Raw genomic sequence first — 461,373 nt, forward strand, 5'->3', positions numbered from 1 at the left:
TGCTGTTCATTACTGACAGCCAGAATTTGTTTGATATTCAATTGTTCTGCAAAACAGCAAATGGCTTCCATCACAATACGTTTAGGGAAAATTCCATAGCATGATTTGGTCGCTTTTTGAATTTCTTCATGTGGTAGTAATCGACTGCCTCCCTGTAACCCGCCAATAAACAGTGTGCTGCTTCCTTGATAATTGCACAGCGTAAACGTCATTTCCGCTAAAGTCTCGCCAGCGCTATTGCGTACCAGAATGGTACTTTCACCTTCTTTATCCAGTGAGATAAATGAGCCCAGTATTACGCTAAATATTTCGCTATTTTTGCCTTCAATTTGTGCCAGTTGTAATCCATCCGCACTTAAATAAGCTTTATATTCCGTGGCTGAAAAAGAGCTGCGGATAGCATTGTAATGAAAACGCACAGCATCCAGTTTCATTTTCCGATCAAGGTTTTGTGCGAGATAGGCGCGATGTAGGCGAACCGGCAGACGAGGTTGGCGTGCCAGTACGCTATCGAGATCAGGCCATTGCGCCAGTTCAGTCATCCATTCATGCATTAATCGTGGCATAAGCGCTGAGCGCAACAAAAACTTACGACGGAAGCTACGCTGATGCCAAAATTTTCCAGGGCGCCAATGTCCGGTCATCAGGCTACAAAAGAGGCTAAAACTTGTGGCGGGTTTTGAAGAATGAAAAGTGCTGTCAGTTAGCTGGCTCATAATAACAATCCGATGGATACTCTGGTACTAATTTCAACACAGCGGATCTTAACCATTCATCAATAACTCTGTTATTCTTGCGTTTTTCAACGGCTATTTATTTAACGTTGATGTTTACCACTCCACTCTGGTGGACGTATTGGGGGAAATTGGGACATTTATGAAGCTCAAGGGAAAAATCAAAAAGCGCTATTTTCTCTTCGCCATCATCATTATTGTGGCGATAATTGCACTTTGGCGAACGCTTAATGCGCCTTTACCTCAGTATCAAACGTTAATTGTGCGTCCGGGCGATCTGCAGCAAAGCGTACTGGCAACCGGCAAACTGGATGCGTTGCGTAAAGTTGACGTCGGGGCACAGGTAAGCGGGCAGTTAAAAACGCTGTCGGTCGCGATTGGCGACAAAGTAAAAAAAGATCAACTGCTTGGCGTTATCGATCCTGAACAGGCGCAAAACCAGATTAAAGAGGTTGAAGCGACGCTGATGGAATTACGCGCTCAGCGTTTACAGGCTGAAGCCGAGTGGAAACTGGCGCGGGTAACGCTTTCCCGTCAGCAACAGCTGGCGAAAACCCAGGCTGTCTCGCAGCAGGATCTCGACACGGCGGCTACTCAGATGGCGGTCAAACAGGCGCAAATCGGCACAATTGATGCGCAAATTAAGCGTAATCAAGCCTCTCTCGATACGGCAAAAACCAACCTTGATTACACCCGCATCGTCGCGCCAATGGCAGGCGAAGTCACGCAAATTACTACCCTTCAGGGGCAAACCGTTATTGCTGCCCAGCAGGCACCTAACATTCTGACATTGGCAGATATGAGCACCATGCTGGTGAAAGCGCAGGTTTCCGAGGCGGATGTGATTCACCTGCATCCCGGGCAAAAGGCCTGGTTTACCGTACTGGGCGATCCTCAGACGCGCTACGAAGGTAAGCTCAAAGATGTTCTTCCAACGCCAGAGAAAGTGAATGATGCAATTTTCTACTATGCTCGCTTCGAAGTTCCCAACCCGAAAGGGATCCTGCGTCTGGATATGACCGCGCAGGTCCATATCCAGCTCACGGATGTGAAAAATGTCCTGACGATCCCGCTGTCGGCGCTGGGCGATCCTATTGGCAACAATCGTTATAACGTCAGGCTGCTGCGTAACGGCGAAACCCGTGAACGCGAAGTGGTTATCGGCGCGCGTAATGACACCGATGTGGAGATCGTGAAAGGGCTGGAAGAGGGGGATGAAGTCATCACCGGTGAGGGCAACGCTGGAGCGCCAAAATGACGGCATTGCTTGAACTGAGCAATATCCGCCGCAGCTATCCGTCAGGCGAAGGTCAGGTCGAGGTATTGAAGGACGTATCCTTGAGCATTCAGGCCGGGGAAATGGTAGCGATTGTCGGGGCGTCTGGCTCGGGTAAATCGACGCTGATGAATATTCTCGGCTGTCTGGACAAACCCACCAGCGGTACGTATCGGGTTGCCGGGCGCGATGTCTCCACGCTGGATAGCGATGCGTTAGCCCAGCTGCGTCGCGAACATTTCGGTTTTATCTTCCAGCGTTATCATTTGTTGTCGCATTTAACCGCCGCGCAAAACGTTGAGGTGCCTGCAGTCTACGCTGGCACCGAACGTAAGCAGCGCCTGGCCCGTGCGCAAGAACTCCTGCAGCGACTGGGTCTGGGCGACAGAGTCGACTATCAGCCTTCCCAGCTTTCCGGTGGTCAGCAGCAGCGGGTCAGTATTGCGCGTGCGCTGATGAACGGGGGACAGGTTATCCTCGCCGACGAACCCACCGGCGCGCTGGATAGCCATTCAGGCGAAGAGGTGATGGCGATTTTGCATCAGCTGCGCGATCGCGGGCATACGGTGATTATCGTCACTCACGACAGCCAGGTTGCTGCACAGGCCGAACGCGTCATTGAAATTCGTGACGGCGAGATTGTGCGCAATCCGCCGTCGCACAAACCCTCTACCGGGCACGATATCGCGGAGCCGACGGTGAAAACGGCGTCCGGCTGGGGGCAGTTTGTCAGCGGTTTTCGCGAAGCGCTCACTATGGCCTGGCTGGCAATGGCTGCGAATAAAATGCGAACGCTACTGACCATGCTTGGGATCATCATCGGTATTGCTTCGGTGGTGTCGATTGTGGTGGTAGGCGATGCGGCTAAACAGCTGGTACTGGCAGATATTCGCGCTATTGGCACCAATACCATCGATATCTATCCTGGCAAAGATTTCGGCGACGACGACCCACAATATCAACAGGCGCTGAAGTATGACGATTTAACGGCGTTACAGAAGCAGCCCTGGGTCAGTTCGGTGACGCCTGCGGTGTCGAAAAACCTGCGGCTACGCTATGGCAATATTGACGTGGCCGCCAGTGCTAATGGCGTTAGCGGCGACTATTTCAATGTCTATGGCATGACGTTTAGCGAAGGGACCACTTTTAACGCTGAACAACTGGCGGGGCGCGCTCAGGTGGTGGTGCTCGACAGCAATACCCGTCGTCAATTGTTCCCCAACAAAGCGAAAGTTGTCGGCGAAGTCGTGCTGGTGGGGAATATGCCTGCCACGGTGATTGGTGTTGCAGAAGAGAAACAGTCGATGTTTGGCAGTAGCAAGATCCTGCGGGTCTGGCTGCCTTACAGCACCATGTCCGGGCGAATTATGGGGCAGTCGTGGCTGAACTCGATCACCGTGCGGGTGAAAGACGGTTTTGATAGTGCCCAGGCCGAGCAGCAGCTCACCCGACTACTGACGTTACGCCACGGTAAGAAGGATTTCTTCACCTGGAATATGGACGGTGTCTTGAAAACCGCCGAAAAGACCACACGTACATTACAACTCTTCCTGACGCTGGTGGCCGTGATTTCGCTGGTGGTCGGTGGAATTGGTGTGATGAATATTATGCTGGTTTCGGTAACCGAACGAACGCGCGAGATTGGTATTCGTATGGCGGTTGGCGCCCGCGCCAGTGACGTACTGCAGCAGTTCTTAATTGAAGCGGTGCTGGTGTGTCTGGTTGGCGGCGCGCTGGGCATTAGCTTGTCGATGCTGATCGCCTTTACGCTTCAGCTATTCCTGCCTGGCTGGGAAATAGGTTTCTCACCCGTAGCCTTATTGACGGCGTTTCTGTGTTCGACTGCGACCGGGATTTTGTTTGGCTGGCTACCGGCGCGAAATGCGGCGCGGCTGGATCCGGTAGATGCTCTGGCGCGGGAATAATACCATCGAGATAAAAATGCCAGCCGCAAAGGCTGGCATTTTGACTGCGGGATGTACACAATGAAACAGAAGAGCTATGCGACAGCTTCTGCTTCAATGACAGGCACGATGACACTGGCATGATTGCCTTTTGGCCCCTGGTGGACATCAAACTGGACAGACTGCCCGGCTTTTAGCGTTCTGTAACCATCCATCTGAATGGTGGAGTAATGGGCGAAAATATCTTCGCCGCCGCCTTCGGGGCAGATGAAACCAAACCCTTTGGCGTTGTTGAACCACTTAACAGTACCCGTTTCCATGCTTCGACATCCTTCGTAAATCTTATATAAGTAAGATGGAATGAACCGGTGGCGGAGTGGGGGCTGTTCAAAACCTCGCCAACTCTCGAAACTACAATTTAGAGAAATCAGGCGAGGCGTCAAGCGCCAGGCTGACGGAATAGGGTAAAAATGCATCAAAATTTGAAGCAGTTAACGCTATTGTCGGTTATGTGACAGATGTCGCGGATGGCACTAATAGATGATAGTTATCTAATACTTGAGGTAGATTGATTGTGCGCATAGGCTGCTTGTCAGCGGCAAGATTTTCTGCCGGAAACCGTAACTGAAGATGACGACTGACAATGGGTAAGACTAACGACTGGCTGGATTTCGATCTGCTGGCGGAAGATAAATTGCGCGACGCGCTAAAACCGCCATCTATGTATAAAGTGATATTAGTCAATGATGATTACACTCCGATGGAGTTTGTTATTGACGTGTTACAAAAATTCTTTTCTTATGATGTAGAACGTGCAACGCAACTGATGCTTGCCGTTCACTATCAAGGTAAAGCGATTTGCGGCGTATTCACTGCCGAAGTGGCTGAAACCAAAGTTGCGATGGTGAACAAGTATGCGAGGGAGAACGAGCATCCGTTGCTGTGTACGCTAGAAAAAGCCTAAATGCAGGCATAAATATTGGGGGAGGTGCCTATGCTCAATCAAGAACTGGAGCTCAGTTTAAACATGGCTTTCGCCAGAGCGCGCGAGCACCGACATGAGTTTATGACCGTCGAGCACTTGCTACTGGCATTGCTCAGTAACCCATCGGCCCGCGAAGCGCTGGAAGCGTGTTCTGTGGATCTGGTGGCGCTGCGTCAGGAACTCGAAGCCTTCATTGAACAAACCACACCCGTATTGCCTGCCAGTGAAGAAGAGCGCGACACGCAGCCAACGTTGAGTTTTCAGCGTGTGTTGCAACGCGCGGTCTTTCATGTTCAGTCCTCTGGGCGCAATGAAGTTACCGGTGCTAATGTGCTGGTCGCCATCTTCAGCGAGCAGGAATCTCAGGCGGCTTATCTGCTGCGTAAGCATGAAGTGAGTCGCCTTGATGTGGTGAATTTTATTTCTCATGGCACGCGCAAAGACGAACCAAGTCAGTCCTCTGACTCTGGTAATCAGCCGAATAACGAAGAGCAAGCTGGCGGGGAGGACCGTATGGAGAACTTCACGACTAACCTTAACCAGCTTGCCCGTGTGGGCGGAATTGATCCGCTCATTGGCCGGGACAAAGAGCTGGAACGCGCCATTCAGGTACTGTGCCGTCGTCGAAAAAACAACCCGCTGCTGGTGGGTGAGTCTGGCGTCGGGAAAACCGCTATTGCGGAAGGCCTCGCCTGGCGTATCGTCCAGGGCGACGTGCCGGAAGTGATGGCTGATTGTACCCTTTACTCTCTGGATATCGGCTCGCTGCTGGCGGGTACCAAATACCGTGGCGATTTTGAAAAACGCTTTAAGGCGCTGCTGAAACAACTGGAACAGGATACTAACAGCATTCTGTTTATCGATGAGATCCACACCATTATCGGCGCGGGTGCGGCATCGGGCGGCCAGGTGGATGCAGCTAACCTGATCAAACCGTTGCTCTCCAGCGGTAAAATCCGTGTGATAGGCTCCACAACCTATCAGGAATTCAGCAATATCTTTGAAAAGGACCGCGCGCTAGCACGCCGTTTCCAGAAAATCGATATCACTGAGCCGTCGGTTGAAGAGACCGTGCAGATCATCAATGGTCTGAAGCCGAAATACGAAGCGCACCATGACGTTCGCTACACCGCCAAAGCAGTGCGTGCAGCGGTCGAACTGGCGGTGAAATACATTAACGATCGTCATCTGCCGGACAAAGCGATTGACGTGATCGATGAGGCGGGCGCGCGGGCGCGTCTGATGCCGGTCAGCAAGCGCAAGAAAACCGTCAACGTGGCGGATATCGAGTCCGTCGTAGCCCGCATTGCGCGGATCCCGGAGAAGAGCGTTTCGCAGAGCGATCGCGATACGCTGAAAAACCTGGGCAACCGTCTGAAAATGCTGGTATTCGGACAGGATAAAGCCATTGAGGCGCTGACTGAAGCGATCAAAATGAGCCGTGCTGGTCTGGGACACGAGCATAAACCTGTCGGTTCGTTCCTGTTTGCCGGACCGACTGGCGTCGGTAAGACCGAAGTCACGGTGCAGTTGTCCAAAGCGCTGGGTATTGAGCTGCTGCGGTTTGATATGTCCGAGTATATGGAACGTCACACCGTCAGCCGCCTGATTGGTGCGCCTCCGGGATATGTCGGTTTCGACCAGGGCGGTTTGCTGACAGATGCTGTCATTAAACATCCGCATGCGGTACTGCTGCTGGATGAAATCGAAAAAGCGCATCCGGACGTCTTTAACCTGCTGCTGCAGGTGATGGATAACGGTACGCTGACCGACAATAACGGGCGTAAAGCGGATTTCCGCAACGTGGTGCTGGTCATGACCACTAACGCCGGCGTGCGTGAAACTGAGCGTAAATCGATTGGGCTGATTCATCAGGACAACAGTACTGATGCGATGGGCGAAATCAAAAAAGTGTTTACGCCGGAATTCCGTAACCGTCTCGACAACATTATCTGGTTCGATCATCTCTCTACTGAGGTGATTCATCAGGTTGTTGATAAGTTTATCGTCGAACTTCAGGTTCAGTTGGATCAGAAAGGTGTCTCTCTGGAAGTGAGTCAGGAAGCCCGCGACTGGCTGGCTGAGAAGGGCTATGACCGCGCAATGGGCGCACGCCCGATGACGCGCGTTGTCCAGGATAACCTGAAAAAACCATTGGCTAACGAACTGCTGTTCGGTTCGCTTGTGGATGGCGGTCAGGTGACCGTTGCGCTGGATAAAGAGAAAAATGAGCTGACCTATGGTTTCCAGAGTGCGCAAAAGCACAAGCCAGAAGCAGCACATTAATATCTAACCACCTAATGAACCGGGCGTAATGCCCGGTTTTTTTTCGCCTGAATGTCGTGATTTGAATAGGGGGGGTAAACGGCAGGCAAAAAATAAGCCTGCGTAAGGGAGATTACGCAGGCTAAGGAGGTGGTTCCTGGTACAGCTAGCATTTATGGGTTATGTTTTTCAGCGGATGGGATAATACCCTTAATGAACGAAGCGGTATGTGATCGATTTCTAAGAATCTTCCGAACGCTGAAAAATAACCGTAATTAACTACTTAGCATGTGGGTTGCGCGTGGACTCACCGGCAAAATTACGCATCAACAATGCATAATTCAGATCGATATCCTCCGGTACAGGCATCCACACGGTGTAACCATCGCCCGGCGCAACCGGCATCGCTTCGCCTTTCGCGTTTTCCATCTGTTCGAGGGTAAAGTTGATGTTGCCTTGTGGGGTCATTAGCTCCAGGCTGTCGCCGACGGTGAATTTATTTTTCACCAGCACAGCCGCCAGTTCACCTTTACGTTCGCCAGTGAATTCGCCGACAAACTGCTGACGCTCGGAAACAGAGAAGCCGTATTCGTAGTTCTGATAGTCGTCATGCGTATGGCGGCGCAGGAACCCCTCGGTGTAACCGCGATGCGCCAGACCTTCCAGCGTTTCCAGCAGTTGCGGGTCGAATGGTTTCCCGGCAGCGGCATCATCAATGGCCTTGCGATAAACCTGCGCGGTACGTGCACAGTAATAGTATGATTTAGTACGGCCTTCAATTTTCAGCGAATGCACGCCCATCTGAGTCAGGCGCTCAACGTGGGCAATGGCACGTAAATCCTTCGAGTTCATGATGTAAGTGCCGTGTTCGTCTTCAAACGCGGTCATGTACTCACCCGGACGCTGGGCTTCTTCGATCATAAAGACTTTGTCAGTCGGCGCGCCAATACCCAGCGTCGGCTCAACATTTTGTACCGGGATAGGCTCGTACTTATGCACGATATTGCCCACCACGTCTTCTTTGCCTTCCTGCACGTTGTATTCCCAGCGGCAGGCATTGGTACAGGTACCCTGATTTGGGTCACGCTTGTTGATGTAGCCAGAGAGCAGGCAGCGGCCGGAGTAAGCCATGCACAGCGCGCCGTGAACAAAGATCTCAATTTCCATATCCGGCACCTGGGTGCGGATCTCTTCAATTTCTTCCAACGACAGTTCGCGGGACAGGATCACACGGGTCAATCCCATCTGCTTCCAGAATTTCACCGTTGCCCAGTTTACGGCGTTAGCCTGTACTGAAAGGTGAATGTCCATGTCAGGGAAGTTTTCGCGCACCAGCATAATCAGACCAGGGTCGGACATGATCAGTGCATCCGGTCCCATTTCCACCACCGGTTTCAGGTCACGAATGAAGGTCTTCAGCTTGGCGTTATGCGGGGCAATATTAACCACCACATAGAATTTTTTACCCAGTTCATGGGCTTCATTAATGCCTAGCTGCAGGTTTTCGTGATTGAATTCGTTGTTGCGTACGCGCAGTGAGTAACGCGGCTGGCCCGCATATACAGCGTCTGCGCCATAGGCGAAAGCGTAACGCATGTTTTTCAGCGTTCCCGCCGGGGAAAGGAGTTCCGGTTTAAACATAATTTTCTCGTTCTGATGACAGGTCAGACTCGCCTCACTCAATGAGGCGGTTAGGGGAGTGCCCCCATATTAAGGGCGGGCATTGTAGCGCTGCGGGGAAGACAGGTAAAGAAAAACGCCGGGCGACAGCGTGGCGTTACCCGGCTGAGCGAGTCATTATCAGGTTTTATCTTTTATCGTCTGAGTGACACCATTGGTCTTAACTGAAGCAATACCGGTCTCGCGCGACTGTTCATTCGCATACAGTTGACTGCTACCAATAATCTGGTGGTTTGCTGCTTTCAGATTGAAATGCAATTTGCCATTAGCTGCCGTTTTTTTCTCGTAACGCTCGGCCAGGGGGCTGTTAGCCTGGACAGATGCGATCCCTTTTTCTGCCGCGCCTTTTGTCGTGTAAAGCTCACTGGTAAGGATAGTTTCCCCGTTTCCAGCCTTAAGAACAAAGCGGTACTGATCATCGCTACTCTTGCTTAATTCAAACCAACCAGCCATATGAACTCCTTGATTAAAGTTTTATATCAAACAGTTATTGACGACAGTGTTGCCACAAAGAGTATGAGCGATATTTGGAGAGTTGCTAGTCAACAGGACTCCACGAAGCCGCGGAGTCCTGCAGGACGGGAGTGTTTACGCAATTCGACAGGCGTCGGCTTCCCAGCGATACCCTACGCCATAGACCGCGCGGATAAACGACTGCTCCGCATCCAGCGATTCCAGCTTGCGTCGCAGGTTCTTGATATGGCTGTCGATGGTTCGGTCGGTAACGACACGGTAATCGTCATAGAGATGATTGAGCAACTGTTCACGGGAGAACACTTTTCCCGGTTCATGCGACAACGTTTTGAGTAAGCGAAATTCAGCAGGCGTTAAGTCGAGCATTTTCCCACGCCAGGACGCCTGAAAACGACCTTCATCGACGATCAACGGGCTGTCAGCATCCATCTGTTGCAGTTCGCGCTGCGGCTTGCAACGGCGCAGAATCGTCTTCACGCGAGCAACAACTTCACGCGGGCTGTAGGGTTTGCAAATATAATCATCCGCACCGATCTCCAGCCCCAGCAGGCGATCAATTTCTTCTATCTTGGCGGTTACCATCATGATGGGGACTTCAGAGAATCGGCGGATTTCCCGGCACAGAGTCAGGCCGTCGGTACCAGGCAGCATCAGATCCAACAAGATCAGATCGGGCGGCGTCTGACGCACGTAAGGAAGAACCAGATCGCCGTGGCTGATGAGCGTAGGAGCGTAGCTTGCCGCGCGCAGATAGTCGATAAGCAGTTGCCCCAGCTTGGGCTCGTCTTCCACGATCAGAATACGCGGCGTGTTTTCATCAATGGGTAACTCAGTCATACATCTCTCTGTAAATCGCGTTCCAGCGGTAATGTTACTGTAATGCTAACCCCGCCAAAAGGCGAATGGGCGGCGCGAATCAGACCATTATGCGCCTGTACGATATTGACGCAAATTGCCAGCCCCAGCCCGGAACCACCGCTGGCGCGGTTACGCGAGCCTTCGGTGCGATAAAAGCGTTCAAACAGCTTCTGTAACTGGTCGTCACTTACGCCGGGAGCGGAATCAGCGAAGGTTAATAAAACCATACGCTCGCGTTGTTCGGCGCTGATGTGCAGCCCGCCGCCGCTGTCGGTGTAGCGCAGACTGTTTTCCAACAGATTGTTGAACAACTGCATCAGACGATCCCTGTCGCCAAATACTGTCATGCTGTCCGGGAGTGAAAGTTGTATCGTCAGTCCACGGCTGGCAAAGCGTTCACGAAATGCGCCACTTGCCACTTCCAACAGGGGGATGAGATCCAGCGATGTTTTCTGGTAGGCCAGCGCGCCTTCATCGGACATGGAGAGCTGATGCAGATCGTCCACCAGCTTGGTGAGCGTACCGACTTCAGCTTGCAAAGAGGCAACGGAGTCAGGGGTGAACTGGCGTACGCCATCCTGAATGGCCTCCAGTTCACCGCGCAACACCGCTAACGGCGTACGCAGTTCGTGAGAAATATCGGCCATAAAGTCACGACGCATCTGCTGGTTTTTTTCCAGCGTACTGGCAAGCTGGTTGAAGTCCTGCGCCAGCTTGCCCAGCTCATCCGTACTGGTCGGCGCAACGCGAGTGGTGAAATCACCAGCCGCCAGTTTGTGCGTGCCTTCCACTAACCGCTTGACCGGGGCCAGCAGGCTGCGCGCCAGCGTAAACGTTGCCAGCGCCGCCAGGATCGTGGAGAGCGCGACGATGAGCCAACTGGAACGCCTTTGCTGCATGTCGAAATTGATATCCGTATTGCGCGTTAAGCGTTCCACGGGAGAGGCAATCACGGCGCCGACTTCGCTACCGTTGACGCGGATCGGATGGCGCATACCGTCACGGGGGACCGGAGCACGCGGACCGACCAGCACGCGGGCATTTTGGTCGACAACCCAAAACTGCGTACGCCAGCCGTGCGGCGGCATGCCGGGGCCGGGTTTATCATCGTCGTTGTCGTGTTCAAAAGAGCGCAGGATCTGAAAAACAAACCGATCGTTATTGCGTAAGAATCGCCAGTTGCCGTGCTGTTCATACTGCTCGCTTAATGCGTCGCTGAGCATTTGCAGCCGCTGTTCGTTACCGTGCTTGATATAGTCAATAAAACCGCGTTCGAAGCTTATGCGTACGGCCCAGTGCATGCTGATCAGCAATACGATGCAGGTGGCGAAAATCGCCAGAAACAGTTTGCCGGTGATACCGGGCCGCCAGAACTTCATCAGGTGCTCCTCTTGCGCCGTGAAATCACCGCGTTGGTTTGCGTGTCGTTCGGCACGCGGGCAAAAATAATGGCGGGCAGCGCGATAATGAATGCGATGCACAGCCAGGTATGCATAAAGACGGTATGCGTACTTCCGCTGTCGATGACGCTATGCTGCTGACCGAACATGCCTAGCAGCAGTCCCGCGATGGTCACCCCGATACTCATCGACAGCTGCATGATCATTGACAGCAGGCTGTTACCACTGCTGGCGAGATCGTCAGGCAGGTCTTTTAACGTCAGGGTGTTCATGGATGAAAAGCGCGTTGAGTTGACCATTCCCTGTAAGAACAGTACGAAGGGCAGGGCGTAATACCAGCCGAGCAGCGCGGTGGTCATCAGCAGCAGACTGACCAGCGACAGGCCAAGCGTTGTAGCGACCAGTACGCGACGGTAGCCAAAGCGGTTAACGACCTGCACCACAATGCGCTTCATGCCCATACTGCCGAGCACCATCGGGATCATCATCAGCCCGGCATGAAAGGGGGAAAAACCGAGGCCTATTTGTAAAAACACCGGCGTCATAAACGGCAGCATACCGCTACCGATGCGTCCGGCAAAACTGCCGAAAAGACCCAGCGAGAAGGTCGGTGTGCGAAACAGATTCAGGCTGAACAGCGCGCGTGGATTACGATGGGCGTGTTTCAGATACAGCGCAATAGCCAGCACTCCGCAGATAACCAACGCTGCCAGCGAGAGACTGGAGATGCCGGTTCCTTTACTGCCATCAAGTGCCAGCGTCAGTACCGCCATGCCGACTGCCAGTATCGCAAATCCGGAGAGATCGAAGCGTCGGGTTTGCATGGTGTAGTTGGGCATCAGCATTAACGTCGCTATCGCGCCGATAATACCAACCGGAATGTTAATCAAAAATATCCAGTGCCAGGAGGCGTACTCAACCAGAATACCGCCTAATGCCGGTCCCAGTAGCGGGCCAATCTGACCGGGCAATGTGACAAACGTCATCGCCGCCATATATTGCTCACGCGGGACGATTTTCATCACCGTTAGCCTGCCGACCGGCACCATCATCGCACCGCCAACGCCTTGTAAGACGCGCGCCATCACCAGTTCGTTGAGTGTGCTGGACCCGGCGCAAAACAGCGAGCCAAGCGTAAACAGGATGATGGCGGTGAAGAAGATATTACGCACGCCAACTTTGTCCGCCAGCCATCCGCTGGCGGGCAGCATCACGGCAACGGTTAAAACATATGACACAATGACCATATGCATGTGTAACGGGCTTTCCCCGAGGCTTGCCGCCATCGAGGGAAGCGCAGTATTCACGATGGTGGTATCCAGCGACTGCATAAAAAAGCCGAATGCCACAATCCAAAGTTGCCAGCGGGTGCTGTCGGGAAGTTCTGTCATAACTCTGCTACCGGTTTGCTGTTTTTACGCGAAAAACGCAGACGCAGACGGTCGAAAAAGAGATAGACCACGGGCGTGGTGTACAGCGTCAGGAGTTGACTCACGACCAGCCCGCCGACAATGGTTATCCCCAAAGGTTGACGTAGTTCGGAGCCATCCCCGGCGGATAACACCAGCGGCAGCGCGCCAAATAACGCCGCCAGCGTGGTCATCATGATTGGGCGAAAGCGCAGCAGGCAGGCCTGGAAAATGGCTTCTTCCGGCTGCAGCTTGCCGTTTCTCTGCGCTTCCAGCGCAAAATCGACCATCATGATGGCATTTTTCTTCACAATGCCAATTAATAGCATTATCCCTATCAGGGCGATTAGGCTGAACGGGGCATTGAACAGCTCCAGCGCCAGCAAAGCCCCGACGCCAGCTGAAGGTAGCGTGGAGAGAATGGTCAGGGGATGAACATAGCTTTCATACAGCATCCCCAGAACGATGTAGACCGTGGCAATGGCGGCGATAATCAGGATCACCTGCGAGTTCATGGTGTCCTGAAATACCTGTGCCGTGCCGGCAAAGCTACCGCGAACCGTGGAGGGGACGCCGAGCTGGGTCATGGTTCTGTTGATAGCCTCTGTCGCCTCAGACAGTGAAGAACCTGTTGGCAGGTTAAACGACACGGTTGAGGCAGCGGACAAGCCCTGATGGTTTACCGACAGCGGGGCATTCGCCGGTTGCCATTTGGCAAAGTACGATAGCGGGATTGCCTTACCGTCATTGTTGATGACGAACATTTTATCCAGCGCGCTGATGTCCTGGGTGTAACGTCGATCGACCTCCATCACCACTTTGTACTGGTTCATCGGTTGATAAATAGTTGAAATTTGCCGTTGTCCAAAAGCGTTGTTCAACAGGCTGTTAGCGGCTGCAACGTCGATCCCCAGACGAGACATGGTGTCGCGATCGTAGACCAGGTTCATTTCCGCGCCATTGTCCTGCTGATCTGAGTTGACATCCGCCAGTTGGGGCAGGGCGGCAAGCGCCTTACGGATCTTCGGTTCCCACTCGCGCAGCGCCGCCAGATCGTCGGAAAGCAATGTGTATTGATAGCTGGCATTGGCCTGGCGACCGCCGACGCGAATATCCTGCACCGCCATCAGAAACAGATTCGCGCCAGGCTCTTTTGCAAGCGCGACGCGCAGGCGGTCGATCACCTGCTGAGCGGTTTCACCGCGCTCATCGCGTGGCTTGAGGGTGATAAACATCATCCCGCTGTTAACCCGGGAACCGCCGGTAAAACCGGTGACGTTATTCACCGCCGGGTCGTCGCGGATGATCTTCATAAAGTCCTGCAGTTTGCCGCGCATCGCCTGGAAAGAGATGCTCTGGTCGGCCTGAATCCCCCCCATCAACACGCCCGTATCCTGCTCCGGGAAGAAGGTTTTGGGGATGGAAATATAAAGCCAGATATTCAGCGCAATGGTGCCAAGTAACACCACGCCTACCAGTCGCGTATGGCGCAGCACCCATTTAAGCGAAGTGCCGTAACTCTGTTGCAGTGCCACCAGCACACGACCAAAACCTCGTTTACGAGACTGTTCACGCGGGGCGCTGGATTTGAGCATCCAGCCACACATCATTGGCGTTAATGTCAGCGACACCAGCAGCGAGATACCGATAGCAACTGACAGCGTGACGGCAAATTCGCGCAGCAAGCGCCCAGGCAATCCGCCCATTAACAGCAGCGGGAGGAACACCGCTACCAGCGACAGGCTCATTGAGAGCACCGTGAATCCCACTTCGCGCGTACCTTGTAGCGCCGCCTGCAGTGGCTTCATTCCCGCTTCCAGGTGGCGGGCAATATTTTCCAGCACCACGATTGCGTCATCAACGACAAATCCCGTGGCAATGGTCAACGCCATTAATGACAGGTTGTTCAGGCTGAACCCGCACAGATACATGGCGGCAAAGGTACCGATCAGCGAGACCGGAACCGCTACCGCAGGGATCAGGGTCGCGCGCCCGGAGCGCAGGAAAACAAAGACCACCAGAATAACCAGCGCAACGGAGATAATCAGCGTCTGTTCGACTTCCTCCAGCGAGGCGCGAATGGTCGGTGAACGATCCTGGGCAATTTGTAGATCGATGGCGGCCGGGACCAGCGTTTGTAACTCCGGTAATTTGGCCCGAATGCTGTCTACCGTCTGAATAATATTGGCTTCTGGCAGCTTGCGGATCATCAGCAGGATAGCCGGTTTAGCGTTGGTCATCCCCGCGTTACGTACGTCCTGCACCGAGTCGCTCACAGACGCAACATCGCCCAGCCGCACCGCAGCGCCGTTATTGTAGTGGATGATAATCGGCTGGTACTCGGCGGCGGTTTTCAGCTCATCGTTGGTTTGTACCTGCCAGCGGTGGGTATCATTCTCGATAGCTCCCTGCGGCTTACGCACATTGGCGTTAGTAATCGCGCTACGCACGTCGTCCAGCGACACGCCCTGATTAAACAGCGCTTGCGGATTAAGCCCTACGCGCACGGCAGGCAAAGAGCTGCCCCCAACGTCGACGTCACCCACGCCGTCGATTTGCGCGATGGTCTGTGCTAATTGGGTTGATGCGAAATCGTACAGCTCACCCTGCGAGTAGGTGTCCGACGTGAGCGTCAGGATCATGATTGGCGCATCGGAAGGGTTGGCTTTGCGGTACGTGGGGCGGCTTGGCATGCCGCTGGGTAGCAGGCTTTGCGCTGCGTTAATCGCGGCCTGAACATCCCGCGCCGCGCCATTGATGTCACGGTCGAATTTGAATTCAAGAATAATGCGCGTACTGCCAAGGGAACTGCTCGAGGTCATTTCGTTCACGCCCGCGATGCGCCCCAGTGAGCGCTCCAGCGGGGTGGCTACCGAAGACGCCATCGTTTCAGGGGAAGCGCCGGGTAATGATGCGCTGACCATGATCACCGGGAAATCCACCTGCGGCAGCGGAGCTACCGGCAGCAGACGAAAGCCCAGTATCCCGCACAGGGTGATGGCCACCGAAATGAGAATGGTCGCCACCGGACGATGAATGAAAAGCGCGAAAAATTTCATCTACGCTTCCTCTTCCTGACGCGGGAAGCGGCTTTTCACGTACAGCGACAGACGGTCAAACAGCAGATAAATCACCGGGGTGGTAAACAGGGTTAATACCTGGCTTACCAGCAGACCGCCGACCATACCAATTCCTAATGGACGACGTAATTCGGCCCCCACGCCGGTACTTAACATCAGCGGCAACGCGCCGAGCAGTGCCGCCAGCGTAGTCATCAGAATCGGGCGAAAACGCAGCAGACAGGCCTGGAAAATAGCGTCGCGTGGGGTCATGCCCTGTTCGCGCTCCGCGGCAAGGGCGAAGTCGATCATCATGATGGCGTTTTTCTTGACGATACCGATGAGCAAAATAATGCCGATAATCGCGATGACGTCCAGTTCACTGCCGGCAATCATTAACGCCAGGAGGGCGCCAACGCCCGCCGTGGGTAGCGTGGAGAGAATGGTAATCGGGTGAATAAAGCTCTCATACAGCACGCCGAGGACGATATACATCGCGACAACCGCAGCCACAATCAACCAGATGGTATTACCCAGCGCGGCCTGGAAAGCGAGCGTACTGCCCTGGAACTGGGTGGTAATACTTGCTGGCAGATTGAGCGTTTTTTCGGCATCCAGAATTGCCTGCACCGCATCGCCCAGCGAATGATCGTCCGGTACGTTGAACGAGATGGTGGTGACCGGGAACTGATCGAGGTGGTTAATCGACAGCGGAGCGAAACGCTGTTCAATGCTGGCGATTGCGCTGAGCGGAACCACGCCGCCGTCGCTGCTGGTCAGACGGATAGTGTCCAGTGCAGCAAGCCCCGGCGTACTATTGGTGTCATGTTCCAACACGACGCGATACTGGTTGGCCTGGGTGTAGATGGTTGAAATCAGTCGCTGGCCGAAGGCGTTGTACAGGGCGTTATCGACATCCGCCATGCTGATGCCTAAACGGCTGGCGCTATCGCGATTGACGTTCACATACGCCACCAGCCCTTTGTCCTGCCAGTCGCTACTGACATCGGACAGTTGCGGTAGCTGGTGAAGTTTTTCTATCAGCTGTGGAACCCAGGTGCTGAGGGCGTCAAGGGACGTTGCTTGCAGCGTAAACTGATATTGCGTCCGGCTGACCTGGGTATCAATCGTCAGGTCCTGGGTGGGCTGAAGATAGAGATCAACGCCGGGTACTCTGTCAACCGCGTCCTGTAGGCGTGCGATCACTTTCTGCACGCGATCGTCGCGATCGTCCAGCGGCTTAAGGTTGATTTGCAGACGCGCGCTGTTCAATGCCGGATTAGTACCATCCACGCCGACAAAAGCGGTCAGGCTCTCTACCGCCGGATCTTGAAGGATGACATCGGAAACCTGGCGCTGGCGCTCGGCCATGCTGGCAAATGAACTGGACTGCGGCGCCTGCAGCGTACCCTGGATGATGCCGTTGTCCTGGATTGGGAAGAACCCTTTGGGGATAAAGACCCATAACATAACGCTCAGTGCCAGCGTGCCGAGCGCCACGCCCAGCGTGAGCCACGGATGGTTCAGCACTTTTGCCAGCCAGTGACCGTACCCGGCAATGACGCGATCGAACATTCGCTCCGAGGCACGGGAAAAGCGGTTTTGTTTACGCAACGAGGCCTGATTAAGCATGCGCGCGCACATCATCGGCGTGAGGGTGAGCGAGACGACGGCGGAAATCAGAATTGCCACGGCCAGCGTAACGGCAAACTCGCGGAATAATCGGCCAACGATATCACCCATAAACAACAGCGGGATCAGCACGGCGATTAGCGAAAATGTCAGAGAGATGATGGTAAAACCAATCTCACCAGCCCCCTTCAGGGCGGCAGTCAGCGGTTTTTCGCCTTTTTCGATATAGCGTGAAATATTCTCGATAACCACGATAGCGTCATCCACTACGAATCCTGTCGCGATGGTTAGCGCCATTAGGGTCAGGTTATTGATGGAGAAATCAAGAAATACCATCACCGCGAAGGTGCCAATGAGCGACAGCGGAACGGCGACCGCAGGAATAATCGTCGCCGGAATATTGCGCAGGAACAGGTAGATGATCATCACCACCAGCGCAATCGCCAGCATTAGCTCAAACTGGGTGTCTGCAACGGACGCACGAATATTGGTCGTACGATCCGAAAGCACGCTGACCTTAACTGATTTGGGCAGGCTTTCGGTGAGCTGCGGCAGCATTTGACGGATACTGTCTGCCGTGGAGATGATGTTCGCCCCAGGCTGGCGCTGAACATTCATCACAATGGCTTGTTGCTTATTGGCCCATGCGCCCAGCCAGCTATTTTCTGCCCCTTGTTCGACGGTGGCGACATCGCCCAGACGAACCGGCGCACCGTTTTTATAGGCCACGATGAGCTGGCGATATTCGTCTGCGGACTGCATCTGGTCGTTGGCGGAAAGGGTGACAGCACGCGTTGGGCCATCAAGACTCCCTTTTGCCGAATTGACGTTAGCCCCGGTAATGGCTGTACGGATGGTTTCGCTGGTCAGACCGAGTGCGGCAATAGCCTGTGCGTTAAGCTTCACGCGGACCGCCGGTCGTTGCCCGCCGGAAAGTGTTACCAGACCGACACCGGAAACCTGAGAGATTTTCTGCGCGACGCGGGTTTCGACCATATCTTCCGCCTGCGTCATCGGCATGGCGCTGGACGTGACCGCCAGCGTCATGATCGGTGGATCTGCCGGGTTTACCTTGCTGTAGACCGGCGGGTTGGGCAGATCGCCCGGTAATAAATTGGTGGCGGCGTTAATCGCCGCCTGAACTTCCTGCTCGGCAACATCCAGCGGGAGTGTCAGTTGAAACTGCAACGTGACGACCGATGCGCCGCCGGAACTTTGCGAGGACATCTGTTTTAAGCCGGACATCTGTCCGAACTGACGCTCAAGCGGCGCGGTTACCGCCGAGGTCATGACGTCCGGGCTGGCGCCCGGGTACAGCGTAACGACCTGAATCGTGGGGTAATCGACTTCCGGTAAGGCAGCGATCGGCAGGAAACGATAACCGATAATACCGGCAAGCAAAATCGCGACCATCAGCAGCGTGGTGGCGACAGGTCGCAGAATAAACAGGCGTGATGGCCCGCCTGTGTTGTGCGGAGGTAACACCTGCATCAGGAGTTAGCTCCTTTTTTACCGTATCCGCGGGGCGCAGTTTTCTCATCCTGAGCAGAGGCGTCATGCGCCTCTACGACTTCTACTTTTGCGCCTTCCGTCAGGCGGTCAATACCGTCGGTTACGACCCGATCGCCTGCGGACAACCCAGCGGCGATCACTACTTTTTGGCTATCCTGAATACCTGGTTTAACCAGATGTTTGCTCACTTTATTCTCGCTGTTCAGCACCCAGACAAAATGGCCCTCATTGCCCATTTGCAGGGCGGCCGTTGGGATCACCACGGCGTTTTGTTCCGTGTCGACCAGCATGCGGGCGTTAACGAACTGGTTAGGGAATAAAGCATCATCCTGATTGTTAAAACGGGCTTTAACTTTGATGGTTCCGGTCGTGGCATCAATCTGATTGTCGAGACTGAGCAGGACGCCTTCGCTCAGTTTTTGCGAATTGGTTCGGTCCCAGGCTTCGACCTTTAACGGAGTCCCCGATTTTTGCGCCCGCAACACGGTGGCAATGTCGTTTTCAGGCAAGGTGAATATCAGGTCGATAGGATGGGTTTGCGTAATGACGACGATTCCGGTGGTATCGCCGCTGGAAATTTGGTTACCGACATCGACCTGTTTCAGACCGACACGCCCCTCTACAGGCGCGGTTATCCGGCTCCAGTCAAGCTGCAATTGGGCGCTGGCGACGCTGGCTTCATCGGCTTTGATTGTCCCTAATGTTTCATTTACCAGCGCCTGCTGGGCATCCAGCTCCTGGCGGGAGACCAGATTAGTTTTCACCAGCTGTTGATAGCGGGCAAGATCGCGACGGGCATTTGCCAGCGTGGCTTTATCTTTGGCCAGTTGGCCTTGCGCCTGAGCCAGAGCAACTTTGAACTGGCTGGGATCTATCTCTGCCAGCAGGTCGCCGGCTTTTACCTGCTGTCCTTCCTCGAAGTGTAAGGCAATGAGCTGACCATCCACCCGGCTACGTACCGTGGCGGTATTTGCGGCAGTAATGGTACCCAGCCCTGTCAGGTAACGCGGAACGGCTTCCATGGCGGCGGTGGCAGCCTGAACGGGAGCCAACGGCCCGGAGCGCATTCCACGCCGTCCCGAACCTGGCGTGTGCTGCGCTGGTTTGGTAGCGCCCGGTGCGTTTTCCTGGGCGTCGTTACGGCTTTGCCAGAACCAGATGGCGGCGACGGTGGCCACAACGATCGCGATTGCTATCACCCAGCGGGATTTTTTACTGCCTTTCATTGTTATAAGTTTCTCATCCTGAAACGATTCGCGGAATGATACTAGTTTAGCCAGCGAACAAGGGAGAAAAATGGAGGAATTATGAAACACTGTCGGGATTCGTCTGAATGCTAATGCGGCTTTGCGAAGCGTTACGCAACAATCGGTGGTGAAGATAGCGAATACGTGATTGTGCGTTAGAGTGCTGATAAGGCAAAAAGGAGGAGAGCCAGAGATTTCAGCGGGACGCTGGAACGGGAAAGCCCCTCCCGAGGAAGGGGCCAAAATAAGGAAAGGGTTATGATGAAGCAGGTCATCATACTGGTGATACTCTTAGTGATTAGCTTACCGGCTTACTAAGACACCAGGGGGAGGGGAAGCCCTCCCTAACCCTCACTCCTGAAAATAAGCCACAGCAATGGTGATGTCAATACGCGTACTTTTCAGCATGCGAGCCGCTTAGCGGAAAACAACGTCAGCCCAGCGGGCCAGTCCGGCAGTAACGGAACCGAAATCATCACCCCCCGCGATCGGAATCCCGGGAAGTTGCTGGGTGAGGGCTTTTTTAATCAGCGGCGAACGCGCGCTACCGCCGGTCAGGTAAATCACGTCCGGTTTTTCCTGCGCGTTTTCCAGCGCCAGTTGAACCTGCTCCAGAATGCGCGCCAGGGGCTGATTGAGCGCAGCTTCCAGCCCGTGTTGACTGATATCGGTTGCCAGCGTGTTGCTGATAAACGGTATCGCCGCCGTCACAATGGTCTGATCGGAAAGCGCGATTTTGCTCTCTTCTGCGCTGCGCACCAGGCGATAGCTCAGACGCTCGCGCCAGACTTTAAGCAGTAGGGCGACTTTATCGGCTTCTTTCGCGTCGCGGACAAGATCGTTGAGCAAGCGACCGTTGGCGCTACTGTAGAAGTCACTTTGCGCGGGAACATCGTTGATCGCGACCGCGTTCCACCAGGGCAGAATAGGTAAGGCGATCCCTTTTTCCGTTTCCCCCCCCATACCGAGCAGCGGCATCAGATGTTTAAACGCCAGCGCAATATCCAGATCGTTCCCGCCAACGCGGCAGCCGCTGTGCCCCAGCAGGCTGTTTTCGCGATCGGCGCGCTGATGCCATTGCGGCCCCATCAGCAGCAGTGAACAGTCGGTTGTACCCCCGCCAATATCCACTACCAGCACGCGTTTTTCTTCCTGCAGCGTGGCTTCGTAATCCAGACCCGCCGCTACCGGCTCGTACTGGAAGACGACATCCTGAAAACCGGCGCGTTTGGCCGCACGTTCAAGAATACCCTGCGCCTGGGTGTTGGCGTCATCGCCCCCTAACCCCTGGAAGTTGATGGGACGACCAATAACGGCCTGGGTGATGGCTTCCGGTAACTGATTTTGTGCCTGATTGCGGATGTGCAGCATCATCGCGCAGACCAGATCTTCAAACAGCGCAACCTGCTGCGGCTTCAGACCGCTGGCACCCAAAAATGATTTTGGCGATTTAACGAAGTACACCTCTTCCGGGTCTTCAATATATTGACCCAGCGATGCCAGACCGAACTGCACGCTGTTGGCGTTAACGTCGATGTCTTCTTCGCGGTTATAGCGCATCGCGCGGCGAAGCAGCGCCTGCGTTTCGTCGTCCGTGGTTGGGATGTCGTGATGGCGATACAGCCACTCGCTGACCGCTTCGCGCGTTGGCGCGCACAGCATTGAAGGCAGAAGCGTGCTGTTATTTTCCATTTTGAGCAGGTGAGGCTGCCCGTCACGCATAACGGCCACTGAACAGTTTGCCGTACCGTAGTCAAAACCAATAAACACCGTAAAAATCCCCATGCCAGTGAAGAAGGGGCGTGACTTTAACGAAATGTTGACGCTCCGACAACTGGAATATGAAAGCAAGGCACATCGATTGAATACCGTTTATGCTGTAGGTTTGCATAAAAAGGAAAACTGAATGTTCACGCTGAGCTGGCAACCGCCTTATGACTGGCCCTGGATGCTGGGATTTCTTGCCGCCCGTGCGGTTGACGGTGTCGAAACGGTGGAGGAACTGAGTTATACCAGAAGCCTGTCCGTAGGGGAGCATCGGGGGCTGGTGCGCGTCGTACCGGATTTGCACGCCAATGTGCTACACGTGACGTTAAGTTCGGGATTACAACCCGCCGCCCCCGAGTGCCTGGCGAAAATAACCCGTTTGTTTGATCTTACCTGCTGCCCGCAGCAAATTGTCAGCGCGCTGGGAAGCCTTGGTGCGGCGCGTCCGGGACTGCGCCTGCCGGGATGTGTCGATGCTTTTGAGCAAGGGGTACGGGCGATTTTAGGGCAGTTAGTCAGCGTGGCTATGGCGGCAAAACTGACAGCGAAAGTCGCCCATGCTTATGGCGACACGCTGGAGGATGCCCCAGGGTATGTTTGTTTTCCCACGCCTGAAGCGCTTGCTGACGCCGAACCGCTGCACCTGAAAGCGTTAGGGATGCCGCTCAAACGCGCTGAAGCGTTGATTCACCTGGCGCGTGCAACGCTTGAAGGAACGCTTGCGACAGTAGCGCCTGACGATATTGAGCAAGGCGTTAAGCAACTACAAACGTTTCCCGGAATAGGGCGCTGGACCGCCAACTATTTTGCGCTGCGTGGTTGGCAGGCGAAGGATGTTTTTTTGCCGGATGATTATCTGATTAAACAGCGTTTTCCCGGCATGACGCCAGCCCAGATCCGGCGCTATGCAGAGCGTTGGAAACCCTGGCGCTCCTATGCACTCTTGCATATCTGGTACACGGATGGCTGGCAGCCGTCAGTTGATGGCGAAATTACTGGTATTCAGTAGCAGATCCAGCGGTTGAGCGTTGGCAATAATGTCGCCATAAATCATATCAATACCGATGCCGGAAAGCGCATCCATAATAAGCGGCAACTGCACCGGACCGGCGATGCTTTTAATGTCCAGGCGCTGGGCATGGCCCTGGATAATGGACACCCACATCTCGTCAATCAGGTCTCCGTGAGCGCTGGCGCTTAGCTCGCTGTCGAGCAAAAGGTAATCGACAATGTGGTATTTCAGATTGTCAAAAAGCTCTAAATCACGACCGACCTGACTTAACACAATTCGACAACCGAACTGACGTAGCCGATGCAGGGCGGATATCGCCTGCGTTGGATTCGTTTTGATGACGCTGGCTGGAACGGTCAGGTGCAGCAGCCGTGGCGGTAACGGGCTATGTTGCAATTGTTCCAGCAGTTCATCAACAAGTTCTGAATTGAGCAGCCCGGCGGCGGAAAGGGGGAGCGCAACACTGAGGCCCTTGCTGGCGACTGCCGGGGCAGCATTCTGGAAGAATTCGCTGAATACCCGACGGTCGAGCGCTTGATTCAATGTGGGATCGACCAGCCCGGTACGGAATGTTTGCTCTTCAATCACTTCGCCTTCAGCGGTCCCTAAGCGTAGCGATATAAGCCAGAAGCTAAACGTCTCAGGTATACGTGGAGAAGCCACGCCTCTGGCGATCATCAGCATGGGGCTGTGCATAATGGTATGCTTTTGTTCATCCAATGACAGTTGGCTACGCGCGGCATGCGCCTGGCTTTGCTGGGGTTCATAGACGCAGACACGCCCACGTCCGCTGTTTTTCGCCGCGTAGCAGGCGATATCCGCCTGAGACATGACGTCAGTCGCAACATGGTTTTTGTCATCAATCAGCGTAATTCCCGCACTGGCGCCAATGCGGTGCAAGCGGCCATCCCACATGAAGTGGTAATCGTTAATAGCACTGATGATGCGACCTGAGATGAAGCGGGCGCTTTCGATATTACAATCCGGCAGCAACAGACCAAACTCGTCGCCGCCAAGGCGCGCCAGCATATCGCTGGACCGCAGCATGCTTAGCATCAGTGAAGAGAGTTCGCGCAGCAGGGCATCGCCTGCGGCATGACCTGCGCTATCGTTCACAGCTTTAAAACGATCAAGATCGATAAAAACCAGCACATGACTCTGGTGCGCGTCGTGCACCGTATGCAGCAACTGTTTGAGATGGTTTTCAAAGCTGACCCGATTGGCCAACTGCGTCAGGTCGTCATGCGAAGCGCTGTAGCTAAGCTGGCGCAGCATCTTACGTGACTCGGTGACATCCTGAATAACCAGCACCGAGCCAATGCTGCCGCCATCAAGGGTGCTGAGGGGCGTGATGCTGTACTGAATGTCATAACTGTTGCCGTTGCGACAATGCAGGACGACTTCCTGCTCCATTGCCTTACGTGACATGTCGGCACTGTAGATATTTTCCATCAGCGGACCGTTATCGCCGAAAGTAATACGCAGTACTGTCAGGAGCGGAATGCCAATTGCGTTTTCCTGCTGCCAGCCGCTCATTTTCTCAGCGACCGGATTCATAAAGGTCACATTCATGTCGACATCAATACAAATCACCGCCTCGCCGATGGAGTCCAGCGTAATATGCAAACGCTCTTTTTCTTGAAACAGCGCTTCGTTGAGCTGCTTCACCTCGGTCATATCCATATTGATGCCAAGTAAGCGTTCAACTTCACCGTCTTTATTCAGTACCCGGTTGGCCAACGAGCGGATATGCCGTATGCCACCTTTTACTGCGATACGAAACTCAAGCTTAAATGGGGCTCGTGCGGCCAGCGAATCGCGAATCACATTTTCGGCGTGTTCGCGATCTTCAGGCACAACGCATTCATACCAGACTTGCCAGCTGGGCTTGATATGTGCCGGGACTTCATAGAGATCGAACATACGCTTATCCCAACTGATCACATCAGGCTGCAGTTCCCATTCCCAAATGCCGATCCCCCCGGCTTCATTAGCGAGCGTAATGCGCTCCATCAGCCGTTTGTTCATCCACTCGGTGTGCTTCAGATCGTTAATATCCTCAATCTGAGCAATAAAGTAGAGTGGGGTGGTGTCGCTATGGCGCACCAGCGAAACGGCCAGCAAAGCCCATACCACCTCGCCCGCGCGCGTGTAATAGCGCTTCTCCATGGAATAGCTGTTAATTTCCCCGCGTGCCAGCATGTTCAACTGTTCGAGGTCATTGTTCAAATCTTCCGGCCAGGTTAATTGCTGGAAGGTGAGCGAACGTAGCTCCTCCTGGCTATAACCCAGAAACTGGCACAAGGCTTTATTGGCCTGTAGCCATTGCCCCTCGGTCCCGACCAGCGCCATGCCAATTGCGGAATATTCCATAGCATTGCGAAAGCGCGCTTCGCTTTCTGAGATGTGCTTGCGTTCAGCCCGAAACGCGTACATCACCATGGTCATCATATTGGCTGGCAACAGGATCATCAAAAACGGCAGCCACGGTAAGCTGCTCATCATGTTCTGTTTGGGGGTGTAGAGCAGCGAAGGGTCAGCGGCCAACATCAGCGAAACCATCATCACGGTGCTGAGGAAAATTAAAAACGCCTCCATACGCGGCAGACGGACAGCGCTCCACATCAACAGGACAATAACGCAGGTAAACGGCCATGGAATGAACATCATCGACAGCCAACTGAACGTTAACGTCACCAGAAGCGTAATCAGAGTTTCAAGCAGTAATCGCGGATTGCGGTGGCGCAGCAGATAATGTGGCTTAAACAGTAAACCTAATGGTACCAGCGCCAGCGCGCCGATGGATTCTGACAGCACCCAAATGAGGAAGGTATTTAACGACGTTTCTTGCGGTAATAATAACCAGAGTAATACGCCGCCCAGCAGCGGAGGGACCACTGCGCTGCCGAATGCCAGGCGCGCCCAGTCGTTGAGATTTTGTAAAGGATTGTACCAGGGCAGCAGTTTGCGCAATAACATTGCCCCCACGACAGCCTCAATAATGTTGATGGCCGTGTAGGTAAAGCTAAGCGACTCTCCGGGGAAGAAGAGCAAAGAACCCGCGATGTTACCCAATGAGCACGCCAGCGCGATCCCCGGCCACATTTTTCCCGCATGACGGTAAAAAGCCACCATCATGATTGAGGTCGGAAACCACAGCGGCGCCAGTTGCGCCCCGAAACGAGACAGTTCCAGCGAGAACAGCGTAAAGATGAAAGCCACCAGACCTAAACTGGCCAGGCGCAGTAGAGGATGAGGTAAGGTAACTAAAACATGTTGGGATTGTTTACTCATTACCACTCTACCCAAATAGCCGTTGTCGCCCAGTAGAGATGCCGGACGCATCACATTTAATCTGGGTTTATGCTAGTACAAATAATTTACAATTTATACGCCAGCTGCTCATAAATTAACACTCTCAAGCTATTAATTACTAAGGCTGGCGAATAAATGTAGCGCATGCTTTAAATATGACCGTTTTAATTTGCGACAGGGAAGGCATTGGTGCAGCCTGGGCTGGCGTCGCGCCGCTGAAATCCCTATAATTGCCGCGTTTGGCGTTTCGGCGCCGCCCTTCCTAACATCCAGGTTAATCAGGTCGCTAAATTTATGACTGATCAGTCCCATCAGTGCGTCATTATCGGCATTGCCGGCGCATCGGCTTCCGGCAAGAGTCTTATTGCCAGTACTCTTTATCGCGAATTGCGTGAACAAGTCGGTGACGAACATATTGGCGTTATTCCCGAAGACAGCTATTACAAAGATCAAAGCCATCTATCGATGGAAGAGCGTGTAAAAACCAACTACGACCATCCGAACGCGATGGATCACAGCCTGCTGTTCCAACATCTGCAAACGCTGAAACGCGGTAGTGCCATTGAGCTGCCAGTGTACAGCTACGTTGAGCACACGCGCACGCAAGACACTATTCATATCGAACCCAAGAAAGTCATCATCCTGGAAGGCATTTTGCTGCTGACGGATGCGCGTTTGCGTGATGAGATGAACTTCTCTATTTTTGTTGATACCCCGCTGGATATTTGCCTGATGCGCCGTATCAAGCGCGATGTGAACGAACGTGGTCGTTCAATGGATTCAGTGATGGCGCAATATCAGAAAACCGTCCGTCCAATGTTCCTGCAATTTATTGAGCCTTCAAAACAGTACGCCGACATCATTGTGCCGCGCGGGGGTAAAAACCGCATCGCCATCGATATTCTGAAGGCTAAAATCAGTCAGTTCTTTGAATAAGTTCAGCGAATTGTGTACCGTTCAGTGATAACCTGGTTCACCCTTAATGCACCTGGCATTAAGGGGTTGAAGCACGAAAGGAGAAAGTGCCATGCGTTTATGTGACCGAGATATTGAAGCCTGGTTGGATCAAGGTCGTCTGTCGATCAATCCACGCCCTCCTGTCGAGCGAATCAACGGCGCCACGGTAGATGTGCGCCTTGGCAACAAATTCCGTACGTTCCGCGGGCATACGGCAGCGTATATCGATCTGAGCGGACCGAAAGATGAAGTCAGCGCCGCGCTGGATCGCGTGATGAGTGATGAAATCGTCCTCAAAGACGGCGAGGCATTTTTCCTGCATCCGGGCGAACTGGCGCTGGCAGTGACGTTCGAATCCGTGACGCTGCCTTCCGATCTTGTGGGTTGGTTAGATGGCCGCTCTTCGCTGGCGCGTCTGGGACTGATGGTACACGTCACCGCACACCGTATTGATCCGGGTTGGTCTGGCTGTATCGTACTGGAGTTTTACAACTCCGGAAAACTACCGCTGGCCCTGCGTCCTGGCATGCCGATTGGCGCATTAAGCTTCGAACCGCTTTCCGGTCCGGCGGCGCGACCTTACAACCGTCGTCAGGATGCAAAGTATCGCGATCAGCAGGGCGCCGTTGCCAGCCGGATCGATAAAGACTGAGTATTTTCAGTCCATTGGGGATAGCATGAGACGATTTCTGACGACGCTGATGATTCTATTGGTCGTGCTGGTGGCTGGTTTTTCTGCGTTAGTACTGTTGGTTAATCCGAATGATTTCCGCGCATATATGGTCAAGCAGGTTGCTGCGCGTAGCGGATATCAGCTGCAGTTGGATGGCCCTCTGCGTTGGCACGTATGGCCACAGCTGAGTATCCTCTCGGGGCGCATGGTGTTAACGGCTGAAGGCGCCAGCGAACCCCTGATTCGTGCCGACAATATGCGTCTTGACGTCGCGTTGTGGCCGCTGTTGAGTCACCAGCTCAGTGTGAAGCAGGTGATGCTCAAAGGCGCGGTGATTCAACTGACCCCGCAAACTGAAGCGGTGCGCGGCGAAGATGCGCCCGTTGCCCCAAAAGACAATACCTTGCCCGACCTGGCTGAAGACAGAGGATGGTCGTTTGATATTGCCCGCCTGCGTGTTGCCGATAGCGTTCTGGTATTCCAGCATGAAGACGATGAACAGATCACGGTTCGCGATATTCGTCTGGACATGGAACAGGATAATCAGCACCGCGGCACGTTTGATTTCTCCGGGCGCGTTAACCGCGATCAGCGTGACCTCGCATTATCCTTCAACGGCAGCGTTGATGCCTCCGACTATCCGCATAACTTATCCGCGAATATTGAGCAGCTAAGCTGGCAACTGCAGGGGGCCGATCTACCGACGCAGGGGATCAAAGGTCAGGGACAGTTTCAGGCGCAGTGGCTGGAAGAGAAAAAACAGCTCGCGTTTAGCCAGATTCATTTGACCGCTAACGACAGCTCTCTCGCCGGGCAAGCTCATGTGACATTGTTGGATAAACCAGAATGGGCCGTCGACCTGAAGTTTGGTCAGCTCAATCTGGACAATCTGCTCGTACAACGTGAGGCTGTGACGACGAACGGTGAAGTTCAGCAAGGTCAGAGTCAGTCAACGCTGGCGCGCCCCGTCATTGCTTCTCAGGTTGATGCCGTTTCGTATCAGGGACTGAAGGGATTTTCGGCAGACATCGCGTTGCAAGCTGACAAAGTGCTGTGGCGGAAAATGGCGTTTGACAATGTCTCGGCAAAAATTGACAACCAGTTCGGCTTGTTGAACGTTACGCAGTTGCAGGGGAAAAGTGACGGCGGGCTGGTGTCGCTTCCTGGTATGCTGGATGCCAGAAAAGGACAGCCGCGAGCGGTCTTCCATCCGCGCCTGGAAGGCGTAGAAATTGGTACTATCCTGAAAGCCTTCGACTACCCCATCGCCCTCACCGGTAAGCTGTCACTGGCAGGGGATTTCTCTGGCTCAGATATTGATGCCCAGGCGTTTCGTCATAGCTGGCAAGGGCAGGCCCATGTCGAAATGAGCGATACGCGAATGGAAGGAATGAACTTCCAGCAGATGATACAACAGGCCGTCGAACGTAGCGGTGGGGATGTTAAAGCTCAGCAAAACCTGGATAACGTGACCCGGTTGGATCATTTTGTAACCGATATGACGCTGGATAACGGCGAGGTTACGCTGGATAACATGGCGGGTGAGTCGGCGATGCTGGCGCTGACCGGCAAGGGAACGCTGGATCTGGTGAAGCTGAATTGCGACACGCTGTTTAACATTCGCGTGCTGGGCGGCTGGGATGGCGAAAGTAAGCTGATTAACTTCCTGAAGGCTACCCCGGTTCCTCTCAGAGTCTACGGTCAGTGGCAGGCGCTAAACTACAGTCTGCAGGTCGATCAGATTTTGCGTAAGCATTTGCAGGATGAAGCGAAACGTCGCCTTAACGACTGGGCCGATCGCAATAAAGACTCCCGCAACGGTAAAGATGTTAAAAAGTTGCTGGATAAACTCTGATTCATATTGCCGGATGGCGGTTGATGCCGCCCCCGGCTCGTGATTTACACCTCGTAATCCATCTCTTCTTCACTGTGCAGCGGTATCAGTTGGACTTTTTGCACGCGATGATTTTCCACCTGCAGGGTTTTTAGTCGATAGTCGCCGACCTGAACTTCCTCCCCGGTTTTCGGGATGCGCTGCAAATACTCCATTAACAGTCCGGCAATGGTGTGATATTCACGCTTATCATCTAACGGGATAGGCACGTACTGCACCAGATCTTCCAGCGGCATGTGTCCGTTTGCGGTCCATGAACCATCCGCGTTTTTCTGAATGTCATGGCGGGCGTCAATCTCCTCTACCTCATTTGGCAGGTTACCGGCGATGGTTTCCATCACGTCACTGAGCGTTACAATCCCTTCAACTGACCCAAATTCATCGGCCACAAAAGCGAAGTGCGTCCGGGCGTTACGGAACTGCTCAAGCGCCGGAAGCAGCGGCAGAGTTTCCGGGAACACCAACGGCTGGCGAATCAAGACGCGTAAGTCGAGCGGCTCGCCGCGAAGAGATTGCTGCAGCAGGTCGATGACATGCACCACGCCCAGCAAGTCTTCCTGCTCATCTTCGCCGGTGACCACCAGACGCGTATGCTGGTTTTTTTCCAGCAAAGCGCGGATTTCTGTTTCCGGCGCATTGAGGTCGATGTGCTCAATATCATGGCGCGAGGTCATGATGCTGCTGACCGTACGCTGATTAAGGTTCAGCACACGTTCAATCATCCGCCGTTCCTGAGGGGCAAAAATTTGGCCTTCATGATGGTCTGCCAGCATGGCCGCGGTTTCGGCATCCAGTTCGGCGTCTTCTTTTTGCCCGCTCAGCAGTCGCATTACCGCCTCGGCGGTGCGCTGGCGCAGGGTATGGTTGGCTGACAGGAAGCGACGACGGTTAAAGATAGCCAACTGGTTCAATGCTTCTATCATGACCGAGAAGCCGATGGCGGCGTACAGGTAACCTTTCGGAATATGGAAACCAAACCCATCGGCGACCAGACTGAAACCAATCATCAGCAAGAAGCTCAGGCACAGAATGACGATAGTTGGATGGCTGTTGACAAAGCGCGTCAGCGACTTGCTGGCAAGCACCATCAGGCTGATGGCAATAATCACCGCAGCCATCATTACTGCCAGGTGATCGACCATCCCTACGGCGGTAATGACGGAATCCAGGGAGAAGATAGCGTCCAGCACGACTATTTGCGCGACGACGCCCCAGAACTTAGCGCCTTTACGCTGGGTCGGGTTCTCGCTGTCTTTGCCTTCCAGCCGTTCGTTTAGCTCCATGGTGGCTTTAAACAGCAGGAAGAAACCGCCGAACAGCATGATCAGATCGCGCGCGCTGAAGCTCAGGCCGCGAATGCTGAACAGCGGCGTGGTCAGCGTTACCAGCCATGATATTGATGCCAACAGCAGCAGGCGCATGACCATCGCCAGCAGTAGCCCGGTAATACGCGCCTTATCCCGCTGGGCAGGAGGCAGTTTCTCCGCGAGGATGGCAATAAAAACAAGATTATCAATGCCAAGAACAAGTTCGATCACGATTAGCGTGACGAGTCCGGCCCAGATTGACGGATCGGCAATCCATTCCATAGTAAATGCTATACCCATAGTTGTATGACAATTGTCACAATTCGATCATGGGTAAAACTGGCGAAAAATGCAATGGCGAGGAGGGATTTCTCTGTAGCCTATTACAACCAGGTACGGGATATTAGCCTTAATGTAACTACAGGAAATAATATTATTAATTCAAAGCTCTTTAAGAAATATCGCAGGTGGGATATTTCTATATTAATGTTGTCAATATCAATAAAATCCTAAAAATATACAAATTCAACGCTTAATATTAATCTTAAAAGCAAGTTGTCGGTAACTTGTTACCTTGCCTGATATTCGCTTAGCTGCAACAATTCCTCCGGTAATAATCAAAATATAAATATTTCCTTATCAACCAGCGGCGCTATTCCTGATGCGTTCCCGTTGTGAATGTGATGAAAATAAAGAGGAAGATAAAAATTTAAATTAATCAGTGCATTGGTAGCTAATGAAGCCAGGGGCGGTAGCGTGTCTGGTCGCCTGAGACGAGCCTAAATTATTCTGTCAAGAGACCGCAGATGAATTCATTTTTTTTAGGACAGATGCCAGTTAAATTCCTTTTCAATTAACGGCAAGGTAAATGCGTACAGGCGAAGTCGCTATTTAGATCGCACGTGATAATTACTCTGCCAAAGTGATAAATAATCAATGATGAAATCCAAACTTAAATTGATGCCTGTATTGGTATCGGTAATCTTGATAAACGGTTGTACCGTGCTTCCGGGCAGCAATATGTCTACGATGGGCAAAGATGTGATTAAACAGCAGGACGCTGATTTTGATATCGATCGCATGGTGAATGTTTATCCACTCACCCCACGACTGGTCGAACAATTACGTCCCCGACCAAATGTTGCGCAGCCTAATATGTCTCTCGACCAGGAGATTTCCGGGTATCAGTACCGGGTCGGCCCGGGCGATGTCCTGAATGTTACCGTCTGGGATCATCCTGAACTCACCACGCCGGCCGGGCAGTATCGTAGCTCAAGTGATGCCGGCAACTGGGTGCAGCCTGATGGCACCATGTTTTACCCCTACATCGGCAAAGTTAGCGTGTCAGGGAAAACGTTGGCCGAAATTCGTAGTGATATTACCGGGCGCTTAGCGAAGTACATTGCTGACCCGCAGGTGGACGTTAATATCGCCGCTTTCCGTTCGCAGAAGGCCTATGTCTCCGGGCAGGTGAACAAATCCGGCCAGCAGGCCATCACCAACGTGCCGCTTACCATTCTCGATGCCATTAACGCCGCAGGCGGTCTCACCGAGGCGGCAGACTGGCGCAACGTTGTACTGACTCATAAAGGGCAGGAGCAACGTATTTCATTGCAAGCGCTAATGCAAAATGGCGACCTGAGCCAGAACCGTCTGCTCTATCCTGGCGACATCCTGTTTGTTCCGCGTAATGACGATTTGAAAGTCTTCGTAATGGGGGAAGTGAAAAAACAGAGCACCCTCAAAATGGACTTCAGCGGCATGACGCTCACCGAAGCGCTCGGCAACGCGGAAGGTATTGACCTGACCACCTCCAATGCCAGCGGCATTTTCGTTATTCGTCCATTGAAAGGCGAGGGCGGGAACAACGGCAAGATTGCCAATATCTATCAGCTTGATATGTCCGATGCGACATCGCTGGTGATGGCGACGTCATTCCGACTCCAGCCATACGATGTGGTGTACGTCACAACCGCGCCGGTTGCTCGCTGGAACCGTTTGATCAATCAGTTGCTGCCGACTATTAGCGGTGTTCGCTATATGACGGACACGGCCAGCGACCTTCACAACTGGTAATCGTCATGTTTAACAAAATCTTAGTTGTCTGTGTGGGGAACATTTGCCGCTCTCCGACGGCAGAGCGCTTGTTAAGGCAATTTCACCCGGCGCTGACGGTCTCTTCTGCCGGTCTCGGGGCGTTGGTAGGCAAAGGCGCGGACCCGTGCGCCATCAGCGTGGCGCAGGCGCACAACCTGTCACTGGAGAATCATTGTGCCCGGCAGATCTCGGGACGAATGTGCCGGGAGTATGACCTTATCCTGACCATGGAAAAACGCCATATCTCTGCCCTATGTGAAATGGTGCCGGAGATGCGCGGCAAAGTGATGCTGTTTGGTCACTGGGACAGCGAGCGCGAAATTCCCGATCCGTATCGTAAAAGCCGTGATGCGTTTGACGCGGTGTACGCATTACTTGAACGGTCTGCCCGCCAATGGGCTCAGGCATTGAACGCAGAGCAGGGAAAACAATGACAGAAAAAGTAAAACAGTCTGCTGCGCCGGTAACGGGCAATGATGAAATTGATATTGGCCGTCTGGTGGCAACGGTGGTGGAAGCCCGCTGGTGGGTGCTTGGTATTACTGCGGCATTTGCATTATGCGCAGCGGTCTACACGCTATTTGCCACTCCCATCTACAGTGCGGACGCGCTGGTGCAAATTGAGCAAAATACCGGAAATTCACTGGTGCAGGATATTGGCTCGGCGTTGTCGAACAAACCTCCGGCCTCTGAAGCGGAAATTCAGCTCATCCAGTCACGGCTGGTATTGGGGAAAACGGTAGACGATCTCAATCTGGATATCGCGGTTACCAAAGATACGTTCCCCATTTTTGGCGCGGGTTGGGATCGGTTGATGGGTCGCCAGAACGAAACGGTTAACGTGACGACTTTCACGCTGCCAAAGGCAATGAATGAACAGACCTTCACGCTAAGCGTGCTGAATGACAAAAGTTATCAGCTGGTGAGTGACGGGGGTTTTAGCGCCCAGGGGCAGGTTGGGCAGGTGCTGAAACATGACGGCGTGACGATGCTGGTCGAGGCGATCCATGCCAGCCCTGAGAGCCAATTTACCGTCAGCAAATTCTCCACGCTGGGCATGATCAACACCTTGCAAAATAATCTGATGGTGACGGAAACCGGCAAAGACACTGGCGTACTGAGCCTGAGCTTTACCGGCGAAGACCGCGAGCAAATCCGCCAGATCCTTGACAGTATTACCCGCAACTATCTGCAACAAAACGTGGAGCGTAAATCTGAAGAGGCCGCCAAAAGTCTGGCGTTTCTGGCAAAGCAGTTGCCCGAGGTGCGTAACCGACTGGACGTTGCCGAAAACAAGCTGAATGCCTTTCGTCAGGACAAAGACTCCGTGGATTTGCCGCTGGAAGCCAAAGCGGTGCTGGATTCCATGGTGAATATTGATGCGCAGCTTAATGAGCTGACCTTCAAAGAAGCGGAGATTTCCAAGCTGTTCACCAAAGCGCACCCTGCGTACCGCACCTTGCTGGAAAAACGCCAGGCGCTGGAAGATGAGAAAAGCAAGCTGAACGGGCGCGTAACGGCGATGCCGAAAACGCAGCAGGAAATTGTCCGCCTGACGCGTGACGTGGAGTCCGGCCAGCAGGTCTATATGCAGTTGCTGAACAAGCAGCAGGAGCTGAAGATTACCGAGGCCAGTACGGTCGGAGATGTACGCATCGTCGATCCCGCGATTGCCCAGCCAGGCGTGCTGAAGCCGAAAACGACGCTGATTATTCTCGGTAGCATCATTCTTGGTTTGATGCTTTCAGTGGTGGGCGTACTGCTGCGTTCCCTGTTTAATCGCGGCATTGAAAGCCCACAGGCGCTGGAAGAGCATGGTATCAGCGTGTATGCCAGCATTCCGCTATCAGAATGGCAAAAAGCACGCGATAACGTGCAGACCATTAAAGGCGTGAAACGCTACAAGCAAAGCCAGTTGCTGGCAGTGGGGAATCCGACGGATCTTGCGATAGAAGCGGTCCGCAGCCTGCGTACCAGCCTGCACTTTGCCATGATGCAGGCGCGCAACAACGTCTTGATGCTGACCGGCGTCAGCCCGTCAATTGGTAAAACGTTTGTCTGCGCCAACCTGGCGGCGGTCGTTAGTCAGACCAACAAACGCGTGCTGTTGATCGACTGCGACATGCGCAAAGGCTATACCCACGAGCTGCTGGGGACCAATAACGTTAACGGTCTGTCTGAGATCCTCATCGGCAAGGGGGATATCTCATCCAGCGCGAAACCGACATCGATTCCACATTTTGATCTGATCCCTCGCGGACAAATTCCCCCCAACCCCTCCGAGCTGCTGATGAGTGAACGCTTTGGCGAACTGATTGCATGGGCCAGCTCGCACTATGACCTGGTGCTGATCGATACCCCGCCAATACTGGCGGTGACCGATGCGGCTATCGTGGGGCGTCACGTTGGAACCACGCTGATGGTGGCGCGTTACGCGGTCAACACGCTGAAAGAGGTGGAAACCAGCCTGAGTCGCTTTGAGCAAAACGGCATTCAGGTGAAAGGGGTGATCCTGAACTCGATCTTCCGCCGCGCCAGCGGGTATCAGGATTACGGTTACTACGAATACGAGTACACCTCGGATTCGAAATAGATTACGAACATTGCCGGATAGCGGCCCACAAAAACATATTTATACCCTAAATAATTCGAGTTGCAGGAAAGCCAACGCAGATGCAACTTGAAGTATGACGGGGATATCTGGGAAACGAAAATGACGACAGACAACCCGCTAATTTCAATTTATATGCCCACCTGGAACCGTCAGCAACTGGCCATCCGGGCGATTAAATCGGTACTGCGCCAGGACTATCCTCACTGGGAGATGATCATTGTGGATGATTGCTCTTCCTCGTATGAGCAACTGCAGCAATTTGTTGAAGAACTCAACGATCCGCGTGTGTCGTATACGCGTAATCCCACTAACTCCGGAGCCTGTGCGGTGCGTAATCAGGCCATCATGCAGGCCAGTGGGCAATATATTACGGGTATTGATGATGATGATGAATGGACGCCGAACCGCCTGAGCGTATTTCTCAATTATCGCCATCATCTGGTCACGCGGGCGTTTCTGTATGCCAATGACTATGTCTGTGAGGGCGAAGTATATTCGCAGCCGACCAGTTTGCCGCTCTATCCGAAGGCCGTTTATTCACGCCGTAAATTTTATAAGCGCAATATTATTGGTAATCAGGTGTTTACCTGGGCCTGGCGGTTTAAAGCATGCCTGTTCGACACCACGCTGAAAGCGGCGCAGGATTATGACATTTTCCTGCGCATGGTGGTGGCGTATGGCAAACCGTGGAAGGTAAAAGAGGCAACGCAGATCCTGCATGTGAATCACGGTGAAATGCGTATTACCTCATCCCCGCATAAATTCTCCGGCTACTTTCAGTTCTACCGTAAGCACAAAGGCAAATTTGACCGGGCCAGCAAGAAATATCAGCTGTTTACCCTCTACCAAATCCGCAATAAACGGATGAACTGGCGCACGTTGCTGACGCTGCTTTCTGTTCGCAATAGTAAGCGCCTGGCCGACGGACTGCGAGGACGCTAAGTATGCTGGAAGATTTACGCGCGAACGGCTGGAGTCTGCGACCCTGCTGCATGGTGGTGGCCTATCGGATTGCCCATTTTTGCTCCGTCTGGCGTAAAAAAAATGTCTTGAACAACCTGTGGGCGGCGCCGGTACTGGTGATGTATCGCCTTATCACTGAATGCGTGTTTGGCTATGAAATCCAGGCAGCTGCATCTATTGGTCGTCGTTTCACCATCCATCATGGCTATGGGGTGGTGATCAATAAACACGTGGTGGCGGGGGATGATTTCACCCTGCGCCACGGCGTCACCATCGGCAATCTTGGCGGCAACGATCTGTCCTGTCCGGTCATCGGTAACGGCGTTGAGCTGGGGGCCAATGTCACTCTGCTTGGCGGCGTTGCCATTGGCGATAACGTGACGATTGGCGCCGGGAGCGTCGTAGTGGATAGCGTCCCGGACAATACGCTGGTCGTGGGCGAGAAGGCACGGGTGAAGGTAATAAAATGAAGATATTACAGTTTAATGTGCGACTCGCAGAAGGCGGGGCGGCAGGCGTGGCGTTAGATTTGCATCTGAGGGCGCTGGAGAAAGGGCTGTCATCGCGTTTTGTCTACGGCTATGGCAAAGGCGGTAAGAAAAGCGTCAGCCATGCGAATTACCCCCAGGTTATCAAACATACGCCACGTCTGACGTCGGCGGCGAACATTGCGCTGTTTCGTTTCGCGAACCGCGACATGTTTGGCAATCTCGACAAGTTGTACCGTACGGTTACCCGCACTTCCGGCCCGCTGGTACTGCATTTTCATGTGTTGCACAGCTACTGGTTGAATCTGGAAGAGGTGGTCGCCTTTTGCCAAAAAGTGAAGGCGCATAAACCGGATATCACCTTTGTCTGGACGCTGCACGATCACTGGAGCGTGACCGGGCGCTGTGCCTTTACCGATGGCTGCGAAAGCTGGAAAACGGGCTGTCAGAAATGTCCAACGCTCAGTAACTATCCGCCGGTAAAAATCGATAAAGCCCATCAACAGTTGCCTGGTAAACGGCAGATGTTTCGCACCATGCTTGCGCTGGGCTGCCAGTTCATCTCGCCCAGTCAGCATGTGGCCGATGCATTCAACAGTCTGTATGGCGTCGGTCGTTGCCGCATTATTAACAACGGCATCGATGTGGCAACGGAAGCCATTCTTGCCGAACTTCCCGCTAAGCATGAGGAAAGCGGCAGACCAAAAATCGCCGTAGTGGCCCATGACCTGCGCTATGACGGTAAAACCAGTCAGCAACTGGTGCGAGCGATGATTGCGCTCGGAGACAAAATTGAGCTGCATACCTTCGGCAAATTTTCCCCGTTTGTGGGGGATAACGTCATCAATCACGGGTTTGAGAGCGATAAGCGCACGTTGATGAGCGCGCTTAACGAGATGGATGGGCTGGTGTTCAGCTCGCGCGTTGATAACTACCCGCTGATTCTGTGCGAAGCGCTTTCCATCGGCGTACCGGTTATTGCTACGCATAGCGATGCCGCGCAGGAAGTGCTGGCGAAATCGGGCGGCAAAACGTTCAGCGAAGCGGATGTTTTGCACCTGGTGCAACTGAAAAGATCAGACATTGCGCAGGCGGTATTTGACACGTCGCTTGCCGCGTTCAGCCAGCGCAGCCGGGTGGCATACAGTGGGCAACAGATGCTGGAGGAGTATGTCTCGTTCTATCAGAATCTGTAGCTATCTGGTGCTACCGCTGCTTTATCTGCTGGTTAACGTCAAACTCGCCCAGCTTGGCGAGAGCTTCCCGATAACTATCGTCACGTTTTTGCCCGTTCTGCTGTTGCTGTTTGTCGAGCGCATCAATATTAAAAAATTAATGATTGCGCTGGGCGTAGGAGGCGGCCTGACGGCGTTTAACTATCTGTTCGGACAATCACTGGATGCCAGCAAGTACGTGACGTCCGCAATGCTGTTTGTCTATACCGTGGTGATTATCGGTATGGTGTGGAGTATTCGCTTCAAAACCATTTCGCCGCATAACTACATTAAGATCTTGCGTTTTTTCTGGCTGGTTGTGGGCCTGGTGGTGGGGTTAGCTGCGGTGGAAATGGCGCAGATAATTCTTAGTGGCGGCAGCAGTTTAATGGAAGTTATTTCGAAATATCTTATTTACAGTAATAGCTATGTTCTGAACTTTATTAAGTTTGGTGGGAAGCGTACCACTGCACTCTATTTCGAACCGGCATTCTTCGCTCTGGCGTTAATCTCAATTTGGCTCAGTATCAAACAGTTTGGTATCAAAACGCCTAAGTCCGATGCTATGATTCTGGCAGGGATAATATTATCAGGATCGTTTTCAGGGGTAATGACATTTATTTTGTTTTACCTCCTGGAGTGGGCGTTCCAGTATCTGAATAAAGATGCGATAAAAAAGAAGTTGCCGCTGGCGATAATCTCATTAAGCGTGTTTGTTGTTGGTGTGATATTTGCGTTTCCGTACATCGCGACACGGCTTGGAGATTTAGGAACTGAAGGCTCATCATCGTATTATCGTATCGTGGGACCATTAGTAATGGTCGGTTATTCGTTACTTAACGTTGATGGGGTAGTGAGATTCGGCTCACTTTATGAATATGTTGCGTCATTCGGAATTTTTAACGGTGCAGATGTTGGTAAAACGATAGACAATGGCTTGTATCTGCTGATTATTTATTTTTCATGGTTCGCGGTGATATTAGCCCTGTGGTACATGGGGAAAGTCATGAAGATGATGATCAATGCGTTTGGTGATAATCAGAATTATCGGGTGCAGCTTTATCTTTTTACACCGCTGTCGCTGTTTTTTACAGGTTCAGTATTTAGTCCGGAATACGCATTTTTAATTGTATGTCCGTTTATTTTGCGCAAGGCGCTGAATATAGCGAGGTAGAACGCATGCTGCTCAGTATTATTACCGTCGCCTTTCGTAATCTGGAAGGGATCGTCAAAACTCACGCGTCGTTAGCTCATCTGGCGCAGGCGGGTGATATCAGTTTTGAGTGGATTGTTGTTGATGGCGGCTCCTCTGACGGTACCTCGGCCTTTCTTGAAGGGCTCAGTGGAGAGCACCGGTTACGGTTTGTCAGCGAGCCGGATAAGGGCATCTATGATGCAATGAACAAAGGTATCGCTATGGCGCGCGGGCGGTTTGCGCTGTTCCTCAACTCCGGGGATATTCTGCATGCAGATGCGGCTCATTTTATCCGCCAGCTAAAAACGCAGAGCGATAAAGCGATGGTCATTGGCGATGCGTTGCTGGATTTCGGTAATGGTAACAAAATTAAGCGGCGGGCCAAGCCGGGTTGGTATATTTATCACAGCCTTCCCGCCAGCCATCAGGCAATCTTCTTTCCTCTCTCTGGACTGAATGTCTGGCGCTATGATTTGCAATATAAGATATCGTCTGATTACGCGCTGGCAGCCAAATTATACAAGTCAGGTTACGCGTTTAAAAAGCTGAGCGGGCTGGTGTCAGAGTTTTCCATGGGTGGGGTGTCAACGACGAATAATCTGGAATTGTGCCGGGATGCAAAAAAGGTACAGCGCCAGATATTACACATGCCAGGTTTTTGGACCGGGTTGTCAGAATATTTACGTCTGCGCACAACCGGTAAAACAAAAACCTTATATGGAAAAGCGTAAGGGTACATTATGCAGGATTTAAGCGGCTTCAACGTGCCGGGAGGTTTTCGCGGCGGCGGTGCCATTAAAGTGCAATTATGGTGGGCAGTGCAAGCCACATTATTTCGCTGGTCCCCACAGGTAATGTATCGCTGGCGTGCGTTTTTATTGCGAATGTTTGGCGCAAAAATAGGAAAAAACGTAGTTATTCGACCTTCAGTAAAAATTACTTATCCGTGGAAATTAACCCTGGGAGATTATTCCTGGGTGGGTGATGACGCGGTTTTATATACGCTGGGTGATATTACGATTGGTGCGCACGCGGTTATTTCGCAAAAAAGTTATTTATGCACCGGGAGTCATGATTATGCCAGTCAACATTTTGATATTAACGCCACACCAATTGTAGTTGGTGATAAATGCTGGCTGGCGACAGATGTCTTTGTCGCGCCTGGCGTGACGATTGGCGATGGCACCGTCGTCGGAGCACGCAGCAGTGTATTTAAATCGCTGCCAGCCAATGTCGTTTGTCGGGGAAATCCCGCAATAGTCACACGCGAACGCGTCGAGAAAGTTACTCCCTGAGGGGATCATTTAAGAGGTAATAACATGTCAAAAGTCGCTCTCATCACTGGCGTAACCGGGCAGGATGGTTCTTACCTGGCAGAGTTCCTGCTGGAAAAAGGGTATGAAGTACACGGTATTAAGCGCCGCGCTTCATCATTCAACACCGAACGAGTGGACCACATCTATCAGGATCCGCATTCGGGCAATCCCAAATTCCATCTGCACTATGGCGATTTGACGGACTCCTCCAACCTGACCCGTATTTTACAGGAAGTGCAACCGGATGAGGTCTATAACCTCGGCGCCATGAGTCATGTCGCGGTGTCGTTTGATTCACCGGAATACACCGCGGATGTCGATGCTATCGGCACCTTGCGTTTGCTGGAAGCTATCCGCTTCCTCGGCCTGGAAAAGAAGACCCGTTTTTATCAGGCCTCCACCTCTGAACTGTACGGCCTGGTACAGGAAATTCCGCAGAAAGAGAGCACGCCGTTCTACCCGCGCTCGCCGTATGCCGTTGCCAAGCTGTACGCCTACTGGATAACCGTCAACTACCGCGAATCTTACGGTATGTATGCCTGTAACGGCATTCTGTTTAACCACGAATCTCCGCGCCGCGGCGAAACCTTTGTCACGCGCAAAATTACGCGTGCGATCGCCAACATCGCGCAGGGGCTGGAGTCTTGCCTGTACCTGGGCAATATGGATTCGCTGCGTGACTGGGGGCATGCCAAAGATTACGTCAGGATGCAGTGGATGATGCTGCAGCAGGACAAGCCGGAAGATTTCGTGATTGCCACCGGCGTGCAGTATTCCGTGCGCCAGTTTGTGGAAATGGCCGCCGCTCAGTTGGGGATTAAATTGCGCTTTGAAGGCGAGGGCGTGAATGAGAAAGGCATCGTGGTTTCCGTAACCGGACACGACGCGCCGGGTGTGAAACCTGGGGATGTCATGATTGCCGTTGACCCGCGCTACTTCCGTCCGGCAGAGGTGGAAACGCTGCTGGGCGATCCGGCCAAAGCACATGAAAAACTGGGCTGGAAGCCGGAAATCACGTTGCGCCAGATGATCTCGGAAATGGTTGCCAACGATCTTGAAGCAGCGAAGAAGCATTCCCTGCTGAAGTCGCACGGTTACGAGGTCGCCATCGCGCTGGAGTACTGAGGATGAAGACACAACGTATTTTTGTGGCGGGCCATCGCGGGATGGTGGGGTCCGCCATCGTCAGACAATTGTCGCAGCGAGATAATGTCGAGCTGGTGTTGCGTACCCGCGACCAACTTAACCTGCTGGACGCCAGTGCGGTGCAGGCGTTCTTTGCCACTGAACGTATTGACCAGGTTTATCTGGCGGCGGCTAAAGTCGGTGGGATCGTGGCGAATAATACTTATCCAGCTGATTTTATTTATGAAAACATGATGATTGAGAGCAACATTATTCATGCTGCGCATTTGCATAACGTGAATAAACTGCTGTTTCTCGGGTCATCCTGTATTTATCCAAAGCAAGCCACCCAGCCAATAGCCGAAAGCGAACTGTTGCAGGGGCAGCTGGAACCGACCAATGAGCCGTATGCGATTGCCAAAATTGCCGGGATCAAGCTGTGCGAATCGTATAACCGCCAGTATGGCCGCGATTATCGCTCGGTGATGCCGACCAATCTGTATGGGCCGCATGACAACTTCCACCCGAGTAATTCGCATGTGATCCCGGCGCTGCTGCGCCGCTTTCATGACGCTCGCGAGCACAATACGCCGGATGTGGTGGTGTGGGGAAGCGGGACGCCAATGCGTGAATTTCTGCATGTTGACGATATGGCAGCGGCCAGTATCCACGTGATGGAGCTGGCTCAGGAAGTCTTGCAGGAATATACCCAGCCGATGCTGTCGCATATCAACGTGGGCACCGGCGTGGACTGCACCATCCGCGAACTGGCGCAAACCATCGCGCAGGTCGTGGGTTACAAGGGGCGCGTGGTGTTCGACGCCAGCAAACCGGATGGAACGCCGCGCAAATTGCTCGATGTTACGCGTCTGCATCAGTTGGGCTGGTATCACGAGATATCACTGGAAGCGGGGCTTGCCAGTACCTGGCAGTGGTTCCTTGAAAACCAGCAGCGCTACCGGGGGTAAGCATGTTTTTACGTCATGAGGATTTTGCCACCGTAGTACGTTCAACTCCGCTGATTTCCATTGATTTGATCGTGGCAAACACCCACGGTGAATTTCTGCTCGGTAAGCGTCTCAATCGTCCGGCGCAGGGTTACTGGTTCGTGCCCGGCGGTCGGGTGCAAAAAGATGAAGCGCTGCACGTGGCCTTTGAGCGGCTTACTGAAGCGGAGCTGGGGTTACGTTTACCGCTGTCCGCTGCGGAGTTTTACGGTGTCTGGCAGCACTTCTATGACGACAACTTTTCTGGGGATGATTTCTCAACGCATTACATCGTGCTGGGATTTCGTCTGCGGGTGTCGGAAAACGACTTGCAACTGCCTGATGTTCAACATGATGCGTACCGTTGGATGGCGGCTACACAGATTCTGGTCAGTGACCACGTGCACGACAACAGTCGGGCTTACTTCTGTAAAACAAGTCAGGCCGGAGTACCCGGGCTATGAAGATCCTCGTGTATGGCATCAACTATTCGCCGGAGTTGACCGGTATCGGCAAATACACCGGTGAAATGGTGGAGTGGATGGCGCAGCAGGGGCATGACGTTCGGGTGATCACCGCGCCGCCTTATTATCCCCAGTGGAAGGTAAACGGCAGTTATTCATCCTGGCGCTACCGTCGCGAAGAGGGCGACGCCCTCGTCTGGCGTTGTCCGCTGTATGTGCCTGAGCAACCCTCAACGCTCAAGCGCCTGCTGCATTTGGGCAGTTTCGCCCTGAGCAGTTTTTTCCCGCTACTGGCGCAACGTTGCTGGAAGCCGGATCGCATTATCGGCGTGGTGCCGACGCTGTTTTGCACGCCGGGCATGCGCCTGCTGGCAAAGCTTTGTGGCGCACGTACGCTATTGCACGTTCAGGATTACGAAGTCGATGCCATGTTGGGGCTAGGAATGGCGGGCAAAGGCACGCGCGGTATGGTGGCAAAACTGGCCAGCGCCTTTGAGCGCAGTGGGCTGTTGAATATGGACCATATTTCGACGATTTCCCGTTCCATGATGCACAAAGCCATGGAAAAAGGCGTTGCGCCGCACAAGGTTATTTTCTTTCCGAACTGGTCAGAAGTGACGCGCTTTCGTGATGTGAGCGACGCCGATGCCCTGGCGTTGTCCCAGCAACTGGGATTGCCTGCCGATCAAAAGATCGTTCTTTACTCAGGCAATATCGGTGAAAAGCAGGGGCTGGAGAGCGTGATAGACGCAGCGGTCGAGTTGAGCGAACACCCCTGGCTGTTTGTGATTGTCGGGCAGGGCGGTGGTAAAGCGCGGCTGGAGAGTATGGTCAGCGAACGCGGCCTGAACAACGTGATGTTCTTTCCGCTGCAATCATATGACGCGCTGCCTGCGCTGCTCAAGATGGCGGATTGTCATCTGGTCGTGCAAAAGCGTGGTGCGGCTGATGCCGTACTGCCCTCCAAATTGACCAATATCCTCGCTGTTGGTGGTAACGCAGTTATTACTGCCGAACCTGAAACCGAGCTGGGTCAGCTTTGTGACGCTCACCCTGGCATTGCGGTGTGCGTGGAGCCGGAGTCGGTAAACGCGCTGGTTTGCGGTATTAAACGGGCATTGATGATGCCAAAAGTAAACACGGTGGCACGTGATTATGCCGAACGCACGCTGGATAAAGAAAACGTGCTGAGTCAATTTCTTGCAGATATACGGGGTACATGATGAGTCAAAGCAAACTCTTTCCGGTGGTGATGGCCGGTGGCTCGGGTAGCCGTTTATGGCCACTGTCCCGCGTGCTGTACCCAAAGCAGTTCCTGTGCCTGAAAGGCGATCTCACCATGCTGCAGACGACGATTTGCCGTCTGAACGGCGTGGAGTGCGAAAGCCCGGTGGTTATCTGTAATGAACAACACCGTTTTATCGTAGCGGAACAGTTACGACAGCTGCACAAACTGACTGAGAACATCATTCTCGAACCTGCCGGGCGTAACACGGCACCGGCGATAGCGCTGGCCGCGCTGGCGGCAAAACGTCAAAGTCCGGGTGAGGATCCGCTGCTGCTGGTCTTGGCGGCCGATCACATGATTGCCAACGAAGAGGCATTCCGCGAGGCGGTTCGCAATGCGATGCCCTATGCCGGAGCGGGTAAGCTGGTGACGTTCGGTATCGTGCCGGACCAGCCGGAAACCGGCTATGGCTATATCCGCCGGGGGGAAGTCTCGCCGACGAATACCGACGCTGTGGCTTTTGAAGTGGCACAGTTTGTTGAAAAGCCCAATCTGGAAACCGCGCAGGCTTACGTGACGAGCGGCGACTACTACTGGAACAGCGGCATGTTCTTGTTCCGGGCCGGACGTTATCTGGAAGAACTGAAAAAGTATCGTCCCGATATTCTTGAAGCCTGTGAGAACGCCATGAGCACGGTCGACCCCGATCTCGATTTTATCCGCGTTGATGAACAGGCGTTTCTCGCCTGCCCGGAAGAGTCTGTGGACTATGCGGTAATGGAACGTACCGCCGATGCGGTGGTGATGCCAATGAACGCAGGCTGGAGCGATGTTGGCTCCTGGTCATCGCTGTGGGAAATCAGTGCCCATACCGCTGAAGGCAATGTGCATCACGGCGATGTCATAAGCCACAAAACGGAAAACAGTTACGTGTATGCCGAATCCGGCCTGGTGACGACCGTCGGGGTGAAAGATCTGGTGGTGGTGCAGACCAAAGACGCGGTGCTGATAGCCGATCGCAACGCGGTGCAGGACGTCAAAAAAGTGGTAGAGCAAATTAAGGCTGACGGGCGTCATGAGCATCATATTCACCGCGAAGTTTATCGTCCGTGGGGCAAGTACGACTCAATTGATGCCGGAGAGCGTTACCAGGTGAAGCGAATTACCGTCAAGCCTGGTGAGGGATTGTCTGTGCAGATGCATCATCACCGGGCTGAACACTGGGTTGTGGTTGCCGGTACCGCGAAGGTGACAATCAATGATGATATCAAACTGCTTGCTGAAAACGAGTCTGTCTATATTCCGCTGGGGGCGACCCATTGTCTGGAGAACCCCGGGAAAATCCCGCTCGATCTGATTGAAGTGCGCTCCGGATCTTACCTCGATGAGGATGATGTGGTGCGGTTTGCGGATCGCTACGGGCGCGCGTAACACAACATCATCGTTGCTGGATGGCGGCGTGAACACCTTATCCGGCCTAAAAACTAACGGCTAGTCATTTTGTGAAAAATATCTCCAGTCAGGAGAGGGCTAACTGTTGCCTGAAGAAGGGGAAATCATGACGAAATTAACCTGTTTCAAAGCCTACGATATTCGCGGCAGGCTGGGCGAAGAGCTGAATGAAGAGATTGCGTGGCGAATTGGCCGCGCTTACGGCGAGTTCCTGAAGCCTAAATCTATTGTTCTGGGCGGCGATGTGCGTCTGACCAGCGAGACGCTAAAGCTGGCGCTGGCGAAAGGGCTGCAGGATGCGGGGGTGAATGTGCTGGATATTGGCATGTCGGGCACCGAAGAGATTTACTTCGCCACCTTCCACCTTGGCATTGACGGCGGTATTGAAGTGACCGCCAGCCATAATCCGATGGATTACAACGGCATGAAGCTGGTGCGGGAAGGGGCGCGGCCCATCAGCGGTGATACCGGTCTGCGTGACGTGCAGCGCCTGGCGGAAGCCAACGACTTCCCGGCGGTTGATGCGACAAAACGTGGCCACTACCAGCGTATTACTACCCGCGATGCCTACATCGACCACCTGCTGGGTTACATCAATCCCGGCAGCCTGAAACCGATGAAGCTGGTGCTCAACTCCGGCAACGGTGCGGCAGGTCCAGTGGTTGACGCCATTGAAGCCCGTTTTAAGGCGCTGGGGGTGCCGGTCGAGTTCATCAAAATTCACAATACGCCGGATGGCAACTTCCCCAACGGTATCCCCAATCCTCTGCTGCCGGAATGCCGGGCCGACACGCGCAATGCGGTGATTGAACACGGTGCGGATATGGGGATTGCCTTCGACGGTGATTTTGACCGCTGCTTCCTGTTCGATGAAAAAGGTCAGTTCATTGAGGGCTATTACATTGTCGGTCTGCTGGCGGAAGCGTTTCTGGAGAAGAATCCGGGGGCGAAAATTATCCACGACCCGCGCCTGTCCTGGAATACCGTGGACGTGGTGACGGCAGCAGGCGGTAAACCGGTGATGTCAAAAACCGGGCACGCGTTTATCAAAGAGCGCATGCGCCATGAAGATGCCATTTATGGCGGCGAAATGAGCGCGCATCACTATTTCCGTGATTTTGCTTACTGCGACAGCGGAATGATCCCGTGGCTGCTGGTGGCGGAACTGCTGAGTCTGAAAGGACAGTCGCTGGGTGAACTGGTCCGTGACCGGATGGTGGCCTATCCGGCGAGTGGGGAAATCAACAGCACGCTGGCAGAGCCGGCGGCAGCGATTGCGCGTGTGGAGCAGCACTTTTCCCGTGAGGCGCTGACGGTGGACAGAACGGACGGTATCAGCATGGCGTTTGTCGACTGGCGCTTCAATTTACGCTCTTCCAATACCGAACCGGTGGTGCGCCTGAACGTGGAATCGCGCGGAAATATTCCGTTGATGGAAGCGCGAACGCGCACTCTTCTGGCGTTACTGAATCAGTAATGCCGGTGCTTCCTTTGCCCGCTTATGGGCAAAGGGTGACTAACAGGAACCACGATGACACATCTAAAAAAGCGCGAACGCGCCAAAACCAATGCGTCGTTAATTTCGATGGTGCAACGCTTTTCAGATATCACCATCATGTTTGGCGGGTTGTGGGTGATCTGCGAATTAAGCGGTTTGCCTTTCCTGTATATGCACCTGCTGGTGGCGCTGATCACGCTGGTCGTATTTCAGATGCTCGGTGGCATAACGGATTTTTATCGCTCCTGGCGCGGCGTCAAAATTTCCACTGAGCTGGTGCTGTTACTACAAAACTGGACGCTGAGTCTGATTTTTAGCGCAGGCCTGATCGCCTTTAATAACGATTTCGATAACCGTCTCGCCGTCTGGCTGGCATGGTATCTGCTTTCAAGCGTCGGCCTGGTGTTGAGTCGTTCGTTTATTCGCTACGGTGCGGGGTGGCTGCGTAATCGTGGTTACAACACCCGCCGGGTGGCGGTGGCTGGCGACCTGCCCGCCGGACAAATGCTGCTGGACAGTTTTCGCCATGAACCGTGGCTGGGATTTGAAGTGGCGGGGGTCTATCACGACCCAATCCCTGGAAAAAACTCCCGCGACTGGGCCGGTAATTTGCAACAACTGGTGGACGACGCCAAAGCTTCACGCATTCATAACGTTTATATCGCCATGTCGATGAGCGATGGCGCCAGCGTAAAAAAACTGGTGCGTGAGTTGGCCGACACCACCTGCTCGGTGATCCTCATTCCTGATGTCTTTACCTTCAACATCCTGCATTCACGGATTGAAGAGATGAACGGCGTTCCGGTAGTGCCGCTGTATGACACGCCGCTCTCGGGGATTAATCGCCTGTTAAAGCGCGCGGAAGATATCGTGCTGGCTTCACTGATCCTGCTGCTTATTTCCCCGGTGCTGTGTGGTATTGCGCTGCTGGTAAAACTGACCTCCAAAGGTCCGGTGATTTTCCGCCAGACCCGCTATGGCATGGACGGGAAGCCGATCAAAGTCTGGAAGTTTCGCTCGATGAAAGTGATGGAGAACGACGCGGTGGTGACGCAGGCGACGCAAAACGATCCGCGCGTTACCCCTGTGGGAAATTTCCTGCGCCGGACGTCGCTCGATGAACTGCCGCAGTTTATTAACGTCCTGACCGGGGGGATGTCTATCGTCGGGCCACGTCCGCATGCGGTGGCGCATAACGAACAGTACCGTCAACTGATCGAGGGCTACATGTTACGCCATAAGGTAAAACCGGGCATTACCGGCTGGGCGCAAATAAACGGCTGGCGCGGTGAAACCGATACGCTGGAAAAAATGGAAAAACGTGTGGAGTTTGACCTCGAATACATTCGCGAGTGGAGCGTGTGGTTCGATATCAAAATTGTTTTTCTGACGGTATTCAAAGGCTTTGTGAACAAAGCGGCGTATTAACATGAGCTTACGAGAAAAAACGCTTAATGGCGCAAAGTGGTCGGCGATTGCTACGGTGATCATTATTGGTCTGGGGCTTATCCAGATGACTGTCCTGGCACGGATTATTGATAACCACCAGTTTGGGTTGTTAACCGTGTCGCTGGTGATCATTGCGCTGGCCGATACGCTGTCGGATTTCGGTATCGCCAATTCAATTATTCAGCGCAAAGACATCGGTTATCTTGAGCTGACAACGCTGTACTGGCTCAACGTTGGGCTGGGTATGGTGGTATGTGTGGTGATGTTTCTGCTTAGCGGGACGATTGCCAGCGTGCTCAATAATCCCGAACTGGCGCCACTCATCAAAACCTTATCGCTGGCGTTTGTGGTGATACCGCACGGGCAGCAGTTTCGCGCGCTGATGCAAAAAGAGCTGGCCTTCAACAAAATTGGCATGATTGAAACCAGTTCGGTGTTGGCCGGTTTTACCTTTACCGTGGTCAGCGCCCATTTCTGGCCGCTCGCGCTGACGGCCATTCTCGGGTATCTGGTGAACAGTACGCTACGAACGCTGCTGTTCGGCTATTTTGGTCGCCGGATTTACCGTCCGGGGCTGCATTTTTCGCTGGCATCCGTTTCGTCGAACCTGCGTTTTGGTGCCTGGCTGACGGCAGACAGCATTATCAATTACCTCAATACCAACCTTTCCACGTTGGTTTTAGCCAGAACGTTGGGCGCAGGTGTGGCGGGCGGATTCAATCTCGCCTGGAACGTGGCGGTTGTCCCTCCGATCAAACTGAACCCGATTATTACCCGTGTCCTGTTTCCGGCGTTTGCAAAAATTCAGGACGACAGTGAAAAGCTACGGGTGAATTTTTACAAGCTGCTGTCGGTGGTCGGGATCATCAACTTCCCGGTACTACTGGGATTGATGGTGGTGTCGAACAATGTGGTGCCGCTGGTATTTGGCGAGAAGTGGAACGGTATTATTCCCGTCTTGCAACTGCTGTGCATTGTTGGACTGCTGCGCTCTGTGGGGAATCCGATCGGTTCACTGCTGATGGCGAAAGCACGGGTCGACATCAGCTTCAAATTCAATGTGTTCAAAACCTTTCTGTTTATTCCCGCCATTTTCATCGGTGGTCATCAGGCCGGGGCGATTGGCGTGACGCTGGGCTTTTTGCTGGTCCAGGTGATTAACACGATCCTCAGTTACTTCGTGATGATCAAACCTGTTCTTGGCTCCAGCTACCGCCAGTACATGCTCAGTCTGTGGCTGCCGTTATATCTCTCTTTACCTACCCTTGTGGTGAGCTATGCGCTGGACGTAATGCTGCGCAGCCAACTGTCGCCAGGTGCGTTACTGGGGATCCAGGTAGCGGCAGGAGCGCTGGCGTTTGCGGCGATGATTGTGGTGTCGCGCCATCCGTTAGTGGTGGAAATAAAACGCCAGCTCTGCCGCAGTGAAAAAATGAAAACCTTGCTTCGTGCAGGATAAGAACAACGCTTTAAGAGGTCATAATGAAACTATTAATTTTAGGCAACCATACCTGTGGGAACCGTGGGGATAGCGCGATACTGCGCGGTTTGCTGGATGCCATTAACGCGTTGCGTCCTGAGACTGAAGTGGATGTTATGAGCCGTTATCCGGTGAGTTCTTCGTGGTTGCTGAACCGCCCGGTGATGGGCGATCCGCTGTATTCGCAGATGAAGCAACACAATAACGCCGCGGGCGTCATGGGACGCGTGAAGAAGGTGCTGCGTCGTCGCTATCAGCATCAGGTGCTGCTCTCGCGTGTCACCGATTCCGGTAATCTGCGCAATATCGCGATCGCCCAGGGGTTTACCGATTTTGTTCGTCTGCTGTCGCACTACGACGCCATTATCCAGGTAGGCGGATCGTTTTTTGTCGATCTGTATGGTGTACCGCAGTTTGAACATGCCCTGTGTACGTTTATGGCGAAAAAACCGCTGTACATGATTGGCCACAGCGTGGGGCCATTCCAGGATGAACAGTTTAATCAACTGGCGAACTACGTTTTTGGACACTGTAATGCGTTGATTTTGCGTGAATCCGTCAGTCTGGATCTGATGAAGCGCAGTGCAATAAACACGGATAAAGTCGAAACCGGGGTAGATACCGCCTGGCTGGTAAACAACCATGATGAGGATTATGAGCCTGGTTATGCTGTACAGCACTGGTTACACATGGCGGCAAAACAGAAGACCGTTGCCATTACTCTGCGTGAGCTGGCTCCTTTTGATAAGCGTCTGGGGACAACGCAGCAGGCCTATGAGCAAGCCTTTGCCGGGGTAGTGAACCGCATCCTTGATGAAGGTTACCAGGTGATAGCGCTGTCAACCTGTACCGGTATTGATAGTTACAACAAAGATGACCGCATGGTGGCGTTGAACCTGAGCCAGTATGTTAACGACCCGGGCCGTTATCACGTGGTGATGGATGAACTCAACGACCTAGAGATGGGGAAAATTTTGGCTGCATGCGATCTGACGGTGGGGACTCGTTTGCACTCGGCCATCATCTCGATGAATTTTATGACGCCAGCCATCGCCATTAATTATGAGCATAAATCGGCAGGGATCATGCAACAACTGGGGTTAGCAGAGATGGCCGTCGATATTCGCCATCTGCTCGATGGCAGCCTGGAAGGGAAGGTCGCCGATGCTCTCGGACAGTTACCTGAGCTGAACATACGTCTCGGCGACGCGGTTAGGCGTGAGCGTGAACGTGGGGTGAACATGGTGCAATCGGTTTTAACGCGTATTGAGGGGGAAAAATGAAGGTTGGCTTTTTCCTGCTTAAATTTCCGCTCTCCTCCGAGACCTTTGTACTTAATCAGATTACCGCATTTATCGACATGGGCTACGACGTGGAAATTGTTGCGTTGCACAAGGGCGATCTTGAAAATACCCATGCTTCATTTAATACCTACCGTCTGGGTGAAAAAACGCGCTGGTTATTGAATGAGCCGAACAGCAAACTGGCGAAGCTTAAGTATAGGGCAGTGGCGGCCCTGCGCGGTATTACCCACGCAGCCACCTGGAAAGCGCTGAATGTTTCACGCTATGGCGATGAGGCGCGCAATCTGATTTTGGCGGCCATTTGTGGCGCGAACCCGCGGGCGTTTGAAGCGGATGTGTTTATCGCTCATTTTGGACCCGCAGGCGTAACGGCCGCCAAGCTGCGTGAGCTGGGGATGATTCGCGGCAAAATCGCCACGGTATTTCACGGCATTGATGTTTCGCATCGGGATGTGCTTGCCCACTACACCCCTGAATATCAGCAACTGTTTGAACGTGGGGATTTGATGTTACCTATCAGCAACCTCTGGGCCGGACGTTTAAAAAATATGGGGTGCCCGCCGCAGAAAATCGCGGTCTCGCGCATGGGAATCGATATGACGCGCTTTACGCCCCGCCAGTTGAAATCGCCAGCCGCACCGCTGGAGATTATCTCTGTAGCCCGGTTAACTGAGAAAAAAGGACTGCACGTTGCCATCGAAGCCTGTCGTCAGTTGAAAGAGCAGGGCGTCTCATTCCGTTATCGCATCCTTGGCATTGGCCCCTGGGAGCGTCGTCTGCGTACGTTGATCGAGCAATATCAACTTGATGATGTGATTGAGATGCCTGGCTTTAAACCCAGTCATCAGGTGAAGGAAATGCTTGAGCAGGCCGATGTCTTTTTGCTGCCCTCAATTACCGGAAGGGATGGCGATATGGAGGGGATCCCGGTGGCGCTGATGGAGGCGATGGCGGTGGGCATCCCGGTGATTTCCACCGTCCATAGTGGGATCCCTGAACTGGTCGAGTCGGGCAAGTCTGGCTGGCTGGCACCGGAAAACGATGCGCAAGCGCTGGCCGAGCGATTAGCGGCATTTAGCCTGCTCGACAGTGAGCAGGTGCAGCCGATTGTGCAGTGCGCGCGAGAAAAAATTGCAACTGAATTTAATCAGTTAGCGATCAATAAACAGTTAGCCAGACTGCTGCAAACGATGTAAATCGAGGTTGTATGTCAGAGAAAAAACTCTCACGCCGTACTTTTCTGGCGGCAGGCTCTGCGCTTGTCGTACTGCATACTCCCGTTGTTCGGGCGTTAGAATCATCGGGCAGCGTCAACATTCAGGATTACAATCCACAGGATTGGGTGGCCTCTTTCAGGCAGGCGTTCAAAGAAGGACAAACGGTCGTCGTACCAACAGGGCTGGAATGTAAGGATCTCAATACCGCCATCGTTATCCCACCAGGCAAAACGCTATTTCTGCAAGGGCGAATTAGCGGCAATGGCCGTGGGCGCTTTGTTCTGCAGGATGGATGCAAGGTGATGGGCGAGCAGGGCGGGAGCCTGAGGAACGTTACCCTCGATGTGCGGGGGTCGGACTGTGTGATAAAAGGGATTGCCATGAGCGGTTTCGGTCCGGTGACGCAAATCTATATCGGCGGTAAAACTTCAAGGCTGATGCGTAATCTGATTATCGATGATATTACCGTCACGCGCGCTAACTATGGCATTTTGCGTCAGGGTTTTCATAATCGAATGGACGGCGTAAAGATCACGAACAGCCGTTTTAGTGATTTACAGGGTGATGCTATCGAGTGGAATGTGGCGATAAACGACAGCAATATCCTCATTTCTGACCATGTCATTGAACGTATCAACTGTACCAACGGCAACGTGAACTGGGGCATCGGCATCGGTCTGGCGGGGAGTACCTATGACAATACCTATCCCGATGAACTGGCGGTAAAAAACTTTGTGGTAGCGAACATAACCGGTAGCGACTGTCGACAGCTAGTGCATGTGGAGAACGGCAAACACTTTATTATTCGTAATATTACCGCGCGAAATATCACTCCGGATTATAGCAAGAAAGCGGGCATTGATAATGCGACGGTCGCTATTTACGGATGTGATAATTTCGTAATTGATAATATCAATATGGAGAATAGTGCAGGTATGCTCATTGGTTACGGCGTAATCAAAGGGCGTTATTTATCCATTCCACAAAACTTTAAGTTAAATAATATCCATCTGGATAATACGAAACGTGAATACAAATTGCGCGGTATTCAGATCTCCTCTGGTAATGCGACTTCATTTGTGGCGATTACCAATGTGGAGATGAAACGTGCCACGCTTGAGTTGCATAACCAACCACAGCACCTTTTTTTACGTAACATCAAGGTGATGCAGCAATCCGCGACGGGACCCGCGCTTAAGATGCACTTCGATCTCCGTCAGGATGTGCGCGGCAAGTTTATGGCTAAACAGGACACATTACTCTCGCTGGCGAATGTCCATGCGGTAAACGAAACCGGGCAAAGCTCAGTTGACATCGACCGGGTAAACCATCAGGTGGTGAATGTCGAAGCGGTGAATTTTCGACTCCCGGGACGGGAGAGGTAACTTTGCGACCATTCCTGGCTAAAGTGACACCTCCATGGGATTAAGATTACTGCATTGCGAAGTTAAGCGGCGTAACATACGCTGCATCGGAGTAATGTAATTCATACTGGCTAAAACAAGCTAAAAAGCTATAATTCAGCAACAATTGAATAGGTGAATGACTTAATGATTAATTTGAAAGCAGTTATTCCGGTAGCAGGTCTGGGGATGCACATGTTGCCTGCCACGAAGGCAATCCCTAAAGAGATGCTACCGATCGTAGACAAGCCGATGATTCAATACATTGTCGACGAAATTGTAGCTGCAGGTATCAAAGAAATCGTGCTGGTGACTCATGCGTCTAAGAACGCGGTTGAGAACCACTTCGACACCTCTTACGAACTCGAATCGTTGCTTGAGCAGCGTGTTAAGCGCCAGCTATTAGCCGAGGTGCAGTCTATCTGTCCTCCAGGCGTGACTATTATGAACGTTCGTCAGGCTCAGTTACTGGGCCTGGGTCATTCAATTCTTTGTGCTCGTCCAATTGTTGGGGATAACCCTTTCGTAGTCGTATTACCTGATGTGGTTCTTGATACAGCGAGCGCAGATCCGCTGCGCTACAACCTGGCTGCCATGGTTGCTCGTTTTAATGAAACCGGGCGTAGTCAGGTGCTGGCTAAGCGTATGGAAGGCGATCTGTCTGAGTACTCTGTTATTCAGACCAAAGAGCCTTTAGATAACGAAGGTAAAGTCAGCCGTATCGTTGAATTCATTGAAAAACCAGACCAGCCGCAGACTCTGGATTCCGATCTGATGGCAGTAGGGCGCTACGTGCTTTCTGCTGATATCTGGGCAGAACTGGAGCATACCCAGCCTGGTGCCTGGGGGCGTATTCAATTGACGGATGCTATTGCTGAGCTGGCTAAAAAACAGTCGGTAGATGCGATGCTGATGACGGGCGACAGCTACGACTGCGGGAAGAAAATGGGGTATATGCAGGCGTTTGTTAAGTACGGCCTGCGTAACCTGAAAGAAGGGCCGAAGTTCCGTAAGAGCATTGAGAAGTTGCTCGGAGAATAGGCAAGACGAAAGATTAATTATATTAGTAATACTTCATGATAAATGGCAGGGGAAGACTCATGATGCTATCAGTATACAGGCATGTCTTCACTGCCTTTTTTATGATAAAAATCAAGTAGTAAAAAGATCAATGCTCTACCTTTTCTTGTAGCAAAAATCGATTTCTTCTTGTTTCTTAGTTAGATTAATACGACAATATTTGGGATGTTTTGGGGCTAAATGTGTCAAAATGTAATCAATAATTGATAGGCTAAGCCCCCTCAAAAATTGGAGTGTACAGTACACTGGTAGCTGTTGAGCCAGGGGCGGTAGCGTGCCTGATTAAATTAACATTTCTGTGGCAAAATAAGCTAATTTTATGTTAAAGGCTAATTTAGAAAAATATAAAATCAAATAATTTAACACGTAATTAGCATAAAAGATTAATACAATTTCGGAGACTACATGACTATACTTGTGACAGGTGGCGCTGGTTATATTGGTTCACATACCGTTTTACAGTTAATTGAGGGCGGATATGATGTGGTTGTGCTTGATAACCTGAGTAATTCATCTCAAGAGTCACTTCATCGTGTTGGTTCTTTGGTTTCGAAAAAAATTCCATTCATTGAAGCTGATATCAACGATAAACAAAAACTTGAAGAAGTTTTTAAAAACTACGATATCGATGCAGTGATTCATTTTGCAGGATTAAAATCTGTGGGTGAATCGGTAAAAAAACCGCTGGAATATTATATTAATAATGTCAGTGGGACCCTCACCCTGCTTGAAGTTATGAAGCAAGCAAGTGTTTATAAGTTCATTTTTAGTTCGTCCGCAACTGTTTATGGTAACCATTCTCCGGTTCCCAACCTGGAGGAATATCCTATTGGAAATGCTTCCTGCCCCTATGGTACTACTAAAGTCATGCTGGAGCAGGTTTTATCAGACTACGCGAAATCTGATGATAAATTGAAGATTATTGCTCTTCGTTATTTTAACCCTACAGGCGCACATCCTAGTGGTCTTATTGGGGAGGACCCGAACGGCATTCCAAATAATCTTGTCCCTTATATTTCTCAGGTTGCTATTGGAAAATTAGAAAAATTGTCCGTTTATGGTGGCGATTATGAAACCATTGATGGAACAGGGGTACGCGACTTTATCCATGTAGTAGATCTTGCCTCAGGCCATGTTAGTGCTTTAAGGCATATTGATAAATTACAAGGATATGACGTTTTTAATCTTGGCACCGGCAATGGTGTATCAGTTTTACAAGTAATTGATGCCTTTGAAAAGGCAAGTGACAAGAAAGTTAACTATGAAATTGTCGCCAGGCGAGAGGGCGATATAGGATCTTCTTGGGCTGATGTCTCTAAAGCAGAAAGGGTTTTAGGCTGGAAAGCCAAGTACAATATTGAAGATATGATGGCTCATACCTGGAATTGGCAAAAGCAAAACCCTAATGGCTATGGAAGCTAGTACTTATCTATTTAATATCATAATGGCGTATCAATGAATTTATTTTTCATAGTCGATAAGTTGGATTGGGCATTCGGAAAAATAGCCCAAAATATAGCAAAAGAGTTGAGTGACTTTAATGTAAAAATAGTTTGCACCGATGATTTTAAAACGGTGGCGGACCTTGTTTTACACTTGGATAAAAACGTAAAAGAAAAGAGTATCTTACACTTTTTCTGGCGTGACTATCTCATGGAAGTGATGAACTTCACTCAGCGGAATCCCCAGTATAAAGAAATTTTGATCAGCAATATTGTCACCACACATATTCCTGATCACCTATTCACTTATGATGATATCGCGAACTATGAGAGACGAATTCCTCTTATGAATTTTGTGGATGGGTATTTTGTTACATCCGCAAAGTTGAAAGAGCTATATTCTGAACTGTCTGATTTTCCACCTCCTCATAGTGTTATCTATGATAATCCAGAAATTCCTATGAGCGAAGGAAATAGTCATGATAATAGCGATAGAAAAAAACTCGTATGGATTGGAAATAGCAAATGGGGCGAATATCTTGGTTATAAAGATTATAAAGGCCTGAATAAAATAGTTTTGCCGGCTCTGGATAAATTAAAAAAATCTGGATATACGTTTGATTTTATTGAGTTTGATAGTTCTAAGGGCAAGACCGAACGTGAAGTAATTCTTAAAACACTGTCTGATGCAGATATTCTACTCATCAGTTCTGAATGTGAAGGTACGCCATTGCCACTTCTTGAAGCAATGGCAAACAGTTGCGCTATTGTGTCAACAGACGTCGGCATAGCAAATGAAGTGTTACCTGAAAAGCAGCGGCAGTATATTGTGTCTCGGGATGCCGAGGCATTTTATGATTCTTTGAGAAATCTTCTTGATGATCAACGTGGTCTTAAAGAATTACAAAGAATGAATTATTTAGCATATCGTCAGCAATTTGTAGATGATGGCCTTATAGCTGATAAATGGGCATTGTTCTTCAAAGACATGTGTTCAAAATCGCAAAATGAATTTAAGAATATATTCCTTCGCGAGCAGAAAGCGCCATCGTTGAAAGAACGTTTAATTTCAAAAACTATTTATAATCTAAGCAGGCTTGCTCTCCGTTTGAATTTGATGAATACGCTGAAGCAATACAGTCTGCTACGAAAAATATATTATAAGGTTGCTGGTACAACTACCAATCAAGTTGATTATGATTTGTTGGATGAGTTCTATAGCAATGCAATAGCGGATAAAGAAGTCTTAGCATTTTACTCGGCCTATTGGTCTGGTGTTGCCACATCAACAGCCAGTTTCTTTAAAGATGATAGTATCCAATATCCGTACTATTCATATGAGTTCCCACAAGTTTCTAACCATGTCTATCTAAACAGGTTGGCTGAAAAACTTGCTGCTTCGAAGACACTAAAAAGTGTGATCATGAGCGGTGGAACACAATTACAAATGGAACTTGCTAAAAAGATTAAGGAATTAAATCCAAAAATAAAAATATTTTTTGCATGGCATGGCTCACCTGCTCAGTGGGTTGACTCCTCGCAATATTCAACTTTTGATGGATGGTATGAACTTTATCGGGAACGGATTGTTGATGGGGTCATCTCGTTTAAGCCTGAGCTAGATGAAATACTTAATGCATACGGTATTCGTGCATTCTCAGTATCGAACTATGCTGTATCAGGCACTTCGTTTTCTAAAAAGTTAGCTGTACCTGATTCGGGCAATTTCCGCGTCGGTTTGTTTGCCGCAATGTTCAGTTGGTATAAAAATCCATTTCCTCAGTTACTAGCGATTGGTTCATTAAAAGGGTGTGAGTTGGTTACCAACTTGCATCTTGAAAATAATATGAAGTGGATTACCTCAAACATCAAACTTACGGCATTATCAGAGAATTTAAATAATAAGCGGTTTATCGAGCTGCTATCTCGTTTACATGTTGTGTGCTATGTAACGAATACGGAATGTTCACCAATGATCGCGCTGGAATCAGCAAGCGTTGGAACGCCATGCGTTGTAGGTCCAGCCGGAAACATATATAAAGGTTTTCCTGAGTTAGAATTGTATTTGGTTGAAAAAGAGGTTGATAATCCAACTGCAATCAGGAATCGGTTACAATTAGTTCGTGATAATTACGCGGAAGTTAAGGTTTTACTTAACGCATTTGTTTTGGAATACAATTCCAGATTAGAACTAATTAAAGAGAAGATGTATAAAGAGCTGAAGCAATGAAAGAATCATTAACAGATATATATTCGTCAATAAAATCCTGGCATCTTTGGACTACATTAGGTTGGTTGGAATTAAGGCAGAGATATAAAAGATCCATTGTTGGACCGTTTTGGATTACATTAAGTATGGCGGTCCTTATTATTGCTTTAGGGGTAATTTATGGAGAACTATTTAAATTAGAAGTTAAAGAGTATCTCCCGATGCTAGCAGTTGGTTTGGTGTTCTGGAACTTTATTAGTGGCGTTATAAATGAAGGGTGTGTAACTTTCATATCGTCCAGCTCTTTTATAAGTCAGTTACCAACTAAAAAATTCATATACATTATGCAAATGTTATGGCGAAATTTTATGATGCTTTGCCATAATATAGTAATAGTGATTGGTGTGTTGATTATATTCAACGTCTTTTCGTTGAAGAATTTCCCGCTTTTTATACTTGGATTTATGATCGTAGTTGTTAATCTGATCTGGATTGCAACTTTATTTGCAGTAATTTCTGTACGTTTTAGAGATTTTCCGCAAATGGTCATGAGTTTTATGCAGGTTGTCTTTTATATAACGCCGATATTATTTTCTGGAACAATGTTGGCTAAATATAGCTTGCTGCTGAAGTTAAACCCATTTGCTTGGTTTATCGAGATTATTCGCTCGCCTTTAGTAGGGAAAATGCCCGAGTTATACTGCTATTATAATTCTATTATCCTTGCATGCGTAGGAACAGTTATCTCACTAATTACATTTGCAAAATGTAGAAATCGCATTGCATATTGGGTGTAAATTATTATGTCTCATTTGATTGACTTAAAAGATGTGGGTGTCGAATTTCCCATTTACGACGCTAAAAGTAGATCGTTTAAATCGCAGGTGGCTAACTTAACCCGCGGTGTTATTTCTTCAAAAAAAGAAAGCAGCACGGTTACGGTTAAATCATTAGACGGTTTAACGTTTAGTCTGAAAGAAGGTGATAAACTCGGACTTATTGGAAACAATGGCGCGGGAAAATCTACGCTACTGAAGCTGTTGGCTGGTATCTATGAACCAACCTCCGGCACAATTAAAAGAAAGGGTAAGATAGTTCCACTGTTGGATATCGCTCTAGGAATGGATGATGATTCCACAGGATACCAAAATATAAAACTACGCGGTTTGTTACTTGGTATGACGAATGCAGAAATCGAATCCAAAATAGAAGAGATCGCTTGCTTCACAGAACTAGGTGATTACCTGAATCTACCAATTCGTGTCTACTCTACCGGGATGCGCGTGAGATTAGCATTTGCAGTATCAACTTCAGTTGATCCAGATGTACTTTTACTCGACGAAATTATTGGGACTGGTGATGCTTCTTTCTTAAATAAAGCAAAGAAAAGATTCCAGGAGTTGCAGGAGAGGGCAAAGGTTGTTGTGCTATCTTCCCATGACAACAATGTCATTCTGAAAACTTGTAATAAAGTTCTGTGGTTAGAAGGTGGTAAACCAAAGATGATTGGAGATCCGGAAGAAGTATTAAATAAATATATGGATAGCGTAGTTTAAAAACATAGGTGGTATGAGTGAAGATTGATTATGTCATTACAGGCATGGATGTCGGAGGCGCTGAGATGCAGGTTGTCGAATTGCTTCTTGAGCTTCAAAAATGTGGGCATTCTGTTCGATTAATTTCGCTTACACCACCAGTTGATTTGATTGATAAGCTAATCAGTAATGACATACCAGTTGTTTCATTGGGTATGAAATCAAAATTAGCTTTACCTATGGCTGCATTTAAATTAGCAATGTTGATCAGACAAAACTCTCCAGATATTGTGCATTCGCATATGTTTCATGCCAATATCTTGGTACGTTTCGTAAGAGCACTCTTGGGAAGGCGTTCATCTATTATTTGTACTGCACACAGCGTTCGTGAAGGTGGCAGTGCCAGAGACTGGCTCTATCGTTTGACTAATAAATTAAGTGACTTGAATACAGTTGTTAGCGATGCTGCACGGCAGCGATTTATTAACGACAAAGTATTTCCACCTGAGAAAACACTTACTGTTTATAATTGTATCAATATTGATCATTTTTGTATCATCGATAGACAGGGCAGGAAACGATTTCGCTGGATAACAGTTGGGCGGCTTGTAAAAATAAAAAACCAACTGTTGATTTTGCAAGCTATGATGCAGTTGCCACATAGTGAACTCATCATAGTTGGAGAGGGCGAAGAACGGCTTACATTGCAAACATTTATCGATCAAAATTCTCTCAGCGAGCGAGTTACTCTCTTGGGAAAAAAGGATAATGTTGTTGATTATTACCATGATTCCGATGCCTTTGTGCTGGCCTCTGACTATGAAGGTTTTGCTCTTGTCGTTGCCGAAGCTATGGCATGTGGATTACCAGTGGTCGCAACAGATTGTGGTGGGCCAGCAGAAATTATTGGAAATGGACAGGATTTTGGCATAACAATATCGGTTAATGATGTACATCACTTAACTGCAGCGATGCAACAGATTGAATCATTAGATATCGAACAACGTAAAGGAAGCGGCTATCGTGCTCGGGAAAGAGTCATTGAGAAATTTTCTGCTAAAAAAATCGTATCTCAATGGGAAGATATATACCTGTGCATACAGAAAAACAGAATTTAGAACTCACCTATGAAAATAGCATTAATCGGTACTACAGCAGAAAGTCTAATCCAATTCAGAAAAGAACTGATTAATTTATTACATAAAAATGGCCACGTTGTATATGCATTTGCAATTGACTATGATGATGTGACAAAAGAAAAAGTTAAATCATTTGGCGCTATACCAGTACATTATTGTTTCAGTCGTACAGGGCTAAATCCATTTTCTGATGTTATCAACACCTATAAATTATATAAAATTTTAAAATCACTTAAGTTAGACTTGGCATTTTCTTATTTTTCAAAGCCAGCCATTTTTGGTACTTTAGCAGCAAAGTTCGCAAGAATACAAAAACGATATGCGATGCTTGAAGGTCTTGGTTTTTTCTTTACCAATTCTGGAGGACAGGTTTCATTACGAACTAAATTACTAAAAAAAATATTGGTTTCGCTTTACAAAGTGAGTTTCAGACACATTGAAAGTCTAATCTTGCTTAATGCGGATGATAAGCGAGATCTTTTAGTTAATGAAAAAATTCAAGTAAAAAAGGTACATATATTAGGGGGGATTGGATTAAATATGTCTGATTATCCCTACTGCCCACCTCCTGTCGAGCCAGTGTCTTTCATTTTTGTCGCCAGATTTTTGCAAGAAAAGGGAGTTTATGAATTTATTGAGGCTGCAAAAATAGTCAAAAAGAAGTTTCCTGAAACTCATTTTTGTATGCTGGGCCATCTGGATCTTCATAACCCGGGAAGCTTAACTATAGAACGACTTAATGATTTGAAATGTAATAACATCATTGAGTTACCTGGTCATGTTGATAACGTACAGGAGTGGCTTGCTAAAGCGAGTGTATTCGTATTGCCTTCCTGGCGTGAAGGGTTTCCGAGAAGTACACAGGAGGCTATGGCCATGGGCCGCGCTGTCATAACCAGCGATGTGCCAGGTTGCCGAGATACAGTGGTTGATGGCGTTAATGGATTTTTGATTAAGCCACGTTCTTCTCATGCCTTAGCCGAAAAAATGCTCTGCTTCTTACATCAACCTGAGCTAATTACCCAAATGGGGAATGCAAGTCACCAAATAGCTTTACAACAATTTGACTCAAGTATAGTTAATTCGAAGCTAATGAAGATACTACGTGTAGATTTTGAAAATACAAAATCTAATGTCTGTTAAATCATATAAATACAACTTTATAAAAAACACAATTTAGTAAGAAGATTATGGAAAGATTAAATTTGAGTGAAAAACCTGCTCACTCTTTACAAGAATCGGCTATTCATTGTGCCAGATATGCTAATATCTTACATCTTGTTAAAGATAAAGTAGTTCTGGACATTGCCTGTGGTGAGGGATATGGCTCAGCACTATTAATGAAAGCAGGAGCTAAACGAGTTGTGGGGGTGGACATCTCTGAAGAGTCAATTGAGCGTGCAAAGGAACTTTTTGGGGAATATGATGTAGAGTATATTGTAAGTGATGCAAATACCATCTCAGAGCGTTATGGCGAAGACTTTTTTGATATAGTTGTTTCAATTGAGACAATAGAACACATCAATACCCCTGACGTCTTTCTTAGTTCTATCAAAAAAACTGCTAAAGAAAATGCGATTTTCTATATAACTTGCCCTAACGATTATTGGTACTATCCAAATAATGAACAATCTAATCCTTATCATGTACGAAAGTATACTTTTCAAGAATTCAAAGAGCTTAGTACAGGGGTTTTGGGTAATAATGTCCAATGGGCATATGGTGGTTCTGTTTTTGGATTCGGCACAGTCTCTGCTAACAATCGAGGTCTTGAAAAGATAGGTTCTTCATGGATGGAAATAAGCGAGTCAGAAAATTCAATTAATGTTTTAAACACAGAGATTGACGCTGTTAATGAAAATAATTGTAGTTTCTTTGTGGGCTTATGGAATGCGCCTGAAACAAACTTTAGCAACAGTACATTTCCAATAAGTATGGATGCTTATTCGCGCATGACAGAAGAGTTTGAGTCGAATGTAAGTCTGGTACTTCGTGAAGATCAGGTGGAAAATAAAAAAGCTATATCAATATTAAAAAAAGATATGAAACAATTAACAATGAATTTGAGAAAATCAAATCTTTTATTATCTGCATTAAAAATTGAAAATGATGTGCTGCGTACGAATATTTACGAATTGCAACACCAACTCGCCAAACAAATTGCGATGTATAATGAAGTAACAAGTGAAAAAAATATTTTAGAATTAAAAAACGCCGATTTAATTTCGTTGCATGAGGATTTAGCATCTAAAAATTCATCATTGATGGAAAGAATGTCGCAAATGGAAATCCCATATTATCGATACTTAAGACTCTCTGCTCTTCTTCCGGATTTTTTGAAAAAAATTATACTAAAAATTGTGCGTTTTATCAGGAAATAAAATATGTCTGCACGTTTAAAATTATTACCTGGGTTAAAATCAACTGAGTATGTGTATTCAGATCTTCATGCTTTACTTGATACTAATGGTGGGAGTTCCTTAGGTCCGAACATTGGTAGTGATGGTTCTAACCTAACAATAACATGTTTATCGATGAGTAGAGTTTTTCTTACTGAAAAACTTGTTAATTCTATATATCAGCATGTGCCTTATTTTAAAGGTGAGATTCTGATTGTTGATAATGGCAGCACAGTAGAAGAACTTTCAATTTTACAAAATTTAAGTGATACGATCCCATTAAATATTAGAGTTGTCGAGCTTGGTAATAATTTTGGCGTAAGTGGTGGAAGAAACAAAACTTTAGAGCATATAAAAACAGAATGGGCAATGTTTCTCGATAATGATATTTATTTCATAAATAATCCACTTCCGAGATTGCAAAAAGATATTTCAAGACTTGGTTGTCATTTTATCAATATGCCATTGCTTGATTCTGACGGAGAAACATTATTCGCAAATGGAGGGAATGTTTTCCTCGATATTGATGATGATTCGGTGCATGTTGTTGCAGGAAGTGCATGTATTCAGGAAAAAACAATTACATATGATGGTGAAGGCTTCCTTTCTACATTTCTTTTTGGTGGTGCGAGTGTTATTAAAATCGCGACCCTGAAAAATTTAGGGAAGTATGACGAAAATATGTTTATTGGGTTTGAAGACATTGATTTATCGATCCGTCTTTACCAGTCAGGAATGAAAGTTGGTACATGTGGTGCAATTTCTTTAATCCATGATCACCCGAAGCCTAGTTCTAACAAAGATAAAGATTATGAGAAAATTCGCTTCACGCGAAGTATCTTAAAAGAATCCGCGGATTATCTTGAAAACAAATGGGGAATGGTTTTCTGGTCAGCTCCAGTTGATGATTGGTTGGAAGAGAAGCAACGTAGTTTTGAACTGACAACTCAGCATAATGATAATTTGTCCCAATTCGATGACAATAAAAAAGGCGCGACTTATGATTTATCTGTGTCAAAACCGAAAATTGCATTGATTATTGATACTGAAAACTGGGCATTCTCAAATATTGCAAATCAAATAGTCAATTATCTGTCAGATTCATATGACTTTACAATAATACCAACTGAAATTGTTGATAATATCAGTCAGGTTATTATGATGACTAGAAATTATGATATAACACATTTCTTCTGGCGTGAATCGCTTAGACTTATATATGATGAATATTATATAAACTATAACCGGACTATCGGATTTGATGAGCTCAGCTTTAAAAAAGAGTTCTTGGATGGAAGAATAATAACCAGTAGCGTTTATGATCATTTATTCCTGGATGAGCAAGCTATAAAATTAAGAAAGACATTTTATAACGATTTAATAACTGCTTATACGGTTAGTTCATCAAAACTATATGACATCTACTCATCCATAGTTGAGTATCCTAAGCCATCAGTTCTTGCGGAAGATGGGGTTAATTTAAAACTATTTTATCCAATTAATCTTGAACGTTTTGATAATATAGAATCGAGGGCCTTGCGCGTAGGTTGGGCTGGGAATTCTAAATGGGCGGGAGAGTTAGAGGATTTCAAAGGTTACCATTCTTTATTAAAGCCTGCAGTTGAGCAATTACAATCAGAAGGATTAAATATTGAATTAGTCCTTGCCGATCGTCAACTCGGATTTATTCCTCATGATGAAATGGTAAAATATTATAGCCAAATTGATGTATATGTCTGTCCTTCAAAAATTGAAGGCACACCAAACCCTGTCCTTGAGTCTATGGCATGTGGCGTTCCCGTGATAAGTACTGATGTTGGTGTGGTCAAAGATGCTTTTGGTGAGATGCAAAAAGAATGGATTTTACCAGTTAGAAGCAAGGATACTTTGATAGATAAACTTAGAGATTTTTATCATAAGCGTAATTCAGTGGTAAAATGTCTATCTTCAGAAAATTTGCAACAAATAAAAAAATGGGATTGGAAAGTTAAGTCTGAGAACTTTCGGACTTTTTTCGACAAAGTACTAGAATCTAAAAGGCACAGCGAGATAAGCAATAAAATGTGATTGATCTTGACCCTCCATCTCCGAACAGCTTTTGTATCTTAAGTTAACGATGTCCGCTGCCGCCGGTATTCCCTCGGGGAGTGATATCCCAGCGCGCTGTGCGGGTGGTTTTCATTGTAATGCGTGAACGCTACTGCAAGGTTTCGCAGTGCTGTTCTCACATCCGGTTTTGGCATGAACGCGATATAGTCTTCTTTCATCGTTTTCACGAACCGTTCGGCCATGCCATTACTCTGCGGGCTGCTCACCGCTGTTGTGCAGGGCTCCAGATTCAGCTCTCTCGCGAACCTCCGCGTTTCATACGCGGTATACGCTGAACCGTTATCCGTCAGCCACTGCACCGCTGTGTCGGGCAACCTGTCGCCGAAGCGCTTTTCCACCGACCTCAGCATCACATCCTGCACGGTCGAACTGTCATAGCCTCCCGTGCTTGCTGCCCAGTCTATGGCCTCACGGTCGCAGCAGTCCAGCGCGAACGTTACCCGCAGTTTTTCGCCGTTGTCGCAGCCGAACTCGAAGCCATCTGAACACCAGCGCATATCGCTTTCTGCCACCGCTATCTTGCCCTTATGTTCACGCTTCGGTCGCTCTGGTTTGTGATGCAACAACAACAGGTTATGCTCACGCATTATCCTGTAAAGCCGTTTGGCATTCACAGGTAGCTGTCCCTCTGTGCGACGTTGCTTGCGCAGGATGCCCCACACGCGTCGATAACCATAACTCGGCATATCGCTGATAATGTTGAGGATAGCCGACAGTATTTCTGCGTCTGCTTCTTCATTACGCCGGTTACAGCGCCTGTCCTGCCAGTCGGCAGAACGGTTAATCCGCAGTGACAGTTGCGCACGCGACACGCCCATGGTCCGGCAGACCATGGCTATTCCCCGTCCTTTGGCAACAAGGGCGCGTGCGCTATCCATTTTCGCGACTGACCGTACTCCACGGCTTCTTTCAGGATCTCAACTTCCATCGTCTTCTTGCCCAGAAGGCGCTGAAGCTCCCGGACCTGCTTCAGAGCAGCAGTAAGCTCAGAAGCAGGAACGACTTCCTCTCCAGCCGCAACGGCGGTGAGGCTGCCTTCCTGATATTGCTTCTTCCACTTAAACAGCAGGCTGGGCTGGATACCATGCAGGCGGGCGACATGGGAGACATTCATACCCGGCTCCATCGTCTGCTGGATAATGGCGATCTTCTCCTGAGGAGTTTTACGTTTACGGACTTCTTGCCCTAACAGGATCCCGGTCATCTCAAAATTGGCGTTAGTGTTAGACATATATTCAAGCCTATCTCTTATCTGGAGATACAGCTACTGTCCGGTGTTTCAGGGGGCTACATCAGCAATAAAATGTGATCAAGATATCATTTGATCCCTGGTCCTAGTTTTTTTATCATTATCGCAACTTAATAAGCTCATGGTATCTATACCTGACAGGAGTATGTAATGTCTAAGCAACAGATCGGCGTCGTCGGTATGGCAGTAATGGGGCGCAACCTGGCGCTCAACATTGAAAGCCGTGGTTATACCGTTTCAGTATTCAACCGCTCCCGTGAAAAGACCGAAGAAGTGATTGCTGAGAATCCGGATAAGAAACTGGTTCCTTACTACACGGTAAAAGAGTTTGTTGAATCACTTGAAACTCCTCGTCGTATCCTGTTAATGGTGAAGGCGGGTGCGGGTACGGATGCTGCCATTGATTCCCTGAAGCCGTACCTGGAAAAAGGGGACATCATCATTGATGGCGGCAATACTTTCTTCATGGATACTATTCGCCGTAACCGGGAGCTGTCTGCCGAAGGTTTCAATTTCATCGGCACCGGCGTATCCGGTGGTGAAGAGGGGGCGCTGAAAGGTCCGTCTATTATGCCTGGCGGTCAGAAAGAAGCGTATGAGTTAGTTGCTCCAATATTGACCAAAATCGCGGCCATTGCTGAAGATGGCGAACCGTGCGTGACCTATATCGGCGCTGATGGTGCAGGTCATTACGTGAAAATGGTCCACAATGGTATTGAGTACGGTGACATGCAACTGATTGCTGAAGCTTACTCATTATTGAAAGGTGGTTTGAACCTAAGCAACGAAGAACTGGCTAGCACCTTCACCGAGTGGAATAACGGCGAACTGAGTAGCTACCTGATCGATATCACCAAAGATATCTTCACTAAAAAAGATGAAGATGGTAAATATTTGGTGGATTTCATCCTGGATGAAGCGGCGAATAAAGGGACGGGTAAATGGACCAGCCAGAGCTCTCTGGATCTCGGTGAACCACTGTCTCTGATTACTGAGTCTGTGTTTGCACGCTACATCTCTTCACTGAAAGATCAGCGTGTTGCTGCCTCTAAAGTCCTGTCCGGTCCTAAAACTCAGCTTGCAGGTGATAAGGCAGAATTTATTGGGAAAGTACGTCGTGCGCTGTACCTCGGTAAGATCGTGTCTTATGCTCAGGGCTTCTCACAGCTGCGTGCCGCATCTGACGAGCATAATTGGGATCTGAACTACGGCGAGATTGCAAAAATCTTCCGTGCGGGCTGCATCATCCGCGCGCAGTTCCTGCAGAAAATCACCGATGCCTATGCTAAAAACCCTGGTATTGCAAACCTGCTGCTCGACCCGTACTTCAAGAACATTGCCGATGAATACCAACAGGCGCTACGTGATGTTGTTGCGTATGCTGTGCAGAATGGTATCCCGGTACCGACATTTTCTGCTGCTGTCGCTTATTACGACAGCTATCGTGCAGAGGTGTTACCTGCAAACCTGATTCAGGCCCAGCGTGATTACTTTGGTGCGCATACTTATAAACGTACTGATAAAGAAGGTGTATTCCATACGGAATGGCTGGATTAATTAACAACGTTTTATATCTTCTGTTTTAACAATAAGTCCATCCGAATGGATGGCCTTATTGCATGTAAACCTTTTATAGCATTAGAGTTGTCTCTTGGTTTTAATATCTGAAGAGAATAACATAAATGCGTTCTACTTAAGGCATTAATGCAATCATGCGTAAAAATATAATAATTGTGGGCGGTGGTTTTTTTGGTATGTACCTCGCTGAGCAATTTTCTCTTTTAGGGCATGGAGTGAAACTTTTCGAAAAAGAGAAGAATTACATGTCCCGCGCATCATATAACAACCAGGCGCGTGTGCATAATGGCTACCACTACCCCAGAAGTATTTTGACTGCTTTACGTTCACGTATCTCTTTCCCACGTTTTGTTGATGAATTCCGTGACTGCATTGATTCCGACTTTGATAAATACTATTTAATCAGCGAAATGTTAGGAAAAGTGTCTGCCAGCCAGTTTCGCATGTTCTGTGACCGCATTGGTGCTGATTGTGATTATGCGCCAGCGAAAATCCAGAACATGGTAAATCCAAAAATGATTAATGCCTGTTTTACGGTTAAAGAATTTGCGTTCGATGCCTTCAAGCTCCGTGAACTTATGTTAAAGAGGCTGGATAGTTCAAATGCTGAATTCTACTGCGGCTATTCCGTTGATAAAATCGAAAAATTGGAAAATGGCATTAAAACTCAGGTCAGAGATATAATCTCCGGTGAAGTGCAAGAATATGTTGCTGACCACGTGTTAAATGCACTTATTCACATCTGAATTATCTTCTGGATAATTCAGGGATTGAACTGATCCCCTTGAAGCACGAGATGACCGAAATGTGCCTGGTTGATGTGCCGGAAGTGTGCAAAAAAGCTGGTTTTACCATCATGTGTGGCCCGTTTTTCTCCGTGATGCCATTCCCATCCGTTGGATTGCATTCATTTAGTCACGTGCGTTATACACCTCATTATGAGTGGCACGATAAGCCCGGTGAAAAGTACCTCGATTCACATGCGAAATTTGATTCCGATACGAGAACTAGTGCCTGGAAATATATGATTAAAGATGCCTCACGTTACATGCCAATTTTGAGTGAGTGCCGTTATGAGCGTTCTCTGTGGGAAGTGAAGACGCTTCTCCCACGCAGTGAAACAGATGATTCCCGCCCGATTCTCTTTAGACCGAATCATGGAATGCAGGGTTTTCACTGTATTATGGGGGGCAAAATAGATAACGTATACGATGCCTTTGAAGCTATTAAAAATATGAACGTTATTTAAAAATTTAGAGACTACACAAGTGAAAAGTGAATTTTTTGTTTCGGTCGTTTTAAATACGCACGACCTATCGAATGAATTAACAAATAAATTGCAGCAGATCCAGTCCTTACTCGACGATAATTATACCGACTACGAAATTTTAATTGTTTCTAAAGGACCATATCGTGATGTGCCAAGAACCTCTGCGATCGACAATATTTTACAAACTATTCCAAGCGTGCGTTTCCTGCAACTGTCGGGCTGTGTTCATGATGATGTGGTGTGGGCTGCAGGTCTTGAGAATGCGATTGGAGACTTTGTGATTCTATATGATCATCTGACGGATCCTGTTGATATCATTCATCGTGCCGTGGAAGAGTGTAAGTCCGGCTCCGATGTCGTTGTAGGTGTCTCAACCCAGTCTCTTCCGTGCGCGTACCGCATTATGCGTGATACGGCATCGCGTATTTTAAAAGCGATCGATTACCATATCCCTAAAAACTCAACAGGTTTTCGTTGTCTCAGTCGCCGTGCGGTGAATGCGGTAACGGACACTGGTCGTTTTCACCACCAGTTCTATATGCGCATTCAGAAAACGGGCTATCCCGCCAGTGAACTGACTTATCAGCCTGTTAGTGAAACGCATGTTAAGCGTTCTATCACATACGGTTTTCGCAATTTAGTGCGTCTGATGGTCTTTAACTCTTCTCGTCCGTTGCGCTGGATGTCAATTGTTGGCACAGTAGGTAGCCTAAGTGCGCTGCTTTTTGCGGTTTATAGTATTATCGTGAATCTAATCAATGGCCATGTTGTGGAGGGTTGGACCACCACGGTTTTGTTTATGTCCATTCTGTTTATGCTGCAGTTTATTATGTTGGCTTTTTTCGGGGAATATCTCAGCCGTTTGCTGGATGACCGAAGTGAACAGGCAGCATATTCCGTCGTGTTTGAGAAAAATAGTGCTGTCATGGTTAACCAGGACCGCGTTAATGTGCTAAATGATGCGACTGTCGAAAAGGCTAATCTGGTGCAAACCGGACGCGACCGCTAAATACTGGAGAGATCATGACTAAGGCTTTGATTGGTTATACCGGGTTTGTAGGCACGACGCTCTTAAAGCAAACCAAATTTGACGATTTTTACCGTTCTACGAATATTAATGATATTAAGGGTAAAAAATTTGATCTGGTTGTCTGTGCCGGTGCGCCAGCGAAAAAATGGATCGCAAATGCTGATCCCAAAGGTGATCAGGAAATTATTGATTCGCTGATTGACTGCCTGGATAGTATTGAGTGTAAAACATTTATCCTCATCAGTACGGTGGATGTATTCAAATCACCCAATGGCGTTGATGAGAATTCCGTGATCGATACGCAGGAACTGCATGCCTATGGTCTGAATCGCTATCGGCTTGAGCAATTTGTTTCAAAGCGGTTCCAACAGCATCTAATAGTCAGACTTCCTGGTTTAGTTGGTCCGGGGCTACGTAAGAATATTATTTTTGATTTTCTTAATGAGAATAACGTTGAGAAAATCGAAAGCCGTAGCATCTTTCAATTCTATCCTATGGTGAACCTTTGGTTCGATATTAAGATTGCGCTTGAGAACAAAATTAATCTTGTTCACCTGACGGCAGCCCCGGTTTCGGTTGCGAAAATTGCTCGAGATGGTTTCAATATTAATTTTGATGTGCAGCAGGCCGCACAACCTGTTACCTATGATATGCGCAGCGTGTATGGCCCACTGTATGGGGGCAGTGAGCATTACCAATATTCGGTGAAAGACACGGTGCAGGCTGTCAGACATTATGCGCAATCAGAGCCCCAAAAAATGCAGGAATATAATAAATGAGAATATCAATCTCCAACCTTGCTTGGGACGTTAAAGAAGATCTAGAAGTTGCTAATTTATTGAACTTATTTAACGTTGATGCGATTGATATTGCACCAGGTAAATATTTCCCGGAACCTGCTAGCGCGTCAATAGCAGATATTCATGCAGTTAAAGATTGGTGGCAGGAGCGAGGCATTGACATCATTGGCATGCAGGCACTGTTATTTGGTACTACAGGTCTGAATGTATTTGGTAGTGAATCTATCCAGAAAAAACTACTCGATCACTTGGCTGCAGTTTGCCGTATTGGAGCAGGACTAGGGGCTTCGCGACTGGTATTCGGTTCGCCCAAAAATCGGGATTGTTCTGGTCTATCAGTTAGCCAGGTGCGGGAGATATCTCGATTGTTTTTTCGTCAGCTTGGCGATATCGCCGCTGACTATGGAGTTATTGTTTGTCTTGAGCCAAATCCGATTGTTTACGGTGCAAACTTTATGACAACCAGCCTCGAAACCTGCAATGTTGTTAATGACATTGATCATCCAGCGATCAAAATGCAGCTTGATACCGGGGCGGTTATTATCAATCAGGAAGATATTTATGCTGTGGTGACACAAGCAAAAGATGTGATTGGTCATGTGCATATCAGTGAAGCGCAGCTTGCGCCACCTGGGGATACTTATTCGCACCATGAGGATATTGCTGCGCTAATCACATCTCAATTGCCTGCGCATCCTGCCACAATTGAAATGCTGGCAACCCAAAACGAGCCACATTTAGTTTCTATTCGTCGCGCGCTTCAACTCGTGACTTCTCTTTATCGTTAATAAGGTGCATTTACCTTGAAATGGTTAATTCTTATTCTGGGCATTGCATGTAATGCCTCGGCTAGCGTTCTGATCAAAATGGCAATGATGCCTCCGCGTAAATTTCCTTCCTTCGCGGATCCGTTTGCGTCGTTGAGTAACTGGCCTTTCTGGCTGGGTTTGGCACTTTATGGTGGGGCATTCTTATTCTATGCTGCGGCATTAGCCGTTTTCCCTTTGAATATTGCACATCCCGTTTTGACAACCGGAGCGGTTGCCGCAGTGGCGGTTTTATCCGTCCTTGTTTTTAATGAAACCTTCCACTGGACGACTATTGCTGGCGTGGTATTTGTCATCGTCGGTGTAGCGCTAATTACCTCAAAGGCTGCTTAATAATGGATTTATCGATGAAAAATGAAAAAAATTGGGAAGTCCCAGCTTGCGATATCACCTTGTGGACTAATAAAAAGCATGAAGCATGTGTAGTGATCCCGGTTATTAATGAAGGTAACCGAATCCTCAGTCTGCTCACGAAAATGAGTAATCTGAAAATTAATGATATCGCTGATATTATTATCGTCGATGGTGGTAGTACTGATGGCTCCCTTGAAAAAAAACGATTGCTATCTCTAGGGGTTTCTGGATTGATACTTAAAACAGGCCCAGGAAAGCTGAGTGCGCAATTACGTTGTGGTTATGCGTTTGTGCTTGAGCAGGGATATAAGAATATCATTACTATTGACGGTAATGACAAAGATGATCCTTCACCGATTCCTGAATTCCTCAACGCCCTGGAAAAAGGCTATGATTTTGTCCAGGCTTCGCGTTTTGTTAATGGTGGCGTTGCGGTGAATACACCAAAATCACGTGACTTCGCGATTAAATATATTCACGCACCGGCCCTAAGTTTAGCATCAGGGTTTCACTGGACCGATACCACACAAGGATTTCGTGCCTACAGCAGTAGATTGCTGTTAGATGAACGTGTAGCACCTTTCCGTAATGTTTTTATGACCTATGAACTGTTAGCCTATCTTTCCTATATTGCACCAAAATTAGGTTTTCGCTGTATTGAACTTCCAACCTCCCGTATTTATCCAAATGGAGAAGTGCCAACTAAAATTAGTAGCTTTAATGGGAATCTGAGTGTTTTGACAATCCTTTTCAAAGCTTGTTTAGGACGCTACAATTATAATCGGTGAAACTAATTAAATACGTTTATTTTTTAGAGGGTTTATTATATTTATAATATATTGTTAGTTGGTCCGCATTATGAATATTTTTGGTTTTCCCGTGAAAGTGTAAAAATTGAAGTTGTTTTTATATTATATTTATAGGTATGGTGCTGTGTTCAGCTTATGCATTTTATCTGGGGTGAATAAGTCCTGATTTTGTCTTTCAATATGACAATGCAGTTTCAGGTCGTGATAATTCATGGCATCCAGTGATTATGGCTTGGTGATGGCGAATCCTAGGTAATATAACAGATGGTCCAAGGTTATTTTTAGTTCAAGGTTTAATGCTGTTTGGGATTGGATCCTATTTCATTGTTGAGTTGTTATTAAAATATATCGGTTGGGGTGGTATAATTTTTCAGTTATAGGTTTTTTTTTGGGGTCTTTTTCCATGAAATTGTATAAAAGAGTATGTTCTTTGGTAATGTAATTATTTCGCCATGTGTATTTTCCGTTATCACAATTTCGCTATCTATATAGTGGTTATTAGTTTTGGTAATTAAGTTTTTCAATAATTCTGCGCTATTGCTGAACATGAATGTAGGTTTTTATAAGCCCGGACCTAAGTGTCTGGGTTTTTTTTGCCTAAATTCTTATTGATTTTAATTTTTTCCTTAATATTAACTTAATAATTGAGGTCTATAGTAATGAAGTAAATCTGAATTGTGCTGTCTTTCATTGACACTTCATCAACTCAGACGTTACAACTTTTAATACATGTCATGATGATACAAACATGATGAGCAAAAGTTAACACTGAGATAATGAAATGAAAATCACCATTTCTGGTACCGGATATGTTGGCCTGTCAAATGGTATTCTGATTGCTCAGAACCACGAGGTGGTCGCCCTGGATATCATCCAGACGAAAGTTGAGATGCTAAATCAGAAACAATCTCCGATTGTGGATAAAGAGATCGAAGAGTATTTGACGACCAAGTCGCTAAATTTTCGTGCAACGACTGATAAGTATGATGCCTACTGCGATGCGGACTACGTTATTATCGCCACACCAACAGATTATGATCCAAAGACTAATTACTTTAATACCTCAAGTGTCGAGGCTGTTATTCGCGACGTGGTTGCAATTAATCCAGATGCAGTAATGGTAATTAAGTCTACCATCCCGGTAGGTTTTACTAATTCTATTAAAGAAAAACTGGGTACCAGCAATATTTTCTTTTCCCCAGAATTCCTGCGTGAGGGTAAAGCACTATACGACAACTTGCACCCATCTCGTATTGTCATTGGCGAGCGTTCAGAACGCGCCGAGCGTTTTGCTGCTCTGCTACAGGAAGGGGCACTTAAGAAAGATATTCCGACCCTATTTACCGACTCGACCGAAGCCGAAGCTATCAAGCTATTCGCCAATACCTATCTGGCGCTGCGCGTGGCCTACTTTAATGAGCTGGACAGCTACGCTGAGACTCTGGGCCTGAACTCACGACAGATTATTGAAGGGGTATGCCTGGATCCGCGTATTGGCAACCACTACAACAACCCGTCATTTGGCTACGGCGGCTACTGTCTTCCGAAGGATACCAAGCAACTGCTGGCCAACTATGAATTGGTGCCGAATAACATAATCGGTGCTATCGTCGATGCTAATCGTACTCGTAAAGACTTTATTGCCGAATCTATTCTCGCGCGCAAGCCGAAGGTGGTGGGAGTTTATCGCCTGATTATGAAGTCGGGTTCGGATAATTTCCGCGCGTCCTCCATTCAAGGGATCATGAAGCGTATTAAGGCCAAGGGTATCACGGTAATCATTTATGAACCGGTGATGCAGGAAGATGAGTTTTTTAACTCCCGCGTAGTGCGCGACATTGAAGCCTTTAAGCAGGAAGCAGACGTGATTATCTCCAACCGCATGGCGGAAGAGCTGGCGGACGTGGAAGATAAAGTGTATACCCGCGATCTGTTTGGTAATGATTAAACGTTAGTTTTTGTACCGTTCCCGGCGACGCTTCGCTTGGCCGGGCTACGATAGAAAAAGCCCTCATGAGGGCTTCTTTTTTTAAGCCTTATAAAACTCGCGATTCTGTAAATAGACCCGTTTTAGTTCCATGCTTTTTTGAGATCCTAGCCAAATAATGGTGTTGTCGACAGCCTTCCTGGATGTTGAAGTGACCTACGAGGGTTGCCTGTGCTTAGGCGTGGGGATTCTCCAATGAATAACGTACGTCGGCTTGTGCCGCAAGATGGATGACGCGATCGAACTGTGCTTCGGCGGACAACGCAGCCATGTCGGCGTTATCGTCGAGATTCATTTTCACAAAACGGGCCCAGACGCGCCTGCTTCAGTCTAACATCGCAATCTGTCATTTAGGTTATCGAAAGGAAGACTAAAGAAAACCCGGCGCGATGTCCGGGTTGGGGAAGGGGATTACTGATGTCTTTTGCGTAAATTCTCAATCACCGTCGTCAGATCCAGGTCCTGATCCTGCAGCAGAACCAGCAGGTGATACATCAGATCAGAGGCTTCATTGGTCAGTTCGAAACGATCGTTCACGGTTGCGGCCAGCGCGGTCTCTACGCCTTCTTCGCCTACCTTCTGGGCAATACGTTTAGTGCCGCTGGCATACAGCTTCGCAGTGTAGGAGCTTGCCGGGTCAGCGGTTTTACGTTCGGCCAGTAGTTGCTCCAGTTGATACAGGAACAGCCATTGGTGGCTGGCATCGCCAAAGCAGCTTGAGGTGCCTTTATGGCAGGTCGGGCCAATCGGGTTAACCAGTACCAGCAGGGTGTCGTTGTCGCAGTCGGGCGCGATGCTCACCACGTTCAGGAAGTGACCGGAGGTTTCACCCTTGGTCCACAGGCGCTGTTTGGTCCGCGAGAAAAAGGTCACTTTGCCGCTTTCAAGCGTTTTATCCAGTGCTTCCGGGTTCATATAACCCAGCATTAGTACCTCACCGGAAACCGCATGCTGCACGATGACTGGCATCAGTCCGTCGGTTTTTTCCCAGTCCAGCTCGCGGCATTGTTGCTTCGTTAACATATCCTGATCTCCACGCCCTGTGTTGCCAGGTACGCTTTTAATTCGCCAATATTAATAATTTGCTTGTGAAAGACGGAAGCGGCAAGCGCGCCGTCAACGTCGGCGTCCCGGAAGGCTTCAAGGAAGTGTTCCATGGTGCCCGCGCCGCCGGAGGCAATCAGCGGTACGTGGCACACGTCGCGCACTTTTTTCAGTTGCTCCAGATCGTAGCCGTTACGCACGCCGTCCTGGTTCATCATGTTCAGGACGATTTCACCCGCGCCGCGCTTCTGTACTTCCTGCACCCAGTCAAGCGTTTCCCACTGCGTGACGCGGGTACGGCTTTCATCCCCGGTATATTGATTAACATGATATTTGCCGGTTTCAGCGTCATACCAGGTATCAATGCCTACCACGATACACTGCACGCCGAAGCGGTCCGCCAGGCGGGTGATAAGCTCCGGTTCAGCCAGCGCCGGGGAGTTGATAGAGATTTTATCCGCCCCGAAGGAGAGGATGCGCGCCGCATCGACGATGGATTTAATGCCACCGGCAACGCAGAACGGAATATCGATCACTTCCGCCACGCGAGATACCCAGCTTTTATCCACTACGCGGCCATCGCTGGAGGCGGTGATATCGTAGAACACCAGTTCATCTGCGCCTTCATCGGCATAGCGTTTTGCCAGCGGGACAATGTCGCCAATAATCTCGTGATTGCGAAACTGGACGCCTTTTACCACCTGCCCATCACGAACGTCCAGACAAGGAATTATGCGTTTTGCCAGCATTGAATGGCCTCCTCAACGGTGAACTTACCTTCCAGCAGGGCGCGTCCGACGATCACGCCGCGTACGCCGGTTCCACGCAGGGCTGCTACGTCCTCGATCCCTCCAATGCCGCCAGATGACTGGAATGCTACCTGCTGATATTTGGCGCACACTTCTTCATAAAGCGCGACGTTTGAGCCAGCCAGCGTGCCGTCGCGGGAGATATCGGTGCACAGCACGTGCTTCAGGCCGACGGGTAAATAGGTCTCAACCAGTTCTTCCAGAGAAACCCCGGAATCTTCCTGCCAGCCGCTAACCGCTACCTGTTTATTACCGCGCTTGTCAATACGAACGTCCAGCGCCAGTACCAGCGCGTCGGCGCCAAAACGGGCAAACCAGCTCTTGACTACCTCGGGGGATTTTACTGCCGTCGAACCTACCACCACGCGCGCCACCCCTGCGTCAAGCAGCGCCGCAACGTCCGATTCAGTGCGCACGCCACCGCCAACCTGTACCGGAACATTGACACCAGCGACCAGCGTTTTAATCAGTGGGATCTGCCGCTGCGCCGGGTCTTTCGCGCCAGTTAAATCAACCAGGTGCAGTACTTCGGCACCCTGAGCTGCGTAATCCTGTAAACGGGGGAGAGGATCGTTGCCATAATCACGTTGCGTTGCGTAATCGCCCTGATGAAGACGCACCACCGTGCCGTCGATTAAATCTAATGCCGGAATAATCATTACATCTCCAGAAAGTTTTTCAGCAACTGCGCCCCAGCCGCGCCCGAGCGTTCAGGGTGAAACTGCACGCCAAAGAAATTGTCCTTTTGTACTGCCGCGGTAAACGGTTCGCCGTAATGGCACTGGGCAATGGTCCACGGGTTCACCGGCATAGCATAGCTGTGTACAAAGTAGAAATATGCGCCATCTTCAATGCCCTGGAACAGACGATTTCCTGCCTGCGGATAGACGCGATTCCAGCCCATATGCGGCAGTGGCAGACCGAAATCGGTCATCTTCGGAACGTCCTGCTCAATAATGCCCAACAGAGAGACACCGTTACTCTCTTCGCTGCGGCGGCCAAGCAGTTGCATGCCTAAGCAGATCCCCAGTACCGGTTGCGTACAGGCTTTAATCAGTTCAATCAGTTCACGCTCGTGCAACTGGTCCATAGCCGCCTGGGCGGTACCGACGCCCGGCAGAAACAGTTTATCGGCACGTAGCACCACGTCCGGGTCACGGCTGACAACAGGGTCGTATCCATGGCGTGCGACGGCGGATTTCACCGAGTGCAGATTGGCGCAGCCGGTATCAAGGATCACCACGTTCATTACAGCACTCCTTTTGAGGAGGGCAGCGTATCGCCTTCTACGCGAATAGCCTGACGCAGCGTACGACCAAAGGCTTTAAACAGGCTCTCCACACGGTGGTGGTCATTTTTCCCTTTGGTTTTCAGGTGCAAGGTGACACCCATGGTGTAAGAGAGTGAACGGAAGAAGTGTTCAATCATCTCTGTGCTCAGATCGCCAACGCGCTGGTAGGTAAACTCCGCGCGGTATTCCAGGTGCGGACGCCCCGAGATATCCAGCGCGCAACGTGCCAGGCACTCGTCCATCGGCAGCACAAAACCAAAACGGTTGATACCGCGTTTATCGCCTAATGCCAGCTTTAAGGCTTCACCCAGCGCCAGACCGGTATCTTCAACGGTGTGGTGATCGTCAATATACAGATCGCCTTTGACGGCAATCTCCATGCGAAAACCGCCGTGGGTAGCGATTTGATCCAGCATGTGGTCAAAGAAGCCAACGCCGGTATTGATTTTGCTACGGCCTTCGCGGTCCAGCCAGACTTTGACGTCAATCTGCGTCTCTTTGGTATTGCGCTCAACGTGCGCGTAGCGGTCTCTTTTGGTCAACTGTTCGCCGATCATCGCCCAGTTCAGGGTGTCACGGTGGTAGCGTAATCCGCTAATGCCCATGTTTTCTGCGAGCTGAATATCGGTCGCCCGATCACCAATGACGTAGCTGTTTGCCACATCCATGGCCTGTTCAACCAGATACTGCTCAACCAGTTTCATTTTTGGCTTACGGCAATCACACGCGTCCGCTGGCAGGTGCGGGCAGATCAGCACCTCATCAAACGCGACGCCCTGAGAGGTGAAAATTTGCATCATCAGGTTATGCGGACCGTCAAAATCGGCCTGCGGGAAGCTCTGCGTACCGAGTCCATCCTGGTTAGTAATCATCACCAGCTTAAAGCCGGCTTTTTGCAGCTTCAGCAAAACGGGAACGACGTCCGGCTCGAAGGCGAGTTTGTCAAAGCGATCGACCTGAAAGTCACTTGGCGGTTCGGAAATCAGGGTTCCATCACGGTCAATAAAAAGATACTTCTGGCTCATACTTGCTCCGCACGTAAGGCGTCAATGACGCGCTGGCTCTCTTCGCGGGTTCCGACAGTAATTCGCAGGCAGCCGCTTAATGAAGGTTGTTTATTCTGATCTCGTAAGATAATGCCCTGATCCCACAAAGATTTAAATACGCTGCTTGATGCGGTGAAGCGCGCCAGAACATAGTTGGTTTCAGAGTCGAAAACCTGCTCTACACAGCGAATGGTTTTCAGATTCTCCACCAGATACTGACGCTCTTGCAGGATCTGCTCTACGCGTTGGCGCATGGCGGAAATCCCTTGTGGCGTCAGCGCCTGGGCGGCAATATCCGCTACCGGGGTAGAAAGCGGGTAGGGAGCAATCACCTTTAACAGTAGATTGATAACCTCTTCATTCGCCAGCGTAAATCCGCAGCGTAAACCGGCGAGAGCAAACGCTTTGGACAGCGTGCGTAATACTGCCAGATGCGGATACTCAGACAGCCAGCCTGCCAGCGTAGCCTGCGGACAAAACTCAATATAGGCCTCATCAGCGACCACGATGGCTTTACCCTGCGTCATTTCGAGCAGTGAACGTAGGTCCTGCGGATTTATCAGCTGGCCGGTTGGGTTATTGGGGCTGCATACGTAGACCACTTTCACGCCATCAAGCTTGTCCGCGATGCCTTGTAAATCCAGCTGCCAGTTATCCAGGGTCGGGACGGTGCGGCATTCAACGCCAATCGTTTCGGCGCTGACGCTGTACATGCCGTAAGTCGGCGGACAGTAGAGAATTGCATCTTTACCGGGTTCGCAAAAAGCGCGCACCAGCAGTTCGATCCCTTCATCTGCGCCGCGGCTGACCAGCACCTGCTCTGGTTTGACGCCAGCATATTGCGCGTAATTCTCAATTACGGCTTTCGGCTGACACTCCGGATAGCGGTTCAGCGTCTGCTGGCGTAGCTGGAACTCAACGGCGGTTGGGTACTCATTCGCGTTGAGCCACACGTCCCCGTTACCGCCAAGACGACGGGCAGACTGATAGGGCGTTAACTCGCGAACATTCTTACGGGCTAAATCAGTGACGCTGAGAAAGTTGTCAGTGCTCATGCTTGCTCCTTCAGGGCGTTAACGCGCAGGGTGACGGCATTTTTGTGGGCAGTCAGTCGTTCAGCAGCGGCCAGTGTTTCAATGGTGGAGGCCAGGGCAGAGAAACCTTGGGGAGTTAATTCCTGTACCGTCATCCGTTTCTGGAAATCAGCCAGCCCAAGGCTTGAGCAGGTTGCGGTATAGCCGTAGGTCGGAAGAACGTGGTTGGTGCCGGAAGCATAGTCGCCAGCCGACTCAGGAGACCAGTCACCCAGGAAGACCGAACCAGCGCTGGTGATATCGTCAACCAGTTCACGCGCGTTACGGGTCTGAATAATCAGGTGCTCCGGGCCGTAGGCGTTAGAGATGGCCACGCATTGCTCAAGGTCTCTGGCGACGATCAGTCGACTGGCGGCGAGCGCCTGACGTGCGGTGTCGGCGCGGGAAAGCTCGGCAAGCTGGCGTTCAACGGCTTTAGCCACGCCTTCGGCCAGCGTAGCGTCTGGTGTCAGCAGGATAACCTGCGAGTCGGGGCCGTGTTCGGCCTGAGAGAGCAGGTCGGAAGCAACAAAGTCAGGCGTCGCGCCGCTGTCGGCAATAACCAGCACTTCAGACGGGCCCGCAGGCATGTCGATAGCCGCGCCGTCAAGACGTTGGCTGACCTGACGTTTGGCTTCGGTCACATACGCATTGCCTGGCCCGAAAATTTTATCGACCTTAGGAATAGACTCGGTACCCAGCGCCAGCGCGGCAATGGCCTGCGCGCCGCCCACGTTGAACACCTCTTTTACGCCACACAGTTGCGCGGCGTAGAGGATTTCATCGGCAATCGGCGGCGGTGAGCAGAGCACCACTTTTTTGCAGCCAGCGATACGCGCCGGGGTCGCCAGCATTAATACGGTCGAGAAGAGCGGTGCCGATCCCCCAGGAATATACAGGCCTACGGAGGCGATAGGGCGAGTAATCTGCTGGCAGCGCACGCCAGGCTGAGTTTCAATATCCACCGGCGGCAGAATTTGCGCGGTGTGGAACGCATCAATATTACGCACCGCCGCCCGCATGGCTTGTTTCAGCTCGTCGCTCAGGCGGCTACTGGCTTGCTGAATTTCTTCTTCGGTGACGCGCAGCGCGCCGACCTCGGTTTTGTCAAACTTCGCACTGTATTCACGCAGCGCCCGGTCGCCGTTATTTTTGACGTTCTCAAGAATCTCGGCCACCGTGCGGCTAATGCTTTCAGAGGCGGATATCGCCGGGCGCATCAGCAGTTCGCGCTGCTGCTCGGGGCTACAGCTATTCCAGTCGATCAGGGTATTGAAGCTCATGGCTATCACTCCATCATCTTCTCAATCGGCAGCACCAGAATGGAGCTGGCGCCGAGCGCTTTCAGTTTTTCCATCGTTTCCCAGAACAGGGTTTCGCTGCTGACCATGTGCATGGCTACGCGCTGCTGGTCACCCGCCAGTGGCAGAATGGTAGGGCGCTCAGCGCCTGGCAGCAGGGCGATGACTTCGTCCAGACGTTCGCTCGGCGCGTGCATCATGATGTATTTTGATTCACGAGCCTGAATAACCCCCTGAATACGGGTCAGCAGTTTGTCGATCAGTTGTTGCTTGGCTTCGGCCATTTCGCCGTCGCGCTGAATCAGGCAGGCTTTAGAGCGGTAAATCACTTCCACTTCACGCAGACCGTTGGCTTCAAGCGTGGCTCCGGTTGACACCAGATCGCAAATCGCATCAGCCAGACCTGCGCGGGGAGCGACTTCTACAGAGCCGTTTAACAGACAGGATTTAAACGACACCCCTTTTTGATCAAGATAACGTTTAAGCAGGTGTGGGTAAGAGGTAGCGATACGCTTACCGTTCAGCGCTGCCGGGCCATCCCAGGCTTCATCAACCGGGGTAGCCAGCGAAAGACGGCAGCCGCCGAAGTCCAGACGACGCAGGGTAAAATAGCGAGGATCTTCACCCTGTGCCCGGCGGTTGAGTAGTTCCTCTTCGAGAACGTTTTCCCCGATGATGCCGAGATCTACGACGCCGTCCATCACCAGACCCGGGATATCGTCATCACGCACGCGCAGAATATCGATCGGCATATTCTCAGCCATCGCGATCAGGCGCTGGGTGTGAAGATTAATTTTAATGCCGCAACGGGCCAGCAATTCGCGTGAATCATCGCTTAAACGACCTGATTTCTGCATAGCTATGCGTAAACGGGTGTTATCTAACATTCTTTATTCCTCGTTATCCTGTCTGAATCAGTTTGGGTCACGCACAAAAAAAGCCCCCGGAAGAAATCTTCCGGGGGCTTTCTCATACGCTCATGCACCGCTGGAAGATTTAAATGTCTCCCAGCACACATCGCCTGAAAGACTAGTCAGGATGATGGTGATGATGGTGTTTGAATTGAGCGCGTGTCATAAATTTTCTCGATGAATGTTTATTCATTTGATGTCTTTTAACCTAAACCACTTTAGCTACGGAAAGCAAGGGCTTTTTTTGATCATTAATTCATTTCATATTGATACTATGAATTGTCAGCCACTGTGGGCTAGCGTAGCCTTGCGTTATAGGCCAAAAGTCAGGAGAGAAGGCATGAAAAAGGTCGCAATTGTCGGTTTAGGTTGGTTAGGCATGCCGTTAGCTATGTCGCTGGCGGCGAGAGGCTGGCAGGTTACCGGCAGCAAAACCACATTGGATGGGGTGGAAGCGGCCCGCATGAGTGGTATAGAGAGCTACTCGCTGCGCCTGGAGCCTGAACTGGTCTGTGAGACAGACGATCTCGACGCACTGATGGACGCCGACGTGCTGGTTATTACGCTACCTGCGCGCCGTAGCGGTCCGGGGGAGACATTTTACCTGCAGGCTATGCAGGAGCTGGTCGACAGTGCGCTGGCGTACCGTATCCCGCGGATTATTTTTACCAGTTCGACGTCGGTCTATGGCGATGCACAAGGCATCGTGAAAGAAGGGACTCCGCGTAACCCGGTCACGGCAAGTGGTCGCGTTTTGAAAGAACTTGAAGACTGGTTGCACAATTTACCCGGCACTTCGGTGGATATTTTGCGCCTGGCCGGACTTGTCGGCCCAGGAAGACATCCCGGTCGTTTTTTCGCTGGCAAGACGGCGCCAGATGGACACCATGGCGTCAATCTGGTGCATCTGGATGATGTGGTTTCCGCCATCTCTTTGCTGCTGCAAGCGCCAAAAGGGGGACACATCTATAATATATGTGCGCCTATGCATCCGGCGCGCAATGTGTTCTATCCACAGATGGCCCGCCAGTTGGGGATGGAGCCGCCGGAATTTCGTGGCAATGAGGATAACGGTAAAGGTAAAGTCATTGATGGCAACCGTATTTGTAACGAGCTTGGGTTTGAGTACCAGTATCCTGACCCGCTGGTGATGCCGATGGAGTGACAGACCAGCAGAGTGCCGCTGATACCGCCAGGGGGCGAGTATGAAACCACTGCTGGACGTTCTTATCATCCTCGATGCGTTGGAAAAAGAGGGCAGTTTCGCTGCGGCGTCGGCAAAATTGTTTAAGACGCCGTCTGCGCTGAGCTACACCGTCCATAAGCTGGAAAGCGATCTTAATATTCAGCTACTCGATCGCAGCGGACATCGGGCTAAGTTTACCCGTACCGGGCAGATGCTGCTGGAAAAGGGGCGGGAGGTGTTGCACACCGTCCGCGAACTCGAAAAGCAGGCGATTAAACTTCACGAAGGCTGGGAGAATGAACTGGTTATTGGCGTAGATGATACGTTTCCCTTTTCGCTGCTGGCCCCACTCATCGAATCTTTCTATCAACACCACAGTGTGACGCGCCTGAAATTTATCAATGGCGTGCTGGGCGGCTCCTGGGATGCCCTCACTCAGGGGCGGGCGGATATTATTGTCGGCGCCACACATGAGCCGCCTGCCGCGAGCGAATTTGGCTTTGCGCAGCTAGGGGTTCTGGAGCAGGTGTTTGTGGTTGCGTCGCATCATCCGCTGGCGCAGGAACAGGAGCCGTTGAATCGTCGCACTATTCGGCGTTTTCGCGCGATTGTGGTGGGCGACAATGCACAGCATGCCAACGTCTCCGGCTCCCAGGTGCTTGACGATCAGGAAGCCATCACCGTTTTTGACTTCAAAACCAAGCTGGAACTGCAAATCAGTGGTCTGGGATGCGGCTATATTCCGCGCTACCTGGCACAGCGATTTCTGGAAAGTGGCGCTCTGATTGAGAAAAAGGTGGTCGCACAAATTATCTTTGAACCTGTGTGGATAGGTTGGAATGAACAGACTGCCGGGTTGGCCAGTGCCTGGTGGCGGGATGAGATTTTAGCAAATAGTGCTATTGCGGGGGTGTATGTTAAAACGGCTGCTGATAAATCAATCAGTTAAGAAAAAATATTCTTTTGTAGTAGCTTCAATCTCTTGTTATTTCTCTCCAAATTAGTGCAAAATACGCCGCTTGCAAAAAATGACATTAACCGACGTTTTAATACGCGTCGGTTATTTTTTTGCATCAAACCAATCATTCATAAAAGAGGCCGGGCTTCGTACCGGATAGATACTTACTTAAAAATCGACAGTTGTTGTCGCTGAGGATTAACAAAAAATGGGGCAATTTTTTGCTTACGCGACGGTTTTCGCCGTAATGGGGGATAACCATGTCGCATAACGCTACTCCAAACACCTCTCGCGTGGAATTACGTAAAACGCTTACGCTGGTTCCGGTTGTCATGATGGGCCTTGCCTATATGCAGCCGATGACGCTGTTCGATACATTCGGTATCGTATCAGGAATGACCGATGGTCACGTCCCGACAGCTTACGCCTTTGCACTGATCGCCATCCTCTTTACCGCACTGAGCTACGGTAAACTGGTGCGTCGCTATCCGTCTGCAGGCTCTGCCTACACTTATGCCCAGAAATCCATTAGCCCGACCGTTGGCTTTATGGTGGGTTGGTCATCACTGCTGGACTACCTGTTCGCACCGATGATCAACATTCTGTTGGCGAAAATTTATTTTGAAGCTCTGGTGCCGTCGATACCGTCATGGATATTCGTGGTGGCGCTGGTGGCCTTTATGACCGCCTTTAACCTGCGCAGTCTGAAATCTGTTGCGAATTTCAACACCGTCATCGTGTTGTTGCAGGTGGTGCTGATTGCAGTGATCCTCGGCATGGTCGTTTATGGCGTGTTCGAAGGGGAAGGTGCCGGTACGCTGGCGAGCAGCCGTCCGTTCTGGTCAGGTGATGCGCATGTGATCCCGATGATCACGGGAGCGACTATCCTGTGCTTCTCGTTCACCGGTTTTGACGGTATCAGCAACCTGTCTGAAGAGACCAAAGACGCTGAACGTGTGATCCCACGGGCGATTTTCCTGACCGCGCTGATTGGTGGCCTGATCTTTATCGTCTCCACCTATCTGTTGCAGCTGTACTTCCCGGATATCTCACGCTTCAAGGATCCGGACGCTTCGCAGCCGGAAATCATGCTGTATGTCGCTGGTAAGTTCTTCCAGGTCGGCGCGCTGATTTTCTCTACCATTACCGTACTGGCGTCAGGTATGGCGGCGCATGCAGGCGTAGCGCGTCTGATGTATGTGATGGGGCGTGACGGTGTGTTCCCGAAAAGTTTCTTCGGTTATGTCCACCCGAAATGGCGTACTCCGTCCATGAACATCATTCTGGTTGGTGCGATTGCTCTGCTGGCAATTAACTTCGACCTGGTGATGGCGACGGCGCTGATTAACTTCGGTGCGCTGGTGGCGTTTACCTTCGTTAACCTGTCGGTGATCTCCCAGTTCTGGATCCGTGAGAAGCGTAACAAGACGCTGAAAGACCACTTCCAGTATCTGTTCCTGCCAATGTGCGGTGCGCTGACCGTTGGTGCGCTGTGGGTGAACCTGGAAGAGAGTTCAATGGTTCTGGGTCTGATCTGGGCCGCTATTGGTCTGATTTACCTGGCTTGCGTGACCAAAAGCTTCCGTAACCCGGTGCCACAGTACGACGAAGATATCGCGTAATAACTGTATTTAGATAAAAAAAACCGGAGACATGTTCTCCGGTTTTTTTATACGTGGGAGTTATACAATCTCTTGCGCATACTGCCAGAGTGACTTCAGCAGCATCAGTTTCCCTTTGTTATCTGCATATTGCTGGCTCAGCATCTGCAATTCATTGGCGTAATTTTGCAAAAACTCCGGCGTGAATATTTGACGACGATGGTCCAGCCAGCGCTGCTGTTCGGCTTCATCCAGCGTTCCGGGGAAGTTACGTGCGCGGTAGTTAAACAGCAGCTTTTCAATGCGCTTATCGACAAAGGAGATATCCAGCGCCGGTAAATTGCGCGGCTCAGTTTCCAGAACGATTTTCATCGCGGCACGATCGGCATCGCTGAAAAAACCATTGTACAACTGTGCGTCTACGTTATCTGATGGCGTAAAGGGTTCCGCATCGGCGAAGATGGCCACCACTTTGTCGCGAACCTGCGGGTTTTCGCGCAGTATTTTGAGATTATCCAGACAATGCTGGCGGTTAATGCCAAGGCGATCGGCATCTTCCGGGCGCAAGGTATTCGCCTGTGCCAGTACCGGGCATTTGTTGATGTGCACCAGTTTAACCGGCACGGCTGGGTTATCTCCCAGATCAGCTTTAGCAGTGTAGAGCCGCTCACGCAGCGCGTCGCTGTCCAGTTCCAGCAGCGGTGAAATATCACCGGCTAAGTCGACCATAATCACCGCGTTGCGATTCTCAGGATGCCAGGCTAATGGCGCCACCCAACTGGTGTTGCCGCGCCATGCGCCGAACATCCCCGAAACATGGACCAGCGGCTTCATTTGCGGGACATCAATCAGTGCGGCCAGCTTGTGCTTATTGCGATGGCTGTAGAGATAATCAAACAGGCGCGGCTGGCGCGACTTCACTAATTGCGCCATGGCAATTGTGGCGTATACATCGGCCATCGCATCGTGGGCATTGGCATGTTCAATACCGTTGGCTTTGGTCAAATGCTCCAGGCGAAAGCTGGGTAAGCCGTCGTCGTTTTCCGGCCAGTTAATTCCTTCAGGACGCAGGGCATAACAGGCGCGCATCACATCCAGCAGATCCCAGCGTGAATTATCGTGCTGCCAGCTCCAGGCGTAGGGATCGTAGAAATTGCGATACAGGATGTTGCGCGTCACTTCATCATCGAAGCGCACGTTGTTATAGCCCAGGATACAGGTTTTCGGCACGGTGAACAGGGCGTGGATGCGCGCAGCAAAAGCGGCTTCATTTTCTCCTTTTTCACGCGCTTCCTGCGGTGTGATACCGGTTATCAGCACCGCCTCAGGCTGCGGCAGATAGTCGTCTGCGGGTTTGCAATAAAAGACTTCAGGTTCACCGATGATGTTGAAATCGCTATCTGTGCGGATAGCCGCAAATTGCGCGGGTCTGTCCAGCGCCGGATGGGTACCAAAGGTCTCGTAATCGTGAAAGAGAAAACCAGGTTGCTGCTTGCCGTCATTCATTGTTCAGTTATGTCCGGGATCAATTTAGCGCTCGTCCAAGAATACCAAAAAATAGCGAGGTAATCAGCAAAGCGATTATCAATGCTGAATGATGTACGCAATAAAATTGAGATGAACAGGATTTAATAGAATTGATTAATAAATTTTGCACTGTTAAGGGACATTACTGGAATAAATTTTCTGAAATCTATGAGCTGATAAATAATATAAATGAGAACCATTATTGTTATTTAGTGCTGATTTGTTGTGTTCTGGAAATTTTAAAATTCTTTTATAAACAATGGTTTTTTATTTTGGCGGTTAACTGCTCTATATTCTAATGAAATGTGAGTGAGGTTAAAAATTAATAATTTAAACACCATATAATAATTGGATATATCTAATAACAGGAGGTTATATGAGCATTAGTCGGCGTAATTTTTTGCGAGGAGTGGGTATCGGTTGCTCGGCCTGCGCGATAGGCAGTTTTCCGCCTGGCGCACTGGCGCGAAATTCTCCAGAGAGCATTAAGGGGAAAACATCCCTGACGCCAAGCTTGTGCGAAATGTGTTCTTATTGTTGCCCAATACAGGCACAGGTAATTAATAACAAGACAGTTTTTATTCAGGGGAACCCTAATGCGCCTCAACAAGGCACGCGTGTCTGCGCGCGCGGAGGCAGTGGTGTTAGCCTGGTCAACGACCCGCACCGTATTGTTAAACCCATGAAACGCACAGGGCCTCGCGGCAGCGGAGAATGGCAGGTTATTAGTTGGGAACAGGCTTACAAAGAAATTGCCGAAAAAATGACGGCAATAAAAGCGCAGCATGGTCCTCAGGGGGTCGTATTCTCTTCCAAATCCGGTTCGCTTTCGGGTCATTTATTTCAGCTGGCAACGGCGTTTGGATCGCCAAACACCTTTACGCATGCGTCGACATGCCCCGCCGGAAAATCGATTGCCGCCAAAGTGATGATGGGTGGCGATTTGGCTATGGATATCGCCAATACCCGTTATATGGTCTCTTTTGGCCACAATCTCTATGAAGGTATTGAGGTTGCCGAAACGCATGAACTGATGACCGCGCAGGAAAAGGGCGCAAAAATGGTCAGCTTCGATCCCCGTTTGTCAGTTTTCTCCAGCAAGGCGGATGAATGGCATGCGCTCAAGCCGGGCGGCGACTTGCCGGTGTTAATGGCCATGTGTCACGTCATGATTAATGAACATCTGTATGACGCGGACTTCGTTGCACGCTACACCACAGGGTTTGACCAACTGGCAGAAGCAGTACAAGAGACCACGCCGGAATGGGCGCAAAAGCAGGCTGACGTGCCTGCTGATGTCATTGTTCGGGTCACCCGCGAAATGGCCGCCTGTGCGCCTCATGCTATCGTCAGCCCTGGCCATCGCGCGACGTTTTCGCAAGAAGAAATTGATATGCGGCGTATGATTTTCACCCTCAATGCGCTGCTGGGAAATATTGAGCGTGAAGGCGGCTTGTACCAGAAAAAAGCCGCGGCAACCTACAATAAGCTGGCCGGAGAGAAGGTCGCTCCGGTGCTGGCAAAACCTGATGCCAAATTGCCCAAGCCAACGGCGCAGCGCATCGATTTGGTTGCCCCACAATTCAAGTACATCGCGGCGGGCGGCGGCGTGGTGCAAAGCATCATCGATGCCGTGTTAAACCAGACGCCGTATCCGGTGAAGGGATGGATTATGTCCCGCCACAATCCTTTCCAAACCGTGACCTGTCGGCCTGATCTGGTCAAAACCGTCGAACAACTCGATCTGGTGGTCAGTTGCGATGTCTATTTAAGCGAAAGCGCGGCATATGCCGATTATCTGTTACCCGAATGCACCTACCTTGAACGTGATGAAGAAGTCTCTGACATGTCGGGCCTGAATCCGGCCTATGCCCTGCGCCAGCAGGTTGTAGAGCCGATTGGGGATGCGCGTCCGAGCTGGCAAATCTGGAAAGAGCTGGCCGTGCAGTTAGGCCTTGGGCAGTTCTACCCCTGGCAGGATATGCAGACACGGCAGCTGTACCAGCTTAATGGCGATCATGCGCTTTCCGCTGAACTGCGTCAGAAAGGATATCGGGAGTGGGGGATTCCGCTGCTGCTGCGGGAACCTGAAGCGGTGCGTCAGTTTGTGGCGCGTTATCCGGGCGCAGTGGCGGTTGATGGCGACGGTACCTATGGCGAGCAACTGCGCTTTAAATCTCCGTCTGGAAAAATTGAACTCTACTCTGAAGAGCTGGAAGCACTTTTGCCTGGCTACGGTATTCCGCGCGCCCGCAATTTTGCCCTCAAAGGCGACAATGAACTCTATTTTATTCAGGGAAAAGTTGCGGTGCATACTAACGGCGCGACGCAATATGTACCACTGCTGAGTGAGCTGATGTGGGATAACGCGGTGTGGATCCACCCGCAAACGGCCCGTGAAAAAGGCATCAAAAACGGCGATGAGATTTGGCTGGAAAATGCGACCGGTAAGGAAAAAGGCAAAGCGCTGGTTACTGCCGGAATACGACCCGATACGCTGTTCGTTTATATGGGATTTGGCGCCAAGGCGGGAGCTAAAACCGCGGCGACGACGCACGGTATTCACTGCGGTAATTTGCTTCCGCATGTTACCAGTTCGGTTTCCGGTACGGTGGTGCACACCGCTGGCGTCACGCTTCGTCGGGCATGAGAAAGGAGAATATCATGAATCAATCAACAAACCCTTATGTCATGCTGCATGACGAGAAACGCTGTATTGGCTGTCAGGCGTGTACGGTTGCCTGCAAGGTATTGAATGACGTGCCGGAGGGATTTAGTCGCCTACAAGTGCAGATCCGTTCACCCGAACATGAACCCGAGGTGCTGTCCCACTTCCAGTTTGTTCGCGTTTCCTGTCAGCATTGTGAAGATGCGCCGTGCGTCAGCGTCTGTCCTACCGGTGCTTCATTTCGTGACGAAAATGGCATTGTGCAAGTGGATAAGTCTCGCTGTATTGGCTGTGACTACTGCGTTGCCGCTTGCCCGTTCCATGTCCGCTACCTCAACCCACAAACGGGGATTGCCGACAAATGTAACTTCTGCGCCGATACTCGCCTGGAGGTCGGACAATCGCCAGCCTGCGTTTCCGTTTGTCCGACGGATGCGCTGAAATTTGGTCGTCGCGATGACCCGGAAATTCAGCACTGGATTAATCAAAAAGAGGTTTATCGCCAGCAGGATACGCGTAGCGGCCCGGTGAGTGTCTATCGGCGTAAAGAGAGCCATCAGGAGGGTAATGTATGAATTCTATCTGGGGAGCAGAGCTTCACTATGCGCCGGACTACTGGCCGCTGTGGCTCATTTATGCAGGCGTTATTATTGTGCTGATGATTGCGGGTCTGGTCACGCACGCGCTGTTACGTCGGATGCTGGCGCCCAAAACGGCAACCGGGGAAGAGCATCGGGACTACCTTTATTCGCTGGCGGTCCGCCGCTGGCACTGGGGTAATGCGCTGCTCTTTATCCTGCTTCTGCTGAGCGGCCTGTTTGGCCACTTTTCTGTCGGACCGGTGGCCTTAATGGTGCAGGTACATACCTGGTGTGGCTTCGCATTGCTGGCCTTCTGGATTGGCTTTGTGTTAATAAACGCAACCAGCGGTAACGGCTGCCATTATCGCGTGAAATTTAGCGGGTTGATATCACGCTGCCTGCTGCAAACACGCTTTTATCTGTATGGCATTATGAAAGGTGAGCCGCACCCGTTTGCCGCAACGGCAGAGGACAAATTTAACCCGCTGCAACAGCTGGCCTACCTGGCCATCATGTACGCCCTGGTTCCACTACTGATCATCACCGGGTTGCTATGTCTCTACCCGCAGGTGGTAGGGGCGGGGCCGGTGATGCTGGTGCTGCATATGGCATTAGCGATTGTGGGCTTACTGTTCATCTGCGCGCATATTTACCTGTGCACGCTGGGTGACACACCGGGGCAAATTTTTCGCAGTATGATCGATGGTTATCACCGCCATCGCAGTCATCACGCAGAGACCGCGCCGCGTAAAGGGTAGTTCCTGCGAGGTTTGTCTCTGAAACCCTTTCCTGATAGCAAGAAAATGTGCCTTATGTCACATTTTCTTGCAATTTATCCATGTTTGTTCGACAGAACTTCCGTAAAAAGAACGGCTATTTCTCCCTTTCCTGAGGACATGCTGTTGAAACGCCGTTTGTTTATTGCCGCTTCACTATTAACGATGAGTTTTTCGCCCGCCTGGGCGAGCGATGCCGTGAGCTTCGCCCCACAACCTCCTGCGATTACTGCCGGGGCATGGGTGTTAATGGATTACACCACGGGCCAAATCCTGACAGCCGGTAATGAACACCAGCAGCGCAATCCTGCCAGCCTGACGAAACTGATGACTGGCTATGTTGTCGATCGCGCAATTGACAGCAAGCGTATTAGTCCGACAGATATTGTCACCGTCGGGCGCGATGCATGGGCAAAAGATAATCCGGTATTTGTCGGTTCATCCTTGATGTTCCTGAAAGAAGGGGATCGCGTTTCGGTACGCGACCTCAGTCGTGGGTTAATTGTTGATTCCGGTAATGATGCCTGCGTGGCACTGGCGGATTACATCGCTGGAGGGCAGCCGCAGTTTGTCGCGATGATGAACAACTATGCGCAAAAACTGAACCTGCAGGACACCCATTTTGAAACGGTACATGGTCTGGATGCGCCGGGTCAGCATAGCTCGGCGTACGACCTGGCTGTGCTGTCCCGCGCTATCATCCACGGGGAACCGGATTTCTACCATATGTACAGTGAGAAAAGCCTTACCTGGAACGGCATCACACAGCAAAACCGTAACGGTTTGTTGTGGGATAAAACTATGAACGTAGATGGCCTGAAGACAGGGCATACGTCCGGTGCCGGGTTTAACCTGATTGCTTCCGCCGTCGATGGTCAGCGCCGCCTGATTGCGGTGGTGATGGGCGCGGAGAGTGCGAAAGGGCGCGAAGATCAGGCGCGTAAACTGCTGCAATGGGGGCAACACAACTTCGATACAGTGCAGGTTTTGCGTAGCGGTAAGCAGGTTGGCACTGAACGCATCTGGTATGGCGATAAAGAAAAAATCAGCCTCGGAACCGAGCAGGATTTCTGGATGGCCCTGCCTAAAGCAGAAGTCCCTAACATCAAAGCAAAATATGTCCTTGATAAGAAAGAGCTGGTTGCTCCCATCGCTGCGCATCAACGTGTGGGGGAAATTGAACTCTACGATCGGGATAAGCTGGTGGCACATTGGCCTCTGGTTACGCTGGAATCCGTCGGCGAAGGCGGCGTTTTCTCGCGTCTGAGCGACTATTTCCACCACAAGTCGTAGTTTTTCCTGATGCGTCTGACTGGCAAGAGTGCGAATCTGCTCACATAATAATCACTATTTCCTTGTGGCCGACATAGCCAGAAATTACACTGTATATAAATACAGTGTAACAGTGGAGGTTGTATGGAGTACGAGATAAAGCTGGTCGAAAAACGCATGATTGCCGGTTTCCATATGGTTGGACCGTGGGAACAAACGGTGAAGCAGGGGTTTGAGCAATTAATGAAGTGGGTCGACGGTAAACAGATTGTGCCGTTGGAATGGATTGCTGTTTATTACGACAACCCTGATGTTGTTCCTGCGGAAAAATTGCGCTGTGATACCGTGGTTTCTGTGCCTGAAGGTTTTGAAATCCCGGAAAACAGCGAAGGGGTGATCCTCACCGAACTGGCGGGTGGCGACTATGCTGTCGCTGTTGCGCGCGTTGAGAATCACGATTTTGCGACGCCTTGGTATCAGTTCTTCGAGCGCCTGTTGCAGGATACAACTTATACGATAGCCGCTAAACCCTGCTTTGAAGTTTATATGAACAATGGCATGGAGGACGGTTACTGGGACATTGAAATGTACGTGCCAGTGCAGACGAAGTAACTGTTTGGGGTGTAAATCAGGATGATCTTTTCACGCTAAAAACAGGTACAATTCGCTTCTTTGCTATTCCCTGACGGAGTGCATGAGTGCGTGCAGACAAATCGCTGAGTCCTTTTGAAATTCGTTTGTATCGTCATTATCGTGTGGTGCATGGTATTCGCATTGCGCTGGCGTTTCTCCTTACTTTTCTGTTGGTACGCCTGTTAAACATTCCCGAAGGTACATGGCCTCTGATCACGCTGGTGGTGATTATGGGGCCAATATCTTTTTGGGGTAACGTTGTTCCCAGGGCCTTTGAACGTATAGGCGGCACGATCCTGGGCTCGGTCCTGGGACTGGTTGCCCTGCGTCTGGAACTCTTCTCGCTGCCGTTAATGCTGATATGGTGCGCGGTAGCGATGTTTCTCTGCGGCTGGTTGGCGCTGGGTAAAAGGCCGTATCAGGCGCTGCTGATTGGCATAACGCTTGCCGTGGTCGTGGGTGCGCCTGCCGGAGATATGAATACCGCGTTATGGCGCGGCGGTGATGTTATTCTGGGGTCGTTACTGGCGATGCTGTTTACCGGCATCTGGCCGCAGCGGGCATTTATACACTGGCGTATCCAACTGGCGCATTGCGTAACGGGGTACAATCGGGTGTATCAGGCCGCGCTATCCCCCAATCTGCTCGAGCAACCGCGGCTGGAAAAGCATTTACAACAACTGTTGAGCGACGTTGTCAAAATGCGTGGGCTCATCGCTCCTGCCAGCAAGGAAACCCGCATTCAAAAGTCGATCTTTGAGGCTATTCAGACGGTGAATCGCAATCTGGTCTGCATGCTCGAGCTGCAAATTAATGCGCTGTGGGCCAGCCGTACCAGCCACTTTGTCATGTTGAATGCGCATACGCTGCGTGAAACTCAGCTCAGGACCCAGCAGGCACTACTGACAATAACCCACGCCTTGTATGAAGGTAATCCGCAGCCAGTGCTTGCCAATACGGAAAAGCTCAATGACACCGTAGCAGAGCTGCGTCAGCTTATTGCTGAGCATAAAGGCGATAATGTCGCAGAAACGCCCATTCACGGCTACGTTTGGTTGAACATGGAGATGGCTCGACAGCTGGAGTTACTCTCACATTTAATCTGTCGCGCACTGCGCAAATAAAGAGCAGATGAGGGGATTGGTTCTACTGCTGCTTCGATTCAGCAAAGATTAGAGGTATGATACTGAAAAAGGCTAAAACCATTGGTAACTGCAATGGCTTTACCCTCGATAACTCAGGTTTCAACCATGCATTGTCGATGCAGATGCAACTTGAAGTATGGCGGGCATGAAAGTAATGTTGACCCACTTTAGCCGTTGTTTTAACGAATCCGAATCTCACATTATCAGGGGTGTAAAAATGGAAACTACCAAGCCTTCTTTCCAGGACGTGCTGGAATTTGTTCGTCTGTTCCGTCGTAAAAACAAACTGCAACGTGAAATCCAGGACGTTGAGAAAAAGATCCGTGACAACCAGAAACGCGTTCTGCTGTTGGACAACCTGAGCGACTACATCAAGCCTGGTATGAGCGTGGAAGCGATTCAGGGCATCATTGCCAGCATGAAAAGCGATTATGAAGATCGTGTTGATGACTACATCATCAAAAACGCAGAGATCTCTAAAGAACGCCGCGATATCTCTAAAAAGCTGAAAGCCATGGGCGAAGTGAAAAACGGCGAAGCGAAAGCCGAGTAACGATTTTATGCTTGTCCGGGTCGCTGCCGTGCGGCGACCCTTATTGCAGTTCGACCCCGCCCGTTACCATGCGTAACAAATGCTGTTCTGGCCAGTGAATCGTAAGTTTTTTCTGCGTCAGCATCCATTTAATGTAATCCACATCATGACGATTTCTGTCCAGCATCAGTCCGACTACGCTGCCGCTGTGCGCGACGTTGACGCCGTATAAATCACATTCTTCCACCAGCGCTAATAGTGAATCAAAATCCGGCTTTGGTAACAGCAATTGGCTGGCGATTGCGCTAAGCGTAGCCGCTTCTCCCAACCGGTAAGGATTTTGGCTAATACAGGCTTCCTGTACTTTTTCCCATGCCCGTTGGAGGGCCGCAGCTCCCGCCTGCAAGCCGGAATGACGTGGAATACGGTGATAATCCGCGGTACGCAATGTTTCAGGGCTTTCGAGAACCAGCAGATCGAGTTGAGGCTGAGCTTCACAACCAATTTGCGTGGAAGCGTTGTTATGATCGAAAAGGGTTAGCTTACGAAAAACGGTGCTGTCGGTTGGCTCCAGAGAAACGCAAAGCTGTGCCAGTGTTGGCTCGTCCAGTTGATGACCCAGATAATGCGCTGCGGCGATGGCCGTGGCGGCAATATCCGCAGTGCTGCTGGCCATTCCTTTCGCGATGGGAATGGTTGACTGAACATCTATCCGGATATCCTGACTGAGATGCGCCGGGTACTGCCAGTGCTGTAATAACCTGTCAACCATTGCCCGAGAAAGTGGACGTTCATCTGTCAGCGGTGAGCCTGAAGTGACCTCAACGGTGCTATACCATTCGACCGGGCAGGAGACCAGTTTCTCACTGCCCAGAATCCAGCCCTGGATAAGTTCTCCGCACGATGCGGGACATTGCGCAACAGCCACGTCTTCACCTTTGTGTTCAGCAATCCTCGGCGCATAGTGTCATGGCGATCGCGCTATTACCATGATTTGCCGCAATTTGCGGTGCGGCAATATCAGGCGGGAATGCCCAATGTCACAGTTTCTGATATCGCTAAACGCATAACGTCCTGGGCTATCATCAGCTCTTCATTGGTATTAATCACCGCCACTTTAACCACCGCATTTTCCGTTTGAATAAAGGTGGCGTTACGCTGATTTTTTTCTTCATCAACGGCCAGACCTAAGAAATTCAGGTTGTGGCAAATCGCGGCGCGAGCACGCGCTGAATTTTCACCAATTCCCCCGGTAAACACCAGCGCATCCAGACCGCCCATCTGCATAATATAGCTGCCAATAGTGGCGCGAATCCGCTCGGCAAAAAGCGTCAACGCCAGTGCTGCCTGGTGATTGCCCGTATCTGCGGCATGTTCAACGTCCCGGTAGTCGGGTGAAACACCAGAAACTCCGAGTAATCCGGACTCATTGTTGAGCAATTGGTTGAGCTGCTGCGGGGTTTTGCCTTCACGCAGGGCAATCCACGGCAGAATGGATGGATCAATATCGCCACTTCGCGTGCCCATCATTACGCCAGACTGCGGCGTAAATCCCATGGAGGTATTCACCGAGTGTCCGCCTTTGATAGCGCAGATGCTGCTGCCGTTGCCCAGATGACAACAAACAACCCGCAGGGCGCTGAGCGGTACCCCCAGCTTTTCAGCAAGCTGAGCGCTGACATACTTGTGGCTGGTACCATGAAAACCATAACGACGAATACCCAGCTCTGAGTAGTAGCGCCAGGGCAGGGGATAAATGAAAGAAGGCTCATCAAGGGTCTGATGAAAAGCCGTGTCAAAAACCGCAACGGCTGGCGTTTTCGGCAGTAGCTGGCGAAATATCGCAATCCCCAACGCATTAACCGGGTTATGAAGCGGTGCCAGTTCCGCAAGGCGTTCGATTTCCGCCAGTGTATCATCGGTTACCCGTGCGGAATCTTTGAAGGATTCTCCACCGTGTGCGACGCGATGGCCTACGCCGTCGATCTCTTCCAGACTGCTGATAATATTGTGGCTGAGCAGTTTTTCCAGTAGCAGCGTTACTGCTTCACGGTGATCGGCTACGGGCAAAGTCTCCTGCCATTTTTGCGCTGGTGCTTTTAGGGTGACCTGCGCATCAGACATACCGATACGCTCGATCAGTCCCTGGCAAATCATTTCACCCTGCGGCATCGCCAGGAGCTGAAACTTAAGCGAGGAACTGCCTGCATTAATGGCCATTATTTTGTGAGACATGAAGGTTCCTTTGCATTCAGAAAAATGAACATCTCATCGACCCCGGTATTCTCCAGCGCGCTGGTGACAAATACTTGTTGCGCGCCAGCCTGAACTAACCAACTCTCCACGAGAGAAATACGCTGCGGGCTGGCTAAATCGGCTTTGGTGACGAGGCCGATAACGGGTCGGTTCATCGGGCCAGTAAAACCTGGAGAAAAAGGTGACCACGGCGCGTCAGCATTGAGAACCAGCGCGATGATGTCTGCTTCACAGGCGCTGGCCAGCAGCGCGCTGTACAGGCAGCGGTTTTCGAGATATTCACCCGGAGTGTCTATCGTTGTGGGAGACCAGACAATGGCCTGGGTCTTCTGATAATGAAGCGCCTCTCCCCGCATGCACTGCGTGAGTGACGTTTTACCGCACTGGCTGGGGCCAATTAGCATTATGCGTTTCATGAGATTATGTCCGGGTGATAGGACAGGCGGTAAAACGCATCATTTCGCCCAGCGTCCGGGTTACCTGTTTCAGCGCGTACTCAACGGCGGAAACATCGCCCGTCAGTACCACAGCGCCGGTAAAACGGTCGAGAAAACCAATCTCTACCGCCCCGGATTTCGTGGCGATATCACAGGCGATGATTGAGGCTTCGCTGGGGGTAATCGTCAGAATACCGATTGCGGAAACCGACTCTGGTAATCCCAGTTTCTTGAACAAATCTTTACCCGGATTAGCGATAAGATGCGCCAGCGTAACCTGCTTGCCAGGAACATATTCCTGAATCATACGATCCGTGGTGGGTTGTCTTTCCATTATCCCTCCACCATCTGTCGCCACATGCTTTCATGCGGACGAGGGATGACCGAACGGTAAACCAACAGACCTTTTTCACCTGCACTTTCACTGGCAACTGTCACTGCGTTATTCACATCAGACACATCGCCAGCGACAACCATGTAGCACTTGCCGCCAATACCAAATGCCATATGGACGCGTACCAGCGTGACATTGGAGGCTTTAACCGCACGGTCGGCGGCACAGATGCAGGCCGCAACGCTCCATGTTTCAACAATGCCCACGGCCTGACGCTTATCCACGCTGTTAAGTCCACTGATCGCAGGAAGTACGCTGGCGTGAATGTTGGGTAGTACCAGACTATCAACGAGCATATCGCCAGCAAGAGAAGTTCCGGTGGCGATCGCCTGTTGTACTGCGCCTACGTCACCACCGAGCATGAGCAGAAATTTACCCGGGCAGATGGTCTTGCTGACAAGTAAATTCACATTCGCGCTTTTTAACATGGCATCGCCCGCTTCCATTCCTTTGGCAATGCTGGTGAGTTCTAAAATCCCTATAGCCTGAGACATGATTAACCTCTTATTACCGTGATGGATTGCTCAGTAATTTCGCTGACAATACCGTCAATACTGGCGTGGACAGGTGCCCCTAATGCACCGGACGGCACATCGGCAACGCATTGACCGCGAACAACGTGTTCGCCCTGCAGTACACATGGGATGGCGCTGGCACCAATATGCTGGCGTAGCAACAGCGTCGTTTTATCCGTGGGATAATCAGTCTCAGTCAGTGGCGCATCGTGATACCAGTCGCTAAGGCCCAGTTTGGTAATAAGGCGCTTCACCGGAATAAGCCGATACTTCGCCATTTCATCCTCAGGATTTAACGGCCCTTCATAACGATGGTTGAGCGCCCGTAGCTCGCGTTTAAGCATGCGGTTAATTCGCATCGGTGAAATCCCAACCGGACAGGCTACGCTTTCACATACATTGCATTCTGAACAGGTCAGGGCCGTGAGCAGTAACTGCGGTGTGGCCGCCTGCTGATAATTAACCGCGCGAACCAGCAGGTGCGGCGATAATTCATGGCCGATCAAATGTCTTGGGCACAAATCCGTACACAAACGACACTGCTCGCAAACGGTTTTTGCGACGGAAAGCACGGTGCGTTCATCCTGCATCCGCCGCTGAATCAACGCATGAGACTTTGGTAAAACCAGCAGTCCCCCGGTGGTCTTGCTGACTGGGGTATCCAGTGAGGTAATCAGGCCGCCCATCATCGGGCCACCGTTAATAAAACCGGGATCGTCAACGGTAGCACCACCGGCCAGCGCCAGAACCTCACGTAAAGACATTCCGATAGGGACGGTAAGAGTGATTGGTCTGGCGACCGCGCCGTTAACGGTCAGGGTACGACGCGTAACCGGGTATTGCTGCTCAACGGCTCTGGCGATGTTGAGTACAGTCTGGACGTTATTGACCACCACGCCGACGCTGACCGGCAGCGCGGCAGGCGGAACTCTCCGGCCCGTTGCCATCCAGATGGTCAAAACCTCGTCACCAGCCGGGTAGACATCAGGCAAAATATGTAAGCGGATCCCGGCAGGCAGAAGGGGCGTTAACGCATTGATAGCCTTTTGATATTTCTCTTTGAGCGCAATAATACCGGCCCTGGCCCGGGTAGCCGTCATGGCATATTGAACGCCACGGATAAGTCGCTCAGCCTGAACGGCCATCAATTGCTGGTCAACTTTCAGCATCGGTTCACATTCTGCCGCATTGACCAGAAACGTATCGACCTGCGCCTGTAATTTTACGTGAGCAGGAAAGCCTGCGCCTCCGGCCCCGACAACACCCGCTGCGCGAACGCGTTCGCGAATTGTCTGCGCATCATAAAGCGTGGACTCTGCCGTCATGGCTGTCTTCATAATAATTCCTCAAGCAGTTCCTGCATGGCGCTGGCGTCGGCAACACGAGGATTGGTTTGCAGCGTGACATCAGCCAGCGCGGCCTGAACCATCGACGGTATACGTTGTGACCAGGCTTGCTTTCCGTCTTTAAGCGCGTCAGCAAAAGAAGGTAACGCACACTGTTTTTTGAGTAGCTCTATATGACGAATTAGCGCATTCAGTGCCGCCGTATCGTTCGCGTTATCCGGACATAGGTGGCAGGCTTTAGCGAAACGGGCATAGCGCTTCGCAGCCCGCGGATCGCGGGCATTAAAATGAATGACATGGGTCAGCAGCAGCGCATTGGCAAGTCCGTGGGGCAGATGAAACTGGCCGCCCAACTGATGGGCAATCGCATGATTGATACCCAGACCAGCCTGACTGAATGCCATTCCCGCGAGCGTTGACGCGTTGTGCATTTTTCCTCTGGTTGCCAGGCAGTCGCCTTTGCTGACGGCGACAGGCAGGTACTGGAAGACGATTTGTGCCGCTTTTTCAGCCAGCGCATCGGTGAAGTCGCTGGCCTTCGTGGATACGTAAGCCTCCAGCGCATGCGTTAATACGTCCATGCCGGTATTCGCGGTTATGGCTGGCGGAACGCTGACGACCAGCGTCGGATCAAGGATGGCCATGTCCGGATAAAGCGCATTATTAAATAATGGATACTTAATGCCTTTATCCGGATCGCTAATCACGCAGGCGCTGGTCACCTCCGATCCCGTGCCGCTGGTGGTGGGAATTGCAACGCAGGTTTCAATCTCAATACCGAACTGTCGGCTGAACCAGACGATGGCTTTTGCGGCGTCCAGTGCAGAGCCACCGCCAAAACCAATTACGACGTCCGGTCGTAGGGACTGCATTTGCGCAATCCCTTGTACTACCGTGCTAATGGTGGGATCGGGGGTGATATCGCTGAAAATGCTGATGCGGTTATCCGCTGGCAGCGCGTCGCGCAGCTTTTCAATCAGGGGAGAACGCGCGAGAAAACCATCGCAGATAATCCAGATATGCTTATTCGTGAAGCGCTTAAGCACATCCAGGCTTCCCTGGCCGCTGTACAATCGAGTTTGCAGTGAAAAGCTTTTCATAACGGCCCCATTAGCGAATAGAAAAACCGTTTGTCAGCACGCAACGACGAGAGCGTGCGAAAGTGCGCGCAGATGTCGTTCCTTCGCCGGTCGGCGTTGCGATGGTGAAGGTGGTAAAGCCTTCACCACCAACGCCAATCCCAGCATAAGAGGGGCCATTTTTCACAAAAATGGAGGTCTGAAGCGTGCGCGCGGCAAGGTTCAGACGTGACACATTTTGCGAATGCATAATGGCGGTGTGATGCAATCCCTCTTCAACCTTCAGGGCCAACGTTAACGCGCTGTCAAAATCGCTCACCGTTACGATGGGGAGCATTGGCATCAGTTGCTCGCTGGTAACCCATGGGTCGTCAGCCTTGACGATACCTATCAGTAATCGAGGTGCTTTTGCCGGAACCGGTATTCCCGCGGCTTCCAGTAAGGTTGCCGGGCTTTTCCCTACCAGTTGTTTATTGGCTATTCCTTCTGGCAGACAAACTGCGCGCAGTTTGTCTGTCTCTTCGCTATTGAGTCGCATTGCGCCAAAAGACTGCATTTGTTGAACCAGTCGTTCGGCAACGGCATCAACAACAATCAGGCTCTTCTCAGCAATGCAGGGGAGGTTGTAATCAAAGGATGCGCCATTAATGATATCTTCCGCCGCCTTAACCAGGTCGGCTGTTTCATCAACAATGCAGGGAGGATTGCCTGCGCCTGCGCCAATGACTTTTTTCCCGCTTTTCATGCCCATAGCAACAATGCCTGGACCACCGGTAATCGCCAGAACTGCGATTTTAGGGTGCGCCATCATCTGCTGGGTAGCCTCAAAAGTGGGTTCTGTGACCGTGACGACAAGATTCCGAATCCCGCAGCAGCGAAAAGCAATATCTTCAATCATGGTAATCAGCTTCAGTGAGACCGCTTTTGCACCTGGATGTGGGCTAAAATAAACGCTATTTCCCGCAGCCAGCATACTGATGCTGTTGTTAATAATGGTTTCCGTCGGGTTGGTGCTGGGGGCGACGGAACCAATCACGCCAAAGGGTGAATACTCGAATAACACCATGCCGCCGTCACCGGTAAGCGCCGTAGTGGTGAGATCTTCGATACCCGGGGTATTATCCAACGCAGCTTTATTTTTAAGGAACTTATCCTCTTTGTTGCCCATTCCCGTTTCGGCAGCGCTTTCAGCAGCCAATGAAGCAAGGTGAGGCGTCAGCTCTTCTCGCAGGGCGTTAATGATGGCGCTGCGGGTTTTCAATGGACATTGCTGATAACGCAGAAAAGCCTGATGAGCGGCATCGATCGCTTCGCTAACGGACGGAAAAATTCCATTACCCTTAACTTCTGCTTTGGCCGGGGCAAGTTGCTCACTCAAAATGTTACGAATAAGGGTTTCAAGTTCTGAAGTGTTCATTGATGTGTTCTCACGTTAATTGCCGCAATGGCCGTTTCTGCAATGTCCATATCCTGCTCAACGCTTCCCCCGCTGATGCCAAGACCCCCAAGGAGTAACCCCTCACGCCATAATGCGTACCCGCCACCGAAGGTGACGACTTTTCCCTGCATATGGCTTTCCAGACCGTAAAGCGCGGCGCCTGGCTGCACTGCCGATGTCAGCTCATGCGTGGCGGTTTTCATTGCCACGGCGGTCCAGGCTTTTTTCGGTGCCAGTTCGCTACTGACGAGTAATGCGTCAGGCATGCGCCAGGTCACCGTTTGGGTCCCATTCGCATCAACAATGCTGATGACGACCGGAACCTGAAGTTCTTCTGCTCTCGTTACCGCAGCGCGAGTGAGTTGGTGGAGTTCCTGAAAAGACAGAGACATAGCCGGCTCCCTGGTGGCTGATGTACGGATGGCTGCGAGATAACGCTCCGCCACTTTCTGAATAATGTTGTTTTGATGGGCGTCATGATCTTCTGCTCGTGCAAGCGCATATAAGCAGTCGGAGAGGCGATTGATATAACGCATCAGCACGTGTCTGACGGAAATCTCGGTGGAGAGTTCGACCAGTCGCCTCTCTGCGCGGCGGGCCAGCGTGCGGGCAAAGTGCAGACGGCTGGCGGCTTCGCTGCGGCCAGGTAAAATAAAGCTGCGTAGGGGGGGCACTCTCCCCATCGCGGTATCGATGGCGGCTTCCAGCGCGGCAATTTCTTCTGAGCTGATGTAGCGCTGCTCTGGCGCTGGCTGTTCGCTTTCGCTTGCCAGTTCGGCGCTGAACCAAAAAAGCTGCAGTTGAATGTTTTCGAGTAACTGGCGGTGCTGCGGGTTTTTCGCTGCGCAAACACACAGGCTAAGCGCCGCATTAAGTTCGTCCAGCGTACCGTAAGCCTCGACGCGCGGGTGCGTTTTGCTCACGCGTTGCCCGGTAAAGAGGGCCGTTGTGCCGGCATCGCCAGTGCGGGTATAAATCGCCATAGTTCCTCCTAACGAGAAAGCGTGTCGACAATGCCGACGATAGCCAGATCGATGGCCTCATTAGGGCCGGAAAAAACGTGTCTGGCGCTGGAGCCACTGCTGAGTAATACCAGTTCTCCAGTTCCAGCGCCGACAGAATCAACCGCGACTTCATCTCCACTCACAGGGGACGCGGGAAGCTCTCCGTCCGCACTCACCCGACGTACCAGCAACAGTTTCTTCCCCACCAGTGATGGGGATTTTTGCGTGGAAACCACAACGCCTGTAACCCGTGCCAGATGCATAGCTCACTCCTGCTTAATCAATTGGACATTTCGCGTACCGACTGCGTCCTGAGCCAGAGCCGTCACGACACATCGACGACGTAGCACCAGAACGCCCCCCTTCAGTTGGGCGACGTCGGCATAGCTGAGAAGTTTGTCAGGATGCAAAACGATGATTCGCCCCAGCTCGTCACTGAACTCCAGAGGCAGACGTGCAAGTTTTCTAACGGGGATAGCGGGTAACAATCGGTGTTGTAGTGAAATTTTCACGCGGACTCCGCATGCCAGCGCTTCGTGGATCGTTACCACCGATATGTTGTCCGCGCAGCCCTCGGCAATTTGCTTCAGCAATGGCAGGTCCGCCTGCAGGAGGTGGAGCGACGAGTACTGGCAGCATAATGTCCGTGGTTCGATTTCCCGTAACTGCGCGACGCTAAGCGAGAGCGTGCTTTCCGCGCGTTTTTTTAATCGGGAAACAACCTCCTCGATAATGCGTTGCAGCAGTTCGTTGTTCATCGTGGGCTCACCAGTGTGGCAAATGCCTGCGGATTATCTGCGCCCGCAGCATTGGCTTCGTCGGTATCGATATGCATCTCAAGGCGCATATCCGGCGAAACGCGTACGGCGACGTTATCGAAAATCAGTCGACGTTCATCGCCATTAATGGCAACAGAGACTTTATCGCCATGGGAAACGCGCAGGATTAGGGCATCGAGCGGCGACATATGGATATGGCGTTGGGCGACGATTACCCCGGATGCTAAGTCCAGTTCAGCAAATGGACTGATAAGGCGAACGCCTGGCGTGCCCTCGATACTGCCTGACATCCGTAGTGGAGCAGCAATTCCCAACGTACGAGCGTCGGTACGAGAAATTTCGACCTGACTGGTGCTACGCAGTGGGCCGAGTAAGCGCACATTTTTTAACTGACCTTTTGGTCCCACCAGCGTGACGGTCTGGTCTGCTGCATATTGTCCGGGCTGCAGCAGCTCTTTTTTCTCACTAATAGGGTGATTGGGAAACAAGCGGTCGTAATCTTCAGCGCATAGATGAATATGACGATTAGAGATCCCTAGCGGAATAGGGCGCTCACGCATTTCATCCAAAACTTTGGTGACCGTTGTCTCCAGTTGCTGTTTATCCATCACGCTTCACCTCGTTTGCCTGAGTGCAGACAAAGAGAGCGCGGCTCGCCTTTTTGACGGGGGCAGGCAGGGTCAAGACACAGATTGCAGCTAATCAACTCTGCATCTTGTGGCGCTTCGGGCGCTGCATGGTCCTCAGGGATCTCTTCATGTGGTACGACCGGTGTCGGGGCGGGCACTGGCTCAGACTCAGACTCCGGGGTGACGCTATGTGACAGAATGCCATCCCCTGGTCTGGATATGACTTTGTGAGCCACCAGTCCATCTCGCTGGTCAGCGAAACTGACACCGGTGGAAATGGCCGCCTGGACGGAGGCCACATCCCCGATTATCTTGATCACCATCCAGCCTGAACCGTTGGTTTTTTCGAGGCCCACCAGCGTGATGGAGGCGGCTTTCGCCATGACGTCCGCGCAACTGATGGCTAATGCCAGACCACTAACTTCAAGTAATCCCAGTGATTGCTTCACGCTGTGCTCCTTGGTTGCAACGACTTATGCGGATTTAGGTAAAATGGCTTCAACGTCGCTGTGCGGACGCGGGATAACGTGGCAGGATTTCACCTCGCCAACGGCGTTTGCTGCAGCGCTTCCTGCATCTACGGCAGCTTTCACTGCGCCGACATCGCCGCGAACCATAACGGTGATAAGGCCTGAGCCGATTTTTTCGTAACCAACCAACTGCACGTTTGCGGATTTCACCATGGCATCAGCGGCTTCAATAGCGCCGACGAGCCCTTTTGTTTCAACCAGTCCCAGTGCGTTATTCATACTGCTTTTCTCCTGTGGGTTATGAGTGGCATTCCCGAAACGGAATGCCTTTAACCAGCCGCGCAGCGTTATTACCAATGCTGCGTCGGGCGTGGTTATCTTGTTGATACGTCAGCGTAAATAGTGGCGCTGATGTGGGTAAGTTTTTATAGTGCACGACCAGTTTTTCGCGACTGCAGCCAATGCCAACCAGCAGCGGCGAGTGGCAAGCCGCCAGCCATGCGTTGTGGATAACGTCAGTTGACGGGCTCTCCTGAATCACAAAGGGGATCCCTTCTTCTTCAATACCCAGCAACACATCACTCCAGACGTCAATGCAGTCAGCAGTGGCGAAGATAACGATGGCTGGCGTGGTGAGATTACTTTCCATGAGCGAATGCCTTGTACCAGGAGAGAATCAGCCCTGTCGCGACCGCGTTGCGCGGACCTTCGGTGCCACGAATGTTGCCGCGCCCGGCAACCAGGCGATAGTGTGCCAGCGCATCGGTGACCAGTTGCGGAACTTCAAAGTCCAGGGATGAGCCGCCAACCAGCACCACAAAGGGAATATCCCGAATGTTCCCGGTCGGACTCACCTGACGTAGCGCTCTGAGTGCGTTGGTGACGAAAACGCGTTCCTTAGCGCTGCGGCGAATGGCCCGGACTTTCTCCAGCGCCAGTTCGCCTGGCAGTGGCACCAGTTCATCGGGTTTTACTACGCATACGCGGGCAAAAACCGTTGGCGGGAGAGGTGTAGGGAAGAACTGGACGCTGCCATCTTCGTGGCGAAGATGGAACAAGCTCTCGACTTTCGCCAGCGGGTACTTTTTGATCTCTTCAGCGAGATAACGGTCTTCCAGCCCCAGTTCACGGGCAATAATCATCGTGACCATATCGCCCGCACCCGCCAGGTGCGTGGCAATAATTTCGCCTTTCGGGTTGATGATGGAGGCATCGGTCGATCCTGCACCGAGGTCCAGAATAGCCAGTGGCCGCGTCGTGCCGGGGGTGGTTAAGGCCCCCAGAATGGCAGCTTCGGCTTCGGCGCCGCCAACCTGGACGTCAATGTTGAGCTTTTGCGTGATTTCCTGAGCAATCATCGCCATTTGCAGGCGGTCTGATTTCACCATGGAAGCAATGCCGACAGCTTGTTCCAGCGAGAACTCACCGGCTAGCCCGCCGGTCACGCTGACGGGAACCGAGGTATCGACTGCCAGCAGGTCCTGAATAAAAATTTCGTGGCTGGGTTTGTTGGTTAATTCAGCCATTGTCTGGCGCACATGCTCCAGCATGCCGCCAATATTGGTGCCAGCCTCTCCGGTGACGTTATCCAGTTTCGGGCATTCGCCAACCGCTTTCATAATCGCTTCAGCGCCAGCTGCAACGTCGACCCGTACGGTACGACCCTGCGACTGTAGCTCCAGATTTCCGGCAGGAATGGCTCGTGCTTTCACATCACCTGACGGTGTTTTCACAACCACGGCAGAACGGTTGCCAATCAGCGCCCGCGCCATCGGGACAATGTTTTTAGTCTCGTCGGCGTTGAGGCCAAAAACGGTCGCAATCCCGTAAGGGTTAGAAAGCGTTTCAATGACTTTTCCTGGAATTGCGACCTCAATGGCAGCCAGCATACCTAACGGGATGCGGTCGATATGAAGGACTTCATCGACGATAGGCAGGGGGTGGGTCAGACGATTACTGACCAACACGCCATCGTCCTGCTGCAAAATAACGCCAGTTAACTGGTATCCGGCGCGGACGGAGGCATTAATCATCGTGGCGACATCGGCGAAATCAAATGCCGATGACACCACCAGAATATAGGGCGTATCCGCCGGACGGCTGAGCAGGTCTTCCGGCGTAATAGTGACGCCAACGCCTAATCCGACGCCGCCCGGCGTTTTAGGGTTATGGCCGATCATGGTGGATTCAGTGATGATGGTTTCGGTTATCGTTTCCATCGCGACGTCACCAATGACCGGGGTGGCTTCGTTAATGCGGATGAGCGAAATATCGCTGACATTGATACCGGCATTTTTTGCTGCCAGCGAAAGTGCCTCCTGAATACCAAACACATTACGTAATGTGCCTTTAATTCCGGTGGTTTCTGCCAACGCGCTGCCGGTGATGCTCAGTGCGCCAGACTCATCGAGGGTAGCCAGAGCGACTTCCGTTGATGAGTTGCCTATGTCAATGCCAGCTATATATCGCATGATCCTGTCCCTGAGTTAGTCGTCGCCTTTGAGTTTTTTACGCTCAACGTACAGCGCTGCCGCTTCACGAACGAAAGCTGCACAGATCTTTGCCTGATAACGATTTTCGAGATCGTCGGCGATGGCCATCAGCTCGTCTTTCGTTGAGCGGTATGGGCGCAGCGCGTTGTAGATCTCAAGAATGCGATCGTCAGGTACAGCGGTTAGCTCAGCTGCACGCTCGAAGTTCATCGCCAGTCTGTCACGTCCGGCATCTTTGGCGATTTCCGCCTGAAGGCGCAGCGTTTCAGGGGTGATGCGCATGTCCTGCGCCGTCACTTTGTTGCTCAGAACATTTTCGAGCGTGAAGTCATCCAGAGTTTTGTTGGTTGCGGTTTTTACCCACTCAGGATGTTTATTCGCGAGAGGGTAATCCGTGACTTTCGCGGTATGTGCTGATGAACTCGCCGCGACCGGCGTCGCGGACTCGCCTTGCAGGCTGTTCATCCGGCTTAGCACATCCCGAACCATCGATTCAATTGCGTCGGTATTCATGGAGTTATCCTTTATCAAAGCGCCACGCGCAGTTCCTGCGGGTTTTTGCCCGTCACGACGTATTTGGTCTCTTTAATGTGCAGAATGGCCGATTTCGCTTGGTACTTAGGACGAGCCATCTGGTCATTCAGAGTAGGGACCGGTTGCGGAGATTCACGCTTGGCATAACGCGCGGCGTTTTTACCGATCTGACGATAGGTTTCCAGCGTCAGAAGTGGTGCCTGAGGGAACAGCTCCAGGTTAGAAAGCGGCGGTAACCCCTGCTGGTGGATTACCGTGGTGCCTTTTGACTGGATGCCGATAGAGATCCCGGAACCGCTCAGACGGTTACCTTCCACGGCGACAAATGCCACATCGGAGGATTTAAAGCAGCGGATAACGCGCGCTTTAATGCCTTCTTCTTCAATACCCGCAATCACTTCGCGCAAGATGTTCTTATGCGGGATCCCTACGATATTGACGGTTTGCGACAGTCCAAACGCGGGACCTACGGCAATAATCACTTCGTCCTGCTGCTGGCCTTGTTTGGCTTCGCCAATCTCGGTCAGAAAGCTGTCGCCCTGCGCCGCTGCAGCCTGTGGTGCGCTAGCCGCTGTCGATGCGCGGAATGAGACGGGTTTGTCGCTGGTTTGCATTTCAGACAGTACGTCTTCAATTATCTGGCGCAGCAGCTTTTCATTGATTTCCATTTTTCACCCCTTAGCCAAGTTCGTTGGGATCAAGTGCGCCAGGGATGTTTTTGATCTCTTCCCAGCGTTCGCCTTGTAGGCGATAACCTGTTGCCGGACCGGCATAGTCATTGACGTCATTTACTGCGGATAGCACCTGTCCGTCGCCAACGATAATGGCGGAGGTATGCAGATAATCCCCGGTTAACTTGGCTTTCTGGATGTTGAGCATGTCCTGAGCGACATCGGTAAACCCGCCCTGAGCAAGGGCTTTCACCACTTCCAGACCGTTACGGTTTTTATTGATGATCTCTTGCGCAAACTTAATGTCTTCAACGATGTTTCGCTCCGGCATATCTTTCGAACCGTGGGCGTAAGTCGCCGCTTCCACTTCTTCATCAGTGATTGGCGGTAATCCCATCCCGGCAAAGACGGCCTGCAGTGCACGTGCCGCTTTATTACGAATGGCGATAACGTCTTCTTCACGAACCGGACGCAGACCCCCATCTACCTTGAGGTCTCGCTGGAGAACGTTGTAGTCGTCAAAATCTTCGGCATCCTCGTTCGAACCCGCAAACATGTTGTCGTAGTTCGGCACAGCGGAATAACCGGAAGAGATGAAGTCAGTACCCGGCAGGAACTGCATCAGCAGGCGGGCAGTACGACGCATATCCGAGTGGGTAAAGGTTTGGTCGTTGCTGGAGGCACACTCCAGATCCAGGGAGGAACAGATCAGGTTTTCAGCTAACACCGCACGAATGCCTGACGGCACAGCGGAAGGCACGCCGATGCAGCTTACTGAACCATTTTGTAAACCCTGTACGCCAGCGGCTTTGGTGATGTAAATACAGCGGGCTTCAAGGTAAAGCATCGATTTACCTTCGGCGTAACCCATCTGAACTTCTGAGCCAGAACCGGAGGTAAAGCGCATTTTCAGACCGCGTGAGGCGTAGGAAGAGGCGAGGAAACCTTTCGACCATGGCGTGTCATCGCCGTCGGTAAAGACGGGTTCAGTACCATAAACAGAAATGGTTTCCGCATAACATGTGTGGCCTAACATACCGAGTTTAAGTTCGGTCGCTTCTTCCAGCGAGCACTGGGTTAATACGCCAGGGCGCCCAACCTGTGAGCCGACTAACAGCGCAATGGCGTTAAAGGGTGCATAACGCGCAACGGCAACCGTCGTTTCCTGTTCGTCAAATCCGCGCCAGGCGCCTTCAGCCGCATCAGCGGCAATCTGCACTGGATTATCTTTAACGTTAGTGACGTGCGCCTGCTGAGACGGTGTACGACGAGCACGCATTTTCTGCATGGCCATCATCATCTCAACGACGTTCATATGGGACACCACTTCGACAATTTTTGCCGGGGTCATTGCGGTAGTCAGCGGCACAATGTCTTTGCGCTTCACGTTAGGATCGCAAAGCATATTGGCAAGTTTGACTGAGTCCATCGCCATGACTTCTTCAGCGCGCGCCAGGTTAATGCCATAGCGGGCAATGAAATGGTCAATTAAGTCAAATTCACTGGCGGATTTGCCGTCCAGTTCTGTGACTGTACCGTTGACGATTTTAATCGACGGTTTAGGGTCGTTCGGGCTTTCCATCGCAATGAAGCCTTCTTCGATCCACTCCTTAACGAAGCCATCCTGATTCACAGGGCGCTTCGCCAGTGCTTCAAATCTTTTCGATCTCATGAATCAGCCTCACTGATATCAGATGTAGGACGGACGATCGTTTTTCGGTTCTGAGCCGAGGGTCCCGAGTACGGTTTTACCGATTTCGCGGGCGGAGATAACGGCCTGACGCACAGCGCCGGAATCGCCTGAAATGACCAGAATGGCTTCGTTACTGAAGCTGGTGCCATGGGCAGGGGAGCTGTAGGCCACAACTTCCACGTTGGCGGATTTCAGCGCAGTATCAGCCATCAGGACACCAACGGATGCCGGGGCGCCGACGATCACGCCACAGGCACGGCCAATCGGTGCACCAAAGGCTTTTTCCAGCGCGTAGCTGGCGCGTGCGGTGTATTGCATCTCGATGTGACCGGCTTCGTTGGCATACACATCGCCAAAGGTGCGATCCAGTTCTTTCAGCGCAACCTCAATTCCGCGTTTCACGTCGGAAACATCGTTGCCGCCGAGAATAATCAGCGAACCGTGACCCGCGCCGCCTTTGGTATCACGTGGCAACTCAATACTGACGACTTCAGTATTGGTGGCTTTTACCGCTTCATCTGCGGCCATGATGTGCGGGCCTGCACCAGTACGCGCGCCAAGGATGCCAATGGAGCGATACCGTTTTTCAAGTTTCATTGCGTCCAGTAGGGCGCTGTCCACGTTGGCGATTACCAGACCGACGGTGTCGCCAATCGCAGTACCGACAAACTCCGTTAAACTGCAGCTTTTCTCTGCCATAGCCGTTTCTCGTGTTGGAGGATTATTTTCAGGGATAGCCTGCTGTTCCGGCGTTGCCACGCGAGCAATCACCTGCGCCATGATCTGATCAACCAGCTCATTGCTGCTCATTAGCTAATTCCCTTCGGTAAGATTTTTTCTACATCGGTGTGAGGGCGTGGGATGACGTGTACGGCTTTCACTTCTCCCACATTACGTGCTGCGGCGGCACCTGCATCTGTTGCTGCTTTGACTGCGCCAACATCGCCGCGGACAATGACTGTTACCAGCCCCGAACCAATTTTTTCGTAGCCGACCAGCATTACATTGGCTGACTTCACCATTGCATCTGCGGCCTCTATGGCTGCAGTCAAGCCTTTGGTTTCTACCATTCCTAACGCTTCTTGTTGCATAAAGACCTCGCCTGGGTTGTCCCGATGTTCATGACTATAAAAAGAAGCGAGGAAAAAGAATGGCTGACTTGAAATTGAGAGTGAAAAAATAATAGAGCTAAGGTGATATAAAATTGCTATTAATTATTTTAACTTGTTGTTTTTAATGGATATATTAAATCTTATTGATATGATTATTTAGTTATGTCAGTTCCACATTTACACTTTTTCTGGTGACATTATAAATATCATTTGCTATGCGAAAAAAATGAAATTGTGATGGTGGTTTGAAAACGGATTTCTGCTAGGGAAGGTGCGAATAAGCGGGGAAATTCTTCTCGGCTGACTCAGTCATTTCATTTCTTCATGTTTGAGCCGATTTTTTCTCCCGTAAATGCCTTGAATCAGCCTATTTAGACCGTTTCTTCGCCATTTAAGGCGTTATCCCCAGTTTTTAGTGAGATCTCTCCCACTGACGTATCATTTGGTCCGCCCGAAACAGGTTGGCCAGCGTGAATAACATCGCCAGTTGGTTATCGTTTTTCAGCAACCCCTTGTATCTGGCTTTCACGAAGCCGAACTGTCGCTTGATGATGCGAAATGGGTGCTCCACCTTGGCCCGGATGCTGGCTTTCATGTATTCGATGTTGATGGCCGTTTTGTTCTTGCGTGGATGCTGTTTCAAGGTTCTTACCTTGCCGGGGCGCTCGGCGATCAGCCAGTCCACATCCACCTCGGCCAGCTCCTCGCGCTGTGGCGCCCCTTGGTAGCCGGCATCGGCTGAGACAAATTGCTCCTCTCCATGCAGCAGATTACCCAGCTGATTGAGGTCATGCTCGTTGGCCGCGGTGGTGACCAGGCTGTGGGTCAGGCCACTCTTGGCATCGACACCAATGTGGGCCTTCATGCCAAAGTGCCACTGATTGCCTTTCTTGGTCTGATGCATCTCCGGATCGCGTTGCTGCTCTTTGTTCTTGGTCGAGCTGGGTGCCTCAATGATGGTGGCATCGACCAAGGTGCCTCGAGTCATCATGACGCCTGCTTCGGCCAGCCAGCGATTGATGGTCTTGAACAATTGGCGGGCCAGTTGATGCTGCTCCAGCAGGTGGCGGAAATTCATGATGGTGGTGCGGTCCGGCAAGGCGCTATCCAGGGATAACCGGGCAAACAGACGCATGGAGGCGATTTCGTACAGAGCATCTTCCATCGCGCCATCGCTCAGGTTGTACCAATGCTGCATGCAGTGAATGCGTAGCATGGTTTCCAGCGGATAAGGTCGCCGGCCATTACCAGCCTTGGGGTAAAACGGCTCGATGACTTCCACCATGTTTTGCCATGGCAGAATCTGCTCCATGCGGGACAAGAAAATCTCTTTTCTGGTCTGACGGCGCTTACTGCTGAATTCACTGTCGGCGAAGGTAAGTTGATGACTCATGATGAACCCTGTTCCATGGCTCCAGATGACAAACATGATCTCATATCAGGGACTTGTTCGCACCTTCCCTAATAGCAATATTTTATTGTTTTGAAAATGTCCGTGTAATACGCGAAATCCCGATTGTCTCTAATGTTTTAATAAAGTGCGTAGCAAGAATTTGCTATTGCGCCACGATTTTAAAGGGCAAGCTATCCGCAGAATGCCAACAATTTGCTGATACGGCCTTTTATAGTAAGCCTCGAAGTATTCTACTTGCCAGTAAGGAGTCCGCTGGTAAAGACACGAACTCTGCTTAGAAGGTGTCACAATGAACGATTCACTAAAAGCGCAATGCATTGCTGAGTTTTTGGGTACCGGGCTATTTTTGTTTTTTGGTATTGGCTGCCTGAGCGCTCTGAAAGTCGCAGGTGCCAGCCTGGGATTGTGGGAAATCTGCATCATTTGGGGTCTGGGGATCTCGCTTGCAGTCTACCTGACAGCCGGGATCTCTGGCGCGCATCTCAACCCTGCTATCACCATCGCACTGTGGCTGTTTGCCTGTTTTCCGGGGCGCAAAGTTTTACCTTACACTGTGGCGCAGGTCGCGGGGGCCTTTGGTGGCGCTTTGCTGGCTTATTTGCTCTACGGCAGTTTGTTTACCGAGTATGAGTCGGCCCACCAGATGGTGCGCGGCAGTCTGGAAAGCCTGCACCTTGCCAGTATTTTTAGTACTTATCCTGCGGCGGCGCTCAGCGTCTGGCAGGCAGCGTTGGTCGAAGTGGTGATTACCTCCATTCTTATGGGGATGATCATGGCGCTGACTGACGACGGTAACGGCGTTCCTAAAGGTCCGTTGGCACCATTGCTGATTGGTATTCTGGTTGCTGTTATCGGCGCATCCACCGGTCCGCTCACCGGATTTGCGATGAATCCGGCGCGTGATTTTGGTCCTAAATTGTTTGCCTGGATGGCCGGATGGGGAGATGTTGCGATGACCGGCGGGCGTGATATCCCTTATTTCATTGTACCGATTGTGGCCCCTATCATCGGCGCGTGCGCGGGTGCAGCAATTTATCGTTATTTGATTGGCAAAAATTTACCGTGTAATACGTGTAAGCTGGACGAAAATGAGAGCTAGCTTCACAGAAGAAGTTTATTTTTGAAAAGTAAAAACTGTTTTCGTGATCCGGTATCCTGAACTGCCCAAAAAGTCTCCCAAGAATGGGAGACTTTTGTTATGTTCAATTACGACTTTCATCAATGCTCAGGATGGCAGGGTGAAAATGAATGTGAATAATATGTTTTATTTATAACAATAAATTAACTGAGAGGTTTTATCATGATTTCTGCGAGTGCCCTGAACTCAGAACTCATTAATAAAATCGCACAGGATTTTGCGCAGGCCACCAGTCTGGCCGTTGTGGTTGTCAATATTCACGGTGATGAAATTTCTGAGCTTTTTAATTTCACCCCTTTTTGCCAGTTGATGCGCCAGCATCCTCAGCACAGTACCCGTTGTCGTATGAGCGATCGCTGTGGAGGGCTGGAAGCCTCTAAATCCGATCAACCCTGCATCTATCGCTGTCACGCCGGACTTACCGATTTCTCAATTCCGCTGGTCATTGCGGGGCACCTCGTAGGGTTTGTGCTTTGTGGCCAGGTACGCTTAAGTAACGATGTTGGTTTGGTTGATATTCTGAATGTAGATGACCGCTGGCAAGCCGATCCCGAATTGGTCAACGAGTTTCGTAATGTACCGGAAATGGACTATTCGCGAGTCATCGCCTCAGCGGATCTGCTGAAGCTCATCGTAGAAAATTGCCTTAAGAAACAACTAAATTTTGTGGTTATCAAAGATAACCCGCAGCAGTCAGAGCCGGTACGCGCTAACCGCAGCACCAATCCTCATGACAGCAAAATGAAAAAAGCACTGCGCTATATTGATGCGCATTTATCAGACGAATTGCGTCTGGAGGATGTCGCCTCTCATGTTTACCTTAGCCCTTACTATTTCAGCAAATTGTTCAAAAAATATCATGGTATCGGTTTTAACGCATGGGTAAACCAGCAGCGAATGGCCAGTGCAAAAGAGCTGCTTTGCCACAGTGACTGGAGCATAGCCAGCATTGCGCGTAATTTAGGATTTTCGCAAACCAGTTATTTTTGCAAAGTTTTTCGTCAAACGTATCAGGTCACGCCGCAGGCATTTCGCCAACAAATAAATGTCATTTCACGTGGCGAATCCGCTTAAATGGCAATATTTTGCTATTGCCGATTTTTGATATAGGGCGCTATGCCAGTCATTATAAAATGAAAAGTAGCGACAGCAGTCAATAAATTGTCATAGCGCAACAAAATATTAGTATTAGAGGGATAAACTGCACCAGTTTTTATTTTTGTGATGAGATACAGTGTCTCTGTGAATGACTTTCTTTATTCTTTGTTGGCACTTTCATTCAGAATGCGAGCATATGAATAAGTGGGTTTATGCCAGGTAATTGGTTGAATGAACCCGGCAAGATATTAAATTGAATTATTGTCATGAGGTCGTGAATTTACCTCATAACAGAGAGCTTAATTAATCAGGCTCTTGAACTGACAGGTTTGCCACATTTGTGGTAGGGAAGGGGGTGAGAATCCCCCGCAGCCCCCGCTGCTGTGATGCTGACGACCCCGTATTGACCACTGATCGCAAGATTGGGAAGGACGGGTGAGGATGACGCTAAGCCAGAAGACCTGCCTGTCAGTGACTACCAACAACTTCGGTGGGAAGTGGGTGGTTCAGATGCATACAGTCGAGAGACTGGGTATCTTTACACCCCTACCACCCTGAACAGGATCAGGGTATGGCGGCCAATTTTCACGCTTTTGTTCTTGCAGGTACCGGAAGCGGCTGTGGTAAAACCACGGTGACGCTGGGCTTGTTGAGCTTGTTGAAAAAACGCGGTTTACGCGTCCAGCCTTGCAAAGTAGGCCCCGATTACCTTGATACCGGCTGGCATACCGCGGTATGCGGCACTGCTTCCCGCAATCTTGATAGCTTCATGCTTCCCGTCCCCACCCTGAATGCTTTATTTCGCGAGCACATGCAACATGCGGATATCGCCGTTATTGAAGGCGTTATGGGGTTGTATGACGGATACGGCACCGACCCAAACTACTGCAGCACCGCCGCGATGGCCAAACAGTTAGGCTGTCCGGTTATCCTACTGGTTGATGGCAAAGCCGTTTCCACCTCGATCGCCGCGACGGTAATGGGGTTTCAGCATTTTGATCCAACCCTGAATATTGCCGGCGTTATTGTTAACCGGGTTAACAGCGAAACGCATTACCAGCTCCTGAAAGTGGCGATTGAGCGTTACTGCGCTGTACCCGTCTTAGGCTACGTTCCCCGTATGGAAGGCGTTGCGCTTCCCGAGCGTCATCTGGGTTTGGTTACCGCGCGTGAGTCGGTTATCAACCAGCAGCCGTGGCAGGCGTTTGCCGCGACGCTGGAGCAAACCCTTGATATCGACGCGCTGCTGAGATTAAGCCAGTTAGACACGCTTCCTGCGGGTGAATGGCCAGCGTTGCCCGCCGCAGACGCCGGGGCAGGGCTAACGCTTGCCATCGCCGATGACGAAGCGTTCAACTTCTACTACCCGGACAACATTACGCTACTGGAGCGCACGGGGCTTAAGATTGTCCGTTTTAGCCCGTTGCACGACACCTGTTTACCCGACTGTCAGATGATCTGGCTGGGGGGTGGCTATCCTGAGTTACATGCTGCGGCGTTGGCCCGTAATATTGCAATGCTTAACCAACTGCGGGCGGCGCACCAGCAGGGTGTCGCGATTTATGCCGAGTGCGGGGGGCTGATGTATCTCGGCAGTTCGCTGGAAGACAGCCAGGGTGATACCTGGCTGATGGCGGATATCATTCCCGGTCACAGCAAAATGGGAAAACGTCTGACCCGATTTGGCTACTGCGAAGCGCAGGCCGCGCAGCAAACGTTGTTGGCTGCAGAAGGCGAAGTGCTGCGCGGACATGAATTCCACTACTCCGATTTTACCCCTGAAACTCCCGCGGTGATGAACTGTCGCAAAGTGCGCGATGGCAAAACGCTGCAAGCCTGGTCCGGCGGTTGGCAGGTGGGAAATACCTTTGCCAGCTATCTACACGTTCATTTTGCTCAACGTCCGCAGATGCTTAACCACTGGCTGGCAGCCGCGAGGAGCGCACTATGACCATCCTCGCGTGGTGTGTTGCCTGGCTGCTTGATTTTATCATCGGCGATCCGCAGAACTGGCCGCATCCGGTGCGCTGGATTGGCAATCTGATTTCTGCGGTGCAACGGGTTGTTCGGCGTTACTGCCATAGCGACCGTGCGCTACGCATCGGTGGCGCGGTGATGTGGATTGTGGTGGTTGGGCTGACCTGGGCTGTGTCCTGGGGAGTACTGGCGCTGGCGCACTCTATTCATCCCTGGCTTGGTTGGGTGGTTGAGGTCTGGATGATCTTTACCGTGCTGGCCGGGCGCTGCCTGGCAAATGCCGCGCAGGATGTCGAGCGTCCGCTACGTGCCGGTAACCTTGCTGCAAGTCGGGAAAAGCTGTCATGGATTGTGGGACGCGATACCTCGCAATTACAGCCACAGCAGATCAATCGCGGCGTAGTGGAAACCGTGGCAGAGAACACCGTTGATGGCATCATCGCGCCGCTGTTCTTCTTGCTCCTCGGCGGTGCGCCTCTGGCGATGGCCTACAAAGCGGTAAACACCCTTGACTCCATGGTGGGCTACAAACATGAAAAATACCGCGCTATCGGTATGGTCAGCGCTCGTCTGGACGATGTCGCAAATTATATTCCCGCGAGACTAAGTTGGCTGCTGCTGGGCGCAGCGGCATTTTTATGTCGCCAGGACGGCGCGCGTGCTTTGCAGATTGGCTGGCGCGATCGCTACAACCACAGCAGCCCAAACTGCGCGTGGTCAGAAGCGTCCGTTGCCGGGGCATTAGGAATTCGTCTGGGTGGTCCTAATGACTACTTTGGCGAGCGCGTTGAGAAACCGTGGATCGGTGATGCACAACGCGACATTTCGGTAGACGACATTTCCCATACGATTCGATTGATGTGGGTGGCATCGATGCTGGCACTGGCGCTGTTTATTGCGCTGCGGTGGCTGCTGGTCGGTGTAGCCTGAGGACAACACAATGCAATATATCCAGCAACCCCAGGCGATTGAGGCCAAAAGTTTCGACATTATTGGCGAGATCATCCGTGAAACCCGCCCGGACTATCAGTTTGCCAGCCCGTTACATGAAGCCATTATCAAGCGGGTTATTCACACGACAGCGGATTTCGACTGGCTGGACATTCTGTGGTTTTCCAGTGATGTGCTGGAGCAGTTCTGTGCGGCGCTTAGCCGTTCGAGCGTGATTTATACCGACACCACTATGGCCCTTTCAGGGATTAATAAAACGCTGCTGGCAAAATTCGGTGGCGAATGCCGCTGCTACATCAGCGACCCGCGGGTCGTGCGGACGGCAAAAGAGCAGGGCATTACCCGGTCAATGGCGGCCGTTGACATTGCGGTGAAGGAAGAGGGTGAAAAGCTGTTTGTGTTTGGCAACGCGCCGACAGCGCTGTTCCGCCTGCTTGAGCATGATGTGGCCGTGAGTGGCGTAGTTGGCGTACCGGTTGGGTTCGTCGGTGCAGAAGAGTCGAAAGATGCACTGACCCAAAGCAATCTACCCGCCATTGCTGCGTTAGGTCGTAAAGGGGGAAGTAACGTCGCCGCCGCGATCGTCAACGCCATGCTTTATCACATGCAGGGGGCGCGATGAGCGAGTCCTTTGATACGCCGGTGTGGCACAACGGTAAAGCGCTGCGTAAAGGATATACCACGGGATCGTGCGCGACGGCGGCGGCAAAAGTGGCGGCGCTGATGGTATTGCGCCAGCACCTGATCCATCAGGTTTCTATCGTGACGCCATCAGGTGTGACGCTGTGTCTGAACGTAGAGTCGCCGCATATCGAAGGACAGCAGGCGATAGCCGCCATCCGCAAAGACGGTGGCGATGATGTGGATGCCACCCACGGCATGCTGATTTTTGCCCGCGTGACGTTAAACGATAGCAAAGAGATAACCCTTCAGGGCGGGGAAGGCGTTGGCACGGTAACCCGCAAAGGGATCGGCCTGCCAGTGGGCAGTTCGGCGATTAATCGCACACCTCGCCAGACCATTGAGTCTGCGGTTCGTGAGGCGATTGGTCCGAATCGTGGGGCGCAAATTGAAATTTTCGCGCCGGAAGGTGAAGAGCGGGCGCAAAAAACCTACAACTCTCGCCTTGGCATTCTGGGCGGCATTTCGATCATTGGCACGACTGGGATCGTCACGCCGATGTCAGAAGAAAGCTGGAAACGTTCACTGTCGCTGGAACTGGAAATTAAGCGAGCGGCGGGGCTGGAGCGTGTCGTACTGGTGCCAGGAAACCACGGCGAACGTTTTGTGCGTGAGCAGATGGGGATCGACACCCAGGTTGTGGTCACCATGAGCAATTTTGTCGGTTACATGATTGAAGAAGCCGTACGTCTGGGGTTCCGACAAATTGTGCTGGTGGGACACCCTGGTAAGCTCGTCAAAATTGCGGCGGGGATCTTTCATACCCACAGCCATATTGCCGATGCTCGCATGGAAACGCTGGTGGCCCACCTCGCGTTACTGGGGGCGCCGCTGGAACTGCTCACGCTGGTCAGCGACTGCGATACCACCGAGGCTGCGATGGAACACATAGAAGCATACGGTTTTCAGCACATTTACAACCATCTGGCTAAGCGCATCTGTATGCGCGTCCTGCAAACGTTGCGCTTTACCAAAAATCCCCCGACCTGTGACGCCATCATGTTCTCTTTTGATAATCAGGTGCTTGGGAGTAATCGCCCGGTCGCAGAGATTGCTGAGGAGATGCAATGTTAACCGTTGTAGGGATGGGACCAGCCGGTTTGCATTTGATGACGCCTGCGGCGCGTGAAGCGGTCGCAACGGCTGATGTTCTGGTCGGTGGAAAGCGACATTTGCAGCAATTCCCGGATTTTACCGGTGAACAGTTTGTTCTCGGCGCCAATATTCTCGAACTTTTGAACTGGATTTGCGCGCACCAGGAGCAACGCGTTGTGGTGCTGGCATCTGGCGATCCGCTGTTTTACGGCATCGGGACGCGCATGGTGGCGCATTTCGGTATTGAAAATGTGCGCATTATTCCCGGTATAAGCGCGGTGCAGTACCTGTGTGCGCAATCCGGTATTGATATGAACGATATGTGGCTGACCAGTAGCCATGGTCGCAGCGTCTGTTTCGATGAACTGGCGCGACATAACAAGGTGGCGATGGTGACAGATGCGCAGTGCGGCCCGCGTGAAATTGCGCAGCAGCTCATTGCACGAGGCAAGGGACATCGCTGGATGGTGATTGGCGAAAACCTGGCAATGGAAAACGAACGGATCCATTTCCTGCCTGTGAACGAAGTTAATGCCGACTATGACATGAATGCAGTGGTGATCCTTGATGAAAGATGAGCTGTTTCTACGTGGAGAGAAAGTGCCGATGACCAAAGAAGCGGTACGTGCACTTGCCCTCTCAAAACTTGAATTACACCGCGCCAGTCACCTGATTGATATTGGCGCGGGAACCGGCAGCGTGTCGATAGAAGCCGCGCTGCAATACCCTGGATTGCGCGTGACGGCAATCGAGCGTAACCCGGCGGCGCTCAGGCTGCTGGATGAAAACCGCCAGCATTTTGCCTGTGCAAACATCGACATTTTTCCCGGTGTTGCGCCGATGACTATCGCTGAAAAAGCCGATGCCATTTTCATGGGCGGCAGCGGTGGCCATTTGACTGAACTGATTGACTGGTCAATGCGTCAATTGCATCCCGCAGGGCGGCTGGTGATGACATTCATCCTCCAGGAAAACCTCAACACCGCGCTGGCACATCTGGACCATCTTGGCGTACCGGGAGTGGATTGCCTGCAGCTACAGGTTTCCTCGCTTACCACGCTTGGCAGTGGTCACTATTTCAAACCGAATAACCCCGTATTTGTTATCGCCTGTCAGAAGGAAGGAAACCATGTCTGAGATTTTTGATCCCCGTAGCGTGTGGTTTGTTGGCGCAGGTCCTGGCGATCGCGAGCTGATTACCCTCAAAGGTTACCGGTTGCTACAGCAGGCGCAGGTTGTTATCTACGCCGGCTCGCTGATTAACACGGAATTGCTGGAATATTGCCCTGCTGGTGCTGAATGCCACGACAGCGCTGAACTGCATCTGGAGCAGATCCTTGATCTGATGGAAGCCGGAGTGAAAGCGGGTAAGACCGTGGTGCGTCTGCAAACCGGCGATGTTTCGCTGTACGGTTCCGTGCGCGAGCAGGGCGAGGAACTGACCAAACGTGGGATTGACTGGCAGGTGGTGCCCGGCGTCAGCGCATTCCTTGGTGCGGCGGCGGAGTTGGGCGTTGAGTATACCGTGCCTGAGGTCTCACAGAGCCTGATCATTACCCGCCTGGAAGGACGCACGCCGGTGCCGGAGCGCGAACAGCTGGAGTCATTTGCCAGTCACCAGACATCTATGGCGATTTATCTGTCCGTTCAGCGTATTCATCGTGTGGCCGAGCGTTTGATTGAAGGCGGTTATCCGGCGACCACGCCCGTGGCGGTGATCTACAAGGCAACCTGGCCGGAAAGCCAGACTGTGCGCGGTACCCTGGCGGATATTGGCGACAAGGTTCGTGATGCGGGCATCCGTAAAACGGCCCTTATTCTGGTCGGTAATTTCCTGGGCTCGGAGTATCACTACTCCAAACTCTATGCGGCGGACTTTAGCCATGAATACCGTAAAGCCTGAGTCAATTGCGCTTTTTTGCCTGACCCCGGGAGGCGTTACGCTGGCAAAACGTCTGGCGGCCATGCTGCCGGTCACCTGTTTTACCAGTGAAAAGCTGCTGGAGGAGGGATTCATTCCTTTCGAAAACGGCTTTGCGAATACCGCCCGCGAAGCGTTTGCGAATTACTCGGCGCTGATTTTTATCGGTGCGACCGGCATTGCGGTGCGCGTGCTGGCCCCGCTGGTCAACGACAAATTTTGCGATCCGGCGGTGGTGGTCATTGATGAACGCGCCCAGCATGTCATCAGCCTGCTCTCCGGTCACGCGGGCGGTGCCAATGCGCTGGCGCGGTATCTGGCGGGCATGTTGGGCGCCGATCCGGTGATCACCACGGCGACGGATGTCAACGATATGGCGGCACTGGATACGCTGGCATTTCAACTGAATGCCCGGATGAGTGATTTCCGTTCGGCGGTGAAGATCGTTAATCAGATGCTGGTCAGTAATAAGCGGGTTGGGCTGTGGTGGGATGATGAACTGACGCAGGATGTCAGTCATTGCGACCGGCGCGGATTTATCACGGTAACCGATCTCAATCAGCTTCCTGAACTGGATGCGCTGGTGTGTATCACCTTACGCACCAACTTACCCGATCTGCCTGTTCCGCACTGGAAGCTGGTGCCACAACGTGTTGTGGCCGGAATTGGTTGTCGTCGTGACACGCCGTTCCCGTTGCTGGCCGCGCTGCTTGCCAGGCAACTCGAAGCCCAGCAGCTCGATCCGCTGGCGCTTAAAGCGATTGGCAGTATCACGCTGAAAAAAGATGAACAGGGACTTATCCAACTGGCTTCGTGCTGTCGCGTTCCTTTCGAAACCTTTACTGCTGACGCGCTGCGTGAGCATGAACACCGTTTTCCGGCCTCATCGTTTGTTCGCAAAACGGTGGGTACAGGAAGCGTTTCCGGTCCTGCAGCCTGGCTGCTGAGCCACGGAAAACTGTTAGGCGAGACCCTGCGAGAACAGGGCGTCACTATCACTTTGGGAGTTTCACACTGATGTTAAGCGTAATTGGAATTGGCCCTGGCTCGCAGGCAATGATGACCATGGAAGCCGTTGAAGCATTGCAGGCAGCGGAAATCATCGTTGGCTATAAAACCTACACCCACCTGGTAAAAGCGTTCACTGGCGACAAGCAGGTGATCAAAACCGGGATGTGCAAAGAGATTGAACGCTGCCAGGCGGCGATCGAACTGGCGCAGGCGGGTCACAACGTGGCGCTGATCAGCAGCGGTGACGCAGGGATTTACGGTATGGCCGGGCTGGTGCTTGAGCTGGTCAGCAAGCAAAAGCTGGACGTTGAGGTCAGGCTGATCCCAGGAATGACGGCCAGCATTGCCGCCGCCTCTTTGCTGGGCGCGCCGTTGATGCACGACTTCTGCCACATCAGCTTAAGCGATCTGTTAACACCGTGGCCAGTTATCGAAAAACGTATAGTGGCTGCCGGCGAAGCAGACTTTGTAATCTGTTTCTACAACCCGCGCAGTCGGGGTCGCGAAGGTCATCTGGCGCGCGCATTTGAGCTGCTTTCTGCCAGCAAGAGCGCGCAAACGCCGGTAGGTATTGTGAAGTCAGCCGGACGTAAAAAACAGGAAAAATGGTTGACCACCCTGGGTGAAATGGACTTTGAACCGGTTGATATGACCAGCCTTGTGATTGTTGGCAACAAAACAACCTATGTTCAGGACGGTCTGATGATCACGCCACGAGGTTATGTGCTGTGAATTACGGTGATGTGTTGGTCATGGGCGGTACCAGCGATGCGCGCATGCTGTGCCAGCAACTGGACGCAGCCAATGTGGCCTACACCCTGTCAGTTGCGACCCCAACGGGGAAGCAACTGGCGGGAGATATCAAAGGTCAGGTGCGCTGCGGGCGTCTGGAGCGCGAACAAATGATTGCCTGGCTACAGGAAAATCGGACGCGCTGGGTGATAGACGCCTCGCATCCGTATGCCGAGGTGGTGAGTCGCAACATCATGAACGCCTGCGAAGCGGCGGGGGTACTGCTGAGCCGCTATCAACGTCCTGAGCAGTTGAGCGGTTTAACCCATCCGCAGCTTTATACCGTACAGAGTATTCAGCAAGCCTGCGAGGTTGCGCGCCGCTTCGGTGACCGCGTGCTGCTGACGACCGGCAGTAAAGATCTGGCTATCTGGCGCGAAGGGTTGCCTGAAAAAACGCTGCTGGCGCGCGTCCTGCCTGTACCCGAGGTTATTCAGCAATGCGCGGACCTGGGATTTGGCGTCGGTGAGATTTTTGCATTGTGCGGGCCGTTTAGCGCCGAGTTCAACGCTGCGTTTTATCGCCAGTGTCAGGCTGATGTGGTGATCACTAAGGCATCCGGTGCGGAAGGTGGTTATCAGGAGAAAGTTCAACCCTGTCTGGATGCTGGTATCCCCTGCATCGTGATTACACGTCCGGCACCGTTGGTGACGGGAGAAGAGTTACTGGAAAGTCAGGCCGCCTTTGGGGCGCGTTTAACGCGCTGGCTGGCCGCTGCTTAAGGAGTTAGAGATGAAAAAGGCGCTTCTGGTGGTCAGCTTTGGCACCAGCTATCACGACACCTGTGAGAAAAATATTGTGGCTTGCGAGAGCGATCTCGCAGCCAGTTGCCCTGACCGCGACCTGTTCCGGGCGTTTACCTCCGGGATGATTATCCGCAAGCTCAAGCAGCGCGACGGCATTGAGATCGACACGCCGCTGCAGGCGCTGCAAAAGCTGGCGGAGCAGGGGTATCAGGACGTGGCTATTCAGTCGTTGCACATTATCAACGGTGATGAATACGAAAAAATTGTCCGCGAAGTGCAAAGCATGCGCCCGCTTTTTTCTCGCCTGACGCTGGGTGTTCCGCTGCTGAGCAGCCATGACGATTACGCCCAGCTGATGCTGGCGCTGCAACAGCAAATGCCGGTGCTTGGCGAAAATGAAAAAGTGGTGTTTATGGGACACGGTGCCAGCCATCATGCCTTTGCCGCCTATGCCTGCCTCGACCATATGATGACGGCACAGCGCTACCCGGCGCGGGTTGGGGCGGTGGAAAGCTACCCGGAAGTCGATGTGCTGATTGAAAGTTTGTCTCAGGAAGGGGTGACGGCGGTGCATCTGATGCCGCTGATGTTAGTTGCTGGCGATCATGCCATCAATGATATGGCCTCTGACGAAGAGGATTCGTGGAAAACATTGTTCAATGCGGCCGGGATACCGGCTACGCCGTGGCTCAGTGGTCTGGGTGAGAATCCGGCGGTTCGCGCTATGTTCGTGGCGCATTTACAACAGGCGCTTAATGTGGCGCTGGAGGAAGCAGCATGAGCGGAAAACTGTACGCATTAAGCACCGGGCCTGGCGCTTCCGATCTTATCACCGTGCGGGCCGCACGCACGCTGGGTACGCTGGATATTCTCTATGCGCCCGCCGGGCGCAAAGGTGGCGACAGTCTGGCTCTGTCGATCGTACGTGAATATATCGGCGAGCAGACCGAAGTTCGCTGCTGCCATTTTCCTATGAGTGCTGACAGCGCCGAAAAAGAGGCGGTATGGGATGACGTTGCGGCCGCGCTGGTTCAGGAAGTCGAAGCGGGTAAGCAGGTGGGCTTTATTACACTCGGCGACGCCATGCTGTTCAGCACCTGGGTTTTTTTACTCCAGCGTATTGGCTGTCCTGACTGGTTAGAAATCGTCCCGGGCGTGACCTCTTTCGCTGCGATTGCCGCGCGGTCAAAAACGCCGCTCGCCATGGAGCAACAGTCACTGGCCGTGGTCTCCTGTACCGCGCCGGAAGCGGAAATCCAGCAGGCGTTAAAGCAGCATGACAGTCTGGTGCTGATGAAGGTATACGGTCGTTTTGCGCGCATCAAAGCGCTGCTGCAACAAGAGGGTTTGTTGGGCTGTGCATTGATGATGTCTGAAGCCACGCTGCCGGGTGAACAGTGCTGGCGTCATCTCGATGAGGTGAGCGACGATCAGCCGCTGCCTTATTTCTCGACCATTCTGGTCAATAAACAGTGGGAGTATGCACAATGAAGCTTGAACAACAGCTAAAACAGCTGTCTTTCAGCGGGTTGGCTGCGGCGCTATTACTGATGGTTGTTCCTGAACAAGCGTTCGCCATGCACATAATGGAAGGTTTCTTGCCGCCGATGTGGGCGCTGGCCTGGTGGCTGCTGTTTTTGCCGTGCCTGTGGTACGGGCTGGTGCGGCTGCGCCAAATCGTGCAGGAAGATAGTCACCAAAAAGTGTTACTGGCTTTGTGCGGCGCGTTTATTTTTGTGCTGTCGGCGCTGAAAATTCCTTCTGTTACCGGAAGTTGTTCGCACCCTACCGGGGTAGGCCTGGCGGTTATCCTGTTTGGACCGGGCGTGGTGGCAATCCTCGGGGCAATCGTCCTGCTGTTCCAGGCGCTGTTGCTGGCGCACGGTGGTTTGACAACGCTTGGCGCTAACGGCATGTCGATGGCGGTGATTGGCCCGGTAGTGGGTTACATGGTATGGAAAATGGCCTGCCGTGCGGGGTTGCGTCGTGATGTTTGCGTCTTCCTGTGCGCGATGCTGGCGGATCTCGTCACCTATTTCGTGACCTCGGTGCAACTGGGCGTGGCGTTCCCGGACCCATCCGCCGGTGCTACGGGTTCAATCATCAAGTTCATGGGGATTTTCTGCCTGACGCAGATCCCAATTGCGATAGCGGAAGGTCTGCTCACCGTAATGATTTATGACCAGTTAACCAAACGGCAGTTGATTACCGCTCAAGGACATTAACGATGAAAAAGACGCTGATTTTGTTAGGGATGGTAGTGGCGCTGGTGATCCTGCCGTTCTTTATCAACCATGGTGGAGAGTACGGTGGCTCAGACGGTGAGGCGGAGAGTCAGATTCAGGCAATTGCCCCACATTATGAGCCGTGGTTCCAGCCCTTGTATGAACCGGCAAGCGGTGAGATTGAAAGCCTGCTGTTTACGCTCCAGGGATCGCTGGGCGCAGCCGTGATTTTCTACATTCTGGGTTACACCAAGGGCAGGCAACGTCGTGATGACCGGGCTTGACAGGCTTAGCTATCAAAGCCGCTGGTTTCATGTCTCACCCGTGCGGAAATTTCTGCTCTGGCTGATGATGATGATTCTGGCGTTTACTCTGCCCCCGTTGGGGCAGGGTATTGAGCTGTTACTGATTGCCGCGCTGAGCTGCTGGCTGCTGCGCATTTCCTTCTGGCGCTGGTGTCGCTGGATAGCATTACCGTTTGGTTTTCTGACGGTCGGCGTCGTGACCATTCTGTTTAGTTTTAGCCGCGATCCGCAGACGCTGCTGGCCAGCATCCCCGTTGGAAGCTATTGGTTAGGTGTTAGCGCGCCAGGGCTTGTCACCGCCAATGAAACCTTCTGGCGCAGCCTGGCTGCGCTGGCGGCGACGTTCTGGCTGGTCCTGAATCTGCCGTTTCCGCAATTAATTATCTTACTCAAACGCGCGCACGTTCCTCGCCTGCTCACTGAGCAGATCCTGCTAACCTGGCGCTTTATTTTTATCCTGTTAGACGAGGCGCTGGCTATTCATCGCGCACAAACGCTACGTTTTGGTTATCGTAGCTTGCCGTTGGGCTATCGCTCGCTGGCGATGCTGGTGGGATTGCTGTTTACCCGCGTGTTGATCCGCTACCAGCAAATGACCACCACACTGGATATCAAACTGTATCAGGGTGATTTTCACCTGTAAGGAAAAGTATGCTTGCCACTTCAGCGCTTTGGTTTCGCTATCAGGATGACCCGATCCTCAAAGGGCTAACGCTGGACTTTTCAACGCATGCCGTCACCGGGCTGGTCGGTGCTAATGGCTGCGGGAAATCCACGCTGTTTATGAACCTGAGTGGTTTACTGCGCCCGCAGGAAGGCGCGGTGATGTGGCAAGGCAAACCGCTGGATTACAGCAAGCGCGGCCTGCTGGCGCTGCGTCAGCAGGTGGCAACCGTATTTCAGGATCCCGATCAGCAAATTTTTTATACCGATATCGACAGCGATATTGCCTTCAGCCTGCGCAACCTTGGGGTGGATGAGACTGAAATCTCCCGCCGGGTGGATGATGCGCTCACGCTGGTCGATGCCCAGCATTTTCGCCATCAGCCTATTCAATGTTTAAGTCACGGGCAAAAAAAACGTGTGGCGATTGCCGGGGCGTTGGTGTTGCAGGCGCAGTATTTGCTACTGGATGAACCTACTGCGGGCCTTGACCCATCAGGCCGCACGCAGATGATTGAGATAATCAAACGCATCGTAGCGCAAGGAAACCACGTGGTTATCTCCAGCCATGATATCGATCTTATCTATGAAGTCAGCGATGCAGTGTACGTTTTACGCCGGGGGGAAGTGCTAACACACGGCTCGCCGGGTGATGTGTTTGCCCGGACGGATCTTATTGAACAAGCGGGATTAACTCAGCCCTGGCTGGTGAAGCTGCATACCGAGCTGGGCTTCCCGCTGTGTAAAACAGAGGCTGAATTTTTTAGCTGTATGCGAGAGAACGCACTGAAGGAGGCGTCATGACGCAGGCAATAATGTTGCAGGGAACGGCATCTGATGTAGGTAAAAGCGTGTTGGTCGCCGGTCTGTGTCGAATTTTTTATCAGGATGGACTGCGTACCGCACCGTTCAAATCGCAGAACATGGCGCTGAACTCTGGCATTACGCCAGAGGGCAAAGAGATGGGGCGCGCGCAAATTTTTCAGGCTGAGGCCGCCGGTATTACGCCAGATGTGCGTATGAATCCGGTGCTGCTTAAGCCGACCAGCGATCGTAAAGCGCAGGTTGTGCTGATGGGCAAAGTGGCTACCGATATGGATGCGGTGAGCTACCACGAGTACAAACCGAAACTACGGGATCAAATCCTGTCTGTTTATAACAGTCTCGCGCAGGAGTTCGATGTGCTGGTACTGGAAGGGGCTGGAAGCCCGGCTGAGATTAACCTGCGCGATCGCGATATCGTCAATATGGGGATGGCAGAAATGGCGCAGTGCCCTGTCGTTCTGGTGGCGGATATCGACCGCGGCGGGGTGTTCGCCTCCATTTACGGCACGCTGGCGCTACTGCACGACCATGAACGCGCCAGGGTAAAAGGGGTGATCATCAATAAGTTTCGCGGTGATGTGGCGTTGCTGTATTCCGGGATTGAGCAAATTGAAGCGCTGACCGGCGTTCCGGTCCTGGGCGTCATGCCATGGCTGGACGTTGATCTGGAAGATGAAGATGGCGTTGCGCTGCAAAAGGGCAAATATTTGCGCACAGACAAACGCGACATCGATATCGCCGTTGTTCAGATACCACACATTTCTAACTTTACTGATTTCAATGCGCTTGCCGCACAGCCGGATGTGCGCGTGCGCTATGTTCGCCAGCCTGAAGAGTTGGCGGGGGCCGATCTGGTGATTCTGCCCGGCAGCAAAAACACCCTGGGCGATCTGGTGTGGCTGCGTGAAAGCGGGATGGCGCATGGCGTGGTGCAATTACATCGTAATAACGTACCCGTAGTGGGGATTTGCGGTGGCTATCAAATGCTCGGCGAAACCATCATTGATGAAGTTGAGTCAGGACTCGGTACGTTGCCGGGTCTGGGCTTGCTCGATACCGTAACGCATTTTGCCCAGCACAAAACCACGACCCTGGTTGAAGGACAAATGTCCTCCTCGCTGCCGGACTGGCTGGCGGGTACCGCGGGATTATCCGTTCGCGGTTATGAAATTCATATGGGCGAAACGGCATTAACTGAAGAATGCCGGTCGGTGATGACGCTGCGTAAAGACGGCGGTAACGTGGCTGATGGCGCGGTCACTGCCGATGGCCTGGCGTTCGGCACCTATCTTCACGGTCTGTTCGACAGCGATGAATTTACCCGTGCGCTGGTTAATGGCCTGCGAGAACGTAAAGGGTTAGCGCCGCTGGATTCCACCTTCCATTACGCGCAATATAAATCGCAGCAGTTTGATCTGCTGGCGGATGCGATGCGGCAACACATCGATATTGAGAAAATTTATACCATCATGCAGCAACACCGGGAGCCAGTATGATGATTCTGGTGACTGGCGGCGCGCGAAGCGGCAAGAGTCGGCATGCGGAAGCGCTGATCGCAGATTCTCCAAACGTTTTGTATATCGCGACTTCGCAGATTTTTGATGAGGAGATGGCTGCGCGAATTCAGCATCATCGTGACGGACGTCCTGCGCACTGGCGGACAGCCGAACGCTGGCAACATCTCGATGAGCTGATTACGGCAGCAAACGATCCACAAGAAGCCATTCTGCTGGAGTGCATCACCACGATGGTGACCAACCTGCTGTTTGCGCTGGGCGGTGACAGCGACCCGGATAGCTGGGATTACGCGGCGATGGAGCAATCTATTGAGGATGAAATTCGTTCGCTGATTGCGGCCTGTCAGCGCTGTCCGGCCAGGGTTGTGCTGGTCACTAACGAAGTCGGAATGGGGATTGTTCCGGAGAACCGTCTGGCACGGCATTTTCGCGATATTGCAGGACGTGTGAACCAGCGACTGGCGGCGGCGGCTGATGAGGTCTGGCTGGTGGTATCAGGAATTGGAGTCAAAATTAAATGAGTAAGTTGTTCTGGGCAATGCTCTCTTTTATTAGTCGCTTGCCCGTTCCTGCTCGCTGGTCGCAAGGACTGGATTTCGAGCACTATTCACGTGGCATTGTGATGTTCCCGCTAATTGGCGTGGTGCTGGGAGGGCTGACGGGGCTGGTCTTTATGGCGCTGCAGCCCTGGTGTGGGGGGCCGTTGGCGGCCCTGTTTGCAGTCCTCACGCTGGCGTTATTGACCGGGGGATTTCATCTCGACGGTCTGGCGGATACCTGTGACGGTATTTTTTCTGCCCGTCGACGCGAGCGGATGCTGGAAATCATGCGTGACAGCCGCCTGGGGACTCACGGTGGACTGGCGTTAATTTTCGTGTTGCTGGCAAAAGTGCTGGTGGTGAGCGAACTGGCTTTGCGGGGCACGCCGATGCTGGCGGCGCTTGCTGCCGCTTGTGTCGCCGGGCGGGGTACCGCTGTTTTGCTGATGTATCGGCATCGCTACGCCCGCGAAGAAGGGCTGGGCAACGTCTTTATCGGTAAAGTCACCGGGCGTCAAACCTGCGTCACGTTGGGATTCGCGGCGATCCTGGCTGCCGTGCTTCTTCCTGGCATGCGCGGCGTGGCGGCGCTGGTTGTTACGATAGTGGCGATTTTTATTCTTGGGCAGTTATTAAAACGCACGTTGGGTGGGCAGACCGGCGATACGCTGGGCGCAGCCATTGAACTTGGCGAGTTGATTTTCCTGCTGGCTCTGCTCTGAGTCAGCCAACATACTGGAACCCTTATGCAGACTTTAACCTCTTTACTCCACGCAATCCCTTCACCTGATAGTGCTGCGATGCTGCGTGCACAGCAGCATGTCGATGGCTTGCTTAAACCGCCAGGAAGTCTTGGTCGACTCGAGTCGCTCGCCGTGCAACTGGCCGGAATGCCGGGTCTGAAGGGCGTACCGCATGTGAATGGCAAAGCGATGCTGGTGATGTGCGCCGATCACGGTGTATGGGATGAAGGGGTTGCCGTTTCGCCTAAAATCGTCACGGCTATTCAGGCTGCTAATATGACGCGTGGGACGACAGGCGTTTGTGTGCTTGCCGCTCAGGCGGGGGCAAAGGTACATGTGATTGATGTCGGCATCGATGCTGAGCTTATCCCTGGCGTGGTGAATATGCGCGTGGCGCGCGGCTGCGGCAATATTGCACAAGGCCCGGCAATGAGTCGTTCGCAGGCCGAGGAGCTGCTGCTGGAGGTTATCCGCTATACCCATGAGCTGGCCAAAGATGGCGTAACGCTGTTTGGCGTCGGTGAACTTGGTATGGCAAATACGACACCAGCGGCGGCAATCGTCAGCGTGCTGACCGGCAGCGATGCCGAGGATGTGGTGGGTATCGGCGCTAACCTGCCGCTTTCAAGAGTAGGCAATAAAGTCGATGTTGTGCGGCGAGCAATTGCCGTCAATCAACCGGATCGTAATGACGGTATCGATGTGCTGGCTAAGGTAGGCGGGTTTGATCTGGTCGGCATGGCGGGGGTGATGTTGGGGGCGGCCTCCTGCGGCCTGCCGGTCGTGCTGGACGGTTTTCTCTCTTATTCCGCTGCGCTGGCAGCCTGCCAGATTGCGCCGCAGATTAAACCTTACCTGATCCCGTCACATTTCTCCGCCGAGAAGGGGGCTCGCACCGCGCTGGCGCATCTTGAACTGGAGCCGTATCTCAATATGGGGATGCGTTTGGGCGAAGGCAGCGGGGCCGCGCTGGCGATGCCGATTGTTGAAGCCGCCTGTGCAATGTACAACAACATGGGGCAGCTTGCCGCCAGTAACATTGTGCTTCCGGATGGTAAGGAAGCATAGTTTTCGGCCACGCTGAACCTCGCCCCATGGTGCAATACCGTTCAGTTAAGCCTGTATGGAAATGTTTTGCTCTGAATCAGTTTCCGTTCACCTTATGTGCGTTGCTTCTCTGATAACGTTATACCTGTGAACGCGCAAGGAAGGCTCACCGCCGCCTCCCTTGCATCCCTGGCTCCCGGCGGGAAAATCGTCGCTGCGCGATTCATTCGTCTTATGCCGTCCGCCTGTCGGGTCGGGGCCGGGCCTGCGTCCCTGCTGGCAGTCCCCTCTGCCCGCATCCCTGCGGGCAGACCCGGTCAGCCGTCAACGCCTCATCGATTTTCAGCCGGACCGGGGTCATCGCTGCAACGCACTGACTTCCAGTTAACTCTGTTTTGCTGTTCAGATAAAAAACGCAGGGGGTCAGGTGTGGGCTGGTCCGGCTGAAAATTGCCGACGTGTTTCCGTAAGGCAGGGAGAACCCGCAGGGATGCGGGTTCAGGGCGCGTTTTGCAGGGACGCTACCTCGCGCCCGGCCCGGTAGCCTGGAGGAATAAACGGAGGGGACCACGAAGTGGCAATTTTCCCGCCGGGAGCCGGGATTGTAAAGGGCGTGGCGGAGAACGCCCTTTACACGTTCACAGGAATCGGTGTTTCAGAGAAACGATGCACATGAGGTGAACGGAACCCTTACCGTGAGATAGCATATTCATAACTTCTGCCAACACAGGTGATGCTTTCTGATACAGAGGCGTTAACTGAACTGCATTAGCCTCAGGCGGCTTTTTTATGCGGATTTTAGGCGTAACCCACTAAAACTGATAATAAAAGCTATAATTAACGGATATCTGCTGCGGCGAAGGAAAGGAAAAAGATGCGTCGTGTAAAACTGCTTTGTTCACTCATTATGCTGCTCGTGAGTCAGAGCGCGCAGGCGGTGAGTTATCCGCTCCCGCCTGAAGGCAGTCGCCTGGTGGGGAGCCCTTTGACCATTACGGTACCTTCAGGAAACACTCAGCCGTTGGAAGCTTTTGCCGCGCAGTACGGACAGGGGTTGAGCAATATGCTGGAGGCCAATCCCGGCGTGGATGTTTTTCTGCCTAAGTCTGGCTCGACGCTGGTTGTGCCACAGCAACTGATATTACCGGATACTGTACGCGAGGGGATCGTAATCAACGTCGCAGAAATGCGCCTTTACTATTATCCCGCTGGCAGCAATACGGTTGAGGTTTTACCCATTGGCATTGGCCAGGCGGGTAGAGAAACGCCGCGTAACTGGGTGACGGCGGTAGAACGTAAGCAGGAAGCACCAAGCTGGACGCCTACGCCGAATACCCGGCGCGAATACGCAGCGCGTGGGGAAAGCCTGCCGGCGTTTGTTCCTGCCGGGCCTGATAACCCGATGGGACTGTATGCGATTTATATCGGCAGGCTTTATGCCATTCATGGCACAAATGCGAATTTCGGTATTGGTCTGCGGGTAAGTCAGGGGTGTATCCGTTTGCGTAATGACGACATTAAATATCTGTTTGATACCGTACCGGTAGGGACGCGTGTGCAACTGATAGACCGACCGGTGAAATACAGCGTAGAGCCGGACGGTAGTCGCTGGGTGGAAGTGCATGAACCACTGTCACGAAACCGGTCGGAATACGAGTCTGACAGAAAAGTTCCCTTGCCAGTCACCCCCGCGCTGCGCACCTTCATCAGCGGGAATGACGTGGATATGAGTCGCGGAAATCAGGCACTGGAAAGACGCTCCGGCATGCCGGTGAATATCAGTCTGATTCAGACCCATTACTAATTTTCAAGGCGACCCTGTGATCTTTAGCCTGGGTGGGTCGCTTTTTTAATTTGATACTGTCCCATTTTTACCACGCCAATATGGTCTGCCATTAGCTGCGCCTCGTGTTCGCTGTGTGTAACCAGCAGTGCCGTTTGCCCGGCGGCACGCAAAATATCCCGTACCTCGTTGCCAAGACGCTCACGCGTGCGCTTATCAAGGCTGGAGAAAGGCTCATCGAGCAGCAGGATTTCCGGATGCGGCGCCAGCGCGCGCGCAAGAGCGATACGCTGCTGTTGACCGCCGGACAGTTCATGCGGATAACGGCTGGCATGACTGTGCAACTCCACCATTTTTAACAGCTCCGCCACCCGGACCTGCTGCTGCTCACGCGGCATACGTCGTAACCCAAAGGCCACGTTTTGTTGCGCGGTCAGGTGAGGGAATAACGCATATTCCTGAAAGACCATGCCGACATGCCGTTTTTCCGGCGGCAGATGAACACCGGAACCGGCAACGCGGCGCTGCGACACATAGATATCTCCGCTTCGCAGCCGTTCAAATCCGGCAACTGCGCGTAACACGGTGGTTTTTCCGCAACCTGAAGCGCCCAGTAAACAAGCGATCTCTCCTTTACGTACCGACATTGAAAACCCGCTCAGCACCGATTGCTGGCTGTTGCCGTAGGCAACATGCACATCCTGGAGTCGTAATGCAATTTCTGACATTGTTACTCTCTTAACCACGGCGAGTCATCTGGTGACGCACCAACAAAATAACCGGTAGCGTGCCAGCTAAAACAATCATTAGCGCGGCGATAGCACCTTCTTCATAGGTTCCACGGGCGGCTTCTGCATACAGCAACGTAGCCAGCGTTTCGAAGTTTACCGGGCGCAACAGCAACGTTGTTGGCAGTTCTTTCATGGCATCGGCAAAAACCAGCAGGGCGCTACTCACTAACGCCGGGCGCAGCAATGGGAAATGAACCCGTGCAAATGTGCCCGCACCATTCTCACCCAACAGACGAGAAGCCTGCTCCAGCGAAGGCGGAATGCGGCCCAGGCCGGAATCCAGTGCGCCGATAGCAATCGCCTGGAAACGCATGGCACAACAAATTACCAGCAGGATCCCGGCAGACATCAGCGGCAGGCCGCGAACATCCAGTAAATCTGCCAGCCAGCGGTCGACTGCCATCGCGGGGGTTAAAAAACCAATCGCCAGAATTGTACCGGGAACCGCGTAGCCTAAAGAAGCCAGACGCATCACACCACGGCGAAATCCTGGCATCGCGTTATCTGCGGCGCTATGCCGCGCGCTCCAGGCCACCAACATACTGACGCAAACCACCACCAACGTGGTTCCCGCGGCCAGTGATAACGTATTTTGTAATGCAGCCAGTAACGAGGAGGATATAGGGCTCTCGTCACCTATATGTTTGGCGCTTTCCCAGATTAAAAACAGCACCGGGGCCAGAAAGCCCAGCACAACTGGCAGCGAAATAACGACACCGAGTAGCCAGCCACGCCAGCCTTGCACGCGGGTGGGTTGAATCTCCCGCAGGCTACGGCTGCTGAATCCCTGTTTTCTGCGGCCATAAAATTCCAGCGTCAGAATAAAGAATATAAACATCAGCATCATGCAGGCGATTTGCGCTGCGGCAGATAAATCAGAGCGAGAGATCCACGTGGTGTATACGGTAACTGTTAACGTTTGTACCCCGAGAAATTCCGACGCGCCGATATCGTTAAGCGTCTCCAGCAGCGCCAGACTGATCCCGACGGCCAGTGCCGGGCGTGCCATGGGGAGAGCAACACGAAAAAAGGTCCCGGTTGCGCTGCAACCCAGCGTACGTGCAGCTTCCAACAGATGGGCCGGCTGGCTGATAAACATGGCGCGGGTTGTCAGGTACACGTAAGGATAAAGTACTAATCCGAGCAAGATTATTGCGCCGGAAAGGGAACGTAAATCGGGCAGACGGAACTGTCGCGGGTTGTCAAAGCCCAGTATAAAACGGATAAAGGTTTGCAACGGGCCAATCGGATGCAGCAGATCGAGCCATGCAAAGGCAACGATGTAGGTCGGCATTGCCAGCGGCAACAGCAGCGCCCAACTGAGAATTTTTCGCCCAGGGAAATCCCATGCCGTTACCGCCCATGCGCTGCCTACGCCAATGACGCCAACCATTATCGCGACACCCGCTAGCAACAGCACGGTGTTTTTGAGCGCTGAAGGCAGTACATATGTCATAAGATTATCCCAGTGGGATAAATCAGCCTGAGTGGCCTGCCAGATCAGCGCAACGATGGGGGTCAGGACGCCAAGCGCGACGCACAACGCGCCAAGATGCAACGGCGTTAATAATGACTGCGGCCCGGAAACCAGGCCGCGTAACGTCGGAAACTGCAGCGATTTATTGATCGAATCCAACTTTATCTACCAGCAGGCTAGCTTGTTTACGATACTTCACGATCTCTGTGAGCGGTGTTTTATCGACGTCGATTTCACCGATTGTGGCGCTAATGACCGGGTCAAGCGTTACGCCTTTCAGTACCGGATATTCGAAGTTCGCTTTCGCATACTGCTGCTGGGCAGGCGCGGAAACCAGATATTCCATCAGCTTAACGGCATCGGCTTTATTTGGCGCATAGCGGGCAACGGCAGCGCCGCTGATGTTGACGTGCGTACCGCCATTTTCAAAGGTTGGTTTAACGACTTTAATGGCATCGCCCCACTGACGAGCATCGCTGCCTTCTTTGGCGTTTTTCATATGGCCGACATAATAGGAGTTGGCCAGACCAATATCACAAATTCCACCGAGGATATCGCGGGCAACATCGCGATCGCCGCCGGTGGCTTTACGCGCCAGGTTAGCCTTCACGCCGCGCAGCCATTCTTCGGTTTTGGCTTCACCATGATGGGCAATCATCGCGGCGATCAGCGCCGTGTTGTAGGGGTGCTGACCGGAACGAATACAAACTTTACCTTTGTATTCTGGGCTGGCGAGCTGTTCGTAATGCCAGTTATCGATTGGCAGCGACTTCTCGGCATACAGTACGCGGGCGCGCATTGAAAGCGCAAACCACTGATTATCCGCACCGCGCAGATTCGCCGGAATGGCGGCTTTCAGCGCTTCTGACTCTACCGGCTGAGTGACGCCGGCTTCAACTAAATCGATGAGATTTCCGGCATCGACGGTCATCAGCAGGTCGGCAGGGGAGTTTTTGCCTTCAGCCTTAACACGCTCAAGCATACCGTCTTTGATATAGACCGTACTTACTTTGATACCGCTGGTTTTAGTCCAGCTATCAAGTAAAGGCTGGATCAGGCCCGGTTCACGGGTGGTGTAAAGCGTTAACGTTTCCTGAGCGAAAGCCGGCAGGCTGACAGAGAAGAGGAGGGCAGAGGCAAGCGTGATACGGCGCAATCCGGTGCGAGTCAGAGCATTCATCGTTTTTATCCCAGAGTAATTGGAACATACAGTGAACCGAGTCGGGGCTCGTTCTTTTGGCTCGCGTACAATAAATGATAATCACTAGCACTTACAATAATTGCAAAGTTTAAACGATTTACATTTACACAACTTTAATCAACGATGTGATGCGGCATGGAATGGGGAGTTATGGCAGACTGAGCGCTTATAGAGGCAGCTTTTACACAGACGTGAAAAGCAAAAAGCCCGCTTAAGTTTCCTTAAGCGGGCTTCTTAAATTTGGCTCCTCTGACTGGACTCGAACCAGTGACATACGGATTAACAGTCCGCCGTTCTACCGACTGAACTACAGAGGAATCGTGTGAACGAGGCGCATATTACTGACCTCATCATGAGGTGTCAACAGTAAAATTAGCGCGTCATTTCAATTGGTTAATTAATCTTCAAATTCAGTGTTAATGCGTGTTTGGTGAGCGATAATCGTCGTCTCCCCGGGTATCTCGTAACCGCTCCATGGGGTTCTGGCGATAAAACTGGATGAAACGCTGCCATAAGGCAGGAAAACGCGGAGCAAATAATTCAGGAGCACTGAAAAAATACTCGGATAGCACGGCAAAGCATTCAGCCGGATCGGTCGCTGCGTAGGCATCTATACTGCACGCAGTTTCACCAACCAGATCGATCTCATCCTGAATATTGTTCATTGCAGCATGCAGGTCGTGTTCCCAACCGGCGATATCGCGCAGGGGAATCGCCGGAATACCGCTGGCACGATCGCCATTACGCATATCAAGCTTGTGCGCCACTTCATGGATGATCAGATTAAAGCCGGAGGCATCAAAGGAATCCTGAATATCAAGCCAGTTGAGGATTATCGGGCCTTGTTGCCAACTCTGCCCGGACTGTACCACGCGTTGATTATGCACCAGCCCAATATCGTCTTCCCATTCATCGTCTACGACAAATGGGGCAGGGTAGATGAGAACTTCATGAAACCCGTCGAGCCACTCAATCCCCATTTCCAGAACAGGTAAACAGAATAGCAGAGCAATGCGCGCACTTTTTAGCGGGTCCAGCTCAAACCCCTGAAGAGCGACTACTCTTTTTTGTTGTAAAAAGCGCTCGGCCAGGGCAATAAGTCTGGCTTGTTCTTGCTCGGTGAGATTCACCAAAAGGGGAATAGCCAGGGCGTCGTCCCACGGCCAATCGTCACTCCGGGTTGCTTCTTGTTCTTTCCAGGGCCACTTAATCATCGTTTTGCTCGCAAACTCGTCACTTGAACGAAATTGACGGAACTGGGTCTGTTAAAATGCCAAATTACCTGGCATCATGGCAACCGCCAAAACGGAGAGATGCCAGAGCGGCTGAATGGACCGGTCTCGAAAACCGGAGTAGGGGTAACTCTACCGGGGGTTCAAATCCCCCTCTCTCCGCCACTATTCAAGCACTTGCACGCCTTGCTTTCAACGACAGTTCTCATGGATGTCTTTTTCTTTGAGTATCCTCACAAGTTTATCGTTGTAATGCCCGTGTGGTAAAAAATACTCTTCGTTGAACAAAAAAAAGCCCGCAGCGCGGGCTTTTGAGTTTGTGGAGATTAGAACTGGTACACAATACCCATGGCAAACTGATCATCAACTGCGTTGCCAGTAATTGCGCCGTCTTCTTTATCCAGCAGGTTAAATTTATACGCTGTGAAGACGTTCATATTTTTATTGAAGTAGTACCAGGTGCCAAGCTCGACGTAATTCACGCGGTCAGCGTTAACACCGCCGGCCAGGTCCTTACCCTGCGAGTAAACGTAACCCAGGGATGGACGCAGACCAAAGTCGAACTGATATTGAACGACTGCTTCAATGTTTTGCGTTTTGTTTGCAAAACCGCGATCGGTTCCGGTTCGGGTCATATTACGAGTTTCGCCATACATCGCTGCCGCATAAATGCTGTTGGCGTCATATTTTGCTGCCAGGGACCAGACTTCAGCGTTGCTGCCATAGCCATCGATGGATTGTTTGTCCGCACGGTCGGATTTACCATACACCGCGACGACACCAAAGCCATCCACGTTATAGTCCACCGACATGCTGTAGCCGTCGCCATTTGCTTTAGTGGCAGCGTGATCGTCATTTTTGCCCTGGTACTGCAGCGCGAAATTAAGACCCTCAACCATGCCGAAGAAGTCTGTGTTGCGGTAGGTCGCCACGCCGTTGGTACGACCGGTCATGAAATTATCCGTCGCAGACCAGGAATCGCCACCCCATTCAACCAGCATATCGGTGTAGGCTGCCGCATCGTAGGCTACGCCATAGTTACGACCATAATCAAATGAGCCGTAATCTGCATATTTCAGGCCCGCGAAGGCCAGACGGGTTTTTTGCTCCTGAGATCCTTCCGCATTGCTGGCGTCGAGGTTGTGTTCAAACTGACCAAAACCTGTCAACTCGTTGCTGATCTGGGTTTCACCTTTCACCCCAAAACGGGCGTAAGAGGTGTCAGCATTTTCACTGTTACTGCTATCCGTATTCGACCAGATGCGTTCGCCTACCATCTTGCCGTAAAAATCAATTTTATTGCCGTTCTTATTATAAATTTCAGCCGCATTTGCTGCGCTTGCAGCTAATAAGGCAGGGAGAAGCAGTGCCAGTACTTTTCTTTTCATTATGTATTCCCTTTATATAATAATTAAAATGAATATGTAACGCTATCTGAAAGACTACATTTGAATACTATCTATGAAGTTCATTTAATTTTAAATATAACATGTAACAAATGTATTTAAGATATTTCAAGGTGTTTCATTGTTGCTTTTGTATAATTAAAATCGCATGACATTTGAATTAATATTATCCATATAAATGTATTTTTTATCATATGGTTATGATTTCTTTTGTTCTATCTTGTTGAATATATATTATTGATATTTGTTATTTATTTTGCATGCGGGACTATAATTGATCTGCTTGTTTTGAATAATGGATTCATATATCCATTATAGTGATACTTATTAAGTGAATAATATGTATTGATGATAAAAAGCGTCGACGGTAGTCTGACATGAGAATTGTTGCTAAGGTGGTTTTCTTTCTGCGAAGAGCGAGAGTATGGAACTACAGTACTGGCAGTCGAAATTTGAAGCCTGGTTACGTGACAATCATTCCGGGTACGACGCTGCCCATGACATCTTTCATTTTCGTCGCGTCTGGATGACATCACAAAAGTTGAGCATGGATGTGACCGTAGACTGGCTGGTGGTGCTGACGGCGTGCTACTTCCATGATCTCGTCAGTTTGCCGAAGAACCATCCCGATCGTCATCGCTCGTCGGTACTGGCAGCCCAGGAAACGCGTCGCGTTTTGATGCGTGATTTCCCTGATTTTCCACAACAACGATTACCTGCCGTGTGCCATGCTATTGAGGCGCACAGTTTCAGCGCCAAAATCGTACCAGAAACCCTTGAAGCCAAAATCGTGCAGGATGCTGACCGGCTTGAGGCGTTGGGCGCAATTGGTTTAGCACGGGTATTTGCCGTGTCCGGCGCGTTAGGCGTGGCGCTGTTTGATGCGGAAGATCCGTTTGCCCGACAGCGTAACCTTGATGATAAACAGTACGCACTCGATCACTTCCAGACTAAATTGTTGACGCTGCCGATGACGATGCAAACTGAACACGGTCGGCATTTGGCGCAACATAATGCTGACTTCTTACTGACGTACATGGCGAAGCTGAGTGCGGAGTTAAAAGGAGAATATGAAATGCTGGATCTTGACGCGATTCAACCCTTTAAGCTGCGTTAGTCGCCAGTACAGCCGCAACGTCAACCGCGCTAATTTATGTTAACCTGTCAGCTATCCATTTCGGCCGGTTAAATGTATGCAGGATAATTTTTCAGTAGCAGGTTCCATGAACCCGATGACAGATGATAACGAGGCCGCCGCACAGGTGATTTTGGCTAAGTTGCTTGAAATATATGACGTGAAAACGCTGGTTGCTCATCTGAATGGTGTTGGCGAGAACCGCTGGAGTCCGGCCATCTTCAAGCGAGTGGTTGCCAATGAAACGTGGCATCGCCTCAGCGACGGTGAGTTGGCTCATCTGAACGACTTGCTGCCGAGGCCGCCTGCGCATCATCCACATTATGCTTTTCGCTTTATCGATCTTTTTGCCGGTATTGGCGGCATTCGTCGCGGCTTTGAGGCGATTGGCGGGCAGTGCGTGTTTACCAGTGAGTGGAACAAGCATGCGGTGCGCACCTACAAAGCGAATCACTACTGTGATCCTCACCAGCACCATTTTAATGAAGATATTCGCGATATCACCCTCAGTCATCATGATGGGGTGAGCGACCTGCAGGCGGCGGAACATATCCGCCAGCATGTTCCGCAGCATGACGTGCTGCTGGCGGGATTTCCTTGTCAGCCATTCTCTCTGGCCGGTGTATCAAAGAAAAACGCGTTAGGGCGGGCTCATGGCTTCGCCTGCGATACGCAAGGCACACTTTTTTTTGACGTGGTGCGCATCATCAATGCGCGTCGGCCGGCAATATTTGTGCTCGAAAACGTCAAAAACCTGAAGAGTCACGATCAGGGGAAAACGTTCCGCATCATTATGCAAACGCTGGATGAGCTGGGTTATGACGTGGCTGATGCACACGATAACGGGCCGGACGATCCGAAAATTATCGATGGGCAACATTTTTTGCCCCAGCATCGCGAACGTATTGTGCTCGTCGGCTTTCGCCGCGATCTGAATCTGAAATCAGACTTCACGCTGCGCGATATTGTCTCCCGCTATCCTCAGCGGCGTACGACGCTGGCGGAGCTACTTGAGCCGACCGTCGACGCAAAATATGTGCTCACGCCAGTGCTGTGGAAATATCTGTATCGCTATGCGAAAAAGCATCAGGCACGGGGCAATGGATTTGGCTATGGCATGGTGTATCCCGGCAATCCCGATTGCGTAACGCGCACATTATCGGCGCGTTACTATAAAGATGGGGCGGAGATCTTGATCGACTGCGGTTGGGATATGGCGCTGGGTGAAAAGGATTTTGATGATCCGCACAATCAGCGATACCGTCCGCGCAGGCTGACGCCCAGAGAGTGCGCGCGCCTGATGGGATTTGAATCACCTCAGGGCTATCAGTTCAGGATCCCGGTGTCGGACACACAGGCTTATCGTCAGTTTGGTAATTCGGTGGTCGTCCCGGCATTTGCGGCGGTAGCCAGACTGCTGGAGCCAAAAATCAAACAGGCGGTTGCTATTCGCGAGAAAGAGAAACTGCATGGCAGACGTTCACGATAAAGCGACGCGCAGTAAAAATATGCGGGCGATAGCAACCCGCGATACCGCAATTGAAAAACGCCTTGCCAGCGTACTGACAGAGCAGGGGGTAACGTTTCGCGTGCAGGATGCGACGTTACCCGGTCGTCCCGATTTCGTGGTGGATGATTATCGTTGTGTGATTTTTACCCACGGCTGTTTCTGGCATCATCACAACTGCTATCTATTCAAAGTCCCCGCCACACGAACAGCGTTCTGGCTGGAAAAAATAGGCAAAAATGTCCAGCGTGACGCGCGGGATTGTGAAAAATTGCAGGCTCTGGGCTGGCGCGTACTGATTGTCTGGGAGTGCGCCCTGCGTGGGCGCGAAAAGCTGGGGGATGACGCGTTGTCCGAACGCGTCATCGAGTGGATCTGCGGCGGTGGCGATAGCGCACAGATCGACACCCTCGGTATCCATTTACTGTAACGTCTTTTCCGACGGGGTCGCAACGGCGTCCGCTTTAACGGGAAATAAGTATTTACCGAGTGTGACCAGTACCACCGCAAATACAATCACGCCAAGCGCCAGCCATTCGATGGGCGCCAGACTTTCACCTCCCAGGCCGGTACCTAACAGTACGGCGACAACCGGATTAACGTAGGCATAGCTGGTGGCTAATGCCGGGCTGACGTTGCGGATCAAGTACATGTACGCGTTGATGGCAATAATAGAACCAAATACGGCCAGATAGGCGACCGCCATAAAGCCTGAAAACGTCGGCATAGTGGTCAACTTTTCCCCGGAAATCAGCGAGGCGCACATCAGCACAATACCGGCGGCTAACATTTCAATGGCTCCGGCCATCATGCCAACGGGTAACGTTATGCGCGAGCCGTACACTGAGCCAAACGCCCAGCTTATCGAACCTATCAGGATTAAAATTGCTCCCCATGGATTACCACTCAAATTACCACCGCTGTTCAGCATGATGATCCCCGCGAGTCCAATTGCGATCCCCATCCATTCAAGTTTGCGCGTTTTGATGCCAAAAAAGTGGCTAAAACACAGCGTAAACAGCGGAACGGTGGCGACCACCACGGCGGCAATACCGGAAGGCACGTTTTGATGTTCTGCGACGGTGACCAGTCCGTTACCGACAGCCAGCAGCAGGATACCAATTAACGCGGCATTCAGGAGCACGCGCAGAGGCGGCAGCTTATGTCCGCGGATAAGTAAGAATGCTGTTAATAAAATCCCCGCAGAGAGAAAACGAACGCCAGCCATCATCAACGGTGGCCAGCTTTCAACGCCAATGCGAATAACGAAGTACGTGGAACCCCAAATGATGTACAGCGCGAAAAGCGCACTGAAAAGCGGTAGCAATTGCCTGAAACGCATAATCCCTCACGGTGGAAATAAAAAGGTGCAACATAGTAAACGTCAAAACTATCTTGCTGGCGAGATTTATAATTACGTGCTGATGTTAAAAATTTGTTGACCAGAAAGGTCAGTTTCAGCATTGCGTGTTTTACTTCATACTTATGACTGCAAAAAAATAATATTGAGGGTAAAAATTTTGGCAGGAAGTAGCTTATTGACCTTACTCGATGATATCGCCACCTTGCTGGATGATATCTCTGTCATGGGAAAACTGGCCGCGAAAAAAACCGCGGGTGTGCTGGGCGATGATCTGTCGCTTAACGCGCAGCAGGTGTCGGGTGTGCGGGCGAACCGTGAACTCCCGGTGGTCTGGAGCGTCGCGAAAGGATCGTTTGTTAACAAAGTTATCCTTGTGCCGTTGGCGCTATTGATAAGCGCCTTCATTCCCTGGGCGATCACCCCCTTATTAATGGTAGGCGGGGCGTTCCTCTGTTTTGAAGGTGTAGAAAAAGTTCTCCATACCCTGGAAGCGCGTAAGCACAAAGAAACCCCGGAAGAGCGTCAGCAGCGTCTGACATCTTTGGCAGCGCAGGATCCACTCACCTTTGAGAAAGATAAAATCAAAGGGGCGATACGAACCGACTTTATTTTATCTGCTGAGATTGTCGCGATTACACTGGGGATCGTAGCGGATGCGCCATTGTTGAATCAGGTGTTGGTGTTATCTGGCATCGCGTTAGTGGTGACTGTGGGAGTCTACGGCCTGGTCGGGATTATCGTTAAGCTCGATGATATCGGATACTGGTTGGCTGAAAAGCGCAGTACGCTGGCCCAGTCGCTGGGTAAAGGATTGCTGGTCGTTGCCCCCTGGCTTATGAAAACACTTTCCGTGGTCGGCACGCTGGCGATGTTTTTGGTTGGCGGCGGAATTGTGGTGCACGGAATAACACCGCTGCATCATGCGATTGAACATTTTGCCCAACAGCAAAGTGCATTGATTGCGCTGATGCTTCCGACCCTGCTGAATCTGGTGCTCGGATTTATCATTGGCGCAATAGTGGTGCTGCTGGTGAAAACCGTCGCCAGAGTGCGCGGAGTTTCGCACTAATTGTCGCAGGGTTGATTACGCAAAACCCTTCTTTGTCGTCTAAGGTGTAAAGGTTTCTCTTGATACAGGAGGCAGGTATGGTCTTTTCTGTCAGTGAGGAAGTCACCTCCAAAGAGGGTGGCCCACGCATGATCGTTACCGGGTATGCCAGCGGAATGGTGGAGTGTCGCTGGTACGACGGCTTTGGCGTCAAACGGGAAGCATTCCGTGAAGATGAACTGGTGCCGGGCGAGCGAAGAAAGCTCTGCCAGGATGCCTGAACACCTGGGGTGCGCGTAACCGGGTGATCTTTCAATCATTAGTTATATTTATCATTTTGGTGAGAATTATTTACTTGTCAGGCAAAAAAATTGCAGATAAGGTTTGTTTCACATCAGATTTCCTGGTGTAACGAATTTTCAAGTGCTTCTTGCATAAGCAAGCTTGATCCCGACCCGATAAGGGCCGGGATTTTTTTCGCCCTCAGTCAGCGATTGATCTCCGACACGCTAAAATCATGGATATCAAGCTCGAACGCGTCGGCCAGTTCATGCCACGTGTGGTAATCACGTCCGTCGACGCTGACGCGTTCCGGGTCATCCTGACTGCGATGAATTTCACTCTCGCAGATTTCGTTGATTGCCTTCAGTAGCGCGTCCACATCGACGCTGACTTCACGTTTGGCCGTATCGCTGTACTCTTTCGCGGTTTTCATCCTCATACCTCTCAACCGTTAAGGATACCGGGGGAGCGCATCCAAACATCAGATACGCACAACTTAAGTATAGACCGTCGATAAAACCCGCAATCGCGCGAGGCGGGCGCTGCCAGAAAAAGGAAATTGTTCTACACTGGCACAAAGCCACAGGAGGAAAACTATGAAGGTGAATGATCGGGTCACAGTCAAAACGGACGGCGGTCCTCGTCGACCGGGCGTGGTACTGGCTATCGAAGAGTTTAGTGAAGGCACCATGTACCTGGTTTCGCTGGAAGACTACCCGCTCGGTATCTGGTTCTTTAATGAAACAGGTCATCAGGATGGTATCTTCGTGGAAAAAGTAGAATAAGGTGAGTTTTGCTGCATGATCCTGACTGGTGGATTCGCCACCAGTCAGAACGTGTTAGCGCGTATTCACAAAGATACCATTGGTAACGTTATCGGTGAGTCTCACAACGTGATAGATAACTTGCTTATTATGCGTCTTTATCTTTCGTTTTATATTCCCCTTATGGGATGACACGGTCTTGGCCTTGATATTCATTTGGTCGGATATCTGTATTGTTCCCTGACCCTCCATCCACATGCGTAGCATGCTGGACTCGGTACGGCTCAATGATAATGTCGGTAGATTCACATCAATGACAAAATCTACTTCTTTTTTCAGAATATCGCCAAGGAGTTCATCCAGTGAATCTGGTTTAATCGACTTAGAACTAATCAATAAATTTTTTCTGACTAATAGATACTCATCAAAATGCACGTTGGCAATTGCCATAAACACAATAAATAATGTGCCAGGATGCTGATTAATGATTTGCTTTATTTGCTGGCTATTAGCAGGATCGTGGATAAAGCAGTCCTCATTAATAAACACCACAGCGGGCTGTTGAGAGACACAGGCGAGACTGAGCTCCTCAACGTTGGAAATGTTGTTGATTTCCCTTTTCTTCACCCCCCGACTTACCAGATATCCGGTCAACCCTAGCCGGGTGTAACTGCACAAATCCATAATAATCGTTGACATGGCATACCCTCACTCAATGCGTAACGATAATTCCCCTTACCTGATTATTTTCATCACAACTAAACGGAATAATAACGACCCAAGATGACGCTTTCGCTGTTTTTCAGGCGAAATTACTATCCCGTAAAGTTGCGTATAATTTGCCAGGAAACATCTTAAAGTAAAGTAAATGTTGCGTTATGTGAGTGAGTCAATAATAAATAAACCGCGACAGAGATATCCTGGTGGATGTTGTCGCTTTTTAAATTTAGGACAATCCTTAGTAAAACAGGATAAAAATTAAGGGTTATTATTTTCCGGGCATTTCGCTGACAATATCAGCCAATAAATTAAAAATTTCGCTGAATAATCGCTCGCAGAACGGCGCAATTAATGGCATCAGGGCCGCCATTAAAGAAATACCCACGGCGAGGGTGAGTGGAAAACCGATAACGAAAATCGACAGCTGCGGGGCCATGCGATTCAACAGACCGAGTGCGAGGTTTAGGGTGAGTAGTAGCGTCATTATCGGCAGGGCCAACATTAGCCCGTTGAGGAAAATCAGGCTACCCGCCCGCGCCAGCGCGAGAAACGCATTGCTGTTCACCGGATTGCCGCCGATTGGCAAGGTATGAAATGTATCCACCAACAGCGAAATAAGCCACAAATGGCCGTTAAAAGTCAGGAATAACAGCATGGCGAGCATGTCGATCAGTCTCGCCAGTACCGGCATATTCAGACGGCTGCCGGGATCAAAGAAGGTTGCGAAGGAGAGACCCATTTGCAGACCAATTAATTCCCCGGCGGTACGTACTGCCGCGAAGGCAAACTGCATAGTGAAGCCCAGAGCGATGCCGATCAGGATTTGTTGCATTGCCTGCCATAGCGCCCCGATAGAAAAGATAGGGACGTCTACCGGGGGAATCGACGGAGCGATAACGACGGTTATCATTAACCCCAGCCCCAGTTTTACTCGTTTGGGGATCGCGCGCTCGCTGAGAATCGGCGCCGTTGAGATGAGCGCCAGGATGCGCAGCAAAGGCCAGAAGTAAAGATTCAGCCAGTGGAGCCACTCAACGCTGGTCACCTGCAGCATAATGTCATCTACCCGATGATGTAGGGGATATTGCTGAACAGCGTACGCACGTAGTCGAGCAGCAGGTTAAGCATCCACGGGCCGGCAACAATGATGGCAATAAAAACCGCGACAATTTTGGGAATGAAGGACAGCGTCATTTCGTTTATCTGGGTCGCCGCCTGCAAAATACTGATGATAAGACCTGTGACGAGGGCGACCAACAGCAAAGGCGTGGCAAGGGCCAGGGCGACTTTCATCGCCTCTGTGCCCATCATCATGACCGATTCAGGTGTCATTTCGCGCCTCTAACTGTAAAAGCTTTGAGCTAGCGAGCCGACAAGCAACTGCCAACCGTCTACCAACACAAACAGCATCAGCTTGAACGGTAGCGCGATCGTGGCCGGGGGGACCATCATCATCCCGAGCGCCATCAGCACGCTGGCGATGACCAGGTCGATAATCAGAAACGGAATAAAAATGGTAAAGCCTATCTGGAATGCCGTTTTCAGCTCGCTGGTGACATAGGCTGGAAGCAAAATCCGCATCGGTACGGCTTCTGGTCCCTGTAGGGGACCGCTGTTTGCTAAGCGCGCGAAGAGTGCCAGATCGGCTTCACGGGTCTGGCGCAACATAAACTCGCGCAGCGGCTGTGCGCCTTTCTCCATGGCTTCCTGCATAGAGATTTTCTCTTCGCTGAACGGCTGATATGCGTCGACGTAGATTTTGTCGATTACCGGCGACATGATGAAAAAGGTCAAAAATAGCGCCAGACCCAGTAGCACCTGGTTCGGGGGGGCCGAAGGGGTTCCCAGCGCATTTCGTAACAGACCGAAAACGATGATGATGCGGGTGAAGCTGGTCATCATCAATAAAATCGCGGGCAGGAACGTCAGTGAGGTGATAAACACCAGCGTTTGCACGGGTAAAGACCAGCTTTGTCCGCCGCCAGGCAGCGGCTGGCTAACCAGACCCGGGAGCTGGGCGAGGGCTACTGGGCTGAAAAGCCATAAGCCTGCCAGCGTGATGGATAACAAACGGCGCATCAGGATCTCCCGGGACGCTTAAGCAAACTCTTCATCATGGCCTGGAAATCCGCGGGGGAGGCCGGTTTTTCTTCTGCATCAGCAGGCGCCGGGGGCAGGGTGTGCAACACGTTAATTTGCGAGGCCGTGACGCCCAGTACCAGGCGCGCATCTTCAACCTCAACAATCACCACGCGCTCACGTGGACCCAGTGAGGTACTTGCCGCAACTTTCAGTCCGCGCGTACCGGCGCTTTTGGGGGCAAACCCCATACGCTTAATCACCCAGGCTGCAGCCAGGATCAATACGATGATCCCAAGCAGCGCGCCGCTTACCTGAACCAGCGGTGAGCCGGGTACGGCGGCTGGCTGAGAAACTGTAGCCTGGGTATTCATGATTAACGGCTCAGACGGCGCATGCGTTCAGATGGGGTAATAATGTCGGTGATACGTACGCCGTATTTGTCTGCGACAACCACCACTTCACCCTGGGCAATCAGGTAACCGTTGATCAGGATATCCAGCGGCTCACCCGCCAGCCCATCCAACGCGACGACCGAACCCTGCGTCAGACGCAGCAGCTCTTTGATGGTCATGCGGGTTCGGCCCAATTCGACGGTCAGTTTGACCGGAATGTCCATGATCAGGTCGATGTCCTGCAAGGCACCGCTGACGTCGCCGCCACCTAACTGCTGGAATACCGCATCGGCCGCACTTTTGGTGGGCGTGGTTTTTTGCTCGTTTAACGCGTCAGCCCACAGATCGTCCAATGCACCAGTGTTCTCATCGGACGGATTATTCATATCACTCATTTGGGCTGTTCCTCATTCAGCGAATTCAAAATCGGGTTTATCAGATGTTCTACGCGTAACGCATACTGACCGTTCACCGTGCCATACTGGCTGGTCAGTACAGGCACGCCGTCCACATGAGCAATAATGCGGTCGGGTTTTTCAATCGGCAGTACATCGCCGGGTTTCAGTTTTAAAATCTGGGATAGCCGCAGCGGAATGTCAGCAAAGTTTGCCACCAGCTCCAGCTCAGAATGCTGAACCTGACGCACCAGATTATTGCGCCAGTTCTGATCTTCATTACGCGAGTTTTCCAGCGGTGGGTTCACCAGCAGCTCACGCAACGGTTCAATCATGCTGAATGGCAGACAGATGTTAAATTCACCGGTCAGGTTGCCAATTTCAACGTGGAATGGGGTATTGACCACGATGTCGTTAGGAGACGTGGTGATATTGGTAAATTTCACCTGCATCTCGGAACGAACGTATTCCACTTCCAGCGGATTGATGGCCTTCCACGCGTCGCTGTAGCTTTCCAGCGCCAGCTTCAGCATGCGGTTGATAACGCGCTGTTCGGTATGGGTAAATTCACGGCCTTCCACTTTCGTCGGGAAGCGGCCATCACCGCCGAACAGGTTATCGACGGCGATAAATACCAGACTCGGTGAGAACACTACCAGACCCGTACCGCGCAGCGGCTTCAGGTGGATTAAGTTCAGGTTGGTCGGAACCGGTAAGTTGCGCGCAAACTCGTGGTATGGCTGGATACGGATCGCACCCACGGTAATATCCGGGCTACGGCGCAACAGGTTAAATAATCCCATACGGAACTGGCGCGCGAAGCGTTCGTTAATGATCTCCAGCGCCTGTAAACGCTCACGTACCACGCGGCGCTGGGTGTTGGGATCGTAAGGACGAATATCGCTTTCTTTTGCGATACCGGAAATGGGTTCGTCTTTAGTTTCGCTATCGCCATTAAGCAATGCGTCGATTTCAGCCTGAGAAAGAATACTGTCGCCCATGTCTTTACCGCAGAATAAAAGCTGTATAAAGAACGTCGGTGACAACCTGTTTGGGTTGCCCAACAACGAGCGGAGTCGCGAGCGTCTCTTTGATGGCGGCAATGAGCTGTTGCTTACCTTCTTCGGTGGCGAGCGTAGCCGCGTTCTGACGAGAGAACAGCAGCAGCAAGCGGCTGCGCACTTCCGGCAGATATTCGTTAAGACGTGAACGCGTTGCCTCGTCTTTCATGCGCAGCGTGATACCGATATACAGTACACGGTCCGCATCACCCAGATTGACGGTAAAGGTATCCAGCGCAAAGAATACCGGGGCTGGCGGTGGAGCCGGTTCCGCTTTGACGCTGGCGGACGGCTGCTGCTGCATGCGCCAGTAGCTATAACCCGCAGTTGCGCAGGCGGCGAGGGTAATCAATACCAGCAGAGGGATCCAAATAGCGCGTTTACTTTTTTTGTTAATCGCGGAGTCAGTCATCAGATACGGGCTTCCTGTTTCGGTACAGCTTATGGGCTGATTATCCCGTGTCCTGTCCACGACAAAGCGTGGAAAAGACGCGGATAATCATGCTACCTCTGGCGTTAGGCGAAGATGTCTACTGCTCCATCACCGCGTGCTGCAGCTTGCAGTGAGGCTGGCGCTGCCAGTACGGCGTCATCTTCAGCGGCAAAAATGTCTTGTCCCTGAGCGCGACCCGCCTGCTGTTGCTGCCCGGAAGACTGCTGATTACCGGCAAAGCTTTCACTGCTGATACTGCTTTGTCCAAGCTGGATCCCGCTTTCAGCCAACTGCGTACGCAGCATCGGTAATGCAGCTTCCAGCGCAGCGCGCACGTGACTGTGTGGCGATACCATTTGCAACTGCGCGAGATTGTCATCCAGCTTGAGGGAAATGTGCATCTGGCCCAGATCCTGTGGATGCAGACGCAGTTCTGCGCTTTGCTGGCCCTGGCGAGTAAACAGAGTGACGTGCTGGCTCAGTGATTGCTGCCATTCCTGGCTACCCAATGGCGCGCTTAGCACAGGTGCGGCGGTCGGTAACGGTTGAGCGTGGGACTGCGGGCCACTTAACGGCGCTGTCGTCATGCCAATGCTGGTCGGCGAAGGGGAGCTTTCAATTTCCGCTCTGGTCGTCGCCGCTGCCGTCAACGGGGTTAATGTCGGATTGTTTGTCTGATCTACGCTGCTGGCAGGCGTTGCAATATCCGCTTTGCCTTTTTTGGCATCACCTGGCAGCAATTCGCCAGCATTATCGGCGATAGCGCTGTGTACCGAACCTCGTGACAACGCCGAAAGCGTCGCATCAACGGGGGCTGGCGCGCTGTCGACGGCAGGCGTGGTCTGCGGTTGTCCTGGCAGCATGGCGAACAACGCGCTCAGGTTGGCGAGATCCTCATCGCTCAGTGCGGTGTTTTTTTCATCCTGCTGAGCGACTTTGCCCAGTGTCGTCAGGGCATTAACTTTCAGTGAGGGCGTGAGGGCAGACAAAAGTTGCTGAGCGTCTGTCATGTCGACAAGAGAAGTATCAGTGTGCATCTCTTTTTGCGCCAGTAGTTCGGTCAACTTGAGCGACGGTGCTGAATCGCCATTTTTTTGCAATAACCCTTTTTGCAGTTTGCTACCGGCCGCCTGTAAGTCGGCAAACGACAGCGGGGCGTCTTTACCCTGCGCGTTGTCCGCACCTAATGCACCAGCCAGCAGCGCTAAAAAATCCTCGGGTGAATCAACCGCTTTGCCTGACTGAAGACCTGCGGCTACGTCGGTGTCGGTGGTAATCAGTTGGGGTAAAGTAATCATTCGGGTTTCCTCATAGCTGCGCGCTGAGCAAATTCATCCATTTTTTTCTGATCCAGGCGGTTTTCGGCCAGTAACGCCGCCGAGGTTTGTCTGTCCTGCAGAGTCTGCCACGCCTGTAAACGTTGTTTTTTGTCGCGCCAACTGTTCAATGCCTGGTCTACTTTCTGCGTCCACTGATTGAGCTGTTGGCGGTGTTGCTCAATCGCTTTTTCCAGCGTCTGAATAAATTGTTGGTAATTGATCCAGCGATTACTGGTAATACCCTGACCCATGTCACTGTTCAGATTGTTGCGATACTCATGCTGATAATCGATCAGCATTTTCAACTGCTCTTCCGCCTGCTGACAGCCACGACGCATCTCTCCCAATAAGACAGCGGCGTCATCTACCTCTTTTTCAGCCAGGTCTTTCAGTGTGGCTAATGCACCATGTTGTGCCATGACCTATGCTCTCCTGCTTACTCACACACCAGGGAAAATCAGTTCTAACGCGTGCAGAGAATCTTCCCAGTCCGCCCGTTCAAAAATGCCTTGCTGTAAGAATGCTTCCAGTTGTGGCCATAGGGCGATGGCTTTATCCAGCATGGGATCGCTGCCTTTGGCATACGCCCCCACGCTGACCAGATCGCGGTTGCGCTGGAAGCTGGATAGCAGCTGTTTAAAGTTTCGTACCCGCGCATAGTGTTGTTCACTAATAAGCGCGGTCATGGCGCGGCTGATCGAGGCTTCAATATCGATGGCCGGATAGTGACCCGCTTCGGCCAGATGACGGGACAGCACAATGTGGCCGTCCAGAATCGCGCGCGCGGAATCCGCAATGGGGTCCTGCTGGTCGTCACCTTCGGTCAGTACCGTGTAAAACGCGGTAACGGAACCGCCGCCGTGAATACCGTTCCCGGCACGTTCGACCAGTGCCGGTAATTTGGCGAATACTGAGGGGGGATAACCTTTCGTTGCCGGCGGCTCTCCGATCGCCAGGGCGATTTCACGTTGCGCCATCGCATAGCGGGTGAGGGAATCCATAATCAGCAATACGTGCTGTCCACGATCGCGAAAATCTTCGGCGATACGCGTGGCATAGGCCGCGCCTTGCATACGTAACAGCGGCGAGACATCTGCGGGAGCAGCAATCACCACCGAGCGTGCACGACCGTCGGTACCGAGAATATTTTCAATAAAATCTTTAACTTCGCGACCACGTTCGCCAATCAGACCTACGACGATAACATCGGCTTGGGTATAGCGCGCCATCATGCCGAGCAGAACGCTTTTACCGACACCGGAGCCCGCGAAAAGTCCCATACGCTGACCGCGACCGACGGTTAACAACGCGTTGATGGGACGTACGCCGGTATCCAGGACGTGTTCAATCGCGGTGCGTTGTAGCGGGTTAAACGGCGGCGTAATCAGCGCCCCGGTTTCGGTGGTATCCGGGGCGGGCAGACCGTCGAGCGGTTTTCCGCTACCGTCAAGCACACGACCCAGCAATGCAGGGCCAAGCGGTAATTGCTTCCCGCTTTGCAGACCTTCTCCGGCAATGTTTTTTGCGTACACGCGTGCGCCGGGCAGAACGCCTTCAACCTCTTCGAGGGGCATCAGAAACAGACGCTGACCGTTAAACCCCACGACTTCACTTTCGACCTCCTGGGTTTCGTTGCCGTCCTGGCGTTCAATAACGCAGGTGGCGCCCAGCGGCAACTGTAATCCCGTGGCCTCCAGCACCAGACCAGTGGCGCGGGTCAGGCGACCGTAACGGCGCACCGCAGGCAGCAGCGACATTTTCTCTTCGAAGCTGTCCAGCGTGTTGAGCCAGCGAGTCAGGCGAGTGGTCATTACACGACTCCCGGCGCTGCCAGACGGCAGAGTTCTTGCCAGCGCGTGGCAACGCTGGCATCCAGATCGCCTTCATCGGCAGAGACTTTACAGCCGCCGTGATGCAGCGTTGGATCACCGCGCAGCCGCCAGCCGTGCAGGCTGAGGGTCGCACCGAGCATCTCCTCTACACGCTGGAGATCGTCCGGATGTACGCGTAGCTGCGGTTTACCGCTAAACAGCGGTTCTTGCTGCAACAGCTGTTGGATTTGTTTAATCAGCGCAGCGTTATCCACAATAGGCGTCTGACCTATAACCTGACGCGCAGCTTCCAGCGCCATTTGCATCAGACGCGAGGCAATGACGCTGTCCAGTGCGTCCAACGTATTCTGAAACTCGCTCACTAGTTGCTGCATGCGGGCATGGATCGGCGCATGCTGAGCGCGCGCCTGGTTCTGGCCTTGCTCCAGCCCCTGACTCAGGCCTTCCTGATAACCTTGTTCGTGGCCTTTTTGTCGACCTTCCGCCAGACCCGCGTTATAACCTTGCTCATGGGCCTGCAGTTGCAGCTGTGCGAGCTGCTGTTCAAGCTGTTGCTCTGCGGAAAGCTCTGGTTCTTCTGTTTCTTCTGACAGCGGGTTTTCGCTGTGGTCAGCCAGGACGAACTCCGCCATCGGTGGGGCGAGGTCGTCCGGGGTCCAGACTTTCCACGGCAGTTCGTTAGACATAGGTATCCTCGCCGCTGCCTATCACCATCTCGCCGGTTTCCGCCAGACGACGCACAATAAGCAGAATGGCTTTCTGTTCGTTTTCCACCTGCGACAAACGCACCGGACCGCGGTTGGCGAGGTCGTCGCGCAGAATATCGGCAGCACGTTGCGACATGTTGCGCAGGAACTTCTCGCGCAGCGGCTGTTCGGCACCTTTCAAGGCAATCAGCAACGATTCGGAATCCACTTCCTGCAGCAGGCGCTGGATACTGCGATCGTCGACATCCACCAGGTTCTCGAACAGGAACATCTCGTCGATAATTTTCTGCGCCAGCTCGCCGTCGAATTCGCGTACGGCGGTAATAACCGCTTCTTCCTGCTGGGTTTTCATCAGGTTGATAATTTCTGCCGCCGTTCTCACGCCGCCCATTTTGCTGCGCTTGAGGTTCTGGCCATCGAGTAGGCCGTTGAGTACCTCGGTCAGTTCTGCCAGCGCGGCAGGCTGTACGCCGCCAAAGGTGGCGATACGCAGCATCACGTCGTGACGTAAACGCTCGTCGAACAGCGCAAGAATATCGGCGGCCTGGCCCCGCTTGAGGTGCACCAGAATGGTGGCGATAATCTGCGGATGCTCGTCGCGGATAAGGTCGGCGGCGCTTTGCGGCTCCATAAAGTTAAGCGTTTCAATGCCGCTGGTGGTATCGCGGGTTTCCAGAATATCTTCCAGCAGACTGGAGGCACGTTCCTCGCCCAGCGCTTTCACCAGCACGGAGCGCAGATATTCGTTGGCGTTGATATTCAGCGCGGCAAACTGTTCGGCTTCTTGTTCAAATTCGGCCAGCACTTCCGTCAACTGCTTGTTGGAAATCTGGCGAACGTTGGCCATCGCCGTACTGAGCGCCTGAACTTCGCGCGTGGAAAGGTGCTTAAACACCTCCGCCGCGCGATCTTCGCCAATGGTCATCAGCAGGATGACGCTTTTATCGGTACCGGTAAGATTACTCATGATCGTTACTCATCCACTGGCGAATGACCAGCGCCACGACGCGCGGATCGTTATCTGACATTTCACGAATACGCTGACTCATGACTTCTGCTCCCAGACGCTGATTAGTACGACGCTGCTGGGTTTGTTCGTCTTTGCTGAGGCGAACTTCTACCGCTTCTTCGGTTTCCTGACGGACACGCGTTTGTTCTTGTACGGCTTTCGCTTCTTCACTGCGACGGACCAACTGCGGACGAACGGCTTTCCGCCACAGGATCCACGCCACCAACAGAACCAGCAACCAACGACCTGCGGACATTAACTGATCAATAAAGAACGGCTGTTTCCAGAACGGTAGCTCGCCAATGGAATCGTCGGTCGCCGTGAAGGGAGAGTTCACCACGTTCAGGGTATCGCCACGCTTGTCGGAGAATCCCATCGCTTCGCGGGTCAGATCCTCAATCTGTTTCATCTGCTCGGCGGTTAACGGCAACGGTTTGCCGTCTGGTAACGTTTTGTAGTTGACCACGACAGCCACCGAGAGACGCTGCACATCGCCAACGTTCATTTTGGTATGGCGAATGGTGCGGTCAACTTCATAGTTGCTGGTTTCATTGCGCTGAGTATTGTGCGGGCCGGCATTATTACTGTTATTCGCCGTCTGTGCGTTTTGCGTATTTTGCGCGTTTTGCTGATTAGCGGGTGGGGTGGCGATTGGCGCAGTATTTGCCGGAGCGGGCTGATTTGACAACGCGCCCGGGACGCCGCCTGGTGCTCCGCTACCGACCTGCTCACTGACGTTCAACTGACGAGAACGCAGCACGGCCTGGGACTCATCACCGTTTGGACGGTACTGTTCTTCGGTTTGCTCTTTGTTGGCAAAATCCAGCTGCGCGGTAACCTGCGCATGTACGTTACCGTTGCCGACAATCGGCGACAGAATCGATTCGATACGACGCTGAACGCGGCCTTCGACGTCGCTGGCGTATTTCAGCTGCGCATCGTTAAGATCGCGGCTACTGGTATTCGACTGGGTTAACAGATGCCCCGCCTGGTCGACCAGCGTAACGTTGCCCGGCGGCAAGCCTGCAACAGCGCTGGAAACCAGATGCGTGACCGCACTGATCTGACCTTCATCCAGCGCGCGACCCGGCTCCAGGTTGACGGTGACGGAGGCTGAAGGCGCTTTTTGCTCACGCACAAACAGCGACGGTTTCGGCATAGCCAGATGCACGCGGGCGCGTTTTACCGGTCCCAACGTTTCAATCGTACGGGCTAATTCACCTTCCAGCGCGCGCTGGTAGTTGACCTGCTCGCTAAACTGGCTGATACCAAACTTTTCCTGATCCAGCAGTTCAAAACCCACCGCGCCGCCTTTGGGCAGACCTTGCTGCGCCAGACGTAAACGCAGTTCGTGGACTTTATCGGCAGGAACTTCAATGGCGCCGCTTCCCTCAGTAAAACGGTAAGGAACGTTCATCTGCGTCAGTTGGGTGACGATCGCGCCACCATCCTGATCGGAAAGATTGCTGAACAGCGTGCGGTAGTCAGGTGCTTTGGCCCACAGGACCATCGCCACGATGATCGCGACGGCAGCGGCTCCCGCCACAATCAGAGGAATTCTGGGATTCGCGCGCAGGCGGTTTAACCACTCGAGAGGTTTAAGCTGGGTTGCAGTCGATGCTGTCGCACTCATCTCGCACCTCGTGGCTTATCGTGGACGGCGTTTTTTGCAAAGTGGAACAAGACTCACTCCCGGGTCAGCAAACTCGAAAAATTGACGGTCTCATTATTTGCGGTTTCGAATTTTTCTATGCGTTAAAAACCGTGGTTTTTTATCGTTATTTAACGCCTTTATCTTATTGACTAACTGGTAATCTCAACTACGTAAAAAATTATCCAGGGGATCAGCATGTCGGCAATACAGGGGATTGAAGGGGTCATCAGCCAGCTACAGACCACGGCGATGTCAGCAAAAATGCAGGATATGCAGCCACAACCGACCGTGAGCTTTGCCGGTCAACTGCATGCGGCGTTAGACAGGATCAGCGATGTACAAACCGCGTCCCGTGTGCAGGCTGAGAAATTTACCCTCGGTGAACCGGGTATTGCGCTGAACGATGTGATGACCGATATGCAAAAAGCGTCGGTATCGATGCAGATGGGGATCCAGGTGCGCAACAAACTGGTGTCGGCGTATCAGGAAGTGATGTCGATGCAGGTGTAGCAAGCCGAACATTCTCCCGCTGCGTCGGGCAACGGGAGAATCGCATTACTTCTGAATTAAATAACGAATCGTTGGACCATCCTGCTGAATATCCAGCACCGTATAGCCGTGATTACGCGCATCCAGTGGAATATTGTTGATTGACTGCGGGCAATCGCTCACCACTTCCAGAATCTCACCTTTCTTCAATTGCGGCATCGCTTCCAGTGTGGCGACAGCCGGATACGGACACGGCTCGCCGACCATATCGAGGCGATAATCAGGCACGATATTTTTCATACAGACTCCTTGGCAGGCGTCAGCCCAGCGCGACGGAAGAAGCGTTTTTCCCAGCCGATGATGAGCATCAGCGCGGTAAATAACAGCAGATAGGTTACCAGCAGGCCACCGAGCGGGCCGAAGGTGTTGAGCAGATTCACTTTGTCCCAATTGGTGGCAAGCGCGGGAGCAAAATCATCCCAATAGTAGGCCAGAATGGTCGAGCCAATAACGTTGCCCAGACCCACCCACCAGTAATGCACCTGGCCTTCAACGGCGCGGTACATCCAGCCCGTTTCACACCCGCCCGCCAGAACAATGCCGAAGCCGAACAGCAAGCCGCCGATCACCGCATTCGGACCTGCCCACATGATTTTAGGCTCGACGCCCAGTTGTACGTAGCTAAAGATACCGATGGCGCTGACCGCCATCCCGAAGATGATCGCTTTCGCCATATGGGTGCGACCGGAAATCCACAGATCGCGGAAGGCGGAGGTGAAGCAGATTTGCGCCCGCTCAATCAGCAGCCCGAACCCGACGCCAAACAGCATGGCCAAACCAAGTTTGGGCTTATCCATCGCAGTGAGGAGCGCCCAGCCGATCATGGCGATAAACACCAGCATGCCGAGGCGGAAACGGCGACGGGCCTGATCTGGCTTTTGCGTTAACGGAGAAGCGGCGGAGACTTTCTGCATTTTAACCGGAATACGAAACATCGGCAGCAGGGTAAAGCGTGCGCCAAACCATGAGCCAATAGCCGTTGCCAGCGCGAAAAACCAGGCGTGTAGCGAGAACTGTGGAATACCGGTGAAGAATGCGGCCAGGTTACAGCCCATTGCCAGCCGGGCGCCGAATCCGGCAATCATCCCGCCGACGATCGCCTGCATAATGCGCACCCGACTGCGCGGCATGCGTAATTTGACGTTGTTTGCCCACAATGCGGCAGCAAAACAGCCCCCGAACATACCGAGGATCATCATGCCGTCAATGCGGGTCAGGGGTGAGCCTTCGAGATGGATCAGCTTGTAGTATCCCCATTCTTCGGCGTGAACGCCAAACAGTTGCAGGATTTGACCACCCCAGCGAGTGAATTCGCCGGTAACGGCCCAGAAGGTTCCCGTAATGCCGAAATAATAAGTAGAGAGAATACCCGCTGCGATGACCGCAGGGGCGGGGGCCCAAAATTTAATTAACCAGGCCTGTTTGAAGTGTTGCCATGACATGCGTTGTGCCTCTGAACTCAGAAGGTATGTAACAAGAAGTGTGGATACTACACCGATCAGAATTTTTGACTATGAGTAATAAGAGGTAACACCGTCTGGATCAATCTTTCTCAACCCTGCCGAAAGGCTGGCGACATCAGGCCTTTAATGCCACAATCCCATTTTCTTCGCATGCAGGATGAATGATGAAAAAATTAGCAATCGTTGCTGTATTTCTGGCGCTTACCGGATGCGCCGAAGTAGAAAATTATAACGACGTGGTGAAAACGCCAGCGCCAGCCGGTCTGGAAGGATACTGGCAGTCAAAAGGTCCGCAACGCAGTCTGGTGAGCCCGGAAGCGATTGCCAGCCTGGTGGTAACAAAAGAGGGCGACACGCTGGATTGTCGCCAGTGGCAGCGAGTGATCGCGCTGCCGGGGAAACTGACGATGATCTCTGGCGATCTCACCAACGTGACGGTGAAACGCGAGCTGTATGAGATTGAGCGGGAAGGCAATACGCTGGAATATGACGGTATGACGCTGCAGCGGGTCGACCGCCCGACGCAGGAATGTGCTGACGCGTTAAAGAAAACGCCGCTGGCCACGCCACTGCCATAAGCTATACGCCCCGGTAGCCACCGGCCACCGGGGTTGAATTTTACAACACGTCTTCAATCACCCACACACTGACGCTACCGCCGTTACAATAAAACGTCGCTTCACCGTTCTCATCGGTGACCACGCTTTCTTCGCGATTTCCCAGATAGTCGCGCCAGGTTTTATTCCCGTAATTCGCACCGAGATTGATGGTCTTTTCCCCGTCATCGCCGTTAGACAGAACAACCACACAGCCGGGATCGTCGTCCGTTCCGCTGCGGCTAAAAGCGATACAGTTAGGGTGATCGAAAAAGAGCGTCTGTACGCCGTGCGCGAAGCGCTGGCGCGCGAGGATCAGTTCATCAAGCTGTTCAATGATCGGCATGTCGATAGGATAGGTTTCGCCATCTCCCCCGGTGTCTTCGTAATGTGCCCCGTAAAGGTCAGGATAAAACACTGACGGCACGCCGTTTTCGCGCAACAGGATCAGCGCATAGGCCAGCGGCTTAAACCACGGTTCGACAGGGGCTTCCAGCGCCTGCAAGGGCTGAGTGTCGTGATTGGCCACCAGGGTGACGGCATGAAACGGATCGGCATCCACCAGGGTGTCGGTGAAAATCTGACTCATGTCGTAATCGCGACCCTGACGAGAGGCTTCGTGGAATTTCATCTGCAAAGGGGCGTCGAATAGCATAGTTTTCCCCTCCACCTGATTAATGTAGGTTTGCAGCTTGTCGACTTCATGCGACCAGTATTCCGCGACGATAAACAGCGGCTTGGGGGCGACTTCCTGCACGTGCTCAATCCACTCTTTATAAAACCATGCTGGAATATGTTTCACGGCATCTAAACGAAAGCCGTCACACTGGGTTTGCTCCATCACCCAACGCGCCCAGTATTTGATCTCCTCAGTTACGGCGTGATTGCGAAAATCGATGTTTTCGCCCATCAGATAATCAAAATTACCCAACTCATCATCAACCTGATCGTTCCAGCCTTCGCCGGTGTAGTCGTTCACGATTTTAAAAATGCCGTCTTCGGTTGGGTTTTCGATATGGTCAATACCGCTGAAGCATTTAAAGTCCCAAATGAATTGCGAGTACTTGCCTGCGCGGGCAGGGAAGGTGTAGCGCGTCCAGCCTTCGCATTCGACGATCTCATCGTCTATTTGCGTGCGATCCTCGGCGTTAACCCGCTGGACACGAATATTCTCTTTCTCATCTGCGCCCATTTTGTGGTTAACCACCACGTCGAGCAGTACGGCAATATCATTGTGTTTTAGCGCGTCTATCGCCGCCAGCAGCTGGTTTTTATCGCCATATTTGGTAGCGATGGTTCCCTTTTGGTCGAATTCGCCCAGATCAAAAAGATCGTAGGAGTCGTAGCCAACGGAATAGCCGCCGGAAGCGCCTTTATAAGCGGGAGGTAGCCACACCATATTGATGCCGATGTCATTGAGTCCACCTGCGCGTTCGGCAAGTTCGGGCCAGAGTTGACCGCCCTCGGGGTAATACCAGTGAAAATACTGCAATAACGTGGGATTTTTCATCTTCCGTGCTCCAGAAGTCGTTTGGCCGACCTCTGGAGTATGGAAGATTATTCAGACGAGACGGGAAATTATTGTGGGGCAGTGGGGGCGTCGGGAACTAACAGCATGCCGGAAAGACGGCCATAAGCGTTATTTAGCGTCTTTTGGCGCGTCGACTGACCGATGAGATTGCTGAGTTCATCCAGACGCTGCTGCAACAATGTTTTGAGCAGTTGTTCGTTATCCAGCGTCTGTTTAATGTACCCGGCCACTAAATCCTGAATACTTCGCGTAATGCCTGGTGGAGTTTGCTCTTCCATGACCACTTCAATACTTTGCAGATAGGTAACTTCCTGTTCCAGTAAAAGGTCCCATTCACCGCGCTGCGCCAGTTCCAGCAGTGAGTGACTGAGCAGCGCGATGCGCTGCCAACGGTTGATAAACTCCACGGCTGAGGTCATTAACGAGACTCCTGGGAAGATGCTTTCGGTGAGATCTGTTTCCAGGCATCTGAAATGTTGCCGAGTAACCCTTCGACTTCTTCAATGGCCTGACAATCATTACGCAAGTTAGCTTGCAGTAAACGGCGAATCATATAGTCATACAGAGAAGACAGATTGGTGGCGATTTCGCCGCCAGTCTCTTGATCAAGTCCTGCCTTCAGGCCATTGTCGATAATATTAATGGCTTTACTTAACGCTTCACCTTTGGCGACGATATCACCCTGTTGCATAAACAGGCGAGCGCGCACCAGGGCGCTGTTCGCGCCGTCAAACAACATTTCAATCAGCTGATGTGGGCTGGCGCTCATCACGGCGCTTTCCACGCTGACCTGTGCATAGGCTTTGGTACCGCTCGCGGTATACATGCTTACCTCGTGTTATCAGGATTTATTCATCGCTGTAAATTGTTGGCCCAGATAGGTACTGGTGTTATTCAGTTTGCTCATCATGCTATCAAGCTGGGTAAACTGCGCCGTATAACGCGCAACCATGTCGTCAATGCTGGCGCTAACTGACAGATATTGTTTGGTCAGTTTTTTCAGCGTGGCGTTAATGCTGTCTTGCGCATTATCGATAATGCCGTCATCGGCGAGATAGCTTTTTACTTCAGCGGCAATTTTGGTGGTGATGCCGGTTTCTTTACCGTCGCCAGCCAGCAGTTCGCGAACAGAGGCGGTGTTTTCATCCAGCGCTTTTTTCAGCTTGGTATCATCGATGGACATCTTGCCGGTTTTGCCATCTTGTTTGATGCCGATTTCATTCAGTGTCTTAAAGGCACCTTCAGCACCGGAGTTAGCAAACTGTGCACGAATGCCTGTCTGAATCGTACGTACTACGCTGTCACCGACCAGCGCGCCGTTGTCTTTGTCCTGAACTTCCGCTCCTGCATCTACGGCTTTATATTTGGTCAGCGTATTAAAGGTATCGATCAGTGAGTTATAGGCATCCACCCAACCTTTAATCGCTTCCGTGGCTTTCTCATTGCTTTTCGTCACCGTTACGCGCGCGTCGGTAACTTTTTTGGTCAGTTCCAGCGTAACACCCTGCGGGGCATCGGTGACTTTGTTGCTTTGACGTTCAATATCGATACCGTTCATCGTGAGCTTGGAGTTCTGGGCCTGAACCAGCTCAGTCATTTTTCCTGTACCGGTCGTGCTGTCGTAAGCCAGCATATCGTTAAGCTTGCTGTCGCCCTCAACAGAGATGGTCATCTTGCTGTCCAGACCTTCTGCTGCGGTCAGCACCAGTTTGAACTCGCCGTCTTTCACCTTCACGATACTGGCGGAGATACCGCTATCGGTATCGTTAATTGCCTTGCTGATATCATCCAGCGTGGTCTTATCTTGGGAGAGTTTAATCTCCAGCGGCTCTTTACGGCCCGGCTGCTCAATTTTAATGGTACGCGTGGCGGAGCCATCACCCAGAGCCTCTTTGTTTGAGGCCACCGATGTGGTGCTCAACGATTGTGCCTGTGCCAGTTGCGTGACGCTGATGGTATAAATACCCGGTGCCGCGCCTGCTTCGGTGGTGACTTTCAGGTCTTCAGTACTGCTCGTCACATTACTGCTTCTGAACAACTCCGGTTTATTTAACGCGGTATTGGCCGTCTGGAACTTTTCCAGCGCACTCTTCAGCGTACCGTAAGCCGTCAGACGGGCAGTATTGTCGGTCTGTTGCTGAGTAATTGGATTTAGACGTTTTTTCTCAGCAATAGTCAGGTTGTTTAGCAACGTGTCCAGTGGTAAGCCTGAGCCTACGCCTAATGATGTAAATGAAGCCATGCCCGATTCCTTGTGATTGCAAACAATTGTTATGCGGGTTATCGGCAATCTGCGCGCAAAGTTTAATGATAGTTTTGTCAAAATAATGCGCGGAATAGTGGTGCATATAGAGGGTATTTCGCGGGCTAAGAAAAAAAACGACAGAAAGTAAAAATTTTCTAAAGTTCGAAATTAAGGTGCCGATACATGGGTTACGGTGAGAAACCGTGGGCAACAGCCCAATAACATCAAGTTGTAATTGATAAGGAAAAGATCATGGCACAAGTCATCAATACAAACAGCCTGTCGCTGTTGACCCAAAACAACCTGAACAAATCTCAGTCCGCTCTGGGCTCCGCTATCGAGCGTCTGTCCTCTGGTCTGCGTATCAACAGCGCGAAAGACGATGCTGCTGGTCAGGCGATTGCAAACCGTTTCACCGCTAACATCAAAGGTCTGACTCAGGCGTCCCGTAACGCCAACGACGGTATCTCCGTTGCACAGACCACAGAAGGCGCGCTGTCTGAAATCAACAACAACCTGCAGCGTGTTCGTGAACTGTCTGTACAGGCAGCGAACGGCTCCAACTCTGATTCCGACCTGTCTTCTATCCAGGACGAAATTAATCAGCGCCTGGCAGAAATCAACCGTGTTTCCGAGCAAACCGACTTCAACGGTAAAAAAGTTCTGAACCAGGACGGTCAGTTGACTATTCAGGTTGGTGCAAAAGATAATGAAACTATTACTATCGATCTGAAAAAAATCGATAGCACTACCCTTGGGCTGGCTGATCTAAATATCTCTAGAACGGGTAAAACAGTTAATAATGGTGACACCATTAACATCCGTTCTACTTTGGCACAAGCTGATTTCAGTGACGTAAATACAGGCGCTGGTAAGGTCGATTTTGCAGGTGCAACTGCTGGTGATGTTAAGTTAGCTCAAGACAAATCAGGCAAATACTACGCAACAGCGGATAATGGTACAACGTATTACGCGGCGACTGTTGACAATAAAACAGGTAAAGTATCCATTGATAGCCGTAACCCAGCTTCCAGCACCACAGGGTTAACATTGACCACTGTTACCGAAGTGGGTAAAGACGTTACTGCGGATACTACGGCATTAACTGCTGCTAATAAATCCTTGGTTACATACAAAGATCAGTCTGGTAATGCAGCATATGCTGTTAAGTCTGTAGATGGCAACGGTGTTGAATCGTATAAAGATGCCTCTATTACAGCTGCTGGCGTGGTAACTGAAGGGACCAATGTTCTGTCCTTAGGAACAACGGATCCGTTGAAGAAAATTGATAAAGCGTTGTCTGACGTAGACCAGTTCCGTAGCTCCCTGGGTGCTATTCAGAACCGTTTCGAATCTGCAATCACTAACCTGGGTAACACTGTAAACAACCTTTCCTCTGCCCGTAGCCGTATCGAAGATTCCGACTACGCGACCGAAGTGTCTAACATGTCTCGTGCTCAGATCCTGCAACAGGCGGGTACTTCTGTTCTGGCACAGGCTAACCAGACCACGCAGAACGTTCTGTCTCTGCTGCGTTAATTTATACTTATCGCGCAAACCCCGCTCCGGCGGGGTTTTTTACATTCAGCTTTACCCGTAACCCCCAAATAACCCCTCATTTCACCCACTATTCACCCGATTAAAACCCCTGCAGAAACGGATAATCATGCCGATAACTCATTTAACGCAGGGCTGTTTATCGTGAATTCACTGTATACCGCTGAAGGTGTAATGGATAAACACTCGCTGTGGCAGCGTTATGTACCGTTGGTGCGTCACGAAGCATTGCGCCTTCAGGTGCGTTTGCCGGCGAGCGTAGAACTGGATGACCTGCTACAAGCGGGCGGCATCGGGTTATTGAATGCAGTCGACCGATATGACGCTTTGCAAGGAACGGCATTTACCACTTACGCAGTGCAGCGTATTCGTGGAGCGATGCTGGACGAACTACGTAGCCGGGATTGGGTGCCGCGTAGCGTTCGGCGCAATGCTCGCGAAGTGGCACAGGCGATGGGGCAACTGGAGCAGGAATTAGGGCGTAACGCGACGGAAACCGAAGTGGCGGAGCGTCTGGCTATTCCTGTGCAAGAGTATCGTCAGATGTTGCTTGATACCAATAATAGCCAACTCTTCTCCTACGACGAGTGGCGGGAAGAGCATGGCGATAGTATTGAGCTGGTGACGGAAGAACATCAGCAGGAAAACCCGTTACAGCAGCTACTTGAGGGTAACCTCCGCCAGCGCGTGATGGACGCGATCGAAGCGTTGCCGGAACGCGAAAAGCTGGTGTTAACGCTGTACTACCAGGAAGAGCTGAATCTGAAAGAGATTGGCGCGGTACTGGAAGTGGGGGAGTCACGGGTTAGCCAGTTGCACAGTCAGGCCATCAAACGTCTACGCACCAAGCTGGGTAAGCTATAGGGGTACACCATTACCCCTGAACAATGCCGCATTACGAATTGACTACCAGGAGTTCTCATGACGGTGCAGCAATCAAAAAGACGGCCTCTAAGCCGCTACCTCAAAGATTTCAAACACAGCCAGACGCATTGCGCCCATTGCTTTAAGTTGCTCGACAGGATCACGCTGGTTCGCCGCGGGCAAATTGTGAATAAAATCGCCATCGCCCGACTGGACACGTTGCTGAATGAAGCAGAGTGGGAACAGGAGAAAAAAGAGTGGGTGGCGCTGTGTCGTTTTTGTGGTGATTTGCACTGCAAAGAGCAGAGCGACTTTTTTGACATTATCGGCTTCAAGCAATTTTTATTCGAGCAGACCGAAATGAGTCACGGCACGGTACGCGAATACGTTGTGCGCCTGCGTCGCCTCGGGAATCATCTGACCGAACAAAATATCTCTCACGATCTGCTGCAGGAAGGGTTTCTCGACGAAAACCTTGCCCCGTGGCTGCCGGAAACCAGCACCAACAATTACCGCATTGCCTTGCGTAAGTATGAGCAGTTTAAAGCCCATACGCATATGGGACATATGCAGAAATCCTCCTGGACAGCCAGTTCTGATATATATTAAAAACGAATAAGGTGTAACAGAGTCGTGTTTGTGGATCACGGCAAACGCTTTACACTGTAGTCATAAATGATAGTCACTAATGACAATATTCGGGGTAACTATGAAATTAGCACTTCTGGGACGTCAGGCTCTGATGGGTGTAATGGCTGTTGCACTTGTCGCCGGAATGAGCGTGAAGACTTATGCAGATGAAGGTCTGTTAAATAAAGTTAAAGAGCGCGGCACGCTGCTGGTGGGCCTGGAAGGGACCTATCCCCCGTTTAGTTTTCAGGGCGATGACGGCAAGCTGACCGGTTTCGAAGTGGAGTTTGCCGAGGAACTGGCCAAGCATCTTGGAGTGAAAGCCACGCTGAAGCCGACCAAATGGGACGGTATGCTGGCTTCTCTTGATTCCAAACGCATTGACGTGGTCATCAACCAGGTGACTATCTCTGATGATCGTAAGAAAAAATACGATTTCTCTACCCCGTATACGGTCTCTGGTATCCAGGCGCTGGTGAAGAAAGGCAATGAGGGCGTTATTAAGACTGCTGCCGATCTGAAAGGTAAAAAAGTCGGCGTGGGTCTGGGAACCAACTATGAAGAGTGGCTGCGCCAGAACGTGCAGGGCGTGGATATTCGTACCTATGATGATGACCCGACCAAATATCAGGATCTGCGCGTAGGTCGTATCGACGCCATCCTGGTTGACCGTCTGGCCGCGCTGGATCTGGTGAAAAAAACCAAGGATACGCTGGCCGTTACCGGTGAAGCATTCTCCCGCCAGGAGTCCGGCGTGGCGCTGCGTAAAGGCAATGAAGATCTGCTGAAAGCGGTGGATGCAGCCATTGCTGAAATGCAGAAAGACGGTTCGCTGAAAGCCCTGTCTGAAAAATGGTTTGGAGCAGATGTGACGAAATAATCGTCATCTGATGAAAAAAGGCGCCTTTAACAGCGCCTTTTTTTATTTCATTGCGCCTGAACGTGCATAATAAAAGAACACCACAACAACGAATACCGGAGGCTGTATGCCGCTGCATAATTTAACGCGCTTTCCACGTCTGGAATTTATTGGCGCGCCAACGCCACTCGAATATCTTCCGCGCCTCTCAGCTTACCTCGGGCGTGATATTTTCATTAAACGCGATGACGTCACGCCGATGGCTATGGGCGGCAATAAGCTGCGTAAGCTGGAGTTTCTGGCCGCAGACGCGCTGCGTGAAGGCGCGGATACGCTGATAACCGCGGGTGCGATTCAGTCTAACCACGTTCGCCAGACGGCGGCGGTCGCCGCTAAGCTTGGCCTGCACTGCGTGGCGCTGTTGGAAAATCCGATAGGCACCACTGCCGAAAACTATCTCACCAATGGCAACCGTCTGCTGTTGGACCTGTTTAATACGCAAATTGAAATGTGCGATGCGCTGACCGACCCGAATGCACAGCTGCAGGATCTGGCGACGCGGATTGAAGCGCAAGGGTTCCGCCCGTATGTGATCCCGGTTGGGGGTTCCAATGCACTGGGTGCGCTGGGCTATGTGGAAAGCGCGCTGGAAATTGCCCAACAGTGTGAAGGGGCCGTTTCGCTCTCTTCCGTAGTGGTGGCCTCGGGCAGTGCGGGAACCCATGCCGGACTGGCCGTGGGCCTGGAGCAATTGATGCCAGACGTCGAACTCATCGGCGTGACCGTCTCACGCAGCGTGGCGGATCAAAAGCCCAAAGTTGTTGCACTGCAGCAGGATATTGCCCGGGAGCTGGAACTGACGGCCTCAGCGGAAATCCTGTTATGGGACGATTATTATGCGCCGGGCTACGGTACGCCAAACGAAGAGGGCATGGAGGCGATAAAACTGCTGGCGCGTCTGGAAGGCATTTTGTTGGATCCGGTGTATACCGGCAAGGCGATGGCGGGTCTGATTGATGGCATCAGCCAGAAACGCTTCAAGGATGAAGGGCCAATTCTCTTTATTCATACTGGTGGGGCGCCTGCGCTGTTTGCCTACCATCCTCACGTGTAACGACCAGGTAGAAAAACGCTAATGCATGAAAGTATCCAACTGGTGATTGATTCTCTGCCGTATCTGCTCAAGGGCGCAGTGTTTACGCTGCAACTGAGTATCGGTGGGATGTTCTTTGGCCTCGTGCTGGGTTTTATCCTGGCGCTGATGCGTCTGTCGCCGCTGCTGCCTGTGCGCTGGCTGGCGCGCTTTTATATCTCTATCTTTCGCGGAACGCCGTTGATTGCCCAACTGTTCATGATCTATTACGGTCTGCCGCAGTTTGGTATTGAGCTTGATCCTATTCCGGCGGCGATGATTGGCTTATCGCTTAATACGGCGGCCTACGCTGCGGAAACGCTGCGTGCGGCAATCTCCTCCATCGATAAAGGGCAGTGGGAAGCGGGCGCCAGTATTGGTATGACGCGGTGGCAAACCATGCGCCGGGCAATCCTGCCGCAGGCTGCGCGGGTTGCACTCCCGCCGCTGAGTAACAGCTTTATTAGCCTGGTGAAAGACACCTCTCTGGCCGCGACTATTCAGGTACCGGAACTGTTCCGTCAGGCGCAGTTGATTACCTCGCGTACGCTGGAGGTATTCACGATGTATCTGGCAGCCTCGTTGATTTATTGGGTGATGGCGACGGTGCTTTCTGCACTGCAAAACTATTTTGAAGAGCAACTGAATCGCCAGGAGAGAGAGCCGAAATGAGTGCTATCGAAGTCAGAAACCTGGTCAAAAAATTCCATGGGCAAACGGTGCTGCATGGGATCGATCTTGACGTCAAACCCGGTGAAGTTGTGGCGATTATCGGGCCGAGCGGTTCGGGCAAAACGACGCTGCTGCGCAGCATTAATTTGCTGGAGCAACCCGAGGCGGGCACCATTAAGGTGGGTGAGATTACCATTGATACCGCGCGTTCGTTAACTCAGCAGAAAGGTCTGATTCGTCAGTTGCGCCAGCACGTGGGCTTTGTGTTCCAGAACTTTAATTTGTTCCCGCATCGCACGGTGCTGGAAAACATTATTGAAGGTCCGGTGATTGTTAAAGGCGAACCGAAAGCCGAAGCGACAGCCCGTGCGCGCGAACTGCTGGCGAAAGTCGGGTTAGCTGGTAAAGAAACCAGCTATCCGCGGCGTTTGTCCGGCGGGCAGCAGCAGCGCGTGGCTATTGCCCGGGCGTTGGCGATGCGACCTGAGGTTATTCTTTTTGATGAACCGACCTCCGCGCTTGATCCTGAACTGGTTGGTGAGGTACTTAATACCATCCGCCAACTGGCGCAGGAAAAACGCACCATGGTGATTGTGACGCATGAAATGAGCTTTGCGCGCGACGTTGCCGATCGGGCGATATTTATGGATCAAGGACGGATAGTGGAGCAGGGGCCAGCTAAATCCTTATTCACGCATCCGCAGCAGCCGCGAACCCGTCAGTTTCTTGAAAAGTTTCTGATGCAATAAATAGTGCATGCAGCACTCGTCGAAATTGTTTTTTGACGAGTGTTGTTCGCATAACTATTTATAATTATTGCTTTATTATTAACTCCCAATACTGTTACTTCCTGCCGCCGTTGAGTAATGCTCAAGTAATTGTTCATTTGTCCGATAATTTGCATATATAAAATACATTTATGTGTTAGCTTGTTTCATATGTTTGGATGATTATCAATCTCAGGGGTATTACCACTTAGTATGCAGGGTCATGATTTCTTCACCTGGCGACGGAGTATGCTGTTACGCTTTCAGGAAATGGCGACGGCAGAGGATGTCTATAATGAATTACAACAACAGACGCAGCATTTAGAGTTCGATTTTTACGCGCTCTGTGTTCGTCATCCCGTACCTTTTACCCGACCTAAAACGTCGCTTCACACGACCTATCCCAAAGCATGGGTGGCGCATTATCAGTCCGAGAATTATTTCGCTATTGATCCGGTGCTGAAGCCTGAAAACTTCAGTCAGGGGCATTTACCCTGGAACGATACCTTATTTCGCGATGCACAGCCCCTGTGGGATGCCGCGCGCAATCACGGTTTACGTAAAGGGATGACGCAATGCTTAATGTTGCCTAATCGGGCGTTGGGTTTTTTATCGGTATCGCGTGCGAGTGTCCGTAATAGTCGCTTTGCAAACGATGAGGTAGAGCTCAGGATGCAACTGCTGGTGCGGGAAAGCTTGTCGGTACTGACGCGGCTGCAAGATGACATGGTCATGGCGCCAGAGATGCGCTTTAGCAAGCGGGAAAAAGAGATATTGAAATGGACGGCAGAGGGGAAAACCTCTTCAGAGATAGCGATAATTCTGTCGATTTCTGAAAATACCGTTAACTTTCACCAGAAAAATATGCAAAAGAAATTTAATGCACCCAACAAAACGCAGATCGCCTGTTATGCCGCGGCAACCGGGCTGATCTGAGTAAATTATCGTTCTGAGTGTCAGACGCAAACCCGGCTGAGAGCATCGCTGTCAGCCGGGTTCTTATTACTGGCGGTAGGCCTGTTTAATTTGCTTAACAGTGCTGGAAAATACCGCAGCCTGTGATTGATCTTCAATCAGCGCGATCTGTTTTTCCATTTTAAGAATCACGCGCCCTGCATCGGCTTGGCCCATTGCCTGCAGCATCAGCGTTAACATGGCTTTCAGGCAGGTGACTTCATTGGCCAGTTCCTGGTTATTCTCAGCAGTGGAAAAGTCAGGCGTACTCATTTATTTTCCTCGTTATGTTTCAATGAAAAAGTGCGATGTCAAATCTTAAGGCGCCGGAGTATACCATAAGCGAGGCTAAAAATATCAGCGGTTGTTTTCTGCGCAAACATAAGTCGCGGACATTAAAATAAACAACATGTTGCGCTGCATATATTTTCTCCACCTGTTGTTTATTTCGAGTATTTTACTCGTTAATTATTGTTACAACTTTAGCTGCCTATTTTGCATTCAATGGACGAATATGAATTTTTTGTCACTATTCTGAAACAGCTATGCAGATATAACCGTGGCAAAAGGTTGCCATAACAGAAAGTTTCCACTCGTCGTACCTTCTAATTTCCAAAAACGAGAGCAAAATCGAAAGACGGCGATTTTTACATTTCAAAGTTGAGATAAAACCCGTTAACATAGGACCGATTAACTATCGGTAGCGTTATCCCTATTCTGGAGATATTCCTTTGATCAACGTTTTTCTTGTTGATGACCACGAACTGGTGCGCGCAGGGATACGACGCATTCTTGAAGATATAAAAGGCATTAAAGTTGTCGGCGAGGCGTGCTGCGGTGAAGATGCGGTAAAATGGTGCCGCTCAAATTCCGTAGACGTTGTGCTGATGGACATGAATATGCCCGGTATTGGTGGCCTTGAGGCAACGCGTAAAATTGCGCGTTCAACGGCTGACATTAAAGTGATCATGCTGACTGTCCATACCGAAAACCCGTTACCTGCAAAAGTCATGCAGGCGGGAGCCGCGGGCTATCTCAGTAAGGGGGCTGCGCCCCAGGAGGTCGTGAGTGCGATTCGTTCGGTTTATTCTGGCCAACGTTATATTGCCTCCGATATCGCTCAGCAGATGGCGCTTAGCCAGATTGAGCCTGAGAAAACGGAAACCCCGTTTGCCAGTTTGTCTGAACGTGAGTTGCAGATTATGCTGATGATCACCAAAGGTCAGAAGGTCAATGAGATCTCAGAGCAACTGAATCTTAGTCCTAAAACGGTGAACAGCTATCGCTATCGAATGTTCAGTAAATTAAACATTCACGGCGATGTTGAGCTGACTCACCTGGCAATTCGCCATGGCCTGTGTAATGCGGAGACATTAACAAGCCAGTGACCGATCAGTTTGATGCCAAAGCGTTCCTGAAAACCGTGACCAGTCAGCCCGGCGTTTATCGTATGTATGATGACGCCGGGACGGTCATCTACGTCGGGAAAGCGAAAGACCTGAAAAAAAGGCTTTCCAGCTACTTCCGTAGCAACCTCGCATCGCGTAAGACCGAAGCACTGGTCGCGCAAATACAGCAGATTGATGTCACGGTAACGCACACCGAAACCGAGGCGTTATTGCTTGAGCACAACTACATCAAGCTGTATCAGCCGCGTTATAACGTTTTGCTGCGCGACGATAAATCCTATCCTTTTATTTTCCTCAGCGGCGATACCCATCCTCGCCTGGCAATGCATCGCGGGGCCAGGCATGCCAAAGGCGAGTACTTTGGACCGTTTCCTAACGGCTACGCCGTACGCGAAACGCTGGCGTTGCTGCAGAAAATCTTCCCTATTCGTCAGTGCGAAAATAGTGTTTATCGCAATCGCTCGCGGCCCTGTCTGCAATATCAGATTGGCCGCTGCCTCGGTCCGTGTGTGGCGGGCCTGGTGAGTGAGGAAGAGTATGCGCAGCAGGTTGATTACGTTCGTCTGTTCCTGTCCGGGAAAGACGATCAGGTATTAACGCAGCTGATCGCCCGGATGGAAAAGGCCAGCCAAAATCTCGAGTTTGAAGAGGCTGCCCGCATTCGTGACCAAATTCAGGCCGTACGCCGCGTGACCGAAAAACAGTTTGTCTCTAATACCGGAGACGATCTGGACGTCATCGGCGTGGCGTTTGACGCCGGCATGGCCTGTGTGCACGTGCTGTTTATTCGCCAGGGTAAAGTGTTAGGCAGTCGTAGCTATTTCCCGAAAGTACCTGGTGGAACAGAACTCGGCGAGGTCGTTGAAACCTTTGTCGGACAGTTTTATCTGCAGGGAAGTCAGATGCGCACCTTACCCGGTGAGATCCTGCTCGATTTTAATCTTAGCGATAAAACCCTGCTGGCAGACTCTTTGTCTGAGCTGGCCGGGCGGAAGATCAACGTTCAGACGAAACCGCGAGGCGATCGCGCGCGGTATCTGAAGTTGGCGCGTACCAACGCGGCGGTGGCGTTAACCACAAAACTTTCCCAGCAGTCGACCATTACTCAACGCCTGACGGCGCTGGCATCAGTACTCAAGTTACCCGCAGTGAAACGCATGGAGTGCTTTGATATCAGCCACACGATGGGCGAGCAGACGGTAGCCTCCTGCGTGGTATTCGATGCCAATGGACCACTGCGCGCCGAGTATCGCCGCTATAACATCACGGGTATTACGCCGGGTGATGATTATGCGGCAATGAATCAGGTTCTCCGTCGGCGCTACGGTAAGGCGATTGAAGAAAGTAAGATTCCGGACGTCATATTGATCGACGGCGGGAAAGGTCAACTGGGGCAGGCGAAAGCCGTGTTTGCTGAGCTGGACGTTCCCTGGGACAAACAGCACCCGCTTTTGTTGGGTGTGGCAAAAGGGGCCGATCGTAAAGCAGGCCTGGAAACGCTGTTCTTTGAGCCGGAAGGTGAGGGCTTTAGCCTACCGCCGGATTCGCCTGCATTGCACGTTATCCAGCATATCCGCGATGAATCTCACGATCATGCAATTAGCGGGCACCGTAAAAAACGGGCGAAGGTGAAAAGTACCAGCACGCTGGAGACTATTGAAGGTGTCGGGCCGAAGCGTCGGCAGATGTTGTTGAAATATATGGGCGGTTTGCAAGGTCTTCGTAACGCGAGTATTGAAGAAATTGCAAAAGTGCCGGGTATTTCGCAAGCTCTGGCAGAAAAGATCTTCTACTCGTTGAAACATTAGGCCCTCTGTAGCAACATAGGGGTAATTTTACTGACAACAGATAGTTATCCGTCATATGCAATTTAATATCCCTACGTTGCTCACGCTGTTTCGCGTCATCCTGATCCCATTCTTTGTATTGGCTTTTTATCTGCCATTCACCTGGGCTCCCTTCGTTTGTGCGCTGATCTTCTGTATTGCGGCGGTCACCGACTGGTTTGACGGCTATCTGGCGCGTCGCTGGAACCAAAGCACGCGTTTTGGCGCCTTCCTCGATCCGGTGGCTGATAAGGTACTGGTGGCTATCGCGATGGTGCTGGTGACCGAGCACTATCACAGCTGGTGGGTAACGCTTCCTGCCGCCACGATGATTGCGCGTGAAATTATTATCTCTGCGCTGCGTGAGTGGATGGCTGAACTGGGTAAACGTAGCAGTGTGGCGGTGTCCTGGATCGGCAAAGTGAAAACCACTTCGCAAATGGCCGCGCTCGCATGGCTGCTGTGGCGTCCAAATATTTGGGTAGAGTACGCCGGGATCGCACTTTTCTTCGTCGCCGCGATACTGACGTTGTGGTCAATGTTCCAGTATTTGAGCGCTGCGTGGGGAGATTTGCTTGAACAGTGATCGTTTCGGCGCAAATTTCAGCAAACGATCGTCAGTGGTGAAAAATATCGTTGACTCATTGCGTCAGGTAAGTAGAATGCAACGCATCGAACGGCAGCACTGATTGCCAGACGATAACAAAATCAAGTGATTAACAAAGTTACTTGGTGATGCGGGAATAGCTCAGTTGGTAGAGCACGACCTTGCCAAGGTCGGGGTCGCGAGTTCGAGTCTCGTTTCCCGCTCCAAATTAAAGACATCGGCAATAGCGGATGTCGGCTGAAAAGCCAGAAGATTTCGGCGCGTTAGCAAAGCGGTTATGTAGCGGATTGCAAATCCGTCTAGTCCGGTTCGACTCCGGAACGCGCCTCCAATTTCTTCCCGAGCCCGGATGGTGGAATCGGTAGACACAAGGGATTTAAAATCCCTCGGCGTTCGCGCTGTGTGGGTTCAAGTCCCACTCCGGGTACCATGGGAAAGAATAGAATAATCAAAGCAATAAGCAGTGTCGTGAAACCACCTACGGGTGGTTTTTTTGTGCCTGAAATTTCTCGCTTCTCGCTCAGCGAACCTTCAAGCTCAGAAATCCCCTGGCTTTCATCCTATGTACATCACAGGCATTTGGGGTGTAATGCAAGCATATCACCCTGACGGGCTCAACATAGATACGCCAACGCTATTGCAACTCTTACCGGTCTTGAACTAACAGGTTAGATGAAAACAAGCAGAGTTACTATCAGCGTGCAGCATGAGCTCTTAAGGCCCGTCAGCCAGTCGTTGAGATAGATTTTCTGATACATATGAAACTCTCCCTGTTTTGAAATTCTCTTTTATGATTCCAGAAGTCAGGAGGGGCGGCTACAGGTCATGAGAGATAAACGTTCGCAGCCGAGGGGCCTCGAAGACCATTTATTCGACAAAACTCAACGCGTAATCCGGGGATGAGTACTTCTGAGTCACGGAGACTTAAGGCTGAAATGTGAAGCTGTACATCTTTGCGACCATCGGAGGGGGAGATAAGGCCTTTACCGCTCTTGCAGTCAAAGGCTTTGACAATTCCTGTCATTTTACGAGACAAAAAAATTCCTTAAAGCTAATAACGTGTTGCACTATACACATACCCCTGGATAATGCCAGAAATATTTTTCAGCTATCGTGAGATCTGGATAGCTAAAATAAACATTGATTATTATATACGCCCGTGCGTTAATGGTCGCGTCGGTTTGAAGAACAGACAAAATACAAAGTAGTTTACTAAAGCAGTTCTCATTTCAGGTGTTTTATATTTATCCCTTCTTTGAGTCTCCCCACTAAGCACTAAGTAGTTTCTGTAATAAAACCATGTTCGCCGGAAGGCCAAATTAAGGAATACAAAATGTCAAAAAAGATGAATGGTTTAGTAAAATGGTTTAATGCCGATAAGGGATTCGGTTTTATTTCTCCTGTTGACGGTAGTAAAGATTTATTTGTACATTTTTCTGCTATCCAGAGCGATAATTTCCGCACCTTGTTTGAAGGGCAAAAAGTCTCTTACTCCATTGAGAATGGTACTAAAGGTCCGGTTGCTGGCAATGTAGTTATTACAGAGTAAATCCTTTTTTTGTCTGTATGCGATAACGAAGAAGGCTAAAGCCTGAGTAGACATACTGACAGAAGCAATGGATGTATTGTTGGGTCAGTAGAGATGAAATGTTACTGATCCGGTATTCAGGGCAACGGTCAGCATATTTCATCTCTCTTTTGCATGAGAGAGTATGCTGACGATTGTGAGTACGTGTAGGTTCACTGCACAAAAAGTCTAACCGCTTGCTTTGTACGGCAACGTACGCAAGGGGATAGCTTTTCCCAGATATCACCATAATTTTTATTTTTTAAATATGAAAATACTAAACCCGCAGCCAGCGGGTTTTCTGTTATCTGTAGCTTGATAAATCTTAAAATACAGATGTGGTGATTCTGTTCCAGAAATAGAGTCTAAAACGGATTCAGGCTGCTTCTTTTTGGTTTGTCTGGAATACTTTATTGCAATGAGGACAGATTAAAAGAGAACCTTTTTGTACTCTTGAAAAACTGTGTTCAGATTGTTGGGTACAGTTTGGGCAGGTGCATTTGACAAGATAGTTGCGGCGTGATTTAGAGTCTTTACGTTCTGACATAGGCTTTTCCTTGAGTGGATGAACTTCAACCATACCCTAATTCGTCCAAAAAATCTTAACTTTATGATGTTTTGGATATGTAAATATAAAGAAAAGGTATCGCAAAGAGCCTGATGATAAGGGCGGCTTCCCAAATTTAATTCTGTAATCCTCAATCTTCCTGGCTGCGTGGTTCAAATAAAAATACGAAAAGATTGCTCAGACAGTATTTTCCAAAAGGAGCTGGCTTATCGGTTCGCAGCCAGCAAAGAATTAACATTGTTGCATCCAGTGGTTGAACGCCCAGCAAAAAGCGGACGTTTGTGAGCTCAGGAAAAAAGGACGCTATATTTTTGCCTGATTGACGCGGGATGAAAGCTCCTGATGGCTCTCTTTTCGTTCGCTGTAGCGATCGGCAAGGTAATCGGTTTGCCCCTTGAGCAGCAGCGTGATTTTAAACAACTCCTCGGCGACATCGACGATACGATCATACCAGGACGAAGGTTTCATTCGCCCGTTCTCATCGAATTCTTGCCAGGCTTTGGCTACTGAGGACTGGTTAGGGATCGTGAACATCCTCATCCAGCGCCCAAGGATACGCATCTGGTTCACGGCGTTAAAAGACTGCGACCCGCCGCAGACCTGCATCACCGCCAGTGTTTTTCCCTGTGAAGGGCGAACGGCCCCTTCGCTTAAGGGGATCTAGTCGATCTGTGCCTTCATCACCGCACTCATTGCCCCATGCTGCTCTGGGGAACTCCACACCATCCCATCACACCATCTGACCAGCTCGCGCAGCTCGGTGACTTTTGGGTGCGTATCTGGGGCATCATCCGGCAGGGGTAAACCTGAGGGATTAAACAGTCTTACTTCCGCCCCCATTGCCGTCAGCAGGCGTCCCGCTTCTTCTGCGGCAAAGCGACTGTAAGAACGCTCTCTTACCGAGCCATACAGGATCAGTATGCGTGGCGGCTCCTGGAGCTGCAGGCGTTCAGCAATCTGCTGATCGAAGCAATCAGCATTCAGTGCAGGAAAGTGTTCCATTTTTTACTCCTCCGGGAGGTTCTGTGATTTCAAATTCAACACATATGATTTATCATATATGTATTCTAAAGGGAACGGAGTAAAAAATGCTACAGCCTGTTCAGCTTTTTAAAATCCTGTCGGATGAAACCCGTCTCGCCATTGTTATGCTTCTCCGGGAATCCGGCGAACTGTGCGTATGCGATATATGCGCGGCGACCTCTGAATCACAGCCTAAAATTTCTCGCCACATGGCTATTTTGCGAGAAGCGGAGCTGGTGCTTGACCGCCGGGAAGGCAAATGGATTCACTACCGTCTGTCTCCCCACATGCCAGCGTGGGCCGCTGAGACGATCACGACGTCCTGGCAGTGTCTGAGGAAAGATGTGGGTGAATGGCTGAAAAAATCAGCCTGCACATCCTGTTGAGAGAATTTTTTACATACGCATAATCATATATAAAGGAATCTAAAATGCTTTTGGCAGGGAGTATTTTTATACTGACGCTGGTCTTGGTCATCTGGCAGCCCAGAGGTCTCAGCATTGGCTGGAGCGCAAGTATCGGAGCCTTACTGGCACTGGGGACGGGGGTCATCCACATTGATGATATTCCCGTAGTCTGGAATATCGTCTGGAACGCAACAGCGGCATTCATCGCGGTGATTATCATCAGCCTGCTGCTCGATGAGTCCGGTTTCTTTGAATGGGCCGCGCTGCATGTCTCCCGCTGGGGTAACGGGCGTGGTCGCCTGCTGTTTACCTGGATAATACTGCTTGGCGCTGCTGTTGCTGCGCTGTTTGCTAACGACGGTGCAGCACTGATACTGACGCCGATTGTGATTGCGATGCTACTCGCCCTGGGGTTCAGCCAGGCGACGACGCTGGCCTTTGTCATGGCTGCAGGATTTATCGCAGATACAGCCAGCCTGCCGCTGATTGTCTCTAACCTGGTCAATATTGTCTCGGCGGATTTCTTCGGCCTGGGCTTTACACAGTATGCCTCCGTGATGGTTCCTGTGAACCTGGCGGCCATTGCTGCCACGCTGGTCATGCTCCATCTCTTCTTCCGCCGCGACATCCCGCCCAGTTATGACGTTTCACTGCTCAAGATGCCTGCCAGTGCGATTAAAGATCCGGCGACGTTCAGGGCGGGCTGGATTGTTCTGCTGTTCCTGCTGGTCGGTTTCTTTGTTCTGGAGCCGCTGGGGATCCCAGTAAGCGCGATAGCAGCAGTTGGGGCTGCGGTGCTGTTCGTGGTAGCCAAGCGTGGCCACGCCATTAATACCGGGAAAGTGCTGCGCGGGGCGCCCTGGCAGATCGTGATATTCTCGCTGGGTATGTATATGGTCGTCTACGGCCTGCGTAATGCAGGACTCACCGAGTATCTTTCTGCTGTACTCAATATGCTGGCAGACAAAGGTTTATGGGCTGCCACGTTCGGTACCGGCTTCCTGACTGCCTTCCTGTCGTCTGTGATGAACAATATGCCGACGGTGCTGATTGGTGCATTGTCCATTGACGGGAGTGCTGCGACCGGCGTCGTCAAAGAGGCGATGATTTATGCCAATGTGATTGGCTGCGATTTAGGGCCTAAAATCACCCCGATAGGCAGTCTGGCAACTCTGCTGTGGCTTCATGTGTTGGCACAGAAAAATATGACCATCACCTGGGGATATTACTTCCGCACCGGCATTATCATGACTCTGCCCGTGCTATTCGTCACTCTGGCCGCGCTGGCGTGGCGGCTCTCTGTCACTTTGTAATGAGATATTGATATGAGCAACATTACCATCTATCACAACCCGGCCTGTGGCACCTCACGTAACACGCTGGAGATGATCCGTAACAGCGGTAACGAACCAACTATTATTTATTATCTCGATACGCCCCCGACTCGTGATGAACTGACCAAACTGATTTCAGATATGGGCATTTCAGTACGCGCATTGCTGCGGAAGAACGTTGAACCTTATGAGCAGCTTGGTCTTGATGAAGATAAGTTTTCTGATGAGCAGTTGATCGATTTTATGATTCAGCATCCGATCCTGATTAATCGGCCGATTGTAGTGACGCCGCTTGGCACGCGTCTTTGTCGTCCCTCAGAAATTGTGCTGGATATTTTACCTGAAGCTCAGAAAGGCTCTTTTACCAAAGAGGATGGCGAAAAGGTCATTGACGAAACGGGGAAACGGGTTAAGTAATCTTTCCGCTTAATATTATCGGGTGCCTGTTGACTTCATACCGGTGCCTGCTCTTTGCTGATAACCCTCGTTCACGACTGGAGAAGCGTATTTGCGGGGGATCAAAACAGGTTCATTAGCCTGCCCACTTGCCTGAAGAGACATTTGTCTCACTCCGAATGCATTTCGTTTATCAATTATTGAAATAAATATATACATAATAGTTTTTGATTAGCAGAACTTACCGATGCAGGTCAGTTGAGGCAATTTCATTTCCCTTAGGGTAAGAGTCAAAAACTATCATGAAACAAGAGCTTGTATTGACAGATGAAGACTTACTTGCACGAGGTAACGATCGTTACGTCTTTCAGCATCCACAGGATAGTAACCTGCTGATCAAAATCGTTATTTCAGATATTGCGAACTATAAAAGCAAGTTACGGGAAGTCTTCCGGGACCTCAAAGAATGCAAGCCTGGTCATCAAACAGACTCTCTTTATATGCAAAAGATCGAAGGCCTTGTTGAAACAAATAAAGGTCTAGGGCAGATCACTGTGAAGGAGTGCGATGAGCATGGCAACCTTGCTCAAACTCTTTATCAGCTTGCTCTCAAAAAAGAACTCGATGACAGCAAATTGCAGAAGCTGAATGCTTTTTTAGCATGGTTTGTCAGCACCAAAGTCATTATTAACTCCTTGCATTGTAAAAACATTGTTTATGCCTGGGATAGCGAGCGTCAGGATTATCGCTTCAAAGTCATTGACGGGTTTGGTGACAAAACGTTTTTTCAACTCAGTAAGCTTTCGCAATCAGTTCGCGATAAGAATAAAATCAAATGTCTCAAGCGGATGCTTAACGATTTGAACGGTCTGCAACAAGCTTAACCACGCAGGTTAAAAATAATCGAATCACCAGTTTTCTGTTGCCGGACTTCCGACCCCGCATACCTGATTAACAAAGGTGTTTACGCAGAAGTAAGTTACATATTAACTTCTTGAAAAATATTCTGAACTGCTCGGCGTTCGTGCTGTGTGGGGGCAAATCCCACACCGGAACCATGGGAAAGAATAGAAGAATCAAAGCAATAAGCAGTGTCGCGAAACCACCTACGGGTGGTTTTTTTGTGCCGGCTTTTGACGAACCATAGGTATTTTGCGTCAAGTAAGCCTGCCAGATACGTTAAGCCGCCCGCTACACACTCCCCATTGCCAATCAATCTATCGACGAATCGGTGCATTAAACATAAACCTTCCCCGGGCTGGGTTGTTGATAAAGCCATCCCGGGCGGGGTTATAGTTGTGGTCCTGAAAACCATTCATCATGATGGGATCGCCTATGCCATCCTGAATCGCCAAATGTCTGTGGATTCGGTTACGTGTCCTGAATGTGAAAGCGAAATCATCCGTCCCGCCAATGATGATGACGCCATTTCCTGCAAGAAGTGCCGCGCTTAACTCTTGCTCTCTTGCGGCCTGGTTTTGTAACGCGCTGGCTGCGGCAGACGATGACGCCAGCAGCAATACGAGGACGGCGCATGAAAATACCGGTGGCAGTTTCATGATTAATACCCATTAAAAGTATGGCTATTAAAGTATAGTCTTATGTCGTCATCTCATCTGAATAGAAAATGAACAGTTTAAGCCTGTTGCCTGTACGGAGTCTGAGGGGGTGGGAGAGGAGTGCCGCGCAATTAAGAACTATAATAAAAACAGTCGACAGATGATGACTCCAGTTTACAGATAGTACCGATACAGGGGGCGGTTATGCGCGTCTCATTTTCTCCGCGAGTTGCGTTCACCGCTACGACATCTGGCTGGATAATAATCACGGACTCCCTGCCAAAGTGATCAGCTATGCGCCAGATGGGCAGCGATTAGAAACTGTTCTTCTGGATGCTATGGTTATTAACACCCGTTTCCCCGTCAATTTTTTCACGCCTTGAGGGAGCCTGCACTATGGCTGACTATCAGTTTTCCACAATCTGGCGGGTTGAGGCTTCAGTTCAGGAGGTATGGGATGTTTTTTCCCATCCGGACAGGTGGCCTGAATGGTGGGGAAGTCTGGAACGCATCGTTGAGATAAGGAAAGGGGATTTACGGGGTATTGGGGCGTTGCATCGTTATACCTGGAAAGGGGCGCTTCCTTATCGCTTAACCTTTGATATCAATGTGTTGAAAATACGGCCTTGCACATTGCTTGAAGGACAAGCCAGCGGCGCGGTGGAAGGGCGAGGGGTATGGTCTTTTACTCCCAATGGTACAGCGACTATTGTCAGATATGACTGGAATGTGCGTACCACGATCCGCTGGATGAATTATCTCGCCCCGCTGGCAGCACCTGTATTTCGCTGGAATCACAATACGGTCATGCGCGAGGGGGCAAGAGGGTTAGCCCGCAAACTGGCAACGACTGTGTATATAGTCTGAACGTATCTCCGCTGCTGTACTTTTTTGGCTGTAAATGGCTTAATAGCGACCTTGCAGTTTCTCACTTCATTCACAGTTAACAGGTCTGTTATTGATGAATAATCTCCATCGACTCGCCTTTTTATGCCAGCCTCTGTCTGCTGTGATGATCGCGTACGGTTTCCCCTTTAGCCGTAGCTCAACTCTTACAACCTGGACAGACAGCAATGCAACGTCGTCAGTTTCTCAAAAATAGCGTTCTCCTTTCCGCCGCCGGATTAGTCGGCCCTGCAGTCATTAGCCAGACGGTACGTGCCGCTGAGCCATCCGTTGCGACAATAGCTCGTCGACGCTTTGTCTTATCCCAAACGTATAAACTCAATCCTCCTAAGGGATCGAGCGGCGTGGTGAAACTGTGGATCCCGCTACCGGTGGATACCGCGTTTCAACAAATGACAGCGCTTGCCTTTAGCGGAAACTATAAGCAGGCGTACGTCACCACCAATAATACCTACGGCGCGAAAACGCTGTTTGCCACCTGGGCTGACTCGCAGGGTGAATTGTTGGTTAACGTTGATATCGACATTGAAACCGCCGACTGGGAACCGCTGAAGCAGGACGCGCTGAAAAACTGGCAGGCACCTGAGCAGATTATTTATCCGCTGGATGTAAAACCGTATCTGTTGCCGACGGCACATACCTCAGTTGATGGACTGGTCCTGGAAACCGCGCGTAAAATCACCGGTAATGAGCAGGATCCGCTGAAAAAAGCGCGCCTGATTTACGAATGGGTCAGCAGCCATATGGAGCGTGACAACGACGTTATTGGCTGCGGCACGGGGGATGTGGCGGAGATATTAAAAAGCGGTAAGCTCAAAGGAAAATGCACCGACATGAGTTCCGTTTTTGTTGCTCTGGCGCGAGCCAGCGGTATTCCGGCGCGCGAACTGTTTGGCATCCGTCTGGGCAAGGCCAATAAGCTCGAACGTTACTCGAAAAGTGCTTTTGGCACAGCCGACAGTGCAGGCGTTGCCAATGTGAGCGGCGGTCAACACTGCCGTGCTGAGTTCTATCTGGCAGGTTACGGTTGGTTACCGTGCGATCCTGCTGATGTGACCAAAATGCGTCTGGCAGAGAAAAAAACGCATCAGGATGCCGATGTCCAGGCGGTTAACGCTTACCTGTTTGGTAACTGGGAAATGAACTGGGTTGGATTCAACTACGGACGTGATTTCGAGTTGTATCCGGCAACGGAGCAGGGGGCCATGAATAACTTTGGTTATCCTTACGCTGAAGTCGATGGCGACCCGATCAATTTCTATGATCCTAAAGCGTTTTCCTACAGCTATGTCGCCACAGAACAACGCTAAAGGTGCGGGGCTTACCCTGTTGACGGCTGCTGCGGCCGCCGTCACCGCTGGCTTATGCTGTGTTGGACCGCTACTTTACCTGCTGTTTGGTATTTCGGCGGCGAGCTTCGCCGTTTTCACCCGGTTTGAGTTTTTGCGAACTCCTCTGGTACTGCTGTCCCTGGGATTATTACTGCGTGTCTTCTGGCGGCTCTATTTTTCCAAACGGTTGTGGTGCTCCGGGTGGTTAACTCTGAAGCAAGCGCGCGTTCTCTACTGGTGCGCGCTGGCATTGATTTTGCCGGTGCTATTTTACCCAACGCTTGTTGCCTGGTTTTATGAGGTATTTGAATGAAGATCTTCGCGTTAGTTGCATGCTTGCTGTTGCCGCTGTGGGCTCAGGCGGCCAATCAAAAAGTGGTGCTGGATATACAAAATATGACCTGCTCGTTATGCGTTATTTCGGTCAATCAGGCGCTACGTGAAACTGACGGCGTGATTAAAGCAAAATCCTCTCTCAAAACCCGGCAGGCAGAAGCCATCGTGCCAGAAGGTTTCCCAACCGATACTCTACTTAACGCAGTAGCGAAAACGGGCTATACCGCAACGCTCAACCGTATTGAACAACAGTAAACCACCTGCGGGTGGTTTTATTGTGTTTTCCCGGTATGATGCCCGGCGGCTTAGTGTTCTCTTTTGTGCGTTAACTACCGGAATTCCCCTCTTTTCCTGTTAACCTGAACAGGCGGCTGCTGTAAGCCGCATATGCCCATTTATATCTGTTATCCCTCCAGCCATGTAGGATGATCACAGGCAAGATTTTTTGACTAAGGAAAAGCGTTATGAAAACGGGACCATTAAACGAGAGCGAACTGGAATGGCTGGATGACGTACTGACTAAGTACAATACGGATAAGGCTATTCTGGATGTGTCAGAACTGGATGGTTTACTGACGGCGGTACTGAGTTCACCGTATGAAATTGAACCGGAGCAGTGGCTGGTCGCTATTTGGGGCGGCGCGCAGTATGTTCCTCGCTGGTCCTCCGAAAAAGAAATGACGCGTTTCATGAACCTGGCGTTTCAACATATGGCGGATACGGCCGATCGCCTGGATGAATATCCTGAGCAGTTTGAGCCGCTGTTTGGTTTGCGTGAAATTGACGAGCATGAACTGACCATCGTTGAAGAGTGGTGTTTTGGTTATATGCGCGGCGTCGCACTGTCGGACTGGTCCGCGTTACCAGACTCGTTAAAACCGGCGCTCGAGGCTATTGCGCTGCACGGTACGGAAGAAAACTTTGCGGTCGTTGAGAAAATGACGCCAGAAGCGTTCGAAGAGAGCGTGGATGCCATCCGCCTGGCGGCGCTGGATCTGCATGCTTACTGGATGGCGCATCCTCAGGAAACGCCGGTTAAAGTACCGGTCAAAGTGGATGCCAAGGTAGGGCGCAATGACCCTTGTCCGTGCGGTAGCGGTAAAAAATATAAGCAGTGCTGTTTGCATTAAGAAAAAGGGGCGTTAAGCCCCTTTTGTTTTAACCCACTTCCGGTAGTAATCCTGCTGCAATTGAAAACTGTACGGCTATCACCACAATGCCGCACAAAAATACCAGCGCCAGCGCCGGAGCACCCCCTGCCACGCGGTAGTTAGCCTGTGGATTCTGTTTTCTGCTCTGCCATGCCAGCATCGAGGGAATGAGCAGCGCCAGCACCGCCAGGGCAACGCCCGCATACCCCAGGGCCATGACGAAACCACGCGGATAGAACAGCGCGAATGCCAACGGCGGCAGGAAGGTCACCACGCCGGTTTGCATTCTTCCTGCTACGGTATTGCGGCGCTGGAAGAGGTCGGCCAGGTAGTCAAATAATCCCAATGCGACGCCGAGGAAAGAGGTTGCCAGCGCAAGGTCGGCAAACAGATGCACCGCCAGTTCGACGTGCGGCGAAGCCACGACTTCACGTAATGCTTGTAATAAACCGTTTAAACCAGCGTGGTTGGCTAACAGCCCCATGAACGTTGAGGAGTTAATACTGCCAAGCGTGGCCAGTTGCCAGAAGATATAGGCGACTAGCGGAATGGCGCTACCGGTGATAAACACCCAACGCAGTTTACGGATGTTACCGTTCATATAGCTGACGATACTGGGGACGCTGCCGTGAAAACCGAACGAAGTGAAGATAACCGGGATTGCAGAAAGTGCCAGCCCCTGCTGAAGCGGCAACGTAAGCAGGTTTACTTTATGGATATGCGGCATTAACAGGGCCAGCATCACCACCAGGAAGATTATCTTGGCACTGAACAACAGACGGTTGAACAGATCGACCAAAGATGTGCCAACGCAAACCACGCCACCGGCAACAAAGGTGAACAGCAGTACGCCTGTTGTCGGGGAGAGCGTTGTCCCGGTCCAGTCGCTGATGCTGGAAGCCAGCAACTCACCAGCGCCACTGATATACGCCGCCGTCAGCGCGTACATTAAAAACATCATGCTAAAGCCCGTTACCCATTGTCCGTAACGACCAAGATAACGTTTTGCCAGCGTACCCAACCCGGTGTCTGCCGGTACGTGTTGATACACTTCAAGCAGCAACAGCGCGGTGTAGCACATTAGCGCCCAAAGACTCACTAACAATACCAGCGTGACGCTAAACCCCACGCCTGCCGCGGCCAGCGGCATTGCCAACATACCGGCACCAATCGTGGTTCCCGCCACGATAAAAATACTACCCAGGGTTCTGTTTTTCACGCTTTCCTCTGTCCCAGAGATAATCAACGGTTATATCTGCGGCGCAGGTTAAGGCAAAACGCTATTTTCGTCAAATCACCGTTACAATGAATGTAAATTAATCTTTACGATGTTTGGCTCGTTAAGATGTATCACAAATGATATTTATCTGCGGGTAAACCTGCGTTAGCGCAAAGCAAGGCCGTGCCGTTCACATTAGGCTACGGACTTTATTGAGGAGGTAGTATGGAATCTATTCACGGTCACGAAGTGCTCAACATGATGATTGAATCTGGCGAGCAGTATTCAAATGCCAGCCTTGAAGCGGCGATTACGGCACGGTTTGGCGAGCAGGCTCGTTTTCACACCTGTTCTGCGGCGGATATGTCGGCAGCTGAGCTGGTGGCGTTTTTAGCGGCGAAGGGAAAGTTTATTGCAAAAGAAGACGGCTTCTCTACGCACGAAAGCAAGATCTGCCGTCACTGATTTTAGCGGGTAATGATGGCGGGTTGCCTTCATTACCCCACAACATTAATTCTGTGTATCAAGCGTAGCCAGTTCTTTATCGATGAAATAAAGACCTTCGCCACTTTTCCCTGCCAGCGATAACTTATCAATGACAGATTTAAATAATTTCTCTTCTTCATGCTGCTCGGCAACATACCATTGCAGGAAATTAAACGTCGGATAATCCTGGTGGGTCATTGCCGCGTGTGCCAGCTCATTAATTTTCTGGGTGATCAACTGCTCATGTTCGTAAGTAACACGGAACAGTTCGTCCAGAGACGCATATTCAGCAAAGGGGGAAGGAACGGTGTTAATACACGGCAAGCTGCCGGTATCGGTCAGGTAGTCAAACAGACGCTGCATATGCGTCATCTCTTCCTGGGCGTGACGGCGCAGGAACGCGGCGGCACCTTCAAAGCTGTGATAGCTGCACCACGCGCTCATCTGTTGGTAGAGCAGAGATGAATATAATTCAAGGTTCATTTGCTCATTCAGTTGGTCGATCATTTCTGTTTTCAGCATAGTTGTGCTCCACAAACGTTATTATATATTAGCGTGGCGTCACTATAATTTGTTATTTAATTATTTGCAAAAGGTAAAATAATAAATTTATTTATTAAAAATGCGAATGGGAATAAAACGCATTAACGCTATTGAGCGGGGAATATAAATAATGAAAAGGCAGAAGACCAGCAATAATGTGCTGGTCGAAAATATTAATAATTGAAGGCAGGCGATTGGGATACCGCAACGCCGTGACACTGCCAGGCGAGCGTGATTTTGGTATTTAAACACAGAGAACCGGCATATACGCTACAGGTTGATACCGGCTGACCAAACGCCATTGCGTTGGCATAACCCAGGCGCTGACACTCTTTGGTGGCTGTGCCTTGGGTCACGTAATCATCGGTACGCGCCGTTTGTAGCATGGCCTGGTTGTAGGTCAGGCGAACGACGCCGGTGATGGCACTGGCTTCGCTGACCTGCGCCTGTTTAGTAATAGTGCATCCTGTCAGCACGAGCGGCAAAAGGGCAAGGATAAAGGTCTTCATGTGATCGCTCTGAAAGTTCGGAGATAGGCTATCATGGCATATGTGGTGGCGCATCAATGGCTTGAATAGCCCGAAGATCACCTGCGATTAATCGCAACGACGTCATTTTATTGAGGCTATTCTGAGCTGTCTCAGGAAAAATGTGAGCACCTCATTATTTTATAAAACAAAATTTCATTAAATTTGAAAGCGAGTTTGCAAAATAGTAATGTGGCCTGAATGTTATGACTTTCAGCGGGCCTCCGCAGCGCATTCAGGAGATTACAGAATGAAAATTGCATTGATGATGGAAAACAGCCAGGCAAGCAAAAATGCCATCATTCATAACGAGCTTAAAGCCGTTGCGGATGAGAAAGGTTTTCCAGTGTATAACGTCGGGATGAGCGACGAAAATGACCATCATCTGACCTACATCCATTTAGGGATTATGGCCAGCATCCTGCTCAATTCCAAAGCCGTGGATTTTGTGGTTACGGGGTGCGGTACGGGCCAGGGGGCAATGATGTCACTGAATATACATCCGGGCGTGGTGTGCGGTTACTGTCTCGATCCGGCAGACGCATTCTTGTTCTCTCAGATCAACAACGGGAATGCGCTTTCTCTGGCATTCGCCAAAGGTTTTGGCTGGGGTGCTGAGCTGAATGTGCGCTATATGTTTGAAAAAGCATTCACTGGTCGTAACGGCGAAGGGTATCCACCAGAGCGTAAAGAGCCGCAGGTGCGTAACGCGGGGATCCTGAACCAGGTGAAAGCGGCGGTGGTAAAAGAAAACTATCTGGACACTCTGCGCGCTATCGATCCTGAACTGGTAAAAACCGCCGTATCTGGTCCGCGCTTCCAGCAGTGCTTCTTTGAAAACTGCCAGGACAAAGCGATCGAAGCATTTGTACGCGAGATAGTTGGCTAAATCCTGTTGGCCCGGCGGTGTTCGCCTGCCGGGCTATTTGTTCTTGCTAGATACCGCGCTTCCAGCATCATGGGCAAGCCGCAGCGTATCAACCATACCTACCAGACAAATAATCGCAATAGCGACAAAGGCCAGCCGGAAACTGATCCCCGGAATATTGCCTAACGCCAGCCATTCACTCACCTCATCACCGATACGGATCCCGATAGCGGCCAACGAAATGCCCAAGCCTACCGCTAATTGTGTTGCCGTACTGAACAGCGTATTGGCGTAGCTCATTTGTGGTCCGGGGACGTCCGCAAAGGCAAGCGTGCTGATGCCGGTAAACTGAATTGAGCGGAACACGCCGCCCAGATACAACACCAACAAAATAACCCACACCGGGGTCTGCGGCGTAATTAATGCACAGGCCAACAGCGCCAGGACGTTTAGCGCACCGTTGATTAACAGTAGTTTCTTAAAGCCCAGCCAGCGTATCAACGGCGTGGTGGCAGGTTTTATCGTCAGATTGCCCACAAACACCGCCAGAACCAGCGAACCCGCGTGAAAAGCGTTCATGCCAAAACCGACCTGGAACATTAACGGCAGCAGAAATGGTACAGCGCTAATAGAGGCTCGAAATAGCGACCCGCCGTACAGGGTGACGCGAAAAGTAGGGACGCTCATGGCATCAAGACGAATCATCGGCCAGGTAGTGCGACGAAAATGATGCAGGGCAAACAGAAAGGTCACGGTTCCTAGCGCCAGCAGCCCGGCGGTTAGCCAGCCTTGCGGCTGCTGGGTTCCCAGTAACTCCATAGCATACACCAGGCTAACCATCGCAACTGAGGTCGCGATAAAACCCGCTATATCAAATGGACGGCGCTCGTCGTCATGAATATCCGGGATAAAACGTAGCGCCAGCGCGATCGCCAAAATTCCTAGCGGTACGTTAATAAAGAAGATCCAACGCCAGTTAGCATAGCTGGTAATGAATCCTCCAAGCGGTGGCCCGATGATAGGCGCGACTAACGCGGGCCAGGTCAGGGTCGCTATGGCGGTGATCAACTGATGTTTAGGCGTGGTGCGCAGTACCGCGAGACGGCCAACAGGAACCATTAGCGCGCCACCCACACCCTGTAAAATTCGCATTGCTACAAAGCTCTCAAGGCTTTCGGACAAACCGCATAAAACCGAAGCGAGAGTAAAAATCGCCAGCGCCAGGGTAAACACTTTTCGGGCACCGAAGCGATCCGCAATCCAGCCGCTGGCGGGGATAAGCACCGCGAGGGTGATCAAGTAGGCGCTGATACCAATGTTCAGGTCTACCGCCTGTACGCCAAAGCTTTTGGCCATGTCGGGTAGGGCTGTGGCAATCACCGTGCCGTCAATAAATTCCATAAAGAAAGCCCCGGCAACAAGTAATGCTGCCGGGGAAAGACCGCGTTGGTTCTCAACCGCTAACTGTTCACTCATGTTGTGCTTGCCATCTCAAAAGAAACTGACTGGACCTTTTTTATTTTCAGCGCATTTGTAATGTGTGCGCGGCTATCGTTTCGATCGCTGAATAGGTACTATGACGACCTTTCTATAAGGAGCTCACTATGTCCCAAACATTGAATGCCGATCAGGAACTGCTCTCGGACGTTGTTGCCTGTCAGCTGGTTATCAAGCAAATTCTGGATGTTCTTGATGTTATTGCCCCGGTAGAAGTTCGGGAAAAAATGTCCAGCCAACTGAAAAACATCGATTTTTCCAGCCATCCTGCAGGGGCCGATCCGGTCACTATGCGCGCAATACAAAAAGCGGTTGCCTTGATCGAGTTGAAATTCACGCCGCAGAATGAATCCCACTAAAATAAACCGTTGTTTCAGATTTTAGAAAGGTTTTTTGCGCCTCGCAGAATGGGAGGCGCGTGCCAGGGAAAATCAGAGGTTGACCGGATAAGGTGCGCTGCATCGCTATCCGGCATTAACGCGATGAAAACTGAAGATTAGTGATGCTGGTAGTTAACGACGTTGAGCAAGTGCTTATCGGTTTGCGCCATGCACAACCCCGCGCGTTTGGCGCTGCGGACTTCATCAAGAATCGTCTGTAACAGCACGCCATCCTGCTGCTGCTCTTTTTCCAGGTCGTGAAGAAAATCAATGGTTGGCGCATCGTTTAATGCTTCAGCTTCATTGGTTAAACGCGAGAGTTTACTCGAACGCTGTTGATATTCATCCAACGTTTTCTGAAACAATTCTTCAAGGGAACTCAGTTCATCACCCGGCACATCCATGGCCTTGACGATGGGATTAGCCCCGGCACTTTTCATAAAATTGAACATACGCATCATTTGAGTCACGTTACCTTGCGCCTGCGTGCGTAGAAACGTGGCTGTACCTGTCAGGCTATGCTCGTAGCACCATTCGCTGAGATGCAGGTAAAGATTCGAGGCGTAGAACTCGAGATTCATTTGTGTATTGAGTTTATGAACAATTCCAACTGCAGCCATATCAATATCCTTATTTCCAGAAAGGGGGATGTACGTTACTCACGCCAGTACAGCGGGCTGCCGCTGCACTTCACCTCTACGTACAATTAAAACTGTTAGCAGAATAAATCCGTTCCGCCGGTCCTTTAGTGATCACGAATTATATTCGCTCCGATCGAGATTCAGCATAACGTTTGCCCTGGTATAAGAAAATCCTTAAATCTGCGTATTTATGTTTTTTTACATATTGTCATAACAGTATTCATGCTTCTGTTGTTTTGGCATATAGATGACATGAATGTAAGAGGTTGAAATTTATGTCATTAAATGATTTTCATGATAATGAAATGGTGTTTCATATCACAAAATTAAATTCCACAATAAGGTATTGTCTGGCATCTGATGATTATCTGCCCAAGTTGAAAGGCAATTTCACGATCGGGATGGATTAGTACAAATTATCTGATGGCTAATTTTTTGCGCCAGATCAGTTTTAATCAAATTGAGAAATTTAACAGTCTGCACTGGTCGTCATTAATTGTTTCGTTTATGTGGATCAAGCAAGGAGTTACATATGAAGAAGGTTGCGGTGCTGCTGGCACCCGGTTTTGAAGAGGCGGAGGCGATTGTTACCCTGGATATTCTGCGTCGCCTGAATATCGAAGTCGAAACCCTGGCCTGCGCAGAGTCACGTGCGGTGGTGAGTTATCATGACGTACCGATGGTGATGGATAGCACGCTGGCCGCGCGCCAGACATATCTCTACGATGCCGTCGTATTGCCAGGCGGGCCGCAGGGCAGCGTTAATCTTGCCGCCAGTGAGGCGGTCATCCAGTTTGTATCTCGTCATGATCAGGCAGGAAAGCTCATTTGCCCGGTATGTTCTGCGGCCGCGCGCGTGTTGGGCGGCAATGGTCTGCTGAAGGGACGTCGCTATGTTTGCTCAGGAGATCTGTGGCAAAACGTCACGGACGGGGAATATATCGATGCGCCGGTTGTTGAAGATGGCAATCTGATTAGCGGCAAAGGATTAGGGCATATTTTCGATTTTGCGTTGACGCTTGCGGCGCGCCTGCTGGGAGATGACATTCCGGTTCGCGATCACGCTGACCACATTTATTACCGATGGTAATCATGTTCCCGAATGCTTCGGTATTCGGGAACAAGGATTCGTTGGCTGATGTTATGGATTAATCTGCTATCCCTCTTTTTTCCCGTCGACAAAACCGCGTTTTTTTATGTCATTTCCCGCTGAATTTATGTACGCAATTACTGTAATTCTGTGGTGTGATGCCGCTCTCTTATGGAGAATCAATTTCCCGCTAAAACTACTCTCAGCACTGGCATTGATCTTATCACTAAAAGGTAATGCCTTGTTTTACGTCCGAATTACAAAAAATCGTCTGATTTTACCCTACATAAAAGAACGTTAAAGCTGGAGTTAACCATGCACAAATTCACTAAAGCGCTGGCTGCCATCGGTCTGGCTGCCATTATGTCACAATCCGCTATCGCTGAATCCATGAAGCTCGGTTTCCTGGTCAAACAACCGGAAGAACCGTGGTTCCAGACTGAATGGAAATTTGCCGATAAAGCCGGTAAAGACCTTGGCTTTGAGGTGATTAAAATTGCCGTCCCGGATGGTGAGAAGACCCTTAACGCCATCGACAGCCTGGCTGCAAGTGGCGCAAAAGGGTTTGTGATTTGTACGCCGGACCCCAAACTCGGGCCTGCCATTATGGCCAAGGCGCGTGGCTACGATATGAAAGTCATTGCCGTCGACGACCAGTTTGCTAACGCCAAAGGTAAGCCGATGGATACCGTGCCGCTGGTGATGATGGCTGCAACCAAAATTGGTGAGCGCCAGGGCCAGGAACTGTATAAGGAGATGCAAAAGCGCGGTTGGGATGTGAAATCCACAGCGGTAATGGCCATTACCGCGAATGAACTCGATACCGCGCGTCGCCGTACATCGGGTTCAATGGAAGCGCTTAAAGCCGCAGGCTTCCCGGAAAAACAGATCTACCAGGTCCCCACAAAATCGAATGACATCCCCGGGGCATTCGATGCCGCTAACTCCATGCTGGTTCAGCACCCTGAAGTCAAACACTGGCTGATTGTTGGCATGAACGACAACACCGTGCTGGGCGGCGTACGTGCGACCGAAGGGCAGGGCTTCAAAGCGCCGAATGTGATTGGTATCGGCATCAACGGCGTTGATGCCGTGAGCGAACTCTCCAAAGGCGAAGCGACCGGGTTCTACGGTTCACTCCTGCCAAGCCCGGACGTTCACGGCTACAAATCAAGTGAGATGCTCTACAACTGGGTAACGAAAGGTGCAGAGCCACCGGCGTTTACTGAAGTGACGGATGTGGTGCTGATTACCCGCGATAACTTTAAAGAAGAACTGGCGAAGAAAGGCTTAGGTGGTAAGTAACACAAATGCCGGATGCGACGCCAACGCGTCTTATCCGGCCTACGAATTGCGTACTCAGTAGGCCGGATAAGGCAAAGCCGCTATCCGGCATAAAGATCTGACTCACGGAGACGTTATGCAACAGTCTACCCCGTATCTCTCATTTCGCGGCATTGGCAAAACGTTCCCCGGCGTTAAAGCGCTCACGGATATCAGTTTCGACTGCTATGCCGGTCAGGTGCATGCGCTGATGGGCGAAAATGGCGCCGGGAAATCAACACTATTAAAAATTCTCAGCGGCAACTATGCGCCAACGACGGGATCTTTGGCGATCCGTGGACAAGAGGTTTCGTTTGCGGACACCAATGCCGCGCTGAACGCCGGTGTTGCCATTATTTACCAGGAGCTGCATCTCGTCCCGGAAATGACCGTTGCCGAGAATATTTATTTAGGGCAGATGCCGCACAAAGGCGGGATTGTGAACCGCTCGCTGCTGAACTATGAAGCGGGGCTTCAGCTCAAGCATCTGGGCATGGATATCGATCCCGATACGCCGTTGAAATACCTCTCCATTGGTCAATGGCAGATGGTGGAGATTGCGAAAGCGCTGGCGCGCAACGCCAAAATTATCGCGTTTGATGAACCGACCAGCTCCCTTTCAGCGCGCGAGATTGAGAATCTGTTTCGCGTCATCCGTGAGCTACGCAACGAAGGGCGCATCATCCTTTACGTTTCGCACCGTATGGAGGAGATCTTTGCCCTTAGCGATGCCATCACCGTGTTTAAAGATGGTCATTACGTCAAAACGTTCACGGATATGCAGCAGGTCGATCACGACGCGCTGGTGCAGGCGATGGTCGGACGCGACCTCGGTGATATTTATGGCTGGAAATCCAGACCTTATGGTGCAGAGCGCCTGCGTTTGCATGACGTCAAAGCCCCAGGCGTGCGTACCCCGATCAGTTTATCAGTGCGCAGTGGTGAAATTGTTGGATTGTTTGGACTGGTGGGCGCCGGACGTAGCGAATTAATGAAAGGTCTGTTTGGCGGCACGCGTATCACGGCAGGCCAGGTGTTTATCGATGAACAGCCTATTGATATCCGTAAACCGAGCCACGCCATTGAAGCGGGGATGATGCTGTGCCCGGAAGATCGCAAGGCTGAAGGGATCATTCCGGTCCATTCGGTACGTAACAACATCAACATCAGTGCCCGTCGTAAACATGTTCTGGGCGGATGCGTGATCAACAACGGCTGGGAAGAGACTGATGTAGCCCCCTGAAACACCGGACAGTAGCTGTATCTCCAGATAAGAGATAGGCTTGAATATATGTCTAACACTAACGCCAATTTTGAGATGACCGGGATCCTGTTAGGGCAAGAAGTCCGTAAACGTAAAACTCCTCAGGAGAAGATCGCCATTATCCAGCAGACGATGGAGCCGGGTATGAATGTCTCCCATGTCGCCCGCCTGCATGGTATCCAGCCCAGCCTGCTGTTTAAGTGGAAGAAGCAATATCAGGAAGGCAGCCTCACCGCCGTTGCGGCTGGAGAGGAAGTCGTTCCTGCTTCTGAGCTTACTGCTGCTCTGAAGCAGGTCCGGGAGCTTCAGCGCCTTCTGGGCAAGAAGACGATGGAAGTTGAGATCCTGAAAGAAGCCGTGGAGTACGGTCAGTCGCGAAAATGGATAGCGCACGCGCCCTTGTTGCCAAAGGACGGGGAATAGCCATGGTCTGCCGGACCATGGGCGTGTCGCGTGCGCAACTGTCACTGCGGATTAACCGTTCTGCCGACTGGCAGGACAGGCGCTGTAACCGGCGTAATGAAGAAGCAGACGCAGAAATACTGTCGGCTATCCTCAACATTATCAGCGATATGCCGAGTTATGGTTATCGACGCGTGTGGGGCATCCTGCGCAAGCAACGTCGCACAGAGGGACAGCTACCTGTGAATGCCAAACGGCTTTACAGGATAATGCGTGAGCATAACCTGTTGTTGTTGCATCACAAACCAGAGCGACCGAAGCGTGAACATAAGGGCAAGATAGCGGTGGCAGAAAGCGATATGCGCTGGTGTTCAGATGGCTTCGAGTTCGGCTGCGACAACGGCGAAAAACTGCGGGTAACGTTCGCGCTGGACTGCTGCGACCGTGAGGCCATAGACTGGGCAGCAAGCACGGGAGGCTATGACAGTTCGACCGTGCAGGATGTGATGCTGAGGTCGGTGGAAAAGCGCTTCGGCGACAGGTTGCCCGACACAGCGGTGCAGTGGCTGACGGATAACGGTTCAGCGTATACCGCGTATGAAACGCGGAGGTTCGCGAGAGAGCTGAATCTGGAGCCCTGCACAACAGCGGTGAGCAGCCCGCAGAGTAATGGCATGGCCGAACGGTTCGTGAAAACGATGAAAGAAGACTATATCGCGTTCATGCCAAAACCGGATGTGAGAACAGCACTGCGAAACCTTGCAGTAGCGTTCACGCATTACAATGAAAACCACCCGCACAGCGCGCTGGGATATCACTCCCCGAGGGAATACCGGCGGCAGCGGACATCGTTAACTTAAGATACAAAAGCTGTTCGGAGATGGAGGGTCAAGATCACGGCTGGGAAGAGACCAATGCTGATCATCATATTCGCTCACTCAATATTAAAACGCCGGGCGCGGAGCAACTGATTATGAACCTCTCCGGCGGTAATCAACAGAAGGCTATTCTCGGCCGTTGGTTATCGGAAGAGATGAAAGTGATTTTGCTGGACGAACCTACACGCGGTATTGATGTGGGCGCCAAGCATGAAATTTATAACGTGATTTATGCCCTCGCGGCGCGCGGCGTGGCCGTGCTGTTTGCTTCCAGCGATCTGCCTGAAGTGCTCGGTGTCGCCGACCGTATCGTGGTGATGAGAGAAGGCGAAATTGCCGGTGAGTTACTTCATGAACAGGCGGATGAGCGCCAGGCGTTAAGCCTTGCTATGCCAAAAGTTAGCCAGGCTGTAGCCTGAATAAGGAGAGAATGATGTCTTCCGTTTCAACATCGGGTTCAGGTGCTGCAAAGTCGGCGCTAAATCTTGGTCGCATTTGGGATCAATACGGGATGCTGGTCGTGTTCGCCGCGCTGTTCCTGGTTTGTTCCCTCTTTGTGCCTAACTTTGCCACTTTCATCAACATGAAGGGGCTGGGGCTGGCGGTATCGATGTCGGGTATGGTCGCGTGTGGGATGCTGTTTTGCCTGGCATCCGGTGACTTCGACCTGTCCGTTGCCTCCGTGATTGCCTGCGCCGGGGTCACTACAGCCGTGGTCATTAATATGACCGAAAGCCTGTGGATTGGCGTGGCTGCCGGGCTACTGCTCGGTATTCTATGTGGTCTGGTGAATGGGTTCGTGATTGCGCGGCTGAAAATTAACGCCCTGATCACGACCCTTGCGACGATGCAGATTGTGCGTGGTCTGGCCTACATTATTTCCGACGGTAAGGCGGTGGGGATTGAAGACGAGCGCTTCTTCACTCTCGGTTACGCCAACTGGTTTGGTCTGCCGGCACCTATCTGGATCACGGTCGTCTGTTTCATCGTTTTTGGCTTGCTGCTCAATAAAACCACGTTTGGGCGTAACACGCTGGCCATTGGGGGGAATGAAGAGGCGGCACGTCTGGCTGGGGTTCCGGTCGTTCGTACCAAAATTATTATCTTTATTCTGTCCGGGCTGGTATCCGCCATCGCCGGGATTATCCTCGCATCTCGTATGACCAGCGGCCAGCCAATGACCTCAATCGGCTATGAGCTGATCGTGATTTCCGCGTGCGTGTTAGGGGGCGTTTCGCTTAAAGGCGGCATCGGAAAAATCTCATATGTGGTAGCCGGGGTGTTGATTCTGGGAACGGTTGAGAATGCAATGAACCTGCTGAACATCTCTCCGTTCGCACAGTATGTCGTACGTGGTCTGATCCTGCTGGCGGCGGTGATCTTCGACCGTTACAAGCAAAAAGCGAAGCGTACTGTTTGATGATTTTAACCCCAACTTTTTAGTCTAGCTTTAGCTCATCGCCAGCCGCTACCCGGCTGGCGATTGTTTTTCCAAATGGCGAGCATGGTCACACTGTCTATACTTATATCCGTCATACATCATATATACGGCGCGATCCGCGCGGCGTACAGACCATGATGAGGAGGATAACCGGGTGACAGCATCACTGATCTTACCCCCTGAACAATCTGCAAGCTGTGCTTATTTTTTTGATCTCGATGGGACACTGGCTGAGATCAAACCTTATCCAGACCAGGTCGTTGTCCCTCAGACAATCCTGCAGTTATTACATCAGTTGGCGACGCATAATGCGGGTGCGCTGGCATTGATTTCAGGGCGCTCGATGGCTGAGCTTGACGCGCTTACCACTCCCTTTCGTTTTCCGCTCGCCGGAGTGCATGGGGCAGAGCGCCGTGACATCAATGGTCAAACTCATATAGTGCGCCTGGCTGCGGCAATAGAGCGCGAAGCAGGAGAGCTATTAAGTACCGCCTTGGCGACGATGCCGGGTACAACGCTTGAAGCAAAAGGGATGGCGTTCGCACTGCATTATCGCCAGGCCCCGGAACATGAAGCGGCGCTAATTAATCTGGCTGAGCGCATCACGCACAGATGGCCGCAGTTGGCTTTACAGCACGGAAAATGCGTTGTGGAGATAAAACCAAAGGGTACGAACAAAGGCGACGCAATTGCCGCATTTATGCAGGAAGCACCTTTTGCCGGACGGATCCCCGTTTTTTTTGGTGACGATCTGACGGACGAAACAGGATTTGGCGTGGTTAATCGCGCAGGGGGCATTTCCGTGAAGGTGGGGAATGGAGCGACGCAGGCGACATGGCGTCTGGATGGCGTGAGTGATGTCTGGCACTGGCTGGAACAAATTAACTCTTCGCAGCAAGAATCGAAAGCAACGAATAACAGAAGAGGTGGCTATGAGTCGTTTAGTCGTAGTATCTAATCGTATCGCCTCACCCGATGACAAAGGGAGCGCAGGTGGGCTTGCCGTCGGCGTGCTGGGCGCGTTGAAGGCTGCTGGTGGCCTGTGGTTTGGCTGGAGTGGCGACACGGGTAATGAGGACAAACCATTAAAAAAAGTCACGCGTGGCAATATTACCTGGGCTTCGTTTAATTTGAGTGAACAGGATTACGAAGAGTATTACTGCCAGTTTTCTAATGCGGTTTTATGGCCTGCATTTCATTATCGCCTCGATTTGGTGCAGTTTCAGCGTCATGCATGGGAGGGCTATCAGCGGGTGAATGCCTTGCTGGTAGATAAACTGCTGCCGCTGCTCAGCGATGACGACATAATCTGGGTTCATGATTACCATCTGTTGCCGTTTGCCAGCGAGCTGCGTAAACGCGGCGTGAATAACCGTATCGGTTTTTTCCTGCATATCCCTTTTCCGACGCCGGAAATCTTTAATGCCTTACCCCCACATCAGACGCTACTTGAGCAGATGTGTGATTTTGATTTACTCGGTTTCCAGACCGAGAACGATCGTCAGGCTTTTCTGGATTGTCTGGCAGCCCAGACTCAGGTAACCACTCAGAGCGAGCAGCACCACCGCGCATGGGGAAAAGCGTTTCGTACCCAGGTCTATCCCATCGGTATTGAGCCGGATGAGATCGCCCGTCAGGCTTCCGGCCCTTTGCCGCCGAAGCTGGCGCAACTGAAAGCAGAACTTAAAAATGTGCAGAATATCTTCTCCGTTGAGCGTCTGGATTATTCTAAAGGTTTGCCGGAGCGCTTTCAGGCCTATGAGGCTCTGCTGGAACACTATCCGCAGCACCATGGTAAAATTCGCTACACCCAGATAGCGCCAACTTCGCGTGAAGAGGTGCAGGCCTACCAGGATATTCGGCACCAACTGGAGACTGAAGCGGGGAGGATTAACGGTAAATATGGGCAGTTGGGCTGGACGCCGCTCTATTATCTGAACCAGTACTTTGATCGTAAATTGCTGATGAAAATCTTCCGCTACTCTGATGTAGGGCTGGTGACGCCGCTGCGAGATGGTATGAACCTGGTTGCGAAAGAATTCGTGGCCGCGCAGGATCCTGCCAACCCCGGCGTGCTGGTGTTATCGCAATTTGCCGGGGCCGCGAATGAGCTAACTGCCGCGCTTATTGTTAATCCTTATGACCGCGACGAAGTGGCTGGCGCATTAAACCAGGCTCTGACGATGCCGCTTGCTGAGCGTATCTCCCGCCACGCTGAGATGCTCGAAACTATCATTAAAAACGATATCGACAACTGGCAGGCGAGGTTCATTTGCGATCTGGAAAAAGTTATCCAACGTCAGAGTAAACAGCCATTGCCAGACAACGTTTCTCCCTGCACTAAACTGGCGTAACGCTCAGAAAACGCAGGTCAATCTCCAGCCAGTGGAACCAGCAGAACATCCACGTGGCTGGCACCGATCACGCTTTTTGATGAGCAGGATGCGCGCGAAAAGAAGCTGTGGTTATGGTTGCCATAAATGACCAGATCGACCGCGTGTTTACGGCATACATCCAGAATATGTTCATTCAGTGCCCCATAGGTAATAAAGGTATGCTCAATGGGGTACTGTGCTTCTTTGCTGAGCTTGTCGATAAAATCCTGAGTCTCCTCTTGCATCACTTCACGCAGGTCCTCCAGCATAGGTGCTGCAAACTGATTATACAGTTCAGGGTCTGAGACCAGGGTTATCAGGCTAATACGAGCGTTGACAGGGCGAGCGATTGAAACCGCCTTGGCTAACAACTGCTGGCTTTCAGGGGTGGCGGCAACGGCCACAAGAATGTGTGTATAGCTCATAACTCGCTCCTTTTTTCAAGAATTATGAGAGGGTTTCTCAGCATTGCTCGGCTTACTCCATACTGCAACGTTTCCTTCCCGGATAGTGTGAATGTCATCATGCTTATTCATTAATTATTCTTATAAATAGAATAATTGCGTCATATAACTTGGAAATACGTTCAGCTTACTTAAGTAAAACTCACCGCTAATGAAAACAATGTGTTAATTAAAAATTAACATAAGTTAACATTTAACGGGTTATCACTACCCGGTATTAATTAATCACCCTTAATATTTAACTCATTGTTTATAAAGGATTTAATTAAAATAGTGTTTTACATTAAATATGTGATCAAGCTCGCTATTTCACAAGGTGATATTAACGTTTGTGAACAAAATACTATTCGCTTTTATTGCAAGAATATTCGTATGTCAGGAATTGAAATGGCGAACTTGAGATTAAAAAATAAGCAAAGTAAAAGCTGTGCTGATGGATTTATGTTAAGTGTTTAGCTGGTTTATGTGATCTATGTCACATATTCTTCAAATTCGCAGCATAGCTACGTTGTATGTGTAACGGGCGGCGGGTAGAGTTGCGTCGAATTAGGAAAAATCTTAGACATTTGTAAGAATTGATGTGAGCTTGTAAGGGGCGCGGCTTTCTGAAAAGGGAATGTTTAGACAACGCGTAAGTGCCGTCACGCTGCTATGTATTTGACCTTTTGCTTTTTTTTACCGGGCCTTCCCGGCGACATCACGGGGTGCGGTTTCACCGCATGAAAACAATGTTGGTTATTATGGATGCAAATAATGCATACATCCGAGTTGCTGAAACACATCTATGACATCAATTTGTCATATTTATTGCTTGCACAGCGTTTGATCGTTCAGGACAAAGCATCTGCGATGTTTCGCCTTGGTATCAGCGAAGAAATGGCGGACACGTTGGCAACATTAACACTTCCACAAATGGTCAAACTGGCTGAAACAAACCAACTGGTCTGTCATTTCCGTTTCGACGATCACCAGACCGTTACTCGCCTGACGCAAGACTCCCGCGTTGACGATCTTCAGCAAATTCATACCGGTATCATGCTTTCAACGCGACTGTTAAGCGACATCGATGAAGCAGCGCGCAAGAAAAGGGCTTGATGATGAGCGAAAAAAGCATTGTTCAGGAAGCGCGTGATATCCAGCTAGCGATGGAATTAATCACATTGGGCGCCCGTTTGCAAATGCTGGAAAGCGAAACGCAATTAAGCCGTGGCCGACTTATCAAGCTGTATAAAGAATTACGCGGCAGCCCTCCGCCAAAAGGGATGCTGCCTTTCTCCACCGACTGGTTTATGACGTGGGAACAAAACATTCATGCTTCGATGTTTTGCAACGCATGGCAATTCCTGCTCAAAACTGGTTTGTGCAGCGGCGTGGATGCCGTGATCAAAGCGTATCGTTTATACCTTGAGCAGTGCCCGCAGCCAGAAGAAGGGCCACTGCTGGCGTTAACTCGCGCATGGACGTTGGTGCGTTTTGTCGACAGCGGATTGCTGGAGTTGTCCCGATGCAATTGCTGCGGTGGGAATTTTATTACCCACGCTCACCAACCTGCAGGCAGCTTTGCCTGCAGTTTATGCCAACCGCCATCACGCGCCGTAAAAAGACGTAAACTTTCCCAGAATGCTGCCGATATTATTCCACAACTGCTGGATGAACAGATCGAACAGGCTGTTTAACTGATACGGTGTGGACAAACACTCCAGCAGCGGTAAGCAATTACCGCTGCTTTTTTTTGTCCTGACCTTGAGTTAACTGCCCGACTGCGCATCCTGTCATAGTCAATTGCGAAAGGATGATGTCGTGCTTATCTTATTAGGTTACCTGGTTGTTATTGGTACAGTTTTCGGCGGTTACATGATGACCGGCGGACACCTTGGGGCACTCTATCAACCGGCTGAGCTGGTGATTATCGGTGGCGCGGGTATTGGGGCATTCATCGTCGGCAATAACGGGAAAGCCATTAAGGGGACGATGAAAGCCATCCCGATGCTTTTTCGTCGTTCAAAATACACCAAAGCGATGTATATGGATCTGCTGGCGCTGTTGTATCGCCTGATGGCCAAGTCACGTCAGCAGGGCATGTTCTCGCTTGAACGCGATATCGAAAACCCCAAAGAGAGTGAAATTTTCGCCAGCTATCCGCGCATTCTTGCTGATGCCGTGATGCTTGATTTCATTGTCGATTATCTGCGTCTGATCATCAGCGGCAACATGAACACGTTTGAAATTGAAGCGCTGATGGATGAAGAGATTGAGACGCACGAAAGTGAGGCCGAAGTCCCGGCCAACAGTCTGGCGATGGTGGGGGATTCATTACCGGCGTTCGGGATCGTGGCGGCGGTCATGGGGGTTGTCCATGCGCTGGCTTCTGCCGATCGTCCGGCGGCTGAACTGGGTTCGCTGATTGCACATGCCATGGTAGGGACATTCCTCGGTATTTTACTGGCCTATGGATTTATTTCTCCGCTTGCCAGCGTTCTGCGCCAGAAAAGCGCTGAAACCACCAAAATGATGCAGTGTGTGAAGATAACTCTGCTCTCCAATCTGAATGGTTACGCGCCGCCAATTGCCGTCGAATTTGGTCGTAAGACTCTGTATTCCAGCGAACGTCCATCGTTTATCGAACTGGAAGAGCATGTTCGTGCGGTGAGAAATCCAACTGCGCAGCAGACGACCGAGGACGCATGAAAAATCAGGCCCATCCCATTATCGTTGTAAAGCGACGCAAGCATAAAGGTCACGGTGGTGGGGCGCATGGTTCGTGGAAAATCGCCTACGCCGATTTTATGACCGCGATGATGGCCTTCTTTCTGGTGATGTGGCTCATTTCCATCTCTAGCCCTAAAGAATTGATCCAGATTGCCGAATATTTCCGTACGCCGCTGGCTACTGCGGTAACCGGGGGAAATCGTATTTCGAATAGCCAAAGTCCCATTCCAGGCGGCGGGGATGATTACACCCAGCAGCAGGGAGAGGTGAACAAGCAGCCGAATATCGATGATCTGAGAAAACGCATGGAACAAAGCCGCTTGAGCAAACTTCGCGGCGATCTCGATCAGTTGATTGAATCTGACCCCAAACTGCGTGCGCTGCGCCCGCATTTGAAAATTGATTTAGTTCAGGAAGGGCTGCGGATACAGATTATCGACAGTCAGAATCGCCCGATGTTTAAAACCGGTAGCGCTGAGGTGGAACCGTATATGCGCGATATCCTGCGAGCCATAGCGCCAGTGCTTAACGGCATTCCTAATCGAATCAGCCTTTCCGGCCATACGGATGATTACCCTTACGCCAATGGTGAAAAAGGGTATAGCAACTGGGAGTTGTCCGCCGATCGCGCTAACGCGTCGCGTCGCGAACTGGTTAGCGGCGGTCTGGATGATGGAAAAGTATTACGTGTGGTAGGTATGGCCGCCACGATGCGTCTGAGCGATCGCGGTCCTGAAGACGCTATCAACCGCCGTATTAGCCTGCTGGTTCTCAATAAGCAGGCGGAAGAGGCCATTTTGCATGAAAACGCTGAAAGCCAGAATGAGCCGGTAAGTGTCTTACAACAGCCAGCGGAACTCCCGCCGGCAAGCGTTCCCACATCGCCACCAGCCAATCCGAGGTGATAGCGTGAGCATGGATATAAGCGATTTTTATCAAACATTTTTTGATGAAGCTGACGAACTGTTGGCTGACATGGAGCAACACCTGCTTGATTTGGTTCCTGAAGCCCCGGATTCCGAACAGCTGAATGCAATTTTTCGTGCTGCGCACTCGATAAAAGGCGGGGCGGGCACCTTCGGCTTTACCATTTTGCAGGAAACGACCCATCTGATGGAAAACCTGCTGGATGAAGCGCGGCGTGGCGAGATGCAGCTCAATGCCGACATTATCAACCTGTTTTTGGAAACGAAAGATATTATGCAGGAACAGCTCGACGCCTATAAAAACTCAGAGGAGCCGGATGCCGCCAGCTTTGAGTACATTTGTAATGCGTTACGACAGTTAGCGCTCGAAGCGAAAGGTGAAACCGCACCGGCAGTCGTCAACACCGCAAAACTGAGCGTTGTTGACAGCGCTGCAATGCAGGAAGAGGCGGTTGCACAGCCTGAGTCTGCAAGTGAAGAGAGCAAGAAACGCATTATTCTCACGCGCCTGAAAGCCAATGAAGTGGATTTACTGGAAGAGGAGCTGGGGAATCTGGCGACCTTAACCGATGTGGTGAAAGGGAGCGACACGTTGTCAGCAACGCTTGATGGCAACCTCGCAGAAGATGACATCATCGCGGTGCTGTGCTTTGTGATTGAAGCTGATCAGATTGAATTCGAAACCGTCAGCGCAGCGCCGGTAGCCGTTGAAACTGAAGCTGAAGCAGAAGCTGAAACGGTAGCCGTTGTCGCGAAGCCGCAGCCGGTTGCCGTTGCGCCAGCGGCAAAAGCCGCCGCCAGTGAAGCGCCAAACGGACGCGCGGAACGCGACAAACCCGCCCGCGCCAGCGAGTCGACCAGTATCCGCGTAGCGGTTGAGAAGGTCGATCAGCTCATTAACCTGGTCGGTGAGTTGGTCATCACCCAGTCTATGTTGGCACAACGTTCTAACGAACTGGATCCCGTCAATCATGGCGATCTCATCACCAGTATGGGTCAGTTACAACGTAACGCCCGCGACTTGCAAGAGTCGGTGATGTCGATTCGTATGATGCCCATGGAGTATGTGTTCAGCCGTTTTCCGCGTCTGGTGCGTGACCTGGCCGGTAAGCTGGGTAAACAGGTCGAACTGACACAGGTGGAAGCTCAACCGAACTCGACAAGAGCCTGATTGAACGCATCATCGATCCGTTGACGCACCTGGTGCGTAACAGCCTCGATCACGGTATTGAACTGCCGGAAAAACGCCTTGAAGCCGGGAAAAGCCCAATCGGTAATCTGACGCTTTCCGCGGAGCACCAGGGCGGGAATATCTGTATTGAAGTCACCGATGATGGCGCCGGTCTGAACCGTGAACGAATCCTCGCCAAAGCTATCTCCCAGGGGATGCCGATCCACGAAAACATGAGCGATGACGAAGTCGGTATGCTGATCTTCGCCCCGGGCTTCTCGACCGCTGAACAGGTGACGGATGTCTCTGGCCGCGGCGTGGGTATGGATGTGGTGAAGCGAAATATCCAGGAGATGGGGGGCCATGTTGAGATCCAGTCCAAACAGGGACAGGGGACGACTATCCGAATTCTGCTGCCGCTGACGCTGGCGATCCTCGACGGCATGTCCGTGCGCGTGGCCGACGAAGTCTTTATTCTGCCGCTGAATGCCGTTATGGAATCACTGCAACCGCGCGAAGAAGATCTCCATCCGCTGGCCGGAGGAGAGCGCGTGCTGGAAGTGCGTGGCGAATATTTACCGCTGGTTGAGCTGTGGAAAGTCTTTGAAGTTGAAGGCGCAAAAACCGAAGCGACTCAAGGTATTGTGGTGATTTTGCAAAGTGCAGGGCGTCGTTACGCGCTGCTGGTCGATCAGTTAATTGGTCAACACCAGGTGGTCGTCAAAAACCTGGAAAGCAACTACCGCAAAGTGCCAGGTATTTCTGCAGCAACGATCCTCGGCGACGGCAGCGTCGCGCTGATTGTCGATGTCTCTGCATTGCAGGGATTAAACCGCGAACAACGTGTGGCGATCACAGCCGCCTGATTGAGTGAGAAGGGAATAATATGACCGGTATGAGTAATGTAACTAAACTGGCCGGCGAACCGTCAGGTCAGGAATTCCTCGTGTTTACGCTGGGGGATGAAGAGTACGGTATCGATATCCTGAAAGTGCAGGAAATCCGTGGGTACGATCAGGTGACGCGTATTGCTAACACGCCTGCGTTTATCAAAGGTGTCACCAATCTGCGCGGTGTGATTGTGCCGATTGTTGACCTGCGCGTGAAGTTTAGCCAGAGCGATGTGGATTACAACGAAAACACCGTGGTGATTGTGCTGAATCTGGGCCAGCGGGTGGTCGGGATTGTGGTCGATGGCGTCTCGGATGTGCTGTCGCTGACAACGGATCAAATCCGTCCGGCACCGGAATTTGCCGTAACGCTGTCGACGGAATACCTGACGGGACTGGGGGCGCTGGGTGACCGGATGCTGATTCTGGTTAACATTGAGAAGCTGCTCAATAGCGAAGAAATGGCGCTGCTGGATATTGCCGCCAGCCACGTCGCGTAACCGCTATACCGTATCCGGCCTACAATGATTGCGGTTGTAGGCCGGATACGCGTAGCGCATCCGGCAGATTTCCCTTTACGCTTCCCGCTCAACCAGCTCCGGTTCTTCTTCCAGTAAACCCTCATCTTGTGCCAGCATCGCCGTTGCAATCCCGTTACCTAATACGTTGATTGCTGAACGTCCCATATCCAGGAAGTGGTCAATACCCATCAGTAACAGAATCCCGGCAACCGGAATATTAAAGCTCGGAATGGTTGCTGCCAGCACCACCAGCGCAGAACGCGGCACGCCGGCAATCCCTTTTGACGCCAGCATCAGCGTCAGCATCAGGACGGTGATTTCTGCAAAGGAGAGGTGAATGTTATAGGCCTGCGCGATAAACATCGAGGCAAATGAACAGTAAACCATCGAGCCGACCAGGTTAAATGAATAACCGATAGGCAATACAAATGACACGATGTTAGGCGAGCAACCAAATTTGGTTAATTGCTCCAGCGTTTTTGGATAGGCGGCTTCCGAGCTGCTGGTAGTAAATGCGACCAGAACCGGATCTTTCAGCATGCTTACCAGACGAAAAACCTCTTTTTTCAGCATGACATAACCGACCGCCAGCAGAACCAGGCAGGTCAGCAAAATAGCCACATAGTAGCCGCCGATGAACGACGCATAGTTAAGCAGGATCCCCAGACCCTGGGTGGAGATAACGGAGGAAATGGCGGCGAAAATGGCCAGCGGCGCAACGTACATCACGTAGCCAGTCACCTTAAGCATAATGTGGGAGACCACATCCAGCGCGGCAACCAGCGGGGCATTGAACTTCTCACCAAGGGATGCGCCACCAATACCGAAGAACATCGAGAACACCACAATTTGCAGGATCTCATTGTTGGCCATCGCCTCGGCTATGCTGGTTGGGATGGTGTGAGTCAGGAAACCTTTCAGGCTCATGCCGCTCACGGCCAGGCCGGTATCAGTGGCTTCCAGCGGGATCGCCAGGTTCAGCCCGCTGCCGGGTTGCTCAAGAGAAACCACAAACAGACCGACCAGAATAGACAGTATGGAAGAGCTGATAAACCAGATCATCGCTTTGCCGCCTACGCGCCCGATGGTGGACGTTTCCCCCAGGCGCATAATACCGACGGTCAGGGTGCTGAATACTAAAGGTGCGATCACCATTTTAATCAGGCGCAAAAAGATGTCGGTGAGAAGCGTAATATTATCGGCCCAGGCGGACACTACGCCGGGGGCGGCATAAGAGTGGATCACCGCCCCTGACAGGATCCCCGCCAACATGAAGATCACGATAAACAACGTGAGTTTGTTTGCATTTGCCACTAAAAAGCCCTCAGTAAGGATTTAACATTTATTGTTCGGTTACTCATTTTTTATATTTATTAATTGGTAACTAAGTATTCATCATATAAATTGAATTAAAGCGCCAGCTGATACAACTTTTTTTAATTTTTTATCCATTTTGTTGTGGTGCAGAGGATATGTATTTGTGATCTTGGTCACGAAATAATGACTATTTCATCCAATATGACCGCGCCCACAGATAAATTTGAATGTTATTCACATGATAATTGTGACGTTTTTATGTGAATGATTTGTGGTTGCCGTACACCCGTCTTCCCCTCCTTCCGCGAGGCTTCACGTCCCTTCAGGATTTCCTTTTCGCAAACGTAAAGTTATCTCAGCGACTGCCGATAACGTTGATAACTCGTTTTCAGGAAGGTGCCTTATGTTTAACCGTATCCGCGTTGTCACAATGCTGATGATGGTGCTGGGGGTTTTCGCACTGCTACAGCTTGTTTCCGGTGGTCTGTTGTTTTCTTCATTGCAGCAGAATCAGCAAAGTTTTGTTATTTCTAACGATCTTCGACAGCAGCAAAGTGAACTCACCTCAACATGGGATCTGATGCTGCAAACACGTATCAATTTAAGCCGCTCTTCTGCACGCATGATGATGGACGCGTCCAACCAGCAAAGCAGCGCGAAAAACGATCTGCTGAAGAATGCGAAAGCATCGTTGGCGCAGGCCGAAACACATTACGCAAAATTTAAAAACATCACACCGTTACCCGAGATGGCAGAAGCCAGCGGCAACGTTGAGGAGAAATATCAGCAGTACCATGCGGCCTTAACCGAACTGGTTCAGTTTCTGGAGAACGGCAATATGGACGCCTATTTCGCGCAACCGACTCAGGGAATGCAAAACGCGCTCGGTGAGGCGCTGGGCAAGTACGCCAGCGTTAGCGAAAAGCTTTACGCTCAGGCATTCGATAAAAGTGCGCGGGATTACCACTTCGCCCAATGGCAGCTTGGCGTGCTGGCCGTAGTGCTGGTGCTGATTCTGGTGGTGGTGTGGTACGGCATCCGCCATACCCTGCTTAATCCTCTGTCTCGCGTCATTGCCCATATTCGGGAAATCGCCAGCGGTAACCTGACCGCGACCCTGGCCGTCAGCGGTCGTAATGAAATCGGCGAGCTGGCCAGTACGGTTGATCATATGCAGCGCTCGCTGACGGAAACCGTCACCCTGGTACGTGAAGGTTCTGATGCGATTTATTCCGGGACCAGCGAAATTGCCAGCGGGAACACCGACCTGTCATCTCGTACTGAACAGCAGGCCTCTGCGCTGGAAGAGACCGCAGCCAGCATGGAACAGTTGACCGCAACCGTGAAGCAAAATGCGGACAACGCGCGTCAGGCCTCGCAACTGGCGAAAAGCGCCTCCGATACCGCACAGCATGGCGGCAAAGTGGTTGATAGCGTGGTGAACACCATGCACGAAATCGCCGATAGCTCGAAGAAAATCGCCGACATCATCAGCGTTATTGATGGTATTGCTTTCCAGACCAACATTCTCGCACTGAACGCGGCGGTTGAAGCGGCGCGTGCCGGTGAACAAGGCCGTGGCTTTGCAGTGGTGGCGGGCGAAGTGCGTAATCTGGCAAGTCGCAGTGCGCAGGCAGCGAAAGAGATCAAAGCGTTGATTGAGGATTCTGTTTCCCGAGTGGATACCGGGTCCGTATTGGTAGAAAGCGCAGGCGAAACGATGAACGACATCGTAAATGCCGTAACGCGGGTGACCGACATTATGGGCGAGATTGCCTCGGCCTCCGACGAGCAAAGCCGGGGGATTGATCAGGTGGCGCTCGCGGTATCCGAGATGGATCGCGTTACGCAGCAGAACGCCTCGTTGGTACAGGAATCGGCTGCCGCTGCCGCTGCTCTTGAAGAACAGGCCAGCCGCCTGACGCAGTCTGTGTCGACTTTCCGCCTTGCGTCACGTCCGGCGTCGGCTAAGCCGCGCGATACACGATTACCTGCAACGGCGGCCGCATCCTATCCGCGCCAGAACAATGAACAAGATACGAATTGGGAAACATTTTGACTGATAGTTAAACCGCGGCCAGTGCCGCCCAATGGGAGCGTTGATGTTTAATCGTATTCGAATTTCGACCACGCTGTTTTTGATTTTAATCCTCTGCGGTGTTTTGCAGATTGGCAGTAATGGCTTGTCCTTCTGGGCATTTCGGGACGGTTTTCAGAACCTGAATCAGGTCGAACGAAGTAATCAGCAACGCGCTGCGCTGGCCCAAACCCGCGCTGTGTTATTACAGGCCAGTACGGCCCTTAATAAGGCAGGGACGCTGACCGCCCTGAGCTATCCGCCAGAGGATATCAACACGCTGATGACCCTCGCACGTGATAGCCTGGCGCAGTCTGAATTGATGTTTAAACGCTTTATGGCGACATCGGATACGACGGCACAAGGAAAGGCGCTGTTTGGCGCAACGGAGAAAACTTTCAGCCAATGGCACAGCGCTCTTGCGCATCAGGCCACCTGGCTTGAAAACAATCAGTTGTCAGATTTTCTGACCGCGCCGGTGCAGGCTGCTCAGGATGCTTTTGATGCAAATGTGAATGCGTGGCAGAGCAACATCGATCGCGTGTTGCAAACGGCAGGAGAGCAGAGCCAGCGAAATTACCATATGTCGGGGGTGATTTTCGCCACCATGGTGGTACTGGCGGCACTGCTCACCAGCGGTGCGCTGTACTGGTCGCGCAAGATGATTGTCCAGCCGCTGGCGATCGTGGGCAGTCATTTCGACAGCATTGCCGCGGGTAATCTGGCCCGGCCGGTAGCGGTTTATGGGCGCAATGAGATATCAGCCATTTTTGCCAGTCTGAAGAAGATGCAGCAGGCACTGCGTGAAACGGTAAGCGAAGTACGCCAGGGCAGCTCAGCCATGCATAGCAGCATTTCAGAAATCGCGATGGGTAATAACGATTTGTCTTCGCGCACTGAACAGCAGGCGGCCGCGCTGGCGCAAACGGCAGCCAGCATGGAACAACTGACCGCCACCGTAGGACAGAATGCGGATAACGCGCGCCAGGCGTCAGGAATTGCCAAAAGTGCGGCAGATACAGCGCATAAAGGCGGCGAACAGACGTCCCGGGTCGCCAGCACCATGCATGAGATTTCCGCGAGCTCGCAGAAAATTGGCGACATCATCGGCGTGATTGACAGCATTGCCTTTCAGACCAACATCCTCGCGCTGAATGCCGCGGTTGAGGCCGCTCGCGCGGGTGAGCAGGGGCGTGGTTTTGCCGTGGTTGCGGGCGAAGTGCGCAATCTGGCAAGCCGTAGCGCACAGGCGGCGAAAGAAATTAAGGGGCTCATTGAGGAGTCTGTCACCCGAGTGCATCAGGGCTCGCAGTTGGTTGATATGGCAGCGCGTACCATGACGGAAATTGTCAGCTCGGTTACCCGGGTTAACGACATCATGGGCGAGATTGCTTCTGCTTCTGATGAACAGCGCAGAGGCATCGAGCAGGTGGCGCAGGCCGTCAGCCAGATGGACTCTGTGACGCAGCAAAACGCCGGGCTGGTGGAAGAAGCCGCATCCGCCACCGGACAACTTGCCATGCAGGCCGATAATCTTTCTGCTTGTGTCGCATTTTTTAAGCTTGAAGAGCAAACCGTAGCAAAACAAGAATTGGCGCAGCCGCAGGTTGTGCCCGTTGTATCCTGAATGTGATTGAGAAGGCGCTATGACATCATCTCTGCCCCCTGGGCAAACGTCATTATTGTTACAGATGACACAGCGCCTCGCGCTGTCTGACGCGCATTTTCGTCGGATATGTCAATTAATCTACCAGCGTGCGGGGATCGTACTGGCCGACCATAAGCGGGACATGGTTTATAACCGCCTGGTCCGCCGTCTGCGAACCCTGGGACTGGATGACTTTGGTCGCTATCTCAGCATGCTGGAAGCTAACCAGAACAGTGCTGAGTGGCAGGCTTTTATTAACTCCCTGACTACCAATCTGACCGCGTTTTTTCGCGAAGGGCATCATTTTCCAGTGCTGTCAGATCATGCTCGTCGGCGCAGCGGTGAATACCGTGTCTGGAGCGCGGCGGCGTCAACCGGAGAAGAGCCGTACAGCATTGCGATTACGCTCGCCGATACCTTAGGTATGGCTCCGGGCCGCTGGCGTGTTTTTGCCAGCGACATTGATACCGAAGTGCTGGAAAAAGCCAGAAGCGGCATCTACCGCCTTGATGAGCTAAAGACGCTGTCACCGCAGCAGCTACAGCGTTATTTCATGCGTGGCACCGGACCGCATGAAGGACTGGTACGCGTTCGGCAGGAACTGGCGGGGCATGTTGAATTTTCCAGCGTGAATTTACTGGATAAGCAGTACAACGTGCCAGGCCCCTTCGATGCCATATTTTGCCGTAACGTGATGATCTATTTTGATAAAACGACGCAGCAGGACATTTTGCACCGTTTTGTTCCACTTCTTAAACCAGATGGGCTGCTGTTTGCAGGTCATTCAGAAAACTTTAGCAACCTCGTGCGCGAGTTTAGCTTGCGTGGACAGACGGTGTATGCGCATGCGCCAGGTAAGGATAAAGCATGAGTAAAATCAGGGTTTTATCGGTTGATGATTCTGCACTGATGCGTCAAATCATGACCGAAATTATTAACAGCCACAGTGATATGGAAATGGTGGCGACGGCGCCGGATCCGTTGGTTGCCCGGGATTTAATCAAAAAATTCAATCCCGACGTCCTGACGCTGGATGTGGAAATGCCGCGCATGGACGGCCTCGACTTTCTTGAGAAGCTGATGCGTCTGCGTCCGATGCCAGTGGTTATGGTCTCTTCGCTGACCGGTAAAGGGTCTGAGGTCACGCTGCGGGCGCTGGAGTTGGGGGCGATTGATTTTGTCACCAAACCACAGTTGGGGATCCGTGAAGGGATGTTGGCCTACAGCGAAATGATCGCTGAGAAGATCCGCACCGCGTCGCGGGCAAAACTGGCGGCCCACAAACCCATGACGGCACAGGTGACCTTGAAAGCGGGGCCGTTACTCAGTTCTGAAAAACTGCTGGCGATTGGCGCCTCAACCGGAGGAACAGAGGCAATTCGCCATGTACTCCAGCCATTGCCGCTTTCAAGTCCCGGTATTCTTATTACCCAGCATATGCCGCCAGGATTTACCCGCTCATTCGCCGAGCGTCTGAACAAACTGTGTCAGATCACCGTGAAAGAGGCTGAGGACGGGGAGCGCGTGCTTCCAGGGCATGCGTATATCGCCCCTGGTGACAAGCATATGGAACTGGCGCGCAGCGGGGCGAACTACCAGATCAAAATTCATGATGGTCCACCGGTTAACCGGCATCGACCTTCAGTGGATGTGCTGTTCCATTCGGTGGCAAAACATGCGGGGCGTAATGCCGTGGGAGTGATCCTGACGGGTATGGGCAACGATGGCGCCGCCGGAATGTTAGCGATGAACCAGGCGGGTGCCTGGACCATTGCGCAAAACGAAGCAAGTTGTGTGGTGTTCGGCATGCCGCGCGAGGCCATCAATATGGGTGGCGTAAGCGAAGTGGTCGATCTTAGCCAGGTAAGCCAGCAAATGCTGGCGAAAATCAGTGCCGGACAGGCAATACGTATTTGAATCAGGAGTTTATTTTTTATGGCGGATAAAGAGCTTAAGTTTTTGGTTGTGGATGACTTTTCCACCATGCGTCGCATCGTGCGTAACCTGCTCAAAGAACTGGGTTTCAACAATGTTGAAGAGGCCGAAGACGGCGTGGACGCGCTGAATAAGCTGCAGGCTGGGGGATTTGGTTTTGTCATTTCCGACTGGAATATGCCGAACATGGATGGCCTGGAACTGCTGAAAACCATTCGTGCTGATGGCGGAATGTCCGCCCTGCCGGTGCTGATGGTTACGGCAGAAGCGAAGAAAGAGAATATCATTGCGGCGGCACAGGCTGGCGCCAGTGGTTATGTCGTGAAACCGTTCACGGCGGCGACGCTAGAAGAGAAACTCAATAAAATCTTTGAGAAACTGGGCATGTGAGGGTGTGATAATGATGATGCAACCACAAATTAAACCTGCTGACGAACATTCAGCCGGGGACATCATCGCGCGCATCGGCAGTTTGACCCGAATGCTGCGCGACAGCCTGCGTGAACTGGGGCTGGATCAGGCTATTGCCGAAGCGGCAGAAGCGATTCCCGATGCCCGCGATCGTCTCGATTACGTTGTGCAGATGACCGCACAGGCGGCAGAGCGCGCGCTGAACAGTGTGGAAGCTTCGCAGCCGCACCAGGACGCGATGGAAAAAGGGGCCAAAGACCTGACCAAACGCTGGGATGAATGGTTCGAAAATCCGATCGAGCTGTCTGACGCCCGTGAACTGGTCACCGATACCCGCCAGTTCCTGGGTGATGTGCCAGGGCATACCAGCTTTACTAACGCTCAACTGCTGGACATCATGATGGCGCAGGATTTCCAGGACCTCACCGGTCAGGTCATCAAGCGCATGATGGATGTTATCCAGGAGATTGAACGTCAGTTGCTGATGGTTCTGCTGGAAAACATTCCAGAGCAGGGCGCTCGTCCAAAACGTGAAAACGAAAGCTTGCTTAACGGCCCGCAGGTTGACACCTCAAAAGCCGGCGTGGTGGCAAGTCAGGATCAGGTTGACGACCTGCTGGATAGCCTCGGGTTCTGATCCGTAGCGTTTTTATTTGCTGGCCCGGCAGGCGCTCGCCGCCGGGCATTCTAACCGATAACGGCTTGCGCGTTATCCGGCCTACAGATACCTATCGTTCTCTTTACTTACTATCCATTTTTACGGTGATGTTGCCAGAACGGGTTCGAACGCTGCATACCGAGCGCTGCGCTTTTGTGGATCCCGCAGGGTTATTGGGCCGCCAGTCGGGACAATGTGCCCTGCACTATGATTCGTACCCGGTTGAATGCCTGGATGAAGTGGGTTCATCTGCACGGCGTATATCCTCTTTTTTATGCCATAACTTGGCGGTTATTTGCCGAAATGATGCTGAGGTCACAGCGGGTTACGCCTGAGTGACAGTGCGATATATAGACTTGTCATAATAATTGCAGTTAAATGGTTATCAGTGCAAGGCAATATATTATGTCAGTAGGTTATTTATCGATATCCCGAGTGTTTTTACTCGAATAGCGGCGGGGGAGATATGCGAATTTTACGTGAGAATGATTTTTTTCATTCAGAGCAACATGCGTTTTGTCTTTTTTCGATGAATAACCAATTAATGGAAGGTGTGCACGGGCATGATTTTGATGAACTGGTGATTGTCCGTAGCGGTAGCGGGTTTCATATTATTAATGACTTGGTTCGTTTTATCTGCCAGGGTGACTTTTTTTTAGTGACCGCTAACGATACCCATAGTTATGTTTCAACTAATAATCTGTCGGTTATTAATATATTAATTCGTCGCCCGCGCAGTTTTCATTTTTTACAGCACATTGATAATTTGCTCGATTGTATAAAAGAAAAACTTCTACAGCCTACCGCGCTGGCGTTAACTCAGGGAGCGCTGGCGCGTATTGAGGTATTGAGCCAGGAGATAATCTCACGTAACGAGAGTAACTATGATGTGCTCTATTTTTCATTGTGTGAAGTCGCTTTGCTGAACATCATCAACACGCTTTGCCAGTGCGACCGCCAGACCGAGGCGCTTAGCCCTGATGAGCGAGGGCGAGCCAACCTGATCCGTATGCTCAAGACCAGTAGCTTGCGTCATTTGGACTGGAATGTGTTGAGTGATGATAACGGTGTCGCCAGGCGCACGATGTATCGCTTAATTAAGCGAGTGACCGGTTATACTCCGGTTAAATTCCAGATGTTGTATCGTGTATTAAAAGCTCAAGAATTACTGCGCACTACGGATAAAACCATCAGTGAAATTGCGGCACGTTGTGGTTTTATGAATGCGATCAGGTTGACTGAATCGTATCGACGGTATTTTCATTATCCTCCAAGTCATGAACGTGAACTTCATTCACGAGTTTTAATAGCGATTTAATTGTTAGGTTAATAACAATAAAAAATTATTACTACCATCCATCGTGACGGGGGTAGGCCATACGCTTATTTCTCGCCTTACTATCTGTAAATTTAAGGGAATCGTTATGTCAAAAAATAAAACACCTAACCCCTGGTATATTGGGGTGGTGTCTGGAATGGCATCATATATTGATTCGGCGGCTATTGTTTCCAGTGGTACAGCCTTAGTCATTTATCAAAAAACAATGGGTATTACTGCACTACAAATTGGCATTTTATCTGGATTATTAACGCTGAGTATTGCCGCTGGGGCTTTTGGTGGCGGTCGTCTTGGAGACCGTATTGGTCGTCGTAATGTTTTTATTATTACGATGGCGATGATTTTTATCGGCACGCTGGCGCTGGCCTTTGGTTTGAACTTCCCGTTCCTGGTGCTGGGCACACTCTTGGTGGGGCTGGCGACAGGGGCTGATTTACCCGTCTCTCTGGCGACTATCTCCGAAGCGGCGAACGATGAAAACCGCGGCAAGATTATCGGCTTGTCCAATTTACTCTGGCTGGTGGGAATTGGCGCCACGATGGGGATCTCCGCTATCGTCGGCGACTGGGGGCTGATTGGCGCGCAAATCATGTATATGCACGTTGGGCTGGTGGCGGTTGTGCTGATGATCCTGCGTTGGTCTATCCCAGAGTCGCCGCTGTGGTTGGCGGCAAAGGATGAACTGCGTCGTGGCATCGCCACCGTGCGGGCGCAGAAAACCGGCTGGCGCGATCTGCTCGAAGGCAAATACCTGTGGCCGTTTATCTCGCTGTGTATCTTTTATACCTTCACCAATCTGGCGGCCAATACCGGCGGGCAGTTTGGGGCTTATGTAGCGGTAAATGTGGTGGGCATTTCGGTCAGCACGCACTCGCTGTGGGGGCTGTTGATTCTGCCAGTGAGCGTGGCGTCTGGGTTGATGTTTATGCGCGTCGTTGATACCTCAAAACGGGTTCCATTCTTTATTTTTGGCGCGGTGATGATGTCCGGTGGTTATTTCGTGCCGGTACTGTTTAATTTCTCGCCACTCTCCTGGTTCTGCTGCCTGCTGTTTACCAATATCGGCACAGGATTTGCCTTCGAAGGCATCATGAAAGTGTGGGCGCAAGAGTCATTCCCCACCATGCTACGCGCCACCGCGCAAGGGGTGATTGTCGGTGTCGCCCGTCTGACCTGCGGCTTGTTGGCGTTCGTCACTCCTGTGCTGTTGAGCGCGGGGCCGGTGGTTCTTTATTGCCTGCTGACGGCGATTGTGGCGATAGGCATGGTTATCGGCTGGCTGTGCTTCCACGGCAAGCAACGTAATGAATTTAATGCAGAAACAGAAATGGTGGCGACGCCTGATAACGGACAGGCGTCGCACGATACTTTGCGGGCCAAAGCCTGAATATGAGCCACTGAGGGAAAAATTATGTTGGCAGTAGAAAAGATTACGCTCAACTATGAAACCACGCTGACGGGCTGCGAAACGTTGCCGGTTTTCGGCTGGATAATCACCAGCACCTTGCGCGATGTACAGCAGCGTAGCTGGCGTTTGCAGCTGTCGGCGCAAGAAGATTTTGCCCAATGCCTGTTTGACAGCGGCGAAATGCACGATGACCGCTCCAGTAATATCGAATTGCCCGACGTCGCCTGCCAGCACTCGACGCGCTATTTTGTGCGGGTGCATATTACCGACAACCACGGTGAAGAGAGCGGCTGGAGCCCGGCGGCAACGTTTATTACTGGCCTGCCAGCGCGAGCGTGGCAAGGGGTGTTTATCTCGGCTGAAACGCCGCAGGATAAAGACAACTCAAAAGGCACATTGTTGCGCCATGCGTTCAGTTTGCCCGACGGTGATGACATTGTTTCGGCGGTGGTACATGCCAGCGCGCTGGGGCTGTATCAACTGTGGATCAACGGCGAAAAAGTCGGGCGTGATGAGTTATCGCCCGGCTGGACGAGCTACCACCACCATCTGTTGTATCAAACCAGGGATGTGACCGAGCACCTGCGAGAAGGCGAAAACGTGATTGGCGCGATGGTGGGGGCGGGTTGGTATAAAGGGGATATGAGCTTCAACCGCTATCGCAACTATTACGGCCAGCAGACGGGGTTTATTTGCCATATGGTGGTGACGCTCCGCGATGGTAGCCAGCGGATAATCGCCACGGATGCACACTGGCAGGGCAGCGATGACGCCATTTTGTTTGCTGAAATTTATGATGGCGAAGTGTATGACGCACGTCGGGAGCAGCGTGGCTGGAGCGAGCCTGCGTTTAGCGCCGGGCATTGGCGCGCGGTGACGACGCTTGCGGCAGAGACTTCGGTGCTGCAACCGCAAACGGCCTGCCCGGTACAAGAAATAGAACGGCTTGCGCCGTGCTCAATCATCACGACGCCAAAAGGCGAGACGGTGCTTGATTTTGGCCAGAACCTCAGCGGCTGGGTGGAGTTTCGGGTGCGCGGTGCGGCAGGTGAGCGCGTGGTGCTGCGCCATTTTGAAGTGCTGGATGCCGAAGGCAATGTTTATCTGGCGAACCTGCGCACCGCCAAACAGTGCATTGATTACACCTTACGCGGCGAGGGTGAAGAATGTTTTCACCCGCATTTTACCTTTCAGGGTTTCCGTTATGTGCTGATTGAACGTTGGCCTGGCACGCCGACGCGGGATGACTTTGTCGCGGTCGTGCTGCATTCCGCGATGACGCCGACGGGTCACATTGAAACCTCAAACGCGGATCTCAACCAACTGCATCACAACATCATGTGGGGGCTTAAGGGCAATTTCGTCGATATCCCAACTGACTGCCCGCAGCGCGATGAACGTCTGGGATGGACGGGCGATGCGCAAATTTTCTGCCGCACCGCGAGTTATCTGATGCAGACGCGCACTTTTTTTGCCAAATGGCTGACCGATCTTCAGCACGACCAAACGCCGGAGGGCGGTGTGCCGCACGTCATTCCCGATATCCTCACCGGCAAATGCGACAACGACCGCTTTTTATCCCACGGGCGCACCCATTCCGCCGCCGCCTGGGCCGATGCGGCGGTGATTAACCCGTGGACGCTGTACCTGATGTACGGCGATAAACAGACGCTGGCCCGCCAGTACGACAGCATGAAAGCCTGGGTGGAGTTTATGCATGACAACGCTGTTGAGAACCAGTGGTCGTGGAAACTGCAGTTTGGCGATTGGGTTGCGCTGGATGCCAAAGAGGGCAGCTATTTTGGCGCAACGCCGAATGAACTGACCTGCATGGCCTACTATGCGTTGTCCACGCTGCTGCTGGCGAAATCAGCCAAAGCACTGGGAAATGACGTAGATCACACCCATTATCAGGCGCTGCATACCGCGATTGTCGAAAGCTTCCGCAATGAGTTTTTTACCGCCACCGGGCGGCTGGCGGCACGCACGCAAACGGCGCATATTCTGGCGCTTTACTTCCAGTTAGTGCCGGACGCGCACCGCGAGCGCACCGTGCAAACGCTGCTGGAACTGCTGGCGGAAAATGACGGTCATCTGGTGACGGGGTTTGTCGGCACACCCTATTTCTGTCACGCATTGAGCGAAAACGGGCAGGCCGACGCGGCGTGGCAATTACTGATGAAAGAGGACTTCCCAAGCTGGTTGTATCAGGTAAAGGCCGGGGCGACGACGATTTGGGAACACTGGGATGGCGTGAAACCGGACGGCACAATGTGGAGCCCGGACATGAACTCTTTCAACCATTATGCCTACGGGGCGATCGGTGAATGGCTGTATCGCGTGGCGGCGGGAATAAATACCGAAGAACACGCGCCGGGATTTAAATCTTCGGTACTGCGGCCTATTCCGGGCGGTGGCCTGACATGGCTGAAAGCGCGATACGGCTCGGTATATGGTGATATTGCCGTCCACTGGACGCAGGAACCGGCGCGCGATGGCTTACAGTCCATCACCCTTGAGGTAGATATTCCGCCGAATACTCACTCAATGGTGATCCTTGATGGCGCACAAACGCTGCTCGATACCGATGGCCTCGACTTCGCGCCAGTAGACGGCGGCTATAGCGCGCAGGTGGGATCGGGCCATTATCGCGTTATCTGGCAGCGCTAACCGCGTGGTTGTCACGGCAGCGTTCACGCTGTCGTGGCAAACGAACGCTCGAATTCCTCTGTTTTCGTTTCGCTATTCGACGCATTGGCAATGGTTGCGGTCGCGATAATACTCGTGACCGTGACGACGAGAGTAATGCCGTGGCAGAAGAAAGCGACGACGACAAAACAGAAGCCCCCACACCCCACCGACTTGAAAAAGCACGGGAAGAAGGGCAAGTCCCCCGATCCAAAGAGCTGACCTCACTGCTTATTTTGCTGGTGGGCGTGTGCATTATCTGGATTGGCGGGGAGTCGCTTGCCCGCAGACTGGCCGGTATGCTGTCGGCCGGATTACGTTTTGACCACAGTATGGTCAATGACCCTAACCTGATCCTCAGCCAAATCATCCTGCTGATTAAAGACGCGATGATTGCGCTGTTACCGTTGATTACCGGCGTCGTTCTGGTGGCATTAATCTCCCCGGTGATGCTTGGCGGCTTGATTTTCAGCGGTAAATCTCTGCAGCCCAAGTTCTCTAAGCTGAATCCGTTGCCGGGCATTAAACGCATGTTTTCAGCGCAAACCGGGGCGGAACTGCTCAAAGCGATACTGAAGTCCACGCTGGTGGGGAGCGTGGCCGGATTTTATCTCTGGCATAACTGGCCGGCGATGATGCGTCTGATGGCGGAATCGCCGATTACGGCGATGGGCAACGCCCTGGATTTAGTTGGTATGTGCGCGCTGTTGGTGGTGCTTGGCGTTATTCCGATGGTGGGGTTCGACGTTTTTTTCCAGATTTACAGCCATCTGAAAAAGCTGCGCATGTCGCGTCAGGATATTCGTGACGAATTTAAGCAAAGCGAAGGCGACCCGCACGTTAAGGGCAAAATACGCCAAATGCAGCGCGCGGCCGCGCAGCGTCGCATGATGGCGGATGTGCCGAAAGCAGACGTGATTGTTACCAACCCCACGCACTATTCGGTGGCGTTGAAGTATGACGAGAACAAAATGAGCGCGCCGAAAGTTGTTGCCAAAGGCGCGGGGCTGGTGGCGTTGCGCATTCGTGAGATTGGCGCTGAACATCGAGTCCCTACGTTAGAAGCGCCGCCGCTGGCGCGTGCGCTATACCGTCATGCTGAGATTGGTCAACAAATACCGGGTCAATTATATGCCGCCGTTGCCGAAGTGCTGGCATGGGTATGGCAGCTAAAACGCTGGCGTCTCGCCGGCGGCAAGCGTCCACCACAACCTGAAAACCTTCCGGTGCCTGAAGCACTGGATTTCATGAACGAGAAGAATACTGATGGCTAATCTGGTCGCGATGTTGCGTTTGCCCAGCAACCTGAAATCCACGCAACTGCAAATCCTTGCCGGACCAATCCTTATCCTGCTGATCCTGTCGATGATGGTGTTGCCGTTGCCGGCTTTCGTCCTCGATTTGCTGTTCACGTTTAACATTGCGCTGTCGATCATGGTGCTGCTGGTGGCGATGTTCACCCAGCGTACGCTGGAGTTTGCCGCATTCCCGACGATTTTGCTGTTTACCACATTATTACGCCTCGCCCTGAACGTTGCGTCGACGCGTATCATTTTAATGGAAGGGCATACCGGCGCGGCGGCGGCGGGAAAGGTGGTTGAAGCTTTTGGTCACTTCCTGGTGGGCGGTAACTTTGCGATCGGTATCGTGGTCTTCGTTATTCTCGTCATTATCAACTTTATGGTTATCACCAAAGGTGCCGGGCGTATCGCCGAGGTTGGCGCGCGCTTCGTGCTGGATGGTATGCCCGGCAAGCAGATGGCGATTGATGCGGATTTGAATGCGGGTCTGATTGGCGAAGATGAAGCCAAAAAACGACGCTCGGAGGTGACGCAGGAAGCGGATTTCTACGGCTCTATGGACGGTGCGAGTAAATTCGTACGTGGAGATGCCATCGCCGGTATTTTGATCATGGTGATCAACGTGGTCGGCGGTCTGTTAGTCGGGGTGTTGCAGCATGGTATGAGCATGGGTAGCGCAGCGGAAAGTTATACCCTGCTGACCATCGGTGACGGGCTGGTGGCGCAAATTCCTGCGCTGGTAATTTCCACCGCGGCGGGGGTTATCGTGACCCGCGTGAGTACCGACCAGGATGTAGGCGAACAGATGGTGACCCAACTGTTCAGTAATCCTAGTGTCATGCTGCTTAGTGCGGCGGTGCTTGGTCTTTTGGGTCTGGTTCCGGGGATGCCGAACCTGGTGTTTTTGATGTTTACCGCCGCGTTACTGGGTCTGGCCTGGTGGATGCGTGGTCGTGAGCAAAAAGCTCCCGATGAGCCGCAGCCGGTGAAAATGCCGGAAAACAACTCCGTGGTGGAAGCAACATGGAATGACGTACAACTGGAGGATTCCCTGGGGATGGAGGTAGGCTACCGCCTGATCCCAATGGTGGACTTTCAGCAAGATGGCGAGTTGCTGGGGCGAATTCGCAGTATTCGTAAGAAATTTGCCCAGGATATGGGTTTTCTGCCGCCGGTGGTACATATCCGCGACAATATGGATCTGCAGCCGGCCCGCTATCGTATTTTGATGAAAGGGGTGGAAATTGGCAGCGGTGACGCCTATCCGGGACGCTGGCTGGCCATTAACCCTGGTACTGCCGCCGGGTCACTGCCGGGCGAGAAAACGGTCGATCCGGCTTTCGGTCTGGACGCTATCTGGATTGAAAGCGCATTGAAGGAACAGGCGCAGATTCAGGGCTTTACGGTTGTTGAAGCCAGTACCGTTGTCGCCACGCACCTTAATCACCTGATTGGGCAGTTCGCTGCTGAGCTGTTTGGCCGTCAGGAGGCGCAACAGCTACTGGACCGCGTTTCGCAGGAGATGCCAAAACTGACAGAAGACCTGGTTCCGGGCGTCGTGACGCTCACTACGCTGCATAAAGTGCTGCAGAACTTACTGGATGAGAAAGTACCGATTCGCGATATGCGCACCATTCTCGAAACGCTGGCTGAACATGCACCGCTGCAAAACGATCCGCATGAGCTTACCGCGGTGGTACGTGTTGCGTTGGGGCGCGCCATCACTCAGCAGTGGTTCCCGGGTAATGAAGAGGTTCAGGTTATCGGCCTTGATACCCCGCTCGAACGTTTGCTTCTGCAGGCGCTGCAGGGCGGCGGCGGTCTGGAGCCAGGTCTTGCAGACCGACTGCTGGCCCAGACTCAGGAAGCGCTGTCCCGTCAGGAAATGTTGGGTGCGCCGCCGGTCTTGCTGGTCAACCACGCGTTGCGTCCGTTACTGGCTCGCTTTTTACGTCGCAGCATTCCGCAACTGGTGGTGTTATCGAACATGGAGCTGTCTGACAACCGCCATATCCGTATGACGGCGACTATTGGAGGTAAGTAATGCGTAAATTACTGTGGTTGTTGTTTTTTCCTCTGGTAGCGCAGGCTGCCGGAGAAGGCGCCTGGCAGGCCAGCGGCATGGGGATTACTTTAAATCACCGCGGCCAGTCAGCCTCGTCTGCACCTCTGACGCCCAGCCAGCCGGTCTCGGGGTTGATGACGCTGGTGGCCTGGCGCTATGAGCTCAATGGCCCAACGCCCGCGGGTTTACGGGTGCGTTTATGTTCTCAGTCCCGCTGTGTTGAGCTGGACGGGCAAAGCGGGACCACCAACGGATTCAATAATGTTCCCGCCATCGAACCGATGCATTTTGTCTGGGAAGTACCCGGTGGCGGTCGCCTGATCCCCGCCTTGCAAGTTCAGAGCAATCAGGTGATTGTGAACTATCGTTAACGCCTCCCTTCATTCCGGCCAGCAGCAGAAACTGCTGGCTGCTTCGCAATTCTAGTCCGCCTCTTTGATTAAATAGAAACGCTGTTTTATAAAATAGGTGACATACGTTGCCGGACTCTTTGTGCTGTTGCCATTTCACGAATATCCCTGGCAAAAATAGAAAGGTTTCACTTGCTGTTAGCTTTTACTGTGGCCCTGTAAGGAGGCCCAATGTCAAAGCGAGGATTGCGGGGCCTCCCAATAATGTGCAGGGGTAACGGCAATGAATACACGTAAAATTGGGTTGGTTAACTATTTTGCCTACGGTTCGGGGGATTTTTTAGGCGCAGGCACCACGGCGTTAACCGCGGCCTGGCTACTCTATTTTTACACGACGTTCTGTGGCCTGACGCCAATCGAAGCAACCTTTATCTTCGCTACCGCCAGGGTGTTGGATGCCGTTGTTAGCCCATTAATGGGTTTTTTAACCGATAACTTTGGCTCCACCTGGCTCGGCAAACGCTTTGGGCGACGCAAGTTTTTTATTCTGTTGGGGATACCCTGTGTCTTTAGCTACTCACTAATGTGGGTGGGTGATATGGGGTTCTGGTACTACCTGCTCACCTATCTGATTTTTGACGTGGTCTACACCATGATTCTGGTGCCATACGAAACGCTGGTACCCGAAATGACCGATGACTTTAAACAGAAAACCAAATTCTCCGGCGCGCGCATTTCGATGGCGCAAATGTCTGCCATTCTGGCCTCATTCTTACCCGGCGTTCTGCTGACGCTGTTTGGCAAGGACAACCCCGTCTCTTTTTTCTACGCCAGCCTGGTGTTTTCTGTGCTGTGCGCAATGATGCTGACCTTCGTCTGGTTCTTTACCTGGGAACGCCCACGGGAAGAGTGGACTGAGGCGGCGCTGCGAGCCGAAGAAGAGAAGAAAAGCCTGACCTTGAGTCAGAGTATGAACCGTTTATTTGTGGAACTGAGTTCAACACTGCGCATCCGTATCTTTCGCCAGCATTTAGGAATGTATCTTGGCGGCTATATTGCCCAGGACGTCTTTAACGCCGTCTTTACTTACTATGTGGTGTTTGTGCTGATGCAGGAAGCATCGATGGCGTCAAACCTGCTGGGTACGATGGCTATCTTCCAGTTTATTGCCGTTATCGCCATGATCCCATTGTGCATCCGTTTCGGACCTGCGCCGTCTTATCGCATGGTGGTCGTCCTGTTTGGCCTCAGTTCACTCTCCTATGCGGGGCTGTATTACGCCGGATTAAGCGATGTTTATTCTCTGTTGCTATTGGTTTCCGCCGTTGCGGGTTTGGGACGCGGTGGTATCAACTACGTTCCCTGGAATATCTACACCTATATTGCCGACGTTGACGAAGTGATCACCGGTCAGCGTCGGGAAGGGATCTTCGCCGGCATTATGACGTTAACGCGTAAAGCGTCGCAGGCGGGAGCGGTGATGCTGGTGGGGATTGTGATGCAGTTGTCTGGTTTTGTCTCCGGTCAGAGCGCACAGCCCGTGGCGGTCAGCCATACCATCCTGTTAATTCTGAGCTGCGGAACGCTGATTGTTCTGGCGCTGGGTTTCCTGGTTTCCTTGCGCTTCAAACTGAACCTGCAAACGCACAGCACCCTGCGTGAAGAGACAGCAAAAATGCGTGAGTCCGGGCAACCCGTGTTGGAAGGACTTTCCGCTAAAGGACGCGCGACCGTAGAGATGCTATCGGGCATGCCTTATGAATCACTTTGGGGTAACAACAATATTGGTTACCTGAATCGTAATAAACCAGCGGCACCGAAACTGGAAAAGGGTGCTGTATTAAATTCGACATTGACAGAGGTTAAGTAAATGATTGTTTATCCGGTTAAACACAGTCCATTGTTGCGCCAGCCAGAACATTTTATTGCCAGGGATGAATTAAAAGCGTTGATCAAAAAGGTGACGCATAACCTGGTCAATATTCATGACGAGACCGGTGAGTTCTTGCTACGTCTGGATGACGGACGCGTTATTGATACCAAAGGCTGGGCGGGATGGGAGTGGACGCACGGCATCGGCTTGTACGGGATGTATCAGTATTATCAGCAAACCGGCGATGCCACGATGCGCGATATTATCGACAACTGGTTTGCCGATCGCTTTGCGGAAGGTGCAACGACCAAAAACGTTAACACCATGGCACCGTTTTTAACGCTGGCATATCGCTATGAAGAGACGCGTAATCCCGCGTATCTGCCGTGGCTCGACAGCTGGGCTGAGTGGGCAATGCATGATATGCCGCGTACCCAATTCGGCGGTATGCAGCACATTACGCTGGCGGAAGAAAATCACCAGCAGATGTGGGATGACACGTTGATGATGACGGTCTTACCGCTGGCGAAGATTGGCAAGTTGCTCAACCGTCCCGAGCATATTGAAGAGGCAACCTATCAGTTCCTGCTGCACGTGCAAAACCTGATGGATAAAGAAACGGGGCTGTGGTTCCACGGCTGGAGCTATGAAGGACAGCATAACTTCGCCAACGCTCGCTGGGCGCGTGGCAACAGCTGGTTAACTATAGTCATCCCGGATTTCCTCGAATTAGTTGATTTGCCGGAAAACAATGCAGTGCACCGCTATCTGGTGCAGGTTTTGAACGCGCAAATCGCGGCGCTGGCGAAGTGCCAGGATGAAAGCGGACTGTGGCACACCTTGCTGGACGACCCGCAGTCGTATCTGGAAGCCTCGGCAACCGCCGGATTTGCCTATGGGATCCTCAAAGCGGTACGTAAACGCTATGTCGGACAAGACTATGCGGCTGTAGCCGAAAAAGCCATCAGAGGCATTGTGCAACATATTTCGCCGGAAGGTGAATTGCTGCATACCTCGTTTGGTACCGGGATGGGCCACAATCTCGATTTCTACCGCAACATCCCCCGGACCTCCATGCCTTACGGTCAGGCGATGGCGATGCTGTGCCTTACCGAATACTTGCGTAAGTATTTTTGATATCGGTGTCCGATGGCGTTGCGGCTATCGGACCCGCTTGTGCGTCGTCGTCCTGCGCAGCAAACAGATGATCCATGATTTGACGCATGACTGGTGCGGCGGTGACGCCATCGCTGCCGCCGTTTTCCAGAATTAACGCTATGGCGACTTTCGGGTTCTTATATGGCGCAAATGCGGTATAGAACACGTGGTCGCGCAGACGCACGGGGATCATTTTCGCATCGTAGGTCTGATTTTCTTTCAGGCTAAAGACCTGTGATGTGCCACTTTTCGCTGCAATGCCGTAAGGCGCGGTGTGAAAGAACTTATAACCGGTACCGTTTGGCTCATTCGCCATGCCGAACATCGCTTGACGCACCAGCCCCCAGTAGGGGGACGAAGCAGAGGCAATTTGTGACGGTGCTTCGGGAGCCTGGTACGGCGTGATGACTTTTCCGCTCTCTTCATCACGTAGCAGGTGAGGGGCGATAACCTTGCCGTTGTTAATCAGCGCGACCATGGCTTTAACCATCTGGATCGGCGTGGCAATCCAGTATCCCTGACCGATGCCAACCGAAATGGTATCTCCCTGATACCAGGCTTTTTTATGCACTTTCTGCTTCCATTCGCGGCTCGGGAGCAGGCCGTTATACTCCTCACCAAGATCGATGCCGGTCGGCTTGCCATAGCCAAACTGGCTGAGCATGCTGTTAATACGGTCAATCCCCATCATATATGCCACCTGATAAAAGAATGTGTCGGCAGATTCTTCAATTGCTTTGGTGACATCCAGCATACCGTGGCCCGTTTTTTTCCAGTCACGGTAATGTCGCTCCGTGCCGGGGAGCGTCCAGGTGGGGGCGCCGAAGAAACGGGTCTGCGGCGTGATCACGCCGTCCAGTAACGCTGACATCGCCATATACGGTTTGACCGTGGAGGCGGGAGGATATAACCCCTGCGTGACGCGGTTGATTAACGGCAGGTCCTTATCCTGAAGCAGCTTGTTATAGTCCTGATAGCTGATACCTTTAACAAATGGATTGGGGTCATAGCTGGGGTTCGAAACCATTGCCAGCACGGAACCGTCATGCGGATCCTCAACCAAAACGGCGGCCCGCTGGCCCACCAACAGACTCTCAATATATTGCTGTAAATGGAGGTCCAGCGTCAGGTGGATATCTTTTCCGGCAACGGGCGGCACATCTTTGATCAGACGTACGATGCGTCCGTGGTTATCAACTTCGACCTCCTGATAACCGGTTTTCCCATGCAGTTCATTTTCATAGTAGTGCTCAATACCCTGCTTACCGATGTTGTGATCGGCGGCGTAGTTCTCTGTCAGGCCTTTTTGATCCAGCGCTTTCAGGTCGTTGTCATTGATTTTTGACACATAGCCAAGGACATGCGCCAGCGCTGTGCCATAAGGGTACTGGCGGTCTTCATAGCTATTGATATTGACGCCGCTGAAATGAAACTGGTTAACCGAGAAGCGGGCGATTTCCACATCGGTCAGCGCATTTTTTAGCACAACCGGGCGATAGCGGCTGCTGGCTTTCAGCGCATGGCGAAACTGGTCAATGTCATCAGGAGTGAGGTCAATGATAGGCGTGAGCTGCCTGATCAGGGCATTCATATCACTGATTTTATAAGGCGTAACGGAAATGTCGTACCAGGTTACGTTGCGCACCAGCGGGATGCCGTTGCGATCGTAAATCATGCCACGCGTCGGGGCCACGGGCAGCATTTTGATGTCGTTTGCATTCGAGCGGGTGGTGTAATACTGGTGCTGACAGATTTGTAAGTTGTAGAGATTGTAAATCAGGATGCCAAAGCAGATGACCACCAGGCCAAAGGCCACCAATACACGCCGCTGGAAGAGTTTTTCCTCCGCCTCAAAATCTCTGAATGTCATTGACCCGTACCCGATTAATTCGCCGCCTCATGATACGGAGGCTTAAACGGGATGACAGGCAAAAAATGTTCCATATCTCTACGGAAATGTGTCATTCCTTGTGAGTTGTTACAGATGGCCTGTTACAGAAATAAAAAAGGCCTGAGTCCGAATTTCGGAGTCAGGCCTGATAGGTGAGCTGATTTACATACGTTCTACGGTTTCGATACCCAGCGTATCCAGACCCAGCTTCAGGGTTTTCGCCGTCAACTGCGCCAGTTTCAGGCGGCTGTTACGAATCTCTTCGTTTTCAGCGCTAAGGATTGGGCAGTGCTCGTAGAAGCCGGAGAACAGACCGGCAACGTCGTACAGGTAAGCACACATCACGTGCGGCGTACCTTCACGTGCAACAACGGTCAGCGTTTCTTCAAACTGCAGCAGACGCGCAGCCAGCTGAGCCTCGCGATCTTCACTGATAATCACCTGCGCATTTGCCAGCGCGCTTTCGTCGATATCGGCTTTACGGAACACGGACAGTACGCGGGTGTAGGCGTACTGCATATACGGCGCAGTGTTCCCTTCGAACGCCAGCATATTGTCCCAGTCGAAGATGTAGTCGGTGGTACGGTTTTTGGACAGATCGGCATATTTCACCGCGCCGATACCGACCGCATTAGCCAGTTTTTCCAGCTCGTCGGCAGGCATGTCCGGGTTCTTCTCCGCTACCAGACGGCGTGCGCGTTCCAGCGCTTCATCCAGCAGATCGGCCAGTTTAACCGTGCCACCCGCACGGGTTTTGAACGGCTTGCCGTCTTTACCCAGCATCATACCGAACATGTGGTGTTCCAGTGGCACAGAATCCGGCACATAACCGGCTTTACGCACGATGGTCCAGGCCTGCATTAAGTGCTGATGCTGACGGGAGTCGATGTAATAAAGTACGCGGTCGGCATGCAGCGTTTCATAACGGTACTTGGCGCAGGCGATGTCGGTCGTGGTGTAGAGATAGCCGCCATCTTTCTTCTGAATGATTACGCCCATCGGTTCACCTTCCTTGTTTTTATACTCATCAAGGAATACGACGGTAGCGCCTTCGCTTTCAACAGCCAGGCCTTTAGCTTTGAGATCGGCCACGATGCCAGGCAGCATCGGGTTGTACAGGCTTTCACCCATGACGTCGTCACGGGTCAGGGTGACGTTCAGGCGATCGTAGGTTAACTGGTTTTGCGACATGGTGATGTCGACCAGTTTGCGCCACATCTCACGGAAGTACTCGTCGCCGCCTTGCAGCTTCACGACATAACTCCGGGCACGTTCCGCGAAGGCTTCATCTTCGTCGTAATGTTTTTTCGCATCACGGTAGAAACCTTCAAGGTCAGCCAGCGCCATCTCGCCAGCATTTTCCTGCTGCTGTTTTTCCAGCCATGCGATGAGCATACCGAACTGAGTACCCCAGTCGCCGACGTGGTTGGCGCGGATAACATTGTGACCGAGGAACTCCAGCGTACGCACCGCAGCATCACCGATGATGGTGGAACGCAGGTGACCAACGTGCATCTCTTTCGCTACGTTAGGTGCGGAGTAATCAACCACAACGGTTTGTTTAGCCGGTTGGGTGACGCCCAGACGATCGGAAGCCAGCGCCTGCTGAACGTGCTGCGCCAGAAATGCCGGATCGAGAAAAATATTGATAAAGCCCGGGCCTGCAATTTCAACTTTGCTGGCGATCCCGTTGAGATCCAAATGAGTCAGCACCTGCTCAGCCAGTTGTCGCGGCGCCATACCCAGTTTTTTAGCGACAGCCATCATGCCGTTAGCCTGATAGTCGCCGAACTGTACTTTTGCTGACTGACGAACCTGCGGTTCGCAATCTGCAGGCGCGCCTGCAGCAATCATGGCCTGACTGACTTTTTCTGAGAGAAGAGCCTGAATATTCACCGGAATACCTTACATTTATGAAGCGGCTTAAAATGCACCGCACCAGTTTAAGAATTAAGGGCGGGAGTATACTGCAAATGCCCGTTGCCGTCAGCATTGCGAGTATCTCCAGCACCCTGAAATATAAAAATTGTCATTACGTATAATTATTCATATTGCGCTTAAGAAAATCAGCAGTTGGTTGGGGCTGCGCAACAGGGTAAATTAGCGGCTTTGAATATGGATATGAGCTTTCATTATGGCGAACTGGCAAACAGTTGCAGAACTGCATGATATTTCCGCAGATTTACCGCATTTCATTCAGGCGTTAACGGATCTTTCCACTCGCCTTGGGCTGGATGTCTCATCGCTTGAAGCCGATCACATTTCTCTGCGTTGTCATCAAAATACCACCGCAGAGCGCTGGCGTCGTGGGTTTGAACAGTGCGGCGAATTGTTGTCAGAAAATATCATCAATGGCCGACCGATTTGCTTGTTCAAACTCGATGAGCCAGTTTGTGTGCAACACTGGCAATTTACTATCGTAGAACTGCCGTGGCCGGGCGAAAAGCGTTATCCGCATGAAGGCTGGGAGCATGTTGAAATTGTTCTGCCGGGTGAGGTGGAGACGCTGAATGCACGAGCGCTGGCGCTGCTTTCAGATCACGGGCTGAGCCAGCCGGGTATATTTGTAAAAACCAGTTCGCCAAAAGGCGAGCGCGAACGTTTACCGAATCCAACGCTGGCGGTCAGCGATGGCAGCGTGACGATAAAATTCCATCCGTGGTCGATTGAAGCCATTGTGGCAAGCGAACGTCAGGAGTGAGTATGGCATTACTGGAAATCTGCTGTTACAGCATGGAGTGCGCGCGCACGGCGCAGCAAAACGGCGCGGATCGCATTGAGCTTTGCTCGGCGCCCAAAGAGGGGGGCTTAACGCCGTCCCTGGGCGTCTTGCGTTCGGTTCGCCAGCATATCTCGATTCCGGTCAATCCCATTATTCGCCCGCGCGGGGGCGACTTTTGTTACACCGACGGTGAATTCGCTGCAATGCTGGATGATATTGCGATGGTAAGAGATCTGGGGTTCTCAGGGTTGGTAACCGGCATTTTAGATGCAGAGGGTGATGTCGATATGCCGCGCATGGAGAAAATAATGATCGCGGCGGGACCGCTGCACGTCACTTTTCATCGGGCCTTTGACATGTGCGCTAACCCACTCAATGCGCTAAAAAAATTAGCTGATTTGGGCATCGCCAGAGTGCTGACTTCCGGGCAAAAATCAGATGCGGCGCAAGGTTTAACAAAAATTATGGAACTTATTGCGCAGGGGGATGCTCCAATCATTATGGCCGGAGCGGGGGTTCGCGCCTCGAATTTGTCCCTGTTCCTTGATGCTGGAGTGCAGGAAGTCCACAGTTCTGCCGGAGTATGGTTGGCTTCCCCCATGCGTTATCGCAATTCGGGGTTGTCGATGTCTTCGGATCCACAGGCGGATGAGTATTCACGCTATGCGGTAGACGGGGCGGCGGTTGCGGAAATGAAAGCAATCATTGTACACCACCAGGCCAGCTGATTTTTACCGTTGCATCATGTCGCCCATATGATGCTTGCTCGTACCAGGCCCCTGCAATTTCAACAGGGGCCTTTTTTTATCCTGCATATTTCAAGCCGCAACGGAGCTGTCTGCCTTGCTGCAAGTTGAACTATTTTGCAGAAAGAGTGCTATCAGGCAAAAATGATTACGGCTTACGTGCAATCAATACCGCGCGTAATGGGGCCGGGTAGCCTTCCACCGTTTTGCTGTGATCGTTCGGGTCGAGGAAGTCGGCCAGTGATTCGGTTATCATCCACTCGGTGCGGCGCTGCTCTTCGGTGGTGGTGACGCAGACATCAGCGATGCGCACATCAACAAACCCACATTTTTCCAGCCAGTTTTTTAACGCCAGCGCAGAAGGAATAAAGTAAACGTTACGCATCTGCGCGTAGCGATCGCCCGGTACCAGTACGGTATTTTCATCACCTTCGACGACCAGCGTTTCCAGTACCAGTTCGCCATCTTTCACCAACTGATCCTTCAACTGCCACAGGTGTTCCAGCGGTGAACGGCGGTGATAAAGCACTCCCATGGAGAATACGGTATCAAAGGCGTTGAGCGCCGGAAGCTGCTCAATACCCAGCGGCAGCAGGTGAGCGCGCTGGTCATTGCCCAGCAGTTTACGTACTGCCTCAAACTGGCACAGAAACAGTTGGGTAGGATCGATACCAACTGCCAGATGCGCCCCCGCGCCAATCATGCGCCACATGTGATATCCACTCCCGCAGCCGACATCAAGAATGGTGCGCCCGGTGAGGTCAGACAAGTGCGGCAGAACGCGATCCCATTTCCAGTCCGAGCGCCACTCGGTATCTATATTGACGCCGTACAACGAGTACGGCCCTTTACGCCATGGCATCAGGTTACGCATCAGGGTGTCGATACGTTTGAGCTGACCGTCGCTGAGCGGCTCATCGCTTTCGGCGGTAACGCTATGCAGTAAGTCCAGGCGATGCGGCGTCAGCTCGGGCAGAAACTCGACCGCATTTGACCACTGCTTAAACAAGCCGTGCTGATCGCGCTGCCAGGTCGCGATTTGCGCCGGGAGCGTTTCCAGCCAATGGGAAAGGTGATTTTTGGCAATCAGTTGATAAAAGTTACCAAAGTCGATCATGCGCTAACCTCAGCTTTCAGTGCCACCAGAGAACCAAAGTTAAAGCACTGGAACCACAATTCGCTGTGTTCAAAGCCCGCCTGATGCAGTCTCGCTTTGTGCGTTTCGACCGAGTCGGTCAGCATCACGTTCTCCAGCATGCTGCGCTTTTGGCTGATTTCCAGCTCGCTATAGCCATTTGCCCGTTTGAAATCGTGGTGCATGTTGAACAGCAGCTCGCCAACGTTAGCGTCTTCGAAACTGAATTTTTCAGACAGTACCAGCGCGCCGCCGGGGTTAAGCCCCTGATAAATCTTATCCAACAATGCCTGGCGCTCAGGTGGCTCAAGGAATTGCAGGGTAAAATTCAGCACCACCATCGAGGCGTTTTCGATAGTAATGTTGCGAATATCGCCTTCGACAACGTCAACCGGTGTCGGCGCTTTATAGGCGTCAATATGACGGCGGCAGCGCTCAACCATAGCCGGGGAGTTATCAACGGCAATAATTTTGCAATTCTCGTGATGAATATTGCGACGCACCGAGAGCGTCGCCGCGCCCAGAGAACAGCCCAGATCGTAGACCTGTGTGTTGGGTTGTACGAAACGTTCGGCCAACATCCCAATCATAGAAATGATATTGGAATAGCCAGGAACGGATCGCTGGATCATATCCGGGAAGACTTCAGCTACCCGTTCATCAAAGGTCCAGTCACCCAGACTGGCGATAGGCGCAGAAAAAAGCGTGTCGCGGTGAGACATAACGTAAAAATCCGGGAAAAATAAAGTGGCGTATTGTGCGCTAATGCAGGGAGAAAACCAACTCCCAGGGCATATACCAAAGATTCGCCAGCACCATTAGCAACAGCGAACACCAGGTCGCGCTCATGCCTGAACGGCGCCAGCGGAAAAGCCGGTGATGGAATCCGTAATAATGCATCAGTCGTCCGGCAATCAAAATCAGCCCGCAAATATGCACCATCCACGTTTCAGCGCCGTTCATTTCCATAAATAACAGCAGCACCAATGCGACGGGAATATATTCCACCGCATTACCGTGAATGCGGATAGCGCTTTGTAGTTCGCTAAAACCTCCGTCACCATATGCAACGCGGTATTGCATGCGCAGGCGAACGACGTCAAAGGAGAACTTAATTAACAATAACGCACCCAATACGGCATAAAGCGCGCTTACCATACAAACTCCCTTTTAAAATGGCTGATGGCATTGACTATGATAGGTGGCATTTTCAGAAAAGAGAAGATTGCTGTGGAATAGACGGCGCTGATCCGATCTCTGGCAGGGCGCTGCGTAAATTTGCCCATAGCGTATCGACAAGCTCAGGGGCCTGCGCGATATCCGGGGTATGTAAAAACAGATACGGCGTTGTGGTTTGTTGCCATTGCGACAGCTTGGTCAGCCAGACGGCAAAAAGCGCGCTGTTTTGTGCCATATTATCGCTGCCGATAAAGCGTACCATCGGATGGTTTGCCGTCACCACTGCATGCACCGGAACCTTTGGCTTCTTGCGCTGGGCGTCACGTATCGCTTCAGTATGTGGTATTGCGGCATGTACCGGTCGACTGTCCAGAATCACCCGATTTACCCTGCGCTCATGTAGGCCTCGATTGAATAGCTGCTCTGTTTCGCCTTTGGCAAAGAAGTCCGGATGGCGAACTTCCACACCGTAGGTAAAGGATTTGGGGAGCGCATCGAGAAACTGCCACAAGGCTGGCAGGTCGTGCGGGCCAAAAGTTGCGGGTAATTGCAGCCAGTATTGCCCAATGCGTGATTCAAGTGGCGACATGCGCGTGAAAAACTCGTGTACCAGGTCATCGCAATTACGCAGCGCGGCCTGATGCGAAATGGTGGCCGGAAACTTAAAACAAAATCGAAACGCATCGGTAGTCTGCGCATGCCAGCGGGCCACAATGTCGGCTTTTGGCAGCGCGTACAGCGTGGTATTGCCCTCCACACAGTTAAAGTGGCGGGCATACTCTTCAAGGCTGGTGATCCCCAGACGCACCCATTTGGGATGCGCCCACTGGGGTAAACCGATATAAATCATAGCGCTTGCAGGATCTCGTCCACGCTGCGTACGCGTGCGATACGCGGGAAAATATGCGTCATGCTGCCCTGATGTTGCTCAGCGCTGGCGGCACTACAGGCGTTTTCTGCAACGATCAGATTAAAACCCAGCTCCCACGCATTTCGCGCCGTTGACTCCACGCCAATATTTGTGGAGATGCCGCACAGGACGATGGTCTCGATGCCCCGACGACGCAGTTGTAATTCCAGATCGGTGCCGTAGAAAGCTCCCCACTGGCGTTTGGTCACTTCGAGGTCGCTGGCGCATTTACCCAGAGCGCTCGGGTAATTCCACCAGTTTTCGGGTAACGCTTTGGCCGGAGCGTGAGCATCAACTGGCTGTTTCAGCGCTTCGGCATAATCGGCAGACCAGCCGACGCGCACCATTACCACCGGGGAACCGTGGGCACGGAATTTTTCCGCCAACTGCGCGGCGCGGGCAACCACGTCGTTTGCCGAGTATGGGCCGCCAGCGAAAGGCAGGATACCTTCCTGTAGATCAATAACAACAAGAGCGGTTGTTTTTGCGTTCAGTTCCAGCATGATCACTCCAGTAAAAAAAGAATTCCGTTACACCTTAATCGCGAATCAGTGTGAAAGGGACGACAATTTTTGTTATTTTTTGTGAGATTACGCAATGCCCGTCCAGGAAACAGGCGTACAGTCAGTACCGGACTTATCGTGCGGCAGAATTTCCAGTATAATAGCCGCCTTTTTTCATTCAGTTGTGACATTCAGCTAAAGCTGCGACTTCGTCACCTGCGAGACAGGTGACAATCCGCCTGCGGCAAAGTTAAGGGATATCTCATGCGTACAGAATATTGCGGACAGCTACGTCTGTCCCACGAGGGGCAGCAGGTGACTCTGTGTGGTTGGGTCAACCGTCGTCGTGATCTTGGTAGCCTGATCTTTATCGATATGCGCGACCGCGAAGGTATCGTGCAGGTATTTTTCGATCCGGACCGTGCGGATGCGTTAAAGCTGGCCTCCGAACTGCGTAATGAGTTCTGTATCCAGGTTACGGGCACCGTGCGTGCGCGTGACGCGAAAAACGTCAACGCCGATATGGCGACTGGCGAAATTGAAGTGCTGGCCTCCGATCTGACCATCATCAACCGTTCAGACTCGCTGCCGCTGGACTCTAACCATGTAAACACCGAAGAAGCGCGACTGAAGTATCGCTACCTGGATCTGCGTCGCCCTGAAATGGCGCAGCGCCTGAAAACGCGTGCCAAAATTACCAGCCTGGTGCGTCGTTTTATGGACGATCACGGCTTCCTTGACATCGAAACTCCGATGCTGACCAAAGCTACGCCGGAAGGCGCGCGCGATTACCTGGTTCCTTCTCGTGTTCATAAAGGTAAGTTCTACGCGCTGCCGCAGTCTCCTCAGCTGTTTAAACAGCTGCTGATGATGTCCGGTTTTGACCGCTACTATCAGATCGTAAAATGCTTCCGTGATGAAGACTTACGTGCTGACCGTCAGCCTGAATTTACCCAGATCGACGTTGAGACTTCCTTCATGACCGCGCCGCAGGTGCGTGAAGTGATGGAAGCGCTGGTGCGTAACCTGTGGCTGGAAGTTAAAGGTGTGGATCTGGGTGATTTCCCGATCATGACCTTTGCCGAAGCCGAGCGTCGTTACGGTTCTGATAAACCAGACCTGCGTAACCCGATGGAACTGGTTGACGTTGCCGATCTGGTGAAAGGCGTTGAGTTCGCCGTGTTCTCTGGTCCGGCGAACGATGCGAAAGGCCGCGTAGCTGCCCTGCGTGTACCGGGCGGTGCGAGCTTAAGCCGTAAGCAGATCGACGATTACGGTAACTTTATTAAGATTTACGGCGCGAAAGGACTGGCTTACATCAAAGTCACCGAGCGTGCGAAAGGCCTGGAAGGCATCACCAGCCCGGTTGCTAAGTTCCTGAACGCAGAAATCGTAGATGCGATTCTGGAGCGTACCGGTGCGCAAGACGGCGACATGATTTTCTTCGGTGCCGACAACAAGAAAGTGGTGGCCGACGCGATGGGCGCGCTGCGTCTGAAACTGGGCAAAGACCTGAACATTACCGACGAAGCCAAATGGGCGCCGCTGTGGGTTATCGACTTCCCGATGTTTGAAGACGATGGTGAAGGCGGTCTGACCGCGATGCACCACCCGTTCACCGCGCCAAAAGACATGACGGCCGCAGAGCTGAAAGCTGCGCCGGAAGACGCGGTTGCCAACGCTTACGATATGGTCATCAACGGCTATGAAGTGGGCGGTGGTTCCGTGCGTATTCACAACGGTGATATGCAGCAGACTGTATTCGGCATTCTGGGCATTAACGAGCAAGAACAGCGCGAGAAGTTCGGCTTCCTGCTGGATGCGCTAAAATACGGTACACCGCCGCATGCGGGCCTGGCGTTTGGTCTGGATCGTCTGACTATGCTGCTGACCGGTACTGACAACATTCGTGACGTTATTGCCTTCCCGAAAACCACGGCTGCAGCATGTCTGATGACTGAAGCACCAAGCTTTGCCAATGAAGCCGCGCTGGCGGAACTGAGCATTCAGGTTGTTAAGAAGGCCGAGAATAACTGATATGAGATACAAACAGCCTGTCTCGGTGTTAGTCGTGATTTATGCAAAGGACACCGGGAGAGTGCTGATGTTACAGCGACGCGACGATCCTGATTTCTGGCAGTCGGTCACCGGCAGCCTTGAAGAGGGTGAAACCGCGTCGCAAGCCGCGATGCGCGAAGTAAAGGAAGAGGTCGCCATTGATGTTGCGACTGAGCAACTGACCTTAATTGACTGTCAGCGCACGGTGGAATTTGAGATTTTTAGCCATTTACGTCATCGCTATGCGCCGGGAATTGAGCGTAATACTGAATCCTGGTTTTGCCTAGCACTTCCCTCTGAACGAGAGATCGTGTTCACCGAACATCTGACCTACCGTTGGGTTAATGCGCACGAAGCCGCGCAGTTAACCAAGTCGTGGAGTAACCGGCAGGCGATTGAAGAGTTTGTAATTAACGTCGCCTGAGAAGGCGCGCTTTTTGGAGAGATTATTTATGGCAGGTCATAGTAAATGGGCCAACACCAGACATCGTAAAGCAGCGCAGGATGCTAAACGCGGTAAAATTTTCACCAAAATCATTCGTGAGCTGGTGACGGCAGCCAAACTGGGCGGCGGCGATCCGGATGCTAACCCACGTCTGCGCGCCGCGGTTGATAAAGCGCTGGCAAATAACATGACCCGTGACACCCTGAACCGTGCAATCGCGCGTGGTGTTGGTGGCGACGATGATGCGAACATGGAAACCATCATCTATGAAGGTTACGGCCCTGGCGGAACAGCCGTTATGATTGAGTGTCTGTCTGACAACCGTAACCGTACCGTTGCGGAAGTGCGTCACGCATTCACTAAAACGGGCGGCAACCTAGGTACCGACGGTTCCGTAGCTTACCTGTTCAGCAAAAAAGGCGTGATCTCTTTTGAACAAGGCGACGAAGACGCCATTATGGAAGCGGCACTGGAAGCGGGCGCTGAAGACGTTGTGACCTTCGACGATGGCGCGATTGACGTTTACACCGCGTGGGAAGAGATGGGCAAAGTGCGTGATGCGCTGGAAGCGGCTGGTCTGAAAGCGGACGCGGCTGAAGTGTCTATGATCCCCTCCACCAAAGCGGATATGGATGCAGAAACGGCGCCGAAGCTGATGCGTCTGATCGATATGCTGGAAGACTGCGACGACGTGCAGGAAGTTTACCACAACGGCGAAATCTCCGATGAGGTTGCTGCAACGCTCGAATGATGTGGTTAAGCCATAAACTAACAGGAGATGCGTGATGTCTATCATTCTCGGCATTGACCCGGGGTCGCGCATCACCGGTTATGGCGTAATTCGTCAGGTCGGCAGACAGCTGACCTACCTCGGTAGCGGCTGCATTCGCACCAAAGTCGACGATCTTCCTTCACGTCTGAAGTTGATTTATGCAGGCGTGACGGAAATCATCACCCAGTTCCAGCCCGACTATTTTGCCATTGAGCAGGTCTTTATGGCGAAGAATGCCGACTCGGCGCTAAAGCTGGGGCAGGCGCGCGGCGTGGCAATCGTTGCGGCTACTAATCAGGATCTTCCGGTCTTTGAATACGCGGCCCGCCAGGTAAAACAGACCGTGGTGGGTATCGGCAGCGCGGAAAAAAGCCAGGTTCAGCATATGGTACGCACGCTGCTAAAACTCCCGGCAAATCCGCAGGCGGATGCCGCGGATGCGCTGGCGATTGCTATTACCCATTGCCACGTCAGCCAGAACGCCATGCAAATGAGCGAGTCGCGGCTGAATCTGGCGCGAGGTCGGTTACGTTAGTGACAAATGAGGCTGGATATCTATCCAGCCTTTTTTTATGATAGCGCATTACCTTTTAGCCCTTAACGCAGGAGCGTCACGTGATAGGCAGACTCAGAGGCATCATTCTTGAAAAACAACCCCCGTTGGTCCTTCTGGAAACCGGCGGAGTAGGCTATGAAGTCCATATGCCGATGACCTGTTTCTACGAGTTGCCGGAATCCGGGCAGGAAGCGATTATCTTCACCCATTTTGTGGTGCGTGAAGACGCTCAACTGCTATATGGTTTTAACAACAAACAAGAACGCACGCTGTTTAAAGAGTTAATCAAAACCAATGGCGTCGGGCCGAAGCTGGCGCTGGCGATCCTCTCCGGTATGTCTGCACAGCAGTTCGTTAATGCCGTTGAGCGCGAAGAGCTTGGCGCGCTGGTGAAATTACCGGGCATAGGTAAGAAAACCGCAGAGCGTTTGATTGTGGAAATGAAAGACCGCTTTAAAGGCCTGCATGGCGATCTCTTCACGCCGGCGGCGGATCTGGTCCTGACCTCTCCGGCCAGTCCTGCAACGGATGACGCCGAGCAGGAAGCGGTTGCTGCGCTGGTGGCGTTAGGCTATAAACCACAGGAAGCCAGCCGCATGGTGAGCAAAATTGCTCGCCCTGATGCCAGCAGTGAAACCCTGATTCGTGAAGCGCTTCGCGCGGCATTGTGAGGTAAAGGATGATTGAAGCAGATCGCCTGATTTCGGCTGTCAGCACGACCCCTGAAGATCTGGTGGATCGCGCGATCCGCCCCAAATTGCTGGAAGAGTATATTGGCCAGCCTCAGGTGCGTTCGCAAATGGAGATTTTTATCCAAGCGGCGAAGCTGCGCGGTGAAGCCCTCGATCACCTGCTGATTTTCGGTCCTCCAGGTCTCGGTAAAACCACGCTTGCCAATATTGTTGCCAATGAAATGGGCGTTAATCTGCGCACCACTTCCGGTCCGGTACTGGAAAAAGCGGGCGATCTGGCGGCAATGCTCACCAACCTTGAACCGCACGATGTGCTGTTTATCGATGAAATCCATCGCCTGTCACCGGTGGTGGAAGAGGTGCTGTATCCGGCGATGGAAGATTACCAGCTGGATATCATGATTGGCGAAGGGCCAGCTGCACGTTCGATTAAGATCGATCTGCCGCCGTTTACCCTGATCGGGGCGACGACGCGCGCCGGTTCGTTAACGTCTCCGCTGCGTGACCGCTTCGGTATTGTACAGCGCCTGGAATTCTATCAGGTGGCAGACCTGCAGCACATTGTTGGACGCAGCGCCCGCTTTATGGGACTGGAAATGAGCGATGAAGGCGCATTGGAAGTGGCACGCCGCGCCCGTGGTACGCCGCGTATCGCCAACCGTTTATTACGCCGGGTACGCGATTTCTCCGAAGTGAAGCATGACGGCACAATTTCAGCAGATATCGCCGCTCAGGCACTGGATATGCTCAATGTGGATGCGGAAGGATTCGATTATATGGACCGTAAGCTGCTGCTGGCAGTTATCGATAAGTTCTTCGGTGGACCGGTCGGACTGGATAACCTGGCGGCGGCGATTGGGGAAGAGCGTGAAACCATTGAGGACGTGCTGGAGCCGTATCTGATTCAGCAAGGTTTTCTGCAGCGAACTCCGCGCGGACGTATGGCAACGGTGCGGGCGTGGAACCACTTTGGCATTACACCGCCGGAAATGCCATAAGACTCAATAATCCCTGATGGCGCTACGCCTGGCAGGCCTACGATATGATGCAGGCCTGACAGGCGTAAAACAGATTACTTCAGTTCATCAACCATGGTGACGGCGCGACCAATGTAATTGGCCGGCGTCATTGCTTTCAGGCGAGTTTTCTCGTCTTCAGGCAGCGCAAGACCGTCGATAAACTGCTTCATACCTTCGGCGTCAACGCGTTTGCCGCGGGTCAGTTCCTTCAGCTTCTCGTATGGTTTTTCAATGCCATAGCGACGCATCACGGTCTGGATCGGCTCTGCCAGCACTTCCCAGTTATGATCCAGTTCATCCAGCAGATGATCGCGGTTCACTTCCAGTTTGCTCACACCTTTCAGCGTGGACTGATAAGCGATCAGCGCATAGCCAATCCCCACGCCCAGGTTACGCAGAACGGTAGAGTCCGTCAGATCGCGCTGCCAGCGGGAGACCGGCAGTTTGCTCGCCAGATGCTGCAGAACCGCGTTAGACAGGCCCAGGTTACCCTCGGAGTTTTCGAAATCGATTGGGTTCACCTTGTGCGGCATGGTGGAGGAGCCAATTTCACCCGCGATGGTTTTCTGTTTGAAATGGTTCAGCGCCACGTAACCCCAGACATCGCGGTCGAAGTCGATCAGGATAGTGTTGAAACGGGCGATGCAATCAAACAGCTCGGCAATGTAGTCGTGCGGCTCAATCTGCGTGGTGTACGGGTTCCACTGGATGCCCAGCGAGGTGACAAATTCTTCGCTGAACTGATGCCAGTCCACTTCCGGATAAGCGGCGATGTGGGCGTTATAGTTACCGACTGCACCGTTGATTTTGCCGAGAATTTCGACCTGATTGAGCTGGCGGTACTGACGCTCCATACGGTAAGCCACATTTGCCATTTCTTTGCCCAGCGTAGACGGGGTGGCTGGCTGACCGTGGGTACGGGAGAGCAAAGGAATATCGCGATACTGTACGGAAAGATCTTTCACCGCGTCGATAAGCTTGCGCCAGTACGGCAGAACCACTTCGTCACGGGCGGTTTTCAGCATCAGCGCGTGAGACAGGTTGTTGATGTCTTCTGAGGTACACGCGAAGTGGATGAACTCGGAAACAGCGTGCAGTTCCGGAATATCCGCTACTTTCTCTTTCAGGAAATACTCAACTGCCTTCACGTCATGGTTGGTCGTACGCTCAATGGTTTTGATACGCGCAGCATCTTCTTCATTGAAGTTAGCGACAATCGCATCAAGGAAACCGATTGCGTCGGCAGCAAAAGCAGGAACTTCCTTGATCGCTGCGTGCGCGGCCAGTTTTTGCAGCCAGCGTACTTCAACTTGTACACGGAATTTCAGCAAACCGTATTCGCTGAAAATCCCGCGCAGCGCGCTGACTTTATCGCCGTAGCGTCCATCGACAGGGGAAACGGCGGTCAGTGAGGATAATTCCATAGATCACAACTCCGGGGTTAAATGAGCAAGAATTTGTTTAGCCTGAGTCGTCAGGCGATTACGAGAAAACATGAGTTGCAGACGGCCTCCACCAACCTGATGCCAGAGCACGGCAGCGCGAATGCCAGCCAGCAGGGAAGCGCGTACTTTAGCCTGAACCTGTGGGCTCTGAAGGATGGCCGGGGAGCCCGTAACCTGAATACGTGGGCCGAGTGGGCTGATGACGTCAACATAAATGCCTGCCATCGCACTCATCAACGTTTCTGACTGCAAATCAAAATGGTCCAGTTGGCGCTGCAAGCCGTTGATGCGGTCTCCCAGCGTGTCCATAGCGCCTTTAGCGGCTGACAGCTTACGCTCCAGCACCATCAGGCTTAACGTGTAGCGGGTGAGTTCCGCGTTCAGCCCCTGACGACTGCTGGCGTTGAGCACGCCGAGCATCGTTTCCAGACCTAAACGCAGGTTGGCCTCGCTGCCGCCAAACACGCCCAGCGTAGAGCTGGGATTCATGTCGATGACACTGTTCAGTGAAACGTGCAATGCATCGGCATCACAATGCCCCTGGTGCGCCAGTTCCTGCACCAGGCGTGCCGACTGACAAATGCCTGCCAGAGCGAGGGTGATGTCATAATAATTCTTTGCCACGTTCACTGCTTCCTTGTATTAGATGTGTAAGTAATTATACCGGCAGAGGCAATCGTTGTTCGATAATGCCGCCGCCGAGGCACACTTCGCCATTGTAAAAGACAGCCGACTGACCCGGCGTTACCGCCGCGACTGGCTCGTCGAAAATGACTTCAATACGCTCAGCATCCAGCGCCTTAACGGTGCACGGAATGTCGGTCTGACGATAGCGGGTTTTCACCGTGCAGCGCATTGTGCCGGTGAACGGTTCGCGATCGACCCAGTGCAGCTGTTGCGCCACCAGGCCAACGGACATCAGACGCGGGTGTTCATGACCCTGAGCAACAACCAGAATGTTGTTCTCGACGTCTTTATCCACCACGTACCACGGATCTTCCGTGCCTTCTTTCGTCCCGCCAATGCCCAGACCTTTACGCTGACCCAGCGTGTGGTACATCAGGCCCTGATGCTGGCCAATCTCTTCGCCATCAACGGTGATGATTTTGCCTGGCTGAGCCGGCAGATAACGACCGAGAAACTCGCGGAACTTACGTTCGCCGATGAAGCAGATACCGGTTGAGTCTTTTTTCTTGGCCGTAATCAGACCGAGATCTTCGGCAATTTTACGCACCTGCGGTTTTTCCAGTTCGCCTACCGGGAACAGGCTCTGCGCGATTTGTTCATGACCGAGCGTGTAGAGGAAATAGCTCTGGTCTTTATTGCCATCGAGTCCACGCAGCAGGCGGCTTTTGCTGTCGACGTCGGCGCGGCGCACGTAGTGACCGGTGGCGATATAATCGGCACCTAAATCTTCGGCGGCAAACTCGAGGAAGGCTTTAAACTTGATTTCTTTATTGCACAGAATATCGGGGTTTGGCGTACGGCCCGCTTTGTACTCTTCAAGGAACAGTTCAAAGACGTTGTCCCAGTATTCTGCAGCAAAGTTGACGGTATGCAGTTCAATGCCGAGTTTGTCACAGACAGCCTGCGCATCCGCAAGATCGGCGGCCGCTGTGCAATATTCCTCGCCATCGTCCTCTTCCCAGTTCTTCATAAACAGGCCTTCTACCTGATAACCCTGTTGTTGCAACAGCCAGGCAGAAACGGAGGAATCGACACCGCCGGACATGCCGACGATCACTTTTTTTGGGCTTTCAGACATAGGAATACTCACGACATTGAACTTCAAGGCGGCATATTCTAGCACGCAGCCCCTTACTTGACACCCTCTGTAAACGGCCAGTTAAATTCGCCGATCATCGCCAGAGGGTAGCGCTGTCCGCTCTGATAGCAATGAATACTCTCCGCAACCAACGGCGAACGCAGATTTGGCGCTGAGAGAACCTCTTCTGCGCTGACCCAGCGACAGCAATCTATATCGCTGTCATGAGGTTCAGTAGCGCACATATTGGCAAGCTCGATAGAAAACAGAAAACGTAAAAAGGGCGTTTTGTCCGGCGCAATCCATTGATGCATCCGGATGAAGTGTTGCGGCTGCGCTTTGATGCCCGTCTCTTCCCACAGTTCGCGAGCGGCGGCTTGCACCAGGGTTTCATCCGCTTCCAGATGTCCTGCAGGTTGATTCCACAGGGCTTTGCCATTGATTGTTTCCTCAACGACTAAGAACTTATCTTCTGCATGCACAATGCAGGCGACCGTGACGTGCGGTTTGAACATACCTGTTCCTTATTCAGTTAGTTGCATCCCGCCATTGACCGTTGGCGAGATTTTCCAGCGTGTAATCTCCCATGGCATAGCGGATGAGGCGCAGCGTCGGGAATCCAACATGCGCTGTCATACGACGAACCTGGCGGTTACGGCCTTCATATAAAGTAACTTTCAGCCAACTGGTGGGGATATTTTTCCGTTCCCGAATAGGCGGGTTTCTCGGCCACAGCCAGGTGGGTTCCTCTACTATTTCAATACCTGCGGGCAGCGTGGGACCATCATTGAGCGTCACCCCGGTACGCAGCGCATCCAGCGCTTCTGCTGTCGGCTCGCCTTCGACCTGGACGTAATAGATTTTCCCCGTGCGCTTGCCAGGTTGCGTTAACCGTGCCTGCAGCGCGCCGTCATTGGTCAGCACCAAAAGTCCTTCGCTGTCCCGGTCGAGTCGGCCCGCAGCATAGATTCCCGGCACGGGAATAAAATCTTTTAACGTGCTTCTGCCCGCCTCGTCAGTAAATTGTGGCAAAACATCGTAGGGTTTATTGAACAAAACCACGCGTTTTGGCTGGTTTTCTTTACGCTGCCTGGTGACTTGTCGTGAGCTGAATCGCTCAACCCGGTGATTTCTAAAAGAAGTTTTTTGCATGGTATTTTCAGATTATATCAATTGCCGCATTATAGCCTAAGAACGAGTGTCTTTCATGGCGACGAACATTAGGGTAGTATTGACATGCTCATTACAAAACATTAACAAAAAATTGCTCTAACGCATTCGTGCAGCAGGACGCAAACGCACATGCAGCGCGATGACAGACGAGCAGAACCAGAAGCGCTCGAAGGAGAGGTGAATGGAAAGCAAAGTAGTTGTTCCGGCGGAAGGTAAGAAGATCACCCTGCAAAACGGCAAACTCAACGTTCCTGAAAATCCGATTATCCCGTTCATTGAAGGCGACGGTATCGGCGTTGATGTAACCCCACCGATGATCAAAGTTGTCGATGCTGCTGTCGAGAAAGCCTATAAAGGCGAGCGTAAAATCTCCTGGATGGAAATCTACACCGGCGAGAAATCCACTCAGGTTTATGGCCAGGACGTCTGGCTGCCTGCTGAAACCCTTGATCTGATTCGTGAATATCGTGTTGCCATCAAAGGTCCACTGACCACCCCAGTTGGCGGCGGTATTCGCTCTCTGAACGTTGCCCTGCGTCAGGAACTTGACCTGTATGTCTGCCTGCGCCCGGTGCGTTATTACCAGGGCACGCCTAGCCCGGTTAAGCACCCTGAACTGACCGACATGGTCATCTTCCGTGAAAACTCCGAAGATATCTACGCAGGTATCGAATGGAAAGCGGACTCTGCAGATGCCGAGAAAGTGATTAAATTCCTGCGCGAAGAGATGGGCGTGAAGAAAATCCGCTTCCCGGAGCATTGCGGTATTGGTATCAAGCCGTGTTCTGAAGAAGGGACTAAACGTCTGGTTCGTGCGGCGATCGAATACGCCATCGCTAACGATCGTGATTCTGTTACCCTGGTACACAAAGGTAACATCATGAAATTCACCGAAGGCGCGTTCAAAGACTGGGGTTACCAGTTAGCGCGTGAAGAATTCGGTGGTGAACTGATCGACGGCGGTCCGTGGGTGAAAATCAAGAACCCGAAAACCGGCAAAGAGATCGTGGTTAAGGATGTTATCGCCGATGCGTTCCTGCAACAGATCCTGCTGCGTCCGGCTGAATATGATGTGATTGCCTGTATGAACCTTAACGGCGACTACATCTCCGATGCGCTGGCCGCACAGGTTGGTGGTATTGGTATCGCGCCGGGCGCGAACATCGGTGACGAATGTGCGCTGTTCGAAGCAACCCACGGTACTGCACCGAAGTATGCAGGTCAGGATAAAGTGAACCCAGGTTCCATTATTCTGTCCGCTGAAATGATGCTGCGCCACATGGGTTGGGTTGAAGCGGCTGACCTGATCGTTAAAGGTATGGAAGGCGCGATCAACGCCAAGACCGTAACCTATGACTTCGAACGTCTGATGGATGGCGCTAAGCTGCTGAAGTGTTCTGAGTTTGGTGACGCAATCATCGAAAACATGTAATCCAGATACTGGGTTGTGTGAAAACGGGAACCGAGAGGTTCCCGTTTTTTTTATGCCTGAACTCGCGGTTGCGTAATACGTAAACCACTAACAATTGCTGCCAGCGAGGCCAGAATGCCTGCGGCTATCAGCGAGACGTGCGTTCCACTGTCGCCAAACTGGTTTAGCATCAGCGCGACCAGCGCGGCCCCGGTACTCTGACCCAGCAAGCGCGCCGTCCCCAGCATTCCGCTCGCCCCACCGCTGCGTTCACGCGGCGCGGAGGTGATGATGGTGTGATTATTTGGGGACTGGAACAAGCCAAAGCCCGCGCCGCACAGAATCATCGGCCAGATGATATTAAAATCGGAGGGGGAAACGGGCAGCAGCACCAGCGAAAACAACCCACTGGCCATCAACGCCATGCCCAGTGCGCCCAACAGCCCGGCGTGAATGCGTTCAATCAGATATCCCGCCAGCGGCGCCATCACCATGGTTGCCAGCGGCCATGGCGTCAACAGCAGGCCTGTTTCGACCTCGCTGCGTCCGAGCACCGTTTGCATAAAGAAGGGCAGGGAAACCAATGCCAGCATTTGTGCGCAGAATGAACATATCGAGGTACAAATCGAGAGTGAAAACAGTGGAATGCGTAACAGGTCAACCGGCAGTAACGGCACCTCCAGCGCGAGCTGGCGTCGGATAAAGAAAAAACCCACCACCATAAGCGCCACAAGCTCGGCACCAATCAGTTTTAGCGACTGTCCTTGTGCAAAGCCGCTGAGCGCCGTAATTAACAAGCCAAACGTTAAGGCATTCATTACCGCACTGGGCAGGTCAAAGCGTGGTTTAGTGCCGCGGGACGCATTGGGCGGCAAAAAGCGCATCGCCAGCAACAGGGCGACTATTCCCAGCGGGACGTTAATCAGAAACAGCCATTTCCAGGAGGCAATAGAAAGAATTGCTGCGGCAATGGTCGGACCCGCGGCCGAGGAGACCGCGACGATAAAAGAGTTAATCCCCATCCCTCGCCCGAGTTGACGCTGGGGATAAATAAGTCGGATCAATGCCGTATTCACGCTCATTAGCGCCGCGCCGCCAAAACCCTGGGCGACGCGAGCCAGCGTCAGCATGTGCAACGAATCTGACAAGGCACAGAATAGCGATGCAAGCAGGAACACGACCAGGCCACACTTATAAATGCGGCGGTAACCGAACATATCGCCTAAAAAAGAGAGGGACAGGAGCGAAACGACGATCGCGATTTGATAGGCGTTCACAATCCAGATTGAGCTGGCAGGTGAGGCCTGAAGATCGGCGGCGATAGTTGGCAGGGCCACGTTCGCTATTGCACCGTCGAGTACTGCCATAGAAATGCCAATAACAATGGTTAAAATTGCGCCATATCGCTGGGGCAATGGCAGACCATCGGCCTGAATTTTTTCCATAGAAAGTCGATATTTGTGGAATTTATGATGAGAGTAATAATTTTAGCATTGATATTCAGGTGTTAGGTCGCAGATTTGTAACTAAGTGAGCAAAGAGCGATTGCGAGGGTTGGTACGTGAAATTATAATAAAAACCGGTTCTGATTTTTATAAAACACTCGAAAGGGGTGATAAATGGCAATCGCAGATCTGGATAAGCAACCCGATTCTGTATCTTCCGTGCTGAAAGTTTTTGGCATTCTGCAGGCGCTGGGTGAAGAGCGCGAAATTGGTATTACCGAGTTGTCGCAACGCGTCATGATGTCGAAAAGCACCGTTTATCGCTTTTTGCAGACCATGAAAACGCTGGGTTATGTGGCACAGGAAGGGGAGTCAGAGAAATACTCACTGACCCTGAAATTATTCGAGCTGGGCGCGCGCGCGTTGCAAAACGTCGATCTTATCCGTAGCGCTGACATTCAGATGCGCGAACTTTCGCGCCTGACTAAAGAGACAGTCCACCTCGGTGCGTTGGATGAAGACAGCATTGTCTACATTCACAAAATCGACTCTATGTACAATCTGCGCATGTATTCCCGCGTTGGTCGTCGTAATCCGCTGTACAGTACGGCTATCGGTAAAGTTCTGCTTGCATGGCGTGACCGCGATGAAGTGAAGCAGATTCTGGATGGCATTGAGTACAAACGCAGCACCGATCGTACCATTACGAATACTGATGAATTACTGCTACTGCTGGATAAAGTACGTGAGCAGGGTTACGGCGAAGATAACGAAGAACAGGAAGAAGGCCTGCGCTGCATCGGCGTACCGGTGTTTGACCGTTTCGGCGTGGTTATTGCGGGGTTGAGTATTTCATTCCCAACGCTGCGTTTCTCAGAAGAGCGTTTACACGAGTATGTGGCAATGCTGCATACGGCAGCGCGCAAGATTTCAGAACAAATGGGCTATAACGACTATCCGTTCTAATCTGACGTAATCGCGAATGTAAAAAACCCCAAGTATTTTGTACCTGGGGTTTTTTATGAACAGTCATAACGTTACCTGGCGTAAAAAACGTATCGAATGTAATGTTGCATTATTAGCCGTTATCGATAATGACCGTGCTTTTCCTTAACAGGGGACAATCCGACAGGCCAATGATACCGCTACTGGTGTGGACGTACTGTGCCGTGCTGGTTCCACGGGCAGTCAGATATTGGCATTGCAGACCCAGACCGGCAGCATTCTCCTTACTTCCAATCAAAATTCCATAGCCGCTCAATAATAAACCGATCCAAACCAGAGCTAACAACACAATAGCGCGGATAATCAGACGCATTACAACCTCTTATCTTTTCTCATTGTTATTAGATTAGCCTGTACACGGTATGAAACAAGTCAATCATTCCTAAAAAGATTGAATGCCTATACAGTTAACGCTGGGTTTAGGTAACGCATGATAATTTATAGACATAAGATGTGGAGTTGAAGAGTGGAGCTGGAGTGAAAAAAATTCGCTGGGTAGTGCTGATTGTTGTTGTACTGGTATGCATACTGATGTGGGCGCAGGTGTTCAACATCATGTGCGATCAGGACGTACAATTTTTCAGCGGTATTTGTGCCTTCAATAAATTTATTCCCTGGTAAGCGCATTTTCGCAACAGTTGATTACCTTCTTGTGCGGCAGTGGTAAACTACACTGTCTACATTGAGGTGGTAAAATGAACGAAGTTTTGAATTCTGGCGCGTTGAGTTTTGCGCCTTTAGCGGTATCGGTGGTGGTTCTGATTGTTGGGCTTGTTCTTTGGTTTTTTATCAATCGGGCAAGTTCGCGTACTAACGAGCAGATTGAGCTGCTTGAGGCATTGTTAGATCAGCAAAAAAGACAGAACGCTTTGTTACGTCGCCTTTGCGAAGCTAACGAACCCGAGAAAGCAGCAGAGCCTACTGCACTGCCCATTAAGGATGAAGACGATGACATCATCCGCCTGGTAGCTGAGCGGTAAAAAGGTATGGCAGGATGAGGAACGGTTGTTGTTGTTCTCAGTTGCTTCATCCTGTCGTCAGCGCGTCAGATTATTTTCTTCTGTCCTCGTCGTGTAATTGGCGGCCGGACAGTCATCTATTCTCAGTGTTTTCAGATGCTCCGACTAATTAATATCTTATCCCCAGTCTGATATAAATATAATCTTCCATACGTAAAAAATATGATTATGTCATTTTTGTGATAACGATCGTTTTATTAACAGCGAAACGTTTCTCTTACTTTTTTTGTGCCTTGTCATCATTCTTTCATTATTTTGGTGCAAAACCAGAAGGCGGATCTCATTTTTACGCTTGTGACATTTTATGCATTACTAAGCATAAAAAATGATATCTGGCAGAACCCGTAACAGATAACCTGGAACAACTGAAGCTATTGAGCTATGGTAGAAATATCCCGGCTATGGCGCAAGTCAGGCGGGGATAGGGGAGAGAGGCGAGAATATAATTCTACTCGATCTGGCGCATAACTGTGCAGTTGCTGTTTGATGGACGACGGGATTTGTGCGACCGATCGAGACACGTTTAAAAATGGCTTGCCATTATTAACGTTGTATGTGATAACACGTTTTGGGTTAAACGAGGTACAGTTCTGTTTATGTGTGGCATTTTCAGTAAAGAAGTCCTGAGTAAACACGTTGACGTTGAATACCGCTTCTCTGCCGAACCTTATATTAGTGCCTCAAGCAGTAATGTCTCAGTTTTATCTATGTTATGCCCGCGGGCGAAGAAAATACTCTAAGGAATTTTGCAAATGGCAAAGATTAAAGGTCAAGTTAAGTGGTTCAACGAGTCTAAAGGTTTCGGTTTCATTACTCCGGCTGATGGCAGCAAAGACGTGTTCGTACACTTCTCCGCTATCCAGGGTAACGGCTTCAAAACTCTGGCTGAAGGCCAGAACGTTGAGTTCGAAATTCAGGACGGCCAGAAAGGTCCGGCTGCTGTTAACGTAACAGCTATCTGATCGACACCACTGATTTGAAGCGCTTTTGCGCATCCATCTCAGATATAAAGCCTCGCTTATGCGGGGCTTTTTAATTCAAATTACGTCAAAATATTACTGAATGCCCATCCATTAGCGCTTTGTTGCAAAGGCGTGATGTTCGTAGCATAGTTTTCCCCGCTTTCTTGCGGCATTTCCCGTTAAATCAGACACCTGAAAAACTATCTTGTTGGAGATCGGGTGAAAAAGAAAAACGACGGCGATGCGCGCAATTTTACTCCCGTACGTTTTGCCCTGCTTTGTGTGGCAATATTATTAAGCCTTGGATTGCTGCTGGGGCGGGTTGCGTGGTTGCAAATTGTCACGCCGACGAATCTGGTAAAACAGGAAGACATGCGTTCCTTACGCGAGGTGTCCATCGCTTCGCCACGCGGAATGATAACCGACAGAGAAGGGCGACCGCTGGCGGTAAGCGTTCCGGTTAACGCCGTCTGGGCCGATCCGAAGACGATTATCAGCAAGGGTGGCGTTGGCTATAACGAACGTTGGCAGGCGTTAGCGAAGACGCTGCATATTTCTCTCAGCACGCTGGCTGAACGCGTTAACAGCAATCCAGCCGGGCGGTTTATCTATCTGGCGCGCCAGATCTCTCCTCAGCAGGCAGAATGGGTCGATAAACTGGATCTGCCGGGAATCAACCTGCGTGAAGAGTCCCGCCGCTTTTATCCCGCCGGACATGTTGCGGCCAATCTGATTGGTTTCACCAACATTGACGGTCAGGGGATTGAAGGGCTGGAGAAAAGCTTCAATAGCCAGTTGATGTGCAAACCCGGCTCCCGCCTGGTACGGAAAGACAAATTTGGCCATGTCATCGAAAATATCACGGAAGTGATGCCGGTGCCTGCGCATGAATTACAGCTCAGCATTGATGAGCGCTTGCAGACGGTTACTGAAGACGCGCTGGACAATGCCGTGACATGGAATAAAGCGGAATCAGGGGCCGCAGTGCTGGTCAACATTGCCACCGGCGAAATACTCTCCATGGCAAGCTTTCCCGATTTCAATCCCAATAACCGTGATGGCGCGGTACTGGATGATTTTCGTAATCGTGCAATTAGCGATACCTTTGAACCCGGTTCAACCGTAAAACCACTGGTGATTATGACCGCTCTGCAGCAGGGGATAGTACAGCCTGACAGCGTGATTGATACTCATCCTTTTATTGTTGATGGGCATCGCATCCGCGACGTCGGATTTTACCCGGAGCTATCGCTGACCGGGATCTTGCAGAAATCGAGCGATACCGGCGTGTCACACCTTTCGCTGGCGATGCCGGTACAGAAATTACTGAATACCTATAAAAGCTTTGGCTTTGGCGATCCAACCGGACTGGGTTTAACCGGGGAAAGTCGCGGATTAATGCCTCAACGCCGCTACTGGAGCGATCTGGACCGGGCAACCTTCGCATTTGGTTATGGATTAATGGTGACGCCGCTCCAACTGGCGCATGTATATGCCACCATCGGCAGTTTTGGTATCTATCGACCCCTTTCTATTACGCGTATCGATCCGCCGGTAATAGGTACGCGGGTGATGCCGGAGGCGCTGGTTCACCAGGTTGAACATATGATGGAAAGCGTCGCGCTACCCGGCGGCGGGGGAACCAAGGCCGCGGTCAGAGATTATCGCGTCGCGGTTAAGACCGGAACGGCAAAGAAAATTGGCGATGACGGCAAATATGTCGATAAATATGTGGCCTATACGGCGGGCGTTGCACCAGCAAGCGACCCAAAGTTCGCGCTGGTTGTGGTTATAAATAACCCGCAAAACGGTGCTTATTATGGGGGGGCAGTCTCCGCGCCGGTATTCAGCCAGATAATGGGCGATGTCCTGCGTCTGGAAAACGTTAAGCCTGACGGTATGCCTGCCGACTCCGAGCATCTGCTGGTAATGCACGGCAGCAACGTATCCTCGCCGTCGCTGTAAGTTATTTTCCCAGGGCGCAATTCGCGTTACACTTGCGCCCTTAAGTCACCTGCCGGAGTTGTCATGTCGTTTTCCTGTCCTCTTTGCCACCAGCCTCTTACTCAAGCGAATAACAGTTTTGTCTGCCCTGGGCGGCACCAGTTTGACGTGGCGAAAGAAGGGTATGTCAACTTACTGCCGGTTCAGCACAAACGGTCGCGCGATCCGGGTGATAGCGCGGAGATGATGCAGGCGCGCCGGGCATTTCTCGATGCCGGACACTATCAGCCGCTGCGCGATGCAATTGTGGATGCGCTCACCCAGAGGTTGAGTTCAGAAGATGCCGCGATCCTGGATATTGGCTGTGGGGAAGGGTATTACACCCATGCGTTTGCTGATGCTCTGACGGGCTGTACAACCTTTGGTCTTGACGTCTCAAAAGTGGCGATTAAGTCCGCAGCCCGACGTTATTCGCAGGTGACCTTTTGCGTTGCCTCCAGCCATCGCCTGCCGTTTGCCGACGAGTCAATGGATGCCATCATCCGGATCTACGCGCCCTGTAAAGCGCCGGAGCTGGCTCGCGTGGTCAAACCGGGGGGCTGGGTTATTACCGCCACGCCGGGTCCGCGTCATTTAATGGAGCTGAAAGGGCTGATTTATGATGAGGTGCGTTTGCATGCGCCACACACTGAGCAACTGGACGGTTTTGTTCTGCAAGAGAGTCTTGCGCTGGGGTATCAGATGCAGCTCAAAGGTAGCGAGGCCGTTGCGTTACTGCAAATGACGCCGTTCGCCTGGCGGGCAAAGCCGGAAGTGTGGGAAACGTTAGCCGGTAAAACGACGTTTGACTGCCAGACAGACTTTAGTATTCATATCTGGCAGCGCCTGAATTAACCGTGGAAGTGTGCCCAGAGGATCTGGGCGCCAATACCTATCAGTACCACCCCGCCCAAAATTTCAGCTCGCTTGCCCAGCATCGGGCCAATGAAACGACCGATCATCATGCCGAGCGTAGACATAATCAACGTGGCGCAGCCGATGGCCAGCGCTGTGGCAATAATGTTGACCTGCAGGAAAGCCAGACCCACCCCGACGGCCATTGCGTCGAGACTGGTTGCAATGGCGGTTGTGACCAGCAGCCAGAAGCCATGGCGGCGCTGTGGCTCTTCATCTTCATCCCCGTCGTCGCGAAAGCCTTCTATTATCATTCGTCCGCCTAAAAAGATCAGCAGAATGAAGGCGATCCAATGGTTCCACTCCAGTACAAATTTGCTGGCGAGCATACCCATGCCCCAGCCAATGAGCGGCGTAAGCGTTTCAACGGCGCCGAAAATAAGGCCGGTGCGCAGTGCTTCAGAAAATTTGGGTTTATGCAGGGTGGCGCCTTTGCCAATTGATGCAGCGAAAGCATCCATCGACATGCCGAAAGCAAGAAGAACAGTAGCGGTGAGATTCATAACAGCGTCCTGACCGGGGTATCCATAAAACACATCACTGCCCCCAGTAACCATGCATACAGGCTGGAATCACTGTAAATACAGCGCCATTCAGGTATGCATTGCAGTTGATGTGCCTATGGTCTCGCCTGACTGAACCTGTAAGATCAGTCCGTACGCGCCACGTTTTTCAACGAGTATGTTGACACGTACATTTCCGGAGTCTGGAAATCGGCTACTCCCCAACGACGGGCGCAACCTTAACATATTTTGAGAATATAAAACAAGAAACGCAGAAATAATATTTGGCCTCTAATTGAAAACGATTTTCATTTAGATTTATTTATAAATAAAACGTTAAAATAAATAACATTATGAGCAGTGGGATATAGCCTTAGCTATGTTTATTTTGGAATGGATATATATAAAACATAGTTCAGGCTATATTTTTAACTCATTGATTTGAAATTAAAAGTTTATATATGTTTTCGAGATCGTCTATATTCCGTACGCGAATCAGTAATCTTCGATGTTCTAATTGCATCACCAGGACACCGTCTTCAGATAAATTCATCTCTTTAATCCGGTTATATTCAATCCAGACATTGGCGAAAAAAAAGCCTTTCTGTTTGAAGATGATTTTTGGCGTACGGATCCAAAACAGATACAGTCCCATCAATACCAGTGCACATAATAACCATGTGGTAAATTGCGCGCCGTGGCTGGTGATGTTGTTGTAGATAAGAATAGCAATCAAGCCAAGGAAGATAACGCTGTCGACTCTGCTACGAGGAAGCAGGGCGACAGACAGCAGAGTAGGGCCATTACGGCGGGGCATGATGAACTGATCGTAAATGGCATACGCCAGCAGCGAAAAGATAAAAAGAACCAGCACCAGGTCCGTGATAGTCATGAATCCTCAACCCTCTAAATAGAAAAACCGGGGGCAAGCCCCCGGTGATGTACAACAGTCTTACAGGCCGAGCAGTCCGACAGCGTAGCCCGCGATACCGATGACGAAGAAGCCAACGATGATCCACAGCGGGTTCACTTTTTTACGCAGCAGCCACATACAGGCGAAAGTCAACAGCAGAGGAACCAGACCCGGCATCAGCTGGTCAAGGATAGTCTGCACAGTGGTGACACGAGTCTGACCATCCTGACCGGTGATGGTGGAAACCACCAGCGGGATGTTTACGTGCGTCCACTTGTTAACCAATGCCCCCATGACAAACAGGCCGAGGATTGACGCCCCCTCAGTCAGTTTCTGCAGGAAGCCACCGCCCATATCTTTAACGATATCGATACCTTTACGGTAGCCGTATGCCACACCGTAGTAACGGGTTGCCAGACGAACCAGGTTAAACAGGATGAAGAACAGCAGTGGTCCAAGCAGACTGCCGCTCATCGCGATACCTGCGCCAAGTGCGGCGAATACCGGACGTACGGTACCCCAGAAGATCGGGTCGCCCACGCCTGCAAGCGGTCCCATCAGACCAACTTTGATACCGTTGATGGCACCATCGTCAATCTCTGCGCCGTTTGCACGCTGCTCTTCCATCGCCAGCGTAACGCCCAATACGGGGGCCGCTACGTACGGATGGGTATTAAAGAATTCCAGGTGACGCTTAATAGCCTGCTTACGTGCGTCGTTGTTTTCCGGGTACAAGCGGCGGATAGCCGGCACCATGGAGAAACAGAAACCCAGCGCCTGCATACGTTCGAAGTTCCAGGAACCCTGAAACAGGTTAGAACGAAGGAACACGCCACGAATGTCACTCGGAGTGAGTTTTTTCTCGGTGGTAGTTTTAGTCATATCAACCATTTCGCTCACCTGCTAGTCCAGTTCGTTATCGAGATCGTTATTGCCAGCCGCAGCAGCAGGTGCACCGGCTACGCGGTTATATTTCGGGCTCAGCTGAATGTAGAGGATAGCCATTACTGCGCCAATCACACCCAGAGCAACCAGGTTGAAGTTAGTAAATGCCGCGGTGACGAAGCCGAGGTAGAAGAATGGCATCAGGTAGCCTGCGCGCATCATGTTGATGACCATCGCATAACCAACCACTACGATCATACCCCCTGCGATGTTCAGACCGCCGGTCACAACTTCCGGAATGGCATTAAGCATGCTCTGAACTTCACTGGTACCAACAGAAATCGCCACGATTACCGCCGGGATAGCGATACGCATAGCCTGCAGGAACAGGGAGGATACGTGCAGCCAGGAGATCGCCGTTAGGTTACCGTTTTCTGCCGCCTTATCCGCTGCGTGCTGGAATGCTACGGTGATAGTACGAACGATGATGGTCAGTACCTGGCCTGCTGCTGCCAGTGGGATAGCCAGCGCGATACCTGCACCAATGCTTTGGTGACCCGCGATAACCAGAACGGTAGAGATAATTGAGGCCAGTGCAGCATCAGGTGCAACCGCAGCACCGATGTTCATCCAGCCAAGGGCGATCATTTCCAGGGTACCACCGATGATGATACCGGTTTTCATATCACCGAGAACGGCACCAATCAGCGTACAGGCCACCAACGGACGGTGGAACTGAAATTCATCGAGTACCGACTCCATACCCGCGATACATGCGACGATGAACACCAGCACAATCTGAAGAGTGGTAATCTCCATTGTACTTCTCCTATTGCTATACAGACTTAAGTGTGAAAACTAAGTAAATGCCAGGGCGTTATTTCACCTTGGCAATCAAATCCATCATTTTCAGTTTCTGATCGGTAGAAACCTTACGAGCCTCGAGCTCAATACCGCGTTCGTTGAGTTTCTTGAAGGCTTCGATGTCTTTTTCATCGACAGAAATTGCGTTGTTTACCTGCGTTTTACCCTGACGGAAAGCCATACCGCCAATGTTTACAGAGGTAATTTTCACACCACCTTCAACGATACGTTCTACGTCGGTCGGGTTGGTAAACAACAGCATCACACGCTCACCTGCATACTTCGGGTTGTTGTAGACGCGGATCATTTTCGCGACATCAACCACATGCGCCGTCACACCCGGAGGTGCAACCTGGGTCAGCAGCGTTTTACGCACGGTATCGGCGGCAACTTCATCACTGACGACGATAATGCGTGTTACGTTGGTTTCTTTGGTCCAGCGAGTTACCACCTGACCATGGATTAAGCGGTCATCAATACGCGCCAGGCCGATCTGCATATAATCGTTCGGACCCATCGGTTTGGCGGGAACTGCTGCTTTTGGCGCCGCGACTGGGGTTGGAGCGGCTTTCTCCACCGGTTTTGCTTTCAGCGCTTTCACGCCTTCGCTACCGGTTTCAACGGCCAGTGCTACTAATTCATCGAAGCTGGGGTTGTCATCACGCGCCATGAAGGTTTCAACCAGCATGGGAATGTTCACACCGGCGATGACTTCGTAATGCTCTTTATCGACGACAATGCGGCTCGCAGCGTTAAACGGGCTGCCTCCCCATGTGTCAACGAGAAACAGCACGCCTTTACTGGTATCGAGTTTTGCCAACTGAGCGTTGTACTTTTCAATCAGCGTTTCGGCATTTTCGCCTGGAACGAAATCGATCCAGCCGACGTTTTCCTGCTCGCCTAACAGCATTTCTGCTGTCTTAAGTAACTGCTCTGCAGCCCAACCATGTGTGCCTATTACAATAGCAATGGTCACTTGCTACCTCCTTTATTATCGTTAACACATCAACGTGAAGATGTATTTGAATCGTCGTCCGCAATCGAATCGATTCAGATAAGGGTTACAAAGAAAAACCTATGATTTTCGTGAATTATTTTAGATATCGAAAAAAATATTTTATGTGATGAAGATCCGTAATTTAACTTCCGATAAAAAGAAATTTCGAAGGGTAAAATATCTCCGAAACAACTTATTGCAAAGGAAGGTAAATCTTTGCTAAAAAACGGTTGTCTCTGTTATGTTTAGCATCGGTTTAATTACTCAGGAGTATAGGGCAGTAGCTCACCATATGGATCGTCACCGACGTCATTTCACTACCAGGCCGTATCAAGCCTGTCAGATTGGCACTTTTTGCCACAAATTTTCTCTGCATATCGCTTCAACGCCTGAGATCCTCAGCGCGCAGTTTGGTCATTCCTTAAGCAGGAGCTTGTCATGGAATTATTAATGGACCCGCAGATTTGGGTGGGTTTGCTCACGCTTGTCGTTCTCGAAATTGTTCTGGGTATCGATAACCTGGTCTTCATTGCGATCCTGGCTGATAAGCTGCCGCCAAAACAGCGAGATAAAGCGCGTTTAATCGGTTTGTCACTGGCACTGGTTATGCGCCTGGGCTTGTTGTCCGTGATTTCGTGGATGGTGACGCTAACTAAGCCGCTATTTACGGTAATGGACTACTCGTTCTCGGGGCGCGATCTGATCATGCTGCTGGGGGGGATTTTCCTCTTGTTCAAGGCCACGACAGAGCTGCATGAGCGGCTGGAAAACCGTGAACATGATACCGGCCAGGCAAAAGGGTATGCGAGTTTTTGGGTTGTTGTGACGCAGATTGTCATACTCGACGCGGTATTCTCGCTGGATGCCGTTATTACGGCGGTCGGTATGGTCAACCATCTGCCGGTGATGATGGCGGCGGTCGTGATTGCTATGGCCGTGATGCTGCTGGCTTCTAAGCCGCTGACACGATTTGTGAACCAACATCCGACGGTGGTGGTGCTGTGTCTGAGCTTCCTGTTAATGATCGGTCTGAGCCTGGTTGCCGAAGGGTTTGGCTTCCATATTCCGAAAGGCTATCTGTATGCGGCGATTGGCTTCTCAATCATCATTGAGTTGTTTAACCAGATTGCCCGTCGGAACTTTATTCGCCACCAGTCGACGCTGCCGCTGCGTGCGCGCACTGCCGATGCAATCCTGCGTCTGATGGGGGGTAAAAGTCAGGCCAGCGCGCAGATGGAATCCGACAACCCGGTGCCGGTTCCCGTCCCGGAAGGCGCATTTGTGGAAGAAGAACGCTATATGATCAACGGCGTCCTTTCTCTGGCGTCGCGTTCATTACGCGGCATTATGACGCCTCGTGGCGAAATTAGCTGGGTTGATGCAGACCTGAGCGTGGAGGAAATTCGCGAGCAATTGCTCTCGTCACCACACAGCCTGTTCCCGGTGTGTCGTGGCGAACTGGATGAAATCATCGGTATTGTGCGTGCTAAAGAGCTGCTGGTCGCGCTGGAAGACGGTGTGGATGTGGCGGCCATTGCCTCTGCGTCTCCGGCTATTATTGTCCCGGAAACGCTGGATCCTATCAATCTGTTAGGTGTTCTGCGACGCGCCCGCGGCAGCTTTGTTATCGTCACTAACGAGTTTGGTGTAGTCCAGGGTCTGGTCACGCCGTTGGACGTATTAGAAGCTATTGCCGGTGAATTCCCGGATGCCGATGAAACGCCTGAAATTATTGCTGATGCAGGCGGTTGGTTGGTGAAAGGTGGTACCGATCTGCATGCGTTGCAACAGGCGCTGGACGTGGATACGTTAGTGAATGAAGATGAAGACATCGCCACGGTGGCAGGTTTAGTCATTGCCGCTAACGGCCATATTCCACGCGTAGGTGATGTTATCGATGTTGCACCGTTGAGCATTACGATTGTCGAAGCCAATGACTATCGTGTGGATTTAGTTCGCATTGTTAAAGAACAACCCGCTCACGACGAAGACGAGTAAGCGGGGTTAGCGAAACGGCATAACGTGCATACTGTGTCGCCCGTTATGCCGGGCGGGCGGCGGCGTGCTGCCCGCCAGCCATTTGGGAAAATCGCGCAGCGGCATCGGCTTTGCGTACAAAAAGCCTTGCAATAAATGTACGCCGTGTCGGCGCAAATGCTGTGCCTGCGCCTGTGTTTCAACGCCTTCCGCCACCAGTTCGATATTCAGTTTTTTCCCCAAAGCGATAATGATGTCTGTGACGGTTGAGTTCACGGCGTCTGTCCCGATTGCCGAGGTAAATGATTTATCAATCTTCAGCACATCCGGGCGAAGCTTTTCCAGCCAGGAGAGCGAGCTGTTGCCGGTGCCGAAATCGTCAATTGCCAGCTTTACGCCAAGCCGATTTAACTCGCGCACGACCCGATAATCCACATCCAGCAACGCATCGCGCTCGGTGAGTTCGATAACCAACTGCTGAATAGGGTGCTGGCTGAACCAGTACTGGTTGAGATCTTTTAGCAGCGTACCGTTACGAAAATGGCTGGCGGCAACATTTATCCCAATATGAAACTGGCTGCTCATCGGGAATACGTGCCGTTGCTGAATGGTTTCTGCGATGACATGACGGGTAAGCGGCACAATCAGGTTGTGCTCCTCTGCGATGGGAATAAACACTTCGGGAGAGATCCAACCCTGGCGCGGGTTATTCCAGCGTAAAAGGATTTCCACTCCCATACATTGCTGGGTTTGCGCATTAAGTAGCGGCTGGCAAAACAGCTCGAATTCCCGTGCAGCAAGGGCCAGATTTATCTCCCAGGAGAAGCTCATTCTGCTGGCGGTCGCCAGCCATGCCAGGTAGCCCACTAAAAAACTTAGGATCACCGCCAGCGGCAGTTGTGTTGGTAGATGTTTTATAGCCAGTTCGCTGGCCCCCGGACCGGTGACGCTGATAGTAAAGGGGAAATGTTGCGATGAGAGCTGGTAGCGTTTTTCATTATCCAGTTCAGGTAGCGTATCGACAACACCCTGTCCATATAGCAAATGGCGATTACCGACGGTTAAGCTGGCATGGGTAATTTGCGGTGGCTGGGGTTCAAGCAACATGGACGATAATAAATCAATGTTAACGATTTCCAGCACGCCATCTGAGCCATCGGCAGATGCTGGATACCATTGCGTCAGAATCGGACTGCCCTTAATCAACGAATGGTCGGTAGACAGCAGCAATTGCGGCTCCCGACTGGGTAATTCAGGCTCCAGTTGGCGAATAGGCACATTGCGATAGCCAAAAATGCTGGAACAATAAAGGACCCCGCTCTGAATCAGGCTGATAGAACGTACCGTTTGCAGTCTGGCTGCATGCTTACTCAGAGGTAAACGCGCAACTGAGCAGGGAAGCCCAATCAGCGGTAGCAGTACATCGCGTCCGGTCTGTAGGGGCAAAAGCACGTCATCCAACTCTTCAACGGCGTGGTTGGCAAAGGTAACGGTATTGCGATGATTTAAATTACGCTCCGAAATAAATCGGACAGTTAATGTGAGAATGAGCGTCAGTAGTGCACATAATGTGCAGACGATTAAGCGATTCCGGCGATAGTTCTTGATGATCCTTTGCGCTGTTTGCATGCGGGCCGCCCGATAAGCCGTTGGTCACAGTAGCCAACAGCAACAGAGCAAGTGTAGTGGGGAAAATTACGCCAGACGAGGGAGAGGGGGCAAATTCGCCCATCTGTCGCAGATGGGCGAAAAATAAGTATTAGTCACATTGAACTTTGATTGCCAGACCACCGCGTGACGTTTCACGGTATTTGGCGTTCATGTCTTTACCTGTTTCGTACATGGTCTCAATGACTTTATCCAGCGAGACGCGCGGAGCGCTGGTACGGCGCATTGCCATACGCGCAGCGTTGATCGCCTTCACTGACGCAATGGCATTACGTTCGATGCACGGAACCTGTACCTGTCCCGCCACCGGATCGCAGGTTAAGCCGAGGTTATGTTCCATGCCGATTTCAGCAGCAACACATACCTGCTCAGGGCTCGCGCCTAACAGTTCAGCCAGACCCGCGGCAGCCATGGAACAGGCTACGCCCACTTCACCCTGACAACCCACTTCTGCACCGGAGATAGACGCATTCATTTTGTACAACGCGCCAATCGCGCCGGCCGCCAGGAAATAACGAGTATAGATATCCGGGCTGACGGACTCGATGAAATGATCGTAATAGGCCAGTACCGCAGGCACGATACCGCAAGCACCGTTGGTTGGCGCAGTAACTACGCGACCACCCGCGGCGTTTTCTTCGTTAACGGCCAGCGCGAACATGTTCACCCAGTCGATCACGTTCATCGGATCGTTGGACAGCTTGTCGCTGGAAACCAGCATACGACGCAGGGCTGAAGCACGACGAGGAACGCGCAGCGGACCCGGCAGCACGCCTTCGGTGTTCATACCACGATCGATACAAGCCTGCATGGTTTGCCAGACGTTACCAAAGTACTCTTCAATCTCTTTTTTACTGTGCAGAGCAAGTTCGTTCTGCATCGCCATGCCAGAGAGAGACAGGCCGGTGCTGTTGCAGTATTCCAGCATTTCGGTGGCGGATTTGAACGGATAAGGCACACTGACCTCGCCCGCGGCATCCTGACCAAAATGTTCTTCATCAACGATGAATCCACCGCCGATGGAGTAGTAGGTTTTGCTGTAAATGACGGTTTCGCCACTGTACGCGTGGATCTGCATTCCGTTTTCATGCAGCGGCAGGTTGCCGTTGTGAAAACGCATTCCGTCATTCTGCGGGAAATCCACTTCGTGTTGGCCCTGCGCAAGCAGCAGGCGTCCACGCGTTTCTACATCGCGGATAAATCCGGGGATGCTGTCAATATCTACGGTAGCAGGCTCATTGCCCGCCAGACCCATAATAATGGCGATATCGGTATGGTGACCTTTACCCGTGAGCGACAGTGAACCATACACGTCGACGGCGACACGAGTAACGCTGTCCAGTAATCCTTTTTCGACCAGGTCATCGACGAACTGTTTACCCGCCTTCATAGGCCCTACGGTATGGGAAGATGAGGGACCAATCCCCACCTTAAACATGTCGAATAGACTAATCACGATAATACTCCTACAGGGCGACTGGGGTTTCCAGTAACGATGTTATAACTGCGCATAGTGTAAGAGGGAACGCGGCGATCGGCTTAACTATTCACATGAATTAAACTAATAGATAACCGCGGTTTTACTAATGTTGTGACCTGAGTTTCAAGTTGTCTATGGTGTGCGTAAAGATAAGTATAGTCAGGGCTTGACGCCAATTTGCAGCGCCAGCTCACGAATTATTCCGGCGGTCATTCCCCAGACGAAATATTGCTCATACCAGGAAAGCCATACACGATGTGAATCGCCGCGACGGTAGATATCCAGCGGATGATAACGACCTAAATGCAGGGCTTGTGCCAGCGGCATTTCGAACACGGCGGAAACTTCATCAACACTTGCGCGATACGGCAAATTTGGCGGGATAATGCCTACCACCGGCGTGACCTGGAAACCGGTCACACTGTCGACCGGCGGCAGAACGCCAATCACCTCCACGCAGGATGGTGGGATCGCCACTTCTTCCTGCGCTTCGCGAAGGGCGGCGGCAATTAACGAGGCATCGCTGCTATCCACCGCGCCGCCGGGAAAGGCGACTTGTCCGGCGTGCTTGCGCAGATGAACGGATCGCTGAGTTAACAGTAACCCCGGCTGTGCACGACGCACGACGGGGATCAGTACGGCGGCCTGACGCTGGTTTAACGCAGTATGATTAACCTGCGGGCGCAGGAGTTGAAAGCGCGATAAAAAATCATCAAGCGTCAGGCTGCTGTATTCCACGTGTCAGTTCTCCAGTTGGTGCAAAATACGATTCACTTTATCAAACGTTTCCTGATACTCCGCATCTTCCTGGCTGTCCGCCACAATGCCACCGCCAGCGGAACAATAAATGCGTCCGTTGGTGGCTGTGAGCGTGCGAATGGTGATGCTGGTATCCATATTGCCGCAAAAGCTCAGATAGCCAATGCTACCGCACCAGGCGTTGCGTCTTTGCGGTTCCAGTTCGTCAATAATTTCCATTGCCCGCACTTTTGGAGCACCGGTAATAGAGCCGCCGGGGAAGGCGGCGCGCAGCAGGTCAGTGGCGTGCAATGATTCTGGCAGACGCGCGGTAATGGTGCTGACCAAATGATGAACGGCAGGGAACGGTTCGACAACGAACAGTTCCGGAACCTGTACCGAACCGGGTTCGGCAACGCGGCCGATATCATTACGCATTAAATCGACGATCATCAGGTTTTCCGCCTGATCCTTTGGGGAGTTCGCCAGTGATTGAGCCTGCAGACGATCGGCATCGGCATCTTCAAGTCTGGGCAGCGTGCCTTTAATCGGGCGCGTCTGGATGTGCTGGTTTTCCAGCAGAATAAAACGCTCAGGTGAAAGGCTGAGAATCGCCCCCTCCTCAAGACGTATAAACGCACTGAACGGGGCGCGGTTCGCATGGTTGAGACGTACAAACGCCAACCACTCATCGCCTTGATAATGCGCCTGAAAACGCTGGGCAAGATTGACCTGATAGCAATCGCCGCTGTGCAGATAACGCTGCACCTGACGGAACCTTTCACCATACTGCTCGCGGGTCATGTTTGACTGCCACGAGGATGTTAACGAAAACGGTTCGCGCACGGGTATCTGTTGATTTTCCAGCCAACGGTGTCGTGCCTGTACATCGGAGTGGCTAAGTAGCGACACCCTTTGCAACTGATGATCGACAATCAGCGCCCAATCGTAAATGCCAACCGCCATGTCCGGTAGCGTGATATCCTGTTCGGCTTCCGTTGGCAGAGATTCAAAACGACGGCCTAAGTCATAACCGAACAGACCCAATGCGCCTCCCTGGAAGGGAAAATCGGGATTATAATCGGGCTGAATAGTCAGCGATGTCAGCGCCGAACGTAAAACTGTCATCGGATCATCAACCGTTTGCATAGTGCCGTGATGGTCATGCACAACGGTCTCTTCTGCATGTGTGACCAGCGTTGTAATGGGGTCGGCGACCAGAATATCAAAGCGATTATGCGGATGGTCGGCATGGCCTGAATGCAAAAGCATTGCCCAGGGCTGGTGGCTTAATGTGGCAAAATAGTGCTCAGCGGCGTCCAGACGCCAGGGGAGTGTGATTACAGCGGGAGATAACGTCTTCATCAGTCCTGACTCGTTGCTACTTCACTGGCTATGTGCCGGGTAGCATGAAATAATTAGCGCTAATAATTTAGCAGGAGTTCACCATGATTGCAGGTTTACCTTCACTCACGCACGATCAGCAGCAACAGGCGGTTGAACGCATTCATGAACTGATATCCCAGGGGATGAGCAGTGGCGAGGCGATTACGAAAGTGGCTGCTGAATTACGCGCCAGCCATACCGGCGAGCGGATCGTGGCGCGTTTTGAAGATGAAGACGAATAACGCCGCTTATACCGCAGCGATAATCTTAATTTCAACTTTGTATTTCGGGTTCATTAACCCGGCCTGAACGGTACAACGTACCGGCGCGTGACCAGCAACAACCCATGCGTCCCAGGCTTTGTTCATGGCGGCAAAATCATTTTTGTCCGCCAGGAACAGGGTGGCATCAAGAATACGTGACTTGCTGCTGCCCTGTTTTTCCAGCACCGCATCAATTTGCGCCAGCGTATTTGCCGTTTGCTCAAAGGCGTCGGCATCCAGATTTTCCGGTACGCCGGTGTAATACAACGTGTTGTTGTGGATAACCACGTCGGACCAACGCGCTTCGGCATCAATGCGCACAATCGTCATAAATCATTCCTCATTTACGTTTTTTCATAATGGCTTCGGGTTGCGCCAAGACTGCCATAATGTTGTGTCCACGTCACCTCTTCAACTGGCGAAAGAGCCGCTGGCCTGACATAATCCCTGTTCAAATGAACAGGGGGCAGTGTGACGGACGATTTTGCAGCAGACGGTCAGTTGGCTAAAGCGATACCCGGTTTTAAACCGCGTGAACCACAGCGGCAGATGGCCTTCGCCGTCAGTCATGCTATCGAAAAATCACAGCCGCTTGTTGTCGAAGCCGGAACAGGAACGGGTAAAACCTACGCTTATCTTGCCCCTGCGCTGCGTGCCGGAAAGAAAGTAATTGTCTCCACGGGCTCGAAGGCGTTGCAGGATCAGCTATACAGCCGCGATTTACCCACAGTAGCGAAGGCTCTGGAATTCACGGGTAAACTGGCGCTGCTGAAAGGGCGTTCAAACTATCTGTGTCTTGAGCGTCTCGAACAACAGGCGCTGGCGGGCGGTGACCTGCCGGTACAAACTTTAAGTGACGTCATTCTGCTACGCTCCTGGTCAAATCAAACCCTTGATGGTGACATCAGCACCTGCGTCAGCGTGGCGGAAGACTCTCAGGCCTGGCCGCTGGTGACGAGCACAAACGATAATTGCCTTGGGAGCGACTGCCCGCTGTACAAAGAGTGCTTTGTCGTTAAAGCGCGCAAGAAGGCGATGGATGCAGATGTCGTCGTGGTAAACCACCATCTGTTTCTCGCTGATATGGTGGTAAAAGAGAGTGGGTTTGGCGAGCTGATCCCGGAAGCTGAAGTGATGATCTTCGATGAAGCGCATCAGTTACCGGATATCGCCAGCCAATATTTTGGTCAATCGCTCTCCAGTCGCCAACTGCTGGATCTGGCGAAAGACATCACCATTGCCTATCGCACCGAGCTGAAAGACACTCAACAGCTTCAAAAATGCGCCGACCGGCTGGCGCAAAGCGCGCAGGACTTCCGCCTGCAGCTGGGCGAGCCGGGCTATCGAGGAAACTTGCGGGAACTGCTGGCCGACCCGCGCGTGCAGCGCGCGTTTTTGTTGCTCGATGACACGCTGGAGCTGTGTTACAACGTGGCGAAACTGTCTCTCGGACGTTCCGCCTTGCTGGATGCCGCGTTTGAACGTGCCACGCTTTACCGTACTCGTCTGAAGCGCCTGAAAGAGATCAACCAGCCAGGTTTCAGCTACTGGTATGAATGCACCTCGCGCCATTTCACCCTTGCGCTGACGCCGCTCACGGTGGCGGATAAATTCAAAGAAGTGATGGAACAGAAGCCGGGCTGCTGGATTTTTACCTCCGCGACGCTGTCGGTAAACGATGATCTTCATCATTTCACCGCGCGGCTGGGTATTGAAGATGCCGAGTCGATGCTGCTGCCAAGCCCATTTGATTACACCCGCCAGGCGCTGCTGTGCGTGCCGCGTAATCTCCCGCAAACAAACCAACCGGGAGCGGCGCGTCAGTTGGCATCCATGCTGCGTCCCATTATCGAAGCGAACAACGGTCGCTGCTTTATGCTGTGTACCTCGCACGCGATGATGCGCGATCTGGCGGAACAATTCCGCGCCACCATGACCCTTCCCGTGCTGCTGCAGGGCGAAACCAGTAAAGGGCAACTGTTACAGCAGTTTGTCAGCGCAGGTAATGCGTTACTGGTTGCCACCAGCAGCTTCTGGGAAGGGGTGGACGTGCGTGGCGATACGTTGTCGCTGGTGATTATTGATAAACTGCCGTTCACCTCGCCGGACGATCCGCTGTTAAAAGCGAGGATGGAGGACTGCCGTTTGCGCGGCGGCGATCCGTTTGAAGACGTTCAGTTGCCGGATGCGGTAATCACCCTGAAACAGGGCGTGGGGCGTCTGATTCGTGACGCCGACGACCGCGGGGTGCTGGTGATTTGCGACAACCGTTTGGTGATGCGACCTTACGGTGCCACTTTCCTGGCAAGTCTTCCGCCTGCGCCGCGGACGCGTGATATTGCTCGCGCTGTTCGTTTTCTTGCCATACCAACGACTGAGTAATTTGTTACGGAGTGTGGTAAGATGCGCGCCAAATTTATTGACCTGATCACAAACACCCATGCGAATTCTGGCTATCGATACCGCCACAGAGGCGTGCTCTGTTGCCCTGTGGAATGACGGTACTACCAAGGCTCATTTCGAGCTTTGCCCACGAGAACACACCCAACGAATTTTACCAATGGTCGAGGAAATCCTGGCTGCTGGCGATCTCACGTTAACCGATATCGACGCTCTGGCGTTTGGTCGCGGTCCTGGCAGTTTCACCGGTGTACGTATTGGGATTGGCATTGCTCAGGGGCTGGCGTTAGGCGCGAATTTACCGATGATCGGCGTTTCCACCCTGGCAACAATGGCGCAGGGAGCCTGGCGTAAGTCGGGCGCGACCCGCGTACTGGCCGCGATCGACGCGCGAATGGGCGAAGTCTATTGGGCCGAATACCTGCGTGATGAGAACGGCAACTGGCACGGTGAAGAAACCGAAGCGGTGCTAACCCCCGAGCAGGTGCATGCGCGTTTACTGCAACTGTCTGGCGAGTGGGTAACGGTCGGAACAGGCTGGCCTGCCTGGCCTGAGCTCGGTAAAGACAGCGGTCTGACGCTGAGCGATGGCGACGTTTTGCTTCCGGCGGCTGAAGATATGCTGCCTGTTGCCACGCAAATGCTGGCTGCCGGTAAGACCGTGGCGGTTGAACATGCGGAACCGGTTTATTTACGTAACACCGTGGCATGGAAGAAACTTCCCGGTAAAGAATGAATCTTAGTAGTACATCCCTGGTCAATTCGCACAGCCGTCAGTGCGCAGCATGGTGAATTGGTCGGGGCAGAAGCTAAGAAAAGGGAGTCGCAATATGGCGGTGCAAAAGCAGTTATTGAAAGGTGTGTTGGCGGGCGCATTCGCGTTAATGCTTAACGGTTGTGTCACCATCCCGGACGCGATTAAAGGTTCGAGCCCTACGCCGCAGCAGGATCTGGTGCGGGTTATGAATGCCCCGCAGCTGTATGTCGGACAGGAAGCGCGTTTCGGCGGTAAAGTTGTGGATATTCAGAACCAGCAGGGGAAATCCCGTCTGGAAATTGCCACTGTTCCTCTTGATAGTGGGGCGCGACCGGTGCTGGGCGAAGCCTCCCGCGGGCGAATTTATGCTGATGTAAATGGCTTCCTTGACCCGGTGGACTTCCGCGGTCAACTGGTTACCGTCGTCGGTCCGATTAGCGGTACTGTGGATGGAAAAATCGGTAATACGCCGTATAAATTCATGCTGATGCAGGTAACTGGCTATAAACGCTGGCATATTACTCAGCAAATTGTTATGCCGCCTCAGCCGATCGACCCCTGGTTCTACGGTGCGCGTGGCTGGCCTTACGGTGGCTACGGCGGATGGGGATGGTACAATCCCGGCCCGGCACAGGTTCAGACCATAGTAACTGAGTAACTCTTTGTTTTATGAGTAAAAGAAACAGCGGCTCGTCCGCTGTTTCTGCATTAACGTGGATATAAGAAAAATAAATAGTGACGTGCTTCGCAACCTTGTCGTTGTGTAATAAACAAACTGGTACGCTGAGTTAATATTATGTTAACAGTTTGTTTATTGCCTGGGGTTGTGATGACGACGAATACGCATTTTAGAGGTGATGTATTGAAAAAGGTTTGGCTTAACCGTTATCCCGCTGGTGTTCCTGCGGAGATCAATCCTGACCGTTATCAATCCCTGGTGGAACTCTTTGAACACTCAGTAAGACGGTATGCCGATCAGCCCGCGTTTGTAAACATGGGGGAGGTGATGACCTTCCGCAAGCTTGAAGAGCGTAGCCGGGCATTTGCGGCCTATTTGCAACAGGGACTCGGGCTGAAGAAGGGCGATCGCGTCGCGCTGATGATGCCGAACCTGCTGCAATATCCGGTCGCACTGTTTGGGATTTTACGTGCTGGCATGATCGTCGTGAACGTGAACCCGCTGTACACGCCTCGCGAGCTGGAACATCAGCTCAACGACAGCGGCGCGTCGGCGATTGTCATCGTGTCTAACTTTGCCCACACGCTGGAAAAAGTCGTCGACAAAACGTCGGTGCAACACGTGATCCTGACGCGTATGGGCGATCAGCTGTCGACCGCCAAAGGGACGTTGGTTAACTTTGTCGTCAAGTATATCAAGCGTCTGGTGCCGAAATATCACCTGCCGGATGCCATCTCTTTTCGTAGCGCGCTGCAAAACGGTTATCGCATGCAGTATGTGAAACCCGAAGTGGTGTCGGAAGATCTGGCGTTCCTGCAATATACCGGGGGGACTACCGGTGTGGCGAAGGGCGCGATGCTTACGCACCGTAACATGCTGGCTAACCTTGAGCAGGTTAACGCCACTTATGGCCCGTTGCTGCATCCGGGTAAAGAACTGGTGGTGACGGCCCTACCGCTGTATCACATTTTTGCGCTGACGATGAACTGCCTGCTGTTTATTGAGCTGGGCGGTCAAAACCTGCTGATTACCAACCCGCGTGATATTCCGGGACTGGTAAAAGAGCTGGCGAAGTATCCGTTCACCGCCATGACCGGTGTCAATACGCTGTTTAACGCGCTGCTGAATAACAAAGAGTTCCAACAACTGGACTTCTCGTCACTGCACCTTTCGGCAGGTGGCGGGATGCCGGTTCAACAGGCGGTAGCTGAACGTTGGGTGAAGCTGACGGGTCAGTATCTGCTGGAAGGCTATGGCCTGACGGAGTGTGCCCCTCTGGTGAGCGTCAATCCTCATGATATCGACTACCACAGCGGCAGTATCGGGTTACCGGTTCCTTCCACCGAGGTCAAACTGGTGGATGACGACGATAACGAAGTGCCGCCGGGAGAACCGGGCGAACTGTGCGTGAAAGGTCCGCAAGTGATGCTGGGCTACTGGCAGCGACCAGACGCCACCGACGAAATCGTTAAAGACGGCTGGCTGCACACCGGCGATATTGCGGTGATGGATAATGAAGGCTTCCTGCGTATTGTCGATCGTAAGAAAGATATGATCCTTGTGTCCGGCTTTAACGTCTATCCAAACGAAATTGAAGACGTGGTTATGCAACATCCTGGCGTACAGGAAGTGGCTGCGGTCGGCGTTCCGTCGGGCAGCAGCGGTGAAGCGGTGAAAATTTTCGTGGTGAAGAAAGATGCCTCGTTAACTGATGAGGCGCTTATCACTTTCTGCCGTCGTCACCTGACGGGCTATAAAGTACCGAAGCTGGTGGAGTTTCGCGACGAGTTGCCGAAATCTAACGTCGGTAAAATTTTGCGACGAGAATTACGTGACGAAGCGCGCGCCAAAGTGGACAATAAAGGCTGAGCGTTAAGTCAGCCAGCAGAAAACGCCGGGTAAACCGGCGTTTTTTTTGGCGCAAACCTAAGAGAGCACGATTTGAATTATCAAATGATCACCACGGACGACGCGTTAGCCACGCTGTGCGAAGCCGTCCGTGAATTTCCGGCGATAGCCCTGGATACCGAATTTGTTCGCACACGTACCTATTATCCGCAGTTGGGGCTGATCCAGCTGTTTGATGGCAAACACGTTGCTCTGATTGATCCGCTAGGGATCACCGACTGGTCGCCCCTGCGCGATATTCTGCGTGATACCACCATCACCAAATTCCTGCATGCGGGAAGTGAAGACCTGGAAGTGTTTCTCAACGCTTTTGGCGAACTTCCGCAGCCGTTAATTGACACACAAATCCTGGCCGCATTTTGCGGTCGTCCGCTGTCGTGGGGCTTCGCCTCGATGGTGGAAGAGTTTACGGGTGTGGCGCTCGACAAAAGCGAATCGCGTACCGACTGGCTGGCCAGACCGCTGACCGAGCGTCAGTGCGAATACGCGGCGGCTGACGTCTGGTATCTGTTACCGATCACCACAAAACTGATGGCTGAAACCGAAGCCAGCGGCTGGCTGCCAGCCGCGCTGGACGAATGCCGCTTAATGCAGCAGCGTCGCCAGGAGATTCTGGCGCCAGAAGACGCCTGGCGTGACATCACCAACGCATGGCAACTGCGCACCCGTCAGCTAGCCTGCCTGCAATTGCTTGCCGACTGGCGACTGCGTAAAGCACGCGAGCGCGATCTGGCGGTAAACTTCGTGGTGCGTGAAGAGCACCTGTGGGCGGTGGCGCGTTATATGCCGGGCAGTCTGGGTGAACTGGATAGCCTGGGTCTTTCCGGGAGCGAAATTCGTTTCCACGGTAAAACGCTGATCGCCCTGGTGGAAAAGGCCCAGGCTTTACCGGAAGAGTCGCTACCGCAGCCGCTGCTGAATTTGATGGATATGCCAGGGTATCGCAAGGCGTTCAAAGCCATCAAAGCGCTGGTTGCCGAGGTGAGTGCGGAACATAATCTCAGCGTCGAACTTCTTGCTTCGCGTCGCCAGATCAACCAGTTGCTCAACTGGCACTGGAAATTAAAGCCGCAGCAATCCCTGCCAGAGCTGGTTTCCGGCTGGCGTGGCGAATTGATGTCCGATCGCCTCAACGCGCTGCTGCAGGAATACCCGCAGTAAGTCACCAGGCTCGCCGGGTCGCGCGTTTGCTGACCCGGCCTGCGCAACGCTACAGATCGAGCACCAGGCGCTTACCTTTGGCGCGCGAGCAGCAGATGAGCATGCTTTGTTGGCTGGCTTTTTCGTCGTCGCTGAAATACTGATCGCGGTGATCCGCTTCCCCTTCGAGAATCGTCGTTTCGCAGGTGCCGCAAACACCTTCCCGGCACAGGCACTCAACCCGGGCGGCTTTGTTATTTTCGATAACCTGCAAAATGGTCATCTCTTCCGGGACCACAAACTCGCGCCCGGAACGCGCCAGCACCAGGGTGAAGGCGTCGCCGCCTTTCTCTTCCACGGCAAATTGTTCGAAATGTAGCGTATTGCTGTCCAGCCCAAGGCGGGAAGCCGCTTCTCTGACAGCATCGTTGAGCACCGCAGGGCCACAGGTGTAGATATGCGTGCCGGGTTCAACATCTGCCAGCAGACGGGCTAAATCGAGGCGGGTGCCTGCGTTCGACAGGTGCAGATGAATGCGATTGGCGCTGGGGTGTTGCATGAGTTCGTCATGAAACGCGCAGGTCTCCTTGCTGGGAGAGCAATAGTGCAGTTGCCATTGCGTCTGAGATTGTTCCAGCTCCGGGAGTTGCGATAAAAACGGTGTGATGCCGATACCTCCGGCAATCAACAGATGTTTTTGTGCCTGAGGGGCGAGGGCGAAGAGATTGTTTGGTGTGGAGATCGTGAGCGTGTCGCCGGGCTTCACGTTTTGATGCAGGTATCGTGAGCCGCCTTTGGACGCCTCCTCCAGGCGTACGGCGATTTTATAGGCGCGCGTATCGCGTGGTGAACTCATCAGCGAGTACGCATTGCTGTACAGATTCTCGCCATCGCGCATCTGCACGATAATATGGCTGCCACCCTGAAACGCAGGCAACGGCTGGCCTGAGGTCGCCGTTAAGGTGAAGCATTTTACCTGCGCGGTAATCGTCTCAATCCGGCTGACCCGGACTTCTTGCATTTGATAATCAGACATTGCGGCCTCCCTAAAAAATCTGTCCGACGCGCCTCAGCGACGCGCCGGAACCTGTCGTAAAAGCCCCGGGTTATTCCTGAAAAACCTGGGCGACCAGATTATGAAAATGGGCAATGCCATGCTCGGAGATGCCACTGCCGCTGGTGTCTGCCATAATGCGTCCCTGGCCGCGATACCCGCGCGATTTCAGCCCTTTTTGTACGCTTTCAACCAGACGTAAATCTTCAGGACGAAAGACGTTGCGATACCATTCGATCAGTTGTTTCTGCTCTTCGGTCAGCTCTTCGTTGGTGAAGTAGATGTCATAGTTTTGCAGCGTGGTTTCCGCATCTATCGGGAATTCGTAGATAACGGTCATCATGCCTTTGATTGGCGTCACGTTGAGCATGGTGCACGGCCACAGCCAGAAACCGTGGAAGGCGGCATCAACCCCTTCTTCGAACTTAAATGACTGTTCTGAAGGTTTGGCGAAACCGTATTGCAGCGTCCAGTTGCCGTGCATGGTATGCCAGTAACGGTCAACCTGGACCGAGTCGGAAAAACCTGGATGGGCCGGACCGCAGTGGTAGCACTCCAGATAGTTATCGACGATATTCTTCCAGTTGGCTGGGGTACGGGTAGTAAAACGTGCAGCAAGTTTCAGGTCATGCACGTCTGGGCAGGCTTCGATAACTTTGTCCGCAAGTCCAGGGAGTTGTTCTTCCACGCTGCCCGCGTTCGGATCCATGTTAATAAACACGAATCCGGCATATTCTTCCAGGCGTACCGGTGTAAGGTGCGCTTTTTCGCTGTCGAAGTTGGCGACGTTTTCGCAGTTACGCGCATGCGCCAGATTGCCGTCAAGTTTGAACGCCCATGCGTGGTAAGGGCAGGTAATCACATTTTTCGCTTTCCCCTCGCCGCTCAACAACTGATGACCGCGATGCGGGCAGACGTTGTAGAAGGCCCGCAGCACGTTATCGCGCCCACGTACCAGCACGATATTCTCGCCAATCACTTCTCGGGTAACATAATCATTGGGTTTCGCCAGTTCGCTACTGTGGGCGACGCAAATCCAGCTTTTAGCGAACACCTTTTCTTGTTCGTGTTCGAAAGCCTGGTGGTCGGTATAAAACCGGGCCGGAATAGTCCAGGCATCCTGCGGGTTGGCACAGAAATTTTGCGGCAGAATAAACTCAGGGCTCAGATTGCTCATTGGAATACCTTTAATTTGTGAGTAAGAGGATTTTTGTACTGGCGCTTAATTGTCGCCTTTGAGTAGTGTCCCGGCCGGTGGCGCGACCGGGACGTCAACTGGCGCTTCGGGAAGATGACCTTCAATTTGATGCGCAGGAACGTGGGCATAGTCTTGCCGTACCCAGCGCAGAAAACCGCCAACCTTCACCAACAGGATGGCGAGGAATGGAAGAGCGGTCAGAACCACCGTGGTCTTCATGGTTTCCAGGGACGCGCCGGTGAACAAAATCGATAATGGGATCAGGGTGATGACCACGCACCAGAACAGACGAAGACTGCGCTGCGGATCTTCCCCTTCCTGCAGGTTGCGCGTGCTGGTGGCCGCCATGGTGTAGGCCACAGCATCCATGTGTGAGGCGAGGAATATAATCATGATCGCCAGATACGCCACCAGAAACAGTTTCCCGGCAGGCAACGACATCAATACTTGCTGTACGGCTGTCTCACCGCCCAGCGTCGCCATAACCTGCGGTACGTCGATCACACCGTTCACAAACTGGTGAATGGAGTAGCTTTCCATCACGCCAAAGAAGAACCAGCAGCCAACAGTGCTACCGAGGATTAATGCCCAGATAACCTCTTTGATTTTGCGACCACGGGATACGCGAGTGACAAACATTGCCACGCCCGGCGTGTAGGAGATCCACCACAGCCAGTAGAACACTGTCCAGTTACGGGTGAACTCACCGTTGCCAAGCGGGTCGGTGAAGAGGCTCATTTGCAAAAAGTTTTGTGTCGTCAGGCCGATGGCGTTGATGATGTTATTGGTGATGAACTCGGTCGGGCCGACGATCAGCACCAGCAGCGGCAGTAAAAACGCCCCCCAGCCGACCATTTTGCTCAGACGTTGCAAACCGTTATTGATGCCAATCCAGGAGCTCAGGCAGAAAATGCCGCCAGAGAACAGGATCACAAACGCCTGCACCGTGAAGTTATCCGGTAACCCCGTCAGGGCAGACAAACCGCGGGTAAAGGTGGCGGCGGTGACGACCAGAGAGATGGTTAACGCGCCAACTGTCGCGATCAGGAACATCAGGTCAACCAGGCGACCCCAGACGCCCTGCGGATGCACGCCGGTAATAGCGGCGATAATCCCGGACAGGCTCAGTCCTTTGTTTTTACGCACATGGAAGTGGTAGGCCATGGTTAATGAGGCCAACGTGTAGGTCGCCCATGCGCTGATCCCCCAATGGAAAAAGGAATAGGGCAGGCTGTATTCCAGCGCTTTTTGCGAGTGCGGCGCGATATTCAGACCCGGGGTCTGGTAATAATAGGCCCACTCAGCAACGCCCCAGTAGAGCGTGGAGGAGCCTAATCCGGCGCATATAAACATAAACAGCCAGGAGAGCGTGCTGTATTCCGCTTTACCTTCTCCCAGACGGATGTTGCCGTATTTGCTGGTAGCCAGCCAGACGACCAGACCCATAGCCATCAGAACGAGGATCTGCACGGCGGAACCCAGCATCCGGGTAACGCCGTTGAAAAGAGTATTTGCGACTTGTGCAGACTGCTGAGGGAAGAGACTAAGTGTGGCGGCGATGAAAAGAATAGCCACCAGGCTGATGGCTATCAGCGGCATGTCTTTTTTCTTGACGTTGCTCAACATGGGATCTCCTGGGCACAGTTGCCCGCGTATGGCATTAGCCTGTCGTTGTTATCATGCTGTAGGGGTAGAATGAGTTACTTTATATTTAACAATTTTATTATTTGTTCTTTACATGAATTAAACAATTGCCCGATGCGTGAAGCAATAAAACACGGAACGGAAATAATAAAAGGTGAATTAGCGCAGGTTATTGGCTCCACAAAACGCATAAAAAAGCCGCGTCAGTGACGCGGCTCATAATTCGTGGTTTGACCTCTAACGTAGTGCCTGACAGATGGCTTCACCCACCTGTTGCGTGGTGGCGCTGCCTTTCATATCCGGCGTTTTCGGGCCACAGGCAATAACGTGCTCAATTGCCGCCAGAATACCGTCGTGGGCAGCCTTATAGTTGGCATCCCCCTTACCAAGGAAGTCCAGCATCATGGCGCCAGCCCAGATAGTGGCAATCGGGTTGGCGATGTTTTTTCCGTAAATATCGGGGGCCGAACCATGTACTGGCTCGAACAGGGACGGGAAGGTGCGTTCCGGGTTTAAGTTGGCAGAAGGCGCGATGCCAATCGTCCCGGTACAGGCCGGACCCAGATCGGAGAGGATGTCGCCGAACAGGTTGGAAGCAACCACAACGTCAAAACGCTCCGGCTGCATCACAAAGCGGGCGCACAGTATATCGATATGCTGTTTATCCCAACGGATCTCAGGATAGTTAGCCGCCATTGCTTCAACACGCTCGTCCCAGTAAGGCATGCTGATGGCCAGACCATTGGATTTGGTCGCCGAGGTCAGGGTTTTGCGCGGGCGGTTTTGCGCCAGCTCGAAAGCGTAACGCAATATACGATCCACGCCGCGACGGGTGAAGACCGACTCCTGGATAACCACCTCGTGTTCCGTCCCTTCACTCACGCGTCCGCCGAGAGAAGAGTATTCTCCCTCGGTGTTCTCGCGTACGACGTAGAAATCAATGTCGCCTGGCTGCTTGCCCGCCAGTGGGCAAGGGACTCCCGGGAACAGGCGTACCGGACGCAGGTTGACGTACTGGTCGAATTCGCGGCGAAACTTAAGCAGCGAGCCCCATAAAGAGATGTGGTCCGGTACGGTATCCGGCCAGCCAACGGCGCCAAAATAGATAGCATCAAAGGATTGCAACTGCTCATGCCAGTCATCCGGCATCATTTTACCGTGATGGGCGTAGTACTCGCAGCTCGCCCATTCCATTTGCTCAAAGCTGAGCGACAACCCCCAACGCTCGGCGGCTGCCTGTAACACATGAATGCCTTCAGGCAGCACTTCTTTACCAATGCCATCTCCGGGGATAGCGGCAATACGACAGGTTTTCTTCATAGCAGCTCTCACTTGTACGCCATCAAAATTGACTTTCCCCTTATCCTATAATTGACTGATTAAGAGTTAATCCCCCTAACTGGTGAAACATAAAACACAGATCATGAATAATCTGCCGCTGCTAAATGATTTACGCGTCTTTATGCTGGTTGCCCGTCGGGCAGGATTTGCCGCCGTTGCCGAGGAACTGGGTGTATCACCGGCTTTTATCAGTAAGCGAGTAGCCCTGCTGGAGCAGACGCTGAACGTGGTGCTGCTGCACCGGACAACGCGGCGTGTAACCATCACGGAAGAGGGGGAGCGGATCTACGAATGGGCGCAGCGGATCCTGCAGGATGTCGATCAGATGATGGACGAGTTGTCTGATGCCAGGCAGATCCCGCAGGGGATGCTACGCATTATTAGTAGCTTTGGTTTTGGCCGCCGGGTGGTGGCTCCGGCGCTGTCTGCGCTGGCAAAAGCGTACCCGCAGTTAGAACTGAGGTTCGATGTTGAAGACCGCCTGGTGGATATGGTGAATGAGGGCGTCGATCTTGATATTCGTATCGGGGATGATATCGCGCCGAACCTGATTGCCCGCAAGCTGGCGACTAACTACCGTATTCTGTGCGCCTCGCCGGAATTTGTGGCGCAGCACGGGACGCCGAAGCAACTCAACGATCTCTCCACTTTTCCTTGTCTGGTTATCAAAGAGCGCGACCATCCGTTTGGCATCTGGCAAATGCGTAATAAAGAGGGCGCTCACTCAATTAAAGTTACGGGGCCTCTGTCGTCTAATCATGGCGAAGTGGTACATCAGTGGTGTCTTGATGGGCAGGGAATTGCCCTGCGTTCGTGGTGGGACGTTTGCGACAACATTGCCGGTGGACATTTGGTACACGTATTACCCGAGTATTATCAACCAGCAAATATATGGGCGGTTTATGTTTCTCGGCTGGCGACGTCGGCAAAAATCCGTATTACGGTTGAGTATTTGCGCCGCTATTTTGCCGAAAACTATCCAAAGTTTACTTTGGAATAAATCCGCAACAGCTGGCAAGAAACTGAAAATAAAAAAGGCAGAATAATCTGCCTTTTTTGCAACTATAACTCACTGAGCAAAGCCGTTATTTAGACTCTTCAGCTTCAGGTAATGTCACGTTAAGTTCGAGGATAGAAATATCGCCGTCTTTTTGTTCAAGCTGTACGGTGACCATTTCGGGATCAATTTGTACATACTTGCAGATAACCTCGAGAATATCTTTCCTCAGTTGCGGTAAATAATGTGGCTCGGCGTCACTACGACGACGTTCCGCAACAATAATCTGCAGTCGCTCTTTAGCGATGTTCGCTGTGCTCTTTTTCCGCGAGAGAAAAAAATCCAGTAATGCCATAACTTATCCTCCGAACAGGCGTTTGAGGAAACCTTTCTTCTCTTCTTCAATGAAGCGGAAAGGACGTTCTTCTCCCAACAGACGGTCTACGGTATCAGCATAGGCTTTACCGGCATCAGCATTGATGTCGAGAATAACCGGCTCACCCTGGTTAGACGCGCGCAGGACTGACTGATCTTCAGGAATCACGCCAACCAGCTTGATTCGCAGAATTTCCAGTACGTCTTCCATGCTCAGCATGTCACCTTTATTTACGCGGCCAGGGTTGTAGCGCGTCAGCAACAAATGCTCTTTAATCGGATCTTCACCGTTTTCCGCACGACGAGATTTCGACGCCAGAATACCCAGAATACGGTCAGAGTCACGTACAGAGGAGACTTCCGGGTTAGTGGTGATAATCGCTTCATCGGCAAAATACAGGGCCATCAGCGCGCCGGTTTCAATACCCGCCGGGGAGTCGCAGACGATGAAATCGAATTCCATCGTTTTCAGGTCGTCCAGAACTTTCGCGACGCCTTCACGCGTCAGCGCGTCTTTATCGCGAGTCTGTGAGGCCGGAAGAATAAAGAGATTTTCGGTACGCTTATCTTTGATTAACGCCTGATTTAACGACGCATCGCCCTGAATAACGTTGACGAAGTCGTAAACGACGCGGCGTTCACAACCCATAATCAGATCGAGGTTACGCAGGCCGATATCAAAATCAATAACGACAGTTTTCTTTCCCTTCTGGGCCAAACCTGTAGCGATGGCCGCGCTGGAGGTGGTTTTGCCAACGCCCCCTTTACCCGAAGTAACAACAATAATGCGTGCCATAGAAATTCCTTGTTAAAAAGGGATCAATTCAACGGTTGAACTGTCAAAGCGTTCTCTGCTAATTGCAGACGGGCCGCTTTGCCATAAAATTCTGCTGGGATTTTATCACTCAGCCAATAAACACCTGCGATAGACACCAGTTCTGCCGTCAGATGGGTACAAAAAATTTGCGCTTCACGATCGCCGCTTGCACCTGCCAGCGCACGGCCTCTCATCATTCCATAAACATGAATATTGCCATCAGCGATAAGCTCTGCGCCCGCACTGACGTGGCTTGTAACAATCAGATCACATTGTGGAGCATAAATGCGCTGACCGGAACGAACCGGCACATTTATTAATCGTGTTTTTGTGATGGGAGTAACGTTTTGCGGCGGAGCGACGGGAGCCGGGACCTCAACAGGCGCAGGACGAATAGCTTTTTCTTTACCTTCAGTCAGTAAAGGAAGACCCATTTCGTCGATTTCTGCCTTTAGTCTGGCGTCTTTGCATCCGCTAACGCCAATAATGCGCAATCCGGTAGACGCGACCACTTTCTGCAGCGCTGACCAGTTTACCGGGCTTTCAAGACCACTCACGTTAACCACCACGGGAGCATGTTTTAAAAAAGCCGGTGCCTGCGCGATTTTGTCTTCCAACGCCTGACGAATAACCTCGGGTTCTGCTTCATGTAAATGAACCACTGATAAGGTGAAGCTACTGCCTTTAAGCTCGATTGGCGTGTTTGACATCCTGGCCTTACTCAATTTGCTATTTATCATCCCCAGCGCGGGGTGATATTCCGAAGACTATAAGGCATGTTATAGTCAGTATTATATTGAGGCAAGCCACCATTCCGTGAATTCAGAGTAAAAGATATGTTTTGTGTGATCTACCGAAGCAGCAAACGTGACCAGACCTATTTATATGTCGAAAAAAAAGACGATTTCTCGCGCGTTCCTGAAGAACTGATGAGAGGATTTGGTCAGCCGACGCTGGCAATGATGTTACCGCTTGATGGGCGTAAAAAATTAGTTAATGCCGATCTTGAAAAAGTAAAACAGGCCCTGACTGAGCAGGGCTATTATTTACAAATACCCCCGCCGCCAGAAGATTTACTTAAACAGCATCTGGCAGCGGCAAAACAAAATACACCAGACGCTAAACGTTAAACTGCATCCGGCAGCAGCACGTTCCATCGATGCAGTACCTGAAATCTATGACTACGTTAGGGGAAAGTAATGTATCAACATCACAACTGGCATGGTGCTCTGCTGGATTATCCGGTGAGTAAGGTGGTTTGCGTAGGGAGTAACTATGCCAACCATATTAAAGAGATGGGTGGAACTACCCCGGAAGAACCGGTTCTGTTTATTAAACCGGAAACCGCGCTGTGCGATTTGCGCCAGCCGCTGGTGATCCCATCTGATATGGGGTCTGTCCACCATGAAGTTGAGCTGGCTGTGCTGATTGGCGCGACCCTGCGGCAAGCGACAGAAGATCATGTGCGCAAAGCCATTGCCGGTTATGGTGTCGCGCTGGATCTGACCCTGCGCGATATTCAGGGCAAAATGAAGAAGGCGGGGCAGCCATGGGAAAAAGCGAAGGGTTTTGATAACTCTTGCCCGCTGTCTGGATTTATTCCGGTGGCGGAATTTAATGGCGATCCGCAGGATACGATGCTTGGATTAACGGTCAACGGTGAAACTCGCCAGCACGGCTCCACGGCGGACATGATCCATCACATCGTTCCCTTGATTGCTTATATGAGCCGTTTCTTTACCCTCAAAGCGGGCGATGTGGTGCTAACGGGAACGCCAGCAGGCGTGGGACCTTTAAGCAGCGGCGACGAACTGGCCATCAGTTTTCACGGTCAAACGCTAACAACCCGCGTGCTGTAATCTCTGCTTGCCGCCTTTTCGGGCGGCAAAACTTGCATCAGCGTGCCAGACTGGTTATAAGGTGCAGCTTTATTGCAATAGCGGAAACCCTGATGAGCGACATACCTTTCTGGCAAAGTAAAACCCTTGATGAAATGACCGATGCCGAGTGGGAGTCATTATGTGACGGGTGCGGTCAATGCTGCCTGCATAAGCTGATGGATGAAGACACTGACGAAATCTACTTTACCAACGTCGCCTGTCGTCAGCTCAACATTAAAACCTGCCAGTGTCGTAATTACGAACGTCGATTCGAGTACGAGCCTGACTGCATCAAACTGACGCGTGATAATCTGCCGACTTTTGAATGGTTGCCGATGACCTGCGCCTATCGTCTGCTCGCAGAAGGAAAAGGGCTGCCGGAGTGGCACCCGTTGCTGACAGGATCAAAAGCGGCGATGCACGGTGAACGTATCTCGGTTCGTCATATTGCGGTGAAAGAGTCGGAAGTGCGTGACTGGCAGGATCATATCCTGAACAAACCTTCATGGGCGGACTAACTACATGAGTTTAAATGGTTTTGTTTCTTCTCGTTTTGAGCATGTGGCATCTGTGGGGCATTACCTCCAAAATTAGCGTTCAATATTGCCAGTTGGTTGTCATTGTTGTCTTTCATCCATTTACCGTAAACGCTGTAAACCATCTGTGCTGACGTATGCCCCATTTGAGCCGCAATGAAGTTGGGGTTGGCTCCGGCGCTTAATGCCCAGCAAGCATATGTGTGTCGAGACTCATATGACTTGCGGTGCGGAATGCCGCTCCTTCTTAATATGTTGTTCCACGTTCCTGAGAATGACCCGGGCGAATACCATTCACCTCTTTTACCATTCCTTGCCGTTAACCTAAGAACAAAAACAAATGTGCATTCATCCCGGCAAGTTCTGCCAAACTCTCTGAGGTGAACGTCTATCTGGTGTTGTTTCCCCATCCTGGTGTAAGCCATCTGGCTTTTTAGTGCCTCGATAGCCGGGGTAGTAAGTGTAAGTATCCCGCATAATCGTGCCATTCACATTTAGAGATCCTCCGGCATAATCAATCTGCCAACAAAGGAGATCGCTATGCGTAAAGCCCGTTTTACTGAGCATCTGATCATCGCCGTGATTAAGTCGGTTGAAACCGGACGAACTGTTAAGGATGTCTGCCGGGAGACCGGTATCTCTGAAGCCACCTACTACAACTGAAAGTCCAGATACGGCGGTATGGAGGCTTCTGATATTAAAAAATCAAGGATCTTGAGGATGAGAACCGGGCGCTGAAAGACGTTATCGAAAAAAGCTTTAAAACCAGCCTTTAAGCGTGAGCTGGTCACTCATCTGATAACGACATTTGGACTCAGTATCCGTCAGGCCTGCCGGAGTCTGAACCTGAGCAGAACGGTTTACCATTACCGTCCGGATACCACGCGTGACGAACCCGTTATTGTCGCGTTGCAGGCAGTGGCCGAGCGATACCCACGATACGGTTTTCCGAAACTTTTTCAGGTTTTGCGGCGGCAGGGATACCCGTGGAATCACAAAAGGATCCACCGTATTTACTGTCTGCTGAAACTGAATTTTCGCCGAAAGGGCAAACAGTGGTTGCCGGTGCGTAATCCCTCGCCACTGGCCACGCAGGAAGCGCTGAATCAGAGCTGGTCTGTCGATTTTATGCATGATGCCCTGGTCTGTGGCCGTCGTTTTCGCACGTTCAATGTCGTTGATGACTTTAACCGTGAGGCGTTGTCGATTGAAATCGATCTGAATCTGCCATCTCAGCGAGTGGTCCGTGTACTCGACAGGATCGCGGCAAATCGCGGGTATCCGGTCATGCTGCGCATGGATAATGGTCCGGAATTTATCTCTCTGGCACTGGCTGAATGGGCAGAGAAACATGCAGTAAAACTGGAATTTATCCAGCCAGGTAAGCCGACGCAGAACGCTTTCATTGAGCGCTTTAACCGGACATACCGTACAGAAATACTCGATTTTTATCTGTTCAGAACGCTGAATGAAGTGCGGGAAATCACGGAGAAATGGTTATCAGAATATAACTGTGAACGCCCGCATGAATCACTGAACAATATGACACCGGAGGAATACCGACAACACTATTATTTGACCGGGATCTCAAAAAATGCATGGAACTAAAACGGGTCTATTTACAGTATCAATCACTGAGCTGCCAGAGAAAACATTAGAAGAGCTCATTCCCCAGACAGAGGCCGAGCAGAAGAGGTTGAAACAAATTGCAGACGAGGAGATTGAATTGAGGAATACGCCTCTGATAGAGGAAAAGAAACAGAGGACGATGATTTAATTAAATGGCAGGTTTACTGGTTAGAATTAATGCGCTTAGACACATCTAAACCAGTATAGCCTGCCATTCCTGAGTAGGTTTATTAACCCTCTATAATGTAATAGCGATAGAAGTTTTTTTTCATTTATCCATCTTGATCATGAAACCAAGCAATATGACAAATTGAATCATAGCGCACAGGATGGAGAAATGAAGATACCTGTAGTCAGATGCAGGTGTGATGAAGAAATGAGGCGCTGCAAATATGAAGCATGATATTCCCAGCAACAGGCCTATACTCTTTATCCCATTTCTAGTAAAAAGAAATGCAATTGTTGACATCAAAGAAAGAAGTAAATAAATCCATGGCAGGTAGATATATGGCATCGATTTTATCGTTTCCATATACAGTGAGCTTGCCTTGTTAGGTGAGAATTTAATTCCCCAAGGGTTTTCTACGCTACCTTCTTGCACAACCCATGCAGGAGTCCCACTGCCAACCCTGAGTAATTCTCTAAATGTATCAAGTCTTACATTAAGATAGGTTAATGGGCTATTCATTATCTCCTGCATCCATTTCTTACTTAACGCACTAACCTCAGAATCATCAACTGATGTAAGGTTTCCAGCCTTAGTACCGTAAAACATTAAGTTATTGCTTCCGGCCCAATAAAACGACTTTGCATTCTCTTTATCAATGCCGACTTTTCTCACAATATAATCAGGAAGAAGAACTTCACCTTCTGCTATGCCCATCCCTAGTAAATCGTAGCTTTGGATATATTGCAATGGTGATGTCTTTGTAACATTAAGAGTGCTAACAATAATAACAGGAAGCAATATAATGATGGCGTTTGACCCAATGTAAAGTGAAAGCTTTCTTACGACATTTTTACAATTATCGTCGTAATAAAACCACCACGCCATGATTACCAATGCTACTGGTATCCCATTAGTTTTACTTCCGCATGCAAGTGACATTATAACAACTAAAACAATCAGCCTTGTGATTGAGAATAATTTATTCTCAATTGAATTAAATGTTAGTCCAATTGCTAAAATCATCAGTGATGAAAAAACGACATCCTTCCATATCTGAGCGGTAACAAGAAGAACTTGCGGGGCAGCGCCGACAATCAACACCGCAACAGATAAATACCCGATTCTTCTGTGCAGAGTCATAGATAACAGGTAAAGACCAAGCCAATAACAGATCTGATTTTGAATAAGGAAAATACCCGGTCCTGAGTCGATTAAATTTAACTTACCCCACCACCATGCCATTATCACTGGTTGCCATGAATTATAATGACCAGTAAGGGATTCATTATATTGAATAGTAGAGTCAACACTCATCCATCCAGGATAGAACATCATCGTGCAAAATATCATAAATGCAAATGATGTTAATGTGTATATATATTTATAGTTTACTTTACCATCTAACTTTAAAGGCATAAATTATACCGATCCAACCTATATAGTAACATTATGAAATGCTGAGTATTATGCACCAACATTTGACCTTCATCCATAGCCGCGGTCGCAAGTTGATGATGCAAATGGTTATCGGAATGGAAAAAGTACATGGAATTTGTTCATGCGCGTTGATACAACAAAAGATTCGGACGTTGAATGGCCTGAGCTTACTGCATAGAGACTTCACTCAGATATGAGACACTCATAACTTTGCTAGGCTTTGCCATTTTTTTCAAAAATGTAAAGAGTGATGGGGCATGGATGGGGCAAAAAATTAGCGCAAAACAACTCAAAACCTCTAAGGTGGTGATTCTTCTTGCGCTAATACTCTGCTTTATGACTGCTTTCGGTTCACTTCGACGCACAATAATTTAATAGTGCCGCCTATTCTGAACAAACCTTCATGGGCGGACTGAGCCGCCCATCGATTAGCAGGCGTTAAGGGTTAAGACTTTTTCGCCTGATACATCTCATCGGAGTGGTTGTCATCTTCCACCCAGAAGTTAATGTTGAATTGCGCATCGTCGCTTAATTCAACGCGATGCCAGTACTGCGGTGGGCTGGTTGCGAACTGACCGGCATTAATCACCACTTTCACTTCAGGTTCTTTTGCGTCTTCATTGGCAAAGCCATAATACGTTACCGTACCTTCCATTACGCAGAGCTGTCCAAACACGCCTGCTGCGGTGTTATGGTGAGAAAGAAGTGCTGCCGGGACGTTGTCTTTGGTAAAGAAGGGAGTAGAGCGTTTTACTTTCCAGTTTGCCGGGATGCGTAAATGGGACATCAGACATCTCCTTGGTGTGGCATCTATAAGATGTATTTAATATACATCTTATAGATGCCAGCAGGCAATGAATTTAAGGCAAAAAAAACGCTCCCGAAGGAGCGTCTCTGTTAGCGACCGAAGAGGTCACGTTTTTTCGGTTTAAACGGCTGTGCTATCACCACCAGCACGGCGACCACCAGGTAAGCGGCGAAGATCCCCAACAGCCACTGTGGCATTTCCAGGGTTAAAAAAGACCACTGGCGTTCAGCACAGTCACCGGATGCTAAAAACACCTGCGGCAGCCATTTGTCCAGCGGCAGCCAGCTCGGGAAGCGTGCGGCAAAATCACAGGTCATAAACGGTGATGGGTGCAACTGAATCATGGTGTGCTCATACGCTAACTGAAGTCCGCGCCAGGCACTGTAAATCCAGATAATCATCGCCACATAGCGCAGCGGCGTTTTTGGTGCGATAGCCCCCACCAGCCCCGCGCCCATCACGCCAAATAATGCGCTACGTTCGTAAATACACAACACGCAAGGTTTTAGCAGCATGACGTGCTGGAACCACAGCGCGACAAGCTCCAGCGCAAAGGCGGTTAACGCCAACAATAACCATGCACCACGACCTCGGGAGCACTGGTTTAAAAATCGCAACATAATAATTTCCCTGCAACATGCGTAGAGAGCGCAGTTTAAACCAATTCAATTTATGCGCCACTAGCAGGAATTGAAAATTTGAGTAATCGGATAATTATCATGCAAAAAGTCAAACCGGGCAGTGATTTGCCCGGTAAATTGTTATGAAAGTGTAGCTAACCAGCCCGCCTGGGTCATCCACTCAGTCACCGGAACAAGCGTGAACTCGACGCAAAGCAGACCAACCAGCGTCAGGACGAGAGTATAAGGCAGAGCCATCCACACCATGCGGCCATAAGAGAGTCGAATCAATGGTGCCAGCGCAGAGGTCAGCAGGAACAGGAATGCCGCCTGGCCGTTTGGTGTAGCAACGGAAGGCAGGTTAGTCCCGGTATTGATCGCCACCGCTAACAGCTCAAATTGGTTAAGGCTGATGGTCCCATGTTCCAACGCGGCTTTGGCTTCGTTAATGTAGATGGTGCCGACAAACACGTTATCAGAGATAGAAGACAGCAGGCCGTTAAAGAGATAGAACAGCGTCAGTTGAGCATGTTCAGAGGACTGCAAAACAAACTGAATAATCGGTGAAAAGAGCTGTTGATCGATAATCACCGCAACGATAGAGAAGAACACGGTTAGCAGGGCAGTGAAAGGCAGCGACTCGGTAAACGCTTTACCAATCGCGTGTTCGTCAGTAACGCCGGTCAACGACGTGGCCAGGATAATGACGGACAGACCGATTAATCCGACTTCCGCCAGATGCAGGGCCAGGGCAACCACCAGCCAGATACCGATAATCGCCTGAACAATCAGTTTGATTTTTTCCTGACGAGTACGCTGCTGACGGCTTTGATCGTCAAACTGTTGCAGGACATCGCGGACGGTCTCCGGCAGCGTTTCGCCATAGCCAAACCAGCGCAATTTCTCAACCAGCATGCAGGTTAACAGGCCGCAAATCAGCACCGGGACGGTGACCGGCGACATGCGCAGGAAAAAGTCACCAAAATGCCAGCCAGCCGCTTTGGCGATAATCAGGTTTTGCGGTTCGCCGACCATAGTCATTACGCCGCCTAACGCCGTACCGACACCCGCATGCATCATCAGGCTGCGCAGAAAACCACGGAACTGCTCCAGTACGACCTTATTGTGCTGATCGATATGGCTATCATCGAGCATATTGTTGTCTTCCGTGCGGGAAGAGGCGAAGCGATGGTAAATACCATAAAAACCAACCGCTACGCTGATTACCACGGCAACGACGGTCAGCGCATCCAGGAATGCAGAAAGGAAGGCGGCGGCAACGCAAAATGCCAGCGACAGCAGCATCTTGGAGCGAATCGTAAGCAGTAGGCGGGTGAAAATAAACAGCAGCAACTGCTTCATAAAGTAGATGCCAGCCACCATAAACATCAGCAGCAATAGCACCTCAAGGTTAGCGGCAACCTCTTCACGCACATGTGTGGCGCTGGTCATGCCGATGATGACCGCCTCGATGGCTAGCAGCCCGCCTGGTAGCAGCGGGTAACATTTTAACGCCATCGCCAGCGTAAAAATGAACTCGGCCACCAACAGCCAGCCCGCAATAAAGGGATTGATGAAAAATATAACCGGGTTAACGACTAAGAATACGAGTAGTGCAAGTTTGTACCAGTCAGGTGATTGACCTAAAAAATTGCGCCACATAGCGCGGCCCCATGATAGCTCCATGGTGATTTCCCTACCTTTAAAAATGAAATCATGTTTTTATGTTTGACCGCAAAGCTTAGCGGGAGGAGGGAGTACAGGCAAGCTATTCACGCGACGGACAAGGCTGGCTGTGCTTCAGCGTAATCTGGAAAATGAAGCCTTGATCCACTTTTTCTTCATTGCGTCAGCTATCAGCCATGTAGCCCGTCTGGTATGATAACTGTAACTATGTTTTGCTGTGTAATGGAATTATCACTATGGTCATTAAGGCGCAAAGCCCGGCTGGGTTCGCGGAAGAGTACATCATTGAAAGTATCTGGAATAACCGCTTCCCACCTGGCACTATTTTGCCTGCTGAACGTGAACTCTCTGAACTGATTGGAGTGACACGTACCACGTTACGCGAGGTATTACAGCGTCTGGCGCGGGACGGCTGGTTGACCATTCAACACGGCAAGCCGACGAAGGTGAATAACTTCTGGGAAACCTCCGGGCTAAATATCCTTGAAACGCTGGCGCGTCTCGATCACGAGAGCGTGCCGCAGCTTATTGATAATCTGCTGTCCGTGCGTACCAACATCTCGACGATCTTTGTTCGTACCGCGTTTCGCCAGCATCCTGATAAAGCGCAGGAGGTTCTGGCAACGGCAAATCAGGTGGCCGACCATGCTGATGCGTTCGCCGATCTGGACTATAACATTTTCCGCGGTCTGGCATTTGCCTCTGGCAATCCGATTTACGGTTTGATCCTCAATGGAATGAAGGGATTATATACCCGCATTGGCCGCCATTATTTCGCCAATCCGGAAGCCCGCGCGCTGGCGCTGAGCTTTTACCGTAAGCTGTCAGAACTTTGTGATCAGGGTGCTCATGAGCAGGTATATGAAACGGTGCGTCGCTATGGTCACGACAGCGGCGAGATTTGGCATCGTATGCAGAAAAACCTGCCGGGCGATTTAGCTATTCAGGGGCGCTAATCGCAGCTTATCCGGCCTACGAAATGCATTGTAGGCCGGATAAGACGTTTTCGCGTCGCCATCCGGCAATAAGATTTACAGACCGTTCATCCTCGGCGGGCAACGCTCCAGCAGTTCCACACTGCCGTCTTCATTCTGCTGCTCCAGCATCACGTCAAAACCCCAGAGCCGGTGCACATGCTTGAGCACCTCTTTGCGTCCTTTATCCAGCGGAGCGCGATTATGCGGAATATAGCGCAAGGTGAGCGAGCGGTCGCCGCGCAGATCGACATTCCAGATTTGAATATTCGGCTCAAGGTTGCTCAGGTTATATTGCGACGACAGCCTGTTGCGGATCTCACGATATCCTTCCTCGTTGTGAATCGCGGAAATCTCCAGATAATTATGACGATCGTCATCCAGCACGGTGAACAGGCGGAAATCACGCATAACCTTCGGTGACAGGAACTGGCTGATGAAGCTCTCATCTTTGAAATCGCGCATCGCGAAATGCAGGGTTTCCAGCCAGTCAGAACCTGCTATATCCGGGAACCAGTATTTGTCCTCTTCGGTAGGCGACTGACAAATTCGTTTAATATCCTGGAACATGGCAAAACCCAGAGCATAGGGATTTATCCCGCTATACCACGGGCTGTTGTACGGCGGCTGGAATACCACGTTGGTATGGCTATGTAAAAACTCCAGCATAAACCGTTCGGTGACTTTACCTTCGTCATAAAGGTGATTAAGGATGGTGTAATGCCAGAAAGTGGCCCACCCTTCGTTCATCACCTGGGTCTGTTTCTGCGGATAAAAATACTGGCTGACCTTGCGCACAATGCGCAGCACTTCGCGTTGCCAGGATTCCAGCAGCGGGGCGTTCTTCTCCATGAAGTACAGAAGGTTCTCCTGCGGTTCAGAAGGATAACGTCGGGCTTCCGCAACGGTTTTCTCTTCCTCTTTCTTCGGCAGCGTACGCCACAACATATTTACCTGGCTTTGCAGATACTCTTCACGGCTTTTCTGTCGGGCTTTCTCTTCCTGTAGGGAGATTTTTTGCGGGCGTTTGTAACGATCCACGCCGTAGTTCATCAGCGCGTGACAGGAGTCGAGGAGCTTTTCGACTTCATCCACGCCGTAACGCTCTTCACACTGGGTAATATAGTTTCGCGCGAAGATCAGGTAATCGACGATGGAGCTGGCATCCGTCCAGCTACGGAACAAATAGTTGTTTTTAAAGAAGGAGTTATGTCCGTAGCAGGCATGCGCCATCACCAACGCCTGCATGGTGATGGTGTTCTCCTCCATCAAATACGCGATACACGGATTGGAGTTGATAACAATCTCATAGGCCAGCCCCTGCTGACCATGCTTATACAAACGCTCGGTTTCAATAAATTTTTTACCAAACGACCAGTGAGGATAGTTGATTGGCATCCCGACGCTGGAGTAAGCGTCCATCATTTGTTCGGAGGTGATCACCTCGATTTGGTGCGGGTAGGTATCCAGTCTGTAGAGTTTCGCCACGCGGTCTATTTCCGCCAGATAGACATCCAGCAGATCAAACGTCCAGTCGGGTCCATCGCTTAACCGTGTGCTGTCCTTGTTCATGGAATCAATCGTAGCCATTCGCGCACCCTCATTGTTGGCGGCACTCTCTGTCTGGAGTACCTCATTTCAAGCATAGATCATGGTGTTAAAAAACGTGCTGCGGCTGAATTTTTTTCTTTGCGATTTCTTGTTAGCGAGGCGTCGAAAAACGGTATGGCCGCAAAATTTTATGCTGGATAAAAATAACGCACAGCAGGAGATACCAAAGCAGGGAGTTCCCCGCCATCACCGCCATATGTGAGATAAGTCACCATAAAAAAGCCATATGTTGAATAATATTTTCAACTGAGTTATCAAGATGTAATTAGATGATTGTTCTTTTACTGTTAACGGAGTGGCTATGCGAGTTGTCATACTGGGAAGTGGTGTCGTTGGCGTGACCAGCGCCTGGTACTTAAGTCAGGCTGGACACGATGTCACCGTCATTGATCGTGAGCCCGGTCCGGCACTGGAAACCAGTGCGGCGAACGCGGGGCAAATCTCTCCAGGTTATGCAGCACCCTGGGCGGCGCCAGGTGTACCGCTTAAAGCAATTAAATGGATGTTTCAGCGCCATGCGCCGCTGGCCGTTCGCCTCGACGGGACGCAGTTCCAGTTGAAATGGATGTGGCAGATGCTACGTAACTGCGACACCAGCCATTACATGGAAAACAAGGTCCGGATGGTGCGACTGGCGGAATACAGCCGTGATTGCCTGAAAGCGCTACGCGCCTCTACCGGTATCGAGTACGAAGGACGCCAGGGCGGAACGTTGCAACTGTTCCGTACCGCTCAACAGTATGAGAACGCGACCCGCGACATCGCCGTCCTCGAAGACGCCGGCGTGCCGTATCAGCTCCTGGAAGCAAGCCGTCTGGCGGAAGTTGAACCGGCGCTGGCGGAAGTGGCACACAAGCTGACCGGCGGTCTGCGTTTACCGAATGACGAAACCGGTGACTGCCAGCTGTTTACCCAGCGTCTGGCGCTGATGGCGGAGCAGGCGGGTGTGAAATTTCGCTTTAATACTCCGGTCGATAAGCTGTTGAGCGATGGTGAGCAGATTTATGGCGTTCAGTGTGGCGAGGAGATAGTCAAAGCCGATGCCTATGTAATGGCGTTCGGCTCGTACTCTACGGCGATGCTGAAGGGGATCGTTGATATTCCGGTCTATCCGCTCAAAGGCTATTCATTGACCATTCCGGTGGCGCAAGATGACGGCGCGCCGGTTTCAACGATCCTTGATGAAACCTACAAAATCGCCATTACCCGCTTTGATAAACGTATTCGCGTTGGCGGCATGGCGGAGATTGTCGGCTTCAATACGGAATTGCTGCAACCCCGTCGTGAGACGCTGGAGATGGTCGTCCGCGATCTCTTCCCACGCGGTGGGCATGTGGAGCAGGCAACCTTCTGGACCGGGCTGCGTCCGATGACGCCGGACGGTACGCCAGTGATCGGGCGAACGCGCTTTAAGAATCTACTGCTTAATACCGGCCACGGCACGCTGGGCTGGACCATGGCCTGCGGTTCGGGTCAGTTGCTGAGCGACATTCTGTCAGGCCGCACACCAGCCATTCCTTACGACGATCTGAGCGTGGCGCGTTACAGCCCGGGGTTTACCCCATCTCGTCCACGGCATTTACATGGCGCACATAACTGATAAGGACGTGAGATGACTCGCCCGATACTGGCCAGCATTGACCTGCAGGCGTTGAAACAAAACCTGACCATTACCCGCCAGGCCGCGCCGGACGCCCGCGTCTGGTCGGTGGTGAAAGCCAATGCATACGGACACGGCATTGAACGTGTCTGGAATGCGCTGGGCACAACCGACGGTTTTGCCATGCTCAATCTTGAAGAAGCGATAACCCTGCGTGAGCGCGGGTGGAAAGGCCCGATACTCATGCTGGAGGGATTTTTCCACGCCGAAGACCTGATGGTGTATGACAAATATCGTCTGACCACCTGTGTACACAGTAACTGGCAATTAAAAGCGCTGCAGAATGCGCGCCTCAACGCGCCGCTGGATGTTTACCTGAAGGTGAACAGCGGCATGAACCGACTGGGTTTCTTACCGGAAAGAATATCAACGGTCTGGCAACAGCTGCGGGCAATGCCCAACGTCGGTGAAATGACGCTGATGTCCCACTTTGCAGATGCGGAGCACCCGGAAGGTATTCAGGACGCCATGGCGCGGATTGCACAGGCGACAGAAGGGCTGGAGTGCAGACGGTCGCTGTCCAATTCGGCCGCCACGCTGTGGCACCCTGAAGCACATTATGACTGGGTGCGCCCGGGCATTATTTTGTATGGCGCGTCACCTTCGGGACAGTGGCGGGACATCGCCAATACTGGCCTGAAACCGGTCATGACCCTGAGCAGTGAGATAATCGGCATACAGACGCTGAAAGCAGGAGACCGGGTGGGCTACGGGGGACGCTATACCGCCAGTGGCGAGCAGCGTATTGGCATTGTGGCGACCGGGTATGCAGACGGTTATCCGCGCCATGCGCCAAGCGGAACGCCGGTGCTGGTGGACGGCGTACGCACTACAACGGTGGGGACGGTCTCAATGGATATGCTGGCGGTAGATCTGACACCGTGTCCGCAGGCGGGGATCGGGACGCCGGTAGAGCTGTGGGGCAAAGAGATTAAAATTGACGATGTGGCCAGCGCAGCGGGTACGGTGGGCTACGAGTTGATGTGTTCTCTGGCGCTGCGCGTGCCGGTTGTGACGGTGTAACGTATATGAAGCCGGATGTCGACGCTGATGCGTTTCATCCGGCTACACCGTTTATGCGACGCAGAGCGCAAACCGGGCAAAGCGCTGCCGCCGCCCGGCAAAAAGCATCAACGCGCCTCATCCTCATCTTCAGCAACGCGAACACCGACCTTCAGCACCGCATTATCTTCTTTCTCAGCAACCGTCCAGATCATGCCAGCAAATTCAACCTGGTCACCGACGACCGGCGCGGCGCCAAGCAGATGCTGGACAATTTCACCCAGCGTTTGCTGTTTATCACGATACTCTGTGCCATCTTCCAGGCCATAAATCAGTGCCACATCGGCATATTTTGCGCTGGCCTCGAGAATAAAATCACCGAAGAAGCGCTGGTCTAACGATACCGGCGGCGACTGGCTAAACAGCTTGCCGAGAGCAGGGAGATCGCGCTCACGACCAATGACGCACAGAACATCGCCTTCACGCAGCCGCGTACTGCCGGATGGGTGAAACAGCACGTTGTCACGAAACAGGGCGGCAATTCGCGTCTCTTCCGGCATATGCAGGTCACGCAGTGCGGCTCCTACACACCACTTATCCGCGCTGAGCTGATAAACGAACTGCTCCCAGGGGTTTTCCGGATGAATATCCAGACCAATGCGCGAAACGGGCCAGCCGACGGGAGGAACCACCACTTTGGCTTTTTTGGCGGCCCAGGAAAGCGACGTTCCCTGAAACAGCAGCGAGATCAGAACCACGAAGAACGCGACGTTAAAGAACAGGCGCGCATTCTCCAGACCCGCCATCATTGGGAACACGGCGAGGATGATGGGGACTGCACCGCGCAGGCCCACCCAACTGATGAAAATGCGCTCGCGCAGATTGAAGCCACGAAACGGCAGCAGTCCGGCGAAGACCGACAGCGGACGGGCAATGAATATCATCCATGCAGACAAAATCAGCGCAGGTATCGCGATAGGCAGCAGGTCGGACGGCGTAACCAGCAGTCCCAGCACCAGGAACATGGCGATTTGCGCCAGCCATGCCAGACCGTCGAAGTTTTGCAGAATGCCAAATCGGTTGCGGATGGGGCGATTACCCAGCAGGAAACCACATAGATAGACCGCCAGAATACCGCTGCCTTCCAGTGCAGTGGTCAGGGCAAAAATCAGGATCCCACCGCTTAAGGCCAATAGCGGATAAAGCCCGGCAGGCAGTGAAATGCGGTTAATCATTTGCTGAAGCAGGTAGCCCCCACCGAGACCCAGTATGATCCCTAAGCCGAACTGCTGGATAATATGCACTGCAAACATCCAGCTTAAACCGGTCTCGTGATTTTGAATCATGGCGATAAGCGTGATGGTCAAAAACACCGCCATCGGGTCATTACTCCCGGATTCAATTTCCAGCGTAGAGCCAACACGCTCGTTAAGCCCCTTGCCGCCGAGCAGGGAAAAAACCGCCGCGGCATCGGTTGAACCGACAATCGCGCCAATCAGGAGTCCTTCGATAAGATCCAGATGAAACAGCCACGCGGCCATCATGCCGGTGAGTCCGGAGGTTATCAGCACCCCGACGGTCGCCAGCGACAGCGCCGGGCCTAACGCGACACGAAATGAGCTGGCCTGGGTGCGCATCCCGCCGTCGAGCAGGATAACCGCCAGCGCCAGGTTACTCACCATATAGGCGAAAGGGTAGTTATCGAAAGGAATACCGCCCACGCCGTCGACTCCCGCTAACATACCGATAGCGAGAAATATCACCAGAATAGGGATACCAAGACGTGATGAGAATGAACTGAGTAAGATACTGCAGGTGACGAGTACGGAACCCAAAATAAAAAGGCTAATTATTGCTGCGGCATCCAACGTTCGGTTACTCCTGAATTACGCTGTTTCGTATTTATAAACCCTAACATAATAACGACAGAAACAGCGTTTTACTTAGCCCTGTTAACCGCTTTTTTTACGATTTAAGTACCGGATGCCCACTTAAGGTGAGCTGAGCGCCGTTTTTATCATTTTTCAGTACCGCTCTGGCCCCCAACGGCAAGGTGACGGTGCGTTGTTCATGACCAAAATCGAGGCCGTCGATCACCGGAACCGATAACCTGGCGCGTAGAAAATCACAAACTGAGTCAAGACTGTAACCCGCGTCGTAATCATTAGGTGCGCTGCCGCTAAAACTGCCGAGGATAATGGCGTTTTGTCGGGCCAGTATTCCTGCGTGATACAGTTGCAGCAGCATGCGTTCAATGCGAAAAGGATGCTCGTTAATGTCTTCCAGCACCAAAATGCCGTTTTCGATAGCGGGCATCCACGGCGTGCCCATCAGAGAAATGAGCATCGCCAGATTTCCGCCCCATAGCGTACCTTCGGTCGCACATGCCGGACCGTTACCTTGCCACTCGAGGGTAAATTGGGCATTGCGAACAGCCTGCCAGAAATGGTGCTCGGTAAATGCGTTCATCTCCTCGGCGCCAAAGTTAGCCGCCAGCATCGGGCCGCTGAAGCTAATCACATTCCCCTGCGCCAGCAGACCACACTGGATTGCGGTAAAATCGCTGTGTCCGCACAGCAGCAGTGGGTTGTGTTGCTGACGGTTCGCCAGCGCCTGCCAGTCAATATCTGCCAGTAAACGGCTCGCGCCATAGCCGCCGCGTACTGCCATCACAATGGTATCGGGCGTGTTCAGATTTACGAGCGCGTTCACATCAGCAAGCCGTTCTGCTTCTGTACCCGCAAAACGCTGGCAGCGGCGCGCAATGACCGCTGAATTGTCGACCTGATGACCGGCCTCAGTAAGACGCGCCAGCCCGCGTAAGGCAGCCTGCTGGTTGATACAGTAGCCCGACGGGGCAATTAAGTGAAACCGGGACATGGCATTTCCTTGCTACAACTAAAACCAAATGTATATCATGCCGCGTAGGTATGTCGTTGTCACCTCAGCGACAGGTTCCGGCTATAAGGATAGATGACGTGAAATTGAGATGGTTTGCTTTTTTGGTTGTATTACTTGCGGGCTGTAGTTCAAAACAGGATTACAAAAATCCGCCGTGGAATGCTGAAGTTCCGGTTAAACGCGCAATGCAATGGATGCCGATCAGCGAAAAAGCCGGTGCGGCCTGGGGTGTCAGTCCACAATTGATTACCGCGATCATCGCCATTGAATCAGGTGGAAATCCGAATGCGGTCAGTAAGTCTAATGCGATTGGCCTGATGCAGTTAAAAGCCTCTACGTCAGGGCGTGATGTTTATCGTCGCATGGGGTGGAGTGGCGAGCCGTCAACCAGCGAGCTGAAAAATCCTGAGCGCAATATCTCGATGGGGGCCGCATACCTGAGCATTCTTGAGACCGGGCCGCTGGCCGGGATCGAAGATCCGCAGGTGATGCAATATGCGCTGGTGGTATCGTACGCCAACGGTGCGGGCGCGCTGCTGCGAACGTTCTCCTCCGACAGGAAAAAAGCCATTAATAAGATAAACGATCTCAGCCCGGATGAATTTATTGAACATGTTGCGGATAATCATCCGGCGCCGCAGGCTCCGCGCTATATCTGGAAGCTTCAACAAGCGCTGGATGTGATGTAATTCAGGTGATGCTAATCGCGCACCTTATTCGACTTTTCCCGGGCCTCGCGCTCGAGGGAAAAAATAATCCGCTGTAGGTTACGCTCCACCGCCGGGCTGACGTTGAGAAAACGAAAGCTCAGGCGGGGAGTGGTAATTGTTTCGTTTTTCCCGTCGATAACTTTGCGTTCGCTAATGGAAATTAGCTGGGCGTCCACCTGATACACTCCCCATTGCTCCATGTTCAGTTCAACCTGTGAAAAGCGCATGCCTTCTACCAGTCCCTCTGGTTTTGCTGTTTCTAACAGCCCGCCCATACCGCCAAGAGACAAATCGAATAAGCGAAAACACAGCGTGCTGTTATCCGGCATTTTTACCGTGCAGCGATAGGGGGGATGCAGTGGAGCACCGATACGGAAATATTCCCGACGCTGGACGAACCACAGAGATGGCGGCAATGATGAGATAAATGCGGGTAGCCGCTGGTATTCGCCTTTTTTCAGCTGTGGCAGGGTGAACTCCACTTTGGCTCCCTGCGTTTCGGCGATAATCGTAATTTGATTGGCTCGCTGCACGGCCTGGTTTTCATATTCCTGACTACCAAAATCCATGATCAGTTCGTCCGGGCTGACCGCCAGTATTTTGCTGATGAACTGGCCACCTGACCAGGAGATACGCAGCGGAACCTGCTGCGAATTTAAGTCCCGGAGTACGCCTAACACCGCTAACGGATTTTGCTTCAGGAACTGCTCATTGTAGTTACTCACACCTAATGACTCCTGGATGCCTGGTTTATCGTTGGATTATCGGCATCAATCAACGGAACTTAATACAAATGGATGAAATTTTTTACCAAACCCAATGAATTAAGTCTGAGGGAAAAAGCACGTAGCGATGGCTTGCCTATACTTAACGTGCTGGCGCAAGAATGTCTTGCGCGTGCGTTCACTGGAAAGAGGGCCTGGAAATGGGAATTATTACCTGGATTATTTTTGGTCTGATTGCGGGGGTTATCGCCAAACTGATTATGCCGGGGCGCGATGGCGGTGGATTTATCCTGACCTGCATTCTCGGTATTATCGGTGCTGTGGTCGGTGGATGGCTGGCTACGATGTTCGGTATCGGCGGCGATATCAGCGGGTTTAATCTCCACAGCTTCCTGGTGGCCGTGGTCGGCGCGATTGTTGTGTTGGGTGTCTTTCGGCTTGTACGACGAGATTAATCGAACGGCCCCTGACGGGGCCGTTTTTCTGCATTGTTAAGTCAGAACTGATACTCAATACCCGCCCAGTAATTACGCCCCTCTTCAATAAATCCTTCACTGTAAACGTACTGCGTATCGAACAGGTTATTGACCGAAGCGTTAACGCTAAACCCGTGGCCAATGGCGTAATCAGCGCGCAAATGGGTAATGGCGAAACCAGCGGCTTTCTGCGAGCCGTCGGTATTGCTATAGCTTGACGAACGGGCCTCTTCGGACAGCGTAATGCTGAGTGGCTCCCACGGTTTCAGCGTCATCCAGGCGGTCAGGGTTTGCGTCGGCAGATCGGTAATCTTACCGATATCGCTGCGTTTGGCGTCCGCATGAATAAGGCCGTAGCTCAGCCCGACGTCCAGCATATTAAAAACTTTACCTTTAACGCCTGCATCCAGGCCGGTGTAATCCACCCGACCACTGTTCTGATTCTGGATGGTATCGGCATCAATATTGTGCGAAAGAATCGCGTCGCTGATGCGGTTGTAATACACGCTGGCTTCGAATCCCCAGTTCTGGCTAAGTGAACCATTCCATGTCAGGTCCACGCTGCGGGCGCGCTCCGGTTTAAGCTGTGGATTGACCAGGGCTACCTGGTTATAGGCCGGTTTCGAGGTCGTGTAGCGTTCTTTTAACGTTGGGAAACGCGTTCTGTCAGAGTAAGACAGCGCTAATGTGTCTGAATTTTCAAAGTGGTATTTGGTCATCACCTGCCAGTTAAAGGCCGACTGATTGTTGTCATCGTAGTGCGTGACGCTGCCGTTTTTCTCGTGCTTCATACCTTCCAGACTGTCTCGCCAGTCATAGCTTATTCCCGCCACCACATCGACATTATCCGCCGCAGCCCACTGGTATTCACTGGCCACGGACCAGGTGCGGTCTTCGTAGCGGTCGTAAGCCGCATTCGGTGCGCCTTTCTCGCGGTGAACATCGTCCTTCCAGTTCACGGCGAAAGAGAGCAGATCGTTTTCTCGCATATCCGCAGCGAGCTGCAGGCCAGCCCCATCGCTATAGTCCGAATAATGGCTGTAGCTGCCTTTCTTATTTTTCAGATCGGCCAGCGAGTTGTACATCATCAACGTATTTTCAAAGGTGTCGCGATACAGACGGCTTTTCAGAGTAAAACGGTCGCCCAGATGCGTGGTTCCCTGATAGTAATAGCTCTCTTTATCGTATTGTGGCCATTGCCAGTAGCGTGATTTCTGGCTGCTGGTTCCGGCGTACGGTGGATTATCTTTTTCACCGTCCTGATTTATATAGGTCAGCACATATTCATCATCTCCACGAGGGGTAAAGCCCAGCTTCACGATGCCACGCTTGTCATCAGCGGAAGAGTTGATCATCTTGCCGTGACTGCCCGCAACCGGGTTGTCCACGCCATGCGGTAATCCAAGAAAATCCTGCTTCAACTGACTGCCGCTGAGCTGGATATAGCCGAGATCGTTACTGGCGCCAAATGAAGCGTGCATATCGTGGGCGTTGTCTTTGCTGCGACTCCAGCCCTGGCGATAGCCAATGCTGCCTTCAAGCGGTTTGGTCGGTTTTTTTGTAGTGATATTGATGGCACCGCCCATCTGGTTTGGCCCCTGCAACAGAGACGAGTAGCCTTTGGAGACTTCAACCGAAGCGATATCGGATGTCAGAAAACGGCCTAAATCGAGGTTGCCGTCATAGGGGATGTACACCGGCACGCCGTCAAAAAAGACGGGAACCTGACGGCTGTCAAATCCGCGCACTTTTACCTGTTGCTCGTTGCGGTTGCCTGACTTTTGCAGCACGACGCCGGGGACGACGCTCAGCGCCTGCGCCACGTTCTGTTTATCCAGCTGTTGTATCGTTTCCTGGCCGAGAACCGTGGTGGTTGCCGCGGAGACCGGACTAGACCAGACGGTCATGTTTTCGCTTTCCTGCCCAGCAAAAGCACTGTGCGCGAAAGCAAACGACAGGGCTGTGTAAAGACAACTTTTGTTGAAATTCATTATTTTTAGTCCATTTTTTGATGTTATAGGCCACGTGCGTCCGGGCTCAGGCTCACTTTGATATCCGCAGGTGGAGCGTAGTAAGGCGCGGAAGTGATAAAGAGTCTGATACCGCAGTCGAGATAACCCGCCAGCGAGGCGAGGGTAATGCCGCCGGTCAGTGCCAGCGTGCAATGGGGGGCCAGAGCAGGGGCCTGACGGGCAATTTCTGCCGCCTGCTCGGGGGTAAATTTGTCGAGTTGTAGGACATCAGGGGCGGCGCGTAGGGCGGCCAATGCCTCATCTGGCGTATCCGCTTCGACCACGATCTTTTTTTCTGGCGCATGGCTGCGTAAGCGCGCAATCGCGCCTGTCCAGTCGTTTGGGTTGGTAAGAAAACGGCGGTGATTAGCAAACAGCAGTACCGTTTCGGCGCATCCTCCCCGATGGATAATGCCCCCGGCGGCAAGTATTGCCTGAGTCGCCAGTAAACGCGTACCGGGAATGGCTTTGCGGGTGCAGGCAATCTGCCCATCGGGATAGCGTTGATGCAGCATGCTCAGCATCTCGACGAGATAGCCCGACACGCCGCAGCTCCACTCCAGTACATTTTGTACCGCTTTCCAGCCCTGGTGCAGCGCCGCCGCCGGTCCGTGTGCGCGAATCAGTCGCTGTCCGGCGTTCGCCCGTTCGCCATCAGACAAAATATCGGTGACGGTTAATCCCAATGACGTCAGCATTTGTCTGGCAACAGCGGTACCGCTAACGCATCCGCCCTGGCGATGGTTAAACTCGATGACGCCTGGTTGGGCGCCGATACCCAGCGCGCGGGTGGTCAGATCGCCGCCCTGAATATCTTCCAGCAGCAGCGCGTCAGTTTGCGCCTGCGAAAAGTAGATCATCGCAGCGCCTCCCGCGGGATGCTGTCCCACCAGATAAGCGCCCAGTCACGGCTGGCGGGGGCAATAGCGCGTGGATCCTGCTGTTGATACCAGTTTTCCAGACGTTCGACCTCGTCGGCGCTCAGTTCACCCATACTCCAGCGCACGTTTTCCAGAAAACGCGTCCAGGTGCTGTTGTCCTGCTGACAGTTGGGACCGCGGATAAAATCAACATGCGCGTGGATCCCCATCTGATACAGAACATTAAGCGCATAGATATAGTTGGGCAGTTCAATCACTTCGCGGCCAAGTGCGCGCTGAATGGTGGGAGAAACGAAAGATGAACTGACAAGGTGGGTGGTATAAACCCGCAGCCGGGCCTGATTATTCAGCTTGCTCATTGCCTGGCGCATATCGGCAACCAGCGTGGAGCGCGAGGCGACGGCGATATCGCACTGGGGTAAATCATCCCAGTGCTCTTCCCAGGCTCGTTGCACCCATTGTACGTGACGGGCGTTCATTTGTGCGGCGCGGCGGGCAGCTACGCTCAGCATTCCCTGGCTGTAATCTACGCCGTAAATTATTGGCATTTTTTTAGCCAGCGCCAGCGAGACTGTACCGGGGCCGCAACCCATATCAAACAGCGACTCTGCACCTTGCAGGTCGATTTTCCCCAGCAGTTGCAACAGATAGCTGTCGGTTAATGAGGCGCAATTCTCCGCCATTTTTTCCGCACGTTTGTCCCAGTGCTCCGGCTTTTTCTCGGTTCTGTTCGCCAGCTGTAATTGCTTACGGTAAAGATCGGCAAAATCAATGTCGTCAATGAGCATGAATATTCCTTAATTGAGTGAACCATAAAGATGGTGGGTAATTTGTGACGGTGTAACGCGATACAGCGCGGCCAGGCGGTCGGCGGCGAGCTGATGTTCAGGCAGACCCTGCGACACCTCGCCGTTTGGTTCAACCCGTACCACGCTGTCGGCGATTGCCCGGGCGTGCAACGGGTGATGGGTCGACATCAGCAGGGCCATACCGGAATTTTTCAGCGTCACCAGCGTGTCGAGCAGACGGATTTGATGCCCAAAATCAAGGCTGGATGCGGGTTCATCCAGCAATAAAAGACGCGGACGTTGCGCCAGCGCGCGAGCGATCAACACCAGTTGCCGTTCGCCGCCGCTCAGGGTGTTCCAGCGTCGAAGTGCCAGGTGAGAAATCTCCAGCATCGCCAGTTGCTGATGCGCAATTTCACGCTCTTTAGCGCCGGGAACCGCAAATGCCGCCAGTTGCGGGGCCAGTCCCATCATCACCATGTCCAGCGCGGTGAAGGCAAACGCGCCGTCGTGCGCCTGAGGAACCCAGGCGATGGCTGCGGCGCGTTCCCGATCGCTGAGATGATTCACCGCGACGCCATCAAGCAGAATGTCACCGTGAAGTGGCGGAAGAACGCCGAGAATGGTGCGCATCAGGGTGGTTTTACCGCTGCCGTTAGCACCAATCAGACAACAGACAGAACCGGGCGAAACCTGAAAGGAGATATCGCGTAACACGGGTTGTTTACTGTGGTATCCCAGCGACGCGTGGCGCACGAGTAATAGCGTCATGGGCGGTTTCCCCGCAGCAAAAGCAGCAAAAAGAACGGTGCGCCAATAAATGCAGTCAGGATCCCCAGCGGGATTTCCGTGCGGCTCAGCGTGCGGGCGAGGGTGTCGGTGAGCAGGAGTAAAATGGCGCCGATCCCCATGGACACCGGCAGTAACTGCTGGTGGTTATTCCCGCTGAGGAGTCTGCCGATGTGCGGCACCACCAGTCCAATCCAGCCGATAATGCCGGCAATGGCGACGGTACAGGCGGTGACTAACGTTGCGCAGACGATCAGTCCCAGCCGCAGTCGGGAGACGTTGATCCCAAGCGATCGGGCTTCATCATCCGACAGGGTGAGCAGGTTCATGCGCCAGCGCAACAGCAATAACGGGACCAGTCCAGCAAGGATCAGCGGTGCTGAGAACCACAGATCGTGCAGAGTAATTGTCGATAAACCGCCGAGCAGCCAGAAGGTGATCGACGGAAGTTGGGTATACGGGTCGGCCAGCGTTTTGATGAGCGAAATTCCCGCACCGCAGACCGTACCCAGCGCAATCCCGACCAGCACCAGTGTTAACACCGGATCGTGACGCTTGACTCGCCGGGTAATCAGCCAGACACCGGCGACCACTAACAAACCGCCAGTGAACGCATACAGCTGAATAAACAGGATTGGTAGCCCCAGCAGGATTGCCGTACAGGCGCCCAAACCGGCACCGGCCGCCACGCCGAGGATATCCGGCGAAACCAGTGGGTTACGGAACATTCCCTGATAAGTGGTTCCTGCGCCAGCCAGCGCTGCGCCGAGTAACAATGCAGCCAGAATGCGCGGCAGTCGGATTTGCCAGAAGACGATTTTGTCCTGCATCGGGACGCCATCCCTGCCCGCAATAAGATCCACGACCTGTTGTGCATCGAGGCGATAAGCACCCGACACCGCGGCGATGCTCGCGCAAAGCACCACCGTCGTAATCATCAGAAAACCGAGGGTAGATGTTTTCATCAGACGCTCACCAGTTGTTGATACTGTGCGTCGCTTAACGTGGTGTGCCAGAACAGTTCACTGTAGCGCTGCATATCGGTTTTAAAGCCCGCTTCAACCTGTGGATCAAGCCAGGCATGCAGACGGCGTAACCCCAGCAAACGATTGATGCCGGGAGGCGCGTCCAGCCAGCCAAACGGCAGGCCGCTGAGAAACAGAATGCGCCGATCGGCAACCGCTTTGACTCCTTGCCAGACGGGATCTTCTCGCAGGTACTGTGCCGTAATCGCATCCTGTACCAGAATAATATCGGGCTGCCAGCTCAACAGGTTTTCCATTGAAACCTGCGCCAGCCCGTGCAGCCCAGGAATTTGCGCCACATTGTGTAATCCCAGTAGTTCTGCCGCTTCGGTATGCAATGAACCTTGTAATCCTGTTTCAAGTCCGCGGGCGCCGCGCGCGGCATAAAAACGCAGCTTTGCTGCGGGAGAGTGTGAAAACGCGAGGGCTTCATCAATAAAACGCTGGGCCAGTTTGGCCTGAGTCCTGGCCCGTGTTGCGACTCCCAGCGCTTCACCTGCCGCGAGTAGCTGTTGCGGGCTGAGCCGCAGTTCGCCATTAATCAGCAGCCAGGGAATTTGCGTTTGCGCATTCACTTGTCTGGCCTGAGAAAGCCAGGTTTCATCGGCATTGCCGCAGTCAATCACCAGGTCGGGTTTAAGCGCCAGTAGCGCTTCAAGCGAGAGTGTGCTGGCGCGCCCCGCCAGCTTGCCCAGTTTCGGTAAAGCCCGAATGTCTTCGTGAAACGGGATGGCGGTCTGACGAGAAAAATCAAAGGATGAAAAACCAACCAGTTTTTCCGGCGCGACGGCCAGCAGCAGCATGTCGGCGGGTGCGCCTGCGCTGACCACGCGTTGGGTCGCCTCTGGCGCTGGGTGGCCTCCAACGGCAACGGTTAGCGGCGTTTGAGCCAAGGCGGGAAGATGGCGTAGCAGCAGTGCAGATGCCACAAGCTGGGCAAACATCCGTCTTGTCAGTGGCATAATTGTTATCCTGAAGGTGATAAAATCGCTATATATTTACATATACAGCGAATAAAAACATGTTCAGAATCAATTTCTCACGGATGAAAACCCGGAATACCCCATAAGGGCTAGATGGCGTAGAGACAACAGGAATGGCGAAATATAAGCCTGAAAAAATCCGCGACGCAGCGCGGATTCGGGGAGTAAAACGCTTCAGGTAACGGCATTAAGACGTCGGCTGAGCCTGTTTTTTAGGCTCGACTGGCGTGGTACTTGCCGGGGCCGGGCGCGATGCGGGCACGCTGTCACAGGGCTTTTCTTTGGCGCAGATCAGGTCGAGCATTTTTAGCGTTACGCCGTTGGTCCAGCCAAAACCATCCTGCAACGGATATTCGCCGCCGCCTCCGCCAGTGCCTGTGCTACTCACGTCATACTTTTCAACCAGCTTTTTCTCACGATCGTAGGTGTGCTGCACGTTGGTGAGGAATCGCCAGGTCACGTCCATGGCGACGTTATCCTGACCGTAATTCTGTAATCCCGATGCGGCGACCCACTGGAGCGGGGCCCAGCCGTTGGGAGCATCCCACTGCTGGCCGCTTTTCACTGACGTGGTGGCCAGGCCGCCGGGTTGCAGCAAATGCGCCTGGGTTGCCGCGGCCACTTTACTGGCGCGATCTTTTGCTGCTGCATTGACATACAACGGGAACAAGGCGGCGGCCGTGAGTTGGTTACGTACTTTGTGGCTCTTCAGATCGTAATCGGCATACCAGCCTTCTTTGTCGTTCCACAGGTGCTTTTCGATCCCTTTTTGTCGGGCATTAGCGAAGCCTTCATATTGTGCAGCTTTGGCATTATCCCCGGCGGCCTTGCTGGCGAGGGCGATCATCTTTTCCATTTTGTACATCAACGCATTGAGATCGACTGGAACAATGCTGGTGGTGCGTAGGGTGCCTAGTTGATTGGGGTTATCCATCCAGCGGGAACTAAAGTCCCAACCCGACGCGGCGGCAGAACGCAGGTCGCGGTAGATTTCTGTGGCCGGTCGGTTCGGATTGCTTTTCGCTGTGGCGATATCCTCCACCCAAGACTCTGGCCGCGGCGTATCGCGGTCATCCCAGTAGCGATTCAAAATGGTGCCGTCATCCAGTTTAACCACGCGCTTATTCTGCTGACCGGGCTGGAGCGTTTCGACGCCTTCCATCCAGTAGGTGTATTCTTTGAGCATCTGCGGGAGGTATTTTTTCAGCGCGTCATCCCCGTCATGCTGCGCCAGCAGTTCCACCATAAAGGCAAAGAATGGCGGTTGAGAACGGCTCAGATAGTAGGTGCGGTTGCCGTTAGGAATGTGCCCCCAGGAATCAATCTCGTAAGCGAAGTTTGCCACCATGTCGGGGACCTTATCCCAGTGATTGCTCTCGGCAAGCCCCAGCATGGTGAAATAGCTGTCCCAATAATATATTTCGCGAAAACGCCCGCCAGGCACGACATACGGTTCCGGGAGCGGCAGCAGAGAGTCCCATTTTTCAGCGTCGGTTGTCGAACGAGTGAGTACCGGCCACAGTCCGTCAATATGCTCGCGCAGCGATTGCCCGGCTGGAGGGACGTATTTCTCGCCAGCTTTCGGCAAGGTGAAATTCACTTCCACAAAATGACGTAAGTCGAATCCGGACTGATTTTTCTGCATCCGGTAATCGGCAAGGATCATTAATGGATCGCTGTTAGGGACGGCGTCAGCAAAGGTTTTCTGGTCAGGAAACAGTTTGGCCGTTTGTACATCGTTAAACAGTGGGCCAAGCAAAATATCAGGCGGCTGAGGCGTTGCGGTTGGCGCGTCCTCGGCGTTGACGGCAAAAGAGGAAAGGGCAAAAAAGGTGCTTGCGAGCGTCAGTTTTATTGCAACAGAGAGCAGGCCTGGATGGCGAGTTGCAGGCGTTATCATCGGTTAATCTCCTTAGGGTGTGCCGAAGCAGCGGCATTTACCATGAGAAAACCTTAGTTCAGGATCGACCGTTGCGCGTGATCGACGCCCCATTTTGCGAATAAACAGACATTTCCCGACGCGAATCGAAAAGATGCACACCCTTTGTCGGCAAAGGGCGTGCAACCGACATCAGTCCGCGCGGGTTATCCGCTGGGCCACGCTGTCAAGGGTCAGGGTATCACCCATCGTGATACTCTCGATGGCCTCGCCTTGCTGACATAACCAACATAACCCCATTGCACGGGCGATAATCGCCGGGTGGGACGCTTCGCTCCCGTCCCGCAGGCAGATGCCTTTGATGGTCTTCGGATCGAGTTGCAGCACCGTAGATGGATAGATGACCTCCGCGACCAAAATAGTGGGGCGGATGAACGCGGGAATTTGTGCAGTCTCTCCCGTTAAATACTGCAGTGAACGAGACAACAAATCTTCAATATCGATGTATCGCGCCTGCAGGTAAGGATCGTCGAGCTGTAAATACTGCTGGCTGAGATCGCTCAGCACCTGATGCCAGGCCCAGGCCGCGCTGCACTGCGTTTCACGCATTAGATCACAAGCCATATCGAACAGATCCGGATCGTCCAACAGCGTGTGGTGACCGGAGAAAATAGCGGCGATATCTGCGGAATATCTCTCTTCTGCAAGCGCGGTTAGCTCGCTTAAGTCGTTCAGCGTGCTTTGGATAGCGACCCGTAACCGTTGCTGCTCAATCTGGAGTGAGGCTACAGGCTGCTGGCTTACCTGTGGTGAGAACGGTGTGTAACAGAATGCCGTCCCCGTGACCTGTGAGGGAACCTTCGTCACCACGGTATCAGCATGCGCGGGCTCGAGCGATTCACCAAAATTCTCAGCCGCCAGCTGTTTGAATGCGGCCAGTGCATCCTCTGCCTGTTCGCCCTTGGCAATCAGGCGCAGCGTGTCGTTACAGCGTACCTGCAGCAGGGCAATCTGATTCAGGCTATCAGGGACGACGCACTTGCCATTTTTCTCCAGCCACATATCGGCGTTAAAGCCAGACAGCGCGGAAACCAGCCGTGAAGCCGGACGCACATGAATGCCGTTTGGGTTTTTCACCACAATGGCCACTGAATGAGCATCTGCATCGGGCGCGAATTCGGCAGATGTCGGCTTTGCTGCAGATGGCGAAGGTAAACCCAGTTGCTCACATTTGGCGTCGAGGGCATTCATGGCATCACAGATGACCCGCTCGATGTCAGCACCTGCGGCAGCGCTAACCGTTGCGGCGAGCGTGCCTTCGACCAGCGGCGCGGCGCACAAACGTACTTTGGCGGCAATGGCCGGATCGAGCAGTTCCAGCGCGGTTTCCGCACTCAGTAGCGCACTACCGATATCCATCATCACCAGCACGTGATCCGTATCGGCCACGGACTCAATGGCTTCCATCACCTTGATAGGATCGGTACCAATCGGATTCTCAGGATCGTCAATGCCTGCGGCAATAGCGATTTTGCATCCATCACCCATTAACATCTGCCGGGCTAGCGCGCCGACGCCTTCGCCCAACTGGGCGCTGTGAGAAACAATAACCAGGTTTACCATCGCTTTATCCTTACTCTCTGGACGCCTGAGCCAGCATTTGCATCATAAACATTACGGACGTTGCGCCGGGATCCTGATGCCCAATGCTGCGCTCACCGAGATAGCTGGCGCGGCCTTTGCGGGCCTGCATGGTGATGGTGCTTTGCGCTGCTGCTTCCGCTTGTTGGCTTGCCGCTTCCAGCGCCGCCTGTACGCTCAGCTTTTGCTCGCAGGATTGGCGTAAAGATTCCACTACCGGCAGCCAGACATCGCACATGGTTTTGTCGCCAGGTTCAGCTTTACCGCGGCTAATCACACCTTCTGCGCCATCACGAATCATTTGATACAACTCCTCAAGCGTCAGGCTTTGATGAGCCTGGGTCACCTGGGCGGCGCGGATAAAAAAGGTACCAAACAGTGGACCGCTGGCCCCCCCGACGCTTGAGAGCAGCACCATGCCGGTGTTTTTCAAAATAAAACCAATGTCTTTATCGGCGATGGACGGCAGCTTTTCGACGACTTTGCTAAAGCCGCGGTGCATGTTCAGACCGTGGTCGGCATCACCAATTTCCCGATCAAGACCGGTGAGAAAATCACTTTCGGTGGTGAAGATCTCACCGCAGCGATAGAGCCAGTTAACAATTTGTGTTCTGTTGAGGGACATCATGTATCTCCTTATTTACCCCAGTTGAGAGCAGGGGTGTGAACCGGTGCATCCCATAAGCTCAGCGTGTCGTCATCCACCTGTAACAGGGTGATTGAGAAGCCGGTCATATCCAGAGAGGTACAGTAAGAACCGATCAGATTGCGCTCAATGACGATGCCGGCGTCCTGGCAACGGCTTTCGAGGCGGTTATACACGCCGAAGAGTTCTGACAGCGGCGTCGCACCGAGATTATTGACCAGCGCAATGACGCGATCGCCGCTTTGCAACGCGCGTTTGCTTTCTTTGCCTTCCTGCCACGCGCCCTGAACGTTGTCCCAGTGGCGGAGCGTACGGCTGTAGTTGCCGTTTTCCAGCAGGGTATCGAACATTTCATCAACGGTCTGATCGAGGGAAGTGAAGGTGCGGCGGTCAATGCCCGGTTCCCCGTGGATACCCACGCCAAACTCCATTTCGTTATCCTGCAACGTGAACGACGGTTGTCCGGCGGCCGGAACGGTACAGGCGCCAATGGCTATCCCAATGGAGTGGCCCTGGTTATTCAGTTTACGACCCAGCGCCGCACAGACTTCCAGTGAGTCACCGCGTTCGGCGGCAGCGCCGACCAGTTTTTCGATCAATACGGTATTCGCCACACCACGACGACCGGCGGTATACAGACTGTCTTTCACCGCCACGTCGTCATCCACTACCATGGTGGTGACTTTGACGCCGCTTTCATGCAACAGCTCGGTGGCGGTTTCGAAATTAAGAATATCGCCGGTGTAATTTTTGATGATCAGCAGTACGCCTTCGCCGCCATCAATTTGCATGGCGCATTCGAACATTTTATCCGGCGTGGGTGAGGTAAAAATTTCACCCGGGCAGGCACCAGAGAGCATGCCCTGACCAATATAGCCGCAGTGCATAGGCTCGTGTCCGCTGCCGCCGCCGGAAAGCAGCGCCACTTTGCCCATTACCGGCGCATCTGCGCGGGTGACATATACCGGATCCTGATGCAGTGCCAGGGAAGGATACGCTTTCGCCAGTCCGGCGAGTTGTTCAGTCAGTACGTCTTCAACACGGTTAATCAATTTTTTCATTATTTATGCTCCGCAGACAGTCCTGGATGGCTGCCAGATTCGGGCAGGCATCTGATGTAGGGTATCGGGTTATACAACGCCACGGCGACTGCTCGCTGCCGATAAGGTAATTTTGCACACGGGTTGGCAAAAGAAAATTGCTGTAATGGGCGTTTCAATACGAAACGTAGCAACATAATAATGTTCCGTATTGGAACGTCATGGTGCATAAAACAGCGAAAATGAGAGGTTGGGCCGTATTTGGCCGGGAAGCTGATTCACGGGTGTTTAGGGAAAACAAACCACCTGCAGAGCAGGTGGTTTGTAGGCAAGGTCGATTTCGGCGTTAGCCCGGATAAATTCCGCGATCTTTACGTGCCAACAGAATGCGTTCGCAGGCAACAATGTAGGCTGCCGTACGCAGTGAGCAGGATTTCTCTGCCGCTTTTTCCCACACGTGTACCATCGCATCGGTCATTATTTTGTCCATGCGATTGTTAATCTCTTCTTCGCTCCAGAAGAAGCTAGCCATGTCCTGAACCCATTCGAAGTAGCTGACGGTTACGCCGCCGGCGTTACAAACAACGTCTGGGACAACCACGATACCGCGGCTTGCCAGAACGTCGTCGGCATCCGGATAGGTTGGGCCGTTAGCGCCTTCGAGTACCAGTTTACAGGTAAGCGTTTCCGCGCGGTGACGGGTGATCTGGCCTTCGAGCGCGGCCGGGATCAGAATATCCATCTCCAGGCTCCAGAAGGCTTCGCTGGCAATGGTTTCAGCGCCCGGAAAACCGGCAATCTGTTTGTGCTCCAGTTGCCAGGCAGACAACGCGGCCATGTCGATACCCGTTGAGTTAAACAGCGTTGCGGTGTGATCCTGAATCGCGACCACGCGTGCTCCTGCTGCCGCGAACAGGCGGGCGGCTTCGCTGCCGACGTTACCAAAACCTTGCACCGCTACGCGAGCGCCTTCAACGTCGATGTTGGCACGACGCGCCACTTCCAGACCGCTGACGAAAACACCACGACCGGTGGCTTTATCACGGCCTAACGAGCCGCCGAGGTGAATAGGTTTACCGGTGACCACGCTGGTCACGGTGGTGCCGTGGTTCATGGAGTAGGTATCCATCATCCAGGCCATTACTTTTCCGTTAGTCCCCACATCCGGCGCAGGAATGTCTTTCTGCGGCCCGATGATAATGCCGATTTCGCTGGTATAACGGCGGGTTAAACGCTCCAGTTCACCTTCGGAAAGCGAGAACGGATCGACGCGCACGCCACCTTTCGCACCGCCGTACGGCAGGTTCAACGCTGCGCATTTGATGGTCATCCATGCGGACAGGGCCATCACTTCATTAAGATCAACATCAGGATGATAACGCACACCGCCTTTGCCTGGCCCGCGGGAGAGGTTATGTTGCACGCGATACCCTTCAAAATGACGGATAGTACCGTCATCCATCTGCACCGGGATATCGACAATCAGCGCGCGTTTTGGGTGGCGCAGGGTATCCACCCAATGGGAAAGTTCGCCCAGGTAAGGGGCCACACGCTCGATTTGTTGCAGGTAGGTATTCCAGGCAGATGTGCTGCTATCTGAAGCGTAAGATAACTTATCCATGATAAACCTTAGTTATAAAAGTAATATGTTCTTAATTTGGCCGTGGTATACAGTGAATCACACCATATGAACCTAAATTTAACATTTATTTCATGGAATGGCCTGTCCGGCTAACACGGTTTATCGGCATGAAGCGTGTGGGCTTTAGCTGAGAAGTGAATAGTTATTCTTTGATTGTGCGGATATTTCGGTTATTTTGCTGACTGGATAATTTAATATGCATGATTTATAAAAATCGCAATTTGTCAGATTTATGACGCACCTCTAAAAGTAAATAATATGATAATAAAATGTATTTGCTTTATTGCGATTAAGCTGGGGTCAGTAGGTCACGGCGATGGTAACGGTATCAGCATAATTGTCAGGCGTGTAGTTCGCGCTGGGAACGGTGGCGTAAACCGGGTAGGTGGTGGTGGTTCCCGTACCGTTGCCCGCGACGGTATTGAGCGATGAATTGCCCCAAACCGTACCGGACGGCCCCGGCGTCGAGCTAAGCTGGTAGGGGACCTTGTCCGTATTTGACCCCGTGCCGGCCATCACGCTGCTGCCTGCCGTATTGCCGTTAGAGGGCTGAAGTCCGATGGTGTAAGGCGTGTTATTGGAACATGCTACGCCCACGGTATTTGAAGCCGTTAGGTTACGCCCGGTCGCCCCGGCGGGCGCAAAGCTAATATTGGTTGCAGAGGTGATATTGCACTGTTTGCTGACCGTCGCCGATACGGTGAAGGGAAGTCTGGCGGCAACGGTATCGCCACAGGTGGTCGGCGGGAAAAGCAATCCAGGATTGAGGGTGACAAGGGCTGTCGCCGCCGTATAGCTATCCTGATAGCTTCCGGGGACCGCTGAGGTTTGTGGCGTGACAATCTGCGCTGATACCGTGAGTGAGCCCGTCACTGGCGTCAGATTCAGCAGGTTAAGCTGTACCATTGGAAAAGTTGTTCCCGACTGATACTGACTCCCCCAGACTTTGGTGTGTCCGGCATCCTGGTAAAGCTGGTATGCCAGCGTTCTGGCAGGTGTTCCGTTTAATGACATATTTCGAGGTGTCACCTGGCCACTGACGGCTGAGGCGCCAATATTAAAACAGAGGTTGATCCCTGCCAGCGCGTCGCCAAGCTCTTTGGTGCAGGTGTAGTTGAACGTCATTGATGACGTTGCGCCTGTTGCAGACAGCGGATTGACTGAGCCCAAATTTATGGGTTGCACATTACTCACCGAACAGGTTACGGCATGGCTAATCGCCGGACAAAAGAGTACGGCTGCGATGAGTAACAGATGCCTTAACCTCATGAGCGCACTCCTGTTAGTGTGGCCGGCAAACCAGTGGACCTATTTGCACAATCCCTTTTGCGGAAGCGGGATAGTCAAATTGCACGCGACAACTGCCGGTGTCTGTCTCAACGCGTAGCGCGTTGTGCTGTTCCAGCGTGTCGAACCAGGTCATCCCATCAAAACCAACGACAGACGATTGTCCTGTTTCGTTGATAGCGTATGCCATGCTGCCTTCGGGAATGGGTTTACCCTGATTGTCGACGAGGATGACCTGCGCAGCGCGTACCGGGGTAATGCCAAAGCTAACCAATGTACCGGAACGATCGGCAGGCGTTGCATTCGCCTCAACGCGCGCGATCCGCATATTGGCGGGGAGATCCATTGGGTCAATACTGATCAGGTTTTTTTGATAACTGTTCAGCGGCGTGACCAGCAATAGCCCCTGGTCGTCGCTGCGACCAATCAGGTTATTTTGTAATTTAATCGGGACGTCAGGAACGCCGTCAGTTGATACGACGGCAAAGCCATTGTTGATTTCACGTGCTGCAAACAGGCCGCCTCCCATGGTAACAAGCGATCCGGTGGCGCCTGCGTAGCCGTAATGGTTATCCGGTAAACGGCTGAATCCCGCGTACGCTTTACCATAACGCCCCAGATATCCCACTTCTCCCTGACCGCTTTGCCGGGAAGCCTGCTGACTGGCGGCCAGATTCCAGCCCCAGCCGCCGTCGGCAGGAGGCGTCAGGCTGGCGTTGAGCTGGTAGCCGGTCTCATCATTGGTGTGTTGTAGGGTGCTGCTGGCACTTAGATTATTATCAGTGGTCATTGTCACCATCAAATAGAGACTGCGATCGCGGTTATCGTCGATGTTTTGGTTGAATCCGGCATTCAGTGAAATGTTGTCGGTAATCGATTTGAACCAGCTGGCGTTGGCGTAGCGCACCGCATTTTCGTGCGGATAACGAAACTGCAGGTAACTCAGGCTGACATTACCGGCAGCTTCCAGCGAATAGCCAATGACCGTATTGCTGTTAAGCGTCGGTGGCGGCTCGCCATAATGGGTGGCGACATCACGATAATCGCCGGAAGTGGCCGTCGTACTGGTACTGAAATTAAACCGTTCGCCGGACCAACGATAACCAAAACTGTACAGAAAACCGTTCTTTCCTGAGTCGGTACTTGCGGCAACTGAGGTCGAAAACGTGCCGCTGCGGGTGCCTGGGATCCAGTCGTTACTGAAGCCCGCGTTAATCAGTCCATCGCTGGTTTCAGCGTGAGTCCCGGCGGTGAACGTATTGCTAAACCCCCGACGCCATGTACTGCTCAGTACCGGTGCGCTGGCATAATCAAAAGAGGAGTAACCATAGTTTTCGCGCACTGTACCCAGTTCTGCAGACCAGGCAGTTAATCCTTCCCGCAGGAGTTGCTGATCGTTGTAGAACGAAAAATTTTGTACGCTCGTTCTGCCCAGCGCATCCGTCATCATTACCTGACCCGTTCCCGCGCCGCTGATGTTCGGCATTGTGTTGATCTGAAAGCTACCCGCGGGGACTTCTCCGTTGTAGTACCTGACGCCGTCGACGTACAGCTCAACGTTTGACGGCAACGTCGCGGAGCCAAGATATGCAGGGAGCGGGGTGGTTGGCATATAGGGCCGCAAACCAAAATCGGTTCCTATCTGAATGCCGCCGATACGCGTCGGCCGGGACCAGATAAGTGAACTGGTCAGGGTATCGCCAACGGTTACCGCCAGCATCGTTTCGGGAAATGACGTACGCCAGCTGGTATCGAGTCGCTCAACGCTGTTATCCGCATTTTCCTCGGTGGAATACTGCGTCAACTGGGTGGTGCTGAGCACGCCTGCAGCATTGAAAGCGCGTAGTTCGCTGAAGGTATTTATTGCGCTTTCATCCCCCTGTTGGGTATAGATATCGTAATTGAGCAGCCCTCCGCGTGATGTTGTCGCCGTCGGCGCGGTCTCTACGGGGGAGTTAAGCTGCGTGGTCGCAAGATCGAGTGAACTGAGTGGCGCAGTAAGCGAAAGCGTTTGCAACTGAACGTTATAGTCAATCGTTAGCTCGGGGATATCGTTCAGGCAGACGGCGTGAGTGGCGTCAGGCGCAAAGCGAAAGCCCATTTTTCGCAGGGTATCTGCCCCAGCATAGAGCTTTCCATTATCGTAACCCAAATGCACCAGCCCAAGGGGATTCCCATTTAAGGTGACGTCGAGATACAAATTGACCCCCACGAGCTGCGCTGCGCCATTAATAACACCATCTTCGTTCTGGTTATTATTCAGCGTTTGTGCGCAAACCATTCCCGATATTAATACTCCATTGAGAAAGCAATATTTCACCAGAAGCCAGGATCTGTTACAGATCTTGTACTGTTTTTTGGCCATTGATTGTGACTTCAACTTTCCCGCCATCATGAGTATTACTGGCCGACGGGGAGACTATCCAGCGCATTGTTGAGCCGGGTAAAACGTAGCCTAACAGTCCGGGCGTAATAACTTTTTTAGCACCGTCAGGGCTTATAAATGTTGCAGCAGATAATTGTGCATGCCCATTTCCCTGGTTACTCACTTCAATAAATTTTTTGCCATCAAGCTGTTGTAATTTCCATTGCAATTTTGCCTGCGTTTGCGCCGCTGATGTTGGTTGAATGAAAACGGGGACGGAATAATGCAGCACAAACTGAAGCTTATTTTTTTCTACTTTTGCAGGCGGTAACTCATCTATCGATAACCGATAACTTCAATCTGGTTTACCGCAGGGGCAACGTTGTTGAAGGCGATAAGGTCGGCCAGTCTGTCAGGATGGAAGTTGCTGACGCCAATGGCGCGAATTTTTCCTGCCTGTTGTAATTCTTCCATGGCACGCCATGCCCCATGGACATCACCGTAAGGCTGGTGAATCAGATACAGGTCAACATAATCAAGTTGCAGACGATTCAGGGAGCGTTCGAACTGGGCTTTAGCGCCTTCGTAATGAGTATCCTGCAGCCACAGCTTGGTCGTTACAAAGAGTTCGTTACGGGCGATACCGCTTTGTTTCAGAGCGTTCCCAACCTGGGTTTCATTCTGGTAAGACGCGGCGGTATCGATCAGGCGGTATCCCGTGTCGATGGCATCAATCACGGCTCTTTCGCATTCAGCGGCATCAGACATTTGAAACACACCAAAGCCCAGCAGGGGCATTTCAATACCGTTGTTCAGTTTTACAGTTTGCATGACGTTATCCTTTGGCTGTTGTCGAGGAAAAGCATAACGCAAAGTTATTTATTCGATTAGATGGGGTAATTAGCTAGGGTGAATCGACACGGGTTTAACAGACACCTCAGAGTCATTTAAGATGGCTTAAAGAGAGGTGCCCATGAGCGGTAAGCGTTATCCCGAAGAGTTTAAAATTGAAGCAGTCAAACAGGTTGTTGATCGTGGTTATTCTGTTTCCAGCGTTGCAACACGTCTCGATATCACCACCCACAGCCTTTACGCCTGGATAAAGAAGTACGGGCCGGATTCCTCCACTCATAAAGAACAGTCAGATGCTCAGACCGAGATCCGCCGTCTCCAGAAAGAGCTGAAGCGGGTTACTGACGAACGGGACATATTAAAAAAAGCCGCTGTAGATTCAATTGGTCAACGCAACAGTTATGTGAAAACATGGGGTTGCGGAGGTTTTTTGAATGAGACGAACATTTACAGCAGAGGAAAAAGCCTCTGTTTTTGAACTATGGAAGAACGGAACAGGCTTCAGTGAAATAGCGAATATCCTGGGTTCAAAACCCGGAACGATCTTCACTATGTTAAGGGATACTGGCGGCATAAAACCCCATGAGCGTAAGCGGGCTGTAGCTCACCTGACACTGTCTGAGCGCGAGGAGATACGAGCTGGTTTGTCAGCCAAAATGAGCATTCGTGCGATAGCTACTGCGCTGAATCGCAGTCCTTCGACGATCTCACGTGAAGTTCAGCGTAATCGGGGCAGACGCTATTACAAAGCTGTTGATGCTAATAACCGAGCCAACAGAATGGCGAAAAGGCCAAAACCGTGCTTACTGGATCAAAATTTACCATTGCGAAAGCTTGTTCTGGAAAAGCTGGAGATGAAATGGTCTCCAGAGCAAATATCAGGATGGTTAAGGCGAACAAAACCACGTCAAAAAACGCTGCGAATATCACCTGAGACAATTTATAAAACGCTGTACTTTCGTAGCCGTGAAGCGCTACACCACCTGAATATACAGCATCTGCGACGGTCGCATAGCCTTCGCCATGGCAGGCGTCATACCCGCAAAGGCGAAAGAGGTACGATTAACATAGTGAACGGAACACCAATTCACGAACGTTCCCGAAATATCGATAACAGACGCTCTCTGGGGCATTGGGAGGGCGATTTAGTCTCAGGTACAAAAAACTCTCATATAGCCACACTTGTAGACCGAAAATCACGTTATACGATCATCCTTAGACTCAGGGGCAAAGATTCTGTCTCAGTAAATCAGGCTCTTACCGACAAATTCCTGAGTTTACCGTCAGAACTCAGAAAATCACTGACATGGGACAGAGGAATGGAACTGGCCAGACATCTAGAATTTACTGTCAGCACCGGCGTTAAAGTTTACTTCTGCGATCCTCAGAGTCCTTGGCAGCGGGGAACAAATGAGAACACAAATGGGCTAATTCGGCAGTACTTTCCTAAAAAGACATGTCTTGCCCAATATACTCAACATGAACTAGATCTGGTTGCTGCTCAGCTAAACAACAGACCGAGAAAGACACTGAAGTTCAAAACACCGAAAGAGATAATTGAAAGGGGTGTTGCATTGACAGATTGAATCTACAGCGGCGTACTTCGCAAAACTGTCCGACTGAGGTACGCCTTTATGCGTGACAACGCCCGTTGCTGGCCTGTTCGCCTGCTCTGTCGGGTGCTGGATGTTCATCCCAGTGGCTTTTACGCATGGCTTCAGCAGCCGCATTCACAACGCCATCGGGCAGACCTGAGACTGACAAGACAGATTAAACAGTTCTGGCTGGAATCGGGATGCGTCTATGGTTATCGCAAGATCCATCTGGATCTGCGGGACAGCGGGCAACAGTGCGGAGTCAACAGAGTCTGGCGACTGATGAAACGTGTCGGGATAAAGGCTCAGGTCGGATACCGGAGCCCGTGGGCACGTAAAGGCGAGGCCAGTATCGTGTCGCCCAACAGGCTCCAGCGACAGTTCAATCCGGATGCTCCGGATGAGCGTTGGGTAACCGACATAACCTATATCAGGACCCACGAAGGCTGGCTGTATCTTGCTGTGGTTGTTGATCTGTTCTCACGCAAAATTATCGGCTGGTCCATGCAATCCCGGATGACAAAGGACATTGTCCTGAACGCACTGCTGATGGCTGTATGGCGGCGTAATCCCCAAAAACAGGTGCTGGTTCATTCGGATCAGGGCAGTCAGTACACAAGCCATGAGTGGCAGTCGTTCCTGAAATCACACGGACTGGAGGGCAGCATGAGCCGTCGCGGTAACTGCCACGATAATGCGGTTGCAGAAAGCTTTTTCCAGTTGTTGAAACGCGAACGGATAAAGAAAAAGATCTACGGAACGCGGGAGGAAGCCCGCAGCGATATTTTTGATGATGTAGCCCCCTGAAACACCGGACAGTAGCTGTATCTCCAGATAAGAGATAGGCTTGAATATATGTCTAACACTAACGCCAATTTTGAGATGACCGGGATCCTGTTAGGGCAAGAAGTCCGTAAACGTAAAACTCCTCAGGAGAAGATCGCCATTATCCAGCAGACGATGGAGCCGGGTATGAATGTCTCCCATGTCGCCCGCCTGCATGGTATCCAGCCCAGCCTGCTGTTTAAGTGGAAGAAGCAATATCAGGAAGGCAGCCTCACCGCCGTTGCGGCTGGAGAGGAAGTCGTTCCTGCTTCTGAGCTTACTGCTGCTCTGAAGCAGGTCCGGGAGCTTCAGCGCCTTCTGGGCAAGAAGACGATGGAAGTTGAGATCCTGAAAGAAGCCGTGGAGTACGGTCAGTCGCGAAAATGGATAGCGCACGCGCCCTTGTTGCCAAAGGACGGGGAATAGCCATGGTCTGCCGGACCATGGGCGTGTCGCGTGCGCAACTGTCACTGCGGATTAACCGTTCTGCCGACTGGCAGGACAGGCGCTGTAACCGGCGTAATGAAGAAGCAGACGCAGAAATACTGTCGGCTATCCTCAACATTATCAGCGATATGCCGAGTTATGGTTATCGACGCGTGTGGGGCATCCTGCGCAAGCAACGTCGCACAGAGGGACAGCTACCTGTGAATGCCAAACGGCTTTACAGGATAATGCGTGAGCATAACCTGTTGTTGTTGCATCACAAACCAGAGCGACCGAAGCGTGAACATAAGGGCAAGATAGCGGTGGCAGAAAGCGATATGCGCTGGTGTTCAGATGGCTTCGAGTTCGGCTGCGACAACGGCGAAAAACTGCGGGTAACGTTCGCGCTGGACTGCTGCGACCGTGAGGCCATAGACTGGGCAGCAAGCACGGGAGGCTATGACAGTTCGACCGTGCAGGATGTGATGCTGAGGTCGGTGGAAAAGCGCTTCGGCGACAGGTTGCCCGACACAGCGGTGCAGTGGCTGACGGATAACGGTTCAGCGTATACCGCGTATGAAACGCGGAGGTTCGCGAGAGAGCTGAATCTGGAGCCCTGCACAACAGCGGTGAGCAGCCCGCAGAGTAATGGCATGGCCGAACGGTTCGTGAAAACGATGAAAGAAGACTATATCGCGTTCATGCCAAAACCGGATGTGAGAACAGCACTGCGAAACCTTGCAGTAGCGTTCACGCATTACAATGAAAACCACCCGCACAGCGCGCTGGGATATCACTCCCCGAGGGAATACCGGCGGCAGCGGACATCGTTAACTTAAGATACAAAAGCTGTTCGGAGATGGAGGGTCAAGATCACAATCCTTTTTTTTGCCTGACTGGTCAGGCGCTTAATTCCAAGCGAGCGGGTCATTTCCTGTATCTTATTGTCACCTTTAATACTCAGCGCCAGTGCGCGTAATTCCTCACTAGGAATCGCGTCAACCTGGCGAATGTCGTTATCCGTGGCAGGCAAACGAAACGCATTCCAGTCAGCACGTTGCTCAGCGGACAGCCAGACGAAGTTTTCACCTGAGTGATCGGCTGCAAGGTGATAGTGTTGATCCACAATTTCCATTACGCGTTCACGTATCAGTCTGCCAGCGCGAGTGAAGCCGTGTATACGTGCGATGCGTTGCACAAGCGTTGTATCCAGAACGGGTGATTCACTTGTTACCACAGCTTCAATGAGGGTTTTAAGTGTCTCATCATATTCAGCGATATAGAATTGTTCTGCATCTGTCCTGTCGTGCCATTCCTGAAGATCGTTAACGACATACTTACCGGCATGCGCTGGCTTGTTGTTATTCTGAGAAGCTGTAGATGCATACTTCAACTCAGTGCCACCATCATCTTCGCTTACTTCGGCGGGAGGCGTGATGATAGGGTTTACTGACGTGGATATTTCTTCATCATTAGCGACAGGTGTAATTTCAGATACCAGTATGTCTTCACTGGCATCATTGGTTACATGACCGATGACTGGCGTAATCTGCTTTTGTTTTTCTGCTTCAGCAATCAGTGCGGCTTCCGCTGCTCTGGATTCCTCCAGCAGGCGATTTATTGCTGTATCCAGCCTGTCGAGTGCACCTTCTTTATCAATCCACCATTCAGTTGACCAGAGGCGCAGTAATTTCCAGCCCAGGCCCTGTAGGATAGCGCTGCGGACTTTATCGCGATCGCGTGCTGTTGCTGCGCTATGGTAAGTGGCACCGTCACATTCAACACCGACAAGATAGTCGCCAGGCTTATCCGGATGAACGATCCCCAAATCAATACGGAAACGGGATACGCCAATTTGCGGGACAACATGCCAGCCTTTTCTCCTCAGACCATTTGCTACTGCCTCTTCAAACGGTGAGTCATAACCGCCTACAGACCCACGTACTGCCTGAGAAAGAGCTTCAGGGCCGCGCTGGGCAAACTCAATAAAGTGTTTGAGGTCAGCAACCGCGCGGGCGCTGGTCCGATTAAGGTCGATGAAGGAAGGATCGAACGAGCTGAAGACCATCATTTCCTGTCGCGCACGTGTGACGGCAACATTCAGCCGGCGCCAGCCTCCCTCGCGATTAAGCGGGCCAAAATTCATCGACATTGTATTTGCGCCCGGCTCAGTCGGGCCGTACCCGATGCTAATTATGATCAAATCGCGTTCATCCCCCTGAACCGTTTCGAGGTTTTTAACCACAACAGGTTCTTCCAGTTCAGACTGGAAGAAGGGTTCAATTTCAGGGTGATGCTGTCTGGCACGGTCCAGCAGATCGCTGACTAGCTTTTGCTGTTCAGTATTCAGCGTGATAATGCCTATCGATCTGCCTGATGCAACGAACTCTTTATCAGTCAGTCGCTTCACCGTTTCAGCGACGATCGCTTCTGCCTCGACCTGATTATGACGTCCTTTCCCTTTAGAGTAGACGCCTGTAACCTTGCACCACTGGACAGCACTTTGCTTTGTTTCGGAAGCGGGGAACGTAATCAGGTTGCTGTCATAGTAGCGATGGTTGGAGAAGGTAATCAGGCTTTCATGACGGCTCCGGTAATGCCAGCTCAGGCTGTGGTTATACAGGCCGGCAGCAAGACACTCATCCAGAATGCTTTCCATATCTTCTTCAGTATCATCGTCCGTGTCATTAGCTGCACGATTAAAGAAGCTGGTTGGCGGCATCTGGCGGGGATCACCGGCGATTACCACCTGTTTGCCACGCGCCATGGTGCCGATAGCATCCCACGGGGCAATCTGCGATGCCTCATCGAAAATCACCAGATCAAACAAGGCTTGGTCGGAGGGCAGGAACTGGGCGACTGAAAGCGGACTCATCAGCATGCAGGGGGCAAGTTTGGCCATGGCATCGCCCATTTCGGCTGCCATCTGGCGTACCGGTTTATGACGACGGGGTTTCTGTAGTTCATGTTTAAGCAGTGCAAAACCACTCTGCTTGCTGACCTCATTTTTTGCAGGAATGACGCCACATAAACGAGCACGGATATAGCGTACTGTCAGTTTGGCCAGACGATCGGTTTGAGCACGGTAAGCTTCAATATCACTCATGTGCTCAGCCGGCACAAAATTGTGCAGCAGCGGCTCTGAATCGATCATCCACGATGCAAACCAGCGGCAATAGGCAGTTTCAAAAATCTCTGCAGCGCTTATTTCTCCTGAGTTAAGATGGATCAGCGCGTTGATAACTGGCTGCAGGCCATGTGAAATCGCTTCCTCACGTACACGGCTCCAGTCACTCCAGGCTTTAAGAGCAGACTGATGTTGCAGGATATTGAGTGCGCAGTCACGCAGTGCCGGGAGCGATGGTTTGTCCTCAGCTGGTTTTATCAGATTGCAGAAGCTAACCTGTGCATCATTGAAATTGGCGATTGCTGTGCGCAGTTTCCGAGTCAGGGCGGAGATAACACCCTGCGAACCGAGAAGGTCATTGGCATCAATAATCAGATTTTTTACAGCAGTGCGGATCTCGACCAACTGCTGTGGCGAAGAAGCAAAACCACCAAGCGAATTGCGGATAGATTCTGCAAGTTCCAGGGTGGTCTGCAACTGTGCAACGTTGGTATCCAGCCCAGCCCAACCCGGCAGGGATAAAGTGACAGAGTTAAGCTCGGTCAGACGTTGCAGCAATGTCTGCAGAGTTTCAGCAATGGGGAGATCAACGGATAAGTCGGGAGCTGACGTTAGCGAGTATTGTCGGATAACTTCACCAATGACTTTCTTGCGGGCACTGGTCGCAAAGAACCAGAATTTTTTGTCAGCGACGTCAAGTGCGTTTCTGATCTGCGGAGCATTAACGTACTGCCAGCTGTTACCAGGGTAGGTAACTGACAGATTAGCCTTTGGTCACTTCAATCTCTTTCAGGAGGTGAACGGCTTTATTCGCTGACTCTATACGGCTTGTGGCATCCGGTGCGAACATGAAATTCAGATCAATGCCGTAAGCTTCCGTCAATAATTCACAGAATGAAGTTAGTTGCGACAGTCTCTCGGGCTCAGTAGAGTCCAGAGTAACTCCCGTCACCTTCAGTAATTCCTCGGTGGCGTTTTCAAGGTGATCGATGATTGCAGGCAATGAATTCGCTGCAGCAATGAGAGAAGACTGCCACCCATTGGTCCAGTCAGCCTGCGTGATGAGGTCAAAATGATCGCCGTGCTGTTTCCAGGTATCACGGTTCAGCTCCAGACGTTTTACTATCTCTCTGAACTGAGTCATCTCTGAAGAAGAATGCAAAGTCGATGCAGGCCAGCTAAAGTGCGGCGTGGCGCTACTTGCATCCCTGATAACCGTGCCCATTGCCTGATGGAGCGTTAAGCCATTTGGCCAGCGCAGATGGAGCAAACGGACAACCTCATTGAGTTTGTCTCGCAGGTGCTGCACCTTGGCCGCTTCTTCCTTCCACTCCGAGGTGGTCAGTAGATCACGCGCATCCCATGCCCGCTCTAGCTGTTTCAGAAAATCCATCTTGGACGTTTTGCTCGAGTGCAGTTCCAGACAAAATTCACCGAGTCCCTGAGCCTCAAGCCTGCGATAGACCACATCCAGTGCCGCTTTCTTCTCAGCAACAAAAAGTACGCGTCTTCCCAGCGCAAGATTATGCGCGATCATATTGGCTATGGTTTGCGACTTACCGGTACCGGGGGGGCCATCCAGAACAAAATCCCTCCCTTTTGCAGAGGCTACAACGGCGGCGATTTGCGAGGAATCTGCAGGCAGCGGTAGGAAAAGATCCTGCGTATTGACGTTGTCATCGAGTTCCTCAACGTTGATGACTTCTCCGCTCTTATCCAGAACGGCATTGTCCTGGCCGCGTTCGATGAGATACTTTACCAGCGCACTTTGCATCAACTGAGGTGCCCGATCGATTAGATCTTTCCACATCAGATATTTGGCAAAAGAGAATGTGCCAATCACGACATCACGGGTGACTTCGAAACCGGGTATGTCGCGCACAGCACGCCGTACCATATTCCAGATGCCATCCACATCAACACCACTTTCATCGGTGGGCAGATCGCCATCGAGGCCGTTAATTGTCAGAGCAAAGTCATTATGTAGCAGTTCAAGCAGAGTAAGGTTGAAGCGGGGCTCTTCTTCCAGCAAACGCATGGACACGCCCGAAAGTACACTTTTACGGTCAAGCTGAATCGGCAGTAGTATCAGTGGAGCTGAGTAACTTTTGGGATCATCAGCGGATTTTTTCCATTTAAGGAAGCCCACAGCGAGGAAAAGAGTGTTGGCACCACCTTCCTCCAAATCACTTTTCGATTTTCGATAGAGGTCGATTAGGGATGACTCGAGGCGGTATTTTTCCATTGCGGAGACGACTTCACCGCGTTCCAGCGCAATCTGGGCGTATTCTTCCCGCAGGTTCTCGTTTGTGAGCTGCTGATAAAGTTCGGCATCGCGGCCTCCACTCTCTAGATCAGGGAGCGGGACAATGCGAATGCGTTTGCCTTCAGCTAGCTTATCTTCAAGATGGCCCGGATTCGCACAGATCAAACGAATGCCTTTAGCGCTTTCAGGCAGGTGTAACAGGCGGTTACGGGTGGTTAAGTCCAGAAGTTTTCGTTGCCATTGTACAAGCCGGCCCCCAGCTTCTTTTTCGCCAGCTGTTTCAATATCAATGTCAACATCAGGGAGAGAGGGTGCGTCCTCAAACCCATGAGAAATAACCTCCTCAGCATCAGGCTGTTCTTCAAGGCGAGTGACACCCAAAGCCAGTGGCCGAATTTTCTGCATCCGCGCGCGACGCGAATCAATGGCTGCGTGAAAAACATCCTCGTTAAGATACTTTAACGCTTCATCAGATGCCTGAGTAAATGAAGGCGGGTGGGCTCTGGTCGCGAGAGTTGTCTCAAATACGACCATTTCTTTTAGGTCGACACGTTTGCGCACCGCAGAGACGTCTTCTGTCACTAGCTGCGAAAATTCCTGTGGTTGTAACCAGACGCCAGCAAACGCATGACCTTCACTGAGCATTAGCAGTGAATTCAAACCAATCTGTTCCAGTGCTGAAGCAAATAATAAGGTTGTATCCAGACAGGTCGCGACTTTACCTTCCAGAATGATGCCTGGTGTGCGAATTTTCTGGCCATTCCGTTCAAAGCTGGCTGGGGGAAGGGCATAACTGATATTGAGGTTGCAGACAGCAGTCCAGAGAGCTGAGGTAATTTCCCAGACACGAGTTCTCGACTTGCTTTCATAACCATCAAGAGCGTCATTCTTGCCTGCACGGCGAAGGACATCAGAGGCTGCCTTGAGTACACGATCTACCGCCGGATCATTAGGAATGATAAATGAAGGGAGCAATTCAATCATTGCGCTGCCGCCCCATTCATTTTTCGCAAGTGCCTCAAGCGAATAATGAGTAATGAAGATTTCTTCCTCACCCTGGCACAAACTTATGGTGACTTCGCAGAGTACGCTTTCGGTCAGTTCGGCGAGCCATTTGGCATTAAGTTTGACATCCCGATCCCTGATATCCAGTGAAGTACCGGGAAGCAGGCGGTCGATATTCCATTTTTTATCTTCGAGCACGGCTGGCGCGGTCCGCAGATGCAGCGTCAGATCCTGAAATGTCTCTTCGGACTCATTATGCAAGATGAGCTCACGTAACAGCGGAACTGCATTCTGGTGTGATGTGAACCCCAGCTTGTGCGCGATACTCACCTGCGCTTTTATACCCATGAAACTAGTTCTCCTTAAGAGGAAATCACTCAAATATGCACAGTAGTGCTGACGATAGGAGACGCATTGAACAGGCAGAAAGCATCAGCAATTTGATTGCTCTGGCGGCGAGTATCAGAACAGGCGCGCAAGTACAGAAAGCATCATTCGCGGATTAGGTTGGGGGCGAAAGGTAGTGATTGTAAAAATCAATGCACGCTTCCTCTACCGTCAAGAGGTCGTCCCTAAGAATCATCTTAGTATTTTGCTAACATTAAAGTATAACGCGAACTTGATCTATAGATTAGGTCAGCCCAGTAATCTGAGGTGGGATAGCAATTTCAGAAAGATTTATGTTTTTGATAAATATATTTTTTTCTTTCATCCCTCGATTCACTTGTAACGATGAACAACAAAAAAAAACAAGAAAAGATGATGTTCGATATAATATTTTGAAAAATTCCTAGATAACAATTGAATATATCTCTTGACCTGTTCCCTGTTGTTGAGCAAGGCACTATTTTAATCATACCTTTGTCAAACTGTGAACTTCCGCTATTCGCTCAAAACAGACCGTCACGTTCCCATTTTATTTTTTTTGATATAACTGATGATTGTATTGAGCCCTCAATAATGAAGGCTCAATACTAGCTCTTCCTATTGTAGAACTTTTTCCTCCAGGAATTTACTCACCATATCAGCAATCTGCACATTATTTAAATCAGAGAACGGGAAGTGGGTATTCCCTTTGATTCCTTCCTCAGGCAGATGCGTCACAGTGACATCTCCGCCATGCTTATTCACCACGTCACGCCACTCGCGAGCCATTGCCAGACGCACGCGCCAGCTGTCTTGCGCGGGCATGGCGACAGGTTTATCAGGGATGTTATCGCCGTAAATAATCAGAATCGGAATTTTAGTCAGTGCCATAAACTGCTCCATCGGCACCGGTTCACCCTTCAGCGTGTCGAACGCGCTTGGCATTGGGGCAGGGAGCTCTTTCTCCGGGAAGACAAAGCTGCTACCAGGCTCGAAGGCGACAATGGCTTTGACCTTGTCATTTTTCATCGCCGTGTACCAGCCTGGTCCGCCACCCTGGGAGTGGGTGAAAAGGATAGCCGGGCCGGATTTATCCACGACGGCGGACATCGCATCGGAGATAACATTGATATCAAACGGCCCGGTATTTGGGGTCATCTGACGGAAATACTGATTCAGGGCTTCTTTGTCGTGAGAAAACTGAACGCCCTTAAAATACTCTGGCCACACGCCAACGCGGAACTGGTTAAACCACATCTGTTCATCCGGTTTAGGCGTAACCGTACCTTCTACCGTCGTGCGCCCGGCGCTGCCCCGGCGGGGCTGATCGACAAGATAAGTTGAGAATCCACGACGCAGGAATATGTTCTGGAATCCTTCGCGACCATCCGGGGTGGTTTCCCAGGTGCGGGAGAACTGACCTGCGCCGTGCAGCATGACGATAGGGTATTTATGCGGATTTTCCGGAATTTGGTAGAACACAGACGCATGATCGCCATGCCAGGTTTGACCCGCAGAGTCCAGCGGCGTTTTCGCGTCAAATTTCCCTGGTGCGGTGATGATAGTGCCACCAGCAGAAAAGCTTCCCTGTTCCTGAATGACCAGCGGCTCGGCGTATACCGACTGAGCCACCATGCCACCCGCCATCGCGCAGATGGCCAGCGTTTTTAAGACAGTTTTCAAGATTACATCCTCTGTTATGTTTGCCGTTCAATCATATCTGAGTTGTCAGCGTGAATTATTTAGCACCTTTGATTGCCCTTATTTGGCAGACTCATGAATGCGGAGGATTAGCACCGTATCGTCTCAAACCAACGCCTAACTGTTTGCTAACGCCCGTTGCAGCGCCTGTTCCGCCCGCGTAGCCGCATCTTCTTCGCCATTTTCACGAAGAACTTGTGCCAGTTGGCGCAGTTGCGCTGCCGTCAGGCCGACTCGCATGCTGGCTCGCGTATGCGATAACAGCTGAGCTTCAACGCCCGGCGTGGCGGCTAATGCGCCAACCGTTGCCAGCTCGCGGCTTTGCCAGTCGAGGTTATCGCGGGCGAAAATGTCGCCGAACAGATGCGTTTGTAGGAATTGATTAATGACCGGGGCAAAATCAAACAGAGGTCCCTGGACGGGGGCGCCGGAGATTTTAGTCTGGTTTGCGGTACCGACACGGCGAAGCTCATCTCCGACAGGGATGGCGGCGACCGGCTCTTTACCTTCAACGTCTTCAACGCCACGTTGTTTACGTGCTTCGACGACTTTCATCAGTTCATTCAGCGCGTTCAGGCTACGGGGAAATCCCGTATAGGCATAGAGCTGGACGAGAATCTCTTTGGTCTCGTTTATCGTGAGTCCTGCATCAAGCCCCTGATTCAGTGCCGCATTCAGCTTATCCATCTGACTGCTGGCCATTGATGCCGCAATCAACGGGATGGCTTGCTGGCGAGCTGACAGCGTATCTGAAACCGTTTGTTCGTGGTTCATTTCTGAGGCTCCTTTATTGACGGGCGCAGCATGTGCCGTGAGACCCAAACCAAAGGTCAGCAGTACCGCTGCCGTTAATGCCTTAATGGGCGTGGTATTGTTCATCTGTCACTTTCTCCATCCAGTTAACGCTTTTGCCATCCACAATCCCGGTTATCGCCAGGTGCGTCATTGCGCTGCCGGGGGCCGCCCCGTGCCAGTGTTTGACGCCCGCCGGGCAAGAGACAACGTCGCCAGCGCGGATGACCTGCACCGGCTGGCCTTCTTGTTGGGTAAGCCCAATTCCCGAGGTCACAATCAGCCGCTGCCCTGCCGGATGAGTATGCCAGGCGGAACGAGCACTTGGCTCAAAGGTGACATAAGCCCCGGAAACGCTAATTTCGTTATCTGGTTTGAAGAGAGGATCAACCCGGACGCGACCGGTAAAGTTCTCTGCTGCCCCGTACACCGCATTCTGGCTTCCGGCGGTGGCGATATGGACAGCGGGATTTTGCTCCGCCGCCCAGGATGAAAACGTAAAGAGGGGCAGTAACAGCCCGAGGTAACGTAAATGTCTGATCATGCAAAGCGTCCTTATCTACAATGATGGAGAGGGTCTGCAATGATTCTAATCAGGGGGAGATGTCGTCAGACTGACGCCAGCCTGACAATTCTGTCAGTTAACCCTTATTATGGTGACGCTGCTTTGTCTTTTCTAAAAATAAGGCCCCAAAGCGAAAACCGTGTAATTAATGAAAATAAAACAATAATGGCCAGGTAGCGTAGATAAAAAAGTAGGGCAGATTCATCGTAATCGAAAAAGGAGAAATCGACCTTTATCAACAAATAATCGAGATAGTCCTGGTTCAGTAATTCGTACAATCCCAGTAGTGCGATTAGCGAAAAAACTCCTGGCATCATGACATTTGCAAAGAATGAATTGCTGGAGATGTTCAGGACCCGGCAGAAAAAGGTTGCCAGCATTTTCCAGTGCAACCCGATATGCAGCGCCAGAATGAGCATTCCCCAGTGGACCAACGTCATGTGTACTTTCCTGACCCCGCTCGCCGGGTTGTGGAACGCCAGGTCCAGAAGGATATGTCGGGACAGCATCATGCCCGAGACAATCGCGGTCAGAATGACAACGAATGTCACTGCATTAATGATTCTGTTAACTACCAGCATGGTTAACGGAATATTGGGCGACAGTGACCACAAGCGATGCCGGTTAAGATATAAATGCAGCATGATGAGCAGCGTAAAAATAATACCCGCCCATTCATGCACGATTTCACCGTGAAGGTGAAATCCCATCAATACCAACAGAAGTAACGTCATCAGCGCATCCTGCATGACCTGGAAAATATAAATTTTCTTCATGTCGATGGATTAACGCTGTGGCTGGACTTGTTTTACCCATTGCTCAACCTGCGCGGGTACGTCAGGAGCTGAAATATCGTTGCGCGAGATCGCGAGCGCACGAGTGACTAATTTGGCCTGTGGCTGCATGCGAGCAATTTCTCGCAGGGAGTCGGCTAACCTGCTGCCACCATGGGTGGTAAAGGGAACGACCGTTTTGCCTGCAAAGTCATTTTGCTCAAAGAGGCTGTATATCACCATTGGCATGGTATACCACCAGATGGGGTAGCCGACGTAAATGGTGTCGTAATCGCTCAGGTCAGGGAGCGGCGTTTTTAGCGAGGGTCTGGCTTTCGTTTGCTGTTCCTTTTCGGCAACGCGCAAAAGTGCATCATGCTGGCGAGGGTAGGGAGTGGCGGTTTCAATGCGAAACAGGTCGCCGTGAGTCTGCTTCTGAATAAGTTGCGCAATAAACTGCGTGCTGCCGGTCTCTGGCGTATTTTTTTGTAATACGCTGGCCCCGGAAAAACCATCCACGGCACCAGGTTTCATCTCCTCTGGTTGTGAAAAGTAGATAATCAGCGTGCGGGCGTGCGCGGATGAATCCTCTGATGCGAACGCGGGCTGCCCCAGAAGCCCCATGACCATCATCGCCAGAAACCCGCTAAATACCTTTTTCATTCTCACTGTTTCATTCCTTCAATCAGCCGTGGTGAGTATCAGCAGTGATTCTGGCGCAGATAGCCTGACATCAGACTGACGACTCTCTGACAATTTTGTCAGAAGTCTTTGCGCGCGGAGATCCCGATTTTGTCTCTGAAATCAGTCTCCCGGTTCGGATAGCGTCAGGCTGTTTAGCAAACGTCAGGCCAAAGGTATTGATACCGTTCTCGCTACGGGCAAAGACATCTCCCCGGTGCATAATGGCGACGGCACGGACAATCGACAGGCCCAGCCCATGATGGGTATCACTCCTGGCTCGGGAGGTGTCAACACGATAGAACCGTTCGAAAAGCCGGTGTAAGTGCTCTGGCGCTATTGGATCGCCAGGGTTAGAAACGTCTACACAAGCTTGATTGCCTTTTTCGCTTAAGCGCACCGTAACCGTGCTATTGGAAGGGGAATGCCTGGCGCTATTTTCCAGCAAATTAGCCAGTGAACGGTGAAACAGCCGCCTGTCGATATGCGCCGTGACGTCGCCCTCAACCTCCAGCGAAAGCTGTTTTTCAGCAAAAGAGGGTTCAACATATTCCGCTGTTTTCAGGGTTTCTTCTCGCAGGGACACCTGCGTAAGCTGGGAAGCATGTTCACCTGCGTGCGCATGAGACAGGAACAGCATGTCGTTAACTATCGACGTCATGCGTTCAAGCTCTTCCAGATTGGAACCCAATAACTCTTCCAGTTCATCTTGTGAACGTCGGCGTGATAGCCCGAGTTGCGTCTGACCGATCAGGTTAGTCAGCGGGGTACGAAGTTCATGCGCAACATCGGCATTAAAGCTCTCGAGCTGTCGCCAGGCGATTTCCTGACGCTCTAACACGCCGTTAAATGATGATGCCAGTTGCTGCAGTTCTTCGGGCAACGCGCGGGTATTCAGGCGCTGGCCATGGTCACCTGGTGCAAGGTGTTGTGCCTGCTGACTGAGCATGCCCACCGGACGCAGGCCAATCCGTGAAACAACGTATCCCAGTAAGGCGACAATCAGTACGCCCAGCGCGGCAATAATCAGCAGCGTCCGTGTGAACGCATCGAGTGTGCCCATATACGGCGTAGAGTCGATGGCAACCACATAGCGCAGCTCAGGCCTTTCACCGTTGGCGGGGATGGTTTTCACTAACAGGAACAGTGAGCATGCACCTTCCGATGCGCCGGGCACTTTATTAAATCCCTCCTGCAAAGAGGACCACTGAACGCTCACCGGTGGTATTCCCCCCATGCTAAAGCGCGGGTTATCGCTCACTATCCAGTAGCGAACGCGCTCACCTTCAGAATTGGTTAGCAGAGTAAATTTATTAGCCAACGTCGACCAGCCGTCAGCCGAGGTTCGTGCGGCGATCCACGGACTCATTAATGATTCCCGGAACAACAGTTCGTTGTGCATCTGCTTTTGCAAAGAGTCATGTAAGGAGCTTCTGAGCAAGATGCCGATAATGGACACAATCAGCAGCGCGGATAAGGCAAACATCAGCGCCAGGTGAACGGAGATGGAACGTTTAGGCATGCTGAGCCTCTTCATTTATTCCGACCGGACTTCGAGGACATACCCCATGCCACGAACGGTATGTAACAGTTTGACGTCGAATGGGGCATCCACTTTGGCTCGCAGACGTTTAATGGCGACTTCAACCACATTGGCATCGCTGTCAAAATTCATGTCCCATATCTGCTCAGCAATCATCATTTTTGACAGAATCTCCCCCTGATGCCGGGCCAGAAGACTTAACAGGGAAAACTCTTTTGCGGTCAACTCCAGTCGCGTTCCGGCGCGAAATACGCGGCGGGCCAGCAGGTCGAGATGCAGATCGTGAATTTGCAGTTGGGTGATGTCTGCGCCATCCGTGGAGCGGCGACGCACCAGAGCCTGAATGCGCGCCACCAGTTCAATCAGCGAAAAGGGTTTAGGGAGATAATCATCCGCGCCAAGCCGAAGCCCTTTGACGCGCTCGTCGACCGAACCGCGGGCCGAGAGCATCAGTACCGGCGTTTGTTTGACGGCCCGCACCCCCTCGAGTACCCGGTAGCCATCCATCCCCGGCAGCATCACATCAAGGATTATCGCGTCGTAGTCAAGCTCCAGCGCGTAATGAAGACCTTCAGCGCCATCTGCAGAGACATCTACCGTAAATCCCGATTCACTCAACGCACGGTTGAGATAGGTTGACGTTTTTTCTTCATCTTCGACTAGCAACAGGCGCATAACGGGATTTCCTCTTAACTGTTCAATCGGGTTATTCTGCCTCTTGATTGCCAACATAAAGCTGACGCTTACCTGACAGCATTGTCAGAAACATGAAGCCATCTCAGCCTGCTTGCTGACAAAAATGTTATTTACCTGTCACGATGCTGACAGGCCTCTCTCTCTAACCTGAGTCGGCACATTTAAATCCGCAAGCCTGAAACTCATCGGGAGAGACCATGAAATTCAATCTGTTAACTGCAATACTGCTCACGGCAATAACCGGGGCCACCTCAGTCAATGCGGCTGATTACAAAAAAAATCCATTCACCCTGGCCTATGACGGTGCCATCACTGAGAACGTCAAAGGCAAGGTCAACATTCATCCGGTGAAGTACGATCTGCATGGCATTCAGATAGCTGCGAATGTCTATACCCCTGCTAACTACGATCCCGCCAAAAAATACCCTGCCGTGGTGGTTGCACATCCGAATGGCGGCGTAAAAGAGCAGGTCGCAGGTTTGTATGCCCAGCGTCTCGCCGAACAGGGCTACATCACGATTACTGCCGACGCGGCTTATCAGGGCGCGAGCGGTGGGATGCCTCGCAGCGTGGATAAACCCGCTAATCGTATCGAGGATATCCACGGCATGGCTGACTACATCAGCCAGTATCCGGGAGTGGATACTTCCCGCCTCGGTCTGCTGGGTGTTTGCGGAGGTGGCGGTTATTCACTTGTTGCGGCCGAAACGGATCAACGGTTTAAATCGATTGCAACCATCAGCATGTTTAATTCAGGCCTGGTGCGCCGCAACGGTTTTCAGGACTCACAGTTGGATACTATTCAGCAGCGTCTTCAGCAGGCTTCTGACGCACGTGCTCAGGAAGCTTCCGGAGGCGAAGTCCTGTACTCCGGTGATGCCAATCTGACTGATGAACAGATCGCTAAGTTACCTTTTGCCTTATATCGACAGGGCTATGAGTACTACTGGAAAACTCACGCGCACCCGAACTCTACGTTTAAATACACGACAAGCAGCCTGTTAGATTTGATGAGTTTTGACGTTACGGACCATATCAATCTCATCAATAAACCGCTGCTGATGATTGCTGGCACAAAAGCGGATACGCTCTATATGACGGAAGATGCGTTTGCGAAAGCCACCGGTACAAAAGACAAAGAACTCTTCCTGATCGATGGCGCTACCCATATCGAGACGTATTGGGTTCCTGAGTACGTCGACAAGGCTTTGCAAAAGCTGGACGTCTTCTTCGATAAGAGTATTTAACCCCTATCAGACGATACCTTTGGCCAGCCACTCAGGCTGGTCATATCAGGACATAATGAGTGTGTCCGCATGTGACCAAGACTAACGAAGTCGGGAGGAAAGATAATTACGCACATTAAATAGCCGCTATGAATGAAATTCATAAAACGGCAGCGACATCTGAGGATTATTTTTTGCCTGTAAGGTTTTACTTCGTGGTCCAGGCCAACTTTAGGTTTAGCATTACCGCATTGAATTCCGGTGAGCATAACGAGCTCTTGTTTGTACTGTCTTGTTACGAGATGGATTTACACTCTATGAAATGAAAAAATCCACGCAATTGCGTGGATTTTGTAGACTTTTTCAATATTCATGAGATTTGATGAAACCTCATGAGACGAGAAGTTTTGTTTAGACGTTGAACAGGAAGTTCATCACATCGCCATCTTTAACGATGTAATCTTTACCTTCTGCACGCATCTTACCGGCTTCTTTCGCGCCTTGTTCACCTTTATAGGTGATGAAATCTTCAAACGCGATGGTTTGTGCGCGGATAAAGCCTTTCTCGAAGTCAGTATGAATTTTACCCGCGGCCTGCGGAGCCGTTGCGCCAACAGGAATGGTCCATGCACGAACTTCTTTCACGCCAGCGGTGAAGTAGGTCTGCAGGTTCAGCAGTTCGTAACCAGCGCGGATTACGCGGTTCAGACCTGGCTCTTCCAGACCCATTTCTGCCATGAATTCTTCACGGTCAGCATCATCGAGTTCTGCGATGTCAGCTTCAACGGCAGCGCAAACTGCAACAACCACGGAGCCCTCAGCTGCGGCGATTTCACGCACTTTATCGAGGTATGGGTTGTTTTCAAAACCGTCTTCATTGACGTTGGCGATATACATTGTTGGCTTCAGCGTCAGGAAGCTCAGGTATTTGATAGCCGCTTTGTCTTCATCGGTCAGCGTTTTCAACGCACGCAGCATGCCAGCGTTTTCCAGTTGTGGCAGGCATTTTTCCAGTGCAGCCAGTTCCGCTTTAGCGTCTTTATCGCCGCCTTTGGCCTTCTTCTGTACGCGATGGATAGCGCGCTCACAGGTATCCAGGTCAGACAGCGCCAGTTCGGTATTGATAACCTCAATGTCGTCAGCCGGATCCACTTTGTTATTAACGTGGATGATGTTGTCGTTTTCAAAGCAGCGAACCACGTGGCCGATAGCTTCGGTTTCACGGATGTTCGTCAGGAACTGGTTACCCAGACCTTCGCCTTTGGACGCGCCTTTTACCAGACCGGCAATGTCGACGAATTCCATCGTTGTTGGCAGGATACGCTGCGGTTTGACGATTTCGGCCAACTGATCCAGACGCGGATCGGGCATCGGGACAACACCTGTGTTCGGCTCGATAGTACAGAACGGGAAGTTTGCCGCTTCAATACCCGCTTTTGTGAGCGCGTTGAACAGGGTGGATTTGCCTACGTTTGGCAAACCGACGATACCGCATTTGAATCCCATGTTTAAATCACCTTAATCTTTTGATATTCAACCTGTTATGGAAAACAGATTGTAGAAAAGTAAATAACTCTGCCTATTATACACAGCACGCGAGAAAAATGCCGCACATCGCTGCTTATTGCGCTTTAAAGGTGTGTAACCGGCTCGTTGCCTTGGTCAGGCCATCTTTGAATAAAATCTCGGTACAACGTGCCGCTTCGTCAATTGCTTCATCAATTAACTTCTGTTCTGAAACAGGCGGTTTGCCTAAAACAAATCCGACAACTTTGTTTTTATCACCCGGATGACCAATTCCCACGCGTAAACGATGAAAGTTGGGGTTATTGCCCAACTTGCTGATGATGTCTTTCAGGCCATTATGTCCGCCATGACCGCCACCGAGCTTAAATTTTGCCACGCCAGGCGGCAGGTCTAATTCGTCGTGCGCGACCAAAATTTCATCGGGGTTGATACGATAAAAACTGGCCATCGCACTCACTGCCTTGCCGCTGAGATTCATAAATGTGGTCGGTACCAGCAAACGGACATCTTCCCCTTCAAGCGTTACTCTGGAGGTGTAGCCGAAGAATTTCGGCTCTTCACGCAGGGGCGCGCGTAATCTCTCTGCCAGTAAATCGACATACCATGCGCCTGCGTTGTGTCGCGTTGCCGCATACTCTGCGCCGGGGTTCGCCAGGCCGACAATCAATTTAATCGTCACGTGTTTTGTCCTGAGTGTTTCCATAAACGACGTGTAGTTTACTGTCTGACGCTGCTCTTGACAAAAAACTGCGTTCTAATCGCCAAAAGCTGAATAATTGCACAAATGGACTATTAGAAATTGAGTGTGTTCAGTAGCTTATTTGTAAAGTTTTGTTGCGCGAGTGTTTGTAATTGTGATCGCTCCCGCACTTGCGAACGGCAGTGTTGTCTATACTTTACACATAAGGATTAGGGGTATTCCCTGTAGCAACCCAAAGTTCCGGAGGTGACACATGAAACGCAAAAACGCTTCGTTACTCGGTAACGTGCTCATGGCTTTAGGGTTGGTGGTGATGGTGGGGGGGGTTGGTTACTCTATTTTAAACCAATTGCCGCAATTTAATCTGCCACAGTTTTTCGCACATGGTGCCGTGCTCAGTATTTTTGTAGGTGGTGTTCTGTGGTTGGCGGGAGCCAGAGTGGGCGGGCACGAGCAAATCAGTGACCGTTACTGGTGGGTACGCCATTATGACAAACGCTGTCGTCGCGGTGATACCACTCATCGTCATAACTAAATCGTTTCCCGGCAGAGAGGGCTGCGGTTTGAATACAAAGTCCTGGTTGAAAAACCAGGACTCTGCTTGTTCATTATCCTTGCATAGAACGCACTTTTATATTCGCTACGGAATATAAGAAACGTTATTCGAATAACCGATAATGTAACGTTTTAACCGCGCTATCCGCGTCTTCAGCGGGCAACAGGAAACACAGGTTGTCATTTGACGCGCCGTGGCAAATCATTCGCACCGTATGCCCTTCAAGCCAGGCAAAAACGTCTTTGCAAACTCCCGCCGCCTGAGTCAGCCGATTCCCCACCAAAGTCACCAATGCCAATCCGGTTTCCACTTCCACACGACAGTGGGAGGATAATGCGGTAAACAATGCGCTGGTCAGTATATGATCTTCACCTGAGGTAGCGTGAGTCGCGTCCAGCGCCAGCGCAATACTGTTCTCTGAGGTTGTAACCAAATCCACCGTGACCGCGTGGCGAGCTAAAATGGCGAAGGACTGCGCCAGGAAAGAACCGGACGGTTGTGTCTCCAGACTATGTAATCGCAACAGCGTCTGTTTACGGCGCACGGCAAGCGCACGATAGCGAGGTGGGTTGTCGGTGGTGTTATGCACCAGCGTACCACCGGCAGCCGTATCCTTACTTGAGCCAACAAAAACCGGAATGCTTTTACGCATTGCCGGAAGCAGCGTAGCCGGGTGGAGGACCTTCGCACCGAAGGCGGCCATATCGCTGGCCTCGGAAAATGAGATGTGGTCAATCCGTTTGGCCCGCGGCGCAATGCGCGGATCGGTGGTGTAGATCCCTGCGACATCGGTCCAGATGTCCACGCGTGCGGCGTGAAGCGCCTCACCGAGAAGCGTCGCCGTGTAATCACTACCACCGCGTCCCAGCGTAGTGGTATGCCCTGCGGCATCCCGGCCGATAAACCCCTGGGTCACCATAATCGCTTGCTCAAGACGAGGGCGCAGGTGAGTCTCCACCAGGTGGTGCAGGGTACTGAGTTCGGGTTCGGCGCAGCCGAAACTCGAGTTGGTACGCATCACGCTGCGGACGTCAAACCACCCGGCCTCGGCATGCCGTTCACGTAAGACTTCAGTAAACAGTAAAGAGGACATCAGCTCGCCGTGACTGACCAATTCATCGCTTAGCGCATCAGACGGTGAAACGGTCGCCGTTTGTGCAAGATGGCGGATGTTGTTGAGAAGATTATCGATTTCCGTGCTGATAACGGACGGCTGCTTCAGGCGGGAAATAATGTTGTATTGGATGGCGCGTAAGGTCTCAAGCTTATCTAATTGTTGATGCGTTTCCAGACCTTCAGAAAGCTCGACCAGTAAGTTTGTAACGCCTGCTGAAGCAGACAGCACGACTAAACGGACATCTTGATCAGCAAGGACAATGCTGGCGCTTCGGTTCATCGCATCAAAATCAGCGACGCTGGTGCCGCCAAATTTGGCAACGACGGATGGTGGATAAATGCGAGTCATAACAATCTCATATCAGGGCGCCATAAAAGTATGGCTAGAAAATTTTCATTCTCGGCATAAGGGGAAACGGTGTTCGCCTTACGAAATGTCCGCCCGCGAACATTTCTGCTGACAACCCAGGGAATTCCTGTTGTCGAAAACGCGTGTCGCCTGTACGCGTTACCGGGTGCTGCGCATTAATTTTATTTACATAGCCTGCAAATAAGCGCGCCATACTAAGTGATTTATATTTAGGGATCGACTTTTTTATTCGATTTATCGACAAATAAGTGAAAAATTATGTCGTAACAAGAAAACGCGTACATTATTAATGGTAAAAACGTGTAAAAAAATAATAAAAACATGAAAATTACATGGTTTTTATAACATCGTATGCGTTGCAATTGGCTACGGTAATTGTTAATTAAATAGATATATTTCTTTAGGGTTTCGTAATGAAGGGTGGCTGTTACACTTTGAATTATAAAGAAAAAACACCCGCTAAATGTGTTGAAAAATAAATGATTGAGTCCAGGGCTAAAACAACATATATTAGCCGCGCTTTTTTACAGGTAACCCTTATAACCATTTATTCAATCAGGCGTTAATCTACACCTGGTTGTAGGAGTGATATGATGACGGATAAAGTCCGTATTGATACTTTAAGTGCTAATTCATTACCACAGAGCAATGATACCTTTTTAGCAAGACAGGCTGAGTTTGAATCTAATGTCCGCAGCTATCCACGTAAACTGCCATTAGCGATTGCTAAAGCGCAGGGCGTCTGGATTACTGACGTAGAAAATAATCAATATCTTGATTGCCTGGCAGGTGCCGGAACCCTGGCGCTTGGTCATAATCATCCTGAAGTGCTGCAGAGCATTCAAAGTGTCATCACAAGCGGCTTACCGTTACATACGCTTGACTTTACCACACCGTTAAAAGATGAATTCTCATCGTATTTACTTTCTTTATTACCGGGCCAGGGCAAAGAGTATTGCCTGCAGTTCACCGGGCCGTCCGGTGCCGATGCCGTTGAAGCGGCGCTGAAGCTGGCGAAGAAAGTTACCGGCCGTTCCAGCATCATCAGCTTCTCCGGTGGCTACCACGGGATGACCCACGGCGCGCTGTCCGTGACCGGCAACCTGTCGCCGAAAGAAGCCGTCAGCAACATGATGGCGGAAGTGCAGTTTATGCCGTATCCGCATCAGTACCGTTGCCCGCTGGGTATCGGCGGCGACGCTGGCGTCAAAGCATTGACCTACTACTTCGAAAACCTGATCAACGACGTTGAGAGCGGCGTGCGTAAACCGGCTGCCGTGATCCTCGAAGCGGTGCAGGGCGAAGGCGGGGTAAACCCGGCTCCGATCGAGTGGCTGCAGCGTATTCGTAAAGTGACCCAGGAACACGGCATTCTGCTGATTATCGATGAAGTTCAGGCTGGCTTCGCGCGCACGGGTAAACTGTTCGCTTTCGAACACGCCGGTATTGAGCCGGATATCATCGTGATGTCCAAAGCGGTTGGCGGCGGTCTGCCACTGGCGGTACTGGGCATTAAAAAGCAGTTCGATGCGTGGGCTCCGGGCCATCACACTGGCACCTTCCGCGGCAACCAACTGGCGATGGCGACCGGTCTGACAACGCTGAAAATCCTCAAAGACGACAAGATTGCCGATAAAGTTGCTGCGCAGGGCGAGTGGCTGAAAGGCAAACTGACTGACCTGCAGAAACGTTACCCGGTTATCGGCCAGGTACGTGGTCTGGGCCTGATGATTGGTCTGGAAATCGTTAAGCCGAACGAAGCGCAGGATCACATGGGCTGCTACCCGGCCGATGGCGAGCTTTCCGCGCTGCTGCAGAAAAAATGTTTCGAAAACGGCCTGATTCTGGAGCGTGGCGGCCGTAACGGTTGCGTACTGCGTCTGCTGCCGTCTCTGTTGATCACCAACGCAGAGCTGGAGATTTTCCTCGATAAATTCGAAAATGCCCTGCTGGGCGCTGGCGTGAAGCCGGTTTAAACGGAGTTGGATCGAATGTCAGACGTAAATCCGATTCTGTCCGGCTCGGCACAAAGCATCGCTGCCTACCAGGACGCTATCGAGCAGAGTACGCAAGCGGTCGTTGAATGGTTGAAGCAACCTGAGATGTATCAGGGCAAAACCGTTGAGCAACTGCGCGAACGTATCAACCTGAATTTTACGTCTCAGGGCCTGGGCAACCAGGCCGCTATTGAGCGTGCGGTTGAATACTTTCTGAAAGACAGCTTGTTGGTTCACCATGCGCAGTGCGTGGCGCACCTGCACTGCCCGAGCCTGGTGATTAGCCAGGCGGCAGAAGTGCTGATCAACGCCACCAACCAGAGTATGGACTCCTGGGATCAGAGCCCGTCGGCGACCATCATTGAGATCAAACTGATCGAATGGTTGCGTGAGCAGGTGGGCTATGCGGCAGGCGACGCGGGCGTGTTCACCAGCGGTGGCACCCAGAGCAACCTGATGGGCCTGATGCTGGCACGCGACGCCTTCTTTGCCCGCCAGGGGCATTCCATTCAGCAGAATGGTCTGACCGGCGACCTGAGCAAAATCAAAGTATTTTGCTCTGAAAGCGCGCACTTCTCTGTGCAGAAGAACATGGCGCTGATGGGGCTGGGTTACCGTTCCGTCACCCAGGTGAAGACTGATGCGTTCTCACGCATGGATCTGGCTGACCTGAAAGACAAGCTGGCCCAGGCGAAAGCCAACGGCGAACAGGTGATGGCGATTGTCGCCACTGCGGGTACTACCGATGCGGGTGCGATCGACCCGTTAGCGGACATTGCGGCGCTGGCGGCAGAACACCAGATCTGGATGCATGTGGATGCAGCATGGGGCGGGGCGTTACTGCTTTCTGAGCAGTATCGTCACTTCCTGAACGGCCTTGAACTGGCGGATTCCGTGACGCTGGACTTCCACAAACAGTTCTTCCAGACCATCAGCTGCGGCGCGTTCCTGCTGAAAGACGCGCGTCATTACGAGCTGATGCGTTACCAGGCGGCGTACCTGAACTCTGATTTTGATGAAGAGGCGGGCGTACCGAATCTGGTGTCGAAATCGCTGCAGACCACGCGCCGTTTTGACGCGCTGAAGCTGTGGATGGGTCTCGAAGCGCTGGGCAAAAAGCAGTATGCCGAAATCATTGATAACGGCGTAACGCTGGCGCGTGATGTGGCTGCGTTTGTGAAAACTCAGCCACACCTGGAACTGGTGATGGAGCCGCAGCTGGCAAGCGTGCTGTTCCGTTTCCGTCCGCACAGTGACGACATGGCGTTCGTTGCGCTGTTGAACCAGCGTATTGGCGACGTTCTGCTGGCTTCTGGTAGCGCCAACGTTGGCGTGACCGAAGCAGATGGCGTAACCTGCCTGAAGCTGACGCTGCTGAACCCAACGGTGTGTCTGGAGGATGTCAAAGTCCTGCTGGCAAGCGTGAAAGCGACAGCTGAGCAACTGCTGAACGCGTAAGCAATAAGCTGATTATAAAAATGGCTCCCACACACGGGAGCCATTTTTTTGCCTGTCATTTGTAGCCCGGCGGCGCTTCGCCTGGCCGGGCTACACGTCAGCTGATATCTGCCAGCGCGGCGTCTTTATTCGGGAAGAACGTCAGGCGTCCGGCAATCGGCTGAATGCCCGCGCGCGCCATTGTACGTAACGGCTGGAATTCCAGATTACTGATCCGCAGTTCACACCCTTCCGGGAGGCGTTTTACAAACCGCTGGAAAGCGTCCAGACCACCGGCATCCAGTACCGGGACCGCGTCCCACTTTAAGACCACAATACGTTTACCTGCAATACGCGATTCGAGATCGGTAAATAATCCCTCCGCAGCGGCAAAGAAAAGTGGGCCAATAACGCGCAGCACCAGCACATCGTCAGGTACATCTACGTTGACCGGCGCCAGACGCGTCATGCGCGCGATACGACGCATAAACAGCAGGGAGGCGAGAACGATACCGACGCTGATGGCGATCACCATGTCGAATAGCACCGTCAGCGACATACACATAAGCATGACAATGATGTCGTCTTTTGGCGCATGACGCAGCAGATCCACCACTTTATGCGCTTCACTCATGTTCCATGCCACCATCAGCAGCAGGGCGGCCATGGCGGAAAGCGGTAACCAGGAAAGCAGCGGCGCAAGCACCAGCAGGGCAAGGATCACCAGAATCGCGTGGATGACCGCTGAAATTGGTGAGGTCGCCCCGGCGCGGACGTTTGCCGCAGAACGGGCAATTGCCGCCGTGGCGGTGATACCACCGAAGAACGGTGCCACGATGTTACCCAGGCCCTGGCCAATCAGCTCACTGTTGGCTTTATGCTTGGTGCCGGTCATCCCATCGAGCACGACGGCGCACAGTAGAGATTCAATCGCCCCGAGCATCGCCATGGAGAAGGCGGCCGGTAACAGCGCCTGTAACGAACTCCAGCTCAGGGTAAAGTTTGACTCCGGCATGTCCCACGGTAATACCAGTTGCGGCAGCAACTGCGGGATGCCGTTACCCTGCGAGCCGTCAGCCAGAATGTAGTGGAACTGAGAACCGATGGTGGCGACATGGCCGCCGGTCAGGTTCACAATCCCCATTACCGCACAGCCTGCCAGCAGCGCAGGAAGGTGGCCCGGCAGTCGGATCCCCAGACGCGGCCAGAAAATCAGGATCCCCAGCGTCACCACGCCAATTGCGGCATCGCCAACGTTGAGGGTTGGCAGGGCCATAAACAGCGCGCCGACCTTTTGCAGGTAGTGCTCCGGGACATGGGCCATTTGCAGACCGAGAAAATCTTTAATCTGCATGGTACCGATGGTGATACCAATACCCGATGTAAAACCTAACGTAACGGATACCGGGATATATTCGATCAGGCGACCAAAACGGGCGAGGCCGAAAAGGATCAGGAATATCCCGGACATTAGCGTTGCGACCAGCAGGCCTGCCAGCCCAAACTGTTGCGAAACCGGATACAGAATCACCACGAAAGCGGCAGTTGGTCCAGATACGCTAAAACGTGAGCCACCGGTAAGGGCGATAACAATCCCAGCCACGGCTGAGGTATACAAGCCGTACTGCGGCGCCACGCCACTGCCTATTGCCAGGGCCATCGCCAGCGGAATGGCAATGATCCCAACGGTTATTCCGGCGATCAAGTCGCGGGTAAAGCGAGAAGCGGTATATTTTTCTTTCCAACAAGCGTCGATGAGGGCGCGGAAAGGCATCACATGTGAGGAAAATAATCTGTTCACAATAATGTTTCATCCATGAGCGCATCATCTGTCAACTAAATGGCAGGTGAAGGAGGCATAAGTCATACAAATAGATGTTGCAGATAAAAAAACCCGCCGCAGCGGGTTTTTGAGCCGGGCTCGATTAATGCTCGAACATAGCAGAGATGGATTCTTCGTTGCTGATACGACGAATCGCTTCGGCCAGCATACCCGACAGGGTCAATGTACGCACGTTTGGCAGTGCTTTGATTTCGTCAGTCAGTGGAATAGTGTCACAGACAACGACTTCATCAATCACTGAATTGCGCAGGTTGTTTGCCGCATTACCTGAGAAGATTGGGTGGGTAGCGTAAGCAAATACGCGTTTTGCACCACGTTCTTTCAGTGCTTCTGCTGCTTTACACAGCGTACCGCCGGTATCGATCATATCATCAACCAACACGCAGTCACGACCTGCAACGTCACCAATAATGTGCATCACCTGAGAAACGTTCGCGCGCGGGCGTCGTTTGTCGATGATAGCCATGTCGGTATCGTTCAGCAGTTTAGCGATAGCGCGGGCACGCACGACGCCACCGATGTCCGGAGAAACCACAATCGGGTTGTCCAGATTCAGCTGCAGCATGTCTTCTAACAGGATCGGGCTACCGAATACGTTATCAACCGGTACGTCAAAGAAGCCCTGGATCTGTTCAGCATGCAGGTCAACGGTGAGGACGCGGTCAACGCCAACGCTGGACAGGAAATCAGCGACGACTTTAGCAGTAATCGGTACACGAGCGGAACGTACGCGACGATCCTGACGTGCATAGCCGAAGTAAGGAATAACGGCGGTGATACGGCCTGCGGAAGCACGGCGCAGCGCATCAACCATAACGACCAATTCCATCAGGTTGTCGTTAGTAGGGGCACAAGTGGACTGGATGATGAAAATATCACCACCGCGTACATTTTCATTAATTTGTACGCTGACTTCGCCGTCGCTAAAGCGACCTACAGCGGCGTCGCCGAGTGAAGTGTACAGGCGGTTGGCAATACGTTGTGCTAGTTCCGGGGTGGCGTTACCAGCAAAAAGCTTCATATCAGGCACGAGAAGAACCTCAGGCATGCGTCCATTGGTGGAAAGAATCTGCCGAAAACTGTGCGGGCCAGGCAGTATCCTCTCCATGCGGTGTATTAAAGAGCGCGATGCAACGTCTGGAACAGGGTGACGTTGTCACCGCAACTCAGCTTGCCCGGCTTACTCGTCATCTTTCACGTTTCATGTGTGCTGGCATATTTCGCCATCTTCCTGAAACCCGAACGATTTAGAGTAACGCTCTGTGCAATGGGGAGAGGTTGACACCTTTCGCCACAAAGCCTTTGAGCCATTCCGGGGCTTGCTCAAGCACCTGGCGAGCACGAGACTCAGTGTCAAATTCAGCAAAGACACAAGCCCCTGTACCAGTCAGGCGCGACGGCGCGTATTCTAACAGCCAGGAAAGCGCCGCATCAACCTCGCGAAAACGTTTTCTTGCGATAACCTCGCAATCATTGCTGAATTCACATTTTAGTAACGTTTTTATTGACCTTTTTGGCGTGTTGCGCGGGAGGTCGGGATCTTTAAAAATCACCGGCGTCGGAATACTGACTCCCGGGTGGGCGACCAGATACCATTTTTCCTCTGGCTCGACCGGGGTCAGAATTTCACCTACGCCTTCAGCAAAGGCCGCATGGCCGCGCACGAATACGGGAACGTCCGCCCCCAGCGTTAAGCCGAGTCCTGCCAGTTCATCAACCGAAAGTCCGCACTGCCAAAGGTGATTCAGCGCCACCAGGACGGTAGCCGCATTAGACGAACCTCCGCCAAGACCGCCGCCCATCGGCAGGCGTTTTTCGATACTGATGTCGGCGCCGCTCCCTTTGGGAAGGCGATCGCTTTCAGACGCCGCCTTCATCAGCAAGCGCGCCGCACGGACAATGAGATTGTCTTCATGTGCAACGCCTTCCACCGGCGTTAACAGGCGGATTTCGCCGTCGCCACGCAGCACAATACCTATCGTGTCGCCATAATCAAGAAACTGGAATAGCGTTTGCAAAGTGTGATAACCGTCCGCACGCTGCCCGGTGATGTATAAAAACAGATTCAGTTTTGCCGGAGAGGGCCAGTGGGTCATCATTTCACAATCCAGTTATCCATTTTCAGCTTAATACGCTGATCGCCGTCGGACAGTTCCATGTTTGCCGGCATCGCAGGCTTAATTTTGCTGTCGTAGGCGCTATAGACCACTTTCCAGTTTTTACCGTCTTTGCTGTAGTTCACTTCACTCAGACGATACTGGTCGTCGAGTTTGTAATCGCTGGCGTCTCCCGGCAGGCCAAGGATCCACTGGCGCAGGCTGTTCAATGGAATAGGCATGCCGGTCAACTTACCAATCATCTCTTCGGCGTCGTCAGCGGTGTAGTGCTTGCCTTTGTTATCGACAAGTTCGACATTGCCCGGCTGGGCATTGAGTTCCAGTTCAGTGCTGCCCAGGGGATTGGTCAGCAGGAGACGGTAGCGATCTTGTCCGGTTTGTTGCCAGAAAAAGCGGGCATAGACTTTCTGTTGATCGGAAATATACGCAAATGCACCGCGCGTCTGATATTGGTTCAGGGCACGTACTTCCTGCTGGTGCTGGCGCCACTGTGGAGAGTCAGGGCTTTTGCCGGGACCTTTCGGCGCGTTGAGCGTACAGGCGGTAAGAGCCAGGGCCGCCAACGGCAGCAGGCGAATCAGGCGAAAATCAGGCAGGGTCATAATGATGACAAATCCTTGAGATACGTTGCAGTTATAACTCTTAATGCTAGCGCCGCCATCATACATCGTCTACGTTCAAGTTATCTTAAATCGCTCAAATTTGTGCACTAAGCTATTACTCCAAAAGGGGGCAGTCTCTTTTATTGACCGCACGCATCCTGTATGATGCACCCAGTCTAACCTTATCAACGCTGGTACTATTCCCGCACACATGACCCTTTTAGCGCTTGGTATTAACCATAAAACGGCACCTGTATCGCTGCGAGAACGCGTAACGTTTTCGCCGGATACGCTCGATCAGGCGCTGGACAGCCTGCTTGCGCAGCCAATGGTGCAGGGCGGGGTGGTGCTGTCGACGTGTAACCGTACGGAACTGTATCTCAGCGTTGAAGAGCAGGATAACCTGCAAGAAGCGCTGGTTCGCTGGCTGTGCGATTACCATAATCTTAATGAAGAAGACTTGCGCAATAGCCTGTACTGGCACCAGGACAACGACGCCGTCAGTCATTTGATGCGTGTTGCCAGCGGTCTGGATTCGCTGGTGCTTGGTGAACCGCAGATTCTGGGGCAGGTGAAAAAAGCTTTTGCGGATTCGCAAAAAGGTCACCTGAACGCCAGTGCGCTGGAGCGCATGTTCCAGAAATCATTCTCTGTCGCTAAACGTGTACGTACAGAAACAGACATCGGTGCCAGCGCCGTGTCCGTAGCTTTTGCCGCCTGTACGCTGGCGCGGCAGATATTTGAATCGCTCTCCACGGTGACCGTGCTGTTAGTGGGAGCAGGCGAAACCATTGAGCTGGTGGCGCGACACCTGCGTGAGCATCAAGTGAAGAAGATGATCATCGCCAACCGTACCCGCGAGCGGGCGCAAGTGCTGGCGGATGAAGTCGGCGCCGAAGTGATTTCGCTGAGTGATATCGACGCGCGTTTACAGGATGCCGATATTATTATCAGTTCTACCGCCAGCCCGCTGCCGATTATCGGCAAAGGAATGGTGGAGCGCGCGCTTAAGAATCGCCGTAATCAACCTATGCTGCTGGTGGATATCGCCGTACCGCGCGATGTCGAGCCGGAAGTGGGTAAGTTGTCCAACGCCTATCTGTACAGCGTTGACGACCTGCAAAGCATCATTTCGCATAACCTGGCCCAGCGCAAAGCGGCGGCCGTGGAAGCCGAAACCATTGTGGCGCAGGAAACCAGCGAATTTATGGCCTGGCTACGCGCTCAGGGCGCAAGTGAAACTATCCGCGAGTATCGCAGTCAGTCAGAACAGATCCGTGATGAACTGACTGCCAAAGCGTTGGCTGCTCTTCAACAGGGTGGTGATGCGCAAGCCATTATGCAGGATCTGGCCTGGAAACTGACCAACCGCTTGATCCATGCACCAACCAAATCACTTCAACAGGCCGCCCGTGACGGGGATAGTGAACGCCTGAATATTCTGCGCGACAGCCTCGGGCTGGAGTAGCAGCACACCAATCTTATTTTTTACAGGGTGCATTTACGCCTATGAAGCCTTCTATCGTTGCCAAACTGGAAGCCCTGCATGAACGCCATGAAGAAGTTCAGGCGCTGCTCGGGGATGCGGGTACTATCGCAGACCAGGAACGCTTTCGTGCACTGTCGCGCGAATATGCGCAATTAAGCGATGTATCTCGCTGTTTTACGGACTGGCAACAGGTTCAGGAAGATATCGAGACGGCTCAGATGATGCTCGACGATCCTGAAATGCGTGAAATGGCGCAGGATGAACTGCGTGAAGCAAAAGATAAATGCGAGCAGTTGGAGCAACATCTGCAGGTTCTGCTGTTGCCTAAAGATCCTGATGACGAACGTAACGCCTTCCTCGAAGTGCGTGCGGGAACCGGTGGTGATGAGGCCGCGCTGTTTGCCGGCGATCTGTTCCGCATGTACAGCCGTTACGCTGAATCGCGTCGCTGGCGGGTAGAGATCATGAGCGCCAGCGAAGGCGAACATGGCGGGTTTAAAGAAGTCATTGCTAAAATTAGCGGCGAAGGCGTGTACGGTCGACTGAAATTTGAGTCCGGTGGGCATCGTGTGCAACGCGTACCTGCGACGGAGTCACAGGGCCGTATTCACACCTCGGCCTGTACGGTCGCGGTCATGCCGGAACTACCAGATGCCGAACTGCCGGACATCAACCCGGCCGATCTGCGTATTGATACCTTCCGCTCATCAGGCGCAGGGGGTCAGCACGTTAACACCACCGACTCCGCAATCCGTATTACCCACTTGCCGACCGGTATCGTAGTGGAATGCCAGGACGAACGTTCGCAGCATAAAAACAAAGCGAAAGCGATGTCGGTGCTGGGGGCGCGAATTCGTGCCGCCGAAGTGGCAAGACGTCAACAGGCCGAAGCCTCTGAGCGTCGCAATCTGTTGGGCAGTGGCGATCGCAGCGATCGCAACCGTACCTATAACTTCCCGCAGGGTCGCGTGACCGATCACCGCATTAACCTGACGCTCTACCGTCTAGATGAAGCGATGGAAGGCAAACTGGATATGCTCATTGAGCCAATTGTCCAGGAATACCAGGCCGACCAACTGGCGGCGTTGTCCGAGCAGGATTAATGGATTATCAGCACTGGCTGCGTGAAGCGATAAGCCAATTACAGGCAAGTGAAAGCCCGCGCCGTGACGCCGAGATTTTGCTCGAGTTTGTTACCGGTAAGGGACGCACCTTTATTTTGGCTTTCGGTGAAACGGTATTAACCGAGGCGCAGCGTCAACAGCTCGACACATTACTGGAGCGCCGTCAGCGGGGTGAGCCGGTGGCGCATTTAACCGGCGTGCGGGAGTTCTGGTCGCTGCCGCTGTTTGTGTCTCCGGCTACGCTTATCCCTCGTCCGGATACTGAGTGTCTGGTGGAACAGGCGCTGGCTCGCCTGCCGGCGTCAGCGTGCCGCATTCTCGATTTGGGAACCGGTACGGGCGCCATTGCGCTGGCACTGGCAACCGAGCGTCCGGATTGCGCGGTAACGGCGGTTGACCGCATGCCGGATGCTGTTGCGCTGGCCGCTCGCAACAAACAGCATCTGGGCATCGACAATGTTTGCGTGCTGCAAAGCAACTGGTTCAGCGCTTTGCAGGGACAACAGTTTGACATGATTGTCAGCAATCCGCCGTATATCGACGAACAGGATCCGCACCTGGCGCAAGGCGATGTACGCTTTGAACCTCTGTCGGCACTGGTGGCGGGCGATCGGGGACTGGCGGATATTGTGCATATCATTGACCAGTCTCAGCGCGTGTTAACGCCTGGCGGCTATCTGTTGCTGGAACATGGCTGGCAGCAGGGGCAGGCCGTCCGGGACGTCTTTACTCGTACGGGTTACCAGGCGGTTGAAACCTGCCGTGATTATGGCGGCAATGAGCGAATTACGCTTGGACGCATCCCAACATGAGTACCTTCAGTGTGTTACTCAACATTCATCTCATCAGTATTGCGCTTTCCGTTGGTTTGCTGACGCTGCGTTTTTGGTGGCGTTACACCGACTCGCGTCTTGCCTGCGCACGCTGGACGCGCATTGTGCCACCGGTTGTGGATACCGTTTTATTACTCAGCGGCGTGGCGCTAATGGTTAAAGCGCACATCCTGCCATTCACTGAGCACGGGACATGGCTGACTGAAAAGCTGTTTGGGGTTATCATTTACATCGTTTTGGGTTTTATTGCGCTCGATTATCGTCGGGCGCGCAGTCAGCAGGCGCGATTAGTCGCATTTCCGCTGGCGCTGGTGGTGCTGTACATCATCATTAAACTCGCCACCACAAAAATACCGTTACTGGGGTAAGCATGAGGTCGTTAGCTGATTTCGAATTTAATAAAGCGCCATTGTGTGATGGGATGATCCTGGCGTCGGAGTCTATCCGTCTGGATTTTCCAACACAAACTGTCTACGACGAACTGGAACGTCTGGTCAGTCTGGCGCAAGAAGAAATTAGCCAGCTCCTGTCTCAGGATGAGCAACTGGAAAAACTGCTGGCACTTTTTTACGGCGAATGGGGATTTACGGATACCCACGGCGTCTATCGTCTTTCTGATGCACTCTGGCTTGACCAGGTACTGAAAAATCGGCAGGGCAGCGCCGTGTCGCTGGGGGCGATCTTATTGTGGATTGCCAACAGACTGGAGCTGCCGCTGGTACCGGTGATTTTCCCGACGCAACTGATCCTTCGTATTGAGTCGCTCGATGGCGAAATGTGGCTAATCAATCCATTCAATGGCGAAACGTTAAATGAGCACACGCTGGAAGTGTGGTTGAAGGGGAATATCAGCCCGGTCGCGGAGCTGTTTAACGAAGACCTGGATGAGGCGGATAACGCGGAAGTGATCCGCAAACTGCTCGACACGCTGAAATCATCACTGATGGAAGAGCGGCAAATGGAGCTGGCGCTGCGTGCCAGTGAAGCACTATTGCAGTTTAATCCTGAAGATCCGTATGAAATTCGCGATCGTGGTTTAATATACGCGCAACTCGAGTGCGAACATGTTGCGCTGACAGATTTAAGTTATTTCGTTGAACAGTGTCCGGAAGACCCGATCAGCGAAATGATTCGTGCGCAGATTAATACTATTTCGCACAAACAAATTGTATTGCATTGATTAATGACACTTTACCTACCGTTTAAGGCGATCCTATGAAACAAAAAGTGGTTAGCATTGGCGACATCAACGTGGCAAATGACCTGCCGTTCGTGCTGTTTGGCGGAATGAACGTGCTGGAATCCCGCGATCTGGCGATGCGCATTTGTGAGCACTACGTAACCGTTACTCAAAAGCTGGGTATCCCTTACGTGTTCAAAGCCTCCTTTGATAAAGCCAACCGTTCTTCCATCCACTCTTACCGTGGACCGGGCCTTGAAGAAGGGATGAAAATCTTCCAGGAACTGAAGCAGACTTTTGGCGTAAAAGTGATCACCGACGTTCACGAAGCCAGCCAGGCACAGCCTGTTGCTGATGTGGTGGATGTGATTCAGCTTCCGGCATTCCTCGCTCGTCAGACCGATCTGGTGGAAGCAATGGCGAAAACCGGTGCCGTTATCAACGTGAAGAAACCGCAGTTTGTAAGCCCGGGCCAGATGGGCAATATCGTGGATAAATTCCATGAAGGCGGCAACGATAAGGTTATTCTGTGTGACCGTGGTGCGAACTTTGGTTATGACAATCTGGTTGTGGACATGCTGGGCTTCAGCGTGATGAAGAAAGTCTCCGGCAACTCACCGGTGATTTTTGACGTTACCCATGCGCTGCAGTGCCGCGATCCGTTTGGCGCAGCAAGCGGCGGTCGTCGTGCGCAGGTTACCGAACTGGCGCGTGCCGGTATGGCGGTTGGTCTGGCAGGTCTGTTTATTGAAGCGCATCCGGATCCAGCCAATGCGAAATGCGATGGCCCATCCGCGTTGCCGCTGGCGAAGCTGGAACAGTTCCTGACGCAGATTAAAGCGATTGATGACCTGGTGAAAAGCTTCGACGAGCTGGATACCGAGAACTAAGAGAGTGTGACAGGCCGGAATTTCCCTCCGGCCTGCTATTTGAAAAGGGTGTCAAGGTCGCCGTCAGGCACCAGACGCGCCATCGATTGTGTTATATCGGCAGAAAAGAAAACGGCCCTGAAGAGGACCGTGCGGTACGTCTAAAATAATAATCAGGCAAATATTGTCATCAGATAGGCGATAAACAGTGCCAGATGCGCTGCACCGTTAAGCACATTGGTACGGCCGGTGGAGAAAGAGATCTGACACAGAACCAGTGATGAAACCATCACAATCATCTCTGGCGCTCCCAGCGCAAACATCAAATCATTCCCGGTTGCCCATGCAATCAGCGTCACCACCGGTACGGTCAGCGAAATTGTGGCTAACACCGAACCGAAGAATAAATTCATTGCCCGCTGTACCTGATTGCTCAGAACCGCTTTCAGTGCGCCCAGTCCTTCAGGCGAGAGGATCAGTAACGCGACCAGGAAACCCGTAAATGCGACTGGCGCATTCAGTTCAGTCAGCAAGGTCTCAAGCGGGCTGGCGTTCATCTTGGTCACGGCAATAACAGCGATCAGATGAATGATAAGCCAGGCGGCGTGCCACAGATTGCTGTGCGCTGACGGCTTACCGTGATGCGGGTCATCGTCGTCACCCTCGTCTTCATGCTCGTAAATGAACAGACTTTGGTGCGTTTTAGTTTGGATCAGCAAAAATACGCCGTACATCGCCGCAGAAATTAACGCCACCAACAGCGCCTGCGCGGTAGTGAAATTTGCCCCCGGCAACGCCATCGGGAATACCAGTACAATAATGGCCAGTGGGAACAGGGCGATTAAATACTGCTTAATACCAAATAGGTTCATATACTGAGTGGCAAATTTACGGCCACCTAATAGTAATGAAAAACCGACCAGCCCCCCGGTTACGATCATAATGATTGAATACAGCGTATCGCGCATGAGCGTAGGTGCGGCATCGCCGGTTGCCATTAATGCGGAGATTAAGCTGACTTCAAGAATAACAACGGACAAACTGAGGATCAGCGACCCGTAGGGTTCGCCAAGTCGATGCGCTAATACGTCCGCATGACGGACAACGCTGAATGCGCTGCTTAATATACCAATAAGGGCCAGCGCATTAATACCGATGACCACTGGTAGTGACTGACTGCTCCCCCAGAAGAACAGGACTACCAGCGCCAAAATCGGGAAGACGAGAGAGGTCTCCTTGTGGCGGGTTTTTACCGCCTCATGTGCTTGTGTCATTGCATTAATTCTCCATCTCTGCAGGTATTTATAATTATAAAAAGTATTAAAGAATGTAAAAAATAACAGAAAACGTGGTTTTGTAGGTGACATTTTACGAAATTTTACTACATCACCTGTTTTCCCTCTCAAAGCGGCCAAAAACCAATTTCTTGTTTATAGACTGTTTAATTAACAGAAGGTTAGGTAAAGAAAATTTCTAAAAATGTCCATTATTGGCGTCTCGCCGCATTGTTAACCACACTTAAGGTTTAGCCTAAAAAGAGGAGTTCACAATGCCCTATAAATCTAAAAGCGATCTGCCTGACAGCGTGCAGCACGTTCTGCCAGCCCATGCTCAGGACATTTATAAAGAAGCTTTCAACAGCGCCTGGGAACAGTATAAAGACAAATCTGACCGCCGTGACGATGCCACCCGAGAAGAGACGGCACATAAGGTGGCGTGGGCCGCGGTTAAAAATGATTACCAAAAAGGTGATGATGGTAAATGGCATAAAAAGACGTAACAGTATCAATTATAATGCCTTTATAAACTCGCTTGCATCAGGCGTTAGCGAATCGTGCTACGCCGCGCGGTTACTGGCTTGCAAGCGAGCGGTGAATTGCCTATTGTCCAGCTATTGGTTTCAAAATGAGCAGTAAAAAAGCCCGGAAGGCGTCAAAAAAGTTGTCGCAGGGAAGCAGCAGTGGCGGAGGTGTAAGGTGTTAACGCGTGATTTTTTATTGAATGCCGACTGTAAGACGGCATTTGGTGCTATTGAAGAATCACTACTCTGGTCAGCGGAACAACGTGCAGCCTCACTGGCCGCCACGCTCGCTTGTCGACCAGATGATGGACCGGTGTGGATCTTCGGTTATGGATCGTTGATGTGGAACCCGGCCTTAGAGTTTGAAGAGTCCTGTACCGGCACATTAGTCGGCTGGCACCGTGCATTTTGTCTGCGCCTGACGGCGGGGCGAGGAACGGCGTGTCAGCCAGGCCGCATGCTGGCCCTGAAAGAGGGCGGACGTACCACCGGTGTGGCCTACCGCTTGCCGGACGCGTCGCTGGAACAAGAGCTTTCTCTGTTGTGGAAGCGAGAAATGATCACCGGATGCTATCTGCCGACCTGGTGCCAGCTGGCGCTTGATGACGGCCGTACGGTGAACGCGCTGGTGTTTATTATGGATCCGCGCCATCCGCTGTTTGAGTCAGACACGCGCGCGCAGGTGATCGCGCCGCTTATCGCCGCGGCCAGCGGACCTTTAGGCACCAATGCCCAGTATCTGTTCTCGCTGGAACAAGAGCTGGTCAAGCTGGGGATGCAGGATGATTGTCTTAATGATCTGGTGATCACGGTCAAACGATTGTTGGGAGAGAACCTGCCAGAAGGCGTTATGCGGCCAGGGTTTGCCTGAACCCGGCGTGGAATTGTATGCCCGAAAGCCAGGCGCTTTTCGGGCATGTCACGCTTAGGCTGCAATATAACTTATCGAATGCTCAAGCGACTGACTGTGGCTGTCGATCAGCACGTTCCAGACGCCGGTATAGGGCACGGTCAACCATGCGTTATCACGATCCTGCACGCTTAAGATGTCGGACTGCGTGTCTTTGACGTGATTTTTTTCGCTCATCAGATGGATGTGACAGCGCTCGGAACAGCGCACAACCACCGTATCGCCACCAAATAACTTTAAACTTGCCTTCACTAATGCCATTTTTCACCCCGTTCTTGAAAACAACGTACTTTCTGTCGAAAGTGCTGCGTGATGTTGTTCACATTTCACTCATTGCATAACACCAAAGGGGGAGCAACAGGATGCTGATTTTGATCAAAAAATGGCATAACGATTAAACAAAAGTGACAAAACACCTCAAAAGGGTTGAACGGGCGTGCTAACGTTCAACGAAACCGCGCCCATCAAATATTAAATCCGGAAATTATCGACACTTTCAGTGCGCTTGCCTGAAAACGGTATATCAGAAGGTCAACACTTTATCTGCAGCCAGCGTCCATTGAGCCAGTTCTACCAGCGTGCCGACGGCCACTCCGTCAATTAACGGCAGCGCCGTGACCCCACGACCATCGGTGCAGGTTTTGCATAGTTTTACCGGAACATTTTGCGCTGTCAGGATCTCCAGCATTTGCTGAATATTGTAGCCTTCCGCGGGTTTCTGACCACGTAATCCTGCGGTTACGGCATCAGACATTAAAAACAGACGCAGGTCGAGAGCGGCTTCTTGTTCGCGCAGGGCGATAGCCAGACGCAGGCTGTTAAATAACGATTCGCTTCCATAAGCCGCTCCGTTTGCGACGATCACTATCTTTTGCATTTTTACTCCTGTTACTGCATGTAAGCGTTAATAACCGACACGTATGTTACACCTATTTCTCAATGCCAGGATAATGCCGAAAAAAGGGGGAGGGGCTGAAAATCAACGCTGAAAACGTTATGGTTTAAGATAAGTATGCCACTGTGGCTAATTGATGTAAGAAACCACTAACGATTTGAGCCGTATTATCTGTTCTTCTCTTGCTGTATTCGCACTCTTGCCGCTGGCAGGCGGTACTGCTAACGCGCAGTCGTCCTTTGTGCACCAGGCTGAAAACCCTTTCGATAACAATAGTGATGGCTTGCCCGATCTTGGCATGGCCCCGGAGTCGCGGGCAGGCGAAAAGCATTTTGCCGAAATGGTCAAAGCGTTTGGTGAAGCCAGCATGACTGATAACGGGCTTGATACCGGTGAACAGGCGAAGCAGTTCGCGTTTGGCCAGGTGCGTGATACGGTCAGCGAACAGGTGAATCAGCAACTGGAGTCCTGGCTCTCTCCCTGGGGAAATGCCAGTATCGCGTTGCAGGTTGATAACGAAGGCAGTTTTACCGGGAGTCGGGGAAGCTGGTTTGTGCCGTGGCAGGACAACCAACGTTATCTTACCTGGAGCCAGCTAGGAGTGACGCAACAGGACGACGGCTTAGTCAGTAATGCGGGGATTGGGCAACGTTGGGTACGCGACGGTTGGTTACTGGGTTACAACACCTTTTATGACAACTTACTGGATGAAAATCTGCCCCGCGGAGGCCTCGGCGCGGAGGCATGGGGCGAATATTTGCGCTTATCCGCTAACTATTATCAACCGTTGTCTTCCTGGCAGGATCGTTTTGCAACCCAGCAACAACGGATGGCCCGCGGCTACGATCTGACTGCGCAAATGCGGATGCCGTTCTATCAACACCTCAATACCAGCGTCAGCGTGGAACAGTATTTTGGCGACCGGGTGGATCTATTTCATTCGGGAACCGGGTATCACAATCCGGTGGCGGTGAACCTCGGGCTGAGCTATACACCGGTGCCGCTAATCACGGTGACAGCGCAGCATAAGCAGGGGGAAAGCGGCATCAGCCAGAATAACCTCGGCTTAACGCTTAGTTACCGTTTTGGCGTGCCGTTAAAAAAACAGTTGATGGTCAGTGAGGTGGCGAACAGCCGTTCACTGCGCGGCAGTCGTTATGACGATCCGCAGCGTAACAATTTGCCGACGCTGGAGTATCGCCAGCGTAAAACGCTGTCGGTATTTTTGGCCACGCCAGCCTGGGATCTCAAACCGGGAGAGACGGTGGCGCTGAAGCTGCAGGTGCGTAGTTTGCATGGGATCCGCCACCTGACGTGGCAGGGCGATACTCAGGCGTTGAGCTTAACGGCTGGCAGCAATAACCGAAGCGCGCAGGGCTGGACGATTATTATGCCGAAGTGGGACAGCAGAGAAGGTGCGACGAACCGCTGGCGGTTGTCTGTGGTGGTAGAAGATGAGCAGGGCCAGCGTGTCTCTTCCAATGAGATCACGCTATCACTGACCGAACCGTTTACTACCGTTTCGGAAAATGATCCTCGTTAACAATGACGCATGCGCGCGTTATCAGAAAATACGTTCCTGGTGCACCCATACCGCGGCTTCAACACGTGATTTGAGCTTCATTTTCTTCAGCATATGCTTCACGTGAACTTTTACCGTGCTTTCGGTGATGTCCAGGCGGCGAGCGATCATCTTGTTAGGCAGGCCCTGGGCGATGAGCTTAAGAATATCGCGTTCGCGCGGCGTCAGTTGGGTAACATCACGGTCGGACGTTGCGCGATTGGCGCGTAGGCTGGCGGCCAGAACCGGCGTTAAGGCTTCGCTCAGCACCATTTCACCGGCAGCCGCTTGCTGCAATGCTTTCAGCAAATCTTCCGGCTCCATATCTTTCAGTAGATAACCGTCGGCACCGCGCTTCAGTGCAGTAACCACGTCTTCTTCATGGTTGGATACGCTAAACACGACGATACGGCCTGACAGTGATTTCTCACGCAGCTTGTCGAGTGTTTCCAGACCGTTCATGCCGGGCATGTTGAGATCAAGAAGGATCAGATCGGGATCAAGGGATTCTGCCAGCTCGATACCCTGCTCACCATTGCTGGCTTCGCCGACAACGGTGATATCGGGCGCCATGCTGACAAGCTGTTTTACACCGGTTCGCAGCATCGGATGATCGTCGATCAACAGGATGGTTGCCGGTTCCAGATTACTCATGGGTATCTCCTTGGACTTCTGTGAAGTTTGTTTCGGGAATAAAAGTGACAGCAACTTCAGTACCGCCTGTCTCGCGACGGCGTACACGGCAATCGCCGCGCAAGCTCTGCGCACGGTCGCGCATGATTATCATGCCGTAGTGGTTACTGCGTTCGGCGTTTTCCGGTACGCCGCAGCCGTTATCTTGCACTGTTAGTTTGACCTGCTTACCATTTTGCACCACCGTCACGACCACTTCATCGGCCTGAGAGTGTTTGAGGGCGTTGCTCAGGGCTTCGCGCGCAATTTGTAGCAGGTGAATCGCCTGATGCGAAGGGACCAGACGCGGTGGCAGCTGATAATCCAGCTTAACCGTAAAGCCAAAACGCGCGCTGTATTCCTGACAGCTGGCTTCCAGCGCCGGTCTCAACCCAGGTTCCGTCAGCTGTAAACGGAAGGTCGTTAACAGCTCGCGCAGTTGCGCCCAGGAAGCGTTTAGCTCGTTACGAATCTGACTGAGCAGCTCGCGGCAGTTATCTGAAAGCGCATCGCCCTGCATCTGCAAACAGCTCACCTGCATCTTCATACAGGAGAGCGATTGTGCAATAGAATCATGAAGTTCGCGCGCAATGGTGGCACGCTCTTCCATCACGATCAACTGCTGCTGACGCTCCTGATGCCTGTCGAGTGCAAGCGTTGCGGTCAGTTGCTCAACCAGGGTATCAACCAGTTGCTGCTGATCGTGGCTGAGATGGCGTCCGTACGGCAAAGTCGCGAGCAGGATACCATACTGAGTATGGGCGTCGGTTAGCCGCCATTTCAGTGTGATACCGCCGTCAATGGCGGGTAGCGTACCGCGCGGACACAAATGGCAGCCTTTCTCATCACAGCTGACATTGGACTGGCAGGTAAATTCCTGATGATTATCTTCATCTTCCAGGTCATAGACCCGCAGTTCAATATCATGCAGCAGGGTCAAATTTTGCAGACCGTTCAGTACCGGAGAGAGGCGTTCGCACAACGGCACCTGAGAGTGCAGGCGGCGGTTGGCTTGCCACAGGAAAGAGAGGATCTGATTTTTGTGCTCCAGACCCGCCGTTTTCTCCTGTACCCGCTGTTCCAGCACCGCGTAACTTTCGGCCAGTTCTTCCGACATATTATTCAGCGCCGAGCCCAGCGCTGCCATCTCATTACGTCCACTGATATGTGCGCGTTGGGTAAAATCACGTTGACTGACGGCTCGCGCCATCGCCAGCAGTTGTTTCCACGGCTGTAACAGGCGCACGCGCAGCCAGATAATGGTGAAGACCAGCAGCAACGCCATAAATACGGCCATCAGGCGATGCAGCAGAACGACGCGTTCAATGCGTAATTCGGTGGTATGGTCAAAGGCGGTGACCAGCTTATCCAGTCCGCCCACAAAGCGCCTGACATCCTGCGCTACCGCATCAGGCGTTTGCGCATGCGCAAGCCCCGGTACCAGTTTGGTGTGCCAGTAATCCTGTAAGGCTTTTAACTGCGCCTGTTGTCCGTCACGCTGCGCGGCACGCGTCAATTCCGGGCTAAACGCCGTTTGCTCCATTTCATCCAGCAGTGGTTGATCGTTGGCGTCCAGCGGTATGGCCGCCAGCAGGCGATAGCTTTGCATGCGCAGCGATCCCGCTTTGTTGATTGCATGCGCGCTACCCTGAACGCCCTGAACCAGCCAGCCAGAGACTGCCATACCCGCCACGCCGATGGCAGTAGACAATAAAACAATCAGCGCCACCTGGTTGACCAGCGTAAGCGGGGAAAGACAACGTTTAAACATGGTGACTTGTTCCTTCGGGTTTTCGTAAAACCGAAAACCTTATTGAATGACGATTCTGCTGCAGGCAGTGGCGTTATTCTCGGCGATACACCGGAGTATACCCATACCTCAAACGGGCTACCCCTTAATTGCCGCCAGAGGGAGAGATCCTAAACGAGGGGGAGTAGGGGACGACAGAAGCGTGAAAAACCACATCTTTTTTACCGAAGTTATGTACTCATTTAGGATGATGATAAATTTCAGACATCAATAATGACACCTTTTCCTTTGATTTATATCAACTTACCTCCAGCTGTAAACCCTAATGTGGCAGGCATCGAAACAAGTATCAGAGGTGTCTATGAGTCACTCATCTGCCCCGGAAAGGGCATCTGGAGCTGTAATTACTGAATGGCGGCCGGAAGATCCCGCCTTCTGGCAGCAGCGTGGTCATCGAATCGCCAGCCGTAACCTGTGGATTTCCGTCCCTTGCTTGCTGCTGGCGTTTTGCGTGTGGATGTTATTTAGCGCCGTGGCGGTGAACTTACCGAAAGTCGGATTTGATTTCACCACTGAACAACTGTTCATGCTGACGGCATTACCTTCGGTGTCCGGCGCGCTGCTGCGTGTACCGTACTCCTTTATGGTCCCCCTGTTTGGTGGACGTCGCTGGACGGCGTTCAGCACCGGTATCCTGATCATTCCTTGCGTATGGTTAGGTTTTGCGGTGCAGGATACCTCCACGCCATTTAGTACCTTTATCATTATCTCGCTGTTGTGCGGTTTTGCCGGCGCGAACTTTGCCTCCAGCATGGCAAACATCAGCTTCTTCTTTCCAAAACAGAAACAGGGCGGCGCGCTGGGTCTGAACGGTGGTTTGGGTAACATGGGCGTCAGCGTGATGCAGTTGGTCGCTCCGCTGGTGGTTTCACTGTCAATCTTTGCCGCATTTGGCAGCCAGGGTGTTGAACAACCGGATGGTACGCAACTGTATCTGGCAAACGCCGCATGGATTTGGGTCCCGTTCCTGGCTGTATTAACGCTGGCCGCATGGTTTGGTATGAATGAACTGGCAACCTCAAAAGCTTCGCTGAAAGAGCAACTGCCGGTGCTGAAACGCGGGCACCTGTGGATTATGAGCCTGCTGTATCTGGCAACCTTCGGTTCATTTATCGGTTTCTCTGCCGGTTTCGCGATGCTGTCAAAAACGCAGTTTCCTGAGGTACAGATCCTGCATTACGCCTTCTTTGGACCGTTAATTGGCGCTCTGGCTCGTTCAGCAGGCGGCGCAATCTCTGACCGGCTGGGGGGGACCCGCGTAACGCTGGTGAACTTCGTGCTGATGGCTATTTTCAGTGCCTTACTGTTCCTGACGCTGCCATCAAACGGTGTCGGTGGCAACTTTATCGCCTTCTTTGCGGTGTTCCTGGCGCTGTTCCTGACGGCTGGTCTGGGGAGTGGTTCAACCTTCCAGATGATCTCCGTTATCTTTCGCAAGCTGACGATGGACAGAGTGAAAGCTGAAGGCGGTTCAGAAGAGAAAGCGATGCGCGAGGCGGCGACCGACACCGCGGCGGCGCTGGGCTTTATCTCAGCTATTGGTGCGATCGGCGGCTTCTTTATCCCGAAAGCATTCGGTACGTCCCTGGCATTAACTGGCTCTCCGGTCGATGCGATGAAAGTATTCCTGATCTTCTATGTCGCCTGTGTGGTTATCACCTGGGCGGTGTACGGACGTCATTCTAAAAAGTAAAAAAAGTAGTAACTGTTGATTATCCATTGCGCGGTGTTAGACCGCGCTTTTTTTTGCCCGCCATTAGTTACAACATACTTTTATATTGTGACGCGACAACAGCCTGTTAGAACGGTGCTCGTAATATGCTAAACAGGGGGGATACCCCTTAATACCCACTTATAAAGAATTTAACATTTGTATGATAAGTGAGTTTAAAAAACTCAATAAAATTCAATATGTTGATTGATTTATCGATATCCCACTAAGGGGGTATGTGAAAATCGACCCTCAATTTTCATCCCTGCCTGCCTTGATCGTTATCAATTCTCACGCCCTTTCAGAGCGTTACCTTCGCTCTCAATCAAGCAATGTCGATTTATCAGAGAGCCGTCAGGCTCCTACAGGAGAAAACCGATGAGTAAATTCCTGGACCGGTTTCGCTACTTCAAGCAGAAGGGCGAAACCTTTGCCGATGGGCACGGCCAGCTTCTCAATACCAACAGGGACTGGGAGGATGGATACCGCCAGCGTTGGCAGCATGACAAAATCGTGCGTTCAACCCACGGTGTAAACTGCACTGGCTCATGCAGCTGGAAAATCTATGTGAAAAATGGTCTGGTGACCTGGGAAACCCAGCAAACTGACTACCCACGCACTCGTCCAGATATGCCCAACCACGAGCCTCGCGGCTGCCCGCGTGGTGCAAGCTATTCATGGTATCTCTACAGCGCTAACCGTCTGAAATACCCGCTGATGCGCAAACGTCTGATGAAGATGTGGCGTGAAGCAAAAAGACTGCACAGCGATCCGGTAGAAGCATGGGCATCCATTATCGAAGACGCCGATAAAGCGAAAAGCTTCAAACAAGCGCGTGGTCGTGGTGGATTCGTTCGTTCTTCCTGGCAGGAAGTGAATGAGCTGATTGCCGCATCTAACGTTTACACCATCAAAACCTATGGTCCTGACCGCGTCGCAGGCTTCTCGCCGATCCCGGCGATGTCGATGGTTTCTTATGCGTCCGGCGCACGTTATATGTCGCTGATTGGCGGGACCTGCCTGAGCTTCTATGACTGGTACTGTGACCTGCCGCCAGCTTCCCCGCAGACCTGGGGCGAGCAGACCGACGTACCGGAATCTGCCGACTGGTATAACTCCAGCTACATTCTGGCATGGGGCTCTAACGTGCCGCAGACCCGTACCCCGGATGCGCACTTCTTTACTGAAGTTCGTTATAAAGGCACCAAAACAGTAGCAATTACCCCGGACTACGCAGAAATCGCCAAACTGTGCGACCTGTGGCTGGCTCCGAAGCAGGGAACCGATGCGGCGATGGCAATGGCGATGGGTCATGTCATGCTGCGCGAGTTCCACCTCGATAACCCGAGCCAATATTTCACCGACTACGTTCGTCGTTATACCGACATGCCAATGCTGGTGATGCTCGAAGAGCGCGACGGCTACTATGCTGCTGGTCGTATGCTGCGTGCTGCGGATCTGGTTGACTCTCTGGGGCAGGAAAATAACCCGGAATGGAAAACTGTCGCTATCAACAGCAACGGCGAAATGGTTGCGCCAAACGGTTCAATTGGTTTCCGTTGGGGCGAAAAAGGCAAATGGAATCTTGAGCAGCGCGACGGCACGTCCGGTGATGAAACCGAACTGCAGCTCAGCCTGCTGGGTAGCCAGGATGATATCGCTGAAGTGGGCTTCCCGTACTTTGGTGGCGAAGGCACCGAGCACTTCAGTAAAGTCGAACTGGAAAACATTCTGCTGCATAAATTGCCCGTTAAACGCCTGCAACTGGCCGATGGATCGACGGCGCTGGTGACCACCGTTTACGATCTGACTATGGCCAACTACGGCCTGGAACGTGGTCTGAACGATGAAAACTGCGCGACCAGCTACGATGACGTGAAAGCGTACACGCCAGCGTGGGCAGAAAAAATTACAGGCGTATCACGTTCTCAGATTGTACGCATCGCCCGTGAATTTGCGGATAACGCAGATAAAACGCACGGTCGTTCGATGATTATCGTCGGCGCCGGTTTGAACCACTGGTACCACCTCGATATGAACTATCGTGGCCTGATCAATATGCTGGTGTTCTGTGGCTGTATCGGCCAGAGCGGCGGCGGCTGGGCCCACTACGTAGGGCAGGAAAAACTGCGTCCGCAAACCGGCTGGCAGCCGCTGGCGTTTGCTCTTGACTGGCAGCGTCCGCCTCGTCATATGAACAGCACCTCCTACTTCTATAACCACTCCAGCCAATGGCGCTATGAGACGGTGACTGCGCAGGAACTGCTGTCCCCGATGGCAGACAAATCCCGCTATAGCGGTCATTTGATTGACTTTAACGTTCGCGCTGAACGTATGGGCTGGTTACCGTCTGCGCCGCAGTTAGGGACTAACCCGCTGTATATCGCGAAAGAAGCGCAGAAAGCAGGTATGACGCCGGTGGACTACACCGTTAAATCCCTGAAAGAAGGTTCTATTCGCTTTGCGGCAGAGCAGCCGGAAAACGGTAAAAACCATCCGCGTAACCTGTTTATCTGGCGTTCAAACCTGCTCGGTTCTTCCGGTAAAGGCCACGAGTACATGCTCAAGTATCTGCTGGGTACTGAACATGGTATTCAGGGCAAAGATCTCGGCCAGCAGAGCGGCGTGAAGCCAGAAGAAGTGGAATGGCAGGATAACGGACTGGACGGCAAACTGGATCTGGTCGTTACGCTGGACTTCCGCCTGTCGAGTACCTGTCTGTATTCCGATATCGTGCTGCCGACCGCTACCTGGTATGAAAAAGACGACATGAATACCTCGGATATGCATCCGTTTATTCATCCTCTGTCTGCGGCCGTTGACCCGGCCTGGGAATCGAAGAGCGACTGGGAAATCTATAAAGCCATCGCCAAGAAATTCTCTGAAGTTTGTGTGGGCCACCTCGGTAAAGAAACCGACGTCGTTACGCTGCCGATACAGCACGACTCCGCCGCTGAACTGGCGCAGCCGCTGGACGTGAAGGACTGGAAAAAAGGGGAATGCGACCTGATTCCAGGTGTTACGGCGCCGCACATCATGACCGTTGAGCGTGATTATCCGGCAACGTACGAGCGTTTCACCTCCATCGGTCCATTGATGGAAAAAATCGGTAACGGCGGTAAAGGGATTGCCTGGAACACCCAGAGCGAAATGGATCTGCTGCGTAAGCTCAACTACACCAAGGCTGACGGTCCGGCGAAAGGCCAACCGATGCTGGATACCGCCATTGATGCTGCTGAGATGATCCTGACGCTGGCTCCGGAAACTAACGGTCAGGTTGCCGTTAAAGCCTGGGCGGCGCTGAGTGAATTTACCGGTCGTGACCATACGCATCTGGCGCTGAATAAAGAAGACGAAAAAATTCGTTTCCGCGACATCCAGGCGCAGCCGCGCAAAATTATCTCCAGTCCGACCTGGTCAGGTCTGGAAGATGAACATGTGTCTTATAACGCCGGTTATACCAACGTTCATGAGCTGATCCCATGGCGTACGCTGTCTGGTCGCCAGCAGTTGTATCAGGATCACCAGTGGATGCGTGACTTCGGTGAGAGCCTGCTGGTGTATCGTCCGCCAATCGACACCCGTTCGGTGAAAGCGGTGATCGGCGAGAAATCTAACGGTAACCCGGAAAAAGCGCTCAACTTCCTGACGCCGCACCAGAAATGGGGTATCCACTCCACCTACAGCGACAACCTGCTGATGCTGACGCTGTCTCGCGGTGGTCCGATTGTGTGGATGAGTGAAGTTGATGCGAAGGATCTGGGTATCGAAGATAACGACTGGATCGAAGTCTTCAACAGCAACGGGGCGCTGACGGCGCGTGCAGTTGTCAGCCAGCGTGTGCCGGCCGGGATGACCATGATGTACCACGCGCAGGAACGTATTGTTAACCTGCCGGGTTCTGAAATCACCCAGCAGCGCGGCGGGATCCACAACTCGGTAACCCGTATTACGCCGAAACCAACTCACATGATCGGTGGTTATGCGCAACTGGCATACGGCTTTAACTACTACGGTACCGTCGGTTCAAACCGCGATGAGTTCGTAGTTGTACGTAAGATGAAGAACATTAACTGGTTGGATGGCGAAGGCAATGACCAGGTACAGGAGAGCGTAAAATGAAAATTCGTTCACAAGTCGGCATGGTGCTGAATCTCGATAAGTGCATCGGCTGCCACACCTGTTCAGTGACCTGCAAAAACGTCTGGACCAGCCGTGAAGGTATGGAGTACGCCTGGTTCAACAACGTCGAAAGTAAGCCTGGCGTTGGCTTCCCGAACGACTGGGAAAACCAGGAAAAATGGAAGGGCGGTTGGATCCGTAAAATCAATGGCAAGCTGCAGCCGCGCATGGGTAACAAAGCACTGCTGCTGGGTAAAATCTTTGCTAACCCGCATCTGCCGGGCATGGATGATTACTATGAGCCGTTTGATTTTGACTACCAAACGTTGCACAACGCCCCAGCAGACAGTAAGGCGCAGCCGATTGCCCGTCCGCGTTCGCTGATCACCGGTCAGCGGATGGATAAAATCACCAGCGGTCCGAACTGGGAAGAAATTCTGGGGGGCGAGTTCGAAAAACGCGCCAAAGACCAGAACTTCGAAAACATGCAGAAGGCGATGTACGGTCAGTTCGAAAATACCTTCATGATGTATCTGCCGCGTTTGTGTGAGCATTGCCTTAACCCGGCGTGCGTGGCGACCTGCCCAAGCGGCGCTATCTACAAGCGTGAAGAAGATGGCATCGTGCTGATCGACCAGGATAAATGTCGCGGCTGGCGTATGTGTATCACTGGCTGCCCGTATAAGAAGATCTACTTCAACTGGAAGAGCGGGAAATCTGAGAAGTGCATTTTCTGCTACCCGCGTATCGAAGCCGGTCAGCCGACCGTTTGTTCCGAAACCTGCGTAGGCCGTATTCGTTACCTCGGCGTACTGCTGTATGACGCAGATGCGATCGAAAGTGCGGCAAGCACGGAGCACGAGAAAGATCTGTACCAGCGTCAACTGGACGTGTTCCTCGATCCAAACGATCCGGCTGTTATTGAACAAGCGCTGAAAGATGGTATTCCGCTGAGCGTCATTGATGCTGCACAGCAGTCGCCGGTTTACAAAATGGCGATGGACTGGAAGCTGGCGCTGCCGCTGCATCCGGAATACCGCACGCTACCGATGGTCTGGTACGTGCCGCCTTTGTCACCGATCCAGTCTGCCGCCGATGCGGGCGAGCTGGGCAGCAACGGTATTCTGCCGGACGTTGACAGTCTGCGTATCCCGGTTCAGTACCTGGCGAACCTGCTGACCGCAGGCGACACTCAGCCGGTACTGTTGGCGCTGAAACGTATGCTGGCGATGCGTCACTACAAACGTGCGGAAACCGTTGACGGTAAAGTTGATACCCGTGCGCTGGAAGAGGTGGGCTTAAGCGAAGCGCAGGCACAGGAAATGTATCGTTATCTGGCGATTGCTAACTACGAAGATCGTTTCGTGGTACCGAGCAGCCATCGTGAACTGGCGCGTGACGCGTTCCCGGAGAAAAGCGGTTGTGGCTTTACCTTCGGTGACGGTTGCCACGGTTCTGATACTAAATTCAATCTGTTCAACAGCCGCCGCATCGACGCTGTCGATGTGACCAGCAAAACGGAGCCGCACCAATGATTGAACTTGTCATTGTTTCGCGTCTGCTCGAGTACCCGGATGCTGCCTTGTGGCAGCATCAGCAGGAACTTTTCGATGCACTCGCGTCATCTGAGAACCTGGATAAAGAGGATGCCCAGACTCTGGGCATTTTCCTGCGCGATCTCACCGCGCAGGACATGCTGGATGTGCAGGCAAGCTATAGCGAACTGTTTGACCGTGGCCGCGCCACCTCGTTGCTGCTGTTTGAACATGTACACGGCGAGTCCCGCGATCGTGGTCAGGCTATGGTTGACCTGATGGCGCAGTATGAACAGCACGGTCTGCAGCTCGACAGCCGCGAACTTCCCGATCATCTGCCGCTGTATCTGGAATACCTTGCGCAGTTGCCGAAAAGCGAAGCATTAGGGGGGTTACAGGATATCGCGCCGATTCTGGCGCTGCTCAGCGCTCGCTTGCAACAGCGTGAAAGCCGTTATGCGGTGCTGTTCGATCTGCTGTTAAAACTGGCGAATACCGTTATCGACAGCGATAAAGTGGCTGAAAAAATTGCAGATGAAGCGCGTGACGATACCCCACAAGCGCTGGATGCGGTCTGGGAAGAAGAGCAGGTGAAATTCTTCGCCGATCAGGGGTGTGGTGAGTCGGAAATTTCCGCTCACCAGCGTCGTTTTGCCGGGGCTGTTGCGCCGCAGTATCTGAATATCACCACCGGAGGACAGCAATAATGCACTTCCTGAATACGTTCTTCTTTGACATCTATCCATACATCGCGGGTTCTGTCTTTCTGATTGGCAGTTGGCTGCGTTATGACTATGGGCAGTATACCTGGCGCGCGGCTTCCAGTCAGATGCTGGATCGCAAAGGGATGAACCTGGCGTCAAACCTGTTCCACATCGGGATCCTGGGGATTTTTGCCGGGCACTTCCTTGGCATGCTGACACCACACTGGATGTATGAAGCGTGGCTGCCGCTTGAAGTGAAACAAAAGATGGCGATGTTCGCGGGTGGTGCCAGTGGTGTGATGTGTTTGATTGGCGGCGTTCTGCTGCTGAAACGCCGCCTGTTCAGCCCACGTGTGCGGGCGACCACTACCGGAGCGGACATTCTGATCCTCTCCCTGCTGGTGATCCAGTGTGCGCTGGGCCTGCTGACCATTCCGTTCTCCGCCCAGCATATGGACGGCAGCGAGATGATGAAGCTGGTGAACTGGGCGCAGACAGTGGTGACCTTCCAGGGTGGTGCGTCTCAATATCTGGATGGCGTCGCGTTCATTTTCCGTATGCACCTGGTGCTGGGTATGACGCTGTTCCTGTTGTTCCCGTTCTCGCGTCTGGTGCACATCTGGAGCGTTCCGGTCGAATATCTGACGCGCAAATACCAGATTGTTCGTGCGCGTCATTAATCGGTTATCTGTGTAAGACAAAACCCCGCTCCGGCGGGGTTTTTTTACGACTAATTGCCGGATAAGCATTGTGCATCAGGTAAATTGCCGACCCGAATTGAGGCTTGATCGAGGGTCGGGTATGGGGCATTACAGATGGATGGGATGCTGGTGCTTTATGGGGTGATGGTGGTGGGGGAAGGATTACTCAGCGCGGTGCGCTTCGCCCTTCGGGTCGTTGCCTGCGGCAACGCTTTCTCGCTAACGCTCGAATCGAACCTTAGTCGAAGCTTCTCATCCTTCCCGTCTGGGCAGAATATGAGGCATAACAGATGGATTTGATACAGGGCTTTATGAAGTGATGGTGGTGGGGGAAGGATTACTCAGCGCGGTGCGCTTCGCCCTTCGGGTCGTTGCCTGCGGCAACGCTTTCTCGCTAACGCTCGAATCGAACCTTAGTCGAAGCTTCTCATCCTTCCCGTCTGGGCAGAATATGAGGCATAACAGATGGATTTGATATAGGTGCTTTATGAGGTGATGGTGGTGGGGGAAGGATTACTCAGCGCGGTGCGCTTCGCCCTTCGGGTCGTTGCCTGCGGCAACGCTTTCTCGCTAACGCTCGAATCGAACCTTAGTCGAAGCTTCTCATCCTTCCCGTCTGGGCAGAATATGAGGCATAACAGATGGATTTGATACAGGTGCTTTATGAGGTGATGGTGGTGGGGGAAGGATTCGAACCTTCGAAGTCGATGACGGCAGATTTACAGTCTGCTCCCTTTGGCCGCTCGGGAACCCCACCAGGGGTATACTAATTTTATGAATCTATCGGAATGAATGGTGGTGGGGGAAGGATTCGAACCTTCGAAGTCGATGACGGCAGATTTACAGTCTGCTCCCTTTGGCCGCTCGGGAACCCCACCACGGGGTAATGCTAGTTACTGGCCTGCTTCCGTTGGAAGCGGGGCGCATCATATCAAATGATGCGCCCCTGTAAAGTATTCCGTTGATAAAAAAGAACTGGTTGCCTGATTTTTACGCGTAAAGATGTAAAGGTAACCAATTCAATTATCAATCGATTACAGAATAATCGTTCGGTTACCGTAAACAAAGACGCGTTGAGCCAGAACCTGATACAGCGCGCGGCTTAATACATTTTTCTCAACGTCGCGGCCCGCACGCATCATGTCTTCCGCGGTGTAGGTGTGATCCACATGAATTACGTCCTGCATAATGATTGGGCCTTCATCAAGGTTATCATTCACGTAGTGGGCTGTCGCACCGATGATCTTCACGCCGCGCTCATAAGCCTGATGGTAAGGGCGAGCGCCAATAAACGCTGGCAGGAATGAATGGTGAATATTGATAATCTTATTCGGGAAGCGTGAAACAAATGTTGGCGTCAGAACGCGCATGTATTTTGCCAGCACGACATAGTCAGGTTGGTGCGCGTCGATAGCGTCAGCCATTTTCAGATCATGTTCGTCACGCGTTAAACCTTCGTGGCTGACCAGCTCAAACGGGATATCAAACCGCTCAACCAAAGGTCGCAGCGTCTCGTGGTTGCCGATCACAGCGGCGATTTCAACATCCAGCCCGCCATAATTGGCCTTCATTAACAGATCACCCAGACAATGTGCTTCTTTGGTGACCAAAATGACGATACGGCGGCGTCCTGCTGGCGTTAATTCACGAATGGAGCCATCTGGAAGGGCACTATCCAGATCGGCAAGCAGCGTGACGTCGTTAAAAATACCCTCCAGTTCGGTACGCATAAAAAAGCGCCCGGTACGGTGGTCCACGAACTCATTGTTCTGCACGATGTTCAGTTCATGCTTGTAACAGATATTCGTAATGCGCGCGATCAGACCTTTTTGGTCCGGGCAAATAGTACGCAGCACTTTTCGTTGTAATGAATGCATTTGCAGCGGTGATCCTGTTGAGAATGTTTGCAAAATTGATACTGTCGGGCGTTGATTAGCCGCAGCACTTTTTAAATTTTTTACCGGAGCCACAAGGGCAGGTATCGTTTCGTCCAATTTGAGGGCGTGTACCGTCTATATAGTACCACTGACCGTTTTCTTTTAAAAAACGAGAGCGCTCGATAATTGCACCTGTTTTACCTTGTTCAGAAAATCGCGCAACAAAGCTGACATAGCCGATATTTTCTGTGTCTGCCGTTTGTTGTTCAAAAACGGTCAGCCCGAGCCATTCAGTGTGGCTAAATCCTGCGATAATGTCGTCGCGAAACTCGGCTGCATGACAGTCCGGATGCCAGGTCTTGATAAGGTAATCTGCGTCTTTCATCACAAAAGCACAGTAACGAGAACGCATGAGATGTGACGGCGTAGGTGCTACTTGCGCGCCAGACACATAACGGTAGCAACATAGGCTATACTCGACAGCGCTACCACAGGGACAAAGCTGAGACACAAAGTACTCCCTGGAATAAAAAAACGGCGTAAAAACGCCAAGGTAGCACTATGTTAACTGAGCGGTAGCGATGTTGCTACGTCTGCAAGCCAGGGGAAGTTTGTACGTACAATGAGAAAAATAAAAATTGGGCTGGCGCTAGGTTCCGGCGCGGCGCGAGGTTGGTCGCATATTGGCGTTATTAAGGCCCTAAAGCATATGGGCATTGATGTTGATATTGTGGCAGGGTGTTCCATTGGTTCGCTTGTTGGTGCAGCCTACGCATGCAATAAGTTACCTGCTCTCGAACAATGGGTTTGTTCTTTCAGCTATTGGGATGTCTTACGTCTGATGGATCTCTCGTGGCGCAGGGGCGGTTTACTGCGTGGTGAACGGGTATTCAATCAGTACCGTAATGTCATGCCGGTAGAAGCAATTGAGCAATGCACTCGCCGTTTCGCAACTGTGGCTACTAATCTGAGTACGGGTCGGGAGCTCTGGTTCACGGAAGGTGATTTGCACCTGGCTGTTCGGGCCTCCTGCAGTATTCCTGGTCTGATGTCCCCTGTAGCGCATAATGGTTACTGGCTGGTCGATGGCGCGGTGGTGAATCCCGTTCCTGTATCCTTAACTCGCGCGCTGGGCGCTGACATCGTTATTGCCGTCGATCTGCAACACGATGCGCATCTTATGCAGCAAGATTTACTCTCCTTCAACGTCAGCAGTGATGCCGAAACGGGTGATGATGTCGACGCGCTTTCATGGCGTGCCCGACTGAAAGAGCGCTTGAGCAACATAACGGCCAGGCGTGCGGTAACCGCGCCGACGGCGATGGAGATCATGACGACTTCTATTCAGGTTCTGGAAAACCGTCTGAAACGTAACCGCATGGCCGGTGACCCGCCAGACATCCTGATTCAGCCGTTTTGTCCGCAAATATCCACGCTGGATTTTCACCGCGCCAGCGCAGCAATTGCTGCTGGACAACTGGCGGTCGAGAAGAAAATGGATGAGCTTCTACCCCTGGTGAAAACCAACATCTAACGCATTTTTTATCAACACTTAAGCAAATTCTGACAGGCGTGAGTAGCAATAGCATGCCACTATTTACTAAAGCCAGTCAGGGGGGAGAATATGACGCAGCCATTGGTCGGAAAACAGATTCTTATCGTTGAGGATGAGCCGGTATTTCGCTCACTCATGGACTCATGGTTTTCCTCTTTGGGAGCGACAACGGCGGTAGCTGGCGATGGACTTGAAGCACTTGAATTACTCGGGCACTTTAACCCCGACCTGATTATCTGCGACCTGGCTATGCCACGAATGAACGGCCTTAAGCTAGTAGAGTATCTGCGTAATCGTGGCGATCAGACCCCCATCCTGGTGATATCAGCGACGGAAAACATGTCTGATATAGCCAAAGCACTGCGATTGGGTGTGGATGATGTGCTGCTAAAAAGCCGGTAAAGGACCTGAACCGCCTGCGCGAAACCGTCTTTGCGTGTCTGTATCCGAATATGTTTAATTCACGCGTGGAAGAAGAAGAGCGGCTGTTTCGCGACTGGGATGCTATGGTTGGTGATCCCGCCGCTGCAGCAAAGCTGTTGCAAGAATTACAGCCTCCTGTGTCGCAAGTTATTTCACGATGTCGGATCAACTATCGTCAATTGGTAGCCGCCGATCAGCCGGGGCTGGTACTGGATATTGCACCGCTATCGGACCATGACCTTGCGTTTTATTGTCTGGATGTGACGCGGGCAGGGGATAATGGTGTTCTGGCTGCATTGTTACTGCGGGCGCTATTTAACGGTTTGCTGCAGGAACAGCTCGCGCATCAAAATCAACGATTGCCGGAGCTCGGTGCGTTATTGAAACAGGTTAACCATTTATTGCGCCAGGCTAATTTGCCCGGACAATTCCCTTTGCTGGTGGGTTATTACCACAGCGGATTAAAAAACCTGATTCTGGTATCAGCAGGGCTGAATGCGACATTAAATACAGGTTCCCACAATGTACAAATCAGCAATGGCGTTCCGTTGGGAACCTTAGGGAATGCGTATCTTAATCAACTGAGCCAACGTTGCGAATCCTGGCAATGCCAAATTTGGGGGGCCGGTGGTCGGCTGCGCCTGATGTTGTCTGCAGAATGAACAACCGAGTGGAGTGAGAATGAAATTGGCTCACCCCCCTCATGCTGTGAGTGCTACTATCAGCGCCAGATTTATTCGTATTTATCTTAATTATACCGACGCGCGTCCTTTTCAGACCAGAAGCTTGTCGCGGTACTGATATACTTGGATGCGATACAGATTGATGAACACGTTCAATACATGAACAGTCCAGGAGAGTTTTAAATGGCTGCCCTTAATTCAAAAGTCAAAAAGGCCGTTATCCCGGTTGCGGGATTAGGAACCAGGATGTTACCGGCTACGAAAGCAATCCCGAAAGAGATGCTACCGTTGGTTGATAAGCCATTAATTCAGTACGTCGTAAACGAATGTATTGCTGCGGGCATCACTGAAATTGTACTTGTAACTCACTCGTCTAAAAATTCGATTGAAAACCACTTCGATACCAGCTTTGAACTTGAAGCTATGCTGGAAAAACGTGTAAAACGCCAGCTTCTGGAAGAAGTGCAATCTATTTGTCCGCCACATGTCACTATTATGCAGGTGCGTCAGGGACTGGCCAAAGGTCTGGGCCACGCGGTATTGTGCGCGCACCCGGTGGTTGGCGATGAGCCCGTTGCGGTTATCTTGCCGGACGTCATTCTTGACGAATACGAATCTGATTTATCACGCGACAACCTTGCCGAAATGATTCATCGTTTCGATGAAACAGGCAGCAGCCAGATTATGGTTGAGCCGGTAGAAGATGTTACCGCTTATGGTGTTGTTGATTGTAAAGGCGTTGAATTAGCGCCGGGCGAAAGCGTACCGATGGTTGGCGTTGTTGAAAAGCCGAAAGCGAATGTGGCGCCATCTAATCTGGCCGTCGTGGGGCGTTACGTCCTTAGCGCGGATATCTGGCCTCTGCTGGCAAAAACGCCTCCGGGAGCCGGTGACGAAATTCAGCTGACTGATGCTATCGATATGCTGATTGAAAAAGAAACGGTTGAAGCTTATCACATGAAGGGCAAAAGCCATGACTGTGGTAATAAGCTGGGCTATATGCAGGCGTTCGTTGAATATGGTATTCGCCATAATACTCTCGGCGCTGAATTTAAAGCCTGGCTGGAAGATGAGATGGGTATTAAGAAGTAACCTGCTGGTATTATCAGGTCTGAACGGTGCTGTTAATCCAGCACCGTTTTTTTATACCTGAACTGGGTAGGGACTGTGCGAAGTACAGGTAAAAAAATCCCGCCAGTGGCGGGATTTTAAGCAAACTATTTCTGAATTATTCCTTGATTAAGAAATCGTCCAGTTGTTTACCTTGTTCTTCCATCGCTTTTTTGATCACTGCCGGTGTACGACCCTGACCAGTCCAGGTTTTAGTTTCACCGTTTTCGTCAACATAGCTATATTTAGCCGGACGTGCAGCGCGTTTAGCTTTGGTGCCAGATTTAACAGCAGCCATGCTATTCAGCAGTTCGTTCGGGTCAATGCCGTCAGCGATCAGCATTTCACGATATTGTTGCAGTTTACGAGTACGTTCTTCAACTTCAGCAGCTGCAGCGCTTTCTTCTTCACGGCGCTCGCTAACAACAACTTCTAATTTTTCCAGCATTTCTTCAAGCGTTTCCAGAGTACATTCTCTTGCCTGCGCACGAAGAGTACGGATGTTGTTCAGAATTTTAAGTGCTTCGCTCATTGTAGTAATCTCAAACTTATATTGGGGGTGGTTTGTTGAGCTAATAATAGAGCGATAAATTCAGTTGTGCAATAGCCAGGAATGTAAGGAATTCAAAATTGCGCTTTATTTAGTATCAGAATTAATTCATCTGTCTTAAATTCACCGCGACGTTGGGCATAAAAAAGGCTTATTGGTGAGGGGGCTTCTCAGCGGCTGAGAGTAAAAATTCAAGATTCAGGTCACATTTTATGGTGTACAAATAGTATCTCTTTGCAGTGATTTCAACCTTTTGTATTAGTTTTGCTTACATGAATTCGCTAATACATGGCGACAGTGGGTAGATTCAATAACAATAAGGGAAGGGTTTCTTTATTGCCGTAAGAAGATAAGAGGTATGGATAAATTTCATGAGCACTATTTGTGAAAGAGTGTGTATATACCCGTCCAGTTTCAGGCTGCCTGGGCTATGACTGGAGTGTACTAGCGCTCCCATGTCACTTAAAGGATCGGTTATTTAGGCGACACTGAGCGAGTCTGAACGCCTATTTATACGCCTATGCAGGCAACGCTACACCGACACGTTCGTGAAATATGCTACAATCCTGCCCATATTTATTTCCCCGGGTGAGGGCCTACGGTCAATGGCACAGCTATATTTTTACTATTCTGCAATGAATGCCGGTAAGTCGACTGCATTGCTGCAATCTTCGTACAATTATCAGGAACGTGGGATGCGTGCCGTGGTATATACAGCGGAAATTGATGACCGCTTTGGTGCCGGAAAAGTAAGTTCACGTATAGGTCTGTCGTCACCTGCAAAATTGTTTAACCAAAATTCATCATTGTTCGAAGAGATTCGGGCTGAGAATGAGCAGCAAAGAATTCACTGTGTACTGGTTGATGAGTCGCAGTTTCTGACTCGACAGCAGGTTTATGAATTATCTGAAGTTGTCGATCAGCTGGATATTCCCGTGTTGTGCTACGGCTTGCGTACCGATTTTCGTGGTGAGTTATTTGGCGGCAGCGAATACCTGTTGGCGTGGTCAGATAAACTGGTTGAATTAAAAACCATTTGTTTCTGTGGGCGTAAGGCCAGCATGGTGTTGCGTCTTGATCAGGCAGGACGACCTTATAACGAGGGCGAACAGGTGGTGATTGGCGGGAACGAACGCTATGTATCGGTATGCCGTAAGCATTATAAGCAAGCACAGTCTGAGGGCTCTCTGACGGCGATACAAGAACGACACAACCACGATTAACTCTACGCGCTTCTGGGCGCTTATTAGCACAGGGTAGGCTACGACATTCGCTAATGTTCGCTACCCTGTCAGACACTCTCCTGACGCTATTCTCGCATCCTCCTAAGCATCCTTTTACAGGTCCATCCTTTACACGTCGCTGAATTGGTCATGTATCGATTCTGATAACGAAAGATGTAAAAAAAAAACGGCCCCAATTTGGGACCGTTTATGGTGAAACTAAAACTTATCTGGATGAATTAAGCGGATTTCTTCGCTTTTTTCTCAGCTTTCGGCGCTGCTACTGCTTCAGTCTTAACGGCGGTTTGATCTTCGCTGTATTCACGACCGTAGTAGGTATCCATCAGGATCTGTTTCAGTTCAGAAATCAGCGGGTAACGCGGGTTAGCACCAGTACACTGGTCATCAAACGCATCTTCAGACAGTTTGTCCACGTGTGCCAGGAAGTCAGCTTCCTGAACGCCAGCTTCACGGATAGACTTAGGAATACCCAGTTCAGCTTTGATTTCGTCAAGCCAGCCCAGCAGTTTCTGGATTTTTGCAGCAGTACGGTCGCCCGGTGCGCTCAGACCCAGATGGTCTGCGATTTCAGCGTAGCGACGACGAGCCTGCGGACGGTCGTACTGGCTGAATGCAGTCTGTTTAGTCGGGTTGTCGTTCGCGTTATAACGAATAACGTTGCTGATCAGCAGGGCGTTCGCCAGACCATGAGGAATGTGGAACTGAGAACCCAGCTTGTGCGCCATGGAGTGACATACGCCCAGGAAGGCGTTAGCAAACGCAATACCGGCGATGGTTGCTGCACTGTGTACACGCTCACGCGCTACCGGGTTCTTAGAACCTTCGTGGTAGGACGCTGGCAGGTTTTCTTTCAGCAGTTTCAGCGCTTGCAGAGCCTGACCGTCGGAGAACTCAGAAGCCAGCACGGATACGTAAGCTTCCAGAGCATGAGTGACGGCATCCAGACCACCGAACGCACACAGGGACTTAGGCATATCCATCACCAGGTTTGCGTCAACAATCGCCATGTCCGGAGTCAGCGCATAGTCTGCCAGCGGGTATTTCTGACCAGTTGCATCGTCAGTAACAACCGCAAACGGAGTAACTTCAGAGCCAGTACCGGAAGTGGTGGTGACGGCAACCATCTTCGCTTTTACGCCCATTTTCGGGAACTTGTAGATACGTTTACGGATGTCCATAAAGCGCAATGCCAGTTCTTCGAAGTGGGTTTCTGGGTGTTCGTACATAACCCACATGATTTTCGCGGCGTCCATCGGGGAACCGCCACCCAGCGCGATGATCACGTCTGGTTTAAAGGAGTTAGCCAGCTCAGCACCTTTGCGTACAACGGTCAGAGTTGGGTCAGCTTCAACTTCAAAGAACACTTCGGTTTCAACGCCAGCAGCTTTCAGCACGGAGGTGATCTGGTCAGCATAGCCATTGTTAAACAGGAAGCGGTCGGTCACGATCAGCGCACGTTTGTGACCATCGGTAATCACTTCATCCAGTGCGATTGGCAGAGAGCCACGACGGAAGTAGATAGATTTCGGAAGTTTGTGCCACAACATGTTTTCAGCTCGCTTAGCAACGGTTTTCTTGTTGATCAGGTGCTTAGGACCAACGTTTTCAGAGATGGAATTACCACCCCAGGAACCACAACCCAGAGTCAGGGAAGGCGCGAGTTTAAAGTTGTACAGGTCACCGATACCACCCTGAGAAGCTGGGGTGTTAATCAGGATACGTGCGGTTTTCATCATCTGACCGAAGTAAGCAACACGTTCTGGCTGGTTGTCCTGGTCGGTGTACAGGCAAGAGGTATGACCGATACCGCCCATCGCAACCAGTTTTTCAGCTTTAATAACGGCGTCTTCGAAGTCTTTCGCACGGTACATTGCCAGCGTCGGAGACAATTTTTCGTGAGCGAACGGTTCGCTTTCGTCAACAACTGTCACTTCACCGATCAGAATCTTAGTGGTTTCTGGTACGGAGAAGCCTGCCAGTTCAGCAATTTTGTATGCCGGCTGACCAACGATAGCCGCGTTCAGCGCGCCATTTTTCAGGATAACGTCCTGAACGGCTTTCAGCTCTTTGCCTTGCAGCATGTAGCCGCCGTGAGTCGCGAAACGCTCACGTACTGCGTCGTATACAGAGTCAACGACAACAACGGACTGTTCAGAAGCACAAATTACGCCGTTATCGAAGGTTTTAGACATCAGAACAGATGCAACAGCACGCTTGATATCAGCGGTTTCATCGATAACCACAGGGGTGTTACCTGCGCCTACACCGATTGCCGGTTTACCGGAACTGTATGCTGCTTTAACCATGCCTGGACCACCGGTCGCAAGGATCAGGTTGATGTCCGGGTGGTGCATCAGCGCGTTTGACAGTTCTACGGAAGGTTGATCGATCCAGCCGATCAGATCTTTCGGTGCGCCAGCAGCAATTGCTGCCTGCAGAACGATATCAGCCGCTTTGTTAGTGGCATCTTTTGCACGCGGATGCGGAGAGAAGATGATGGCGTTACGCGTCTTCAGGCTGATCAGTGATTTGAAGATTGCAGTAGAAGTCGGGTTAGTGGTTGGAACGATACCGCAGATGATACCAATCGGTTCAGCGATGGTAATGGTACCGAAAGTGTGGTCTTCAGCCAGCACACCACAGGTTTTTTCGTCTTTATATGCGTTATAAATGTATTCGGAAGCAAAGTGGTTTTTAATCACTTTATCTTCGACGATGCCCATGCCAGATTCGGCAACGGCCATTTTCGCGAGAGGGATTCGAGCGTCTGCGGCAGCCAGAGCGGCGGCACGGAAGATTTTGTCAACCTGTTCTTGAGTGAAACTGGCATATTCACGCTGGGCTTTTTTTACGCGCTCTACAAGTGCGTTAAGTTCAGCGACATTAGTAACAGCCATAATGCTCTCCTGATAATGTTAAACTTTTTTAGTAAATCATCTGCTCGATACGAGAGTATAGACAGATCGACGAAAATTTGTGTAACGTTTTGAAAATCAAACGGTTAATTAACGTCCACTTTACCTTGATTTACTAAAAGAGCTTATACGCTAGCGCCACTTAATTCTAACGCGCTACCTCCAGGTGGCGTAAGCAAGATTACTCACTTCTGAGTAGTAATTGCGTGATCTGGATCAAAATTTCGCAAAGCTGACACCTTTCAGCAGGCCCTTTTAGCGTTTATCGGTAAGTGTTAATGAATTGGTGGGATGAATGCTATTAACATTAGCATATTTAATACATATTAATAACACTAAGTATTGGAAGTGTATTTACGTAGATATACACAGATAGAAGGTGAAGTATGCTGACAAAAGGCGTATCTTCAGCGCGGATTTTATCAATTTTTATGACTCATTTTATCCGGCTAACGCTTCGGAGCTAACCGTGATCCAAACGCTATTTGATTTTCCTGTCTATTTTAAATTTTTCATTGGGTTATTCGCATTGGTTAACCCGGTCGGGATCATCCCTGTCTTTATCAGTATGACCAGCTATCAAACGGCTGCTGCGCGAAATAAAACCAACCTTACGGCAAACCTGTCGGTTGCCATCATCCTGTGGACTTCGCTGTTCCTTGGTGACGGTATTCTTCAGCTCTTCGGTATCTCGATAGATTCGTTCAGGATTGCCGGCGGCATTCTGGTGGTGACTATCGCAATGTCGATGATTAGCGGAAAACTGGGCGAAGATAAGCAAAACAAACAGGAAAAATCAGAAACAGCAATCCGCGAAAGTATCGGCGTAGTGCCGCTGGCATTGCCGCTTATGGCGGGGCCAGGGGCGATAAGCTCAACTATTGTTTGGGGTACGCGTTATCACAGTGCGATTAACCTGTTTGGTTTTTTTGTGGCGATTGCGTTGTTTGCCCTGTGCTGTTGGGGACTTTTTCGCATGGCACCGTGGCTGGTACGGCTGCTGGGCCAAACCGGTATCAACGTCATTACGCGTATTATGGGGTTGTTGTTAATGGCCTTAGGGATCGAATTCATTGTGACTGGAATCAAGTCCATTTTCCCCGGTTTACTTGCCTGATATTCCTCTTCGGCATCAACGGAGCCTCTTTCGGCTCCGTTTCCTTTCGTTATTAGTAAAACTTCTCACTAAAGTTGAAAATCAGCATAGAAATATAAAAATATCTGATGGTTATTCATTAATTTATTCATTTATTTTATGGATATAACACTCAATGGTCCACCAGAGGGATCCCGATGTCACTGTTATTTTATTAACATCATACTCTGGGGCTTGCTGAAGGATTATCGAAATGTTATTAGTTATTTCAGCGTTTTTTTTAGATGAATGTGCTAATTAATAACCAATTGTTAAATTTATGTGCATTTTGGCGTGGTGTTGACACAAGACTGGGGAGTTAACACTGCGCGTTATGCAATATATTGATTTTTATCGTTTTATTGTCATAATCTTTCATTCGTAAGACTTTTTTAGTGAGATTTATTTCCAATAAAAGAGAATTGGTTAACAAATTTGTAAAATGTATTGGCGGTTAAGAAACGCATTTGATACTTTCCGGCCAGGTATTATGCAGAAGAATTCACGTTGATGAGAATCATTTTCAATTAGTTTCTCTCAACAGGGTAATAGCGTGTTTCCGGCAGGGGAGGCACGTAGATAATCGACGCAAGGCGATCATACGAATCGCCAGAAATAAATAAAGTCGGTGATAGCAAGCAGTAAAACAAGAAACTACCTGACGGCAGAAAATCTCCGGTGCCGTACAGGGATCCTGACAGGATTAACAGTCTGGTTAAAAAACCAGCCATAATAATGAGGGAGTACAAACACAATGACTAACATCACTAAAAAAAGTTTAGTAGCTGCGGGGATCCTAACTGCGCTAATCGCTGGGAATGTTGCTACGGCGGCAGTTGTGCCAGCAGGTGTGCAGCTTGCTGAAAAGCAGACTCTGGTGCGTAATAACGGTTCGGAAGTTCAGTCACTCGATCCACATAAAATCGAAGGTGTACCTGAATCCAATATCAACCGTGACCTGTTTGAAGGTTTATTAATCAGCGATGTCGATGGCAAACCATCGCCTGGCGTGGCTGAAAAGTGGGAAAATAAAGACTTTAAGGTGTGGACATTCCATCTGCGTAAAGACGCTAAATGGTCTGACGGCACGCCTGTTACCGCGCAAGATTTCGTGTATAGCTGGCAACGCCTGGCTAATCCAAATACCGCGTCACCGTACGCCAGTTATTTACAGTACGGTCACATTGTCAATATTGACGATATTATCGCCGGCAAAAAGCCGATCACCGATCTCGGTGTCAAAGCTCTCGACGATCATACATTTGAAGTCACCCTGAGCGAGCCGGTTCCTTATTTCTACAAATTGCTTGTGCACTCATCCGTTTCTCCGGTTCCTAAAGCAGCGGTTGAAAAATACGGTGAGAAATGGACCCAGCCCGCTAACATCGTCACCAACGGCGCCTATAAGCTGAAAGACTGGGTGGTCAACGAGCGCATTGTACTTGAGCGTAACACCAACTACTGGGACAACGCCAAAACGGTTATTAACCAGGTTACCTACCTGCCAATTTCTTCTGAAGTGACTGACGTTAACCGCTATCGCAGCGGCGAAATCGACATGACCTATAACAACATGCCGATCGAGTTATTCCAGAAACTGAAAAAAGAGATCCCGAACGAAGTTCACGTTGACCCGTATCTGTGCACCTATTATTACGAAATCAACAACCAGAAAGCACCGTTCAACGATGTTCGTGTTCGTACCGCCCTGAAACTGGCGTTGGATCGTGACATTATCGTCAACAAAGTTAAAAACCAGGGGGACCTGCCGGCGTATAGCTTTACCCCTCCTTACACCGATGGCGCGAAACTGGTTGAACCAGAGTGGTTCAAATGGTCTCAGGAAAAACGTAATGAAGAAGCGAAAAAACTGCTGGCTGAAGCCGGGTATACCGCTGAAAAACCGTTGACCTTTGACCTGCTCTATAACACCTCAGATCTGCATAAAAAGCTGGCCATCGCTGCGGCATCTATCTGGAAGAAAAATCTGGGCGCCAATGTGAAGCTGGAAAACCAGGAATGGAAAACATTCCTCGATACGCGCCATCAGGGTAACTATGATGTTTCGCGTGCGGGCTGGTGTGCGGATTACAACGAACCAACATCCTTCCTGAATATGGTGCTGTCTGACAGCTCCAACAACACCGTCCACTATAAGAGCCCGGCGTTTGATAAGCTGATTGCGGATACGCTGAAAGTGACTGATGAAGCGCAGCGCAGCGAACTGTATTCGAAAGCGGAACAGCAGCTGGATAAAGATTCTGCGATTGTACCGGTTTATTACTATGTTAACGCCCGCCTGGTAAAACCATGGGTTGGCGGATACTCCGGTAAAGACCCGATGGATAATATCCACGTTAAAGACTTGTATATTATCAAGCATTAATGGCAAGACGTGGGGCAATCATTTTGCCCCACAGTGTCTTTTTCTTCGAACTATTAACACCGCTTTACCTGAACGTCGGGGTAGAAGAGGTGTAAAGGCACACGCCAGAAGGTACGGGCAATGTTAAAATTTATATTACGTCGCTGTCTGGAAGCGATTCCGACGCTGTTTATACTTATTACGATTTCATTCTTTATGATGCGCCTTGCGCCGGGAAGCCCATTCACCGGGGAACGCGCGTTACCGCCAGAGGTACTGGCTAATATCGAAGCGAAATATCATCTTAACGATCCTATCTCGACGCAGTACTTCAGCTACCTCAAGCAGCTGGCGCATGGCGATTTTGGGCCATCTTTTAAATATAAAGACTATACGGTAAACGACCTTGTGGCATCGAGCTTTCCGGTTTCTGCGAAGCTGGGAGCTGCGGCCTTTATTCTGGCGGTCCTCGTTGGCGTTAGCGCTGGGGTGATAGCCGCGCTGAAACAAAATACGCGTTGGGACTACACGGTGATGGGGGTGGCAATGACCGGGGTGGTTATCCCCAGTTTCGTGGTCGCTCCCTTATTGGTCATGATATTTGCCATAACCTTGAAATGGCTGCCCGGAGGCGGCTGGAACGGCGGGGCGTTGAAATTTATGATCTTGCCGATGGTGGCCTTGTCACTGGCTTATATCGCCAGTATCGCCCGTATTACCCGCGGTTCGATGATTGAAGTGCTGCACTCTAACTTTATTCGTACCGCGCGCGCTAAAGGGTTGCCGATGCGGCGGATTATTTTCCGCCATGCGTTAAAACCTGCGCTGTTGCCCGTGCTGTCCTATATGGGACCAGCATTTGTCGGCATTATTACCGGTTCGATGGTTATTGAAACCATCTATGGTTTGCCGGGCATTGGCCAGCTGTTCGTCAATGGTGCGTTAAACCGCGACTATTCGCTGGTCCTGAGCCTCACCATACTGGTAGGGACGCTGACCATCGTGTTTAACGCGATTGTTGACGTGCTGTATGCCGTTATCGACCCGAAAATTCGTTACTGATACTGGAGCTCGCTATGATGTTAAGTAAGAAAAACAGCGAAGCGCTGGAGAATTTCAGTGAAAAGCTGGAGGTCGAGGGCCGCAGTCTGTGGCAGGACGCGCGTCGACGCTTTATGCATAACCGCGCGGCGGTAGCAAGCCTGGTCGTGCTGGTGATTATTGCGCTGTTTGTGACGCTGGCGCCGATGCTGTCGCAGTTTACCTACTTCGATACCGACTGGGGCATGATGTCCAGCGCGCCGGATACAGAATCTGGACACTATTTCGGCACCGACTCGTCAGGTCGAGACCTGCTGGTTCGTGTGGCGATTGGCGGTCGCATCTCGCTGATGGTCGGCATTGCCGCGGCGTTGGTCGCGGTAGTTGTCGGCACGCTATACGGTTCTCTGTCGGGCTACCTCGGCGGTAAAATCGACTCCGTGATGATGCGTCTGCTGGAAATCCTCAACTCCTTCCCGTTCATGTTCTTCGTGATTCTGCTGGTCACCTTCTTTGGGCAAAATATCCTGCTGATTTTTGTCGCTATCGGGATGGTATCCTGGCTGGATATGGCGCGTATCGTGCGTGGACAAACGCTGAGTCTCAAGCGCAAAGAGTTTATTGAAGCAGCGCAAGTGGGTGGGGTATCTACCGTACGCATCGTTATCCGTCATATTGTGCCGAACGTGCTGGGCGTGGTGGTGGTGTACGCTTCGTTGCTGGTGCCCAGCATGATCCTGTTTGAATCCTTCCTGAGCTTTTTGGGATTAGGGACGCAGGAGCCATTAAGTAGCTGGGGGGCGTTGCTGAGTGATGGTGCCAACTCGATGGAAGTCTCACCATGGCTGCTGCTGTTCCCGGCAGGATTCCTGGTGGTCACTTTGTTCTGTTTTAACTTTATTGGCGATGGCCTGCGTGATGCCCTCGACCCGAAAGACCGTTAAGGAGTGCAGCCATGAGCGTAATTGAAACCTCAACCGCGCCGCTCGCGCAACAACAGGCTAACGCACTGCTGAACGTTAAAGATCTGCGCGTGACGTTTGCCACCCCCGACGGCGATGTGACTGCGGTAAACGATTTAAACTTTTCTCTGCGAGCTGGAGAAACGCTGGGTATTGTTGGGGAATCCGGTTCAGGGAAATCGCAAACGGCCTTTGCCCTAATGGGCCTGCTGGCAGCAAATGGCCGTATCGGAGGTTCTGCAACTTTCAACGGACGTGAAATTCTGAATTTACCGGAACGTGAGTTGAACAAACTGCGCGCCGAGCAAATCTCGATGATTTTCCAGGACCCGATGACCTCTCTCAATCCGTACATGCGAGTCGGTGAGCAGTTGATGGAAGTTCTCATGCTGCATAAAGGCATGAGCAAAGCGGAAGCCTTTGAAGAATCGGTAAGAATGCTGGATGCGGTGAAAATGCCGGAAGCGCGTAAGCGTATGAAAATGTATCCGCATGAATTCTCCGGCGGGATGCGTCAGCGCGTAATGATCGCCATGGCGCTGTTGTGCAGGCCTAAATTACTGATAGCCGATGAGCCGACTACCGCGCTCGATGTTACGGTACAGGCGCAAATCATGACCCTGCTGAATGAACTGAAAAGCGAATTCAACACTGCGATTATCATGATCACCCACGATCTGGGAGTAGTTGCCGGTATTTGCGATAAAGTTTTGGTGATGTACGCCGGACGTACCATGGAATATGGCAGTGCGCGGGATGTCTTTTATAAGCCCGTTCATCCGTATTCGATTGGTTTGCTGAATGCCGTACCTCGTCTGGATGCCGAAGGGGAAGAGATGCTGACTATCCCGGGCAACCCGCCGAACCTGTTGCGTTTACCAAAAGGTTGCCCATTCCAGCCGCGTTGCCCGCATGCGATGGAAATCTGTAGCAGTGCTCCGCCACTGGAAGAGTTTAGTCCGGGCCGCCTGCGCGCCTGCTTTAAACCGGTGGAGGAACTGGTATGAATGCGGTCACCGAACAACGAAAAGTGCTCCTTGAAATTGCCGATCTTAAAGTCCATTTCGACATTAAAGACGGCAAGCAGTGGTTCTGGCAGCCGTCTAAAACCCTGAAAGCGGTTGATGGCGTGACTCTGCGACTGTATGAAGGTGAAACCCTGGGCGTGGTCGGCGAATCAGGCTGTGGAAAATCGACTTTTGCCCGTGCGATTATTGGCCTGGTGAAAGCCACCGATGGAAAAGTCGCCTGGCTGGGTAAAGATTTGCTGGGCATGAAACCCGATGAGTGGCGGGAAGTGCGTAGCGATATTCAGATGATTTTCCAGGATCCGCTGGCATCACTAAACCCGCGCATGACCATCGGTGAAATCATCGCCGAACCGCTGCGGACTTATCATCCGAACCTGTCTGGCCAGGAAGTCCGCGACCGTGTGAAGGCGATGATGATGAAGGTGGGGTTGCTGCCTAATCTGATTAACCGCTACCCGCATGAGTTTTCCGGCGGCCAGTGTCAGCGTATTGGTATTGCCCGGGCGCTGATCCTCGAGCCGAAGCTGATTATTTGCGATGAACCGGTTTCGGCGCTGGACGTATCCATTCAGGCCCAGGTGGTCAACCTGTTACAACAGCTACAGCGTGAAATGGGATTATCGTTAATCTTCATTGCTCACGACCTGGCGGTGGTGAAACATATCTCCGATCGCGTGCTGGTCATGTATCTCGGACACGCGGTGGAATTAGGGACTTATGATGAGGTGTACCATAATCCGCTGCACCCTTATACCAAAGCGTTGATGTCTGCAGTGCCAATTCCCGACCCGGATCAGGAAAGGAACAAGGTTATCCAGTTGCTGGAAGGCGAATTGCCGTCGCCGATTAATCCTCCTTCCGGCTGCGTGTTCCGTACGCGCTGCCCGATTGCCGGACCGGAATGCGCAAAAACCCGCCCGGTTCTCGAAGGAAGTTTCCGTCACGCAGTTTCCTGCCTGAAAGTAGACCCGCTATAATCCAGAGGGCTGACAAAGGTCAGCCCTTCTTTTTGGTGAGGTATATGTGTCAGGTTTAGTCTCTTCTGTCCGCCGCGCGCTCTATCGCAAATTATTCGATTTAAACACCCGTTCAGGGCGTCGCTTTGAAGGTATGTGCGCGCTGTTCGCCTTGCTCAGCGTTATTGTTATCTTCATTGAGTCCGGCGTCGGGACGCAATACCATTTAACCTTCGAGGAATGGCGCATTTTTGTCTGGCTGGAGATCTTTATTACTCTGGTCTTTACCCTCGAATATTTTCTTCGCTTATGCAGCTGGGCCAATCCCGCAAAATATGTGTTTAGCTTCTGGGGGATTATCGATCTGGCCACCATTTTACCGCTGTACGTGATGTGGCTATGGCCTGAAATCAGTCTGAGCTATGTCTTCGCCTGGCGAGCGATGCGTGTCCTGCGCGTCTTGCGTATTCTCAAGCTGCTGCGTTTTATGCCTTCTCTGCGAGTGTTCTGGAATGCGTTAAAAAGCGCCCGTCATCAACTGATGTTGTTCTATTCCTTTATTGCCATTCTGATGGTTGTTTTCGGCGCGATGATGTATCTGATAGAAGGGCCCAAATATGGCTTTACTACGCTGAATGCGTCTGTGTATTGGGCAATTGTTACGGTCACCACCGTCGGCTACGGTGACATTACACCGCACACGCCGTTGGGACGCATGGTGGCGTCAGTGCTTATCCTGATTGGATACTCTGTGATTGCGATACCGACCGGATTGATAACCACACACATGAGCAGTGCGTTCCAACAGCGCGGATATCAGCGTAGATGCCCACAGTGTCAGCAGGCGCAGCATGAACATAGTGCGCAGTTTTGTAACCGCTGCGGAAGTAAACTGCCGGGCTAAAAATGAAAAAAGCTGCGAGAGCAGCTTTTTTGTTTGTTACTCGCGCCAGAGAATATGGCAGAGTTTGTGATCTTTTTCGCGACATAATAAAACGCGCGCAAAAATATCGTTAATCTCGCCGTCTTCTGTATCTGCCAGACCAATCACCACTTCGGCAAAAAAGTCAGGGTTCAGGTCAAAATCAACATGCTCCTGCCAGTCTTCTGCCGGGTCGAATAACTCGGCACCACCGCGCTCTTCAAACTGTAAATTGAACAGAATGATGTCGGCTGGATCCAGGTTGTCCGCAGCCAGTTCGAGAAAAATATCGTAAGCCTGCTCAAGCGTTTCGTCTTCAGTCAGGCGATTGTTCAAATCCATATCCATAATGACTACCTGTTTACTGTCTGATGGGCACGTTTTACAGCAACGGACTAAAGAAGTAAAACAGTCGCTCAGCGATCCGCTGCCAGAGTGGTCGTTTTACCCACAAACGGGCATCAAGCAGACGAGAACGCGAAATATAATCATCCTGTACTGCCGCGAGATCACCACCGAATCCGGCATCATCAATGACCAGCGTGATTTCAAAATTGAGCCACAGACTTCGCATATCCAGGTTAACGGTACCGACCAGACTCAGCTCGCCATCGACCAGTACGCTCTTGGTGTGCAGTAAGCCACCTTCGAACTGATAGATTTTAACGCCAGCCGCCAGCAGCTCAGTGAAAAAGGCCCGGCTTGCCCAGCCAACCAGCAGGGAATCATTCTTGCGTGGAAGAATAATACTGACGTCGACCCCGCGCTGCGCCGCTGTACAGATCGCGTGCAGCAGATCGTCGCTGGGAACGAAGTAGGGCGTGGTCATTATTAAATATTCACGCGCCGAATAAGCTGCGGTTAACAGCGCCTGATGAATCAAATCTTCAGGGAAACCAGGTCCCGAAGCGATTGTGTGAATGGTGTGGCCGCTGGCCTGCTCAAACGGCATGATATTGACGTCTGGCGGCGGGGGCAGAATGCGCTTGCCGGTCTCAATTTCCCAGTCGCAGGAATAGACAATGCCCATAGCGGTGGCTACCGGGCCTTCCATTCTCGCCATCAAATCCACCCATTGCCCGACGCCGGCATCTTGTTTGAAGAAACGCGGATCGACCATGTTCATGCTGCCGGTATAAGCAATATAGTTATCGATCATGATCATTTTGCGGTGCTGACGCAGGTCCATACGGCGTAAAAATACACGCATCAGGTTTACTTTCAGCGCTTCAACAACCTCGATACCCGCGTTACGCATCATCGCCGCCCATGGGCTGCGGAAGAACGCCACGCTACCCGCGGAATCCAGCATCAGGCGGCAGTGAATTCCACGCCTTGCGGCAGCCATTAATGACTCGGCGACCTGATCGGCCATACCGCCCGGTTGCCAGATGTAGAACACCATCTCGATGTTGTGACGCGCCAGTTGAATATCACGGATCAATGCCTGCATCACGTCCTCTGAACTGGTGAGCAACTGCAGTTGATTCCCTTTAACGCCAGCGATTCCCTGACGACGCTCGCACAGCTTAAATAAGGATGACGCGACGCTGCTGTTTTCCTGCGCAAAAATATGCTTACAGGCTTTAAGATCGTTCAGCCACTTGGCCGTTGACGGCCACATTGCCCGGGCGCGTTCGGCGCGACGTTTACCCAGGTGGAGCTCACCGAAGGACAGATAAGCAATGATCCCTACCAATGGCAGAATATAGATGATCAAAAGCCAGGCCATTGCGGAGGGCACTGCGCGTCGTTTCATTAGAATGCGTAATGTTACGCCAGCAATGAGTACCCAGTAACCCAGAATGACCAGCCAACTCACCACGGTGTAGAAGGTTGTCATAAATTTAAAAATCCTTTTGAAAGCGTATTGTTAAGAGTTTACGCATCAGGATTAATCTGGCAAATAAAAACACGGGAAAACCACTAGTCTGCATTCGGTGTGGCGTTATAATGGCCGTTCAGTGACTGAAAGAGTAGTAAACATGAAGCGTAGTAGAACGGAAGTGGGACGCTGGCGGATGCTGCGTCAGGCTAGCCGCCGTAAAGCACGTTGGCTTGAAGGACAATCGCGCCGTAATATGCGTATCCATACCATCAGAAAGTGTATTCTCAACCATCAACGTAACTCGTTGCTGTTTGCGATCCACAACATCTGATCTCAAAAGGGCACCGCTGTCGGTGCCCAATGTCTGCTTTTCGTTTTGTTTTTAAAATACTTTTTTGTACGGTTTTACTGAAACCTGCGCGTAAACACCTGCCGCCACGTAGGGATCGGCTTCCGCCCACGCCTGCGCGGCTTCTAAAGATTCAAATTCTGCGATCACCGTTGAGCCGGTAAAGCCTGCGGCGCCCGGATCGTTACTGTCAACCGCTGGCATGGGACCCGCCGTGAGCAAACGGCCTTCATCATGAAGGAGTTGCAGACGAGCCAGATGAGCAGGGCGTACGGAAAGACGTTTTTCGAGAGAGTCTGCGATATCTTGAGCGTAAATAACGTACAGCACGGGTAGAGCTCCTTGAACGGTAAAAGGTCATATTTACGTTATTGGAAAGGCCTGGTAACTGCAACGGAAAGATAACTAATATGTTAAGGCCATACTTTGAAAATGGTTTTTTATCATAAAATCGCGTTTTAAATGCCAGTTAGCTTCACGGTCTTATTGAATATGATTGCTATTTGCATTTAAAATCAGGGCCTGGTTTTTTTACTGAAACGATTATGACTTCAATGACCCTTGATTTACCTCGTCGCTTTCCCTGGCCTACGTTACTTTCTGTCGGCATTCATGGTGCTGTAGTGGCAGGTTTGCTGTATACCTCGGTACATCAGGTTATTGAACTGCCTGCGCCAGCGCAGCCGATCTCCGTTACGATGGTTGCGCCTGCCGATCTTGAACCGCCTCAGGCCGTTCAGCCGCCGCCGGAACCTGTCGTCGAGCCTGAACCGGAGCCAGAACCGATCCCCGAACCGCCAAAAGAAGCGCCGGTAGTGATTGAGAAACCGAAGCCCAAACCTAAGCCGAAGCCAAAACCGGTGAAAAAGGTGGAAGAGCAGCCGAAGCGTGATGTGAAACCAGCAGAGCCGCGTCCGACGTCCCCGTTTGAAAATACGGCGCCTGTTCGTCCAACAACCAGTACCGCTCCGGCAACCACTAAACCGGCGGTGAGCGCTCCATCGGGTCCGCGAGCCTTAAGTCGTAATCAGCCTCAATATCCGGCACGTGCACAGGCGTTGCGCATTGAAGGCCGTGTGAAGGTCAAATTTAACGTGACCTCGGATGGCCGGGTTGAAAATGTGGAAGTTCTGTCCGCACAGCCTGCGAATATGTTTGAGCGTGAAGTGAAAAATGCGATGCGCAGATGGCGTTATGAAGCCGGTAAGCCAGGCTCCGGGCTGGTGGTGAATATTGTTTTCCGCCTGAACGGCACAACACAGATCGAGTAAGCATCAGGCCGGATTTGGCGTTACGCCGCCAAATCCGGCAGAATGATTGCCGGATGGCGATGCTTGCGCGTGCTATCAGGCCAGGGAGGGAATCGGCCGCGGTTTACCGTCTTTATCAACGGCAACGTAGATAAACAGGGCTTCGGTAGCTTTATAGCGCTGGCCGATAGGTTCTGAAGCGACTTTCTTCACCCAGACTTCAATATTAATGCTGATCGAGGTCGTCCCGCGTTTCACGCAGCGTGCATAGCAACAAACCACATCGCCCACGGCAACCGGGCGCAAAAAGCTCATTCCTTCAACCCGCACCGTGACCACGCGACCATGTGCGATCTCTTTGGCCTGAATAGCGCCACCTATATCCATTTGTGACATCAGCCAGCCGCCAAAAATATCACCGTTTGCGTTGGTATCGGCAGGCATAGCCAGAGTGCGTAAAACCAGTTCGCCCTGGGGAGTGTTATTCGTTGTTGTCATTGTAGAACCGACTATAGAGAAAGATTACAGGCGCGATGCTACTAGAATTTACGCGCTGAGAACAGAGGGGATGCGGCCTGCGGGGCGGAAGTAAGCCAGGTTTGATGGCAACAAGGAACGCGAAGGGATAAAAATTCGCCAGATCCGGAGATCTGGCGAGCATTTATTACGATTTATCTTCCTGCGGAAGGTGGCGGTAAATATAGACTCCGCTCAGTAACGTAAATAGTAAAGTCAGGGCGGTCAGGCCGAATACTTTAAAGTTGACCCAAATATTCTGCGGTAGCCAAAACGCGATATAGATATTCGCCAGACCGCACAGGATAAAGAAGACGGCCCAGGCGAAGTTAAGTTTTATCCAAACCGGCTGTGGCAAGCTCAGCTCTTTACCTAACATGCGCTGAATCAGCGGCTTTTTCATTACCCATTGGCTAACCAGCAGCGCACCGGCAAACAGCCCGTAAATCACCGTTACTTTCCACTTAATGAATTCATCATTGTGGAAGAAGATGGTCAGGCCACCGAACACGGCTACCAGAACAAAAGTGATCAATGCCATCTTCTCGACCTTGCGATAGCGGACCCAGCTGTAAATCAAAACCACAGCCGTGGCAACAATCAGCGCCGAGGTCGCCGCATAGATGTCATAGAGCTTATAAAAAGCAAAAAAGACAACCAGCGGTAAAAAATCAAGAAACTGCTTCATTCTTCGATTCCGTCATCAAAAGCACCGGGTACAAGCCCGGAATGCGTTCAGGGTTTATTGGCGAATTAGCATGTACAGGCGGAACAAATAGATCAGCAACACGGCGGAGATCATATTGCTCAGCGTATTCGCCAATACCGCGCCTACATTTGGCGTAAGTACCGCAAAACTTGGCGCAAAAAGCAACAACAACGTTTTTGCCAGCAGCCAACCGATCACTGCTGGTGCAACCAAGCGCATATTCGACCACGCCAGACGCATACTGTTGCGCATCGCGGCAAAGACACCCATTTTGTCCTGTACTAACATCACCGGTGCAAGTGCCAGCAGGATAGCCAGCAGAATACCGGGTACCACCACCAGCATAATACCGATTTGCACCAGCAGAGTAGTCAGAAAAATCAGAATAAACAGCTTCGGCAAAACCGGCGCGCTGGCACCGATGGCGCGTAATGCGCTGACCCGATGACCGGCTGAAATCAGTTGAATCATCAGGATAATACCCCCGGCGAGGATGGCATTACCAATCAGACCGGAAAACGTCGACGCCGCGGAAGCGCGTAGCAAAATTTGCTGTTGCTCCGGGGTCATGTTTTGCACCAGATCGAACAATCCCACGCTGCTGGTTAACTGATCGCCTTCACTGAGTTGCGCAATTTGTGCGTCGGTGGGAGAAAAGGCATGCCCTAACACCACTGTGATAAACGCGCACAACAACGATACCAGCAAGATGGTAATGAATTGATTACGGAAAAAGTTTCCCGTGTCACGGTAAACGGATTTCGCCGTGATAGACATGCACTCTCCTTGAGTTTTGCAGGTGTTCATTTGTGGGCAATTGTACCCTGGATAACTCTACAGTGGCAGCATCGCGCGGTGTATGGAAAAGCATATCTTTGTAAAGCCCCGGTAATTTTTGACTATGACTTCAGCGTCATGCAAGAACGTTGGTTGTTCTCTGCGCATCACGAACAAATAACCATCGCTATTCTGCAACGGAGGTCAGGTACTTGCGTGGCGAAAATATATCAAAATTGATCTGAATTAGGTTAACCAGGATTTTGAATGCAAGTTCTAACTTAATCTGGATCAATAAATGTTAAATTATCAAAGTCAATGTGATCCAGGTTAGATCACTTATTACTCCAATGTGGGTATATTCGTTCCGCTTTTATAACCATAACGATGGAGCGGACATGAAAAAATTAACAGTTGCAGCAGTGGCTTTAACAACTCTTCTCTCTGGTAACGTATTTGCGCATGAAGCCGGAGAATTCTTTATTCGTGCAGGTTCTGCCACCGTCAGACCGACGGAAGGCGCGGGTGGTACGCTGGGGAGCCTGGGTGGCTTTGATGTCAGCAATAACACGCAGTTGGGTCTGACATTTACCTACATGGCAACCGACAATATCGGTGTTGAATTACTGGCAGCCACGCCGTTCCGCCATAAAATTGGCACTGCCACAACAGGTGATATTGCGACCGTTCACCATTTACCACCAACCTTAATGGCACAGTGGTATTTCGGCGATTCCAGCAGCAAATTGCGTCCGTACGTTGGTGTCGGTGTGAACTACACCACATTCTTTGACGAAGGCTTTAACAATAACGGCAAAGAAACCGGTTTATCTGACCTGAGCCTGAAAGACTCCTGGGGCGCAGCAGGGCAAGTGGGTATGGACTATCTGATTAACCGCGACTGGCTGATTAACATGTCGGTCTGGTACATGGATATCGACACCACCGCGAGCTATAAACTGGCTGGCGCGCAGCAGCATGACAGCGTCCGCCTCGATCCGTGGGTGTTTATGTTCTCCGCGGGTTATCGCTTCTAAGTCCTTGATTAAAATACTGAAAAGCTGATCGTTCCACGGTCAGCTTTTTTATTACCAGTTTATTTCTTCCTGCCTTTCTCCCCGTCGATGTAATGCTACTCTTTAAGCAAACTGGCTTTGAGGGCATTGACGATGATGTTGACTCGACTCCTGCTACAACAAAAAATCACACTTTTGGAACCATTCACCGGAGATGAAACGGCAGAGTTCGCCGTGAGTGCTGCGCGTGACTTATTGAATTTTATGGATAAAATTGAAGTGCTGGAGAAACGCATTGCGACTCCGGTTAAACTACCTTATTGCAGCGCCAGTCCTGTTTGTGAGATTGAAGCGGGCTATGCCGCAGGCGTGAGCGATTGTCGTGAGGCCATTCGTCGGGCAGGGTATCCGATTGAGGGTGATGATTAGTTTGCATTTATGTTAACAAAAATGTGCTTTTATTGTATAAGTCTGTAACTTTAGCGCACACAATGGCGGGATTCTAAGGCATCAGCTTAGGGACGGTTAACATTCTCAATCAACATACAGCGCAGTTATGCAACGACAGAAACGGGTAACCGGTTTGGCAATATGTTAACTATCAGGGTGAACTCGTGAAGATTGTGCAGGACAAGCTCAGAAACAGGCAGGCACTGCTGGTATCAGGGCTCATTACGTTGATATTTACGTCGTTGTTTCTGTTTATAATTTATGAGCAGCGGATGGCTGCAGTCAGTGACGGTGTTAACCGCATGCAAGCGCGCATGATGGACATTTTTAACGATAATGAGCTGATCGCCGATGCGATTGGTGAGCGCTATCACCATATTAAATCGGGTGAGCAATGTGGCGATATTTCACAATTTGTTCCCCGCAATGAGAATGAATGGGGAATTAACGCCGACCCAAAGCGTCTGCATTCGGTAACAGGGACAATTATTGCCCAGCAAGCCAGCCACAACGCGCTGTGTATGTATACGGCGGCGGAATTTATTCGTGGTATGGTTAATGAGCTAAATCCGGGCAGCTTCGATGCACATCGTTATATTATCGCCAAAAATTCAGATTATTTTTACTGGTTTATGGCTTCCGATTCGCGCAACTTCAGTTTCTCAAATTCTGAAATGGCGCGGGATCTCACCAACTTTTTCTATCCGCCGGTCGATTTCTATACCCGACTGTTGCAAAAAAACGTCAAAAACAAAGCCCTTAGTTCAACGAACTTCTATACCGATAAAATTACCGGTGAAAAAGCTTACAGCGTGGTGAGCTATATCTACGATCTGTCTGGCAAAGAGATATCAGACCAAATCGTGGCCTATCTGGTTTATGACCATTCAAAGCCCGAATTGCAGGAAGCGTTGGCTCAAGCATTTGACTACCAGCTCCCACCAGAGTTGAATGTGGAATTGGTAAATTTGACCAACAATGAAAGTCTTTGTTTATCCGGTAAATGTACAGGTCAATCCCGTTTTTTAGTGCGCAATTTTTCGGAGAAATATGCGCTGCACTATTCGCTTTCATTAGGCCGTTTTATGACGCGCGATACCCATGCAGGGATCGTGATCCTGCTGGCGCCGTTCTTTTTCATCATGATTAGTTTCTCGCTAAAATCATGGCTAAACGAAAGCGACCTGAAGGTTTATATAGACACCCTGACCGGTTGCTTTAATCGCCGAATACTCGACATCATCAAGCGCCGTGATTTATCCCACTGTTCGGTGGTGCTACTGGACTGCAATAAGTTCAAGGCCGTCAATGATACCTGGGGTCACGCGGCAGGCGATCGTGCGCTGCAAATTATCGCCAACAGGATGTTATCAAACACCCGCACCAGCCACGATATTGTGATTCGTACCGGCGGGGATGAATTTATGATCCTGCTGTTTCGCTCGCAGGCAACTGATGCCATCGCAATCGCTCAACGTATCAGCGGGCAGGTGACCAGCCATGTGTTTGTAGTGGACGGTCATACCGTTCCATTGTCAGTATCGTGGGGGATTGCAGAGGTGAACGGCGAACTGGATGTGGCTATTCAGAATGCAGATAGCGCCATGTATAAAATGAAGCACACGAAAGAAGCGTAAAACCGCCAGAAGTCTCTGGCGGTTGATTTAGCTTACTGCCGGGTGGCGGCTTTCATCGCGCTGACAAAAGCTTTCAGCTCAGTCAGCATCTGTTCCGGTGCCGCAACATTTTTCTCAATGATTTTCACTATTGCCGAGCCGGAAATAGCGCCGGCAGCGCCAGCGTCAATAGCGCCGGTTACCTGCTCAGGCGCAGAGATACCAAACCCCTGTAAAGAAGGCGGAGCATCATATGCTTTCAACTTTTCGACCAGGTGATGCAGCGGTAACGCCGCTCGATTTTCTGCACCGGTCACGCCCGCACGCGAAAGCAAATAGGTATAGCCGCGGCCATGAGAGGCTATCTGGCGCAGCAGTTCTTCATCAGCGTTCGGTGGGCAGATAAAAATTGGCGCAATGTTGTGGCGGAGCGCCGCAGCTCTGAATGGCGCGGACTCTTCAACGGGAACATCGGCTACTAACACGGAATCCACGCCCACTTTTTCACACTGGGCGTAAAACTCGTCAATGCCCTTGCTAAACACCAGGTTGGCATACATCAGCAAGCCAATGGGAATCGTAGGGTGCTTCTGGCGAATCAGCGCCAGCATTTCAAAGCATTGCGACGGCGTGACGCCGGCGGCAAACGCACGCAAGGTGGCTTCCTGAATGGTTGGACCGTCAGCCAGCGGATCGGAGAACGGAATACCGAGCTCAAGGGCATCGGCACCGGCTTCAATCAGCGTATCAATGATTTTCAGTGACTGCTCAACAGACGGATCGCCCAGGGTTACGAAGGGGACAAAAGCACCTTCTTTGCGGTCCTTCAGCTGTGCAAACAGGTTTTCGTAACGTTCCATCAGATTTCCCCTCGCGCTTTCAGAATATCGTGTACGGTGAAAATGTCTTTGTCGCCGCGACCGGAGAGATTAACCACCAGTAACTGCTCTTTTTCCGGGTTTTCACGCATCATTTTCAATGCGTGTGCCAGGGCATGGGAGGACTCCAGCGCCGGAATAATCCCCTCGTGCAGACACAGCGTTTTGAAGGCCTCGAGCGCTTCGTCGTCGGTGATCGAAACATAATCGGCGCGACCAATGCTGTTCAGATACGCATGCTGCGGCCCGACAGACGGGAAATCCAGCCCCGCGGAAATAGAGTAAGACTCTTCAATCTGTCCTTCTTCGGTCTGCATCATCGGGGACTTCATGCCGAAGTAAATCCCGATACGACCATGCTTCAACGGTGCGCCATGTTCCCCTGATTCAATCCCATGGCCGCCAGGCTCGACGCCAATCAGACCGACGCTGGTTTCATTAATAAAGTCCGCGAACATACCGATGGCGTTAGAACCGCCGCCCACGCAGGCGATAACCGCGTCCGGCAGGCGACCTTCTTTTTCAAGGATCTGCGCTTTAGTTTCCTCGCCGATCATGCGCTGAAATTCACGAACAATGGTCGGGAAAGGATGTGGACCCGCCGCCGTACCAAGCATATAGTGCGCTGTATCGTAGCTGCCAGACCAGTCGCGCAGCGCTTCGTTACAGGCATCTTTCAGCGTTGCAGAACCGCTGTGAACCGGGATAACTTCAGCCCCCATCAGACGCATACGGAAAACGTTTGGCGACTGGCGTTCAACGTCTTTTGCACCCATATAAATACGGCATTTCAGCCCCAGCAGTGCGCTGGCGAGAGCTGATGCAACACCGTGCTGGCCCGCGCCGGTTTCGGCGATGATCTCCGTTTTCCCCATACGTTTCGCCAGCAATGCCTGGCCCAGCACCTGGTTGGTTTTGTGCGCGCCGCCGTGCAGCAAATCTTCACGTTTGAGATACAGCGTAGTGTTGGTGCCTTGAGTAATATTCTGGCATTTGGTCAGTGCAGTTGGACGACCAGCATAGTTTTTCAGCAGGTCTGTAAACTGCGCCTGAAATTCAGGATCCTTTTGCGCGCTGACAAAAGCTTCTTCCAGCTGACGCAGGGCAGGCATCAGAATCTGTGGCACATACATACCGCCAAATTCACCAAAATACGGATTGAGTAATGTTGTCATGTCCTTTTCCTTAATATGCGCGCAGCGTCTGAAAGACCGAAGCCAAAAGACGTGCATCCTTGATGCCCGGCTGTGACTCTACGCCAGAATTGAAATCGAGACCGGCACAGCCGGTTTTTGCCGCGTCAACGCAGTTATCAGCGCCGAGTCCGCCAGCCAGTAAAACGTTATCCAGCGATTGTCCGCCTAAAAGTGACCAGTCGAAGCGTTGACCGCTGCCGCCCTGACCATTGTCGAATACGTATTTATCGACGTGCTGATAATCACGAGCTGGCAACGTTTCGCTGACGCTTAACGCCTTCCAGATTTGCACCTGTTCGGGGAGCGCGTCGCGCAGGGCGTCAACATAGGCCTGGTCTTCGCTACCATGCAATTGCACGGCTGTTAGCCCCAGAGCCGCCGCTGTTTCGCGCACGTCGGTGATCTCTGCGTTGCGAAACACCCCGACATATTGCAGCGGTGCGCCGGTCATGACCTCGCGCGCGTGTTCAACGCTGACCGCGCGTGGCGATGTGGACACAAAAATCAACCCGCCGTATATGGCACCCGCTTCGTATGCCGCGTTTGCATCCTGAGGCCGGGTTAAACCGCAGACTTTATTTTCGCCGAGCAGAACGCGACGCACGGCAGCATGCAGATCATCATGCGACATCAACGCAGAGCCAATCAGAAAACCGTTGGCGAAGTGGCTGAGTTCTCGCACTTGACCATAGGTATTGATACCGGACTCGCTGATGACGGTTACGCCATGACCCAGTCGCGGCGCAAGTTGGCGGGTGCGATTCAGATCGATCGACAGGTCGCGTAAATCACGGTTGTTGATACCGACGACTTTGGCGCCCAGTGCGATAGCTCGCTCCAGCTCTTCATCGTTACTGACTTCGGTCAGTACGCCCATTTTCAAACTGTGGGCGACGGCGGCGAGTTGACGATATTGCTCATCATCAAGCACCGACAGCATCAGCAGACAGGCGTCCGCCTGATAGAAGCGCGCCAGGTAAATCTGGTAAGGATCGATAATAAAGTCCTTACACAGAATCGGTTGCGGTGCGATGCGGCTGACGATGGGCAGGAAATCAAAGCTCCCCTGGAAATATTTCTCATCGGTCAGTACGGAAATCGCGGAAGCATATTGTTTATATACGCCCGCAATCTGTGCCGGGTCGAAGTCATCACGGATCACGCCTTTTGACGGAGACGCTTTTTTGCACTCCAGAATAAAGGTGGTGCGTGCACCTTGCAGCGCATCGTAGAAATCACGAGAGCTGGGTTGAACATCATTCTGAAAGCTGGCCAGCGGTTGTTGCTGTTTGCGGGCTTCTACCCAAATCGCCTTGTCTGCGACAATTTTCGCTAAAACGGTTTGCATCATTTACCCTCTTGCTGCCAGTGCAGTGACACGGTCATAGGCCGTACCGCTGCGCAGTACATTAATCACGGTTTGCGCATTGGCTTTTAAATCTTCTTCACCGTGCAGGCGCATTAACATGGCGACATTCGCGGCAACAGCAGCTTCATGAGCGGCTTCACCTTTACCTTGTAACAAGCGACTAAGAATGTCACGGTTTTCTTCCGGCGTGCCGCCAGCCAGCTGTTCCTGGTGGTAAGGTGTCAGGCCAAAGTCTTCCGCCGTCAGTTGATAGCTCTTGATTTCGCCATCATGCAACTCTGCCACAATGGTCGGTGCATGCAGGGAAACTTCATCCATGCCTCCGCTGTGCACCACGGCTGCCCGCTGATACCCCAACACGCGCAGCGTTTCGGCAATCGGCAGCACCAGTTCCGGACTGTAAACGCCGATCAGCGCCAGCGGCGGATGTGCCGGGTTAATCAACGGGCCGAGGACGTTAAACAGCGTACGGGTTTTCAACTGTTGGCGTACCGGCATAGCATGGCGAAAACCGGTGTGGTATTTCGGCGCAAACAAGAAACACACACCGAGGTCGTCAAGTGCCTGACGGGATTTATCGGCGTTCATATCCAGATTGATGCCAAAAGCCGCTAACAGATCCGAAGAGCCCGACTTGCTGGAGACGCTGCGGTTGCCGTGTTTGGCGACTTTCAGTCCGCAAGCGGCCGCCACAAAGGCGCTGGCGGTGGAAATATTGATACTGTTGCTGCCATCACCGCCGGTACCGACAATATCGGCAAACAGATAATCAGGTCGCGGGAACGGGGCGGCGTTTTCCAGCAGCGCGGTTGCCGCACCGGCAATTTCATTCGGGTGCTCGCCACGAATTTTCATGCTCACCAGCGCCGCAGCCAGTTGTTCCGGCTTCAGTTCACCGCGTACCACGGCGGAGAACAGCTGGTGGCTTTCCTGCTGAGACAGCGTCTGGGCCTGATACAGTTTCTCCAGAATAGGTTGCAGGGTATTGGTCTGTTCGAGTTTCTGTTGCGCCCAGGCCAGCGTTTGCTCCAGCAGACGTGCGCCTTGGGTGGTCAGAATGGATTCTGGATGGAACTGGAAGCCACATACGCGATCGGTATCGTGACGTACCGCCATCACCATGCCGTTAAAGTGGGCGTTGATGGTCAATCCGGCCGGAACGTTGCTGCCAACCAGCGAGTGATAGCGCGCCACTGGCAGCGGATTTGCCAGACCGGCGAACATTGCCTGACCATCGTGTTCAATGCTGGACGCTTTGCCGTGCAGGATTTCCCCAGCCTGTCCCACGTATCCACCATAGGCCTCGACAATGGCCTGATGCCCCAGACAAATGCCGATGATCGGCAGCTTGCCGCGCAGGCGGGTTAACAGCTCCGGCATGCAGCCCGCTTCGCTTGGCGCACCTGGACCTGGGGAGAGCATCAGCACCGGATTTTTCATGGTCGCTAAGCGGTCTATTAATGTCTGGGCCGGAATATGGTTGCGGTAAATCACCACGTTATGACCGTTAGTACGCAGCTGATCTGCCAGGTTATAGGTAAAAGAGTCGATATTATCGAGCAGCAGAATGTCAGCCATTAGAAGGTCTCCTGTGCGTGGTGTGCGGTGGCGATAGAACGCAGAACCGCACGCGCTTTATTACGGGTTTCATCGGCTTCTGACTGCCCAACGGAATCCAGAACAATTCCGGCGCCAGCCTGTACGGTGGCAATACCGTCTTCCACGAGGGCGGAACGAATCACAATACAGGTATCCAGATCGCCATGGGCCGTGAAGTAACCTACTGCACCGCCATAGCTGCCGCGACGACGGCCTTCGGCCTCGGCGATAAGCTGCATGGCGCGAACTTTCGGCGCTCCGCTTAGCGTACCCATGTTCATACAGGCGCGGTAAGCATGCAGCACATCCAGATCGCTACGCAGCTCGCCGACTACGCGGGAAACCAGGTGCATAACGAAGGAATAACGATCCACTTTAGTGAGGTCAGCAACGTAGCGGCTGCCGGGCGTGCAGATGCGCGCCAGGTCGTTACGCGCCAGGTCTACCAGCATCAGGTGCTCGGAAAGCTCTTTATGATCGGTACGCATCTCCAGCTCAATACGGCTGTCGAGATCGCGGTCCAGCGAACCGTCCGCACGACGACCGCGTGGGCGGGTCCCGGCAATCGGATAGATTTCAATCTGCCGGCTGGTGGCATCGTATTTCAGCGAGCTTTCCGGAGAGGCGCCGAACAGTGTGAAATCGTTGTCCTGCATAAAAAACATGTACGGGCTGGGGTTACTTTTCTTCAGCACATAGTAGGCCGCCAGCGGTGACGGGCAGGGCAGCGAGAAACGACGGGATGGAACCACCTGGAAAATTTCGCCAGCGCGAATGGCTTTTTGCATACCACGAACCACGGCGGCAAACTCTTCATCGCTCTGATTGCATTCGCAGCGCATGTGCGGAACTTCAGTGACGGGCAGCGGCGGCGCAGGTTCGGTAAGCTGCTGGCTCAGTTGCGCCAGACGGGCATTAAGACGCTGTTTTTCTGCATCGCTGGGGGTAAATATGCTGGCCTGAATGCGGGTGCTTTTCTTCTGATGGTCGATGACCATGAGCGTTTCTGCCAGATAGAAGCAGTAGTCAGGGCAACGGTTGCCCGCTTCAAGCTGAGGTAAATCTTCAAAACCGGCAACCAGGTCGTAGGAAAACAGACCGCCGAAGAACATCGCTTCACGTTCTTGCGCAGGAACATTCACCAGCTCCTGCAATAAACGGAAGGCATCAAATACGGACAGGGAACATAAGCGGGCGTCTTCATCCAGCAGCGGGCTAACAGCAGGGAATCGCAGATGGCGACCATTCGGCTGTTGTTTGTTCTCAACACCCGCGGGCAGGGCAGCATCCAGCAGCGGCAGCAGCGATGCGCCGTTAGCGGATAATGCCTGAATGGTGACAGTGTCACCGATGGCGGTAATGCGTAATGCGCTGTCGACCAGCAGCAGGCTCTTCAGATCGTCTTTGCTGTCGATATCGGCAGATTCCAGCAGCAGCGTTGCCGGACGTGCGCCACACACCTGATGAAACAGCGCCGTCGGATTTTCACGGTAGGCGGCATCGCAGGCAAGCAGCTCGAGTGTCGGTTTTTGTGTTTGCATCGTTATTCTCATTAATTTTGTTCAAAAAAAAGCCCGCTCATTTGGCGGGCCGGGTATCTGGTTGCATATTGCAGACGTAAGACACTGCCCGAAATCAGGAAGTGCGCCACCAACCGTGCAGAACCAATGTTGCTTTCATCTCAGATACCTTCTTCATGTGAACTTGCGTACTAGTTAACTAGTTCAATGGAATAAAGTCAACACCTGATTTCAGTATATTTGTCTAAACCGCTATGATGGGCGGGTTAAGACATTTAGTGAAACGGGAGCCGCATTGAGCGACACGAATTACGCAGTGATTTATGACCTGCACAGTCATACTACAGCTTCCGATGGGCGATTAACGCCAGAAGCCTTAGTACACCGTGCGGTAGAGATGCGAGTCGGTACACTGGCGATCACCGATCATGACACCACGGCGGGTATTGCGGCGGCAAGAGAAGAAATTTCACGTGCGGGTTTAGCGTTAAATTTGATCCCTGGCGTCGAGATATCAACAGTCTGGGAAAACCATGAGATCCATATCGTGGGTCTGAACATTGATATCGCCCATCCAATGATGTGCGAATTTCTGGCGCAGCAAACGGAACGTCGTCAGCAGCGCGCGCGCCTGATTGCTGAACGACTCGACAAAGCGCATATTCCCGGCGCGTGGGAAGGGGCATTACGCCTGGCTGATGGCGGGGCGATCACTCGGGGGCATTTCGCGCGTTTCCTGGTGGAGTGCGGAAAAGCCACAACCATGGCGGATGTCTTTAAAAAATATCTTGCTCGTGGGAAAACCGGTTACGTTCCGCCACAGTGGTGTACAATAGAACAAGCTATTGATGTCATTCATCATTCTGGCGGTAAGGCAGTTCTGGCTCATCCTGGGCGGTACGATCTTAGCGCTAAGTGGCTGAAAAGACTGGTTGCGCATTTTGCTGAACATCACGGCGACGCGATGGAAGTGGCACAGTGCCAGCAGTCTCCCAATGAACGCACCCATCTGGCGACGCTTGCGCGTCAGCATCAACTGTGGGCATCGCAAGGGTCTGATTTTCATCTACCCTGCCCATGGATTGAGCTGGGTCGTAAACTCTGGTTGCCCGCAGGCGTAGAAGGCGTCTGGCAACTTTGGGAACAGCCCGAGACCACAGAGAGGAAAGTATGAGCCAGTTTTTTTATATTCATCCCGAAAACCCACAGCAGCGCCTGATCAATCAGGCCGTTGAAATCGTGCGTAAAGGAGGGGTGATCGTCTATCCAACTGATTCCGGCTATGCGTTGGGTTGCAAAATTGAAGATAAAGGCGCAATGGAGCGCATTTGTCGCATCCGTCACCTGCCGGACGGGCACAACTTTACGCTGATGTGTCGTGACCTGTCCGAACTGTCGACCTATTCGTTTGTCGACAACGTGGCCTTCCGTTTAATTAAAAACAACACGCCGGGTAACTACACGTTCATCCTGAAGGGGACGAAAGAAGTACCACGCCGACTGTTGCAGGAAAAACGTAAGACCATCGGCTTGCGTGTACCCTCGAATCCGATTGCGCTGGCGCTGCTGGAAGCGCTGGGCGAGCCTATGCTCTCTACATCACTGATGCTGCCGGGCAGCGAATTTACCGAGTCAGATCCGGAAGAAATCAAAGATCGTCTGGAGAAAGTGGTGGATTTGATTATCCACGGTGGATATCTCGGTCAGCAGCCAACCACGGTCATTGATTTAACCGATGATTCCCCGGTGGTATTGCGCGAAGGCGTCGGCGACGTTAAACCTTTCTTATAAGGGCGCGAACCGCTATACTACGCGGCCTTAAAATGGCGCTGACTGGCGCCGTTGATTCTCCTGTTCGACGCCTGTGAAGGTAAAAAATCACCAAATCCAATCAAGACGTTAGCGTTAACTCCATGAAATACATAACAAAATGGGTGGCGCAATGAGGAACAGAGTGTACAACAAGACTCCGCGATTCACGACGAAACGCGGTAACATCTACTACATCAACTTTCGACTTACAGATGGAACATTTTTTCGTCGAAGCCTCGGCACAGATTCCTTGCAAGCTGTCGAGGTTACAATGTCACGTCTTAGCGCTTACATCCCCCTTGTTCAAAGTGGTTCATTATCTGTTGAACAGTTCAAAATGCACATTGACGGCTTCAGAGAAGCGACACAGAGAGACTTTGATACTTATCTGTTGGATTGGCTTAGGATGGGCGTTGAAGAAGCTCAACGGATGCCGGAACTTGGACGGATGCAGCGAAAGATCGATCCTGAAAGTGCAATCTCTCCGATTGACAGTGTAACTGAGGCGAAAGGTCGTACGGAAGTTCATCTGAATCGTATATATAGCGGCGATGATTCAACGGCGCGGATGTTGCTTGCCACTTTGTTTAAGAAGAAAGTTTCTTTTGACCAAAGTGATGTAGAACAGGCTTACTACGTGGCGGGGCAGATTGATTTACATCAGGCCATGCTCCAACAAGCCTATGATGCTTTCTATTCTGGTGATCTTGTTCGATATCGCTCTTTGGTTGAGGAGATGCAATTCAAGCTAACAGAAGCAGAACGGCAGAAAAAGCCAGTAGCTAAAAAGGCTGTATCCCCTACGGTTGAACCTGAAAGCCACAATACACCTCTGCTCTCTGTCGCCTGGAAGATGTTTACCAGTGAGAAAGGAAAGGGCTGGGCGGTGGCTGTCGCCAACGAAAACCAGCGTTTCTATGACGTTTTGCTATGTGTTATCGGTGATCTTCCTGTTGGAGTGATCACGAAGCAGCAAATACGGCAGACGCTGGAAGTGATTAAAAACCTCCCGCGTAGAACTAAACTTCCATACTCTCGTTTGAGTCTTGAGGAATGTATTGAGCTCGATGTACCAGAAGATGATCTGATCAGTAGTGCCAACGTTAAAAAGCATCTCAAGATCTATTCTTCTTTTTTCAAAGTGTTCCTGAAAGATGAAAAAGACATTTTAGAAAAAGCGCCAACGGAAGGGATCAAATACGAAGTAATGGAGAATAAGGGTAATCCCCCCATTTTTAACCGGGCAGATAAGTAGAATCAGATAAGCGCTGAATATGCTGCATTGGTGTGAAGCCATTCAGTGCCATATTCGGTCGTTCGTGATTATAGAACCATTGCCATTGTGTGGCGTATTCCTGTAACTCACTCAGCGAATAAAACAGATAGTGCCCCAGCCAGTCATAACGCACTGTCCGGTTATAACGCTCAATATACGCATTCTGTTGTGGCTTCCCCGGCTGAATAAAATTGAGGATGATATTTTGTCGTTCAGCCCATACTATCAGAGTGTTACCTGCATATTCTGGTCCGTTGTCACATCGAATCGATGCCGGTTTCCCTTTCCATTCAATCAGTTGTTCGAGAGTTCTGACTACCCGACTGGCCGGAAGGGAAAAATCGACTTCTATTGCCAGGGCCTCGCGATTGAAATCATCAATAATATTCAGCAGACGAACGGAGCGACCATCTGACAACTGATCATGCATAAAATCCATTGACCAACTCTCGTTACTGCCAGTGGGGACCCTCAGTGGTTCCGGCTTTTCACGTTTCAACCGTTTTTTAGGTTTTATCCGCATATTCAGCGACAGTTCGCAGTAAATCCGGTAAATTCTCTTGTGGTTCCAGGCAAAGCCTTTCACGTTACGCAGATACAGGTAACACAGGCCGAAGCCCCAGTTTCGCTGGCTGTCCGTGATGCGCACCAGCCAGTCAGCAATCCGTTGATTTTCCTGACTCAGTAAGCGCCTGTATCGGTAGCAACATTCGCTGACGACAAAGAGCTGACAGGCCAGACGGATACTGATCCCCCGGTGTTCAACTGCATGCAGAGCCATCTGCTTCCGGTCTGATGGCTTCACCACTTTTTTGCCATCGCCTCCTGAATAATTTCGGCCTTCAGACGCTCTTCAGCATACATTTTTTTTAGTCGGCGATTTTCTTCTTCAAGCTCTTTCAGTCGGCTCATCAGTGCAGCATCCATCCCGCCAAACTTTGAGCGCCATTTATAAAAACTGGCACTGCTGATGCCATGCTCCCGGCACAGTTCAGGAACCGGCGTACCCGCCTCAGCCTGTTTGAGAATGGTGATGATCTGACTGTCAGTAAAACGTGATCGTTTCATAGAAATCCCCCTGCATTCAGGTTAGGAGAAAATTCTACTTATGCATGCACTGGTTTTTCGGGGGGATTACCTAAGGGCGGCTCTTACTCAAAATCTGAGATGCAGCGCTTTGTAAAATATCTGAATACTTGCACCGATTGGCGGCGTGATTATTTCCTGACTCTGATTTATACCGGGGCACGTCGGGGCGAAATTGCTGCTATCCGTAAAGAGCATATTCGAAAAGATGAAGAAACAGGACGCTGGTACATCTTCATTGACGGCGGGAAAACTGATCAGGCTGTGCGGCAGATACCGTTAAACAAAATTTTAGAAAAGTTACTTTTAGCGCGTATTAAATCGCTCAAATCTACTGAGCCTGTTTTCGGTGAGTTGCCAACGTATGAACAGATCGGGCTTGAGTGGCATAGCATCATGTCTGCTTGTGAAATACAAAAGTTTAATGAATTTGGACAGAAGAGGGTGATCCATGCCCTTCGTCACACTTTCATTTCGGGGGCAATGACAAAAGCTTTGCCCGTAATGGTGCAGTTTGTCGTTGGCCACAGTCGGACACAATCATTAGGTATAACAGCACGTTACACCCATAGACCACTATTGAGAGATTTACTTCCGGTAGTTGATTGCATAAACTGGTAACGTTGTTCCACCAAGGGGTTAAGTATTTTTTCCCTAAATTCAGTTGGTTGCAAAAATTATGCTTGATAGATTTCCTATGATACATCTTAGTTGTTGATGAGGGTTGGGTATGTCAAAAAAATCTAAGCGAACTTACAAGTATGGTGATCAACCAATGAGGGTTATCATTGTTCAGGTGGTGGAACTATTGGGTGGAGCTGCAACTTTGAAAAATGTCGATGCTTATCTGAGGTCAAAATTTCCTCATTATAGGGACAACACTCATTTAAACCTCGCCATTAACACTGTTAACTGTAATAGAAGCCATTGGGATTGTAATAAAGTTGCCAGAAGAACAGATGATGTAACTCATCGTTATCATGAATATGATCGATTATTCAAGCGTGGAAAGATTTTTGAAATCTATCAACCCTCTGTGCATGGCATTTGGGAGTTGTACCAAGATCAACAGGGTAAATGGTGTTACCGTCAAGTGAAGTCGGAGTTTGAAGAAGCAGTAGAGGCTGCTGCTAAATTACCCTCATCTACACGGGAGCGGATTTTAGCAACGGAAAGTAAAACTCCAGAGCTAACCGAAGTCACAACTCGAGTTTATAAGCGAAGCCCGTATGTGGTTGCAGAAGTTCTTTTAAGGGCTAATGGTAAGTGCCAAAACTGTAAGCGTGATGCACCCTTCCTGAAAGAAGATGGCACACCATTTCTTGAGGTTCACCACATTGAGTGGCTTTCTAAAGGTGGAGAAGATTCTGTTGAGAATGCGATTGCGTTATGTCCTAACTGTCATAGACAAGCGCATTATGGCATTCTGGAGTTATTATCAGTTAATAAATAAACCTAAATTTCATGAAGCCGCTACGCTCCGTTTGTCTCCTTACCACTAACGGGGCGTTATGGCTTCTATTGCTAGACACTTAACAAATTGATAAACCGTGTTTGCACGGACACAACTAAAAAAGGTTTTCAAATGGAAATGTTAAAAAGTGCAGTGTTCTCAGATTGCAAACAGTATCGCTATTCAATAACCAGAACCTGGGATGAAACAAAACCCTATGTGGTCTTTATAGGTCTGAATCCTTCTTATGCTGATGCTGAAAAAGATGATCGCACTATGGGCCGTTGTATCTCGTTTGCAAAAAGCTGGGGATGGGGTGGGGTGCGTATTGTCAATCTGTTTGCATACGTCCATACAAATCGCTTCGAAATGATGAGGATGGCTAATCCTGTTGGTTCAGATAATGATCGCTACATAGTTGAAACGGTAGCTAATGCTGGATTGGTAGTTGCTGCATGGGGTGATGACGGACGGCATTTGAATCGCTCTGATGCTGTGCGTGCGCTTCTGCCTTCTGATACGAAATGTTTTAAAATCAATGTAACAGGTGAACCAAAACATCCTCTCCTTGTGCATAGAGATGCGGTGCTGATTCCCTTTATTTAATTGGTAAGGCATTCAGTGAGCATAGTTATTCCGTATTGTGAAAAGGAGCATTGCGCCTCCCTCGTATTATTCCTGTAAAGCCCGTAGCCACATCAAAAGCAAATTAAGCTGACTTTCTGCCACGGCAGGTATTCGGACGGTGACCTGCCCCCACGATTAGATACAACACTCAGTTAGTAACGTCGGAATCTTCATTCTCAGAATGACCCTTTCTCCAGCCCGCTGCAAATTCAGACGGTGTCTGATAATTCAGCGTGGAGGGTAATCCCCCCGAAAAACCAGTGCATGCATAAGTAGAATTTTCTCCTAACCTGAATGCAGGGGGATTTCTATGAAACGATCACGTTTTACTGACAGTCAGATCATCACCATTCTCAAACAGGCTGAGGCGGGTACGCCGGTTCCTGAACTGTGCCGGGAGCATGGCATCAGCAGTGCCAGTTTTTATAAATGGCGCTCAAAGTTTGGCGGGATGGATGCTGCACTGATGAGCCGACTGAAAGAGCTTGAAGAAGAAAATCGCCGACTAAAAAAAATGTATGCTGAAGAGCGTCTGAAGGCCGAAATTATTCAGGAGGCGATGGCAAAAAAGTGGTGAAGCCATCAGACCGGAAGCAGATGGCTCTGCATGCAGTTGAACACCGGGGGATCAGTATCCGTCTGGCCTGTCAGCTCTTTGTCGTCAGCGAATGTTGCTACCGATACAGGCGCTTACTGAGTCAGGAAAATCAACGGATTGCTGACTGGCTGGTGCGCATCACGGACAGCCAGCGAAACTGGGGCTTCGGCCTGTGTTACCTGTATCTGCGTAACGTGAAAGGCTTTGCCTGGAACCACAAGAGAATTTACCGGATTTACTGCGAACTGTCGCTGAATATGCGGATAAAACCTAAAAAACGGTTGAAACGTGAAAAGCCGGAACCACTGAGGGTCCCCACTGGCAGTAACGAGAGTTGGTCAATGGATTTTATGCATGATCAGTTGTCAGATGGTCGCTCCGTTCGTCTGCTGAATATTATTGATGATTTCAATCGCGAGGCCCTGGCAATAGAAGTCGATTTTTCCCTTCCGGCCAGTCGGGTAGTCAGAACTCTCGAACAACTGATTGAATGGAAAGGGAAACCGGCATCGATTCGATGTGACAACGGACCAGAATATGCAGGTAACACTCTGATAGTATGGGCTGAACGACAAAATATCATCCTCAATTTTATTCAGCCGGGGAAGCCACAACAGAATGCGTATATTGAGCGTTATAACCGGACAGTGCGTTATGACTGGCTGGGGCACTATCTGTTTTATTCGCTGAGTGAGTTACAGGAATACGCCACACAATGGCAATGGTTCTATAATCACGAACGACCGAATATGGCACTGAATGGCTTCACACCAATGCAGCATATTCAGCGCTTATCTGATTCTACTTATCTGCCCGGTTAAAAATGGGGGGATTACCGGAGTGCGGGCGGCATTCGTTATAATCCTGCCGCCAGTCATTAATAATTTTCCTGGCATGAACGATATCGCTGAACCAGTGCTCATTCAAACATTCATCGCGAAATCGTCCGTTAAAGCTCTCAATAAATCCGTTCTGCGTTGGCTTGCCCGGCTGGATTAAGCGCAACTCAACACCATGCTCAAAGGCCCATTGATCCAGTGCACGGCAAGTGAACTCCGGCCCCTGGTCAGTTCTTATCGTCGCCGGATAGCCTCGAAACAGTGCAATGCTGTCCAGAATACGCGTGACCTGAACGCCTGAAATCCCAAAGGCAACAGTGACCGTCAGGCATTCCTTTGTGAAATCATCGACGCAGGTAAGACACTTGATCCTGCGACCGGTGGAAAGTGCGTCCATGACGAAATCCATCGACCAGGTCAGATTGGGCGCCGCCGGACGGAGCAGCGGCAGACGTTCTGTTGCCAGCCCTTTACGACGTCTTCTGCGTTTTACGCCCAGGCCACTGAGGTGATAAAGCCGGTACACGCGCTTATGATTAACATGAAGCCCTTCACGGCGCAGCAACTGCCAAATACGACGGTAGCCAAAACGCCTGCGCTCCAGTGCCAGCTCAGTGATGCGCCCTGATAAATGCGCATCAGCAGCCGGACGGTGAGCCTCATAGCGGCAGGTCGACAGGGATAAACCTGTAAGCCTGCAGGCACGACGTTGCGACAGACCGGTCGCATCACACATCAACATCACGGCTTCCCGCTTCTGGTCTGTCGTCAGTACTTTCGCCCAAGAGCCACCTGAAGCGCCTCTTTATCCAGCATGGCTTCGGCAAGCAGCTTCTTGAGTCTGGTGTTCTCTTCCTCAAGCGACTTCAGGCGCTTAACTTCAGGCACCTCCATACCGCCATACTTCTTACGCCAGGTGTAAAACGTGGCATCGGAAATGGCATGCTTGCGGCAGAGTTCACGGGCGGGTACCCCAGCTTCGGCTTCGCGGAGAATACTGATGATCTGTTCGTCGGAAAAACGCTTCTTCATGGGGATGTCCTCATGTGGCTTATGAAGACATTACTAACATCGGGGTGTACTAATCAACGGGGAGCAGGTCAGTTGGGCTTGTTCGGTTTTCCCATCTTCTATAAAAATGTACCAGCGTGAAGTTTCTTCATCTAAACGAATGTCCCGCTTTCTGATAGAGGCAATCTCACCACGTCGAGCACCAGTATAAATGAGGGTAAGGAAGTACCATTTGCGCCAATCGTTATTTTCCAGTGAGAACAGCTTGGTCTTAAGTTTACTCAACTCAGCGTTACTGAAATGGCCTCTACGGTTTGGTAATCCCCCCGAAAAACCAGTGCATGAATAAGTAGAATTTTCTCCTAACCTGAATGCAGGGGGATTTCTATGAAACGATCACGTTTTACTGACAGTCAGATCATCACCATTCTCAAACAGGCTGAGGCGGGTACGCCGGTTCCTGAACTGTGCCGGGAGCATGGCATCAGCAGTGCCAGTTTTTATAAATGGCGCTCAAAGTTTGGCGGGATGGATGCTGCACTGATGAGCCGACTGAAAGAGCTTGAAGAAGAAAATCGCCGACTAAAAAAAATGTATGCTGAAGAGCGTCTGAAGGCCGAAATTATTCAGGAGGCGATGGCAAAAAAGTGGTGAAGCCATCAGACCGGAAGCAGATGGCTCTGCATGCAGTTGAACACCGGGGGATCAGTATCCGTCTGGCCTGTCAGCTCTTTGTCGTCAGCGAATGTTGCTACCGATACAGGCGCTTACTGAGTCAGGAAAATCAACGGATTGCTGACTGGCTGGTGCGCATCACGGACAGCCAGCGAAACTGGGGCTTCGGCCTGTGTTACCTGTATCTGCGTAACGTGAAAGGCTTTGCCTGGAACCACAAGAGAATTTACCGGATTTACTGCGAACTGTCGCTGAATATGCGGATAAAACCTAAAAAACGGTTGAAACGTGAAAAGCCGGAACCACTGAGGGTCCCCACTGGCAGTAACGAGAGTTGGTCAATGGATTTTATGCATGATCAGTTGTCAGATGGTCGCTCCGTTCGTCTGCTGAATATTATTGATGATTTCAATCGCGAGGCCCTGGCAATAGAAGTCGATTTTTCCCTTCCGGCCAGTCGGGTAGTCAGAACTCTCGAACAACTGATTGAATGGAAAGGGAAACCGGCATCGATTCGATGTGACAACGGACCAGAATATGCAGGTAACACTCTGATAGTATGGGCTGAACGACAAAATATCATCCTCAATTTTATTCAGCCGGGGAAGCCACAACAGAATGCGTATATTGAGCGTTATAACCGGACAGTGCGTTATGACTGGCTGGGGCACTATCTGTTTTATTCGCTGAGTGAGTTACAGGAATACGCCACACAATGGCAATGGTTCTATAATCACGAACGACCGAATATGGCACTGAATGGCTTCACACCAATGCAGCATATTCAGCGCTTATCTGATTCTACTTATCTGCCCGGTTAAAAATGGGGGGATTACCGTTTGGCTTCACCTCAAATGAGATTCCGTCGGTAGGGGATTTCTCTAACAGGTCTTTGGTGTCAACGAGGTAAGTTTTAAAAAGCGAGCGCCAGATCTTGAGATGTTTTACAACATGCTGACTACTGATCAGGTCTTCCTCTGGAACGTCATAATCAATGCATTCAGGCAAAGATAGATGCTTGTATGGCAGCTTAATACGAGTAGGTAAGTTTTCGGTCACTTTCAGCGCTTCACGAATATCTTGCTTTGTAACCCGATCAATCAGTTTATCACCAACAACGTAAATCAGTACATCAAAGAAACGCTGGTTCTCGTTAGCAATGTTTGCACGCCATTTTTGACCTTTTTCTTCAACATACCGAGTCCATGCTTCGGATAGTTTGATTTCCTGGCTTGCAGTGTCTTTGAATTCCGTTGATAAAGACTGGTTTGCTTGAACAATACTTTGCGGTGAGGATTTCAGTTTCTGCTCTTCTAACTGAGCTTGCAGTGTGGCAATAAGTTGGCGATATCGCAGCAGATCATTCGAAAAGAATGCTTCATAGGCTTGCGCGACGGTCGCGCGGCTCATATCAAGAGCAGCGCCCACTTGATTAGCAAGGGGCAAATCATCCTTGGAAAGTTCAAGTTTCTCCATGTGAAGACTTGCAAGCACTTCGTTTGCCATTTGATTGCTACCATTCATCATGCGCTGGAAGTGTGCTTCTGAGTAACCTTGAGCTGCCTCAATCGTATCAGAAGCTGTTAAAGGATGGTCAGGATTCATGTTTCTGTGCCATTGTCCTAACTCAGGCAGACGCTTCACTTCGTCAACATCCCTTTCGAGTGCATGAAGAAGATAGTTGTCACAGTCCTGCTTAGTGGCGGCTCGGTAGCCCTGCATTTTGCGTTTGAACTCATCGAGGTTCATCGTTCCATTCTGCACAAGGGGAATGAAAGGGCGGATCTGATTCATGATCACTTCTGCTTGCTTTAGGCTATCAGTACCGAGACTTAAGCGCACAAAAGTTGTTGAATCATTTAGTCTAAAGTTAGTGTAATATGTGCGCCCACGAATCATTGTGTGTGACAGCTTGTGTGACACGTTGTTTGCCATGCTGTGTACCATGAAAGAGTTATAGATCAGTGAGTTAAGTTGAATCTTTTGCTAACTCGTTGTTTTAAAAAGTATATCAGACGCCTGTGAAGGCGACATCTAAAGGAAGCTCTATGAGCGAAAAGTTACAAAAAGTGCTGGCGCGCGCTGGCCACGGTTCTCGCCGTGAAATTGAATCCATAATTGCCGCGGGTCGCGTGAGCGTTGATGGCAAAATTGCCACGCTCGGCGATCGCGTTGAAGTTACGCCGGGTCTGAAAATCCGTATCGACGGTCATCTGATTTCGGTGAAAGAATCTGCGGAGCAAATCTGCCGTGTTCTGGCTTATTACAAGCCAGAAGGTGAACTGTGTACCCGTAACGACCCGGAAGGTCGTCCGACCGTGTTTGATCGTCTGCCAAAACTGCGCGATGCGCGCTGGATTGCCGTGGGACGTCTGGACGTGAATACCTGTGGTTTACTGCTGTTTACCACCGATGGCGAACTGGCGAACCGTCTGATGCACCCAAGCCGCGAAGTTGAACGTGAATATGCGGTGCGTGTGTTTGGTCAGGTTGATGACGCAAAACTGCGCGATCTGAGTCGTGGCGTGCAGCTGGAAGATGGTCCGGCCGCATTTAAAACGATCAAGTTCAGCGGCGGTGAAGGGATCAACCAGTGGTATAACGTCACGTTGACCGAAGGGCGTAACCGTGAAGTCCGTCGCCTGTGGGAAGCCGTGGGTGTGCAGGTAAGTCGTCTTATCCGTGTACGTTACGGTGATATCCCACTGCCGAAAGGCCTGCCGCGTGGCGGCTGGACGGAACTTGACCTCGCGCAGACCAACTATTTGCGTGAACTGGTGGAATTGAAGCCGGAAACCACCTCTAAAGTTGCCGTCGAGAAAGATCGTCGCCGTATGAAGGCAAACCAGATCCGCCGTGCGGTGAAGCGCCACTCTCAGGTTGGCGGCAGCCGTCGTCCGGGCGGTCGCAGCAACAACGGTTAATCATGAGTAGGCCTGATAAGCAACGCGCCATCAGGCGTTAGCGTGGAGCCGGATGCGGCGTAAGCGCCTTATCCGGCCTACTGTCAGTAATCGATCCCCATCTGGGCTTTCACACCCGCTTCAAAGGCGTGCTTAACCGGCCGCAGCTCGCTGACCGTATCCGCTAACTCCAGAATATCGCGATGACATCCACGACCGGTGATAATGACCGTTTGATGGGCAGGGCGCGCGTTTAGGGCATTGATGACCTCGTCGAGCGGCAGATAGTCGTATGCAACCATGTAGGTCAGCTCGTCCAGTATCACCATATCCAGCTCAGCGTCGGCCAGCATCCGCTTGCCGTGTTCCCATACGGCCATGCAGGCTGCGGTGTCCGACTCGCGGTTCTGCGTTTCCCAGGTAAATCCTGTCGCCATGACCTGAAACTCAACGCCGTGGGGTTCGAGTAAGTTTCGTTCACCGTTTGGCCACGTCCCCTTAATAAATTGCACTACGCCGACTTTTTTACCGTGGCCTACTGCGCGCGTGGCGGTACCGAACGCGGCAGTGGTTTTACCCTTACCATTTCCGGTGAACACAATAATAATCCCGCGCTCGTCTATGGCGGCGGCAACACGGGCGTCAACCCGGTCTTTTACGCGCTGCTGGCGCTGCTGATAGCGTTCTTCACTCATTGGGCGATTCCTGGTTTACGGCCCGGCTGGGCATCGAAAGTCATACCGGTTTTACGGCGGCTGTCATCGCCCATCAGCCACAGGTAGAGCGGCATAATATCGGCGGGGGTTTTCAATTTTTGCGGATCTTCCGTCGGGAACGCGCTGGCTCGCATGCCGGTACGCGTTCCACCAGGATTGATACAGTTTACGCGCAGGTGGCGGTTCTGATATTCATCAGCCAGAACCTGCATCATTCCTTCGGTAGCAAATTTGGAGGTGGCGTATGCCCCCCAGTTGGCGCGCCCCTGGCGACCGACGCTGGAGGAGGTAAAGACCAGCGATCCGGCATCGGATTTGAGCAACAACGGTAACAATGCCTGAGTCAGCATAAAGGTGGCGTTTACGTTTACCTGCATCACGTCCTGCCATACCTGCGGGTTTTGCTCGCTCATCGGGCAAATGTCACCGAGCAATCCGGCATTATGCAATACGCCATCCAGACGCGGGAAATGCGCGGCAATGCGCTGTGCGAGCTGGTGGCATTCGTCAGACGTACAGGTGAGCAGATCCAGCGTGAACCAGTGTGGTTGCGTACCTTTTTCTTCGGCGATGGAGCGGGCAACCTGACGCAGTTTTTCTTCGTTACGCCCTAACAGAATCACGGTCGCGCCGTAACGCGCGTAGGTCTGTGCGGCTTCACGCCCGATACCATCGCTGGCACCGGTGACCAGAATAATGCGGTCCTGTAGAAGATCTTGTTTCGGTTGATAATGCACGGCTACTCCTCGGCGACGTCCTGGCCATCTCGTTCGCGATAACTTTTGGGCTTTATGCCTTAAACCCTGTTCTTTTTCAATCAGCCAAAGGCAATAACACCGCAAAATGAACGCGTTGTCATGCTTTTTACTGAATGGATGAAGCAAGACGGGTTAACAAGGCTGTTGTACACTGAGCGAAAGTAGCGTTGTTTAACCAAGGTGGGTCACGTGGAATTGTTGTCTGAATATGGGTTGTTTTTGGCAAAAATTGTCACTGTCGTGGTGGCTATTGCGGTGGTAGTTATGCTGATCGTAAACGCGACACAACGCAAACGTCAGCGTGGGGAATTGCGGGTTATTAATCTCAGCGATCAATATAAAGAGATGAAAGAAGACCTGTCGCTGGCCTTATTGGATGGGCATCAGCAAAAATTCTGGCATAAGGCGCAGAAAAAGAAACACAAGCTTGAGGCGAAGGCCGCTAAGGCAAAAGCGAAACTGGGAGACAGTACGTCATCTGATAAACCACGGGTATGGGTACTTGATTTTAAAGGCAGTATGGATGCCCATGAGGTCAGCGCATTACGCGAAGAGGTGACGGCAGTGCTGGCGGTCGTTAAACCCCAGGATCAGGTCGTGGTTCGTCTGGAAAGTCCGGGCGGCGTAGTACACGGCTATGGACTGGCCGCGTCCCAGTTACAACGTCTGCGCGATAAGCAGATCCCGCTGACCGTTACGGTAGATAAAGTCGCTGCGAGCGGCGGATATATGATGGCCTGCGTGGCGGATAAAATTGTCTCGGCGCCGTTTGCTATTGTCGGCTCTATTGGCGTTGTGGCACAGATCCCGAACTTTCACCGCTTCCTGAAAGGGAAAGATATTGATATCGAACTGCACACCGCCGGACAGTACAAGCGTACGCTGACCTTACTTGGTGAAAACACGGAAGAAGGGCGGCAGAAATTCCGCGAAGACCTGAACGAAACCCATCATCTGTTTAAAGATTTTGTACAGCGCATGCGTCCGGCTCTGGACATTGAGCAGGTTGCCACGGGTGAACACTGGTTTGGTCAACAGGCGCTGGCCAACGGGCTGGTGGATGAGATCAATACCAGCGATGAGGTGATCCTCGGGCTGATGGACGGTCGTGACGTATTGAACGTACGTTATCTGCAGCGTAAAAAACTGATGGACCGTTTTACCGGCAGTGCCGCCGAGAGCGCCGATCGTCTACTGATGCGTTGGTGGCAGCGAGGACAAAAACCGCTGATGTAAAATTGTAATTGCCGGATGAGGCGCAGCCGTCATCCGGCAAATCATTTCTCGTGTTAATCGATCAAGTGATACTTTTCAGAAAGTACGTGCGCCAGATGTTTAAACATATTAAACACCGCCGTACTTTTTGGCGTCGGTAGCCCTTGCTCGTCTAAAAAGTAATCTCCGCTGAAAACCAGCACGCCATTTCGCTGCGTTACGCCGGTGGCGACAATCCCCGCCAGCGTGTCCTCATGCTCACGAATGATTTTGTTGGCTTCAATCAGCAGTGTTTCGCGATCGATGGGTTGAGTGTCTTTATGCATTATTTACTCCTTAAACAAGGACATTAGTCTACGCCGAGCCCGGCTTATGGGCAAATATTCCCTGACTTAAATGAAGGTCTTACGACAGTGTTGCAAGTGGCGAGATTTGTTTTTGCATGCTAATAAAGTTGCGTAACGCATTTTATCAGGTACAGTGTGACGCTTTCGTCAATCTGGCAACAGATTTGCTTGACATTCGACCAATACTCCGTCGTGCTATAGCGTTTGTGAGCGAAAAAGCCTGTTAACTCAGTTACATGAGAGTTACATTACAAGCGCGAATCAGTTTAAGGGTTGATATCCGCCGACGCAGAGACCATATCGATGTCTCGTCGCCAGTGGAAGGTGAATCAACGTGCGACGCATTCTGGAAGAATCAAATTAGGTAAAGGTGAATATGGGTAAAGCTCTTGTCATCGTTGAGTCCCCGGCAAAAGCCAAAACGATCAACAAGTATCTGGGTAATGACTACGTGGTGAAATCCAGCGTCGGTCATATCCGTGATTTGCCGACCAGTGGCTCAGCAACTAAAAAGAGCGCCGACTCAACCTCCACCAAAACGGCTAAAAAGCCCAAAAAGGATGAACGTGGCGCTCTCGTCAATCGTATGGGTGTTGACCCGTGGCACAACTGGGATGCGCGCTATGAAGTGCTGCCCGGTAAAGAAAAAGTTGTTTCTGAACTGAAGCAACTGGCTGAAAAAGCCGACCACATCTATCTCGCAACCGACCTTGACCGCGAAGGGGAAGCCATTGCGTGGCACCTGCGGGAAGTGATCGGCGGCGACGACACCCGCTACAGTCGCGTGGTGTTTAACGAAATTACCAAAAACGCTATTCGTCAGGCGTTTGAAAAGCCGGGCGAGCTGAACATCGACCGCGTCAATGCGCAACAGGCGCGCCGCTTTATGGACCGTGTTGTGGGCTATATGGTGTCGCCGCTGCTGTGGAAAAAAATTGCGCGAGGCCTGTCAGCAGGCCGCGTACAGTCGGTTGCCGTGCGTCTGGTGGTTGAGCGTGAACGCGAAATCAAAGCATTCGTTCCTGAAGAGTTCTGGGAAATTGATGCTAACACGACCACGCCAGGCGGTGACGCGTTACCGCTTGAGGTGACGCATCAGAATGATAAACCGTTCCGTCCGGTCAACCGGGAACAAACACTTGCCGCCGTTAGCCTGTTGGAAAAAGCGCGCTACAGCGTTCTGGAACGCGAAGATAAGCCGACTAGCAGCAAGCCGGGTGCGCCGTTCATCACCTCCACGCTACAGCAGGCCGCCAGCACGCGTCTGGGTTTCGGCGTGAAGAAAACCATGATGATGGCGCAGCGCTTGTATGAAGCGGGCTACATCACTTATATGCGTACTGACTCAACCAACCTGAGCCAGGATGCGGTGAACATGGTTCGCGATTACATCAGCGATAATTTCGGCAAAAAGTATCTGCCGGAGAGCGCGAACCAGTACGCCAGCAAAGAGAACTCGCAGGAAGCGCACGAAGCTATCCGTCCTTCCGATGTCGCCGTTCAGGCGGAATCGCTGAAAGATATGGAAGCCGATGCGCAAAAACTGTATCAGCTGATCTGGCGCCAGTTTGTTGCCTGTCAGATGACACCTGCTAAATATGATTCCACCACGCTGACGGTGGGCGCGGGTGATTTCCGTCTGAAGGCGCGTGGTCGTATTCTGCGCTTCGATGGCTGGACGAAAGTGATGCCTGCGCTGCGTAAGGGCGATGAAGACCGCATTTTACCAGCGGTGGATAAAGGCGATACGTTGACGCTCATCGAACTGACACCTGCGCAACACTTTACCAAACCGCCTGCGCGCTTCAGTGAAGCTTCGCTGGTTAAAGAGCTTGAAAAACGTGGTATTGGTCGCCCATCCACGTATGCGTCGATCATTTCTACGATTCAGGATCGCGGTTATGTTCGCGTTGAGAACCGTCGCTTCTACGCTGAAAAAATGGGTGAAATCGTCACCGATCGTCTGGAAGAAAACTTCCGCGAACTGATGAACTACGACTTTACCGCGCAGATGGAAGACAGCCTCGACCAGGTGGCAAATCACGAAGCCGAATGGAAGGGCGTACTCGACAACTTCTTCACTGATTTTACTCAGCAACTGGATAAAGCCGAGAAAGATCCTGAAGAGGGCGGTATGCGTCCGAACCAGATGGTGCTGACCAGCATTGATTGCCCAACCTGCGGTCGCAAGATGGGTATTCGTACCGCCAGCACCGGCGTTTTCCTGGGTTGTTCTGGCTATGCGCTTTCCCCGAAAGAGCGTTGCAAAACCACCATTAACCTGGTGCCGGAAAACGAAGTGCTGAACGTGCTGGAAGGCGACGATGCGGAAACCAACGCTTTGCGCGCCAAACGTCGCTGCCAGAAGTGCGGCACGGCGATGGACAGCTACCTTATCGATCCTAAGCGCAAGCTGCATGTATGTGGTAATAACCCTACCTGCGACGGCTATGAGATCGAAGAAGGCGAATTCCGCATCAAGGGTTATGACGGTCCTATTGTTGAGTGCGAGAAATGTGGCTCTGAAATGCACCTGAAAATGGGACGTTTCGGCAAGTACATGGCGTGTACCAACGACGAGTGCAAAAATACCCGTAAGATCCTGCGTAACGGTGAAGTTGCTCCACCGAAAGAGGATCCGGTTCCGTTGCCAGAACTGCCGTGTGAAAAATCTGATGCGTATTTCGTGTTACGTGATGGTGCTGCAGGTATCTTCCTGGCGGCAAATACGTTCCCGAAATCACGTGAGACACGTGCGCCACTGGTTGAAGAGTTGTACCGCTTCCGCGATCGTCTGCCGGAAAAACTGCGCTATCTGGCAGATGCGCCGCAGACTGACCCGGACGGCAACAAGTCGATGGTTCGTTTCAGCCGTAAAACCAAGCAGCAATACGTTGCTGCGGAGAAAGACGGTAAGGCGACCGGCTGGTCCGCGTTCTTCGTTGACGGTAAATGGGTAGAAGGGAAGAAATAACAGCATTCCGGCTGAGTTTCTCCTCAAAGGGTCGCGTAAGCGGCCCTTTTTGTTTCTGGCGTATTATTTTTTGTCATCCCTATACAGCTCACATAGAAATGATATAGTGGTTATAGTTAACACACTTTTTATTATTAAATCGTATTAGCAGCGCCAACGAGCCTGCTCTGAAACGATGATTTGATGGCGCAAATCGGGATGGCTTAACATGAAATTACAGCAGCTTCGCTACATTGTTGAGGTGGTGAACCACAACCTTAATGTCTCCTCAACGGCGGAAGGGCTTTATACCTCGCAGCCAGGTATCAGTAAGCAAGTTCGTATGCTGGAAGATGAACTTGGCATCCAGATTTTTGCCCGTAGCGGTAAGCACCTGACCCAGGTTACGCCAGCGGGCCAGGAAGTCATTCGAATCGCGCGAGAAGTTTTGTCGAAGGTGGATGCCATTAAGTCCGTTGCTGGCGAACATACCTGGCCGGACAAAGGCTCACTGTATATCGCCACCACGCACACTCAGGCGCGTTACGCTTTGCCGAACGTTATTAAAGGCTTTATTGAGCGTTATCCACGCGTCTCATTGCATATGCACCAGGGATCGCCGACGCAAATCGCCGAAGCCGTCTCGAAAGGGAATGCAGATTTTGCTATCGCGACGGAAGCCCTGCACCTGTATGACGATCTGGTGATGCTGCCTTGCTACCACTGGAACCGTTCGATTGTCGTTACGCCGGACCATCCGTTGGCGGGCAAATCCGCCGTATCCATTGAAGAACTGGCGCAGTATCCACTGGTGACCTACACGTTCGGATTTACCGGACGTTCGGAACTGGACACCGCGTTCAACCGTGCGGGGCTTGAGCCGCGTATAGTTTTTACCGCGACCGATGCCGATGTCATTAAGACCTATGTACGCCTGGGCCTTGGCGTGGGGGTAATTGCCAGTATGGCGGTTGATCCTGTCTCCGACCCTGACCTGGTGCGCGTTGATGCCCATGATATCTTCAGCCATAGCACCACCAAGATTGGTTTTCGTCGCAGCACTTTTTTACGCAGTTACATGTATGATTTTATTCAACGTTTCGCGCCGCATCTGACGCGTGATGTGGTGGATACGGCGGTGGCGCTACGTTCCAACGACGATATTGAAGCCATGTTTAAAGATATTAAATTGCCTGAGAAATAATAACGGCTGTTACCTCGTCGGTATCCTCAAACATAAAGCGATACCGACGGCAGAGTCTGAATCTATTCAATATTTTTCCTCTATATATTAACCATATATTGTTTATGGTAAACACTTGCTAAAGTAGTTTCAAATTAGTAAGGTCGCCAAAAACCCCTCTCAAATATTTATAACCGATCAAATAATTAATTTATTTATCAGGTCGAGTATGAAAATTAACTGGCTTTTTTTGACCTTTTTTATTAGGATTCCTCCTATCTGATGATTAATTGTACCGATTGTTTGGTGCTTAAATGATAAGTGATTTCGATAGTATGAGGTTAGCGATGCCTTCAGGAAACCAGCCAGCACGCCGGGATCCCGTCATGAAACGTAAAGCCTGGTTCGCTGTGTTTCTTGGCTCTGCCGTGTTCTGGGTTATTGTCGCGCTCGTGGCCTGGAACGTGTGGGGATAGGTCATGTCCACACTGGAACAACGCTCCACCGTGATGCCATCTCCGGATGACCCTGAACAAGAGAGTCAACGCAGCGCAGAGAATAAGCCGAATATTCCAGCGACCTGGAAACTCTCTCCTGAACAACGGGCGTTTATCGATCTGTTTGCGGATGATGATGAACAGAAACAATAATTGATACGAATTTTATAATTATTATTAGTCTGTTGTCTTGTACTGCAAATATTTTATTCCGGGCAATCGTGATGAGCCATGCTTATCACCGTATTAAGCTTGACCGCTTAAACCTTTCTCCTCGCCAGATACTTCAGTTCCCCCTTTTGTAGCCCTCCACTTTTATCAATTTGAGTTGTTATCAAAGCGTTACATTTTGTTTGTGTTATCTTTAATACTAACCCTGAGGAAAATCAGGGGATCCAACCCTGTCATTAAGGAGGAGCTATGTCGTCGACCCTACGAGAAGCCAGTAAGGACACATTGCAGGTTAAAGATAAAACCTACCGTTACTACAGTCTGCCGCTGGCCGCTAAATCACTGGGTGATATCACCCGTTTACCGAAATCGCTAAAAGTTTTGCTGGAAAACCTGCTTCGCTGGCAGGACGGTAATTCCGTTACCGAAGATGATATTCATGCGCTTGCGCATTGGCTGAAGACCGCTCATGCCGATCGAGAAATTGCCTATCGACCTGCTCGTGTTCTGATGCAGGATTTTACCGGCGTGCCGGCGGTGGTCGATCTCGCCGCCATGCGCGAAGCGGTGAAACGTCTGGGTGGGGATACGGCAAAAGTGAATCCGCTTTCGCCAGTGGATCTTGTCATTGACCACTCGGTAACGGTGGATCGTTTTGGTGATGATGATGCTTTCGAAGAAAACGTGCGTCTGGAAATGGAACGTAACCATGAACGTTATGTGTTCCTGAAATGGGGACAGCAGGCATTTAGTCGCTTCAGCGTTGTACCGCCGGGTACGGGGATTTGCCACCAGGTTAACCTTGAATATCTTGGCAAAGCTGTCTGGAGCGAGTTACAGGACGGTGAATGGGTGGCTTATCCCGATACACTGGTCGGTACCGATTCCCATACAACGATGATTAATGGTCTCGGTGTGCTGGGCTGGGGCGTTGGAGGCATTGAAGCTGAAGCGGCAATGCTGGGTCAACCGGTCTCAATGCTGATCCCGGATGTTGTGGGCTTTAAACTGGTGGGTAAACTGCGGGAAGGTATCACTGCCACCGACCTGGTTCTGACCGTCACCCAGATGCTGCGTAAGCACGGTGTAGTCGGTAAATTCGTTGAATTCTACGGTGATGGGCTGGACACCTTACCTCTGGCCGATCGAGCAACCATTGCGAACATGGCACCGGAATACGGCGCAACCTGCGGTTTCTTCCCGATCGATGACATTACCCTTGAGTATATGCGTCTGAGCGGGCGCAGTGAGGAACAGGTTGAGTTGGTCAATGCCTATGCCAAAGCGCAGGGAATGTGGCGTAACCCAGGGGATGAACCTGTGTTTACCAGTTCGTTGGAGCTGGATATGGGCAGCGTAGAGGCAAGCCTTGCTGGACCGAAGCGTCCGCAGGATCGGGTGGCGCTGGCTGATGTGCCGAAAGCCTTTTCGGCGAGTAATGAACTCGAGGTGAATAGCTCGCTGAAAGACCGTCAGCCAGTGGACTATACCATGAGCGGTCAGCAGTATAAGCTGCCGGACGGCGCGGTGGTGATAGCCGCTATCACCTCTTGTACCAACACCTCAAACCCAAGCGTATTGATGGCGGCGGGGCTGCTGGCGAAAAAAGCCGTAACGCTTGGTTTGAAACGCCAGCCATGGGTGAAAGCCTCGTTGGCGCCAGGATCGAAGGTGGTTTCCGATTATCTGGCAAAGGCAGGGTTCACTCCGTACCTTGATGAGCTGGGATTTAATCTTGTGGGTTATGGCTGTACCACCTGTATTGGCAACTCTGGACCCTTACCCGATCCTATCGAAACAGCCATCAAAAAAGGCGATCTTACGGTTGGGGCAGTGCTTTCTGGAAACCGTAACTTTGAAGGTCGTATCCATCCGCTCGTGAAGACCAACTGGCTGGCGTCTCCGCCGCTGGTGGTGGCCTACGCGCTGGCGGGGAATATGAATATCAACCTGACGAAAGATCCGTTAGGCCATGACAGAAAAGGCGATCCTGTTTATCTGAAAGATATTTGGCCGACAGCCAAGGAAATTGCCCGCGCCGTTGAGCAGGTCTCTACCGCCATGTTCCATAAAGAGTATGCTGAAGTCTTTGAAGGCACGCCAGAATGGAAAGCAATCCAGGTTGATCGCGCTGATACCTATGGCTGGCAGTCTGACTCGACCTATATCCGTTTGTCACCGTTCTTCGATGGTATGCAGGCTACGCCGGATCCGGTTCAGGACATTCACGGTGCGCGTATTCTGGCGATGCTCGGAGATTCTGTTACCACCGACCATATTTCTCCTGCCGGCAGTATTAAACCAGACAGTCCGGCGGGGCGTTATCTGCAAAGCCATGGCGTTGAGCGTAAAGATTTTAACTCCTACGGTTCGCGACGCGGGAATCATGAAGTGATGATGCGTGGTACCTTTGCCAATATTCGTATTCGCAATGAGATGGTACCTGGCGTGGAAGGTGGCATGACGCGTCATTTGCCGGGAACCGAAGTGGTGGCTATTTATGATGCGGCCATGCAATACCAGCAGGAGAACGTGCCTCTGGCGGTGATTGCTGGGAAAGAGTATGGATCCGGCTCCAGCCGCGACTGGGCGGCGAAAGGCCCACGTTTGCTGGGCGTTCGCGTGGTTATCGCAGAGTCTTTTGAGCGAATTCACCGTTCTAACCTGATTGGCATGGGCATTTTACCGCTGGAATTCCCGCAGGGCGTCACGCGTAAAACGCTGGGATTAACCGGTGAGGAGGCGATCGATATTACGGACCTACAAAACATTAAACCGGGGGCGACAGTTCCGGTGAGTATGGTACGCGCAGATGGGCGTAAAGAGGTGATTCTATGCCGCTGTCGCATTGATACCGCGACGGAGCTAACGTATTACCAAAACGACGGCATTCTGCACTACGTGATTCGTAATATGTTGAATTAAAATGCAAAAAAGCCTGCGAGAGCAGGCTTTTTGATAGGCGGTGACAACGATTATTTGCCCAGCAAATGTCCCATCTTGGCGGCTTTGGTGTCCAGATAATGTTCATTTTTTGGATTACGGCCCACGATCAGCGGCACGCGTTCAACAATATTGATTCCCGCTTCGGTCAGGATTTCTACTTTCTTCGGGTTATTGGTCAGCAAACGTACCGCATCCACGCCCAGCAGCTTGAACATATCGGCACACAGCGTGAAATCGCGCTCGTCTGCCGCAAATCCCAACTGATGATTCGCTTCAACGGTATCATAACCCTGGTCCTGCAACGCGTAAGCGCGGATTTTGTTGAGCAGGCCAATGTTGCGTCCTTCCTGACGGTGATAAAGCAGAATGCCACGCCCTTCTTCTGCAATGTGGGTGAGGGCCGCTTCGAGCTGGAAACCGCAATCGCAACGCAGGCTAAACAGCGCATCGCCAGTCAGACATTCGGAGTGGACGCGCGCCAGGACAGGTGTTTGGCCTGTTATATCACCAAAAACCAGTGCGACATGATCGTGTCCGGTTGCCAGTTCTTCAAATCCCACCATCAGGAAATCACCCCAGGGGGTTGGCAGTTTGGCTTCTGCCACACGTTTAAGCTGCATGTAATTCTCCAGATTATGCTGGCACTCGTCGTGCCTCGCCTGTCGGCTTCTGTTCTGTATTACACTATTTTGCCATAAGGCAACGACGTTCACCTAATCGCGACCACGGATTCGCTTTTGGAATGGCACAAAATTGTCAATTTTCCCGACGTGTGAATTTTTCAGTTATGATTGTGATACTTATCGACGAAAGGAGAGGCAATGCTGTCTATTGCAAAGCGCACCGCAGTGGGGACCGGACTGCTACTTATCATGCCGGTTGCCGTATGGATATCAGGCTGGAGCTGGCAGCCGGGGCACAATGTCTGGTGGTTAAAGTCCTTGTACTGGGTAACGGAAACGGTGACGCAGCCGTGGGGAATTATCACTCACGTTGCGCTTTGTGCATGGTTTCTGTGGTGCTTGCGTTTTCGACTTAAAGCCGCGGTAATGCTGTTTGCTATTCTGGCAGCGGCGATTTTAGTGGGACAGGGCGTGAAGTCCTGGGTAAAAGACAGGGTGCAAGAACCGCGACCTTTTGTCGTGTGGCTGGAAAAAACGCACCATATTCCGGTTGATGAGTTCTACACTTTAAAACGTAAAGATCGTGGGCATTTAGTCAAAGAACAATTGGCCGAACAGCAGGATATTCCAACGTTTTTACGCAAGCACTGGCAAAAAGAAACGGGGTTTGCCTTTCCGTCCGGACATACGATGTTTGCCGCCAGTTGGGCTTTACTGGGCGTAGGGCTGTTATGGCCGCGCAGACGTATGCTGACGATTGTGTTTTTGCTGATCTGGGCGACCGGCGTGATGGGCAGCCGCTTGCTGTTAGGCATGCACTGGCCCTGTGATTTGGTGGTGGCAACGCTGATTTCGTGGCTGTTGGTGACGCTGGCAACCTGGCTTGCACAGCGGGTATGCGGACCATTAACCCCACCAGTGCAGGAGGAAAAAGAAATCGCGCAGCGAGAACAAGAAAGCTAGCGATGATTGATTTTTCAAATTTTGCCCTTAAATCAGAAAGTGGAAAGCGCTTTTCCGTTTCGCACTCGTTGTGAAAATGGTAATTTAAAGGGCTCAACGCGGTAAGTTGGACACGATTTATTCGCTCAAACCACATAACGGGAAGTAATGTGAAATATTTACTCATTTTCTTACTGGTGTTGGCGATTTTTGTTATTTCGGTGACATTGGGTGCGCAAAACGATCAACAGGTTACGTTTAATTACCTGCTGGCTCAGGGTGAGTATCGTATCTCTACGCTGCTTGCTGTATTGTTTGCCGCAGGGTTTGCGATTGGTTGGCTAATTTGCGGCCTTTTCTGGCTGAAGGTTCGTGTGTCTCTTGCGCGCGCCGAACGTAAAATCAAACGACTGGAAAACCAGCTTGCGCCTGCGACCGACGTTGCGGTATCTGCCGATTCGTCGGTTGTGAAGGAATAATTATTTATGTTGGAGTTGTTGTTTCTGCTTTTACCTGTAGCCGCTGCCTATGGGTGGTATATGGGTCGCAGAAGTGCGCAACAAACCAAGCAGGATGAAGCTAACCGCCTTTCTCGTGACTATGTCGCCGGGGTTAACTTCCTCCTGAGCAACCAACAAGATAAAGCGGTAGATCTGTTCCTTGATATGCTAAAAGAGGACACAGGCACCGTTGAGGCTCATCTCACCCTCGGAAACCTGTTCCGCTCTCGCGGTGAAGTCGATCGCGCAATCCGCATCCATCAAACGTTAATGGAAAGTGCCTCGCTGACCTACGAGCAGCGTTTGCTGGCCGTGCAACAGCTGGGGCGCGACTACATGGCCGCGGGACTGTACGACCGCGCGGAAGACATGTTCAATCAGCTTACCGATGAAACTGATTTTCGGGTTGGCGCATTACAGCAACTGTTGCAAATTTATCAGGCCACCAGCGAATGGCAAAAAGCCATTGATGTAGCAGAGCGTCTGGTAAAACTCGGCAAAGACAAACAGCGTAATGAGATAGCCCACTTCTACTGCGAACTGGCCTTACAGCAAATGGGTAGCGACGATATGGATCGCGCTATGACGCTGTTGAAAAAAGGCGCCGCGGCAGACAAAAACAGTGCACGGGTATCCATCATGATGGGTCGCGTGTACATGGAAAAAGGTGATTACGCGAAGGCGGTTGAAAGCCTGCAACGGGTCATTTCCCAGGATAAAGAGCTGGTCAGCGAAACGCTGGAAATGCTGCAAAGCTGCTACCAGCATCTGGGGAAAAACGATGAGTGGGCGGAGTTTTTACGTCGGGCCGTCGAGGAGAATACTGGTGCCGCCGCCGAACTGATGCTGGCGGATATTCTTGAGGCGCGTGAGGGGGCTGATACCGCTCAGGTCTATATCACTCGTCAGCTGCAACGTCATCCTACGATGCGCGTGTTCCACAAGCTGATGGATTATCATCTCCACGAAGCCGAAGAAGGGCGTGCCAAAGAGAGCCTGATGGTTCTGCGCGATATGGTCGGAGAGCAGGTACGCAGTAAACCGCGCTACCGCTGCCAGAAGTGCGGTTTTACGGCGTATACGCTGTACTGGCACTGTCCATCCTGCCGTTCATGGTCAACCATTAAGCCCATTCGCGGACTTGATGGGCTGTAATTTTTAAAAAAACCTCATTTTAGTTACAACATACTGTTGGTGTGTAATCGATCCATCCTCAACCTCCGTTGCCGGTTCGCCTGGCAGAAATGTAATCGCGCCTGTTAATTTTCTATTACCGCAGGTAGAATGCACGCCGTTTACCCATTTCGCGCCGCCGTGGGCGCCCATCCTCAAGAAGGTCTGGTCATGACGTTTACTGCTTCATCTTCTTCTCGTGCTGTTACCGATTCCCCTGTCGTTGTCGCTCTCGATTATTCTAATCGTGATAAAGCATTAGCTTTTGTTGACAGAATTGATCCTCGTGATTGCCGTTTGAAAGTGGGCAAAGAGATGTTCACGCTTTTTGGACCTCAGTTGGTTCGCGATCTACAACAGCGTGGTTTTGACATCTTTCTTGATTTGAAATTTCATGATATTCCCAATACCACCGCACATGCAGTTGCCGCTGCTGCCGAACTTGGCGTCTGGATGGTTAACGTTCACGCTTCTGGCGGGGCGCGTATGATGACTGCAGCCCGTGAAGCCTTAGTGCCTTTTGGCCAGGACGCGCCGCTACTGATTGCCGTGACGGTTCTGACCAGTATGGAAGCCAGCGACCTCGCCGATCTAGGCGTGACGTTGTCACCTGCGGATTATGCTGAAAGACTGGCGCGCTTAACCCAGAATTGTGGTCTGGATGGTGTCGTATGCTCAGCTCAGGAAGCGGTGCGATTCAAGCAGGCGTTGGGCCAGGCATTTAAGCTGGTGACACCGGGTATTCGTCCAGAAGGCAGCGAGGCGGGCGATCAGCGTCGTATTATGACACCGGAACAGGCGCAATTAGCAGGTGTGGATTACATGGTGATTGGTCGTCCGGTCACCCAGTCGGCCGATCCCGCGCAGACGCTGAAGATGATCAATGCTTCCCTGAAACGAGGTGCGTAAATGAACGACTCAAACTCTCGTCTGGTCTACTCAACCGACTCCGGGCGTATTGATGAACCGAAAACAGCGCCTGAGCGTCCAAAAGGCGATGGCATTGTTCGTATCCAGCGCCAGACCAGTGGTCGCAAAGGGAAGGGCGTGTGCCTGATTACCGGTATTGATCAAGACGATGCCGAACTGACCAAATTAGCCGCAGAACTGAAGAAAAAGTGTGGTTGCGGTGGAGCAGTGAAAGATGGCGTGATTGAAATTCAGGGGGATAAACGCGACCTGATTAAATCGCTGCTGGAAGCTAAAGGAATGAAAGTTAAACTAGCTGGCGGTTAATAAAAAAGCCACGGAAAATTTCCGTGGCTTTTTAATAATAAAGACCTGAAAAAGTAAACGTATTATTATATCGAGCCGTTTAACCGTAGATTATTTACCCACCTGGTGGCCAATAATACCACCTACTGCAGCACCACCCAGCGTACCCAGCGTGCTACCGTCAGTCAGGACTGCACCACCTATTGCACCTGCACCAGCACCGATTGCGGTGTTACGATCTCGTTTGGACCAGTTAGAGCAGGCACTCAGCGACATTGCCAGAGTAATCGCCAGAATGGCAGCGGTCATTTTTTTGCTCGTTACTAACATAATACTTTCTCCTGAATTATTGATTCACGGAATCCAGTGTTCTTTAAGGATAGCGTCAAATTAAGACTATCGAAGATATTTCCGTGAAACCGTTTAGCGAAGTCATTACAAACACTATCCTGAAGTTGGAGGTTCGTTCCTGTTATATCGCTAACATTAATTTTACGACTTTATCCTGTTAACGACAGGTAAAAAGTCTTAATTGGATTGTCAGATAACTCTCAGAGAGCAGATGATTTGTCTGCTGACAAACCATCTACTGAAGATTTTATGCGTGGGCATCAATGATATTGACGATTAATCCTGAATGTTCGAGCTGCATTTGTACGCTGGCGCTGAGTCTGGAGTCCGTTACTACGCGGCTGAATCGCTCTAATGGACCCAGCGTGTAAGGGTGAATGGCGTCGAATTTTGAGCTGTCGGTCAACACAATAACTTCTGCGCCTTTTTCCAGCACCGCGTTAACCACGTCAGAACGCATCATATCGCGTCCGGTAAAACCGGTATCAGCCTGCCAGCCGTCAATGCCGATAAAGGCCTTACTGAAGTGTACCTGCTGGATAAACTGGCGAGTTAAAGGGCCGACCATGCTCTCACTTTTTTTCTGGTAAATTCCACCGAGAAGTATCACTTCACAGGGCGTTTCTTTGAGCAGATGAGCAATGTAGCTGCTCACGGTGATGATGGTGACATCTTTTTGCTCTGCCAGCGTTCTGGCCAGAAGTGCATTGCTGCTGCCATTCTCAATGAATACGGATTCGCCTGGACTGACCAGAGATGCAGCGAATTCAGCCAGTTCACGTTTCAGAGTGAAATTGGTCATCATGCGCGTTTCAACATCATCGCTGTTCAATGAAACAGCAAAACCGTGGGCTCGGCGTAAGTAACTCTGTTTTTCCAGCGTGTTCAGATCCTGTCGAATCGTCACTTCGGAGACACCGGTGACTTTTGCCAGATCGGCGACGCTCATCTGACCTTTATCGGTCACCATCTGCAAAATAGATTGTTGTCGGGAATTCATAGTATTAATTTTATTGCGATATCGTATCGGAAATTAAACGGAAACTGCATTATCTGCAGTTTGCTGATAGCAGCGACATCAAAAGATCACTGTCATCAGATCTCCCATGGCGCCTTCTGCTTTTTCGCCAAAGATTCGGCATCTTCTTTGACCGTGTTTAACAGTTCAGCTTTCAAAATTTCAAGATTGTGGATGGCTGAGTGGTAATCACCTGCAACGAGGATATCCAGCACGGTATCAATACGTTCGGCCAGACGCTGAGCGTCGATATCAGACATGGTCGTCATCCTAATGGCAATAGAGTTTGAATTTCATGATGCAGAATTTCATGGCAAAAGAGAAGGGAAAAATAGTATTAACCTGAACGATTGAAGAATATTATATATTCTGTGATTACATGCGGATAGCGTCGTCAAGTAATGTCCATTTATGGCTATTTATCGCCTTCATTCTCTCTGCATTAGCGCAGTTTTTTACTCAGGTGGCGGCGATACCAACGTTCAAATGCGGCTGCTGGCATTGGTTTGGCGAATAAAAACCCCTGACGCTCATTGACACCATTTTTGGTCAGAAACGCATCCTCTTTCGCGCTTTCCACGCCTTCGGCGATGACCTGCAGGTTGAGCGCCTGCGCTACCGCAACTATGGCCCGTACCAGCGATTGTGAAATGGATTGTTTGTGGATCTCTCTGACAAAGGTCTGATCCAGTTTAATGGCATCTAGCGGGAAGCGGGCCAGTTGAGACAGCGACGAATAACCGGTACCAAAATCATCCAAATGGATTTGCGCTCCTAACTGGCTAAACTGCTGAATGACTGACAACGCCAGTTGCTCATTTTCTATCAAACTGCTTTCCGTTAATTCAACATCGATGGGGCAATACTCAAAGTTGAGCTCGTGAAGTACCTGCTTAAGTGCGGTAAACAGCGTCTGGTCGGCGAGCTGGCGGGCAGAAACGTTTACCGCCACGCGCAGGTTTATTCCCTTGTCGCGCCATTTCGCTACCTGGCGCACAACGTCGAGAATAACCCAACGCCCCAGCGGGACGATGAGCCCCGATTCTTCGGCGTAGGAGATAAACTCCAGCGGTGGAATGAGGCCGCGTTCCGGAGATTGCCAGCGAACCAGCGCCTCCAGGCTGCGCACTTCACCGCGCCAGGTTATCTTTGGCTGATAATGGATAACCAGTTGATCGTTATCCAGCGCCTTACGCAGATTAGTATCCAGCCACAGATATTCAAATACCCGCTGATTCATTTCCGGAGAAAAAACACAAAACTGCCCACGGCCGCCTTCTTTCGCGGTGTACATGGCTGTATCCGCGTTACGAATGACGCTCTCGCAGTCCTGGCCATGCTGAGGTGCGAGGGATATACCAATAGAGCATCCGGTATAGACTTCAATCAGACCGATGCGGAAGGGCTGGCGCAGGCGCGTCAGAATGCGTGATGCGGTGGCTTCCAGTGTGCCCTGGGATGTTTCGGTGGCAAGAACAATGAATTCATCACCGCCAAATCGCGCCAGGATCTGGTTGTCTTCGAGGCAACTGAGGATTGCCAGCGACACGCTTTGTAGTAGCTGATCGCCAAACATATGCCCGTAGGCATCGTTTACCTTTTTGAAGTTATCCAGATCGAGGTACGCAATACCGACCTGCGTATCGCCCGCGTTATCAATTGCATTGCTGATCAGTTCATGAATTGCGTTGCGGTTTGGTAATCCAGTGATGGAGTCGGTATTTGCCAACACCCGCAGTCGTTCCTGCGCGCGGCGTTCTTCAGTGATATCGGTCCCGGAACAGATCAGAAAAATTTCGTTCTTGCCGCTACCGTTATGCACAAATTTATTGCGAAACAGAAACAGACGCTGGCCTTTGCAGGTCTTGACCCAGCGTTCAACCTCATACGAGTTACCTTCGCGAAAAAAGACCTCAATATTGCGCCGTGAAGCCGCTGCTTCACGACGGCTCATAAATAATGTGAATACACTTTGACCAATGACTTCACGTTCTTTGAGGCCGGTGTACTCTTCGCACAGGCGATTAAACCGCTGAATGTTGCCCATGCGGTCAAGAATGACAATAACGGAATTGGCTTCGGAAACGACTTGTTCGGCAAAAGAGAGGCCGTGGGCCAGATCGCGGGCGACGGAAGGGGTGTCATCCCAGGCGGATGCGCTACCGGCCCATTCGCGCTTATTGATTTTTCGACCGACCAGATGCACGGGAATGTCGTCATCTTCAATGGGCAACGTCATTAACAGACTTGACGTGATCACCGTCATTTCGCGAATGCGATCGGCTTGTTCAGGTAATAATTCGATGGTCTGATCAGCTTCTGACGCTTCGTCGATAGAGAAATGCAGGATGTTGCAATCCTCTGACAAACGCCAGTAGGGGTTATGAGTGCCCACATAGCTATACAACGTAACCAGCTCCCGGACGTCTTTCATCATGTGTACTATCCCGTTTAAAGCGCATAGAGCCTCAAAAGTATGGGTAGCCATGATTCATTCGGGGTGATTATGGCTGAACGTATTGTTTTTTTTATATATTTATGTTTAATCCAGAATCCGTAAAAAGCAAAGCCAGCGGAACTGAAAAAAGTAAAAAAATAAAATTGACCGAATGAAAGAAGTGTAGTGCGGTGGTGGGAATTTGGGCGGGAAAAAGAAACGACCTTTCACAAAATGAGAAAGGTCGCTGGATTGATACGTGTTACGCGGCTGGACGCGCGATAACGCTGCGGGTTTCCATGCGAACTTCGGCGATGGTTATGTCAATCACATCCGTGACTTTGTAAACCACTTCACCTTTAATTTGCACCGTGCCGCTTTCCTGGCTGCATACCAGCTCGTCCCGAACGGCGTGCAGGAATGGGGCAGGAATAAATGCGACTGCACCATTATCAACTAAACGTACGCGCATACCGCCGCGGCTGACGTCAATTATCTCGGCCGCAAAGCGGGTATCGGTCCCGGCTTTGTCACTCAGGAAACGGGCGTATAACCAGTCGCCCACATCACGCTCAGCCATCCGGTTCAGGCGACGACGTTCCGCCATTTGCACCGTGGTATCATCCCCAGGGCGGGCGATGGTTTCACCTTTGATGACGGCCTTAAGCAGACGGTGGTTAATCATATCGCCATATTTACGAATAGGAGAGGTCCAGGTGGCATAAGCCTCCAGACCCAGCCCAAAGTGCGGCCCTGGCTCGATACTGATTTCAGCGTAAGACTGGAAGCGGCGAATTCGGCTGTCGAGGAAACCAGAAGGCTGCGCATCCAGCTCGCGGCGCAGTTTGCAGAAACCTTCCAGCGTCAGGACTTCCTCGGCATCAACGTGCATACCATGGGTTTTTAGCAGCGCGGCCAGAGCGTCGGCGTTGGCCGGGTCGAATCCCATATGGACGTTATAAATACCGAAGCCGAGCTTGTCGCGAAGCACGCGGGCGGCGCATATGTTTGCCGCAATCATGGATTCTTCCACGATTCGGTTTGCGATGCGGCGTGGCTCAGCGACGATGTCCAGGACTTCACCTTTTTCACCAAGAACAAAACGGTAATCCGGGCGATCTTTAAATACCAGAGCATGGTTATGACGCCATTCACCGCGGCTCAGGCAAATACGGTGTAGCAGACGGATTTGTTCAGCAATCGCGTCATTTGCAGGCTGCCAGTCACCGGCACCTTCCAGCCAGTCGGAGACGTTGTCGTAGACCAGCTTCGCTTTCGACTCAATCGTCGCTGCGAAGAAGGTGATGTTGTCTTCAATCGCGCCATCCGCGGTGATGGTCATACGACAAGCCAGAACCGGACGCACTTCGTTCGCGCGTAAAGAGCACAGATCGTCAGACAGTTCGCGTGGTAGCATCGGGATATTGAACCCCGGCAGATAGTTAGTAAACGCGCGAATTTTTGCTGTTTTATCCAGCTTGCTGCCTTCTGCAATCCAGGCCGTAGGGTCGGCAATGGCGACAGTTAATTGCAGTTTGCCGTCGGCCAGCTCTTCAGCATAAAGCGCATCGTCCATATCTTCGGTGCTGGCGCTGTCGATGGTGACAAAGTTGAGGGCGGTTAAGTCCTGACGAACCAGACCTTCATCCAGCATCTCAGTTGCCACACCGTCCGGCGCTTCTTTTTCGAGATTATGGCGTGCCAGCGTGACCCACCACGGGACAAAGTGGTCATCAGCAAAAGTGATAAATTGGGTTAACTCGGCATAGAAGGTGCGATCGCCTTTCAGCGGGTGGCGACGCATTTCAGCGACGGCCCAGTCACCTTCTTTAAAATCGTGCTCAACGCCGCGGGCGGCACGGCAAGGGATCGCTTCTTTCAGTAACGGATGATCCGGCACAATGGACAGACGATCATTTTTGCCCTGAACTTTACCCACGAAGTGCGTCAGGAAGGGTTCGATCAGTTCTTCCGGCTCGGCAGATTCACGATCTTTTTCTGTATGGATAACCGCAACAATGCGGTCGCCATGCATCACTTTTTTCATCTGCGGCGGTGGAATGAAATAGCTTTTTTGTGCATCGACTTCCAGGAAGCCAAAGCCTTTTTCCGTGGCTTTTACCACCCCTTCAGCACGTGGCGTCTGGGAATGCAGTTGCTGTTTAAGCTGCGCTAGCAGCGGGTTGTCCTGAAGCATAATTGTCTATTTTCGTGGCTAAAAGAGCGGCTGACAGTTTTACGCGATTCTCTCAGTTGCGGCAAGCGCTCTTTCAGTAAGTGGATCGGTTAATAAGTCTCGCCCAGCGCGATTTTCAAGCGATTCAACCATCCGCACAATCCGCTCCAGGCCAGCAGGTTAATCGCTTGTTCAGAAGAGATGCCCTGATCGAACAAAGGGGTTAACAGCGCGGCGCTAAAACGGTCGGGCGCTCGGGTTAGCCATTGTACCGCCTGCAGGGTGACGCGCTCAACCGGATGTCGCTGTTCCCAACGCTGTAATTCACGTTCCTCCTGGCGAAGCAGGGCGATAACGTTAGCTAATTCATTGGCTGTATGTGCCTGTTCATTAAAGCAGGCCACGCTGCCGTTAATCCGTGACGTCATTAGCGCCGCCAGTGAAAATGCCTGCACCGGTACTGCGCTGCGCCGGGTACTGGAAATCAGTGTCGTGAATAAATCTAAAATGACCGGTGAATGGATCAGTAATGGCACCAACGCTTGCAGTTCATCGGGAAAATGTCTGGCCGTCGTCTCGTCCTGAGCAGGATATTTTTCGATTGGGAATGGCGCAGCGTGCCAGGTAGCGTTTGTTGCACTAAATGGCGAAGCGTGAGCGAATTGCTGTATATCCAGCCCCGGTATTCGGCGTACCGGATGTCCAAACCAGGCCTGAAACAGGGCCACGGTCCGGGCCTGAAAACCGACGAAGCCGATAATTTGATTCATCAAAATACTATCGCTGGTAGTCAGCCCGACCGCATCCAGATGCTGGCGATCGCGTGCGCCTATCACGTCAGGAGAGCTGGCAAGTTGGCGAGCATATTGGGTGATTTGCGCCAGCCGATGGTTACTTTCCCGTGACGAGTCAGGACCAGGAAGCGGTGTTAACCGCGCGGCATAGTGATTGCACAATCGCTGGACGCCATACACCTGAGCGACGGTAAGCGCCGTACTCATCCGTTCATAGGCGCTGAATGTGTGCATCTGATTCAGGTTTACGTGAACCGGGAAGAGAACCTGGGCAAGTTTACGGGCAGGGATTAACCAGGATTGAAAAGGCAAAAGGGCGTCATCAGGTATCGCCAGATCCAGTAAAAAGCAGTCGTCGACATGAGCGGCTTCCGGCACCAGCGGCAGAATATCTTGCGGATGCTTGCTGGATTGCGTCTCATGATACCAGTGGCTTTTGCCTTCAATTCGGCGTTGTTCCATGGGCGGTCCTTGGTCTAAAAAGTGGCGACCCGGACACGTCGTCTACTACTACGCCGGATCGTTTGCGCTGCAATATCCTGACGTAAGCAGAAGAGGGGATGAAAGATTGTTCCGTGATAATAAATATCAGAAAAGCATATATGGCGGCGGGCAGAGGAGAGTCATGGGCGGGGCAAGACCGCCCATAGAAGACTTACGATTATTTCAGTTCCAGCTCGTTCATTGCCGCGATACTGAAGCCACCATCGACGTGAACGACTTCACCCGAGATGCCGGCAGCAAGATCGGAGCACAAAAATGCTGCGGAGTTGCCCACATCTTCAATGGTTACAGTGCGGCGAATCGGCGTAACCGCTTCACAATGCGCCAGCATTTTACGGAAATCTTTAATGCCGGAAGCGGCGAGTGTACGGATTGGACCGGCAGAAATAGCGTTCACACGCACGCCTTCAGGACCCATCGCATTAGCCATATAGCGGACGTTCGCTTCCAGTGAGGCTTTTGCCAGGCCCATCACGTTGTAGTTAGGGATGGCGCGCTCTGCGCCCAGATAGGATAGCGTCAGCAGCGCTGAGCCTGGGTTCAGCATGGAACGGCAGGCTTTTGCCATCGCCACAAAGCTGTAAGCACTGATGTCATGAGCAATTTTGAAGCCTTCGCGGGTGACTGCATTCACATAGTCGCCATCCAGCTGGTCTGCGGGCGCAAAACCAATCGAGTGCACGAAACCGTCGAATTTCGGCCAGGCTTTGCCTAGTTCGGTAAACAGTGCATCAATGCTGGCGTCTTCCGCCACATCACACTGCAGTACGATGCTGGAACCCAATTGAGCTGCAAATTCTTCGACGCGGCCTTTTAGTTTGTCATTCTGGTAGGTGAACGCCAGTTCAGCCCCTTCGCGATGCATGGCCTGAGCGATACCCCAGGCGATGGACAGTTTGCTGGCAAGACCCGTTACCAGAATGCGCTTACCGGAAAGAAAACCCATAGCTTTAATCCTTATGGTCATTGCTTATTTTTAGCAATCAATGAGTTATGATCACAATTTGAAGGTGTTCCGAAATGGGGCAGCAATTATATCCCACTCTTTGTGCCTTGTAGAATAGTTATCATCCCTTACGGATAATCACTTTTCATTACACATGAGGGTTATAACACTTTCCTGGTTAAGTCTCATTCATTCTGCGAAGCGCGGGGGGATGGAGAAAATACAAGGCTTTAAAGGCATCTCAATGGTATTATTAGCTGCTAGCTTATGTTTTAAAACATAGCAATGTAGGAACTTTCTTAAAACAAAAAATATGACCGTATTCAGTTCGTTATGATATATTGTTTTTATCGATCGATATTGATACATTGATCGTTATTATTGATTGTGATTAAAAGTGCATTATCAGGAAGTTATGATCAATTGGAGTGGTCTTATGCACTATCATTTCATCGCGGAACCGATGAGAGACACAACTGATACGTTACTGGGTGTTGAGATGAGCGTCCGGTTTGCTTCAGATACGGTTTCGCCGATACATCCAGAGTTCATCATTTCAGCGTGGAATAGCGAACAAAAACGTAATTTCATGCTCGAGCAAATTCGATTAATTGCCGAAAAGCGTAATTGGTTTGAGAGCCACAACCTTTTCTGTACTCTGAACCTCATTGATGAAATGGCGCTGCTGGCAATTGGCGACCCGAGCGTCAAATCGGCGCTACATGCCATGCCTTTTGTCGCCCTGGAACTTTCAGAGCGTTTTCTGACGAATACCGTATGTCTGAATAATCTGCTGATTAATTCACTTTGCGACGGTCCAAACGCATTATGGCTGGGCGATCTGGGCTCCGGCAGCATTGGGGCCAGTCCGCTGGTTTGCGGTCGTTTTGATGTTGTAAAGTTGGATCGTGGTTTTTTCCTGGATCAGGGGGTCGGTTCCGGCTGAGGGCGAAATGACACCCTAAGCTTTCGGTTCCTTGGGCCAAAGATATTCGCCAGTCAGTAGAATGTGCGCCCAGCCCAATGGGGATATGTGGGGAAGAAATTCAGGGGGAACATCCAACCCTTCGTTCCGCCGCTCCGTGACGGCATGACCAAGATGGACGGTATTCCAGTAAATGATCACCGCAGTCAATAAATTGAGCCCAGCGATTCGGTAGTGCTGCCCCTCTGTCGTGCGATCGCGAATTTCCCCCTGCCTCCCGATACGGAGCGCATTTTTGAGCGCATGGTGGGCCTCTCCCTTGTTAAGACCGATCTGAGCACGCCGCTGCATGTCCGTATCCAGGATCCACTCAATAATGAAAAGGGTCCGTTCAATACGACCAACTTCACGAAGCGCAACTGCAAGGTTGTTTTGTCGTGGGTAAGAAGCGAGCTTGCGCAGGAGTTGGCTGGGCCTGATTTTGCCAGCGGTCATCGTCGCGGCACAACGGAAAATATCAGGCCAGTTCGCAACGATAAGATCCTCCCGGGCTTTTCCACCTACCAACTTGCGTAACTCCCTGGGGGTCGTATCGGGATTAAATACGTACAACCGCTTCGATGGCAGATCCCTGATTCGCAGAACGAGATTGTAGCCGAGCAGGCTACTGGCTCCGAACAAATGGTCGGTGAATCCTGCTGTATCGGCATACTGTTCGCGAACATGGCGACCGACCTCGTTCATCAGTAGTCCATCGAGAATATACGGTGCCTCGCTCACGGTCGCCGGGATCGACTGACAAGCGAATGGCGCGAACTGGTCGCTTACGTGAGTATACGCTTTGAGGCCGGGAACAGAACCATATTTGGCATTGACCATGTTCATGACTTCGCCATGCCGCGCTGTCGGGAAAAACTGACCATCGCTCGATGCTGACGTGCCCATCCCCCAGACGCGTGACATCGGCAGTTTACCCTGCGCGGCCACCACAATTGCCAATGCCTGGTTCATGGCTTCGCTTTCAACATGCCAGCGGGCAAGGCGTGAGAGCTGCCAGTAATCATGCGTGTTTGTAGCTTCCGCCATCTTACGCAGGCCCAGATTGAGCCCTTCAGCGAGCAGGACGTTGAGCAGACCGATCCGGTCGCGACATGGAGCCCCGGTTCTCAGATGGGTAAACGCATCTGTGAAACCAAGGGCTGCATCAACTTCAAGCAGCATGTCGGTAATCCGAACGGACGGCATTCGGCGATACAGATCCAGTATGAGTGCCTCGGCACCATCCGGCACGTCTGCTGTCAACCTGTCGATCCGCAACGTTCCATCTTCTATGCTACCGTGCGGAATAGTGCCGTTACGGGCAGCCCGGGCCAGCCGCTTAAGAGCGATCGTGAGTCGCGCCTTTCTGTCTGCCAGCCAATCCTGTGGGTTGGAAGGCACGGCCAGTTTTGCATTTTCCTGCGCCGCGATCATCGGCACCAGTACCTGCTTGAGGTCACCATAGCGGCGCGAATGAGCGAGCCAGACATCTCCGGAACGAAAAGCATCCCGGAGGTGAAAGAGTACCGCCACTTCCCAAAGACGGGTATCTCCTTTTTCCTGAGCTCGTAAATGACGGTTCCATTTGGAGCTGGGCCGCAGGAAACGCCTTTCTGGCGATGCAACACCTTTCATCTCTCCGATCGACAAAGCTGCTGCTACCAATGGTCCGGCGACCGGCGCGGCTTCGAGCTTCAGACAGCGCAACATGCGGGGCGCATAACGACGAAAGCGATGGTATCCCTGCCCGACATATGCAAGAGGCTCATCGGCTAGCGTGTTGCTGAGTTGAGTCCCTGTCGCTACCAGTTGAGCGAGCCGGTCCCATGCAACCGAACTGGCGACAGCCATCTCCAGCGGGGTTCCGTCACTGCGGGCCTCAAGCAACGAAGCTCCCAGCGCGGTGAAGGTACGGATCGTATCCGTGAGTGTGGCTTTAGAGCCGGAAATTGTTTCGTCATGCTGGCGCTTCGCTTCCCGCCAGGTTTTTCCTACGATCCTGTCATGGGTTTCGACTATGGCATCAGCAATCGCCGCTTCCCACTCCACAACACAGACGGCAAGGATCGCCCAGCGGCGGTCCGAAGTGATGTCACGCAAACCGTCGGTGAAGTAGCGTTCACCCTGCCGACGCAGCCGGGCAATGCGATGGGCAGGTATGCTGGCCAAAGCACTATGATTGATATTCAGGGTACGCAGAAATTCGAGCCTGTCGAGCAAACGGTTAGCAGCAGCCGAGTTGTTACCAACCTCGAAGTTGCGAAGCCAGATGAAACGACTGATATTGCCGGCGAGCATTTCACTCAGAAGTTTGTCCAGGTGATCGCGAACATCCGCTGTTAAATTTTCCGCAATCCGCGTTTCAATCCGCCGCTCAGCGGCGACCAGAGCATCCGCGCACAAGCGCTCGATTGTCGATACTGCGGGCAGAATGGTGGAAGTTTCCCGACACCGCACAATAAAACGATGAGCAAGATCCTCGTTTGATCTGGCATCTTCGGCCTGGCCGAAAGTCCACTCCCGCAGATCACGGGCACCACGGCCCGTGAAGGTCTTGTAGCCGTAAATTTCGCGCAGCGTGTCCATGTGCTGCTGACGGGTTTGGCGCCGTGTGGCATAAGTGAGAAGCGCATCAGCCGGAACTCCAAGCTGAGCACCGACGAAGGAAAGGACTTCACGCGGGATCATCTCACCAGGAGCCAGTGCACGGCCCGGATATCGTAAGGCACAAAGTTGCAGGGCAAAGCCAATCCTGTTTTCCGGTCTGCGGCGCTGCCTAATGTTTTCCAGGTCATCATCGCCCAGCGTGTAGAACTTCAGTAGCGACAGTTCGTCCGTGGGCAGATCGAACAGCGCTGCTCGCTGCCGTTCGGTGAAAATATGGCGTCGTGACATACAAATTCGTCCCTTTTGAAGTATAGTCTGTTTTGGACAACAGCCAGCCCATATAAATCAGGGCGTTCCGATACAAAAATCCAGGAGGGTTCAATTGGGACATCGTGCCGCCATTTACTGCCGGGTTTCAACAGCGGATCAGTCTTGTGAACGCCAGGAATTTGATCTGCGAGCCTTCGCCGGCCGTGCCGGCTACGACGTGGTGGGAATATTTAAGGAAACAGGTTCAGGAACTAAACTCGACCGGGCCGAGCGAAAGAAAGTCCTGGCGCTTGCCCAGTCCAGACAAATTGATGCAATCCTGGTCACTGAGCTTTCCCGGTGGGGGCGCTCGACGCTCGATCTGCTCAATACGCTACGTGAACTGGAGAACTGGAAGGTTTCCGTGATAGCCATGAATGGAATGGCGTTCGATCTTTCGTCGCCGTATGGACGAATGCTGGCGACGTTTCTTTCCGGCATTGCGGAGTTTGAGCGGGATCTCATCAGCGAGCGGGTCAAGTCAGGCCTTGCTGTTGCGAAGGCACGTGGTAAGAGGCTTGGTCGTCAGGCCGGAGTGCGACCAAAATCAGACCGACTTTTGCCTAAGGTGGTTGCGATGAGGGCCGAGGGACGCAGCTATCGCTGGATCGCACGCGAGCTCGGTATCAGCAAGAATACCGTCGCTGACATCGTGCAACGACACAGAGCTAACGCTTAGGGTGTCATTTCGCCCTCAGCCGGAACCGACCCCATCAGGCTGAAAAACCGATGTTCCCGGTGCTAATTAAAAACATCCGCGAATATTGCGACCGCATTGCGGTGGAGGGCGTGGAAACCAAACAGCTTATCGACGAAGTAGGCGCGGCTGGTGTTTGGGTGATGCAGGGATCCCTTTTCCCTTCGGTCGCGTTTAGCGAGGTTGATACACTGCTCTTACCAAATGTTTGTCACTGATTGCAAAATTGCCCTCCGGTTGAGGAGGGCTGCATCTGCTAGCGATCTTTACGCCACGCGTCAGCGGTAAGCGCTTCGCCGAAATGACCGGCGATCAGGCGACGGGTCAGCTCATGCAACGGCGAGGCCAGAACATCTGCTGTACTGCCGCGTTCAACCACTTCACCCTGGTGCATGACTAATACCTGATCGCTGATGTGCTTCATCATGCCGATGTGCTGAGTCACATAGATATATGAAATCCCCTGTTTTTCCTGTAATTCCAGCATCAGATTGATGAGCTGCGAACGCATCGACATGTCCAGAGAGGCCAGGGCTTCGTCGGCGATAATGACTTTGGGTCGCAAAATGAGCGCTCGGGCAAGGCCCAGACGCTGTTTTTGTCCCGGAGCCAGCATATGCGGGTAATAACTCACATGGTCAGGCAACAGACCGACCATGCGCATGGTCTCGATGATCTGTTTGCGGCGCTGTTCAGGCTCGAGGTCGGTGTTCAGACGTAGCGGAAAATCGAGGATCTGCGAAATACGTTGCCGTGGGTTAAGCGACGTTGACGGATCCTGGAAAATCATACGGATACGCTGACTACGGAATGAATAATCACCATATTTTAACGGGTGATCGTCAATCAGCAGCTCACCGCTGGTAGGCTCAATCATACCGGCCAGCATCTTCGCCAGCGTAGATTTACCGGAACCATTTTCACCTATAACGGCGAGCGTCTGACGCTCGCGCAGGGTAAAGCTCAGGGGTTTAACGGCCTCAACGGTCTGACGGCGGAATAAGCCCGTCCGGTAGCGAAAGGTTTTGCTCAGATTACGAACTTCGAGCAGGGTTTCTACCATCTCACTCTCTCTCCATGTTCAGCGGGAAATGACAGGCGTAGAGATGATTCTTTGCTCCGGTCAGTCTTGGGGTTTCGATACATTCGCGCTGAGCATAAGGGCAGCGCGGCCCCAGACGACAGCCGATAGGTAATTGTTCCAGCAATGGAATGGCTCCTGGCATGGTATTCAGGCGGCTTTTGTGCGGCATTGCGCTACCAAAATCAGGAATGGCGCGAATCAACGCTTGGGTATAAGGATGATGCGGAATAGTCACCAGCTCTTTACTGGGCGCAGTTTCCACCGTTTGCCCACAGTACATCACGTTAATTTTGTCAGCCCACTGGCTGAGCATTTGCAGGTCATGGCTGATCAACAAAATGGTGGTATTGCTGTTTTGGTTCAGCCGGGTCAGCAGGCGGAAAATTTGCGCCTGAGTGGTTGGCTCCATCGCGTTCGTTGGTTCGTCGGCAATCAGTAAACGCGGCTGATTAGCCAGGGCGATTGCGATCATCACCTTCTGGCATTCGCCGTCGGTCAGTTCATACGGGAAGCTGCGCATCGCATCTTTATGATCTTTTATCCCGACGCGGTGCAGGAGTTCAATCGCGCGGCGTTTACGCCAGCCGATGCGCTGCCACCAGCGGCCTTTATAAGTCCATGCCGGAATATTTTGCATCAGTTGTCGTCCAATGCGCTCAGACGGATCGAGACACGATTGCGGTTCCTGAAAGATCATGGAAACGTTATGGCCGACCAGCTTGCGTCGTTCACGCGCGGAAAGGCGCAACAGATCGATATCATCAAAGCGCATGCGGTCTGCGGTTACGCGCCAGTTATCTTTAGCGACGCCGCAAATGGCCTTGGCGATCAGGCTCTTGCCCGATCCAGACTCGCCAACCAGTCCGCGGATTTCACCTTCATTGAGGGTCATACTGACGCGGTCAACCGCCTTCACCCAGTCGTCGCCGGTTCTGAATTCAATGGTCAGGTTGCGGATATCCAGTAATGGCATTATTCCACCCCCGCAATAATTGCCCGGCGCACGCCATCACCCAGCAGGTTAACCAGCAGCACGCTTATCATAATCGCCGCACCTGGCAGCATAACCGTCCAGGGTGCGACATAAATCAGCTCCAGCGCGTCGCCAAGCATGGCTCCCCATTCTGGTGACGGCAACTGTGCGCCAAGGTCGAGAAAACCCAGCGCGGCGATGTCCAGAATCGCCATCGACAGCGCACGGGTGATTTCAGTGATAAGTCCGGCGGTAATATTGGGCAGAACGGCAAACCACAGGATATTGAGCGTGGTTGCACCGTCCAGGCGAGCGGCGATAACGTACTCTTTTTCCAGCTCGTCATGCACCATGCTGTAGACGGAGCGTACCATGCGCGGCAGCAGCGCCAGCCAGACGGCAAACATCGCATGTGTCAGATGCGGTCCGGCAAAGGCCACCACAATAATCGCCAACAGCAGCGAAGGGATCGAGAGCAGGGTGTCCAGAATGTGGTTCAGCACCGCGGAGCGCAAACCGTGCGTTGCGCCGGCAACCACGCCCAGTAACAGGCCACATAGTGTGGCGGCGAGGGTGACGACAAACGCGCCGCCAACGGTTGGGGCCGCGCCGCTGAGCAGGCGACTTAGCACGTCACGCCCGAGATCGTCAGTTCCGAGGAAAAATGAGACTTCGCCATAGCGCGACCATGACGGCGGTAAAAGCTGATAGCCGAGAAATTGCTGGTCGATGCCATAAGGGGCAAACCAACCACCAAAAATACACAGAATCGCCAATCCTGCGCAGCCATACAGGCCGATCATCGCAGTCGCATCGCCGTAAAAATTGCGCCATGCGGTGCGCAACGTACCCGGCGGGCGCTTTTCGCTGTAGACGCTATCGTAAGGCATACCATTCCTTATGTTTCAGAGGGTTAGCCATAGCACCCAAAATATCAGAGATGACGTTAACGATGATAACCAGTGAGCCAATCACCATGACGCCCGCCGAAATTGCCGCGTAATCCTGCTGGCGAATTGCGTTAATCAGCCAACGGCCAAGACCTGGCCAGCTAAAGACCATCTCGGTGATCATCGCCAGCGTCAGCATGGTGGAAAACTGTAAGCCCAGACGCGGGATCACCGGCGGAAGGGCGTTGTGCAGAACGTGACGGCGCAGAATGGTTAAGCGTGACAGACCGCGCGTGGCGGCCGCTTTAACATAGTTTTGATCAAAGACCTCAATGGTGCTGATTCGCATCAGGCGAATAACTTCCGTGGTAGGGGCGACGGAAAGCGTCAACACCGGAAGCACCATGTGACGGATTGCGCTGACCAGCATTTCATCGCGCCAGGGCGAGTCGGAGATCCACGCATCAATAATGGCAAATCCGGTAACGGGCTTCACTTCATAGAGAAGATCAAAGCGTCCCGAAACGGGAAGCCAGCCGAGAGTCAGTGAGAAGAGCAACGTCAGCAACAGCGCCAGCCAAAAAACCGGAATGGAAAAGCCCATCAACGCTAAGGCGCTGATGCAGCGGTCCTGCCATTTGTTCCGCGTGATCCCTGCCAGCATACCAACGGGGATCCCAACCATCAGCGCAAAACCAAAGGCCAGAATGCACAGTTCCATCGTCGCCGGGAACACCTCCTTCAACTGTTCTGAAATCAACTGGCCGTTAATACTGGATACACCAAAATCCCAGTGAATGAGGCCATTGAACCAGAATACCCAGGCGTTCCACAGCGATGCACCCTGTAACGGCGCATGAGGCGTGAAGTAGCTCAGGCTGAATCCAATAAAGGTCAGGAAGAAGAGGGTGACCAGCAGCAATAAAAAACGACGCAGGGTGAAGATAATCATGGCTTTTTCACCTCATCTTTCTTTTCCCTGGAAACCCCGGCAAAAGATGCATTGCCGAACGGACTCAACACCAGTCCTTTGATATCGTAACGATAAGCCTGTAGACGCAGTGAAGAGGCCAGCGGCAGGATCGGTAACTCTTTCGCGAGAATATTTTGCGCTTCGTCATAGGCATCAATTCGCGATGAGAGTTGCTGCGAAGAGAGGGCTTTGCGCAGAACACTGTCAAATTCCGGATTACACCAGTGGGCGAAGTTAGTCTGCGAGTTGATGGCGGCGCAGCTTAGCAACGGTCGGAAAAAACTGTCAGGATCGTTACTGTCCGTCGCCCAACCGGATAACGTTAGATCATGGTTCATATCCATTAATCGCGCCTCCTGAAAACGACCTTCTACCGGAATGATTTTAACTTTCACACCCACCTGAGCCATGTCAGCCTGAATCAGCTCGGCGGTTTTCAGTGGACTGGGGTTCCAGGCCTGAGAACTGGTGGGTACCCAAAGCTGTAATGTCAGGTTCTCCAGCCCCAGTGCTTTTAACTGCTCGCGCGATTTTGCCGGATTGTACTCTGTAATTTTAGCTTCGTTGTCATAAGCCCACGAGGCGCGAGGCAAAATAGATGCTGCGGTTTCCGCCGTCCCGTAGTAGATGGACTGCATCAGCCGTTGGTTATTAATGGCCAGCGCCAGCGCATGCCGCACGGCGGGATTATCCATCGGTGGTTTATTGGTGTTGAATGCCAGATAGGCGATGTTCATCCCTGGGCGCAGGGTCAGACGCAGGCGCGGGTCATCACGCAAAATGCTGAGCTGACTGGCGGCGGGCCAGGCCAGAACATCACACTCACCGGTCAGGAGTTTCGATAGACGTCCGGTGCCGCCAGAGCCGAGGTCCACAACCACCTGCGGCATCAGAGGAGTACCACGCCAGAATTTTTCATGGCGCTGCAGTCGAACATATTGCCCTGCGCGATTCTCCGAAAGCTGGTACGGTCCGGTGCCGACGGGTTGTCTGTCGAGCAGCTCCTGACGATCCTGTTTTGCCAATTTAGCCGCATATTCTGCTGACATCACGGAGGCATAATGCGTGGCGAGGTGCCACATGAAGGAGGCGTCGGGCTGAGTTAAGCGGAACTCAACGGTGTTGTTGTCCAGCTTGCGTACGCTTTGGACGTTATCGGCGAACTGTAGGCTGTCGAAGTAGGGGAAACTGCTACCGTTTACATTGTGCCACGGATGCTGGCGATCAAAGATGCGCTCGAAGGTAAACACCACGTCGTCCGCATTCAGTTTGCGGGTGGGGGTGAACCAGGCCGTCTTCTGAAACTGGACGTCACGACGCAGATGGAAGCGGTAGGTTGCGCCGTTATCCAGCACCTCCCAGCTTTCAGCCAGCTCAGGCACCAGTCGATAGGTGTACGGATCGACATCGAGTAGTCGGTCATACAGCTGGGCTGCCAGGGTGTCGACGATAAGACCGCTGCTCGCTTTTTGCGGGTTAAACGTATTGACCTGCCCGCTAACGCAATAGACAAAGCCGCTGTCACGAATATCAGCATCAGCATGCGAAGCCTGTTCAGGCGCGGCAGCAGCCTGACCACTCAGAAATCCAGCCATCACGATCAGAGATGATAAAACCAGGCGCATAATTTTAAAGGATTATAAATAAAGAGGCTATCTTACTAATATTTAATGACATTTGCCATTACCGTTTGTGTTTGGGGACCGCACAGGTGATAACCGCGAATTCAACATCGCGACAGGGTCACCCTTCATACCCGCTATCCACTTTGAATTTACTCTGTTAACTATCTTAGCATTTTCATGACCCATCTGACTCGTTAAAACGCGGGATTCGCTGGCTGACAGAAAAATGTGAGGGGGACGTGGGGGAAAGTGACCATGACCGCCAGGAGAGAGCATCAGCAATATCGCGGGGAAAGTGAAATATAAAAATAATCTCATAATGGTGCTATGGATAATTTCATTCGTTCTCCATTTCGATAGGGCTGAGATGTTAAATTTGGTTGCTATTTATTTATGCTGATTGTTGGATAATTCTTAAATGATAACGAGTATTGAATCATAACGTTGGTAAAATATAAGCGAGGCGACGTAGGTAGATGAATACAGGAAAAACAATTGCATAGGACTCTATTAACCTCTCGCTTCTGAGTGGTATCTCGTTACTCAATAAAATTGTCTGGCCTGTTAAGGTTTTATTTATATATTTCATTGATATATATGGATTTAAGTGCTATGGGTTAAGCAGGGATTAATCTCATAAAATACTCGAAAGCGCGATACGGTGATTAGTGTATCGGTAGAGGTGATATTACGCGAAATATTAAATTGCGGTGAATTACAAAGGTCATGCCACTCATTTTGGTCTACGCTTAATAATCTTTGTGATAAAAAATGAGAGGTATTTAAATGGCTGACTTAAACAATGAAAAAAAGACCATCAATAAAACTCATTCTGCGCGTTTTCCGGCACCGCCTTTTCCACAGCAGAAGCAACCCTTCCCAGGGCTGGCCGGAAAAATGCAACCGCGTCCCGAGCATGGAGAGGAGAGCTATCAGGGAAGCGGTCGATTGAATGGGCGCAAGGTATTAATTACCGGGGGGGATTCAGGGATTGGCCGTGCTGTTGCCATCGCTTATGCCCGTGAAGGCGCTGATGTTGCGATCAACTATTTACCTGATGAAGAAGACGATGCGCGTGAAGTGGTCGACTTGATAAAAAAAGCAGGCAGAAATGTCGTGGCTATCCCCGGAGATATTCGAGATGAAACTTTTTGCGGCCAACTGGTTAAACAGGCGGTAATAGGGCTGGGTGGGTTGGATATCCTCGTCAATAATGCGGGTCGTCAGCAATTTTGCGAGTCTATTGAGGCGCTCACCACAGAAGATTTCGATGCCACATTCAAGACTAATGTCTACGCTATGTTTTGGATCACCAAAGCGGCTATCCCCCATCTTTCACGAGACAGCGTGATAATTAATACCTCCTCGGTACAGGCTTATGAGCCTAGTGAAATCCTGCTTGACTATGCTCAGACCAAAGCGGCGATCGTGGCATTTACTAAATCGCTGGCGAAACAGCTGGCACCGAAAGGGATACGGGTTAATGCCGTAGCGCCAGGCCCATACTGGACTGTACTGCAATGCTGTGGTGGTCAGCCACAGGAAAAAGTGGAGAAGTTTGGGGCAAATGCACCGCTGGGGCGTCCGGGTCAACCAGTGGAAATTGCGCCGCTTTATGTCACTTTGGCCGCTGAAGAGAACAGTTATACATCCGGCCAGGTTTGGTGCTCTGATGGGGGGACAGGGACCCTCTGACGTTTATGCTCCGTGAGTCGAAAAGTCAGAGGGGAAAGTGACTTTAATGGACGAGTGCTGACAATAAAGCGTCAAACCCTCCAATATAACGTTGGCAGAGGCGCGCTAAATCTGGTGTTTCTTAAGCAACGCGCGTAGCTGATGGTAAGTCAGACCCAGTAACTCAGCGGCTTTTTTCTGATTAAATTTCGCCTGCTGCAAGCTGGTTTGTAGAAAGTCTTTCTCTTGTTGCTGCTGGAATTCACGCAGATCCAGCGGTAATGCTACAGATGTCTGCTTTGGTGGTGCTGCCTGTGGCTGCGCAACATGGCGGCGGAAGGGGTCAATGATGATCTCATCCAGCGGGTAATCACTGGTACCGTGCCGGTAAACGGAGCGCTCCACGACGTTTTTCAGTTCACGAATATTACCCGGCCAACGGTAATGGAGGAGGGTTTCTCTGGCCTCGGCGCTGAATCCCGGAAAAAGAGGTAACCCGATCTCGCGGCACATCTGAATGGCAAAGTGTTCGGCCATTAACATGATGTCGCTTTGACGCTCGCGTAGTGGGGGAAGTTGCACCACGTCAAAGGCCAGACGATCCAGCAGGTCCGCGCGGAAAGTGCCTTCGCTGACCATACGTGGCAGGTCGGCATTGGTCGCGCAGACCAGTCGCACGTTAACCTGCAAGGGCTGGCTGCCGCCGACGCGTTCCAGCTCGCCATACTCAATTACGCGCAGCAGTTTTTCCTGTACCAACATTGGCGCGGTCGCCAGTTCATCAAGAAACAGCGTGCCGCCGTCGGCGCGTTCGAAACGTCCTGGATGGCGTTTTTGTGCACCGGTAAACGCACCGGCTTCGTGACCAAACAGTTCGGAATCAAGTAAGTTCTCGTTGAGGGCCGCGCAGTTAAGCGAAATAAATGGGCCCTGCCAACGGCTGGAGAGGTAGTGCAGGCGGTTGGCAATAAGCTCTTTCCCCGTACCTCGCTCACCGATAACCAGTACAGGTTTATCCAGCGGCGCCAGATGAGAAACCTGTTCCAGCACTTCAATAAAGCTGTTCGCTTCGCCCAGAATATTGTCTTTGTATCCTGCCATGATGAAATTCACCACTTGTTAGTGTTATTCACCAATTTACCCTAATTCTCCCGTCAGGTAAAATTGGATATTTACATTAAAATCAATTAGTTAAAAAGTTGGCACGCCAAGTGCATTACGAAAACAGCAGGGCATAGCCCGATATCAGAACAGTAAGTGAGGATTACATTATGGGTATTTTTTCTCGTTTTGCCGACATCGTGAACGCCAACATTAATGCGTTGCTGGAAAAGGCTGAAGATCCGCAGAAGCTGGTGCGGTTAATGATCCAAGAAATGGAAGACACGCTGGTTGAGGTGCGCTCAAACTCCGCACGCGCTCTGGCAGAAAAGAAACAATTATCTCGCCGTATCGAACTGGCCAGCGCACAACAGGCAGAGTGGCAAGAAAAAGCCGAGCTGGCGCTGCGTAAAGAGAAAGAAGATTTGGCGCGTTCTGCCTTAATCGAAAAACAGAAACTGACTGATCTGATTGCTTCTCTGGAGCATGAGGTGACGCTGGTTGACGATACGCTGGCGCGAATGAAAAAAGAGATCGGTGAGCTGGAAAATAAACTCAGTGAAACCCGTGCTCGTCAGCAGGCATTGATGCTGCGCCATCAGGCTGCGAGCTCTTCGCGTGATGTTCGTCGTCAACTGGACAGCGGTAAGCTGGATGAAGCGATGGCACGCTTTGAATCTTTCGAGCGTCGTATCGATCAGATGGAAGCTGAGGCCGAAAGCCATAACTTCGGTAAACAGCAGTCTCTGGATCAGCAATTTGCTGACCTGAAAGCAGATGATGAAATCAGCGAGCAGCTGGCGCAACTTAAAGCCAAAATGCAGCAAGATAAGCAATAATAACATCTGGCGGCGCCCGAACGCGCCGCCGCTCATCACCTGTAAGGAGTACTCATGAGCGCGCTATTTCTGGCTATCCCATTAACCATCTTTGTGTTGTTCGTTTTACCGATTTGGCTCTGGCTGCATTACAGCAACCGTTCCAGTCGTGGCGAACTGGCGCAAAGTGAACAGCAACGTCTGGTAGAACTCAACGATGACGCACAGCGGATGCGCGAGCGCATTCAGGCGCTGGAAGACATCCTTGATGCTGAACATCCAAACTGGAGGGACCGCTAATGGGAGGCGTTAATCTGAACAAAAAACTGTGGCGTATTCCGCAACAGGGCATGGTGAAGGGGGTTTGTGCAGGTATTGCGCATTACCTCGATGTGCCTGTGAAGCTGGTACGGATCCTGGTGGTGTTGTCCGTCTTTTTTGGTCTGGCCTTTTTTACCTTCGTCGCTTACATCGTGCTGACGTTTGTGTTGGACCCGATGCCGGACAATGTGGTTTCCGGTGAGCAGCAGCCATCAAGCGGCGAGCTGTTGGATGCCGTCGATCGCGAGCTGGCGGCAAGTGAAAAGCGTTTGCGTGAAATGGAGCGTTATGTCACCTCTGATACCTTTTCATTGCGCAGCCGTTTCCGCCAATTGTGAGGATAGAAATGAACAATCGCTGGCAACGTGCCGGGCAAAGGGTTAAGCCGGGCTTTAAAATAGCAGGTAAGCTGGTGCTTTTAACTGCGCTTCGTTACGGCCCGGCGGGGGTAGCAGGGTGGGCGGTGAAGTCCGTCGCTCGACGCCCGCTTAAAATGCTGCTGGCGTTGGTCCTGGAGCCGGTTTTGAGTCGGGCAGCGGCAAAATTATCGAAACGCTATTCAGGTAATCAACCCTGATATCCGAATCAGCAAAAGCAAGCAACAATTAATCAACATTCCCTCTGTTAATTTGCGGCAGCTCACAAATACGATTTTTTGGCTGCCGAAATTCTTTTATTATCCCCCTCCTGGCCACCTCAGCCGATTGACAGCTTATTTCCCGCAGAGTAGTCTCTTGACTCATGGGACCGCTACCACGAGAATTGAAGGTGAACCAAAAAATCCAAAAATGCCTGGCAGAAGTTTATGGTGATACGTTTACTTCATGCCACTATGAAGCGCTGATTGCACGTTTAGAGAAATCACAGGGATTAATTAAAAAAATCCGTAAAGCGCATTGGGACGAGGGCGATGTGGTTCTTATTACCTACGCCGATCAATTCCACGGGGCAGGCAAAAAACCACTGCCGATGTTTAATCAATTTTATAATGAATGGCTTAAGTCGACATTTTCTCATGTGCATCTGTTGCCGTTTTATCCGTGGTCATCGGATGATGGTTTTTCCGTAATTAATTACCATCAGGTTGCCGAAGAAACCGGTGACTGGAATGATATTAAGCAATTGGGTAAATCCAGTCGACTGATGTTTGATTTTGTTTGTAACCATATGTCAGCGAAAAGCGAATGGTTTAATAACTATTTGCAACAGCTTGACGGTTATGAAGATTTCTTTATTGCGATGGATCCTGATACGGACCTGAGCAACGTAACGCGTCCACGCGCATTACCGTTACTGACGCCTTTTACGCTGAAAGATAACACCGTACGCTATTTATGGACGACGTTCAGCGACGACCAGATCGATCTCAACTATGCCAACCCGATAGTGTTACTGGCGATGGTCGATGTGCTATTGAGTTATCTTGAGCAGGGCGCTGATTATGTCCGCCTGGATGCGGTTGGCTTTATGTGGAAAGAGCCAGGAACGACCTGTATTCACCTGGAAAAAACGCATCAGCTTATCAAACTATTTCGCGCTATTGCTGACTGCGCGGCGCCTGGTACGGCGATTATTACTGAAACAAACGTTCCGCATAAGGATAATGTGTCCTACTACGGAAATGGTCGTGATGAAGCGCATATGGTGTACCAGTTCTCGTTACCGCCGCTGGTGCTGCATGCGGTACAACGCCAGGATACCTCAACCTTGTGCCAGTGGGCGCAATCACTGGAACTGCCGTCCAGTGAGACCACCTGGTTTAATTTCCTCGCATCGCATGACGGCATTGGTCTCAACCCATTACGTGGTTTGTTACCTGAAGACGAGATCGTGCGCCTGGTGACGGAATTACAACAGGAAGGCGCGCTGGTTAACTGGAAAAATAACCCTGATGGTAGTCGCAGTCCGTATGAAATTAACGTCACATATATGGACGCACTAACGCCAGACAATTGTAGTGATGCCGAACGTTTTTCCCGCTTTATTCTCGCACATGCCATTTTGCTGAGTTTTCCGGGGGTACCTGCGGTTTACATTCAAAGCATTCTTGGGTCACGCAATGATTATAAAGGTGTCGAGGCGCTAGGTTATAACCGTGCGATCAACCGCAAAAAATATCAAATAAGCCAAATCGAAACGGAGCTGGCAGATGAAACCAGTTTGCGCCATGCTATTTATCATGAATTATCCCGATTAATTGTAATACGTCGTAGTAATAAAGCATTTCACCCTGATAGTGATTTTCAGATTAGCAGTGTTACACCGGCTGTAATGCAAATTAAACGTACGGCGGAAACAGGCGAAAAAATTACCGGATTATTTAATGTCAGCGGTCATACGCAAACCATTAGTATTGATGTTGAAAATGGATTTGATTTGATTAGCGGTAAAACTATTTCAGGTAAAGAATTAACGTTGAACGCCTGGCAGGTCATGTGGGTTAAGTAATAAAAAGGAACATTTCATGCTTAAAACTAAAATTGTGCTGATTTTAGCACTGGTTTCCTGCGCCCTGGTTTCCGGGTGTAAGGATGATAAAACGTCCTCTGTTGCGATTGAATTTATGCACTCTTCTGTTGAACAGGAGCGGCAGGCGGTTATTGCAAAACTGATTGAGCGTTTTGAAAAAGAGAACCCGGGGATCAGTGTCAAACAGGTTCCTGTAGAAGAAGATGCGTACAACACCAAGGTCATCACCCTGGCGCGGAGCGGTTCACTGCCTGAAGTCATTGAAACCAGCCATGACTACGCGAAGGTTATGGATAAAGAATCACTTATCGATCGTAAAGCCGTAGCGCAGGTCATCAACGCTGTAGGTGAAGGTACTTTTTATGATGGCGTGCTGCGTATTGTGCGCACTGAAGACGGTACCGCCTGGACCGGGGTTCCGGTTAGCGCCTGGATTGGCGGGATCTGGTATCGCAAAGATGTGCTGGCAAACGCTGGGCTGGAAGAGCCAAAAGACTGGCAACAACTGCTGAGCGTGGCGCAGAAGCTAAACAATCCTGGTAGTAAGAAATATGGTATTGCGCTGCCCACGGCGGAAAGCGTTTTGACCGAACAGTCATTTTCCCAGTTCGCGCTCTCAAACCAGGCCAACGTTTTTGATGCGCAAGGAAAGATAACGCTCAACACACCTGAAATGGCGCAGGCGCTGCAGTATTACCGCCAATTGGCAATGAACACCATGCCGGGCTCAAACGACATCATGGAAGTCAAAGACGCGTTCATGAACGGCACGGCGCCGATGGCGATTTATTCCACCTATATCCTCCCGGCGGTGATTAAAGAGGGCGATCCTAAAAATGTGGGCTTTATGGTGCCGACGGAAAAAAACTCTGCTGTTTACGGCATGCTGACGTCGTTAACCATTACCGCGGGTCAAAAGTCTGAAGAGACAGAAGCGGCAGAGAAATTTGTCACCTTTATGGAGCAGGCCGACAACATCGCGGACTGGGTCATGATGTCGCCAGGGGCGGCGCTGCCGGTCAACAAAGCAGTGGTGAATACCCCGACGTGGAAAGATAACACTGTCATCAAAGCGCTGGGTGAATTACCCGATCAACTGATTGCCGAACTGCCGAATATCCAGGTGTTTGGTGCCGTCGGCGATAAGAACTTCACCCGCATGGGCGACGTCACAGGCTCCGGTGTTGTGAGCTCAATGGTGCACAACGTGACGGTAGGCAAAGCCGACCTCGTCACCACGATTGAAGCGAGCCAGAAAAAACTGGATGACCTCGTTGAACAGCGCTAATGGGGAAATGGAAAGCCGTGATGAATAAGTTCTTTTCAGGTCGATCTGATATGCCATTCGCCATGCTGCTGTTGGCGCCCAGCTTGCTGTTACTGGGCGGTTTAGTGGCGTGGCCGATGATATCTAACATCGAAATCAGCTTTATGCGACTGCCGCTGAATCCGCAAATTGAGTCTACGTTTGTCGGGCTGAGCAACTATATCCGTATCTTATCCGATCCCGGATTTTGGCATTCGCTGTGGATGACGGTCTGGTATACCGCGCTGGTTGTGGCAGGAAGCACGGTACTGGGGCTGGGCGTGGCGATGTTTTTTAACCGTGAGTTTCGTCTGCGGAAAACGGCGCGCTCACTGGTCATCCTCTCTTACGTGACGCCATCAATTTCGCTGGTGTTTGCCTGGAAATACATGTTCAACAACGGCTACGGCATTGTGAACTACCTCGGTGTGGATCTGTTGCATCTCTACGATCAGGCACCGCTGTGGTTCGACAATCCCGGCAGCAGCTTCGCGCTGGTCGTGCTGTTCGCCATCTGGCGCTACTTCCCGTATGCCTTTATCTCGTTTCTGGCGATTTTACAGACGATTGATAAATCGTTGTATGAGGCGGCAGAAATGGACGGCGCGAATGCCTGGCAACGGTTTCGTATCGTCACGCTGCCAGCGATTATGCCGGTGCTGGCAACCGTGGTCACGCTGCGCACGATCTGGATGTTTTACATGTTCGCCGATGTTTATCTGCTGACCACTAAAGTCGATATTCTCGGGGTCTATCTCTATAAAACAGCGTTTGCATTTAACGACTTAGGCAAAGCGGCCGCTATTTCTGTCGTCCTCTTCGTCATTATTTTCGCTGTTATCCTGCTGACCAGAAAACGGGTGAACCTCAATGGCAACAAATAAGCGCACACTTGGCCGCATCGGCTTTTACTGTGGATTAATTGTCTTCCTGGGCATCACGCTATTCCCATTTTTTGTGATGCTGATGACCTCATTTAAAAGCGCCAAAGAGGCGATCTCGCTGCATCCGACGCTGTTACCGCAGCAATGGACGCTGGAACATTACATCGACATCTTCAACCCGATGATTTTCCCGTTTGTTGACTACTTCCGTAATAGCCTGGTGGTATCGGTCACTTCTTCGGTGGTGGCGGTGTTTCTCGGCGTGCTCGGAGCGTATGCGCTTTCCCGCCTGCGTTTTAAGGGGCGAATGACCATCAATGCCAGCTTTTACACGGTGTACATGTTTTCGGGGATCCTGCTGGTGGTGCCGCTATTCAAAATCATTACGGCACTTGGCATCTATGACACCGAAATGGCGTTGATTATCACCATGGTCACCCAGACGCTGCCGACCGCGGTGTTCATGCTGAAAAGCTACTTCGACACCATTCCGGATGAGATAGAAGAAGCCGCGATGATGGATGGATTGAACCGTCTGCAGATCATCTTTCGCATTACCGTGCCGTTGGCGATGTCCGGTCTGGTTTCGGTCTTTGTGTACTGCTTTATGGTGGCGTGGAATGACTATCTGTTTGCCTCGATTTTCCTCTCCAGCGCCAGCAATTTTACCTTACCGGTCGGTCTGAACGCGCTGTTC

General features: G+C 51.6%; 426 protein-coding genes, 7 tRNA genes, 3 other RNA genes, 18 pseudogenes, 1 riboswitch and 2 other annotated features (2 of these 457 cut by a window edge). Of the genes and pseudogenes, 249 read left to right on the forward strand and 205 right to left on the reverse strand.

Features of this window, described 5'->3' with window-relative positions:
• Positions 1–716, reverse strand: the 5' portion of a protein-coding gene (locus tag HV037_RS09435) for a VirK/YbjX family protein (protein WP_049042464.1). Its footprint begins 235 nt before the window's first position; the window shows 716 of its 951 coding nt (coding positions 1–716); it begins with the start codon at positions 714–716; its stop codon lies beyond the left edge, outside the window.
• A 160-nt stretch (positions 717–876) separates the two neighbouring features.
• On the opposite strand from HV037_RS09435, the gene macA reads away from it, so the two are divergent.
• Both macA and macB read left to right on the forward strand, forming a co-directional pair.
• Positions 877–1,992, forward strand: a complete 1,116-nt coding sequence (macA, locus tag HV037_RS09440; RefSeq protein ID WP_016156938.1) for a macrolide transporter subunit MacA — start codon at positions 877–879, stop codon at positions 1,990–1,992.
• A complete protein-coding gene (gene macB, locus HV037_RS09445) occupies positions 1,989–3,935 on the forward strand; it encodes a macrolide ABC transporter ATP-binding protein/permease MacB (RefSeq protein WP_103284007.1) in 1,947 nt (648 codons plus the stop codon). The genes macA and macB overlap by 4 nt, the downstream gene beginning before the upstream one ends.
• Before the next feature lie 74 nt (positions 3,936–4,009).
• Here the strand turns inward: macB and cspD are convergent, their stop codons facing one another.
• Positions 4,010–4,234: a cold shock-like protein CspD gene (gene cspD, locus HV037_RS09450; protein WP_003036813.1), complete on the reverse strand. Its 225-nt coding sequence runs from the start codon at positions 4,232–4,234 to the stop codon at positions 4,010–4,012.
• Positions 4,235–4,557: 323 nt separating this feature from the next.
• Here cspD and clpS point away from each other — a divergent pair, with 323 nt between their 5' ends.
• Both clpS and clpA read left to right on the forward strand, forming a co-directional pair.
• Entirely contained in the window at positions 4,558–4,878 is a 321-nt protein-coding gene (clpS, locus tag HV037_RS09455) for an ATP-dependent Clp protease adapter ClpS (protein WP_003036810.1), read from the forward strand.
• Positions 4,879–4,908: 30 nt separating this feature from the next.
• Complete coding sequence (gene clpA / locus HV037_RS09460) at positions 4,909–7,185, forward strand: ATP-dependent Clp protease ATP-binding subunit ClpA (protein ID WP_016153651.1); 2,277 nt, start codon at positions 4,909–4,911, stop codon at positions 7,183–7,185.
• Between the two features lie 258 nt (positions 7,186–7,443).
• Here clpA and yegQ read toward each other — a convergent pair whose 3' ends face one another.
• The 8 genes from yegQ to HV037_RS09500 form a co-directional block, all read right to left on the reverse strand.
• Entirely contained in the window at positions 7,444–8,805 is a 1,362-nt protein-coding gene (gene yegQ / locus HV037_RS09465) for a tRNA 5-hydroxyuridine modification protein YegQ (protein ID WP_006683890.1), read from the reverse strand.
• Positions 8,806–8,964: 159 nt separating this feature from the next.
• Positions 8,965–9,297 (reverse strand): YegP family protein, encoded by a 333-nt coding sequence (locus tag HV037_RS09470; RefSeq protein WP_019077150.1) that lies wholly within the window; start codon positions 9,295–9,297, stop codon positions 8,965–8,967.
• Positions 9,298–9,432: 135 nt separating this feature from the next.
• Entirely contained in the window at positions 9,433–10,155 is a 723-nt protein-coding gene (gene baeR, locus HV037_RS09475) for a two-component system response regulator BaeR (RefSeq protein ID WP_019077149.1), read from the reverse strand.
• Positions 10,152–11,555 carry a two-component system sensor histidine kinase BaeS gene (gene baeS, locus HV037_RS09480; RefSeq protein ID WP_016153606.1) on the reverse strand — a complete coding sequence of 468 codons (1,404 nt, stop codon included), beginning with the start codon at positions 11,553–11,555 and terminating at the stop codon, positions 10,152–10,154. The genes baeR and baeS overlap by 4 nt, the downstream gene beginning before the upstream one ends.
• Complete coding sequence (locus HV037_RS09485) at positions 11,555–12,967, reverse strand: MFS transporter (RefSeq protein WP_103284005.1); 1,413 nt, start codon at positions 12,965–12,967, stop codon at positions 11,555–11,557. Before HV037_RS09485 ends, baeS begins: the two co-directional genes overlap by 1 nt.
• Entirely contained in the window at positions 12,964–16,044 is a 3,081-nt protein-coding gene (gene mdtC, locus HV037_RS09490) for a multidrug efflux RND transporter permease subunit MdtC (protein ID WP_103284004.1), read from the reverse strand. Before mdtC ends, HV037_RS09485 begins: the two co-directional genes overlap by 4 nt.
• Positions 16,045–19,167 (reverse strand): MdtB/MuxB family multidrug efflux RND transporter permease subunit, encoded by a 3,123-nt coding sequence (locus HV037_RS09495; protein WP_103284003.1) that lies wholly within the window; start codon positions 19,165–19,167, stop codon positions 16,045–16,047.
• Positions 19,167–20,414, reverse strand: coding sequence for an MdtA/MuxA family multidrug efflux RND transporter periplasmic adaptor subunit (locus tag HV037_RS09500; RefSeq protein WP_019077143.1), 1,248 nt, complete (start codon positions 20,412–20,414; stop codon positions 19,167–19,169). The genes HV037_RS09495 and HV037_RS09500 overlap by 1 nt, the downstream gene beginning before the upstream one ends.
• A 279-nt stretch (positions 20,415–20,693) precedes the next feature.
• Here HV037_RS09500 and HV037_RS09505 point away from each other — a divergent pair, with 279 nt between their 5' ends.
• Positions 20,694–20,753, forward strand: coding sequence for a type I toxin-antitoxin system Ibs family toxin (locus HV037_RS09505; protein WP_109017525.1), 60 nt, complete (start codon positions 20,694–20,696; stop codon positions 20,751–20,753).
• Positions 20,754–20,852: 99 nt separating this feature from the next.
• On the opposite strand, the gene yegD is transcribed toward HV037_RS09505, so the two are convergent.
• Positions 20,853–22,205, reverse strand: coding sequence for a molecular chaperone (gene yegD, locus HV037_RS09510; protein ID WP_103284002.1), 1,353 nt, complete (start codon positions 22,203–22,205; stop codon positions 20,853–20,855).
• Between the two features lie 136 nt (positions 22,206–22,341).
• Here yegD and alkA point away from each other — a divergent pair, with 136 nt between their 5' ends.
• The gene (alkA, locus tag HV037_RS09515) at positions 22,342–23,211 is read left to right on the forward strand and encodes a DNA-3-methyladenine glycosylase 2 (protein WP_075848345.1); all 870 of its coding nucleotides are present in this window, start codon (positions 22,342–22,344) and stop codon (positions 23,209–23,211) included.
• On the opposite strand, the gene HV037_RS09520 is transcribed toward alkA, so the two are convergent.
• The gene (locus HV037_RS09520; RefSeq protein ID WP_103284464.1) at positions 23,179–26,508 is read right to left on the reverse strand and encodes a diguanylate cyclase; all 3,330 of its coding nucleotides are present in this window, start codon (positions 26,506–26,508) and stop codon (positions 23,179–23,181) included. The two genes, alkA and HV037_RS09520, sit on opposite strands and share 33 nt — an antisense overlap.
• 315 nt (positions 26,509–26,823) lie before the next feature.
• Between HV037_RS09520 and udk the strand changes: the two genes are divergently transcribed.
• The 3 genes from udk (at position 26,824) to asmA (ending at position 30,014) form a co-directional block, all read left to right on the forward strand.
• The gene (udk, locus tag HV037_RS09525; RefSeq protein ID WP_003036776.1) at positions 26,824–27,465 is read left to right on the forward strand and encodes a uridine kinase; all 642 of its coding nucleotides are present in this window, start codon (positions 26,824–26,826) and stop codon (positions 27,463–27,465) included.
• A 91-nt stretch (positions 27,466–27,556) separates the two neighbouring features.
• Positions 27,557–28,138: a dCTP deaminase gene (gene dcd / locus HV037_RS09530; protein WP_016153598.1), complete on the forward strand. Its 582-nt coding sequence runs from the start codon at positions 27,557–27,559 to the stop codon at positions 28,136–28,138.
• A 25-nt stretch (positions 28,139–28,163) separates the two neighbouring features.
• Positions 28,164–30,014, forward strand: a complete 1,851-nt coding sequence (gene asmA, locus HV037_RS09535) for an outer membrane assembly protein AsmA (protein ID WP_016156928.1) — start codon at positions 28,164–28,166, stop codon at positions 30,012–30,014.
• A gap of 44 nt (positions 30,015–30,058) precedes the next feature.
• Here the strand turns inward: asmA and HV037_RS09540 are convergent, their stop codons facing one another.
• On the reverse strand, positions 30,059–31,642 hold the full coding sequence (locus HV037_RS09540; protein ID WP_019077138.1) for a TerC family protein: 1,584 nt from the start codon (positions 31,640–31,642) through the stop codon (positions 30,059–30,061).
• A gap of 654 nt (positions 31,643–32,296) precedes the next feature.
• Between HV037_RS09540 and HV037_RS09545 the strand changes: the two genes are divergently transcribed.
• The 29 genes from HV037_RS09545 (at position 32,297) to HV037_RS09685 (ending at position 66,724) form a co-directional block, all read left to right on the forward strand.
• Positions 32,297–33,436: a polysaccharide export protein gene (locus tag HV037_RS09545; protein ID WP_047499630.1), complete on the forward strand. Its 1,140-nt coding sequence runs from the start codon at positions 32,297–32,299 to the stop codon at positions 33,434–33,436.
• A gap of 5 nt (positions 33,437–33,441) precedes the next feature.
• Positions 33,442–33,891: a low molecular weight protein-tyrosine-phosphatase Wzb gene (wzb, locus tag HV037_RS09550; RefSeq protein ID WP_016156925.1), complete on the forward strand. Its 450-nt coding sequence runs from the start codon at positions 33,442–33,444 to the stop codon at positions 33,889–33,891.
• On the forward strand, positions 33,888–36,050 hold the full coding sequence (gene wzc / locus HV037_RS09555) for a tyrosine-protein kinase Wzc (RefSeq protein ID WP_103284001.1): 2,163 nt from the start codon (positions 33,888–33,890) through the stop codon (positions 36,048–36,050). Before wzb ends, wzc begins: the two co-directional genes overlap by 4 nt.
• Before the next feature lie 120 nt (positions 36,051–36,170).
• Complete coding sequence (gene wcaA, locus HV037_RS09560) at positions 36,171–37,013, forward strand: colanic acid biosynthesis glycosyltransferase WcaA (RefSeq protein WP_016153592.1); 843 nt, start codon at positions 36,171–36,173, stop codon at positions 37,011–37,013.
• Positions 37,014–37,015: 2 nt separating this feature from the next.
• Entirely contained in the window at positions 37,016–37,504 is a 489-nt protein-coding gene (gene wcaB / locus HV037_RS09565) for a colanic acid biosynthesis acetyltransferase WcaB (RefSeq protein WP_049281950.1), read from the forward strand.
• The gene (gene wcaC / locus HV037_RS09570; RefSeq protein ID WP_101700046.1) at positions 37,501–38,718 is read left to right on the forward strand and encodes a colanic acid biosynthesis glycosyltransferase WcaC; all 1,218 of its coding nucleotides are present in this window, start codon (positions 37,501–37,503) and stop codon (positions 38,716–38,718) included. The genes wcaB and wcaC overlap by 4 nt, the downstream gene beginning before the upstream one ends.
• A complete protein-coding gene (gene wcaD, locus HV037_RS09575; protein ID WP_016153589.1) occupies positions 38,693–39,910 on the forward strand; it encodes a colanic acid polymerase WcaD in 1,218 nt (405 codons plus the stop codon). The genes wcaC and wcaD overlap by 26 nt, the downstream gene beginning before the upstream one ends.
• 5 nt (positions 39,911–39,915) lie before the next feature.
• Positions 39,916–40,662, forward strand: a complete 747-nt coding sequence (wcaE, locus tag HV037_RS09580) for a colanic acid biosynthesis glycosyltransferase WcaE (RefSeq protein ID WP_019077134.1) — start codon at positions 39,916–39,918, stop codon at positions 40,660–40,662.
• A 9-nt stretch (positions 40,663–40,671) separates the two neighbouring features.
• Positions 40,672–41,226, forward strand: a complete 555-nt coding sequence (gene wcaF / locus HV037_RS09585; protein WP_016153587.1) for a colanic acid biosynthesis acetyltransferase WcaF — start codon at positions 40,672–40,674, stop codon at positions 41,224–41,226.
• A gap of 24 nt (positions 41,227–41,250) precedes the next feature.
• On the forward strand, positions 41,251–42,372 hold the full coding sequence (gene gmd / locus HV037_RS09590) for a GDP-mannose 4,6-dehydratase (RefSeq protein WP_016156920.1): 1,122 nt from the start codon (positions 41,251–41,253) through the stop codon (positions 42,370–42,372).
• Between the two features lie 2 nt (positions 42,373–42,374).
• Positions 42,375–43,340 carry a GDP-L-fucose synthase gene (locus HV037_RS09595; protein WP_016156919.1) on the forward strand — a complete coding sequence of 322 codons (966 nt, stop codon included), beginning with the start codon at positions 42,375–42,377 and terminating at the stop codon, positions 43,338–43,340.
• Between the two features lie 2 nt (positions 43,341–43,342).
• Positions 43,343–43,822 (forward strand): GDP-mannose mannosyl hydrolase, encoded by a 480-nt coding sequence (locus tag HV037_RS09600; RefSeq protein ID WP_103284000.1) that lies wholly within the window; start codon positions 43,343–43,345, stop codon positions 43,820–43,822.
• Positions 43,819–45,045 carry a colanic acid biosynthesis fucosyltransferase WcaI gene (gene wcaI / locus HV037_RS09605; protein ID WP_103283999.1) on the forward strand — a complete coding sequence of 409 codons (1,227 nt, stop codon included), beginning with the start codon at positions 43,819–43,821 and terminating at the stop codon, positions 45,043–45,045. Before HV037_RS09600 ends, wcaI begins: the two co-directional genes overlap by 4 nt.
• Positions 45,045–46,481 (forward strand): mannose-1-phosphate guanyltransferase, encoded by a 1,437-nt coding sequence (cpsB, locus tag HV037_RS09610; protein ID WP_053388855.1) that lies wholly within the window; start codon positions 45,045–45,047, stop codon positions 46,479–46,481. Before wcaI ends, cpsB begins: the two co-directional genes overlap by 1 nt.
• Positions 46,482–46,608: 127 nt before the next feature.
• Positions 46,609–47,979, forward strand: coding sequence for a colanic acid biosynthesis phosphomannomutase CpsG (gene cpsG, locus HV037_RS09615; RefSeq protein WP_103283998.1), 1,371 nt, complete (start codon positions 46,609–46,611; stop codon positions 47,977–47,979).
• Positions 47,980–48,033: 54 nt separating this feature from the next.
• Positions 48,034–49,428, forward strand: a complete 1,395-nt coding sequence (gene wcaJ / locus HV037_RS09620) for an undecaprenyl-phosphate glucose phosphotransferase (protein ID WP_016156914.1) — start codon at positions 48,034–48,036, stop codon at positions 49,426–49,428.
• Between the two features lies 1 nt (position 49,429).
• Complete coding sequence (wzxC, locus tag HV037_RS09625) at positions 49,430–50,908, forward strand: colanic acid undecaprenyl disphosphate flippase WzxC (RefSeq protein ID WP_019077129.1); 1,479 nt, start codon at positions 49,430–49,432, stop codon at positions 50,906–50,908.
• 23 nt (positions 50,909–50,931) lie between these two features.
• Entirely contained in the window at positions 50,932–52,212 is a 1,281-nt protein-coding gene (gene wcaK / locus HV037_RS09630; RefSeq protein ID WP_103283997.1) for a colanic acid biosynthesis pyruvyl transferase WcaK, read from the forward strand.
• Positions 52,209–53,429 carry a colanic acid biosynthesis glycosyltransferase WcaL gene (gene wcaL, locus HV037_RS09635; RefSeq protein ID WP_103283996.1) on the forward strand — a complete coding sequence of 407 codons (1,221 nt, stop codon included), beginning with the start codon at positions 52,209–52,211 and terminating at the stop codon, positions 53,427–53,429. The genes wcaK and wcaL overlap by 4 nt, the downstream gene beginning before the upstream one ends.
• Before the next feature lie 11 nt (positions 53,430–53,440).
• Positions 53,441–54,835: a colanic acid biosynthesis protein WcaM gene (gene wcaM, locus HV037_RS09640; RefSeq protein ID WP_103283995.1), complete on the forward strand. Its 1,395-nt coding sequence runs from the start codon at positions 53,441–53,443 to the stop codon at positions 54,833–54,835.
• 165 nt (positions 54,836–55,000) lie between these two features.
• Positions 55,001–55,894, forward strand: a complete 894-nt coding sequence (gene galF / locus HV037_RS09645; RefSeq protein ID WP_000609089.1) for a GalU regulator GalF — start codon at positions 55,001–55,003, stop codon at positions 55,892–55,894.
• Between the two features lie 444 nt (positions 55,895–56,338).
• Positions 56,339–57,355 (forward strand): UDP-glucose 4-epimerase GalE, encoded by a 1,017-nt coding sequence (gene galE, locus HV037_RS09650; protein ID WP_000154260.1) that lies wholly within the window; start codon positions 56,339–56,341, stop codon positions 57,353–57,355.
• Between the two features lie 33 nt (positions 57,356–57,388).
• Positions 57,389–59,605, forward strand: coding sequence for a glycosyltransferase (locus HV037_RS09655; protein ID WP_001048111.1), 2,217 nt, complete (start codon positions 57,389–57,391; stop codon positions 59,603–59,605).
• On the forward strand, positions 59,602–60,381 hold the full coding sequence (wzm, locus tag HV037_RS09660; protein ID WP_000665069.1) for an O89/O101/O162 family O-antigen export ABC transporter permease subunit: 780 nt from the start codon (positions 59,602–59,604) through the stop codon (positions 60,379–60,381). Before HV037_RS09655 ends, wzm begins: the two co-directional genes overlap by 4 nt.
• Positions 60,382–60,387: 6 nt before the next feature.
• On the forward strand, positions 60,388–61,140 hold the full coding sequence (gene wzt, locus HV037_RS09665) for an O89/O101/O162 family O-antigen export ABC transporter ATP-binding subunit (protein WP_000018742.1): 753 nt from the start codon (positions 60,388–60,390) through the stop codon (positions 61,138–61,140).
• A 17-nt stretch (positions 61,141–61,157) separates the two neighbouring features.
• Entirely contained in the window at positions 61,158–62,237 is a 1,080-nt protein-coding gene (locus HV037_RS09670) for a glycosyltransferase (RefSeq protein ID WP_000687349.1), read from the forward strand.
• Between the two features lie 9 nt (positions 62,238–62,246).
• Positions 62,247–63,401 (forward strand): glycosyltransferase family 4 protein, encoded by a 1,155-nt coding sequence (locus HV037_RS09675; protein ID WP_137352168.1) that lies wholly within the window; start codon positions 62,247–62,249, stop codon positions 63,399–63,401.
• 47 nt (positions 63,402–63,448) lie between these two features.
• Positions 63,449–64,639, forward strand: coding sequence for a class I SAM-dependent methyltransferase (locus HV037_RS09680; RefSeq protein ID WP_181500249.1), 1,191 nt, complete (start codon positions 63,449–63,451; stop codon positions 64,637–64,639).
• A 3-nt stretch (positions 64,640–64,642) separates the two neighbouring features.
• A complete protein-coding gene (locus tag HV037_RS09685) occupies positions 64,643–66,724 on the forward strand; it encodes a glycosyltransferase (RefSeq protein WP_181500250.1) in 2,082 nt (693 codons plus the stop codon).
• Between the two features lie 38 nt (positions 66,725–66,762).
• On the opposite strand, the gene HV037_RS09690 is transcribed toward HV037_RS09685, so the two are convergent.
• Positions 66,763–67,970, reverse strand: a protein-coding gene (locus HV037_RS09690; RefSeq protein ID WP_117086587.1) for an IS3 family transposase whose coding sequence is annotated in 2 segments (ribosomal slippage) — positions 66,763–67,649 and positions 67,649–67,970 — 1,209 coding nt in all. Because the reading frame shifts where the segments join, the coding sequence is not laid out codon by codon here.
• Between the two features lie 195 nt (positions 67,971–68,165).
• On the opposite strand from HV037_RS09690, the gene gndA reads away from it, so the two are divergent.
• From gndA to ugd, 9 genes are all read left to right on the forward strand, one after another.
• A complete protein-coding gene (gene gndA, locus HV037_RS09695; RefSeq protein ID WP_181500251.1) occupies positions 68,166–69,572 on the forward strand; it encodes an NADP-dependent phosphogluconate dehydrogenase in 1,407 nt (468 codons plus the stop codon).
• 155 nt (positions 69,573–69,727) lie between these two features.
• Entirely contained in the window at positions 69,728–70,339 is a 612-nt protein-coding gene (locus tag HV037_RS24565) for an FAD-dependent oxidoreductase (RefSeq protein WP_249414969.1), read from the forward strand.
• A 50-nt stretch (positions 70,340–70,389) separates the two neighbouring features.
• The gene (locus HV037_RS24570) at positions 70,390–70,842 is read left to right on the forward strand and encodes a hypothetical protein (RefSeq protein ID WP_249414970.1); all 453 of its coding nucleotides are present in this window, start codon (positions 70,390–70,392) and stop codon (positions 70,840–70,842) included.
• Positions 70,843–70,861: 19 nt separating this feature from the next.
• Positions 70,862–71,872 (forward strand): glycosyl transferase family 2, encoded by a 1,011-nt coding sequence (locus HV037_RS09705; RefSeq protein WP_181500252.1) that lies wholly within the window; start codon positions 70,862–70,864, stop codon positions 71,870–71,872.
• Between the two features lie 14 nt (positions 71,873–71,886).
• Complete coding sequence (locus HV037_RS09710) at positions 71,887–72,672, forward strand: NAD(P)-dependent oxidoreductase (protein ID WP_109017429.1); 786 nt, start codon at positions 71,887–71,889, stop codon at positions 72,670–72,672.
• Positions 72,669–73,481, forward strand: a complete 813-nt coding sequence (locus tag HV037_RS09715) for a TIM barrel protein (RefSeq protein WP_109017430.1) — start codon at positions 72,669–72,671, stop codon at positions 73,479–73,481. Before HV037_RS09710 ends, HV037_RS09715 begins: the two co-directional genes overlap by 4 nt.
• 15 nt (positions 73,482–73,496) lie before the next feature.
• Entirely contained in the window at positions 73,497–73,853 is a 357-nt protein-coding gene (locus tag HV037_RS09720) for a multidrug transporter (protein ID WP_109017431.1), read from the forward strand.
• 14 nt (positions 73,854–73,867) lie between these two features.
• Positions 73,868–74,662, forward strand: a complete 795-nt coding sequence (locus HV037_RS09725; RefSeq protein ID WP_109017436.1) for a glycosyltransferase family 2 protein — start codon at positions 73,868–73,870, stop codon at positions 74,660–74,662.
• Between the two features lie 802 nt (positions 74,663–75,464).
• A complete protein-coding gene (ugd, locus tag HV037_RS09730; RefSeq protein ID WP_181500253.1) occupies positions 75,465–76,631 on the forward strand; it encodes a UDP-glucose 6-dehydrogenase in 1,167 nt (388 codons plus the stop codon).
• Between the two features lie 217 nt (positions 76,632–76,848).
• Here the strand turns inward: ugd and HV037_RS09735 are convergent.
• The 10 genes and pseudogenes from HV037_RS09735 to hisL form a co-directional block, all read right to left on the reverse strand.
• Positions 76,849–76,974, reverse strand: a pseudogene (locus tag HV037_RS09735) (GDP-mannose 4,6-dehydratase); the annotation flags it as partial.
• 107 nt (positions 76,975–77,081) lie between these two features.
• Positions 77,082–77,693, reverse strand: a complete 612-nt coding sequence (gene hisIE, locus HV037_RS09740; RefSeq protein ID WP_000956425.1) for a bifunctional phosphoribosyl-AMP cyclohydrolase/phosphoribosyl-ATP diphosphatase HisIE — start codon at positions 77,691–77,693, stop codon at positions 77,082–77,084.
• Positions 77,687–78,463, reverse strand: coding sequence for an imidazole glycerol phosphate synthase subunit HisF (hisF, locus tag HV037_RS09745; protein ID WP_137379530.1), 777 nt, complete (start codon positions 78,461–78,463; stop codon positions 77,687–77,689). The genes hisIE and hisF overlap by 7 nt, the downstream gene beginning before the upstream one ends.
• A complete protein-coding gene (hisA, locus tag HV037_RS09750; RefSeq protein WP_137379529.1) occupies positions 78,445–79,182 on the reverse strand; it encodes a 1-(5-phosphoribosyl)-5-[(5-phosphoribosylamino)methylideneamino]imidazole-4-carboxamide isomerase in 738 nt (245 codons plus the stop codon). The genes hisF and hisA overlap by 19 nt, the downstream gene beginning before the upstream one ends.
• Positions 79,182–79,772 (reverse strand): imidazole glycerol phosphate synthase subunit HisH, encoded by a 591-nt coding sequence (gene hisH / locus HV037_RS09755; RefSeq protein WP_003030129.1) that lies wholly within the window; start codon positions 79,770–79,772, stop codon positions 79,182–79,184. The genes hisA and hisH overlap by 1 nt, the downstream gene beginning before the upstream one ends.
• The gene (hisB, locus tag HV037_RS09760; protein WP_016156894.1) at positions 79,772–80,839 is read right to left on the reverse strand and encodes a bifunctional histidinol-phosphatase/imidazoleglycerol-phosphate dehydratase HisB; all 1,068 of its coding nucleotides are present in this window, start codon (positions 80,837–80,839) and stop codon (positions 79,772–79,774) included. The genes hisH and hisB overlap by 1 nt, the downstream gene beginning before the upstream one ends.
• The gene (hisC, locus tag HV037_RS09765; protein WP_016156893.1) at positions 80,836–81,915 is read right to left on the reverse strand and encodes a histidinol-phosphate transaminase; all 1,080 of its coding nucleotides are present in this window, start codon (positions 81,913–81,915) and stop codon (positions 80,836–80,838) included. Before hisC ends, hisB begins: the two co-directional genes overlap by 4 nt.
• Positions 81,912–83,216 carry a histidinol dehydrogenase gene (gene hisD / locus HV037_RS09770; protein ID WP_109017434.1) on the reverse strand — a complete coding sequence of 435 codons (1,305 nt, stop codon included), beginning with the start codon at positions 83,214–83,216 and terminating at the stop codon, positions 81,912–81,914. The genes hisC and hisD overlap by 4 nt, the downstream gene beginning before the upstream one ends.
• Before the next feature lie 5 nt (positions 83,217–83,221).
• Positions 83,222–84,121 (reverse strand): ATP phosphoribosyltransferase, encoded by a 900-nt coding sequence (hisG, locus tag HV037_RS09775; RefSeq protein WP_003834191.1) that lies wholly within the window; start codon positions 84,119–84,121, stop codon positions 83,222–83,224.
• A 44-nt stretch (positions 84,122–84,165) separates the two neighbouring features.
• Positions 84,166–84,288, reverse strand: a sequence feature (His leader region).
• Positions 84,264–84,311, reverse strand: a complete 48-nt coding sequence (hisL, locus tag HV037_RS09780; protein WP_100250077.1) for a his operon leader peptide — start codon at positions 84,309–84,311, stop codon at positions 84,264–84,266. It overlaps the preceding feature by 25 nt.
• 174 nt (positions 84,312–84,485) lie before the next feature.
• Between hisL and HV037_RS09785 the strand changes: the two genes are divergently transcribed.
• The 3 genes and pseudogenes from HV037_RS09785 to plaP all read left to right on the forward strand — a co-directional run bounded on the left by HV037_RS09785 (position 84,486) and on the right by plaP (position 87,911).
• On the forward strand, positions 84,486–85,310 hold the full coding sequence (locus tag HV037_RS09785) for an SDR family oxidoreductase (protein WP_181500254.1): 825 nt from the start codon (positions 84,486–84,488) through the stop codon (positions 85,308–85,310).
• Between the two features lie 40 nt (positions 85,311–85,350).
• Positions 85,351–86,335, forward strand: a pseudogene (locus HV037_RS09790) (LysR substrate-binding domain-containing protein).
• A gap of 214 nt (positions 86,336–86,549) precedes the next feature.
• Positions 86,550–87,911 (forward strand): putrescine/proton symporter PlaP, encoded by a 1,362-nt coding sequence (gene plaP, locus HV037_RS09800; RefSeq protein WP_016153551.1) that lies wholly within the window; start codon positions 86,550–86,552, stop codon positions 87,909–87,911.
• A 60-nt stretch (positions 87,912–87,971) separates the two neighbouring features.
• Here plaP and sbcB read toward each other — a convergent pair whose 3' ends face one another.
• Entirely contained in the window at positions 87,972–89,396 is a 1,425-nt protein-coding gene (sbcB, locus tag HV037_RS09805; protein ID WP_181500255.1) for an exodeoxyribonuclease I, read from the reverse strand.
• Positions 89,397–89,793: 397 nt separating this feature from the next.
• Between sbcB and phsA the strand changes: the two genes are divergently transcribed.
• From phsA to HV037_RS09840, 7 genes are all read left to right on the forward strand, one after another.
• Entirely contained in the window at positions 89,794–92,067 is a 2,274-nt protein-coding gene (gene phsA, locus HV037_RS09810) for a thiosulfate reductase PhsA (protein ID WP_181500256.1), read from the forward strand.
• A gap of 14 nt (positions 92,068–92,081) precedes the next feature.
• Positions 92,082–92,660 carry a thiosulfate reductase electron transport protein PhsB gene (gene phsB / locus HV037_RS09815; protein ID WP_019077108.1) on the forward strand — a complete coding sequence of 193 codons (579 nt, stop codon included), beginning with the start codon at positions 92,082–92,084 and terminating at the stop codon, positions 92,658–92,660.
• Entirely contained in the window at positions 92,657–93,424 is a 768-nt protein-coding gene (phsC, locus tag HV037_RS09820) for a thiosulfate reductase cytochrome B subunit (RefSeq protein WP_019077107.1), read from the forward strand. The genes phsB and phsC overlap by 4 nt, the downstream gene beginning before the upstream one ends.
• Before the next feature lie 138 nt (positions 93,425–93,562).
• Positions 93,563–94,735 (forward strand): serine-type D-Ala-D-Ala carboxypeptidase DacD, encoded by a 1,173-nt coding sequence (gene dacD / locus HV037_RS09825; protein ID WP_181500257.1) that lies wholly within the window; start codon positions 93,563–93,565, stop codon positions 94,733–94,735.
• Positions 94,736–94,858: 123 nt separating this feature from the next.
• On the forward strand, positions 94,859–95,326 hold the full coding sequence (sbmC, locus tag HV037_RS09830) for a DNA gyrase inhibitor SbmC (protein ID WP_016156886.1): 468 nt from the start codon (positions 94,859–94,861) through the stop codon (positions 95,324–95,326).
• Between the two features lie 86 nt (positions 95,327–95,412).
• Positions 95,413–96,471 (forward strand): FUSC family protein, encoded by a 1,059-nt coding sequence (locus HV037_RS09835; RefSeq protein WP_016156885.1) that lies wholly within the window; start codon positions 95,413–95,415, stop codon positions 96,469–96,471.
• Between the two features lie 238 nt (positions 96,472–96,709).
• Positions 96,710–97,045 (forward strand): DUF496 family protein, encoded by a 336-nt coding sequence (locus HV037_RS09840; protein WP_003834176.1) that lies wholly within the window; start codon positions 96,710–96,712, stop codon positions 97,043–97,045.
• A 40-nt stretch (positions 97,046–97,085) separates the two neighbouring features.
• Here the strand turns inward: HV037_RS09840 and HV037_RS09845 are convergent, their stop codons facing one another.
• From HV037_RS09845 to HV037_RS09950, 22 genes are all read right to left on the reverse strand, one after another.
• On the reverse strand, positions 97,086–97,952 hold the full coding sequence (locus HV037_RS09845; RefSeq protein WP_046275680.1) for an L-threonine kinase: 867 nt from the start codon (positions 97,950–97,952) through the stop codon (positions 97,086–97,088).
• 92 nt (positions 97,953–98,044) lie between these two features.
• Positions 98,045–99,259, reverse strand: coding sequence for an acetate/propionate family kinase (locus HV037_RS09850; RefSeq protein WP_047357931.1), 1,215 nt, complete (start codon positions 99,257–99,259; stop codon positions 98,045–98,047).
• Positions 99,244–99,696: a propanediol utilization protein PduV gene (gene pduV, locus HV037_RS09855; protein WP_046275682.1), complete on the reverse strand. Its 453-nt coding sequence runs from the start codon at positions 99,694–99,696 to the stop codon at positions 99,244–99,246. The genes HV037_RS09850 and pduV overlap by 16 nt, the downstream gene beginning before the upstream one ends.
• Positions 99,697–99,700: 4 nt before the next feature.
• Positions 99,701–100,051: a propanediol utilization microcompartment protein PduU gene (pduU, locus tag HV037_RS09860; protein ID WP_016156881.1), complete on the reverse strand. Its 351-nt coding sequence runs from the start codon at positions 100,049–100,051 to the stop codon at positions 99,701–99,703.
• The gene (gene pduT, locus HV037_RS09865; protein WP_003030201.1) at positions 100,051–100,605 is read right to left on the reverse strand and encodes a propanediol utilization microcompartment protein PduT; all 555 of its coding nucleotides are present in this window, start codon (positions 100,603–100,605) and stop codon (positions 100,051–100,053) included. The genes pduU and pduT overlap by 1 nt, the downstream gene beginning before the upstream one ends.
• Before the next feature lie 2 nt (positions 100,606–100,607).
• A complete protein-coding gene (gene pduS / locus HV037_RS09870; RefSeq protein WP_080858873.1) occupies positions 100,608–101,963 on the reverse strand; it encodes a cobalamin reductase PduS in 1,356 nt (451 codons plus the stop codon).
• On the reverse strand, positions 101,960–103,072 hold the full coding sequence (locus tag HV037_RS09875) for a 1-propanol dehydrogenase PduQ (RefSeq protein ID WP_016156879.1): 1,113 nt from the start codon (positions 103,070–103,072) through the stop codon (positions 101,960–101,962). The genes pduS and HV037_RS09875 overlap by 4 nt, the downstream gene beginning before the upstream one ends.
• Before the next feature lie 10 nt (positions 103,073–103,082).
• A complete protein-coding gene (pduP, locus tag HV037_RS09880; protein ID WP_046275686.1) occupies positions 103,083–104,468 on the reverse strand; it encodes a CoA-acylating propionaldehyde dehydrogenase PduP in 1,386 nt (461 codons plus the stop codon).
• Entirely contained in the window at positions 104,465–105,472 is a 1,008-nt protein-coding gene (gene pduO / locus HV037_RS09885) for a two-domain cob(I)yrinic acid a,c-diamide adenosyltransferase PduO (RefSeq protein ID WP_016153535.1), read from the reverse strand. The genes pduP and pduO overlap by 4 nt, the downstream gene beginning before the upstream one ends.
• 8 nt (positions 105,473–105,480) lie before the next feature.
• Positions 105,481–105,756 carry a EutN/CcmL family microcompartment protein gene (locus tag HV037_RS09890; RefSeq protein ID WP_003030211.1) on the reverse strand — a complete coding sequence of 92 codons (276 nt, stop codon included), beginning with the start codon at positions 105,754–105,756 and terminating at the stop codon, positions 105,481–105,483.
• A 3-nt stretch (positions 105,757–105,759) separates the two neighbouring features.
• Complete coding sequence (pduM, locus tag HV037_RS09895; RefSeq protein WP_103283964.1) at positions 105,760–106,251, reverse strand: microcompartment protein PduM; 492 nt, start codon at positions 106,249–106,251, stop codon at positions 105,760–105,762.
• The gene (locus HV037_RS09900; protein WP_016153533.1) at positions 106,248–106,880 is read right to left on the reverse strand and encodes a phosphate propanoyltransferase; all 633 of its coding nucleotides are present in this window, start codon (positions 106,878–106,880) and stop codon (positions 106,248–106,250) included. Before HV037_RS09900 ends, pduM begins: the two co-directional genes overlap by 4 nt.
• Entirely contained in the window at positions 106,880–107,350 is a 471-nt protein-coding gene (locus tag HV037_RS09905; RefSeq protein ID WP_169330005.1) for a BMC domain-containing protein, read from the reverse strand. The genes HV037_RS09900 and HV037_RS09905 overlap by 1 nt, the downstream gene beginning before the upstream one ends.
• A gap of 24 nt (positions 107,351–107,374) precedes the next feature.
• Positions 107,375–107,650, reverse strand: coding sequence for a propanediol utilization microcompartment protein PduJ (gene pduJ / locus HV037_RS09910; protein WP_181500258.1), 276 nt, complete (start codon positions 107,648–107,650; stop codon positions 107,375–107,377).
• Between the two features lie 19 nt (positions 107,651–107,669).
• Positions 107,670–108,020, reverse strand: a complete 351-nt coding sequence (locus HV037_RS09915; RefSeq protein ID WP_181500259.1) for a glycerol dehydratase reactivase beta/small subunit family protein — start codon at positions 108,018–108,020, stop codon at positions 107,670–107,672.
• On the reverse strand, positions 108,010–109,842 hold the full coding sequence (locus tag HV037_RS09920; protein ID WP_019077098.1) for a diol dehydratase reactivase subunit alpha: 1,833 nt from the start codon (positions 109,840–109,842) through the stop codon (positions 108,010–108,012). The genes HV037_RS09915 and HV037_RS09920 overlap by 11 nt, the downstream gene beginning before the upstream one ends.
• A gap of 15 nt (positions 109,843–109,857) precedes the next feature.
• Entirely contained in the window at positions 109,858–110,376 is a 519-nt protein-coding gene (gene pduE / locus HV037_RS09925; protein ID WP_016153529.1) for a propanediol dehydratase small subunit PduE, read from the reverse strand.
• A gap of 14 nt (positions 110,377–110,390) precedes the next feature.
• Positions 110,391–111,065, reverse strand: a complete 675-nt coding sequence (gene pduD / locus HV037_RS09930; protein ID WP_003844241.1) for a propanediol dehydratase medium subunit PduD — start codon at positions 111,063–111,065, stop codon at positions 110,391–110,393.
• A 10-nt stretch (positions 111,066–111,075) separates the two neighbouring features.
• Positions 111,076–112,740, reverse strand: a complete 1,665-nt coding sequence (pduC, locus tag HV037_RS09935) for a propanediol dehydratase large subunit PduC (RefSeq protein WP_003030249.1) — start codon at positions 112,738–112,740, stop codon at positions 111,076–111,078.
• Positions 112,741–112,758: 18 nt separating this feature from the next.
• Positions 112,759–113,571: a propanediol utilization microcompartment protein PduB gene (pduB, locus tag HV037_RS09940; protein ID WP_016153528.1), complete on the reverse strand. Its 813-nt coding sequence runs from the start codon at positions 113,569–113,571 to the stop codon at positions 112,759–112,761.
• Positions 113,571–113,852, reverse strand: a complete 282-nt coding sequence (pduA, locus tag HV037_RS09945; RefSeq protein ID WP_003030255.1) for a propanediol utilization microcompartment protein PduA — start codon at positions 113,850–113,852, stop codon at positions 113,571–113,573. The genes pduB and pduA overlap by 1 nt, the downstream gene beginning before the upstream one ends.
• Positions 113,853–114,285: 433 nt before the next feature.
• Positions 114,286–115,266: an IS5-like element IS5 family transposase gene (locus HV037_RS09950; RefSeq protein WP_220131381.1), complete on the reverse strand. Its 981-nt coding sequence runs from the start codon at positions 115,264–115,266 to the stop codon at positions 114,286–114,288.
• Positions 115,267–115,576: 310 nt separating this feature from the next.
• On the opposite strand from HV037_RS09950, the gene pduF reads away from it, so the two are divergent.
• The 23 genes from pduF to ldtA all read left to right on the forward strand — a co-directional run bounded on the left by pduF (position 115,577) and on the right by ldtA (position 136,365).
• Positions 115,577–116,386, forward strand: coding sequence for a propanediol diffusion facilitator PduF (gene pduF / locus HV037_RS09955; protein ID WP_016153527.1), 810 nt, complete (start codon positions 115,577–115,579; stop codon positions 116,384–116,386).
• A gap of 201 nt (positions 116,387–116,587) precedes the next feature.
• Complete coding sequence (gene pocR, locus HV037_RS09960) at positions 116,588–117,499, forward strand: regulatory protein PocR (protein WP_016153526.1); 912 nt, start codon at positions 116,588–116,590, stop codon at positions 117,497–117,499.
• Positions 117,500–117,831: 332 nt separating this feature from the next.
• Positions 117,832–118,007, forward strand: a riboswitch (cobalamin riboswitch).
• A gap of 87 nt (positions 118,008–118,094) precedes the next feature.
• Positions 118,095–119,474 carry a cobyrinate a,c-diamide synthase gene (locus tag HV037_RS09965; protein ID WP_016156869.1) on the forward strand — a complete coding sequence of 460 codons (1,380 nt, stop codon included), beginning with the start codon at positions 118,095–118,097 and terminating at the stop codon, positions 119,472–119,474.
• A complete protein-coding gene (gene cbiB, locus HV037_RS09970; protein ID WP_047357938.1) occupies positions 119,471–120,430 on the forward strand; it encodes an adenosylcobinamide-phosphate synthase CbiB in 960 nt (319 codons plus the stop codon). The genes HV037_RS09965 and cbiB overlap by 4 nt, the downstream gene beginning before the upstream one ends.
• Positions 120,431–120,440: 10 nt before the next feature.
• Positions 120,441–121,073, forward strand: coding sequence for a cobalt-precorrin-8 methylmutase (locus tag HV037_RS09975; protein ID WP_008785140.1), 633 nt, complete (start codon positions 120,441–120,443; stop codon positions 121,071–121,073).
• On the forward strand, positions 121,070–122,206 hold the full coding sequence (gene cbiD, locus HV037_RS09980) for a cobalt-precorrin-5B (C(1))-methyltransferase CbiD (RefSeq protein ID WP_016153523.1): 1,137 nt from the start codon (positions 121,070–121,072) through the stop codon (positions 122,204–122,206). The genes HV037_RS09975 and cbiD overlap by 4 nt, the downstream gene beginning before the upstream one ends.
• The gene (locus HV037_RS09985) at positions 122,200–122,805 is read left to right on the forward strand and encodes a cobalt-precorrin-7 (C(5))-methyltransferase (RefSeq protein ID WP_019077093.1); all 606 of its coding nucleotides are present in this window, start codon (positions 122,200–122,202) and stop codon (positions 122,803–122,805) included. Before cbiD ends, HV037_RS09985 begins: the two co-directional genes overlap by 7 nt.
• A complete protein-coding gene (locus tag HV037_RS09990) occupies positions 122,795–123,364 on the forward strand; it encodes a decarboxylating cobalt-precorrin-6B (C(15))-methyltransferase (protein WP_016153521.1) in 570 nt (189 codons plus the stop codon). The genes HV037_RS09985 and HV037_RS09990 overlap by 11 nt, the downstream gene beginning before the upstream one ends.
• Positions 123,357–124,130, forward strand: a complete 774-nt coding sequence (locus HV037_RS09995; RefSeq protein ID WP_003030275.1) for a cobalt-precorrin-4 methyltransferase — start codon at positions 123,357–123,359, stop codon at positions 124,128–124,130. Before HV037_RS09990 ends, HV037_RS09995 begins: the two co-directional genes overlap by 8 nt.
• Positions 124,111–125,166 (forward strand): cobalt-precorrin 5A hydrolase, encoded by a 1,056-nt coding sequence (cbiG, locus tag HV037_RS10000; protein WP_016153520.1) that lies wholly within the window; start codon positions 124,111–124,113, stop codon positions 125,164–125,166. Before HV037_RS09995 ends, cbiG begins: the two co-directional genes overlap by 20 nt.
• Positions 125,166–125,891, forward strand: coding sequence for a precorrin-3B C(17)-methyltransferase (locus tag HV037_RS10005; protein WP_003030278.1), 726 nt, complete (start codon positions 125,166–125,168; stop codon positions 125,889–125,891). Before cbiG ends, HV037_RS10005 begins: the two co-directional genes overlap by 1 nt.
• Positions 125,888–126,673: a cobalt-precorrin-6A reductase gene (locus HV037_RS10010; RefSeq protein WP_016156865.1), complete on the forward strand. Its 786-nt coding sequence runs from the start codon at positions 125,888–125,890 to the stop codon at positions 126,671–126,673. The genes HV037_RS10005 and HV037_RS10010 overlap by 4 nt, the downstream gene beginning before the upstream one ends.
• Before the next feature lie 10 nt (positions 126,674–126,683).
• Positions 126,684–127,478: a sirohydrochlorin cobaltochelatase gene (locus HV037_RS10015; protein WP_019077091.1), complete on the forward strand. Its 795-nt coding sequence runs from the start codon at positions 126,684–126,686 to the stop codon at positions 127,476–127,478.
• On the forward strand, positions 127,475–128,188 hold the full coding sequence (locus HV037_RS10020) for a cobalt-factor II C(20)-methyltransferase (protein WP_016156863.1): 714 nt from the start codon (positions 127,475–127,477) through the stop codon (positions 128,186–128,188). Before HV037_RS10015 ends, HV037_RS10020 begins: the two co-directional genes overlap by 4 nt.
• Positions 128,185–128,922 carry a cobalt ECF transporter S component CbiM gene (gene cbiM, locus HV037_RS10025; protein WP_016153516.1) on the forward strand — a complete coding sequence of 246 codons (738 nt, stop codon included), beginning with the start codon at positions 128,185–128,187 and terminating at the stop codon, positions 128,920–128,922. Before HV037_RS10020 ends, cbiM begins: the two co-directional genes overlap by 4 nt.
• A gap of 2 nt (positions 128,923–128,924) precedes the next feature.
• Positions 128,925–129,206: an energy-coupling factor ABC transporter substrate-binding protein gene (locus tag HV037_RS10030; protein WP_006683999.1), complete on the forward strand. Its 282-nt coding sequence runs from the start codon at positions 128,925–128,927 to the stop codon at positions 129,204–129,206.
• Positions 129,193–129,870 carry an energy-coupling factor ABC transporter transmembrane protein gene (locus HV037_RS10035; protein WP_181500358.1) on the forward strand — a complete coding sequence of 226 codons (678 nt, stop codon included), beginning with the start codon at positions 129,193–129,195 and terminating at the stop codon, positions 129,868–129,870. The genes HV037_RS10030 and HV037_RS10035 overlap by 14 nt, the downstream gene beginning before the upstream one ends.
• A gap of 8 nt (positions 129,871–129,878) precedes the next feature.
• The gene (locus tag HV037_RS10040) at positions 129,879–130,694 is read left to right on the forward strand and encodes an energy-coupling factor ABC transporter ATP-binding protein (protein ID WP_016153514.1); all 816 of its coding nucleotides are present in this window, start codon (positions 129,879–129,881) and stop codon (positions 130,692–130,694) included.
• Entirely contained in the window at positions 130,691–132,211 is a 1,521-nt protein-coding gene (locus HV037_RS10045) for a cobyric acid synthase (protein ID WP_049270773.1), read from the forward strand. Before HV037_RS10040 ends, HV037_RS10045 begins: the two co-directional genes overlap by 4 nt.
• A complete protein-coding gene (cobU, locus tag HV037_RS10050) occupies positions 132,208–132,753 on the forward strand; it encodes a bifunctional adenosylcobinamide kinase/adenosylcobinamide-phosphate guanylyltransferase (protein ID WP_016153512.1) in 546 nt (181 codons plus the stop codon). The genes HV037_RS10045 and cobU overlap by 4 nt, the downstream gene beginning before the upstream one ends.
• Positions 132,750–133,493: an adenosylcobinamide-GDP ribazoletransferase gene (gene cobS / locus HV037_RS10055; protein ID WP_181624275.1), complete on the forward strand. Its 744-nt coding sequence runs from the start codon at positions 132,750–132,752 to the stop codon at positions 133,491–133,493. Before cobU ends, cobS begins: the two co-directional genes overlap by 4 nt.
• A 24-nt stretch (positions 133,494–133,517) precedes the next feature.
• On the forward strand, positions 133,518–134,582 hold the full coding sequence (gene cobT, locus HV037_RS10060) for a nicotinate-nucleotide--dimethylbenzimidazole phosphoribosyltransferase (RefSeq protein ID WP_016156857.1): 1,065 nt from the start codon (positions 133,518–133,520) through the stop codon (positions 134,580–134,582).
• A gap of 853 nt (positions 134,583–135,435) precedes the next feature.
• Entirely contained in the window at positions 135,436–136,365 is a 930-nt protein-coding gene (gene ldtA, locus HV037_RS10065) for a L,D-transpeptidase (RefSeq protein ID WP_016153509.1), read from the forward strand.
• Between the two features lie 23 nt (positions 136,366–136,388).
• On the opposite strand, the gene HV037_RS10070 is transcribed toward ldtA, so the two are convergent.
• From HV037_RS10070 to mtfA, 5 genes are all read right to left on the reverse strand, one after another.
• Positions 136,389–137,072 carry an ABC transporter ATP-binding protein gene (locus HV037_RS10070; protein WP_016156856.1) on the reverse strand — a complete coding sequence of 228 codons (684 nt, stop codon included), beginning with the start codon at positions 137,070–137,072 and terminating at the stop codon, positions 136,389–136,391.
• Positions 137,073–137,082: 10 nt separating this feature from the next.
• A complete protein-coding gene (locus HV037_RS10075; protein ID WP_181500260.1) occupies positions 137,083–138,771 on the reverse strand; it encodes an iron ABC transporter permease in 1,689 nt (562 codons plus the stop codon).
• Positions 138,755–139,792: an extracellular solute-binding protein gene (locus tag HV037_RS10080; RefSeq protein WP_047499042.1), complete on the reverse strand. Its 1,038-nt coding sequence runs from the start codon at positions 139,790–139,792 to the stop codon at positions 138,755–138,757. The genes HV037_RS10075 and HV037_RS10080 overlap by 17 nt, the downstream gene beginning before the upstream one ends.
• A 262-nt stretch (positions 139,793–140,054) precedes the next feature.
• Positions 140,055–140,130: transfer RNA gene (locus HV037_RS10085), tRNA-Asn, on the reverse strand.
• A gap of 99 nt (positions 140,131–140,229) precedes the next feature.
• The gene (gene mtfA / locus HV037_RS10090; protein ID WP_046275704.1) at positions 140,230–141,027 is read right to left on the reverse strand and encodes a DgsA anti-repressor MtfA; all 798 of its coding nucleotides are present in this window, start codon (positions 141,025–141,027) and stop codon (positions 140,230–140,232) included.
• A 93-nt stretch (positions 141,028–141,120) separates the two neighbouring features.
• Here mtfA and HV037_RS10095 point away from each other — a divergent pair.
• Positions 141,121–141,210: transfer RNA gene (locus HV037_RS10095), tRNA-Ser, on the forward strand.
• 161 nt (positions 141,211–141,371) lie between these two features.
• Here the strand turns inward: HV037_RS10095 and HV037_RS10100 are convergent.
• The gene (locus HV037_RS10100) at positions 141,372–142,433 is read right to left on the reverse strand and encodes a porin (RefSeq protein ID WP_181500261.1); all 1,062 of its coding nucleotides are present in this window, start codon (positions 142,431–142,433) and stop codon (positions 141,372–141,374) included.
• A 442-nt stretch (positions 142,434–142,875) separates the two neighbouring features.
• Here HV037_RS10100 and HV037_RS10105 point away from each other — a divergent pair, with 442 nt between their 5' ends.
• The 3 genes from HV037_RS10105 to HV037_RS10115 all read left to right on the forward strand — a co-directional run bounded on the left by HV037_RS10105 (position 142,876) and on the right by HV037_RS10115 (position 145,523).
• Positions 142,876–143,568: a phosphohydrolase gene (locus HV037_RS10105; RefSeq protein ID WP_181500262.1), complete on the forward strand. Its 693-nt coding sequence runs from the start codon at positions 142,876–142,878 to the stop codon at positions 143,566–143,568.
• Between the two features lie 76 nt (positions 143,569–143,644).
• The gene (locus HV037_RS10110) at positions 143,645–145,075 is read left to right on the forward strand and encodes a DNA cytosine methyltransferase (protein ID WP_181500263.1); all 1,431 of its coding nucleotides are present in this window, start codon (positions 143,645–143,647) and stop codon (positions 145,073–145,075) included.
• Positions 145,056–145,523 (forward strand): very short patch repair endonuclease, encoded by a 468-nt coding sequence (locus HV037_RS10115; RefSeq protein WP_019077079.1) that lies wholly within the window; start codon positions 145,056–145,058, stop codon positions 145,521–145,523. Before HV037_RS10110 ends, HV037_RS10115 begins: the two co-directional genes overlap by 20 nt.
• Here HV037_RS10115 and yedA read toward each other — a convergent pair.
• Positions 145,515–146,435 (reverse strand): drug/metabolite exporter YedA, encoded by a 921-nt coding sequence (yedA, locus tag HV037_RS10120; RefSeq protein ID WP_047502067.1) that lies wholly within the window; start codon positions 146,433–146,435, stop codon positions 145,515–145,517. The genes HV037_RS10115 and yedA overlap by 9 nt on opposite strands.
• Positions 146,436–146,613: 178 nt before the next feature.
• Between yedA and HV037_RS10125 the strand changes: the two genes are divergently transcribed.
• Positions 146,614–147,525, forward strand: coding sequence for a DUF808 domain-containing protein (locus tag HV037_RS10125; protein ID WP_029139582.1), 912 nt, complete (start codon positions 146,614–146,616; stop codon positions 147,523–147,525).
• Positions 147,526–147,602: 77 nt separating this feature from the next.
• Complete coding sequence (locus HV037_RS10130; RefSeq protein ID WP_016153498.1) at positions 147,603–147,785, forward strand: DUF2158 domain-containing protein; 183 nt, start codon at positions 147,603–147,605, stop codon at positions 147,783–147,785.
• Positions 147,786–147,991: 206 nt separating this feature from the next.
• Here the strand turns inward: HV037_RS10130 and yodD are convergent, their stop codons facing one another.
• On the reverse strand, positions 147,992–148,219 hold the full coding sequence (gene yodD / locus HV037_RS10135) for a YodD family peroxide/acid resistance protein (RefSeq protein ID WP_003030417.1): 228 nt from the start codon (positions 148,217–148,219) through the stop codon (positions 147,992–147,994).
• A 163-nt stretch (positions 148,220–148,382) separates the two neighbouring features.
• On the opposite strand from yodD, the gene dsrB reads away from it, so the two are divergent.
• Positions 148,383–148,571: a protein DsrB gene (gene dsrB / locus HV037_RS10140; protein WP_016156846.1), complete on the forward strand. Its 189-nt coding sequence runs from the start codon at positions 148,383–148,385 to the stop codon at positions 148,569–148,571.
• Between the two features lie 54 nt (positions 148,572–148,625).
• Here dsrB and rcsA read toward each other — a convergent pair whose 3' ends face one another.
• The 14 genes from rcsA to fliF form a co-directional block, all read right to left on the reverse strand.
• Positions 148,626–149,249 carry a transcriptional regulator RcsA gene (rcsA, locus tag HV037_RS10145; RefSeq protein ID WP_016153497.1) on the reverse strand — a complete coding sequence of 208 codons (624 nt, stop codon included), beginning with the start codon at positions 149,247–149,249 and terminating at the stop codon, positions 148,626–148,628.
• A gap of 289 nt (positions 149,250–149,538) precedes the next feature.
• Positions 149,539–150,324 (reverse strand): flagellar biosynthetic protein FliR, encoded by a 786-nt coding sequence (gene fliR / locus HV037_RS10150; protein WP_019077076.1) that lies wholly within the window; start codon positions 150,322–150,324, stop codon positions 149,539–149,541.
• 8 nt (positions 150,325–150,332) lie between these two features.
• Positions 150,333–150,602 carry a flagellar biosynthesis protein FliQ gene (fliQ, locus tag HV037_RS10155; RefSeq protein ID WP_181500264.1) on the reverse strand — a complete coding sequence of 90 codons (270 nt, stop codon included), beginning with the start codon at positions 150,600–150,602 and terminating at the stop codon, positions 150,333–150,335.
• 9 nt (positions 150,603–150,611) lie between these two features.
• Entirely contained in the window at positions 150,612–151,349 is a 738-nt protein-coding gene (gene fliP / locus HV037_RS10160) for a flagellar type III secretion system pore protein FliP (RefSeq protein ID WP_006684053.1), read from the reverse strand.
• On the reverse strand, positions 151,349–151,726 hold the full coding sequence (gene fliO, locus HV037_RS10165) for a flagellar biosynthetic protein FliO (protein ID WP_029139581.1): 378 nt from the start codon (positions 151,724–151,726) through the stop codon (positions 151,349–151,351). Before fliO ends, fliP begins: the two co-directional genes overlap by 1 nt.
• A complete protein-coding gene (gene fliN / locus HV037_RS10170; protein WP_003030433.1) occupies positions 151,726–152,139 on the reverse strand; it encodes a flagellar motor switch protein FliN in 414 nt (137 codons plus the stop codon). Before fliN ends, fliO begins: the two co-directional genes overlap by 1 nt.
• A complete protein-coding gene (gene fliM / locus HV037_RS10175) occupies positions 152,136–153,140 on the reverse strand; it encodes a flagellar motor switch protein FliM (protein WP_003030434.1) in 1,005 nt (334 codons plus the stop codon). The genes fliN and fliM overlap by 4 nt, the downstream gene beginning before the upstream one ends.
• Before the next feature lie 4 nt (positions 153,141–153,144).
• Positions 153,145–153,612 (reverse strand): flagellar basal body-associated protein FliL, encoded by a 468-nt coding sequence (gene fliL, locus HV037_RS10180; RefSeq protein WP_016153493.1) that lies wholly within the window; start codon positions 153,610–153,612, stop codon positions 153,145–153,147.
• Positions 153,613–153,716: 104 nt separating this feature from the next.
• A complete protein-coding gene (fliK, locus tag HV037_RS10185) occupies positions 153,717–154,931 on the reverse strand; it encodes a flagellar hook length control protein FliK (RefSeq protein WP_181500265.1) in 1,215 nt (404 codons plus the stop codon).
• Complete coding sequence (gene fliJ, locus HV037_RS10190) at positions 154,928–155,371, reverse strand: flagellar export protein FliJ (protein WP_016153491.1); 444 nt, start codon at positions 155,369–155,371, stop codon at positions 154,928–154,930. Before fliJ ends, fliK begins: the two co-directional genes overlap by 4 nt.
• 21 nt (positions 155,372–155,392) lie before the next feature.
• The gene (fliI, locus tag HV037_RS10195) at positions 155,393–156,763 is read right to left on the reverse strand and encodes a flagellar protein export ATPase FliI (RefSeq protein ID WP_016153490.1); all 1,371 of its coding nucleotides are present in this window, start codon (positions 156,761–156,763) and stop codon (positions 155,393–155,395) included.
• Positions 156,763–157,470, reverse strand: coding sequence for a flagellar assembly protein FliH (fliH, locus tag HV037_RS10200; protein ID WP_016156842.1), 708 nt, complete (start codon positions 157,468–157,470; stop codon positions 156,763–156,765). The genes fliI and fliH overlap by 1 nt, the downstream gene beginning before the upstream one ends.
• The gene (fliG, locus tag HV037_RS10205; protein ID WP_016153488.1) at positions 157,463–158,458 is read right to left on the reverse strand and encodes a flagellar motor switch protein FliG; all 996 of its coding nucleotides are present in this window, start codon (positions 158,456–158,458) and stop codon (positions 157,463–157,465) included. Before fliG ends, fliH begins: the two co-directional genes overlap by 8 nt.
• Entirely contained in the window at positions 158,451–160,133 is a 1,683-nt protein-coding gene (gene fliF, locus HV037_RS10210; protein ID WP_181500266.1) for a flagellar basal-body MS-ring/collar protein FliF, read from the reverse strand. Before fliF ends, fliG begins: the two co-directional genes overlap by 8 nt.
• A 216-nt stretch (positions 160,134–160,349) precedes the next feature.
• Here fliF and fliE point away from each other — a divergent pair, with 216 nt between their 5' ends.
• Positions 160,350–160,664, forward strand: a complete 315-nt coding sequence (gene fliE, locus HV037_RS10215; protein ID WP_016153486.1) for a flagellar hook-basal body complex protein FliE — start codon at positions 160,350–160,352, stop codon at positions 160,662–160,664.
• Positions 160,665–160,709: 45 nt separating this feature from the next.
• Here fliE and yedF read toward each other — a convergent pair whose 3' ends face one another.
• Both yedF and yedE read right to left on the reverse strand, forming a co-directional pair.
• Positions 160,710–160,943 carry a sulfurtransferase-like selenium metabolism protein YedF gene (gene yedF / locus HV037_RS10220; protein WP_000790504.1) on the reverse strand — a complete coding sequence of 78 codons (234 nt, stop codon included), beginning with the start codon at positions 160,941–160,943 and terminating at the stop codon, positions 160,710–160,712.
• Entirely contained in the window at positions 160,940–162,145 is a 1,206-nt protein-coding gene (yedE, locus tag HV037_RS10225; protein ID WP_019077070.1) for a selenium metabolism membrane protein YedE/FdhT, read from the reverse strand. Before yedE ends, yedF begins: the two co-directional genes overlap by 4 nt.
• A 185-nt stretch (positions 162,146–162,330) precedes the next feature.
• Between yedE and yedD the strand changes: the two genes are divergently transcribed.
• A complete protein-coding gene (yedD, locus tag HV037_RS10230) occupies positions 162,331–162,744 on the forward strand; it encodes a lipoprotein YedD (RefSeq protein ID WP_016153484.1) in 414 nt (137 codons plus the stop codon).
• Between the two features lie 40 nt (positions 162,745–162,784).
• On the opposite strand, the gene amyA is transcribed toward yedD, so the two are convergent.
• The 4 genes from amyA to fliD all read right to left on the reverse strand — a co-directional run bounded on the left by amyA (position 162,785) and on the right by fliD (position 166,535).
• Positions 162,785–164,272 carry an alpha-amylase gene (gene amyA, locus HV037_RS10235; protein ID WP_181500267.1) on the reverse strand — a complete coding sequence of 496 codons (1,488 nt, stop codon included), beginning with the start codon at positions 164,270–164,272 and terminating at the stop codon, positions 162,785–162,787.
• A 68-nt stretch (positions 164,273–164,340) separates the two neighbouring features.
• Positions 164,341–164,712, reverse strand: coding sequence for a flagella biosynthesis regulatory protein FliT (fliT, locus tag HV037_RS10240; RefSeq protein ID WP_003030458.1), 372 nt, complete (start codon positions 164,710–164,712; stop codon positions 164,341–164,343).
• The gene (fliS, locus tag HV037_RS10245; protein WP_181500268.1) at positions 164,712–165,119 is read right to left on the reverse strand and encodes a flagellar export chaperone FliS; all 408 of its coding nucleotides are present in this window, start codon (positions 165,117–165,119) and stop codon (positions 164,712–164,714) included. The genes fliT and fliS overlap by 1 nt, the downstream gene beginning before the upstream one ends.
• A gap of 15 nt (positions 165,120–165,134) precedes the next feature.
• Entirely contained in the window at positions 165,135–166,535 is a 1,401-nt protein-coding gene (gene fliD, locus HV037_RS10250) for a flagellar filament capping protein FliD (RefSeq protein WP_019077067.1), read from the reverse strand.
• Between the two features lie 255 nt (positions 166,536–166,790).
• On the opposite strand from fliD, the gene HV037_RS10255 reads away from it, so the two are divergent.
• From HV037_RS10255 to sdiA, 8 genes are all read left to right on the forward strand, one after another.
• A complete protein-coding gene (locus HV037_RS10255; protein ID WP_181500269.1) occupies positions 166,791–168,077 on the forward strand; it encodes a FliC/FljB family flagellin in 1,287 nt (428 codons plus the stop codon).
• Positions 168,078–168,239: 162 nt separating this feature from the next.
• The gene (gene fliA, locus HV037_RS10260) at positions 168,240–168,959 is read left to right on the forward strand and encodes an RNA polymerase sigma factor FliA (RefSeq protein WP_016153479.1); all 720 of its coding nucleotides are present in this window, start codon (positions 168,240–168,242) and stop codon (positions 168,957–168,959) included.
• 57 nt (positions 168,960–169,016) lie between these two features.
• Positions 169,017–169,568, forward strand: a complete 552-nt coding sequence (gene fliZ / locus HV037_RS10265) for a flagella biosynthesis regulatory protein FliZ (RefSeq protein WP_016153478.1) — start codon at positions 169,017–169,019, stop codon at positions 169,566–169,568.
• Positions 169,569–169,668: 100 nt separating this feature from the next.
• Entirely contained in the window at positions 169,669–170,469 is an 801-nt protein-coding gene (gene tcyJ, locus HV037_RS10270) for a cystine ABC transporter substrate-binding protein (RefSeq protein ID WP_016156835.1), read from the forward strand.
• Positions 170,470–170,575: 106 nt separating this feature from the next.
• On the forward strand, positions 170,576–171,562 hold the full coding sequence (gene dcyD, locus HV037_RS10275; RefSeq protein ID WP_065554696.1) for a D-cysteine desulfhydrase: 987 nt from the start codon (positions 170,576–170,578) through the stop codon (positions 171,560–171,562).
• A gap of 21 nt (positions 171,563–171,583) precedes the next feature.
• A complete protein-coding gene (gene tcyL / locus HV037_RS10280; protein ID WP_003030474.1) occupies positions 171,584–172,252 on the forward strand; it encodes a cystine ABC transporter permease in 669 nt (222 codons plus the stop codon).
• Positions 172,249–173,001 carry an L-cystine ABC transporter ATP-binding protein TcyN gene (gene tcyN / locus HV037_RS10285; RefSeq protein WP_003030477.1) on the forward strand — a complete coding sequence of 251 codons (753 nt, stop codon included), beginning with the start codon at positions 172,249–172,251 and terminating at the stop codon, positions 172,999–173,001. Before tcyL ends, tcyN begins: the two co-directional genes overlap by 4 nt.
• 231 nt (positions 173,002–173,232) lie before the next feature.
• Complete coding sequence (gene sdiA, locus HV037_RS10290) at positions 173,233–173,955, forward strand: transcriptional regulator SdiA (RefSeq protein ID WP_016156833.1); 723 nt, start codon at positions 173,233–173,235, stop codon at positions 173,953–173,955.
• Between the two features lie 66 nt (positions 173,956–174,021).
• Here the strand turns inward: sdiA and HV037_RS10295 are convergent, their stop codons facing one another.
• Positions 174,022–174,246, reverse strand: a complete 225-nt coding sequence (locus tag HV037_RS10295) for a DUF2594 family protein (RefSeq protein WP_016153474.1) — start codon at positions 174,244–174,246, stop codon at positions 174,022–174,024.
• Positions 174,247–174,704: 458 nt separating this feature from the next.
• Here HV037_RS10295 and uvrY point away from each other — a divergent pair, with 458 nt between their 5' ends.
• The 6 genes from uvrY (at position 174,705) to HV037_RS10325 (ending at position 178,245) form a co-directional block, all read left to right on the forward strand.
• Positions 174,705–175,361: a UvrY/SirA/GacA family response regulator transcription factor gene (gene uvrY / locus HV037_RS10300; protein WP_006684079.1), complete on the forward strand. Its 657-nt coding sequence runs from the start codon at positions 174,705–174,707 to the stop codon at positions 175,359–175,361.
• Positions 175,358–177,190 carry an excinuclease ABC subunit UvrC gene (uvrC, locus tag HV037_RS10305; RefSeq protein ID WP_046274973.1) on the forward strand — a complete coding sequence of 611 codons (1,833 nt, stop codon included), beginning with the start codon at positions 175,358–175,360 and terminating at the stop codon, positions 177,188–177,190. Before uvrY ends, uvrC begins: the two co-directional genes overlap by 4 nt.
• A 55-nt stretch (positions 177,191–177,245) precedes the next feature.
• Entirely contained in the window at positions 177,246–177,794 is a 549-nt protein-coding gene (gene pgsA, locus HV037_RS10310; RefSeq protein WP_016153472.1) for a CDP-diacylglycerol--glycerol-3-phosphate 3-phosphatidyltransferase, read from the forward strand.
• Positions 177,795–177,945: 151 nt separating this feature from the next.
• Positions 177,946–178,021 (forward strand) — tRNA-Gly (locus HV037_RS10315).
• 51 nt (positions 178,022–178,072) lie between these two features.
• Positions 178,073–178,146: transfer RNA gene (locus tag HV037_RS10320), tRNA-Cys, on the forward strand.
• A gap of 12 nt (positions 178,147–178,158) precedes the next feature.
• Positions 178,159–178,245, forward strand: a tRNA-Leu gene (locus tag HV037_RS10325).
• A 393-nt stretch (positions 178,246–178,638) separates the two neighbouring features.
• Here HV037_RS10325 and cspH read toward each other — a convergent pair.
• Positions 178,639–178,851: a cold shock-like protein CspH gene (gene cspH / locus HV037_RS10330; RefSeq protein ID WP_049040548.1), complete on the reverse strand. Its 213-nt coding sequence runs from the start codon at positions 178,849–178,851 to the stop codon at positions 178,639–178,641.
• Positions 178,852–179,148: 297 nt separating this feature from the next.
• On the opposite strand from cspH, the gene cspA reads away from it, so the two are divergent.
• The gene (gene cspA, locus HV037_RS10335) at positions 179,149–179,364 is read left to right on the forward strand and encodes an RNA chaperone/antiterminator CspA (RefSeq protein ID WP_016153470.1); all 216 of its coding nucleotides are present in this window, start codon (positions 179,149–179,151) and stop codon (positions 179,362–179,364) included.
• Between the two features lie 394 nt (positions 179,365–179,758).
• Here cspA and HV037_RS10340 read toward each other — a convergent pair whose 3' ends face one another.
• On the reverse strand, positions 179,759–179,929 hold the full coding sequence (locus tag HV037_RS10340) for a YnfU family zinc-binding protein (RefSeq protein ID WP_162835200.1): 171 nt from the start codon (positions 179,927–179,929) through the stop codon (positions 179,759–179,761).
• Positions 179,930–180,060: 131 nt separating this feature from the next.
• On the opposite strand from HV037_RS10340, the pseudogene HV037_RS10345 reads away from it, so the two are divergent.
• Positions 180,061–180,195, forward strand: a pseudogene (locus HV037_RS10345) (IS30 family transposase); the annotation flags it as partial.
• A 58-nt stretch (positions 180,196–180,253) separates the two neighbouring features.
• Here the strand turns inward: HV037_RS10345 and arsH are convergent.
• A pseudogene (gene arsH, locus HV037_RS10350) lies at positions 180,254–180,952 on the reverse strand (arsenical resistance protein ArsH).
• An 86-nt stretch (positions 180,953–181,038) separates the two neighbouring features.
• On the opposite strand from arsH, the gene HV037_RS10355 reads away from it, so the two are divergent.
• The 4 genes from HV037_RS10355 (at position 181,039) to HV037_RS10370 (ending at position 183,994) form a co-directional block, all read left to right on the forward strand.
• On the forward strand, positions 181,039–181,359 hold the full coding sequence (locus HV037_RS10355; RefSeq protein WP_016153468.1) for a transcriptional regulator: 321 nt from the start codon (positions 181,039–181,041) through the stop codon (positions 181,357–181,359).
• A 44-nt stretch (positions 181,360–181,403) separates the two neighbouring features.
• Positions 181,404–182,693, forward strand: coding sequence for an arsenic transporter (locus HV037_RS10360; protein ID WP_181500270.1), 1,290 nt, complete (start codon positions 181,404–181,406; stop codon positions 182,691–182,693).
• 12 nt (positions 182,694–182,705) lie between these two features.
• Positions 182,706–183,131, forward strand: coding sequence for a glutaredoxin-dependent arsenate reductase (gene arsC, locus HV037_RS10365; RefSeq protein WP_016153466.1), 426 nt, complete (start codon positions 182,706–182,708; stop codon positions 183,129–183,131).
• A 281-nt stretch (positions 183,132–183,412) separates the two neighbouring features.
• Positions 183,413–183,994, forward strand: coding sequence for a YrbL family protein (locus HV037_RS10370; protein WP_016156828.1), 582 nt, complete (start codon positions 183,413–183,415; stop codon positions 183,992–183,994).
• Positions 183,995–184,327: 333 nt separating this feature from the next.
• Here the strand turns inward: HV037_RS10370 and HV037_RS10375 are convergent, their stop codons facing one another.
• Entirely contained in the window at positions 184,328–184,669 is a 342-nt protein-coding gene (locus tag HV037_RS10375) for a hypothetical protein (RefSeq protein ID WP_016156827.1), read from the reverse strand.
• Positions 184,670–184,902: 233 nt separating this feature from the next.
• Here HV037_RS10375 and HV037_RS24800 point away from each other — a divergent pair.
• From HV037_RS24800 to HV037_RS10400, 6 genes and pseudogenes are all read left to right on the forward strand, one after another.
• A pseudogene (locus tag HV037_RS24800) lies at positions 184,903–185,052 on the forward strand (DUF1571 domain-containing protein); the annotation flags it as partial.
• Positions 185,053–185,065: 13 nt separating this feature from the next.
• Positions 185,066–185,536, forward strand: a complete 471-nt coding sequence (locus tag HV037_RS10380; RefSeq protein WP_137352291.1) for an SRPBCC family protein — start codon at positions 185,066–185,068, stop codon at positions 185,534–185,536.
• 206 nt (positions 185,537–185,742) lie between these two features.
• Entirely contained in the window at positions 185,743–186,885 is a 1,143-nt protein-coding gene (locus HV037_RS10385; RefSeq protein WP_181500314.1) for a transglutaminase domain-containing protein, read from the forward strand.
• On the forward strand, positions 186,863–187,219 hold the full coding sequence (locus HV037_RS10390; RefSeq protein WP_016153461.1) for a mercuric transporter MerT family protein: 357 nt from the start codon (positions 186,863–186,865) through the stop codon (positions 187,217–187,219). Before HV037_RS10385 ends, HV037_RS10390 begins: the two co-directional genes overlap by 23 nt.
• The gene (locus tag HV037_RS10395; protein WP_016153460.1) at positions 187,216–187,497 is read left to right on the forward strand and encodes a heavy metal-associated domain-containing protein; all 282 of its coding nucleotides are present in this window, start codon (positions 187,216–187,218) and stop codon (positions 187,495–187,497) included. Before HV037_RS10390 ends, HV037_RS10395 begins: the two co-directional genes overlap by 4 nt.
• Before the next feature lie 209 nt (positions 187,498–187,706).
• Positions 187,707–188,372, forward strand: a complete 666-nt coding sequence (locus HV037_RS10400; RefSeq protein WP_019077057.1) for a YecA family protein — start codon at positions 187,707–187,709, stop codon at positions 188,370–188,372.
• Between the two features lie 28 nt (positions 188,373–188,400).
• Here the strand turns inward: HV037_RS10400 and tyrP are convergent, their stop codons facing one another.
• A complete protein-coding gene (tyrP, locus tag HV037_RS10405) occupies positions 188,401–189,612 on the reverse strand; it encodes a tyrosine transporter TyrP (RefSeq protein WP_016153458.1) in 1,212 nt (403 codons plus the stop codon).
• A gap of 225 nt (positions 189,613–189,837) precedes the next feature.
• On the opposite strand from tyrP, the gene HV037_RS10410 reads away from it, so the two are divergent.
• Positions 189,838–190,077, forward strand: a complete 240-nt coding sequence (locus HV037_RS10410; RefSeq protein ID WP_016153457.1) for a YecH family metal-binding protein — start codon at positions 189,838–189,840, stop codon at positions 190,075–190,077.
• A gap of 45 nt (positions 190,078–190,122) precedes the next feature.
• On the opposite strand, the gene ftnA is transcribed toward HV037_RS10410, so the two are convergent.
• Positions 190,123–190,620 (reverse strand): non-heme ferritin, encoded by a 498-nt coding sequence (gene ftnA / locus HV037_RS10415; RefSeq protein WP_016153456.1) that lies wholly within the window; start codon positions 190,618–190,620, stop codon positions 190,123–190,125.
• Between the two features lie 194 nt (positions 190,621–190,814).
• Positions 190,815–191,150 carry a YecR-like lipofamily protein gene (locus HV037_RS10420; protein ID WP_016153455.1) on the reverse strand — a complete coding sequence of 112 codons (336 nt, stop codon included), beginning with the start codon at positions 191,148–191,150 and terminating at the stop codon, positions 190,815–190,817.
• 268 nt (positions 191,151–191,418) lie between these two features.
• Between HV037_RS10420 and HV037_RS10425 the strand changes: the two genes are divergently transcribed.
• On the forward strand, positions 191,419–192,057 hold the full coding sequence (locus tag HV037_RS10425) for an RpiB/LacA/LacB family sugar-phosphate isomerase (protein WP_016153454.1): 639 nt from the start codon (positions 191,419–191,421) through the stop codon (positions 192,055–192,057).
• A gap of 33 nt (positions 192,058–192,090) precedes the next feature.
• Here HV037_RS10425 and HV037_RS10430 read toward each other — a convergent pair whose 3' ends face one another.
• On the reverse strand, positions 192,091–193,512 hold the full coding sequence (locus HV037_RS10430) for an MFS transporter (RefSeq protein ID WP_065554699.1): 1,422 nt from the start codon (positions 193,510–193,512) through the stop codon (positions 192,091–192,093).
• 128 nt (positions 193,513–193,640) lie between these two features.
• On the opposite strand from HV037_RS10430, the gene HV037_RS10435 reads away from it, so the two are divergent.
• Positions 193,641–193,892, forward strand: a complete 252-nt coding sequence (locus HV037_RS10435) for a DUF2766 family protein (protein ID WP_016153452.1) — start codon at positions 193,641–193,643, stop codon at positions 193,890–193,892.
• A gap of 137 nt (positions 193,893–194,029) precedes the next feature.
• On the opposite strand, the gene HV037_RS10440 is transcribed toward HV037_RS10435, so the two are convergent.
• On the reverse strand, positions 194,030–194,533 hold the full coding sequence (locus HV037_RS10440; protein ID WP_016153451.1) for a non-heme ferritin-like protein: 504 nt from the start codon (positions 194,531–194,533) through the stop codon (positions 194,030–194,032).
• Between the two features lie 553 nt (positions 194,534–195,086).
• Here HV037_RS10440 and HV037_RS10445 point away from each other — a divergent pair.
• The 8 genes and pseudogenes from HV037_RS10445 (at position 195,087) to otsA (ending at position 203,306) form a co-directional block, all read left to right on the forward strand.
• Complete coding sequence (locus tag HV037_RS10445; protein WP_019077051.1) at positions 195,087–195,644, forward strand: DJ-1/PfpI family protein; 558 nt, start codon at positions 195,087–195,089, stop codon at positions 195,642–195,644.
• 315 nt (positions 195,645–195,959) lie between these two features.
• On the forward strand, positions 195,960–196,949 hold the full coding sequence (locus HV037_RS10450) for an arabinose ABC transporter substrate-binding protein (protein ID WP_003034602.1): 990 nt from the start codon (positions 195,960–195,962) through the stop codon (positions 196,947–196,949).
• A 115-nt stretch (positions 196,950–197,064) separates the two neighbouring features.
• Positions 197,065–198,192: pseudogene (locus HV037_RS10455) on the forward strand (ATP-binding cassette domain-containing protein); the annotation flags it as partial.
• A 93-nt stretch (positions 198,193–198,285) separates the two neighbouring features.
• A protein-coding gene (locus HV037_RS10460) for an IS3 family transposase (protein WP_117086587.1) occupies positions 198,286–199,493 on the forward strand; the annotation gives its coding sequence in 2 pieces (ribosomal slippage) (positions 198,286–198,607 and positions 198,607–199,493; 1,209 coding nt in all).
• Positions 199,494–199,525: 32 nt separating this feature from the next.
• Positions 199,526–199,930: pseudogene (gene araG, locus HV037_RS10465) on the forward strand (arabinose ABC transporter ATP-binding protein AraG); the annotation flags it as partial.
• Between the two features lie 14 nt (positions 199,931–199,944).
• Positions 199,945–200,931, forward strand: a complete 987-nt coding sequence (gene araH / locus HV037_RS10470) for an L-arabinose ABC transporter permease AraH (RefSeq protein WP_016153448.1) — start codon at positions 199,945–199,947, stop codon at positions 200,929–200,931.
• A 175-nt stretch (positions 200,932–201,106) separates the two neighbouring features.
• On the forward strand, positions 201,107–201,910 hold the full coding sequence (gene otsB / locus HV037_RS10475; RefSeq protein WP_016156815.1) for a trehalose-phosphatase: 804 nt from the start codon (positions 201,107–201,109) through the stop codon (positions 201,908–201,910).
• Positions 201,885–203,306: an alpha,alpha-trehalose-phosphate synthase gene (gene otsA, locus HV037_RS10480; RefSeq protein ID WP_181500315.1), complete on the forward strand. Its 1,422-nt coding sequence runs from the start codon at positions 201,885–201,887 to the stop codon at positions 203,304–203,306. The genes otsB and otsA overlap by 26 nt, the downstream gene beginning before the upstream one ends.
• A 17-nt stretch (positions 203,307–203,323) precedes the next feature.
• Here otsA and uspC read toward each other — a convergent pair whose 3' ends face one another.
• On the reverse strand, positions 203,324–203,752 hold the full coding sequence (uspC, locus tag HV037_RS10485) for a universal stress protein UspC (protein WP_109018032.1): 429 nt from the start codon (positions 203,750–203,752) through the stop codon (positions 203,324–203,326).
• A gap of 792 nt (positions 203,753–204,544) precedes the next feature.
• Here uspC and flhD point away from each other — a divergent pair.
• The 6 genes and pseudogenes from flhD (at position 204,545) to cheW (ending at position 209,987) form a co-directional block, all read left to right on the forward strand.
• On the forward strand, positions 204,545–204,886 hold the full coding sequence (flhD, locus tag HV037_RS10490) for a flagellar transcriptional regulator FlhD (RefSeq protein ID WP_016153444.1): 342 nt from the start codon (positions 204,545–204,547) through the stop codon (positions 204,884–204,886).
• Positions 204,883–205,467, forward strand: coding sequence for a flagellar transcriptional regulator FlhC (gene flhC, locus HV037_RS10495; RefSeq protein WP_085951062.1), 585 nt, complete (start codon positions 204,883–204,885; stop codon positions 205,465–205,467). Before flhD ends, flhC begins: the two co-directional genes overlap by 4 nt.
• A 124-nt stretch (positions 205,468–205,591) precedes the next feature.
• Entirely contained in the window at positions 205,592–206,479 is an 888-nt protein-coding gene (motA, locus tag HV037_RS10500) for a flagellar motor stator protein MotA (RefSeq protein WP_016153442.1), read from the forward strand.
• A complete protein-coding gene (motB, locus tag HV037_RS10505) occupies positions 206,476–207,405 on the forward strand; it encodes a flagellar motor protein MotB (protein WP_016153441.1) in 930 nt (309 codons plus the stop codon). The genes motA and motB overlap by 4 nt, the downstream gene beginning before the upstream one ends.
• Positions 207,406–207,409: 4 nt before the next feature.
• Positions 207,410–209,463: pseudogene (gene cheA, locus HV037_RS10510) on the forward strand (chemotaxis protein CheA).
• Positions 209,464–209,483: 20 nt separating this feature from the next.
• Positions 209,484–209,987, forward strand: a complete 504-nt coding sequence (gene cheW / locus HV037_RS10515; protein WP_003034638.1) for a chemotaxis protein CheW — start codon at positions 209,484–209,486, stop codon at positions 209,985–209,987.
• 75 nt (positions 209,988–210,062) lie between these two features.
• Here the strand turns inward: cheW and HV037_RS10520 are convergent, their stop codons facing one another.
• Positions 210,063–211,322, reverse strand: coding sequence for a dicarboxylate/amino acid:cation symporter (locus HV037_RS10520; RefSeq protein WP_016156812.1), 1,260 nt, complete (start codon positions 211,320–211,322; stop codon positions 210,063–210,065).
• Positions 211,323–211,728: 406 nt separating this feature from the next.
• Here HV037_RS10520 and tar point away from each other — a divergent pair, with 406 nt between their 5' ends.
• The 14 genes from tar to HV037_RS10590 all read left to right on the forward strand — a co-directional run bounded on the left by tar (position 211,729) and on the right by HV037_RS10590 (position 230,215).
• Positions 211,729–213,384, forward strand: coding sequence for a methyl-accepting chemotaxis protein II (tar, locus tag HV037_RS10525; protein WP_046275660.1), 1,656 nt, complete (start codon positions 211,729–211,731; stop codon positions 213,382–213,384).
• Between the two features lie 43 nt (positions 213,385–213,427).
• Positions 213,428–215,029 (forward strand): methyl-accepting chemotaxis protein IV, encoded by a 1,602-nt coding sequence (gene tap / locus HV037_RS10530; protein ID WP_181500316.1) that lies wholly within the window; start codon positions 213,428–213,430, stop codon positions 215,027–215,029.
• 19 nt (positions 215,030–215,048) lie between these two features.
• Complete coding sequence (gene cheR / locus HV037_RS10535) at positions 215,049–215,921, forward strand: protein-glutamate O-methyltransferase CheR (RefSeq protein WP_016153436.1); 873 nt, start codon at positions 215,049–215,051, stop codon at positions 215,919–215,921.
• A complete protein-coding gene (locus HV037_RS10540) occupies positions 215,918–216,967 on the forward strand; it encodes a chemotaxis response regulator protein-glutamate methylesterase (RefSeq protein ID WP_016153435.1) in 1,050 nt (349 codons plus the stop codon). The genes cheR and HV037_RS10540 overlap by 4 nt, the downstream gene beginning before the upstream one ends.
• Positions 216,968–216,985: 18 nt before the next feature.
• On the forward strand, positions 216,986–217,375 hold the full coding sequence (cheY, locus tag HV037_RS10545; RefSeq protein WP_016153434.1) for a chemotaxis response regulator CheY: 390 nt from the start codon (positions 216,986–216,988) through the stop codon (positions 217,373–217,375).
• 13 nt (positions 217,376–217,388) lie between these two features.
• Positions 217,389–218,033, forward strand: a complete 645-nt coding sequence (gene cheZ / locus HV037_RS10550; RefSeq protein ID WP_029139578.1) for a protein phosphatase CheZ — start codon at positions 217,389–217,391, stop codon at positions 218,031–218,033.
• A gap of 487 nt (positions 218,034–218,520) precedes the next feature.
• Positions 218,521–219,372 carry a helix-turn-helix domain-containing protein gene (locus HV037_RS10555; protein WP_016153432.1) on the forward strand — a complete coding sequence of 284 codons (852 nt, stop codon included), beginning with the start codon at positions 218,521–218,523 and terminating at the stop codon, positions 219,370–219,372.
• Between the two features lie 157 nt (positions 219,373–219,529).
• The gene (locus tag HV037_RS10560; protein ID WP_230675900.1) at positions 219,530–220,780 is read left to right on the forward strand and encodes an MFS transporter; all 1,251 of its coding nucleotides are present in this window, start codon (positions 219,530–219,532) and stop codon (positions 220,778–220,780) included.
• A 24-nt stretch (positions 220,781–220,804) separates the two neighbouring features.
• The gene (locus HV037_RS10565) at positions 220,805–223,471 is read left to right on the forward strand and encodes an alpha-L-rhamnosidase (protein WP_181500317.1); all 2,667 of its coding nucleotides are present in this window, start codon (positions 220,805–220,807) and stop codon (positions 223,469–223,471) included.
• A 140-nt stretch (positions 223,472–223,611) separates the two neighbouring features.
• The gene (gene flhB, locus HV037_RS10570) at positions 223,612–224,763 is read left to right on the forward strand and encodes a flagellar biosynthesis protein FlhB (RefSeq protein WP_016153429.1); all 1,152 of its coding nucleotides are present in this window, start codon (positions 223,612–223,614) and stop codon (positions 224,761–224,763) included.
• Complete coding sequence (gene flhA / locus HV037_RS10575; RefSeq protein ID WP_016153428.1) at positions 224,756–226,834, forward strand: flagellar biosynthesis protein FlhA; 2,079 nt, start codon at positions 224,756–224,758, stop codon at positions 226,832–226,834. The genes flhB and flhA overlap by 8 nt, the downstream gene beginning before the upstream one ends.
• Entirely contained in the window at positions 226,834–227,226 is a 393-nt protein-coding gene (gene flhe / locus HV037_RS10580) for a flagellar protein FlhE (protein ID WP_019077041.1), read from the forward strand. Before flhA ends, flhe begins: the two co-directional genes overlap by 1 nt.
• Positions 227,227–227,488: 262 nt before the next feature.
• Positions 227,489–229,075: an MFS transporter gene (locus tag HV037_RS10585; protein WP_019077040.1), complete on the forward strand. Its 1,587-nt coding sequence runs from the start codon at positions 227,489–227,491 to the stop codon at positions 229,073–229,075.
• Positions 229,076–230,215 (forward strand): glycoside hydrolase family 105 protein, encoded by a 1,140-nt coding sequence (locus HV037_RS10590; protein WP_181500318.1) that lies wholly within the window; start codon positions 229,076–229,078, stop codon positions 230,213–230,215. It abuts the gene before it with no gap.
• On the opposite strand, the gene mrdA is transcribed toward HV037_RS10590, so the two are convergent.
• Both mrdA and argS read right to left on the reverse strand, forming a co-directional pair.
• Positions 230,187–232,106, reverse strand: a complete 1,920-nt coding sequence (mrdA, locus tag HV037_RS10595; protein WP_103283735.1) for a penicillin-binding protein 2 — start codon at positions 232,104–232,106, stop codon at positions 230,187–230,189. The two genes, HV037_RS10590 and mrdA, sit on opposite strands and share 29 nt — an antisense overlap.
• Before the next feature lie 183 nt (positions 232,107–232,289).
• Positions 232,290–234,023 (reverse strand): arginine--tRNA ligase, encoded by a 1,734-nt coding sequence (gene argS / locus HV037_RS10600; RefSeq protein WP_016153423.1) that lies wholly within the window; start codon positions 234,021–234,023, stop codon positions 232,290–232,292.
• 238 nt (positions 234,024–234,261) lie between these two features.
• Here argS and HV037_RS10605 point away from each other — a divergent pair, with 238 nt between their 5' ends.
• Entirely contained in the window at positions 234,262–234,828 is a 567-nt protein-coding gene (locus HV037_RS10605; protein ID WP_047502136.1) for a VOC family protein, read from the forward strand.
• Between the two features lie 2 nt (positions 234,829–234,830).
• A complete protein-coding gene (cutC, locus tag HV037_RS10610) occupies positions 234,831–235,577 on the forward strand; it encodes a copper homeostasis protein CutC (protein WP_181500319.1) in 747 nt (248 codons plus the stop codon).
• Positions 235,578–235,743: 166 nt separating this feature from the next.
• On the opposite strand, the gene cmoB is transcribed toward cutC, so the two are convergent.
• The 5 genes from cmoB to HV037_RS10635 are packed head-to-tail and all read right to left on the reverse strand — an operon-like array spanning position 235,744 to position 239,322.
• Complete coding sequence (gene cmoB, locus HV037_RS10615) at positions 235,744–236,712, reverse strand: tRNA 5-methoxyuridine(34)/uridine 5-oxyacetic acid(34) synthase CmoB (RefSeq protein ID WP_016153420.1); 969 nt, start codon at positions 236,710–236,712, stop codon at positions 235,744–235,746.
• Entirely contained in the window at positions 236,709–237,452 is a 744-nt protein-coding gene (gene cmoA, locus HV037_RS10620; RefSeq protein WP_016153419.1) for a carboxy-S-adenosyl-L-methionine synthase CmoA, read from the reverse strand. Before cmoA ends, cmoB begins: the two co-directional genes overlap by 4 nt.
• Before the next feature lie 40 nt (positions 237,453–237,492).
• A complete protein-coding gene (locus HV037_RS10625) occupies positions 237,493–237,888 on the reverse strand; it encodes an MAPEG family protein (RefSeq protein WP_016153418.1) in 396 nt (131 codons plus the stop codon).
• Between the two features lie 52 nt (positions 237,889–237,940).
• Positions 237,941–238,759, reverse strand: a complete 819-nt coding sequence (locus HV037_RS10630; protein ID WP_181500320.1) for a DUF72 domain-containing protein — start codon at positions 238,757–238,759, stop codon at positions 237,941–237,943.
• Positions 238,756–239,322, reverse strand: a complete 567-nt coding sequence (locus HV037_RS10635) for a hydrolase (protein ID WP_181500321.1) — start codon at positions 239,320–239,322, stop codon at positions 238,756–238,758. Before HV037_RS10635 ends, HV037_RS10630 begins: the two co-directional genes overlap by 4 nt.
• Positions 239,323–239,586: 264 nt before the next feature.
• On the opposite strand from HV037_RS10635, the gene aspS reads away from it, so the two are divergent.
• The 6 genes from aspS to ruvB all read left to right on the forward strand — a co-directional run bounded on the left by aspS (position 239,587) and on the right by ruvB (position 244,843).
• The gene (gene aspS, locus HV037_RS10640) at positions 239,587–241,359 is read left to right on the forward strand and encodes an aspartate--tRNA ligase (protein ID WP_016153415.1); all 1,773 of its coding nucleotides are present in this window, start codon (positions 239,587–239,589) and stop codon (positions 241,357–241,359) included.
• Between the two features lies 1 nt (position 241,360).
• A complete protein-coding gene (gene nudB, locus HV037_RS10645) occupies positions 241,361–241,804 on the forward strand; it encodes a dihydroneopterin triphosphate diphosphatase (protein WP_016153414.1) in 444 nt (147 codons plus the stop codon).
• Positions 241,805–241,832: 28 nt separating this feature from the next.
• Entirely contained in the window at positions 241,833–242,576 is a 744-nt protein-coding gene (locus tag HV037_RS10650) for a YebC/PmpR family DNA-binding transcriptional regulator (protein WP_016153413.1), read from the forward strand.
• 34 nt (positions 242,577–242,610) lie between these two features.
• Positions 242,611–243,132: a crossover junction endodeoxyribonuclease RuvC gene (ruvC, locus tag HV037_RS10655; RefSeq protein WP_003034867.1), complete on the forward strand. Its 522-nt coding sequence runs from the start codon at positions 242,611–242,613 to the stop codon at positions 243,130–243,132.
• Positions 243,133–243,212: 80 nt separating this feature from the next.
• Entirely contained in the window at positions 243,213–243,824 is a 612-nt protein-coding gene (gene ruvA / locus HV037_RS10660; RefSeq protein WP_019076982.1) for a Holliday junction branch migration protein RuvA, read from the forward strand.
• Between the two features lie 8 nt (positions 243,825–243,832).
• Complete coding sequence (ruvB, locus tag HV037_RS10665) at positions 243,833–244,843, forward strand: Holliday junction branch migration DNA helicase RuvB (RefSeq protein WP_016153411.1); 1,011 nt, start codon at positions 243,833–243,835, stop codon at positions 244,841–244,843.
• Between the two features lie 74 nt (positions 244,844–244,917).
• Here the strand turns inward: ruvB and purB are convergent, their stop codons facing one another.
• Genes purB through rluE form a run of 5 tightly spaced genes read right to left on the reverse strand, consistent with a single transcriptional unit; the run spans position 244,918 to position 249,226 of the window.
• Positions 244,918–246,288: an adenylosuccinate lyase gene (gene purB, locus HV037_RS10670; protein ID WP_016153410.1), complete on the reverse strand. Its 1,371-nt coding sequence runs from the start codon at positions 246,286–246,288 to the stop codon at positions 244,918–244,920.
• Positions 246,289–246,291: 3 nt separating this feature from the next.
• A complete protein-coding gene (gene hflD / locus HV037_RS10675) occupies positions 246,292–246,933 on the reverse strand; it encodes a high frequency lysogenization protein HflD (protein WP_016153409.1) in 642 nt (213 codons plus the stop codon).
• Positions 246,934–246,967: 34 nt separating this feature from the next.
• Positions 246,968–248,074: a tRNA 2-thiouridine(34) synthase MnmA gene (gene mnmA / locus HV037_RS10680; protein ID WP_016156802.1), complete on the reverse strand. Its 1,107-nt coding sequence runs from the start codon at positions 248,072–248,074 to the stop codon at positions 246,968–246,970.
• A 53-nt stretch (positions 248,075–248,127) separates the two neighbouring features.
• Positions 248,128–248,589: an NUDIX hydrolase gene (locus tag HV037_RS10685; RefSeq protein WP_019076980.1), complete on the reverse strand. Its 462-nt coding sequence runs from the start codon at positions 248,587–248,589 to the stop codon at positions 248,128–248,130.
• A 13-nt stretch (positions 248,590–248,602) separates the two neighbouring features.
• Positions 248,603–249,226 carry a 23S rRNA pseudouridine(2457) synthase RluE gene (gene rluE / locus HV037_RS10690; RefSeq protein WP_016156800.1) on the reverse strand — a complete coding sequence of 208 codons (624 nt, stop codon included), beginning with the start codon at positions 249,224–249,226 and terminating at the stop codon, positions 248,603–248,605.
• Between the two features lie 202 nt (positions 249,227–249,428).
• Here rluE and icd point away from each other — a divergent pair, with 202 nt between their 5' ends.
• Positions 249,429–250,679 carry an NADP-dependent isocitrate dehydrogenase gene (gene icd / locus HV037_RS10695; protein ID WP_003030769.1) on the forward strand — a complete coding sequence of 417 codons (1,251 nt, stop codon included), beginning with the start codon at positions 249,429–249,431 and terminating at the stop codon, positions 250,677–250,679.
• Between the two features lie 50 nt (positions 250,680–250,729).
• Here icd and HV037_RS10700 read toward each other — a convergent pair whose 3' ends face one another.
• Positions 250,730–252,103, reverse strand: coding sequence for an MFS transporter (locus HV037_RS10700; protein WP_181221705.1), 1,374 nt, complete (start codon positions 252,101–252,103; stop codon positions 250,730–250,732).
• 174 nt (positions 252,104–252,277) lie between these two features.
• Between HV037_RS10700 and kdgR the strand changes: the two genes are divergently transcribed.
• Complete coding sequence (gene kdgR / locus HV037_RS10705; protein WP_016156798.1) at positions 252,278–253,069, forward strand: DNA-binding transcriptional regulator KdgR; 792 nt, start codon at positions 252,278–252,280, stop codon at positions 253,067–253,069.
• 112 nt (positions 253,070–253,181) lie between these two features.
• Here the strand turns inward: kdgR and HV037_RS10710 are convergent, their stop codons facing one another.
• Positions 253,182–253,421 carry a YobH family protein gene (locus HV037_RS10710; protein ID WP_016153403.1) on the reverse strand — a complete coding sequence of 80 codons (240 nt, stop codon included), beginning with the start codon at positions 253,419–253,421 and terminating at the stop codon, positions 253,182–253,184.
• Between the two features lie 164 nt (positions 253,422–253,585).
• Here HV037_RS10710 and mgrB point away from each other — a divergent pair, with 164 nt between their 5' ends.
• From mgrB to rlmA, 6 genes are all read left to right on the forward strand, one after another.
• Positions 253,586–253,729 carry a PhoP/PhoQ regulator MgrB gene (gene mgrB, locus HV037_RS10715; protein WP_016153402.1) on the forward strand — a complete coding sequence of 48 codons (144 nt, stop codon included), beginning with the start codon at positions 253,586–253,588 and terminating at the stop codon, positions 253,727–253,729.
• Between the two features lie 74 nt (positions 253,730–253,803).
• Positions 253,804–254,088: a YebO family protein gene (locus tag HV037_RS10720; RefSeq protein WP_047358298.1), complete on the forward strand. Its 285-nt coding sequence runs from the start codon at positions 253,804–253,806 to the stop codon at positions 254,086–254,088.
• Between the two features lie 635 nt (positions 254,089–254,723).
• Positions 254,724–254,867, forward strand: coding sequence for a DUF2627 domain-containing protein (locus HV037_RS10725; RefSeq protein WP_006684179.1), 144 nt, complete (start codon positions 254,724–254,726; stop codon positions 254,865–254,867).
• A gap of 12 nt (positions 254,868–254,879) precedes the next feature.
• Positions 254,880–255,089: a transcription antiterminator/RNA stability regulator CspE gene (gene cspE, locus HV037_RS10730; protein ID WP_001062678.1), complete on the forward strand. Its 210-nt coding sequence runs from the start codon at positions 254,880–254,882 to the stop codon at positions 255,087–255,089.
• Positions 255,090–255,308: 219 nt separating this feature from the next.
• Entirely contained in the window at positions 255,309–257,054 is a 1,746-nt protein-coding gene (gene ftsI, locus HV037_RS10735) for a peptidoglycan glycosyltransferase FtsI (protein ID WP_181500322.1), read from the forward strand.
• A gap of 63 nt (positions 257,055–257,117) precedes the next feature.
• A complete protein-coding gene (gene rlmA / locus HV037_RS10740; protein WP_016156795.1) occupies positions 257,118–257,927 on the forward strand; it encodes a 23S rRNA (guanine(745)-N(1))-methyltransferase in 810 nt (269 codons plus the stop codon).
• Here rlmA and mntP read toward each other — a convergent pair.
• From mntP to manX, 5 genes are all read right to left on the reverse strand, one after another.
• A complete protein-coding gene (gene mntP / locus HV037_RS10745; RefSeq protein WP_016153398.1) occupies positions 257,924–258,490 on the reverse strand; it encodes a manganese efflux pump MntP in 567 nt (188 codons plus the stop codon). The two genes, rlmA and mntP, sit on opposite strands and share 4 nt — an antisense overlap.
• A 433-nt stretch (positions 258,491–258,923) precedes the next feature.
• Complete coding sequence (locus tag HV037_RS10750) at positions 258,924–259,382, reverse strand: DUF986 family protein (RefSeq protein ID WP_016153397.1); 459 nt, start codon at positions 259,380–259,382, stop codon at positions 258,924–258,926.
• A gap of 60 nt (positions 259,383–259,442) precedes the next feature.
• A complete protein-coding gene (locus HV037_RS10755) occupies positions 259,443–260,294 on the reverse strand; it encodes a PTS mannose transporter subunit IID (RefSeq protein ID WP_016153396.1) in 852 nt (283 codons plus the stop codon).
• Between the two features lie 12 nt (positions 260,295–260,306).
• Entirely contained in the window at positions 260,307–261,107 is an 801-nt protein-coding gene (manY, locus tag HV037_RS10760; RefSeq protein ID WP_016153395.1) for a PTS mannose transporter subunit IIC, read from the reverse strand.
• Between the two features lie 58 nt (positions 261,108–261,165).
• Positions 261,166–262,128, reverse strand: coding sequence for a PTS mannose transporter subunit IIAB (gene manX, locus HV037_RS10765; RefSeq protein ID WP_181500323.1), 963 nt, complete (start codon positions 262,126–262,128; stop codon positions 261,166–261,168).
• A 459-nt stretch (positions 262,129–262,587) separates the two neighbouring features.
• On the opposite strand from manX, the gene yoaE reads away from it, so the two are divergent.
• Positions 262,588–264,147, forward strand: coding sequence for a CNNM family cation transport protein YoaE (gene yoaE, locus HV037_RS10770; RefSeq protein WP_016153393.1), 1,560 nt, complete (start codon positions 262,588–262,590; stop codon positions 264,145–264,147).
• A 6-nt stretch (positions 264,148–264,153) separates the two neighbouring features.
• Here the strand turns inward: yoaE and HV037_RS10775 are convergent, their stop codons facing one another.
• The 4 genes from HV037_RS10775 to pabB all read right to left on the reverse strand — a co-directional run bounded on the left by HV037_RS10775 (position 264,154) and on the right by pabB (position 269,377).
• Positions 264,154–265,755 carry an EAL domain-containing protein gene (locus tag HV037_RS10775; RefSeq protein ID WP_019076975.1) on the reverse strand — a complete coding sequence of 534 codons (1,602 nt, stop codon included), beginning with the start codon at positions 265,753–265,755 and terminating at the stop codon, positions 264,154–264,156.
• A 130-nt stretch (positions 265,756–265,885) separates the two neighbouring features.
• Positions 265,886–267,250 carry an L-serine ammonia-lyase gene (sdaA, locus tag HV037_RS10780; protein ID WP_016153391.1) on the reverse strand — a complete coding sequence of 455 codons (1,365 nt, stop codon included), beginning with the start codon at positions 267,248–267,250 and terminating at the stop codon, positions 265,886–265,888.
• A gap of 183 nt (positions 267,251–267,433) precedes the next feature.
• Positions 267,434–268,012, reverse strand: coding sequence for a CoA pyrophosphatase (locus HV037_RS10785; protein WP_016153390.1), 579 nt, complete (start codon positions 268,010–268,012; stop codon positions 267,434–267,436).
• Between the two features lie 3 nt (positions 268,013–268,015).
• Positions 268,016–269,377, reverse strand: coding sequence for an aminodeoxychorismate synthase component 1 (pabB, locus tag HV037_RS10790; RefSeq protein ID WP_047416605.1), 1,362 nt, complete (start codon positions 269,375–269,377; stop codon positions 268,016–268,018).
• A gap of 83 nt (positions 269,378–269,460) precedes the next feature.
• Here pabB and HV037_RS10795 point away from each other — a divergent pair, with 83 nt between their 5' ends.
• Complete coding sequence (locus HV037_RS10795; RefSeq protein WP_016153388.1) at positions 269,461–269,640, forward strand: YoaH family protein; 180 nt, start codon at positions 269,461–269,463, stop codon at positions 269,638–269,640.
• A gap of 6 nt (positions 269,641–269,646) precedes the next feature.
• Here HV037_RS10795 and HV037_RS10800 read toward each other — a convergent pair whose 3' ends face one another.
• Positions 269,647–269,991, reverse strand: a complete 345-nt coding sequence (locus HV037_RS10800; RefSeq protein ID WP_016153387.1) for a RidA family protein — start codon at positions 269,989–269,991, stop codon at positions 269,647–269,649.
• A 141-nt stretch (positions 269,992–270,132) separates the two neighbouring features.
• On the opposite strand from HV037_RS10800, the gene HV037_RS10805 reads away from it, so the two are divergent.
• From HV037_RS10805 to rnd, 5 genes are all read left to right on the forward strand, one after another.
• The gene (locus HV037_RS10805) at positions 270,133–272,043 is read left to right on the forward strand and encodes an ATP-dependent DNA helicase (protein WP_181500324.1); all 1,911 of its coding nucleotides are present in this window, start codon (positions 270,133–270,135) and stop codon (positions 272,041–272,043) included.
• Between the two features lie 58 nt (positions 272,044–272,101).
• Positions 272,102–272,797 carry a tRNA (adenosine(37)-N6)-threonylcarbamoyltransferase complex dimerization subunit type 1 TsaB gene (gene tsaB, locus HV037_RS10810; RefSeq protein WP_029139572.1) on the forward strand — a complete coding sequence of 232 codons (696 nt, stop codon included), beginning with the start codon at positions 272,102–272,104 and terminating at the stop codon, positions 272,795–272,797.
• A gap of 94 nt (positions 272,798–272,891) precedes the next feature.
• Positions 272,892–273,476 carry a Slp family lipoprotein gene (locus HV037_RS10815; protein ID WP_019076970.1) on the forward strand — a complete coding sequence of 195 codons (585 nt, stop codon included), beginning with the start codon at positions 272,892–272,894 and terminating at the stop codon, positions 273,474–273,476.
• 204 nt (positions 273,477–273,680) lie between these two features.
• Complete coding sequence (gene fadD, locus HV037_RS10820) at positions 273,681–275,366, forward strand: long-chain-fatty-acid--CoA ligase FadD (protein ID WP_131346197.1); 1,686 nt, start codon at positions 273,681–273,683, stop codon at positions 275,364–275,366.
• An 84-nt stretch (positions 275,367–275,450) separates the two neighbouring features.
• A complete protein-coding gene (rnd, locus tag HV037_RS10825; RefSeq protein WP_047416608.1) occupies positions 275,451–276,566 on the forward strand; it encodes a ribonuclease D in 1,116 nt (371 codons plus the stop codon).
• A 49-nt stretch (positions 276,567–276,615) separates the two neighbouring features.
• Here rnd and HV037_RS10830 read toward each other — a convergent pair whose 3' ends face one another.
• The 4 genes from HV037_RS10830 to HV037_RS10845 all read right to left on the reverse strand — a co-directional run bounded on the left by HV037_RS10830 (position 276,616) and on the right by HV037_RS10845 (position 281,761).
• Positions 276,616–277,581, reverse strand: coding sequence for a PDR/VanB family oxidoreductase (locus HV037_RS10830; protein ID WP_016156788.1), 966 nt, complete (start codon positions 277,579–277,581; stop codon positions 276,616–276,618).
• A 70-nt stretch (positions 277,582–277,651) separates the two neighbouring features.
• Positions 277,652–278,776, reverse strand: a complete 1,125-nt coding sequence (yeaW, locus tag HV037_RS10835; RefSeq protein WP_181500325.1) for a carnitine monooxygenase, oxygenase subunit YeaW — start codon at positions 278,774–278,776, stop codon at positions 277,652–277,654.
• Positions 278,777–278,821: 45 nt separating this feature from the next.
• Positions 278,822–280,423: a BCCT family transporter gene (locus HV037_RS10840; protein ID WP_049269112.1), complete on the reverse strand. Its 1,602-nt coding sequence runs from the start codon at positions 280,421–280,423 to the stop codon at positions 278,822–278,824.
• A 255-nt stretch (positions 280,424–280,678) separates the two neighbouring features.
• Positions 280,679–281,761: a tartrate dehydrogenase gene (locus HV037_RS10845; protein ID WP_181500326.1), complete on the reverse strand. Its 1,083-nt coding sequence runs from the start codon at positions 281,759–281,761 to the stop codon at positions 280,679–280,681.
• A gap of 103 nt (positions 281,762–281,864) precedes the next feature.
• Between HV037_RS10845 and HV037_RS10850 the strand changes: the two genes are divergently transcribed.
• Complete coding sequence (locus HV037_RS10850) at positions 281,865–282,782, forward strand: LysR family transcriptional regulator (RefSeq protein ID WP_016153377.1); 918 nt, start codon at positions 281,865–281,867, stop codon at positions 282,780–282,782.
• Between the two features lie 85 nt (positions 282,783–282,867).
• On the opposite strand, the gene minE is transcribed toward HV037_RS10850, so the two are convergent.
• From minE to minC, 3 genes are read right to left on the reverse strand one after another with little or no spacing between them, the layout of a single operon-like run.
• Entirely contained in the window at positions 282,868–283,134 is a 267-nt protein-coding gene (gene minE, locus HV037_RS10855; protein WP_001185666.1) for a cell division topological specificity factor MinE, read from the reverse strand.
• Between the two features lie 3 nt (positions 283,135–283,137).
• Entirely contained in the window at positions 283,138–283,950 is an 813-nt protein-coding gene (gene minD / locus HV037_RS10860; protein ID WP_003020956.1) for a septum site-determining protein MinD, read from the reverse strand.
• Between the two features lie 23 nt (positions 283,951–283,973).
• A complete protein-coding gene (gene minC / locus HV037_RS10865) occupies positions 283,974–284,681 on the reverse strand; it encodes a septum site-determining protein MinC (protein WP_016153376.1) in 708 nt (235 codons plus the stop codon).
• A 126-nt stretch (positions 284,682–284,807) separates the two neighbouring features.
• Here minC and HV037_RS10870 point away from each other — a divergent pair, with 126 nt between their 5' ends.
• The 3 genes from HV037_RS10870 to HV037_RS10880 all read left to right on the forward strand — a co-directional run bounded on the left by HV037_RS10870 (position 284,808) and on the right by HV037_RS10880 (position 286,369).
• Positions 284,808–285,101 (forward strand): YcgL domain-containing protein, encoded by a 294-nt coding sequence (locus tag HV037_RS10870; RefSeq protein ID WP_016153375.1) that lies wholly within the window; start codon positions 284,808–284,810, stop codon positions 285,099–285,101.
• 69 nt (positions 285,102–285,170) lie between these two features.
• A complete protein-coding gene (locus tag HV037_RS10875; RefSeq protein WP_016156786.1) occupies positions 285,171–285,830 on the forward strand; it encodes a fumarylacetoacetate hydrolase family protein in 660 nt (219 codons plus the stop codon).
• A gap of 92 nt (positions 285,831–285,922) precedes the next feature.
• Positions 285,923–286,369, forward strand: a complete 447-nt coding sequence (locus tag HV037_RS10880; RefSeq protein ID WP_016153373.1) for a YcgN family cysteine cluster protein — start codon at positions 285,923–285,925, stop codon at positions 286,367–286,369.
• Here the strand turns inward: HV037_RS10880 and HV037_RS10885 are convergent.
• Positions 286,366–286,854, reverse strand: a pseudogene (locus HV037_RS10885) (tyrosine-type recombinase/integrase); the annotation flags it as partial. The gene HV037_RS10880 and the pseudogene HV037_RS10885 overlap by 4 nt on opposite strands.
• A gap of 73 nt (positions 286,855–286,927) precedes the next feature.
• Between HV037_RS10885 and HV037_RS10890 the strand changes: the two are divergent.
• Positions 286,928–287,995, forward strand: a pseudogene (locus HV037_RS10890) (IS3 family transposase).
• Between the two features lie 289 nt (positions 287,996–288,284).
• Here the strand turns inward: HV037_RS10890 and HV037_RS10895 are convergent.
• From HV037_RS10895 to nhaB, 4 genes are all read right to left on the reverse strand, one after another.
• Complete coding sequence (locus tag HV037_RS10895) at positions 288,285–289,499, reverse strand: hypothetical protein (protein WP_137352310.1); 1,215 nt, start codon at positions 289,497–289,499, stop codon at positions 288,285–288,287.
• Between the two features lie 568 nt (positions 289,500–290,067).
• Complete coding sequence (locus tag HV037_RS10900) at positions 290,068–290,409, reverse strand: DUF1971 domain-containing protein (RefSeq protein WP_016153372.1); 342 nt, start codon at positions 290,407–290,409, stop codon at positions 290,068–290,070.
• A 110-nt stretch (positions 290,410–290,519) separates the two neighbouring features.
• Positions 290,520–291,050: a disulfide bond formation protein DsbB gene (dsbB, locus tag HV037_RS10905; RefSeq protein WP_003844060.1), complete on the reverse strand. Its 531-nt coding sequence runs from the start codon at positions 291,048–291,050 to the stop codon at positions 290,520–290,522.
• Between the two features lie 141 nt (positions 291,051–291,191).
• Positions 291,192–292,736 carry a Na(+)/H(+) antiporter NhaB gene (nhaB, locus tag HV037_RS10910; RefSeq protein WP_029139569.1) on the reverse strand — a complete coding sequence of 515 codons (1,545 nt, stop codon included), beginning with the start codon at positions 292,734–292,736 and terminating at the stop codon, positions 291,192–291,194.
• 236 nt (positions 292,737–292,972) lie between these two features.
• On the opposite strand from nhaB, the gene fadR reads away from it, so the two are divergent.
• Positions 292,973–293,692 (forward strand): fatty acid metabolism transcriptional regulator FadR, encoded by a 720-nt coding sequence (fadR, locus tag HV037_RS10915; RefSeq protein WP_016153370.1) that lies wholly within the window; start codon positions 292,973–292,975, stop codon positions 293,690–293,692.
• A 75-nt stretch (positions 293,693–293,767) separates the two neighbouring features.
• On the opposite strand, the gene HV037_RS10920 is transcribed toward fadR, so the two are convergent.
• Complete coding sequence (locus HV037_RS10920; protein ID WP_003833557.1) at positions 293,768–295,300, reverse strand: SpoVR family protein; 1,533 nt, start codon at positions 295,298–295,300, stop codon at positions 293,768–293,770.
• Positions 295,301–295,622: 322 nt separating this feature from the next.
• On the opposite strand from HV037_RS10920, the gene HV037_RS10925 reads away from it, so the two are divergent.
• Positions 295,623–296,921: a D-amino acid dehydrogenase gene (locus tag HV037_RS10925; RefSeq protein ID WP_181500327.1), complete on the forward strand. Its 1,299-nt coding sequence runs from the start codon at positions 295,623–295,625 to the stop codon at positions 296,919–296,921.
• 12 nt (positions 296,922–296,933) lie between these two features.
• On the forward strand, positions 296,934–298,004 hold the full coding sequence (dadX, locus tag HV037_RS10930) for a catabolic alanine racemase DadX (protein ID WP_049269119.1): 1,071 nt from the start codon (positions 296,934–296,936) through the stop codon (positions 298,002–298,004).
• A 107-nt stretch (positions 298,005–298,111) separates the two neighbouring features.
• Here dadX and HV037_RS10935 read toward each other — a convergent pair whose 3' ends face one another.
• Together HV037_RS10935 and ldcA are read right to left on the reverse strand one after the other, a co-directional pair.
• A complete protein-coding gene (locus tag HV037_RS10935; protein ID WP_016153367.1) occupies positions 298,112–299,851 on the reverse strand; it encodes a potassium/proton antiporter in 1,740 nt (579 codons plus the stop codon).
• Positions 299,852–299,948: 97 nt separating this feature from the next.
• Positions 299,949–300,863, reverse strand: a complete 915-nt coding sequence (gene ldcA / locus HV037_RS10940; RefSeq protein ID WP_019076960.1) for a muramoyltetrapeptide carboxypeptidase — start codon at positions 300,861–300,863, stop codon at positions 299,949–299,951.
• Positions 300,864–300,961: 98 nt separating this feature from the next.
• On the opposite strand from ldcA, the gene emtA reads away from it, so the two are divergent.
• Positions 300,962–301,573, forward strand: a complete 612-nt coding sequence (gene emtA / locus HV037_RS10945; RefSeq protein WP_016153365.1) for a membrane-bound lytic murein transglycosylase EmtA — start codon at positions 300,962–300,964, stop codon at positions 301,571–301,573.
• Positions 301,574–301,584: 11 nt separating this feature from the next.
• Here emtA and ycgR read toward each other — a convergent pair whose 3' ends face one another.
• Positions 301,585–302,319, reverse strand: coding sequence for a flagellar brake protein YcgR (gene ycgR / locus HV037_RS10950; RefSeq protein WP_181500328.1), 735 nt, complete (start codon positions 302,317–302,319; stop codon positions 301,585–301,587).
• A gap of 200 nt (positions 302,320–302,519) precedes the next feature.
• Between ycgR and HV037_RS10955 the strand changes: the two genes are divergently transcribed.
• Positions 302,520–302,774 (forward strand): GlsB/YeaQ/YmgE family stress response membrane protein, encoded by a 255-nt coding sequence (locus tag HV037_RS10955; protein WP_016153363.1) that lies wholly within the window; start codon positions 302,520–302,522, stop codon positions 302,772–302,774.
• A gap of 41 nt (positions 302,775–302,815) precedes the next feature.
• Here HV037_RS10955 and HV037_RS10960 read toward each other — a convergent pair whose 3' ends face one another.
• The 15 genes and pseudogenes from HV037_RS10960 to HV037_RS11030 all read right to left on the reverse strand — a co-directional run.
• The gene (locus HV037_RS10960) at positions 302,816–304,786 is read right to left on the reverse strand and encodes a TonB-dependent receptor (RefSeq protein ID WP_016156778.1); all 1,971 of its coding nucleotides are present in this window, start codon (positions 304,784–304,786) and stop codon (positions 302,816–302,818) included.
• Positions 304,787–304,809: 23 nt separating this feature from the next.
• Positions 304,810–305,667, reverse strand: coding sequence for a ModD protein (gene modD / locus HV037_RS10965; RefSeq protein ID WP_016156777.1), 858 nt, complete (start codon positions 305,665–305,667; stop codon positions 304,810–304,812).
• Positions 305,664–306,476 carry a class I SAM-dependent methyltransferase gene (locus tag HV037_RS10970; protein ID WP_016156776.1) on the reverse strand — a complete coding sequence of 271 codons (813 nt, stop codon included), beginning with the start codon at positions 306,474–306,476 and terminating at the stop codon, positions 305,664–305,666. Before HV037_RS10970 ends, modD begins: the two co-directional genes overlap by 4 nt.
• Before the next feature lie 9 nt (positions 306,477–306,485).
• Entirely contained in the window at positions 306,486–307,247 is a 762-nt protein-coding gene (locus tag HV037_RS10975; protein WP_131346189.1) for an ABC transporter ATP-binding protein, read from the reverse strand.
• Positions 307,244–308,230, reverse strand: a complete 987-nt coding sequence (locus HV037_RS10980; protein WP_016156774.1) for an iron ABC transporter permease — start codon at positions 308,228–308,230, stop codon at positions 307,244–307,246. Before HV037_RS10980 ends, HV037_RS10975 begins: the two co-directional genes overlap by 4 nt.
• Positions 308,230–309,252 carry an ABC transporter substrate-binding protein gene (locus HV037_RS10985; RefSeq protein WP_016156773.1) on the reverse strand — a complete coding sequence of 341 codons (1,023 nt, stop codon included), beginning with the start codon at positions 309,250–309,252 and terminating at the stop codon, positions 308,230–308,232. The genes HV037_RS10980 and HV037_RS10985 overlap by 1 nt, the downstream gene beginning before the upstream one ends.
• 208 nt (positions 309,253–309,460) lie before the next feature.
• Positions 309,461–311,173: an alpha,alpha-trehalase gene (locus tag HV037_RS10990; protein WP_181500329.1), complete on the reverse strand. Its 1,713-nt coding sequence runs from the start codon at positions 311,171–311,173 to the stop codon at positions 309,461–309,463.
• Between the two features lie 171 nt (positions 311,174–311,344).
• Positions 311,345–312,775, reverse strand: coding sequence for a dihydroxyacetone kinase phosphoryl donor subunit DhaM (dhaM, locus tag HV037_RS10995; protein ID WP_016156772.1), 1,431 nt, complete (start codon positions 312,773–312,775; stop codon positions 311,345–311,347).
• Between the two features lie 10 nt (positions 312,776–312,785).
• On the reverse strand, positions 312,786–313,418 hold the full coding sequence (gene dhaL, locus HV037_RS11000) for a dihydroxyacetone kinase subunit DhaL (RefSeq protein WP_016153354.1): 633 nt from the start codon (positions 313,416–313,418) through the stop codon (positions 312,786–312,788).
• An 11-nt stretch (positions 313,419–313,429) separates the two neighbouring features.
• Complete coding sequence (dhaK, locus tag HV037_RS11005; protein ID WP_016153353.1) at positions 313,430–314,500, reverse strand: dihydroxyacetone kinase subunit DhaK; 1,071 nt, start codon at positions 314,498–314,500, stop codon at positions 313,430–313,432.
• Between the two features lie 325 nt (positions 314,501–314,825).
• The gene (locus HV037_RS11010) at positions 314,826–316,100 is read right to left on the reverse strand and encodes a Glu/Leu/Phe/Val dehydrogenase (protein ID WP_016153352.1); all 1,275 of its coding nucleotides are present in this window, start codon (positions 316,098–316,100) and stop codon (positions 314,826–314,828) included.
• A 321-nt stretch (positions 316,101–316,421) separates the two neighbouring features.
• Positions 316,422–317,390: a spore coat protein U domain-containing protein gene (locus HV037_RS11015; RefSeq protein ID WP_181500330.1), complete on the reverse strand. Its 969-nt coding sequence runs from the start codon at positions 317,388–317,390 to the stop codon at positions 316,422–316,424.
• Between the two features lie 13 nt (positions 317,391–317,403).
• Complete coding sequence (locus tag HV037_RS11020) at positions 317,404–319,689, reverse strand: fimbria/pilus outer membrane usher protein (protein ID WP_181500331.1); 2,286 nt, start codon at positions 319,687–319,689, stop codon at positions 317,404–317,406.
• Positions 319,690–319,744: 55 nt separating this feature from the next.
• Positions 319,745–320,065 carry a hypothetical protein gene (locus tag HV037_RS11025; protein ID WP_249414971.1) on the reverse strand — a complete coding sequence of 107 codons (321 nt, stop codon included), beginning with the start codon at positions 320,063–320,065 and terminating at the stop codon, positions 319,745–319,747.
• Between the two features lie 59 nt (positions 320,066–320,124).
• Positions 320,125–320,604, reverse strand: a pseudogene (locus tag HV037_RS11030) (aldo/keto reductase); the annotation flags it as partial.
• Between the two features lie 142 nt (positions 320,605–320,746).
• Between HV037_RS11030 and HV037_RS11035 the strand changes: the two are divergent.
• The 4 genes and pseudogenes from HV037_RS11035 to HV037_RS11050 form a co-directional block, all read left to right on the forward strand.
• Positions 320,747–320,995: pseudogene (locus HV037_RS11035) on the forward strand (transposase); the annotation flags it as partial.
• Between the two features lie 64 nt (positions 320,996–321,059).
• A complete protein-coding gene (locus HV037_RS11040; RefSeq protein WP_001254932.1) occupies positions 321,060–322,211 on the forward strand; it encodes an IS30-like element IS30 family transposase in 1,152 nt (383 codons plus the stop codon).
• A gap of 12 nt (positions 322,212–322,223) precedes the next feature.
• Positions 322,224–323,012 (forward strand): annotated as a pseudogene (locus HV037_RS11045) (IS3 family transposase); the annotation flags it as partial.
• 90 nt (positions 323,013–323,102) lie between these two features.
• Positions 323,103–324,310, forward strand: a protein-coding gene (locus HV037_RS11050; RefSeq protein ID WP_117086587.1) for an IS3 family transposase whose coding sequence is annotated in 2 segments (ribosomal slippage) — positions 323,103–323,424 and positions 323,424–324,310 — 1,209 coding nt in all. Because the reading frame shifts where the segments join, the coding sequence is not laid out codon by codon here.
• On the opposite strand, the gene HV037_RS24575 is transcribed toward HV037_RS11050, so the two are convergent.
• The 9 genes from HV037_RS24575 to HV037_RS11090 form a co-directional block, all read right to left on the reverse strand.
• Positions 324,307–327,156, reverse strand: coding sequence for a DUF3320 domain-containing protein (locus HV037_RS24575; RefSeq protein WP_249414972.1), 2,850 nt, complete (start codon positions 327,154–327,156; stop codon positions 324,307–324,309). The genes HV037_RS11050 and HV037_RS24575 overlap by 4 nt on opposite strands.
• Positions 327,157–327,361: 205 nt before the next feature.
• Positions 327,362–330,217: a DUF4011 domain-containing protein gene (locus HV037_RS24580; protein ID WP_249414973.1), complete on the reverse strand. Its 2,856-nt coding sequence runs from the start codon at positions 330,215–330,217 to the stop codon at positions 327,362–327,364.
• A 636-nt stretch (positions 330,218–330,853) separates the two neighbouring features.
• Positions 330,854–331,918, reverse strand: coding sequence for an alpha/beta fold hydrolase (locus HV037_RS11060; RefSeq protein WP_181500332.1), 1,065 nt, complete (start codon positions 331,916–331,918; stop codon positions 330,854–330,856).
• A gap of 135 nt (positions 331,919–332,053) precedes the next feature.
• A complete protein-coding gene (locus tag HV037_RS11065) occupies positions 332,054–332,815 on the reverse strand; it encodes a carboxymuconolactone decarboxylase family protein (protein ID WP_047358267.1) in 762 nt (253 codons plus the stop codon).
• Positions 332,793–333,272 (reverse strand): cupin domain-containing protein, encoded by a 480-nt coding sequence (locus HV037_RS11070; RefSeq protein WP_181500333.1) that lies wholly within the window; start codon positions 333,270–333,272, stop codon positions 332,793–332,795. Before HV037_RS11070 ends, HV037_RS11065 begins: the two co-directional genes overlap by 23 nt.
• A gap of 107 nt (positions 333,273–333,379) precedes the next feature.
• Positions 333,380–334,027: a DUF4405 domain-containing protein gene (locus HV037_RS11075; protein ID WP_181500334.1), complete on the reverse strand. Its 648-nt coding sequence runs from the start codon at positions 334,025–334,027 to the stop codon at positions 333,380–333,382.
• A gap of 51 nt (positions 334,028–334,078) precedes the next feature.
• The gene (locus HV037_RS11080) at positions 334,079–334,699 is read right to left on the reverse strand and encodes a flavodoxin (RefSeq protein WP_221774855.1); all 621 of its coding nucleotides are present in this window, start codon (positions 334,697–334,699) and stop codon (positions 334,079–334,081) included.
• A 100-nt stretch (positions 334,700–334,799) separates the two neighbouring features.
• Positions 334,800–336,269, reverse strand: coding sequence for a heavy metal sensor histidine kinase (locus tag HV037_RS11085; RefSeq protein ID WP_181500335.1), 1,470 nt, complete (start codon positions 336,267–336,269; stop codon positions 334,800–334,802).
• A gap of 15 nt (positions 336,270–336,284) precedes the next feature.
• Positions 336,285–336,965: a heavy metal response regulator transcription factor gene (locus HV037_RS11090; RefSeq protein WP_141875255.1), complete on the reverse strand. Its 681-nt coding sequence runs from the start codon at positions 336,963–336,965 to the stop codon at positions 336,285–336,287.
• Positions 336,966–337,183: 218 nt separating this feature from the next.
• Here HV037_RS11090 and HV037_RS11095 point away from each other — a divergent pair, with 218 nt between their 5' ends.
• The gene (locus tag HV037_RS11095) at positions 337,184–338,233 is read left to right on the forward strand and encodes an alpha/beta hydrolase (protein WP_137352337.1); all 1,050 of its coding nucleotides are present in this window, start codon (positions 337,184–337,186) and stop codon (positions 338,231–338,233) included.
• Between the two features lie 390 nt (positions 338,234–338,623).
• On the opposite strand, the gene ychF is transcribed toward HV037_RS11095, so the two are convergent.
• Positions 338,624–339,718, reverse strand: coding sequence for a redox-regulated ATPase YchF (ychF, locus tag HV037_RS11100; RefSeq protein ID WP_016153303.1), 1,095 nt, complete (start codon positions 339,716–339,718; stop codon positions 338,624–338,626).
• Between the two features lie 115 nt (positions 339,719–339,833).
• Positions 339,834–340,418, reverse strand: coding sequence for an aminoacyl-tRNA hydrolase (gene pth / locus HV037_RS11105; protein WP_181500336.1), 585 nt, complete (start codon positions 340,416–340,418; stop codon positions 339,834–339,836).
• Positions 340,419–340,692: 274 nt separating this feature from the next.
• Between pth and ychH the strand changes: the two genes are divergently transcribed.
• Entirely contained in the window at positions 340,693–340,974 is a 282-nt protein-coding gene (gene ychH / locus HV037_RS11110; protein ID WP_016153301.1) for a stress-induced protein YchH, read from the forward strand.
• Positions 340,975–341,098: 124 nt separating this feature from the next.
• Here the strand turns inward: ychH and lysC are convergent, their stop codons facing one another.
• The gene (lysC, locus tag HV037_RS11115) at positions 341,099–342,460 is read right to left on the reverse strand and encodes a lysine-sensitive aspartokinase 3 (RefSeq protein WP_104652216.1); all 1,362 of its coding nucleotides are present in this window, start codon (positions 342,458–342,460) and stop codon (positions 341,099–341,101) included.
• 611 nt (positions 342,461–343,071) lie between these two features.
• Between lysC and HV037_RS11120 the strand changes: the two genes are divergently transcribed.
• Both HV037_RS11120 and HV037_RS11125 read left to right on the forward strand, forming a co-directional pair.
• Positions 343,072–344,457 carry a diaminobutyrate--2-oxoglutarate transaminase gene (locus HV037_RS11120; protein WP_181500337.1) on the forward strand — a complete coding sequence of 462 codons (1,386 nt, stop codon included), beginning with the start codon at positions 343,072–343,074 and terminating at the stop codon, positions 344,455–344,457.
• 15 nt (positions 344,458–344,472) lie between these two features.
• Positions 344,473–345,936: an aspartate aminotransferase family protein gene (locus HV037_RS11125; protein WP_016156743.1), complete on the forward strand. Its 1,464-nt coding sequence runs from the start codon at positions 344,473–344,475 to the stop codon at positions 345,934–345,936.
• A 97-nt stretch (positions 345,937–346,033) separates the two neighbouring features.
• Here the strand turns inward: HV037_RS11125 and dauA are convergent, their stop codons facing one another.
• From dauA to lolB, 4 genes are all read right to left on the reverse strand, one after another.
• Positions 346,034–347,689: a C4-dicarboxylic acid transporter DauA gene (gene dauA, locus HV037_RS11130; RefSeq protein ID WP_016153297.1), complete on the reverse strand. Its 1,656-nt coding sequence runs from the start codon at positions 347,687–347,689 to the stop codon at positions 346,034–346,036.
• A gap of 151 nt (positions 347,690–347,840) precedes the next feature.
• Positions 347,841–348,788: a ribose-phosphate diphosphokinase gene (prs, locus tag HV037_RS11135; protein ID WP_001518537.1), complete on the reverse strand. Its 948-nt coding sequence runs from the start codon at positions 348,786–348,788 to the stop codon at positions 347,841–347,843.
• Positions 348,789–349,005: 217 nt separating this feature from the next.
• Complete coding sequence (gene ispE, locus HV037_RS11140) at positions 349,006–349,857, reverse strand: 4-(cytidine 5'-diphospho)-2-C-methyl-D-erythritol kinase (protein ID WP_016156742.1); 852 nt, start codon at positions 349,855–349,857, stop codon at positions 349,006–349,008.
• Complete coding sequence (lolB, locus tag HV037_RS11145; RefSeq protein WP_047358971.1) at positions 349,854–350,477, reverse strand: lipoprotein insertase outer membrane protein LolB; 624 nt, start codon at positions 350,475–350,477, stop codon at positions 349,854–349,856. The genes ispE and lolB overlap by 4 nt, the downstream gene beginning before the upstream one ends.
• Before the next feature lie 211 nt (positions 350,478–350,688).
• Here lolB and hemA point away from each other — a divergent pair, with 211 nt between their 5' ends.
• Genes hemA through kdsA form a run of 6 tightly spaced genes read left to right on the forward strand, consistent with a single transcriptional unit; the run spans position 350,689 to position 355,993 of the window.
• Positions 350,689–351,945: a glutamyl-tRNA reductase gene (gene hemA, locus HV037_RS11150; protein WP_016153294.1), complete on the forward strand. Its 1,257-nt coding sequence runs from the start codon at positions 350,689–350,691 to the stop codon at positions 351,943–351,945.
• 41 nt (positions 351,946–351,986) lie between these two features.
• Positions 351,987–353,069, forward strand: a complete 1,083-nt coding sequence (prfA, locus tag HV037_RS11155) for a peptide chain release factor 1 (protein WP_016153293.1) — start codon at positions 351,987–351,989, stop codon at positions 353,067–353,069.
• Positions 353,069–353,902, forward strand: coding sequence for a peptide chain release factor N(5)-glutamine methyltransferase (gene prmC, locus HV037_RS11160; RefSeq protein WP_137367333.1), 834 nt, complete (start codon positions 353,069–353,071; stop codon positions 353,900–353,902). The genes prfA and prmC overlap by 1 nt, the downstream gene beginning before the upstream one ends.
• On the forward strand, positions 353,899–354,291 hold the full coding sequence (sirB2, locus tag HV037_RS11165) for an invasion regulator SirB2 (RefSeq protein WP_016153291.1): 393 nt from the start codon (positions 353,899–353,901) through the stop codon (positions 354,289–354,291). Before prmC ends, sirB2 begins: the two co-directional genes overlap by 4 nt.
• 2 nt (positions 354,292–354,293) lie before the next feature.
• Entirely contained in the window at positions 354,294–355,103 is an 810-nt protein-coding gene (gene sirB1, locus HV037_RS11170) for an invasion regulator SirB1 (RefSeq protein ID WP_003020775.1), read from the forward strand.
• 35 nt (positions 355,104–355,138) lie between these two features.
• Positions 355,139–355,993, forward strand: coding sequence for a 3-deoxy-8-phosphooctulonate synthase (kdsA, locus tag HV037_RS11175; RefSeq protein WP_003020772.1), 855 nt, complete (start codon positions 355,139–355,141; stop codon positions 355,991–355,993).
• A 152-nt stretch (positions 355,994–356,145) separates the two neighbouring features.
• Here kdsA and chaA read toward each other — a convergent pair whose 3' ends face one another.
• A complete protein-coding gene (chaA, locus tag HV037_RS11180) occupies positions 356,146–357,246 on the reverse strand; it encodes a sodium-potassium/proton antiporter ChaA (RefSeq protein WP_016153289.1) in 1,101 nt (366 codons plus the stop codon).
• Positions 357,247–357,521: 275 nt separating this feature from the next.
• Between chaA and chaB the strand changes: the two genes are divergently transcribed.
• Positions 357,522–357,752 (forward strand): putative cation transport regulator ChaB, encoded by a 231-nt coding sequence (chaB, locus tag HV037_RS11185; protein WP_016153288.1) that lies wholly within the window; start codon positions 357,522–357,524, stop codon positions 357,750–357,752.
• A 196-nt stretch (positions 357,753–357,948) separates the two neighbouring features.
• Positions 357,949–358,644, forward strand: a complete 696-nt coding sequence (locus HV037_RS11190) for a gamma-glutamylcyclotransferase (RefSeq protein WP_016156738.1) — start codon at positions 357,949–357,951, stop codon at positions 358,642–358,644.
• A 54-nt stretch (positions 358,645–358,698) separates the two neighbouring features.
• On the opposite strand, the gene HV037_RS11195 is transcribed toward HV037_RS11190, so the two are convergent.
• Entirely contained in the window at positions 358,699–358,944 is a 246-nt protein-coding gene (locus tag HV037_RS11195; protein WP_003833405.1) for a DUF1883 domain-containing protein, read from the reverse strand.
• Between the two features lie 262 nt (positions 358,945–359,206).
• On the reverse strand, positions 359,207–359,560 hold the full coding sequence (locus HV037_RS11200; protein ID WP_047415412.1) for a DsrE/DsrF/TusD sulfur relay family protein: 354 nt from the start codon (positions 359,558–359,560) through the stop codon (positions 359,207–359,209).
• 175 nt (positions 359,561–359,735) lie between these two features.
• Between HV037_RS11200 and HV037_RS11205 the strand changes: the two genes are divergently transcribed.
• Positions 359,736–361,121, forward strand: coding sequence for a YchO/YchP family invasin (locus HV037_RS11205; RefSeq protein ID WP_181500339.1), 1,386 nt, complete (start codon positions 359,736–359,738; stop codon positions 361,119–361,121).
• Between the two features lie 21 nt (positions 361,122–361,142).
• On the opposite strand, the gene narL is transcribed toward HV037_RS11205, so the two are convergent.
• Both narL and narX read right to left on the reverse strand, forming a co-directional pair.
• Entirely contained in the window at positions 361,143–361,793 is a 651-nt protein-coding gene (gene narL, locus HV037_RS11210; protein WP_003020756.1) for a two-component system response regulator NarL, read from the reverse strand.
• Entirely contained in the window at positions 361,786–363,582 is a 1,797-nt protein-coding gene (narX, locus tag HV037_RS11215; protein WP_181500340.1) for a nitrate/nitrite two-component system sensor histidine kinase NarX, read from the reverse strand. Before narX ends, narL begins: the two co-directional genes overlap by 8 nt.
• Before the next feature lie 340 nt (positions 363,583–363,922).
• Here narX and HV037_RS11220 point away from each other — a divergent pair, with 340 nt between their 5' ends.
• The 5 genes from HV037_RS11220 (at position 363,923) to narI (ending at position 372,373) form a co-directional block, all read left to right on the forward strand.
• Positions 363,923–365,314 carry a NarK family nitrate/nitrite MFS transporter gene (locus HV037_RS11220; RefSeq protein ID WP_016153284.1) on the forward strand — a complete coding sequence of 464 codons (1,392 nt, stop codon included), beginning with the start codon at positions 363,923–363,925 and terminating at the stop codon, positions 365,312–365,314.
• A gap of 396 nt (positions 365,315–365,710) precedes the next feature.
• Entirely contained in the window at positions 365,711–369,454 is a 3,744-nt protein-coding gene (locus HV037_RS11225) for a nitrate reductase subunit alpha (RefSeq protein ID WP_181500341.1), read from the forward strand.
• Entirely contained in the window at positions 369,451–370,989 is a 1,539-nt protein-coding gene (narH, locus tag HV037_RS11230; protein ID WP_003833388.1) for a nitrate reductase subunit beta, read from the forward strand. Before HV037_RS11225 ends, narH begins: the two co-directional genes overlap by 4 nt.
• Positions 370,986–371,696 (forward strand): nitrate reductase molybdenum cofactor assembly chaperone, encoded by a 711-nt coding sequence (gene narJ, locus HV037_RS11235; RefSeq protein ID WP_016153282.1) that lies wholly within the window; start codon positions 370,986–370,988, stop codon positions 371,694–371,696. Before narH ends, narJ begins: the two co-directional genes overlap by 4 nt.
• A complete protein-coding gene (narI, locus tag HV037_RS11240) occupies positions 371,696–372,373 on the forward strand; it encodes a respiratory nitrate reductase subunit gamma (protein ID WP_016153281.1) in 678 nt (225 codons plus the stop codon). Before narJ ends, narI begins: the two co-directional genes overlap by 1 nt.
• A gap of 166 nt (positions 372,374–372,539) precedes the next feature.
• On the opposite strand, the gene HV037_RS11245 is transcribed toward narI, so the two are convergent.
• The 7 genes from HV037_RS11245 to HV037_RS11275 all read right to left on the reverse strand — a co-directional run bounded on the left by HV037_RS11245 (position 372,540) and on the right by HV037_RS11275 (position 374,782).
• A non-coding RNA gene (locus tag HV037_RS11245) (RtT sRNA) lies at positions 372,540–372,671 on the reverse strand.
• 43 nt (positions 372,672–372,714) lie between these two features.
• Positions 372,715–372,846: non-coding RNA, RtT sRNA (locus HV037_RS11250), on the reverse strand.
• A gap of 44 nt (positions 372,847–372,890) precedes the next feature.
• A non-coding RNA gene (locus HV037_RS11255) (RtT sRNA) lies at positions 372,891–373,022 on the reverse strand.
• A gap of 44 nt (positions 373,023–373,066) precedes the next feature.
• Positions 373,067–373,151: transfer RNA gene (locus tag HV037_RS11260), tRNA-Tyr, on the reverse strand.
• Between the two features lie 36 nt (positions 373,152–373,187).
• Positions 373,188–373,272 (reverse strand) — tRNA-Tyr (locus HV037_RS11265).
• A gap of 156 nt (positions 373,273–373,428) precedes the next feature.
• Positions 373,429–374,271, reverse strand: a complete 843-nt coding sequence (gene purU / locus HV037_RS11270; RefSeq protein WP_016153278.1) for a formyltetrahydrofolate deformylase — start codon at positions 374,269–374,271, stop codon at positions 373,429–373,431.
• A gap of 55 nt (positions 374,272–374,326) precedes the next feature.
• The gene (locus tag HV037_RS11275; RefSeq protein ID WP_029139563.1) at positions 374,327–374,782 is read right to left on the reverse strand and encodes a YchJ family protein; all 456 of its coding nucleotides are present in this window, start codon (positions 374,780–374,782) and stop codon (positions 374,327–374,329) included.
• A 111-nt stretch (positions 374,783–374,893) separates the two neighbouring features.
• Here HV037_RS11275 and rssA point away from each other — a divergent pair, with 111 nt between their 5' ends.
• From rssA to galU, 3 genes and pseudogenes are all read left to right on the forward strand, one after another.
• Positions 374,894–375,805: a patatin-like phospholipase RssA gene (gene rssA / locus HV037_RS11280; RefSeq protein WP_016156731.1), complete on the forward strand. Its 912-nt coding sequence runs from the start codon at positions 374,894–374,896 to the stop codon at positions 375,803–375,805.
• A gap of 90 nt (positions 375,806–375,895) precedes the next feature.
• Positions 375,896–376,911: pseudogene (rssB, locus tag HV037_RS11285) on the forward strand (two-component system response regulator RssB).
• Positions 376,912–377,115: 204 nt separating this feature from the next.
• Positions 377,116–378,024 (forward strand): UTP--glucose-1-phosphate uridylyltransferase GalU, encoded by a 909-nt coding sequence (gene galU / locus HV037_RS11290; protein ID WP_016153274.1) that lies wholly within the window; start codon positions 377,116–377,118, stop codon positions 378,022–378,024.
• A 136-nt stretch (positions 378,025–378,160) separates the two neighbouring features.
• On the opposite strand, the gene hns is transcribed toward galU, so the two are convergent.
• A complete protein-coding gene (gene hns / locus HV037_RS11295) occupies positions 378,161–378,574 on the reverse strand; it encodes a histone-like nucleoid-structuring protein H-NS (protein ID WP_003020723.1) in 414 nt (137 codons plus the stop codon).
• Positions 378,575–379,197: 623 nt separating this feature from the next.
• On the opposite strand from hns, the gene tdk reads away from it, so the two are divergent.
• Positions 379,198–379,815, forward strand: a complete 618-nt coding sequence (gene tdk / locus HV037_RS11300; RefSeq protein ID WP_019076935.1) for a thymidine kinase — start codon at positions 379,198–379,200, stop codon at positions 379,813–379,815.
• Between the two features lie 239 nt (positions 379,816–380,054).
• Here the strand turns inward: tdk and adhE are convergent, their stop codons facing one another.
• The gene (gene adhE / locus HV037_RS11305) at positions 380,055–382,733 is read right to left on the reverse strand and encodes a bifunctional acetaldehyde-CoA/alcohol dehydrogenase (protein WP_016153272.1); all 2,679 of its coding nucleotides are present in this window, start codon (positions 382,731–382,733) and stop codon (positions 380,055–380,057) included.
• Between the two features lie 487 nt (positions 382,734–383,220).
• On the opposite strand from adhE, the gene ychE reads away from it, so the two are divergent.
• From ychE to HV037_RS11340, 7 genes are all read left to right on the forward strand, one after another.
• Positions 383,221–383,868, forward strand: a complete 648-nt coding sequence (gene ychE / locus HV037_RS11310; RefSeq protein ID WP_003020714.1) for an NAAT family transporter YchE — start codon at positions 383,221–383,223, stop codon at positions 383,866–383,868.
• 772 nt (positions 383,869–384,640) lie between these two features.
• Positions 384,641–386,272 (forward strand): oligopeptide ABC transporter substrate-binding protein OppA, encoded by a 1,632-nt coding sequence (gene oppA / locus HV037_RS11315; RefSeq protein WP_016153271.1) that lies wholly within the window; start codon positions 384,641–384,643, stop codon positions 386,270–386,272.
• A 120-nt stretch (positions 386,273–386,392) separates the two neighbouring features.
• A complete protein-coding gene (gene oppB / locus HV037_RS11320; RefSeq protein ID WP_003020708.1) occupies positions 386,393–387,313 on the forward strand; it encodes an oligopeptide ABC transporter permease OppB in 921 nt (306 codons plus the stop codon).
• 14 nt (positions 387,314–387,327) lie between these two features.
• The gene (oppC, locus tag HV037_RS11325) at positions 387,328–388,236 is read left to right on the forward strand and encodes an oligopeptide ABC transporter permease OppC (protein WP_003020701.1); all 909 of its coding nucleotides are present in this window, start codon (positions 387,328–387,330) and stop codon (positions 388,234–388,236) included.
• An 11-nt stretch (positions 388,237–388,247) separates the two neighbouring features.
• Positions 388,248–389,261, forward strand: a complete 1,014-nt coding sequence (gene oppD / locus HV037_RS11330) for a murein tripeptide/oligopeptide ABC transporter ATP-binding protein OppD (protein ID WP_003833364.1) — start codon at positions 388,248–388,250, stop codon at positions 389,259–389,261.
• Entirely contained in the window at positions 389,258–390,262 is a 1,005-nt protein-coding gene (gene oppF, locus HV037_RS11335) for a murein tripeptide/oligopeptide ABC transporter ATP-binding protein OppF (protein WP_016156729.1), read from the forward strand. The genes oppD and oppF overlap by 4 nt, the downstream gene beginning before the upstream one ends.
• Positions 390,263–390,308: 46 nt before the next feature.
• Entirely contained in the window at positions 390,309–391,145 is an 837-nt protein-coding gene (locus HV037_RS11340; RefSeq protein WP_049269434.1) for an ion transporter, read from the forward strand.
• Positions 391,146–391,181: 36 nt separating this feature from the next.
• On the opposite strand, the gene HV037_RS11345 is transcribed toward HV037_RS11340, so the two are convergent.
• Both HV037_RS11345 and cls read right to left on the reverse strand, forming a co-directional pair.
• Positions 391,182–391,511, reverse strand: a complete 330-nt coding sequence (locus tag HV037_RS11345; protein WP_003020691.1) for an HI1450 family dsDNA-mimic protein — start codon at positions 391,509–391,511, stop codon at positions 391,182–391,184.
• A 34-nt stretch (positions 391,512–391,545) separates the two neighbouring features.
• Positions 391,546–393,006, reverse strand: coding sequence for a cardiolipin synthase (cls, locus tag HV037_RS11350; RefSeq protein ID WP_016156727.1), 1,461 nt, complete (start codon positions 393,004–393,006; stop codon positions 391,546–391,548).
• 142 nt (positions 393,007–393,148) lie between these two features.
• Between cls and HV037_RS11355 the strand changes: the two genes are divergently transcribed.
• On the forward strand, positions 393,149–393,322 hold the full coding sequence (locus HV037_RS11355; RefSeq protein ID WP_016153268.1) for a YciY family protein: 174 nt from the start codon (positions 393,149–393,151) through the stop codon (positions 393,320–393,322).
• Between the two features lie 51 nt (positions 393,323–393,373).
• On the opposite strand, the gene HV037_RS11360 is transcribed toward HV037_RS11355, so the two are convergent.
• Positions 393,374–393,670, reverse strand: coding sequence for a YciI family protein (locus HV037_RS11360; RefSeq protein WP_003020675.1), 297 nt, complete (start codon positions 393,668–393,670; stop codon positions 393,374–393,376).
• A 224-nt stretch (positions 393,671–393,894) separates the two neighbouring features.
• Here HV037_RS11360 and tonB point away from each other — a divergent pair, with 224 nt between their 5' ends.
• Positions 393,895–394,611 (forward strand): TonB system transport protein TonB, encoded by a 717-nt coding sequence (gene tonB / locus HV037_RS11365; RefSeq protein WP_181500360.1) that lies wholly within the window; start codon positions 393,895–393,897, stop codon positions 394,609–394,611.
• A gap of 75 nt (positions 394,612–394,686) precedes the next feature.
• Here the strand turns inward: tonB and yciA are convergent, their stop codons facing one another.
• The 4 genes and pseudogenes from yciA to HV037_RS24585 form a co-directional block, all read right to left on the reverse strand.
• On the reverse strand, positions 394,687–395,088 hold the full coding sequence (yciA, locus tag HV037_RS11370; RefSeq protein ID WP_016153266.1) for an acyl-CoA thioester hydrolase YciA: 402 nt from the start codon (positions 395,086–395,088) through the stop codon (positions 394,687–394,689).
• A 166-nt stretch (positions 395,089–395,254) separates the two neighbouring features.
• Positions 395,255–395,794 (reverse strand): septation protein A, encoded by a 540-nt coding sequence (locus HV037_RS11375; protein WP_019076883.1) that lies wholly within the window; start codon positions 395,792–395,794, stop codon positions 395,255–395,257.
• Between the two features lie 54 nt (positions 395,795–395,848).
• The gene (locus tag HV037_RS11380) at positions 395,849–396,592 is read right to left on the reverse strand and encodes a YciC family protein (protein WP_016153264.1); all 744 of its coding nucleotides are present in this window, start codon (positions 396,590–396,592) and stop codon (positions 395,849–395,851) included.
• A gap of 28 nt (positions 396,593–396,620) precedes the next feature.
• Positions 396,621–396,707: pseudogene (locus HV037_RS24585) on the reverse strand (YkgJ family cysteine cluster protein); the annotation flags it as partial.
• A gap of 283 nt (positions 396,708–396,990) precedes the next feature.
• Here HV037_RS24585 and ompW point away from each other — a divergent pair.
• The 3 genes from ompW to HV037_RS11395 all read left to right on the forward strand — a co-directional run bounded on the left by ompW (position 396,991) and on the right by HV037_RS11395 (position 399,695).
• Positions 396,991–397,629, forward strand: a complete 639-nt coding sequence (gene ompW / locus HV037_RS11385; protein ID WP_016153263.1) for an outer membrane protein OmpW — start codon at positions 396,991–396,993, stop codon at positions 397,627–397,629.
• A 132-nt stretch (positions 397,630–397,761) separates the two neighbouring features.
• Positions 397,762–398,037 carry a hypothetical protein gene (locus HV037_RS11390; protein WP_047500351.1) on the forward strand — a complete coding sequence of 92 codons (276 nt, stop codon included), beginning with the start codon at positions 397,762–397,764 and terminating at the stop codon, positions 398,035–398,037.
• A 185-nt stretch (positions 398,038–398,222) separates the two neighbouring features.
• Entirely contained in the window at positions 398,223–399,695 is a 1,473-nt protein-coding gene (locus tag HV037_RS11395; RefSeq protein WP_019076881.1) for a GGDEF domain-containing protein, read from the forward strand.
• 32 nt (positions 399,696–399,727) lie between these two features.
• Here the strand turns inward: HV037_RS11395 and trpA are convergent, their stop codons facing one another.
• Genes trpA through HV037_RS11420 form a run of 5 tightly spaced genes read right to left on the reverse strand, consistent with a single transcriptional unit; the run spans position 399,728 to position 406,257 of the window.
• Positions 399,728–400,534, reverse strand: coding sequence for a tryptophan synthase subunit alpha (trpA, locus tag HV037_RS11400; RefSeq protein WP_104652187.1), 807 nt, complete (start codon positions 400,532–400,534; stop codon positions 399,728–399,730).
• Positions 400,534–401,727, reverse strand: a complete 1,194-nt coding sequence (gene trpB, locus HV037_RS11405; protein ID WP_181500342.1) for a tryptophan synthase subunit beta — start codon at positions 401,725–401,727, stop codon at positions 400,534–400,536. Before trpB ends, trpA begins: the two co-directional genes overlap by 1 nt.
• 10 nt (positions 401,728–401,737) lie before the next feature.
• Positions 401,738–403,096, reverse strand: coding sequence for a bifunctional indole-3-glycerol-phosphate synthase TrpC/phosphoribosylanthranilate isomerase TrpF (trpCF, locus tag HV037_RS11410; protein WP_016156656.1), 1,359 nt, complete (start codon positions 403,094–403,096; stop codon positions 401,738–401,740).
• A 3-nt stretch (positions 403,097–403,099) separates the two neighbouring features.
• Positions 403,100–404,695, reverse strand: a complete 1,596-nt coding sequence (gene trpD / locus HV037_RS11415) for a bifunctional anthranilate synthase glutamate amidotransferase component TrpG/anthranilate phosphoribosyltransferase TrpD (RefSeq protein WP_131379407.1) — start codon at positions 404,693–404,695, stop codon at positions 403,100–403,102.
• Positions 404,695–406,257: an anthranilate synthase component 1 gene (locus tag HV037_RS11420; protein ID WP_181500343.1), complete on the reverse strand. Its 1,563-nt coding sequence runs from the start codon at positions 406,255–406,257 to the stop codon at positions 404,695–404,697. The genes trpD and HV037_RS11420 overlap by 1 nt, the downstream gene beginning before the upstream one ends.
• Before the next feature lie 23 nt (positions 406,258–406,280).
• Positions 406,281–406,375: a sequence feature (Trp leader region), on the reverse strand.
• Positions 406,376–406,531: 156 nt separating this feature from the next.
• On the opposite strand from HV037_RS11420, the gene rnm reads away from it, so the two are divergent.
• From rnm to HV037_RS11440, 3 genes are all read left to right on the forward strand, one after another.
• Positions 406,532–407,410 carry an RNase AM gene (rnm, locus tag HV037_RS11430; protein ID WP_029139558.1) on the forward strand — a complete coding sequence of 293 codons (879 nt, stop codon included), beginning with the start codon at positions 406,532–406,534 and terminating at the stop codon, positions 407,408–407,410.
• Positions 407,407–408,027 carry an L-threonylcarbamoyladenylate synthase gene (locus HV037_RS11435; protein WP_016153256.1) on the forward strand — a complete coding sequence of 207 codons (621 nt, stop codon included), beginning with the start codon at positions 407,407–407,409 and terminating at the stop codon, positions 408,025–408,027. Before rnm ends, HV037_RS11435 begins: the two co-directional genes overlap by 4 nt.
• 292 nt (positions 408,028–408,319) lie before the next feature.
• On the forward strand, positions 408,320–409,303 hold the full coding sequence (locus tag HV037_RS11440; protein WP_220132176.1) for a hypothetical protein: 984 nt from the start codon (positions 408,320–408,322) through the stop codon (positions 409,301–409,303).
• Here the strand turns inward: HV037_RS11440 and HV037_RS11445 are convergent.
• Positions 409,284–410,392 (reverse strand): IS3-like element ISKpn20 family transposase gene (locus HV037_RS11445; protein WP_087859145.1). Its coding sequence is split into 2 segments (ribosomal slippage): positions 409,284–410,140 and positions 410,140–410,392, totalling 1,110 coding nucleotides; the frame shifts between segments, so codons are not numbered across the junction. The genes HV037_RS11440 and HV037_RS11445 overlap by 20 nt on opposite strands.
• 99 nt (positions 410,393–410,491) lie before the next feature.
• Here HV037_RS11445 and HV037_RS11450 point away from each other — a divergent pair.
• The 4 genes from HV037_RS11450 to HV037_RS11465 all read left to right on the forward strand — a co-directional run bounded on the left by HV037_RS11450 (position 410,492) and on the right by HV037_RS11465 (position 413,909).
• Complete coding sequence (locus tag HV037_RS11450) at positions 410,492–411,031, forward strand: tyrosine-type recombinase/integrase (RefSeq protein WP_249414975.1); 540 nt, start codon at positions 410,492–410,494, stop codon at positions 411,029–411,031.
• Positions 411,032–411,140: 109 nt separating this feature from the next.
• A complete protein-coding gene (locus tag HV037_RS11455) occupies positions 411,141–411,863 on the forward strand; it encodes an HNH endonuclease (protein ID WP_049014272.1) in 723 nt (240 codons plus the stop codon).
• Positions 411,864–412,001: 138 nt separating this feature from the next.
• A complete protein-coding gene (locus tag HV037_RS11460) occupies positions 412,002–412,469 on the forward strand; it encodes a DUF1643 domain-containing protein (RefSeq protein WP_071845323.1) in 468 nt (155 codons plus the stop codon).
• A gap of 331 nt (positions 412,470–412,800) precedes the next feature.
• A protein-coding gene (locus HV037_RS11465; protein WP_087859145.1) for an IS3-like element ISKpn20 family transposase occupies positions 412,801–413,909 on the forward strand; the annotation gives its coding sequence in 2 pieces (ribosomal slippage) (positions 412,801–413,053 and positions 413,053–413,909; 1,110 coding nt in all).
• 16 nt (positions 413,910–413,925) lie between these two features.
• Here the strand turns inward: HV037_RS11465 and HV037_RS11470 are convergent.
• A pseudogene (locus tag HV037_RS11470) lies at positions 413,926–414,959 on the reverse strand (IS3-like element ISSen4 family transposase); the annotation flags it as partial.
• Between the two features lie 366 nt (positions 414,960–415,325).
• Here HV037_RS11470 and HV037_RS11475 point away from each other — a divergent pair.
• Positions 415,326–416,434, forward strand: a protein-coding gene (locus HV037_RS11475) for an IS3-like element ISKpn20 family transposase (protein WP_087859145.1) whose coding sequence is annotated in 2 segments (ribosomal slippage) — positions 415,326–415,578 and positions 415,578–416,434 — 1,110 coding nt in all. Because the reading frame shifts where the segments join, the coding sequence is not laid out codon by codon here.
• Here the strand turns inward: HV037_RS11475 and HV037_RS11480 are convergent.
• Positions 416,415–417,407 carry a hypothetical protein gene (locus tag HV037_RS11480; RefSeq protein WP_220131386.1) on the reverse strand — a complete coding sequence of 331 codons (993 nt, stop codon included), beginning with the start codon at positions 417,405–417,407 and terminating at the stop codon, positions 416,415–416,417. The genes HV037_RS11475 and HV037_RS11480 overlap by 20 nt on opposite strands.
• A 254-nt stretch (positions 417,408–417,661) precedes the next feature.
• Here HV037_RS11480 and rluB point away from each other — a divergent pair, with 254 nt between their 5' ends.
• Positions 417,662–418,537, forward strand: coding sequence for a 23S rRNA pseudouridine(2605) synthase RluB (gene rluB, locus HV037_RS11485; protein ID WP_006684306.1), 876 nt, complete (start codon positions 417,662–417,664; stop codon positions 418,535–418,537).
• Positions 418,538–418,620: 83 nt separating this feature from the next.
• Here rluB and cobO read toward each other — a convergent pair whose 3' ends face one another.
• Both cobO and HV037_RS11495 read right to left on the reverse strand, forming a co-directional pair.
• Positions 418,621–419,211, reverse strand: coding sequence for a cob(I)yrinic acid a,c-diamide adenosyltransferase (gene cobO, locus HV037_RS11490; RefSeq protein ID WP_016156652.1), 591 nt, complete (start codon positions 419,209–419,211; stop codon positions 418,621–418,623).
• The gene (locus HV037_RS11495) at positions 419,208–419,969 is read right to left on the reverse strand and encodes a YciK family oxidoreductase (RefSeq protein WP_016156651.1); all 762 of its coding nucleotides are present in this window, start codon (positions 419,967–419,969) and stop codon (positions 419,208–419,210) included. The genes cobO and HV037_RS11495 overlap by 4 nt, the downstream gene beginning before the upstream one ends.
• 210 nt (positions 419,970–420,179) lie before the next feature.
• On the opposite strand from HV037_RS11495, the gene sohB reads away from it, so the two are divergent.
• Entirely contained in the window at positions 420,180–421,226 is a 1,047-nt protein-coding gene (gene sohB / locus HV037_RS11500; RefSeq protein ID WP_016153253.1) for a protease SohB, read from the forward strand.
• 53 nt (positions 421,227–421,279) lie between these two features.
• On the opposite strand, the gene HV037_RS11505 is transcribed toward sohB, so the two are convergent.
• Positions 421,280–421,531: a YciN family protein gene (locus HV037_RS11505; RefSeq protein WP_003020616.1), complete on the reverse strand. Its 252-nt coding sequence runs from the start codon at positions 421,529–421,531 to the stop codon at positions 421,280–421,282.
• 397 nt (positions 421,532–421,928) lie between these two features.
• On the opposite strand from HV037_RS11505, the gene topA reads away from it, so the two are divergent.
• From topA to acnA, 5 genes are all read left to right on the forward strand, one after another.
• Positions 421,929–424,526 carry a type I DNA topoisomerase gene (gene topA, locus HV037_RS11510; RefSeq protein WP_016153252.1) on the forward strand — a complete coding sequence of 866 codons (2,598 nt, stop codon included), beginning with the start codon at positions 421,929–421,931 and terminating at the stop codon, positions 424,524–424,526.
• A gap of 208 nt (positions 424,527–424,734) precedes the next feature.
• Positions 424,735–425,709 carry an HTH-type transcriptional regulator CysB gene (gene cysB / locus HV037_RS11515; protein ID WP_016153251.1) on the forward strand — a complete coding sequence of 325 codons (975 nt, stop codon included), beginning with the start codon at positions 424,735–424,737 and terminating at the stop codon, positions 425,707–425,709.
• A 314-nt stretch (positions 425,710–426,023) separates the two neighbouring features.
• On the forward strand, positions 426,024–426,164 hold the full coding sequence (locus tag HV037_RS11520; RefSeq protein ID WP_213083732.1) for a YmiA family putative membrane protein: 141 nt from the start codon (positions 426,024–426,026) through the stop codon (positions 426,162–426,164).
• Between the two features lie 3 nt (positions 426,165–426,167).
• Positions 426,168–426,338, forward strand: coding sequence for a hypothetical protein (locus tag HV037_RS11525; RefSeq protein WP_165500163.1), 171 nt, complete (start codon positions 426,168–426,170; stop codon positions 426,336–426,338).
• A gap of 267 nt (positions 426,339–426,605) precedes the next feature.
• A complete protein-coding gene (gene acnA / locus HV037_RS11530) occupies positions 426,606–429,281 on the forward strand; it encodes an aconitate hydratase AcnA (RefSeq protein ID WP_016153248.1) in 2,676 nt (891 codons plus the stop codon).
• Between the two features lie 50 nt (positions 429,282–429,331).
• Here the strand turns inward: acnA and ribA are convergent, their stop codons facing one another.
• Positions 429,332–429,922: a GTP cyclohydrolase II gene (gene ribA / locus HV037_RS11535; protein ID WP_016153247.1), complete on the reverse strand. Its 591-nt coding sequence runs from the start codon at positions 429,920–429,922 to the stop codon at positions 429,332–429,334.
• A 201-nt stretch (positions 429,923–430,123) separates the two neighbouring features.
• Here ribA and pgpB point away from each other — a divergent pair, with 201 nt between their 5' ends.
• The 5 genes from pgpB to yciH all read left to right on the forward strand — a co-directional run bounded on the left by pgpB (position 430,124) and on the right by yciH (position 433,776).
• Entirely contained in the window at positions 430,124–430,888 is a 765-nt protein-coding gene (gene pgpB, locus HV037_RS11540; protein ID WP_181500345.1) for a phosphatidylglycerophosphatase B, read from the forward strand.
• Between the two features lie 149 nt (positions 430,889–431,037).
• Positions 431,038–431,346, forward strand: coding sequence for a LapA family protein (locus HV037_RS11545; protein WP_006684318.1), 309 nt, complete (start codon positions 431,038–431,040; stop codon positions 431,344–431,346).
• Between the two features lie 6 nt (positions 431,347–431,352).
• On the forward strand, positions 431,353–432,522 hold the full coding sequence (gene lapB, locus HV037_RS11550) for a lipopolysaccharide assembly protein LapB (RefSeq protein ID WP_016153245.1): 1,170 nt from the start codon (positions 431,353–431,355) through the stop codon (positions 432,520–432,522).
• Positions 432,523–432,711: 189 nt separating this feature from the next.
• Positions 432,712–433,449, forward strand: a complete 738-nt coding sequence (gene pyrF, locus HV037_RS11555; RefSeq protein WP_049282555.1) for an orotidine-5'-phosphate decarboxylase — start codon at positions 432,712–432,714, stop codon at positions 433,447–433,449.
• Entirely contained in the window at positions 433,450–433,776 is a 327-nt protein-coding gene (gene yciH / locus HV037_RS11560) for a stress response translation initiation inhibitor YciH (protein WP_016153243.1), read from the forward strand.
• A gap of 90 nt (positions 433,777–433,866) precedes the next feature.
• On the opposite strand, the gene osmB is transcribed toward yciH, so the two are convergent.
• The 7 genes from osmB to fabI form a co-directional block, all read right to left on the reverse strand.
• Complete coding sequence (osmB, locus tag HV037_RS11565) at positions 433,867–434,085, reverse strand: osmotically-inducible lipoprotein OsmB (protein WP_003020583.1); 219 nt, start codon at positions 434,083–434,085, stop codon at positions 433,867–433,869.
• A 268-nt stretch (positions 434,086–434,353) separates the two neighbouring features.
• The gene (locus HV037_RS11570; RefSeq protein ID WP_016153242.1) at positions 434,354–435,106 is read right to left on the reverse strand and encodes a DNA-binding transcriptional regulator YciT; all 753 of its coding nucleotides are present in this window, start codon (positions 435,104–435,106) and stop codon (positions 434,354–434,356) included.
• Positions 435,107–435,201: 95 nt separating this feature from the next.
• Complete coding sequence (locus tag HV037_RS11575) at positions 435,202–435,393, reverse strand: hypothetical protein (protein ID WP_161623181.1); 192 nt, start codon at positions 435,391–435,393, stop codon at positions 435,202–435,204.
• A 173-nt stretch (positions 435,394–435,566) separates the two neighbouring features.
• On the reverse strand, positions 435,567–437,558 hold the full coding sequence (pdeR, locus tag HV037_RS11580) for a cyclic di-GMP phosphodiesterase (protein WP_137367079.1): 1,992 nt from the start codon (positions 437,556–437,558) through the stop codon (positions 435,567–435,569).
• A gap of 265 nt (positions 437,559–437,823) precedes the next feature.
• Complete coding sequence (locus HV037_RS11585) at positions 437,824–439,758, reverse strand: exoribonuclease II (protein WP_181500346.1); 1,935 nt, start codon at positions 439,756–439,758, stop codon at positions 437,824–437,826.
• Positions 439,759–439,847: 89 nt separating this feature from the next.
• Positions 439,848–440,993 (reverse strand): carboxymuconolactone decarboxylase family protein, encoded by a 1,146-nt coding sequence (locus HV037_RS11590; RefSeq protein WP_137380327.1) that lies wholly within the window; start codon positions 440,991–440,993, stop codon positions 439,848–439,850.
• Positions 440,994–441,192: 199 nt separating this feature from the next.
• A complete protein-coding gene (gene fabI / locus HV037_RS11595) occupies positions 441,193–441,981 on the reverse strand; it encodes an enoyl-ACP reductase FabI (protein ID WP_016156642.1) in 789 nt (262 codons plus the stop codon).
• Between the two features lie 436 nt (positions 441,982–442,417).
• Here fabI and HV037_RS11600 point away from each other — a divergent pair.
• Positions 442,418–442,909: pseudogene (locus HV037_RS11600) on the forward strand (EAL domain-containing protein); the annotation flags it as partial.
• 33 nt (positions 442,910–442,942) lie between these two features.
• Here the strand turns inward: HV037_RS11600 and HV037_RS11605 are convergent.
• Entirely contained in the window at positions 442,943–445,840 is a 2,898-nt protein-coding gene (locus tag HV037_RS11605) for a Tn3-like element Tn5403 family transposase (RefSeq protein WP_023307208.1), read from the reverse strand.
• Positions 445,841–445,934: 94 nt separating this feature from the next.
• On the opposite strand from HV037_RS11605, the gene HV037_RS11610 reads away from it, so the two are divergent.
• Both HV037_RS11610 and HV037_RS11615 read left to right on the forward strand, forming a co-directional pair.
• Positions 445,935–446,540, forward strand: coding sequence for a recombinase family protein (locus tag HV037_RS11610; protein ID WP_000509966.1), 606 nt, complete (start codon positions 445,935–445,937; stop codon positions 446,538–446,540).
• A 35-nt stretch (positions 446,541–446,575) separates the two neighbouring features.
• A pseudogene (locus HV037_RS11615) lies at positions 446,576–446,776 on the forward strand (EAL domain-containing protein); the annotation flags it as partial.
• A 38-nt stretch (positions 446,777–446,814) separates the two neighbouring features.
• On the opposite strand, the gene sapF reads toward HV037_RS11615, so the two are convergent.
• From sapF to sapA, 5 genes are read right to left on the reverse strand one after another with little or no spacing between them, the layout of a single operon-like run.
• Complete coding sequence (sapF, locus tag HV037_RS11620) at positions 446,815–447,621, reverse strand: peptide ABC transporter ATP-binding protein SapF (protein WP_016153235.1); 807 nt, start codon at positions 447,619–447,621, stop codon at positions 446,815–446,817.
• A 1-nt stretch (position 447,622) separates the two neighbouring features.
• Entirely contained in the window at positions 447,623–448,615 is a 993-nt protein-coding gene (gene sapD / locus HV037_RS11625; RefSeq protein ID WP_016153234.1) for a peptide ABC transporter ATP-binding protein SapD, read from the reverse strand.
• Positions 448,615–449,505 (reverse strand): peptide ABC transporter permease SapC, encoded by an 891-nt coding sequence (gene sapC, locus HV037_RS11630; protein WP_016156640.1) that lies wholly within the window; start codon positions 449,503–449,505, stop codon positions 448,615–448,617. Before sapC ends, sapD begins: the two co-directional genes overlap by 1 nt.
• A complete protein-coding gene (gene sapB, locus HV037_RS11635; protein WP_003020545.1) occupies positions 449,492–450,457 on the reverse strand; it encodes a peptide ABC transporter permease SapB in 966 nt (321 codons plus the stop codon). The genes sapC and sapB overlap by 14 nt, the downstream gene beginning before the upstream one ends.
• Positions 450,454–452,103 (reverse strand): ABC transporter substrate-binding protein SapA, encoded by a 1,650-nt coding sequence (gene sapA, locus HV037_RS11640; RefSeq protein WP_016156639.1) that lies wholly within the window; start codon positions 452,101–452,103, stop codon positions 450,454–450,456. The genes sapB and sapA overlap by 4 nt, the downstream gene beginning before the upstream one ends.
• A 786-nt stretch (positions 452,104–452,889) precedes the next feature.
• Between sapA and HV037_RS11645 the strand changes: the two genes are divergently transcribed.
• A complete protein-coding gene (locus HV037_RS11645; protein WP_137367073.1) occupies positions 452,890–453,798 on the forward strand; it encodes an SDR family oxidoreductase in 909 nt (302 codons plus the stop codon).
• A gap of 105 nt (positions 453,799–453,903) precedes the next feature.
• Here the strand turns inward: HV037_RS11645 and pspF are convergent, their stop codons facing one another.
• Positions 453,904–454,893 carry a phage shock protein operon transcriptional activator gene (gene pspF, locus HV037_RS11650; RefSeq protein WP_029139556.1) on the reverse strand — a complete coding sequence of 330 codons (990 nt, stop codon included), beginning with the start codon at positions 454,891–454,893 and terminating at the stop codon, positions 453,904–453,906.
• A gap of 155 nt (positions 454,894–455,048) precedes the next feature.
• Between pspF and pspA the strand changes: the two genes are divergently transcribed.
• The 8 genes from pspA to HV037_RS11690 all read left to right on the forward strand — a co-directional run.
• Positions 455,049–455,717 (forward strand): phage shock protein PspA, encoded by a 669-nt coding sequence (gene pspA / locus HV037_RS11655; protein WP_016153228.1) that lies wholly within the window; start codon positions 455,049–455,051, stop codon positions 455,715–455,717.
• Positions 455,718–455,771: 54 nt separating this feature from the next.
• Positions 455,772–455,996 (forward strand): envelope stress response membrane protein PspB, encoded by a 225-nt coding sequence (gene pspB / locus HV037_RS11660; RefSeq protein ID WP_016153227.1) that lies wholly within the window; start codon positions 455,772–455,774, stop codon positions 455,994–455,996.
• Positions 455,996–456,355 carry an envelope stress response membrane protein PspC gene (gene pspC / locus HV037_RS11665; RefSeq protein WP_003020497.1) on the forward strand — a complete coding sequence of 120 codons (360 nt, stop codon included), beginning with the start codon at positions 455,996–455,998 and terminating at the stop codon, positions 456,353–456,355. Before pspB ends, pspC begins: the two co-directional genes overlap by 1 nt.
• Before the next feature lie 8 nt (positions 456,356–456,363).
• The gene (gene pspD, locus HV037_RS11670; RefSeq protein ID WP_003833267.1) at positions 456,364–456,594 is read left to right on the forward strand and encodes a phage shock protein PspD; all 231 of its coding nucleotides are present in this window, start codon (positions 456,364–456,366) and stop codon (positions 456,592–456,594) included.
• 164 nt (positions 456,595–456,758) lie between these two features.
• Positions 456,759–458,465 carry a sugar phosphorylase gene (locus HV037_RS11675; RefSeq protein WP_049269482.1) on the forward strand — a complete coding sequence of 569 codons (1,707 nt, stop codon included), beginning with the start codon at positions 456,759–456,761 and terminating at the stop codon, positions 458,463–458,465.
• 16 nt (positions 458,466–458,481) lie between these two features.
• Positions 458,482–459,774, forward strand: coding sequence for an ABC transporter substrate-binding protein (locus HV037_RS11680; RefSeq protein ID WP_181500348.1), 1,293 nt, complete (start codon positions 458,482–458,484; stop codon positions 459,772–459,774).
• Positions 459,775–459,794: 20 nt separating this feature from the next.
• Positions 459,795–460,676, forward strand: coding sequence for a sugar ABC transporter permease (locus tag HV037_RS11685; protein ID WP_003840754.1), 882 nt, complete (start codon positions 459,795–459,797; stop codon positions 460,674–460,676).
• A protein-coding gene (locus HV037_RS11690; protein WP_003020474.1) for a carbohydrate ABC transporter permease crosses the window boundary here: on the forward strand, positions 460,663–461,373 show its 5' portion. Its footprint extends 132 nt past the window's final position; the window shows 711 of its 843 coding nt (coding positions 1–711); it begins with the start codon at positions 460,663–460,665; its stop codon lies beyond the right edge, outside the window. The genes HV037_RS11685 and HV037_RS11690 overlap by 14 nt, the downstream gene beginning before the upstream one ends.

Source organism: Citrobacter sp. RHBSTW-00017 (assembly GCF_013797615.1).
GTDB lineage: Bacteria > Pseudomonadota > Gammaproteobacteria > Enterobacterales > Enterobacteriaceae > Citrobacter > Citrobacter braakii.

Bases quoted from the DNA above. Each gene is read 5' to 3' on its own strand.
- oppA (WP_016153271.1), top strand. From the start codon at position 384,641: ATGACTAACATCACTAAAAAAAGTTTAGTAGCTGCGGGGATCCTAACT.
- HV037_RS10540 (WP_016153435.1), top strand. From the start codon at position 215,918: ATGAGTAAAATCAGGGTTTTATCGGTTGATGATTCTGCACTGATGCGT.
- HV037_RS10895 (WP_137352310.1), bottom strand. From the start codon at position 289,499: ATGAGTGTTGACTCTACTATTCAATATAATGAATCCCTTACTGGTCAT.
- HV037_RS10355 (WP_016153468.1), top strand. From the start codon at position 181,039: ATGCTACAGCCTGTTCAGCTTTTTAAAATCCTGTCGGATGAAACCCGT.
- ruvC (WP_003034867.1), top strand. From the start codon at position 242,611: ATGTCTATCATTCTCGGCATTGACCCGGGGTCGCGCATCACCGGTTAT.
- HV037_RS09900 (WP_016153533.1), bottom strand. From the start codon at position 106,880: ATGGATAAACAGCAACTGGAGACAACGGTCACCAAAGTTTTGGATGAA.
- pduO (WP_016153535.1), bottom strand. From the start codon at position 105,472: ATGGCGATTTATACCCGCACTGGCGATGCCGGCACAACGGCCCTCTTT.
- cheW (WP_003034638.1), top strand. From the start codon at position 209,484: ATGACCGGTATGAGTAATGTAACTAAACTGGCCGGCGAACCGTCAGGT.
- HV037_RS10560 (WP_230675900.1), top strand. From the start codon at position 219,530: ATGGCATCATATATTGATTCGGCGGCTATTGTTTCCAGTGGTACAGCC.
- fliZ (WP_016153478.1), top strand. From the start codon at position 169,017: ATGACGGTGCAGCAATCAAAAAGACGGCCTCTAAGCCGCTACCTCAAA.
- mntP (WP_016153398.1), bottom strand. From the start codon at position 258,490: ATGAATCTCACCGCTACTGTTCTTCTTGCTTTCGGCATGTCGATGGAT.
- HV037_RS10960 (WP_016156778.1), bottom strand. From the start codon at position 304,786: ATGAATTTCAACAAAAGTTGTCTTTACACAGCCCTGTCGTTTGCTTTC.
- clpS (WP_003036810.1), top strand. From the start codon at position 4,558: ATGGGTAAGACTAACGACTGGCTGGATTTCGATCTGCTGGCGGAAGAT.
- asmA (WP_016156928.1), top strand. From the start codon at position 28,164: ATGAGACGATTTCTGACGACGCTGATGATTCTATTGGTCGTGCTGGTG.
- HV037_RS10700 (WP_181221705.1), bottom strand. From the start codon at position 252,103: ATGGAAAAAATTCAGGCCGATGGTCTGCCATTGCCCCAGCGATATGGC.
- cobT (WP_016156857.1), top strand. From the start codon at position 133,518: ATGCAGACTTTAACCTCTTTACTCCACGCAATCCCTTCACCTGATAGT.
- HV037_RS11075 (WP_181500334.1), bottom strand. From the start codon at position 334,027: ATGACGTTACTTCTGTTGGTATTGATGGGATTTCACCTTCACGGTGAA.
- tdk (WP_019076935.1), top strand. From the start codon at position 379,198: ATGGCACAGCTATATTTTTACTATTCTGCAATGAATGCCGGTAAGTCG.
- HV037_RS10030 (WP_006683999.1), top strand. From the start codon at position 128,925: ATGAAAAAGACGCTGATTTTGTTAGGGATGGTAGTGGCGCTGGTGATC.
- pspB (WP_016153227.1), top strand. From the start codon at position 455,772: ATGAGCGCGCTATTTCTGGCTATCCCATTAACCATCTTTGTGTTGTTC.
- HV037_RS11220 (WP_016153284.1), top strand. From the start codon at position 363,923: ATGAGTCACTCATCTGCCCCGGAAAGGGCATCTGGAGCTGTAATTACT.
- nhaB (WP_029139569.1), bottom strand. From the start codon at position 292,736: ATGGAGCTATCATGGGGCCGCGCTATGTGGCGCAATTTTTTAGGTCAA.
- pyrF (WP_049282555.1), top strand. From the start codon at position 432,712: ATGACGTTTACTGCTTCATCTTCTTCTCGTGCTGTTACCGATTCCCCT.
- HV037_RS11525 (WP_165500163.1), top strand. From the start codon at position 426,168: ATGTCCACACTGGAACAACGCTCCACCGTGATGCCATCTCCGGATGAC.
- HV037_RS09975 (WP_008785140.1), top strand. From the start codon at position 120,441: ATGCAATATATCCAGCAACCCCAGGCGATTGAGGCCAAAAGTTTCGAC.
- fliN (WP_003030433.1), bottom strand. From the start codon at position 152,139: ATGAGTGATATGAATAATCCGTCCGATGAGAACACTGGTGCATTGGAC.
- HV037_RS10115 (WP_019077079.1), top strand. From the start codon at position 145,056: ATGGCAGACGTTCACGATAAAGCGACGCGCAGTAAAAATATGCGGGCG.
- HV037_RS10795 (WP_016153388.1), top strand. From the start codon at position 269,461: ATGATTGCAGGTTTACCTTCACTCACGCACGATCAGCAGCAACAGGCG.
- HV037_RS11420 (WP_181500343.1), bottom strand. From the start codon at position 406,257: ATGCAAACACAAAAACCGACACTCGAGCTGCTTGCCTGCGATGCCGCC.
- hisIE (WP_000956425.1), bottom strand. From the start codon at position 77,693: ATGTTAACGAAGCAACAATGCCGCGAGCTGGACTGGGAAAAAACCGAC.
- yciH (WP_016153243.1), top strand. From the start codon at position 433,450: ATGAACGACTCAAACTCTCGTCTGGTCTACTCAACCGACTCCGGGCGT.
- HV037_RS10880 (WP_016153373.1), top strand. From the start codon at position 285,923: ATGAGCGACATACCTTTCTGGCAAAGTAAAACCCTTGATGAAATGACC.
- tsaB (WP_029139572.1), top strand. From the start codon at position 272,102: ATGCGAATTCTGGCTATCGATACCGCCACAGAGGCGTGCTCTGTTGCC.
- HV037_RS09850 (WP_047357931.1), bottom strand. From the start codon at position 99,259: ATGTCTCACAAAATAATGGCCATTAATGCAGGCAGTTCCTCGCTTAAG.
- HV037_RS10720 (WP_047358298.1), top strand. From the start codon at position 253,804: ATGAACGAAGTTTTGAATTCTGGCGCGTTGAGTTTTGCGCCTTTAGCG.
- HV037_RS09950 (WP_220131381.1), bottom strand. From the start codon at position 115,266: ATGAGTCATCAACTTACCTTCGCCGACAGTGAATTCAGCAGTAAGCGC.
- HV037_RS10255 (WP_181500269.1), top strand. From the start codon at position 166,791: ATGGCACAAGTCATCAATACAAACAGCCTGTCGCTGTTGACCCAAAAC.
- HV037_RS09890 (WP_003030211.1), bottom strand. From the start codon at position 105,756: ATGCATCTGGCACGGGTTACAGGCGTTGTGGTTTCCACGCAAAAATCC.
- hisG (WP_003834191.1), bottom strand. From the start codon at position 84,121: ATGTTAGATAACACCCGTTTACGCATAGCTATGCAGAAATCAGGTCGT.
- HV037_RS09710 (WP_109017429.1), top strand. From the start codon at position 71,887: ATGACTAAGGCTTTGATTGGTTATACCGGGTTTGTAGGCACGACGCTC.
- galU (WP_016153274.1), top strand. From the start codon at position 377,116: ATGGCTGCCCTTAATTCAAAAGTCAAAAAGGCCGTTATCCCGGTTGCG.
- fliI (WP_016153490.1), bottom strand. From the start codon at position 156,763: ATGACCACTCGCCTGACTCGCTGGCTCAACACGCTGGACAGCTTCGAA.
- baeS (WP_016153606.1), bottom strand. From the start codon at position 11,555: ATGAAGTTCTGGCGGCCCGGTATCACCGGCAAACTGTTTCTGGCGATT.
- sirB2 (WP_016153291.1), top strand. From the start codon at position 353,899: ATGAGTACCTTCAGTGTGTTACTCAACATTCATCTCATCAGTATTGCG.
- HV037_RS09495 (WP_103284003.1), bottom strand. From the start codon at position 19,167: ATGCAGGTGTTACCTCCGCACAACACAGGCGGGCCATCACGCCTGTTT.
- HV037_RS10385 (WP_181500314.1), top strand. From the start codon at position 185,743: ATGCAACGTCGTCAGTTTCTCAAAAATAGCGTTCTCCTTTCCGCCGCC.
- sirB1 (WP_003020775.1), top strand. From the start codon at position 354,294: ATGAGGTCGTTAGCTGATTTCGAATTTAATAAAGCGCCATTGTGTGAT.
- HV037_RS10015 (WP_019077091.1), top strand. From the start codon at position 126,684: ATGAAAAAGGCGCTTCTGGTGGTCAGCTTTGGCACCAGCTATCACGAC.
- HV037_RS10400 (WP_019077057.1), top strand. From the start codon at position 187,707: ATGAAAACGGGACCATTAAACGAGAGCGAACTGGAATGGCTGGATGAC.
- HV037_RS10565 (WP_181500317.1), top strand. From the start codon at position 220,805: ATGTTGGCAGTAGAAAAGATTACGCTCAACTATGAAACCACGCTGACG.
- ldcA (WP_019076960.1), bottom strand. From the start codon at position 300,863: ATGTCCCGGTTTCACTTAATTGCCCCGTCGGGCTACTGTATCAACCAG.
- wzxC (WP_019077129.1), top strand. From the start codon at position 49,430: ATGAGCTTACGAGAAAAAACGCTTAATGGCGCAAAGTGGTCGGCGATT.
- cpsB (WP_053388855.1), top strand. From the start codon at position 45,045: ATGAGTCAAAGCAAACTCTTTCCGGTGGTGATGGCCGGTGGCTCGGGT.
- cbiG (WP_016153520.1), top strand. From the start codon at position 124,111: ATGAATACCGTAAAGCCTGAGTCAATTGCGCTTTTTTGCCTGACCCCG.
- mnmA (WP_016156802.1), bottom strand. From the start codon at position 248,074: ATGTCTGAAAGCCCAAAAAAAGTGATCGTCGGCATGTCCGGCGGTGTC.
- fliP (WP_006684053.1), bottom strand. From the start codon at position 151,349: ATGCGCCGTTTGTTATCCATCACGCTGGCAGGCTTATGGCTTTTCAGC.
- HV037_RS10845 (WP_181500326.1), bottom strand. From the start codon at position 281,761: ATGAAGAAAACCTGTCGTATTGCCGCTATCCCCGGAGATGGCATTGGT.
- mrdA (WP_103283735.1), bottom strand. From the start codon at position 232,106: ATGACATTCAGAGATTTTGAGGCGGAGGAAAAACTCTTCCAGCGGCGT.
- cutC (WP_181500319.1), top strand. From the start codon at position 234,831: ATGGCATTACTGGAAATCTGCTGTTACAGCATGGAGTGCGCGCGCACG.
- yodD (WP_003030417.1), bottom strand. From the start codon at position 148,219: ATGAAAACCGCGAAAGAGTACAGCGATACGGCCAAACGTGAAGTCAGC.
- HV037_RS09595 (WP_016156919.1), top strand. From the start codon at position 42,375: ATGAAGACACAACGTATTTTTGTGGCGGGCCATCGCGGGATGGTGGGG.
- HV037_RS11120 (WP_181500337.1), top strand. From the start codon at position 343,072: ATGATGACGGATAAAGTCCGTATTGATACTTTAAGTGCTAATTCATTA.
- flhe (WP_019077041.1), top strand. From the start codon at position 226,834: ATGCGTAAATTACTGTGGTTGTTGTTTTTTCCTCTGGTAGCGCAGGCT.
- HV037_RS11015 (WP_181500330.1), bottom strand. From the start codon at position 317,390: ATGAGGTTAAGGCATCTGTTACTCATCGCAGCCGTACTCTTTTGTCCG.
- HV037_RS11225 (WP_181500341.1), top strand. From the start codon at position 365,711: ATGAGTAAATTCCTGGACCGGTTTCGCTACTTCAAGCAGAAGGGCGAA.
- flhD (WP_016153444.1), top strand. From the start codon at position 204,545: ATGCATACATCCGAGTTGCTGAAACACATCTATGACATCAATTTGTCA.
- flhA (WP_016153428.1), top strand. From the start codon at position 224,756: ATGGCTAATCTGGTCGCGATGTTGCGTTTGCCCAGCAACCTGAAATCC.
- HV037_RS11085 (WP_181500335.1), bottom strand. From the start codon at position 336,269: ATGCCTAAACGTTCCATCTCCGTTCACCTGGCGCTGATGTTTGCCTTA.
- cspD (WP_003036813.1), bottom strand. From the start codon at position 4,234: ATGGAAACGGGTACTGTTAAGTGGTTCAACAACGCCAAAGGGTTTGGT.
- HV037_RS10375 (WP_016156827.1), bottom strand. From the start codon at position 184,669: ATGAAACTGCCACCGGTATTTTCATGCGCCGTCCTCGTATTGCTGCTG.
- dhaL (WP_016153354.1), bottom strand. From the start codon at position 313,418: ATGTCCCTCAACAGAACACAAATTGTTAACTGGCTCTATCGCTGCGGT.
- ychH (WP_016153301.1), top strand. From the start codon at position 340,693: ATGAAACGCAAAAACGCTTCGTTACTCGGTAACGTGCTCATGGCTTTA.
- fliF (WP_181500266.1), bottom strand. From the start codon at position 160,133: ATGAGTGCGACAGCATCGACTGCAACCCAGCTTAAACCTCTCGAGTGG.
- osmB (WP_003020583.1), bottom strand. From the start codon at position 434,085: ATGTTAGTAACGAGCAAAAAAATGACCGCTGCCATTCTGGCGATTACT.
- wcaB (WP_049281950.1), top strand. From the start codon at position 37,016: ATGCTGGAAGATTTACGCGCGAACGGCTGGAGTCTGCGACCCTGCTGC.
- mdtC (WP_103284004.1), bottom strand. From the start codon at position 16,044: ATGAAATTTTTCGCGCTTTTCATTCATCGTCCGGTGGCGACCATTCTC.
- HV037_RS11570 (WP_016153242.1), bottom strand. From the start codon at position 435,106: ATGAATTCCCGACAACAATCTATTTTGCAGATGGTGACCGATAAAGGT.
- lapB (WP_016153245.1), top strand. From the start codon at position 431,353: ATGTTGGAGTTGTTGTTTCTGCTTTTACCTGTAGCCGCTGCCTATGGG.
- HV037_RS10875 (WP_016156786.1), top strand. From the start codon at position 285,171: ATGTATCAACATCACAACTGGCATGGTGCTCTGCTGGATTATCCGGTG.
- HV037_RS10450 (WP_003034602.1), top strand. From the start codon at position 195,960: ATGCACAAATTCACTAAAGCGCTGGCTGCCATCGGTCTGGCTGCCATT.
- HV037_RS10440 (WP_016153451.1), bottom strand. From the start codon at position 194,533: ATGGCTGCAGTTGGAATTGTTCATAAACTCAATACACAAATGAATCTC.
- cbiM (WP_016153516.1), top strand. From the start codon at position 128,185: ATGAAGCTTGAACAACAGCTAAAACAGCTGTCTTTCAGCGGGTTGGCT.
- HV037_RS10850 (WP_016153377.1), top strand. From the start codon at position 281,865: ATGAATAATCTGCCGCTGCTAAATGATTTACGCGTCTTTATGCTGGTT.
- HV037_RS10420 (WP_016153455.1), bottom strand. From the start codon at position 191,150: ATGAAGACCTTTATCCTTGCCCTTTTGCCGCTCGTGCTGACAGGATGC.
- prmC (WP_137367333.1), top strand. From the start codon at position 353,069: ATGGATTATCAGCACTGGCTGCGTGAAGCGATAAGCCAATTACAGGCA.
- ispE (WP_016156742.1), bottom strand. From the start codon at position 349,857: ATGATGACCCACTGGCCCTCTCCGGCAAAACTGAATCTGTTTTTATAC.
- narX (WP_181500340.1), bottom strand. From the start codon at position 363,582: ATGTTTAAACGTTGTCTTTCCCCGCTTACGCTGGTCAACCAGGTGGCG.
- HV037_RS11645 (WP_137367073.1), top strand. From the start codon at position 452,890: ATGGCTGACTTAAACAATGAAAAAAAGACCATCAATAAAACTCATTCT.
- wcaK (WP_103283997.1), top strand. From the start codon at position 50,932: ATGAAACTATTAATTTTAGGCAACCATACCTGTGGGAACCGTGGGGAT.
- trpD (WP_131379407.1), bottom strand. From the start codon at position 404,695: ATGGCTGACATTCTGCTGCTCGATAATATCGACTCTTTTACCTATAAC.
- HV037_RS09485 (WP_103284005.1), bottom strand. From the start codon at position 12,967: ATGACAGAACTTCCCGACAGCACCCGCTGGCAACTTTGGATTGTGGCA.
- fliQ (WP_181500264.1), bottom strand. From the start codon at position 150,602: ATGACACCTGAATCGGTCATGATGATGGGCACAGAGGCGATGAAAGTC.
- yciA (WP_016153266.1), bottom strand. From the start codon at position 395,088: ATGACAACAACGAATAACACTCCCCAGGGCGAACTGGTTTTACGCACT.
- adhE (WP_016153272.1), bottom strand. From the start codon at position 382,733: ATGGCTGTTACTAATGTCGCTGAACTTAACGCACTTGTAGAGCGCGTA.
- acnA (WP_016153248.1), top strand. From the start codon at position 426,606: ATGTCGTCGACCCTACGAGAAGCCAGTAAGGACACATTGCAGGTTAAA.
- HV037_RS10955 (WP_016153363.1), top strand. From the start codon at position 302,520: ATGGGAATTATTACCTGGATTATTTTTGGTCTGATTGCGGGGGTTATC.
- dcd (WP_016153598.1), top strand. From the start codon at position 27,557: ATGCGTTTATGTGACCGAGATATTGAAGCCTGGTTGGATCAAGGTCGT.
- oppF (WP_016156729.1), top strand. From the start codon at position 389,258: ATGAATGCGGTCACCGAACAACGAAAAGTGCTCCTTGAAATTGCCGAT.
- dadX (WP_049269119.1), top strand. From the start codon at position 296,934: ATGACTCGCCCGATACTGGCCAGCATTGACCTGCAGGCGTTGAAACAA.
- icd (WP_003030769.1), top strand. From the start codon at position 249,429: ATGGAAAGCAAAGTAGTTGTTCCGGCGGAAGGTAAGAAGATCACCCTG.
- purU (WP_016153278.1), bottom strand. From the start codon at position 374,271: ATGCATTCATTACAACGAAAAGTGCTGCGTACTATTTGCCCGGACCAA.
- cmoA (WP_016153419.1), bottom strand. From the start codon at position 237,452: ATGTCTCACCGCGACACGCTTTTTTCTGCGCCTATCGCCAGTCTGGGT.
- wzc (WP_103284001.1), top strand. From the start codon at position 33,888: ATGACAGAAAAAGTAAAACAGTCTGCTGCGCCGGTAACGGGCAATGAT.
- oppD (WP_003833364.1), top strand. From the start codon at position 388,248: ATGAGCGTAATTGAAACCTCAACCGCGCCGCTCGCGCAACAACAGGCT.
- HV037_RS10625 (WP_016153418.1), bottom strand. From the start codon at position 237,888: ATGGTAAGCGCGCTTTATGCCGTATTGGGTGCGTTATTGTTAATTAAG.
- HV037_RS10445 (WP_019077051.1), top strand. From the start codon at position 195,087: ATGAAGAAGGTTGCGGTGCTGCTGGCACCCGGTTTTGAAGAGGCGGAG.
- chaA (WP_016153289.1), bottom strand. From the start codon at position 357,246: ATGACACAAGCACATGAGGCGGTAAAAACCCGCCACAAGGAGACCTCT.
- HV037_RS11680 (WP_181500348.1), top strand. From the start codon at position 458,482: ATGCTTAAAACTAAAATTGTGCTGATTTTAGCACTGGTTTCCTGCGCC.
- narI (WP_016153281.1), top strand. From the start codon at position 371,696: ATGCACTTCCTGAATACGTTCTTCTTTGACATCTATCCATACATCGCG.
- HV037_RS10970 (WP_016156776.1), bottom strand. From the start codon at position 306,476: ATGCTCATTGACGACATTGATTTTGCCGATCTTTACCGTAAGCAATTA.
- macA (WP_016156938.1), top strand. From the start codon at position 877: ATGAAGCTCAAGGGAAAAATCAAAAAGCGCTATTTTCTCTTCGCCATC.
- ribA (WP_016153247.1), bottom strand. From the start codon at position 429,922: ATGCAGCTTAAACGTGTGGCAGAAGCCAAACTGCCAACCCCCTGGGGT.
- HV037_RS10035 (WP_181500358.1), top strand. From the start codon at position 129,193: ATGACCGGGCTTGACAGGCTTAGCTATCAAAGCCGCTGGTTTCATGTC.
- yedD (WP_016153484.1), top strand. From the start codon at position 162,331: ATGAAAAAATTAGCAATCGTTGCTGTATTTCTGGCGCTTACCGGATGC.
- sbmC (WP_016156886.1), top strand. From the start codon at position 94,859: ATGGAGTACGAGATAAAGCTGGTCGAAAAACGCATGATTGCCGGTTTC.
- lolB (WP_047358971.1), bottom strand. From the start codon at position 350,477: ATGACCCTGCCTGATTTTCGCCTGATTCGCCTGCTGCCGTTGGCGGCC.
- narL (WP_003020756.1), bottom strand. From the start codon at position 361,793: ATGAGTAATCTGGAACCGGCAACCATCCTGTTGATCGACGATCATCCG.
- HV037_RS09675 (WP_137352168.1), top strand. From the start codon at position 62,247: ATGAAAATAGCATTAATCGGTACTACAGCAGAAAGTCTAATCCAATTC.
- sdiA (WP_016156833.1), top strand. From the start codon at position 173,233: ATGCAGGGTCATGATTTCTTCACCTGGCGACGGAGTATGCTGTTACGC.
- HV037_RS10650 (WP_016153413.1), top strand. From the start codon at position 241,833: ATGGCAGGTCATAGTAAATGGGCCAACACCAGACATCGTAAAGCAGCG.
- gndA (WP_181500251.1), top strand. From the start codon at position 68,166: ATGTCTAAGCAACAGATCGGCGTCGTCGGTATGGCAGTAATGGGGCGC.
- hisB (WP_016156894.1), bottom strand. From the start codon at position 80,839: ATGAGCCAGAAGTATCTTTTTATTGACCGTGATGGAACCCTGATTTCC.
- HV037_RS09725 (WP_109017436.1), top strand. From the start codon at position 73,868: ATGAAAAATGAAAAAAATTGGGAAGTCCCAGCTTGCGATATCACCTTG.
- pdeR (WP_137367079.1), bottom strand. From the start codon at position 437,558: ATGAAAGACGTCCGGGAGCTGGTTACGTTGTATAGCTATGTGGGCACT.
- HV037_RS11460 (WP_071845323.1), top strand. From the start codon at position 412,002: ATGTTAAAAAGTGCAGTGTTCTCAGATTGCAAACAGTATCGCTATTCA.
- purB (WP_016153410.1), bottom strand. From the start codon at position 246,288: ATGGAATTATCCTCACTGACCGCCGTTTCCCCTGTCGATGGACGCTAC.
- HV037_RS10430 (WP_065554699.1), bottom strand. From the start codon at position 193,512: ATGAGTGAACAGTTAGCGGTTGAGAACCAACGCGGTCTTTCCCCGGCA.
- minD (WP_003020956.1), bottom strand. From the start codon at position 283,950: ATGGCACGCATTATTGTTGTTACTTCGGGTAAAGGGGGCGTTGGCAAA.
- HV037_RS10380 (WP_137352291.1), top strand. From the start codon at position 185,066: ATGGCTGACTATCAGTTTTCCACAATCTGGCGGGTTGAGGCTTCAGTT.
- HV037_RS10040 (WP_016153514.1), top strand. From the start codon at position 129,879: ATGCTTGCCACTTCAGCGCTTTGGTTTCGCTATCAGGATGACCCGATC.
- sbcB (WP_181500255.1), bottom strand. From the start codon at position 89,396: ATGAATGACGGCAAGCAGCAACCTGGTTTTCTCTTTCACGATTACGAG.
- HV037_RS09685 (WP_181500250.1), top strand. From the start codon at position 64,643: ATGTCTGCACGTTTAAAATTATTACCTGGGTTAAAATCAACTGAGTAT.
- tcyL (WP_003030474.1), top strand. From the start codon at position 171,584: ATGCATGAAAGTATCCAACTGGTGATTGATTCTCTGCCGTATCTGCTC.
- HV037_RS24570 (WP_249414970.1), top strand. From the start codon at position 70,390: ATGACCGAAATGTGCCTGGTTGATGTGCCGGAAGTGTGCAAAAAAGCT.
- HV037_RS10985 (WP_016156773.1), bottom strand. From the start codon at position 309,252: ATGCCACTGACAAGACGGATGTTTGCCCAGCTTGTGGCATCTGCACTG.
- tcyN (WP_003030477.1), top strand. From the start codon at position 172,249: ATGAGTGCTATCGAAGTCAGAAACCTGGTCAAAAAATTCCATGGGCAA.
- minC (WP_016153376.1), bottom strand. From the start codon at position 284,681: ATGTCAAACACGCCAATCGAGCTTAAAGGCAGTAGCTTCACCTTATCA.
- hisF (WP_137379530.1), bottom strand. From the start codon at position 78,463: ATGCTGGCAAAACGCATAATTCCTTGTCTGGACGTTCGTGATGGGCAG.
- yeaW (WP_181500325.1), bottom strand. From the start codon at position 278,776: ATGAGCAATCTGAGCCCTGAGTTTATTCTGCCGCAAAATTTCTGTGCC.
- ruvB (WP_016153411.1), top strand. From the start codon at position 243,833: ATGATTGAAGCAGATCGCCTGATTTCGGCTGTCAGCACGACCCCTGAA.
- HV037_RS10435 (WP_016153452.1), top strand. From the start codon at position 193,641: ATGTCCCAAACATTGAATGCCGATCAGGAACTGCTCTCGGACGTTGTT.
- ychF (WP_016153303.1), bottom strand. From the start codon at position 339,718: ATGGGATTCAAATGCGGTATCGTCGGTTTGCCAAACGTAGGCAAATCC.
- gmd (WP_016156920.1), top strand. From the start codon at position 41,251: ATGTCAAAAGTCGCTCTCATCACTGGCGTAACCGGGCAGGATGGTTCT.
- HV037_RS10815 (WP_019076970.1), top strand. From the start codon at position 272,892: ATGGCGGTGCAAAAGCAGTTATTGAAAGGTGTGTTGGCGGGCGCATTC.
- HV037_RS10630 (WP_181500320.1), bottom strand. From the start codon at position 238,759: ATGATTTATATCGGTTTACCCCAGTGGGCGCATCCCAAATGGGTGCGT.
- rnd (WP_047416608.1), top strand. From the start codon at position 275,451: ATGATCACCACGGACGACGCGTTAGCCACGCTGTGCGAAGCCGTCCGT.
- galF (WP_000609089.1), top strand. From the start codon at position 55,001: ATGATTAATTTGAAAGCAGTTATTCCGGTAGCAGGTCTGGGGATGCAC.
- HV037_RS10295 (WP_016153474.1), bottom strand. From the start codon at position 174,246: ATGAGTACGCCTGACTTTTCCACTGCTGAGAATAACCAGGAACTGGCC.
- fliE (WP_016153486.1), top strand. From the start codon at position 160,350: ATGTCGGCAATACAGGGGATTGAAGGGGTCATCAGCCAGCTACAGACC.
- HV037_RS09680 (WP_181500249.1), top strand. From the start codon at position 63,449: ATGGAAAGATTAAATTTGAGTGAAAAACCTGCTCACTCTTTACAAGAA.
- aspS (WP_016153415.1), top strand. From the start codon at position 239,587: ATGCGTACAGAATATTGCGGACAGCTACGTCTGTCCCACGAGGGGCAG.
- HV037_RS24565 (WP_249414969.1), top strand. From the start codon at position 69,728: ATGCGTAAAAATATAATAATTGTGGGCGGTGGTTTTTTTGGTATGTAC.
- cysB (WP_016153251.1), top strand. From the start codon at position 424,735: ATGAAATTACAGCAGCTTCGCTACATTGTTGAGGTGGTGAACCACAAC.
- wcaD (WP_016153589.1), top strand. From the start codon at position 38,693: ATGTCTCGTTCTATCAGAATCTGTAGCTATCTGGTGCTACCGCTGCTT.
- sapB (WP_003020545.1), bottom strand. From the start codon at position 450,457: ATGATTATCTTCACCCTGCGTCGTTTTTTATTGCTGCTGGTCACCCTC.
- wzm (WP_000665069.1), top strand. From the start codon at position 59,602: ATGAAAGAATCATTAACAGATATATATTCGTCAATAAAATCCTGGCAT.
- HV037_RS09920 (WP_019077098.1), bottom strand. From the start codon at position 109,842: ATGCGATATATAGCTGGCATTGACATAGGCAACTCATCAACGGAAGTC.
- wcaI (WP_103283999.1), top strand. From the start codon at position 43,819: ATGAAGATCCTCGTGTATGGCATCAACTATTCGCCGGAGTTGACCGGT.
- chaB (WP_016153288.1), top strand. From the start codon at position 357,522: ATGCCCTATAAATCTAAAAGCGATCTGCCTGACAGCGTGCAGCACGTT.
- wcaF (WP_016153587.1), top strand. From the start codon at position 40,672: ATGCAGGATTTAAGCGGCTTCAACGTGCCGGGAGGTTTTCGCGGCGGC.
- trpCF (WP_016156656.1), bottom strand. From the start codon at position 403,096: ATGCAAACCGTTTTAGCGAAAATTGTCGCAGACAAGGCGATTTGGGTA.
- HV037_RS11590 (WP_137380327.1), bottom strand. From the start codon at position 440,993: ATGGAACAACGCCGAATTGAAGGCAAAAGCCACTGGTATCATGAGACG.
- tap (WP_181500316.1), top strand. From the start codon at position 213,428: ATGTTTAATCGTATTCGAATTTCGACCACGCTGTTTTTGATTTTAATC.
- fabI (WP_016156642.1), bottom strand. From the start codon at position 441,981: ATGGGTTTTCTTTCCGGTAAGCGCATTCTGGTAACGGGTCTTGCCAGC.
- HV037_RS09520 (WP_103284464.1), bottom strand. From the start codon at position 26,508: ATGAGTAAACAATCCCAACATGTTTTAGTTACCTTACCTCATCCTCTA.
- fliT (WP_003030458.1), bottom strand. From the start codon at position 164,712: ATGACCTCAGCCGTGGAGTTTATCAACCGTTGGCAGCGCATCGCGCTG.
- HV037_RS09715 (WP_109017430.1), top strand. From the start codon at position 72,669: ATGAGAATATCAATCTCCAACCTTGCTTGGGACGTTAAAGAAGATCTA.
- fliS (WP_181500268.1), bottom strand. From the start codon at position 165,119: ATGTATACCGCGAGCGGTACCAAAGCCTATGCACAGGTCAGCGTGGAA.
- uspC (WP_109018032.1), bottom strand. From the start codon at position 203,752: ATGAGCTATACACACATTCTTGTGGCCGTTGCCGCCACCCCTGAAAGC.
- HV037_RS11375 (WP_019076883.1), bottom strand. From the start codon at position 395,794: ATGAAGCAGTTTCTTGATTTTTTACCGCTGGTTGTCTTTTTTGCTTTT.
- phsB (WP_019077108.1), top strand. From the start codon at position 92,082: ATGAATCAATCAACAAACCCTTATGTCATGCTGCATGACGAGAAACGC.
- hisH (WP_003030129.1), bottom strand. From the start codon at position 79,772: ATGAACGTGGTGATCCTTGATACCGGCTGCGCCAATCTGCACTCGGTG.
- ompW (WP_016153263.1), top strand. From the start codon at position 396,991: ATGAAAAAATTAACAGTTGCAGCAGTGGCTTTAACAACTCTTCTCTCT.
- HV037_RS11125 (WP_016156743.1), top strand. From the start codon at position 344,473: ATGTCAGACGTAAATCCGATTCTGTCCGGCTCGGCACAAAGCATCGCT.
- rcsA (WP_016153497.1), bottom strand. From the start codon at position 149,249: ATGTCAACGATTATTATGGATTTGTGCAGTTACACCCGGCTAGGGTTG.
- kdsA (WP_003020772.1), top strand. From the start codon at position 355,139: ATGAAACAAAAAGTGGTTAGCATTGGCGACATCAACGTGGCAAATGAC.
- pduD (WP_003844241.1), bottom strand. From the start codon at position 111,065: ATGGAAATCAATGAAAAGCTGCTGCGCCAGATAATTGAAGACGTACTG.
- cbiB (WP_047357938.1), top strand. From the start codon at position 119,471: ATGACCATCCTCGCGTGGTGTGTTGCCTGGCTGCTTGATTTTATCATC.
- HV037_RS09785 (WP_181500254.1), top strand. From the start codon at position 84,486: ATGAAAAAGGTCGCAATTGTCGGTTTAGGTTGGTTAGGCATGCCGTTA.
- narJ (WP_016153282.1), top strand. From the start codon at position 370,986: ATGATTGAACTTGTCATTGTTTCGCGTCTGCTCGAGTACCCGGATGCT.
- rluE (WP_016156800.1), bottom strand. From the start codon at position 249,226: ATGCAAAAAACTTCTTTTAGAAATCACCGGGTTGAGCGATTCAGCTCA.
- HV037_RS10360 (WP_181500270.1), top strand. From the start codon at position 181,404: ATGCTTTTGGCAGGGAGTATTTTTATACTGACGCTGGTCTTGGTCATC.
- narH (WP_003833388.1), top strand. From the start codon at position 369,451: ATGAAAATTCGTTCACAAGTCGGCATGGTGCTGAATCTCGATAAGTGC.
- yedA (WP_047502067.1), bottom strand. From the start codon at position 146,435: ATGCGTTTCAGGCAATTGCTACCGCTTTTCAGTGCGCTTTTCGCGCTG.
- trpB (WP_181500342.1), bottom strand. From the start codon at position 401,727: ATGACAACATTACTCAATCCGTATTTTGGTGAATTTGGCGGTATGTAT.
- pduU (WP_016156881.1), bottom strand. From the start codon at position 100,051: ATGGAAAGACAACCCACCACGGATCGTATGATTCAGGAATATGTTCCT.
- HV037_RS10725 (WP_006684179.1), top strand. From the start codon at position 254,724: ATGTGTGGCATTTTCAGTAAAGAAGTCCTGAGTAAACACGTTGACGTT.
- HV037_RS11440 (WP_220132176.1), top strand. From the start codon at position 408,320: ATGTCACGTCTTAGCGCTTACATCCCCCTTGTTCAAAGTGGTTCATTA.
- HV037_RS10840 (WP_049269112.1), bottom strand. From the start codon at position 280,423: ATGTTGAGCAACGTCAAGAAAAAAGACATGCCGCTGATAGCCATCAGC.
- HV037_RS10870 (WP_016153375.1), top strand. From the start codon at position 284,808: ATGTTTTGTGTGATCTACCGAAGCAGCAAACGTGACCAGACCTATTTA.
- otsA (WP_181500315.1), top strand. From the start codon at position 201,885: ATGAGTCGTTTAGTCGTAGTATCTAATCGTATCGCCTCACCCGATGAC.
- cmoB (WP_016153420.1), bottom strand. From the start codon at position 236,712: ATGATCGACTTTGGTAACTTTTATCAACTGATTGCCAAAAATCACCTT.
- HV037_RS11070 (WP_181500333.1), bottom strand. From the start codon at position 333,272: ATGATCAGACATTTACGTTACCTCGGGCTGTTACTGCCCCTCTTTACG.
- araH (WP_016153448.1), top strand. From the start codon at position 199,945: ATGTCTTCCGTTTCAACATCGGGTTCAGGTGCTGCAAAGTCGGCGCTA.
- fliD (WP_019077067.1), bottom strand. From the start codon at position 166,535: ATGGCTTCATTTACATCATTAGGCGTAGGCTCAGGCTTACCACTGGAC.
- arsC (WP_016153466.1), top strand. From the start codon at position 182,706: ATGAGCAACATTACCATCTATCACAACCCGGCCTGTGGCACCTCACGT.
- clpA (WP_016153651.1), top strand. From the start codon at position 4,909: ATGCTCAATCAAGAACTGGAGCTCAGTTTAAACATGGCTTTCGCCAGA.
- HV037_RS11095 (WP_137352337.1), top strand. From the start codon at position 337,184: ATGAAATTCAATCTGTTAACTGCAATACTGCTCACGGCAATAACCGGG.
- HV037_RS09540 (WP_019077138.1), bottom strand. From the start codon at position 31,642: ATGGAATGGATTGCCGATCCGTCAATCTGGGCCGGACTCGTCACGCTA.
- fliL (WP_016153493.1), bottom strand. From the start codon at position 153,612: ATGACTGACTCCGCGATTAACAAAAAAAGTAAACGCGCTATTTGGATC.
- HV037_RS11575 (WP_161623181.1), bottom strand. From the start codon at position 435,393: ATGACGACCATGTCTGATATCGACGCTCAGCGTCTGGCCGAACGTATT.
- wcaM (WP_103283995.1), top strand. From the start codon at position 53,441: ATGTCAGAGAAAAAACTCTCACGCCGTACTTTTCTGGCGGCAGGCTCT.
- cobS (WP_181624275.1), top strand. From the start codon at position 132,750: ATGAGTAAGTTGTTCTGGGCAATGCTCTCTTTTATTAGTCGCTTGCCC.
- HV037_RS09990 (WP_016153521.1), top strand. From the start codon at position 122,795: ATGAAAGATGAGCTGTTTCTACGTGGAGAGAAAGTGCCGATGACCAAA.
- phsC (WP_019077107.1), top strand. From the start codon at position 92,657: ATGAATTCTATCTGGGGAGCAGAGCTTCACTATGCGCCGGACTACTGG.
- fliR (WP_019077076.1), bottom strand. From the start codon at position 150,324: ATGCTGCAGGTGACCAGCGTTGAGTGGCTCCACTGGCTGAATCTTTAC.
- yegQ (WP_006683890.1), bottom strand. From the start codon at position 8,805: ATGTTTAAACCGGAACTCCTTTCCCCGGCGGGAACGCTGAAAAACATG.
- macB (WP_103284007.1), top strand. From the start codon at position 1,989: ATGACGGCATTGCTTGAACTGAGCAATATCCGCCGCAGCTATCCGTCA.
- ugd (WP_181500253.1), top strand. From the start codon at position 75,465: ATGAAAATCACCATTTCTGGTACCGGATATGTTGGCCTGTCAAATGGT.
- HV037_RS11585 (WP_181500346.1), bottom strand. From the start codon at position 439,758: ATGCTTCAGGACAACCCGCTGCTAGCGCAGCTTAAACAGCAACTGCAT.
- HV037_RS09875 (WP_016156879.1), bottom strand. From the start codon at position 103,072: ATGAAAAGCTTTTCACTGCAAACTCGATTGTACAGCGGCCAGGGAAGC.
- HV037_RS09995 (WP_003030275.1), top strand. From the start codon at position 123,357: ATGTCTGAGATTTTTGATCCCCGTAGCGTGTGGTTTGTTGGCGCAGGT.
- HV037_RS09500 (WP_019077143.1), bottom strand. From the start codon at position 20,414: ATGAAAGGCAGTAAAAAATCCCGCTGGGTGATAGCAATCGCGATCGTT.
- HV037_RS11065 (WP_047358267.1), bottom strand. From the start codon at position 332,815: ATGAACAATACCACGCCCATTAAGGCATTAACGGCAGCGGTACTGCTG.
- dcyD (WP_065554696.1), top strand. From the start codon at position 170,576: ATGCCGCTGCATAATTTAACGCGCTTTCCACGTCTGGAATTTATTGGC.
- galE (WP_000154260.1), top strand. From the start codon at position 56,339: ATGACTATACTTGTGACAGGTGGCGCTGGTTATATTGGTTCACATACC.
- dacD (WP_181500257.1), top strand. From the start codon at position 93,563: ATGCTGTTGAAACGCCGTTTGTTTATTGCCGCTTCACTATTAACGATG.
- pduT (WP_003030201.1), bottom strand. From the start codon at position 100,605: ATGTCTCAGGCTATAGGGATTTTAGAACTCACCAGCATTGCCAAAGGA.
- pduA (WP_003030255.1), bottom strand. From the start codon at position 113,852: ATGCAACAAGAAGCGTTAGGAATGGTAGAAACCAAAGGCTTGACTGCA.
- HV037_RS10925 (WP_181500327.1), top strand. From the start codon at position 295,623: ATGCGAGTTGTCATACTGGGAAGTGGTGTCGTTGGCGTGACCAGCGCC.
- pduJ (WP_181500258.1), bottom strand. From the start codon at position 107,650: ATGAATAACGCACTGGGACTGGTTGAAACAAAAGGGCTCGTCGGCGCT.
- HV037_RS10105 (WP_181500262.1), top strand. From the start codon at position 142,876: ATGGAACTACAGTACTGGCAGTCGAAATTTGAAGCCTGGTTACGTGAC.
- yedE (WP_019077070.1), bottom strand. From the start codon at position 162,145: ATGTCATGGCAACACTTCAAACAGGCCTGGTTAATTAAATTTTGGGCC.
- HV037_RS09840 (WP_003834176.1), top strand. From the start codon at position 96,710: ATGGAAACTACCAAGCCTTCTTTCCAGGACGTGCTGGAATTTGTTCGT.
- HV037_RS09655 (WP_001048111.1), top strand. From the start codon at position 57,389: ATGAATTTATTTTTCATAGTCGATAAGTTGGATTGGGCATTCGGAAAA.
- pgpB (WP_181500345.1), top strand. From the start codon at position 430,124: ATGCTGTCTATTGCAAAGCGCACCGCAGTGGGGACCGGACTGCTACTT.
- hisD (WP_109017434.1), bottom strand. From the start codon at position 83,216: ATGAGCTTCAATACCCTGATCGACTGGAATAGCTGTAGCCCCGAGCAG.
- tonB (WP_181500360.1), top strand. From the start codon at position 393,895: ATGACCCTTGATTTACCTCGTCGCTTTCCCTGGCCTACGTTACTTTCT.
- prfA (WP_016153293.1), top strand. From the start codon at position 351,987: ATGAAGCCTTCTATCGTTGCCAAACTGGAAGCCCTGCATGAACGCCAT.
- udk (WP_003036776.1), top strand. From the start codon at position 26,824: ATGACTGATCAGTCCCATCAGTGCGTCATTATCGGCATTGCCGGCGCA.
- HV037_RS11480 (WP_220131386.1), bottom strand. From the start codon at position 417,407: ATGAATCAGATCCGCCCTTTCATTCCCCTTGTGCAGAATGGAACGATG.
- wzb (WP_016156925.1), top strand. From the start codon at position 33,442: ATGTTTAACAAAATCTTAGTTGTCTGTGTGGGGAACATTTGCCGCTCT.
- HV037_RS09915 (WP_181500259.1), bottom strand. From the start codon at position 108,020: ATGGAAAGTAATCTCACCACGCCAGCCATCGTTATCTTCGCCACTGCT.
- HV037_RS10390 (WP_016153461.1), top strand. From the start codon at position 186,863: ATGTCGCCACAGAACAACGCTAAAGGTGCGGGGCTTACCCTGTTGACG.
- HV037_RS11435 (WP_016153256.1), top strand. From the start codon at position 407,407: ATGAGCCAGTTTTTTTATATTCATCCCGAAAACCCACAGCAGCGCCTG.
- dhaK (WP_016153353.1), bottom strand. From the start codon at position 314,500: ATGAAAAAATTGATTAACCGTGTTGAAGACGTACTGACTGAACAACTC.
- HV037_RS10425 (WP_016153454.1), top strand. From the start codon at position 191,419: ATGAAAATTGCATTGATGATGGAAAACAGCCAGGCAAGCAAAAATGCC.
- hemA (WP_016153294.1), top strand. From the start codon at position 350,689: ATGACCCTTTTAGCGCTTGGTATTAACCATAAAACGGCACCTGTATCG.
- HV037_RS09470 (WP_019077150.1), bottom strand. From the start codon at position 9,297: ATGGCTGGTTGGTTTGAATTAAGCAAGAGTAGCGATGATCAGTACCGC.
- rlmA (WP_016156795.1), top strand. From the start codon at position 257,118: ATGTCGTTTTCCTGTCCTCTTTGCCACCAGCCTCTTACTCAAGCGAAT.
- pduE (WP_016153529.1), bottom strand. From the start codon at position 110,376: ATGAATACCGACGCAATTGAATCGATGGTTCGGGATGTGCTAAGCCGG.
- yedF (WP_000790504.1), bottom strand. From the start codon at position 160,943: ATGAAAAATATCGTGCCTGATTATCGCCTCGATATGGTCGGCGAGCCG.
- wcaA (WP_016153592.1), top strand. From the start codon at position 36,171: ATGACGACAGACAACCCGCTAATTTCAATTTATATGCCCACCTGGAAC.
- HV037_RS10750 (WP_016153397.1), bottom strand. From the start codon at position 259,382: ATGACTATCACGGACCTGGTGCTGGTTCTTTTTATCTTTTCGCTGCTG.
- pabB (WP_047416605.1), bottom strand. From the start codon at position 269,377: ATGAAGACGTTATCTCCCGCTGTAATCACACTCCCCTGGCGTCTGGAC.
- dsrB (WP_016156846.1), top strand. From the start codon at position 148,383: ATGAAGGTGAATGATCGGGTCACAGTCAAAACGGACGGCGGTCCTCGT.
- mtfA (WP_046275704.1), bottom strand. From the start codon at position 141,027: ATGATTAAGTGGCCCTGGAAAGAACAAGAAGCAACCCGGAGTGACGAT.
- plaP (WP_016153551.1), top strand. From the start codon at position 86,550: ATGTCGCATAACGCTACTCCAAACACCTCTCGCGTGGAATTACGTAAA.
- HV037_RS11505 (WP_003020616.1), bottom strand. From the start codon at position 421,531: ATGCATAAAGACACTCAACCCATCGATCGCGAAACACTGCTGATTGAA.
- HV037_RS11455 (WP_049014272.1), top strand. From the start codon at position 411,141: ATGTCAAAAAAATCTAAGCGAACTTACAAGTATGGTGATCAACCAATG.
- hisA (WP_137379529.1), bottom strand. From the start codon at position 79,182: ATGATTATTCCGGCATTAGATTTAATCGACGGCACGGTGGTGCGTCTT.
- cobU (WP_016153512.1), top strand. From the start codon at position 132,208: ATGATGATTCTGGTGACTGGCGGCGCGCGAAGCGGCAAGAGTCGGCAT.
- fliG (WP_016153488.1), bottom strand. From the start codon at position 158,458: ATGAGTAATCTTACCGGTACCGATAAAAGCGTCATCCTGCTGATGACC.
- cheR (WP_016153436.1), top strand. From the start codon at position 215,049: ATGACATCATCTCTGCCCCCTGGGCAAACGTCATTATTGTTACAGATG.
- motB (WP_016153441.1), top strand. From the start codon at position 206,476: ATGAAAAATCAGGCCCATCCCATTATCGTTGTAAAGCGACGCAAGCAT.
- HV037_RS10590 (WP_181500318.1), top strand. From the start codon at position 229,076: ATGATTGTTTATCCGGTTAAACACAGTCCATTGTTGCGCCAGCCAGAA.
- HV037_RS11605 (WP_023307208.1), bottom strand. From the start codon at position 445,840: ATGTCACGACGCCATATTTTCACCGAACGGCAGCGAGCAGCGCTGTTC.
- HV037_RS10340 (WP_162835200.1), bottom strand. From the start codon at position 179,929: ATGTCAGAACGTAAAGACTCTAAATCACGCCGCAACTATCTTGTCAAA.
- oppB (WP_003020708.1), top strand. From the start codon at position 386,393: ATGTTAAAATTTATATTACGTCGCTGTCTGGAAGCGATTCCGACGCTG.
- fliK (WP_181500265.1), bottom strand. From the start codon at position 154,931: ATGATTACTTTACCCCAACTGATTACCACCGACACCGACGTAGCCGCA.
- pduC (WP_003030249.1), bottom strand. From the start codon at position 112,740: ATGAGATCGAAAAGATTTGAAGCACTGGCGAAGCGCCCTGTGAATCAG.
- HV037_RS11090 (WP_141875255.1), bottom strand. From the start codon at position 336,965: ATGCGCCTGTTGCTAGTCGAAGATGAAGAAAAAACGTCAACCTATCTC.
- HV037_RS10555 (WP_016153432.1), top strand. From the start codon at position 218,521: ATGCGAATTTTACGTGAGAATGATTTTTTTCATTCAGAGCAACATGCG.
- pocR (WP_016153526.1), top strand. From the start codon at position 116,588: ATGATTTCTGCGAGTGCCCTGAACTCAGAACTCATTAATAAAATCGCA.
- modD (WP_016156777.1), bottom strand. From the start codon at position 305,667: ATGATCTACTTTTCGCAGGCGCAAACTGACGCGCTGCTGCTGGAAGAT.
- HV037_RS10975 (WP_131346189.1), bottom strand. From the start codon at position 307,247: ATGACGCTATTACTCGTGCGCCACGCGTCGCTGGGATACCACAGTAAA.
- HV037_RS11040 (WP_001254932.1), top strand. From the start codon at position 321,060: ATGAGACGAACATTTACAGCAGAGGAAAAAGCCTCTGTTTTTGAACTA.
- pduS (WP_080858873.1), bottom strand. From the start codon at position 101,963: ATGAAGACAGCCATGACGGCAGAGTCCACGCTTTATGATGCGCAGACA.
- HV037_RS10410 (WP_016153457.1), top strand. From the start codon at position 189,838: ATGGAATCTATTCACGGTCACGAAGTGCTCAACATGATGATTGAATCT.
- ftnA (WP_016153456.1), bottom strand. From the start codon at position 190,620: ATGCTGAAAACAGAAATGATCGACCAACTGAATGAGCAAATGAACCTT.
- cbiD (WP_016153523.1), top strand. From the start codon at position 121,070: ATGAGCGAGTCCTTTGATACGCCGGTGTGGCACAACGGTAAAGCGCTG.
- pspC (WP_003020497.1), top strand. From the start codon at position 455,996: ATGGGAGGCGTTAATCTGAACAAAAAACTGTGGCGTATTCCGCAACAG.
- HV037_RS11520 (WP_213083732.1), top strand. From the start codon at position 426,024: ATGAGGTTAGCGATGCCTTCAGGAAACCAGCCAGCACGCCGGGATCCC.
- dsbB (WP_003844060.1), bottom strand. From the start codon at position 291,050: ATGTTGCGATTTTTAAACCAGTGCTCCCGAGGTCGTGGTGCATGGTTA.
- pduP (WP_046275686.1), bottom strand. From the start codon at position 104,468: ATGAACACTTCAGAACTTGAAACCCTTATTCGTAACATTTTGAGTGAG.
- HV037_RS11390 (WP_047500351.1), top strand. From the start codon at position 397,762: ATGATGTTGACTCGACTCCTGCTACAACAAAAAATCACACTTTTGGAA.
- HV037_RS10900 (WP_016153372.1), bottom strand. From the start codon at position 290,409: ATGTCCCATTTACGCATCCCGGCAAACTGGAAAGTAAAACGCTCTACT.
- rluB (WP_006684306.1), top strand. From the start codon at position 417,662: ATGAGCGAAAAGTTACAAAAAGTGCTGGCGCGCGCTGGCCACGGTTCT.
- pduB (WP_016153528.1), bottom strand. From the start codon at position 113,571: ATGAGCAGCAATGAGCTGGTTGATCAGATCATGGCGCAGGTGATTGCT.
- trpA (WP_104652187.1), bottom strand. From the start codon at position 400,534: ATGGAACGTTACGAAAACCTGTTTGCACAGCTGAAGGACCGCAAAGAA.
- pduF (WP_016153527.1), top strand. From the start codon at position 115,577: ATGAACGATTCACTAAAAGCGCAATGCATTGCTGAGTTTTTGGGTACC.
- cheY (WP_016153434.1), top strand. From the start codon at position 216,986: ATGGCGGATAAAGAGCTTAAGTTTTTGGTTGTGGATGACTTTTCCACC.
- cls (WP_016156727.1), bottom strand. From the start codon at position 393,006: ATGACAACCTTCTACACCGTGGTGAGTTGGCTGGTCATTCTGGGTTAC.
- cheZ (WP_029139578.1), top strand. From the start codon at position 217,389: ATGATGCAACCACAAATTAAACCTGCTGACGAACATTCAGCCGGGGAC.
- HV037_RS09600 (WP_103284000.1), top strand. From the start codon at position 43,343: ATGTTTTTACGTCATGAGGATTTTGCCACCGTAGTACGTTCAACTCCG.
- HV037_RS24580 (WP_249414973.1), bottom strand. From the start codon at position 330,217: ATGGGTATAAAAGCGCAGGTGAGTATCGCGCACAAGCTGGGGTTCACA.
- pspA (WP_016153228.1), top strand. From the start codon at position 455,049: ATGGGTATTTTTTCTCGTTTTGCCGACATCGTGAACGCCAACATTAAT.
- HV037_RS10080 (WP_047499042.1), bottom strand. From the start codon at position 139,792: ATGAATGCTCTGACTCGCACCGGATTGCGCCGTATCACGCTTGCCTCT.
- HV037_RS11010 (WP_016153352.1), bottom strand. From the start codon at position 316,100: ATGGATAAGTTATCTTACGCTTCAGATAGCAGCACATCTGCCTGGAAT.
- HV037_RS10710 (WP_016153403.1), bottom strand. From the start codon at position 253,421: ATGCGTCTGATTATCCGCGCTATTGTGTTGTTAGCTCTGGTTTGGATC.
- yoaE (WP_016153393.1), top strand. From the start codon at position 262,588: ATGGAATTATTAATGGACCCGCAGATTTGGGTGGGTTTGCTCACGCTT.
- alkA (WP_075848345.1), top strand. From the start codon at position 22,342: ATGTTCACGCTGAGCTGGCAACCGCCTTATGACTGGCCCTGGATGCTG.
- HV037_RS10605 (WP_047502136.1), top strand. From the start codon at position 234,262: ATGGCGAACTGGCAAACAGTTGCAGAACTGCATGATATTTCCGCAGAT.
- oppC (WP_003020701.1), top strand. From the start codon at position 387,328: ATGATGTTAAGTAAGAAAAACAGCGAAGCGCTGGAGAATTTCAGTGAA.
- cpsG (WP_103283998.1), top strand. From the start codon at position 46,609: ATGACGAAATTAACCTGTTTCAAAGCCTACGATATTCGCGGCAGGCTG.
- HV037_RS11450 (WP_249414975.1), top strand. From the start codon at position 410,492: ATGCAGCGCTTTGTAAAATATCTGAATACTTGCACCGATTGGCGGCGT.
- manY (WP_016153395.1), bottom strand. From the start codon at position 261,107: ATGGAGATTACCACTCTTCAGATTGTGCTGGTGTTCATCGTCGCATGT.
- baeR (WP_019077149.1), bottom strand. From the start codon at position 10,155: ATGACTGAGTTACCCATTGATGAAAACACGCCGCGTATTCTGATCGTG.
- phsA (WP_181500256.1), top strand. From the start codon at position 89,794: ATGAGCATTAGTCGGCGTAATTTTTTGCGAGGAGTGGGTATCGGTTGC.
- sapD (WP_016153234.1), bottom strand. From the start codon at position 448,615: ATGCCATTACTGGATATCCGCAACCTGACCATTGAATTCAGAACCGGC.
- HV037_RS09985 (WP_019077093.1), top strand. From the start codon at position 122,200: ATGTTAACCGTTGTAGGGATGGGACCAGCCGGTTTGCATTTGATGACG.
- wcaJ (WP_016156914.1), top strand. From the start codon at position 48,034: ATGACACATCTAAAAAAGCGCGAACGCGCCAAAACCAATGCGTCGTTA.
- HV037_RS09545 (WP_047499630.1), top strand. From the start codon at position 32,297: ATGATGAAATCCAAACTTAAATTGATGCCTGTATTGGTATCGGTAATC.
- amyA (WP_181500267.1), bottom strand. From the start codon at position 164,272: ATGAAAAATCCCACGTTATTGCAGTATTTTCACTGGTATTACCCCGAG.
- HV037_RS10755 (WP_016153396.1), bottom strand. From the start codon at position 260,294: ATGGTTGATATGACTAAAACTACCACCGAGAAAAAACTCACTCCGAGT.
- HV037_RS11195 (WP_003833405.1), bottom strand. From the start codon at position 358,944: ATGGCATTAGTGAAGGCAAGTTTAAAGTTATTTGGTGGCGATACGGTG.
- cspE (WP_001062678.1), top strand. From the start codon at position 254,880: ATGGCAAAGATTAAAGGTCAAGTTAAGTGGTTCAACGAGTCTAAAGGT.
- HV037_RS10045 (WP_049270773.1), top strand. From the start codon at position 130,691: ATGACGCAGGCAATAATGTTGCAGGGAACGGCATCTGATGTAGGTAAA.
- fliJ (WP_016153491.1), bottom strand. From the start codon at position 155,371: ATGGCACAACATGGTGCATTAGCCACACTGAAAGACCTGGCTGAAAAA.
- HV037_RS10070 (WP_016156856.1), bottom strand. From the start codon at position 137,072: ATGTCAGAAATTGCATTACGACTCCAGGATGTGCATGTTGCCTACGGC.
- HV037_RS10990 (WP_181500329.1), bottom strand. From the start codon at position 311,173: ATGATAACGCCTGCAACTCGCCATCCAGGCCTGCTCTCTGTTGCAATA.
- topA (WP_016153252.1), top strand. From the start codon at position 421,929: ATGGGTAAAGCTCTTGTCATCGTTGAGTCCCCGGCAAAAGCCAAAACG.
- lysC (WP_104652216.1), bottom strand. From the start codon at position 342,460: ATGACTCGCATTTATCCACCATCCGTCGTTGCCAAATTTGGCGGCACC.
- dauA (WP_016153297.1), bottom strand. From the start codon at position 347,689: ATGCCTTTCCGCGCCCTCATCGACGCTTGTTGGAAAGAAAAATATACC.
- pduV (WP_046275682.1), bottom strand. From the start codon at position 99,696: ATGAAACGCATAATGCTAATTGGCCCCAGCCAGTGCGGTAAAACGTCA.
- HV037_RS11685 (WP_003840754.1), top strand. From the start codon at position 459,795: ATGAATAAGTTCTTTTCAGGTCGATCTGATATGCCATTCGCCATGCTG.
- HV037_RS11200 (WP_047415412.1), bottom strand. From the start codon at position 359,560: ATGCAAAAGATAGTGATCGTCGCAAACGGAGCGGCTTATGGAAGCGAA.
- sapF (WP_016153235.1), bottom strand. From the start codon at position 447,621: ATGGTAGAAACCCTGCTCGAAGTTCGTAATCTGAGCAAAACCTTTCGC.
- ldtA (WP_016153509.1), top strand. From the start codon at position 135,436: ATGCGTCGTGTAAAACTGCTTTGTTCACTCATTATGCTGCTCGTGAGT.
- cobO (WP_016156652.1), bottom strand. From the start codon at position 419,211: ATGAGTGAAGAACGCTATCAGCAGCGCCAGCAGCGCGTAAAAGACCGG.
- tar (WP_046275660.1), top strand. From the start codon at position 211,729: ATGTTTAACCGTATCCGCGTTGTCACAATGCTGATGATGGTGCTGGGG.
- rssA (WP_016156731.1), top strand. From the start codon at position 374,894: ATGAGAAAAATAAAAATTGGGCTGGCGCTAGGTTCCGGCGCGGCGCGA.
- HV037_RS10800 (WP_016153387.1), bottom strand. From the start codon at position 269,991: ATGACGATTGTGCGCATTGATGCCGAAGCGCGTTGGTCCGACGTGGTT.
- cspA (WP_016153470.1), top strand. From the start codon at position 179,149: ATGTCAAAAAAGATGAATGGTTTAGTAAAATGGTTTAATGCCGATAAG.
- kdgR (WP_016156798.1), top strand. From the start codon at position 252,278: ATGGCAATCGCAGATCTGGATAAGCAACCCGATTCTGTATCTTCCGTG.
- HV037_RS11345 (WP_003020691.1), bottom strand. From the start codon at position 391,511: ATGGATATGGATTTGAACAATCGCCTGACTGAAGACGAAACGCTTGAG.
- wcaC (WP_101700046.1), top strand. From the start codon at position 37,501: ATGAAGATATTACAGTTTAATGTGCGACTCGCAGAAGGCGGGGCGGCA.
- HV037_RS10020 (WP_016156863.1), top strand. From the start codon at position 127,475: ATGAGCGGAAAACTGTACGCATTAAGCACCGGGCCTGGCGCTTCCGAT.
- HV037_RS11380 (WP_016153264.1), bottom strand. From the start codon at position 396,592: ATGTCTATCACGGCGAAATCCGTTTACCGTGACACGGGAAACTTTTTC.
- HV037_RS11355 (WP_016153268.1), top strand. From the start codon at position 393,149: ATGAAGCGTAGTAGAACGGAAGTGGGACGCTGGCGGATGCTGCGTCAG.
- HV037_RS11675 (WP_049269482.1), top strand. From the start codon at position 456,759: ATGGGACCGCTACCACGAGAATTGAAGGTGAACCAAAAAATCCAAAAA.
- minE (WP_001185666.1), bottom strand. From the start codon at position 283,134: ATGGCATTACTGGATTTTTTTCTCTCGCGGAAAAAGAGCACAGCGAAC.
- HV037_RS11080 (WP_221774855.1), bottom strand. From the start codon at position 334,699: ATGATGGTCATGGGGCTTCTGGGGCAGCCCGCGTTCGCATCAGAGGAT.
- HV037_RS10775 (WP_019076975.1), bottom strand. From the start codon at position 265,755: ATGCAAACAGCGCAAAGGATCATCAAGAACTATCGCCGGAATCGCTTA.
- HV037_RS10635 (WP_181500321.1), bottom strand. From the start codon at position 239,322: ATGCTGGAACTGAACGCAAAAACAACCGCTCTTGTTGTTATTGATCTA.
- HV037_RS10980 (WP_016156774.1), bottom strand. From the start codon at position 308,230: ATGAAAACATCTACCCTCGGTTTTCTGATGATTACGACGGTGGTGCTT.
- fadR (WP_016153370.1), top strand. From the start codon at position 292,973: ATGGTCATTAAGGCGCAAAGCCCGGCTGGGTTCGCGGAAGAGTACATC.
- HV037_RS10830 (WP_016156788.1), bottom strand. From the start codon at position 277,581: ATGTCTGATTATCAAATGCAAGAAGTCCGGGTCAGCCGGATTGAGACG.
- HV037_RS10920 (WP_003833557.1), bottom strand. From the start codon at position 295,300: ATGGCTACGATTGATTCCATGAACAAGGACAGCACACGGTTAAGCGAT.
- fliH (WP_016156842.1), bottom strand. From the start codon at position 157,470: ATGTCTAACGAACTGCCGTGGAAAGTCTGGACCCCGGACGACCTCGCC.
- HV037_RS10685 (WP_019076980.1), bottom strand. From the start codon at position 248,589: ATGTTCAAACCGCACGTCACGGTCGCCTGCATTGTGCATGCAGAAGAT.
- dhaM (WP_016156772.1), bottom strand. From the start codon at position 312,775: ATGGTAAACCTGGTTATTGTTTCTCACAGCGCCCAGTTGGGCGAAGGC.
- nudB (WP_016153414.1), top strand. From the start codon at position 241,361: ATGAGATACAAACAGCCTGTCTCGGTGTTAGTCGTGATTTATGCAAAG.
- wcaL (WP_103283996.1), top strand. From the start codon at position 52,209: ATGAAGGTTGGCTTTTTCCTGCTTAAATTTCCGCTCTCCTCCGAGACC.
- HV037_RS10005 (WP_003030278.1), top strand. From the start codon at position 125,166: ATGTTAAGCGTAATTGGAATTGGCCCTGGCTCGCAGGCAATGATGACC.
- fliM (WP_003030434.1), bottom strand. From the start codon at position 153,140: ATGGGCGACAGTATTCTTTCTCAGGCTGAAATCGACGCATTGCTTAAT.
- hisC (WP_016156893.1), bottom strand. From the start codon at position 81,915: ATGAGCACTGACAACTTTCTCAGCGTCACTGATTTAGCCCGTAAGAAT.
- pduM (WP_103283964.1), bottom strand. From the start codon at position 106,251: ATGAACAACGAACTGCTGCAACGCATTATCGAGGAGGTTGTTTCCCGA.
- wcaE (WP_019077134.1), top strand. From the start codon at position 39,916: ATGCTGCTCAGTATTATTACCGTCGCCTTTCGTAATCTGGAAGGGATC.
- HV037_RS10395 (WP_016153460.1), top strand. From the start codon at position 187,216: ATGAAGATCTTCGCGTTAGTTGCATGCTTGCTGTTGCCGCTGTGGGCT.
- HV037_RS11020 (WP_181500331.1), bottom strand. From the start codon at position 319,689: ATGGTTTGCGCACAAACGCTGAATAATAACCAGAACGAAGATGGTGTT.
- HV037_RS10110 (WP_181500263.1), top strand. From the start codon at position 143,645: ATGCAGGATAATTTTTCAGTAGCAGGTTCCATGAACCCGATGACAGAT.
- sapC (WP_016156640.1), bottom strand. From the start codon at position 449,505: ATGCCTTACGATAGCGTCTACAGCGAAAAGCGCCCGCCGGGTACGTTG.
- sapA (WP_016156639.1), bottom strand. From the start codon at position 452,103: ATGCGCCTGGTTTTATCATCTCTGATCGTGATGGCTGGATTTCTGAGT.
- HV037_RS10130 (WP_016153498.1), top strand. From the start codon at position 147,603: ATGGTCTTTTCTGTCAGTGAGGAAGTCACCTCCAAAGAGGGTGGCCCA.
- HV037_RS10100 (WP_181500261.1), bottom strand. From the start codon at position 142,433: ATGAAAAGAAAAGTACTGGCACTGCTTCTCCCTGCCTTATTAGCTGCA.
- pspD (WP_003833267.1), top strand. From the start codon at position 456,364: ATGAACAATCGCTGGCAACGTGCCGGGCAAAGGGTTAAGCCGGGCTTT.
- hns (WP_003020723.1), bottom strand. From the start codon at position 378,574: ATGAGCGAAGCACTTAAAATTCTGAACAACATCCGTACTCTTCGTGCG.
- HV037_RS09965 (WP_016156869.1), top strand. From the start codon at position 118,095: ATGGCGGCCAATTTTCACGCTTTTGTTCTTGCAGGTACCGGAAGCGGC.
- HV037_RS10585 (WP_019077040.1), top strand. From the start codon at position 227,489: ATGAATACACGTAAAATTGGGTTGGTTAACTATTTTGCCTACGGTTCG.
- HV037_RS10370 (WP_016156828.1), top strand. From the start codon at position 183,413: ATGAAACAAGAGCTTGTATTGACAGATGAAGACTTACTTGCACGAGGT.
- tcyJ (WP_016156835.1), top strand. From the start codon at position 169,669: ATGAAATTAGCACTTCTGGGACGTCAGGCTCTGATGGGTGTAATGGCT.
- wzt (WP_000018742.1), top strand. From the start codon at position 60,388: ATGTCTCATTTGATTGACTTAAAAGATGTGGGTGTCGAATTTCCCATT.
- pgsA (WP_016153472.1), top strand. From the start codon at position 177,246: ATGCAATTTAATATCCCTACGTTGCTCACGCTGTTTCGCGTCATCCTG.